Here is a 340,751-nt window from a genome sequence, read left to right on the forward strand (position 1 = left end):
TCCGAGGCGTTGATGTCCAGACAGCCCGCGAACTGCATCGGCTGATTGGCGACGATCCCGACCGGGAAGCCCTCGACCCGCCCGAACCCGGTGACGATGTTCGGCGCGAACAACGACTGGGTCTCCAGGAACTCGCCCTCGTCCAGCACGTGCTCGATGACCGTGTGCACGTCGTAGGGCTGGTTCGCGCTGTCCGGGACGAGCGTGTCCAGCTCGCGGTCCGCGGCCGAGAGCGCGAGATCGGCCTCCTCGGGGAAGGCGGGCGGCTCGGACAGATTGTTCGACGGGAGGTAGGAGAGCAGCGACTTCACATAGTCGATGGCGTCCTTCTCGTCCCCCGCCATGTGATGGGCCACGCCCGACGTGCTGTTGTGCGTACGGGCGCCGCCGAGCGCCTCGAAACCCACGTCCTCACCGGTCACCGTCTTGATGACGTCCGGGCCCGTGATGAACATGTGCGAGGTCTGGTCCACCATCACCGTGAAGTCGGTGATCGCGGGGGAGTAGACGGCACCGCCCGCGCACGGCCCGACGACCAGCGAGATCTGCGGGATCACCCCGGAGGCGTGGGTGTTGCGGCGGAAGATCTCGCCGTACATGCCGAGCGCGCTCACCCCTTCCTGGATGCGCGCGCCGCCGGAGTCGTTGATGCCGACGACCGGACAGCCCGTCTTCAACGCGAAGTCCATCACCTTGATGATCTTCTGGCCGTAGACCTCGCCGAGCGCGCCGCCGAAGACGGTGAAGTCCTGGGAGAAGACCGCGACCGGGCGGCCGTCGACCGTGCCGTACCCCGTGACCACGCCGTCCCCGTACGGGCGGGTCCGCTCCAGACCGAAACTGGTGGAGCGGTGCCGGGCGAATTCGTCCAATTCGACGAACGAACCCTCGTCCAGCAGCAGATCGACTCGTTCGCGGGCCGTCAGCTTGCCCTTGGCGTGCTGCTTCTCCACCGCGCGTGCGGAGCCGGCGTGGGTGGCCTCCTCGACCCGGCGCCGGAGATCGGCGATCTTCCCCGCGGTGGTGTGGATGTCGGTCTGTTCCGGCTCGGGCATCGGGCTGCGGCTCCCCTGGCTGGTCAGCCGCCGACGGCGGCTGTCGGGTGGATCTCGCTGACGGGCGGGCGCGGAAGGCGGGGGGCGTCCCGACCGGGGACACCCGCTGAGCTGCTGCGCCTTCGAGCTACTGATTCGTAGCGTATCGGCGGCGATACGGTTCGGCAGTGCGGCGTTTACCACACCTAACCTGGCTTGCATGACGTCACGGAATGCGCCTGGGAATGTGCCCGGGAACCCACTCGGCAATCCATCCGACAGCGCGCGCGGTAACCCTCCGGCACCCCCGGCGGGGGGCTCGGCGGGCGATGCGCCCGGCCGTCCTCCGGGCAATCGCTGGTCCGATCTGGACCGGCCGCCGCTGAACCCCACGGGGCTGCGCCGGGCCCTGCTGCGGCCCGGCGGACTGTGGAGCTCCTTCGACCTGGTGCCCACGACCGGGTCCACCAACTCCGATCTGGCCGCCCGCGCCACCTCCCTCCCCGAGGGCGCGGTGCTCGTCGCCGAGGAGCAGACGGCCGGGCGCGGCCGGCTGGACCGGGTCTGGACCGCCCCGCCGCGCTCCGGGATCTTCCTCTCCGTCCTCCTGCGGCCGGGCCCCGACGTCCCGGTGGAGCGCTGGGGCTGGCTGCCGCTGCTCGCCGGCGTCGCCGCGGCGACCGGGCTGAGCCGGGCCGCGGGGGTGGACCTGTCCCTCAAATGGCCCAATGACCTGCTGGTGAACGTGGCGGGCGAGGAACGCAAGACCGGGGGCATCCTCGCCGAGCGGGTGGGCGACGCGGGGATCGTGGTCGGCATCGGCATCAATGTGACGCTGCGCGCCGACGAGCTGCCCGTCCCCACGGCGGGCTCGCTCGTCCTCGCCGACGCGATCTCCACGGACCGTGACCCCCTGCTACGGGCCGTGCTGCGCTCACTGGAGCGGTGGTACGGGGAGTGGCGGGCGGCCGGCGGCGATCCGGGGCTCTCGGGGATCCAGGCGGCGTACGCGGCGGGCTGCGCGACGCTGGGCCGGACCGTGCGGGCGGACCTGCCGGGCGGCCGTTCGGTCACCGGCGATGCGGTGGCGCTGGACGGCGACGGGCGGCTGGTGCTGACGACCGGGGGCGGTGCGCGGCAGGCGATCGGTGCAGGGGACATCATTCATCTGAGGCCGGCCGACTGAGCCACGGCGATCCCGGGGGAACCCGAACAGCCACTCGGACGTGAGCCAGGGCACACCTGCCGTATCGTTGAGGCGATCGAGCGACAGATCGGCAGGGCAGTGCGCACGGAACGGGCAGGAGGCGGCTGGTGACCGTCGACGACACCACTTCCGGCGCGGGTGCGTCCGGTGGGTCCGCCCCGTCGCCGGGTTCGTCCGGTTCGCCGTCCGGCGGGCCGGTGAACCAGGCCGGCGATTCCGCTGGCGGGGCGGCTCAGACGGCTGCCGGGGGCGGGTCCGGGATGGCTTCCGGTTCCGGTTCCGGTTCCGGTTCCGGGTCTGGTTCCAGACCGGGGTCGGACTCTGCTTCCGGTGCGGGGTCTGGTTCTGCGGGGTCCGCTGGATCTTCAGGAGCTGCTGGGTCTGCCGGCTCCTCGGCGTCGGTGCATCCGACGCCGCACCACGCCGTGGACCATACGGCCGAGCCGACCGACGACCCCCTCGCCATCCGGCTGGAACAGCTCATCCTCGGCGCCGAGCGCCGCTACACCCCCTTCCAGGCGGCCCGTACCGCCGGCGTCTCGATGGAGCTGGCCTCGCGCTTCTGGCGGGCGATGGGCTTCGCCGACATCGGCCAGGCCAAGGCGCTCACCGAGGCGGACGTGCTGGCGCTGCGGCGGCTCGCGGGTCTGGTCGAGGCGGGTCTGCTGAGCGAGCCGATGGCGATCCAGGTGGCGCGGTCGACCGGCCAGACGACCGCCCGGCTGGCGGAGTGGCAGATCGACTCCTTCCTGGAGGGGCTGACGGAGCCGCCCGAGCCCGGAATGACGCGTACGGAAGTCACCTATCCGCTGGTGGAGCTCCTCCTCCCGGAGCTGGAGGAGTTCCTCGTCTATGTCTGGCGGCGGCAGCTCGCCGCGGCCACCGGGCGGGTCGTGCAGGCCGCCGACGACGAGGAGATGGTGGACCGCCGCCTCGCGGTGGGCTTCGCCGACCTGGTCGGCTTCACCCGGTTGACGCGCCGGCTGGAGGAGGAGGAGCTGGGCGAGCTGGTGGAGTCCTTCGAGACCACATCGGCCGACCTGGTCGCGGCGCACGGCGGCCGGTTGATCAAGACGCTCGGCGACGAGGTGCTGTACGCGGCGGACGACGCCCGCACGGCGGCGGAGATCGCACTCCGGCTGATCGACGCGATGGCCCACGACGAGACGATGCCCGCGCTGCGGGTGGGCATCGCGTTCGGGACGGTCACGACGCGCATGGGCGACGTCTTCGGTACGACGGTGAATCTGGCGAGCCGCCTCACGTCGATAGCGCCGAAGGACGCGGTGCTGGTGGACGGGGCTTTCGCGGAGGAGTTGGTACGGACGGGAGACGCGCCGAAGTCGGAGACCGAGGCGGCGGAGGCGGCGGCCACCGCCGAGAAGGAGGGCGAACCCCTGCCCTCGTACCGCTTCGCCCTCCAGCCGATGTGGCAACGGCCGGTGCGCGGACTGGGTGTCGTGGAGCCCTGGCTGCTGTCGCGCCGCCCCTGAGCGACGCGGTCACGGGGTCCTGAGCGACGCGGTCACGGTGTGGTTGAGCGACCTGGTCACGGGCTGGCGGGCGCGGCCTATGATCCCGTGAACCGTCGTTAACCGGGAGGGTGTCCATGTCCGCGTCCGAGCAGCGCTACGGCGAATTCGTCCTCGTCCGCCGTCATCAGCACGTCGCCGAACTCGTCCTCGACCGCCCCGCCGCCATGAACGCGGTCTCCACCGCCATGGCCCGCGCCATCGCCGACGCCACCACGGCTCTCGCGGCCGACCCCGGTGTCCGGGTCACCGTGCTGACCTCGTCCCACGACCGCGCCTTCTGTGTCGGCGCGGACCTCAAGGAGCGCAATTCGCTCACGGACGCCGAGTTGGTACGGCAGCGGCCCACCGCCCGCGCCGCCTACACCGGTGTCCTGGAGCTGCCCATGCCCACCATTGCCGCCGTGCGCGGATTCGCCCTCGGCGGGGGCTTCGAGCTGGCCCTGGCCTGCGATGTCATCGTCGCCGACGCCACGGCCGTGGTCGGGTTGCCGGAGGTCTCCGTCGGTGTCATCCCGGGCGGCGGCGGCACTCAACTGTTGCCGCGCCGGGTGGGCGCCGCCCGCGCCGCCGAGCTGGTCTTCACCGCGCGTCGGGTGGAGGCGGCGGAGGCGCACGAGTTGGGGCTGGTCGACCAGCTCGCCGACGACGTCCGTACGGAGGCGCTCGCGCTGGCCGGCCGGATCGCCGCGAACTCGCCCGTCGGGCTGCGGGCCGCTAAGCGTGCGATGCGGCTGGGACAGGGGCTCGACCTACGGGCCGGTCTGGAGGTCGAGGACGCGGCCTGGCGGTCGGTCGCCTTCTCCGGGGACCGGGCCGAGGGAGTGGCCGCTTTCAACGAGAAGCGCAAGCCGGAGTGGCCGGGGGAGTGAGCCCGGGGGCGGCTCGTGCCCTACCTCCGGCCCATGCCAACTGATCGAATCGGGTCAAACCTCCCTAAGCTGGGACGATGGCTGAGGATCGGCGGTTGCGGGCCGTGGTGGCGCTGGCGCAGGCGATGGCCGCCGCGCAGACCCCGCGTGAGTTCTGGCGGGCCGCGGCGCTGGGCGCCTGCTCCGCGCTGGCCGGCACTTTCGCGGCGCTGTCCGTGTGGGAGCGGGAGCTGGGACGGCTGAAGGTGCTGGTCAACGCGGGTGAACGCGCTCCCGGTGAGGAGGAGTTCCCCGAGTCGGAGACCTACCCGGTCAACCGCTTCCCGGAGATCACCGAGTTTCTGCACGAGCGGTGGGCGGGCGGTGGCGAGCCGGACGCCTGGGTGGAGTCGGCGACGGGGCCCCTGCCGGCGTTCGGCGGCCGTCGTACGGGTCATGCCGGTCGTACGGGGCGTACGGGGCGTACGGATGCGGTCAGGGGTGCCGGGGGTGTCCCGGGTGCCTCGTACGTCTCGGGCGCACCGAGCACCTCGGCCGCGCCGGAAGCCGCAGACACATCGGAAGTCACGGACACGCCGGGTGCCTCAGGCGTGCCGGGTGCCTCAGACTCTCGGGGTGCCCCAGGGGTTCCCGGCTTCGACCCCGACCTCGGAGGCGGTTCGGGCGGGGCCGGGCGGTTCGGGCGGGCGCCGGACTCGCCCCAGCAGCACCCCGAGGCGGAGGCGCCCGCGCCCGGCACCCCACCCTTTGACGCCGAGGCGCCCGCCCCCGCGCCCGGTTCCGCGCCGCCCGGGGGTGCTCCGGGTCGCGGTCCCGGTCCTGCCGCCCGGCCGGAGCACGAGATCCGACCTGGGCGTGAGGTCCTGTCCGGGGGTGAGGTCCGGCCCGGGCATGAGGTCCCGCCCGAAGGTGCGGTCCCGTCCAGGCGTGAGGTCCCGCCCGCCCATGGGTATCGGCATCCCTCCGCCCCCGCCGACGGGCGCGTCGCCGCGCTGCGGCGGCGCGGGCGGGGCTGCTGTGTCGTCGCCCCGATCGTGCTCCACGGGCGGGCCTGGGGTGAGTTGTACGTCGCCCGCCCGCCGGGTGCCCCCGTCTTCGATCGGGACGACGCCGACTTCGCCACGGTGCTCGCCTCGGTCATCGCCTCCGGTATCGCCCAGACCGAGCGGCTCGAAGAGGTGCGCCGGCTGGCCTTCACTGACCCGCTCACCGGTCTCGCCAACCGGCGCGCCGTCGACACCCGGCTTGACGAGGCCCTGGAGCGGCACCGCGCCGACGGCTCCGTCGTCAGTCTGGTCGTCTGCGACCTCAACGGCCTCAAGCAGGTGAACGACACCCATGGCCACGCCGTCGGAGACCGGTTGTTGGAGCGGTTCGGCTCGGTGCTCTCGCTCTGCGGCGCGATGCTCCCCGGCGCCCTCGCCGCACGGCTCGGCGGCGATGAGTTCTGTCTGGTCTCGGTCGGCCCCGCCGCCGATGACGTGGTGCGGGTCGCGGACGAACTCTGCGTACGGGCCGCGGAGTTGGAGCTCGGTGAGGGTGTGGCCTGCGGGGTCGCGTCGACCGGGGACCCGATCGGCCAGGTCCGTACGGCTCGTCGGCTCTTCCGGCTCGCGGACGCCGCCCAGTACCGCGCGAAGGCGGCCCGGTCCCCGAAGCCGGTGGTCGCCGGCCGGGACGGCAGCGTGCTCCGGCTCGCGGACGCCCCGCCCCACGCGGGGTCGCGGGAACGCCGAGCCTTCCGCGGAGTGGCACCGGAGGACGAGCCCTGGAGCGAGCCGTAGCCGGCAGGTCGGCGCACTCCGAGCTGTAGCCGGCAGGTCGGCGCACTCCGAGCCGTAGCCGGTCGAGTGGCCCACCCCGAGTCGCAACCGGTCGGCGGGGGTGCCCCTGGTGGTGCATCAGGCGCAGCGGGTGCACGGGAGTGCGCCAGGCGTGCCGTGCGTAAGGGGTCAACCCGGCCGCCGCTAGTGACATGAGTCAATTCAATCCGTACGCTGCTGAATATGAATATGCGTACAGTCGTGGTGGGGACGTCCGGTACCACCACCGATGACGTCATCGCCGTGGCCCGCGAGAGCGCCCGTGTGGAGATCTCCGCCGCCGCCCTCGACGCCCTCGCCGCCGCCCGTACCGTGGTGGACGCCCTCGCCGCCAAGCCCGAACCCGTCTACGGCGTCTCCACCGGTTTCGGCGCGCTCGCCACCCGGCACATCGGCCCCGAGCTGCGCGCCAGGCTCCAGCGCAACATCGTCCGTTCGCACGCCGCCGGCATGGGCCCGCACGTCGAACGCGAGGTCGTCCGCGCGCTGATGTTCCTCCGGCTGAAGACGGTCTGCTCCGGGCACACCGGCGTACGCCCCGAAGTGGCGCAGACCATGGTCGACGTACTGAACGCCGGTATCACCCCCGTCGTCCACGAGTACGGCTCGCTCGGCTGCTCCGGCGATCTCGCACCGCTCTCCCACTGCGCCCTGACCCTCCTGGGCGAGGGAGACGCCGAGGGCCCCGACGGCCGGGTCCGCCCCGCCGCCGAACTGCTGGCCGAGCACGGCATCGCCCCCGTCGAACTGCGGGAGAAGGAGGGCCTCGCCCTCCTCAACGGCACCGACGGCATGCTCGGTATGTTGATCATGGCCATCGCCGATCTCCAGCGCCTCTACACCTCCGCCGACATCACCGCCGCGCTCACCCTCGAAGCCCTCCTCGGCACCGGCAAGGTCCTCGCGCCCGAGCTGCACGCCATCCGCCCGCACCCGGGCCAGGGTGTCGCCGCCGCCAATATGAGCGCCGTCCTCAAGGGCTCCGGACTCACCGGCCACTTCCAGGAGGACGAGGCGCCCCGCGTCCAGGACGCGTACTCCGTGCGCTGCGCCCCGCAGGTCGCCGGGGCGGGCCGGGACACCCTCGCCCACGCCCGGCTGGTCGCGGACCGCGAACTCGCCGCCGCTGTCGACAATCCGGTGGTGCTGTCCGACGGCCGGGTCGAGTCCAACGGCAACTTCCACGGCGCCCCCGTCGCCTATGTCCTCGACTTCCTCGCCATCGCCGCCGCCGACCTCGGCTCCATCGCCGAACGCCGCACCGACCGGCTCCTGGACAAGAACCGCAGTCACGGCCTGCCGGCCTTCCTCGCCGACGACGCGGGCGTGGACTCGGGCCTGATGATCGCCCAGTACACCCAGGCCGCGCTGGTCAGCGAGTTGAAGCGGCTGGCGGTGCCCGCGTCCGTCGACTCGATCCCGTCCTCCGCTATGCAGGAGGACCATGTCTCGATGGGCTGGTCCGCGGCCCGCAAGCTGCGCACCGCCGTCGCCGCGCTCGGTCGGATCATCGCCGTCGAGCTGTACACGGCGACCCGGGCGATCGAGCTCCGCCGCGAACTGCACGGCCTCGACCCCGCGCCCGCCTCCACCGCCGCCGTCGACGCGCTGCGCGCGGCCGGTGTGGGGGGACCGGGTCCGGACCGGTTCCTGGCGCCCGAGCTGGCCGCCGCCGATGTGTTCGTACGGGACGGGGAACTGATCGCGGCCGTCGAACCGGTGACGGGACCGCTGGCCTGATCCCGGCGTCGGCCGAACCCGGCCGGAGTCCGTTCACGTCAGCGGGAGTCCGTCCGAGTCGGCCGGGAGTCCGTTCACGCCCGTCCGGTTGATTCCGCCCGGGTTCATACAGCGGGTCATCCCGGGTTCATACAGAGACCCCGGTCATCGCGCGCGTCGGCCCGCGATGACCGGGGTCCACAGCTGTACACGGTCCACAGCTGTACCTGTGCTCGGCCTACAGCTGTACGGGGCCCCGCTGGCGTACCGCGTACCCCACCAGCCCCACCCCCACGGCGAGGACTCCGGCACCCGCGACCAGATACGGGATGGTGTCCCGGTCTCCGGTTTCGGTGAGCCGTAGTTGCTGTGCCGCCCCGGTGCGGTCGCTGTTCAGGCCGGGTTGCTCGGCGGTACCGTGCGCTGACGGCACGAACCACAGCACACAGAGCAGTGCACCTGCGACGATGGCGGTCAGAAGCGGTCGGCGCGCGACGGACACGGGCACGATCTCCCTTGGAACGGCGTCGAGTTGGTTGGACGCGCTGATGCTAGTGAAACCGGCCGGTCGGGGGAAATTCAGTCCCATGGTTGACTCGTCCGCGAAGCCCGGGAGTGGTATTCCCCACATCCCCCGGGTAAAAGGAACCGGGTGGCCCGATATGGGTGTTCAACTGGGTAGTTCGGTAGGGGAAATCGGCGACGATGGAGAAGCGTGTGATGACGGACAGCAAACGGCGCAGGAGCCTCGCGGTCGCGTCCGCGGTGCTCGGCGGGGTGCTCGTACTCTCTGCCTGCGGTGACGGCGGGGACAAGGGCGGCGCCGACAGCTCGAAGAACTCGCAGGCCAAGGTGGATGCCGCAGCGGCCAAGGAAGTCTCCGAGGCGCGAATAGCGATCCTGCCGAAGAACGGTTCGGCCAATGCGAGCATCAACAACGCCGCCAAGGTCACCGTCACGGAGGGCACCCTCACCGAGGTCACGATGACCACCGCGACGGGCACCCCCGTCAAGGGCTCGCTCGCCGCCGACGCCAAGAGCTGGAAGCCGGACGCCGCCCTGGAGCGTTCGACCTCGTACAAGATCGCGGCGACGGCGAAGGACGCCAAGGGCCTCACCGCCCACGAGAACTCCTCCTTCACCACCGTCTCGCCCGCCAAGAGCTTCATCGGTAACTTCACGCCCGAGGACGGTTCCACCGTCGGCGTCGGGATGCCGGTGTCGATCAACTTCAACAAGCCGATCACCAAGCGCAAGGCCGTGCAGTCCGCGATCACCGTCAGCTCCACCGGCGGCCAGGAGATCGTCGGCCACTGGTTCAACTCCCAGCGGCTGGACTTCCGCCCCGACCAGTACTGGCGCGAGAACTCCACCGTCACGCTGAAGCTCGCCCTGGACGGGGTCGAGGGCGCGGACGGGATCTTCGGGGTCCAGCAGAAGACGGTCACCTTCAAGATCGGCCGTAACCAGGTCTCCACCGTCGACGCCAGCTCCAAGACCATGACGGTCAAGCGCGACGGCAAGACGATCAAGACCATCCCGATCTCGGCGGGTGCCGCCGCCACGCCCACGTACAACGGTCAGATGGTGATCTCCGAGAAGTTCAAGGAGACCCGGATGAACGGTGCGACCGTCGGCTTCACGGACGACGACGGCAAGGGCGAGTACGACATCAAGGACGTCCCGCACGCCATGCGGCTCTCCACCTCGGGCACCTTCATCCACGGTAACTACTGGGGCCGTGGCATCTTCGGCAACGCCAACACCAGCCACGGCTGTGTCGGTCTGGCCGACGCCCAGGGTGCGAACGACCCGAACAAGCCGGGCGCCTGGTTCTACGACAACTCCATGATCGGCGATGTCGTGATCGTGAAGAACTCCAAGGACAAGACCATCCAGCCGGACAACGGTCTCAACGGCTGGAACATGGACTGGGCCGCCTGGAAGGCCGGTTCCGAGGTCTGATCCCGTCGCCTCCGCCCCTCAGTCGGGGGAGGCCGATACCGATACCGAAGCGAAGGCGGCGCCACCCCCGTGGGTGGCGCCGCCTTCCGTTGCCCCCGTACCCCCTGGCCGCGAGGTCACCCGGCCGGTCCGGATGTCCGAGCGAGTCGGCCCGCCGCAGGCTCACCGGCCCGAGCGGCGCGGCCCCGGCGTCAGGCCCCGGCGTCAGAGCCCGGCGCAGGGCCCGTCCTCAGGCTCGGAGGGGCGGACGGGGTCAGCAGTCCCCCGAGCGGGCCGGCCGGTAGCGCGAGTCCAGGCGGTACTCCCCGGCCCGTGGCACCGTCAGCCGGGTCCACTCGCCCTCCTCCCGCAGACACGCGCCCTCCGCCCGCAGCCACGGCGAGTACGCCACCCGAACCGTCGCCGAACCGGCCGCCGGCATCCGGACCACCAGCTCGGCCGCGTCGGAGCGCACCACCGTCGCCGGGGGCGACACCAGCGGCACCGCGTCCCGCACCCGGTAGATCGTCCAGTTCTCGTCCCGCCACACCCGCTCCAGCCACGCGGGCTCGGCCCGGACGAGCGCGGCCTCCTCCTCGGCGGGGCCGTCCGGCTGTCCGTGCGGGAGCACCACGAAGCCCACCGCCATGTGATCCAGCCACTGCCGATAGGTCGCCACCGTCAGCGACCCGTCGTAGAACAGTCGCCCGCGCTCCTTGTCGAGCTGACGGTTCCAGCCGCGGGCCATATTGATGTGCGGGGCCAGCCGGTCCGCCTCGCGGTGGTTGCGGGCCGGCACGACCTCGACCCGGGTGCGGTCGGCGCCCAGCCGGGCCAGCTCCCGTACGACACCGTCGGTCTCCGTGGCCCAGGACGGGACATCGGTGGAGACGACGAGATCGTCCTCCGTCTTGTCGACCAGCCAGGACACGTTCACGGCGAGGACGACCGCGAGCACACAGCGCAGGAACCCCGCCAGCACCGTGGCCCCGGTGCCCGTCAGCACCGCCGCGAGCAGGACCGGCGGCCCCGCGAGCCCCGCGAGCCGCTCCACGTTCGTACCGATCGGCGACGGGATGAAGTAGGTGAGGACGACACCGATGGCGTACACCCCCGCCCCGTACCGCACCAGACGCCACTCCCGCGGCACGGCGGCGACCACCGCGCCGCAGACCAGCAGGGGCAGCCACAGCTTCCCGGACGGCATGGGCATCTCCCCGGTGAACGGGAAGAGGAGCGTCACCACCGCCGTGATCACGACCGGTGGCACCACCAGCGCCAGGGCTTCGCGCCAGCGCCGGTCCAGCAGATTGGCCGCCGCCGCCACCACCAGGAAGAGCCCGGCGACCGGGCTCGCCAGGGTGGCGAACGCGGCGCAGCCGACGGCCACCGCCGTCCGGCGGACGTACACCAGCGCGAAGAGGCCGATCGCCACGCCCAGCGCGAAGGTCGTCCGCCCGGAGGCGACATTGGCCCAGAGCGCCGCCGCCCCCAGCAGCGCCGGCCACAGCGGCAGCCGCACTCCGCTCCGTACGACGAGCATGGCCAGCGCCCAGGTCGCGACGAGGCCGGCCAGGACCGAGACCGCGCGGACCCCGAAGGCCGCCATCAGCGGGGGAGCGAGCACGCTGTAGTTGGCGGTGTGCATCCCGCCGTACCAGGAGAGGTTGTACGCGGACGACGGGTGCGACTCCACGAAACCCGTCCACGCGAACTGGGCCGCGAGATCGCCGCCACCGGTCGCGAGCCAGCCAGCCCAGAGGACGTACAGCGGGACGACGGCGGCCGTCGCGATCAGCGGAACGCGCCACCAGGGTGGTGGCGCGTCCCGCTGACCGGTCGCGGTATCGGCCTCGCCGCCGCGCTCGGTCCGGTCGGTCGTCTCTGTCCGCTGTTCACTGATCCCCACACGCAAACCCTACTGTCGGGTCTTCGCCCGCCGACCGGTGCGTACGGGGGCGCACGGCCGGTACCCCACGCCCACCGGCCCCGCGCCGGGCGTGCGGCACGGTCCCGCGCGCACGTCACGGCCCCGGCCGACCGGCACCGAGGGGTCTGACGCGCCCACCCGGCGCCGGGCCGGAAATCACACCGCCGGGCACCGGGGCCGACAGCGCCGCGCGGGCGAACCGGTCAGGCCGCCGCCCGGCCCGCGCGCAACTCCAGCCGCTCACCGGCGAACCCGCTCCGGAACCGCCGGTCGTGCGACACCACGACCACTGCCCCCGGATAGCTCGCGAGCGCCTCCTCCAACTCCTCCACCAGGCTCAGCGCCACATGGTTCGTCGGCTCGTCCAGGACCAGGAGGTCGGCGGGCGACCTCAGCAGCCGGGCCAGCTCAAGCCGGCGCTGCTGACCGATGGAGAGCGCCGCGACCGGGACCCCCAGATCGTCCTCGTGGAACAGTCCGAGACCGAGCAGTTCGCCCGCGTACTCCTCCGGTGCCCCGCCCCGGCCCGCCGCGTACGCGCTCAACAGCGCGTCGGGGGACGGCGTGGCGGGCAGTTCCTGCGGCAGATAGCCGACTCGGACCCGCTCCTGACGGCGCACCGTGCCCGCGTCGGGGCGCAGCTCACCGGCGAGCACCCGCAGCAGCGTCGTCTTGCCCGCACCGTTCGGGCCGGTCACCAGCAACCGCTGGCCCGACTCCACCCGGAGCCCGGCCAGCCGCAGCCGGTCCCCGACGGCTATGTCCGTCAGTTCGGCCAACAGCCCCGAACGGCCCGTGGTGACGGGCCGGGCCGTGAACCGCAGCGGCTCGGGCGGCGCGGCCACCGGCTCCCGACGGAGCTGTTCGAGCCGCTGCCGGGCCGCCCGGACGTGCGCCGAGAGCTTGGCCTCGTGCGAACGGCGGTGCTTGCCGAAGCCCTCGCCCGGGTCCTTCCCGCTCGACGCCAGCCGCTGACCGGCCGCCGCGACCAGATCGGTGGTACGGGCCAGCTCGGCCAGCCACTCCTCGTGGTCCTGCGCCCAGCGGCGGCGGGCGGCGGCCTTCGCGGTCCGGTAGCCGGTCCAGCCGTCGCCGTAGCGGGTCACCGCGCGGGTGTCCCGGTCGACTTCGAGGATGGTGGTGGCGATCCGCTCCAGGAACGCCCGGTCATGGGTGACGGCGACGATCGTGCCGCGATGTGCCCGGAGCCGGTCCTCCAGCCACGCGGTGGCGGACCGGTCGAGATGGTTGGTCGGCTCGTCCAGCAGCAGCAACTCGGGCCCGGCCGCCAGCACACAGGCCAGCGCCAGCCGGCACTGCTCGCCGCCGGAGAGGGTGCCGATCTCCCGGTCCCGGCCGATCCGGCCGAGTCCGAGGCCGTGCAGGGCGGCGTCCACCCGGGCGTCCGCCTCATAGCCGCCGCGCTCCTCGAAGGCGGTGAGGAGGTCCCCGTACGCGGTGAACTCCCGCTCGTCCGCCTCCGAAAGCCGCTCCTCGGCCAGCCGCAGTCGCCGTTCCAGCTCGCGCAGTTCGGCGAGTGCGGCGTCGATGGCGTCCTGCACGGTGTGGTGGGGGCCGAGCCCGAAGGTCTGGGCGAGGGTCTGGGCGAGATGCCCGGTGCCACCGGGGGCGCTGACGGTGATCTCGCCGGTGTCGGGCGCCTCGGCCCCGGCGATCAGCCGCAGCAGGGTGGACTTGCCGGAGCCGTTCTCACCGATGACACCGGCGCGTTCACCGGGGCGGACGGTGAGGGTCACCTGGTCGAGCACGGAGCGGGTGCCGTACGACTTGGAGACGTCTTTCAAGGTCAATTGGGCGCGTTCGCGCATGGTGCTTTCCCTGGGGTGCGCGCCGGTGCGTCAGGGCACGGCGGGGCTGGGTTCTGGCCTGGGGCTGAGGGAAAGGGGGGACGACGCCGGTCGGGAGCGCGAGGCGGTGTCTTCGGACGGGCTTTGAAGACACGCCTACGAAGACACGCCTACGGCTCGGCGGTCACGACGTGATACGCCGCGACGGGAACGCCGGTGTGGTCCCGCGCCCGGGAATCAGATGAAGAAGTAGTGCTGGAATGAACCCATGGGGAAAGTGTAGCGAGGAGTGTTCGACGGGCCCATCGAAATAGCGGGAGCCGGCGCCCCTGCCGTACCCCTACCGCGGCTGCCGTACCGGGACCCTCGCCCCTTGCTGTTCCCGAACTCTCGCCGTGCTCGACGCATGGCAGCCGTACCCGATGCGTGGTCGTGCCCGGCCGTTTCGCCGGGAGCGCAACGCTCAACCCCTCCCGCCCGGGCCCGGCCCTCCTAGGCTGAGGCGGTGACCAGCCATGCGTCGAACCACGCCCGCGCCGTCCCCCCGCGTCCCGCCCAGACGGGCGCCGCCAGAGAGCCCCTGTGGCGCCATATCGTCGGCCAGGTGCTGCGGCGTGAGCGGCTCGCGCAGGAACGGACGCTGAAGGACGTCGCGGACGCGGCCCGGATCTCGATGCCCTATCTCTCCGAGATCGAGCGCGGGCGCAAGGAGGCGTCGTCCGAGGTGCTCGCGGCGGCGGCCCGGGCGTTGGGGCTCGGGCTGGCCGATCTGCTCGCCCTGGTCCACGGCGAGCTGGCGCCGAGCCGGAGCGCCCGGCCCGACGCACGCGCCGCCGCCGTCCCCGTCACCCCGATCCCTTCGCTCGCCTCGGTCACCTCGCGGGCGGCGCTGTCCCACACCGGGTGGGGTACGGCCGGCCACCAGGGTGGGGTACGGCTGGCCGCCTGAGCCGTCCGGGGGGCCGATCCTTCGCGCCCCCCGGGGCGTTCTACCAGGTCAGCGCCCGACGGCCGAGCACCTCATCGGCCAGCCCGTACGCCACCGCCTCCTCCGCCGCCAAGACCTTGTCCCGGTCCATGTCCGCCCGCAGGGCCGCCGTGTCCCGTCCCGTGTGCCGCGACAGCACCTCCTCCACCTGCGAGCGGATCCGCAGCATTTCCTTCGCCTCCAGGGTCAGATCCGAGACCACACCCTGCCGGCCGCTGCTCGCGGGCTGCCCCAGCAGCACCCGGGAGTGCTCCAGGACGAACCGGCGCCCCGGATCGCCTCCGGCCAGCAGCACGGCCGCCGTGGAGGCCGCCTGCCCGACGCAGAAGGTGGAGATCGGCGCGCGGACGAACGACATGGTGTCGTAGATCGCCATGAGCGAGGTGAAGGAGCCACCGGGCGAATTGAGATAGATCGCGATCTCGCGCTCGGGGCTGGACGATTCGAGATGGAGAAGTTGCGCGATGACGACGTTCGCGACGCCGTCGTCGATCTGGGTACCGATGAAGATGATCCGCTCGGAGAGCAGCCGGCTGTAGATGTCGTACGCCCGCTCGCCCTGCGGCGTGCGCTCGATCACGGTCGGAATCGTGTACTGGCTCATCTCACAGCCCCACCCGTCGCCGCGGACCGGCCGGGCGGATGTCGTCGAGCGATGAGACCACCCGGTCGACCATCCCGTACGCCCTGGCCTGTTCCGCCGTGAACCACCGGTCGCGGTCGCCGTCCCGGGAGATCGTCTCCTCGGTCTGCCCGGTGTGCTCCGCCGTGATCCGTTCCACGGCCTTCTTGGTGAACTGCAGATTCTCCGCCTGGATCGCGATGTCGGCGGCGGTGCCCCCGATCCCCGCGGACGGCTGATGCATCATGATCCGCGCGTTGGGCAGCGCGAAACGCTTGCCCGCCGTCCCGACCGTGACGAGGAACTGCCCCATGCTCGCGGCGAATCCCATGGCGAGGGTCGAGACGTCGTTGGGGATCAGCCGCATGGTGTCGTAGATGGCCAGCCCGGCCGTCACCGAACCGCCCGGGCTGTTGATGTAGAGACCGATATCGGTACGCGGGTCCTCGGCGGACAGCAGCAGGAGCTGCGCGCAGACCCGGTTGGCGGAGACCTCGTCCACCTGTGTGCCGAGGAAGACGATCCGCTGTTCGAGCAGCCGCCCGGCCAACTGGTCGTCGAACGCGGTCGCGGGGGTGTCGCCGTCGGTGGCGCGCGGGGTCAGTGCCGGGTCCCATCCGGTGCGGGTCGATGGCATCGGGCCTCCTGTGTCGTGGTGGTGGTCACCACTGTGTGCCCGCCGCCACCGTCGGACCGGCGTTCTCGGCCCGCGGCAGATTAGCTACCGGCAGAGCCTTGGTCCGGGGGGCGCTCGACTGCGGGGGACACCGCCCCCGACCAGCCGTGATCCACGGCCGGGTGGGTGCCTTGCCCGCTGCCTCGCCAGCCGTGATCCATGGGCGGTCAGACGGCCTCGACCAGCCGGGCCTCGCCCCGGAACACCTGGGTGGTGTGCCACCGCACATACTCGGGCGCGATCCGGTCACTGCCGCCCTGCGGGCCGAGGAGAGCCCGGCCGGTGAGGCCGAGCACCTGACTCCTGGCGACATCGCCCCGGCCGACGAACTCCCGCGAGACCGTGATCCGGCGGTCCGCGTCCAGACCCATCGCACCCCGGTCGAAGAGCTTGTGGTGCAGGGAACACAGACAGAGGCAGTTGGCGAGCGTGTCCGGCCCCTCGAAGGCCCACCAGCGGACGTGCGCCGCTTCCAGCCCGACCGGCACCCGGCCTATCGACCCGTCGAAGCCGCAGAACGCGCAGCGGTACTCATAGGCGACCAGCACCCGCCCGCGCAGCTCGGCCGCACGGCGCCGTTCGGGGACGGTACGGGTCACGAGGGCCGTACCGCCGGCCAGCTCCAGTTCGAGGCCCACGGCGGCGGCGATGTCCGCGTGGATCGACGGTGGGAAGTGGATGTCCAGCAGCAGTTGGGACAGCCGCCCGAGCAGCCAGGGATCCACCCCGAGCGCCTCCCGCAGCCCCACCGCGAGCCGCCCCTCGGCACCACTGTCCCGCAACACCCGCACCCCCGTCCCCGGGCTCCCCGCACCGTCCGCGGTGCGCACCTCCCAGACGTCGTCGCTGGTGAGGTGGTGAAAGGGGTACGCGGGTGAAGTGCGGCGCGGCGGACCGTAGTCCTGTAGCAGCTCCGCCAGATCGGATTCGATGTCCGAGTACCGCAACGCTTCCTCGGGCCCCCGCCGAAACCGCCCCAGCGCGTACAGCATCAACAACGGCTTGTGCGGCGCCCGCGCCCCGTTCTGGCTCCACTGGCGCAGGTTTCCCACCCGTTCGATCCAGTCCATGCGACGGGACTCTAGAGCGGGTCACCCGGGGTCGAACAGCCGGGGCGTCCGCGGTGATCGGCGCGGATATCCGCGTGGTCGGGCAGATGATCACCTTGCGGGCGGGAGGCGGCTGGCGGGCGGGCGGGCGGGCGGGCGGGAGGCGGCTGGCGGAGGGGTCAGCCATCCGCCTTGGCCACGCCGATCGGGCAGCTCACGCCCGTGCCGCCGATGCCGCAGTACCCACCGGGGTTCTTGTCCAGGTACTGCTGGTGGTATCCCTCGGCCGGATAGAAGGGCCGCTCATCAGCGGGCAGCAGCTCCGTCGTGATCGCGCCGTGGCCCGAGGCCGTCAGGACCTTCTGGTACGCCTCGCGGGATGCCTCGGCGGCCTCGGCCTGGGCGGGGGAGTGGGTGTAGATCGCGGAGCGGTACTGGGTGCCCACGTCATTGCCCTGGCGGAAGCCCTGGGTCGGGTTGTGGGACTCCCAGAACACCTTCAGCAGCTGTTCGTAGGAGACCAGCGAGGGGTCGAAGACCACGCGGACCGCTTCCGTGTGGCCCGTCATGCCCGAGCACGCCTCGTCGTAGGTGGGGTTCGGGGTCGAGCCGCCCTGGTAGCCGACGAGGGTCGTCCAGACGCCCGGCGTCTGCCAGAAGATGCGCTCGGCACCCCAGAAACAGCCCAGACCGAAGTCCGCGGTCTCCAGGCCCTCCGGATAGGGGCCGAGTAGCGGTGTGTCGAGGACCGTGTGGCGCTCGGGGACCGGGAAGGCCGGGTCAGGGCGGCCCTTCAGTGCCTGGTCAGGGGTGGGTAGCTGGGGGACGCGATGAGACAGGAACATGCGAGGGCTCCTTGGTATGGCCGACTTCTGTCGAAACGTACGGACGGTGACTCGCATTCCCCGAGGCGCGCGCGGCAAGGGTGGGGACGGCGAAACGACGGACGGCGGCGGAAGGGCGGCTCGGGCGCCCAGGGCCCGGACGGCTGCCGGAGATCCGTCCGGCCCCCGGGAGCGGGAGGGGGCGGAGTGCCGTGTGTCGCGTGGCCCGTGTGCCACCGCCACCGCCTCACTGCCTCACCGCCACCGCCACCGCCACCGCCTCACCGCGACAGCGTCGCCGGGCTGCCGCCGCTCGACTCGTAACCCGCGACCGCCAGATTCCGGAAGATCGTGTACTCGGCGGCCGGGTCCGCGCTGAGCGTCCACGGCAGCGCGCCCACATGGCCGTCCACCCGCACTAGCTGGTGCATGGCGTCCGTCCACCGCTGCGCGCCCACGAGGAACAGCACCAGTAGATGCCGCACATGTGCCGTCATCGGATCGTCCGCGCGCGCCGAGTGCACCGCGTGGAGCGCGCCCTGGACCGCCTTGCTCACCACCGCGCTCTCGTGGAAACTCCGCACCATCACCAGGTCGGAGATGTGCTCGTACACCGCGAACAGGGGCAGTGCGGCCAGCAGCGACCCCTGGGGGGCCCGGGCCGCGGCCGTCGTCGCGAAGTGGTCCGCCTCCTCGCGGCTGCCGTGCCACTTCTCGCACCAGTAGTGCAGGGCCGCTATGTGCGCACCCATGTGCCGCGGCGCCCGGTCGATCACCTTCGCCCACACCTGGTCGAACTGCTCGTGCGGGTAGCCCAGGCCGCGGGCGACGGCCAGCTCCACGATGTACGGAACGGGGTCGCCGGGGGCGAGCAGGGCCGCGTCGCCGCAGACCGTACGCGCCTCCTCCAGGATGATCCGGAAGTCGTCCTCGCCCACGGAGGACGACCGCCACGCCTGCTGGACCAGGAACTCCGCGTGCACCTGGGCGGCGCCCGCGTCCTTCGGGGATTCGGAGCGCCAGTCGCGCAGCCAGGCCCCACCCACGCCGGGCCGCTGCGCCAGCTCCAGCGATGCCGCTCCGGCGAACGCCTGCACCCGCTGCCAGCGGAGCTCGCCCTCCTGCGGCGTCCCGGCGAGGAGCTGGGCCGCCGCGCGCCACTCCTGGGTCCGCTGGACCACATCAAGGACGTCGAGAAGCTCCTGGTCGGGGCCGGGGAGACGGATGTCCTGCTCCTCCTGCCGGAGGAATCCATAGGTCTCCGGGTCCACGGCGTCGGGGGAGCCGGGCGCGACCTGGTGGATACCGCGACCACCGCGGCGGCGCAGCACATACGGGCCGATGACCGCGGCCAGCAGACCCATCGCGAACAGGAACAAGAGAATCTCCATGCGTCCCATTGTCCTGGACGCGCCGCGCACCGGACCACACCCTGTGGACAACCCGGCTCCTGTGGACAACCCGGTGGCCCGCACCCGGTGGCCCCCCACCCGGAAGCCCCCGCGTCCCCCGGCTCCGCCCCGTACCCGTACCCGTACATCCGTCCTGTCCGTACGTTCGTCATGCTCCCGCAACGCGCCCGCCACCTCGGGCAATGTGCCCGCAACACCCGCGCCACGGCCGGACCGCGTCCCCGCGGACCGGGCCCACGAGCACCCTCCCACCGCCGCTACCCTCGTGAGTCATGAGCCACCAGCACAGCTTCGACAGCCTGGAGACCCTCGCCATTCACGCGGGCAACACAGCCGACCCGCTGACCGGTGCGGTCGTCCCGCCCATTTATCAGGTGTCCACCTACAAGCAGGACGGTGTGGGGGGACTGCGCGGCGGTTACGAGTACAGCCGCAGCGCCAACCCGACGCGTACCGCGCTTGAGGAGAACCTCGCGGCGCTGGAGGGTGGCCGGCGCGGGCTCGCCTTCGCGTCCGGTCTCGCGGCGGAGGACTGCCTGCTGCGGACGCTCCTCGAACCCGGCGACCACGTCGTCATCCCCAACGACGCGTACGGCGGCACCTTCCGCCTCTTCGCGAAGGTCGTCGCCCGCTGGGGCGTCGAGTGGTCGGTGGCTGACACCTCCGACCCGGCCGCCGTGCGCGCGGCCCTCACCTCGAAGACCAAGCTGATCTGGGTCGAGACCCCGTCCAATCCGCTGCTCAACATCACCGACATCGCCGCGCTGGCGGAGATCGCGCGCGGCGCCGGTGTCCGGTTGGTCGTCGACAACACCTTCGCGAGCCCCTATCTGCAGCAGCCGATCGCGCTCGGCGCCGATCTCGTCGTGCACTCGCTCACGAAGTACATGGGCGGGCACTCGGACGTCGTCGGCGGTGCGCTGATCGCCGCGGACGAGGCGGTCGGCGAGGAGCTGGCGTACCACCAGAACGCGATGGGCGCGGTTGCCGGTCCGTTCGACTCCTGGCTGGTGCTGCGGGGCATCAAGACCCTGCCGGTCCGGATGGACCGGCACAGCGAGAACGCCGTACGGGTCGCGGAGATGCTCACCCGCCACCCGAAGGTCACCCGGGTCCTCTACCCGGGGCTGTCGGACCATCCCGGCCACGAGATCGCCGCGAAGCAGATGAAGTCCTTCGGCGGCATGGTCTCCTTCCGGGTCGAGGGCGGCGAGGAGGCGGCGGTGGAGATCTGCAACCGTGCCCAGCTCTTCACGCTCGGTGAATCGCTCGGTGGGGTCGAGTCCCTGATCGAGCACCCGGGTCGGATGACGCACGCCTCGGTGGCGGGTTCGGCGCTGGAGGTTCCGGGCGATCTGGTGCGTCTGTCGGTGGGCATCGAGTCGGCCGACGACCTGCTGGCCGATCTTCAGCAGGCCCTGGGCCGCTGACGCGCGGTGACCGCGCTCCCCTCCCGCACCGGGGCCCCCGGTGCGGGAGCCCGCCGAGCCGGTAAGGAGAGAGCCGGCGCCCTCGTCCGGGGGCGCCGGCTCGATCATTCGCATGCTGGAGGGAAACCCTCCTTGGCGAGTGAGGCGAGTGAGGCGAAGGGGCCGTGCGGGTGCCGAAAGGGAGGGCCCGGCGTGACCCGGGCGGTCCCGAGGGACGAGGGATCGAGCACGATCACCTTCAGGACACGCTCAAAGCCCCCCGGAGGCGAACCGAGCCCTCGAAGAGGGAACCCGTACCGCGGGTGCGCTCAGGCGGGGACCTTCTCGGTCTCCAACCCGGCGCGGATCTGTTCGCGCAGCTCGTCGGAGTCCGTGTGACTGTGCACGGACACCGCGTGCTCGGACGCCGCCCGGACGACTTCCTCCTCCTCGCCCGCGATGGTGAGGGTGCAGTTCATCTCACTCGGGAACTTACGACAGTCGGCTACTTTCCTGGTCATAACGGCCTCCTAGGTGCCGTTCTTGCACCATTTGTTCCAGGGTAGACCTGTTACCAGCCTTCCAGCGTCGGCGTGGTCTCCATCGCTCCCCTGGGCTCCGCGTGCACTGCCCAGACGGTGAAGACGACGGCTGTGACCAGCAACAACACCCAGCCGGTCCAGCGCGCCGCCCGTTTGCGGCGCAGTACCCGCGCGCCCAGCAGGATGGCCCGCGCGGCCAGATCCGGTGGGATCGGCGCGGGACGGGTCGCCAGCATCCGACGGACCCGGTCCTCCCGGCGGTTCGGCCGGCTCATGACGCCGTCTCCGCCGGTGCGGGTGCCGGAGTGGAAGTCGGGGTGGGCGTGGGTGCGGGTGCCGGGGTGGAAGCCGGTGCGGGCGTCGGTGCGGCGGCGGTCAGGGGTGCCGGTGTCGCGTCGCAGACCGTCCCCACCGCCCGGCGGCAGATCGCGCGGACCCGCCCCACCGGCAGCCCGGTCACCGCCGCCGTCTGTTCCTCGGCAATTCCCTCGTACAGTCGCAGTACCACGATCAGACGCTCTCGGGGGGTGAGTACGCCCAGTGGCCCGCCCCGCGCCCGCTGGTGACGCCGGGCGTGGCGGGCGAAACGGACGGTGAGGTCCGTACGGGTCCGGTCGTACGGGTCCTCGCCCCGCAGCCGGTCCCACTCCGCGTAGGTGTGCGCCAGCGCCGTGGTCAGCAGCCGACGCGCGTGCGGATTGTGCTCCGGGGTCTCGGCGGTCAGCAGGGTGGCGGCGTGCAACAGCCGCCCGGCCGCACCCGCGACGAACGCTTCGAACTCGCGGGCGCGGCGACGCCGCGCTTCCGTACGCCGCTCGCTCACCTCCTCATATAGAGGCAGTCGCGCGGCGCTGGTCAAGAGGTCGGCGCGGCCCTGTTGTCGGCATACCCAGGTTGTCGGCGTACCAGGGTCGTGCTGCCGGTGGGACAGGTCCCCTGCCGTCCTCGTGCAAGGTGAGAAGGGAAGAGAGGGGAAGAGAGGCGAGTCGGAGGAGGGTCAGGAGGGGCTCGACGGCACCTCCGTACTCATATGGGGCAGCGCGGCGTGATCCATCGGCGCCAGTCCTGACTGACGCGCCGAGAGCGCGGTGTTGAAACGGGTGAGCAGGGCGCAGAAGGAGTCCCGCTCGATCTCCGTCCAGCCCTCCGTGACCCGTGCCATCAGCTCGCGCCGGGAGGAACGGACCTCTTCGAGCCGGGCCTGTCCGCGCGGGGACAGTTGGAGTACGACGGCCCGGCCGTCCTCGGGGTGCGAGGTGCGTTTGACGAGGCCGGTGTCGACGAGCGGCGCGACCTGCCGGGTGACGGTGGATGAGTCGATGCCCATCCCAGCGGCGAGGGCTTTCACTCCCATCGGCCCCTCCAGGTCGAGCCGGTTGAGCAGTAGATATGCGGCCCGGTCCATGGAGTTGCGGACCTGGCCGACCCCGCCGAGTCGGGTCTGCTCCGCGCGACGCGCGAAGAGGGCGACCTGGTGCTGGAGAGCATCGAGGAGGCCGGGGTCGAGATGAGTCGTCATGTCCTGAGAAGTGGGCATGGCCAGGGGGCTCTCTCGTGCGGTGGGCGATTGGTGGGGGACAGAGTACGCGGCTGTGAGGTGGTCCGTAGAGGGTTGGGAAAACCGGTGGGAAAGCGGCACACAAGCGGTGACGGGCCGATGGCGGACCGGTGCGAAGACCCCATGTTCGTACGGGTGATGGGCTCTTCGGCGCGGGTGTCCACCGTGTGGACACCGACCCCCGCGTGATGATCGCGGGCCCCGCGCGGGAGGGGGGTCCGTACGGCAGGGGAAGCCGCTGTCGGACCCGGCTGCGAGACTTGCCGTATGAGCTTCCGTTCGACCCACACCTTCCGGCCGGTCATCCTCGACGACGTCCGGGGGGCCCAGAAGATGCTCGCCGGCGTGGCGCGGATGACCGCGATGGAGGGCAGCAGGCATCTGTCCCGGCTGGTGGGCGCCCCGGTCCGGTTCAAGTGCGAGAACCTCCAGCGGACCGGCTCCTTCAAACTGCGCGGCGCGTACGTACGAATCTCGGGGCTCCGGCCGGAAGAGCGCGCGGCGGGCGTCGTCGCCGCATCGGCCGGGAACCACGCACAGGGTGTGGCCCTCGCCTCCTCGCTGCTGGGGGTGCGTTCCACCGTGTTCATGCCGGTGGGGGCGCCGCTGCCCAAGGTCGCGGCGACGCGGGAGTACGGCGCGGACGTCCGGCTGCACGGCCAGGTGATCGAGGAGACCCTCGAAGCCGCCGAGGAGTACGCCCGGGAGACGGGCGCGGTCTTCATCCACCCCTTCGACCACCCCGACATCATCGCCGGGCAGGGCACGGTCGGGCTGGAGATCCTGGAGCAGTGCCCGGAGGTGCGCACCATCGTCGTCGGTATCGGCGGCGGCGGTCTGGCGGCCGGTATCGCGGTGGCGGTGAAGGCCCTGCGTCCGGATGTGCGCGTGGTCGGGGTGCAGGCGGAGGGCGCGGCGGCCTATCCGCCCTCGCTGGCGGCCGGGCACCCGGTGTCGGTCGACGCGCCGGTGACGATGGCGGACGGGATCAAGGTGGGCCGCCCCGGCGATGTCCCGTTCAAAATCATTGGCGATCTGGTGGACGAAGTCCGTACGGTCTCCGAGGACGCGCTCTCCAGCGCGCTGCTGCTCTGTCTGGAGCGGGCGAAGCTCGTCGTGGAGCCCGCGGGGGCGGCTCCGGTGGCGGCGCTGCTGAGTGATCCGGAGTCCTTCCGGGGCCCGGTGGTCGCCGTGCTGTCAGGAGGCAACGTCGACCCTCTGCTGTTGCAGCGGCTGCTGCGGCACGGGATGGCGGCGGCCGGAAGGTATCTGTCACTGCGGCTGCGGCTGACGGACCGCCCGGGGGCGCTGGCCGCGCTCCTGGGGTCGTTGTCAGTGCTCGATGCCAATGTTCTCGATGTGAGTCATGTACGGACCGACCCTCGGCTCGGGCTCACGGAGGCGGAGGTGGAGCTCCAATTGGAGACGAAGGGGCCGGAGCACTGCGAGGAGGTCGCGACGGCCCTGCGGGGGGCGGGGTACACGGTCGCGGTCACGGGCTGAGCGGGTTTCCGGGCTGAGCGGTTCCCGGGCCAGGAGTGTCCCGGTCAGAGGTGTCCGGGGCCAGGAGTGTCCCGGGTCGGACGGCCCGTCGCCGTGTGGGCAGGCGCGCGGCTCGCTCTGGCGACCCCGCCGCGACGGGGCGCGGGCCTGGCCTCGCCGTCGGTTCCACCCCCCGGAAGAGCGTGCGCGATACATGAGCGCGATGTATCGCGAGCCTCTTGAGAGTCGCGATACATCGCGTTACGGTAAGGGCTTGCCGAGCCCCCGTCAGGCCCTGGCGTGCCCTCGCCAAGTGCTCCTGACCTCGCGCCGGCCATGGCGAAAGCCGTGAACTACTGCAAATCTGGGCATTTAGTACGGAGTGCCCGCAGCCCATCCACGCAACCGACCTCCATCTGTCACATGGGAGACCTCTATGCCAGGCGCCATTTACGCCGAAGGTCTGGTCAAGACCTTCGGCGCCGTAAAGGCACTGGACGGCGTCGATCTCGACGTCCCCGAAGGCACCGTTCTGGGACTGCTCGGGCCGAACGGCGCCGGCAAGACCACCACCGTGCGCGTGCTGACCACGCTGCTCCAACCCGACAGCGGCAGGGCCGTCGTCGCCGGGGTCGACGTGCTCAAGCACCCCAATGAAGTCCGCCGCTCCATCGGCCTCTCCGGCCAGTTCGCGGCGGTGGACGAGTATCTGACCGGCCGCGAGAACCTCCATATGGTGGGCCAGCTCTACCAGATGAGCTCACGGGACGCGAAGGCCCGCGCGGCCCAGTTGCTGGAGCGGTTCAACCTCTCGGACGCCGCCGACCGGCCCGCCAAGACCTACTCCGGCGGTATGCGCCGCCGTCTCGACCTGGCGGCCGCGCTGGTCGTCTCCCCGCCCGTGATGTTCATGGACGAGCCGACGACGGGTCTTGACCCACGGAACAGGCAACAGCTCTGGGGGGTCATCCAGGAACTGGTGCGCAGCGGTACGACCCTGCTGCTGACCACGCAGTATCTGGAAGAGGCCGATCACCTGGCGGACACGATCTGCGTGGTCGACCACGGCAAGGTCATCGCCCGGGGCACCGCCGACCAGCTCAAGGCCCGCACGGGCGGCGAGCGCGTCGAGGTCGTGGTGCACGAGAAGGGGCAGATCGCCCCCGCCCGTGATGTGCTCGCCGGCTTCGGCAAGGGCGAGGTCACCGTCACCGAGCACACCCGCAAGCTGATCGTCCCCGTTCTCGGTGGCGCCAAGCTCCTCGCCGAGGTCATCCGCGAGCTGGACGTCCGGGGCGTGGAGATCGACGACATCGGTCTGCGCCGCCCCACCCTGGACGACGTCTTCATCTCCCTCACCGGCCATGCGGCCGAGGTGGAGCAGGAGGACCCCCAGGGCGTCGATGACCCCGCGGAGTCGGCGACGGCCGCCGACCAGACGGACGCCCACGGCGGCCGGAGCGGCAAGAACCCTAAGGAGAGCGGCAAGTGACCACCACAACCGAAGCCGTCAAGGTGCTGGCCCCCAGGCCGCGCGGCGGTGTCGTGCAGTCGGTCAAGGACTCGCTCGTCGTCGCCCGACGGAATCTCATCCGCATGACGCGGATTCCCGAGATGGTGCTGTTCGGGCTCATCCAGCCGGTGATGTTCGTCGTGCTGTTCAGCTATGTGTTCGGCGGTTCGATCAGCGTCCCGGGCGCGGGCCTCAGCGCTGCCGGCTACCGCGAGTTCCTGATGGCGGGCATCTTCGCCCAGACGGTCACCTTCGCCACGGCGGGTGCCGGCGCGGGCATCGCCGACGATATGCACAAGGGTCTGATCGACCGCTTCCGCTCACTGCCCATGGCGCGTGGCGCGGTCCTCACCGGCCGTACGCTCGCCGACCTCGTCCAGACCGCGCTCACGCTGTTCGTGCTCGCCGGCGTCGCCCTGCTGGTCGGCTGGCGGGTCCACGAGAACATGGCCAAGGTGCTGCTGGGCTTCCTGCTGCTGCTCCTGCTCGGCTACGCCTTCTCCTGGATCGGCGCCCTGATCGGCCTCACGGTCCGCACCCCGGAGGCGGCCACGTCGGGCGGTCTGATCTGGCTCTTCCCGCTGACGTTCATCTCGAACGCCTTCGTGCCCGCGGAGAACATGCCGTCGTTCCTCCAGACCATCGCCAACTGGAATCCGTTCAGTGCGACCGTCCAGGCGTGCCGCGAGCTCTTCGGCAATCTTCCGCCCAACTACCCGGTGGCGGACGCCTGGCCGATGCAGAACCCCGTCTGGGCCTCGCTGCTCTGGTCCGTGCTGATCATCGTGGTGTTCCGCACGCTGGCGGTGCGCAAGTACCGCTCCGCCGCGATCTGACCCGGTGTCTCCGGTCGCGATCCGACCCAGCGCCGCTGGTTCGGGCCCTGCCGGGCTCGCGGCGGCCCCTGGCACGGCACCCCCGCCACCCGGCCCGCTCCGCGCCCGCCCAGCCGCTCACCGCGGCGGGGCGGGCACGCTGGTTTCCAGGCCCCACCGGGGCGCGCCGGGCCGCGGTACGAGTACGGGCCCCGGGATTCGTCTCCCGGGGCCCGTCACGCGCCGTGCGCGTCGTGCGTCTCGTGCGGGGCTCAGCCCGTGTACGGCTTCGCCGCGAGGATCTTCACCGAGGCGGTCCGGCCGTTCGGCAGTTCGTAGTCCGCGTTGTCGCCGACCTTCTTGCCGTTGACGCCAGTGCCCAGGGGCGACTGGGGGGAGTAGGTCTCGATGTCCGAGCTCGCGTACTCGCGCGATGCCATCAGGAAGGTGAGCGTGTCGTCCTCGTCACCGTCGAAGGCGATCGTGACGACCATGCCGGGCTCCACGATGCCGTCGTCGGCCGGGGCCTCGCCGACCTTCGCGGTGTCCAGGAGTTGGGTCAACTGGCGGACCCGCAGCTCCTGCTTGCCCTGCTCCTCCTTGGCCGCGTGGTACCCGCCGTTCTCCCGCAGGTCCCCCTCCTCACGCGCCGCCTCGATCTTCTTGGCGATCTCGGTGCGCGCGGGACCAGACAGGTACTCCAGCTCGGCCCTGAGCTGGTTGTACGCCTCCTGGGTGAGCCAGGTGACGTTTTCGCTGGTCTGGGTCACAGGTGCTCCTCGTAGGTACTGGGAATACAAAGCATCGCCCTACCCAGAAGGATGTTCCTTCCTGGGTGGGCGAAACCACGAGCCTAACAATTTCGTGGCGGAAGGGGGAGAACAAAAGCCATCAGAATTACGTCATCCCAGGTCGAGCCCGAAACCTCGGCCCGGGTCCGATGATTCCCGGGGGCGGCGGGGCCGGCAGGGCCCAGCGGCTGGGCGCGCGGGCCCCGGCAGGGCCGGGCGGAGACGCCCTAGCGGGCCCCGGCAGGGCCGGGCGGAGACGCCCTAGCGGGCCCCGCACTGGACCAGCTCGGCGCTGGTCGCCCGTACGGTTGTCCGGATCTTGACCACCTGGTCGATCCTGGACACGCCCTTCTCGGCCACCGGGACGTCCAGCCGGCCGACCTCGGCGCCGTCCGCCGCGCGGGAGCGGACCGTACAGCTACCGGTGATCTCCGCGCCCTTGCGGATCTCCAGATGCACCTGCACCTCGGTGTCGGAGGCCACCGAGAACTTGATCACCTCGGCGCTGATCTTCTCGCCGCTGATGTAGTCGTAGCCGAACCAGCCGACCATCCCGAGGAAGCCCACGCCCAGCACCGCGCCCAGGATCTTCAGTCGACGGTCGCTGCCACGCTCCGCCGAGCGGCCGTAACGGCTCGCGGGAAGCTCCTCGCGCACGGCGGTCATGGTCATTCCTCCAGGACTGGGAGACGCCGGAATTTTCCGCCCCCCGATTCGGTCACTATAGAAGCCGCCCTCTGACCCCCGGGCGGCCACCCCGACCCCCCGGGGACCCCCGCCCCCGCGGGACGGCACTGACATTTCGCGACGAATCACTGAGGATCGAGTCTTGACTGAGCAGCTGCGACTGATGGCCGTTCACGCCCACCCCGACGACGAGTCGAGCAAGGGCGCGGCAACGATGGCCAAGTATGTGTCCGAGGGGGTGGACGTGCTGGTGGTGACCTGCACGGGCGGCGAGCGCGGTTCCATCCTCAATCCCAAGCTCCAGGGCGACGCCTACATCGAGGAGAACATCCACGAGGTCCGCCGCAAGGAGATGGAGGAGGCGCGCGAGATCCTCGGCGTCGAGCAGGAGTGGCTGGGTTTCGTCGACTCCGGGCTCCCCGAGGGCGACCCGCTGCCGCCGCTGCCCGAGGGCTGCTTCGCCCTGGAGGACGTGGAGAGCGCCGCCGGCCGGCTGGTGAGGTCGATCCGTTCGTTCCGTCCCCAGGTGATCACCACGTACGACGAGAACGGCGGCTACCCGCACCCCGACCACATCATGACCCACAAGATCTCGATGGTGGCCTTCGAGGGCGCGGCCGACGCCGAGCGCTTCCCCGAGGACGAGTTCGGTCCGGTCTGGCAGCCCCGGAAGCTCTACTACAACCAGGGCTTCAACCGTCCGCGCACGGTCGCGCTGCACGAGGCGCTGCTCGCGCGTGGCCTGGAGTCGCCGTACGGGGAGTGGCTGGAGCGCTGGAAGGAGTTCGAGCGCGCCGAACGCACGCTGACCACGTACGTTCCGTGCGGTGACTTCTTCGAGATCCGTGACAAGGCCCTGATCGCGCACGCCACGCAGATCGATCCTGACGGCGGCTGGTTCCATGTGCCGCTGGACCTCCAGCGGGAGATCTGGCCGACCGAGGAGTACGAGCTGGCGAAGTCTCTGGTCGATACCTCCCTCCCCGAGGACGACCTCTTCGCGGGCATCCGCGAGAATGCCTGATATGAGCGCAAGCGTAAACCTCGCAATGATGCACGCGGCCACCCTTGCCAAGGAGCTGGACAAGAACAAGGTCACCCCTGGTGTCCTGGGCTTTCTCGTGTTCGCGGCGCTGGCCCTGGGCGTCTGGTTCCTGATGAAGTCGATGAACCGGCACATGAACCGGGTCAGCTTCGAGGAAGCCCCGGAGACGGCGGCGGACGGGCCCCGGGGCCGGTCGGCCTCGAAGCCGACCGGCGCCGGCGCCTGACGGGTGCCCGACCCGCGGCCGATGAGCGTCAGCGGGAGTGGTCCGCCAGGGACAGCAGCAGATGGGCTGTCTCAGGGCGCAGATGGTCGGAGTGGGCGCCCTGGGGCCCCCGCCCGGCCACGAAGACCGCTCCCGCGTCGACGCTGACGAACCAGTGGTCGAGCGCTTCCTTCAGGTATGCCTCGGCGGGCGCCAGCATCCGGATCGCGGACACCGGCTCCGGGGTCCGGCGGATGCCCCGGTTGCCGACCCCGGCGCGCCCTCTCTCCGCGATTCGGTGCCAGATACCGGTCGCCCAGTCCCGGCGCGTGTGGGTGGCGACCACCGGGCCGCGCAGCGGCGCGTCCGCGAGCGCGGTGAAGGTGGTGTCGAAGGTGTCCCGGGGTGCGGCCATCTGTAGCAGCAGCATCGAGTCGACCGTGAAGGGCCGGTCGGCCGGGCCCGGTCTGCTCCAGCTCAGGGTGGCCCCCGGGCTGTCGCCCGCCGCCCACTGCACGGCCTCGCAGAGCACCCGGCAGCCGAAGGAGTGCCCCACCAGGTGGAGGTACTGCCCGTCCCGGTTGGCGAGGACGGGGGCGGCGGCGGGGTCGGCCCGGTGGGTGTCCAGATAGCCGAGGAGTTGGCCGATGACCCGGGCCGCGTGCCCCTCGCCCCGGGAGAGGGCGTGGGCGCGGTCCCGGATGCGGCGGTAGCCGTTGAGTAGATATCCGCTGCGGGACGGCCAGCGGACCAGGACCACCCAGGGCGCGAACCGGCCGGCGAGCGCCGGGTAGAGCGATCCGCGTGCCGCGCGCCCCTCCTCGGCCAGCGCGAGCAGCCGCGTCGCCGCGGCGGCCGCGTCGTCGGGTTTGGTCTGCCAGCCGTGCACATAGACGATGATGTCGCTGGCCCAGGCGGGCGGGGTGAGCACGGTGGCGAAGTGCTCGTCCAGCCGATCGGCCTGGACGAGGGCGCCGCCGTGGCCGTCGAGCAGCCGCCCGGTCTCGTCGAGGTCGACGGTACGGAGGGTGGGGAGGGTCATGAGGTCCTCTCTCGGGTCCGCCCGGCAGCCGGTGCCGATGCTCGTGCGCGGGCCCCCCGGCCGGGGGGTACCGGTGCCGGTGCCGTGAGCCTCCGTACAGCCATCGCCGCGACCACGGCACCCGCCGCCGACTGACCCGGTCCCGGCACTCCAGCCCCCGGCCCCGGTCCCGTACCCGCCGCTGCCGTCGACGGACCTGGTCTCGGCACTCCAGCCCCCGGCATTCCAGCCCCCGGCACTCCAGCCCCCGGTATTCCAGCCCCCGGCATTCCGGGCCCAGCCCCCGGTCCCGTAGGTCCCGTACTCATGACGCCCGCTCCAGCCGCTCGTCCATCCCGCCGTGCAGCCCGTAGGCGAATCCCAGCGGATTGCGGAAACTGTCCGCGAAGTGCCGGGCCAGTGCGTGGGCTATCTCGCCCGCCGTCTCCCGCCCGTCGAGATAGCGCGTCACGAACCCCAGCGCGTACTCGGCCGCGAAGATCTGGGGCATCTCGATCTGCGGTCCGATGATCCCCCGCGCACCCCGGTCCATCAGCGCCTGCCCCAGATAGGCGAGGTCCGCGCCGCTCGGCTGGGCCGCGAAGCAGGCGTTCAGCATCACCAGCGGCTGGAAGGGGTCGGCGGTGCCGGGGGTCGGACGGCGCCCCCGCAGGGTGTACGCGTCGATCTCCCGGCCGTCCGAGAGCCGCACCACCAGACAGGGCGACTGGCCGTCGTCCGTACGGAAGTTCCCGTGGCACCAGAAGTACATGAGCTGCTCGTCCAGCCGCCCCCGCTCCAGCGCGTCCAGCAACTCGGCGCGGGTCGTCCGCTCGGTGAGGACGGTGCCCTTGGCGAGCGCGTCGGCGACGTCATGGGCGCGGGTCCGGCCCTGCCGGTCGATGCCCGTGTCGTGGTTGAGCGAGACGACGGGCAGCTCGGGGGGCCGTCGCGGTGCGGGGCCCGGGAGCACCCCGTGATAGCCGCAGGTCTGCTCGATCTGGTGGCGGTAGCCGAGGAAGCGGGGGAAGAGACCATCGAGCCCCGAGGGCCCGGGCACCGCGCCGGCCGGCAGCGCGAGCATCGCCCACGGCACGTACAGCAGATCGGAGTCGAAGCGGATCCTCAGGGGCCGCTCACCCGCCAGCGCGTCCATCAGGAACGCCCGGAACAGCCCCACCGGGGTCTCCGGTTCCCCGGCCAGCAGCAGTTCGAAGAGTAAGTGGGAGCCCTGGGTGGCGAGTTCTTCGAGGGAGTCGTACAGCTCTCGCTCCGGTTCGTCCCGGAGGTCGATCAGACTCGCGTACGGGCGGATGCGGCCCGGCGGCTCGTACCCCTCCTCCAATGGCTGGAACTCGACGAACTCGCGCTTCCAGAGCCGTCGCAGCCGGGACGAGACGCCCTGGATCTCGGTGGGTCTGCGATCGAGGAGGACCCGGTGCTCGGAGCCGATCGCGGGCAGGGCGGTCCCGTACATCCGCGCCTGGACGCGGTCGTCCCCGTACCGGTCGAAGACCACCACGAGATCGGGGGCGACGGCACCGCGGCGCGGCAGGCGGGTGAAGCCGAGGCTCGGATCCTGGAGGATACGGGCGGGTAGTTCTCGGGGCACGTACTCACGCCTCCCGGGGCGCCGGCGGGAGCAGGGCGGCGGGCCGGACGTCCAGCTCCGTCTCCACCTGCTGGAGCACCGATCCGCTGTCCCGGTGCTCGATGGTGAACCGCACCCGCATCGGGCCCGTCCGGTGCGGGGTGAGCCGGAACTCACAGCCGTCGGACGCGGGCCGGACCGGCACCGAGTGGGCGGGTTCCACATCGGCGTTGGTCAGCGGTACGGCGTGCACCCGGAGCAGGGGGAGGTCGCCGGTGCCCGCCCAGGGGTGCCCGGGGCCCGGCTCGACGCGCAGCGCGATCCGGGCGGTGACGTCACAGAACACATCGTCGTCCAGGAGGGTGAGCCGGACGTGCGACTCGACGTCCGGGCGGGGCGGCGCCGGAGGGGTCGGGGCGGGGGGCTCCGGGAGCGGCTCGGGCACGGTGTAGCGGGCGGCGCGCGGCGGCAGGGCGACCCGGTGGCGGGCCGGCCGGCGACCGGAGTCCGCCGACAGGTCCGGCGCGAGCCCGGCGTCAGGCAGGCCGCGCGCCATGTATCCGAACAGCGGCGGGAGCTGTCCACCGTCCCCGGGCGGCGGCGGGTGTCCGATGCCCTCCAGGAGGCCCGGCGGGTGGAAACGGCACAGCTCCTTGAGCGCCCGCGCGCGGCCGGGCCCGTCACCGGCGAGGGTGGCGGCGACGAGATCGGTCCAGTACGTGCCGGCCTCGTCTCCCGCGAGGTCGAAGAAGCCCCGCGCGCTGCGGAGCCGGCCCTCGTCCGCCTCGCGCGCGCCCAGCTCCAGCAGGGTCCAGGCGAGCCCGTTCAGAGAGCCGTTGCGCCAGAAGACCTCCAGCGCCTCCCGCAGCGTCCCGCCGGCCACCGGCCGCAGCAGCGCGCGGTGGTGCAGCGCCCAGGCGAGGCCGAGGTCGTCCCGTACGGTGCGGAATAGGGTGACCGTCCGGTCCAGCTCCGCCGATGCCAGGTCGGGGGAGCCCTCGTCCGCCAGCGCCAGCGCCAGGTAGTAACCGGTCCACGCGCGGCCCCGGGGATCGTCCGTCGCCCGGTGCCCGTCCACCGCCCGCCGCAGCGCCGGTACGGTACGGGACCGGTCGCCCCGCAGCAGCAGCACCCGGGCCAGCGCGGTGTCGGCCCACGCAACCCCGCGCCGCTCGTCCAGCCGGTGGAAGAGCCCCCGGGCGAAGCGGAGCCGCTCGGCGGCGCCGTCGGCGTCGCCGATGAGCAGCCGCAGCCGTCCGTAGTGATAGGCGGCCCATGCTTCGCCGTGCTCGCTCCCGGCGACCTGATGCGTCTCCACGGCCCGGCGCAACAGGGCGGCGGCCCCGGCCGGCGCGCCCCGGTCGCAGTCGAGTGCGGCCCGGAGATGGAGCTGCCAGCCGGGCGCCACGTCCTTCGGGGCGCCGTCGAGCCGCGCGGTCGCCTGGTCCAGCAGGCCCGAGTGGCGCAGATTCTCGACCAGCTCCAGGCGGGCGTCCTCGTGGTCGCCGTGGCTCCGGAGCAGTCGGGTGGCGAGGGTGATGTCACCGGTCTGCCGGGCGACGGCGGCCAGCGGCAGATCGAACGACGGGTGCCGGAGGGTGCTGCTCCGCAGCATCAGTAGCGTGCTGAGGTCATTGCGCCGACCCAGGTCGCGGGCGAGCCGGGGGGCGCAGTCGCGGGCCAGCGGGTCGGCGGAGTGCAGGGTGCGCGCGGCGAGCAGGACGAGGGACTCGATGTCGGACCAGGCGGGCGTACGGGTCCGGGCCAGCGCGCCCGCGATGGCGCCCTCCACCAACTCCCTGCTGCGCAGGCGCTCTCCCGGGGTGCGCCGGGGGGTCACCAGCTCCCGCAGGGCGAGCGGCAGCCGCCAGTGGCCGGGGCGGGGGCGTTGCAGCAGTCCCCGGTACGACAGCTCACGGAACGGCCCGGTGCCGCCGAGGACGTCCGTCATGGCGTCGGGCAGGTCCTCCATCTCCAACTGGGCGAGGAGCGTGAGCAGGGCGTCCGCCCGGGGGGTCAGGGCGCGCCGGGAGAGCGCGAACAGATCGTCGGGCGTCCTCGGCACCGGACGCCCGCCTCCCGCGCCGTACAGCGCCACGTCCAGTGCCTGGGCGACCGCCGAGTCGGCCACTCCCGCCCGTACCTCCCGCAGCAGGCTCTCGGCGAGCCGCAGGAAGAGGGGGAAGCCGTGTGAGGCACGAACGAGGGGATGGCGCTCCGTGGTGGGAAGGCCGAGGAACTCCGCGCCCTGTTCCTCGGTGAGCGGTGGCACGGCGTGCGAGGGCAGCGAGCGTACGGAGTCGGCGTGGCTCTCGCCGGAGGTGGCGACGATCAGGCCGGCCGTCCCCCGGACGGCGTCGGTGAGGCTGGTCAGCAGACCCGCGCCGGGCCGTCCGGCCGGGACGCCGTCCGCGACGACGACGGCCGGTCGTCGGCGCAGCTCGCGGCGGATCACCTCGACCAGCTCGCCCGGGGTGGCGTCCGGGAAGTCGGGCAGTGAGGCGCGCAGCTCGCTGGGGGGCACACCGAGGCGGCCGAGCAGCTTCAGCAGCGGCACCTCGGGCCGGTGCGCGCTCTCGGACACGGGCAGCCAGTGCACGGGGGTGTCCGTGTGGGCGGGGTGTGCGGGGCGCTCGGGGTCGTCAGGGCGGTCGGAATGCTCAGGGCGGTCGGAATCCTCAGGGCGGTCGGGGCGGTCGGGAATGCCCATGTCGCCTGAGCTGCTCGTGCCGCTGGAGCCGCTGGAGCCGCTGGAGCCGCCTGCGTCGCCCGAGCCCCCTGTGGCGCCGGAGTCGCCGACGAGCAGGGTGAGCCGGCGCGCGATCTCGGACTTGCCGATGCCGGCGGGGCCGTGCAGCTCCAGGACGCGCGCGGTCGTCAGCTCACGGAGAAGGCGGCCGATCAGCTCCTGGCGCCCGACGAAGGGACGTCCGTCGTGGGGCGGGGTCTCCTGGGGTGGCTGGGACTCCGGGGGCGTGTACGAGCCGGAGCGTGCCTTCCGGAGCCGCCGAGCGGCAACCCTGCGCCGGTCCTCCACGCGCCACCTCCCCCGATCGGCCGCGAACCACCAGTATCCAGCGGTCAGTTCGCCACCACCACAGGAACGCCCATCACTTCCCGGGCATGTCGATTGGGCACCATACCCAGATTCCACGCCTGCCAGCCGTCCTCCAGCCGCACACCGCGCTCCAGCATCACCGCCAGCGCCGCCACGCACTCCTCCAGTTTGCCGTCCCGGGTGTCGTGCCCCGCGCTCCGCAACTCGGCCAGTTCCTGCTGGGCGACGACCGTCCCGACCTCCGTACCGCCGGGGGAGGCGTACGGGAGCAGGGTGCAGCGCAGGAAACGGGCCCAGTCGCCGCCACGGTCGTCGTGGTACGAGGCGAACAGCTCCACCGCCTCGTCACAGAGTGCCAGAGCCTGCCCGGCCCGGCTGTTGCCCGCGTCGATCAGGGCGAGTTCCAGACAGGTCCACGCCTCGCCGTGCGCGACCCCGATACGGCGGAAGTCGGCGCGGGCGTCCACCAGGAGTTGGCGGGCGAAGCCGGAGTTGCGGAGATTGCCGGTCTGCGCGGCGCGCTGGTCCCGGGTGACCCGGCCGGAGTGGTGGCGGGCGCCGGCCAGCCCGTACACGTCCCGCATCCGGGAGAACATCGTCCGGGCCCGCTCCAGCTCCCGTACCGCCTGATCGCGGTCGCCGCGCTCCTCCAGCGCCTGCCCCAGGTAGTACAGGGTCCATGCCTCGCCGCGCGCGTCCTCGTTGTCGCGGTGCCGGGCGAGCGCCTGCGTGAGCTGGTCCGTCGCCGGGACCGGATCGCCGTCGACCAGCCGGGCCCGCCCCAGTTGGGTCAGCGCCCATGCCTCGCCCCGGCCGTCCCGGGTCCGTCCGTACAGCTCCAGCGCCGCGCGCAATGCGGACTCGGCCCGTGGCACGTCGCCCATCCGCAGACACACCTGGCCGAGCTGGAAATGGGTCCACGCCTCGCCGTGCAGCGACTCGCCCTCGCGGTGCAGGGCCAGCGCGGTCGTCAGGAGGGCGACGGCCTCGCCGAGATGGGCCTGATCACGGCGGACGGCGGCCAGCGCGTGCAGCGACCACGCCCGGTCCTCGGCCTGCTCGTCGGAGGACTGGAGCGCGACGGCCTCCCGGAGCTTCGCGGCCGCCTCGGTGAGATTGCCCTGATGGTGCAGGGTGATCCCGAGCGAGCAGAGGGCGAGTGCGGCGCCCGCGTCGTTCTGTGCCTCGCGGTAGAGGCCGACGACGGACGACAGGGTGGTACGGGCCTTGTCCAGCTCGCCGAGCTGACGGGCCGCGATACCGGTCCGCCACCGGACGGAACGCTCCAACAGCCCCTGGTCGACGGCCTGCGACAACTCGCTGATCTCCCCCAGGCGGTAGAGGTCACCGCGGAGGAGGCAGTAGTCGGCGAGGGCGCCGAGGAGATTGAGTACGGTCTGCTGGTTGACGCCCTCCGCGTGCCGTAGCGCGGAGGTGATGAAACTCGACTCGTCGTCCAGCCAGCGCAGCGCGGAATCGAGCGAGGAGAACCCGTGCGCACCGAACTGGCCGGCGCGGGTCGACATCTTGCCGTCGACCATCCGGATCACCGCGCCGGCGAGATCCGCGTGGTTCTGGATCAGCCGCTCCTGCGCGGCGGCGCGCTCGGTGTCCTCCTCCTCGTCCAGCAGCCGGGCCCGCGCGAACGTCCGGACCGCGTCGTGCAGCCGGTAGCGGCTGCCGCGCACCCGGTCGATCAGACCGGCGTCGGAGAGCGCGGTCAACAGCCGCTGTGACTCCTCCTCGTCGGTGGCGAGCAGCGCGGCGGCGGCCGCCGCGCCCAGCGAGGCCCGCCCGGCGAGCGCGAGCCGCCGCAGCAGCCTGCGGGCCTGCTCGGGCTGGTCGGTGTAGCGCAGCAGGAGGGCGCGCTCGATCGGGTCGGCGGAGCCGTACGCCGCCAGATCGGTGGCCAGTTGCTGTGCGGTACGCGGCCCGAGGGCGGAACCCGCGATCCGGAGCGCCAGCGGCAGCCCCGCGCACAGCTCCCGTACCCGGTCCGCGGCCTGTGCGTCGTACGGGCCGGCCGACGGTTCGGCGGCGGACTCCCGCAGCAGTTCGTCGGACGCGGCCTCGTCCAGGGCCTCGACCGGGAGGTGGTGCACCCAGGCCGGCACGTCGTCCGGCAGCTCCAACCGGGTCTGGGCGGTGACCAGCACCAGACTGTCGGAGCGCTCCGGTATCAGGGTGCGCACCTGCGCGGCGTCGGCCGCGTCGTCGAGCACCACGGTCACCGGCAGCCCCGTCACATGCTGGTGGTACAGCTCGCCGAGCCGCCGTACCTGCTGTTCGGCGGAGGACCGCTCCCGGAACAACAACTGTTCGCGGGGCGCGCCCAGTCGGTTCAGGAGATGGAGCAGGGCGTCCCGGGTGGAGAGGGGGTGGCCGCTGTCGCCGCGCAGATCGACGACACACGCACCCCGGAACTGGTCCTTCAGGTGGTGCGACGCGCGCACCGCCAGTGTGCTGCGGCCCGAACCCCGTGCCCCGTACAGCACGACGACCGTCGGTTTGGTCTCGGTGGACGCGCGGGCGGCGTGCACCCACTGCGCGATCCGCGTCATCGCGTCCCGCCGTCCGGCGAACGGCCCGCGCGGCTCCGGAAGATGACCGAAGGACTGCTCCAGCACGGAGCGCCGCCGGGCGAGGGCGCTACGGTCGCCGCCGCGCAGCCGGGGAGCGGTCTGCTGGGCGGTACGGGTGGCGGAGGCCAGCATCCGCTGCTGATCCAGGAACGGGCGGATGCCCCGTACCTCCAGCGCGGTCAGCCACTGCAACCGCAACTGCTCGGAGCCGCCCGGCTGACCGAGCGCCCCGGCGCGGCGGTGTGCGGCGGGCCAGTGGGATGCGGTCGCCCTGACGACGGTGGTGGCCGCTCCTGCGACGGCGACGACGGCCCCGGCTCCGAGCGCAGTCCCGGTGCTCGTGCCGAGCGCGAGATCGGCGCCGACGGCCGCGGCCGACGCGACGGCGGTGACGAGGGCGGGCGCCGCCAGATTCGCCCGGCTGAGGCGGGTGGACAGCGACTGCCGGCTGGCCTCGGACTCGGTCAGCGCCTGGTCGTACGCGCGGTACTCGTCGGCGGCACTCGCCACCAGCGAGTCCAACGCGGCCCGGCCGCGCGCCAGCAGTACGTGCGCGTCCCCTTGCCCGCGCCGCCCCTCCTCCTCCATGGCGCGCACCAACAGCCGCTCGGCTTCGGTCCGGTGGCTGTCGCGCATCTGGGTCCCCCTCAACGTCCGGTTCCGCACTCCGGGTGCAAGTGTCGTCGGTGGGGGGCGTAGATGCGAGGTGCGAGGGACCCCGGGGTTCCTGTCGGGCCCTGCCAGGCGGCTGCTGCCGGCCCGATCTGCCGGAGAGGCGCCGCGCCGTCACCTCAGTGCCCCGCCTCACCGTCGGGTCGCAGCGCGTCGAGGATGAGGGTGAGGCCGAAGGTGAACTCGTCGGCGTAGTCATAGCCGGGCTTGAGGGCGTGCTCGGTGGCCAGTTCGGCGAGGTGCGGGTAGGCGTCGGCGGGCATCTCCCGCAGAATGGCGCCCGCGACCTCGTCCAACTCGGCCGGGCCGCTGAACGGCAGGCTCACTTCCTGGATCACGAAGCCGTACAGATAGCTGTCGATCAGCGAGAAGGCGTGCGCGGTCATCGCGACGGAGAACCCTCCGGCGCGCAGGGCCCCGATGACGGCGTCGTGGTGGCGCAGGGTCGCGGGGCCGGGCCGGGTACGGGAGTCCATCAGGCCGACGGCCCAGGCATGGCGCCGGAGCACGGCGCGGGCGGAGAGCGTCCGGTGGCGCAGGGCGCCCTTCCAGTCCATGTCGCGCGGTGGCAGGTCGATCTCGCCGAACACCGCGTCCACCATGCCGTCGAGGACGTCCTCCCGGCCCGCGACGTGGTGGTAGAGCGACATCGCCTCGACGCCCAGCGGTTCGGCGATGGCCCGCATGGTGAGCGCGGCCGAGCCCTTCTCGTCCGCGACGGCCATCGCCGCGCGGATCACCCGCTCACGACTGAGCGGCTGCCGCGCCGCGGCCCCGCGCCGGCCCTTGCCTCCCTCGGGCATCCGCCGCTCCCCTCCACCCTCATTGACGCCTTCATTGACTGCCTTACGGCATAAGGTTACCTTGCCTTACAGCATAAGGTCGGCATTCCGGCGAAGGGACTGTGCCATGGGCGGGGATCGCGTGAAGAAGGTCTGCATCGTCGGAGCCTCGGGGAAGCTCGGGCAGTACATGGTCCGGCAGGCGCTGGAACGGGGCTACGACGTGGTCGGCGTCTGTCGGGAGCGCAGTGTGCCGAAACTGGCCGCGTTCGACGGCCTGATGACGATCGTCCCGGGGGACACCAACGACCCGGAGGTGATCCGGCGGGCGGTGGACGGGTGCGACGGGGTGCTCACGGTGCTGGTGCCCTGGGGCGTACGGCAGTACGCCTCGGGCACGGCGCAGGCGGTCCTCGACCACGCCGGGCCGGACGCGCGCCTGATCTTCTCCTGCGGCTGGCACATCACCCGCGACGGCAAGGACCGCTACTCACGGATGTTCACCCTGGGCCTCCGGATCGCCACGCTGCTGGCCCGACTCGTCCGCGCCGCCGAGATCGACGACCAGGTGGAGGCGTGCCGCCGGGTGTTCGCCAGCGATACCCGGTGGACCGTGGTGCGCGGCAGCACCCTGAAGGAGGGCCCCGGCCAGGGCCTGCCCGTCTGGAGTCCGCACGTGGGCGATCCGGTACTGGCCAGCGACCTGACGCACCGGGTGGACTTCGCCCTCTTCATGGTGGCGGCCCTCGCCGACGACACCCTCATCCAGGAGGCCCCGGCGATCGTGGGCCGCGGCACCCGGAGCGCGCTCGCGCACGTGGGTGGCGCTTAGGGCCGCACGGCGGAGGCGATCAGCGTCCCGATATGCCCGATGTCCAGACCGACACCAGGGGCACCGAGAAGTTCGACCCCCGGCCCGTGGTCCTCGTACTGGGTCCAGCGGAACACGGGCTCGGCGTCCGTCACGTCGTTGCGGGGGCTCCGGGCGCAGGCGTCCCAGAGATCCCGCTCGGCCGCGATGCCGTGAGGTACGGGCAATGCACACCCTTCGTCGTGCTGGGCCGGTACTTCCACGGCTGCTACGCGGTCGGCGACGACATGTTGTGGGGCGTCAACCGCCGCAGGACCAGAGGAGAACGACTCAGGAGGCGGACGGCTCGATCTCCCCCGCGAAGACGATGACCTGGTCGATGAGGCTCCGCCGCAGATGGACGACGTCCGTTCCCGCCAGGCGGGGGCCTCCATCCGGCGTCGTGAAGACCCACTGGTACCGGGCCCACTCGTCCGGCATGTCCACCGCGGAACAGCGCACCATCGTGCCGGTCCCCGCGGGGTGGCGCCGGATGTCCAGCACGAACCGCTCGACCGCATCGATCCCCTCACTGCGGCCCAACGGTCCCCAGAAGACCACGTCCGAGGTGAGGGCCTGGGAGAGCAGCGCAGTCACATAGCTGTCGTCCGAGGCGTTGAACGCGGAGATGAACGTGTCGATCGCAGATCGCGCGGTCTCTTCCTGCATGCACCAGTAATACCAGTCGCCTCGCGGACCGCGCTCGTCCCGTGAGCCGTCTCCCGACCACGGTGAACCATCCCGGTCACAGCACTAGATGCTGTGGGTAGGGTCCCGACACGTATTCGGTCAAGCGCGCCAATGCCCGTCTCCGCATCCGTGAACTGACCGTCGATGACGTGGACGGAGTCCTCGCCGTCCACGGCAGCCCGGAGGCGACCGAGCATCTGAGTTTCACTCCCCGCGCGCGTGAACAGGTCGGTGGCATCGTCCAGCGGTCCATGACCTCGGCCACCGTGGACCCCCGATAGGAATACGCGCTCGCCGTCGTTGAGTGCGACGGCGGCGAGCTGCTCGGATTCGCACGGTTGGCCCTCGATCCGCATCAGCAGCGCGCGGCGACGATGGGTTTCGCGCTGCGCCCCAGCGCCTGGGGTGTGGGGTACGGCCGGGAGACCGTGCAGTTGGTTCTGGCTCTCGTCTTCGAGGCGATCACGGATTCCCGGAAGGGACAGGCCGGAGCGCTCGCCCCTGAGCGCCCCTGCTAGCGGCCCCACTCGCCGGTACTCCCGCCGGCGATCTCGTCGAGGCTCATGCGGCCAGCCAGGACAGCACGGCGTCGCCGTTGTCGAGGTGAGCCTCGGCGGCGTACTGGATCATGAGGTTGCGCCAGTTGGGCTCGCGGCCATGGGCGTGCGTGAATGTCGTACGTGGCTGGAAGGCCGCGATCCGTACGTCGCTGGCCATGGCCGCACCGACGAGCAGGGCGGTTCCCGGCGGTGTCTCCGGGCCGGAGACATCGGCGATCAGGCGGGCGGCCGAGCACACTGCGGTCAGGTCGGCCAGGGCCCCTGCCACTGGATCCGACGCCGTGAAGCGCTGGGGCACCCGCACGGTGTGGCCGGCTTCGACGCAGGCTTCGGCCAGGTGGTCCCGGCCCCATGCCGTGTAGGGCGAAGCCTCGACATAGACGGGTGCGCCGACATCCGGAGCCGTCCCCACCAGGCGTGGACCGTGATCCGGGAGGTCGAGTAATGCGTCGACGGCCGCGTCGAGTGCCGTGTTCGTCTGGGCCACGTTGCGCGCCTGGAAGTCCGTGAAGCGGGAAGGGTGCGAAGTCGGTGGTCCGAGGTTGGTGACGCGCACGATGCGCGTGGCTACGGCCTGGAGCAGGGGATCCGGGAATGCGAGATGAGGGCCGGCCTCGGTCAGCGAGTAGGTCTGGAAGTCGGTGGTGAGCACGGTGACCGGTATGCCGGCAGCGGCGGCGTATCCGATCTCCAAGCAGACCCCGTCGTCGAGGCTCGGGCCGTGCAGGACGGCGACCATGGCATCCATGTAGCCGAGACGTTCGCGGTCCATCTCGAACAGTCGACGCCCCTTGACCTCGGCGACCAGGTTCTCCTCGTCGCTGTCGCAGAACGGCAGGAACACGCGATCGGCACCGACTCGCGCGGCGACTCGTTCGGCGAGATCGGCGGCGAGAGCACGGTCGTGCGAGGCGAAGAGCCGGTGGGCTACGTAGACGAACACTGGGAGAGGCCCCCAAATCGGTGGGTCAGGAAAGCCGGGGTGTGGGGATCGGAAGGGATGGGCCGCGATGTACCCGGCAGAGCCGGCCTGTTGTCGACGCCGGTGAACGACAGGCCAGGAAGGGCCCGGCCAGAGTGTCTCCATGTTCGTGTGCCACGGCCCCTGACGGAAGGGCGAGGCCCACGAACACGGAGGCGCTCGGGCTCCCGACGACCATCCCGTCCACGATCTCCATGCCGGCACACTGTTCCTCGGACCAGGAGTCGTACTGCTCCGCGCTGATCTGGGTGTGCATCCACGCGGGCGCCACCATCTCGGCGAGCCCGCCCCGGAGCGCCCGGCCCGTGCCGCGGAAGCGCCCCATCGCCCCCGTACGCGAGGATGGACCCATGTCGAACCGCCTCGCACATGAAACCTCCCCGTACCTCCTCCAGCACGCCGACAACCCCGTCGACTGGTGGCCCTGGTCCCCCGAGGCGTTCGAGGCCGCGCGGGAGCGGGGGGTGCCGGTGTTGCTCAGCGTCGGGTACTCCTCCTGTCACTGGTGTCATGTCATGGCACACGAGTCCTTCGAGGACGACGACACCGCCGCCTATCTCAATGAACACTTCGTCGCGGTCAAGGTCGACCGCGAGGAGCGGCCGGATGTCGATGCCGTGTACATGGAGGCGGTGCAGGCCGCGACCGGGCACGGGGGGTGGCCCATGACCGTGTTCCTGACCGCCGATGCCGAGCCGTTCTACTTCGGGACGTACTTCCCGCCGGAGCCGCGGCACGGGATCGCCTCCTTCCGGCAGGTGCTCGAAGGGGTGGCCGCCGCCTGGAGTGATCGGCGGGAGGAGGTCGCCGAGGTGGCCGGGAAGATCACTCGGGATCTCGGGGCGCGGTCGCTCGCGGTCGCCGGGGACGGGCCGCCCGGTGGGGAGGAGCTGGCGCAGGCGCTGCTCGCGCTCGCCAGGGAGTACGACGAGGGGCACGGCGGGTTCGGGGGCGCGCCGAAGTTTCCGCCGTCGATGGTGCTGGAGTTCCTGCTGCGGCACCATGCGCGGACCGGGAGCGAGGGTGCGCTCCAGATGGTGACCGACACCTGTGAGGCGATGGCCCGGGGCGGTCTCTACGACCAGCTCGGCGGCGGGTTCGCGCGGTACTCCGTCGACCGGGAGTGGGTGGTTCCCCACTTCGAGAAGATGCTTTACGACAACGCGCTGCTGTGCCGGGTGTACGCGCATCTGTGGCGGGTCACGGGATCCGGTCTCGCCCGGCGGGTCGCCCTGGAGACCGCCGACTTCATGGTGCGGGAGCTGCGCACCGCCGAGGGCGGGTTCGCGTCCGCCCTCGACGCCGACAGTGTGGACGCCTCGGGACGGACCACGGAGGGGGCGTTCTACGTGTGGACGCCGGAGCAGCTCCGCGAGGTCCTCGGGGACGCGGACGGTCGGCGGGCCGCCGAGGTGTACGGGGTGACGGAGAGCGGCACCTTCGAGGAGGGGTCCTCCGTGCTGCGGCTGCCGGGCGACGAGGCGGACGGGGAGCTGCGGCGGCGGCTGTTCGAGGCCCGGGAGGGACGGGTGCGGCCGGAGCGGGACGACAAAATCGTCGCGGCCTGGAACGGGCTCGCGGTCGCCGCGCTCGCCGAGGTCGGGGCCTACTTCGACCGGCCCGATCTGATCGAGCGCGCCACCGAGGCCGCCGATCTGCTGGTGCGGCTCCACCTGGACGACTCGGCCCGGCTCGCCCGTACCTCCAGGGATGGCACGGTCGGGCCCAACGCCGGTGTGCTGGAGGACTACGCGGATGTCGCTGAGGGCTTCCTCGCGCTCGCGGGCGTCACCGGGGAGGGCGTCTGGCTGGAGTTCGCCGGGTTCCTGCTCGATCTCGTCATCGACCGGTTCACCGGTGAGAACGGGACGCTGTACGACACCGCCCACGACGCCGAACGGCTGATCCGCCGCCCCCAGGACCCCACGGACAACGCGACCCCCTCCGGTTGGACCGCCGCCGCCGGCGCACTGCTCTCGTACGCGGCGCACACCGGTTCGGAGGCGCATCGCACCGCCGCCGAGGGCGCGCTCGGTGTGGTGAAGGCGCTCGGGCCGAAGGCGCCGAGGTTCATCGGGTGGGGGCTCGCCGTCGCCGAGGCGCTGGCCGACGGGCCCCGGGAGGTCGCCGTAGTGGGGGCCGAGGGGGACGCGGGGGCCCGCGCCCTGCACCGTACGGCCCTGCTCGCCCCGGCCCCGGGTGCGGTCGTCGCGTTCGGCGCGCCGGGTGGTGACGAGTTCCCGCTGCTGCGGGACCGGGGGTTGGTGGACGGCGGCGCGGCGGCCTATGTCTGCCGGGGGTTCGTCTGCCGGCTGCCGGTCACCGCTCCGGACCGGCTCCGGGCGGAGCTGGATCCGGCCGGCGAGTAGCGCTCCGGGTCGGCTCCGGAAGGGGCTGGATCAAGCCGGGGAGCAGCGGCGATCGAGGGGAGCGTGTGGCGCGGATCACGTCTGTGCCACCGATGAATCCGGGCCGGTCCGGGCGTCCTCATCCCTGACACGGACCGGCCGGGCGCGGATCGCCCGCCCCGGGATTCACTCCGTACCGACGAAGGGACACCGCCGAGATGGCCGACACCGTGAAGGGCCCCGCCAGCTACTTCCCCTCCATCGAGAAGAAGCACGGCCGCCCGATAGCGGAGTGGAAGGAACTCATCCGTTCCTCGCCGCTGGTCAAGCACATGGAGCTGGTCTCCTGGCTCAAGACCGAGCACGGGCTGGGGCACGGTCACGCCAACGCCCTGGTTGCGCACACCCTCGCCGAGGGCCGGGGCTGAGTCGGACGGGGGAGGGGCCTCAGAGGCGTATGCCGTCGCGGAGCATCCGGAGCGCCCTGTCCACCAGTTCGATCAGATCGTCCTGGTGGTCCCGGCCGGCCCAGTACAGCGTCACCTCGCGCAGCGCCCCCAGCACCGCCGCCGTGAACACCTGGACCTCCAGATCGTGCCGGGGGCGCCCGGCGCGGTCCGCGAGGGCGTTGGTCAGCAGGCGCGAGGTCGTCGTCATGGTCTCGGTCATCCGCGCCCGGATCGCGGGGACCTCCACCATCAGCCTCGTGCGCTGGACGACCGCGGCCCGGTCGGCGCGGAGGGCGGCCGTGAGGCCCTGGGTGATGACCTGGCGGACCGAGTCCAGCGGGTCCTCGTCGGCCGGTCGTGCCCGCAGGGCCGCCTCCAGTGCCGGGTCCAGCTCATCGCTGATGACGATGTCCTCTTTGGCCGGGAAGTAGCGGAAGACCGTCGACGGCGAGACCTCGGCCGCCTCCGCGATCTGCTCGACCGTCGTCGCCTCGTACCCCTGCTCGCCGATCAGCTGGTAGGTGGCCCGGCGGATCGCCATCCGCGTCCTCAGCTTCTTCCGCTCGCGCAGCCCCAGCGGTGGCCGCGTGAGGTGCGCAGGGTGCACGGAACCGGAGCCGCCCGTCGGGGCATCTGAGGGGGTAGGTGCGGTGGGGGCCATGGGGATCATTGTCCCGTATCGACCTGTGACGGAGCCATATTCGTGCAGGGGTTCGACAGTTGGTGCGGTTGAAGATGGCCGAAAGGGCCGTGGCGAACTCGCCACGGCCCTTCCTCTGGCAGCGGTCAGCTCTGGTAGGCCACCAGGGAGATGCCGACGTAGTGGACGACGAACGCCGCCAGCGTCAGCGAGTGGAACACCTCGTGGAAGCCGAACCAGCGGGGTGACGGGTTCGGCCGCTTGATCCCGTACACCACACCGCCCACGCTGTAGAGCAGTCCACCGACGATCACGCAGACGAGCACCGCGATGCCCCCGGTGCGCAGGAAGTCCGGCAGGAAGAAGACCGCGGCCCACCCCATGGCGATGTAGCACGGGGTGTAGAGCCAGCGCGGGGCGCCGACCCAGAGCACCCGGAACGCTATGCCCGCCGCCGCTGCCGCCCAGATCGCCCACATGAGCGGCCGGGCGGTGGAATCGGGGAGAAGGAGCATGGCCAGCGGGGTGTAGGTGCCCGCGATGATCAGGAAGATATTGGCGTGGTCGAGGCGGCGCAGGATGGCTTCGCCGCGCGGGCCCCAGTTGCCCCGGTGGTAGAGCGCGCTGACACCGAAGAGCAGACATGCCGTCATGACGTAGACCGCGCAGGCGGCCCTGGCCCGGGGGGAGTCGGCGAGAGCCGTGAGGACCAGCCCCGCGACCACGACGGCCGGGAACATCCCGGCGTGCAGCCAGCCGCGGAGTTTCGGCTTCACCGGAGGCGGCTCTATCTCGATCACTTCGGGCGCTGCTGTCATAGGTGGATGGTACCTACGCATCCGTAGGTAGTGGGTGAGTGCACGGAACCGGACGAGTGTTTCGGGGTGAGGCACCGACTCGTTCCGGCCACTCCCGGGAGGAGGTGCCGGGGGGTGCGATCGCCCGCCGATGGTCATCGGATGAGGGCCGAACGAGTGGTGATGCTCACGTGAGCTGCCCCCTGGACATATGCGCACCGGCCACGGATGATCAGATGAGTGCGGTCGGCACCGGATGAGCGGCTACGAAGCATCCGGGTCGCAGCCCCCACGGGGCGCACCACAGGCCATAAAGGGCCATCTCAGGGCAGAGAACTACACACCCCTCATTTAGGAGCGATCGTGGCGCGCGACATCGCGGCTCCCAGCACCGTCCCCACCAACCACCGGGAGCTGATCTCCTGGGTCGACGAGATCGCGGCAATCACCCAGCCGGACCGGGTCGTCTGGTGCGACGGGTCCGAGGCGGAGTACGAGCGCCTCTGCGACGAACTGGTGGCCAAGGGAACCTTCACCAAGCTGGACCCGGTCAAGCGCCCGAACTCGTACTACGCCGCGTCCGACCCCACCGACGTCGCCCGCGTCGAGGACCGCACCTTCATCTGCTCCGAGAAGGAGGAGGACGCGGGCCCGACCAACCACTGGAAGTCCCCGGCGGAGATGAAGGCGATCTTCACCGACGAGAACGGCATCTTCCGCGGCTCCATGCGCGGCCGGACGATGTACGTCGTCCCCTTCTGCATGGGCCCGCTGGGCTCCCCGCTCTCCGCGATCGGCGTCGAGATCACCGACTCCGCCTACGTCGCGGTCTCCATGCGCACCATGACCCGGATGGGCCGGCCCGTCCTGGACGAGCTGGGCTCCGACGGGTTCTTCGTCAAGGCCGTCCACACCCTTGGCGCACCCCTCGCCGAGGGCGAACAGGACGTCCCCTGGCCCTGCAACTCCACCAAGTACATCTCGCACTTCCCCGAGACCCGCGAGATCTGGTCGTACGGTTCCGGCTACGGCGGCAACGCCCTCCTCGGCAAGAAGTGCTACGCCCTGCGCATCGCCTCCGTCATGGCGCGCGACGAGGGCTGGCTCGCCGAGCACATGCTGATCCTCAAGCTCACCCCGCCCACCGGTGAGTCGAAGTACATCGCCGCCGCGTTCCCCTCCGCCTGCGGCAAGACCAACCTCGCCATGCTGGAGCCCACCATCCCCGGCTGGACCGTGGAGACCATCGGCGACGACATCGCCTGGATGCGCTTCGGCGACGACGGTCAGCTCTACGCGATCAACCCCGAGGCCGGCTTCTTCGGTGTCGCCCCCGGCACCGGCGAGCACACCAACGCCAACGCCATGAAGACCCTCTGGGGCAACGCCGTCTTCACCAATGTCGCGCTCACCAACGACAACGACATCTGGTGGGAGGGCATGACCGAGGAGACCCCGGCCCACCTCACGGACTGGAAGGGCAACGACTGGACGCCCGAGTCCGGCACCCCGGCCGCCCACCCCAACGCCCGCTTCACCGTGCCCGCGGCGCAGTGCCCGACCGTCGCGCCGGAGTGGGAGGACCCCCAGGGCGTGCCGATCTCGGCGATCCTCTTCGGCGGTCGCCGCGCCTCCGCCGTGCCGCTGGTGACGGAGTCGCTGAGCTGGCAGCACGGTGTCTTCCTGGGCGCGAACGTGGCGAGCGAGAAGACCGCGGCCGCCGAGGGCAAGGTCGGCGAGCTGCGCCGCGACCCGTTCGCGATGCTGCCCTTCTGTGGCTACAACATGGGCGACTACATGGCCCACTGGATCAAGGTCGGACGCGACGCCGACCAGGCGAAACTGCCGAAGATCTACTACGTGAACTGGTTCCGCAAGAATGACGCGGGCAAGTTCGTCTGGCCCGGCTTCGGCGAGAACAGCCGGGTGCTGAAGTGGATCGTGGAGCGGCTGGAGGGCACGGCGGCGGGCGTCGAGACCCCGATCGGCGTGCTGCCGACCGCGGAGTCCCTCGACACCGCGGGGCTGGAACTGCCCGCCGATGACCTCGACTTCCTGCTGAAGGTCGACGCCGAGGTCTGGCGCGAAGAGGCGGCGCTCATCCCCGAGCACCTCAACACCTTCGGTGACCACACGCCGAAGGAACTGTGGGACGAGTACCGCTCACTGGTCGCCCGCCTCGGCTGAGACCGGTCACCGCGGCCGGTCGTCCAAGGCCGGCCGCGTACGGGCAAGGCGTCGCGGCGGCCCTGAGTCGAGGGCCCGGTGACGCGTGCGGCCCCCGGAGCCCTTATCGGCTCCGGGGGCCGCACGCGTCTGGTGCGGAGCCCTCGGGCGGGAGCGCGGGGGATGGGCCCCCACCCGAGGGTGCGCAGGGCACCCGGTCCACGGACCTCCCCGGCTCGTGGACCGGGGCCGTCAGTGGGCGCCGACCAGACGGAGTTCGTCCAGGGCGGCGGCGTGGGCGTCCATCCGACCGGCCGCGAGCACGGCGACCGTGGTGTCCGCGCGGGAGGCGGCGACGACGAGCGCCCGGCCCGCCAGGGAGTGGGCGCGACGGTGTAGGGCGTCGGTACCGGCGCCGCTGAGGCCGGCGTGCCGGACCGGCGGGGTGCCGCGCAGCCTGGCTATCTGGGCCGCGATGCGCTCGGCCGGCTCTTCGAGACCCAGCTCGTCGGTGACGGCCAGGAGTGCGGAGAGATGGCCGGCGAGCTGGATGTCCAGCTCTTCGTCGCGGGTGCGGTGGGGGAACCCGGCGCCGTCGGCCATCGTGTGGACGGACTTGGTGCGGATCGGCTCGTACATGGGGATGGCCTCCTGTTCACACTCAAGAAGCCATCGTACATTGGATTGAGTCTAAAGTTGAGTGAAGTCGGGATTTGGTGCATGATCGCCCGACCGCCCCTGGTGGGAGTGGTGGCCGGGCCGATCGGCGGCGGTACGTCAGGGCTGGCCGTATCCGTCGAGGAACGAGCCGATCCGGGTCACCGCGTCCGCCAGCTCCTTGACCGCCGGCAGTGTCACGATCCGGAAGTGGTCGGGCTCCGGCCAGTTGAAGCCCGTACCGTGCACGACCATGATCTTCTCGGCCCGCAGCAGGTCCAGCACCATCTGCCGGTCGTCCTTGATCTTGTAGACCTTCGGATCGAGCCGCGGGAAGAGGTAGAGCGCGCCCTTCGGCTTCACACAGGTGACACCCGGGATCTGGGTCAGCAGGTCGTAGGCCGCGTCCCGCTGCTCCAGGATGCGCCCCCCGGGCAGCACCAGGTCCTCGATCGACTGCCGTCCGCCCAGCGCCGTGGCCACCGCGTGCTGCGACGGCATATTCGCGCACAGCCGCATATTGGCGAGGATGGTCAGACCCTCGATGTAGGAGGACGCGTGGGCCTTGGGCCCGCAGACCGCCAGCCAGCCGGAGCGGTAGCCGGCCACCCGGTAGTTCTTGGAGAGCCCGTTGAAGGTGAGGACCATCAGGTCCGGGGCGATGGCGGCCGTCGGGGTGTGGGTGGCGCCGTCGTAGAGGATCCGGTCGTAGATTTCGTCGGAGCAGACGATCAGGTTGTGGCGGCGGGCGATCTCGGTGAGCGCGCGGAGCGTTTCGTCGTCGTACACCGCCCCCGTGGGGTTGTTCGGATTGATGATCACCATCGCCTTGGTGCGATCGGTGATCTTCCGCTCCAGATCGGCGAGGTCCGGCATCCAGTCGGACTGTTCGTCGCACCGGTAATGGACGGCGGTGCCCCCGGCGAGGGAGACCGACGCGGTCCACAGCGGATAGTCCGGGGCGGGTACGAGCACCTCGTCCCCGTCGTCGAGCAGCGCCTGCATCGACATCTGGATCAGCTCGGACACGCCGTTGCCGAGATAGACGTCCTCGACATCCAGCGCGATTCCCTTGGTCTGATAGTGCTGCATCACCGCACGCCGTGCGGAGAGTAGTCCTTTCGCGTCACCGTATCCGTGCGCGCTGCCGAGATTGCGGAGGATGTCCTCCAGAATCTCGGGTGGGCACTCGAAACCGAAAGCCGCCGGATTGCCGGTGTTGAGCTTGAGGATGCGGTGCCCTGCCGCCTCCAGCCGCATCGCCTCCTCAAGGACCGGGCCCCGGATCTCGTAACAGACATTTGCGAGCTTCGTAGACTGGATCACCTGCATGTCGGTGAGCTTACGGGCGCCTTCCGCCGAGTGCCGAGCGTTTTCTCCCGCCGCCGTCTTCACGGCGGTGCCGGGAAATGCGGGCCGGATTGTTTCGGGATGGTGAGGGCGGGGCGCGTCCTTGGAATGGGCCATCCGGACGGCCTCACCGCCTACGGTTCACGCGGTGGTCACGGGGTAATGGCGGACCGGTGTTGCCCTCGTCACTGAGCAGGCCCGGGGGTGACCACCCAGCCGGGGGTCCGGGGGCGCCCCCGGCGCGCGAGCCCGGAGCCGTTGCGCCCCCGTGTCGTTCATGAAGCGCCGCTCACGATGTGCCGCCTTTGAGTGCGGCCGATGACGTGGTTCGTGCGTGTGATCCGTACGCGTGGTCCGCGCACGCAAAACGCCCCGGGGTGCGCTGGTGCGCGCGCCCCGGGACGGCAGAATACCGACCGGATGTCAGCCGTTCACACAGGCATTGCCGAAAGCCGGGTTCAGCAGCGCGATGATGTTGATCGAGTTTCCGCAGACGTTGATGGGAACGTGGACGGGAACCTGGATCACGTTGCCGGACAGTACGCCGGGTGAACCGACAGCGGCACCGTGGGCATCCGCGTCGGCCATGGCGGGGGCGGCAGCGCCCACCGTCATGAGGATTCCAGCAATAACGGCGGCGGCCTTCGTGGACTTCATCTTTTTGATCCTTTCAGCGGCGGTGCGCTACACAGTCGCGACCTTCGCGCTGCGCCGACAGAGTCCTGCTCATGAGGGAGCACCCCCGCAGATCTAGTAACGACTGGATTCCCGCGAGGAAACGTTCATATGGCTGTAAGTTCGAAAAGTCACTCGTATGCAGCAGGGCAATTCGTCGAACCGCTGTCGGATATTTTGATATAGCGCGCCGGGCAGTCGCCGGTGTTCTCCGGAAGGCGCTGGGTAAATAAGTGTGTCCCCGGGCGTGCGACGCCCGGGGACACACCCACGACCTCAGTGTGACGCTCAGTTGTTGCCGGCGCCGTTGCCCGACAGAACCGGGATGTTGCTGAGGATGTGGGACAGCGGCTCGTCGCCCTTGGCCTGCGTCGAGTTCTCGGTGCACTGCTGGTTCTGCGGCGCCGAGAGGATCGGGATGTCCTGGACGGCGATCGGGATGAGACCGATGAGGGAGCCGATGTTGGCCTTGGCCGGCAGGCCGATGCAGGGCTTGTTGAGCGAACCCTGGATGAGGGCCAGCTGCGGGCTCATGTCGCCGTGGGTGGCGGAGTTGCCGTACGACTGCGAGGAGCCGTTGCCGCTGAAGGAGGTGGTGCCGTTGTCATTGCCGATGGCCATGGCCGAGGGGGCCATCGTGGCGCCGGCGCCCACCATCGAAGCGGTGACCGCCGCGGTAGCCAGAATCTTCTTGATCACGTGTTGTCCCTTTTCGCTATGAACGATCGATCGTGGAGCAGACTGATCAACTGCTCTCGACCTGTTTGGTTCCGTGCGTTCACTCGAATGCTGGACGGCATCGGAAGTGATGACGCGTACGGAATATCGACGGAGGGTCATACAATATGGACCCCCCGTCGATAGATTGCGGATCGCCACGCATCCGGGCGCGCCATGCCAACAGGAAGCACGACTGCCCCACGACGCAATGCGCCGCCGGCTGGAGGCTCGCTCCCGGAAAGACAGCAGACGAGATCCGCCCCGCCATTCAAGCACCGAAAAGGGGTCGAACGGTCCTGCCGTCACCCGTCTGCGGAATGAATTCCGGGGATCCGTATGGACAATCCGTGAGACGGGGTATCGGCGCCCATTCCAGGCGTACGGGGGAGCGGACAGCACAACGACCCCGGCACCGAACGTGCGCCGGGGTCGTCGTACGGTCACCGCGGTGCCGCTGTCCGCCGGATGGGGCGTCAGCGGTTCGCGACGCCGTTGCCCGACAGGATCGGGATGTTGCTGAGGATGTGCGACAGCGGCTCGTCGCCCTTGGCCTGCGTCGAGTTCTCGGTGCACTGCTGGTTCTGCGGCGCGGACAGGATCGAGACGTCCTGGACGGCGATCGGGATGAGACCGATGAGGGAGCCGGCGTTGGCCTTGAGCGGCAGGCCGATGCAGGGCTTGTTGAGCGAGCCCTGGACCAGACCGAGCTGCGGGCTCAGGTCGCCGTGGGTGGCGGAGTTGCCGTACGCCTGGGTGGAGCCGTTGCCGCTCACCGACGTGGTGCCCTGGTGGTCGCCGATGGCCATAGCCTGCGGTGCCATGGCCGCGCCCGCGCCCACCACGGAGAGGGTGACCGCCGTGGTCGCCATAACCTTCTTGAACATGTTCCGTCCTTCGGTTTCGTGGATGCCCACTACTGGAGCCCCCTGAGCAACTGCGGGCCGGTTGTTTGGTTCTTCCGGTTCACTCCAATGGACGCGCACGGGGAACTCATAGGGCTATTGGGCCGAACGGGGGCACCGGCGAGCTGGGCCGTGTCATCTCTCCCGATCCTCCGTTTCGATGGGTGTGCGCCGCGACGCAGGCGCAGAACATCGAACAGAAGGTGCTGACTTCCATGAAGACTGCCAAGAGGGTCGCCGTGGTGCTGGCCACCGCCGGTGTCGCCGTTGGTGCGGCCGCCGGTTCCGCTCTGGCTGACAGCCAGGCGCACGGTGCCGCCGTCGGTTCGCCCGGCGTGCTGTCCGGCAACCTCATCCAGGTCCCGGTCCATGTCCCGGTCAATGTGGTGGGTAACACCATCAACGTGATCGGCCTGCTGAACCCGGCCTTCGGTAACACCGGTGTGAACGGCTGACGTTCACGCTCCGCCACGCCAGAGGGTGGCGTTCCCGGTATCCCCGGGGGCGCCACCCTCTGCGTGTACCCACACCGTCTGGCGTGCCGTCCCGCTCCCTCCCGTACGGCTGGGCAGACGGGAGCGAAGGTGCCGGGCATACGGAAAGGGGGTGCGGCCACCGACTGCCGCACCCCCCCCTGCCGGAATCGGCCCCCGGGCGGGGGCGCCCCTCCGGTCGGCTCAGCCGCCCAGCATGACCCCGCCGAGCATCGGCGTGAGCGCGCCGGCCGCCCGGAGCGCGTCCTGCGGGGCCTGGCCCTTGACGGAGTTGAGTTCGGTCGCGGTGTCGGCGACGTCCTTCACCACGTTTCCGCTGCCGCCGTTGAGGAGGGGCATCTGGCTGGTGGCGTGGGCGAGACCGCCGTTGAGGCTCGTAGGGAGCGCGGCCTGCGTGGTGTCCATCGCCATCGCGGGAGACGCGGCCCCGAGCGCGGCCACCGAACCTGCGACGATCGCGGCAACCCTCGTGTACTTCATGTCTTCGCACCCTTTCTCCGGCGACGATCGTCGCCGCCGTCCGCAGGGGTAACGAGGTTCCCTCGTGCGAGGAAACCCCCGCGGGGATTCTCGTATCAACCGCTGATGCGCTCACCCGTTCGTGTGGCGAACCTCCGATGGGCTCGTCGGCTCGTCGGTCGAACAGATTTCGCGGTCGCGGTCGGTCGGCGGGGCCGAGTGGGCGCACCATGGCGCCGGAATCGCCGGAACAAAAGGGCGAGTCGCTCACTCGAAGGAGCAATTCGAGTATGCGGAATAGCCGCCGGACGGCGGCGTGAGCGAGTCTGGCGTGATTTCCAACTAGCTTTCTGACAATGTGCACTCTTGTTTTTGTCATGCTGATCGAGCAGGGAGGGCCAGCCATGTCGAGGCCGCTGAGCTGCACCGCACGAGCCATCCTGGGGACCGTTTTCCTGCTGGCCTCGTCCGCCGCCTCCCCGTCCCTCGCGGACGAATCCGCGGTGGACGAATCGCCTCGCATTCCCTTCGCTCAGCGCTATCAGGCCGTCCAGCACGGCGGCGTCGTCCGGGCCGCGAACTCCGCGATCACCTGTCGTACGCCGAAGTCCGACAAGGCGGCCACCTGTTCCTCGGTCCAGGCGGGTGGCGCGGGGGTCAACGGCGATTTCGAGATGTTCTACATCGACGAGGACGACGACCCCAACACCTACAACTCCAGCCGCGCCGGCCTGGTGATCCCCCAGCACGGCCGGGTGACGTACGCCCGGCTGTACTGGGGCGGGAACCTGCGGGTCGGGGAGCAGAAGCCGCCCGCGGACAACGGGCGGATCCTGATCGCCGAACCGGGCGGCCGGTACAAGGAAGTCCTCGCCGACACCACCGTCGCGCACCGGGACGCGGACGGCGCCGACGCGTTCCAGGCGTCGGCCGACGTCACCCCGCTGGTGCGGCAGAGCGGCTCCGGTCTTTACACCGTCGCCCAGATCAACGTGGCAATGGGACATTCCGATGTCGGTTCCTGGGGCGGCTGGACCCTGGTCGTCGCCTATGAGAACAGCACCGAACCGTTGCGGCAGATCTCCCTCTGGGACGGATTCGAGTCGCTGAACGCTGATCAGAAGAGCCAGCAGATCGAGATTCCCGGGCTGCGCATTCCCGCACAGGCCGGTGGTCGGGCCGGATTCGTCGCCTACGACGGGGACCGCGGAGAGGTCGGCGACTCCGCGAATGTGCGCGTGGATTCCGGGGAGACGTTCGAGCTCACCGACACCGTGAATCCGGCCGCCGATGTCATGAATTCCACGATCACCGGACCGACCGGTGGGATCACCAGGGAACCCGCTCATACGAACACTCTGGGATACGACTCCGACGTGTTCGACATCGGGCCCGCACTGATGTCCGAAGGCACCAGTTTGAACTTCCGCTTCACCGCCGAAAACCTCGGCCATGCCCTCGGCGTTCTCTTCGTACAGGCCGATACGCGCCGCTGACCACCAGCGCGGCGCCGCTCGCCCGAGCCGAACCGGAACCACCCCTCCCCACTCGACGTATCGAGAGAGCCGCACGTGCCGCAATCAGCCCGGACCGAGTCGAGCCGACTGACGATTCTCCATCTGGTCCAGCCCGTGGAGGGCGGTGTCGCGCGCGTCGTCACCGATCTGGTGACCGCGCAGGTCGCCGAGGGCATCCGGGCCGTCGTCGCCTGCCCGCGCGGGGAGTTGGCCACCGCCGCTGAGGCGGCCGGCGCACAGGTGCACACCTGGAACGCCGTACGGGCCCCCGGCCCCCGGCTCCCCGTCGAAGTCCTCACCGCCGCCCGGATCGTCCGCCGCGCCGGCCCCCATCTCGTCCACGCCCACAGCGCCAAGGCCGGACTCGTCGCCCGGCTCGCCGTCCGCGGCCGGCTGCCCACCGTCTTCCAGCCGCACGCCTGGTCGTTCGAGGCCGTGACCGGCCGGGCCGCCCGCTGGGCACTGACCTGGGAGCGGTACGGGACCCGCTGGAGCACTCGCACCCTCTGCGTCAGCGAGACGGAGCGGACGGCGGGCGAACGCGCCGGGATCGCCGCCCGCTGGGCCGTCATCCGCAACGGCGTCGACCTCGGCCACTACACCCCCGACGATGAGCGGCCCCCTGCCGACGACGACGCCGCTGCCGACGTCCGCGCCGAGCCGGGCCGCCCGTACGGCATCCCGCCGGGCGCGCCCCTCGTGGTCTGCGTCGGTCGGCTCTGCCGGCAGAAGGGACAGGACGTCCTGCTCGCCGCCTGGCCCCGGGTGGTCGCCGCCGTACCGGACGCCCGGCTGCTGCTCGTCGGGGACGGACCCGACCGCGCCGCGCTGACCGGACAGGCACCCCCCGGCGTCCGGTTCGTGGGCGCCGTCCCCGACGCCCGCCCCTGGCTGCGCGCCGCCGACCTCGTCGTCCTCCCGTCCCGCTGGGAGGGCATGGCCCTCGCCCCCCTGGAGGCCATGGCCTGCGGCCGGCCCGTGGTGGTGACCGACGTCAACGGGGCCCGGGAGAGCCTGCCACCGGGACACGACAGCCACGCCCTCGTACCCCCGGAGGACCCCGGGGCCCTCGCAGCGGCGCTCACCGCGCTGCTGACCGACGCCGAACTCCGCGCCGAATTGGGCCGCGAGGCACGGACCCATATGCGGGCGACCTGTGACGTACGACGGACCGCCGCCGCCGTCTCCGGCCTCTACCAGGACCTTCTCGGCTCGCCCGAGCACCCGACGAGCTCGCCCCATCCCCTGACGAGGAAGAGCCCCACACGATGACGACGGAGAGTGTTCCAGCGCCCCACACCACCCGCGCCACGGCCGCCACGGTCGCCCCGGCCGTACCGGCGACGACAGCCCTCCATCCGCCGCGCGGGACCAGGACCGGGCGCGCCGCGGCGCCGCCGCGCATCCGGCACGCCGGACGGCGCGGCCCGCTTGCCGGTCTTGTCGCCGTCGATGTGCTCGCCCTCGTCCTCACCACGGCCCTGCTGCCGCCACTCCCCTGGCCGGTGGCCGCGTTCGCGCTGCTCGCCCTGGCCCAGCCCCTCGTGTACGCGTGCCGCGGCCTCTACCGGCCCACCCTGTCCCCGTCCGCGCTGTACGACGCGCCCGCCCTCTGCGGGCTCGCGCTGGTGCAGTGGTTCGCCGTTGCCGAGATCCTCACCGCCCACGACCCGCGCCACGCCGTCGGCTGGCGGGAGCCCGCGCTCGCCGTACTCGTCCAGACCGCGCTCTGCTGCGGCGGCCGCGCCCTGCTCCACCGGGCCCGGCGCCGGTCGGCCGTGCGGCGTCCCGATTCGGTGCTCGTCGTCGGGCGCGGCCCGGTCGCCCAACAGATCACCGCCGCGCTCTACGCCCGCCCGGAGTACGGGATGCGACCGGTCGGACAGGTCGACACCACCGCGCCCGCGCCCGACACCGGCCTCCCCGTGCTCGCCACCCGGCAGGACGTCGGCCGCGCCGTCATCCAGAACAGCGTTCGGCACGCCGTCTTCGCGCAGCCCCCCGGTCCCGACCCGGAGATGACTGCCGTCCTCTCCCTCCTCGCCCGACACGGTTGCCGGCTCTGGCTGGTGGACGGCGGCGCGACCACCGGGAACGGCTGGCGGCGGACGGTCGGCCACGACCATCTGTGGGGGTTCTCCGTCCAACCGCTGCGCGGCGGACCGCACCGACCCGTCGCCCGCGCCGTGAAGCGCGCCATCGACACCCTCGTGTCCGCGCTCGCGCTCGCCGCCGCCGCGCCGGTGCTGGCCGTCTGCGCCCTGGCCGTACGGATCGCGGACGGGCCCGGCGTCATCTTCCGGCAGGAGCGCGTCGGCCTGGACGGCAGACCGTTCACCCTGCTGAAGTTCCGCACCCTCGCGCCGGCCAACGAGCACGAGTCCGCCACCCGCTGGAACGTCGCCTTCGACCGGCGGATCTCCGCCACCGGCAGTCTGCTGCGCCGGACCTCCCTCGATGAACTGCCCCAACTGTGGAACGTGCTGCGCGGCGATATGAGCCTCGTCGGGCCCCGGCCCGAACGGCCCTACTTCGTCGACCGGTTCAGCCGGGTGCACCCCGGTTACCAGGCGCGCCACCGGATGCCCGTCGGCATCACCGGCCTCGCCCAGATCCACGGACTGCGCGGCGACACCTCGATCGAGGAGCGCGCCCGGTTCGACAACCACTACATCGAGACCTGGTCGCCCTGGCGGGACGTCTGCATCCTGGCGCGCACCGCGGCCTCGCTCTTCCGGCTGGGAGGCAGTTGAACGTGACGCTGTCGTACGCCGCCGCCCAGGAACCGGTCCCGTGTGAGCCGGACCCCCGTGAGCCGCTCCCGGCCGGGCGGGAACGGGCCCGCCAGTGGGTTCAGCTGTGCGCCCGGCAATGGCCGTTGCTGCCCCTCATCGGCACCGTACTGCTGCTCGCCGCGCCGCTCCCGGCCGGTGGTGCGGCGGGCGGCGGCGGGCCGACCCCGGCGGACCTCGCGTCGGGCGCGCTGGTGGTCCTCTGCCTGGCGCGCGTCCTGTGGACCCGGGCGACGCCACTGTCCCCGCGCGCGGTGGTCGTCCTCGCCCTCCCGGCGGTGGGGATCGCCGTCGCCGCGGTGACCGCCGCCGACCCGGTCGCCGCGCTGCCCGGATTCGTGCGCTATCTCCAGGTCTTCGTGCTGGTGCCGACCGCCGTCGTGCTGCTCGTCCGGGACGCCCGGGACTTCCGGACCGTCGTCGGCGCGCTCGCCGTACTCGCGCTGGCGCAGGGTGCGGTCGGCGTCCACCAGTACGCCACCGGAACCGGCGCCTCCTACATGGGCGAGGACGTCAGGGCCGTCGGCACCTTCGGCCCCACCGACGTCATGGGCATGGCCACCGTCGTCTCCTACGGTCTGCTCGCCGCCGTGGCCCTCGCACTCCGCCCGCCGCCGGGGGCGCCCCGCTGGCTCCGCCCGGCCGCGCTGGCCCTCGGCGCGGCGCTGCTCGTCCCGCTGGCGCTCTCCTTCAGCCGGGGCGCGTGGATCGCTACCGGGGTGGCCGCCGCCGTACTGCTGCCGCTCGCCGGACTCCGCGTCGCGGTACGGGCGCTGGCGGTGGGGACTGCGGTCTCGGTCGTCCTCGTCGGCGGCTTCGGCATCGGCTCGGAGATGATCTCGCAGCGGCTCGACAGCATCACCCGGGTGTCGGCCGCCCCCGACCGCTCGGTCAGCGACCGGTACGCCATGTGGGCGGCGGCGGCGAGCATGTGGCGCGCGGAGCCCGTCACCGGAGTCGGCCTCAAGGGCTTCCCCGCGCACCGGGACGCGCACTCCTCGGTCGGCCTCTCGTCGGGCAGCGACACGGCGGGCGCTGGCCAGACCTTCCACCGACAGGCACTGCTGTCGCCGCACAACATGTATCTGCTGATCCTCGGCGAGCAGGGGCTGATCGGGGCCGTCGCGTTCGTGGGGAGCTGGGCGGCGCTCCTGGTCGGCGGGGTGCGGCGGTTGGTGCGGAGCGGGCGGAGGCGCCGGTCGGGGCGGCCCGCCGCACGGGACTGCGGGCTGGTCGCGGTCGCGCTGCTGACCTGGCAGACCGTCGACTTCCTCTACGCCGACATCGGGGGCCCGTCGACAGTACTGACGGGGGTGGTCCTCGGGCTCGCGGCCTGGTGGGCCCTGGCGCCCGACGAGGTGCGCGGCCCCGACGAGACGCCCGACCGCGACGGGACGCCCGACCGCGACGGGACGAGCACGGCGTGAGCGGGACGGCGACGGGCGACGGCGGGGCGCCGGAGAAGCCGGGCGGCGCCGGTGCGGAGCCGTACGGGATGGAGGCCGGGACGGCTCCGCACGGGGCGGGGACGGGCACCGGTGTGGAACCGTACGGGTCGGGCGCCGACCTCCGCAGGACCGGAACCGGAACCGGGAAGGGGCCCGGGAAGGGGCCCGGGACCGGCGCGAGCACGGAGCGGTCCGAGGTCGACGCGTACGCCGACGCGAGCACCGGTGACGCCGACACCGACGCGAGCGCCGGGCTCCCCGCGTCGGCCCCCACCGGCGCGGCCCGACTCGGGAACGTCCTCGCGCGGGCCGCCGCCGTCACCGCCTGCCTGACCGTCGCCGGCGCCCTCCTCGGCCTCGTACGCGACCAGACCATCGCCCGCCTCTACGGCGCGAGCACCGACAGCGACGCCTTCCTGATCGCCTGGACCGTGCCCGAGATGGCGGCCACCCTCCTCATCGAGGACGCCATGGCACTCCTTCTCGTCCCCGCCTTCAGCCATGCCGTCGCCCGCCGCGCCACCGCCGGGGAGGCCGTGCGCGAACTGGTCGCCGCCACCTTCCCCCGGCTCTTCACCGTCCTCGCCTGTGCGACCGGGCTGCTCATCGTCTTCGCACCGTGGTTCGTCGGGCTCATCGCTCCCGGCTTCGCCGACCCCGGACTCGCCGTCGACTGCACCCGTCTCACCGCGCTCGCCGTCCTCACCTACGGCATCGCCGGATACTTCAGCGCCGCGCTCCGCGCTCACGGCCACTTCCTGTCACCGGCCGGGGTGTACGTGGCGTCCAACGTCGGCATCATCGCCACCACCCTCGTCCTGCACTCCCTCTGGGGCGTGCGCGCGGCGGCGGCCGGGGTCGCCGTCGGCGGGCTGCTGATGGTCCTCTCCCAACTGCCCACCTTCGTACGCCAAGTGCTGCGGGCCCGACCCACCGTGCGGCGGCTGCCCCGGCAGCGGAACCGCACCGATCTGCTCGGCTTCGCCGTCCTCGCGCCCATCGTGCTCTTCGCGGTCAGCCGCCAGTCACAGGTCCTCGTCGAGCGGTTCCTCGCCTCCGCGCTCCCCGGGGGCGCGATCTCGCACCTCAACTACGCCCAGAAGGTCGCGCAGATGCCGATGGTGCTCTCGCTGATGTTCTGCACCGTCACCTTCCCCGTGGTCGCCAAGGCGATGGCCGACGGCGACCGGGAACGCGCCCGCCGCCGGGTCGAGAACGATCTCGCCCTCGCGGGCATGGTCGTCCTCGTCGGCACCGCGCTCATCGTCGGACACGCGCCGCAGCTCATCGAGGTCCTCTTCGAACGCGGGGCCTTCGACGCCCAGGACACCGAGACCACCGCCACGGTCATGCGCGTCTACGCCGTCGGACTCCTCGGCCACACCCTGGTCGGCGCGCTCGGCCGGCCGTTCTTCTCGGCCGGGCGGCCCACCTGGTACCCGGCCGCCGCGATGGCGGTCGGGCTGGTCGTCACCATCGTCGTGGGCGCCGTCGCCGTCCGGCCCTGGGGCGTGTACGGGATCGCCGGGGCCAACGCGATCGGCATCAGCGCCACCGCGGTACTCCTGCTCGGCGGTCTCGGCCCGCGGGTGGTCCCCATCGAGGTGCCCGCCATCAGCCGCGCCATCGGACGGCTCGCCGTCGCCGCCATGGCCGCCGCCGCGGCGGGCCGGGTCACCGCCCCCCTGATCGCCGACCCGATGCTCAGCCTCGCCGTCGGCTGTCTGCTCGTCCCCGCCGTCTTCATCACCACCGGGCTCGCCGTCCGGGCACCAGAAGTCCTCCATCTGCTGTCCCTCACCCGACAGAGGATCCGCCATGTCCGCTGACACGGCGACGGTGAACCGCACCGCCGCACCCGACATCCCTGCCGTCGACCTGCCCTGGATCTGGATGTACCACTCGGTGGCCGATCCGACCGGTGACCCGTACGGCATCGCCGTCGCCCCCGACCGGCTCGACCGCCAACTGGGCTGGCTGCGCCGCACCGGCCGCACCGGCGTCGCCGTCTCCACCCTGCTGCGCGCCCGCGCGGCGGGACGGGCCCACGGCCTCGTCGGGCTGACCTTCGATGACGGCTACGCCGACTTCACCGGGGCCGCGCTGCCGGTCCTGCGCCACCACGGCTGCACGGCGACGCTGTTCGTGCTGCCGGGGCGGCTCGGCGGCGACAACATCTGGGACCCCGAGGGCCCCCGCCGCCCCCTGCTGACCGAGGACGGCATCCGGAAGGCCGCCGCGGCGGGCACCGAGATCGGCTCGCACGGGCTCTACCACGTCGATCTGACCGCCGTGGACGACGAGACGCTGCGCCAGGAGACCCTGCGCAGCCGCGCGTGGCTGCGGGAGCTGACCGGGCGCGCGCCGGACGGCTTCTGCTATCCGTACGGGACGGTCGACGCACGGGTGGCCGGCGCGGTGCGGGAGGCCGGGTACGCGTACGGCTGCGCGATCCGGCCGCCCGCCGCGCTGCCGGGACCGTACGCCCTGCCCCGTACCCATCTCAGCCAGGCTGACGGGGCCGTACGGCTCCAGGTGAAGCGGCTGCGGCACCGGCTGGGGCGGTGATCGCGTTGCGCGTCCTCCAGGTGATCACCGGGCTCGGCGTCGGCGGCGCGGAGCAGCAGCTGAGACTGTTGCTGCGGCGGCTGCCGGTCTCCTGCGACGTGGTGACGCTGACCAATCCGGGCGTCGTGGCGGCCGGGCTGCGGGCGGACGGGGTCGAGGTGCTGCACCTCGGCATGAGGGGGAACCGCGATCTCACCGCGCTGCCCCGGCTGACCCGGCTGATCCGGCGCGGCCGGTACGACGTCGTCCACACCCATCTGTACCGGGCCTGTGTGTACGGGCGGATCGCGGCCCGGCTCGCGGGCGTCCGCGCCATCGTTGCGACCGAGCACTCCCTGGGGCGGCGGGAGATCGAGGGCCGGCCGTTGACCCGGGGGACCCGGGCGCTCTATCTGGGCACGGAGCGGTTGGGCTCGGCGACGGTCGCGGTCTCCGACACGGTGGCGGCGCGGCTGCGGGAGTGGGGCGTACCGGCGCGGCGCATCCATATCGTGCCCAACGGTGTCGACACGGCCGGCTTCGGCTTCGACGCGGGCGCGCGCCGGGCGGTCCGGGAGCGGCTCGGCCTCCGGCCCGATGACTTCGTCGTCTGCGGGGTCGGCCGGCTGGTGCCGGGGAAACGCTTCGACGCCGTGGTACGGGCGGTCGCGGCGCTCCCGGGCGCGCGGCTCCTCATCGCGGGCGGCGGACCGGAACGGGACGCGCTGCGCGCGCTCGCCCACCGGCTCGGCGCGGCGGACCGGATCCAACTGCTGGGGGAGTGCGGCGGGGAGCCGGGCCCGGACGGGGGCGGCCCATGGCCGGACAAGGGAGCCGTCACCGTGCCCGCGCTGCTCTCCGCCGCCGATGTGTTCGTCTCCGCATCCCGCGAGGAGGCGTTCGGGCTCGCCGTCGTCGAAGCCCTCGCGGCCGGGCTGCCCGTACTGCATCTGACCTGCCCCGCCGTGGACGACCTGCCTGCCGGGGAGGCCCCCGGCGCCCACCGGTTCGGCGGTACGGCTCAGGAGTTGACCGCCCTGCTGCGCCAGCGGATGGCGGCGGGGGCGGAGCGGCTCGAACCGCCGCCGGTGGTCCGGCACTACGACATCGCGCGCAGTGGCGCCCGGCTCATGGACGTCTACGCGCACGCCGTCGCGGCCTCGGCCGGACCCGGCCGCCCTGTCCCACGGATCCCCCGCCCCGCCGATGCCCTGGCCGTCGACGCACCGAACGCCGACTCCCTGACGTCTACCCCCCTGGCTTCCGACGCACCGAACGTCGACTCCCCGCCTCCTCCCGACCCACCGAAACCGCGTACCGCCGCCGACGACACCGACCAGACCGAGAGAGCGCACTCATGACCGACACGTCCGAGCAGGAGCCCGCCACCCGTGGACGGATCCGTGGGTTCATCGCCAGGATCACCTCACCGCCCCGCTGGTGGCCGCTGCCCGTAGGAGTGCTCATCGGCTTCCTCTGCGGGAGCGCGTACGGCGTCCTCGCGCCCGCCGAGTACGCCGCCACCAGCTATGTCGTCGCCGTGCCCGCCAAGGAGTCCGAGACCCAGCCCGGCGCGGCCCTCGGCCTCGCGCAGGCGTACGGTCGCATCGCGACCAGCGACGCGACCCTCGCGTACGCCCGGTCCGCGGCGGGCGTCTCCTCGCGGGTGCTGCGCGACCGGGTGCGGGCCGAGACCTCGCCCGACTCCCCGATGATCGCGATCACCGGCACCGCGCGCCGCCCCGGCCGGGCCGCCGATATCGCCAACGCCGTCGCCGACGCCGTCTTCGTGAGCGGCAATCAGGTCGCCAAGAACACCGGCGTACGGCTGCTGAGCTTCTCGCCCGCCATTCCGCCGAAGCGGCCGGCCTCGCCGTCCACCCGGATCAGCGCGGCGGTCGGTGCCAGCACGGGCGGTCTCCTCGGCGGGCTCGTCCTGCTCGCCCGGCCCAGGCGCGGGCAGCGGGCCACCGGAGCGGCGGTGCCCGCCCCGGCGGGTGCCCCGGAGTCAGCGAAGCGGGGACGCGTCTGATGGGGCGTCCACGAGTCGGCCCGGGGGTGGCGGGCGAGGCCCGTGCGGGTGGGAGCGTGGGGGTCGCCGGGCCCTCTGTGACGCCTGTGAACCGCGTGGCGATCGGCGGGGCCCCCGTGACGCCTGTGAACCGCGAGGCGATCGGCGGGGCCCCCGTGACGCCCGTGAACCGCGAGGCGATCGGCGGCCGGGCCGGCGCCCTGACCGTCGGTCTCTGCCGTGACCCGCGCGCGTTTACCCGGCTGCGGGAGGAGTGGGACGACCTCCAGCGCCGCTGCTCCACCGCCACCCCCTTCCAGCACCACTCGTGGCTGGACTCCTGGTGGCTCTCGTACGGCGGAAACGGGCGGCTGCGGATCGTGCTCGTGCGCCGGGGCGGCCGGCTGGTCGCCGCCGCTCCGCTGATGCTGGTCCACCGACCACTGCCCCAGCTCGTCTGGCTCGGCGGCTCCATCTCCGACTACGGGGACATCCTGGTGGATGACACCGCCGACACCGCCGACACCGGAGCCGCGAGCGACACCGGCGACGGAAGGAACGGAGGAGGCGGCGGGGACTCCGCCCGTGCGATCACCGCCCTGGCGCGCGGTCTGGCCCGTGCCGCCGGCCCCGCCGTGCTCGATCTGCGCGAGGTGCGGCCCGGTGCGGCGGCCGAGCGGCTGTACGAGTGCTGGCCCGGGCCGAAGCGGCGGCTGCCCGACTCCGTCTGTCTGGAACTGCCGGCGACGACGATGGACGAGCTGGTCAAGCGGCTGCCGGCGAGCCGCGCGCAGCGCGTCCGGGCCAAACTGCGCAAGATCGACGCGGCGCGGATCGAGGGCCGCCCGGTCACCGAACACGAGGTGCCGACGGCCATCGGCCAACTGCTGCGACTCCACGAACTCCAGTGGCGGGGGCGCGGGGTCACCGCCGAGCACCTGCGGCCCCGGTTCGCCGAGCATCTGATGCGGGCGACCCGCCGGATGATCCGCGACGGTGATGCCGCGCTCACCGAGTACCGGATGGACGGCGAGGTGGTGGCCGTCGGTGTCGCCCTGTTCTCGGGGCGACTGACCGGGGGCTATCTCTACGGGGCCCATCCGGGGCTGCGGGAGCGGAAGATCGACGTCGCCACCATGCTGCTGCGCCATGACACCGAACTCGCCGCGCGGACGGGCCGTCGGGTGGTGAGCCTGCTGCGCGGTTCGGAGCCGTACAAGAACCAGTGGCGGCCCGAGCCGGTCATCAATCAGCGGCTGCTGCTGGCCCCGCCGGGGCTCGCCCCGCTACTGCGGCTGCACGCCGCGCGGGCGAGTTGGCGCGAACGGGTCGCCGGGGCCGTGACGGAGCGGTTCCCGGCGGTACGGGAGTGGCGGGCCCGGCTGAAGGACTGGCGCGCGGCGGCCCGCTCGCGCTAGGTCCGGCCCGGCCGGGCCGCCGTCAGGGCGCCCCGGTCGGTGCCGGTGCCGGGGTCGCCGCCGAAGCCGCCTCCGGGGCCTTCTCGTCCGGCTTCCGGACCGGTGTCTCCTCCGCCTTCGGGGTCGGCTTGGGCGTGGGTTTCGGCACCGGCACCGGCACCGGCACCGGCACGACTGAGGGCACAGGCGGCACAGGCGGTACGGATGGCGCGGGTGGCACAGGAGGTACGGACGGCACCGGCGGCGGGTTCGGCACCGGATCCGGCTTCGCGAACAGCATCGAACGGAAGATCTTCGAGGATTCGGGGTTGTCATCACACTGCCAGACACCGTGCGGACAGTAATCCGTGATGGTCTGATAGAGCGGCCTGTGCCGGGCGATCCAGTCGAGCATCCCCCGCATGTATTCGGGATTGTCGCCGTTGCGGAAGAGGCCCCACTCCGGGTAGGAGATCGGTTTGTTGTGCGCCGCCGCGAATTCGACCTGGTGTTGAAGTCCGTACGGTGCGGTCGCCTGTTCCTCGAAGGACTTTCCGGGTGCCTGGTCGTACGAGTCCATTCCGATGATGTCCACCACGTCGTCACCGGGGTAGCACTCGGTCCAGGGAATGGCGTCCTTGCCCCGGTTCGGCGCGAAGTCGAAACGGAACCGCTGGCCGGGCACCGCGCGCATCGCCGTGACGACCCGCGCCCAGTACGCCTTCCAGGACCGGGGGTCGGGGCCGCACCGGTGCGTGTAGGTCGTGCCGTTCATCTCCCAGCCGAGCACGATCACCGTGTCCGGCACGCCCAGTTCCACCAGCCGGCCCGCCAGGGTCCGGAAGTGCTGGTCGAACCGGCCCGCCGCGCCCTTCCGCAGCAGCCGCCGCACCTCCCAGTCGGGGACCCGGGCCTCGTTCCGCTCCAGCATCGGGACGTTCAGTACGAAGAGCCGGTCGGGCGCGGCGCGGCGCCAGTTCGCCCACTCGTCCAGGAAGCCGGGCAGGCCCTCGATATTGCTCCACCGGTCGCCCGGCAGATAGGTGTGACCGACCCTCAGCTCCGTACCGCCGAGCCAGTCCGACAGCTGTGTCATGCGCCGTACGCCGGCCGGCCCGTAGTCGAGATAGGCCCCCATCGGGACCGTTGACGCCTCGGGCGGGACCGGGCTGGTCCCACTGGCCCGGGCGACCCCCGCCGACCCCTCCCCGAGTGCTCCCACGGAGACGAGGAGGGCGACGGCGGCCGCCCCGGTACGGAAGCCGGAGAGCCGGCGCCGACGAGTCATGGCTCCTCCTTCGAACGAGCTGTCCGTACTGTCGGAATGAGTCTTCCGTCGAATTCCCGGCATGGACGACCGTAGGCAGATTTTCTTACCAGTGAACTCCCTGAAAGCTCGTCAGTAGGCCATTCGCGACACGAGCCGCGTTATTCAGGACCATCCAGGTGAAAGTTGTGACGTTGATGCCATCGTTCGACGCCGGGGTGCCCGCTCTTGTGCTGCGCCTCGACCGAAATCCCTTTCACCACGGCACTCTTGGTGCGGTCAGATCACTGGGCCGGGCGGGTGTCGAAGTCCATGCCGTGGTCGAGGCGGCCGACAGCCCCGTCGCCCGCTCCCGCTATCTGCACCGGGCCCATCCGCCTCCTCGGGGACCCGTCGGCCCGGACGCCTTCGTGGATCTGCTGCTCCGGGTCTCCGACCGGATCGGCCGCCGCGCGGTGCTGATCGCCATGGACGACATCAGCGCCATCCACGCGGCGGCGCAGGCGCCCCGGCTCGCCGGGCGCTACCTCCTCCCCGAGCAGCCGCCGGAGCTGCCCCGACTCCTCGCCGACAAGGCCGAACTCGCCGGACTCTGCGCACGGGCCGGCATCGAGCACCCCCCGACCGTCGTGCCCGAGAGCGGTGACGCCGCCGCCGACGCGGTACGGCGCCTGGGGCTCCCGCTGGTGGCCAAGTGGAGCCGGCCGTGGCTGCTCGACGCCGCCACCGGGCTGCGCAGCACGACCCTGGTGACGTCGCCGGAGACCGCTCGGAGGCTCTACGAGAGCGCCGGCGCGGCCGGGAGCAGGCTGCTGCTCCAGCGCTATCTGCCGGACGCGCCGGACACCGACTGGTTCTTCCACGGCTACTTCTCCGGCCGGGGCGGTTCCTGCTTGCTGGGCGGCAGCGGACACAAGGAACTGTCCTGGCCGATCCGCACCGGGCTCACCGCCAAGGGCCGCTGGCAGCCGAACCCCCAGGTGGAGGCCGCCGCCCGACGGCTGGTCAGGTACGTCGGCTACCGGGGCATCCTCGATCTCGACTTCCGGCGCGAACAGTCCACCGGCGCGTACCAGCTCCTCGACGTCAATCCGCGCCCCGGCGCACAGTTCCGGCTCTTCACCGACCCCGGGGGGCTCGACGTCGTCCGCGCCCTCTATCTGGATCTCACCGGGCAGCGGGTGCCCGCGCAGGTCGGCAGGCCGGGACGGGTCTTCGTGGCCGAGAACTACGCACTGCTCTCGGTGGTCGTCTCGGCTGCCTCCGCCGCAGCCTCCGCCGCCGTTCCCCGTGCCACCGCCGTACCCGTACGGGAGCCGGCCGTTCCCCGGTGCCGGTCCGGCGCGGCGCGCGGCGGGGTGGAGACCGCCTGGTTCGCGGGCGACGACCCACTGCCCTTCCTCGCGATGGTCCGCGCCTGGTTCGGCCGGGGGCTGGCGAAGGGCGTGCGCCGGCTCCGGGCCGCGGCGAGCCCCGACCGTCCACCGGCCCCGCGCACGCCGGACCGGGCCTCCCTGATCTGACCCCCGTCCCCCGTCCCCGTTCCCCGTCCACCCATCCACCGCTCCCCGACCCCTTCCTAAGGAACGCACATGTACGACGTGGCAGTGATCGGCGCCGGACCCTACGGACTGTCCATCGCGGCCCATGCCGCGGCCGCCGGGCTGAGTCCGTACGTCTTCGGCCGGACCATGGCCTCCTGGCGCGACCACATGCCGGACGGCATGTTCCTCAAGTCCGAGCCCGGCGCGTCGAACCTCTCCGACCCGGAGGCGCGCCACACCCTCGCCCGGTTCGGCGCGGAGCGCGGTCTCACCACCGAGCACGGTCGCCCGCTCCCGATCGGCGCCTTCACCGACTACGGCAGATGGTTCGCCGAGCGCGCGGTCCCGGCCGTGGACGAACGGACCGTCACCCGGGTCACCCCCGACGGGAACCCCACCGGGCACGGCTTCCGGCTCACCACCGAGGACGGGGAGAGCGTCCGCGCCCGTACCGTCGTCCTCGCCGTCGGGGTGATGCCGTTCGTGCACATCCCCGGGCAACTGGCCGGACTCCCGGCGCCGTATGTGTCCCACAGCAGCGGTCACCGCGACCTCAGCCGGTTCCACGGCCGGGACGTCGCCGTCGTCGGCGCGGGACAGGCCGCGCTGGAGACCGCGACCCTGCTGGCCGAGGCGGGCGCCAGGCCCCGACTGGTCGCCCGTACGGACCGGCTGAACTGGAACACCACGCCCGAACCCCTCCGCCGCGGCCTCCTGCGCGCCCTGCGCACCCCGCACAGCGGTCTCGGCACCGGCTGGTCGAGCTGGGTCTGGTCCGAGCTGCCCTGGGCCGTACGGACCCTGCCGGCGAGCACCCGTGAGCACATCGCCCGCACCGCGCTCGGGCCGGCCGGAGCCTGGTGGCTCAGGGAGCGGTACGAGCGGGAGGTGCCCGCCCTCCTCGGACACGGTCTGCGGGGGGCCGAAGTCCGCGCCGGACGGGTGCGGCTGACGCTGGACGGGCCCGACGGCAGCACCCCGGCCCTGGACATCGACCATGTCGTCGCCGCTACCGGCTTCAGCACGGATCTCGACCGGCTGGGGCTGCTCGACCCCGCGCTGCGGCGGGCCATCGACACGGTGGGCACGGGCCGCGCGCCGGAGCTGAGCGCCGGGTTCGAGTCGTCCTGCCCGGGGCTGTTCTTCGCCGGGCTGCTCACCGCGCCGTCGTTCGGGCCTTCCATGCGGTTCGTGCACGGCGCGACCTTCACCGCGCGCCGGCTCGTCGCCGGGGTGCGCCGACGGCTGCGGGGTGCTCCGGTGGCCCGGGTGCCGCGGCCCACCGCGCCCGCCGCGGAGCCCGCACGGGCGGTACGGGAGCGCTGAGCCGCCACGGGCAGGGGTGGTGCGGGGCCGCGGCCGGTCGGGCCGGCCCCGCACCACGGTGCTCCCGGTCAGGAGTGCAGCCAGCCCCGGCTCGGTGGCGCGGGACCGGTGAGCAGATCGGCCGCGCTCCGCTGGGGCAGCGGGAACTGGGTCAGCCGGGTCCACTCCAGGTCCGGTACGCCCGGCAGGGTGCGGCCCGTGCCCAGCCACTCCTGGGTGAGCTGGTCATAGATCGGACAGTCGCCGGGGAGGGGGATGGCCGGGCGGTGCTGGGGGTGGGGGGCCGGATTCGGATGCTGGTTCGGGTCGGGGAGTGCCTGGACGCGCTGCCATCGAGCAGCCGCGGATGTCCTTGCCATGGTTCGGCCAACGTCCGCCCGGGGGCGAGGTCACTGCCGGCGGCGGGCGGTGACGGGGCACCGAAACGGTTCCGCAGTGTCCGGGCCCACGCCTGTGCCGCTGGTCGGGTTTCCCGCCCGGAGCGCGACTTGGAGTGCGCCCCCGGAGTGCGCCCCCGGGACGCGCGCCCGCGTTGTGCGCCCTTCAGCGACCGATGGGTCCCTCCGGGCGACATGCCCCCGCGACACGTGGGCCGGTACGGGTGTTCTCCGGCCAAAGGCCGTGATGATACGGAAAACAGCCTGCGTCATAAGGGGTTCGATGCGACACGTGGCTTCCGCGCTGCTTCTGGTGGCGCTCGCGATGGGCGGCGGCACCGCCTGCCAGGCCACCGCCGACCCCCCGGGCGGCGGGCGCGGCGGCGACGATGAGAAGGGGCGGCGAGCGGCGCCTGCCTGGGTTGGTGACACCGTCGACCTGCGGGGACGCGCGTTCGGTGAACGGCTCCGGGTCTCCGTGGGGGGCTGGGTGGACCCCGCGGTCAGTACCCGCGCCGCGTACCAGCCGGACACCGGGAACCGTTGGCTCGGCGTCCAGCTCTCCCTGGTCAATCTCGGCGGAAGGGCCTTCGACGCCTCCCGGGCGACCGCCTGGGCCGTGGACGGCGGGGGCAAGCGTTATCCCGTGGTCCGGACCGGCGCCATCACCACCGGATTCCCCTTGAAATGGAACACGATCGCGTCGGGCGAACAATTGGACGGCTGGCTGGTATTCGAAGTGCCCGAGGCGACCCGGATCGTACGCCTTCACGCCACCGTGGGAAAGAAGGCGCTCACATGGCAACTCCAGCATCCGCCATCCAGGTGAACGAAGGCGGTGGCGGGGGTGGGCAGGGCACTAGGGTGCCGAGCCATGAGCACTGCGAATCCGACCAGAAATCCCGTCCAGCGCACGCATTTGGGCACCCTTTCCGTACTCGCCTGGACCGGTGACCCCGAAGCCGGGCACGATATGCCCTATCTGCTCGTCTACTCGCTCGGTGATGGAGAGGCCGGCCCCGAGGCGGGCGAGACGGCCATGGTGGCCATGATCGAGGACATCGGGCTGAAGGTCGGCGCCGATATGACCGACGCGACCGCGGCGTCCTCCGCCTCCCCGATCAAACTCCTGGTCGAAGGCGGCCAGGCGGTGCTCTCCCTGCCCTATCTGAGCGCCCAGTGCCCCGCCCCCGACGAATGGCTGACCGCCGCCGAACAGCGTGGCCACGCCCATCTCATCGTCGCCGGCCGCCCCTGGCCCGATGCGACCCCCGGGGAGCCGGTCTCCGAGGAGATCCTCCAGGCGTTCCTGGGCGATCAGGAGAACCTCATGGCCTGTGGTCACGCCCTGCTGCCGGTGAGCCGGCTCCGCCAGTAGTGCCGTTGGTGGTCAGCCGCCCGCGCCCTCGAAGGCGAACGGCAGCGCCCGGACCCGGTTGTCGAAACTGGAGTCCACCAGATCCGCCGCCCCCACCGCCCGTACGGGGTGCGGGCCGGTGAGCAATTCACGGAAGAGCGCCTTCATCTCCTGGCGTGCCAGATGCGCACCCAGACAGTAGTGCGGTCCGCCGCCGCCGTATCCCAGATGCGGATTGGGGTCCCGGGTGATGTCGAAGAGATCGGGATTCTCGAAGACCGCCTCGTCGCGGTTGGCCGAGGCGTAGAAGAGCACCACTTTCTCGCCCGGACGGAAGAGCCGCCCGCCCAGCTCGCATTCGGTCACGACCGTACGGCGGAATTGAATGATCGGCGTCGAATGGCGCACGATCTCGTCCACCGCACCGTCCGCGTACCGCTCGAAGTCGGCGGCCAGCAGGGCCTGCTGATCGGGGTGTGCGGTCAGCAGCGCCAGACCGTGGGCGATGGCGTTGCGGGTGGTCTCCACCCCGGCCACGAGCAGGAGTGAGAAGAAGGAGCCCAGTTGGCGGGCGGAGAGCGCCCGGCCGTCGATATCGGCACGGACCAGCGCCGAGATCAGATCGTCGGCCGGGCGGCGGCGGCGCTCCCGGGCGAGCTTCGCCATCACCAGATGGAGCCGGGCCAGGGCGCGCACCCCGCGCCCCGGCACCCGCAGCCGGGAGCGCCGCACCCCGACGTTCTCGGACGCCTCGTCGACGCTCCGCGCGATGTCGTCCCGGTACCGGCGCGGGATGCCCATCAGATCGCAGATGATCTCGAAGGGCATCCGGGAGGCGACCGAGGCCACGAACTCCCCCGGCCGGTCGCGGACCAGCTCGGCCACGATCCTCCGGGCCACTTCGCGGACGTTGTCCTCGGCCGCCGCCAGCAGCCGGGGGGTGAAGGCGCGCTGGACGATCCCGCGCAGGGCGGTGTGCTCGGCGCCGTCCATATTGACCATCGAGTCGCCGAAGACGGCCTTCGCCCAAGCCGCGGGTGCGGGGACGGTCACCCCGGGCGCGCTGGCGAAGTGCCGGGGTTCGCGGCTGGCCCGCTGCACGTCGGCATGGCGCACCAGCGCGTGGAAGCCGGGGCCCGGGCCGAAGCGCGCGGGGGCGTCGAGGGTGCGCAGCAGGGCGAAGGCTTCGAGTCGCCGGGCGCGCGGCAGCCGCCAGAACGACGGATCGGCCGGATCGACGTCCTCGACGCGCAACGGAGTGCTCACGGTCACCACTTTCCGGGGTACGGGCGGCCACACGGGGCCTGGGACACGGGCGGGTTGAACGGGGCCTAGGACACGGGCGGCCATACGGGGCCTGGGACACGGGCGGTCCCACGGCGCCCACCGTGCCTCGGGAACGGGCCGAACGCGGCCCGAAAACCGAGAAGACATCACGATTCACCCCGTTCGTGCGATTCATGCGATCTTCGGGCCCTCCGGTGGGTGCCCCCCGCCCGGGCCGCGGCCACCGGATCGCGGCTACCGGATCCCCCTGGCCGGTCCGCCGTTCGCGCTACGGCCATGCGCTCTACGGCCGTACGGGCGAGGAACCCTTTTTCCGCCGTCTCGTTGACAGGGCCGAGACATGGCCACGCCGAAGGAGCGGACCCTTGCGATTCCTCACGCGTCACCTCTCCCGCCCGCTCACCCGACGCCTGGTGCTGCGCGCGCTCTTCACCGTCGGTGTGGCCGCGGGCACGGCGGGGGCGCTCGCGCCGATCATCGCCCACCGGGCCCCGGTGCGGCGGGGGGCACCGGGGCCCGGTCCGGGACCCCGGCTGGAGCGGTTCGCGGAGATGTACCGGGGCCGCCACATCCAGGGCACGGCGACGGTCATGGTCCCGGCGGGTGGGGACGGCGGACCTCCGCCGCTGCCCAGTGTGGAGGTCCGCATCGACGACCGGCCGCTGCATGTGATGCGGCGGTCGGACGGCAGCTATCTCAGTCTCGTCAACCACTACGAGTCGTTCCCGACCCTGCGCGAGGTGGCCCGCGCGGCGGTGGACGAACTGGGCGCCACCCAACTGGCGCTCTCGCCGCCGCCCGGCCACTGAGCGCGCTCCCGGCCACGCGGGCGTCACGGGGCCCCCGGGCCGCGCTGCCAAGCCCCGTACGGCTCCGTACCGCCCCGTACAGCCCTGGTGGCGGCCGGGCAGGGCCGGGGGCACCCCACTCGACGCATGAGCCATTCGACGCACGAGCCACTCGACACACAGCGACGGAACCCGGAGGACGGCACCGGTGTACACCCGTAAGAACCAGCGCGATCTCACCCGCACGGAGAAGCGCCGGCTGGTCGAGGCGATCCTGGAGCTGAAACGCTCGGGGCGCTATGACGAATTCGTCGCCACCCATCTGCGCCACTACGTCCCGGACGGTGGCGGCGGCCCCCGGGCGGCCCATATGACGCCCTCGTTCTTCCCCTGGCACCGGCGGTATCTGCTGGAGTTCGAACGGGCGCTCCAGCGGATCGATCCGGGCGTCTCGGTCCCGTACTGGGACTGGACGACGGACAACACGCCCGCCGCCTCGCTCTGGGCCGATGACTTCCTCGGCGGCAACGGCCGGATCGGCGACCGGCAGGTGATGACCGGCCCGTTCGCGTACGCCAACGGGAACTGGCGCATCAACTCACGGATCACCGACGGCAAGTATCTGACCCGGAACCTCGGCCGCCCCTCCGATCCGGTCGGGCTGCCCACGAAGGAAGAGGTGGACCGGGCACTGGGGGAGCCGCTCTATGACGCCGCCCCCTGGGACTCCGGCTCCCGGACCGGCTTCCGCAACCACATCGAGGGGTGGGGCGCCGGGGGTCCGGACCGCTGGCGGAACCACAATCGGGTGCACCGCTGGGTCGGTGGGCTGATGGTGGGCGCGGCCTCGCCGAACGATCCGGTGTTCTGGCTCCATCACGCGTTCATGGATCTGCTCTGGATCCGCTGGCAGCGGGCGCATCCCGGCGCCGGGTACCTGCCGAGCCGGGCCGTGCCCGAGTCCGATCCGCAGCACGGCCGGATCTTCGCGCTGGACCAGCCGATGCCGCCGTGGGGCGTGACACCGGCCGAGCTGCTGGACCACTCACGCCTCTACCGCTACGCCTGACGGGCCGAGCCCGGTCGGTCCGGAGCGGCCCCGGTCCGAAAGAGGCCCCGGTCAGGAAAGGGCCCGGTCAGGAGAGGGCCCCGGTCAGGGAAGGGCCCCGGACCGGAAAAGACCGTGGCCTCCCCCTTCGTCCCGAAGGGGGAGGCCACGGTGCTCGGGGTGAGGATCAGTGCCCGTAGGCCCCGCCCTCCGAGACGTTCGCGCAGGTGTTGCCGAACGCCGGGTTCAGCAGCGCGATGATGTTCACGGTGTTGCCACAGACGTTGACGGGGACGTTGACGGGCACCTGGATGGCGTTGCCCGAGATGACACCGGGGGAGCCGACCGCAGCGCCGTGCGCTCCGGCGTCGGCAATGGCCATGCCAGCGCCGCCGGCCAGGATGGCACCCGAGCCGGCGACAACGGCAACGGCCTTCGCGATACGCGACATCAGTTCTCCTTGCAGAATCAGGACACGGCCGCAGGAACTTGCGGCCTTCACGCTCCTTCAACGCCGTAAACCTTGGGCGGTAACGGATCGGGACCAAAGTGACCGCACATGACGTATCGCCTGATGTACCGACTGGCCCGCACGGACCGTGACCCACCGGCCCGCACGGGCGTTGCACAGCGCATGAATCGTTTCCTGAACGCCGCCGCCGTCGCGGCCGTCGCCTGTGCCATGACCGTCTCCGCCGCGGGCGCCGCGCAGGCCGCCGCGGGTCAGCAGAGCACGAGGACCGGGTCCGGCGAGGTCGACCGGAATCTCCTCAAGCCCCCGCCGGGCGGGGCGCTCGCACCGGTCACCGACCTCACCAAGAAACTCCTCCCGCTCGGCTGAGCCGGGGTCCCGGGAGCCGGTCAGGCCCCCGGACCCGGGGTGCGGCGGACGGAACGCCCCGCCAGGACATCCGTCCGCACCCCGTCCTCGATCACGAACTTCCCGTCGATGAGCACATGGGGGATGCCGACCGGGAGCGTGCGCGGCGCCTCGAAGGTGGAGCCCGCCGCGACCGTGTCCGGATCGAAGAGCACCAGATCCGCCCGGTAGCCCTCGCGGACCAGCCCCCGGTCCGGCAGCCGCAGCCGGGCGGCCGGGCGCGAGGTGAGATGGGCGACCGTCTCCTCCAGCGACAGGATGCCGAGTTCCCGCGCGTACCGCCCGAGGTAGTGCGGGAAGGTGCCGTACGCGCGGGGGTGCGGCTTCGCACCCTGGAGGATGCCGTCGCTGCCCCCGGTGTGGACGCGGTGGCGCATGATCGCCCGGACGTTGTCCTCGTGGCCGACGTGCTGGAGGATGGTCGAACCGAGCCGGTCCTCGATCAGCAGTCCCCGGGCGGTGACCCAGGGGGCCTCGCCCCGCTCCCGCGCCGACTCCTCGATGGTCCGGCCGACGTACCCGCCGAGCGCCGGATCGACGACGCCGGAGATCTCTATCGTCTCCCACTCCATGGGCACGCCGTGGCAGCCGTCCGAGCCGATCTCCTCCAGATGGTGCCGGATGCGTTCGGCGGTCGCGTCGTCCCGCAGCCGTCCGAGCAGCGCCTCAGGGCCGCCCTCGCCCGCCCAGCTCGGCAGTACGGCGGCGAGCGTGGTGGAGCCGGGGGTGTACGGGTAGGTGTCGAGGGAGATGTCGGCGCCGTCGGCCAGCGCCGTGTCGAGCAGGGCGAGCAGATCGGCCGCCCGGCCCTTGTTCACCCCGAAGTTCATGGTGGCGTGGGCGAGGTGGAGCGCGCAGCCCGCCTCCTGGGTGAGCCGCACCATCTCGTCGTACGCCTGGAGGGCCCCGGCGCCGTACGACCGGTGGTGCGGGCAGTAGTAGCCGTCGTAGGCGGCCACCACCCGGCACAGTTCGGTCAGCTCGGCGTCCTTCGCGTACATCCCGGGGGTGTAGGTCAGACCGGACGACATGCCGACCGCGCCCTGTTCCAGGCCCTCGGCGACGAGCTGCTTCATCCGGGTCAGCTCGGCGTCGGTCGCGGGCCGGTCGTCCCAGCCGACCGCGTACATCCGTACGGTCCCCTGCGGGATCAGATAGGCGGCGTTGACGGCGATGCCCCGGTCGAGCCGGTCCAGATACTCGCCGACCGTGCGCCAGTCGAAGTCGACCGAGGTGTCGTCGGGGCCGCCGCCGTTCCAGCCGGTGATCGCCCGGCGCACCCCGTCCAGGGTGCGGTCGTCGACCGGGGCGTACGACAGTCCGTCCTGGCCGAGGACCTCCAGGGTGACGCCCTGCGCGGCCTTCGCCTCGTGGGCGGGGTCCCGGAGCAGCGCGAGATCGCTGTGGGCGTGCATATCGATGAAGCCGGGCGCGAGGGCGAGCCCGGCCGCGTCGAGCACGCGGGTGCCGGAGAGGGCGGGTTCGCCCTCGCGGCGGACGGCGGCGATCCGGCCGGACCGGATGCCGACGTCGGCACGGTGGGACGGGTCGCCGCTGCCGTCGATGAGCCGGGCGTCCCGGATGACGAGGTCCATATGTCCGCTTCCCCTGTCGTCTCTGGTCTGATCGTCTCTGGTTTAGAAGAACGTACGGATGTAGTCGACGACCGTGCCGTCCGCGGTCACCAGCGGGATGAGCTGCCATTTGTCGAAGGCGGTGCAGGGGTGCGAGAGGCCCATGCCGACCCAGTCGCCGACCTCCAGATCGGCCTCCGGTGCCGTCCGCACCCAGCCGTGCTGGTCGGAGAGGCCGCTGACGGTGATTCCGTCGGCCGGCCGGATCTCGCCGGTGCGGCCGTCGCGGACGACCTGGGCCTCCGGGAGGTCGAGGTCGTACGCGGCGTCCCGCTTGCCCGCGTTGAGGAACGCCTGCTCCGGGGAGGGGCGGGAGACGACCTGGGCCCAGAGGCGGAAGGCGGGCTGGAGCGCGCCCTCGTCGGGGACCCGGTTGAACGGGGTGAGATGGCGGTAGTGGCCGTCGTCGTGGGAGACGTACGCGCCCGAGCGCAGCAGTTTGAGGACGGGCCGGGAGAGGTCGGGGATCTCCGCGAAGACATCGGCGACCGCGTCGAACCAGGCGCTGCCGCCCGCGCTGATCACGATCTCGTCGGTGGCGGTGAACCGTCCGGCCCGGTCGAAGTCGGCGGCGAGCGCGACCAGCCGGCGCAGCCAGCCGCGGACCTTCGCGCCGTCGGCGTCGGGGACCTCGCCCTCGTAACCCGCGACACCGACGAGCCGCAGGGCGGGGGTGGCGGCCACGGCGTCCGCGACGGCGGCGCACTCGGCCTCCGTACGGGCACCGGTGCGGGCACCGGCCCCGGCGCCCAGCTCCACCACGACATCGAGCGGGCGGGTGGCGCCCGCGCCGGTGAGCGCCTCACTCATCAGCTCGACGCCGCGCACGGAGTCGACGTAGCAGATGAACGTGAACTCGGGGTCGGCCAGTTCTCCGGCGAGCCAGCGCAGCGCGGCGGCGTCCACGACCTCGTTGGCGAGGAAGATCCGCCGGATGCCGTGGGCGCGGTAGACCCGTGCCTGATGGGGTACGGCAGCGGTGATGCCCCAGGCGCCGTGTTCGAGCTGGCGGGCGAAGAGCTGCGGCGACATGGAGGTCTTGCCGTGCGGGGCGAAGACCAGGCCGTGGCGCTCGGAGTAGGTCTGGAGCAGCGCGAGGTTGTGCTCGACGGACTCGGCGGAGAGCGCGAGTACGGGGGTGGTGAAGCCACCCGTGAAGAGATCGCGGCGCTCGGCCGCCAGCTCGGCGACGGTCAGCCCGTCGGCGTCGGGCGGCAGCGCCTTGAACCGGTGGTCGACGCGCTCCTGTCGGAGTCGGTCGGGCTGGTCGACGGGCATGGGGCCTCCCTCTGTCGTTGCACAGAATGCAACAGTCATTGCGCATATCGCTCGATGCTGTCTAACATCCGGCGCAGCGCCGGGTCAATGGGATCCGCAGCGGACCCAGACCCCCCAGACCCGCGAGGAGCCCCAGGGTGAGCAGCCTGACCGGTACGGCAGCCGTGGATCTCACCGAGGTCATCTGCCTCGGCGAGTCCATGGTCACCTTCCTCCCCTCCCGGCCCGGCCGCCTCGCCGACGTCCCCTCCTTCGCCCGCGCCATCGGCGGTGCCGAGTCCAATGTGGCCTGTGCGCTGGCAGCGGCCGGACACCGGGTGCGCTGGGTCAGCCGGGTCGGCGCCGACGGCTTCGGCGACCATCTGACCCGGGCCATCGCCGGCTACGGCGTCGACACCTCCGCCGTCGGCCGCGACCCGGACCGGCCCACCGGCGTTTACTTCCGCACCGCGACCGACCGTTCCACCGACGCCCACGAGGTCATCTACTACCGGCGCGGCTCGGCCGCATCGGCGATGTCGCCGAGGACCGTCCCGTACGCCGATGTCACCGGCGCGCGGGTGCTCCACCTCTCCGGGATCACCGCCGCGCTCTCCGACGACTGCCTCGCCCTGATGCGCCAGCTCACCGCCCCCCGCGCGGACCGCCCGCTGGTCTCCTTCGACGTCAACCACCGCCCCGGGCTCTGGCGTGACACCCCGGGCGCGCCGGTGCTGCTGGAACTGGCCCGGGGCGCCGATCTCGTCTTCGTCGGTGAGGACGAGGCGGAGGAGGCGTGGGGGCTGCACGGCGCGGCGGCGGTCCGGGCGGCACTGCCGGAACCGGAACTGCTGGTGGTGAAGCAGGGCGCCAAGGGCGCGGTGCTCTTCGACCGGCGCGCGGCCGGAGGCCGGGGTATCGCTGCGGGGGCGGCCGGAGGCCGGAGCACGGCTTCCGACGGAGAACACGGGCAGGCGGGTCAGCCAGGTCAGACGGATCAGACCGGTCAGACCGGTCAGGCGCACGCGGCCGGTAACGCCTTCGCCGCGGACACCGTCACCTTCGCCCCCGCCCCCCGTGTCGAGGTCTCCGCCCCCGTCGGCGCCGGCGACGCCTTCGCCGCCGGCTTCCTCTCCGGGCTGCTCCGCGCCCTCCCCGCCAGGGACCTGCTGCGCCACGGCCATCTGATGGCCGCCGCCACCCTCACCGTGCCCGAGGACCTCGGCACCCCACCCGCCACCGCCCACGCGGACCGCCTCGTCGCCCTCGACGACACGGCCTGGGGCACACTTCGTCTCGGCCCCGGCTGGACCTCGGCGGGGGATGAGGAGGGACGTACGCCATGAGTCAGACCGTCGATCGCGCGCTGAGCATCCTGCCGTTGCTCGCGCAGGGACCCGCCGACCTCGGACAGGTCGCCGAACGCCTCGGCGTGCACAAATCCACCGCGCTGCGGCTGCTGCGTACGCTCCACGACCACGGACTCGTCTACCGCCAGCAGGACCAGCGGTACCGACTCGGCGCCCGGCTCTTCGCCCTCGCGCAGGAGGCCGTCGAGAACCTCGACGTACGGGAGATCGCGCACCAGCACCTGATCACCCTCAACGAGCAGATCGGGCACACCGTCCACCTCGCGGTGTACGAGGAGAGCGAAGTCCTCTATATCGACAAGGTCGAGAGCCGCTACCCGGTCCGGATGTACTCCCGGATCGGCAAGCCCGTCGCGATCACCGTCGCCGCCGTCGCCAAACTGCTCCTCGCCGACCTCCCGGAGCACGAGCGCCGGGCCATCGCCGAGAAGCTCGACTACCCCATGTACACATCCCGTTCGACACCGAACGCCGCCGCGTTCCTGAAGGAACTCGGCGCCGTGCGCGAACAGGGATGGGCCACCGACCTCGGTGGCCACGAGGAGTCCATCAACTGCATCGCCGCACCCATCCGCGGCGCGGCCGGCCGCGCCGTCGCCGCGATGTCGGTGTCCGCACCGAACGTCGTGGTCACCGCGGAGGAACTCCTCACCCTGCTTCCGCTGGTGCGCCGCACCGCGGACACCATCAGCCGGGAGTACTCCGGCTCCGTCACCCCGCACTGAACGTCCCGAAGGAAGTCCCATGACCGAGAAGATCGCGATCACCCCCGCCACCCACACCGCCCCGCCCGCCAAGTTCTCGCACGGCGTCCGCAAGGGCAACATCCTCCAGGTCGCCGGGCAGGTCGGCTTCCTCCCCGCCGTCGAGGGCCAGGCCCCCACCCCGGCGGGTCCGACCCTGCGCGAGCAGACCCTCCAGACGTTCGCCAATGTCAAGGCGATCCTCGAAGAGGGCGGCGCGAGCTGGGACGACGTCATGATGACGCGCGTCTACCTCACCGATGTGAGCCACTTCGCCGAGATGAACGAGATCTACAACGCGTACTTCGAGGAGCAGGGCCTCACCGCGCCCGCCTCGGCCCGTACGACCGTGTACGTCGGCCTGCCGGCCGGCCTGCTCATCGAGATCGACGCGCTGGCGGTCCTGGGCTGATTCCCGCCCCGGCACACCGTCCGTCCGGCTGACCGGACCGCCGTCCCGCACCACCCAGCACCACCCCGCCGCACGGCACGGCGCTCCCACGGAGCGCCGTGCCGCGGTTCGCCGTACCCAAAACCCTCCAACGAAGCAAGGGTTGAACCATGTTCCTCGCTGCCGACGCCGCATCGGAAGCACCGCCCCACACCGGAGGACTGCTTCATCTGATCGACGGCACGGCGGGTCTGCTGACCGTCGCCGCCCTCGGTATCGCCCTCCTGCTCGTCCTGATCATCAAGGTGCGGCTCCAGCCGTTCGTCGCGCTGCTCGCCGTCTCCATAGCCGTCGGCCTCGCGGCCGGCCTCTCCGTCACCGAACTCTTCGGCACCGTCCAGAAGTCCGCCGCCGAATCCGTCATCGAGAACGGCATGGGCGGCATCCTCGGCCATGTCGCCATCATCATCGGCCTCGGCACCATGCTGGGCGCGATCCTGGAGGTCTCCGGCGGCGCCGAGGTGCTGAGCACCAGGCTGCTGAACCTCTTCGGCGAGAAACGCGCCCCGCTCGCCATGGGCCTGACCGGTCTGATCTTCGGTATCCCGGTCTTCTTCGACGTCGGCATCTTCGTCCTGGCGCCGATCGTGTACGCGGCGGCCAAGCGCTCCGGCAAATCCATCATCCTCTACGCGATGCCGCTGCTGGCGGGTCTCTCCATGACCCATGCCTTCCTGCCACCGCACCCGGGACCGGTGGCCGCGGCCGGACTGTTCGAGGTCTCGCTGGGCTGGGTCATCCTGATGGGCGCCGTCGTCGGACTGCCCGCGGTCATCGCCGCCTGGGTGTTCTCCGACTGGATCGGCAAGCGGGTCTTCGTCGCGGTCCCGCAGGACATGCTGGACGCCGCCGACGAGGCCAAGGCGGCCGTCGCCGCCGAACGGCGGGGCAAGGACGGGGAACCGGTCCAGGAGGCGCCGGTCGCGCTCTCCACGGTGCTGTTCATCATCGGTACGCCGCTGGCGCTGATCCTCGCGGCGACCTTCTCCTCCATCGCGCTCGACCCGTCCACGCTCCGCTCGGTGGTCGAGTTCTTCGGCAACCCGTTCGTCGCGCTGACCATCGCGCTGGTCCTCGCGTACTACCTGCTGGGCATCCGGCGCGGCTGGTCGCGCGCATCGCTGGAGCAGGTGTCGACCTCGTCGCTGAAGCCGGTGGGCAACATCCTGCTCGTCGTCGGCGCGGGTGGGGTCTTCGGCGCGGTCCTCAAGGCGAGCGGGGTCGCGCAGGCGCTCTCCGACACCTTCGAGGACGTGGGCCTGCCGATCATCGTGCTGGCCTATCTGATCTCGCTGGTGCTGCGGGTGGCGCAGGGTTCGGCGACGGTCGCCATCGTCACCACGGCGGGCATCGTGCTGCCGCTGGTGGAGAACGGCGGGCATTCGCAGCCGTTCCTGGCGCTGGTGATCATGGCGATCTCGGCGGGCTCGATCTTCGCGTCGCACGTCAACGACGGCGGGTTCTGGATCGTCGCCAAGTACTTCGGCATCTCCGAGCGGGACACGCTGAAGACCTGGACGGTGCTGGAGTCGGTGCTGTCGGTCGCGGGCTTCGTGGTCGCGGCGGCGCTGAGCCTGGTCGTCTGACCCGTCTGACCCGTCTGCGCCGTCTGCGTGGGCTGCGTGGGCTGAGCGTCGCCGGGCCGGCGGTACGGGGGTCGGCCGGTGGTACGGGCACGGCCCAGGCGGTACGGGGACGGCCCAGGCGTACGGGGGCGGGATATCCCGCCCCCGTACGCCTGCCGGCCGTCAGGCGCAGTACTGCGCTTCCTTGCCGATCGAGCGGTACATGCAGTCCGAGTTCTCCAGCAGTTGGAGCACCGCGTCACGGTTGCGGCTGGTCTCCCGTTCGATCACCTCGTCGGGCGGGTAGAAGCCGCCGCCGAGCGCGTTCCGCGGATACATCTCGAAGGTGTATCCGAAGATCTTCTGATTGCCCCACAGCCAGTCGTCGATCGAACCGTCCGTGATGTAGAGATCGCTCGCCTGCTCGGGGGTGTAGCCGTTGCTGGCGGCCATCTTCCCGCCGACCGCCGCGAACGCGTTCCGGTCGTCCTGGGTCATGCCGGGACCGGTGTCGGCGGTCGTGTAGCCGTACGGCCAGAGCACCAGCTCGCTGTAGGTGTGGAAGTCGATACCGGTCTTGATCTGCTGCTGACCGCCGACGATCCGGCTGCGGACGAAGTCGGCGACGACCTTGACCTCGGGCGCGGACTCCGGTGCCCGGCCGCGGAAGGTGTCGGAGCCCGGGCTGGCGGATGAGCCGTTGCAGCAGCCCCACCGGTAGTCCCAGTTGCGGTTCATATCGGTGCCGACGGCCGTCGAGCCGGTGTTGGGCTGACGGTTCTTGCGCCAACTCCGGTAGGTGCCGGTGGCGATGTCGTACTCGCCGCCGTCCGGGTTGACGTCGGGGATGATCCAGATCTCCCGGCCGTTGACGGCGTTGGTGATCCGGGGGTCGGTGCCGTAGTCCTCGCCCAGCTCACGGATGAGGTAGAGCGCCATCTCGACGGTCAGGTGCTCACGCGCGTGCTGGTGGTGGGTGAAGAGGACCTCGGGCTCGTTCTCGTCCGTCGCGACATTGTCACTGATCTTGACAGCGATGATGTCCCGGCCCTGGTGGCTGCGGCCGATGACCCGCTTGCTCATGATGGCCGGGTACGCGGCGATCCGCTGATTGATCACCGTGTTCATCTCGGCGTAGTTGTGGTACCTGGCGTCGGCCGGCGGGAAGTCGAGCGGCTGGGCCGCCCTGCCGTCCCGTCTGTCCGGGGGTGCCGGGAGGGCTCTGAGCGTATGGCCGAGCGCCCGCAGCCGTTTCACCTGGGCGGCGTTGGCGCTGACCACCGTGGAGTGGTCGTCGTGGGCCTCGTCGATGGAGACGCCCGTGGCGGCGATGGCGGTACGGGAGGCGACGGTGGCCGCGCCCTTGATCTCGTACTGACGGGTCTGCTCCTCGGCGCCGGCGACCGGGGTGGTCGTCGGGGCGCGCTGATCCGGTGGCGCCGCGTTGGCGGAGAAGGGCGCCGCCACCGCCAGCGCCAGCAGCGCGCTGAGGGTGGCGGCCTTCCGGCCACCGCGTAGACGAAGTCCCATGCTGTCTCCCGGGTGTGGAGTGGGGGGTCGCTCAAGGTGCGGCGCGTGAGGTGCCCGCGCGTGGGCACATGGTGCGGCCCTGGCATGGACAGGTCAAGACCATGGGCGGGTCGAGAGCACCCTTCGGCCACCGGTCGGGGGTCCACCGACGGGTGGATACGGTGCTCCCCTCGGCGGGCGGGCGTACGGACGCGACCGCCAACCCTCGGGCCTGCTCCGGCGGGCGGGCGCGGGTACGGACACAGCACAGCAGCGCCACCGGGGACCGATGGCGCTGCTGTCGTCGTCGTACGACCGGGGCGTGGGGGTCGGTCGGTACGACTGGCCGATGGGTCCGCCGCTCAGGGCGGACCGGGTGGGCCATCCCTCGGGGCGGTCCGGGTGGACCGCCCGTCAGGACGGACCGGGTGGGCTGTCCGCTACGGCAGGCCGTGGACGTGCGGTCCGACCGCGTTCGACCAGGCGTTGCCCGCCGTCGCGTCCCAGTTGGTGGACCAGGTCATCGCGCCGCGCAGGGTCGGGTAGGTCTTCGCGGGCTTGAAGGTGCCGCAGTTGACGCCCTTGGTGAGGCAGTCCAGCGCGTTGTTCACGATGGTCGGGCTGACATAGCCGCTGCCCGCGCCCCGGGTGGAGGCCGGGACTCCGAGGCCGACCTGGGACGGGTCCAGACCGTTCTCGAGCTGGATGCAGGCGAGCGCGGTGAGGAAGTCCACCGAGCCGGTCGAGTACACCTTGCCGTCACAGCCGAGCATCGCGCCGCTGTTGTAGTTCTGCATGTTGACGACGGTCAGGATGTCCTTCACGTTCAGCGCGAGCTTGAAGTACTCGGTCGACGTGGACTGCATGTCGATGGTCTGGGGGGCCATCGTCAGCACCATGTTCGGGCCGGCCTTCGCGGAGAGCTGGCGCAGCGCCTTCGTCAGGTACGTGGAGTTGATGCCGTGCTCCAGGTCGACGTCGACCCCGTTGAAGCCGTACTCCTGCATCAGTGCGTAGGCGCTGTTGGCGAAGGCGGTGGCGGAGGCGTCGCTGTTGATCGTCACATTGCCGATCTCGCCGCCGATCGAGATGATGACCGACTTGCCGGCCTGCTTCTTCGCGGCGACGTCCGCCTTGAACTCGTCGACGTTGGCGTAGCCGAGCGCCGGGCTCAGGTTGAAGACGATCTGACCGGGCGTGGTGGTCGCGTCGGCGAAGGCCACCGCGATGATGTCGTACTGCGCCTGCACGTCGCGCAGCTTCTGCACGGTCGCGCCGTTGTTGAAGTTCTGCCAGTAGCCCGTGACCGCGTGCTTCGGCACCACCGGGTTCGGGATGACCGGGCCGGTCGAGGTCCGGCCACTGACCGTGGCGGACTTCGCGGACTCGCCCTTGCTGTTCGTCGCCGTCACCTGGAACTGGTACGCGGTGTTCGCGGTGAGCCCCGTCACGGTCGCGGAGGTACCGGTCGAGGTCTGGACCTTGACGCCGTCGCGGTAGACGTTGTAACCGGTCGCGCCGTTGGCCGCGCCCCAGTTCAGGGCGATGGTGGAGTTGGTCACGCCGCCGACCGTGAGTCCGGTGGGCGCCGGGGGGATCACGGGCTCCGGGTCGGGGCCGCCGCCGCCGTCCGGGCCGATGACGGTGACATCGTCGACGTGGTAGGCGGGCGTGCCGTACCAGCCGTGGGTGTACACGGTGACGGACGTGGTGGTCGCGCCGGTGCGGAAGCTGGTGGAGAGCTGCGTCCAGCCGGTGCCGCCGCCGGGGGTCCAGGTGGAGACGTCCGTGGTGCCGGTGCCGCTCGCGCCGAGGTAGGCGTGGCCACCCTGGGTCCAGGCGCCCAGCGTGTAGGTGGAGTTGGGCTTCACCGCCAGGATCTGGCTGCACCGGGCGTTGTCATGGCCGTTGGGGGTGGCCTTCAGGGCGCCGGTGCCGGTGCGCACGGGGGTGGAGACGCTCGCGCCACTGCCCCCGGAACACGTCCAGTTGGACAGTCCTGACTCGAATCCGGCGTTCTTGGCGACGTTGACGTCGACAGCCTGCGCGCTTCCGGCGAGGCCCACGACGGAGAGTCCGGCTCCGACGGTCAGCGCCAGGGCGCCGCCGAGCCATCTCCGCGAGCGTGTGCTGCGGTCCACTTGCTGCCTCCAGTGGGGGAGTTGGGGGGAGGAGGGGTCGGGAACGGTGGCCACCGCTGGGCGTAAAGCTGGTCCAGACCAATCCGGTTGTCAAGACCTTTGACGGTGATAGCCCGGAGAGTCGACCAATGATTCTCGGCCAAATCGGGGCGTAGGTCCTCCGGTGAACCGCTGTCATGGGTGCTATGAAACGTCACTCTTTGATCCGCTTTGATCTGTGCGGAGCGTGTACGGAGCGAGGCACTGGGTTCTGAAAGGTGTTCTCTGCCCCCAAAGTCGTGGATAAAGTGCTCGTGCAGGAGCGAGCGAGAGTTGCGTATCTGCGGTCACGGGCCCCCCGGCGACCGGAGCCGAACGGGGATCCAGCGTGCCGACCGCAATAGCTGTCACCAGCGCAGACCTGGTGCTACCGCCGATGGACCAACACACGCCCACGGCAGCCCTGCTGCCGGCACCCGGCGATCAGTCGCTGGAAGTGGCGCTGGCCGAGATGGCCGTCCTTCTCGAACAGCACGGATATGTGATCGTCCTCTGTCCGTCCTCGATCCCGGCCGCCCACGAACGCCGACTGCACACGATCCGGTCCGTCCTGGAGACCAACCGGATCGCCCTGCTCAAACCCGACCTGCCGCCGCTCGGACTCGCGGTCCTCGTACGTCAGTTGCGGCAGTTGTCCATCTGCGACTTCGGCGCCGGCGTCACCGCGTCGGCGGCCCGGCTGCTCTCCCACTACATCTACGCGGGCGCGGTGCTCAACTCCGTCGCCCGGCTGGACCGGGTGCCGGTCAGCCTGAAATCCCACGCCAAGTCCTGGGTGCCAGGCTCCCAGTTCGGCGTACTCGCCAATCCGTCGGCCGAGCTGATCAAGATCGGTACGGGGCGGTTGAGCGGCCCCGACTTCACCACCCGGCTCGTGGTGGCCAAGGGCCAGGCGCAGTCGGAATGGATCGATCAGACACTGGTCCAGGAGTGGCAGCCGAGCAGCATGGAGGAGGCCGCGCTCCCCGCCGACTCACCCGGCTGGTGGGGGACGACCAAGCTGATCGAGTTCGCCGCCTTCCTGCCGGACATCTCCGTTCTCTATCAGCTCGTCGCTTCCGTCCGGAGAGAGGTGTGCGCCTGGTGCGGGATCGAACTCATCGGTGACCGTTGCGGATTCTGTTCCGCACCGCTCGCCGTGGCCGAGAGTCAGGGCGGGGATTCCGGCATCCCGAACCGTGGTACACCCGTACACCACGGACCATGAACCGCCCGCCGCGCACCCGTGCGTCCCGGGTCGCGCACCGTCCACCGCGCATCCGTGGGCCACGGGTCGCGGGCCACCCACCGTGCGTCCGCGCACCACGGGTCGTGAACCGGCGCCCCGCACCGCTCGTCCGGTCCACTCGCTCCGTCCGCTCCGTCAGTCCCTGTCTGCGCAGTCTGCGAACGAGGTTCTCCCGCTGATGAATTCACGCCAACGCCGCGGCGTCCTGCTCCTGCTCCTCTCCGTGCTCTGCGCCACCGGCGCGTTCTTCGGCGTGATATCCGTGATCAACGACGTGAATTCCAAGGTCGGGCCCGAGGTTTCCGCGTATCGGCTGAAAACCGATGTCCCGCCCTACACGGCGCTCCGCGCGACACAGTTCGAGAAGATCTCCATGCCCAAGCGCTGGCTCTCGGAGAGCGCGGTCACCGATCTGTCGGTGGTCTCCGGGAAGATCGCGGTCACCCAGCTCCGCAAGGGCTCGCTGCTCCAGGACGACATGATCGTCAAGCGCCCCGAACTGGTCGCCGGTGAGCAGGAGATCGCCATCATGATCGACGCGGCCACCGGGGTCGCGGGCAAGATCACCCCTGGTGACCTGGTCAATATCTTCGCCACCTTCGCCGGCAAGACCGACCGCGCCCCGGACCAGTCCCGGATCATCGTCCCCAACGCCAAGGTCATCGACGTCGGCCGGCTCACTCCCCTGGAGGCCAAGAGCGGCGACCGTCGGATCGGCCGCCGCGAGGCCGTCCCGATCACCTTCGCCCTCAACACCACGGACGCCCAGCGCGTCGCCTACGCGGAGTCCTTCGCCGAGAACGTACGGCTCGCCCTTCTCGCCAAGGGCAGCCCCGCCACATTGCGCCCCGGCGACAGCGCGTACACCCTCAACGAAGACAAGAACAGGTGAGGGCCGTATGACCACACGCATCCTCCCGGCCGTCGGTGACCCCGATGCGGCCCGGTCCATCACCACCCTGCTCAGCCAACTCCCCGACGCGGAACCGGCCACTCCGGTGGCCGACTCCACCACCCTCCTCGATCTGCTGGCCCGGCTGGCCGCCGAGTCGCTGGACGAGCTCCCCGAGGTCGTCCTGGTCCATGAGCGCATCGGGCCGGTCCCGGCCCTCGAACTGATACGCGAGGTGGGCCTCCGCTTCCCCGCCGTCGGTGTCATCCTGGTGACGGCCGACACCGGCCCCGGCCTCTACTCGGCCGCCATGGACTCCGGCGCGCGCGGTGTGGTCGGACTGCCGCTGTCGTACGAGGAACTCGCCCAGCGGGTGCAGGCGGCGGCCGGCTGGTCCGTCGGCGTCCGCCGCCACCTCGGCCACAGCGGTGACGTCTTCACCGGCCCAGGCGGCACGGTCGTCACCGTCAGCGGCGCCAAGGGCGGTGTGGGCACCACCGTCGCCGCCGTCCAGCTCGCCCTGGCCGCCCAGGCGTCGGGCCGCTCGGTCGCCCTCACCGACCTCGATCTCCAGGCCGGGGACATCGCCTCCTACCTGGACGTGCGGTACCGCCGCTCCATCGTCGATCTGGCCGGCATCCAGGACATCTCGCCCCGGGTGCTCCAGGACGCGCTCTTCACTCATCCGACCGGCCTCGGGCTCCTCCTCGCGCCGGGCGAGGGGGAGCGCGGCGAGGAGATCAACGACCGCGCCGTACGCCAGATCGTCAGCGCCCTGCGCAACCGCTACGAGGTCGTCGTCATCGACTGCGGCACCCAGATGAACGGCGCCAACGCCGCCGCCATCGAGATGGCCGACATCACCCTCCTGGTCACCACCCCGGACGTGGTCGCCGTGCGCGCCGCCAAACGCATGGTCCGGATGTGGGACCGGCTCCAGATCCGCAAGGCGGAGGAGACGGTCACCGTGGTCAACCGGCACACCCGTACCACCGAGATCCAGCCGCCCCTGATCGAGAAGATCACCGGCACCCGGGTGGCGAAGACCGCGGTCCCGGCCGGCTTCAAGGAGCTCCAGCCGGTGGTGGACGCCGGCCGTATGCAGGACCTGGAGGCCAAGTCCGTGGTCAAGCAGGCCCTGTGGGGCCTCGCGGGTGAACTCGGTCTCGTACGGGTACGGGAGGCCGAGCCGAAGCAGAGCAGGTTCCGGGGAGACCGGGGTTCGATCGGCGTACGGCGGGCACGGACGAAATGACCGGGGTGAGGGTGAGGGGGCGTGTGGAGCCATGAGAACGCACACAGGTACCTGGCGCGCCCGGCTGCGGGAGGACCGGGGCCAGGCCGCCATCGAGTTCACCGGTACGGTCCCGGTCATCCTGGCGACGCTCGTGCTGCTCTGGCAGGCGGCGCTGATCGGCTACACCTTCGCCCTGGCGGGTAACGCGGCGGACGAGGCGGCCAGGGCCGGCGCGGTGGCGTCCGACGGCTCCGTACAGGCCGCATGCGAGGCGGCGGCCCGGGAGGACCTGCCGGGGGCGTGGCAGTCGGCGAGCATCGAGTGCGGTGTCTCAGGCGGCATGGTGACGGCCAGTCTCAGCCTTCCCGTACCCGTGCTCTTCCCCGGCAGCGTCACCATCGACCTCGATGTGCCCGGCGAGGCCGCGGCGCCCCAGGAGGACCCGTGAGCGCCCGACGCGCAGGGACGGAACACGGCGCGCCATCCCATGGTGGGACGGCGCACGGCACGCCACCGCGCCGCTCGGGGACGCGCCGGGGGAGGCGGCACGGCCCGGAGGGACGGGGTCTACGTCTACGGGATTCGGGGGGACGGGGTTTGCGGGGACGGGGCCAGGAGGGGCAGGCGGCCGTCGAGTACGCCGGGGTGATCACCCTGCTGCTCTTCGTCGCCCTCGCCGCGCTCCAACTCGGCCTGGTCGCCTACACCGCGCAGCAGACGGGCACGGCGGCGCGGGCCGCCGCCCGGATGGCCGCGATGAAGGACGGGGAGGGCCGGGCGGTGGCGGCGGGCTCGGCGGCGATGAGCGGCTGGCTGGCCTCCAACGCCTCCATCGTCCCCAGCGGCGGCTGCGGCGACCAGGTCTCGGTGACCGTCACCGTGCCGGTGCCCGCGGTCCTGCCCGTCTTCGACTTCGGCTCCGCCACCAGAACCGTCACGATGCCCTGCGACCAGTCCGAGAGCTGACGGCCCACCGCCCCCACCGACCACACCGTCCCCACGGCCCACCGACCACACCGACCAGACGGACCACGGGCTGTGAGCCAACCGACCGGCCACGGCCCGCACCCGAGAGACCCGCCACACCAGCAGACCGGTAGTACCCGCAGCACCCGCAGCACCCGCCACACCGGTAGTACACGCCGTACCAGCAGCACCAGCAGCACCAGCAGCACCCGCCACACCGGTAGTACACGCCAGACCCGCAGTACCGAGCCAGCACCGCGAGCGACCGGCGACACCCGAGCGACCCGAAAGATCTGGGAGAAGACCACATGAGCCTGCGGGCGCGCATCAGCAGCCCCGAGCCGGTCAACGGACACGGCGAGGAAAACCGTCTCGTCGGCGTCTACCGCGCCAAGCTCCTGGAGGAGATCGACCTCGCCGAGATGTCCGCGCTCGCCACCACCGACCGGCGCGCCCGGCTGGAGCGGGTGCTCGGCCACATCATCAGCCGTGAGGGCCCGGTCCTCTCCACCATGGAGCGCGCCCAGCTCATCCGCCGGGTCGTGGACGAGGCCCTCGGCCTCGGCATCCTGGAGCCCCTCCTCGAAGACGCCTCCATCAGCGAAATCATGGTCAACGGGCCCGAACAGGTCTATGTCGAGCGCGGCGGCCGGCTGGAAATGCTCCCCCTCCGCTTCTCGTCCACGGAACAGCTGATGCAGACCATCGAGCGCATCGTCTCCACCGTCAACCGTCGGGTGGACGAGGCCAACCCCATGGTCGACGCCCGGCTGCCGTCCGGCGAGCGGGTCAACGTCATCATCCCGCCGCTCTCCCTCAGCGGACCGGTCCTCACCATCCGGCGCTTCCCGCGCGCGTTCACGCTCCAGGAAATGATCGCCATCGGCTCGCTCGACGAGCAGATGACCCTGTTGCTGGCGGGCCTGGTCCGGGCCAAGTTCAATGTGATCGTCTCCGGGGCCACCGGCACCGGGAAGACCACCCTGCTCAACTCCCTCTCCGGGCTGATCCCCGACGGCGAGCGCATCGTCACCATCGAGGACTCCGCCGAGCTACGGCTCCAGCAGTCACATGTGATCACCCTGGAGAGCCGGCCGCCGAACGTCGAGGGCAAGGGCCGCGTCACCATCCGCGATCTCGTCCGCAACTCCCTGCGCATGCGCCCGGACCGCATCATCGTCGGCGAGGTCCGAGGCGGCGAGACCCTCGACATGCTCCAGGCCATGTCCACCGGCCACGACGGCTCCCTGGCCACCGTCCACGCCAACAGCGCCGAGGACGCCCTGATGCGGCTCCAGACGCTGGCGTCGATGTCCGAGGTCGAGATCCCCTTCCTCGCCATCAAGGACCAGATCAACAGCGCCGTCGACGTCGTCGTCCAGCTCACCCGGCACGCCGACGGGTCCCGCCGGGTCACGGAGATCGCGGTGGTCGACTCACACGGCCGGGAGGAGTACCGCATCGTCTCCGTCTGCCGCTTCAACGCCCAGCCCATGACCGCCGACGGGCGGGTGCACGGGACCTTCGACTACTACCCCGTGCCGCGCCGGGTCGCCGAGCGCCTCTACATGAAGAACGAGGTCCTGCCCCTGGTCTTCGGCGTCGCCGACGCCGACGAGCAGCTCGTGGTCCGGAGATCGATCGCCTGATCCCACCCGACCGGTCCCGCCTCCGGAAGAGTCACCTCGTCCCCCCGCCCGCGTTCGCCCCCACCCAGAAGGTCGCCCGCCCGACATGGACAACCTCCCGCTCCTGACCGTCGGAGTCACACTGCTCGCCTGTGTGCTCGGCGTCGTCGGTGTGCACGCCTACTCCTCGGGCACGGCACAGCGACAGGCACTGGTCGCCCGCATGTCCCAGGCCGGGCAGCTCACCGCCCTCCCCGGCCGGCGCAGGCGCTTCACCGGCATCGACCGACGGCTGCGCACCACCCGACTCGGCCGGCGCATCGAACGCGAGATCGCCGCCACCGGCCTCGATCTCACCCCCGGCGAATACGTCGTCTACGTGGTCGTCGCCCTGCTCGGGGTGTACCTCACGGTCGGCGCGGTCTTCGCACCGTTCTTCGGCGTGCTCGGCGCCGTCGTCTGCGTCTGGGGCGCCAACGCCTTCCTCAACTGGCAGCGCGCCAAACGCACCGAGGCGTTCATCAACCAGCTCCCCGAGTTCACCCGCGTGCTCGCCAACGCCACCCAGGCGGGCCTGGCGCTGCGCACCGCGCTCGCCATGGCGGCCGAGGAGCTCGACGACCCGGCCGGCCATGAACTGGCCGTCGTCGCCGACCAGCTCGCCGTCGGCCAGACCCTGGACGACGCGCTCGGCGAACTCGCCGACCGGCTGCCGTCCCGCGAACTCATCGTCCTCGTCACCACCCTGATCCTCGCCAACCGGGCGGGCGGCCAGGTCGTCACCTCGCTGCGGAACCTCACCCAGACCCTGGAGGAGCGCAAGGAGACCCGCCGGGAGGTCACCACCATGCTCTCCCAGATCAAGGTCACCGCCCTGGCCGTCCCCCTGCTCGGCCTCGGCTTCCTCCTGATGATCAACACCATGAGCCCCGGCGCGCTGGACAAGATGACCGGCTCGGTGACCGGGCAGTTCGCCACCCTCATCGCCTTCGGGCTCTACGCCCTCGGCGCCTTCCTGATCCGCCGTATGTCCAAGATCCAGGTCTGAGGGAGGGAGACACCATGACCAACACCACCCTGGGGCTGCTGCTCGCCGCGCTCCTCGCGGTCTCCGTCTACGGGATGTTCCACGGCGTCCGGATGTACCGCGCGGACGCCAAACTCCCCGGCGACCTCGTCCTCGCCCTGGAGATCGGCGCCACCCGGACGACCGCCGTCGGCTCCGGAATCGACCGGCTCGGGATGCGGTACGCGCCCGCGGTGCTGCGCGCCATGGGACCCAAGCGGGTCGACGCACTGCGCCGCCGTCTCGACATGGCCGGCAACCCCGGGGGCATCACGGTCGACCGCTACGCCGCCCGCCGCGCCGTCTACGGCTTCCTCGGCCTGCTCGCCGCCTTCTCCATGCTGCTGCGCGGACAGATCGTGATCGCGGTCTTCGCGCTCGTCTTCGGCCTCTGCTGGACCGACGTGATCATCAAGGCGGCGGTCCGTCGGCGCCGCGCCGACATCGAACGCACCCTGCCCGACTTCCTCGACGTCCTCGCCGTCGTCGTCTCCGCGGGCCTCGGCTTCCGACAGGCACTCGAACGCGTCGCCGAGAAGTACCAGGGGCCCTGGGCCGACGAACTCCGCATCACCCTGCGCCAGCTGGACATGGGCGTCAGCCGCCGCGACGCCTTCGACCAACTGCGCCGGCGCAACGACTCCGATCAGGTCTCGATGTTCGTCACCGCCCTCCAGCAGGGCGAGGAACTCGGCGCCCCGATCGTCGACACGCTGATACAGATCGCCACCGACATGCGCCGCACCGACGCCCAGAACGCCCGTCGCGACGCCGCCCGAGCGGTCCCGAAGTCCACCCTCGTCGTCACCCTGATCATGCTCCCGGCGACCATGATCCTGATCGTCATGAGCTTCTACTACGGCTCCGGGGTCGACCTCGGCGACGTGCTGGGCGGGTGACCGGGGGCCATGCCGGTACATACGAACGCGACCCCGGTGGGGAGGTGAACCCCATGGCCGCCGACCGGCGCGGGACCGCCTCCGTCGACGAATCGACCGCACCCCTGCACCCGGGCTCCGCCGCACCCCTGCACCCGGGCTCCGCCGCACCCTCGCCCCCCGACTCCGCCGTACCCCCGCTCCATGACTCGGCCGACCCCTCGCCGGACGATTCCGCCACCCTCGGGCGGCCGTCACTCCCCATCCAGGTCAACGCCCTCCAGGCGCTCTGCCGGCTGGTCTTCGGCTTCCGGCTGGCGATGATCGCGCTGGCCGCGCCCTTCGCCCTCGCCGCCGCCCGCCCCGGACCCGCGAGCTGGCTGGTCGGCTCCGCGGTCCTGATCACCTTCATGACCTCGTACGTCCTGCTCCGCGACTGGGAGCGGTTCGGCCCGGTCCTGCTGCGACACCCCTGGCTGCTCGGCGCCGATATGGCCTTCGGCGCCCTCCTGCTGGTCACCGCATCGCCAGACTCCACCCTCGCGTACGTCACCATCTGCACCCCGCTCCTCGCCGGACTGATCTACGGCTGGCGCGGCGCCGCCGTCTTCGCGGTCCTCCAGTCGCTGATCGTCGCGGGCGCCCATGGGGTCAACGACCAGACCGACGCCCGCTTCACCGCCCTGCTGCTCCCCGGACTCTGCGTCCTCACCGGGGCGATGGGCAGCACCCTGCGCAAGCTGATGCTCGGCTTCGGCGCCGCGAGCCAGGCGCTGACCGAGGCCCGCGCCCGGCTCGCGGTCAGCGGAGCCGTCGAGGAGGAACGGGCCCGACTCGCCCGCGAGATGCACGATTCGGTGGCCAAGACCCTGCACGGACTGGCGCTCGCCGCCGACGGACTCGCCGCGACCGCCGACCGGATGGACCCGAGCAGGGTCAGACACCAGGCCGAGGTGGTGGCACGAGCGGCCCGCAGAGCCGCGGCCGAATCCCGGGAACTCCTCTCCGACCTGCGCCGCGACACCGGACTCGACGGCGACGGCATCGACCTCGCCGTGGAGCTGGGCGCCCGTACGGACGACTTCGCGCTCCGCACCGGCGTACGGGCCGACTTCCGCGCCACCGGCGGCACCCTCACCGTGCCGGCGGCCGTCGCCCGGCAGACGCTGACCATAGCCGCGGAGGCGATGGAGAACGCCCACCGGCACGGCCGCCCCGGCTCGGTACAGGTCTCGGCCGGGGTCATCGGAGACGTCCTCAGGATCAGCGTCTACGACGACGGCGCGGGACTGCCCCCGGGGACCTCGCTCGAAAAACTGCGGCGGGCCGGTCACTTCGGCTTGGTGGGCATGGTGGAACGAGCCGCCGCCATCGGCGCCCGCATCCGGATCGGCCGGGGAGAGGCGTCGAAGGGCACCGAAGTACGCCTGGAACTCCCGCTCGCCGCGCTGCGCCCCGACCCCACCCCGTACGGACGACTGCCCCTGCTCACCTGATCCGACCCCGCCCCGCCCCGACCCCCGTCCACCGCCTTCGGAGAGGAGGCCGCCGCCATGCCGGACGACCTTTCGCACCGTCCGGGACCGAACCGGCTCCATCAGCCGCGTGTCCCACAGCACCCGTCCCAGCCCGGCTCCGACCACGACGCGCACCCCTTACGCTCCCCGTCCCCGTCCGATCCGCTGCGGGTGGTGGTCGCCGACGACAACCCCGTGGTACGGGCCGGTCTGACCGCCCTCCTCCAGGGCCGGGCGGATCTCGACGTCGTCGCGGCGGTCGCCGACGGGCGCGCGGCGTACGAGGCGACCGTGCGCCACCGACCGGACGTCGTCCTCCTCGACGTACGGATGCCCGGCGTCGACGGCATCTCGGCCCTGCCCCATCTGGTCCGGCTGGCACCGGTGCTGATGATGACCTACAGCAGCGAGAGCCGGATCGTGCACGAGGCGCTCCGACTGGGCGCCGGGGGCTATCTGGTGCACGGCGAGTTCACCGCGGACCAACTCCTCACCGCCGTGCGGGACATCCGTGCGGGCCGTGCGGCCTTCTCCCACTCCGCCTCCGGCGCGCTGCTGGCCGGGGTGCGCGGGGATCCCTCGGCGGGCCGGGACGGGGGACCGCTGCCGGAGGGGGTCGGTACGGCGCCCCTCGGGTGGGGGCCGCATTCAGATTCGCAGATGGAATCATCTGTCAGAGGGTATGACGACCTTGGGCAGAGGGGTGTCGGTGCGCCCAAATCCCGCACGATCGTTGCACTGTTGCCCGGTTTGGCGCGACAGAAATCCGCTCGACGGTCTTCGCTTTCGCAAGCGAATATGGGACATTCGATGGTGGGGTCCGAAGTGCTCGAAGGGCCCCGGGCAGTGATCACCGGACTGAGTCAGCGGGAGGTGGAGGTGATGGACCTGATCGCCTCCGGGATGACCAACCAGCAGATCGCCGCCTCCTGCTTCATCAGCCCGAAGACCGTCAAGAACCACATCAACCGCATCTTCGCCAAGCTGAACGCCGGAAGCCGGGGCGAGGCCATCGCCGTCTGGCACGGCCTGGCGCAGAGGGGGACCGGACGATGACCCGCGAAGACGCTTCCCCCTCCGGTCGCCGGCCCTCTTTCGCTGCTTGGGCCCTGAGTTGGGCCCGGAGGCCCATTCCCGGGGGCGGCGAGCCGACGTACATTGCTCACGCTGCCATTCGTACCGGTCGGATCGTGTCCGGTACGGCGGGCGGCGTCATCGACTCGTACGAGCCGGCCGGTGATCGGGCCGTCGGCGCCGGAGGGGAAGACCATGTCGAACGTGACGCTGAAGGCCGTGGCCAGTGCTCGGGCGCATCTCATGACCCGTCTGGCGGCGACCGCGCGAACCATGCGGGACCGCCGCGACGAGGGCCAGGGCGCGGTCGAGTACGTGGGCGTGATCGTGCTGGTGGCGCTGATCATCGCGGCCCTGGTGGGTTCCGGAGTGGCCGACGATATCGCCAACGGTCTACGGGACCAGGTGAGCGCGATTCTGGGTGGTGGCGGCGAGTAATCCGTCCGGCCGTCCGCGATAGGCGCGAATCAGGGCAGGCAGCCCCCCTCTATGTGGCGATGGTGGCGAGCCTGCTCTTTCTCGCGCTCGCGTTCTTCGCGGTCGGCCAGGCCGGTGCCACCCGGAACGGCACGCAGTCAGGCGCGGACGCGGCGGCGCTCGCCGCGGCCCAGGAGTCCCGCGATGGATTCCGGGACATCTTCCTGGACCGTCTCCGTGACCCCGACTTCCTCCGTGATCTCTTCGACGGCGATCTGTCCGGTCTCGCCGGCGACGGCTGTGCGGCGGCGGCCGACTTCGCCCAGGAGAACGGCACGAACACTCAGGATTGTCTTCCGCTGACCGATGGCCGCTGGGGATTCCAAGTCACCGTGAAATCGCAGGATCCGGTCGGCGACACCGTTCTACCCGGTACCGAGAACGAGTACGCGGAGTCGACGGCGACGGCCATCGTGGAGTCCCTCTGCTCCTTCGAGCCCGCCGATGACTCCCCGCCGCCGGAGGAGGGCGAGGGTCAGGAGGAGGGCGAGGAGGGTGAGCCGGGCGAGGAGGCGTCACCTCCACCGGAGGAGCCGATCTCCTCGGGCACCCTCCGCTGCGACGGTGACGACGTCGACGAAATCGAGATCGACCCGCAGTATCCGGACCGGCTTCCGGACATGTCCGACCTCTTCACCGTCCGGTTGGACGTGGACTGACCGCGACCGAACGCAAAGGAACAGCACTGATGAGAATTGGGCACGGAGCGAAGACCCGCGGGACAGTGACGGCCGTCCTTGTGGCGGCTGCGCTGTCGCTCACCCTGACGGCGTGCGGTGACGGCGGTGGTGGCGACGGGGACAAGAAGAACGCCGACACGGCTTCGACGTCCACCGGTTCGCCGGAACAGCCGGCGCAGCCGAAGGACGGGGAGTCCACGCCGGCCTCCGGTGAGCCGCTTGCCACCATCGAGGGCAGCAACGGATTCCAGATCACCATCTCCGGTGCCACCCGTGACAGTGGGGGATTCCTGACCGTCTCCGGCGTCCTCAAGAACACCACCGGCAAACGTCTGCTCCCCCCGATCCAGTGGAACGGGCAGGAGACCCAGGTCAAGCGCACCGGTCCGTCACTCGGCGGGATGACGCTCGTGGACAAGGCGGGCAAGAAGCGCTACTACGTGCTCCGGGACACCGATGGATTTCCGTTGACCACCACCGGCCTCAGTGCCTTCGATTCCGGTGAGAGCGTCGACTTCTTCGCGCAGTTCCCCGCGCCGCCCGAAGGGACGTCCTCGGTCGAGCTGCAGATCCCGCTGATGCCCACCACCGCGATCGAGATCTCCTGATGGGGGAGGAGAAGGCGGTTCCGCGCCTGTCACCCCGTCGCCCCGCGGCGGTCTCCGTCGCCGTCCTGCTGCTGCTCACCGGTATCCCCCTCACCGCGGCCACGGCCGCGGCGGACACCGGGAGGGCGGCCGCCGCCACCGGCACGGTCACCGTGTCCGGTTCCCTCGTGACCGCCGCCGATGACGATCCGAGCGTGCCCCCGGGCAGTCAGCAGGAGTACACACCGCAGACGATCGACGCCACCAATCCGGGTCTGAAGATGCGGGACGGCGCCACCCTCGCCTCGGCGCGCGTGCTGGACATCGTCTCCATCGTGGAGACCGAGGGCGGCGAGGAGCGCCGCGAGGAGACGCCGACCTCACTGAAGTTCGCGCTCCAGGCCGAGGTGCTGTTCGGTAAGGACAGTGCCCAGCTCACGCCCCAGGCGAACGGCCGGATCGCGGCGATCGTCGCGGAGATCAAGAAGAACAGCGCCCAGAAGATCCGGGTCTTCGGCTTCACCGACAACCTCGGTACGTATCAGCACGGCCGGGTGCTCTCGAAGAAGCGCGCCGATGCCGTCCACGGCGTGCTCAGCGGGCAGTTGAACGATGCGGGGGTCAGTTACGAGGTCCGGGGCTACAGCGAGGACTACCCGATCGCCGACAATTCCACCGAGGAGGGCCGCAGGAAGAACCGTCGGGTCGAGGTCTCCTTCCCGACGGGTGGCGGCGGCTGACCACCCACCGGCGCCCGAGCCCCACCACCCACCGGGCCACCATCCACCGGCCCATCACCCACCGCCCCACCACCCACCGGCCCCGCCTCCCCAGCTCCTGAGGCTCGTACCGGCTCCCGCTCCCTACCGCGCACCTCCCGCCCTCCCGACCGACCGGATACCGCATTTCCGTTCCCCCAGCGGTACATGACACGCCCGGCCCCGCAGTACGCTGCGGGCCGACTGTCGACCGAGTGGGCTGAGGAGCGCGGCGGATGAGGCGGGGCAGGGCGACGGCGGTGGTGGGGCGGCCGGTGGCCGGGGCGCCGCGGGTGCAGGTGCCGGTGGCGCGGTGGGCGGCGGTCGCCGGGCTGGCCGTCGCCCTCGCCGTCGGTCAGTTGTCCGGACCACCGGGGGCGGCGGCCGCCCCGAGCTGGGACGACAGCGTCTATGAGACGGCCCCGGACGCGCGGCCGGTCCAGGGTGCCGCTGGCGGCACCGGCGGCCCCCGGCTGACTCCGGGGACGTACACCGACACCATTTCCACGGGCCGGCGAAAGTCCTATCTGGTCGCCCTCGACGATTCCTCCAACGCCTACGTCTCCGCCGTGCTCGCCCCGCCGCCCGGCAGCGCGGTCGGCTCCGGGGACGGGATCCGGGTGACCCTGGAATCGCCCGACGGCGCCCGGTGCAGCGTCAGCAACGACATCACCTTCGGCAGCACCACGGGCGGCCCCGTCGCCGACTACTCGACCCGGCGCATCGGTGCGGGGCGGGAGTGCCAGCGCGCGGGGGACTACCTCTACACCGTCGAATGGATCGGCTCCTCCTCCGGTGGCCCGGATGCCCGGAGCTGGCCGGTGGAGCTGAGGTACATGGCCGAACCCGGGCTGCGGGACGGGGCCACCGCGCCCGCCCCGCCGTCCGCGTGGCCGTCGCACGCGGCGGAACACGTGACGGGTCCGGCGCGGCCCGTCGGCGGTGGCACGGGGTTCAATGACGCGCCGGCGGTCGGGCACGGGGCGTGGCGGGACGAGCTGGATCCGGGGGAGACCCGCTTCTACAAGGTGCCGCTGGAGTGGGGGCAGCAGCTCTTCCTCGACGCGGAGTTCGCGGCCCGTGCCGACGGCCGCCCGTCGGCCAAGGTCGCCGGCGCGCGGTCGCTGGTCAGCGACGGACTACGGCTCTCCGTTTTCAACACCGCCCGCGGCTTCGCCGAGAGCGCCGAGTCCGCGTACACGGGCGGGCCCGCGACGGTGTCGGTGGGCACCGCGCCCGCCGCCTTCGCCAACCGCACGTCGAGCCAGGACGGTACGAGCGCGATGCGCTTCTCCGGCTGGTACTACGTCCGGGTCTCGCTGGACCGGCGGATCGGGCGCGCCCTGCCGATGACGCTGCGGGTGGACATCGAGGGGCAGCGTCAGTCGGGGCCGGAGTACGACGGTGACCCGGTCGCGGCGGGCTTCGGGGTCACCGACGAGGGGCGGGCCGCCGCGGCGGACGGCCGGGTCACCGATGACGGAGGCAACGGCGAACGGGACCTGGCGCTGACGGTCGTCGGCTTCTCGGGGATCGGTCTGGGGACGGTGCTGCTCCTCGGCCTGCTGGTCTGGACGGTGCTGGGCCGTCGGAGGCAGGGGCGGCACGCCTCCGCGCCGACGCCCTGGGAGCCGCGCGCGCACTGATCCGCCGATGGGTCCCCCCCGGCCGGGAGCCGCGCACCCTGCATCACCGTCCGTCAGTCCGTCGGCTCGATAGTCAGCCGCACCCCCGGCCGTACGCCCCACTCCGCCATCGCCCCGCCCGCCGACTCCAGTACATGGCGGGCCCGCAGTCGGGGCCGGCCGAGCCGCCCCGGTTTGAGCGTATGGACGTCCAGAACGCGCAACGCGCGGTCCAGATAGGCCACATCGATGGTGAACCGCATCCGGAAGCTGTGCACGCTGTTGCAGGGCGTCAGCAGCATCGCCCCCGCGACCCCGTCCCGGCCCAGCAGCCCGCGCCGCCGGGTCCCGTACCCCGCCGCGATCTCGACGGGCACCGGCGCGTCCCGGCCCGGAACCCACAACTCACCGCTGCCGTCCCGCCATCGCCGTCCTCGTCCCATGGCCGTAGACCGTAACGCCTGGGCGCCGTCGGCGGGGTGGCGCGGTGGGCCCCCGGGCCCATGACCGCACGGAGGGCGCCGCCTAATCTCTCTGCCGTGTACGTCACGCTGATCGCCGCCGCCGCCCTCTGGGGCACCGCCATGGGGCTGCTCGTCCCCCGGGCCGGGTACCGGCTCTCCGTCGGGACGGACGAGCCCTGGCGCGGCACCTGCTCCGCCGGACACCCCTTCACGGGTCCCGCACGCGGCTGGCTCGGCGGCCCGCGCTGCCCCTCCTGCGCGGCCACACCCCCGGCCGGTACGGCAGAAACACCGCCCCCTACGGACGCCGCGCCCCCCGCCCGTACCGAGGAAGCGCCATCTCCCGCCCGTACGGAGGAACCACCCCGGCCCGCCCCCGCCCCGGTGACGGCCCCGGTCACCGTCGGCATCACCGGACTGGCCTGTGCCGTGCTCGCCGCCGCCACCGGGCCGCGTCCCGAACTGGCCGTCTGGCTGATACTCGCGCCGTTCGCCGTCCTGCTCGCGCTCGTCGACCGCACCGTGCACCGGCTGCCGGACCGGCTCACCCTGCCGCTCGCCGCCGCCGCGGCCGTGCTGCTCGGTGCCGTGGCCCCGCTGCCCGACGCCGCGGGCTCCTGGCCCACCGCACTCCTCGGCGGTCTCGCCCTCGGCGCCGGCTACTTCGTCCTCTTCCTGATCCATCCGAACGGCCTCGGCTTCGGCGACGTCAAACTCGCGCTCTCCCTCGGTGTGGTCCTCGGCTGGTACGGGTGGGGGGTGCTGCTGGTCGGCGCCTTCGCCGGGTTCCTGTTCGGTTCGGTGTACGGGGTGGGGCTGATGCTCCTCGGCAGGGCGGACCGGAAGACCGCGATCCCGTTCGGCCCGTTCATGATCGGCGGCGCGCTGGCCGGACTACTGCTCGGCGCGCTCGCGGCCGGCGCCTGAACGGTGGGACCGTCTTCGCCGCGGAGAGTGGCACCGGGCGCGCCGAGCGCCGCCACGGGACACGCCCCCGCCTGAGGTATTGACCCGACCACCCCCGTCTAGCATCCGGATGTATGCGGACATTTTCAGGCAATTCGCTGGCGCGGAGTGGTGAGCCGGGCACCATCGACCCCGCGCCCGCGCCCGCACCGGAAGCCGGTTCACGCCCCGCCCGGCGCCTCCCCGCCGCCCTGCTCCCCTGGAGCTGGGCGGCGCTCCTGTTCGCGCTCTACACCACCGTCGCCGTACGCCGCCACAGCCTGCTCCGTACGACGGGTTACGACCTCGGCATCTTCGAACAGGCCGTACGGGCCTACGCCGAACTCCGCGCCCCCGTCGTCCCCTTGCGCGGTGAGGACTTCAACCTCCTGGGCGACCACTTCCACCCCGCGCTCGCCGTCCTCGCCCCCCTCTACCGCCTCTGGCCCTCACCGCTCTGCCTGCTCACCGCCCAGTCCGCGCTGCTCGCCCTCGCGGTCGTCCCCCTCGCCGGCTGGGCCCGCACGGCCCTCGGCCGCCGGGCCGCCCACGCCGTCGCCGCCGGCTACGGACTGAGCTGGGGCATCGCATCGGCCGCCGCCTTCGACTTCCACGAGGTCGCCCTCGCCGTACCACTGCTCTCCTGCGCGGCGGTGGCCCTCGGACGGCGGCGTCGGGGGGCGGCGGTCGCCTGGGCCGCGCCGCTCGTGCTGATCAAGGAGGATCTCGGCCTCACACTGGCCGTCGTCGGCTGTCTCGTCGCCTGGCAGGGCGGGCGCCGGCTCGGCCCGATCACCGCGGCGGCCGGACTGCTCGCGTCGGCGATCGAGATCAAGCTGCTGCTCCCCGCGTTCAACCCGGCCGGAGGGTACGCGCACGGCGGCAACCTGGCCGAGGACGCCCACACCTCCCTCCTCACCACCATCGCCTTCGCCCCCCTCGACGCGCTGCGGCCGGACATCAAGGCCATGACCCTGATCCTGGTCTTCGCCCCCTCTGCGCTGCTCGCCCTGCGCTCACCGCTGGCGCTGCTCGTGGTGCCCACCCTCGTCTGGCGGATGCTCTCGCAGAACGCCTTCCACTGGGGCACGTCCTTCCACTACAGCGCCGTCCTGATGCCCGTCGTGTTCGCCGGGCTGATCGACTCGATCCGGCGGTGGCGGGCCGACGACCATCCCCTCGGCGCGCGCCAGGTCCGTGCCTCGCTCTCCACCGTGCTGGCGGTCACCGCCGTCCTCCTGCCGTCGTTCCCGCTCGCCCAACTGGCCCAGCGGGCCACCTGGCGGTCCACCCCCCACGCCGAGGCGGCCCGCGCGCTGCTGGCGAGGATCCCCGACGGCGCGAGCGTCGCCGCGTCCAACCGGCTCGTGCCCCAGCTCACTTCCCGCTGTGAGGTCGTCCTCTTCCCGACCTTCCCGGTCGACTCCCGGCTCTACGACTACGACCGCAAGCAGTTGCCCCGCCCCACCGCCGACTGGATCGTCCATGACGGGCGGGCGCCCGAGGCGTGGCCGTACCGCACGGGGCACTGGCCCTATCCACCGGAGCGGCAGGCCGCCGAACTCGACGCCGCGCGCCGGTCCTACGGCTACCGGCTGGTCGCCGCCCGCGACGGCATCACCCTGCTCCGCCGCATCCGCTGAGCGGCCCTCCCGAGTCCGCGCCGGGGGAGCCGTGGGCGGCTGCGCACCCCGCGACGGCGGGGCGTTGGACTCGGTCCGTGCCACCTGGCGCGTCGTCATGAGATCGACTCCAGCAATCAATGCGGACAGTTTCTGTCCTCTTCGGCCGACCGGCTCCGGGCCAAATGGTGTACTGGCGAAAAGGCAAGTATGGAGAGACCAGGAGGAGTTGCCGTGCCCAAGGCCAAGCCGACCTACCACTGCGGACTCGACGCGGCGGTCGACGTCGTCGGCGGAAAATGGAAGCCGCTCATCCTGTGGGCACTGCACGACGCGGGGACCCTGCGGTTCGGGCAGCTTCGACGGGAGGTCATCGGCGTCAGCGAGAAGATGCTGATCCAGCAACTGCGGGAGCTGGAGTCGGACGGGATCGTCCACCGCGAGGTGTACCGGGAGGTCCCGCCGCGCGTCGAGTACTCGCTCACGGAGCTGGGCGAGGCGCTCAACACCGCACTGATCCCGCTCGGCCTCTGGGGCGACACCTTCAAGCAGGTGATCATCGCCAACAAGGTGAAAGAGGCGGAGGAGGTGGAGGGGGCGGCCTGAGACCGCACCGGCGCCACGGCGGCGACCGGCTCCGAGCGCGAACCGCACCGGCGCCGCGGCGGCACCCCGGCCCGGCCCCCGGATGCCGCGCCCCCGGCAGACGCTGCCCGCACTGGCTCCGCGCCGTCGCCACGGCACCACGGCGGGTACCGTCGCCCGACCCGCTCCGACCCGACCCGCTCCGACCCGCTCCGACCCGACCCGACCCGACCTGACCCGCTCCGTCCCGCTCCGACCCGCTCCGGCTCCGGCTCCGAGGTGCCCGTATGATCCGCACCGCCGCCGACTGCGGCGCCGGGTGCGCGCGCCGGTAACGCCGGACCCGACTCGACCCGACCCGCGTCGTCAGCGTCAATCCCACGCCTTTTCCCGGGGTCCCCCGTCAGGGGTCCGGACCCGCGACACGCCCGGGTCCGGACCCGCTATCGGGTATCCGCCCCGGGTCGGCCCGGGGCCCCGCCCCTCGCGACACGCCCGGCCCGACACCCGCCGCCCCGGGGCGCCGGCGCGGTGCCCGCCCCGCCGCCGAGGGGGCGCCGGGGCGGGACTCGGCCATTCACCGAGGTCGCCGGGGAGAACCCGCCGTCGCGTGGCGCACACCATCAGCCATGAAGCGTTATGGTGGAAGCCCCCCCTCGGGCCGGTCCGTATCCCCCCCCACGGACCGGCCCGGTTTTCTTTTCCGCCCCGTACCCCGGCCGCCGCCCGGCCCCGGGCCGCGCCGCACCCGAGTGGCCGCGCCCCCGTTCCCGGCGCCCCCGTCCCGGCGCCCGCGAACCGCAGCCGGCGAGCCCGCCCCGGACCCGTACGCGCTCAGGCCCCGTACCGGCAGTCCCTCCAGCGTCGGCGGGAAACCCCCCTCGCCGGGCCGCGGCTCAGCCGCGTCCCGCCCAGATGTTCGTGCCCTCCGTGTCCACGGCGAAGGTGTCGATCTCCACCAGCTCATCGGCGGTCAGCGCGGGACCGGCCAGCGCTGCGACGTTCTCCTCCAACTGCTTCACGCTCGACGCCCCGATCAGCGCCGACGTCATCCGCGGATCCCGCAGCACCCAGGCGATGGCCAACTGAGCCAGGGACTGCCCGCGCCGGGCCGCGATGTCGTTGAGACCGTTCAGCCGCCGTACCACCTCGTCCGAGAGCAGATCCGGGTCCAGCGACTTGCCCTGGGTGGCCCGCGAGCCTTCCGGGATGCCCTTGAGGTACTTGCCGGTGAGCAGCCCCTGCGCCAGCGGTACGAAGGAGATGCAGCCCATGCCCGCCGTCTCCAGCGCGTCGAGCAGCCCGTCGTCCTCGGTCCAGCGGTTGATCATCGAGTACGAGGGCTGGTGGATCAGTGCCGGTACCCCCAGCTCCGCCAGCAGCCGCGCCGCCCGCTCGGTCTGCTCGGCGTTGTAGGAGGAGACCCCCACGTACAGCGCCTTGCCCTGCTGCACGGCGGAGGCCAGCGCTCCCATCGTCTCTTCCAGCGGGGTGTGCGGGTCGAAGCGGTGTGAGTAGAAGATGTCGACGTACTCCAGTCCCATCCGCTTCAGAGAGGCGTCGAGGGACGAGAGGAGGTACTTCCGGGACCCCCACTCGCCGTACGGACCCGGGTGCATCAGGTAGCCGGCCTTGGTGGAGATCACCAGCTCGTCCCGGTACGGGGCGAAGTCCTGGGCGAAGAGCTTGCCGAAATTCAGCTCCGCCGAACCGGGCGGCGGGCCGTAGTTGTTTGCCAGATCGAAGTGGGTCACCCCCAGATCGAAGGCGCGGCGCAGGATCGCGCGCTGGTTGTCGAGGGCCCGGTCGTCGCCGAAGTTGTGCCAGAGGCCGAGGGACAGGGCGGGGAGCTTCAGCCCGGAGCGGCCACTGCGTCGGTACTCCATGGACGCGTAACGGTCCGGGGATGCGAGATAAGAGGAGGAATCAGTCACATATCTCTCCCTATCACGGACTTGTGGCGGACCGGGTTGGGCCGGTGCCCGCCGTGCGCAGTAATGTGGCGACTTCAGGGGATGCCGCACGGCATGGGGGTTTGCCGCACGGCGCGGGCCGTCGAAGGCGCCGCGCCGCCCGGAAGCGGAACCCCGGCACATAGATCCCCCGGGCTCCCGCAGCGGCCCCCAGCCGGCATTCCCAATGCGCAGGGGCGGGCGAGCCCGGCAGAACCGAGAGGTGGACTCCGTGAACCTGCGTGACCTGGTGTACAGGCTCTACGCACGCCGGGTGGAAGGCCGACTGGACCACACCCAGGTGCCCAAGCACATCGGAGTCATCCTCGACGGCAACCGTCGCTGGGCCAAGGCGTCCGGCAGCTCCCCCGAGGCGGGGCACAAGGCGGGCGCGAGCAAGATCCAGGAGATGCTCGGCTGGTGCGCCGAGACCGATGTCGAGGTCGTCACGCTCTGGATGCTCTCCACCGACAATCTGGACCGCCCCGACGAGGAGCTGGTCCCCCTCCTCGGCATCATTGAGGACGCGGTCCGCGCGCTCGCCGCCGACGGCCGCTACCAGGTGCACCACGTCGGCACGCTCGATCTGCTGCCCTCCCGTACCCAGTCCGTACTGAAGGAGGCCGAACAGGCCACCCTCGATCGTGACGGGATACTCGTCAACGTGGCGGTCGGCTACGGCGGTCGCCAGGAGATCGCGGACGCGGTCCGCTCCCTCCTGCTGGAACACGCGGCCAGAGGCACCAGCTTCGAGGAGCTGGCCGAAATCGTCGATGTCGAGCACATCTCCGAACACCTCTACACCCGGGGGCAGCCCGACCCCGATCTGGTCATCCGCACCAGCGGCGAACAGCGGCTGTCCGGGTTCATGCTCTGGCAGAGTGCCCACTCCGAGTACTACTTCTGCGAGGTCTTCTGGCCCGCGTTCCGCAAGGTCGACTTCCTGCGCGCCCTGCGTGACTACGCCGCCCGCCACCGCCGTTACGGCAGCTAGACCCCGCCTGCCCCGACCCCCGACACCCCCATCACCACCACCGAACATCCGCTGTTCATCCACGTGTCGTCGTCCGTCCTGGCATGGCAGCGCGTGTTCGAGGGAATATCCCTTCCAGGTCGACGTCCGATCCACGAACGTCGGATCTCAGTGGGTGGCCCCAGGTCACTCACCCGGGAGGCCCTTTGCACACGAAGGAACGCACCCCCTGTGCGGACCACGCGGAGGGCCGGTGCTCGGCCCGCGCATCGTGGCCTGAAGCCCGGCTCTTCCCCCCGCCCCACGGCGGGGGAGGTCCCCTGCCGTCTCCGGCAGCCGGACCCTGGCCCGCGACGGCGTCGCACCGCCGACCTCATCCGAGGGGGTACGTCCTTCCGTGGTGAACAGCACCAAGCGCCGGATGCCCGACAGGCGCACTTATGTTCTCGACACCAGCGTCCTGCTGGCCGATCCGAACGCCCTGACCCGTTTCGAGGAGCACGAAGTGGTGCTCCCGATCGTGGTCATCACGGAGCTGGAGGCCAAGAGGCACCATCCGGAACTGGGTTACTTCGCCCGGCAGGCGCTACGCCTGCTGGACGACTTCCGCATCCGGTACGGACGACTCGACGCCCCCATCCCTCTGGGCGATCTCGGCGGCACCCTCCGCGTCGAGCTCAACCACTCGGACCCGGGCGTACTGCCGGCCGGTTTCCGGCTGGGTGACAACGACTCACGGATCCTGGCGGTGGCGAGGAACCTCCAGGCCGAGGGGTATGACGTCACGGTCGTCTCCAAGGACCTGCCGCTGCGCATCAAGGCGTCGTCGGTCGGACTGCTCGCCGAGGAGTACCGGGCGGAGTTGGCCATCACCGACTCCGGCTGGACCGGGATGTCGGAGTTGTCCCTCTCGGGCGAACAGGTCGATCTGCTCTACACCGAGGAGACGCTGTACGTCCCCGAGGCGGCGGAGCTCCCCGTCCACACCGGGCTCGTCCTCCAGTCGGAGCGTGGCAAGGCGCTGGGCCGGGTCACCGCCGAGGGCAGCGTCCGGCTGGTGCGCGGCGACCGGGAGGCATTCGGCATCCACGGCCGCAGCGCCGAACAGCGCATCGGACTGGATCTGCTGCTCGACCACGAGATCGGCATCGTCTCGCTCGGCGGCCGGGCCGGCACCGGGAAGTCGGCGCTCGCGCTCTGCGCGGGCCTGGAGGCGGTGCTGGAGCGGAGGCAGCACCAGAAGGTGATGGTCTTCCGTCCGCTCTATGCGGTGGGCGGGCAAGAGCTGGGCTATCTGCCGGGCACCGAGGCCGAGAAGATGAGCCCCTGGGCGCAGGCCGTCTTCGACACGCTGTCGGCGGTCGCCGGCCGGGAGGTCATCGAGGAGGTGTTGGGGCGCGGAATGCTGGAAGTCCTTCCGCTCACCCATATCCGCGGCCGTTCGCTGCACGACGCCTTCGTCATCGTCGACGAGGCCCAGTCACTGGAACGGAACGTCCTGCTGACGGTGTTGTCCCGGATCGGGGCCAATTCCCGCGTCGTCCTCACCCATGACGTGGCACAGCGGGACAATCTCCGGGTGGGGCGCTATGACGGTGTCGTTGCCGTGGTCGAGAAGTTGAAGGGCCATCCGCTCTTCGCGCATGTCACGCTCACCCGCTCCGAGCGTTCCCAGATCGCCGCGCTGGTGACCGAAATGCTGGAGGACGGTCAGATCTAGGAGATTTGTTAGCTGTTGGCGCCGCCCTGGAGAAGCGCATGAGCGTAGCGGGGCGGCGCCGCGCTGTGTGGCCGAATGACGAAAAGACCTGGCGTGAACGCGGTGTGAGCTTTCACACTCAGTGAAGAATTGCCTTGCGGTGGCCCGGTCCGGCAAAGTCTTGCTTCCGTCAGGCCCCGCACACGACACTTCAGCACCATCCGTGGTGCGCTGCGCTCCATACAACTCAAGAACCGCCGTCGTGTGCCGCCCGAAAGCCGTATCGGCCACTTCCGTACGGGAGTTGACCACGGGCCAGCGTCTTCTGTGACCCACATGCAGTGGAGGCCAGTGCCAGGGGCGCGATTCATCCGCGGGGTCACCTGCGCGGGCGATGCTGGAAGGAAACCGTGTGAGCCGGATCTCGGTCCGGGGATTCGCCGTGGCATCCGCCACCGCGGTCACCACCGTCGGAGCCGTCGTCGGCGTCGCCTCGGGCGACCCCCAGTCCTCAAGCGAGAACCTGGAGACGACCGCCTCCGGAGCCACCCTCCTCGCTGACATACCCATGGGCCAGCAGGCCCAGATCCAGGTTTCGTCACTGACGGAACAGGCCGACGCGCAGGCTGCCGCCGCCGACGCGACGGCCAAGAAGGCCGCGGAGGAATCCGCCCGTCTCCAGGCCGCGAAGACCGCGCAGGAGAAGAAGGACGCCGCCGACGCGAAGGCCAAGTCGGAGCGCGAGGCCAAGGAGAAGGCCGAGAAGGAGAAGAAGGAGCAGGAGAAGGAGCGCGCCAGCCGCGACTCCGCCCGCGACGCTTCGAGCTTCTCCGTCCAGGGTTCCTACAGCGTCGCCGAGGTCAAGGCCATGGCCCGGCAGATGATCCCGGGCGACCAGTTCCAGTGCTTCAGCAACATCGTGCAGCGCGAGTCCACCTGGAACTACAAGGCGACGAACCCGTCGTCCGGCGCGTACGGCCTGGTCCAGGCGTGGCCCGCGACCAAGATGAGCGACGCGGGCGCCGACTGGCGGACCAACCCGGCGACCCAGATCAAATGGGGCCTGAACTACATGAACGAGCGCTACGACAGCCCCTGTGGCGCATGGGAGTTCTGGAAGGCCAACCGCTGGTACTAGCAGCTACCGGCAGGCCACCGCTCAACTTCCCGGAGCCCCTCCCCGTCCTTACGGGGAGGGGCTCCGGTGCGTGTACCGTCGGCGGTTCCGGGGGCTCCCGGAGAGGGATTCATGGGGGAAGCAGAGTCATGTCACGAGTGCCAGGGTGGCTCGCCGGGCTGGGCGCCGGGGTCACACGGATGTCGAAGGGCTTCGGCGAGCGCCGTGAGCGGGACGACCCGTACGACGACGACCCGTACGGCGACGACATCCGGCGGAAGTCCGACGGAAAGACGCGCGACGCCGCCGCGGGGACCGGCGCCGAGGGCGCGGCGGTGACGCCGGGACCGCCCGAGAGCGTCCCGCCGCCGCCCGCGTACGCCCCCGCGGTCCAGCCCCGCCCCGACCCGGTGGCCGCGATCCCCTGGGGGATCCGGGTCGCCGCCGAGGCGGGCTGGCGGCTGCTGGTCCTGGCGGGCACGCTCTGGGTGCTGATGCGGATCATCAGCGCCGTCCAACTGGTGGTGCTCGCCTTCGTCGCCGCGCTGCTGATCACCGCACTGCTCCATCCGACCGTGTCCCGGCTGCGCCGGCTCGGCCTGCCGCGCGGACTCGCGACGGCGGTCACGGCCATCGCGGGGTTCGTCGTCATGGGCCTGGTCGGCTGGTTCGTGGTCTGGCAGGTGATGGATAACCTCGACAATCTCTCCGACCGGGTCAGGGACGGCATCGAGGAGCTGAAGCGCTGGCTGCTGGACAGCCCGTTCCATGTCACCGAGAGCCAGATCAACGACCTCGCCAAGAACCTCAGCGACACCATCGGCACCAACACCGAGGAGATCACCTCGGCCGGGCTGCAGGGTGTGACGGTGATGGTGGAGGTCCTCACCGGTCTGCTGCTGGCGATGTTCTCCACGCTCTTCCTGCTCTACGACGGGAAGCGCATCTGGCAGTGGACGCTGAAGCTGGTCCCGGCGCAGGCCCGGGAGGGCGTCGCCGGAGCGGGCCCGCGCGCCTGGCGCACCCTGACCGCCTATGTGCGGGGCACGGTGCTGGTGGCGCTGATCGATGCGATCTTCATCGGCCTCGGGATCTGGGTCCTCGATGTGCCGATGGCGGTACCGCTCGCCGTCTTCATCTTCCTCTTCGCCTTCATCCCGCTGGTCGGTGCGGTCATGTCGGGCGCGCTGGCGGTGGTCGTCGCCCTCGTCACCCACGGCGTCTTCACGGCGCTGATGGTGCTGATCGTGGTGCTCGCCGTCCAGCAGATCGAGGGCCATGTGCTCCAGCCGTTCATCCTGGGCCGCGCGGTGCGGGTGCACCCCCTGGCCGTCGTGCTGGCGGTCGCGGCCGGTGGGCTGACGGCCGGGATCGGCGGCGCGGTCGTGGCGGTGCCGCTGGTGGCGGTCACGAACACGGTGGTCGGCTATCTCCGCGCGTATGCGAAGGAACAGGCGCTGCGGCAGGTGCCGCCGCAGCGTGAGCCCGCGCCGGCCGCGGAGGCCGCGCCGGCCCCGGCCCCCGCGTCGGCGGAGGAACGGACGTCGGCGGAGGAGCGCGCATGATCTCCGAGCCGGAGTTGGTGGGGAGCGACGATCCGGGGGTCCGTGCGGAGGTCCCGGAGGCCGTCACCGACGACGCGGCGCCGGAACCGCGCGGCGCCCGGCCCTGGCTGTGGGCGGCCGGGGGAGCGGCGGCCGCGTCGGTGGTCTGGGCGGCCGGACTGTATGTCCATGAGGCGTCCGACCCCGATACCGGGGACTACCGGGTCAGCCGCGATCTCTGCCGGGACGCGGAGCTGACGGCGGTGGGCCGGGTGCTGGGCGCCCGACAGACCCCGGATTCGACCTTCCGTGACCACCCCGCCCGGTCCCTGGCGACCTGCTCGCTCGGTTTCGCGAAGGCCGTCGAGGGGGGCGCGGAGCGACCGTCGGGCGTTCTTGTCCGCTACACCCTGCACCGCAAGACCGACCCGGCCCCCGAGTTCGAGGCGAGCGTCGAGACGGAGATGACGATGGGGCTGACGCCGCAGGATTCGCTGGAGCGGGTCGACGGCCTCGGCGAGCGGGCGTACGCGGGCAAGGACGGCCGGGACGAATTCCCGTCACTCCATGTCCTGGACGGTCAGGCGGTGCTCGTGCTGACGCTCTACCCCGGTGTGAGCGGCCCCGAGGGCTCGCAGCGGGCGGTCAGCCTGGCGGGCATCGAACCGCACATGATCAAGGACATGCGACGGCTGATGAGCAAGCTACAGGACTGAGCCGTACGGGAAGTCAGGATCGAGGTGTACGGGAAAGGGGCCCCCGCCGACCTGTGTCGGCGAGGGCCCCTTCCGCGTCACTCATGGACGACTACTGAGCCAGCACGGCTTCCGCTTCGAGCGTCGTGCCGACGGCCTGGACAACGGCCGCGATCTTGAACGCTTCCTGGATCGTCTCGCGGTCCAGCTCGGCCTTGCGCAGCACCTGCTCGTGCGAGTCGAGGCACTGGCCGCAGCCGTTGACCGCGGAGACGGCGAGCGACCACAGCTCGAAGTCGACCTTCTCCACACCCGGGTTGCCGATGACGTTCATCCGCAGACCGGCGCGGAGCGTCCCGTACTCGGGGTCCGAGAGCAGGTGCCGGGTCCGGTAGAAGACGTTGTTCATCGCCATGACCGCGGCGGCGGCCTTGGCGGCCTGGTACGCCTCGGCGGAGAGGTTGGCCTTGGCCTCGGGCTCCAGCTCACGCAGCGCGATGGGGCTGCGCGAGGCGATGGCGGTAGCGAGGACGGTGCCCCAGAGCTGCTGCTGCGAGAGCTTGTCGTTGTTGCCTATGACCGAGCCGAGGTTCAGCTTCAGGTCCTTGGCGTAGTCCGGCAGAGCGGACTTCAGCGCGTCGAGCGACATGGGTCACTCACCGGCCAGCAGCGCGACCGGGTCAAGGGTGGTCTCGCCCTTGGTCCAGTTGCACGGGCACAGCTCGTCGGTCTGCAGGGCGTCCAGCACCCGCAGGACCTCCTTGGGGTTACGGCCGACGGAACCAGCGGTCACCATGGTGAACTGGATCTCGTCGTTGGGGTCCACGATGAAGACGGCGCGCTGCGCGAATCCGTCGGCACCCTCGATGCCGAGGTCGCGCATCAGCTCGTGCTTCGAGTCGGCCAGCATCGGGAAGGGCAGGTCACGCAGGTCGGCGTGGTCCTTGCGCCAGGCGTGGTGGACGAACTCGGAGTCACCCGAGAAGCCGAGGACCTGGGCGTCGCGGTCGGCGAACTCGTCGTTCAGCTTGCCGAAGGCGGCGATCTCGGTGGGGCAGACGAAGGTGAAGTCCTTGGGCCACGCGAAGACGACCTTCCACTTGCCCTCGTAGGACTTGTGGTTGATGACCTCGAACTCCTTGCCGGTCTCCAGGGAGACGCAGGCGGTGAGCTCGAAGGTGGGGAACTGGTCGCCGACAGTCAGCACAGTGTTACTCCAGGGTGCGTGAGGGGGTTGGACATTTGCACCCTGTCACATCGGTGATCCCTGGTGAAATCGATCAATCTGGTCAGTGTGATCAGGGTGACCGATCAATCATGACCGGTTTCGGCCCCTCGGTGGGGGCGGCCCAGGTGTCCCCGGCGTGGCGTCCCCCGGCCGGCCGTCGGCGGGCGGGCGGGGGTGCGCGGTGACATTCTCCCCCGAGGAGTTGCTGAAATCGAGAGAGCGTACGACATTCGGTGAGCGGTACGGGATCGAGTGCGGGGTTACGGGACCGAGCGAGCGGTACGGGATCGAGCGCGGGGTTACGGGATCGGGCCCGGGCGCACGTGATCGAGGCGCCGGCCCGTGAGCGTGTCCCGCATCCGCGATCGTGTCCTGCGCCGGGGGCGCTCTACCATCCGTGACCGCGGCCCCGGGCCACTCCACGGATGCCCCGGCAGGTCCCCTGGGGATTGCCGCTGGCCCCTCCCCGAGCGGGGCCCGGCGCCCGCAGAATGCGCCCATGGACACGGGAGCGGGCGGGAACGGCGTGCGAGTGCTGACCTGGAACGTGTGGTGGCGGTTCGGGCCCTGGGAGCAGCGCCAGAAGGCGATCCTCACCGTGCTGCGCGAACTGCGGCCGGATGTCGTCGGACTCCAGGAGGTCTGGGCACAGGGTGGGGAGAACCTCGCGGAGTGGCTCGCGGAGGAACTCGGTATGCACTGGACCTGGGCCGCGTCGACCGCGCCCGAACGGTGGCAGAACCACCTCGGTGACTCGACCGTCGACTTCGGCAACGCCGTACTGAGCCGGTGGCCCATCCTGGACCGCGCGGTGGCACGGCTGCCCGCCGCCGATGGCGACGATGACGGCAGGCTGGCGCTGTACGCGCTGTTGGACGCGCCGGCCGGCCGGGTGCCGTTCTTCACCACCCATCTGAGCTCGGACATCGACGGCTCGGCCGTCCGCTGCGCACAGGTCGTGGAACTCGCCGGGTTCATTGCGGGCCACCGTGGCGGGACGGAGTTTCCCCCGGTGGTCACCGGGGACCTCAACGCCTGGCCGGACTCGGACGAGATCCGGTTGCTCGGCGGCTACAAGACCGCCCCGGCCGTCCCCGGTCAAGTCCTCCTGGACGCCTGGGAGTACGCCGACCCGGCGGCGCCGTCGAACACCTGGGATCTGGCGAACCCGTATGTCGCGCAGTACTCCGAACCGAGCGTCCGCATCGACTACATCCATGTCGGTCAGCCCGGTCTCCGGGGGATCGGCCGCGTCGGCGCCGTCCGGCGCGCGGGGGACGGCCCGGTCGGCGGGGTCTGGCCCTCCGACCACGCCGCGGTCGTCGCCGACCTGGTGGCCACCGCCCTGCCGCGCCTTCCCTAGGTCGTGTCCCCCCCCCCGGGCGGTCAGAGGGTCTCGCCGGTGCAGGACCCATGGGCGCCGCAGGCGTAGCAGGTGTACCGCATGCATCCGGTGCAGAGCCCGATGTTCTCCATCCGGTACCGGTCCCCGCAGCCGTCGCAGAAGACGCGTTCGCGCAGCATGGCCTTCCAACCGTCGCTGCCGCCGAGGGAGTCGTACGAGGCGGCGACGTACTCCGCCCAGGCGATGTCGTAGTCGGTCCAGTGCCTGAAATGCCAGGAGTACACGGCGAAGAACGCCTTGCCGGTCACCAGATGGTCGCTCCCGCGACCGTCCCGTATCCACGCCTCCGCGAGCCGTCTGATCCGCTCCTCGATGGGCAGTGCGCAGTCGAGGGCCACCTGATTGCTCTCCATCGCCGCATTATGCGGTCGGACGGATCTCCTGGACAGGTGTGGACGCCGGACGGGGAGACACCGGGGCCGGACCGGACCGGTCAGGCCGTGTCTCCCGGGTCACCCAGTCCAGATACCCCGCCGAACCCGCCACCACCGGCACCGCGATGACCTCGGGCGTCTCATAGTCGTGGTGCTCCGTGAGGAACGCGGACAGTCGCTCCACCAGATCGCCGCGCGTCTTGAAGTCGACGCGCCACTCGCGGTCCTGGGCGATGGCTCCCTCCCAGCGGTAGACGGAGGAGATCGGGTAGATCTGGGCGCACGCGGCCAGTCGTTCCTCGACGGCACGGGCCGCCAGGGTCCGGGCGGCGGCCTCGGTCGCCGTGGTCGTGGTCACCACGGCGTGGTCCGGTGTGGTGGTCATGCCGGTGAGCCTAAGGGCTCGGGTCGGGCCGGGGGTTCGGGCGGGACGCGGCCGACGTGGGGCGCTCGTGCGGGTCTTGACCTCAAGTGGAGTCGAGGTCTTAGCGTCGGTCCCGTACCGGACGGACCCCGATCGCAGAGGTGACGCCATGACCCGGACCACCATCCCCTCGCCCGCCGACCCCGCCGTGACGGATGACGCGCTCGCCGCACAGCCCATCGGCTACTGGAGCGGTGCGGCGCACCAGGCCGTCATCAACCACATCCGCGACGCCATGGCCCGCCTGGACGTCACCCAGCCGCAGTGGTGGACGCTCAACCGGGTGGACAGCGGCGGCGAACCGCCGACGCGGGAGGAGGTGGTGAGCCATCTCGCGGAGGTCGCGGACGGCCCGCACGACGTGTCCCGCGTGGTCGATCAACTGCTGCACCGTGGGTGGCTCGACGCGGACGCCGATGGCCGGCTGGGCCTCACGGACGACGGGCGCGCGGCCAAGGCGCGGATCAAGACGCTGGTCACCGAGGTGCGGACGGAGGTCCATGACGGGATAGCCGACGACGAGTACGTCATCGCGCTCAAGGTGCTCCGCAGGATGATCGACAACGTGCGGCGGGCGGGTGCGACCAGCGGCGGCTGAGATGCTGAGGGGGTGGCAGAACTCAATGGGCTCCCCGTCGCGGCCGAGCAGCTTCAGGCCCTCGCCCTCACCAACTACGGGCACTTCACCACCCTCCGGGTGGACGACGGCCGGGTCCGGGGGTTCTCCCTCCATCTGGAGCGGCTGGAGCGGGACTGCCGGACCCTGTTCGGTGTCGATCTCGACCCGGCGCGGGTACGGGCACTGGTGCGGCGGATGGTGCCGGACCGGGGGGCGGCCGTGATCCGGGTCACCGTCTTCGATCCGGCGATCGACATCGGCCGGCCCGAACGCGCCGTGGACCCGCAGGTCCTGGTGGTGCGGCGGGCGGCGGGGACGCTCTCGCCGCCGCCGCTGAGCGTGTCGTCCACCCGCTATGTCCGGGACGTCCCGCAGGTGAAGGGCGTCGGCCTCTTCGGCGCGCTCCACCAGCGGCGGGCCGCCCGACTCGGCGGTTTCGACGACGCCCTCTTCGTCACCCCCGACGGGCTCGTCTCCGAGGGCGGCACCTGGAACATCGGGTTCCATGACGGCGAGCGGGTGGTCTGGCCCGAGGCCGACTGCTTGCCGGGCATCACGATGCGGCTCCTTCAGGGGGCCCGGGACCACCGTGTCGCCCCGGTCCCCCTGGCGGACGTGCCGTCGATGCGGGCCGCCTTCGCCACCAACGCTGCCGTCGGGGTGCGGGCGATCTCCCGGATCGACGGGACGGAGCTGCCCGGCGACCACCCCGTACTCGACAGCCTGCGGCAGGCGTACGCGGAGGTGGCCGCCGAGCCCGTCTGACGACGGAGGTTCAGCGGGGGAGGCGGGTCATCACCGACTCGTAGCCGCCGCCCCCGGGGTAGACCCACGCGCCGGTCACGGTGGAGCCGTCCGCGCTGAACTCGCCCCGGTAGTAGGCGGGCGAGCCCTTCTCGCCGCCCCAGATCGTCAGTGTCTCGCCGGCCAGTTCGTAGACGTAGTCGAAGGTATTGCCCTGACTGTCGTAGAAGCGGGACCTGATGTCGTCGCCCGGCTCGTCCGCGCCGAAGGGCTTCTCCCGGCCGATCACCTCGAAGCCGGTGATCCGCTGGCCGTACTGCTCCAGCTCGATGTCCTGGATGAGGAAGAAGCCGCCCTCCTGCCAGCGGTAGGTGACCGTACCCTCCGCGCCCCCGCTCACCTTCCAGGAGCCGATCATGCGGTCGAAGCGGCGGAGTTCGGCGTCGGGGCGGGGGGTCTCGGTGTTCTGTGACATGGTGTCCGGCCTTCGTGCGAGGGGCGCATCGCTGCGTTGTCGAACGTATGACCGAGCAGGTGGGCGAAAGGAATCGGTCGCACGGGTGTGGTTCGCGTCACATCCGGGTCGCGCTCCTCCCTGTCTGGCGCTCGGCCCGCTCGGTGAAGGAGGCCGGAAGAGGCGATTAGAATCGGGGAACTGATTGGAAGGAATTATCAATGACTGTGGTGAGCCGGGGCAAACAGCCCAGCCTCGCGCAACTGCGCGCCTTCGCCGCCGTGGCCGAACACCTCCACTTCCGTGATGCCGCCGCCGCGATAGGCATGAGCCAGCCCGCGCTCTCCGGCGCCGTGTCCGCCCTGGAGGACGTCCTCGGCGTCCAACTCCTGGAGCGCACGACCCGGAAGGTGCTGCTCTCCGCGGCCGGTGAGCGGCTCGCCGTCCGCGCCAAGGCGGTGCTGACCGCCGTCGGCGCGCTGATGGAGGAGGCGGAGGCGGTACGGGCCCCCTTCACCGGCGTACTCCGGCTCGGGGTGATCCCCACCGTCGCGCCCTATCTGCTGCCGCACGTCCTCCGGCTCGTCCACAGCACTTACCCCGAGCTGGACCTCCAGGTCCACGAGGAACAGACCACCTCGCTGCTCGACGGGCTCACCGCCGGACGGCTCGATCTGCTGCTGCTCGCCGTGCCGCTGGGGGTGCCGGGCATCACGGAGCTACCGCTCTTCGAGGAGGACTTCGTCCTGGTCGTCCCGGACGATCACCGGCTCGGCGGTCGGCGCGACGTGCCCCGCGAGGCGCTGCGGGAACTCCCCCTCCTGCTGCTCGACGAGGGGCACTGCCTCCGTGACCAGGCCCTCGACATCTGCCGGGAGGCGGGGCGCGGCACCGATACCCCGGTGACCACGACCGCGGCCGGTCTCGCCACCCTGGTGCAGCTCGTGGCGGGCGGGCTCGGGGTGACCCTGCTGCCGCGCATCGCCGTCGAGGTGGAGACCGGCCGGGGCGGCCTCCGGACGGGGTACTTCGCCGATCCGGCACCGGCCCGGCGGATCGCGCTGGCGATGCGGGCGGGGGCGGCCCGCCAGGGTGAGTTCGAGGAGTTCGCGGAGGCGCTGCGCGGGGTCCTGCGCCCGCTGCCCGTACGCCCCCTCCCGTAGCGGTGCCGGTGCCGGTGGCCGTGCCGTGAGCACGGCCGGTGCCTCACTCCGTCCGCAGGCCGTCCGGGCGGGTCAGCCGCCAGAGCGACGGCAGGCTCAGCAGTGTCACCAGCAGGATCACCCCCGCGCCCGTCCCCGCCACCGGCAGGAACAGCCACCACTCCGTCACCTCCTTGGCCATCAGCTTCAGCATCGCCGTGCCCAGCAGCAGTCCGCCCGCGACCGCCACCGCCGTGCCCAGGACCACCGGCACCGCCGTCTGCCACAGCACCGACCAGGCGAGCGTCGAGCGCCGGGTACCGAAGGCCAGCAGCACCGACAGCAGCCGTCTGCGCTCCCGCAACTGCTCGATCTGCGAGACCAGCATCGACGCCGCGATCAGGATCATCGTCGCCGTCGCGCCCGCCCGCAGCCCCGTCTGGATGCTCGCGTACTTCTGGTCCCGCTCGATCGCGCGGAGCGTCCAGATGGACATCGTCGGATCGAGTCGGGCCGCGGTGTCCCGGATCGCGTCATGGGCGGCGGGCGAGTCCTCCTCGATCTCGATCATCGCCGTGGTGGAGCCGTGGGGGAGGCGGTCGGCGTCGATCGCGCCGGGGGTCGCGTAGATGCCGTCGTACTCCCAGAAATCGTTCTGGGCGCGGGGCGCCACCGTCGGGGAGTCCAGCGGCAGCGTCCACCGAGGAGCGTTCGCGCCTTCGCCGATGATCAATTCCTCGCCCTTGCGGGCGGTCCGGTCGAGCCACTCGCGCGCCCACTTGTTCTTCGAGTCGCGTGCCACGAAGGTGTCGCCGTCCGCACAGGAGGTGATCCGGGCCAGCTTCACCAGTTCCCGGCAGTCGCCGACGATCAGCGCGACGCTGAGCCAGGGATCGTCCGGGTTCTTCGGGCGGTTACGGGGGTGGTGCGCCGACGCGTTGATCACCGAGGTCACCGCGTGGACGCCCTCGGTGGCGCCGAACTCCTTGATCATCCGTTCGGTCAGGTCGGTGCTCGGGTATCCCGCGGTGACGTTCATCCGGTTCCAGGCCGGGCTGCTGCCGGTGACCTCGTGGAAATCGTCGAGCATCGCCGCGAACACCATCTGGAGGGCGATGGCCCCGGCCACCGCGACCATGATGCCGCTCACCGCCCGGGCCGCCGCGTCGCTCCGCAGCTGTAGGCCCCTGATCGCGAGCTGCCAGGAGACCGGGCCGCCGCGCACCCTGCCCACCCCCGCCTCGATCGCCCACGGCAGCAGCGCCGTGACCCCGAGGAGCACCAGCACCGCCCCGGTCGCCACCGGTATCGGGTAGATCAGCTCCGGATGGTGGTCCTCGGCGACGGCCTCCGCGGCCAGCAGCAGGGCCACCCCGGCGAGCGGTGTCAGCAGCCGCCACCAGAGCCTGCGCCGGCGCCGCGTCGAACTCCGGACGACCCCGAGCGGTTCGATCACCACCGAGCGCAGCGCGAAGAGGGTGACCACGACCGACGCCACGGGCACGGCGAGGACGATGAGCGCGGTCAGCCGGGGCAGCGGGACCATGTCCGAAGGGAAGGCGCTCAGGCCCCAGATCCGTACCGAACCGGCGAACAGCCGGGCGACGGTGAAGACCGCGCCCCCCACGAGCAGCCCGAGCACGGAGCCGAACAGGGCCTCGCCCGCGGCGATCCGGCGGGTCATCCGGGCGTCCGCGCCGATCAGCCGCAGCGCCGCCAGCCGGCGGTCGCGGCGGTCGCCGCCGAAGCGGACCGCGGTGGCGATGAACACCGCCACCGGCATCAGCAGGACGACCACGATCAGCGTGGCCAGTACGGAGAGGATCGGGTCGATCCCGCCGTGGGCGAAGTCCCGGCCGCCGTAACCGTTGGTGCGCTCGCCGCCGTTGGTCGGGGACAGCGTCGCGCTGCCCGCGTAGAAGAGGAGTTCGCCGGGGTCGAGCAGGCCCGCCTTCGCGACGGTGCCGACCACGCGGTAGTCCAGCCGCCGGTCCAACTGCCGGCCCTCGGGCGACGCGAGCAGTTCGGCCAGGGCGGGGGAGACCAGCATCTCGCCGGGCCCCGGGAGTTCGAGGACGCCCGGGGGCAGCGCGGGATGGTCGCCGTCGGCGCGCAGCAGCGTGCCCCTGACGGTGTCGGCACGGTACTCGGTGGAGATGTCCGCCCAGACGGTCGTGGTGGCGGTGGGCTTCGCCGGCCCCGTCCGCAGATAGCTCGTCGGGGTGCGCTGGTCGCCGCGTTCCTCGCGGGCCTCGACGACCTGCGGGATCGAGGAGGTGATCAGCAGCAGGGCCACGCCGAGCCCGACGCCGACGGCGGTCAGGGTGTTGCGGATCCAACCCTCCCGGCCGCCGAGCGCGCCGAACCGGACGCCGAGCGCCAGATCGCGCGCCCGGCCGAGGGCCGGTCCGGGGCGGTGGCGCACGGCGGGCGCGGTGGTGCCGCGCTCGTCGAGGAGGGTCATACCGCGTGGTCCGGGTCCCTGGTCCGGCCGTCACGCACGACGATCTCGCGATCGGAGTAGGCGGCGACCCGGGCCTCGTGGGTGACCAGGACGACGGCGGCCTGGGTGAGCCGGGCCGCGTCCGTCAGCAACTGCATCACGCGTTCGCCGCTGTACGAGTCGAGCGCCCCGGTCGGCTCGTCGGCGAAGACCACCCGGGGCGAGGTGACCAGCGCGCGGGCGACCGCGACCCGCTGGGCCTGGCCGCCGGAGACCTCGCCGGGTCGCTGCCCGCCGATGTCGTCGACCTCCAGCCGCTCCAGCCACTCGCGCGCGGACTGCTCCGCCGCCTTGCGCCGGGCGCCGGCGAGCCGGAGCGGCAGGGCCACGTTCTCCGTACAGCTCAATTCCGGTACGAGCTGTCCGAACTGGAACACGAAGCCGAAGTCCGTACGGCGCAGGGCGCTGCGGCCCGCGTCCGACAGAGTGGTCAGCTCGCGCCCGCCGTACCGGATGCGCCCGGTGTCCGGCCGGATGATCCCGGCGAGACAGTGCAGCAGGGTCGACTTGCCGGAGCCGGACGGCCCCAGGACGGCGACGACCTCGCCGGGGTGGATGGAGAAGGAGGCGCCGTCGAGCGCGGAGGTCTGACCGTACGTCTTGCGCAGGTCCTCGGCGACGAGGAGGGATCCCGCCGGAATCATGTACTGATCTCCTCCGCCAGCTTCGCCAGCCGGGTCGCGGTCAGCTCAAGCCAGCGCAGATCCGCTTCCAGGTGGAAGAGGGCGTGGTCGCAGATCAACTGGTCGGCGAGGTCGCCCTGGCGCTTGCGGTCGGTGAGGATGCGCATCATCCGCAGGTGCTCACCGCGCTGGGTGTCCAGCAGATCGGCGGCGTGGCGCCCGGTCAGCAGGGCGAGCACGACCTTGGTGTAGAGGATCGATTGGAGGTACGGCTCCGGCTTCTCGGGCTGGGCGAGCCAGCGCGAGACATCCGTGATCCCGGCCTCGGTGATGGCGTACCGCTTGCGCTCGGGGCCGCCACCGGCCTCGACGCCGTCGACCTCGACCAGGCCGTTCTTCAGCAGCCGGGACATGGTCGAGTAGACCTGCCCGTAGTGCAGGGGCCGGTCGTGACCGAACTTCTCGTCGAAGGCGCGCTTCAGGTCGTAGCCGTGGCGCGGCCCGGACTCCAGCAGACCGAGGAGCGTGTGACCGATGGACATGTCGGCACTATACGCGGCGTGTATACCTCAGGGGGACCACCGTCGGAATCACCGGGGTGCCGTACGGCCCGTTCTGGTCCGGTACGGGGAGCCCCGGCGCCCCCGCACACCGGTGGGGCACCCCCGTCCGAGGGTGCCCCACCGTGATTCTTCTCGTCGCCCGGTTCGCCGCGATCCGCCAGGAATGCCTTATCCCTCGGGGGAGGTCTTCGGAGGGGTTTCGGGAGGGGATTCCGGCCGGGTCGTCGGCCGCCCCCGCTTGGGGATCGGCGCCACTCCGCCCGGCAGTCGCCCCGCCTCGGCCAGCGCCCGCCGCAGCAGGAACTCGATCTGGGCGTTCGCGCTGCGCAGTTCGTCCGACGCCCACCGCGCCAGCGCCTCGTACACCACCGGGTCCAGCCGCAGCAGGACCTGTTTGCGCTCGGGCGGCGGGGTCACTGGTAGAGCGTGCCCGTGTTGAGGACCGGCTGCGCCGAGCGGTCACCGCACAACACCACCATCAGGTTGGACACCATCGCCGCCTTCCGCTCCGCGTCGAGGTCGACGATATCCCGCTCGGTGATCCGGGCGATGGCTTCCTCGACCATGCCCACCGCGCCCTCCACGATCAGGCGCCGTGCCGCGACCACCGCACCGGCCTGCTGGCGCTGGAGCATCGCGGAGGCGATCTCGGGGGCGTACGCGAGGTGGGTGAAGCGGGACTCGATGATGTGCACGCCCGCCGCCTCGACCCGCGCGCGCAGCTCGACCGCGAGCTTCTCGGTGATTTCCTCGGCGTTGCCCCGCAGCGAGAGGCCGTCCTCGTCGTGCGAGTCGTACGGGTACTCGATCGCGATGTGGCGGACGGCGGCCTCGGTCTGGGTGGAGACGAACTCCAGGAAGTCATCCACCTCGAAGAGCGCCTGCGCGGTGTCCTCGACCTTCCACACCACGACCGCGGCCAGCTCGATGGGGTTGCCGTAGGCGTCGTTCACCTTGAGGACCGCGGTCTCGTGGTTCCGGACCCGGGTGGAGATCTTCTCCCGCGAGGTGAGCGGGTTGACCCAGCGGAGGCCGTCGGTGCGGATCGTGCCTCGGTAGCGGCCGAAGAGCTGGACGACGCGGGCCTCGCCGGGCGCGACCATGTTCAGTCCGCCCATGGCGATGAAGGCGCCGACGACGACGAGGCAGCCGGCGATGATCAGGGCGACCTTCAGTCCGGTGCCGCCGACAACGGCACCGGCCACGATGAGCACGGCGCCCAGGGCGACCCCGAGCAGTCCGAGCAGCAGGGCGAGGCCGCCGCCGATGCTGTGGGCCTGGAACTCGCGGACCCGTGGCGTCGGCATCTCTGGCGCGTCGTTGGGTGTCGCCGTGGTGGCGGTCATGGGATCCCCCGTGTGTCGTGTGGGAACGGAATATTCGTCCCGTTATGGGCTCGCTAGCGATTGGCTAGCAATGTGATTACACATTAGCGCGGATCGCAACCTTGCGCACCTCTCGGGAGTCGGTTCCTGGAGACGGGGTGCTGATTGTCACGTCCGGAAAGGGCTGATCAGTGAACCTTTGTCACAGCAAGCGGTGCTAGTTTTCTGAGCTGTTTCCTTGCGCCGTCGTCGCGCGGGGTACCCGGTGGTACGGCACTTTCCTGAACGGAAGACCGAAGAGCGGAGCGGACAAGCGATGGGCCGAGCGGAAGCGCGACAGGCGCGAGAGCGCGAGGCGCGTCAGACCAGACGGGTCGGACGCACGGGTATACGGCGCTTCTTCACCTGGAAGAAGCTGTTGGGCACGTTCCTCGGTATCTGTCTGCTCGTCATGGGCGCGTTCTTCGTGATCTACCTCTTGGTGCCCGTACCCAAGGCCAACGCCGAGGCCGAACTGCAGAGCAACGTCTACAAGTACAGCGACGGCACGATCCTCACCCGCACCGGCACGGTCAACCGGGAGATCGTCGGCCTGGACAAGATCCCCAAGGACGTCCAGTACACGTTCGTCGCGGCCGAGAACAAGTCGTTCTTCCAGGACTCGGGCATCGACCTCAAGGGCACCGCGCGCGGTCTGGTCAACACCGTCACCGGCAAGGGCAAGCAGGGTGGCTCGACCATCACCCAGCAGTACGTCAAGAACTTCTACCTGAACCAGGACCAGACGGTCAGCCGCAAGCTGAAGGAACTGGTCATCTCGCTCAAGGTCGACCAGAAGAAGAACAAGAGCGAGATACTCGCCGGCTACATCAACACCAGTTACTACGGCCGGGGCGCGTACGGCATCCAGGCCGCGGCCCAGGCGTACTACGGCGTCGACGCCGAGAAGCTGAACGTCGCCCAGGGCGCCTATCTCGCGGCCCTGCTCCAGGCCCCGAACCAGTACGACTGGGCGGTCGCATCGGACACCGGCAAGAAGCTGGTCACCGAGCGCTGGCACTACGTCCTGGACAACATGGTCGAGGAGGGCTGGCTCGACGCCCCCGTCCGGGACGGTCTCACCTTCCCCGTGCCCAAGGCCCCCAAGGCCGCCCCCGGCATGGAGGGCCAGACCGGCTACCTGGTGGAGGCCGCCAACGCCGAGCTGGTGAAGCGGAACATCAGCGAAGAGGACATCGAGGCCGGCGGCTGGACGATCACCCTCAACATCGACAAGAAGCGCCAGCAGGCGCTGGAGCGGGCCGTCGACAAGCAGCTTGAGGCCAAGCTCGACCGCAAGGGCGACAAGAAGGACGCCACCGTCCAGGCCGGCGCGACCTCCGTCGACCCCGAGACCGGTGAGGTCGTCGCCCTCTACGGCGGTGTCGGCGCCACCGAGCACTGGCTCTCCAACGCCACCCGGCGCGACTACCAGCCCGCCTCCACCTTCAAGCCGATCGTGCTCGCCTCCGCCCTGGAGAACGATTCGGTGACCCAGGGTGGCGACCCGATCGGTCTCAACACGGTCTACGACGGCACCAGCAAGCGCCCGGTCGAGGGCAGCGAGGTCGCCTTCGCGCCGGAGAACGAGGACGACCGGGACCACGGCAAGGAGATATCCGTCCAGCGGGCGACCGAGAAGTCGGTCAACTCCGTCTACGCGCAGATGATCGTGGACGTCGGCCCGGACAAGACGAAGAAGACCGCCCTCGACCTCGGTATGAGCGACGGCAAGGGCTGGCCCGAGCAGCCCGCCATGTCGCTGGGCACGATGGGCGCCTCCACCTGGGACATGGCCGCGGTCTACGCGACCCTCGACAACCACGGCAAGAAGGTCACACCGACGATCGTCAAGTCGGCCGAGCACGAGGTCCGCCAGGCCGGCCCCGCGGCGAAGTCCGGGGAGCAGGTGGTGAGCCGGGGCACGGCGGACACCGTCACCTCGGCCCTCCAGGGTGTCGTGCGGAACGGCTCCGGCAGCCGGGCGGGCGGCGACTACCAGGCGGCCGGCAAGACCGGCACCTCGGAGAACAACCGGTCGGCCTGGTTCGTGGGCTACACGCCCAAGCTGGTCACCGCCGTCGCACTGTTCGGCGAGAAGGCCGACGGCACCGGTCAGGTGACCCTGACCGACACCATCGACGAGGGCCGCCGCGCCAGCGGTGGCCGGGTCCCGGCGCAGATCTGGCAGCAGTACACCTCCGGGGCGCTCGGCGCGGACGCCACCGCCCGGTTCGACCTGGAGGTCAAGGAGCCCGCCCGGATCGAGCGCTCGCCCGAACCGTCCGAGTCGGTCAGCGAGAGCCCCTCGGAGCGGGAGTCGCCGGAGCCCGAGGAGAGCGAGTCGAAGCCGACGCCGTCGGAGTCGTCGTCCGAGCCGGAGCGCGAGGAGCCGTCGAACTCGCCCAGCGAGAGCGAGTCCCGCAGGCCGAGCCAGTCCGAGTCGCCCGACCCGGGCGAGTCCGAGGAGCCGGGCAACTCCAACGGGGGCGGGAACAGCAACGGCGGCGGCAACGGCAGCGGCGGAAACGGCGGCCAGGGCGGCCGGGACTAAAACTCCCGGCGCCCCGGCATCACCGAGCCGCGTACGAACGGTCCCCCCGGCAGATCGCTGCCGGGGGGACCGTTCGTACGGGGGCGGTTCGGCCGCCGTACGGCACGGTGGCCGCCGTTCGCGTGCCACCCCGCTGAACGCCGGCCGACCGCTGGCCGACCGCGGGATCAGCCGCCGTTCACCGCCTTGGCGATCCGGTCGCCGACGCCCTTGTCGATATTGCGCCAGTACTGGAACGCCCGGTCCAGGATCGGACGGGACACGCCCTGCGCCAGATGCCCGGAGACGTTCGCCACCAGCCGGTCCCGGGCCGCGTCGTCCAGCACCTCACGGACCTGGGTGCCCGCCTGGCCCCAGTCGTCGTCGTCCCGGCGCAGGGTGTACGCCTCGCGCACCATCTCGCCCGCGCTGGCCCAGCCGGCCGGTTCGCCGAACTGCGCCACATCGGCGGCCGGCCCGCCGAAGGAGTTCGGCGCGTACGGCATCGCCGCGTTCGACGGCACGTACCGCATCGCACCGTCCTTGGCGTACGAGTTCACCGCCGAGTGCGGCCGGTTCGGCGGTAGCTGTGCGTAGTTCGTGCCGATCCGGTAGCGATGGGCGTCCGGGTACGAGAACAGCCGGCCGAGCAGCATCTTGTCCGGCGACACGCCGATCCCGGGCACCAGGTTCGACGGCTCGAACGACGCCTGCTCGATGTGGACGAAGTAGTCCTCGGGGTTCCGGTTGAGCGTCATCCGTCCGACGTCGATCAGCGGGTAGTCGCCGTGCGGCCACACCTTGGTCAGGTCGAACGGATTGAAGCGGTAGTCCGGCGCGTCGTCGAACGGCATGATCTGGACCTTGAGGCTCCAGCTCGGCGCGTTCCCGGACTCGATCGACTCGTGCAGGTCCCGCCGGTGCCGGTCCGCGTCGGAACCCGCCAGCTCATCGGCCTCCGACTGGGTGAGGAAGTCGACGCCCTGGTCGGTCTTGAAGTGGTACTTCACCCAGAACCGCTCACCGCCCGCGTTCACCCACATATAGGTGTGCGAGCTGTAGCCGTTCATGAAGCGGTACGACTTCGGGATGCCCCGGTCGCCCATCAGCCAGGTGACCTGGTGGGCCGTCTCCGGGGAGAGGGTCCAGAAGTCCCACTGCATCTCGTTGTTCCGCAGCCCGGTGGCCGGATGGCGCTTCTGCGAGCGGATGAAGTCCTGGAACTTCTGCGGGTCGCGGACGAAGAAGATCGGCGTGTTGTTGCCGACCATGTCGTAGTTGCCGTGCTCGGTGTAGAACTTCAGCGCGAAGCCGCGGGGGTCGCGCCAGGTGTCGGGGGAGCCCTGCTCGCCGGCGACCGTCGAGAAGCGGGCCAGCATCTCGGTGCGCCGGCCCGGCTGGAACAGATCGGCCTTGGTGAACTGGCTGATGTCCTGGGTGACCTCGAAGACGCCGTACGCGCCCGCTCCCTTGGCGTGCACCACCCGCTCGGGGACCCGTTCACGGTTGAACTGGGCCATCTTCTCGATCACGTAGTGGTCTTGGAGCAGGATCGGGCCGTCGGGACTGATGGTCAGCGAGTGCTCGTCGCTCTCCACCGGGATCCCGGCGTTGTTGGTCGTGTACGGAGCCTTCGGGGATGACTCGGTCACGAGCGTTCTCCCGTTCGTGGGGGATGGGTGGGGTCGCTTCGGCCGTGCTCCCCAGTCAACTCCGCCGACACATTGTCGGCAACATCTGGACGGGGTCCGGGGCTGGACGGGTGAGGGGCCGGGCGGCGGCCCCTGCCGTGGCCCCCGCCCGCCCGGCAGGGCTCCTCGGCCCGTGGCCCCCGCCCGCCCGGCAGGGCTCCCCGGCCCTGGTCCCCGCCCGCCTTGTTTCCCCCGCCCGGGAGTGGCTTCCCCCGGACGACGGAGGGCCCCGGACGATTTCCCCCGGACGACGGAGGGGGGCGGGTGCGCCCCGGAGTCGTGACCCCCGGCGCGCACCCGCCCCCCTCCCCCTCTCAGGACCTGGATCCCGGCCGGGGCTGCCCCCGGCCCGTACCCCCTACAGCCGGGTCGGCAGCTCGAACCAGACGACCTTGCCGCTGGAGAGCCGGGTCGCGCCCCAACGCCGGGCCAGCCGGTTCACCAGGAACAGCCCGCGCCCGCCCTCGTCCGTGTCCCGCGCCCGCCGCTGCCGGGGCAACTGCGGGGAGTCGTCCCCGACCTCACAGCGCAGCACGTCCGTCCGCAGCAGCCGCAGGGTCACCGGCCGCTCCGCATACCGCACGGCATTGGTGACCACCTCGCTGACCAGCAGTTCCACCGCGTCGCTCAGCTCCTCCAGACCCCAGCGGGAGAGTGCCCTGCGGGCCAGCCGCCGGGCCCGGCCCGGTGCCGCGTCCTCCGGCTCCAGGAACCAATAGGCGACATCGCTCGGCGCGATCCCGTCGAAGCGGGCGGCGAGCAGCGCGATGTCATCGTCCCGGTCGCCGGGGCCGAGCATGTCCAGCACGTCGTCGCAGAGCGCCTCCAGCGGCGGTGAATGGTCGGGACCGGTGAGCTGTGCGGTGGCGGCGAGCCGTTCCCGCAACTGTTCGATCCCGGTCCAGACGTCCCGCAGCCGGGACTCCACCAGGCCGTCCGTGTAGAGCAGCAGAGTGGCGCCGGCCGGGGCGTCCAGCTCCACGGCCTCGAAGTCCACCCCACCGACCCCGATCGGCGCGCCCGGGGGCACCCGCAGCACCTCGGCCCGGCCGCCCAGGTGCAGCAGCACGGGCGGCGGGTGTCCGGCGTTGGCGATGGTGATCCGGTGCGAGACCGGGTCGTACACCGCGTACATGCAGGTCGCCATGCGGTCGCTGCCGAGCCGCTGGGCCTGTTCGTCCAGATGGTGGAGAACCTCCTGCGGCGGCAGATCCAGCCCGGCGAGGGTCTGCGCCGTCGTCCGGAGCTGGCCCATGATCGCGGCCGAGGTCATCGAGTGGCCCATCACATCGCCGACGACCAGCGCGACCCGGCTGCCGGGCAGCGGGATGGCGTCGTACCAGTCGCCGCCGACCCGGGCGGTCTCGGCCGCGGGCAGATAGCGCGAGGCGAGCCGCACCCCGGTCGGCTGGGGCAGCGAGTCCGGCAGCATGGTGCGCTGGAGCTCGTCCGCGATGTACGCCTCCCGGCCGTACAGGACCGCCTTGTCGATACCGAGCGCCGTATGGGTCGCGAGCTGGGCGGCGACCAGCAGGTCGTTGGGCTCGAAGGCGGGCCGGTCGGGCCGACGCAGGAAGACGGCGGCACCGATCACCCGCCGGCGGCCGCGCAGCGGGGCGAGTATGGCGCGGTGGCCGCTGGGCACGGTCCGTTCGGCGCCGAGCAGCTCGGGCAGGGCTGCGCGCGCCGCGGCGGAGTCGCCGAAGACGGGTCGTACCCCGCGCAGCACCTCGGACAGGGCGCCGCCCGCCCGCACCTCGCACAGCTCGGCGGCGGGGGTCAGGTCGTTGTGCGGATCGATGACGGGGATGGGAGAGGCCCCGCCGAAGTCCGCGGTCTCATCGGCTAAACGCAGCCGGTCGGTCCGGCGCAGTCGTAGCACGAAGGGTGAGACCGGCCGCTCGTCGCCCACCGGCAGCGGATCGCGGAGATAGACCAGGATCGCGTCGGAGAAGGTGGGCACGGTGGCCCGGCAGAGCCCGAGCACGATCTCGTCGAGGTCTATGCCGCGGGCGATCCGACGGGTCGCCGCCCCCACGAAGCGCAGCCGGTCACCCTCGCGCCTGGCCGTCCCCGCGAGGTCCTGCAGGTCCTGCGGCGGCCCGTGGGGCGTGGGCACGGCCGGGGAACCGGCCGACTCCGCCCGGGGCCGGGTGCGTTCCTGCGGCCGGGCAGCCAAGGGCTGTCGGCCTTCGTGGGAGGTGGGCTGCTCCGTCACGCGTGGGCTTCCGTCCGTCTGGGCCGGGTGTGCGATGCGAACGCCTCATGAGGCGGTATACCCGCTCTGCGGGTGGCGTCGACAGGGTGGCGGGCATCCGGCACAGCTCCACCCCCATAGAAGTGACTCGTGGTGACCTGAGGTCAGGTCGTGTGCTGAGCTCAATGGTTACCGAACAGGGGCCGAACGGCGCAGCCCTGCGGACGACGATCCTACGTTTGCCCCCTGGGGGCGTATCAAGAGTCTCACGGCCCCGTCTGCGCCGGAGCGCGTTCCCGGGCGGGAGTCAGACATCTTGCGCGGGTACCGTGCACCGTGCCCGCCCTGCTCAGAGGGGGGTCGTGGGGTCCGGGCCGACCACCGGGCGGCGGGCGTGGTCAAGAGTCGCGGGGCGGCCGTGGCCGTATCCGGTCGGGTGGCGGTTGCCCTCGGGCGGGCCACGGTCACCGTACGGGGGCGCGGCGCGCTCATGACGCCATCCGCACGGGCGTACGGTCCCAGTCGGCCGGCAGCTCGGGCACCGGCCACTCCGGGTCCGGCCGCCAGTGCTCCCAGCCGTCCGAGAACGGGGCTCCCCAGGCCCGTACGGCCGCCACGGCGCCCGCTCCCCCCGCCCGCACCCGGCGGGCCGTCCGGGCGTCCATCAGGCCCGCCCGCTGTGCCTCGGCGAACTCGTCCTCGTCGCGCCAGACCCAACTGCGGTCGGGAAAGACCGAGATGTCCAGGAAGTGGTCCTCGGAGTCGACGCCACCGGCCCAGCGGACCCGGGGCTCCTCCAAATTGACGTACCAGCTCTTGAAGTCCCAGTCGGGGTCCCAGAAGAGCCAGACCGACCACGGCTCACCGGGGCGGGCGAGCTTGAGCACCCCCGTACCGAACCAGCGGTCGCGGACGACCGTGCGCGGCGCCGTGTAGCGGGTGGCGAGCGGCTGTTCGTGGACGGGGGTGCCGTCGGCGAGTATCGGTTTCACGCACTCCGTGCCCGCGGCCAGCCACACGGCGAGCAGCTCGGGGGTGTCCCGGACGACCGTCACCGGACGGCAGATGTGCACACGGGCCCCACCGGGACTCCGGGCATGGTCGCGATAGCGCCAGAGGATCTGGTCCCCGGGCGCCCAGCGTTCGACGCGTTCCGTGCCTGTCATGAGCAGATTTTAGGAGTACGCGCCCCACGACGCCGTCACCCGGTTCACGGGCGCGTCATCCGGAGCACGTCGAGGGCCTCGTCGAGCTGCTCCAGGGTGAGTGCGCCGCGCTCCACATAGCCCGATTCGAGGACGACTTCACGGATCGTGCGCCGTTCGGCGAGGGACTTCTTGGCGACCTTCGCGGCCTCCTCGTACCCGATGTACTTGTTGAGCGGGGTGACCACGGACGGCGACGACTCCGCGTACTCCCGGGCCCGTTCGGCGTTGGCGGTGATCCCGTCGACGGTGCGGTCCGCGAGCAGTCGGCTCGCGCTGGTCAGCAGCCGGATCGACTCCAGCAGATTCCGGGCGATCACCGGGAGCATCACATTGAGTTCGAAGTTCCCGGAGGCGCCGGCGACCGCGACGGCGGTGTCGTTGCCGGTGACCTGGGCGGCGACCATGAGCACGGCCTCCGGGATCACCGGGTTGACCTTGCCGGGCATGATCGAGGAACCGGGCTGGAGGTCGGGGAGGTTGATCTCGGCGAGGCCGGTGCGGGGGCCGCTGGCCATCCAGCGCAGATCGTTGCAGATCTTGGTGAGGGAGACGGCGACGGTACGGAGCTGTCCTGAGGTCTCCACCAGCGCGTCCCGGGCGCCCTGCGCCTCGAAGTGGTCGCGGGCCTCGGTCAGGGGGAGTCTGGTGGCGCGGGCGACCTCGGCGATGACGGCGGCGGAGAAGCCGGGCGGGGTGTTGATGCCGGTGCCCACCGCCGTACCGCCGAGGGGGAGTTCGGCGAGTCGGGGCAGGGCGGATTCGAGCCGCTCGATCCCGTACCGGATCTGCGCGGCGTAGCCGCCGAACTCCTGGCCCAGGGTGACGGGGGTGGCGTCCATCAGATGCGTACGGCCCGATTTGACGACCTCCGCGAAGGCGGCGGACTTGCGCTCCAGGGCGGTGGCCAGGTGGTCGAGGGCCGGGATCAGCTCACCCGTCACGGCTGCGGTGGCCGCGATGTGGATCGAGGAGGGGAAGACGTCGTTGGACGACTGGGAGGCGTTCACCTGGTCGTTGGGGTGGACCGGGCGGCCCAGTCGTTCGGTCGCGAGGGTGGCGAGCACCTCATTGACATTCATGTTCGAGGAGGTACCGGAGCCCGTCTGGAAGACGTCCACCGGGAAGTGTTCGTCCCAGCGGCCGGCCGCGACCTCGTCGGCGGCGACGGCGATCGCGTCCGCCACGTCCCGGTCGATCACACCCAGCTCGGCGTTGACGCGGGCGGCGGCGGCCTTGATCCGGGCCAGGGCCGCGATGTGCGCCGGTTCGAGCCGCTGACCCGAGACCGGGAAGTTCTCCACCGCCCGCTGCGTCTGGGCCCGCCATTTGGCGTGCGCGGGGACGCGCACCTCGCCCATGGAGTCGTGCTCGATGCGGTGGTCGTCGGCGTCGGCGGCGGCATTGGACATCGGGTTCGTGCCTCCTGGCTGGGTCCGCGCGGGGCCCACGCCCCACGAGAAGTTGAGCATTTGTCTTGTCACAGCTATTCCCAAGTGCGCTACCGGCCAGTAAATACCCCTGATAACCACGATTCCGGGAGGCACAGTGAGACGCACGAGGTTCAGGTTCCACCGCACGGTCGCGGTCGGAGCCGCGCTGGCGGCAGGTCTCTTAGGGCTGGCGGCACCGGGCGCCGCCGCCGACCAGGCCCGTACGGCCGCCGTCGCGCCTACCGCCGCACCGCTCCCGCCGGCGCTGGAGACCATCCGGGCCGCCGAGGCCGTCAAGCTCTACGGCAGCCCCGCGGAACGCCCGCTGGCCCAGCGCAAGACCGGACTGATCTCGCTGGGCGACAGCGAGATATCCGGTGAGGGCGTCGGCACGTACGAACCCGGTACGGACGGTCCCGACAACTGGTGTCATCGCTCACCGGACGCGGCCATCCACCGCACGGGAATCGCGGCCGACGTCACCTACAACGTCTCCTGCTCCGGCGCGTACACCGGCAACATCCGCATCGGCGGCAGCAAGCAGTACGCCGACGAACTGGTGCAGAGCGACAACCTCGCCATCAAGGCGCGCAACACCCGCCTCAAGATGGTGCTGCTGGTGGCCGGCGCCAACGACGACCTCCAGTTCGGTCCGGTGATGACCGACTGCGTCGTCCGCTACGTCACCCTCCAGGGTCCGTGCGAGACGAAGTACGCGGCCGGCTGGCAGGCGCGGGTCGACCGGCTCGTCCCCAAGGTCGAGGGGACCATCCGCGATCTGCGCACGGTGATGCGGGACGCGGGGTACGCCGACGCCGACTACAAGCTCGTCGTCATGGGTTACCCGAGCCCGATCGGACCCGACTTCCGGGACAACCCGAACTTCCCCGGGAAGCTGATTTGCGGCGGCCTCGGCTACGACTCCGACACCGTCTGGGGCCGGAACACGGCCGTCCCGGTCTTCCAGCAGGGCATCCGGCAGGCCGCCCGGACCACCGGCGCCACCTACCTCGACAACTCGCGGCTCTTCCACGGCCACGAGGTCTGTAGCGAGAACACCTGGGCCCGGGGCCTCTTCATCGACCTCGGTCACTTCCCGCCGGACGCCAACTCGGTCCGCCAGTCCTTCCACCCCAACGCACGGGGACACGAGGCATTCGCGACCTGTCTGACCGGGATGTACGCCTCCGGGGCGCGTGAGGCGAGCTGCGCGGACGTGGCGTCGTCCGGCCGCCCGGCACTCGTCACGGGTGCGTGGGACGACCTCTACCGCCCGCTGCGGAACGAGGCGACGGGCCAGTGCCCGGACGTCACCGGCGCGGTCACCAAGAACGGGACCGCGGTGACCGGCTGGGACTGCCACGGCGGCCGTAACCAGGACTGGTGGTACGACGCCGGAAAGGGCTCCCTGCACACCGAACTGACCCAGGACCGCTGCCTGGACGTACCGGGCTCGGAGTACCGGGCGGGCGCCGCCCTGGTCATCTGGGACTGCTCGGGCGCGCGGAACCAGAATTTCGTGAAGACGGCGGGCACGCTGCGGCCGGTGGACGCGCAGAGCCTGTGCGTCACCCAGGGCGCGGCCCGTGAGGCGCTGAAGCTCCAGCCGTGCTCGGGGGCGGCGAACCAGCGGTTCGCGTAGCCACGGGTCGCCTCCGGCGCGGTCGGTGGCTTCTCGGCTCCCCGGGGTGATTCGGCGCGGTGCCGGGCGCGCCGCCGTCGGTCCCGCACACCCTGCGGGCGTGTCCTCAATCGCCGGACGGGCTGAATTCCAGCCCGTCCGGCGTCCGGGGGAGCAAAAATCAGCCCGTCCGGCGATTGAGGACCGGGGGTCCGGGGGCGGAGCCCCCGGTTACGGGAAGGGGCGGGGTGGGGAGAAGGCCCCCCGCCGAGGGGCTACGCGAGCCCCGGCCCCCGCACCGGGATCGACGTGAAGGTGGGCGCCGGCGCGGGCTCCGTGAAGAAGTCGTTCCCCTTGTCGTCCACGACGACGAACGCCGGGAAGTCCTCCACCTCGATCCGCCACACCGCCTCCATCCCCAGCTCCTCGTACTCCACGACCTCGACCTTCTTGATGCAGTCCTGCGCCAGCCGGGCCGCCGGGCCACCGATCGACCCCAGGTAGAACCCGCCGTGCGCCCCGCACGCGTCGGTGACCTGCTTGCTCCGGTTCCCCTTCGCCAGCATCACCTTGGAGCCGCCCGCCGCCTGGAACTGCTCCACGTACGAGTCCATCCGACCGGCCGTGGTCGGGCCGAAGGAGCCCGACGCATAACCCTCGGGGGTCTTCGCGGGACCGGCGTAGTACACCGGGTGGTCCTTGAGGTACTGGGGCATCTCTTCGCCCGCGTCCAGCCGTTCCTTGATCTTCGCGTGGGCGATGTCGCGCGCCACGACCAGCGGACCGGTGAGCGAGAGCCGCGTCTTGACGGGGTACTTCGTCAGCTCGGCGAGCACGTCGTCCATCGGGCGGTTCAGATCGACGCGGACCACGGCGTCGTCGGAGAGGTGCTCGTCCGTGGTGTCGGGCAGGAACCGCGCCGGGTCCTTCTCCAACTGCTCCAGGAAGACGCCCTCAGCGGTGATCTTCGCCCTGGCCTGGCGGTCGGCCGAGCAGGAGACCGCGATGGCCACCGGCAGCGACGCCCCGTGGCGGGGGAGCCGCACCACGCGGACGTCGTGGCAGAAGTACTTGCCGCCGAACTGGGCGCCGATCCCGATCTTCTGGGTCAGCTCGAAGACCTTCGCCTCCAGCTCCGTGTCCCGGAAGCCGTGACCGGTGGGGGAACCCTCGGTCGGCAGCTCGTCCAGGTAGTGCGCGGAGGCGTACTTCGCGGTCTTCAGCGCGAACTCGGCGGATGTGCCGCCGACGACGATCGCCAGGTGGTACGGCGGGCACGCGGCCGTGCCGAGCGAACGGATCTTCTCCTCCAGGAACCGCATCATGGAGGCTTCGTTCAGGACGGCCTTGGTCTCCTGGTAGAGGAAGGACTTGTTGGCGGAGCCGCCGCCCTTGGCCATGAAGAGGAACTTGTAGGCGCCGCCGTCGGTCGCGTACAGCTCGATCTGCGCGGGGAGGTTGGAGCCGGTGTTCTTCTCGTCCCACATGGTGAGCGGGGCCATCTGCGAGTAGCGCAGATTGAGCTTGGTGTACGCGTCGAAGACGCCGTGCGAGAGCGCCTCCTCGTCACCGCCCGCCGTAAGGACGTTCTGGCCGCGCTTGCCCATCACGATCGCCGTGCCGGTGTCCTGGCACATCGGCAGCACGCCGGCCGCCGCGATGTTCGCGTTCCTGAGCAGGTCGAGCGCGACGAACTTGTCGTTGGACGACGCCTCCGGGTCGTCCACGATCCGCCGTAGCTGCGCCAGATGCGCGGGCCGCAGGTAGTGCGAGATGTCGTGCATGGCCTCGGCGGCGAGCGTACGCAGCGCCTCCGGCTCGACCTTGAGGAACGTACGCCCGTCGGCCTCGACGGTGGAGACACCGTCGGCGGTCACCAGCCGGTAGGGCGTGGTGTCCTCTCCGAGCGGCAGCAGATCGGAGTACGTGAACGCAGGGGACATTACGGCGATTCCTCACTCGGCGGTCGTGCGCGGACAGCGGCGCGCCCTCCAGCGTAGAACGCCCCCGTTCGGCCGGGGTGGTGAGGTAAGACTCAGTAGAAGGGGGCGCCCGGGGGGCGATAGACCGTGTTGCCCCTAGTCGCGATCTATCGCGTTTCGCTACCCTGACTCCGTGGACCTCGAAAAAAACCCCCAGAAGCCCGTCGTCCCAGCGGAGCCCGGCGCCCCTGTTCGTGCTTCCGATGCCATCCGTGCGTCCGATGCCGACCGTGATCGGATCGCCGACATCCTCCGGGACGCCCTGGCGGAGGGTCGGTTGGACGCCGAGGAGCACTCCGACCGGATCGACGCCGTCTACCGGGCCAAGACCGTCGGCGAACTCCAGCCGATCGTGCGGGACCTGCCACCGTCCCGGAAGGGCCGAGAGTCCGGCGATCCCTCGTACGGGGCCGAGCCGGGTACGGAGGACGCGGAGAAGCTGGTCGCCGTGTTCTCCTCGTCCATCCGCCGCGGGCGCTGGCGGGTGGGGCGCCGCACCAGCGCCTTCGCGCTCTTCGGCAATATCGAGATCGATCTGACCGAGGCGCTGTTCGAGCAACGGCTGACGGTGATCGACGCGACCTCGATCTTCGGCAATGTCGAGGTGCGGGTCCCGGAAAACATCACCCTGCGCGGCAGCGGAAACGGCGTCTTCGGCAACTTCGAGGTGCGCACCCTGCAGTCACCCGACCCCGACGCTCCCGTGGTCGTCGTCAACGGCTACTCGGTTTTCGGCAATGTCGAGGCCAAACCGCGACGCGGCCGCCGCGTCTCCGACCTCCATCGTCGCCTGCGCAAATATCTGGGCTGACGGCTCCGCCCCGGAGCGCTTTCCGGACGGGTGCGCCCGGGGTGCCGTCCCGTATTCCGGACCCGGGCGCCACTCAGTGCATAGGAGTGCGCACAGCGGGTAGGGACAGACGCATCGTCTCTCGCTCGCGAAGCCGTCGTCAGGAGTAGACCGTGCTGCAACCGCCTCACCAGTCCTTGCAGGTGGCCGCCGTTCCGACCCAGCGTGTTCCCGTTCGGGAGGACCAGGACGGACCCTGGCACGCGGAGGCGGTGTGCCGTCGGGATGAGGCCGGGCTCTTCTTCGCCCCCTCCAAGGAGCCGACGGCCGCGAGACTGTCGCGTGAGGAGGCCGCGAAGCGGGTCTGCGCCCGCTGCCCGGTGATGGTCGAGTGCCGGGAGCACGCCCTGCTCCAGCCCGAGCCGTACGGGGTGTGGGGCGGGCTCACAGCGGCGGAGCGGCGGGTGGTGCTGGCGCGGCGGCGGCGCCGGGACGTCGACGTCAAGAAGTCCCAGTCGGCGGCCTGACGCGGCGCCGAGCGGTCTGGCGCGCACCGTGCGGCGGACGGATGAAGGGGTCGCCCCCCGCACAGGGGCGACCCCTTCCGTATGCCTGCGGCTCGCGCCGTGGCATGGCTTCCGTGCCCGGTCGGACGGGGGGCCGCGATCCGGCCCCCCGCCACGAAGTCGGCGATTTCCCGATTCCCCGATTCCTCGATCCGGGTCCGTCGGTCCGTCGACGACCGGGCTCTCGCGCCTACTGCGCGCGGTCGAAGTCCACCTGACTGTACGCGCGCAGCTTCGACAGCTTGTGCGTCGAGTCGATCTGCCGGATCGTCCCCGACTTGGAGCGCATCACCAGGGACTGCGTGGTCGCCGTCTCCGCGCGGTAGCGCACCCCGCGCAGCAGCTCGCCGTCGGTGATGCCGGTCGCGACGAAGAAGACGTTATCGCCCCTGACCAGGTCGTCCGTGGACAGTACCCGGTCCAGGTCGTGGCCCGCGTCGAGGGCCCGCTGGCGCTCCGCCTCGTCCTTGGGCCACAGCTTGCCCTGGATCGTGCCGCCGAGGCACTTGATCGCGCAGGCGGTGATGATGCCCTCCGGCGTACCGCCGACGCCCATGAGCATGTCGACGCCCGTGCCTTCGCGTACGGCCATGATCGCGCCGGCGACATCACCGTCCGAGATGAACTTGATCCGTGCGCCGGTCTCCCGGATCTCCTTGATCGTCGACTCATGGCGCGGCCGGTCCAGGATGACGACCGTCACGTCCTCGGGGGAGGAGTTCTTGGCCCGGGCGACGCGGCGGATGTTGACCGCGACGGGTGCGTTGATGTCGACGAAGTCGGCGGCCTCGGGGCCGGTGACCAGCTTGTCCATGTAGAAGACGGCCGAGGGGTCGAACATCGCGCCCCGGTCGGCCACCGCCAGGACCGCGATGGCGTTCGGCATCCCCTTCGCGGTCAGCGTCGTGCCGTCGATCGGGTCGACCGCGATATCGCACTCGGCGCCGGTGCCGTCACCGATGCGCTCGCCGTTGAAGAGCATCGGCGCTTCGTCCTTCTCACCCTCACCGATGACGACGACGCCGTTCATCGAGACGGTGTGGACGAGGGTGCGCATGGCCTTGACGGCCGCGCCGTCGGCGCCGTTCTTGTCACCGCGCCCCACCCAGCGGCCGGCCGCCATGGCGGCGGCCTCGGTGACCCTGACCAACTCCAGGGCGAGGTTGCGGTCGGGGGCCTCGGGCGAGACCTCCAATTGGGACGGCAGGCTGTGCTCGGTCATCGGAGCGCACCTTTCTGTACGACGACGGCCAGGGCGCGGCCGGGAACGAGGGTCTGTTCCGGGGGTCCCGAGGAGGTGACCCCCGGAATGACAACAGTATCGGTAGACCGCCAGAATGAGCAGCGGGGCCCACGTTTGAGCGCACGACCCGGATGCGAGGATATGGGGCGTGGCAGGTATGCGAGGCAGACAGACAGTGCGGGACATGATGCTGTCGATGGCGGCCATCGGGGCCGTCGTCGCGGTGATCTATGTATCCCTTCCGCGTGACGACAAGGCGGACCCCATCCCGCCGGTGGACTACCGGCTGGAGCTGGTGACCGCGCAGCGGGCCGCCCCCTATCCGGTGGCCGCGCCCCAGGGGCTGGAGAAGGGGTGGAAGCCCACCTCGGTCTCGTACCGCGGCATCGAGGGCAGCGCCTGGCACCTCGGCTTCCTCGATCCGGACCGGGAGTACGTCGCGGTCGAGCAGTCGACCCAGCCCCAGCGCAAGTACGTCCCGAAGGTCACCCACCAGGCGGTGGACACCGGCCGGACGCAGCAGGTGAACGGCCAGGTCTGGCAGCGCTGGGAGGGCGAGAAGTACGACGCCCTGGTCCGCGTGGACAAGGGCTCGACGACCGTGGTGACCGGGACGGCGTCGATGGAGCGGCTGACGCAGATGGCGGCGGCGCTCAAGAGCGATCTGGCGCTGAAGCGCACCTGAGGTCCCCCCAGCCGACGAACGAAACGAGGGGCCGCCGCACCTTTCCTGGTGCGGCGGCCCCTCGTCCATGGTGCGGCGCGGTCAGACGGTGGTCACCACGTCGTCGTACGCGAGGCGCGGCAGGCGCGGGAACTCGGCGTCCGCGCTGGGCCGGCCGATGTTCACGATCATCAGCGGGGTGTGGTCGGCGTCCAGGAACTCCTTCTGGACGGCGGCGTAGTCGAAGCCGCTCATCGGGCCGGCCGCGAGGCCGGCGGCGCGGACGCCCACGATGAAGTAGGCGGCCTGGAGCGAGGCGTTGAGGCTCGCGGAGTTCTCGCGGACCGGGCGCTCGGCGAAGAACGCGTCCTTGGCCTGCGGGAAGTGCGGGAGGAGCTGCGGCAGCTCCTCGTGGAACTCGTTGTCCGCCGCGAGGATGGCGACGAGCGGGGCGGTGGCCGTCTTGGCCTGGTTGCCCTCCATCATGTGCGGCACCAGCCGCGCGCGGGCCTCGGCGGAGCGCACGAGGATGACGCGCAGGGGGTTCTGGTTGAAGGCGGTCGGCCCGAACTTGACCAGGTCGTAGATCGCCTGGACCTGCTCGTCGGTCACCGGCTCGTCGGTGAACGCGCTGATGGTACGGGCCTCACGGAAGAGGAGGTCCTGGGCGTGGGGGTCAAGGACGAGGGACATGCGGGCGCACCTTTCGGGGCGGGGGGACGGTACGACGAGACGTAACGCTAGCGGATTAGATTAAATTTCAACTAATCGGCTGGGGTGAGCCGACTCACAGCCGACTCACACCGGATCCGCCCCGCCGCATTCGCCCCGCCGCATCCGCTCCGTAACCTCCGCCGCACTCCCGGCCGGGGGCACTCGCCGCGCCCGCCGTGACGAGGCCCTGGGGGAGCCACGAGGGCCCCGGGGCCCCGGGGGAGCCACGACCGTCTCCGCGCCGCCAAGCCCCCGTGGCCGTCTTCGCGTCACCAAGGCACCTGGTGACCGTCACCGTGTCACCGTCTTCCCCCGCGACGTCTCCGTGCCGCGGGCCCCGCCCCGGCCACGCCACGCACGGTCCGCCGCCCGCGACCGGCCCCTCACCGGCTCAGCCCCCTCGGTCAGCCCCCGGATCGGTCAGCTTCCGGACTTGTCCGCGGCCCGTCCCGGGTCCGCGCCGGTGTCGTCATCGGGGGCCGCGAGCGCCGCGTCCAGCCGGGCGCGGGCGCCCTCCAGCCAGCGGCGGCAGACCTTGGCCAACTCCTCGCCGCGCTCCCAGAGCGCGAGCGACTCCTCCAGCGTCGTGCCGCCCGCCTCCAGGCGGCGTACGACCTCGATCAACTCGTCCCGCGCCTGCTCATAGCCGAGCGCCGTCTCGTCCGTCGTGCCGCCCATGTCATCCATTCCTTCCGTACTCACTTCGCTCCGTGCCCACCGGGCTCCCTCGACCGACCACCCGCTCACTCCTCCGCGACGGCCTCCGCGGCGGTCTCGGCGGGCTCGGTCACCCGGACGGCGAATTCGCCGCCCGCCACCCGCGCCCGCAGCTCGTCACCCGGCGTCACCTCGTCCGGCGAGCGGACGACACCGCCGTCGGCCGTCCGCAGCACCGCGTAACCCCGCTCCAGGGTCGCTGCGGGCGACAGCGAGACCACCCGGGCCCGGGTGTGCGCCAGCTCCGAATCGGCGCGGTCCAGTAGATGCCCCAGCACCCGCCGACTCCGCGCCACCAGCGCGTCGACCTCCGCCGCACGCTCCTCCACCATCCGGTGCGGGCGCTCCATGGCGGACCGCGCCAGCGCCTGGGCGAGCCCCCGCTCCTCCCGGTCGAGGGTGGCCCGGACCGTACGCAGCGCGCGGTCCCGGAGGCCGCGCACCCGCTCCAGCTCCTCGCCCACGTCCGGTACGACCTTCTTCGCGGCGTCCGTCGGTGTCGAGGCCCGCAGATCGGCGACCAGATCGAGCAGCGGGGAGTCCGGTTCGTGCCCGATCGCCGAGACCACCGGCGTACGGCACGCGGAGACCGCGCGCACCAACTGCTCGTCCGAGAACGGCAGCAGATCCTCCACGCTGCCGCCACCGCGCGCCACGATGATCACATCCACGTCCGGCAGACCGTCCAGCTCCTGGACCGCCGCCACGACCTGGGGCACCGCGTGCACGCCCTGCACCGCGACATTGCGCACCTCGAACCGGACGGCGGGCCAGCGGCGGCGCGCGTTCTCCAGCACATCGCGCTCGGCCGCCGAAGCCCGGCCGCAGACCAGCCCCACCCGGTGCGGCAGGAACGGCAGCAGCTTTTTCCGATCGGCGGCGAACAGGCCCTCGGCCCCCAGGCTCCGCTTCAGCGCCTCCAGCCGCGCGAGCAGCTCGCCGACGCCCACCGGCCGTATCTCCACGGCCCGCAGGGAGAGCTGGCCCCGGGGCGCGTACCACTCGGGCTTGGCGTGCGCGACGACCCGCGCGCCCTCCGTCACGACATCGGCCACCGCGTCGAAGACCTGCCGGTAGCAGGTGACGCTCACGGAGATGTCGTACGACGGGTCCCGCAGGGTCAGGAAGACGACGCCCTGGCCCGGTCTGCGCGAGAGCTGGGTGATCTGCCCCTCCACCCAGATCGCCCCGAGCCGATCGATCCAGCCGCCGATCAGCCGGGAGACCTCGCCGATGGGGAGCGGGGCTTCGGGGGACGTGTGGAGAGCCATACGAGCGAGCGTATCGGCCGGGTACGACAACGGGGCCCCGCGCGCCGCCCGGCTCCCGCCCGGCCTCAAGCCTGTCGCGATGGTCCCCCAGCCGGGCCCGCGACGCCCCAGGACATCTCCCGCCGTCCCGCCGTCCCAGCTCGCGCGCCCCGGGGCCCGTACTTCTCCCGCCGTCCCGCCCGGCCTTCTCCCGCCGTCCCGCCCGGCTCCGGCCCGGGCCGGGCGGGAGGGGTCCCCGTCCCGGCTCCGGCCCGCTAGGACTTCTCCCGCCGCCCTGCCCCCGAGTGCATCGCCAGCACCACCAGCCCCACGCCGAACCACAGCGCCCCCACCACCTGCGCCGTCGCCGACGCCTCCACCATCACCGCGATCAGCACCGCCGCGCCCAGCACCGGCACCACCAGATGGAGCGTCCAGTTCGGCGCGCCCCCCGCGCGCCGCACCACGAACCAGCCGATCACGCTCGCGTGCAGCAGGACGAAGGCCGTCAGCGCCCCGATGTCGACCACCGACACCAGATGGTCCAGACCGTCGTCCCGGCGTGCCGCCCACACCGCCGCCACCAGGTTCACCACGGCCGCCAGCAGCAGCGCGACCCGCGGCACCCCCGAGTCCGTACGGGCCAGTGCGTGCGGCAGCCGGCGTTCCCGGGCCATCGCGAAGAGCAGCCGGCCGGCCGCCGCCTGCCCCGCCAGCGCCGCGAAGGCCGCCCCGATCGCCTTGCTCGCCGCGATCAGATCGTGCAGCCAGTCACCGACCGAGGCGTCCACCGCGTCGTAGAAGGCCGAGCCCTGCTTGGCGGGGTCGGCCGCCAGCTCCGCCGACGACAGCGGCTCCAGCAGGGCCACGAGATAGGTCTGGACGATGAAGAGCACCCCCGCCAGGGCCAGGCAGAAGAGCACCGCCCGCGCGACCTTCCGGGAGCCCCCGGTCACCTCCTCCGCGAAGGAGGCGATGGCGTCGAACCCGAGATAGGAGAGCACGGCGATCGACACCGCGCCGAAGACCGCGGTCATGGAGAAGCCGACATCGCCGGTGAGCGGGGAGAGCCAGTCGCGGCGCGGCCCGTCCTGTGCGAGGACGACCACCGCCGACACCACGAACACCAGCAGCACCACGATCTCCATCGCCAGCACCGCGAAGCCGACCCGGGCCGCCGCCCGTACGCCCCACAGATTGAGCAGGGTGGTCACCACGACGGCGATACCCGTCCAGATCCACCGGTCCACCCCCGGGACCAGGGCCTCCATCGCGATGCCGGAGAAGAGGTAGGCGACGGCCGGGATGAGGAGGTAGTCCAGCATCGCCATCCATCCGGCGATGAAGCCGGGGCCCTCGCCGAGCCCCTTGCGTGCATAGGTGAAGACCGAGCCGGCCTGGGGCGCGACCCGGACCATCTGGGCGTAGCTGAGCGCGGTGAACGCCATCGCGATGGTGGCCACGAGGTAGACGAGCGCGACTGCGCCGTGCGCCTTCGCGTCCAGGGTCCCGTAGACACCGACGGGCGCCATGGGGGCGATGAAGAGCAGCCCGTAGACGACCAGATCCCGGAAGCCGAGCGTCCGCCGCAGCTCGCCGTCGGGCACACCACCGCCGTGGCCGCCGCTCCCGCCGCCGCCGTTCCCGCCCGTGCCACCGCCGTTGCCGGGGCCGCCTCCCGGGTCGCCCTCCGGCCCAGCCACACCCGCCGTACTCATCCCGGCCCTCCGTCCGTCGCGCCCGGCCGCCGCGCACCGTCCCCGGCCCAGGCCGGTCCGTCTCAGTCCGGTCCGTCTCAGTCCGGCGCACGGCTCGACCTGGTCCGGCCCGGTCCGGCCTCCCAGTCTTCCCACAGGCGCCGATCTCCCGCCTGTTCTGGGCGGCCTTACGATGGGGTGCATGACTGCTACGTCTCCTGCCCGCCGCGTCCTGCTCGCCGCTCCCCGTGGCTACTGCGCGGGCGTGGACCGCGCCGTGATCGCTGTTGAGAAGGCTCTTGAGCAGTACGGCTCGCCCATCTACGTCCGTCACGAGATCGTCCACAACAAGTACGTCGTACAGACCCTGGAACGAAAGGGCGCCATCTTCGTGGAGGCGACGGCGGAGGTCCCCGAGGGGGCCATCGTCATGTTCTCCGCCCACGGCGTCTCCCCGGTCGTCCACGAGGAGGCGGCCGGCCGCAATCTGGCGACCATCGACGCCACCTGCCCGCTGGTGACCAAGGTCCACAAGGAGGCCGTCCGGTTCGCCAGTGAGGACTACGACATCCTCCTCATCGGCCACGACGGCCATGAGGAGGTCATCGGCACCTCTGGCGAGGCACCGGATCACATCACCCTGGTCGACGGACCGGACGACGTGGCCAAGGTCGAGGTCCGCGACGAGTCCAAGGTGGTCTGGCTCTCCCAGACCACGCTCTCCGTCGACGAGACGATGGAGACCGTCGACAAGCTGAAGGAGAAGTTCCCGCAACTGATCTCCCCGCCGAGTGACGACATCTGCTACGCCACCCAGAACCGTCAGATCGCCGTCAAGCAGATGGGCGAGGCCGCGGATCTGGTCATCGTCGTCGGCTCGAAGAACTCCTCGAACTCGGTACGGCTCGTGGAGGTCGCGCTCGGCGCCGGCGCCCGCGCCGCCCACCTGGTGGACTTCGCCGAGGAGATCGACGAGGCATGGCTGGAGGGCGTCTCCACCGTGGGCCTCACCTCGGGCGCCTCCGTGCCGGACATCCTGGTCGAGGGCGTGCTGGAGTGGCTGTCGCAGCGCGGCTACGAGGACGTCGAGCTGGTGAAGGCGGCCGAGGAGTCGATCACCTTCTCGTTGCCGAAGGAACTGCGCCGCGATCTGCGGGCCGAGGCGGCCGAGCTGGTGACCAGGGCGGCGGCCGTGTCGTCCGGAGCCGTGTCGTCCGGGGCGGCGGCCGGGAAGTAACCCTTCCGCCGGGTGTCCGGGGGGAGCTGCCCTTACCGTGGGTCCATGAACGTGTTCGGAGTGGACATCGGTGGATCCGGTATCAAGGGCGCTCCCGTGGATCTTGAGCGCGGTGAGCTGGCCCAGGAGCGTCACAAGGTTCTGACCCCGCACCCGGCGACGCCGGACGCGGTGGCCGACGGCGTCGCCGAGGTGGTGCGGAACTTCGACTGGTCGGGACCGGTCGGGATCACCTTCCCCGGCGTGGTGACGGACGGGGTGACCCGGACCGCCGCCAATGTCGACAAGGGTTGGATCGACCTCGCCGCCGCCCAACTGCTCAGCGACCGTCTCGGTGGTGCCCCCGTCACCCTGTTGAACGACGCGGACGCGGCGGGGGTCGCGGAGATGTCGTTCGGCGCGGGCCGTGGCCGCAAGGGCACCGTGATGCTGCTGACGCTGGGTACGGGCATCGGCAGCGCGGTCTTCATCGACGGCCGGCTGGTCCCCAACACCGAGCTGGGCCATCTGGAGCTGCACGGCCACGACGCGGAGAAGCGCGCCTCCACGAAGGCCAAGGAGGACGAGGAGCTGACCTGGCAGCACTGGGCCCGCCGGGTGCAGAAGTACCTCGCCCATGTGGAGATGCTGTTCTCACCGGAGCTGTTCATCATCGGCGGCGGTGTGAGCCGCAAGGCGGACAAGTTCCTGCCGCTGATCGAGGGCATCAGGGCGGAGATCGTCCCGGCCGAGCTACAGAACAACGCGGGCATCGTGGGCGCCGCGATGGCGTCGGCGGGCCGCTGACCCCCGTACACCGCCCCTCGAACGCTCAGTCCCGGCCCCGCACGCATGTACGGGGCCGGGACTTTTCACTGTCGCGGGGCCGGGACTTCTCACCGTTGTACGGGGAGTTCGCGGCCCGCGGGGTCCGGGGCCTCACTGGCGTACGGGAGGCGGGCCGGGCCGGACCCGGGGTTTGCGCCGCGCCATCGTCCGTACCTTCCGTACGCAGGTGATCAGCCCGGCGACGAGGGTCCCGCCGTACAGCCAGCCGGCGTGCACGGCGAGCGAGGTGACCACCGCCATGACCTGGCCGCCGACACCGCCCTCCCCGCCCGAGATCGGCACGATGCCGACGGCGAAGGCGATGGGCACGCTGATCGGGGCGGTGACCAGGTCCGCCTCCCGCACCCAGAGCGCCGTCAGCGCGCAGACGGGCAGGAAGAACACCCCGTACACCACGGCGGAGCCGTCGAACAGCAGCCAGTCCAGCGTCCCGATCACCAGCATGGTGACGACGGCGAAGAGCCCGCCGCCGAGGCCGGTCAGCCGCGGCGAGGGCAGCCGCCGCAGGGCGAGCACCACGGGCGGCACCCGCCGCCCGGGGCGGGCGGGGGGCCGCACCCCGTACACGGCGGGCGCGTCGGCGAGGGCGTTCGGCGAGGCGACGGGCTGCGACGAGAGAGGTGACTGAGGCCGTTGCCGGCTCCTGGGGTGACTGGTCCTGGGCTGCTCCACCCGACCAACGTAGGCGCCGGGAGGGGAGTACGCGGGTACGGGACACGCCCTTTGGGTGACCTTGGCGAAGAGTTCGAGCGCGGTACGGGACCCGCAAGCGCGTCCGGGCCGCCTCCGGTCCGGGCCCGCGTCCGGGCCGGGCCCCGGTCCGACGTCGTGGTCCAGCCTGACCGGCCCGTAAACTGGGGGATCGGCCCATGCCCGGGCCGGTCGCCGGTCCCCATCTCAGGAAGTCGCCAACGTGTCGCTCACGATCGGAATCGTCGGTCTGCCGAATGTCGGCAAGTCGACCCTGTTCAACGCCCTGACCAAGAACGACGTGCTGGCGGCCAACTACCCGTTCGCCACGATCGAGCCGAACGTGGGCGTCGTCGGCGTCCCCGACCCGCGCCTCGCCACGCTGGCGAAGATCTTCGGCTCCCAGCGGATCCTGCCCGCGACGGTGGACTTCGTGGACATCGCGGGCATCGTCCGGGGCGCGAGCGAGGGTGAGGGCCTGGGGAACAAGTTCCTGGCGAACATCCGTGAGTCCGACGCGATCTGCCAGGTCATCCGGGCCTTCAAGGACGAGAACGTCGTCCACGTCGACGGCAAGGTCTCGCCGAAGGACGATATCGAGACGATCAACACCGAGCTGATCCTCGCGGACCTCCAGTCGGTGGAGAAGGCGGTCCCCCGCCTGACGAAGGAGTCCCGCCTCCAGAAGGAAAAGATCGCGGTCCTGGCGGCGGTCGAGGCGGCCCAGAAGATCCTCGAAGCCGGTGAGACCCTGTTCTCCGCCGGCATCACCAAGGGCACCGAGCAGGGCGACCTGCTCCACGAACTGCACCTGCTGACGACCAAGCCCTTCCTGTACGTCTTCAACGTCGACGAGGACGAACTGGTCGACGAGGACTTCAAGAACGAGCAGCGCGCGCTGGTCGCCCCGGCCGAGGCGATCTTCCTCAACGCCAAGATCGAGTCCGAGCTGATCGAGCTCGACGACGACGAGGCCCTGGAACTCCTCCAGTCCATGGGCCAGGAGGAGCCGGGCCTCGCCACCCTGGGCCGGGTGGGCTTCGACACCCTCGGCCTCCAGACCTACCTGACGGCGGGCCCCAAGGAGACCAGGGCCTGGACCATCCCCAAGGGCGCGACGGCCCCCGAGGCGGCCGGCGTGATCCACACCGACTTCCAGAAGGGCTTCATCAAGGCGGAGGTCATCTCCTTCGCCGACCTGGTGGAGACGGGCTCGGTGGCGGAGGCCCGCGCGAAGGGCAAGGCGCGCATGGAGGGCAAGGAGTACGTGATGCAGGACGGGGACGTGGTGGAGTTCCGCTTCAACGTGTAGTGCCTGATTCCCTGATCGGCCGAAGTGGCTGGCCAGGGTAAGAAATCCCAGGTGAGGGGCCAGATCTTCGGGTCTGGCCCCTTCCTGTTTTCTCCTGCGGATTCAGGCCGTTTCCGGGTCGTGTGCTGACTTGGTGCTGACCCTGGCCGCGGCTTACGGAGGCTCTGACCTGGGGCTTCGGAGGGGGTGGGAAGGCAGCCGAAGGGATTGCCCCGGACGGAGCGATGGCGGACCGGTTTCCCGTTCTGGAAACCCGAACCTCTTGTTGCGCAGGCCGCCGACTGGGAACGATGAACGGGACACCGGACCACGGGAACGAGGGGGCACCGTATGCGGCTGACGAAGCTGGCCACGACTTGTGAGAACGGGGACTGTCCCACCCTGTACGCGACCGAAAAGGGAACCCTGATCGTGCAAGGAGGCGTGCCGAGTGGACACGGCCTCGACGTGCCGGAGGGCGAAGCTCTGGTGGAAATCCCGATGGACCTCATCCGGAAGGCAATCCGTGATCAGCGCATCTAACGACCTGGCCGCCCGCTTCTCCACCTTCCAAGAGGAGGCGTTTCGGCTGGAGACCCTCGACGACTACAGCAATTCGGGAAACCCCGCCGCCTTCCGCGCCTTCCTCGCGGGGGAGCCTAAGCCCGCGGACTACAACGCGGGCTGGTTGGAGACCGTGCGCAAGGCGACGGAGGGTGGAAAGCGCATGGTGCGCGTCCACGTCCTGTCCCGCCCGCTCACGCCGTACCTCCGCTACGAGCTGGGCTGGGGCTACCAGACGAACATGACGGCGGGCGAGGAGTTCCACATCCTCGACACGACCGACCGCCCGAATCCGCTGGAGGGTGTGCCCGACTTCTGGCTCTTCGACGGCCGCGAGCCCGTCGTGCTCAACTATGACGAGAACGGGGCGTTCACTGGGCCGACCTTTGTCCCGGCACAGGGTGCGTTGCCCACGGGCGAGGAGTTCGAGTACGCGACGTATCGAAGCGTCGCTTTGGCCATCTCGGTGCCCTTCACCGAGTGGTGGGAGAAGCACGGAGCAGCGTGAATCAGGCAGAACTGGGCGCCGCGCTACGGGCGCTGCGGCAGGCGTCCGGCAAGGAGGCCAAGGCCGTCGCCCGCAGCGCCGTTATGTCGACTGCCAAGCTGTCGAAGATCGAGAACGGCCGTGTCGCCCCGGTGACGGCGGACGTGGAACGCATCCTCACGGCTTTGGACGTGCCCCCGGAAATTAAGGCCGAGTACCTCGCCGTAGCCCGTGCGCAGGCCACCGAGGCGACCGCATGGCGACTCTTCCGGCGCATGGGCTACCACAAGAAGCAGGAGCAGATCAGGGCGCTGGAGTCCTCGATGACGCTCCTGCGCCTCTTCCAGCCGTCCCTCGTTCCCGGCCTGCTCCAAACGCCGGAGTACATCCGGGCCGTGCTGGAACCGAAGGGCCTCACGGACGAACAGCTCTCCCGTACGGTCTCCGCCCGGATCGAGCGGCAACGCGTCCTGTACGACACCAGCAAGACGCTGCGCTTCGTAGTGACGGAACCCGTACTGCGCTGGCGGCTCCTCCCGGCAGCGATGATGGCGGGCCAGCTGGACCGCATCGTCTCGGTGTCCCGTCTGTCGAACGTGGACGTGCGAGTAGTCGCCCTCGACGCGCCTCAGCATGACGTTCCCGGCCACTCCTTCGTCATTCGGGACGACCGCGTGGTGACGGTCGAGACGACGCACGCCGAGGTGGTTGTGACTGACCCACGGGACGTCTCCCTGTACGTCGAGAAGTTCGGCCGCTTCACTTCCGTGTCTCTTGCCGGGGACGCAATGCGCGACCTGGTTGAGGGCATCCGAGACGCGTTCTTGCGCGAACGGGAAACGCCCTAGCCGCGGTCTGTCGGGCCAGCTGACGATGACACCCTCGACGAGATGCGAGGAGGCGCACGAGATGCGCGAGACGTACGAAATGCAGACGACGATATCCGAGACGGTGGCCCTGTCCCTGCCGCCGGCACGACCGGAACCCGTCCCTGGCTGCCGTGACTGCCTCGGCCTCGCGGTGCAGCGGGTTAATGCCGCCTCGGTCGGGGACTACTCCAAGGTCTCCGACATGAACGTGACCTTGCGGGCGCACCTGCACGACGGACACGGGGGCGCGTAATGACCCGTGCTGTGCTGCGGTACGTGATGCACAGGATCACCCAGCACCCGGACACCGACGTGACGTTCGAGGCCGAGTGCCTCCACTGTGCGTGGACGGCAAATCCGTCCGAGGACGGGGCGGCCGTGGACATCGAGTGCATGAGACACACCGGACGCAGCGGACATAAGGGCTTCCGCCGCGTGTGTACCTCGTTCGCCATGGTGACGAGGGACGGCAACGAAGCAGGGCCCGCCCTGTCGAGTAGCGGGGAACCCGCCAGAGTGCAGCTACGGAGGCCGCCAGCCGTACGAGCCGATCGCCGCATGGAGCCACTGGGAGAAGCAACCTGGGAGAGACGTTCATGACGAAGGAAGAGTGGATTGAGCGAGAGTTGGCCAAGGCGCCTGAGCGAGACGACGAGTGGGTTCGAGCCATGCTTCGCCGGTTCGGGATCTACTCGAAGGACGAAGCCCATGAGACGCCTGCTCCTACCGTGATCGCGGCGGCGCGAGACGGCAGGCTCCACACGGATACGTCACAGGGCCCCGAAGCAGTGTGACCAGGGGCTGCTTCACTGCGAACCACTGCTGAGAGCCTTCATGCGTGACAGGCGCCCGTTCATGCCCCTGCTGGCGGTCAGTTCGCAGGAGAAGCACAAGCCAGGAACGGCCCGGCTGCCTTGCTCCAGGACTCTCCCCGTGCGAGAGCCGCCGTCCCTTCGGTGCGCAGGGACTCGACCACGGGCGCGAGGAAGTCCGTCCGCCAGTGCTGGATGGTCTCCGGCTTCATGCCGCTCGTGTCGACCACGGCGCCCACCCTTGCTTCGAGGACAGCCGCGCCCTGCGCCGTGTCGTCCCCGATCCATTCGTCCACGTGCTGGGCTATCAGTGCCCACGAGAGCTTGATCATGCGTCGGATCGTAGAGGCGACGGCGGAGAACCGGGAGAGGACGAAGGGGGTGGGGGTATGACCCCCTTGGCCCTGCACCTCAGTCCGCTGCGTCTTAGCAGCTCGGATCCTGCCACGGTTCCTAGGTCGCCGAAGAACTCCCCACGCCACGTCAGACCGGGCCGTAACTGCAGGCCAGTGGTGGTATGAGTGTTCTGTAGGACTCCGTCGGCAATGCACAGGAATGACCGCTGCGGTGCCTGCCGAGGTGCTCAGGCTGCGGCTTCGCCGGGGTCTTCGTCCTCGTCTTCGTCCTCCACGCGGTGTACGTAGGTGGTACCGGGAGGGAGGTCTTCCCCCGTCTCCGCCTTATGCTGCGTCTTCTTCTCTTCGCTGGGGTTCCAGCCAGAGGGGAGCTTCCGCACGTGAGGGCTGGAGGCCCCCCGAGGCTCGCTTTTGGCTTCATCGCCGGGTGTCTGTTCGGAATCCGCGATGTCATCAGCGTCGTGCTTCTCGTTGTCCTCCCTTTCGGCGGGGCTCGCGGGGGCGATGGTCAGAGCTATGGCTCCAAGAGCGCCGACGGCGCCAGCAAAGGCGTGGATCTGCGGCTTGCGCTTTGTGTACCAGCGCTTTGTCTTCTCGACGTAGGACGGGGGTTCGCCATCCTCGGGAGCGGACCCGCTGGGCGTGGAGTCATTCACCCGCACAGATCTACCGGACGCATCCCTCAACCGTCAGGCAATCAACCGACATCGTTACTGTTCGTCAGGCTGAAGCGCTTCTGTACGTCGTCGCGAAAGTGTGGCCAGCGATCGCCGCAGCCGCTTGCCGTCTTCACGCTGGCCGCCCTCCGCGCTGTACCGCTCCTTCGGCGCGGCGGACCGCAGCCATTGCACCCTCGCCCTGCGCCCACCGATGCGCGTGAGGGTATGAGCGGGCACTGGCATGGGCGGGCCGATTCGGCGCCTTAACACGGGACTCACCAGTAGTGTTATGGCGATTCTGGTGTGAGCCACGTAGCGCCCGGATGGGCGCGCTACTGACTGTGATGGGGTGCGGATCGCGTTGAGCGGGACCACGACTGCGACGACGGTGCACGACGTTCTCAAGGCGATCCGTGACGGCTCCACCGTGAACCGTGACCGGGGGACCCGCTTCGAGGAACTCATGGTCCAGTACCTGAGCACCGACCCCCAGTGGACCGAGCAGTTCACCCGGGTATGGATGTGGACCGACTGGCCGGGGACTGAGCACGACAAGCGGGACACCGGCATCGACCTGGTCGCGCAGGACCGGGAGACCGGCGGCTACTGCGCCATCCAGTGCAAGTTCTACGAGCCGCAGCACATGATCCACAAGGAGGACATCGACTCCTTCTTCACCGCCTCCGGTAAGGGCGCCTTCACTCGCCGAATGATCATCTCCACCACCGACAAGTGGAGCGTTCACGCCGAGGAAGCACTGACCGATCAGCAAGTCCCCGTGACCCGCGTCGGGCTTTCCGACATCGCCAACAGCCCGGTTGAGTGGCATCTGCCCACTCCGGGGCTGCACGTCGAGTTCGAGATGACGCTGCGGGAGAAGAAGAAGCCGCGTCCGCACCAGAAGGCGGCCATCGGCGACGTCTTCGCCGGCTTCGCCGAACACGACCGGGGCAAGCTGATCATGGCTTGCGGTACCGGCAAGACGTTCACCGGTCTCAAGCTCGTGGAGCGCTTGCGACGCGAGCGCGCCGAGGCCGGTATGGGTGAGCACACCGCAGTCCTGTTCCTGGTGCCCTCCATCGCGCTGCTTTCGCAGACGCTGCGCGAGTGGTCGTACGAGGCTGAGGTCCCGCTGAATGCCTTCGCCGTATGTTCGGACGCCCAGGTCGGTAAGCAGAAGGCCCAGGGCGACGACAAGGACATGTCCACCCATGACCTGGCCCTGCCCGCTACCACCAACGCGGACCGGCTGGTCGAGCAGATGGCGAGCGTCGAGGCGGCCCCTGGCCTGACGGTGGTGTTCTCCACCTACCAGTCGATCGCGACCATCTCGGCGGCCCAGAAGAAGGGCCTGCCCCGGTTCGACTTGATCCTCTGCGATGAAGCGCACCGCACCACTGGTGTCACCCTCTCCGGGCACGACGAGTCAGCGTTCGTCCGAGTTCACGACGACAGCTTCATCGGCGCCGACCGGCGCCTGTACATGACCGCGACGCCTCGCGTGTACAACGACGACACCAAGCAGGACGCCAAGAGTGCACAGGCAGCCGTCGCGTCGATGGATGACGAGACGAAGTACGGTCCTGAGTTCCACCGTCTCGGCTTCGGTAAGGCGGTCGAACAGGGTCTGCTCACCGACTACAAGGTCCTTATCCTCACCATTGACGAGGGCGTGGTCGCCAAGACTCTCCAGGAGGGCTTCGCCGGCGGGGGCTCTGAGTTGAACCTCGATGACGCCGCGAAGATCATCGGCTGCTGGAATGCCATGGCCAAGCGCACGGGCACCTTCGCCGACGGCTCAGGCTTCGGCAAGGACGAGGCCCCGATGAAGCGGGCCGTCGCCTTCGCACGCTCCATCGCCGACTCCAAGAGTGTCGCCGACAACTTCAACGCGATCGTCGACGCCTACGAGGACGCGGATGACGAGGTGCTGCACTGCGAGGTCGACCACGTCGACGGCACCTTCAACACCCTCCAGCGCAACCGGCTCCTTGACTGGCTCAAGCAGGATCCGGGCCAGGCCAACGCCCGCATCCTGTCCAACGCCCGCTGTTTGTCCGAAGGCGTCGATGTGCCCAGCCTCGACGCGGTGCTGTTCCTCCATCCACGCAATTCTGTGGTTGACGTCGTACAGTCCGTCGGCCGCGTGATGCGTACTGCGCCCGGCAAGAACTACGGCTACATCATCCTGCCCGTGGCCGTCCCGGCCGGTATGACGCCCGAGCAGGCGCTCTCAGACAACAGGCGCTTCAAGACCGTATGGCAGGTCCTCCAAGCCCTGCGCGCCCACGACGACCGCTTCAACGCCACCGTCAATCAGATCGAGCTGAACAAGAAGAAGCCCGAGACGATCGGCATCGGCCACATCGGTGCTGGTGACGAGAGCGTTGGAGACAAGGACGGCTCCAGCACCGAGGACAGCGCGAAGGCCGCCAAGGAGCGGGAAGCCCAGAGCGCCCAGCACATCCAGGACGCCTTGTTCTCCGTGGCCGACTGGCGCGAGGCCATCTACGCCCGCATTGTCGACAAGGTCGGCGAGCGCCACTACTGGGAGGACTGGGCCAAGGACATCGCCCAGATTGCCGACCGCCACGTCACACGTATCAAGGCCGCCCTGAACATCCCCGAGAAGCAGGCCGCCTTCCAGGAGTTCGTCACCGAGCTGCGGGCGACCATAAATCCCGGCGTCACCGAGTCTGCAGCCGTCGACATGCTCGCCCAGCACATCGTCACCAAGCCCGTCTTCGACGCCCTGTTCAGCAGCTACGGCTTCGCCGAGCACAATCCGGTCTCCAAGGCCATGCAGGGCATGCTCGACGTCCTCGACGACACCGGAATCGATACTGAGGCCCAGACCCTGGAGAGCTTCTACGAGTCGGTGCGCGTGCGTGCCGAGGGCATCGACAACCATGAAGGCCGCCAGCGTGTCATCGTCGAGTTGTACGACAAGTTCTTCAAGACCGCCTTGCCGAAGACCGCCGACGCGCTCGGCATCGTCTACACCCCCATCGAGGTCGTCGACTTCATTATCCGCTCAACCGAACAGGCACTCACCAAGCACTTTGGCAAGTCCCTGTCTGATCCTGGCGTCCAGATCATCGACCCTTTCGTCGGCACCGGCACCTTCCCTGTACGCCTCCTCCAGTCCGGGCTCATTAATCCCGAAGATCTCCTGCGCAAGTACACGAGCGAACTGCACGCCAACGAGATCGTGCTCCTCGCGTACTACATCGCGGCGGTCAATATCGAGGCTGCTTTCCATGACCTAGCGGGCGGGGAATATCACCCCTTCGAGGGCATTGTCCTGACGGACACCTTCCAGCTTGCGGAGGGGACGGCGAAGCTCGACGGAATGGAGGTCTTTGAGGGCAACAGTGAGCGGGCGAATAAACAGAAAGCCCAGCCGATCACTGTCGTCATCGGTAACCCGCCGTACTCGGCGAAACAGGACAGCCAGAACGACGATAACCAGAACCTCAAGTACGAGACCCTGGACGCGCGCATTGCGGAGACCTATGTCGCCCAGTCGACGGCGACGAACAAGAACTCCCTGTACGACTCCTACATCCGTGCCATCCGCTGGGCCTCCGACCGCATTAAAGACGAAGGTGTGGTCGCCTTCGTCTCCAACGGCGGTTACATCGACGGCAACACGGCCGACGGTCTGCGCAAGTCGATGGTCGAGGAGTTCGACGCGATCTACTGCTATAACCTGCGCGGCAACCAGCGAACCGCAGGTGAGCAGTCCCGGAAGGAAGGCGGCAAGGTCTTCGACTCGGGCAGCCGGAACACCGTCGCCGTCCTCATCCTGGTCAAGGGCGGGCAAGGCGTGGGCGCGGCCGCGGGCTGCGAGCTGCACTACCGAGACATTGGCGACTACCTTGCACGCGAGGAAAAGCTCCGCATCATCGGTAGCCAGAGCCTCGACAGCGTGGAGTGGGAGCAGCTTCAGCCGAACGCCGACGGAGACTGGATCAACCAACGCGACGAGCGGTACGCGGAGTTCCAGACGATCGGGGACAAGGATAAGAGCGCAGCAGCGAAGGCGATTTTCGGGTTGCACTCCAGCGGTCTGAAGACGGGGCGAGACTCCTGGGTCTACAGCTTCTCCAAGGATCGGCTCACTGAGAACGTCGAATCCACGGTTGGCTTCTACAACGAGCAAGCGACCGCCTATGCGAATCACCTAAGGCATGGTGGTTCTTCTGCCACTGGGGTCGGCATGTTCATCGATCGAGACGCAACCAAGATCAGCTGGAACGAAGAAGACCTGAAAAGGATCGCTAAGGGGACAATGTATGAGTTTGGCGCGGACCTGGTTCGAACATCTGCTTACCGGCCCTTTGCTAAGCAGTGGGTCTACTTCGGCCCGCAACTAGTTCAGAGATCCTATCAGCTCCCGCAGATGTTCCCGACGTCGGAGTGCGAGAACTTCGGCTTCTGTATCACAGGGGTTGGAGCTGCCATGGGCTTCACCAGTCTTGCTGTGTCTGGTCTCCCGGATCTATCTGAGTTCGGCGGGCAGACAAATAGTCAGTTCTTCCCCCGCTACACCTACCGCGAACTAGCCGTCGAAGGCGGCTTCGACTTCGGCGACAGTGAAAACGGCTATGAGCGCATCGATAACATCACCGACGCCACGCTGGCGGACTATCGCAAGGTGTATGCCAAACCGTCGCTCACCAAGGATGACGTCTTCTACTACATTTACGGCCTGCTCCACTCCCCTCAGTACCGCGAGCGCTTCGCTGCCGACCTTAGGAAATCCCTCCCGCGTATCCCCAAGGTCCGCGACTTCCGAGGATTCGCCGACGCCGGCCGCAAGCTTGCCGACCTGCACATCAAATACGAGCAGGCTCAGCCGTACAAGGGCATCGTCGAGACGCCGACCGGTGACATCTCGGCAGCCCCGCCGAGCGAGTTGTACCGCGTCACCAAGATGAAGATTCCGAAGATCAAGGGCCAGGCCGACCGGTCGACGATCATCTACAACAACCGGATCAAGATGACCAACATCCCGGAGGAGGCGTACCGCTACCAGCTCGGTGCCCGCTCCGCGATCGAGTGGATCATCGAGCGCTACCAGGTCAAAGTCGACAAGGCGTCGGAGATCGTCAACGACCCCAACGACTGGTCCGACGATCCGCGATACATCATCGACCTGCTCAAGCGGATCGTCACGGTCAGTCTGGAGACGATGAAGATCGTGGATGCTCTCCCGGCGCTCGACATCCTGGAGTAGCACGACGTGCGCAACGGCGGTGCAGACCATCGAAGTGAAGCCTGGACAGAACCTGTCGAGTAGTCGCCATGGTGGCCCCGATGTAGGTAACGGTGGAAGTCTCAGGGGCTTCACGTTCTGGCTGCGTAGCGGCCCAACGCAAGAGCTTGGTCCACTCTGCGTCGCCTGTGTGGCCCCTGTCGGGGCCGCGCTGTCGCGTTGATTTCATCGCTAGGCGGGGCGCGTCAGCGCCCCATCGCTGGCTTGCTGGGCTTCGTGATGCGGCCCCGGAAGGGGCCGCAGGAAGCCGCTACCCGTTTCCTTCTGCGGCGGCCTGTCGGCCGCCCCTGCACGCTTCCCAGTAGCTACTTCGCCGTCGAGTCGTACCTGCTCTTTCGGCCCCTGCCGGGGCCGGATCGCTGCGTCCCGCCTGCCGCTGGGGCCGCGAAGCGGCCTCTCCGTCCTTCCCGGTTCAACGCAGACGTGTAGATGCGTCTGCGCGGAGGAGGGTGGATCCGCTGCTGCACATATAGATATAGAGGGCAGGATCATTTTCCCATGGAATGAGGCCGTAGAGGTAGGCGCGACGCGTCTACCGAGTAGGCGCTCGTCGCCTACCTCGGGTCAGGCAGCGCGGCGAATGCCGTGTTCTCGGCAGAACAGGGACCCTTGCCCTATGTCGTACATGTGTGAGGGGAGGACGAGGCACCGGGCGGTGGATGACGCGTGCAGCAGTCGGCGGACTTTGGCTTCGCGGACAGCGCGACTCACCCCTTGCTTCGTCTGTTCCGAGCCGTCCTTGCGGCGGAGGATGTTCGCGAGTTCACCTGGGCCTAGCTCGGCGTGGCCGATCTGGTTTGCCCTGCCCAGGGCGGCGAAGAAGGCTCGAAGAGGGAGTGGCCAATCGGGCACCGTGGCCATACGGCGGAATTCCGGACGGGAGATGGCGGCCCATTCCTTGAGCTGAATCCGTGGCTTGTGCTCGCTCATCAAGAGCGTGACTCCGTCTCTGTGTGGCGCACGCGGGTGCGCCAGTGATCCCCGCCAGGCGGCGGGACATGTGCCTCCTTTCGGTTGGCTTTCGGTGATGGGGATGCGCTGGTCAGGCCGAGACCGGGCACTCCCGATCGATCCAGCGGTCGACCTCTGACAGCCGGAAGCGCAGGCTGCCGCCGACCTTCCGTGACGGGATGCCGAGCATCCGGTGGTTGTTGTAGATCCAGGCGGGCTTCTTGCCCAGGTACTCGGCCAGCTCGTCAACGGTCATGAGGCGGTGGTGGTGCAAAGGCGGGCTCCTGACAGTCGGTAGGTGCGTCCTTCACATCCTGAGGCATCCACCCGATCGTGACAAGTCCAGCCGTGTCACATCCGGACTTGACTGGTGTGGCGGTGGTCCCTAGTGTTCGAGCCATGACGCAGACATCGCAGCCCCCGCAGGGCGGGGAGCACTTCGTGGAGACGGTGCAGTGCATCGGCGCTTGGAGGGTGGTCATGCTGTGGCCGCTCGGATCAGCCCAAGGCGGACCTCGGTCGATCACCATCGAGCCGGACGCGGAAGGTGGTCATCAGGAGATCGCTCGCGGTATCACCACGACGGTCCTCCGGAAGGTCGACATCGCGGCTGGAGCAGTGGAGGCGGCGAGCCTTGCGCCCTTTGCGCAGCTTGGCCGGCAGGCAGTGGAGGATCTTCAGCGCCAGAAGATCGAGCAGTTCCGTCAAGGGTTGACGACACTGCCGGAGGGGCTGTCCGACGAATACCTCGCGGTGATCTCGAACCTGTACGTCCACTTCGTCGACGCAGGGCAGCGCGCGCCGATCGCCGAACTGGAGGTGTGGACGGGAGGCAAGCAGGCCACGCTCAAGGGGCACCTGCGCGCCGCTCGTCAGCGGGGCTTTCTGACGAAGGTCGAAGGCAAGGCGGGCGGACAGCTGACTGAGAAGGCGACGGCAGTGCTGAGGAGGATCGAGCATGGCGCAGGTGCTGAAGAAGTGTGAATGCCGGAACAAGACTCGGTGTGCGCATCGGTGGACCGTCCGCTACCGGGAGCCGGGAGGGAGAAGCGCGCGGCAGCGCGAGCGCTCGTTCCCGACGAAGAAAGAAGCCGAGAGCTTCGGCGTCAAGGCGGAGAACGACAAGCGTCAGGGTGTCTACATCGACCCCCAGCTCGGTCAGATCTCGCTGCGGAAGTGGGCTGAGGAGTGGCTGGCACAGCACCAAGTGAACGAGTCCACGCGGCGCAACTATCAGGGCTTCCTCTCCAATCACCTGATCCCCGAGCTGGGCTCCCGTACCCTCGCTGGCCTCACCGTCGCCGACGTGAAGAAGCTTCGAGTCACCATGGTGGGCCGTGGGCTGACAGCCGCAACGGTCAACGACCGCATGAACATCCTGCGCAGCATGATGACGGCGGCCGTGAAGGAGCGCCGGATACCGGACAGCCCGTGTGAAGAAGTGCCGCCACTCAAGACGGCGGGGGCCGCGGTCGACCCGGACGAGATCCCGACGCTTGCCGAGGTGTACGCCATCGCGGCGGCCATGTCCGATCAGTACCGGCTCACCGTGTGGCTCCAGGCGGGTGCGGGGCTGCGCATCAGTGAGACCCTCGGCTTCTCAGCCGACTGTCAGCGTGACGGCTTCCTCCGGCTGCGGCGACAGATCAGCGCCAAGGCGAACCAGGGTGACTGCGTCACGCGCTTCGTCCCGCTGAAGCACCGTACGGCGGAGGCGTTCAGAGACGTGCCCACCCCGCTCTTCCTCGACCAAGAGATCGGGATGCACCTGAAGAAGTGGGGGACGGTCGAGCTCGACGGCCTGGAGGCGCTGTTCGCGCCGCGTGAGCGGGGCAAGGGCAAGATGCCCACGGCCTCGACGTACGGCTATCACTGGCGCAAGGCGTTGACGGCAGCCGGTGTGGTGAAGCCGGATGGGAAGCCGAAGTACACCCCGCACTCGCTGCGCCACTTCTTCGCCTCGACGGCCCTTGCGAACGGCGTGCCGATCCACGAGGTGAGTCGATGGCTCGGTCACCGCAACATCAAGACGACCGTCGACACGTACGGGCACCTTGTATCGGAGGCGTGGGACCGCTGCCGCGACGTGATGCAGGAGGCGCTGCGTCCCTCGGTTCCTCGTCAGACTTCGGACGCAGCGCTTGTGGCGTGACGTGCTGACCTACCGACATGGTGCTGACTTGGTGCTGACCCAGCACCCCTTCGGAGGGCTGAAGCCCTTGGGAATACTGGGGAGTGAGAGACTTCTTGAACGTTCTGCTTCAACGTCTGAGTGAAGCGTCACCGCGCGTCAGTGGTTTCACCGGCGCGTGGTGCAGAAGGGGCCGGCTCCTTGGGGAGTCGGCCCCTTCGTCGTCAACGCGCGCGATCCCTTCTCGGGGATCGGCAAGCTTGAGCCGCTGAAGTATCACCTGCCCGGGGCATGGTCGCGGCGGATCGACGACGAGCACCGGCTCGTCTACCTGGTCACGGACCAGGAGATCGTCATCCTCGCCGCCCGCTATCACTACTGATCGCGCGGTCCTCGTCGGGATTGCCTTCCCACGCTGATGCGGAATCGTGGTGTCAGCGCGCGACCCGAGCCCTCCGGCCGCGCCGGGTCGTCCGCCCGGAAGGTGGGCTTCCGGGCGGCCGGTCGGCGGACGGGGTGTCGTGCCCGCCGCCGTGGGGCGGTCCGGAAGCGCTACGAGTGGGTCGTAAAATCCCCAACTCCCCTTCGGTGATGGGCTTTCCGATGCGATGATGCCCTTTTGGCGGGGGCTGAGGAGACGCGGACCGGTGCCGTGTCTCCTGTCTTCCCCGTCTTCCCTATGGAGAAGAACGGGGCAGCGTGATGCCGTACACGGCCGAGATCAGTCGCACCAACCCGGGATGTTTCATCTTCCTCGTCGACCAATCGGCGTCGATGAGCGATCCCATGGGCAGCGGTGAGGCGCCGCCGCAGCGGGCCGAGGTCGTGTCCGACGCGATCAACCGCCTGCTGACCGAACTGTCCGTGAAGTGCGCCAAGGAAGAGGGAGTCCGCGACTACTTCCATGTCGCGGTGATCGGTTACGGGCACAACCATGTCGGGTCCGCCTTCCAGGGGGCGCTGGCAGGACGCGATCTCGTCCCGCTGAGCGAGGTCGCCAACAATCCGGCCAGGATCGAGACCCGCGCCAAGAAGGTCCCGGACGGTGCTGGCGGGCTGGTGGAGACGTCGGTGCAGTTCCCCGTGTGGATGGACTCGGTCACCAACGGCGGGACGCCCATGACACGGGCCCTCGGCTATGCGGATTCCCTGGTCGCCGCCTGGGTCGAGGCGCACCCCGGCGGCTTCCCGCCCATCGTCCTCAATCTCACCGACGGGGAGTCGACCGACGGTGACCCGACCAGTGCGGCCATCGCGCTGGCCTCGTACGCGACCGCGGACGGCGCCGTACTCCTCTTCAACCTCCATGTCTCCGGCAGCGACGGCTCCGCGGTGACCTTCCCGGACGGCGAGGACGGGCTGCCGGACACGTACTCCCGGCTGCTCTTCCAGATGTCCAGTGCGCTGCCGGATCACATGCGGTCCTACGCGGCCTCCCAGGGCCATGAGGTCAGCGAGTCGACCCGCGGTTTCGTCTACAACGCGGACATCACCTCGATCGTGGAGTTCCTGGACATCGGTACGCGCGCGACGGAACTGCGCTGACCATGGGGGACCTGCCACCGCTGCCGGAATCGTGGATGTTCCTCGTCCCCAAGGCCGGGAGCCGCGCGGATGAGTGCGAGGACGCCGGGGGCGTGTGGCTGGGGGAGCCGCGGACCGGGTCGGACGGGGTGGTGGTCACCTCGTTGTACGCGTCCGTGTCGGACGGTGCGTCGGAGAGCCTGCTCGCCCGGGCGTGGGCCCAGCGGCTGGTCACCGACGCCATCGAGTCCATGAGTCTGAGCGAGCTGTGGTGGCAGCACTCCCCGGAGTTCGTCAGGGACCTCATGGTGCGGGCCGCGGGCCACTGGGACCGCTATCTGGAGTGGTACCAGGCGGACCGGACCGCCCGGGGGCGTCCCATCGCCTGGTACGAGCGGCCGGGCCTGGAGAAGGGCGCGTTCGCCACCGTCCTGGGCGTGGAGATCCAGTCCGTCATGAGCGATGACGGAGCGGCCTGGCGGTGGCACGCCTTCGCCCTGGGGGACAGCTGTCTGTTCCAACTGAGGGACGGTGCCGTGTGCGGGGCGTTCCCGGTGGGCGATCTGGCGGAGTTCGGCATCACCCCGCAACTCCTCGGCAGCCGAAACCGGGACGTGGAGCTGGTGTCCGACCGGGTCTCCCTCACCGAGGGGGAACTCCTCCCGGGCGATGAACTGCTGCTGGTGAGCGATGCGCTGGCCGCGTGGCTGTTCGCCGCGTCCGATGACTCCGGAGCCCTCGCCGGCGAGGAGCTCGCGGCGGTCTCCGACGGCGGGTTGGAGTGCTTCACCGAGTGGGTCGACGGTCAGCGGGAGTGCGGCCGGATGCGCAATGACGATGTGACGCTCATCCGGATCCAGGTGCGAGCGGAGGTGTGATGGCGTTCTCCCACGGCGGACAGCACACGACGGGACAGGGACAGGGACAGGGACAGGGACCGGTCCCCGGACAGGGCACGGGCCAGGGCAAGGGACCGACACCGGGCTGGGCCCAGGGGCCCGGCACCGGTACGGGCTTCGGTACGGGTCCGGGTCCGGGCCCCGGCTCGGGCACCGGGGCGATCCGTAAATTCCCGACCGGCGCGAACTACGCGGAGGCGCTTCAGCACCCCGAGGTCTGCTTCCAGGACACCGCGCTCAAGCTGGGCACGGTCCAGCAGAGCCCGGTCCTGGGCCCCAAGGCGATCTCCGGCAACTTCGCCAGTGTCTTCTCCGTCACCGCGACCGACGGCCGGCGCTACGCCGTGAAGTGCTTCACCCGGGACACCTCCGCGCTCACCTCCCGCTACACGGCGATCAGCGCCACGCTGGGGGCGCTCGACCCGGACCGGCTCTCCCAGCGCTGGTCGGTGGGTTTCGACTTCCTCGACGAGGGAGTGCTGGTCGCCGGCGTCTGGTATCCCGTGCTCAAGATGGCCTGGGTGCAGGGCACGGATCTCATCAACTGGATCGTGCGGCACCGGCAGGACAGCGCCGCGGTGCTGGCGCTCGCCGAACGCTTCCATGAGCTCGTCACCGATCTGGACCGGTACGGGATCGCCCACGGCGACCTCCAGCACGGCAATATCCTGGTGGCCGACGACGGCACGCTGCGGCTGGTGGACTACGACGGCATGTACGTGGCGGCCCTCCACGGCGAGACGGCCACCGAGAACGGTCACCGGAACTACCAGTCCCCGTTCCGTACGGCCGCCGACTTCGGTCCGGCCATGGACCGGTTCTCGGCGTGGATCATCTATCTCTCGCTGCTGGCGGTGGCCACGGACTCGGCGCTCTGGGATCAGTTGCACGAGGACCACGGTGAGTACCTCATCGTCTCCGAGGCCGATTTCAAGGACCCGTCGTCGTCGCTCGCCTGGCCTCTTCTGCTCACCCACCACGACACGAGGCTGCGTACGGTGGCGGCCCGGGTGCACAGTCTCCTCGCCGAGCCGTGTGCGTCGATCCCGGAGCTGACCACCGACACCGATCCCGCGGCCGGCCGGGGCCAGAGCAAGGGCAGAGGCAAGGGGCAGGGGCCGGTTCCCCCCTCCGCCGCGCCGGGTGCGCCGGGGGCCGGGGTGCCGCCCTGGATGGCCGGCCGGATCCCGCCGGCCCACCCGGCCGCCGCGTCACCGGGAGGCGCGTTCTCCGGGCGGCGGCCGACCGATCTCGCATCGGCCGTGCTGGCGCTGCTGGGCACCGTGCTGCCGGGCACGCTGACGCTGGTCTCCGCGTTGCCGGCGGCGTACGCGCCCACGCAGGCCATCGCGCTGGCGGCGGGGGCGACGGCCGTGACGGCGGGCCGCCGGCTCCGGCCCGAGCACCGGGCCGCCCGGCAGCGGGTGCGGGAGCTCTCCCACCAAGCTGATCTGCTCAAGGACTCGCGGAAGGCGCTCCTCCATATCGAGCTTGAGCTCCGCCGGCTCGATGACACCAGCGCGCGGGACGACACGGCGACGGCCAACGCGCTCCAGGCGTTGCAGACCGAACTGCGGGACGAGCAGTCCCGCGTCACCCTGGACACGAACCGGCGCACCGCCAGACTGCGACAGGAGTTACGGGAACTGCCGGCGACCGAGAGGCAGGAGCTGGCCCAGGCGCTGGAACCCGCGGTCACCGCGTACGTACAGGAGAAGTTGCGCGGTACGCCGATCCGCACCGTGCGGTCGCTCCCCACTATGGGGACGAAGACCGTACTGGCCCTGCTGAACGCGGGAATCCGTACCGCCGCCGACTTCACCGGCGTCACCTACGAGAACAGTAGTAACTCCTATGGTTCCCGGGCGGCGTACCTCTCCCTCCCCAGCGGACGCCGCGTACGGGTCCACGGAGTCGGCGAAGCGCGGGCGGCCACGCTGCACGACTGGCGCGCCTCGTTGGAACAGCAGGCCCGGTCCACCGCGCCGACCGAGCTACCCGCCGATGTCGAGCGGCAGATCCGGGCTTCCGTCATCGCTCGCGGCACCCGGCTCCAGGCCGATGTGCGACGGACCGAGAGCGAGGCGAAGCGGAGCAAGGACCAGCTCCAGCAGCGGATCACGGCCGCACGGCAGCGGATGACCAGCGAGCAGCAACAGCGGCGGGTGGAGACACAGCGCCAGCGCTCCGTACTGCTCCAGAGCCAGAAGCAGTTGGAGGGCATCAATACTCAGCGCGAGCAACTGCACGACCAGCTCTCGACGACCCGCACCGAAATGCGGGAGAGCCTCGGCAACCGCAGCTATATGCGGTTCCTCCTGACCGGGAGGTGACCGCACCGCCATCGCCAGGGTCTCCCGCCGAGCGGCCGCGGAGGTCCGTGCCCGAGCGGCCGCGGAGGTCCGTGCCCGAGCGGCCACGGGGTGCCGTGCCCGAGCCGCGACGGGGGTCTCCGGCCCGCGGTCGCGGCTCGGGTGCCGGGTGGGGGCTACCCGGGCGCCAGGCCCGTCTTCAGGCCCGCGCCGCAGAGCGGGACCACGGCCGTGCCCTCCCGGCGGTCGCCGACCGCCGCCCAGCACGCCACTCCGGTGGACTCCACGAACAGGCCCCGGGCGGCGAGATCGAGCTGCGCCGCCCGGATCTGGTCCTCCGTCACCGTCAGGAAGGTGCCGCCCGACTCCCGTACGGCGCGCAGGATCTGGCGGGCCCGGGGCGGCCGGGGGATGGCGATGCCCTCGGCGAGGGTCGGTCCGCTCGGGGGCCCGGGGTCGAGGAGGTCGTCCGCGCCCGCGTGGAAGGCCGCGGCCAGCGGGGAGGCCGCCTCGGCCTGGACCGCGACCAGGGCGGGGCGGCGGTCGATCAGCCCGTGCCCGTACAACTCCCGTACGGCCAGGTCCGCGCCGAGGAGCAGGGTTCCATTGCCGACGGGGACGACGATCGTGTCGGGCAGGGTGCCGCCGAGGTCCTCCCACAGTTCGTAGACGTAGGTCTTCGTGCCGTGCAGGAAGTACGGGTTGTAGACATGGCTGGCGTAGAAGGTGCCCGGGGCGTCGGCCGCGGTGCGCGCGGCCCGCGCGGTGGCCTCGCGGTCGCCGGGGACGCGTTCGAGGTGCGCGCCGTGTGCCCGGATCTGTTCCGCCTTCTTGGGGGACGTGCCCTCGGGGACGTACACCGTGCACGTAAGCCCCGCGCGGGCGCAGTACGCGGCGACCGCGGTGCCCGCGTTGCCGCTGCTGTCGGCGATCACACGCCGGGGATTCAGCCCGCGCGCCAGCTCCGCCAGCAGCACCGCGCCGCGGTCCTTGAAGGAGAGCGTCGGCATCAGGAAGTCGAGCTTGGCGGAGATGTGCGGAGTGAGGGGTACGAGGGGGGTGCGGCCCTCGCCCAGTGATGCGACGGGGTCGGTGAGCGGCAGCGCCTCCGCATAGCGCCAGAGCGAGTTGACCCGGGTGGGCAGCCCGGCGAGCGGGACCGGGCCGGCCGTGAAGTCCAGGTCCCAGGGGCCGTGGCAGCGGGGGCAGCGCCAACCGGCCTCGGCGGCTTCGTCGGCTTCGGCGACGGGGGTGCTGATTCGGCAGGAGGGGCAGGAGTACGAGGTCATGAGTCGTCAGCATGTCAGCCGTGTGGCATCCGTGGCACCTGTGTTACGGCCCTGCCGCGGGCCTTGTGGCGCACGGGCGGATCCAGCAGTCTTCCCCCTGGGAGCCGGACATGAACATGGCAGGTTCGGTGGCCCTGGATTGTCATGCACCTGGTAGATCGCGACGGGTGCGTGGCCCAACGAGGAGGACCCCTCAGATGTCAGTGATGCGTATCCCGCGTCGAAGACTCACCACCATCGGCGCGACGGCCGCGGCCGCGCTCGCCCTCGGTACGGTCTCCGGCACCGCGACCGCCACCGCCGCCGATCGGGCGCCGGAAGGCGTCGTCCAGAACCTCGGCGCGCCCGGCACCATCAAGGACAGCTACATCGTCACCCTGCGCGAGACCGCGGCCGACGCCGGCTCCGCGGCCGGCAAGGCGCTGGCGGCCGAGTACGGAGCGAAGATCGACAGGACGTACGAGGCGGCGCTCAACGGCTACTCCGTCCGGCTCTCCGAGGCGGGGGCCAAGCGGTTCGCCGCGGATCCGGCCGTCGCTTCCGTTGTGCAGAATCGTGTCTTCACCGCGAGCGCCACCCAGCTGAACCCGCCCTCCTGGGGGCTGGACCGGATCGACCAGCGGTCCCTCCCGCTCGACGGCAAGTACACCTACCCGGACAGCGCGGGCGCCGGGGTGACCGCGTATGTCATCGACACCGGCGTACGGATCACCCACGGCGACTTCGGCGGCCGGGCCTCGGACGGCTACGACGCCATCGACAACGACAACACCGCGCAGGACGGCCACGGCCACGGCACCCATGTCGCCGGGACCGTCGCCGGCACCCTGCACGGCGTGGCCAAGAAGGCCAAGATCGTCGGGGTCCGGGTGCTGAACAACGCGGGCTCGGGCACCACCGCCCAGGTCGTCGCGGGCATCGACTGGGTGACGCGGAACGCCGTCAAGCCCGCCGTCGCCAACCTGAGTCTCGGCGGCGGACCCGACGCCGCCCTCGACACCGCCGTACGGAACTCGATCGCCTCCGGCATCACCTACGCCATCGCGGCCGGCAACTCCAACGCCGACGCGGCCAACTACTCGCCCGCGCGGGTGGGCGAGGCCATCACCGTCGGCTCGACCACCATCACCGACGCGCGCTCGACCTTCTCCAACTACGGGCCCGTGGTCGACATCTTCGCCCCCGGCTCGTCCATCACCTCGGCCTGGAACACGAACGACACGGCGACCAGCACGATCTCCGGCACCTCCATGGCGGCGCCGCACGTCGCGGGCGCGGCGGCACTCCATCTCGGGGACAATCCGGCCGCGACCCCGGCGCAGGTCGCCACCGCGCTGACGACGGCCGCCACCCCCGGGGTGGTGGGCTCCCCGGGGCCCGGCTCGCCGAACCGGCTGCTCTACGTGGGCACCGGCACCACCCCGCCCCCGGGCCCGCGGTTCGACAACCTCACCGACTACGCGATCGGTGACAACACCACCGTCGAGTCGCCGATCACGGTGACCGGCGTCCCCGGGAACGCGCCCGCCACGCTGGCCGTGCCGGTCGACATCAAGCACACGTACATCGGTGATCTGCGCATCGACCTCGTCGCGCCGGACGGGACCGTCTACAACCTCAAGGCGTACGGATCGGGCGGCAGCGCGGACAACGTGAACACCACCTACTGGGTGAACGCTTCGTCCGAGCTCGCGAACGGTGTCTGGAAGCTCAGGGTGAGCGACAACGCCGCGCAGGACATCGGCACGGTCGACTCCTGGGCGCTTCAGTTCTGAGCGCTCGGCCGGCCGGGCTGAGCGCCCGGTGAGCTGATGAGTCCTGGTGCCGAAGAACCCGGTCAACGGGCTCGGTCAGCGGGCTCGGTCAGCGGGCTCGGTCAACGGGCTCAGCAGGAAGGCCCGGTCAACGGGTCTGGTCAGCCGGGTCTGGTGGGGCGGGTCTGGTGGGGCGGGTCTGGTGGGGCGGTCGCCGCTGCGACCGCCCCACTCTGCTGGCCCGGCATATCGGAGTGGACAGTCTGTTTATACGATTTCCGCCTGTCCCACTCCGAGCACCGACGAGGAGCCCTGCACCCGTGGACCCAACACAGCCGGGCGGGCCGCGGCCCGATCCACCGGGTGACCCCGATCCCGGGGCGCAACCCTCCGCCACGGGTGGACCGTCTGCCCCGCCCGAGGGGCCCCGGGAGCCTTATCCCCTGGGCGCCGCGCCACAGCCCCCGTACCCGCAGGCACATCCGTACTCACCGCACGCGCAGCCACAGCCGCATGCGCCACATGCACATGCGCCACATGCGCAGCCGCAGCCGCATCCGGCGTACCAGCCGTATCAGCAGTACCCCGGGTATCCCATGCCACCCGCCACCCCGCCCTTCAATGGGTTCTCCGTGGCCTCCTTGGTGACCGGCATCGTCTGCTGTCTGCCCCCGCTCGGCCTGGTCTTCGGTCTGGTCGCGCTCGCGCAGATCAAGCGGAAGGGGCAGCGCGGCCGTGGTATGGCGCTCGCGGGCACGATCCTCTCCTCGATCAGTACCGTGCTGGCGATCCTCCTGCTCGCCACCGGCATGGTGAGTGCGGCGTGGGACGGCTTCCAGGAGGGCATGGACGAGACGGCGCGGTCCCGCAGCACCATGGATCTCGCCAAGGGCGACTGCCTCAACCTCCCCGGTGACGGCGCTCCGGATGACGAGAAGACCGCCTCGGTCGAGGTGGTGGACTGTGCGTCCGGTCATGAGGCGGAGATCTCCGGCGGATTCCCGATCACCGGGTTCACCACCTATCCGGGCGCCAAGCCCATCGGGAGGCTCGCCGAGGAACGCTGCCGACGGGTCAACGACGCTTACGCGATGGATGCCTGGAAAATCCCCTGGGATATGGGCGTTTACTTCTACATGCCCACAGAGGAGAGCTGGCGGCTCGGCGACCGGGACATCACCTGCGGGTTCGCCACCATCGGGGGCGACAAGGTCAAAGGCTCCCTCCGCAGCGACGCCACCAATCTGAACCCACCCCAGCTCGCCTATCTCAAGGCCGAAACCGCGATCGCCGCGGTCATGGACTCGGGGCCGGAGGCGGAGTTCACCGAGGACCCGGTGGGGAACCGGGACTGGGCCCGGCGGGCCTCCGCCGCCCTCGCGGCCCAGGCGGACGCGCTGCGCGCGGGGGACTGGCCGAAGGGCGCGGCGGGGCCGGTGGCCGAGCGCGCCGCGGAGTTCGACCGGGCGCGCGCCCACTGGCTGAGGGCGGCCAAGGCGTGGCAGGAGGACGTCTTCCAGGGGCACACCGCCAAGGGCGAGAAGACGCTCGAACGGGAGACGGAGACCTCGGTCCGCCGTCAGCTCGGTCTGGACCTCACGGCGCAGCCGGAGGATACGAGCGCGGTCTGAGCCGCCTCCCATGACCGTCCGCCCGCCGCCCACGACCCGCCGCCCGCCGTCCGGCTGCTCCCTCCCGTAGGAGACCGCTCTCTCCCGTACGGGGCCGGACCGGGCCCCGTCCGTACGGACCAGCCCCTACGGACCTCCCGCACGCAACGGAAGAGGCCGGTGCCTCGGGGCCACCGACAGCCCACGAAGCACCGGCCTCGTCCCGATTCGCGGTCCGGCCCCCCGGCCGGGCCGCGCCCGTTCATGCGCCCCGGGGCGCGTCCTCGGACCCCCGTCCACCCACCGGGCGGACGGGGCCTCCTCCGAAGACGCTTCCTAGCGGCGGGTCAGCCCACGGTCGACGGCCGACATCAGCTCACCGTCCGCGGTGTCCGCGTCGAGCGACCAGAACATGGCGCCGCCGAGACCCTTGTCACGGATGTACGAGGTCTTGGCGCGCAGCACCTTCGGGTCGTCGTACGTCCACAGGGTGTTGCCGTCGAACAGCCATGCCTGGCCGTGCTTGCGGTGCACCTTGTAGGTGCCCGAAGCGGCGAGCTTCTTGAGGGCCTTGTAGTCCTCGTAGCCGGCCGCGTAGGTCGCCGGAGCGGGCCTGTCCGCGGGCTGGCCCATGCCGTCGCCGCCACCGGTCACGCCCGTCCAGCCCTGACCGTAGAACGGCATTCCCATGACCAGCTTGTGGGCCGGGGCGCCACGCTTCAGCCAGTCGTTCACGGTCTGGTCGACGCTGAAGTCGTTCTTCGCGTAGAGCGCCGACTGCTGGGCGGTGGTCTTCTCACCCGAGACGTGGAAGTCGTAGCCCTGGAGGTTGACGAAGTCGAAGTCCTTCATGATCTTGCGGACCTCGAAGCCCGCGTCGATCTTGGCCGGGGCCGTCGGGACATACGCGCTCAGGTCGTAGTGCTTCCGCTTGCCCTGCGTCTTCGCGTACGCGTCGAGCTGGGTCCGGAACTCCCGGATCAGCGCGGTGAAGTTCTTCTTGTCCTCCGGCCGGAAGACGGTGTCGTCCTCGCCCGCCGAGCCCGGCCACTCCCAGTCGACGTCGATGCCGTCGAACAGGCCGGCCGCCGCGCCCTGACCGCCGCGGGCGCCGTCCACGGGCAGATTGCCCTTGATGTAGAGGTCCACACAGGAGGTGACGAGGGCCTTGCGCTTCGCCGGGGTGAGAACCGCGTCGGAGAAGTGGGTGGACCAGCTCCAGCCGCCCAGGGAGATCATCACCTTGAGGCCGGGGTGCTTCGCCTTCAGCTCACGCAGCTCGTTGAAGCTGCCCGCGAGCTTCTGGTCGGGGCTGTCCGCCACGCCGTCGACCGAGTCGGCCGCGCTCACCGGGCGTACGTAGTCGGCCCAGGCGTCGCTCTCGCCGGCCGGCCCGTCGATGAAGCACTTGCCCGCGGGGTTGACGTTGCCGAAGGCGTAGTTGATGTGGCTCAGCTTGGCGGCCTGGCCGCTGGTGTCCATGTCCTTGACCTGGAAGTCACGGCCATAGATGCCCCACTGGGTGAAGTAACCGATGCGCTTGTACGAACGCTGGTGGTCGCGATCGTCATCGTCATCGTCATGGGCCGAGACGGCCGCCTTCGGTGCGACCCGGGCGGCTGAATCTGCTGTTGCGGCGGGGGCCAGAGTGGCGAGAAGGGCGAGCGAGCCGGCCGCAACTGTCGTACGGACAAGGGTTCTTCGACGCATCGGACTCATTCCTGTGCGTGCTCGGGCATGTGCGGATGCCGGAGCATTTCCATGAAGGGGGCGTCGTGCAGTCAGGAACGTATTGGTCTGGACCATTAACGTCAATGGTTTGGGGCGGAATGAATTCGCGGGGATCCGGGTGAGCGGTGTCGGTGGGTCGGAGGTGCTCCCGGTAAGCGCCGCTTGACCCCAACTCATCACTTCGGGTGAAACCATGGCCCATGGTTGCGGTCAACAACCCAGGGTTGTCACTCTGTTGCTGTCTGTCAATGTGATGGGAGTGGTCAGTGGCATTTGGTGAGCAGCCGGCTTATCTGCGCGTGGCGAGCGATCTCCGCCAGAAAATCGTCAATGGCTCGCTGCCACCGCACACCCGCCTTCCCTCGCAGGCCCGTATTCGCGAGGAGTACGGGGTCTCCGACACGGTCGCGCTGGAAGCGCGCAAGGTCCTGATGGCGGAGGGGCTGGTTGAGGGCCGCTCCGGGTCCGGCACCTATGTCCGTGAGCACCCGGTTCCGCGCCGCATCTCCCGCTCGGGCTACCGCCCCTCGTCCGGGGCGAACCCCTTCCGTCAGGAGCAGGCCGCCGACGGTGCCCGGGGTGCCTGGGAGTCCCGGAGCGAGCGGGAGCAGGCGGGCCCGGAGATCGCGTCGCGGCTCGAGGTCGAGATCGGCTCGGCGGTGATGCGCACGCGCTACGTCTTCCGGGACGGCGGCGAGGTGATGATGCTCTCCACCTCCTGGGAGCCCCTCGCCGTCACCGGGCGCACCCCCGTGATGCTGCCGGAGGAGGGGCCGCTGGGTGGCTGTGGTGTCGTCGAGCGGATGGCGGCCATCGACGTGGTCGTGGACAACGTCTCGGAGGAGGTCGGCGCCCGCCCGGGGCTCGCGGAGGAGCTGCTGGCGCTCGGAGGCGTGCCGGGGCATGTGGTGATGGTCGTGGCGCGCACTTACTACGCCTCAGGGCTGCCGGTCGAGACGGCGGACCTCGTCATCCCGGCGGACCGGTACCGGATCGCCTATCACCTGCCCGTGAAGTGAACCCCGGGGCGCGCGCTCCGGGGCGTCCCCTGTTTGCTGCCTCTTTGTGTAAACCCGCATCCGCTGAGTGAAGGTCAGGCGTAGGCTCCGGCATATGCGCAATGCGGTTTCCTTGAGATCGTGGGACAACTACGGACCGACTGTGGGAGGGGCGCGATGAACGACAGCAGTCCTGTACTCCCCTGGCTTGTCATACGCGACGACGACAACGGCAATCGCTACCGTGTCGGTCGATACGCCACCGAGGACGAGGCACGACAGATAATCGACACCCTCGATGTCGCGGGCCATAAGCGCGTCTACTGCCTGGAACGCGTCGGGCAGACGACCCCCTGACACTTCTCCGGTGGGCTGACCCCGCCCCCTTCTGGAGGTCGGAGGCGCGTGGCCGCCCCCAGCCCCCGGATGGGGCGGGGCCGTCCCGCCGACCCGGCGCAGTACGCTCCGGCGCATGAAGGATCGCGTAGTGGTGGCCGGGGCCGTGTACGACCGGGGGCGGCTGCTCGCCGCTCGCCGCAGCGCCCCCGTAGAACTGGCCGGACGGTGGGAACTGCCCGGCGGCAAGCTGGAACCGGGGGAGAGCCCCGAGCACGCCCTCGTCCGCGAGCTGCGTGAAGAGCTGGGCGTCGAGGCGGAGCCGATGGCGCGCATTCCCGGCGAATGGCCGCTGAAGCCCGGCTATGTCCTCCAGGTCTGGACGGCTCGACTGCTCTCCGGAGAGCCCCGCCCACTGGAGGACCACGACGAGCTGCGTTGGCTGGCCCCCGACGAGACCGACACCGTGGACTGGCTCGACCAGGATCGACCGGCCGTGGCCGAGGCCGCTCGCCTTCTGCGCGAAGGCCACTGAGCCGGGAAGGCCCCGGGGTCGGCGAGGGCCGCGGCTCGGTGGTTGGCGAGGGAGGCCGGCGGGGGCGGCCCCTCCGGTGGCGAGGCGCGGCGGGCGGTGGCCCCAGCCGCCGCGGTGGCGGATGGCGGAGAGGGGCGGCTCCCGGGCGGCGGCAGGCGGGGAAGGCGCCGTGTGCGGGCCGTCGCGTAGGCCGTTCGCGTCAACGGCACTCCGCTAACCGGGCCGACCGAGGTACCAGACGGTCAATATCGGGTATGTGCTGATTAACCCTCCGAAAAGGTGCGTGGGTCTGCTGCTGGTTCGGGAAGTGAGCGGCGTGATCGACATCGACGGCGCACGCGCCGAATGGACCTTCCCCGCCGAGCCCGGTGCCGTGCGCACCGCCCGGCATGCCGTCCGGGGCGCTCTGCGCGCCTGGGGGCTGGACCCGGCGATCGGCGATGTCACCGTGCTGCTGGTCAGCGAGCTGGTGACCAACTCCCTGCGGTATGCGTCCGGGCCCATCGGTGTCCGGCTGATCCGTCCGGAACCCGGTGAGGATCCCCCCTTTCTGCTGGTGGAAGTCTCCGATCCGCTGCCTGATCCGCCCACCGAACGGACCGCTGCTCCCGATGACGAGGGCGGTCGCGGCCTCCAACTGGTCGCCGACTCCGCCCGCCGCTGGGGAACCCGGCGTGGCAGGACGGGCAAGACCGTGTGGTTCGAGTTGGCTCTGACTGGTTAAAAGTGTGAAGGGACAACGATCACTGCCGTGTCGGCGCAAAATGAACGAGACCGTGCTGTGATCGTGAACGCCGTGTCCGTCCGGGCCGTAGTGCTGAATACTGCGGTCATGGCCGGTCCGGTGCGGTGAGCTGGAGGGGACGGTCGCGTGAGCGAGATACCTGAGACGACGAGCGATGCCGTATGGCAGAGCAGCCCGCCTGGCTCGATCTATGACTACATCAGGGTCGCGTCCTTCTCGATCGGCCCCGATGGCCTGGTCGATCAGTGGAGTCGGCGTGCCGTTGACCTCTTCGGCCTCACGGCCGCCCAGGTCAGGGGCAGGGACCCGATCGAGGTCCTGTTGCCCGTGGACCTGCGTCCGCGTGGCCGCCGGCATATGGCGGAGATACTCGACGGCAAGGAATGGACCGGGCTCGTGCCGTTCCGCTCGCCGGCCGGGGGTGGGGCCCACGGCGTCGCCGAGGTCTATGTGATGCCGAGCGAGACGGAGACCGGGGAGCGGGCCGCGCTCTGCTTCGTCGTCGACGTCCGCGCACTGCGGAGTATCGAGACAGATCTCGCCGCTTCGCAGGCGATTTTCGGCCAATCCCCCTTCGGTTTTCTGCTCTTCGGCACCGACCTCACGGTCCAGCGCGCCAACCAACGCTTCGCCGCCGTCTTCGGCGGGACCGCCGATGAGCACCGGGGGCGCACGGTCCACGACTACCTCTCCCGGTCCGAGGCCGACCGGATGGATGCCTCGCTGCGCCGGGTCCTGGCGACCGGTGAGTCCGCGATCGACCTCCAGGTCGTCGGAGCCGCGCCCGACAGCACGGACCGCAGGCACTGGTCGATCAACCTCTATCGGGTGCACAGCGGATCCGGCCGTCCCATCGGAGTGGCCGGCGTCGGCACCGATGTGACCCGCCGCCAGGTCGCCGCACGTGAGGCCGCCAGCGCCCGGCGCAATCTCGCTCTCCTCAACGAGGCGAGTGCCCGGATAGGCAACTCCCTCGATCTGGAGACCACGGCCCGCGAACTCCTCGACGTCGCCGTCCCCGGCTTCTGCGATCTCGCCTCGGTAGACCTCTACCAAGGGCTCCTCACGGGCGACGAGGCCCCACCCGGGCGATGGGATGCCCCCCGCGCCGAGGGGTACGGCGACGGCTCCGCCGCCCTGCGCCGCGTCGCCTTCGCCAGCGCCGTCTCCGACGCCCCCCTGATCACCACCCCGGGCTGTGGCTCCCGGGGCGACACCCCCACCGAGGTCGGCGAGGTCCACCGCTACTCCTTCAGCTCGCCGTGCGCCAACGCCCTGCGAGCCGCCCGGGTCCACTCCATACCCGGCGAGGACGGCAGCCTCGTCCAGTCGACGCTCGCCGTGCCGATGGTCGCGCACGACACCGTCGTCGGCCTGGTGCAGTTCTCCCGGGCGAAGGGCAGCGAACCCTTCGGAGAGCGCGACCGGGCGCTCGCCGTGGAACTCGCCGCCCGTGCCGCGGTCTGCATCGACAACGCCCGGCTCTACCGCAGGGAGCACGAGCGGGCACTCATCCTCCAGCGCAGTCTGCTTCCCCCGGGCGATCCCGAGGCCGCGGGCCTCGACATCGCCTGTCGCTACCTCCCCGGCAACACCGCCACCGAGGTAGGAGGCGACTGGTTCGACGTCATAGAGCTTCCGGGGCATCGCACCGCCCTGGTCGTCGGCGACGTGATGGGACGCGGACTGCGTGCCGCGGTCGCCATGGGTGAACTGCGCACCGCCGTGCGGACCCTGGCACTGCTCGATCTGGAGCCCGCGGAGGTGCTCTCCGCGCTCGACGAGGTCGCCCGCGGGCTCGGCAGCCCCATCGGCGCGCAGCAGGCATCGCGTGCCGCTCACAAATCGCGTGAGGCCGACCTCTCCGAGGTCTACCTCGCGACCTGTGTCTATGCCGTCTACGACCCGGTCACCCGCCGCTGCACCTTCGCCAACGCCGGGCATCTGCCGCCCGTCCTGGTCGAACCCGGCGAGGAAGCACTGTTGCTCGACGTGCCTCCCGGGATGCCGCTCGGAGTGGGCGGCGAGCCCTTCGAGGAGGTTGAGGTCGAACTCCCGGAAGGCGCGCTCCTCGCCCTCTACACCGACGGTCTGGTCGAATCCCGGCACCACCCGCTGGACGAAGGGCTGCGGGCCTTCCGCACGGCGTTGACCGATCCGGCCCGCCCGGCGCCCGGCCACCACTCGCCTCCGGCCGCGCGGCGCGCCGATCTCTCCCGGTCGCTGGAGGACGTCTGCGACCATGTGCTGAACACGCTCGACACCCGGCACGGCGAGGACGACATCGCACTGCTGATGGCCCGGGTGCAGGGACTTCCACTGGAGGCCGTCGGCGACTGGCTGCTGCCCCGCGAGCCCCGCTCGGTGGGCCGGGCCCGCGAACTGGCCCGTGCCCTGCTGGTCTCCTGGGACCTGGAAGCCCTGGTGGACACGGTCGAGTTGCTCGTCAGTGAACTGGTCACCAACGCGCTGCGCTACGGCGAGGGCGAGATCCGGCTGCGCCTGCTGCGCGACCGCACCCTGGTCTGCGAGGTGTGGGACTCGGGCCTGGTCCAGCCGCGACGGCGCCGGGCCCGCGACACCGACGAGGGCGGACGGGGGCTGCAACTGGTGGGCCTGCTGAGCGCCGGCTGGGGCTCGCGCAGGACTCCGCGCGGTAAGACGGTCTGGTTCGAACTCGCGCTGCCGAGCGGAAACCCGCCGGCGGAGCCGACGGTGGACCAGTTGCTCAGTATGTTCTGAACGATGTTCTGAACGCGCTGACCGGACGGTGCGGGGGCACGGGCCCGAATACGGTGCCCCCGCCGCTAGGACGCGGCCTTCAACGCCGCCAGGCGCGCTTCGACCTCCGCGGTGTCGCCCAGGCTGTCCAACCGCTCGAACTGCGCGTCCAGCGATGACGCCGCCAGCTCCTGCTTGCCCGTCGCCCTCGCCTCCTCCCGCCGCACCTTGTCCTCGAAACGGTGCAGCTCGCTCGTGGGATCGAGTACATCGACGCTCTTCACCGCGTCCATCATCTGATTCTGCGCCTCGGCGGAGCGGGCCCGGGCCACCAGCTCGTCCCGCTTGGCGCGCAACTCCGTCAGCTTGGTCTTCATCTGGTCGAGCCCACTCCTGAGCTTCGCCACGACCTCCGTCTGCGCGGCGATGGTCGGCTCGGCGGTCCGCGCCTCCTTCTCGGACTGGAGCTGTCGCTGCAAGGCCACCTTCGCGAGATTGTCGAAGGTGTCCGCCTCCACGCTCTGGGTCGTCGCCCGCAGCTCGTCCGCCTTCCGGCTGGCGGCCAGCGCCTTGACGCCCCACTCCTCCGCGGCGGCCACATCCTCCTGGTGGTCCTGCTCCATCAGCCGGAGATTGCCGATGGTGCCCGCGACCGCCTGCTCCGCCTCGCTGATGTTGTTGGTGTAATCCCTGATCAGTTGGTCCAGCATCTTCTCCGGATCCTCCGCCTGGTCGAGCAGGGCGTTGATATTGGCCTTCGCAAGCTGGGTCACCCGGCCGAGAATGGTCTGCTTGGTCATCGCGCTTCTCCTTCTGAGGACCGCCGTGGTTCGGAAGACCGCTGTAGTTCTGGGGACCGCTGTAGAGGGGGATGGCGTAGCGGGGAATGCCGCGCGCGAGCGCGTGTCGGAATACACCGCACGCATGGGAAATCGCGTCAGAACCGACCACCACCCATCCGGCCACGTGTGCCCCCGCCGCCGAAACTGCCCGGCCCACCACCGCCGAACCCACCGAGACCACCGCCGCCGAGACCACCACCGAAACCTCCACCATGGCTCCCACCCCTTCCTCCGCCGAACAATCCGCCGAGGATGATCCCGCCGAGCACCGCGCCCCCGAGTCCACCCCCCGCGCTTCCTGCCTGATGTACACCGCCCGGACCGGGCCGGTTCCCGAAGCCGCGCACATCGTCTTCGGCCAGCCTCTGCGCCTGCCGGGCCAGGGCATCGGCCTGCTGCGCCTCGGCGAGGGCGGCCTGTGGGTTCCCGACACCCCGGCCCGAACCTCGCCCGACACCCCGGCCCGAACTCCCTCCGACACCTCCGCCCGAGCTGCCCTCGGTACCCGAGCCGCCCCCGTCCCCTCGTATCGAACTCGCCTCCCGGCCCCCTCCCGCACCGCCGTCCCCTCCCGCACCTTCGCCCAACTCCGCTCCGCCGTGGGCTTCCGCACCGCCGTCCGAGCCCACGGCGAGCTCGCCCGACCGTCGCAGCCTGCGTTGAGCCTCGGCCAGCCTGGTCCGCGCCTCGCTGCCGACCGCGCCGCGGTGCGTGGTGATGTAGTCGGCCGCCGCCCCGACCGCGGACCGGGCGCCGAGCGTCGCCTGATCGAGCAGGGCCCGCGCCCGGTGTGCGCCCCGCTCGCTCTCCCGCGCTCCGGCCAGCGCCTCGTCCAGTGCCGCGTCCGCCTCCTCGACCCGCCGCAACGCGTCGATCGGGTCGTAGGGCCCGGCCGTCATCTCCCCGCGCACCTCGGACGCGATCGTCTCGGCGCGGGCCATCCGACCCTGGAGGTCGGCGGTTGACGTCCCCGCCGATGTGCCCCTCAACAGCCCGCCCGCCTCGGCCAGGTCGCTCTCGGTCTCGGTGAGGGCGCCCGGCAGTGCGCCCGTCGCCTCCGCGAGTTCCCTGGCCCTCCGGTCGACGGCCTCGATCAGCCGAGCCGCCTGCGCTAGCGCGCCCTCGGCGGCCCGTATCTGTACGGCGGCCGTTCCGTTGTCGGAAGCCTCCACCGCCGTGCCCGCCCGGTCGAGACTGGACTCGGCGAAGACGAGCCGGTCCTTGGCCTGCTCGGCGTTGTCCGCCACGGGCGCCCCGGCCGACGGCGCGTACCGCTCGCGCATCATCGCCAGGGCCGCCTCGGTCGATATCACCTGGCCGTCGAGATCACCGAAGGCCGTCCGTGCGGTGGCCAGTGCGTGCGGAGCGTTCTGCTCCAACGCCCGTAGCCGGTCGAAGTCGTCCGACTCCGCGTCCAGCCGGCGATTGGCCTCCGCGCAGCGGGCGATGATGTCGTCGAGCATCCGCCTCCTGGTGGCATCGTCCTCCGGATAGGCGTCGTCGAGCTGCTGGCGCACCCGGAAGGCCGCCGTCAGCTCGCTTGTTGCGTAGTCGACCGCTTCCTGGAAGGGGCGGGCGGCATCCTCGCCGAACTGGGCAGTGGCGAAGCCCAGTTCCTCCTGGCTGGTGCGGACGGCGTCATCGGTCTCGACCAGCGACTGTCTGGCTCGCGCATCGAGTTCGGAGAGCGGGGCCAGTGGCGGTCCCCCACTGCTCCAGCCCGCCTGGCCACCTTGGGGCGTCGTGCGGGTCGCGGTCCGTTTCCTGCGTCTGGTGTAGGTGTACGCGGCGACGGCGCCGGCCCCGCCGATCAGCATGATCGGCAGCACCAGATCACCGGCCCCAGTATCCGTGCCGGAGCCGCCGGGGTCGGGGGTGCCCGGGATGATGGCCGGTGTGGGTACGGGGCGTCCGCTCAGGACCGCCGTGTAGCCGTTCGCCGCGCCGATCGCGGCGCCCGCCCAGTCGTTCTGCCGCAGCGCGGGCTCGATGGCGGTGCCGGCGACCTCCGCAAGCTGGGCGTCGGTCAGTTCGGAGCCCTGGTCGACGTAATACGCGTACTGCCGATCCCGGGTGGCCACCGCGAGCAGTGCGTCGCTCAGACCGAGACCGTTCTCGCGTGCGGTGGCGTCGGCCCACTCCTGGGCGGAGCGGCCGGAGAAGTCCTTCACATAGACGACGAAGAGCTGGATCCGCTCGGCGTCGTAGAGCCGGTCGAGCGCCTGCTCCACGGCCCGTTCGCGATCGCCGAGCGCGTTCACGCGGTCCGTGATCTGTCCGTCGCGGGAGAGGGTGACCGGATCGTCGGCGAGAGCGCCGCCAGCGGCGGGCACGGTCAGCCACCATGCCGCCATCAGCACGGCCAGCAGACCCCGGATGGCTATTCGCGTCACATTTCGGAGGTTATGTCCGACGGGTGGGCTGCGCGACCCGAATGGCGTCTGGTAGACAGCGCGACCGTCACTGTCAGTGGTCGCGGCTACGGTGAAATCCGAACGTCACCGATGAACGGCGCTGATGACGGGGGAGAGCGGTGAATGGATTGATGAGCGGATTGATGAGTGGATTATCGAGCCATGTCCTGCGCGATGTCTGTGCGCGGCTCAAGTCGTCTCGGCCCAGGTGGTTCCGGCCACATCGCACTCGTCCGCGGCCCGGCGCCGCCCTGGTCGCAGCCGGGGACAGCGTCCAGCGCTGCTCCCGGCTCCGCGTCCGGTCCCGCCCCTGGCCCGGCGACTGGCCGCGTCCCTGGCCCCTCCGTCGCGCGCCCGTAGGGACGGAGGGACCAGATGTCATGGAGCGGCCGGGACCGGAGCCCCGCACGGACGCAGCGCGGGCGCGGAAGAACACCGAGCGGAAGGATACGGACCGGAAGGATACGGACCGGAAGGAAGCCGGCAGGGCGCGGTGGCCGGATACCTTCCACGGGGCGGGTTCCTGCCACGCGCCGGGTTCCTTCCGGACACCTGGGGCCTTACCAGTGCCGGGGTCCTTCCACGCGGCCGGGCGAGGCGCCCTTCCGGGGCACGCCGGCCCGGCGAGACCGCCCGGACGGGGTCTAGCTCCCGCCGCGCCTGCCGATCTTGTTGCCCAGCCACACCAGCGGGTCGTACTTACGGTCCACGGCCCGCTCCTTCAGCGGGATCAGGGCGTTGTCCGTGATCTTGATGCCCTCCGGGCACACCTCCGTGCAGCACTTGGTGATATTGCAGTAGCCGAGGCCGTGCTCCTCCTGGGCGGAGCGCTTGCGGTCCAGGCCCGATTCGGCCGCCGCGTCGAGAGGGTGCATATCCAGTTCGGCCACCCGCATGAGAAAGCGCGGTCCGGCGAAGGGCTCCTTGTTCTCCTCGTGGTCCCGCACGACGTGACAGGTGTCCTGGCAGAGGAAGCACTCGATGCATTTGCGGAATTCCTGGGAGCGCTCCACATCGATCTGCGCCATGCGGTAGTCGCCAGGGGCCACCCCCGGTGGTGGGACAAACGACGGCACCTCCCGCGCCTTCGTGTAGTTGAAGGACACGTCCGTCACCAGGTCGCGCACCACGGGAAAGGCGCGCAGCGGGGTCACCGTGATCGTCTCCTCGCGGGAGAAGACGGACATCCGGGTCATGCAGAGCAGTCGTGGCCGCCCGTTGATCTCCGCGCTGCACGAGCCGCACTTGCCGGCCTTGCAGTTCCAGCGGACCGCGAGATCGGATGCCTGAGTGGCCTGGAGGCGGTGGATGATGTCGAGGACGACCTCGCCTTCGTTGACCTCGACGGTGTAGTCCTCCAACCCCCCGCCCTCCTGGTCGCCCCGCCATACCCTGAAGCCGGCTTGGTACGAACTCACTCGAAAAGCTCCTCTTCGGCGAGGTACTTGACCAGCTCTTCCTTCTCGAAGAGAGCGAGCAGGTCCGGACGGATCGGATCGGTGGTCGCGCGGACGAGTTCGATCTGGCCGCGGCTGGGATCGGCCGCCGCCGATCCGACCGCGGGGTCGGCCGGCCGGCACAGCAGATTGACCCGCCGCCATGACCGTTCCATCGTGGGGCAGTCCTCGCGGGTGTGCCCGCCCCGGCTCTCGGTGCGTTCCAGCGCCGCGCGGGCGACGCATTCGCTGACAAGCAGCATGTTCCGCAGATCCAGCGCGAGATGCCAGCCGGGGTTGAACTGCCGGTGGCCTTCGACCCCGGCGCGGCGGGCCCGGCCGCGTAGTTCCGTGAGCTTCTCCAGGGCCTGCGCCATCTCGCCCTCGCGACGGATGATCCCGACCAAGTCGTTCATGGTCTGCTGGAGTTCCTGGTGCAGGGTGTACGGATTCTCCGGTGGCCCGCCCTCCGCCGAGGGTTCCCCGCTGAACGGACGCAGCGCCTCCGCGGCGGCCGTGTCGATCTGGGCTTCGTCCACGGGCGGCCGGGCGGTGAGCCCCGCCGCGTACTCGGCCGCGTGGAGTCCCGCGCGGCGGCCGAAGACCAGCAGGTCGGAGAGGGAGTTGCCGCCGAGGCGGTTGGAGCCGTGCATACCGCCCGCGACCTCGCCCGCCGCGAAGAGCCCGGGCACGCCCACCGTCGCTGCGCTGTCGGAGTCGACCGCGACGCCGCCCATCACGTAGTGGCAGGTCGGTCCGACCTCCATGGCCTCCGCCGTGATATCGACATCGGCCAGTTCCTTGAACTGGTGGTACATCGACGGCAGCCGGCGCCGGATGGCCTCGGCCGGCATCCGGGTGGAGACGTCCAGGAAGACTCCACCGGCCGGGGAGCCACGGCCCGCCTTCACCTCGGAGTTGATGGCGCGGGCCACCTCGTCCCGGGGCAGGAGTTCGGGTGGTCGCCGGTTGTTGTCAGGGTCTTCGTACCAGCGGTCGCCCTCATCCTCCGACTGCGCGTACTTCTCCTTGAAGACGTCGGGGATGTAGTCGAACATGAACCGTTTGCCTTCGGAGTTGCGCAGCACCCCGCCGTCGCCGCGCACCGATTCGGTGACGAGGATGCCCTTCACCGACGGAGGCCAGACCATCCCGGTCGGATGGAACTGCACGAACTCCATGTTCACCAACGGCGCGCCCGCGAGCAGTGCCAGTGCGTGACCGTCACCCGTGTACTCCCAGGAATTGGAGGTCACCTTGAAGGACTTGCCGATACCGCCGGTGGCGAGGACGACAGCCGGGGCCTCCAGGACGAAGAAGCGACCGGACTCCCGCTCGTAGCAGAAGGTGCCCGACACCCGGTCCCCGTCCTTCAGGACACGGGTGACCGTGCACTCCTGGAAGACTTTGAGCCGGGCCTCGTAGTCGCCGTACTCGGCCTTGTCCTCCTGTTGCAGCGAGACGATCTTCTGCTGGAGGGTGCGGATCAGTTCCAGGCCGGTCCGGTCGCCCACGTGCGCGAGCCGGGGGTACTCATGGCCACCGAAGTTCCGCTGCGAGATCTTTCCATCGGCGGTCCGGTCGAAGAGCGCACCCCAGGTCTCCAGTTCCCAGACCCGGTCCGGTGCCTCCCGGGCGTGCAGTTCGGCCATCCGCCACTGATTGAGGAACTTTCCGCCGCGCATGGTGTCGCGGAAGTGCACCTGCCAGTTGTCCCCGGAGTTCACATTGCCCATGGAGGCGGCGATGCCACCCTCCGCCATCACGGTGTGGGCCTTGCCGAAGAGCGACTTGCAGATCACCGCCGTACGGGCGCCCCTCTCGCGGGCCTCGATGGCGGCCCGCAGGCCCGCGCCGCCCGCCCCCACCACGACGACGTCCCACTGCTGCCGTTCGAGCTGCGTCATATCAGAACAACCTCGGATCGTCGAAGACACCGGACGCGACGAGATAGACGTAGAAGTCGGCGAGCGCGACGCTGATCAGGGACGCCCAGGCGAGCTGCATGTGGCGCGCGTTCAGTCGGCCGACCCAGCCCCACAGGCGATAGCGCACCGGGTGTTTGGAGAAGTGCTTCAGCCGGCCGCCGACGATGTGCCGGCAGGAGTGGCAGGAGAGGGTGTAGGCCCAGATCAGTCCGACGTTCACCAGGAAAAGGAGGGTCCCGAGGCCCATATGGCCCCACTCGTACTCCTCGTTGCGGAAGGTGAGCACGGTGTCGTAGGTGAGGATGCCGGCGACGGGGACGGCCGCGTAGAAGAAGTACCGGTGGAGGTTCTGCAGGATCAGCGGGAATCGGGTCTCGCCGGTGTACTTCTTGTGCGGTTCGGCGACCGCGCAGGCCGGGGGCGAGGCCCAGAAGCCCCGGTAGTACGCCTTGCGGTAGTAGTAACAGGTCAGCCGGAAGCCGAGCGGGAAGATCAGAATCAGCAGGGCGGGGGAGAGCCCCCACCAGCTTCCGAAGATCTCCCAGTTCGGGCCGCCCTTCATGGGCACGCAGTTCTCGGCGACGCAGGGCGAGTAGAACGGCGAGACATACGGCGCGGCGTAGTAGTCCGCGTTCGCGAACGCCCGCCAGGTCGAGTAGAGGATGAAGGCGAACAGCCCCCCGGCGGTCAGGGCCGGCGCGAGCCACCAGCGGTCCGTCCGGAGATGGCGGGGGCCGATGGCGGCGCGCGTGGCGCCGTGCACGCCCGTATCGACTTGTGATGGTTCGGTACCAGTGGCCAACGAGTTCTCCAGGGAGTCCTAGGGGGCGTGCCGGTCTCGGACGCCCAGGCCCTCGTCGTCCGAGTCCGTCCATAGCGTGGTGTCGTACGGAGCGTCAGGGATGATGATCAAGTCCGGGCGTTCGGCCGGGGGCGCGGCGGACCCGCCGCGCGACGGGGTGCCGGTACCGGTGCCACTCAGCCGGTCCACGGTCCGCTCCAGCTCTCCGACGCGCCGGACCAGCTCGTCGAGACGCTGCTGAATCGTGGCCAGATCTGCCTGCTGGGACATGACTTGCCCTCACTTCCGCAGGGTGCGGGTGGCGTCGTTCATGCGCCTGCGAGTGTTGCGCGTCACATCGCGCTTGTGAAGAGGACGTACGGGATTCCCTCGCCTCTCCCGACCCAGGGACCGCATCCGTCGGCCCCCGGCGACGGCGCACCCCTGGGGTTCGGTGGCTGGATCACATCGTTTTCGGCAGGTGTGCCCCTACGCATGCGGCTTCGCGTTGCGCCGCACGGGTGGCTTTGCGGTGCGACGGCGTCGTGTCTGCGCCGTCTGCCGCGCACCGTCCTCTTCAGTGAGTCGGAATCGGTGTGATCATCCCAAAGTCCGTGAAACAGGATGCAGAGGTGCAGCCCATGTCCCAGGTCACGGGGACCTCCCGCACGCTCCGTTCCGTAGCGCTGCTGACCAGCGGAGTGCTCGCGCTGCCCGCGCTCGCGGGCTGCTCGGCGGACGAGCGCACCGGCAGCGCGGCGGCCCAGGACGTCGAGGCGTCCCCACGGGACAAGGTCGCCGACGGTGGCACGCTGCGCTGGGCCGTCGACGCCATGCCGACCACCCTCAACACCTTCCAGGCCGACGCCGACGCGGGCACCGGCCGGATCGCCGAGGCCGTGCTCCCCTCGCTCTTCACCCTGGACGCGAGCGGCCGGCCCCGGCGCAACTCCGACTATCTGGAGTCCGCGAAGATCGTCGAGCGCGAACCCAAGCAGGTCGTGCTCTACAAGCTCAACCAGAAGGCCGTGTGGAGCGACGGCCGCGAGATCGGCGCCCCTGACTTCGCCGCCCAGTGGCGCGCGCTCAGCGGTAGGGACACCGCCTTCTGGACGGCGCGCAACGCCGGGTACGACCGGATCGAGGAGATCCAGAAGGGCGCCAACGACCTGGAGGTCAAGGTCACCTTCAAGAAGCCGTACGCCGACTGGCAGTCGCTCTTCACCCCGCTCTACCCGAAGGACGTCACCGGGACCCCGAACGCGTTCAACGACGGGGCACGCAACACGCTGAAGGCGATGGCGGGACCGTTCCACCTGGAAACCGTCGACCGCAAGACCGGCGCTGTGACCCTCGTCCGTAACCCCCGCTGGTGGGGTGAGCCGGCCAAACTGGACAGCCTGGTCTTCACCGCCGTGCCGCGCGCCAAGCGCGCCGCCGCCCTCGCGGCCGGCCGGGTGGACATCGCCGAGATCGACCGGTCCGTGGCGGACCGCATCGCCCTGTCCGTACGGCACAAGGGGGCCGGCCCGCAGCGACCCGCCCACGGCCCCGACGGCGGCCTGGCCCGCAAGCGGTTGGCCCACGGCCCCGTCACCGGCTTTCCCCCGTCGGCCGAGCTGAGGACATGGGCGCTGGCCAACGGTTCCGACGAGGAGGTGGCCGAGTCCGCGCGGGCCGCCCGGGCCCGCACCCTCACCGCGATCAAGAACTACACCACCGAGCAGAAGTGGCTGCGCCGCTACGAGATCCGCAAATCGCTGGAGCCGGCCTTCACCCAGCTCGCGCTGAACGGCGAGTCCGGCCCGCTCTCCGACGACCGGGTGCGCCGGGCCGTGGCCCGTGCGCTGGACCGCGAGGAACTGGCCCGGCTCGTGCTGGACCCCCTCGGCCTGCCCGCCACCCCGCCCGGCAGCCATCTCGCGCTGGCCGGCCAGCGCGCGTACAGCGACAACAGCGGGGCCCTCGGAGAGCAGAACACCCAGGAGGCGCGGGCGCTGCTGGCCGATGCCGGCTGGGTGCCCGGTGGCGCGGTCAAGAAGCCCCAGCCGGCGAAGGCGGGCGGCGAGGCGAGCGCATCGCCCGGAGCGGACGGGTCCGCCTCTCCCTCACCGGAAGCGTCCGACTCCAAGAACCGGGGCGCCGCGGCCCCCCGGACCGCCAACCGCGACGACGCCAAGAGCCCGGCCGCCAAGAGTCCAGCCTCCAAGCGGTCCGAAGCCGCCAAGAAGTCGGATGACGCCAAGAACGCACGGGGCGCGGCACGCGAGCGCACGGCGTCGGACGCCCCGTCCTCCGAGGGCCTGTACATCGTCGGAGACCAGCGGCCGCTGAGCGAGCGCGGCGGTACGCACATCCTCGCCCCCAACCCCGTCGTCTTCCAGGACATGGCCTTCCAGCCGCGGGCCGAGGCCGATGGGGGCTCCCGCGCCGGGACCGGCGCCCAGGAGCTGCGGAAACCGAAGACGGGTGTCGCGGGGGCCTATGCCCCGGCCGGCACCGCCGCACCGGTGGCGGCCGGGGGCCGGCTGGGCAAGGACGGCAAGCCGCTCTCGCTGCGCTTCGTCCTGCCCTCGGGCCCCGGCTCCGAGTCGCTGCGGGCCGTCGGCGACCGCATCGCCCGGATGCTGGACCGGATCGGTATCCGGACCGAGATCACCAAGGTCGCCGACGCCAGCTACTTCAAGGACCACATCGCCTCCGGCCACTACGACCTGGCGCTCTACTCCTGGCCCGCCACTGCCTACCCGGCGACCGACGCCCGCCCCATCTACGCCAAGCCCGAGCCCGCCAGCGACGGCTCCCTGCTGGTGGAGCAGAACTACACCCGCGTCGGTACGGACCACATCGACCAGCTCTTCGACCAGGCGGCGGCCGAGCTGGACGAGGACGAGGCCCGTGAGCTGGTACGCCGGGCGGACGCCCGGATCTGGGCGGCGGCCGGGTCCATCCCGCTCTACCAGCGCCCGGAGCTGGTCGCGGTCAGGCCCACCCTGCTGAACGCCGGCGCCTTCGGTTTCGCCACCCCCCGCTACGAAAACATCGGATTCAAGAAGACCGACCCGAAGGCGGGCCGGGACAAGGGGCCCGAGCCCAAGAACCCGGGCCCGGGAGCACCGGTGCCGGCCCGGACCGCGAGCAACGGTCCCACTCCGGACGCGACCGTGAGCCGCGACTCCGACGACAACTGACCCCCCGGCCCGTACGCGGCGCCGCGTACGCGTTACCCGTACCTCGTTCCCGTACCGCCCCACACCGCCCGTCCGCACCCCGCCCGTACCGCAGGACCGACCCGTACCGCCCCGTCCGCACCCCGCCCCTACCGCAGGACCCGTACCGCACACGGCCCCTCGCCGTAAGCCGCAGTCCGCTGTACGAGCCGGTGAGCGGTACCGGGGGAGACGGGAATGCGGGGATGCGGTACCGGGGGAGACGGGAATGCGGGGATAAGGAGGGGGTACGGGCCCGAATCACGGCGGAGTGCCCGATCCGCCGCGGGCCCGCCCCCGCCCCGTACCTGCGGTGCCCCCGCCCCGTACCTGCGGCAACCCCCGACCTGCGGCGACCCCCGCCGCACCCCCGTCCCGCAGCAGGCGCTCGGCGGCCGGCGCGCACCGCGGCCGGGGGGCGAGTCCGGTGAAAGCCGGTGAAACCGCCGCCGGGAGCCTCCCCACAACCTCAGAATCGGCTCAACTCCCCTTGCCCGCCGGCGCCCTCGGCGGGCAAGATCGTGGATACCCGTTGACTCTTATTCAGGCACTTCAGCGCGCCCCTCACCCCCACTCTCCTCCAGGGGGCGCCGCGTCTTCCCGTCGTCCCGGGAAGCCCTCCGCGCCACTGGCCCGTACCATGGGACAGAGCCGCGGCGTGTCCGCCCCGGCAGGGCGTACGACGAAAACGCCGCATCCCACGATCGAGAGAAGCGCCAGCCGCATGCCCACGCGCCACGACATCCGTAACGTCGCCATCGTCGCCCACGTCGACCACGGCAAGACCACCCTGGTCGACGCCATGCTGAAGCAGGCCGGAGCCTTCGCCGCCCACCAGCACGTCGATGACCGAGTGATGGACTCGAACGACCTGGAGCGTGAGAAGGGCATCACGATCCTCGCCAAGAACACCGCGGTGAAGTACCACCCGAAGGCCGGCGGGGCGCCCATCACGATCAACATCATCGACACCCCCGGCCACGCCGACTTCGGTGGCGAGGTCGAGCGCGGCCTGTCCATGGTCGACGCGGTCGTCCTCCTCGTGGACGCCTCCGAGGGCCCGCTCCCGCAGACACGTTTCGTCCTGCGCAAGGCCCTGCAGGCCCGGATGCCCGTCATCCTCTGCATCAACAAGACGGACCGTCCCGACTCCCGTATCGACGAGGTCGTCAACGAGACCTACGACCTCTTCCTCGACCTGGACGCGGACGAGGACCAGATCGAGTTCCCGATCGTCTACGCCTGCGCCCGTGACGGTGTCGCCTCGCTGACCAAGCCCGCCGACGGCACCGTCCCGGCCGACAGCGACAGCCTGGAGCCGTTCTTCTCCACCATCCTGGAGACCGTCCCGGCGCCCGAGTTCGACGAGTCCGCGCCGCTGCAGGCCCACGTCACCAACCTGGACGCGGACAACTTCCTCGGCCGTATCGCGCTGCTCCGCGTCGAGCAGGGCGAGCTGCGCAAGGGCCAGACCGTCGCCTGGATCAAGCGGGACGGCACCATCGCCAACGTCCGCATCTCCGAGCTGATGATGACCGAGGCGCTCACCCGCAAGCCGGCCGAGGTGGCGGGCCCCGGTGACATCTGCGCCGTGGCTGGTATCCCGGACATCATGATCGGCGAGACCCTCGCCGACCCCGAGAACCCGATCGCGCTGCCGCTGATCACGGTCGACGAGCCCGCGATCTCGATGACCGTCGGTACGAACACCTCGCCGCTGGTCGGCCGTGGTGGCACCGGCAAGGGCGCCGAGAACAAGGCCGCCGTCAAGGACCGCAAGGTCACCGCCCGCCAGGTCAAGGACCGGCTGGAGCGCGAGCTGGTCGGTAACGTCTCGCTCCGCGTGCTGGAGACCGAGCGCCCCGACGCCTGGGAGGTGCAGGGCCGCGGTGAGCTGGCGCTGGCCATCCTGGTCGAGCAGATGCGCCGTGAGGGCTTCGAGCTGACCATCGGCAAGCCGCAGGTGGTCACCAAGGAGGTCGAGGGCAAGGTCCACGAGCCCGTCGAGCGGATGACGATCGACGTCCCCGAGGAGCACATGGGCGCGGTCACGCAGCTCATGGGCGTCCGCAAGGGTCGGATGGACAACATGTCCAACCACGGCTCCGGCTGGGTCCGCATGGAGTTCGTCGTGCCTTCCCGCGGCCTGATCGGCTTCCGTACGGAGTTCCTGACGAACACCCGCGGCACCGGCATCGCCCACTCCATCCACGAGGGCCACGAGCCCTGGTTCGGCACGCTGAGCACCCGTAACAACGGTTCGCTGGTCGCCGACCGCTCGGGCGCGGTCACCGCCTTCGCGATGACCAACCTTCAGGAGCGCGGTGTGCTCTTCACCGAGCCGGGCACCGAGGTCTACGAGGGCATGATCGTTGGTGAGAACTCCCGCTCCGACGACATGGACGTCAACATCACCAAGGAGAAGAAGCTCACCAACATGCGCTCGGCGTCGGCCGACTCCTTCGAGGCGATCGTCCCGCCGCGCAAGCTGTCGCTGGAGCAGTCGCTGGAGTTCTGCCGCGACGACGAGTGCGTCGAGGTGACCCCGGAGGCGGTCCGCATCCGCAAGGTGAAGCTGGACGGCCGCGAGCGCGCCCGTGCCGCCTCCCGCGCGAAGCACGGCTGATGCCGAGCACCGGCTGATCCCCGAGCACCGCTGAACAACCTCTGACAGGCCCGTCCGCGCCCGGCGCTGACGGGCCTGTCGGCGTCGCACCGGCAGTACGGGCGGCCCGGACGCTCGCCCATGCCCCCCGTCGAGGGTCCCCCTATCGCGTCAGGAAGCGCCCGGCACGCCCGGCCCGTCCGCACGCCCGGGACGCCCGGCTCGTCCGCACGCCCGGGACGCCCGGCTCGTCCGTACACCCAGCCCGTCCGTACACCCAGCCCGTCCGTACGGCCAGGAGAGGTGCGGAGATACGCCGTACGGCCGGGGGTGCCGTCGTACGGTCAGGAGGTACGGCCTGTACGGACCGGGGCGCGCCCTCGTACGGGTCGGGGGGCGGGGGAGGGGCGCCGAGCCGTACGGGCGGTACGCGGCTACCGAGCGCCCGTACGGGCCGACCGCGCGCCACCGCTCGGAGACCCGTGCCGCCCGAAGTCACTCCGAGCACCCGGCAGGCCGCTCGCGGCCCTCCGGAGCCACCCCGACCACCCCCGCGTGACCATGGTGTGGGCTTGGCGCGTTCTCGACCAGAACGGTCCGCCTGGACGGCCCGCCAGAACGTCCGGGCGCCCCCTCCGCAAGTGGCCGCCCGGACCGCCGGCGTGGAACCCACGCGTGCGAAGCTGAGGGATTGGACCACGGCGCCCGGGACGACCGTCAACAGGTTTTCCTACGCCATCTGTCCGACTATCGTGCGTAGCTCACCGGAAACCTGTATTAACAGTCCGTTTCGGGGGTGTCTGTCTGTGATCCCTTTGTCCGAATTTTGGGCCTCGGGCGCCGACTGATGTTGCCAAAACGAGATGCTTTAAGTGTGGTTTACGGCCCGAACTTACCCAATAGTTGGCTTCACTGAGCTCGGGTCAACGGGTCATGCGCTGTGGGGAGCGCCGACTCACGAGCACACGGGGTACAGCTCTTCGCCGTCAGGGGTGTCGGCGGGTGTCATGTGCCCAGCCTTGCAGTGAACACGTGGACTCATGAGGAGGAACCCATGCGCGGTGCCACGAGCGCCAGTGGGGTCGGGTCGTCACAGATGGCTTGTACGGCCGGTTTCCAGCGCATTCCATCCGGCAGGCCCGCCGAAGTCGGCCGCCGACCCTGAGCCCCGGTCAACCGCTCGGCTCGCGCTCCTGAGGGTGGAATCAATCCCTATTGACGTAGTTTCCAACCGAATTGCCCGTGGGTGACTCCACAGGTATGAGGCGGTACGGCCGCACCCGCGCAGGGTGGGGCCGGCCAGGGGGATCGTCATAGCGGCAGTTCTGACGTACGAGTACACACATCACTCGTCCGTCACCGCTGCCGTGCGCAGGACCGCGGGTCACCCGACACCCGTGAATGGACACATCATGACCAGTCCAATTGAGACCGAGGCGGCGGAAGCCTCTGTCACCTTGGACAAAGAGACCGCGACCAAGAACGATGCCGCGGACGGCCAGAACCACACCGGTCGATCGCCCGGCCAGCTCATGTGGGCGCGCTTCAAGCGCGACCGTGTGGGCGTGGTCGCCGCCTGCATCGTGATTTTCTACTTTGTCGTCTCGGCTCTTGCCCCGGTGATATCCGCCCTGTACGGCAAAGACCCGTACACGCTCTACCCGACCAAGCCCGAGTACGCGAACCTGCTCGACGACTTCGCGATGCCCGTCGGCGCCTTCGGTGGTGTATCCGCCGACTTCTGGTTCGGTGTCGAGCCCAACCTCGGCCGCGACGTGTTCACCATGCTGCTCTACGGCATGCGCACCTCGCTCTACATGGCTCTCGTCCTGACGGTTCTCGGTGTGATCACCGGAGTTCTCATCGGCATGGTGGGCGGTTACTTCGGCGGCAGGGCCGACTACTGGCTGGGCCGGGTGACGGACTTCTTCCTCGCCTTCCCGAGTCAGCTCTTCTTCATCGCCTTCATGCCCGTCGTGACCGCGCTGTTCGTCTCCCCGACGGACGAGACCCCCACCTACCTGCGGGCCGTCGCGATCATCCTGGTGATGTGGTTCCTCGGCTGGATGGGCATGGCCCGTCTGGTGCGCAGCTCGGTGCTGTCCCTGCGTGAACGAGAGTTCGTCGAGGCCGCCAAGGTCTCGGGCGCCTCGCGGTGGCGGATCGTCCGCAAGGAGATCCTGCCGAACATCGTCACGCCGATCCTGGTGCAGGGCACCTACCTGCTGCCCAGCTCCATCCTGAGTATCGCCTTCCTCTCGTACGTCGGTGTCGGCTTCGTGGAGCCGACCCCCGACTGGGGCCGGATGTTCGCAATCGGCGCCGAGATCTACGAGCAGAACCCGGCGTTCATGCTCTTCCCGGGCGTCGCCCTGGTGATTTTCGTTCTGGCGTTCAATCTCCTCGGCGACTCGGTTCGGGACGCGTTCGACCCCAAGACCGGACGGTGACGTCCATGGGCGGGGGTGGCTGCCGCCCTCGCGCCGGGCAACCGGACGGTCAGGCAGCTCTTGCTGATAACAACGGACAGGTAGGTGCATCGAGCATCATGAAGCCCATTCGATCGCGCTCAGCGCGCGTCATAATCGTCGCCGCCGCAGCCGGCTCCCTGGCGCTCACCGGCTGCTCCAAGGACAACGGGAAGAACACGAAGGACGACTCGAAGTCCCAGCAGGACGCCAAGTCGCAGTCCACGCCCGTTGTCTACGGTGACGCCGCTGCCTCCAACGGCCCGGCTGCTGAGGTCCCGGGTGCCAAGCCCGGTGGCATCATCAATGTCTACATGCAGTCCGACCTGAGCCACATGGACCCGGGTCAGATCTATGTCAGTGACGCCGGCCAGTTCTCCAACCTGGTGCACCGAGGTCTGACCAACTTCCAGGAGGACGAGAAGGGCAACCTGACCGTCGTCGGTGACGTCGCGACCGACTCGGGCAAGTCCTCCGACGGTGGCAAGACCTGGACGTTCACGATCAAGGACGGCATCAAGGACCAGAACGGCAACGTGATCACGTCTGCCGACTTCCGCCACACCATCGAGCGCATGTACTCGAAGGTGATCTTCGACGGTCCCAGCTACATCCAGAGCTGGCTCTCCGGCTCCGACTACCGCAAGGCGCTGCCGGACGGTCCGTACAAGGGCAAGCACCTGCCGGACTCGGTCCTCGCCACCCCGGACGCGAAGACGGTCGTCTTCAAGTTCAAGGACCCGCAGCCCGACCTCCCGCAGGCGCTGGCCATGCCTGGCTACAGCATCGTGCCCGCGAAGGCGGACACGCAGGCGAAGTACGACAAGGCGCCGTCCGCCATCGGCCCGTACAAGATCTCTGAGTACAAGGCCGGCAAGTCCCTCAAGCTGGTGAAGAACACCAACTGGGACCCGAAGACGGACTCGGTGCGTCACCAGTACGTCGACGGCTACAACTTCACCACCACGATCGACCAGGCCAGCCAGACCAAGCGGCTGATCGCGGACCAGGGCGACGCCAAGAACGCGATCCAGTTCACGGACTCGGTCGACCCGGCCCAGATGCAGTCCGTGATCAACAACGCGGCCGTCAACAAGCGCACTGTCAAGGGCTACCAGCCCTACGTCTGGCAGATGACCTTCAACCTTGACCGGATGAAGGACAAGAAGATCCGCGACGCCATCACGTACGCGATCCCGAACCAGCGCATGATCCAGGCTGACGGTGGCCGCTACGGTGGCGAGCTGGCCGGTGGCCTCTTCGCGCCGACCCTGCCGGGCTTCGACCCGAAGTACGACCCCTTCGGCAAGCTGAAGACCCCGAACGGTAACCCCGAGAAGGCCAAGGAGCTGCTGAAGGAGGCGGGCTTCAAGAAGGGCCAGAAGCTCAGCTACGCCTACTCCAACACCCCGCGTGGCCAGAAGCAGATGGTCATCATCAAGGACGCGCTGAACGGCCTTGGCTTCGACGTCCAGGCCAAGGAAATCGATCGCGCCAGCTTCTACGAGCAGATCGGCAAGGTCAACAACTCGTTCGACCTGTACATGACCGGTTGGGGCCAGGACTGGCCGTCGCCGGGTACGGTCGTCACCCCGGTGTACGACGGTGAGCTCGTCTCCGACGGTGGTTCGAACTACTCGCACATCAAGGACCCCGAGGTCACGAACGGCATCAACGAGGCCGTGAAGCTTCAGCCGGCCGAGGCCGCGAAGAAGTGGACCGAGATCCACAAGCGCATCGTGGAAGGCGTCAACCCTGCCGCCCCGGTGTACTACTCGAAGCAGATCCAGCTTTCCGGTTCGAACATCGGTGGCGCTAGGTACAGCACTGAGTCGAGCTACATCGACATCGACAACCTGTACCTGATCAACCCGTAACACCCGAACACGGTTGATCCGTGGGGGTGCGCGCCAGGCGGAGCGCACCCCCACGGGCCCCCATTTCACGACCCCCGCCGCTTCCGAAGAGAGCAGCCTCACCCGATGCTTCAGTTCCTCCTCCGCAGGTTGACGGGCGCCGTCGTCATCATGTTCATGATCGGCGCGTTCACGTTCTTCCTGTTCTATACGATTCCTCAGGACTTCGCCGAACTCTCCTGCGGCAGGACCTGCACGCCGGAGAACATCGCGGTCATCCGCGAGAGCATGGGGCTCGACAAGCCCATCACCGCCCAGTTCTGGGAGTTCATGTCCGGCATCGTGACCGGCCGTGACTTCGCCCAGGGCTACTGCTCGGCGCCGTGCCTCGGAGTGTCCTTCGACTCGGGCGACTTCGTCTGGGACTCGATCATGGACCGCTTCCCGCTGACGCTGTCGCTGACCGTCGGTGGCCTGGTGATCTTCCTGGTGCTGGGCCTCGGCTCTGGTCTGCTCGCCGCCTGGAAGCGCGGTACCGTTGTCGACAAGGTGGTCAGCGGCGCCTCGATGGTGCTCAGCTCGTTCCAGATCTACTTCCTGGGTCCGATCGTTCTTGGTCTCTTCGTCTACAGCACTGGCTGGTTGGAGAACCCCAAGTACGTTCCGTTCCTGGAGGACCCGACCGGCTGGGTAGTCGGACTGCTGATCCCCTGGGCCGTGATGGCGACCATCTTCACCGCCCAGTACACCCGTATGGCCCGTTCCACCATGATCGAACAGCTCCAGGAAGAGCATGTCCGCACCGCGCGCGCCAAGGGCATGAAGCAGAGCTACGTATTCTTCCGCTACGCCTGGCGCGGCTCGCTGACTCCGATTGTGACCATCCTCGGTATGGACCTCAGTGGTCTGCTCGCGGGTGCGGTCGTCACCGAGTTCACCTTCGACCTCGCGGGCATCGGCCGTCTCGCGGTGGAGTCCTCGCTGACCAAGGACCTTCCGCTGACCATGGGCGTGATGCTGTTCGGAGCCTTCTTCATCCTGCTCCTGAACATCGTCGTGGACCTCGCCTACGCCTACATCGACCCGCGCGTGCGCCTCGCCTAGGAGAACGACCGTGACCACTCTGACCAAGACCGAAGACACACCGGCCCCGACCGGGCCGGGGGCCTTCCTCTCGGTCCGCGACCTGCGCGTGCGCTTCTCCACCGAGGACGGCATCGTCAACGCGGTCGACGGCCTCTCCTTCGACGTGGAGCGCGGCAAGACGCTGGGCATCGTGGGCGAGTCGGGCTCCGGCAAGTCCGTCACCAACCTGACCATTCTCGGTCTCCACAACTCCAAGACCGCGGCGGTCGACGGCGAGATCTACCTGGATGGCAAGGAGCTCGTCGGCTCATCGGAGAAGGACCTGGAGAAGATCCGTGGCAACAAGGCCGCGATGATCTTCCAGGACCCGCTGACGGCGCTCTCGCCGTACTACACCGTGGGCCGCCAGATCGCCGAGCCGTACCGGAAGCACACCGGCGCCTCCAAGAAGGAGGCGAAGGCGCGGGCCATCGAGATGCTGGACAAGGTCGGCATCCCGCAGCCCGCGACGCGCTTCAACGACTACCCGCACCAGTTCTCCGGCGGTATGCGCCAGCGCGCGATGATCGCCATGGCACTGATCTGCGACCCCGATCTTCTGATCGCCGACGAGCCCACCACGGCTCTCGACGTGACCGTGCAGGCCCAGATCCTCGATCTGCTCAAGGACCTCCAGCAGGAGTTCGGATCGGCGATCGTCTTCATCACCCACGACCTGGGCGTCATCGCCAACATGGCCGACGACCTGCTGGTGATGTACGCCGGCCGGGCGGTGGAGCGCGGCAGCGTCCGCGAGGTGCTCCACACGCCCAAGCACCCCTACACCTGGGGCCTGCTCAGCTCGATGCCCCGTCTCGGCGGCGACATCAACGAGGCGCTCACGCCGATCCCCGGCTCCCCGCCGAGTCTGCTGAACCCGCCCTCCGGCTGCGCCTTCCACCCGCGCTGTGCCTTCAAGGACCAGGTCAGCGACGGACGGTGCTCGGGCGACCGGCCCACGCTCCCCTCGGGACGGGCGGCCGCCTGCCACCTCACCGCGGAGCAGAAGCAGACCATCTTCATTGATCAGATCAAGCCCCGGCTGGGCTGAGGAGACGCAGAGACATGAGCGAGAACGTCACTCTGCCGAAGCAGCAGAAAACCACGAGCGGATCCGGAGCCGGCGAGCCACTGCTCACCGTCGAGGGACTGCAGAAGCACTTCCCCATCTACGGTGGCTTCCCCATCAAGCGGCAGGTCGGCGCCGTCAAGGCGGTCGATGGTGTCGACCTCACGGTGCACGCCGGTGAGAGCCTCGGCCTCGTCGGCGAGTCCGGCTGTGGCAAGTCCACCACCGGCCGTCTGATCACCCGGCTCCTGGAGCCGACCGGTGGCAAGATCACCTACCAGGGTGAGGACATCACGCACGCCGGGCGCAAGCAGCTGGCGCCGATCAGGTCCGAGATCCAGATGATCTTCCAGGACCCGTTCTCGTCGCTGAACCCCCGGCAAACCGTCGGCACCATCATCAAGAGCCCGATGGAGGTCAACGGCATCAACCCGTCCGGTGGACGGGAGAACCGGGTGCGCGAGCTCCTGGAGACCGTGGGCCTCAACCCGGAGCACTACAACCGCTTCCCGCACGAGTTCTCCGGCGGCCAGCGCCAGCGCATCGGCGTGGCCCGCGCACTCGCGCTGGAGCCGAAGCTGATCGTCGCGGACGAGCCGGTCTCCGCCCTGGACGTGTCCATCCAGGCGCAGGTCGTCAACCTCCTGCAGAAGGTCCAGGACGAGCTGGGGATCGCCTTCCTCTTCATCGCCCACGACCTGGCGATCGTGCGGCACTTCTCCGAGCGCGTGGCCGTGATGTACCTGGGCAAGGTGATGGAGGTCGCCGACCGCGACTCCCTCTACAACCGGCCCCGGCACCCGTACACGCACGCGCTGCTGTCGGCGGTGCCCGAGGCCGACGTGGACGCCGCGAAGAAGGACCGCATCCGCCTGGAAGGCGATGTCCCCTCGCCGATCATGCCGCCGTCCGGCTGTCCCTTCCGCACCCGTTGCTGGAAGGCGCAGGACAAGTGTGCGAGTGAGACTCCGCCGCTGGTGCAGATCTCCGGGAACCGTGAGGGCCACCTGACGGCCTGCCACTTCCCGGAGGACCCCACGACGGAGCGCACCGAGGACGTCGTGATGGACCCGGCGCTCGCCGCGCTGGAGGGCAAGAAGGTCGCCGGCGAAGGCAAGTAGTCCGCCGCCGACGAACAAGCCCACGAACAAGAGGACCGAGCGGTACGACAGGGCCCCGGGACGCCAGGACGGCGACCCGGGGCCCTGTCGCGTGCGCGGCGGCCGGCCTCGCGCGCCCGGGCCCGTCACCCGGTACGCGGTGGCCCGGCGCCGCCGGGTGCGGTGCCGCCCGGGCCGGTACGCGCCCCGTACCCCCGTACGGAAAACGCGTTGCGTGCGCACCCTCCGACCCCCGACAGTGATCCGATGGATGACCTCATCGTGCGGCCCGCCGTCCCCGGGGACGCGGCAGAGATCTGCCGACTGCTCAATGCCGTGGACCTGATCGAGATAGGCCAGGAAGAGACCGATTCGCGCTCCGTCGAGGCCGATCTGACCCACCCCGAGGCCGCCCTCCCGGACAACTCCTGGCTCGCCTTCCGGGACGGCACACTGGTCGGTTACGGGCTGATGTGGGACGACTCCGGTGCCGAGCGCATCGATATGGACCAGTACATCCTGCCCGAGCACCAGGACGCCGGGGCACGGCTGCTCGACCTCATGGAGGCGCAGGCGGTACGGCGCGCGGCGGGCAACGGCGCGGACCGGGCCGTCGTCCATATGCATCTGAACGTCCGCCCCACGCTGGACGTCTCACTGCTCACCGGGCGCGGCTGGTCCACCGTCCGCCGCTACAACGTCATGACCCGGCCGCTCGCGGCGGACGCCGACACCGTCCCCGTGCCGCCCGTCGGCCTCACCCTGCGCGACTGCGCCGACGAGAAGGACCGCCGGCTCGCCCATGCGCTGGTCGAGGAGACCTTCGCCGACCACTTCGACCACCAGACCCGCACCTACCGGCAGTGGCTCGACGATCTGGGCCCGGACTTCGACTGGTCGCTGGTGTGGATCGGCTCGCTCGCCGGCGCCGGCGATGTGGCCGTCCTGGTGACCCGGAACGACCGGGCGGCCCACGGCTGGGTCGGCAATCTCGGCGTCCGCAAGGAGGTGCGTGGCCGGGGCCTAGCGGGGCATCTGCTGCGGCACGCCTTCGGTGTCTACGCGGGTCTCGGCCGCGACTCCATCGGCCTGGGTGTCGACACCAGCAACGAGACCGGCGCGCTGCGGCTGTACGAGGCCCACGGCATGACCCGCCACTTCGCCGCGGACACCTGGGAGGTCACCCTGCCGGTCGGCGCCGCCTCCTGACGTGCTGGCCGTCGGATTCCTCCCGACGGCCTAGAAACCTCGCCCGGACAGTCGAAGCCGGTATGCGGTTTGGTCGCTTTTGAGGTGATATTCGATCCTAAGGGAGACCCAGGATCGAGGAGGCACTTCATGCGTGGAGCCACGCACGCCCCGTGGATCGCAGGTGCGGTGGCCGTCGCCCTCACGGCGACGGCCTGCGGAGGCGGTGGTGCCAGCGGGGGCAGTGGTGCCAGCGGGATCGTGAGCGCCTCCTGGGGCGACCCGGCGAACCCACTGGAGCCCGCGAACACCAATGAGGTCCAGGGTGGCAAGGTCCTCGACATGCTCTTCCGGGGACTCAAGCGGTACGACCCCAAGACCGGCGAGGCCAAGGACATGCTCGCCGAGAAGATCGACACCACCGACTCCACCAACTTCGCGATCACCGTCAAGGACGGCTGGACCTTCAGCAACGGCGAGAAGGTCACCGCCCAGTCCTTCGTGGACGCCTGGAACTACGGCGCCCAACTCAAGAACAACCAGCGCAACGCCTACTTCTTCGGCTACATCGAGGGCTACCCCCAGGTCCACCCGGACACCGGCGAGCCGTCCGCCCAGACCATGTCGGGACTCAAGGTCACCGGCGAGCGGACCTTCACCGTCAAGCTCTCCCAGAAGTTCTCCACCTGGCCCGACACCCTCGGCTACGCCGCCTTCGCGCCGCTGCCCCGGTCCTTCTACGACGACCACGACGGCTGGCTCTCCAAGCCCGTCGGCAACGGCCCGTACACCGTGGACTCGTACGCCAAGGGCTCCCAGATGTCCCTCCGCACCTGGGACGGCTACCCCGGCGACGACAAGGCCGTGAACGGCGGGGTCGATCTCCGGGTCTACACCGACAACAACACCGCCTACACCGATCTGACCGCCGGGAACCTCGACCTCGTGGACGACATCCCCGCCTCCCAGCTCAAGAACGTGGCGACGGACCTCGGCGACCGCTACATCAACACCCCGGCCGGCATCATCCAGACCCTCGCCTTCCCGTTCTACGACAAGGCATGGAACACCCCGAACGGGAACAAGCTCCGCACCGGCCTCTCCCGGGCGATCAACCGCGAGCAGATCACCGACACGATCTTCCGGAAGACACGGACACCCGCGAAGGACTGGACCTCACCCGTACTCGGCGTGGACGGCGGATTCAAGGACACCCTCTGCGGCGACGCCTGTGACTACAACCCCACCGAGGCGAAGAAGCTGATCGCCGAGGGCGGCGGCCTCCCCGGGGGCCAGATGAAACTCTCGTACAACGCGGACACCGGCTCCCACAAGGAATGGGTCGACGCCGTCTGCAACAGCATCAACAACGCCCTCGGCAACGACCGGGCCTGTGTCGGCAATCCCATCGGAACCTTCGCCGACTTCCGCAACCAGATCACCCAGTCCAAGATGCCGGGCCCCTTCCGGGCCGGCTGGCAGATGGACTATCCGCTGATCCAGAACTTCCTCCAGCCGCTGTATTACACCAACGCCTCGTCCAACGACGGCAAATGGAGCAACCCGGAATTCGACAAGCTCGTCAACGAAGCCAACGCCGAGACCGACACCCCCAAGGCCATCGAGACCTTCCAACGGGCCGAAGAGGTCCTACGGGACCAGATGGGGGCCATTCCGCTCTGGTACCAGAACGGCAGCGCCGGATATGCGCCACGGATCTCGAACGTCGCGCTGAACCCGTTCAGCGTCCCGGTCTACAACGAGATCACGGTCGGCTGACGACACCGGCCCAGCGAGATCCGGCCCAGCGAGATCCGATACAGCGAGATCCGATAAGGGAGGTCCGACACAGCGAGACCGTCAGGCCGGCCCCAACCCCCGGAGCGGTTCATGGGACGTTATGTGATCCGGCGTCTGCTGCAGATGATCCCCGTCTTCTTCGGCGCCACCCTGCTGATCTTCCTCATGGTCAATGTGATGGGCGACCCCATCCAGGGCCTGTGCGGACAGCGTCAGTGCGACCCCGCGACCGCCGCCCGGCTGCGCGAGGAATTCGGCCTCGACAAACCCCTGTGGCAGCAGTACCTGACCTATATGGGCCATGTCTTCACCGGAGACTTCGGCACCGCCTTCAACGGCCAGCAGGTCACCGAACTGATGGCCACCGCCTTTCCGGTCACCATCCGGCTCACCCTGGTCGCCATCACCTTCGAAATCGTCATCGGCATCACCCTCGGCGTGCTCACCGGATTGCGGCGCGGCCGGCCCATCGACACCACCGTGCTGCTCCTGACCCTGGTCGTCATCTCCGTACCGACCTTCGTCACCGGCCTCATTCTGCAACTGCTGCTCGGCGTCGAATGGGGCATCATCAAACCCGCCGTCTCACCCGCGGCGCCGGTCAACGAACTGCTGATCCCCGGCCTCGTCCTGGCCTCCGTCTCCCTCGCGTACGTCACCCGGCTGACCCGTACCTCCATCGCCGAGAACGCCCGCTCCGACTACGTCCGCACCGCCAAGGCCAAAGGACTGCCACGACACCGGGTGATCACCCGTCATCTGCTGCGCAATTCCCTCATCCCGGTGGTCACCTTCATCGGCACCGATATCGGGGCGCTGATGGGCGGCGCGATCGTCACCGAGCGCATCTTCAACATCCATGGCGTCGGCTACCAGCTCTACCAAGGCATCCTCCGCCAGAACACCCAGACCGTCGTCGGTTTCGTGACCGTGCTGGTGCTGGTGTTCCTGGTGGCCAATCTGCTGGTCGACCTGTTGTACGCCGTACTCGACCCGAGGATCCGCTATGCCTGAGCCGAAGTACGACGACGGGGGAGCCATCGCGTCCACCGGGGCGGGCGCGGGAGTCGATCTCGCCATGAGCGAGGGCGCGACCCTGGAGAAGACCCCCGGCGGACCGCTGGGCACCGGCCCGGCCGGCAAGCCCCGCAGCCTCTGGTCCGACGCCTGGCGCGATCTGCGCCGCAATCCGGTCTTCGTCGTGGCCGGCCTGATCATCCTCTTCCTGCTGGTGATCTCGGTCTGGCCGTCGCTGATCGCCTCCGGCAACCCGCTCCAGTGCGATCTGGCCAAGGCCCAGGAGGGCTCCCAGCCCGGCCACCCGTTCGGCTTCAACGGCCAGGGCTGCGACGTCTACACCCGTACCGTCTACGGGGCCAGGACCTCGGTCACCGTCGGCGTCTGCGCCTCCCTCGGCGTCGCCCTCCTCGGTTCCACCCTCGGTGGACTCGCCGGGTTCTACGGCGGGACCTGGGACGCGCTCCTCTCCCGGCTCACCGACGTCTTCTTCGGTATCCCCGTCATCCTCGGCGGTCTGGTCCTCCTCTCCGTCGTCCACTCCACCACCGTCTGGCCCGTCATCGGCTTCATGGTGCTGCTCGGCTGGCCGCAGATCTCCCGGATCGCACGCGGCTCGGTCATCACCGTCAAGCAGAACGACTACGTCCAGGCCGCCCGCGCGCTCGGCGCCTCCAACTCCCGGATGATGCTCCGGCACATCGCGCCGAACGCCGTCGCGCCCGTCATCGTCGTCGCCACCATCGCCCTCGGCACCTACATCTCGCTGGAGGCGACGCTCTCCTACCTCGGCGTCGGACTGAAACCGCCCACCGTCTCCTGGGGCATCGACATCTCCTCCGCCTCGCCCTACATCCGCAACGCCCCGCACATGCTGCTCTGGCCGGCCGGCGCGCTGGCGATCACGGTGCTGGCGTTCATCATGCTCGGCGACGCGGTGCGCGACGCCCTCGACCCCAAGCTGCGCTGAGGAGCCCGCGATGCTGCTCGAAGTCCGCGACCTCCAGGTCGAGTTCCGCACCAGGGACGGTGTCGCCAGGGCCGTCAACGGTGTCGACTACACGGTCGGCGAGGGCGAGACGCTCGCCGTGCTCGGCGAATCCGGCTCCGGGAAGTCCGTCACCGCCCAGGCGATCATGGGGATCCTCGACACACCCCCCGGACATATCACCGGGGGCGAGATCCTCTTCCGGGGGAAGGACCTGCTCACCTTCAGCGAGGCCGAGCGGCGGAAGGTCCGCGGCGCCGAGATGGCCATGGTCTTCCAGGACGCGCTGTCCTCCCTCAACCCCGTGCTCAGCGTCGGCGACCAGCTCGCCGAGATGTTCACCGTCCACCGGGGCATGTCCCGCAAGGACGCCCGCGCCAAGGCCGTCGAACTGATGGAACGGGTCGGCATCCCCGGCGCACGGGAGCGGGTACGGCAGTATCCGCACCAGTTCTCCGGAGGAATGCGCCAACGCATCATGATCGCCATGGCGCTGGCCCTGGAACCCGCCCTGATCATCGCCGACGAACCCACCACCGCACTCGACGTCACCGTGCAGGCCCAGGTGATGGAGCTGCTCGCCACCCTCCAGCGCGAGCTGAACATGGGGCTGATCCTGATCACCCACGACCTCGGCGTGGTCGCCGATGTCGCCGACCGGATCGCGGTCATGTACGCCGGACGGATCGTGGAGACCGCGCCCGTCCACGACATCTACAAGGCCCCCGCCCATCCGTACACCCGGGGCCTGCTGGAGTCGATCCCGCGCCTCGACCAGAAGGGCGGGGAGCTGTACGCGATCAAGGGCCTGCCGCCCAATCTGATGCACATCCCCCCGGGCTGCGCCTTCCACCCGCGCTGTCCGATCGCGCGCGACATCTGCCGGACGGACGAGCCGCCGTTGTACGAGGTGTCGCCGGAGCGGGGGAGCGCCTGCCACTTCTGGCAGCAGACCCTGGACCAGGCACCCCGGAGCCAGGGCCCGGAGGCGGCCCCTCCGCGCGACCCGGGTGACGCGCCCGACCCGGGCGACCCGGGCGACCCGGGCGACCCGGGCGATCCGGGCGGAGGCAGCCGTGCACAGGAGTCCGGTGCGCGGCAGCCCGGTGAACAGGAACCGCCGGAGACCCCCGGCGCCGGGCGGGGAGACGTCCGATGACGGAGGCGATCCTCGAAGTCCGCGGTCTGCACAAGCACTATCCCCTCACCCGCGGTGTCCTCTTCAAGAAGCAGATCGGGGCGGTCCGGGCGGTGGACGGCGTCGACCTCGATCTGCTGACCGGCGAGACGCTCGGCATCGTGGGCGAGTCGGGGTGCGGGAAATCCACCCTCGCCAAGATGCTGGTCCATCTGGAGCGGCCGACGGCCGGGACGATCCGCTACAAGGGCGAGGACATCACCCGGCTGTCGGGCCGCGCCCTCAAAACCGTCCGCCGGAACATCCAGATGGTGTTCCAGGACCCGTACACCTCGCTCAACCCGCGGATGACGGTCGGCGACATCATCGGTGAGCCGTACGACATCCACCCGGAGGTGGCGCCCAAGGGCGACCGGCGCCGCAGGGTGCAGGAGCTGCTCGATGTGGTCGGGCTCAACCCCGAGTACATCAACCGCTATCCGCACCAGTTCAGCGGCGGCCAGCGCCAACGCATCGGCATCGCGCGCGGGCTCGCGCTCCAGCCGGAGATCATCGTCGCGGACGAGCCGGTGTCGGCGCTCGACGTCTCGGTCCAGGCCCAGGTCATCAATCTGATGGCCGGACTACAGAGCGAGTTCGGGCTCAGCTATGTCTTTATCGCCCACGACCTCTCGATCGTCCGGCACATCTCCGACCGGGTCGGGGTGATGTATCTGGGGCGGGTGCTGGAGCTGGGCCGGGACGACGAGATCTACGACCACCCCACGCATCCCTACACACAGGCCCTGCTCTCGGCGGTGCCGGTGCCGGACCCGGAGGCGCGCGAGCACCGCGAGCGGATCATCCTCGGCGGCGACGTCCCCTCACCGGCGCACATCCCCTCCGGCTGTCGGTTCCGCACCCGCTGCTGGAAGGCGCGGGAACGGTGCGAACTGGAGGTACCGCTGCTGGAGGTGCCGGCCGAATTCCGGATCTGGCAGGGACCGGCGAAGCATCCGTCCGCCTGCCACTTCGCGGAGGAGAAGCAGGTGGTCCCGCCGCTGGAGTGACCGCAGGGGGCGCCTGGTCCCGGTTGTACGCGGCTCTGTTGTACGCGGGCTCCGGATGTACGTGACTCCGGTTGTACGCGGCCCGGTTGTACGTGACTCCGGTTGTACGCGGCATCGGTTGTACGCGGCCCCTGGCCGGCCCGCCCCGAGTTCACGCGGCCCGGGTTCACGCGGGGGCAATACGGCCGTCGCGATTCCGATACACGGGCGCGCCAGGCTGCGGAACGCACGGCCCGTGCGGGTGCCGTGGGCCGGTCGGGGGGCGTGCCGGATGCTCCCCGACCGTTCGCCCGCCAGACCCTTGATCGAGCTGACTTTCGACTGCCGGGGGGACCGCCCGCACCCACCGGCGCCCCTGTCCACCGGCCGTCGCGAGGGGGTGTGTCGAGGCCCTTGTTCACCCGTCCGTACCGTTGCAGGATCACAGCGTGACTCTTACGAGCGTGAGTCTGACGGCGGGTGCCAGGATCACGGGAGCGGCGCAGTGCGCCGCGCTCGCGGCGATCGTGGCCGGATGGATCGTCCACGATCTCGCCGCGCTGGACGATCCGCTCGAACTCTGGCGCTTCTGGACCAGTGACACCGGCGCGCCATCACTGACGACCACCCTCGCTGACCCCCTCCTCCTCGCCGTGTACGGGACCGCCTTCGCCGCCGCGCTCCGGCCGACGCTCACCGCGGGGGCGCTGGCGGCCGCCGGGGTGATCACCCTCGCGTTACGGGTCCCGGGGCTGTGGGTGCTCAGCTCCTCCTGGATGGGCCCGAGGACCACGGACGACCTGCGGACGAGCGCGTTGTACGCGACCTTCGCCTCGCTGGGTCTCGGGGTCGGTCTGCTGATCACCGCGGTGGCGGGCGGCCGGCGAACGCTCTCCGGCCGGCCGGACGCACGGGTCCCGCTCCTCGCCTCGATCGCGCTGGGCGCGTCGGCGGGGGTGCTGACCGGCTGGGAGATCCATACGGCGATGCTCGCCCCCGACACGTTCACCGAGCGTTTCACCGGGGGCGAGTCGGTCACCCTGCCCCTGCTCGGCGTCCCCCCGGGGTGGCTGGCCGTGATGATCGCCCTGCTCGCCGCGGTCTCGGCGCTGGGCGCGGTGCGACCGCTCGGGCTGGTGGCGGGGCTGTTCGTGCTGGGTGCCGGGATACGCGGGATGGACCTCTCGGTCCGCAATGAACTCGTCTGGCGATGGGGTGAGTTGGGTGCGGGGGACCGGCTCCTGGTGGCGTCATGGGGGCTGGAGTTGGTGGCGGGCGCCCTGGTGCTCCTGTTGCTGGGGGGCGGTACGAGCCGGGAGCCGATGACCAGGCCGGCGCCCCGGCCACGGGCGCTGGGCCCGCCGCCCCCTTCGTCCCGCCCGCCCGGCTGGTAGTGCCCGCCGTGCTCAGGCGGCGGGATCGACCGCTCCGTCGCCCCGCCGATGCGCACCCCCGGTCCGCTCGAACCCGCTTCCCCACCGAACGCCACCCCCTACCCAACCCGTTGAACCGATACACCTGGATCGAGCCGAATTTCGGGGCTCCACCGTCTCCCGTCGGACATCGCCGGGAGCGGGATGCCGTACGCATCGATGCGGAGTCGCGCGGGGAGGTGGGCAGCCGCCCCGACCAGTGCCCTCGCGGCCGAGCGTCCACGCCGATGTCCCGCGCGGGCGCCGCCGCCGTCCGCGATAGGCGCCGTCCGCCCGTCGAGTGCCGGGTCAATATGCCAGGGAAAAGTTCCAGCCAAACTGAGACCTCGTCCACCGGGGCCGTCCGCTGCGCCTCCGTCTCCAGGGCCACCGCGATACGGCGCCGTGTCCGCTGGTCACGCCCCTGTGCGAGGGGTGGCGTGGCCTCCGTGCCCGACCGGGTGGCCCCACGGAGGCACGAGCGTCCGGCACCGACGGGGGTACGGGGAACGGCGCCCGCTCACCTCCGCACGTGCACCGTTCGGGGTGGTGGGGGACGGGCGTTCGTCCTTCCCGCCGAGCGGAACGGCCGGATCGATTGCTCCCGGCTCCCGGGGGCGCGTGGCCACCGCGTCAAGTCCCGACATCCGCGGGCACCCTCATGGATCGGCCGCCGAGTATGACCGGATGAGGACCAACCGGGGGCCGCCGGGCGGGACGATGAGAAAGCGGGGTGCGCCCAGGCCGAAGCGCTGTGTCCGGGCGTACTGACGTGGGAAGGAGAGCTGCGGCCCCGTGGTGATACGGCCGAACCTGGCGGTCGTGCGCCCCCGTGTGCTGCTGTGCACCGATCAATGCGTTCGTACGGATAGTTATGATCCGTAGCGCAAGGTGGGTAGGAACCACCTGGCACATGCGACCTGCCTGTCCCGACCGAATATCTGTGGAGGTGAACCGCCGTGGCACTCTCCATTTCGGCGGTGCTGCTGCTGGCGATCGTCGTCTTCCTGCTGATCCGGAAGTCCGGGCTCAAGGGTGGACATGCGGCGGTCTGCGTGTTGCTCGGTTTCTATCTCGCAAGCTCGTCCATCGCTCCCACGATCACCGACCTGACCTCGAACGTGGCCGGGATGATCAGCGACTTCAAGTTCTGACGGCGCCCGATGGGTTCCGCATCCACCGATCGGGGACGCGGAAGACATCAAGCGCATAAGGGACATGGAGGGCTTTCGGTTACATCATAGGCATCAGTGATGATGGTGACCGGGATGGGCGACCTCATGTTGTAGCGCGGCGGTGCGGCCTCGGCTCGTAGGCTGTCCGCATGAAGGATCTCCCCGACCGTCGTCTGCTCCTGGTGCACGCGCACCCGGACGACGAGTCGATCAACAATGGCGCGACGATGGCCCGGTATGCCGCCGTCGGCGCTCAGGTCACCCTGGTGACCTGCACTCTCGGCGAAGAGGGCGAGGTCATTCCAGCGGACCTCGCCCATCTCGCACCGGACCGCGAGGACCGTCTCGGCCCCTACCGCGTCGGCGAACTGGCCGCTGCGATGAAGGAGCTGGGCGTCACCGACCATCGATTCCTCGGTGGCGTCGGTCGCTTTCGTGACTCCGGGATGATGGGCGTCGAACAGAACCAGCGCCCGAACGCCTTCTGGGGGACTCCCCTCGACGACGCCGCCGGATACCTCGTGGAGATCATCCGGTCCACCCGGCCCCAGGTGCTGGTGACCTACGACCCCGACGGCGGATACGGGCACCCCGACCACATCCAGGCCCACCGGGTCGCCACCCGCGCCGCCGAGCTGGCCGTGGAGCCCGATTTCCGCCCCGACCTCGGCGCGCCGCACCGCATCGCCAAGATCTACTGGAACCGGGTGCCGCGTTCGGTCGCGGAACGGGGCTTCGCCCGGCTCCGGGCCGAGGCGTCCGCCGACTTCCCGGGTGTCGCCGCGATCGACGACCTGCCGGGTGTGGTGGACGACTCACTGATCACCACCGAGATCGACGGCACGGCGTACGCGGAGCGGAAGACGGCCGCGCTGCGCGCCCACGCCACCCAAATCGCCGTCAAGGGCTCCTTCTTCGCCCTCTCCAACCATCTCGGTCAGCCGATCATCGCCACCGAGTACTACCAACTGGTGGCGGGCGAATCGGGCGCACCGGCCGGGGAGCGCGAGCGCGACCTCTTCGCCGGAATCGCCGGGCTCGCCGGAATCGCAGCGGCCGCCGATGCGGTCGGGGCCGCTGACACCACTGATACCACCGGGATCGCCGGGAACACAGGCACCAACAGCACCAACAGCACCGACAGCACTGAGGGAGCCACCGCGTGAGCGCATCGAACGCCCCGGGGGCCTGGCTGACCAGCCGGCCGAAGCTCGCGAAGCCCGGCAGGATCGCCGCGTACACCGGACTGGCGCTCTTCGGCGCGATCGTCGGCACCGCGGGCTCACTGGTCCAAGCCGCCTGGCCCCCCGGAGGGTTGCTGCTCGCCCTCGCCGGCTCGGCCGGACTCTTCTACGGCGCCGCCAGGGCGACCGGGACGCAGGCCGGAGCCTGGTTCGCCGCGGCCGGTTGGCTGGTCGCGATCGTGGTGCTGAGCCTGGGCCGACCCGAGGGCGATGGCACCTTCGCGGCCGGGATCGGTCCGCTCGTCTTCATGCTCGGAGGGATGGCCGTCGCTGTGATGTCCGCCACCTTGGTGCGGCCCGAGCAACCGGGCGGACGCTCCGACCGACTTGATGGGTAGGGATTCTGTCGCACCCTGGCGAGCGGCAGCGGCGGCGGACCTCTAATGTGGGTCGCCACGGAGGGTGCGAGACCCTCGAACTGACCATGCCCGTACGGTCAACGGAATGACGCTTTCCGCAGTCACGGGGTGAGTGACGGTGGCGGCCAGTATGGTGGTGCGCGCCGCCGAGCCGCCCACAGCAGTAGCTATCCAGTAAGAAACGGGCGGCGAAGCCAACCGGGAGAACCTGCTTTGAGTCGTGAAACTGACAGTTCGTCCTCCGGGCCCCAGGGGCGCGGTGGAGCCGCGTACCCCTCGGGGACCCCGCCGTACGGATCGCGCCAGAATCCGTCGCTGCATCCGACGCAGGACGCTCCCGACGGGGCGGCGGCCGGTGCCGGGCGTGAGCCGAAGCCGGCCAGACCCGAGCCCAAGACGGAGACGACGCTGACGACGCGTATCCGGATCAACATTCCGGGATCGCGGCCGATCCCGCCCGTCGTGATGCGTAAACCCATGAACGAAGTGGACCCGGCGCCCGCCGCGGACCCGGCCGGTGCCGGTGCCACGCCGGAGACGGATCCGGAGCGTACGGCCGCGATGCCCATCATCGACGGCCTCGGCGGGCCCGACCGGCCGGGGGCCGCACGGGCCGCCGCGCCCGCGCCCACCCACGCGCCCGTGATCGACCCGCGCACCGGACAGCCCGCGCGGCTCGGACAGCCGGGCGACAAGCCGCCGTCGAGCGACTGGTTCGCTCCGCGCAAGTCGGGCACGAACGGCGCCGGGATCGCCGTCCCGGGCGTCGGCGCGGCCGACGCCCCCGCCGCCGGGACCCCCTCGAACGATCCGGCCCAGGCCGGCCAGTCGGCGCCTGCCGGGGCGACCGGGTTCCCCCCGGGAACCCACGGCGGCCCGCCCGTGCCGGGGGCCCGCCCGCCGGGCGGCCAGGGTGGTCAGAACGGACCGGGTGGACCCGGTGGCCGGACGGCGGGGCCCGCCCAGGGCACCATGCCGATCCGTCAGCAGCCGGGTGCCCCGGTGCGGGACGACCTCGGTACCGGCCAGGGCCTTCCTGGTGCTCCGGGTACTCCGGGTGGTGGCCCGGCCGCGCCCGGCGCGCCCGGCCACGCCCGGGCTGCCGGGCAGGGGCAGACCCCCGGCCAGGGCCAGCGCCACGCCGGTCAGGACCAGCGTGGCCAGGGCCAGGGCAGTCAGGGCCAGGTGCCGGCCAAGGGCCATCCGCAGGCCCCCGCGCATCCGCAGGGCCCTGGTCAGGCACAGGCTCCTGGCCATCCGCAGGCCCCCGGGCAGGCGGCGACGCCCGGTCAGGGACGGCCCGGCGGCGGAGCGCCCCGGCTCTCCGACGACACCGCCATACTGACTCCGCAGCGGCCCATTCCCGACCCGGCCGCCGCGCCCGGCGCCGGAGGGCATGTCTCGGGCGAGACGCTCACCAGCGGCATCCCCGTGGTCCCGCCCGAGCAGCGGTCCCCCTTCCCGCCCCAGGGCGGACCCGGTGGCCCGCGCGCCGGTGCCGACTTCCCGGGTGGCCCCGGCAGCGGCGGGCCCGTGATCTCCGCTCCGGGCGAGAGCGCCGCCCCCGCCCCCGCCCCTGCCCCGGCCGGACGTCCCGCTCCGCCGCCCGCCAAGAAGAAGGGCCGCTCCAAGCTGGTCCTGCTGGGCGTCGGCGTGGTCGGTCTCGTCGGCGTGGCGTACGGCGCCGGGCTGTTGATGAACCACTCCGAGGTCCCCAAGAGCACCACCGTCCTCGGCGTCGACATCGGCGGCGGCACCAAGGAACAAGCGGTCATCAAGCTCCAGGACGCCTTCGGTAAGCGGGCGGCCGCGCCGCTGCGGCTCGCCGTCGGCGACAAGGAAGAACAGCTCGCGCCGGACAAGGCGGGTCTCTCGCTGGACAGCCAGGCCACCGTGCGCGGCGCGGCGGGCAGCGACTACAACCCCGTCTCGGTGATCGGTTCCCTCTTCGGCGGCGAGCGGGTCGCCGAACCGGTGATCGTCGTCGACGAGGAGAAGCTGAGCGTCGCACTGACGGACCTGGCAGGCACCTCCGGTTCGGCGGTCGACGGCACGATCAAGTTCGTGCCGGGCAAGGCCGTCGCGGTGCCGGGCAAATCGGGTCAGTCGCTCGATGTGGACCAGTCGATGACCGCGGTCAAGGACGCCTATCGCGCCCAGGTCGAGACCGGCAAGCCGAACGCGATCGAGCTGCCCGTCGCCACCCGCGAGCCCACCATCACCCAGGCCGAGCTGGACCGGGCGATGAAGGAGTTCGCCGAGCCGGCGATGTCCGACGGGATCCTGATCCAGGCGGGCGGCCGGGAGATCGAGTTCGGACCCGTCCGGTCCCTGCCGAGGATCCTTTCGATGAAGGCGATCGACGGCAGGCTCGTGGAGGTCTACAACAAGAAGGAGATCGAAGAGCTCCTCGAAGGCGTCTTCGACGGTGTGATGATCACCAAGGGGGACGGTAAGCAGCACCAGCTCAGCGCGGGCGACGTCGCCCAGGCGATGCGGGACGCGCTGCGGGGGACGACGAACGACGAGCGCACGGTGAAGATCGACCTCAACGTGCAGTAGGACGCCTCTCTTTTGGGGGCTCGGTTCGCCTCCGGGGCGCTTTAAGCGTGTCCCGACGGTCGATCGTGCTCGATCCCTCGTACCTCGGGACCGCCCGGGGTCGCGTCGGACCCTCCCTTTCGGCACCCGCGCGCCCCTTCGGCTCACTCGCCAAGGGGGCGCCGGGGCCCACGCTCAGCACGCAACGCCCCTCCGGCTCAGTCGCCGGAGGGGCGTTGCGTGTTCCCCTCTTGCCGCCCGTACGGGCCCTCGGCTCTCGCAGTCAGGTGGCTCCGGCCTTCGTTTCGGTACGGGCAAGGTCCTTCAGCTCACTCGCCGGAGCGGTGCCGAGCCCCCTGCGCAGCCCGCACGGGCCCTCCGCGCCCGGACGCCTCCTGCGTTGCCTGTGCCGCTGCCGGCTCGTAGGTACTCCGCCGGGGGGCCTGTGGCGTCTGTGGCGTTCTTGGAGGGGCGTCGCGTACGGCTCGTCCGGGGCACCTCCAGCGGTAGCAGGGGGTCCAGGCGTCGGACTTCGCGGGGGCGTTCCCCCGGAGCTTGGTCGCCCCGCGACGCCCTGCCCCGCGTCGGCCGCCCCGAGTCCACGCCCGCATCGCCCCGCGCGGCCGCCGCCCTCGCCCCCGCCCGCGTCAGTTCAGCATCGCCCGGGCCGCCCGCGCCCGGCCCCTGACCGCCTCCGCCGTCGACGGCTCCACCGTCGCCAGGACGTCGGCGTACGCGTCCAGCTCGGCCGCCCCCGCCAGGAAGTCGCCCCGCCGTACGAGTAGCTGCGCCCGTTCGTAGCGCAGCCGTGCCGGGTGCGAGGGCAGCAGCAGGGAGAGGTCGACCGACCAGAGGGCCACCGCCGACTGTTCCGGGCGGATCGCCGCCCAGGCGCGGATGTTGTTCAGTATCCGCACCACCACCTCCAGCGCGGGTGCCGGCGTCAGCATCGAGGGGTCGAGCGGTGCGCCCGTCGCTCCCGTCACCAGGAGTTCCGCCTCGGAGCCGGTCAGCAGCCGGCCGCCGGCGAACGGGTCCGCGAGCACCTGTTCGCCGGGGCGGTCCGGGTCGCCGAAGCCAATGACGAAGTGCCCCGGCAGCGCCACCCCGTACACCGGCGCGCCCGCCCGTCGGGCCACCTCGATCCAGACCACCGACAGCAGGATCGGCAGTCCGCGCTTGCGCCGTAGTACCTCGTGCAGCAGGGAGGACTCAAGGCGCTGGTAGTCCCCGGGGGTGCCCCGGAAGTCCTCCTGCTCACCGAGCAGGCCCGCCAGTGCCGTCGCCCAGTCGCGCGGGCTCTTGGTGCCGTACGGGAGGAGTCCGGCGAGCCGGTCCAGTTCGATCTGGGCGGCGTCCGTACCCGCCTGATCCAGTGCGGGGTCGGCGACCGCGCCGATGAGCAGGCAGAGCAGCGAGAGGTCGGGCTGCTCGGAGCGCGCCTCCTCCGCGAATCGCAGTCGCCGGTCAGTGGAATCGTCGTGCATGTGCCACTCGTACCCGTCTCTCCGTACTCCGGTCATCCGGAGTGCCACGGTCCGGTCGCGCGCGGTGTCCTTCCCGGCTACGGGGCCAGGAAGTGGTGGTACTGGTGATGGGTCCGGAACCCCATGTCGTCGTAGAGCGCCCGCGCTCCCTCATTGTCCGCCTCGACCTGGAGCCACGCCGCCGACGCGCCCTCCTCCAGCGCGCGTCGGGCGAGGGCCGTCATCACCGCCGTGCCGAGACCCTGGCGCCGTTGGGCGGGATCGACCTCCACGGCCATGAACCCGGCCCACCGTCCGTCGATCACGCACCGGCCGATGGCGGCGGGCGGGCCGGTGTCCCCCGCCACCGAGGCGAACCAGACCGAGGGGCCGCTCGCCAGCACCTTCCGTATGTGCGCGCCGGGCGTCCCGGACCGCTGGTAGCGCCGCAGCCAGGCGTCGTCGACGGTGCGGGCCAGGGCGACCCGCGCCACCTCCGGGTCCCGGTCGGCGATGGGGGCGAGCCCGCCGATCCGTACGTCCGCGGAGACCTCGCGCAGCCAGCCGCGCGACTCCAGTGCGGCGGCGAGCGCTTCCTGGGTTCCCGTCGCGCCCGTCGCCACCTGGGCGTACGCGGGCAGGTGGCGCGCCGCGTACCAGGCGCGCACCCGGTCGAGCGCCGCGTCGAGCGGGAGTCCGGGGTCGCCCAGCGGGAGTACGGAGTTCGCGCGCCGGGTGAAGCCCGTCCGCTGCTCGGTGGCGGCCGTCTCCGGGCGGGCGGCGCGCAGCTCCCACTGGCCGAGCCGTTCGCTCTCCACGGGTTGCCAGGCGCGCGCGGTCACCCGGGCGAGTTCCTCGAAGTCCGCCGCGGGGCCGCGGCGGCGGGCCGGCGCAGGGGGTACGACCTTGCCCGCGACCAGGGTGGATTCCGCGATCCGGACGGTCTCTCCGGTCCTGCGTGTGATCACCAGCACACCATTGTCCCAGGATGTGAGAACCCCGACCGTGTCGGTGAACATCTCCCCGGGGGCCGGGGTATCGGCGAGACGCCGGATTGATACCCGTTTGCCCACGTCTTTGGGTGTCATACGCACTTCGAGCCGTCCGGCACCAGTGATTTCCACAGCTCTGCGAGCCCCTCCTGTTCGGATCGTCCCCGGGAACGGAGATACTAGATGCGGGCATCGACGACGCCGCGCTCCCGCGCAATGCCAGCCCTACCGAGGAGGAACGACAGCGTGACCTACGTCATCGCGCAGCCTTGTGTCGACGTCAAGGACAAGGCATGCATCGAGGAGTGCCCCGTCGACTGCATCTACGAGGGCGCTCGATCCTTGTACATCCACCCGGACGAATGCGTCGACTGTGGGGCCTGTGAGCCCGTCTGCCCCGTTGAGGCGATCTTCTACGAGGATGACACGCCGGAGGAGTGGAAGGACTACTACAAGGCGAATGTCGAGTTCTTCGACGAGCTGGGTTCACCCGGCGGCGCCTCCAAGCTCGGTCTGATCGAGCGGGACCACCCCTTCGTCGCCTCGCTGCCGCCGCAGAACGGCTGATCAGCTTTCCCGGCACGGCGCCCCCGGCGGTCGCCGAGCCACCTATCTCCCGGTCCCGTACGGTCGTCGTCCGTGCGGGGCCGAGGCGTTCGCGCCCCGTGGGGCGGCTGAGGCCCATGGGGCTCGCGGAGCGCCGTGGACCTCTGGCCGTAGCCCCCCCCGTAGAACCCCGACGAAGAAAGAGAAAGCCCGTGTCCGCAGTCTCCTCGCGCCTTCCCGTCTTCCCCTGGGACAAGCTGGAGCCGTACAAGGCGACGGCCGCGGCCCACGCCGACGGCATCGTCGACCTGTCCGTCGGCACCCCGGTGGACCCCGTACCCGAGCTGATCCAGCAGGCCCTGGTGGCCGCCGCGGACTCGCCGGGCTATCCGACGGTGTGGGGGACGGTCGCCCTGCGCAACGCGCTCACGGGCTGGGTGGAGCGGCGGCTCGGCGCGGTCGACGTCGCGCACACCAATGTGCTGCCGGTCGTCGGCTCCAAGGAACTGGTGGCGTGGCTGCCGACGCAGTTGGGCCTCGGCGCGGGCGACACGGTCGCCTACCCCCGGCTCGCCTATCCGACGTACGAGGTCGGGGCGCGGCTCTGCGGCGCGACCGCCGTCGCCTATGACGACCCCACCGAGCTGGACCCCACCGGGCTGAAGCTGCTCTGGCTCAACTCGCCCTCCAACCCCACCGGGCGGGTGCTCGCCAAGGACGAACTGATCCGTGCCGTCGCCTGGGCGCGCGAGCACGGCGTGCTGGTCTTCAGCGACGAGTGCTATCTGGAGCTGGGCTGGGAGGCCGAGCCGGTCTCGGTGCTCCACCCGGACGTCTGCGGTGGTACGTACGAGGGTGTCGTGGCCGTCCACTCGCTCTCCAAGCGCTCCAACCTGGCGGGCTACCGTGCCGCCTTCATCGCCGGTGACGACGCGGTGCTGGGTGAGCTGCTCCAGATCCGCAAGCACGGCGGGATGATGGCCCCGGCCCCGGTGCAGGCCGCCACCGTCGCCGCGCTCGGCGACGACACGCACGTCACCGAGCAGCGGGCGCGGTACGCGTCCCGGCGGACGGCGCTGCGGGCCGCGCTGGAGGGACACGGCTTCCGGATCGAGCACAGCGAGGCGAGCCTCTACCTGTGGGCGACCCGCGACGAACCGTGCTGGCAGACCGTGGCGCACCTGGCCGAGCTGGGCATTCTGGTGGCGCCCGGCGATTTCTACGGGACGGCCGGCGACCGGTTCGTCCGGGTGGCGTTGACGGCGACCGACGAGCGGGTCGAAGCGGCCGTGAAGCGCCTCGGCGGCTGATCCGGACGCCGTTCGGCGAGACATGCGTGTGGGGCCCGGGAGCGAACTCCCGGGCCCCACACGTCGTACGACCGCGATCCAGTCGGTCCTCGGACTGTGAGGTTCCGGACCTGTCCGGGCGATCCGGTCGGGTCCGAAGACCGCCTAGACAGGGCCTGGCCGACCGGATCTAGCCGAGCGGCAGTCCGCTGGTGGGCAGGCCGCCGATGAGCTGGTCGGTCGGCAGGCCGGTGCCGCCGCCCACGGTCTTGGTGGCATCGCCGGTGGTCTTGCCGAGGATTCCGGTCGCGCTGCCGGTGGCGTCACCGGCAGCCTTCTTGGCGACCGGGGCCGCGGTCTTGCCCGCCTTGCCGACGGTCTTGCCCGCGGTGGGGACGGCCTTCTTGACGGTGTCGGTGCCGGTGCTGCCGGCGAGCTGGGAGGTGGTCTCGGTGGCGCTGCCGACGGTGCCGGTGAGGCCCTCGGTGTCGACGGCGGCCAGACTGCCGAGCGGGGATGCCTGCTCAAGGTCGACGGCGCTCGCGGAGCCGGCCGCACCGACCACGGGAACTGCGCCCGCCGCGACGAGCAGCGCGACACGGGCGATCCGACGGGTCAGGGGGAGGGACATGACGCTCCTTGGGACAAGAGGGACGGTGATCTGCTGTCTGCCGTCCGGCACCGGGGTTCCGGTCCTGCGGGCGGTACCGGTCCGGCGATCGGACGCAGTGACAACCGCTCGGAGGGTGGGGGAAGTTGCGGTGACCCAAGGTAAAGAGTTGGTAATGCATCGCATTATCGGTTCTGGGGGAAGTCGGCCGGGCGCACCGTCACCGCGTGTGTGGGCGCGAGGCTGCTGAAGCGTTACTTCCCTGCTGTCGTACGGGTGTGAGCGCAAGGGGACGGATGCCTTCCGGTGGCTCCGTGCGGCAGTCGGGTGACCGGGTCGGAGATCCTCCGAAGGGGGAACGCCCGGATCACTGTGCGAGCCGCAGCCGTACGTCACCGGTCCGGCCGGCGCGCGCGGAATCCGCCGTACGCCAGCCGTCGTCCGACCGGTCGGCCCGCCAGACCCGGCCCGCGTACGAGACCTCCTCGATCCGCAGCCCGTCCGCGCGGGCCACGGCCCAGTGCGCCAGCTCCCAGCCCCGCGGTGAGGCGACGCCGCCCCGCGCGCCCGTCGACCGGCCGTCGGACGGACCGTCCGCACCGCCGCTCGCCACGGTCGCCGCCGGCACCGGTACGGAGACCTCGTCCCGCGCCCCCGGCGCGCCCGCAGTGCCGAGCGCCTTCGGCAGCACCCCGGGCCCGAAGGCCCGTACCAACTCGGACCGCACCTTCGCCGGATCGCCCGCCCCGGCCCGCCCGCCGGGGGCACAGGTCAGCGCGGAGTCCGCCCGCCCGGTGAGCGCGGCGGCGAGCAGCGTCGCATTCGGCTCGTGCTTCGCGTACGCCTGCGGGAAACCGCTGCGCTGGACACGCTGCGCGGCGACGGTCAGCGGCAGCCGTGAATAGCCCGGCACCTCGGCGAGCCGGTCGTAGAACTTCCCCGCCGAATAGACCGGGTCCAGGATCTGCGCGGGAGTGCCCCAGCCCTTCGACGGGCGCTGCTGGAAGAGTCCGAGCGAGTCCCGGTCACCGTGCTTGATGTTGCGCAGCGCCGACTCCTGGAGAGCGGTCGCGAGCGCGATCGTGACCGCGCGCTCCGGCATCCCGCGGGTGGTGCCGACGGCGGAGACGGTCGCCGCGTTCGCGGCCTGCTCGGTGCTGAACTCATAGGTCGGGCCGCCGTCGCCGGAGGCCGCGCCGACGACACAGCGGGCGGCGGCGCCGCTGGAGACGTACCGCACCGCGACATAGCCGACCAGCGCCAGGAGCACGGCGAACGCCGCCGCGACACGGAGGCGGCGGCCACGCCGGAGGGGGGAGGCGGTCTCGGACACCCGCCCACCGTACTAGGACCGCTCCGCTGGACCCCGCTGGGCTCGCGTGCCCCCGGCACGGCACGCCCTCGCTGCCCCCGGACCGGCTCGCTCCCAAGCACCGGACCCCGGCTCCGCGGGGCCGCTACAGGGCCCGCGCTATCGTCGTGACCATGCCCCCCACCGTGCTTGACCTCAGCTGTGACGGCCCGGCGCTCACCGCGGCCCTGGTCGACTTTCCGTCCGTCAGCGGCTCCGAGGAGCCCCTCGCGGACGCCATCGAGCAGGCGCTGCGCGCCCTGCCGCACCTCACGGTCGACCGCTACGGCAACAACGTCGTCGCCCGCACCCGCCTCGGGCGGGCCGAGCGCGTCGTCCTCGCCGGACACATCGACACCGTCCCGATCGCGGACAATGTCCCCTCCCGGCTGGACGCGAACGGTGTGCTGTGGGGCTGCGGCACCAGCGATATGAAGTCGGGCGTCGCCCTCCAACTGAGGATCGCGGCGACCGTGCCCGAGCCCAACCGCGACCTCACCTTCGTCTTCTACGACAACGAGGAGGTCGCGGGCCACCTCAACGGCCTCGGCCGGGTCGCCGCCGCCCACCCCGAATGGTTGGAGGGCGACTTCGCCGTCCTCCTCGAACCCTCGGACGGCGAGGTCGAGGGCGGCTGTCAGGGCACCCTCCGCGTCCATCTGCGGACGAAGGGGGAGCGGGCGCACTCCGCGCGCGCCTGGATGGGTTCCAACGCGATCCACGCCGTCGCGCCGATCCTGAACCGCCTCGCCGCGTACGAGCCGCGCCGGCCGGTGATCGACGGGCTGGAGTACCGCGAGGGGCTGAACGCCGTACGGATCGACGGTGGCGTCGCCAACAACGTCATCCCCGACGAGTGCGTCGTCGTCGTCAACTACCGCTACGCGCCGGACCGGAGCGAGGCCGAGGCGGTGGCCCACGTGAGGGAGGTCTTCGCGGAGTGCGGGGTCGCGGAGTTCGTGGTGGACGACCACAGCCCGGGCGCGCTGCCGGGGCTCTCGCACCCCGCCGCCGAAGCCTTCATGAAGGCGGTGGGCGGCAGCGCGCGGCCCAAGTTCGGCTGGACGGACGTCTCACGCTTCAGCGCGCTCGGCGTACCCGCGGTGAACTACGGACCCGGTGACGCGCTCTACGCCCACAAGCGGGACGAACACGTGGCGGTGGCGAAGATCACGCACTGCGAGCAGCGGCTGCGGGAGTGGCTGACATCCTGACTTTCCCCGTTCGTCGACTCCTCGTCGCCCGGGTCGACCTACCCTTGGTCCAGCAACGATGTTCGGCGGAGGGAGCAGGCCATGGGCAACCCCGAGGGTTCGCGGGCGGTGGAGGAGCAGCGGCAGGGGCCGGTACTGCGCCGTAGGGAACAGGTACAGCCCGGGACCACGGACCAGCGGCTGCTGGACACCGAGGGCGACTCCGAGTGGGTGCACACAGACCCCTGGCGGGTGATGCGCATCCAGTCGGAGTTCGTGGAGGGCTTCGGCGCGCTCGCCGAACTGCCCAGCGCGATCAGTGTCTTCGGTTCCGCCAGGACACCCGCGGGCACCCCGGAGTACGAGGCGGGCGTCCAGCTCGGCAAGGCCCTGGTCGACGCGGGTTTCGCGGTGATCACGGGCGGTGGCCCCGGCGCCATGGAGGCGGCGAACCGGGGGGCGCGGGAGGCGAAGGGCGTCTCGGTGGGGCTCGGGATCGAGCTGCCCTTCGAGCAGGGCCTCAACCCGCACGTCGACATCGGCGTGAACTTCCGCTACTTCTTCGTGCGCAAGACGATGTTCGTGAAGTACGCGTCCGGGTTCGTGGTGCTGCCCGGCGGGCTCGGCACCCTCGATGAGCTGTTCGAGGCGCTGACGCTGGTCCAGACGGGCAAGGTCACGCGGTTCCCGATCGTGCTCTTCGGCACGGAGTACTGGGGCGGGCTGGTGGACTGGCTCCGGAACACGGTGGTGGCCCAGGGGAAGGCGTCCGAGAAGGATCTGCTGCTCTTCCACGTCACGGATGACGTGGCGGAGGCGGTGGCGCTGGTGTCCAAGGAGACCGGCCACTAGGGCCGCTCCTTCGGACCGGGGGCGGGTCCTGAGAGCAGGACCGTGGGTCTTCGAGCAGGGCCGCGGGCCGCTGCACAAGGGCCGCGGGTCGTGCGGGCAGGACCGTGAGCCTTTCGAACAGGGCCGTGGGTCTTCGAGCAGGGCCGTGGGACGGGCTCCGGGTGTCCGGAGCACCCTTCCCGCGGCCCTGCCGCCGCTGGTCGTGCTGGGTCAGGCCAGGCCCCTGCGGGCCACCGCCGGCTCACGGTGGCCCGCGATGGTGGCGACCATGTCCAGCACCTGACGCGTCTCCGCCACCTCGTGCACCCGGTACACCCGCGCGCCCAGCCACGCCGACACCGCCGTCGTGGCCAGCGTGCCGATCACCCGCTCCTTCACCGGACGGTCCAGCGTCTCCCCGACGAAGTCCTTGTTGGAGAGCGAGACGAGCACCGGCCACCCGGTCTCCACCAGTTCGCCGAGCCGGCGGGTCGCCTCCAGCGAATGGCGGGTGTTCTTCCCGAAGTCATGACCGGGATCGATCATGATCCCGTCCCGCCGTACGCCCAGTGCCACGGCCCGCTCGGCCAGTCCGAGCGTCACCCGAAGGATGTCCGACACCACGTCGTCGTACGTCACCCGGTGCGGCCGGGTCCGTGGCTCCGACTCGCCCGCGTGCGTGCAGACCAGACCCGCCCCGTACCGCGCGGCGACCTCCGCCAGCTTCGGGTCCACCCCGCCCCACGCGTCGTTCAGCAGGTCCGCGCCCGCCTCGCAGACCGCCTCACCCACCTCATGCCGCCAGGTGTCGACACTGATCACCACATCGGGGAATCTGCGGCGCACCTCGGCCACGAAGCCGACCGTCCGCCGGGCCTCCTCGTCGGCCGTGACCTCCTCCCCGGGGCCGGCTTTCACACCACCGATGTCGATGATGGCGGCACCCTCCGACACCGCCTGCTCGACGCGGGTGAGGGCCGGTTCGTCGAGGAACGTCGCGCCCTGGTCGTAGAAGGAGTCGGGCGTACGGTTCACGATCGCCATGATCACCGGCTCCCGCGCGTCGAATTCACGCTGTCCCAGCCGCAGCATCAGCGGTTTTCCTCCTCAGGTCGTCCGGCTGCGACCCTAACTGTCACACCGTCGTGGCACGATCAGCCGGGAACGGATTCCGCCCGGGGGAGTGCCCCGGATTCGGGGAGAGGGTCGCTCGTGTTCTTGTTCTTGCTGATCGCGATGGTCGTGGTCGTCGGAGCGGTCACGCTCGCCGTGGTCGGCGGCGGCGACAGCGCCGCACTGCCCGAGGTCGCGCCCGAGCGGCTGGTCGATCCGCTGCCGGAGACCCGGCCGGTGGGCCGTGCCGATATCGAGGAACTGCGGCTGCCCGTGGTCGTGCGCGGCTACCGGATGGTGGACGTGGACGACGTACTGGTCCGCCTCGGAGCCGAGCTGGCCGAGCGGGACGCCCGGATCGCCGAACTGGAGTCCGCGCTGGCCGGTGCGCAGGCGACCGCCGTGGGGCGGCCGGACCTGTTCGCCAAGCCCGATGAGGAGTCCGCGCAGTGACGGGCGGGACGGTGGTCGGAGCCGACGGCAAGGCGCGCTGCCCCTGGGGCCTGTCCACGGACGACTACATCGCCTACCACGACGACGAGTGGGGCCGCCCGGTCCACGGCGACGACGCGCTGTTCGAGCGGCTCTGTCTGGAGGCGTTCCAGTCCGGGCTCTCCTGGATCACGATCCTGCGGCGGCGCGAGGGGTTCCGGAGCGCCTTCTCGGGCTTCGCGATCGGGTCGGTGGCGGAGTTCACGGACGCGGACCGGGAACGCCTCCTCGCCGACGAGGGCATCATCCGCAACCGCGCCAAGATCGACGCCACGATGGCCAACGCCCGGGTGCTCGCCGGCTGGCCGCCCGGAGGGCTGGAGACGCTGATCTGGTCGTTCGCGCCGGACGCGGCGGGGCGAGCGGCACCTCGGACCGTCGCCGACGTGCCGGCGGTCACGGACGAGTCCACCGCCCTCGCGAAAGAGCTGAAGAAGAAGGGGCTGCGCTTCATCGGGCCGACGACGGCGTACGCGCTGATGCAGGCATGCGGTCTGGTCGACGACCATCTGGCCGACTGTTTCGCGCGCGGCGCGGGGGCCGACGGGGCCGACGGCGCGAAAGAGGCCCATGGGGTGTGAAGCGGCCGGGGTGCTACGGCGGAGACCAGTGCTGCTGCTGGGGTGAGTGGGGCCGGGCAGGCGGGGCCAGGAGTCCGGGGCCAGGAGTTCGGGGGCTGACGCGCGTTCGGCCCGGAGCCTCAGCGGCCCGGCTGTGACCTCCCGGGGGCGGGGGGACCAGGAGGGCCCTTCCCGCCCCAGTGATCCACTCACGGGCCCGTCAGCCCGCCCCGCGGCCCCCGCCCGGGTGCCGGGCGGGGGGGACGGACACGCGGTGCCGGCCCGGGGGCGCCCGGTCGCTGCGCGGCCGGGGCGCGGGGGCCTCACCGTCCGGGCCCGTCAGTGGCCCAGATAGGTGGGCTTCTCCTTCGCGATGAACGCCCGGACCGCGATCGTGTGGTCCTCGGAGGCTCCTGCCCGCGCCTGGAGTTCCCCCTCCTTGGCCAGGGTCTCGTCGAGCGAGTGGGCCGCGCCGTGGGCCAGGGATTCCTTGATCGCCGCGAAGGCGAGCGTCGGTCCTTCGGCCAGGGCGCGGGCCACCGCGGCGGCCTCGGCGGCCAGCTCGGCGGCGGGTACGAGCCGGTTGGCGATGCCCAGCTCATACGCCTCCTGTGCGGAGAACGAGCGCGGGAAGAGCAGCAGATCGGCGGCGCGGCCGTGGCCGATCAGCCGGGGCAGTGTCCAGGAGACCCCGGAGTCGGCGGTCAGCGCCACGCCCGCGAAGGCGGTCGTGAAGGTGGCGGTGTCCGCGACCAGCCGGTAGTCAGCGGCCAGGGCGAAGCCGAGGCCCGCGCCCGCCGCCACCCCGTTCACCCCCGCGACCACCGGCTTCGGCATCGCGGCCAGCGTCCGGACGATCGGGCTGTAGTGCTCGCGCACCGTGTCCATGGTGGCCCGGGTGCCGGCCTCCTTGTCCGCGGCGAGCAGGGTGGTGTGCTCCTTGAGGTCCTGGCCGACGCAGAAGGCCCGCCCGGTCGCGGTGAGCAGAACCGCCCGTACGGCGGGGTCGGCCGCCGCCGCCGTGACCGAGTCCCGCAGGGCGGTCTTCGCCTCGACATTCATCGCGTTCATGGCCTCGGGCCGGTTGATCGTGATCGTCGCGAGTCCGTCGCTCACCTCGTACAGCACGGAGTCGGCCATGTCAGGTCCCCTTAGCTCGCTCGGCGGTGATTTCCAGGGTCAGCATGGCGGAGTTCCCCGGGCGCGGGCATGTGACCTGCGTCAAACATGTTCGGGCGAACTTTGGGCCGCCAGGGGCGCGAGAACGGCGAAGTATCGCAGGCAGATCGCCGAATTGGGTGGTTTTGCGAGAGCGCGTTGCCTAAGCGATGCCGACTGATGTTGGTCATCGGGTCCCGGGATGCGGGATAATGACCTGGAAGCAATGTGTTCGATGCCGGGACGCGTGCCTACCCATGGGCCGTCGGCTGACGATGAGCTGGTTTCAGGAAGGGGAACGAGCATGGCGGCCATGAAGCCGCGGACGGGCGATGGCCCGCTCGAGGTGACCAAGGAGGGGCGGGGCATCGTCATGCGCGTACCGCTCGAAGGCGGCGGTCGGCTCGTCGTCGAGCTGACGCCGGATGAAGCAGAGGCCCTTGGCGACGCCCTCAAGAAGGTCGTCGGCTGACGCGGAGCCCCCACAGTTCCACTGCCCCGGTACCCACGCGGTGCCGGGGCAGTCTGTTGTCCGGGCCCAGGGCGGGTGGACATCGGGCGGGTGGACATCGGGCGGGTGGTGGACGGCCCGGGTGGTGGACGGCCCCGGGTGGTGGCGGGTCACGGACGCCGGGGTCGACGCCCTCGATGAGTTCCCCGGCCCGCTGGGGAGCTCGCGGGGAGCCGCTGAGGGGCGTCAGCCCCGGCGCACCGCGCAGAGCAGGCCGTCGCCCACCGGCAGCAGCGACGGGAGCAGCTCCTGGCTCTCCCGTACCGCGCGCAGCAGTTCCCGCAGTCGCAGCACCTCGGCGGGTTGCGCCGCCGAGTCGACCGTACGGCCGCGGGCGAATATTCCTTCGAAACAGACCAGACCACCTGGTCGCAGCAGGCGCAACGATTCAGCCAGACACTCCAGCGACTCCATCCGGTCGCCGTCGCAGAAGACCAGGTCGTAGCCGCCGTCCGCGAGGCGTGGCAGGACGTCGAGGGCGCGGCCGGGAATGAACCGTGCCCGGTTCCCCGCGAAGCCCGCCGCGCGGAACGCCTGTTTGGCGAACTGCTGTCGGTCCGGCTCCGGGTCGACCGTGGTCAGCACCCCGTCCGGCCGCATCCCCTGGAGGAGATAGATGCCGGAGACGCCCGTGCCCGTACCGATCTCCGCGACCGCTTTCGCGTCCGCGGTCGCTGCCAGCAGTCGCAGCGCGGCGCCGGTGCCTGGCGACACCGAGGACAGTCCCGACTCCCGGGCCCGGTCACGGGCCCAGCGCAGGGCGTCGTCCTCGGCGACAAAGGCGTCGGCGAACGCCCAGCTTGTCTGCCGGTTTGCGGTAATGGGCCTCTCCTGTCCCCGTAGTTGAACGCGACGTTGACTGTATCCGCTGCGCCCGGGAACCCGCAGATGGGACCAGGCGTTGAGTAGGGCAGGGAGAGCGTGTGGAACAGGGTCGGAAGCAGCACTCAAATTCGCGTAAAGATTCTTATCCGGAGCTAACGGGCGAGGTGGCTATGGTAGGGGCTCCGCTGGACACCACCAGAGCCGATAGGGGAGGTGCGGCTGCACCTGCGGATCGAAGGGGAGTGCTCAAGCGCTTTCTCAGGTCACCGGGTGAGCCGAAATCCGTGACCAACACCGCTGACCGTTCCCGTGCCCATGGCCCCAAGGGCATGGGAGGAGCTTCCACCGCCGACTCCGCACCCACCGCGACCTTCGCTTCGGAGGCGGAATCCCAGGCGTGGACACCTCCCAGTTGGGAGGAGATCGTCAGCACCCACAGCGGCCGGGTCTACCGTCTCGCCTACCGTCTCACGGGCAACCAGCACGACGCCGAGGATCTGACCCAGGAAGTCTTCGTCCGGGTCTTCCGTTCGCTCTCGACGTATACGCCCGGCACTTTCGAGGGCTGGCTGCACCGCATCACCACCAATCTCTTCCTGGACATGGTCCGCCGGAAGCAGCGCATCCGGTTCGACGCGCTCGGTGACGACGCGGCCGAGCGGCTGCCCAGTCGTGAGCCGTCCCCGCAGCAGGTGTTCAACGACACCCACTTCGACGCCGATGTGCAGCAGGCCCTGGACACCCTCGCGCCCGAGTTCCGCGCCGCCGTGGTGCTCTGTGACATCGAGGGCCTGTCCTACGAGGAGATCGCCGCGACCCTGGGCGTCAAGCTGGGTACGGTCCGCAGCCGTATCCACCGTGGCCGGTCGCATCTGCGCAAGGCCCTGAAGCACCGTTCTCCCGAGGCCCGCGCCGAGCAGCGCACCCTGGCGGGAGCGGTCGGACTGGCGGGGGAGGGCGGAGCGGCGTGAGTGGTTCGAGTCCCACCCCCGCGGAGCAGCATCTGGGGGACCGGCTCGCCGCGCTTGTCGACGGTGAGCTGAAACACGACGCCCGGGATCGGGTGCTGGCCCATCTGGCGACCTGTCCCCGGTGCAAGGCCGAAGCCGACGCCCAGCGCAGGCTCAAGGACGTCTTCGCCCAGACCGCTCCGCCCCCTCCCTCCGAAGGGCTGCTCGCGCGGCTCCAGGGGCTGCCGGCAGGGCCCGGTGGCGGCGGTGACGACATCGGTGGCGGCCCCTTTGGCGGCGGGCGCGATATCGACTCGATCTTCGGAGGGATGACCCCGTCCGCGGGAAGACCCGGCGCCCGGCGCCCGGGGTCGTTCGGATACGTCCCCGGGCGGCACTCCGCGCCCGTTCTGCCGACCAGTTCCGGGGGCTTCCGCATCCATGACGTGGGGCGTTCGGACGCCGAGCGCTCGCCCTGGCGGGGCCGGAGGTTCGCCTTCGCCGCGGCCAGCGCCGTCTCGTTCGCTGCCATCGCCCTCGGCGGCGCGCTGCCGCTGGAGGCGTCCTCGTCGTCGACCCGTGGCACCACTGCGGGGAACACCGTCACCCCGCTGCGGACGGCCACCGGGGGTACCTCCGGCGCCGCTGCCGCCGCTGCCACCGTGCGCGGTTCGGACTACGAGCGGCGGCGCGGCGGTGCCCAGAGCTCGACCCGGTCCGACGAGCGGTCGATCGGCCGGTCCGTGCCGGGGCTGCTGGCCCCGGCCAGCCCGCTCAATCAGCCGCTCACCGCCCCGTCCACGGTCAATTCGGTCTTTGCTCCGCCCCCGCTGATACGCCCGACGGGTTCGGCCTTCCAACTGGCGACCGCCCCGGGGCCCACCCCGCCGGCAACGCCCGTGCCCACGCACCTCGTTGCTCCGACGCACCATGCGCCACCGTTGACGTCCACCCGCTGACCGGCCCCCGACCGGCCCCCTGCGCGGAGATTCGCAAACCTGGTTGAATCCTGGGAGGGGTGCCCCGTGGGGGGTGCCGCGGCGGACGGCATTGACGGGGAGAGCATGGACGACGGGAAGCCCACCGGCCCTCAGGCGATGTGGTGGAGTCGGCCCCGGGCGGGAAGCACGGCGCACCCGCAGCCGGAGGACCGGCCACCGGCCTCCGAGCCGGCGCCCGACCCTCAGCCCGCGCCCGGCGCGGGGCCCGATGCCGGGCCCGTTCCGGACCATGGGCCGCCGACCGTGGCCGCACCCCAGCCGAACCACCCACCGGCGCCCGGGTTCCCGCCGGGAGATGCGTCCGAGCCCGCGCGACCGCCCGGCACGAGTGCCGGCGCCGGGACCGGTGCGGGTGTTGATTTCGATGCGCGGCGGGATGCCGGTGCCGAGGCCGACGCTGGCCCGCTGTTCGAGCGGTCACGCATCGAGCCCCTGCACGAGCCCGACGCCCACCGCACCCCGCCGTACGGCGAACCCGGCCCGTGGGCGCCCGCCCCGCCCGTGCAGCGGCCCGCCCCGCTCGTGCAGGGGCCCCAGCCGGGCATGGCCGGACCGCCGCCGCACCACCCGCCCGGCCCTCCTGACACTCCCGGCACCTCCGATGCGCCGGCATTCGCCGATACGACCGGTTTCCGCGACACGCAGGACTTCCGCGACACGCAGGACTTCCGGGAGGCTCCGGACTCCGCGGCGGCCGGCTCCGTGCCCGCCGCCGACCAGGACGGATTCCCCCTGGCGCCACCGCAGCCGGCCCAGCCGCATGAGGCCCAGCCGCATCAGGGCCCTCCGCCGGGACCCAATCCGCCCGCCGCCCCGCCGCCGTTGCAGTGGCTGTCGTACGACCCCTGGGCGGCCCCCGGATCGGCACCGCTGACCCGGCCCGCCGAGCCCGCCCGGCCCGTCCGGAGAAAGGGCAGGCGCGGTGCGCTGCTCGTCGGCGCGGCCCTGCTGGCCCTGGTCGCGGGTGGGATCGGCGGCGGTATCGGCGCCTATGTCGAGCGCAACGGCGGCATCACTCGGATCGAGTTGGACCAGGCACCCCGGGAGAGCGGCGACCGCGCGCCCGAGAGCGTCGCCGGTATCGCCGCCAGCGCCCTGCCCAGCGTGGTCACCCTCCATGTCAGCGGCGGGGCCGAGCAGGGCACCGGCACCGGCTTCGTCCTCGACCGGCGGGGGCACATCCTCACCAACAACCATGTCGTCGACCCGGCCGGCGCATCCGGCGACATCTCGGTCACCTTCAGCGGCGGCCAGACCGCCCGGGCGACCCTCGTCGGCAAGGACAGCGGCTACGACCTCGCCGTCGTCAGGGTCACCGGGGTCACCGGCCTCACCCCGCTCCCGCTCGGCAACTCCGACAACGTCCGGGTCGGCGATCCGGTCGTCGCCATCGGTGCTCCCTTCGACCTCCAGAACACCGTGACCTCGGGGATCATCAGCGCCAAGGAACGCCCGATCACGGCGGGCGGCGAGAAGGGCGACGGCAGCGACGTCAGCTATGTGGACGCCCTCCAGACCGACGCGCCGATAAACCCCGGCAACTCCGGCGGGCCCCTGGTGGACACCAAGGCCCGGGTCATCGGCATCAACAGCGCGATCCGCGCGGCGGACACCGGGGCCGGCACCGAGGCGGGTCAGAGCGGTTCCATCGGCCTCGGTTTCGCCATCCCCATCAATCAGGGCAAGCGGGTCGCCGAAGAGCTGATCAACTCCGGCAAGGCCACCCATGCGGTGATCGGCGTCAGCCTGGACATGAAGTACACCGGTGACGGGGCCCGCGTCGGGGAGAAGGGTCGGGACGGCACCCCGTCGGTCACGCCCGACGGCCCCAGCGCCAAGGCGGGCATCCGGCCGGGCGACACCATCACCGAGGTCGACGGCCAGCGGGTGCACAGCGGCGAGGAGCTGATCGTGAAGATCCGCGCCCACCGCCCCGGTGACCGGCTGGAGCTGACCGTGGTCCGCGCCGGCAAGGAGCGGACCCTGACCCTCACCCTCGGCTCGGCCGACGGCACCTGAGCGCCGGCCGCGATCGTGGACCCGTCTGCGGAGGTCCACGGTCGCGGACCCGATGTTCACGCCCCCGATGCGCGGGCCCCGTCCGTCGGGGGCGTGAACATCGGGTGGCCGTTGGGCCACCGGCCCCAGATCACGGCCCACCGGGACGTGACTGGGGCGAGTTGCGGCGGGTACCGTGGATCGCGTTCGGAATCCGTCCGGGCAGCGGGCCAGAGAACACGAGGAGCACAAGGTGTTCAATGACATAGGCGCACTGGAGGTCATCACCATCGTGGTGCTCGCCGTGCTCGTCTTCGGCCCCGACAAGCTGCCGAAGGTCATCCAGGACGTCAGTCGCTTCATCCGCAAGATCCGTGAGTTCTCGGACAACGCCAAGGACGACATCCGCAGCGAGCTGGGCCCGGACTTCAAGGACTTCGACTTCGAGGACCTGAACCCCAAGACGTTCATCCGCAAACAGCTCAACGAGAACGACGAGCTGCGGGAGCTGAAGGAACTCGGCGCGTCCTTCGACCTCCGCAAGGAGATGAACGACGTCGCGGACACCGTCAACGGCTCGGAGCCGGTCGAGCCCGTCGCCGCGACGGTCAACGGCTCCTCCGGCACCCCCGACCTCCTCAAGAAGCGCGACAAGGTCGACAAGGACGAGCGTCCGCCGTTCGACGCGGACGCCACCTGACCGTCCGGGCCGCCCGCCCCCGGGCCGATGCGTCCCGCTGACCCGGGCCGCCGCCGCCCCCTCCGTGGCGCTATCACGGCGGGGCCGCCCGCCCGGACCACCCCGCCCGCCCGGACCACCCACCCCGGGGCGCCTCGCCTTCACCCGCCCAGCCAGATGCGCCGCCCCCGCCCGTACGCCGCACGCCCCTGTGTGCTGGTCCGCGCGTACGCCCGAGCCGGGCGCACACGCCACCCGACGGCGGTCAATCCCTGCGAGCCGGGCCGGGATGGCTATTCTCTCCATCTGTCAGGACGCGAGGACGCCCGAGGGGGGCGGGTCCGCTCCGGACCTCGGACACAGAGGAGGCGGCCGGGTAGATGGAGACGACCAGCCGAGCAGAACCGCAGGGCACGGTCAGTGAATCCCCCGTTCCCGGCGCACCGGACCAACCCGTGGCGGCGCGGCCGGGCACCGGCCGGGTCGCCGTCGACGCGTACACCCGCGCCTCCTTCCCCTGGTACGGGCTGGACGAGGCGTTCACCGGCCCGCGCTGGCTGATGCGGGTCGGCTCGGCGGCGGACGGTGTCGTACAGCACGGTTCGATGGGCCACGGCGAGGAGCCGTCGATACGGTCGGACGCCGGGGCCGCCGACGCGGAGCGGTTCGCGGTGGTCGTCACCGTCGCGGCCAGCCCCGTACGGCGCAGCGGTGACGGTACGGGAGTCCTGGACGCCACCACGGTCGCGTCGGCGGCCTGGCTGGCCGGCTCGGGGCTGCTGGCCCACACCTGGCCCCCGCAGTTGGACCACTCGCTGCGCGACGACTGGCTGGACCAGCAGACGGAGACCGCGTTCGAGCTGGCGGACGATCTGAGCGGACCGGAGTGGTCGACGCTCTCGCTGCCCGTGGACGGGGAGGCCGCGACCTTCCACTACCGCGAGTCGGAGTACGGCTGGGTGCTGGCCGGATCGACGCCGAGCGGCGTGCACATCGGTGCGTACGGACGCGGGATGAGCGCGTACGGCCTCGGCTTCTCCGTGGTGCGGGACCTCGAACCGTACGTCTGAGCCCGCCGCTCGACGGCCCGCCCCGGCGCCTCCGTCCGGAGCGCGCCGGGCGGGCTCGATGATCAAGCCCGCCCGGCGGTCGGTACGGTGCCGGGCGGAGCGCCCTCAGCCGGGGCGGACAGGGCCTAGAACTTGTTCCTCGGGGTGATCCCCAGGCTCAGCCCCGCGAGACCCCGCTGGCGCCCGCCCAGCTTGCCGGCGATCGAGCGCAGCGCGGACCCGGCCGGGGACTCGGGGTCGGTGAGGACCACGGGCCTGCCCTCGTCGCCGCCCTCCCGGAGCCGTACGTCGATGGGGATGGTGCCCAGCACCGGTACGTTCGCGCCGGTCGTCCGGGTCAGCCCGTCGGCGACCCGCTGGCCGCCGCCGCTGCCGAAGACATCGACCATCTCGTCGCAGTGCGGGCACGGCAGGCCCGACATGTTCTCCACCACGCCGACGATCTTCTGATGCGTCTGTACGGCGATGGAGCCGGCCCGCTCGGCGACCTCGGCCGCCGCCTGCTGCGGGGTGGTGACGACCAGGATCTCCGCGTTCGGCACGAGCTGGGCAACCGAGATGGCGATATCGCCGGTGCCCGGCGGCAGGTCGAGGAGGAGAACGTCCAGATCGCCCCAGTACACATCCGCGAGGAACTGCTGGAGCGCGCGGTGCAGCATCGGCCCGCGCCACACCACCGGGGCATTGCCCGGCGTGAACATGCCGATCGAGATGACCTTCACGCCGTGCGCCGACGGCGGCATGATCATGTTCTCGACCTGGGTGGGGCGGCCGTGCGCGCCCAGCATCCGGGGCACCGAGTGGCCGTAGATGTCCGCGTCCACGACGCCGACCTTCAGCCCGTCGGCCGCCATCGCCGCCGCCAGGTTGACCGTGACGGACGATTTGCCGACGCCACCCTTGCCGGAGGCGACCGCGTACACCCTGGTCAGCGAACCGGGCTGGGCGAAGGGGACTTCTCGTTCGGCGGTGCCGCCGCGCAGTGACGAAGCCAGCTCGCGGCGCTGCTCGTCGCTCATCACATCGAGCGTGACATCGACGCGAGTGACACCGTCGACGCGCGCGAGCGCGTCCGTCACGTTCTTCGTGATGGTCTCGCGCATCGGGCAGCCGGAGACGGTGAGGAACACCGTGACGGCCACCGCGCCGTCCTCCCCGATCTGCACCGATTTGACCATGCCGAGTTCGGTGATCGGTCGGTTGATCTCGGGGTCGTTCACCGTCGCCAGTGCTTCGAGCAACGCGTCTTCCGTAGCCATAGCACGATGGTACGGCGCCGACTCCACCGTCCGGGCAGCCGGTCAGCCGTCTGTTCCGTCACGCTCCGGACCGGAGTCGTACGGGAACGGGACGCGGCGCTCCTCCATGTCTCTGAGCAGGTCTTCGAGTTCCGAGCGGATCCAGTCCCGGGTGGCGACCTCGCCGAGACCCATCCGCAGGGCGGCGATCTCCCGGGTCAGGTACTCGGTGTCCGCGATCGACCGCTCGTTCTGCTTGCGGTCCTGTTCATGGGTGACCCGGTCGCGGTCGTCCTGGCGGTTCTGGGCCAGCAGGATCAGGGGCGCGGCGTACGACGCCTGAAGGGAGAGCATCAGCGTCAGGAAGATGAAGGGGTAGGTGTCGAAGCGGAGGCCCTCCGGGGCGGAGACGTTCCAGACGACCCACAGGATGATGATGAGGGTCATCCAGACGATGAACCGGCCGGTGCCCAGGAAGCGGGCGGTCCGCTCGGAGAGCCGGCCGAACGCCTCGGGGTCGTACTCGGGGAGCAGGGTGCGCCGGGGCGCGCGCGGCAGGTCCAGCCGCGCCCGGGACGCGGCGGTCGCGCCGGACGGCGTCCGCTCCCGCTGCTCGGCGGGTCCCTGATTGCTGCCGCCACCGCCGCTACCCATGGACCGCCTCCCGCCCGCCGCCGCCGTACGGTGCCGTCCGCGCGGCCCGCTCCCGCCCGCCGCCGCTACCCATGGGCGGACTCCTCGAACTCCGTCTCGCGCCAGTCGTCCGGCAGTAGGTGGTCGAGCACGTCGTCCACGGTCACCGCGCCGAGCAGGGCGCCGCCCTCGTCCACCACCGGGGCCGCGACCATGTTGTACGTGGCGAGATAGCTGGTCACGGCGGGCAGCGGGGTGTTCGGTGCCAGCGGCGGCAGATCGGTGTCCACCACCGAGCCGACCAGGGTGAACGGTGGATCCCGCAGCAGCCGCTGGAAGTGCACCGTGCCCAGGTACTTGCCCGTCGGCGTCTCGTCCGGCGGCCGGCACACATACACCTGCGCGGCGAGCGCCGGGGGAAGGTCCTGCTGGCGTACGCGCGCCAGGGCGTCGGCGACCGTGGCGTCCGGCCGCAGCACGATCGGATCGGTGGTCATCAGCCCGCCCGCGGTGCGTTCCTCGTACGACAGCAGCCGGCGCACATCTGCGGCGTCGTCCGGGCGCATCAGGGTCAGCAGCCGCTCCTTGTCCTCCTCGGGCAGTTCGGAGAGGAGGTCGGCGGCGTCGTCCGGGTCCATCGCCTCCAGCACGTCTGCGGCGCGTTCCTCCTGGAGCTTGCCGAGGATCTCCACCTGGTCGTCCTCGGGCAGCTCCTCCAGCACGTCGGCGAGCCGGTCGTCGTCGAGCGCGGCGGCGACCTCGGCGCGACGCTTGGGCGAGAGGTGGTGCAGCGCGTTGGCGAGGTCGGCCGGGCGCAGCCGTTCGAAGGTGGCGACCAGGCTCTCCGCGCTCTGGCTGTCCTCCTCCAGGGAGAAGCCGGTCACCGCCGACCAGTCCACGGTCAGCGTCTCCCCCCGGCGGCGCAGTGCCCCGCCGCGCCCCCGGCGGACGAAGACCTTGTCGATCTCCCAGTCGCGCCGGGCCGGCAGCCGGCGGATCGACACATCGAGAACGGTGGCCTCCTCGTCGCCGTCGACCAGCCGCACCTGTCGGTCGAGCAGTTCGCCCAGGACCAGCCGCTCGGTGGGGCGCTGTTCGAACCTGCGGACGTTGAGCACGCTGGACGTGATGACCTGGCCGGACTCGACACCGGTGACCCGGGTCATCGGGAGGAAGATCCGGCGGCGGCTGAGCACCTCGACGACCAGACCGAGCAGCCGGGGCGGGCGGCGGCCGACGCGGAGCATGGCGACGAGGTCGCGGACGCGGCCGACCTGGTCACCGTTGGGGTCGAAGACCGGCACGCCGGAGAGATGGGAGACGAAGACGCGAGTGACGCTCGCGACCATGGTCCGCACCTCCTCGACGGCGGTCTCCGCGACCACTGCCTGATTTGCTCGGATATGAGAGCTTCAGGCTAGCTTGTACCCTGCGGCGCCGCCGCTGGCCGACGCCCGTCCGGTGCGGGTACGGGTGCCGGTGATGTGTCTGTCCAGTGCGGCTCCGGTGTCGCTCCAGTGTCGCTTCGGTGCGGCTCCGGTGTTGCTCTTGGGCTGTCCGGGCCGGTGCGTGCCGTCGCCACGGCCCTCGGTCGGACCCCCGACCGAGGTTCCTCGTCGCTGTCCGGACCGGTGCCCCGGTCCTTCCCCCCGACTCCCTGCGGAGCCGCCCGCCGACCACGGGTACGCTGCGGTCTGCCACCCCTGAAAAGCAGATGAGAGGCAGTGCGCCGGTGACTCCCCTCCCCCCGGTTTCCCGGGCCCGCAGGGCCGTTCTCTCCCTGGCGATGTGCGCGGGGCTGGCCCTGTCCACCACGGCCTGCGGCGCCGAGAAGAAAGAGGACCCGGACAAGGGGACCAACGGCGTGGGGAAGCTCTCCGCCACCGAGATCGAGGGCAAGGCGCGGGCGGCCGCCGCCGCGGCAGCCTCGGTGCGGCTCTCGGGGACCCTGGTCAGCAAGGGCGGCACCTACAAGCTGAACATGCGCCTCAAGGACGACGGCGGCACCGGCTCCGTCACCTCGAAGCACAACACCTTCGCGCTGCTGCGGATCGACGACGCGCTCTACCTCAAGGCGGACGCGAAGTTCTGGACCCAGAAGGACGCCGGGGGCGAGGGCGGCGCGTCCGGGCCCAGCGAGACGGACGCGGAGGCCGCGCTCAAGCTCGGCAACAAGTATGTGAAGGTGCCGCAGGGCGATCCGGCGTACAAGCAGTTCCGTGGTTTCACGGAGATGGATGTGCTGCTGAACGGGCTGCTGGGCATGGAGGGGGAGCTGAGCAAGGGGGACCGTACGCAGGTCGGAGGCGTACGGGTGATCAAGGTCCGGGCGGCGGACGGCGCCGGCGGTGTCCTCGACGTCTCCCTGGAGGGGGAGCCGTACCCGCTCCAGTTCGCCCGGGGCGGCGGTGCCGGCGTGCTGACGCTGGGGGAGTGGGGCCTGGACTTCGCCCTGACGCCACCGGCGGAGGAGGAGACGGTGGACTACGGCGGGCAGCTCCCGAAGACGAGCGGGGGCTGACGACGAGCGGGGACTGACCGCGAGCGGTGGCGCCGCTCGCGGGGCCCGGTCCTCACCGGCTCGCCATTTCCTGGCCCCCGGTCCTCCCCGGCCCCGCCGCTTCCCGCTCTTCCCGGACCCGGCTCTCGCGTCAGCCGCGCTTCTTCTTGCGGCCCAGCAGCAGCCTCGGCAGCGCGGCCGGCACCGGACGGCGCGTGATCGCGGCCGTCGGCAGCGGGGGCGTGGCGAGCGAACCGGCCGGCAGATCGGTCGTGGACGAGGTGGGCTCCAGGCGCAGCACCCGACATTCGGCGGCCCAGCGCTCCAGCACCCGCTCCGAGTCCACCGCGTTGAGCCGTTTGGCCTTCAGTTCGGCCGTCACCGCGTCCCAGGGCTCCGAGCCCGGCTCCAACTCGCTCACCGACGCCGTCCAGGCGATCAGCCGGCCGCCCTTGTCCTTGCTGCGGACGGTGACCTCCGCCGTACCGCCGTGGACCAATCCGGGCAGCGGCTGTTCGCCCGCGCCGTCACCGACGACATGTGCGGCGCCCTCGTGCCACAGGTGCCAGAGCGCGCGTTCGCCCTCCTCGCCCCGGACCCAGATGAGGCCGGACTTCTTGGTGGCCTCCTCGACCAGGGCCCGACCGAGCAGCGGGGAGTCCTGGGCGGGGCTGAGGGAGGGTTCTGTCATGCCCGCCAGCTTAAAGGCTGTCCCGTACTCCCTGGCGGGCGCACGACGGGACAGCCCTGACCTATAGCCAGCCGTTCCGCTTCAGGGTGCGGTGGATGGAGAAGCAGATCACCGCGATGGCGGTCAGCACCATCGGGTAGCCGTACTCCCAGCGGAGCTCGGGCATGTGGTCGAAGTTCATGCCGTACACCCCGCACACCGCCGTCGGTACGGCGATGATCGCGGCCCAGGAAGTGATCTTGCGCATGTCCTCGTTCTGGGCCACGGTCGCCTGCGCGAGGTTGGCCTGGAGGATGGAGTTCAGCAGTTCGTCGAAGCCGATGACCTCCTCCTGCACCCGGGCGAGATGGTCGGCGACATCGCGGAAGTACTTCTGGATGTCCGGTTCGATCAACCGCATCGGCCGTTCGCTCAGCAACTGCATCGGCCGGAGCAGTGGCGAGACGGCCCGCTTGAATTCCAACACCTCGCGCTTGAGCTGGTAGATCCGCCCGGCGTCGCTGCCGCGCTGCCGGCCCTTGGCGGGTGCGGAGAAGACATCGATCTCGACCTCGTCGATATCGTCCTGCACGGCCGCGGCGACCGCGATGTAGCCGTCCACCACATGGTCGGCGATGGCGTGCAGAACGGCCGACGGCCCCTTCGACAGCAGCTCCGTGTCCTTCTGGAGGCCGTGCCGCAGCGCCCGCAGGGAGCCCTTGCCGCCGTGCCGGACGGTGATGACGAAGTCCCGTCCGGTGAAGCACATGACCTCACCGGTCTCGACGACCTCGCTGGTCGCGGTGAGTTCGTCGTGATCGACGTAGTGGATCGTCTTGAAGACGGTGAAGAGCGTGTCGTCGTACCGTTCCAGCTTGGGCCGCTGGTGTGCGTGGACGGCGTCCTCGACGGCGAGGGGGTGGAGTCCGAACTCGGCCGCGATGCCGGCGAACTCCTCCTCGGTCGGCTCATGCAGCCCGATCCAGGCGAAGCCGCCGCCCTCACGGACCCTCAGCATGGCCTCGCGGGGGCTCTGGCAGCCCTCGCTCGCCAGCCGGTGCCCGTCGCGGTAGACGGCGCAGTCGACGACGGCGGTGGAGGTGGAGGGATCGCGGGTGGCGTCGTACGAGTGGTAGGGGGCGCTGGACTTGCGGTGCGACGGGCGGACCGCGGCGCGCAGGTCACGGATCATCGACATGGCTGGCTCCTTCACGGAGGGGCCGTCGGCGAAGGGTGTGGCACAGCCCGGAATGGGGACGTCGGATTACGTCCGCAAAGCGGGCGGCACCGCGAGATCGCGGTGACGGCGTTCGCTACAGACAGGCAAAAACGAAGTGCTCTTCCGTCGTGCGAAATGCCGTTGAACGGGATGCCGTTCGGTACGGGGCGTTGCTACGGGGTGCCATGGCGCGCGAAGCGTGTGGGCCCCGTGGCCCCGGGTGGGAATCCCTCAGATCAACGGGAAGTGACGCTGTTCGGAAGAGCGGTTGGTACTGCACGGTCGACTTCGATCCACCGCAGACCCCACCTCCTCCGGCCGGTCCCCCGTAAGGGACAGCGTGTCGCCGGGACTGGAGAGCGCGCTGTCGCGCCTCGTCTCCATGTGCTCTGGGCAAGCAATCCCGGCCAGCGGCCAAGGCTATCAGCCGACTGAGGGCCAATCCGTTGTCTTGCCCTTTTCCCCTGCGCTTTATGCTCGCCAGATGCCAGAAGTTCTCGCTCTCGTCGAAGCCAGGTTGCGTACGGCACTCGGCGAACCGGACGCCCGCGCTGCGGTGACCTTCCTCGGTACGGAGCGCATCCAGGTCCTGCGGTTCCGCGACTCCCAGGACTCCCGCGACGCTCACGACCTTTACGGCGACGCCCGCGCCGGCGAAGGCACCGCCGACATCGGCGACGGCGCCGCCGACCCGAAGGGCCCCGGCCGGGGGAGCGCCGGGCCCGGTGGGGGCATCGTGCGCTACGCCACGCTCGGCATGTCCGCCCAGCCCATGGCCGACCCCACGGCCACCCTCGCCGATCCGGTGAAGGGCCCCCGGGCCGAGCTGATCCTTTCCGTCCGGGCCGGACTCGCCGACACCGACCAGGTGCTGCGCCGGCTCGCCGTGCTGGCCGCCGCGCCCCAGGTGGAGGGTGTCGTGGTGGCTCCGGGGTCGTCGCTCGACGTCGGTGAGCCGCTCTGGCCCGGTGCGCCCTTCTCCTCCGTGCTGGTCGCCGAACCGGGCGGGCTGGTGCCCGATCTGGAGCTGGACCCGCCCCTGGAGGCGGTGCGTTTCCTGCCGCTGCTTCCCATGACGCCGAACGAGGCCGCCTGGAAGCGTGTGCACGGTGCACGGGAACTGCGGGAGCGCTGGCTCGCTCGGGGGACGGACCTGCGAGATCCCCTCCGTACCTCCGTGTCGCTGGGCTGAGTCCATGATCATTGGAGCGTGAGTGCACACGCCGGACGGGTGATCGTCCTTGACGCGGCGTCGGCCGGGTAGGACCGTGGGGCGCTATGAGGGGCGAACCCAGTTGCCCGAAGTGCGGTGGTCGGGTCAGGGCGCCCGGTCTCTTCGCCGATTCCTGGCAGTGCGATGTGGACGGCACGGTCCATCCGCTCCAGCCGGTGATCCCGCCGAGCGTGGAGGCCCTCGGCGTCGTCGTGCACCGGGCGCGGGTGCCGGTGTGGATGCCCTGGCCGCTGCCCGTCGGCTGGCTCTTCACCGGCGTCGCGTACGCGGGGGACGACCGCAGCGGCGGCCGGGCCACCGCCGTGGCCTGCTCCGGACCGGGACCGCTCGGCGGCATCGGTGAACTGCTGCTGGTGGCGGAGGAGTTGGGAGTCGGGCTCGGTGCGCGGTATGCGGGGATCGACGGCCCGGACCCCGGACCGCATATCGAGGTCGACAGACCGCCCCACGCCAAGGTCCTCGCGGCGGGCCGCCCCACCCCGCTCTGGCATGTGAGCTCGGCGCCCCCCGACCGCGCGGTCTTCGCGGGAGAGGCCCGGGGGCTGTGGCTGTGGGCGATCGTCTGGCCCGAGCAGTCGGGACTGTTGATGTACGACGAGCTGGTGCTCACCGATCTGCGCGACGCGGGCGCCGAGCTCGACCTGGTGCCGTGCGGCGCCCTCTCGCCGAGACTGCTGTCCTAAGGGCTGTCCCGTAATCCCTGACGAGGGCGTACGGGACGGGCCCACCAGGGCCGCCGCGGGGGAGCCGAGGGCGGACGGGTGCGCTCCGGACGCCCGATAGACTGAGCCGTCCCCTGTCCGCCCGCCCCCTGGAGTCCGCTGTGCGCATCGATCTGCACACCCACTCCACGGCGTCGGACGGTACGGACACCCCCGCCGAGCTGGTCCGCCACGCCGCCGCTGCCGGGCTCGATGTCGTCGCCCTCACCGACCACGACACCACCCGGGGTCATGCGGAGGCCGTTGCCGCGCTCCCCGAGGGGCTGACCCTGGTCACCGGCGCCGAGATCTCCTGCGCCCTCGACGGTGTGAGCATGCATCTGCTCGCGTACCTCTTCGATCCGGCCGAGCCCGAGCTGCTGCGCGAGCGTGAGCTGCTGCGGGACGACCGGGTGCCGCGGGCGCAGGCGATGGTGGGCAGGCTGCGGGAGCTGGGTGTGCCCATCGCATGGGACCAGGTTGCCCGCATCGCCGGGGACGGCTCGGTCGGCCGCCCGCACATCGCGACCGCGCTGGTGGAACTCGGCGTCGTGCCGACCGTGTCCGACGCGTTCACGCCCGAGTGGATCGCCGACGGCGGCCGGGCCCATATCGTCAAGCACGAACTCGACCCGTTCACCGCGGTCCGTCTGGTCAAGGCGGCCGGTGGGGTCGCCGTCTTCGCCCACCCCGCCGCCGCCAAGCGCGGTCGTACGGTGCCCGAGCAGGCGATCGGCGAACTGGCCGCCGCCGGGCTCGACGGCATCGAGGTCGACCACATGGACCACGACCGGCCGGCGCGGGAACGACTGCGTGGTCTCGCCCGCGACCTCGGGCTGCTGACCACCGGGTCCAGCGACTACCACGGCAGCCGCAAGGAGGTCGGGCTCGGGGAGTACACCACCGACCCGGAGATCTACGGCGAGATCACTCGGCGCGCGACCGGGGCGTTCCCGGTGCCCGGCGCCGGCGGAAGCCGCGCCTAGGACGTTTGCGCTGGATCCTGCCGGGGCCCCCGGCCTGATCCAGCGGAACCGCCCTGACCCTCTCCGCCCTCCTCGTTCCTCTTCCCGCTAGGCCCTCACTGTGTTCGACGCCGCCGTTTTCGGCTCCCTCTTCCTGACCCTTTTTGTCATCATGGATCCCCCCGGGGTCACTCCGATCTTCCTGGCGCTGACCTCCGGCCGGCCCGCCAAGACCCAGCGCCGGATGGCCTGGCAGGCGGTCGCCGTTGCCTTCGGTGTGATCACGCTCTTCGGGCTGATCGGCCGGCAGATCCTGGACTATCTGCATATCTCCGTCCCCGCGCTGATGATCGCGGGCGGGTTGTTGCTGCTGCTCATCGCGCTCGATCTGCTGACCGGCAAGACGGACGAGCCGCAGCAGACCAAGGACGTCAACGTCGCTCTCGTGCCCCTCGGGATGCCGCTGCTGGCCGGACCCGGTGCGATCGTCTCGGTGATCCTGGCGGTGCAGGACGCGGACGGGGCGTCGCAGCAGATCGCGGTCTGGGCCGCGATCGTGGCCATGCATGTGGTGCTCTGGCTGGCGATGCGATACTCACTCCTGATCATCAGGGTGATCAAGGACGGTGGAGTGGTGCTGGTGACCAGGCTGGCGGGGATGATGCTCTCGGCCATCGCCGTGCAGCAGATCATCAACGGCGTCACCCAGGTCGTGCGGGGCGCGTGAGCCCCCGCACCGGCGCTCCGCGTGCGACAGCGCCCCCGTACGGATCCATCCGTACGGGGGCGCGTCAGGTCAGATGTGGGCCGACGGCACTACAAGGCCGGGGAATCGACCGGGCGGATATAGATGCGCTGGCCGGTTGCGGCGGCCTGCTGCACGATCCGGTTGACGGAGGCAGCGTCCACGACGGTGCTGTCGACGGCGGTGCCGTTGACATCATCGAGGCGCATGATCTCGAAGCGCATGGCTTCTTCCCTTCGTCTGATCCTCCTGCTGGAGAACTGCTGGCTTGGTGTTCCGTTGTCATCAACAGAGATGCCCAGGGCAAATATTCCCTACACTAAGGAAAATCTTCGCTTGTCTAACTACTGGCGGGTACCCGCTGACGCTCGGAGAATGGGTCGCGTATGAACGACACAGAAGACGACTCGGCGGTCGGCCGGCTCGGCGCCCATGTGGAGCGCACCAACGAGCTGCTCCGCCGCATGCTCGCCGAGGTCGCCAAGACGCCCTCCACCCACGCCATCTTCGTCGACGCGGGTTATGTCTACGCGGCGGCGGGACTACTGGTGACGGGCACCGAGGACCGGCGCTCCTTCGACCTGGACGCCGAAGGTCTGATCGAGGCGTTCATCGACAAGGCGCGCACGATCTTCGCCGACAGCAGGCTGCTGCGCGTCTACTGGTACGACGGCGCCCGACGCCGCATCCACACCCCCGAGCAGCAGTCCATCGCCGAGCTGCCCGATGTCAAGGTCCGGCTGGGCAACCTCAACGCCAACAATCAGCAGAAGGGCGTCGACTCCCTCATCCGTACGGACCTGGAGTCACTCGCCCGGCACCGGGCCATCAGCGACGCGGCGCTCGTCGGCGGTGACGAGGACCTCGTCTCGGCGGTGGAGGCGGCGCAGGGCTACGGCGCGCGGGTCCACCTCTGGGGGATCGAGGCATCCGACGGCCGCAACCAGGCGGAGCCGCTTCTCTGGGAGGTCGACAGTCAGCGGACCTTCGACCTGGACTTCTGCCGGCCGTACATCACGCGCCGTCCCGTGACCACGTACGAGAACGAGGGCGCGCCGCCCCCGTCGCGCGACGAGGTGCGCTTCGTGGGGGCGCAGATCGCGGTGAACTGGCTGGCCGAGCGGGGGCGGGACGCGATGGCCGAGCTGCTGCCGGGATACCCGTATCTGCCGGGCGGGGTCGACCAGGATCTGCTGATCGAGGCGGAGCGGGTGCTCCAGCGGTCGCTGCGGGGCCACGCGGTGCTGCGGCGGGCGCTGCGGGACGGCTTCTGGCACCACCTCCAGTCACAGCTCTGAACGCTCGTGGGCCCCGCCTCCTCAGTGGCGGGGGCCCACGAGCGTCACCTCCACGCCCCCTCAGGACGTGGGCAGACAGAGGGCGTAGGCCGTCACCGACGCCGTGGAGGTACCGGTCGCGTTGAAGCTCGGGAGCAGCTCGACCGTCCAGGTCCTGGCCGCCGCGTCGGGGTACTCACTGGAGACTCCGAGCACGTCACTCGGCGTCGCCCGCCAGCCGCCGCCCGTCAAGGTGGTCCCGTCCGGGCAGGTGGCCGTCACAGGTGAGTCCTGCACAGTCCCTCCCCGTCCCCGGGCACGCGCTGTCGCGGCACGGCCGACGTCCCCACGAATGGAGCAGAACTTCACCGGCGAGCCTCCTTGCACTCCCCGTCCCCTTCGATCTCGGAGCCCAGATCCTGCGGGGAGAGTGCGGCGCCGGTGACGGTCCCTCAGTGGCGGTCCCAGAACGCGGCGACGGCCGCCGAGGTCGCCACCGGACGGTCGGTGTTGGGGGAGTGCTCGGCCCCGTCGATCACCGTCCGGACCGCGCCGAGACGCTCGGCCATCTCGTCCAGCAGCGGTACGGGCCAGGTGTCGTCCCGCTCGCCGCTGAGCACGTGGAGGGGGAGCGGCGGACGGACGGCGACCAGCTCCGCCACCCGGTCGGGCTCGACCGTGAGCTGTCGTCCGGTCGTCACCAGTTGGAGCGGGTGATGCCGCAGCCACCGCCGCCGCAGCTCCTCGCCGCCGGTGTCCGTCTCCTCCGGCGGCTCCAGCGCCTTCATCGCCTCCCAGACCTCGTCCAGGCTCATCACCGCGAGCGCGTCGCCCAGCAGCCGGATCCGCTCCTGCTGGGCGGGGGTGACGGCGGCGGGCCCCGACGACATCAGGGTCAGCGTGCGGAACGGGGTGGCGTCGATGAGGACGGCCGCGCGGGAGATCTGGCCGCCGAGCGAGTGCCCGAGGAGATGTACGGGGCCACTGTCGAGCGCCCGGGCCTGCGCGAGCACATCCCGCGCCAGCTCCTCCCGCGCGTACGCGTGTGCCTCGTCCGGACCGGGGGTCTCGTGCTGGCCGCGCCCGTCGACGGCGACGGCACGGTATCCGGCGTCGGTGAGCGGCTGGAGCATGGCGATGAAGTCCTCTTTGCTCCCGGTGTACCCGGGCACGAGCAGCGCCGTGCCCGTGACGGCGGCGCCGTCCGGGGGCGTGGCGTCGAGGACGGCGAACTCTCCCCGCGAGGTCTGTAGAACGCGGGAGCCGGCGCAGTCCGGCGGGAGGAAGGTGGGCGGACGACTCATGGGGTCGAGGCTAGCCGCGCCGGCGCGCACCCGGGGGTGTGGGTCGCCCGGACTCCGGGTCCGTCCGGTCGGTGATCGCCGGAAGCGCGGCGGACCGGTGGGCGGGCGACCCGCGCGGGCCGCCCCACGCGTACGGGCGCGTCCGGCGAGCGGGGACACGGCCCATGGCGACGACAGCGCCCTCCGTCAACCACAGAGGGCTGACGGAGGGCGCTGTCGGGTGATCAGGTGCGGCCGGATCAGGCTTCCGGTGTCGCGGCCTTCGCGCGGCTGCGGCGGCGGGGCTTGGTCTCGGTGGCGGCGGCCTCCGATGCGGCCTCCTCCGTCACCTTGACCGCGCGGGCGCGGCGGGGCTTCTCGGCCACCGCCACGGTCTCGGCGGGCGCCTCGGGTGCCTCGTTCACGGTCTTCACCGCACGGGTGCGGCGACGGCGCGGCTTGGTCTCGACGTCCGCTTCGGGAGCCGGGACGGTGGCGGCCGGCGCCGCGTCCGGCGTCACCAGCTCGACCGGGGCCGACGCGCCCACCCTCGTACGGCGGCGGCGCCTCGGGGCGCGGGGCTCCGAGACCTCCGAGGGCTCGGTGGCCTCCGTGGCCGGTGCCGACGCGGTGGTCGTGGCCTCGGCCTCGACGTCCGAGCCGCCCCGGGTGCGGCGGCGCTGGCGCGGGGTCCGGGTGCGGGCCGGGCGCTCCTCCGTCACGGCCGGGGCGGCGGCGGAGGACTTGCTGCGCCCACGGCCACCCGTCTCGCCCAGGTCCTCGACCTCTTCCGCCGCCAGGCCGGCGCGGGTGCGCTCGGACCGGGGGAGGACTCCCTTGGTGCCGGTCGGGATCCCCAGCTCCTCGAAGAAGTGCGGGGAGGTGGAGTACGTCTCGACCGGGTCGGCGAAGCCGAGGTCCAGCGCCTTGTTGATCAACTGCCAGCGGGGGATGTCGTCCCAGTCGACCAGCGTGACCGCGGTACCAGACGCGCCCGCGCGGCCGGTGCGGCCCACGCGGTGGAGGTAGGTCTTCTCGTCCTCAGGGGACTGGTAGTTGATGACGTGGGTCACACCCTCGACATCGATACCGCGCGCCGCCACGTCCGTGCAGACGAGGACGTCGACCTTGCCGTTGCGGAAGGCCCGCAGGGCCTGCTCGCGGGCGCCCTGGCCGAGGTCGCCGTGGACCGCGCCGGAGGCGAACCCCCGACGGGCGAGCTGCTCGGCGATGTCCGCCGCCGTCCGCTTGGTACGGCAGAAGACCATGACGAGGCCGCGGCCGTCCGCCTGGAGGATCCGCGAGACCATCTCGGGCTTGTCCATCGAGTGCGCGCGGTAGACCCGCTGCGTGATGTTCGCGACGGTCGCGCCCTGGTCGTCCGGCGCGGTGGCGCGGATGTGGGTGGGCTGCGACATGTAGCGACGGGCCAGGCCGATGACCGCGCCGGGCATCGTCGCGGAGAAGAGCATCGTCTGCCGACGGGGCGGCAGGAACTTGATGATCTTCTCGACGTCGGGGAGGAAGCCGAGGTCGAGCATCTCGTCGGCCTCGTCCAGGACGAGCGCGCGCACATGGGACAGGTCGAGCTTCTTCTGTCCGGCCAGGTCGAGCAGCCGGCCCGGCGTGCCGACGATCACGTCGACGCCCTTGCGGAGCGCCTCGACCTGGGGCTCGTACGCCCGGCCGCCGTAGATCGCGAGAACGCGGACGTTCCGCACCTTGCCGGCCGTGAGCAGGTCATTGGTGACCTGGGTGCACAGCTCGCGGGTGGGAACGACGACGAGCGCCTGGGGGGCGTCGGTGAGCTGCTCGGGCGTGGCCCGGCCCGCCTCGACGTCCGCGGGGACGGTGACGCGCTCCAGCAGGGGCAGACCGAAACCGAGCGTCTTGCCGGTGCCGGTCTTGGCCTGGCCGATCACGTCGGAGCCGGAGAGCGCCACGGGGAGCGTCATCTCCTGAATGGGGAAAGGGTGCACAATGCCGACGGCTTCGAGTGCTTCGGCCGTCTCGGCAAGGATCCCTAGATCCCGGAAAGTCGTCACTTGCGTAGTCAGGGTGTTGCCTCTTCTGTGAGACGCGGCGCGAGGCGAACGCTGGGGGGTCGTACCGCACGTACATGGGCCGGCCGTGGGTTGGCCGGATGGTGCGGGACCACTGCCGTCGCTCGAGCGCTCATGCCGCTGAGGGGGCCCCTCATCTGCGGTCGTACGTGAGTACGGCCCGCGCGGAGGGCGGTCGGTTCGGAGCCGATCGTGCTACCGACCGGGCATCCACAAGGGGGTTCAGAAGGAATGAATCCCTCAGTCAAACACTGTGATCGCCCGCCGAGAATCGAAAACGCTCAGCAGGCGCATTACCACTGTACCCCGGATTCGCGCATGTGTGTTGGGCGAATTCGTAGGAACCGAGGTACGGGAGTGCCCCCGGCCGGGCTGACCAGGGCCTTACGGCGATCGGCGAGCGGGCTATTGTGCGCTTCATGGAGACGCCTGACAACGCCACTGAACTCACCGGGATCGCCGCCCAGGACTGGGCCGCCGCCTCCGCCGACCCCCAGTATCGCGCGGCCGTCGTGGATCTGCTCGGGGCGCTCGCTTACGGAGAGCTGGCTGCCTTCGAGCGGCTCGCCGAGGACGCCAAGCTCGCGCCGACCCTCGGGGACAAGGCGGAACTGGCGAAAATGGCCTCCGCCGAATTCCATCACTTCGAGCGGTTGCGGGACCGGCTCGCCGCGATCGACGTCGAGCCCACCGGTGCCATGGAGCCTTTTGCCCAGGCCCTGGACGACTGGCACCGGCAGACCGCGCCGTCCGACTGGCTGGAGGGTCTGGTCAAGGCGTACGTCGGCGACTCGATCGCCAGTGACTTCTACCGTGAGGTCGCCGCCCGACTGGATTCCGACACCCGCGATCTGGTGATCGCCGTACTCAATGACACCGGTCACGGCAATTTCGCCGTGGAGAAGGTGCGCGCGGCCATTGAGGCCGATCCCCGGCTCGGCGGCCGGCTCGCCCTCTGGGCGCGGCGGCTGATGGGGGAGGCGCTCTCCCAGGCCCAGCGGGTCGTGGCCGAGCGGGACGCCCTCTCGACGATGCTGGTGGGCGGGGTGGCCGGCGGATTCGATCTGGCCGCCGTCGGCGAGATGTTCACCCGGATCACCAAGGCCCACACCAAGCGGATGGCGGCACTGGGCCTCGCCGCCTGACCGCGTACCGGTGGTGGTGTACGGGGGCGTCGGGGCCGGGGAGTACGTACGGATCGCGGGGCGTACGGGGCGGGGCCGGTGACTCGGGGCGTACGGGTCAGAAGGGGAAAGCCTTGCGCAGCCGGCGCCCCGACGGTCGCACCAGCAGCGACAGGAGCACCGCCCCGATCAACACCGCTCCCACCAGCGTGCCCAGGACCTGATCGGGGCCGAGCGCCGCACGGGTCACATAGGCGCCGAAGAGCGCGCCGAGCGGACCGGCGAGAAAGACCGCGCGCCGGGCCGGGAGGCGGTCGGAGAACTGGCGGTCGACGGCCCACGCGAGGGCCAGTCCGAGCAGAACCGAGCCGAACGCTTCCCACAGCATTGCTGATCACCTCGCGGACTCCGGTCAGGGGTAGGTCGGTCGTCCCGTAACTACCCGGCGACCACGGAGAACAACCCTCCGTACGAGCGCGGGCACGGAGCGGATGGTGCGGTGGGGAACCCCGTGCGACGGCCGCCGGGGGGGCCTTCCGCGAGAGCACCCCTGCACACGACAGCGGGCCCCGCCGGAGGGGATGAACTCCCCTCCGGCGGGGCCCGCTGCCCTGTCCCGCTGCTACAGCGCGCCGAAGCCCACCCGACGCGCCGCGGGCTCACCGATCTCCACGTACGCGATCCGGTCGGCCGGCACCAGAACCTTGCGTCCCTTGTCGTCCGAGAGGCTGAGCAGTCGCGCCTTGCCGGCCAGTGCCTCACCGACAGCGCGCTCGACGTCCTCGGCGGACTGCCCGCTCTCCAGAACGATCTCCCGGGGCGCGTGCTGCACGCCGATCTTGACCTCCACGGCTATGTCCCTCCGAACGGTCTGCGTTGCGCGGTCAGCCGCGCCGTACCCAGCACACATTAGCCGGGTGGCGGGACCGGTCCGCCGCCGCGAGGGAACGCCAAGAGCGAACAGCGCGGCCGTGGCGCCTCAGTGCGGTTCGGCGGGGGCGTCCGTGCCGTGCAGCGGGAAGCCCGCGATACCCCGCCAGGCGAGCGAGGTCAGCAGCTCCACTGCCTTGCTCCGGGGGATGTCGGACTCGCTGGAGAGCCAGTACCGGGCCACCACCTGGGAGACTCCGCCGAGCCCCACGGCCAGCAGCATCGATTCGTCTTTGGAGAGGCCGGTGTCCCCGGCGATCACATCGGAGATCGCCTCCGCGCACTGGAGCGAGACCCGCTCGACCCGCTCGCGCACGGCGGGCTCGTTGGTCAGGTCGGATTCGAAGACCAGTCGGAAGGCGCCGCCCTCGTCCTCCACGTACGCGAAGTAGGCGTCCATCGTGGCGGCGACCCGGAGCTTGTTGTCGGTGGTCGACGCCAGGGCCGTGCGGACCGCCTGGAGCAGTGCCTCGCAGTGCTGGTCGAGCAGGGCCAGGTAGAGCTCCAGCTTGCCGGGGAAGTGTTGGTAGAGCACGGGCTTGCTGACGCCGGCCCGCTCGGCGATGTCATCCATCGCGGCCGAGTGGTAACCCTGGGCTACGAATACTTCCTGGGCCGCGCCCAGAAGCTGATTCCTGCGGGCTCGGCGTGGCAGACGCGTGCCTCGCGGGCGCGCCGCCTCTGTCTGCTCGATGGCTGTCACGCCGCCTCCCAAATTCGTTCCGTGCGCGGTGTGCGCCGCGCCCGCCATCGTACTTTTGGGTAACCCGGGCGTGCGCGCCGCGGACGCAGAATTTCATGGACCGGACAGTCGTGATACCTCCGTATTAAGGGTCAAAGAGGGGCAGGTCATCGATAGTCGTCCTCGTCCACGTCGACCTCGCGGGCCTGCTCCACGACATCGGCCTCGTTGGCGCTGTCCGGGTCGATGCGGGGCGGCGGGTCGTCGCGCCGCGGGCCGGCATCCCGCCGCTGCTCGGCGGCGTCGGCCTCGGGGACCCCTTCCGGAAGCGCTTCCGGAAGGGCTGCGGGGTCATCAGTGATGTCGGGGTTATCGGGGTCGCTGGGGTCGTCCTCGAAGGTGTCCGGATCGATGGGATCGACAGCCATACCGCACCGCTTCCCTGAAGCTCGGGATCTCGTCCCTGGCGGGCCCGGAGAAAAAGGGGGCCTCCCCTACGAGCGTAGGAGTTGTTGATGCGCGGCGCTATGCGATGTGTGACGCCGAACACACGTTTCGCGGTGTGATCGTCTCGTAACATTGCCGCTATGTCTTCGACCGAGCTGCCGGGCATGAGCGCCGTCACCGCCGCCGCGACCCCCCGGGTCGCGGCCGTCAGGCTCGCGGCCGGTGAGGAACTGCGCTCCGTGACGCTGCCGGGGCTGACCCTCACCGTCCGCAGCCGCCCGCCGGTGCGCGCCGGGCTGCCGCCCGCGCTGTACGTCCACGGGCTCGGTGGTTCCTCGCAGAACTGGTCGGCGCTGATGCCGCTGCTCGCGGACGTGGTGGACGGCGAGGCCGTCGATCTGCCCGGTTTCGGGGACTCCCCGCCGCCGGACGACGGCGACTACTCGGTCACGGGCCACGCCCGTGCCGTCATCCGTCATCTGGACGCGTCCGGCCGTGGTCCGGTCCACCTCCTGGGGAACTCCCTGGGCGGCGCCGTCGCCACCCGGATCGCCGCGGTCCGGCCCGATCTGGTGCGCACGCTCACCCTGGTCTCCCCCGCCCTGCCCGAGCTGCGGGTGCAGCGCTCCGCCGTGCCCACCGGACTGCTCGCCCTCCCTGGCGTTGCCGGGCTGTTCACCCGGATGACGAAGGACTGGACGGCCGAACAGCGCACCCGCGGCATGATGGCGCTCTGTTACGGGGACCCGGCGCGCGTCTCCGAAGAAGCGGTGGGCCATGCGGTGCAGGAGATGGAGCGCCGGCTCCAACTCCCCTATTTCTGGGACGCGCTGACCCGTTCGGCGCGCGGTATCGTCAACGCCTACACGCTGGGTGGTCAGCACGGCCTCTGGCGGCAGGCCGAACGGGTCCTCGCGCCGACACTGCTGGTGTACGGGGGCCGGGACCGGTTGGTCGCGTACCGTATGGCCCGCAGGGCGGCGGTGGCCTTCCGGGGCTCCCGGCTGCTGACCCTGCCGGACGCCGGCCATGTGGCGATGATGGAGTATCCGGAGACGGTCGCGCGGGCCGTCCGGGAACTGCTCGCAGACGATACCGGTAGGAGCTGATCGGGGCCCGTGGGACGACACAGCCGCAAGGGCTCCGAGGCGAAGGGCGCCGGCCGCGACGCCCGGCCCGCCGACCCGTACGCCTCCGCCCCGCCCGCCGACCCGTACGCCTCCGCCCCGCCCGCCGACCCGTACGCCTCCGACGGATACGGTCCCGGTGGTCCCGGCGGTCCAGGTGGCTCGCAGCGATCCGGCGCCCATGACACCGGGGAGTTGGAGACGGCCGCCTCCGGGCGCGGCACCGGACGGCGTCGTCGGGCCGTCCCGGGTGCCGAGCACACCGTCTCCGGCCAGGGCCCGGCGCGTACCCGCGGTGGTCATCCCGAGCAGCACGAGGCGGGCGGCGGCTGGGGCGTACCGCCCAGCGGGCCGCGCGTCGGTTCCGCCCCCACCGCGCCGGCCTCCGGGTCCCGGATACCGGGCCCGCGCCGCGAGTTCGTGGACGCGTTCGACGGCCGACGGCCCCCGGAGGGCCCGGACGCCGGGTCCGGCCCGACTTCCGGGAGCGGCGGGGCAGCGGGTGACAAGGCCGCGCGGCGGCCCGCCAGCGGCGGCGTGGGCCGCACCGTCACCGGCATCGTGGCGGCGGCCGTGACCACCGTCCTCGCGGTCGTGGTGGCCGGTCAGGTCGCCTCCGACACCAAGGACAAGCCCAAGCCGCCCACTTCCGGGCAGGAGCGCAGCGACGACGGGTCCGGTGCGTCCCGCTCCGACAGTCGGCAGTCGCCCGCGCAGGCGGCGAAGCCCGCGCCACCGACGTACGAGACTCTGATGGCGACCCGGTTCCCGATCGACCCGAAGCTGACGGCGGACGGCACCTTCCGGGCCGTCGCCGGATTCGACAAGGCGCCGGGACCGGGCCGCAAGATCCGCTATCGGGTGGATATCGAGAGCGGTCTCGCCATGGACGGCGCGCTCTTCGCCACCGCCGTGCAGCGCACCCTCAATGACGACCGGAGCTGGGCACACGGCGGGGCCATGTCCTTCGAGCGGATTTCATCCGGCGAGCCGGAATTCGTCATTACGCTCGCCAGTCCCGGAACCACGGACATCTGGTGCGCGAAATCCGGTCTCAACACGTCCATCGGTAATGTCAGCTGTGATTCCGCCTCCACCGACCGGGTGATGATCAACGCTTTCCGGTGGGCCCAGGGCTCGGAGACCTACGGCCCCCGGGCTATGCACGCCTACCGCCAGATGCTGATCAATCACGAGGTCGGACACCGCCTCGGGCACGGCCATGTGAACTGCGACACCAAGGGGGCGCTCGCCCCGGTGATGCAGCAGCAGACGAAATCCCTCAACATCGGCGGAATTTCCTGCCGCCCCAATGCCTGGGTGCATCCCGGGAGTTGACCTCCGCCCGGCGGTCCTTGCCGGCCACTTCCCGGCGCCACCGCGTTGACATCGGCCGCGGGGGTCGTCCATATTTCTCGGCATGTCGCACCGTCACGTCGCATCCGATCGCGCCGCCCTTGAGCTGGCGCTCATCGGCGTGGCCGGGCACAGCGTGGCCGACATTCACTGTCGCTGACGCCTGCCCGAGCGCGCGCCCGGCCGTTTGACGAGCCGATTTCTCCTCCCCCTGCCGCGCCTGGGCGTTTCACGTCCGCAGGCGCGGCATTTTCGTTCCGTGTGTCATTCGTATGACGTCACTCGCTGTCGCCTGTGCGGACATTTCTGTCTTTACTTCGACACTTTCTCTCGATACTGCGAGGTCGTCTTCCGATGCGTCACCAGTCCCTCATATCGCGCCGCGTGGCAGCGGCGACCGTCAGCCTCGTCCTGGCAGCGGGCGCCGCCGCCTGCGCGGGGCCGCAGGACGGCGATGGTCCGAGCACCTCCGGCGGTGACGGTGAACCCCGCAAGGGCGGCACGCTCACCGTCCTCAACGGTGAGCCGCAGACCGACTTCGACCCGGCCCGCCTCTACACCTCCGGTGGCGGCAACGTCCCCTCGCTCGTCTTCCGCACGCTCACCACCCGCAACCGCGAGGACGGCGCCGCGGGCACCAAGGTCGTCCCCGACCTCGCCACCGACACCGGACGCCCCAACAAGGACGCCACCGAGTGGACCTTCACCCTCAAGGAGGGGCTGAAGTACGAGGACGGCACCCCGATCACCTCGGCCGACATCAAGTACGGCATCGAGAGATCATTCGCCGCCGAACTCTCCGGCGGCGCGCCGTTCCTGCGGGACTGGCTGGTCGGCGGCGGTAGCTACGAGGGCCCGTACAAGAACCCGAAGGGTCTCGCCTCGATCGTCACCCCCGACGCCAGGACCATCGTCTTCAAGCTGCGCAAGCCCGAGGGCGACTTCCCCTTCGTCGCCACCCAGACCCAGTTCGCGCCCGTCCCCAAGGCCAAGGACACCGGCACGAAGTATGAGGAGCGGCCCGTCTCCTCGGGCCCGTACAAGGTCGTCAAGAACGACGGCGACGGCGAGCGGCTCGTCCTCGAACGCAATCCGCACTGGTCCGGGAAGACGGACCAGGAGCGCAAGGCGTACCCCGACAAGATCGATGTGATCTCCGGGCTGGACTCGGCCGTGATCAACCAGCGGCTCTCCACCGGATCCGGTGCCGACGCCTCCGCCGTCACCACCGACACCAACCTGGGGCCCGCCGAACTCGCCCGGGTCGGCGGCGACAAGGAGCTCGCCGCCCGGGTCGGCACCGGTCGCTTCGGCTACACCAACTACCTCGCGTTCAACCCGAAGGTGAAGCCGTTCGACGACATCGCGGTGCGCCGGGCGATCTCGTACGCCATCAACCGCACCAGTGTGATCAACGCGGCCGGCGGTTCCGCGCTCGCCGAGCCCGCGACCACCTTCCTGCCGGAGAAGGAGGCGTTCGGGTTCACCCCGTACGACCACTTCCCGGCCGGGAAGACCGGCGATCCCGTCAAGGCCAGGGAAGTGCTGAAGGCGGCCGGCCACGAGAAGCTCACCATCACGCTGACGCACTCCACCGAGCAGAACCGGCAGACCAGCCCCGAGGTCGCCACCGCCGTGCAGGAGGCGCTGGGGAAGGCCGGGATCACGGTCAAGCTCCAGGGCCTGGAGGGCAATGCGTTTAACGAGAAGCGCTGGAGCGCCAAGGACGCACCCGGGTTCTTCCTCTCCCGCTGGGGTGCCGACTGGCCCTCCGGAGCGCCCTTCCTGGCGCCGATCTTCGACGGTCGGCAGATCGTCCGGGACGGGTCCAACTACAACCACGCGCAGCTCAACGACCCGGCGATCAACAACGAGATCGACGAGATCAACAAGCTGACCGACCTCTCCGCCGCCGCGAAGCGCTGGGGGGCGCTGGACCGCCGAATCGGTGAGCTGGCGCTGGACGTGCCGCTCTTCCACCCCGTCTACAAGCGGTTGTACGGCAAGAACGTCAAGAACGTCGTGATCAGCGACTGGACCGGCGTCCTCGACATCTCGCAGGTCTCGGTCAAGTGAGCACGGCGCACGACATCCCCGCGGCCGGTTCGCCGGCCGCGGGGGCCACCCCGGGCGCCGCGGTGTCGGCCCCGGCCGCGGTGTCGGCCGTGAGCGGGCTGCGGCGGCTGCGGAACCGCCCGGCGGCGCTGATCGCGGCCGGTGTCCTCGCCCTGCTGATCCTCCTCGCGCTCGCCGCGCCGCTGCTGGCCGCCCTGGCGGGGCAGCACCCGAACACGTACCACGACTCGCTCGTCGACTCGGCGCGCGGCGGTGTCCCGCTCGGCTCCTTCGGCGGGGTGAGCGCCGAACACTGGCTCGGCGTGGAGCCCGGCACCGGCCGTGACCTGTTCGTCCGGCTGCTGTACGGCGCGCGGATCTCGCTCCTCGTCGCCGTCGGCGCCACGCTGACACAGGTGGCGATCGGGGTCGTGGTCGGCCTCGCGGCGGGCCTCGGCAACCGATGGGTCGACGGATTCCTCAGCCGCGGCACCGATGTGATGGTGGCCCTTCCGATGCTGGTCATCGGTATCGCGCTGACCGCCGTCGTGCCCCCGGACTTCCCCCGGCCGGTGCTGCTGATCCTGATCATCGGAGCGCTGGGCTGGGGCGGTACCGCGCGAATCGTCCGCGCGCAGACCCTCAGCCTGAAACGGTTGGACTTCGTCGCAGCGGCCCGGCTGAGCGGCAACGGACCCTGGCGGGTGGCCCGGCGCGAACTGCTGCCCTCGCTGGCCGCGCCGGTCATCACCTACGCGGCGATCCTGCTGCCGTCCAACATCGTGGTCGAGGCGTCGCTGTCCTTCCTCGGCGTCGGGGTGAAGCCGCCGACGCCGTCCTGGGGACAGATGCTGTCGTCCGCGCAGATCTGGTTCCGGGCGGACCCGATGTACGTCCTGCTCCCGGCCGGTCTGCTGTTCGTGACCGTACTGGCGTTCACGGTGCTCGGAGACGCGGTGCGCACGGCGCTCGACCCGCGCGAGTCGAGCCGGCTGCGCGTCGGCACGCGGAAGGAGAGCGCCTCATGACGCGCTTCGTACTCAAACGGCTCGGCGGCGCGGTGATCGTGCTGCTGGTGCTGTCCGTGGCGATCTACGCGCTGTTCTACCTGGCGCCCGGCGACCCGGCCCGGCTCGCCTGCGGCGACCGCTGCACCCCGGCCCAGATCGCCCAGGTCCGGGAACGGCTCGGTCTCGACCGGTCGGTGCTCGCGCAGTACGGACAGTTCCTCCAGGGCATCGTCGCCGGTCGCGACTACAGCTCGGGTACGGGGGTGACGCACTGCCACGCGCCGTGCCTCGGGCTCTCGTACCAGAGCGACCAGCAGGTCACCGAGCTGATCCTGCGCCGACTGCCCGCCACCGCATCGCTCGCGCTGGGCGCGATGGTGATCTGGCTGGTCATCGGGGTCGGCACCGGACTGCTCTCTGCGCTGCGGCGCGGCGGGGTGACCGAGCGCGCCCTGACCCTGCTGACCCTGGCGGCGACCGGAATGCCCGTCTTCATCCTCGGGCTGCTGCTGCTCATGGTCGTCTGCGCGTATCTGCGCTGGCTGCCGTTCCCGACCTATGTGGCCCCGAGCGAGGACCTGGAGCAGTGGGCGTGGAACATGCTGCTGCCCTGGGTGACGCTCGGATTCTTCGAATCGGCGAAGTACGCGCGACTGACGCGCGGTTCGACCCTGGAGACGCTGGCCGAGGACCACATCCGAACCTTCCGGGCGTACGGGGTGGGGGAGCGGGCCATCGTCGGGCGCCACGCGCTGCGGGGGGCGGTGCCCCCGGTGATCGCGCTCAGCGCGCTCGACGTCGGCACGATGTTCGGCGGCGCGGTCCTCACGGAGTCGCTGTTCGGCATTCCCGGGCTCGGCAAGACGCTGATCGACGGGGTGCGGGTGATCGACCTGCCGGTGGTGGTGGGTGTGGTGCTGGTGATCGGCGCCGCGGTGGTGCTGGCGAACGTGGTCGCGGATCTGCTGTACGCCGCCGCCGACCGGAGGGTGGTGCTGTCATGACGTCGTCGCTGGTCGAGGTCGAGGACCTGGTGGTGGAGTTCCCCGGCGGGGTGCGGGCGGTGGACGGGGTGTCGTTCTCGCTGGCACCCGGTGGGGCGCTGGCCCTGGTCGGCGAGTCGGGCAGCGGGAAGAGCACGGTCGCAGGCGCGCTGCTGGGGCTGCACCGGGGGACCGGGGCGCGGCTCGCGGGCCGGGTCCTGGTCGGCGGTACGGACGTGGGGGCCGCGACCGCGCAGGAGGTACGGGCGCTGCGGGGCGGGGTGGCGGCGATGGTCTTCCAGGACCCGCTCTCGGCGCTCGACCCGTACTACGCCATCGGCGACCAGATCGCGGAGGTGTACCGGGTGCACACCCCGGCCTCGCGGCGGGCGGCCCGCGCGCGGGCGGTCGAGGTGCTGCACCGGGTCGGCATCCCGGACGCGGCGCGGCGGTCGAGGGCGCGACCGCACGAGTTCAGTGGGGGGATGCGGCAGCGGGCGTTGATCGCGATGGCGCTCGTGTGCGAGCCCCGGTTGCTGATCGCGGACGAGCCGACGACGGCGCTGGATGTGACGGTCCAGGCGCAGATCCTGGATCTGCTGCACGGGTTGCGGGCGGAGACCGGGATGGGGCTGCTGCTGGTCACCCATGACGTGGGGGTGGCGGCGGAGAGCGTGTCCGAGGTGTTGGTGATGCGGGAGGGGCGGGAGGTTGAACGGGGGTCGGTGGAGCGGGTGTTGACGGCGCCGGGGGAGGCTTATACGAAGGAACTACTGGCGGCGGTGCCGAGGCTGGACGGTCCGCTTGCGGCGGTGCCGGTGCCGGTGCCGGTGGTGGCGGGGGCCGGGGGCTCGCCGGGGCCTGGTGCGGGGGCCGGGATCGGCGCCTTGTCGGGGGCCGTGTCCGGGGCGGGGGTCTCGTCGGGGGCCGTGCTTGAGGGGGGCGCCTCGTCAGGTGCGGGTGGTGCGGGTGGTGCGGGTGCGGGTCCGGGGGCGGGGCCCGTTGCCTCGTCCGGTGCGGGGCCGGGGCCGGTGCGCTCCGACGCCCTGCTGGAAGTCTTCGGGCTGCGGCGCGAGTTCGGTCGTGGCCGGAACCGTGTTGTCGCCGTCGACGGCGTCGATCTGACCGTACGCCCCGGCGAAACCCTCGGTGTGGTCGGCGAGAGCGGCAGCGGCAAGACCACCCTCGGCCGACTCCTCGTCCGGCTGCTCGATCCCACCGCGGGCCGCATCCGCTACGCCGGCACCGACATCGGAGCCCTCTCCGAACGGGCCCTGCGGCCCCAGCGGCGCGAGTTGCAGATGGTGTTCCAGGATCCGGTCGCCTCCCTCAACCCCCGCCGCTCCGTCGGCGAGTCCATCGCCGACCCGCTGCGCGCGGCCGGGCTGCGCGACGAGCGGGCCGTCCGGCGTCGGGTGGCCGAGGCCCTGGAACGCGTCGGGCTCGACCCCGACCGGTACGACGGCTATCCGCACGAGTTCAGCGGTGGGCAGCGGCAGCGGGTCGGCATCGCCCGGGCGCTGGCCGCCGAACCCCGGCTCATCGTCTGTGACGAACCGGTCTCCGCCCTCGATGTGACCACACAGGCCCAGGTCACCCGGCTGCTCCGGCAGCTCCAGCGCGACCTGGGCCTGGCCCTGGTCTTCATCGCGCACGACCTCGCCGTCGTGCGGGGGATCAGCGACCGGGTGGCCGTCATGCGGCACGGGCGCGTCGTGGAGCAGGGCGACGTCGCCGAGGTGTACGGCTCGCCCCAGGACCCGTACACCCGCCAGCTTCTCGCCGCCGTACCGACGCTGGACCCCGGGGTCGCGCGGGAACGCCGGGTCGCTCGCGGGGGTATGGCCGCAGCCTGACGCTCTGTTACCGACGGCTCCCTTAGCGCGACGGAACGCTACAGGGGTGGGAAAGTTACGTGCATTCACCCCTTCCGGTGGCGCGATGGACAACCGTCCGTCGCGCCACCGTCGTACCGGCTTACCGTCGTTCCGCTGTGAGTCGCCGACGCCAACGGCGGCCATGCGTAAGGGAGACGGGGTGCGCTCGGTGTGGATCGAACTGCTTACGGAGAGTGACCGTCTCGGTCGTGTCGCATCCGTGGGAACGATGTCTCCGCACGGCCTGTTGGCCAAACGCTTCTTCGGGGATCCGTCGCTGGTCACGGCGGACGGCCGCGCCCCACACCCGTATCCGCGCACCTCGCCGGTCCTGACGATGTCACCTGCCGCACTGGTCGCGCCGGCCGCACTGGTCGCACTGGTCGCGCCCGCCCCGGGGCGGTCCGAGTGCTCCGGGGCGCGCCCGCGCGCCCTGTGCGCTCCGCGCCTGCTGTGCGCTCCGCGCCTCTTGTACCTTCCGCGCTTCCTGTGCCTTCCGCGACCTCTGCGGCTCCCGTGTTCTCCGCGACGCCCGCGACTTCTACGGCTCCTGCGGCTCCCGCGCTTTGCGCGTCCCCCATCGATCGAACGAGACATCCCCGAAGGAGAAAGCGACATGACCCCCCAACCCCCAGCCCCGCCCCGCCGGCGCAGAGGGGGCGCGCGATGAGGGTGCTGCTGCTCGGAGCCAATGGATTCCTCGGCCGATTCGTCGCCGACCGGCTGCTCGCCGACCCGGCCGTCCATCTCACCGCACTCGGCCGCGGCGACGACGCCGACGTACGGTTCGACCTCGCCGGCGGCAGCCCCGGGGCGCTCACCCGATTCCTGAGCGCCGTACACCCCGGCGTCGTCATCAACTGCGCGGGCGCCACCCGCGGCGGCGCCCGCGATCTGACCCGGCACAACACCGTCGCCGTCGCCACCGTCTGCGAGGCCCTACGCCGCAGCGGCTGCGGCGCCCGGCTCGTACAACTCGGCTGTGCCTCCGAGTACGGGCCGTCCCAGCAGGGCTCCTCCACCGCGGAGGACGCCATTCCGCGCCCCGGGGGGCCCTATGGCGTCAGCAAGCTCGCCGCCACCGAACTCGTGCTCGGCTCCGGTCTGGACGCCGTCGTGCTGCGCGTCTTCTCCCCCGTGGGCCCCGGCACCCCGGCCGGTTCCCCGCTCGGCCGTCTCGCCGAGGCGATGCGCCGCGCCATGCAGTCCGGCGACGGCGAGCTGAAGCTCAGTGGCCTCGGCGTCCAGCGTGACTTCGTGGACGTCCGCGATGTGGCGCGGGCGGTGCACGCGGCCTCGCTCTCCGCTGCGCAGGGCGTCGTCAACATCGGCACCGGCCGAGCCGTGCGGTTGCGCGACGCCGCCGCCGTCCTGTCCAGGGTCGCGGGGTACGCGGGCGCCCTCCATGAGCTGGACACCCCGCCCGGCAGGCCCGGCCTGGGCATCGGGGCGCCGCGCTCCGAATCCGTACTGGAACATCTCGCGGCCACCCCCGTGCCCTACCCCGACGGCTGCGGGAGCTGGCAGCAGGCCGATGTCCGCACCGCGCGGGACCGGCTCGGCTGGCGCCCCCGGATCCATCTGGAGGAATCGCTCGCCGATATCTGGATGGAGGCGGCATGCCGGATTTGACCGCCACGGGGACCCGGTTACCCGCGATCGCCCCCGCCGCCCTCCCCGGGAAGGAGGAGTGGGGGCGGCTCGGTCTCGGCGTCCCGGGCTGTGCCCATCCGTTGCTCGCACCCACCGATTGGAGCGAACTGGCCCGGCCGGGGCTCCCGCTGCACTGGGTCGTGCTCAATGTCGCCAACGGTCCTGGTGACCGGCCCGACCCGCACTGTCTGACGGCGGCGGGACGGTTGAAGAACGCGGGCGTACGGGTCCTCGGCCATCTCGATCTGGCCCATGGCTCCCGCTCCTTCGGTGAGCTGATCGCCGACGCGCACCACTATCTGGAGTGGTACCAGGTCGGGGGTTTCCTGCTGGACCGCTGCCCGACCGATCGCACCGATCTGACGGCGGTGCGGCGGACGGTGGCCACCCTGGAGGCGATCGGGGACGACGCCCACCTGGTGCTGGGGCACGGCTCGCATCCCTACCCCGGCTATGTCGAGGTCGCCGACCAACTGGTGACCTTCGCCGGTTCCTGGGCTGAGTACCGCTGGTCGCAGGTGGCGGAGTGGACGGCCGACTACGCGCCGGAGCGATTCGCGCACTTCGTCCACGGTGTGCCGGGCACTCATCTGGAGGAGGCGACCCGCGTCGCCCGCTGGCACGGCGCGGGGACGATCTTCTTCACCGACCGCACCACGCGGGTGTCGCGGCGCGATGACCGACCGGGCGGGGAGCGCGAGGGCGGCGGACAGGGGAGCGGGCAGGGGGGTCGGCGGAAGGGGCGCCAGGAAGTGGTGCGGACGGGGCGGCCCCTCGGCCGACCGGGGGGTCGAAAGGGGCAGATCGGCCCTTATGAAACCCTGCCCGGCTACTGGGACGATATCGTCTCGCGGATCGGACCGGGTGTCTCGGAATGAGGGGGCGCGTGGCAGTGTTACCAGGGAACAACCGTACTGACTTATCGACGCAACGGAGTCCCCGTGTCGCTGCCACCCCTGGTCGAGCCAGCTGCTGAGCTCACCGTCGACGAGGTTCGCAGGTACTCCCGCCACCTGATCATCCCGGACGTCGGGATGGACGGGCAGAAGCGGCTCAAGAACGCCAGGGTGCTGGCCGTCGGCGCCGGTGGCCTCGGGTCCCCGGCGCTGATGTACCTCGCCGCCGCTGGTGTCGGCACCCTCGGCATCGTGGAGTTCGACGAGGTCGACGAGTCGAACCTCCAGCGCCAGATCATCCACAGCCAGTCCGACATCGGGCGCTCCAAGGCCGCGTCCGCGAAGGACTCCGTCCTGGGCATCAACCCGTACGTCAACGTCGTCCTCCACGAAGAGCGGCTCGAAGCCGAGAACGTGATGGACATCTTCAGCCAGTACGACCTCATCGTGGACGGCACGGACAACTTCGCCACCCGCTATCTGGTCAACGACGCGTGTGTACTGCTGAACAAGCCGTACGTCTGGGGCTCCATCTACCGCTTCGACGGTCAGGCATCCGTCTTCTGGTCCGAGCACGGTCCCTGCTACCGCTGCCTCTACCCCGAGCCCCCGCCGCCGGGCATGGTCCCGAGCTGCGCCGAGGGCGGGGTGCTGGGCGTGCTCTGCGCGTCCATCGGGTCGATCCAGGTCACCGAGGCGATCAAGGTCCTCACCGGAGTGGGCGACTCCCTGGTCGGGCGACTGATGATCTACGACGCCCTGGAGATGCAGTACCGCCAGGTCAAGGTCCGCAAGGACCCGAACTGCGCCGTCTGCGGCGAGAACCCGACCGTCACGGAGCTGATCGACTACGAGGCGTTCTGCGGCGTCGTGTCGGAGGAGGCCCAGGAGGCGGCGGCCGGTTCGACGATCACTCCCAAGCAGCTCAAGGAGTGGGTCGACGACGGCGAGAACATCGAGATCATCGATGTCCGTGAGGTCAACGAGTACGAGATCGTCTCGATCCCCGGCGCCAAGCTGATCCCCAAGAACGAGTTCCTGATGGGCACCGCTCTGGGGAGCCTGCCGCAGGACAAGCGGATCGTCCTGCACTGCAAGACGGGTGTCCGCAGCGCGGAAGTCCTCGCGGTGCTCAAGGCGGCCGGTTTCGCCGACGCGGTGCACCTCGGCGGTGGCGTCATCGGCTGGGTCAACCAGATCGAGCCGAGCAAGCCCATCTACTGACGGGCGCTTGTACCCAGGGCCCCGGACCGCGTTGGCGGTCCGGGGCCTTCGCCGTCCCCGGACCGGGAACACGGTCCGCTGGATTCGTCCCACGCGGACGGTGCCGTTACCAGGAGGCGCGCCGGGGCCCGCGCACGGTGCCACTCTGAGCAGATGGTGCCGCTATAAACGGATCGTGCGGCCACGAGCAGACCGTGCGGCCGGGAGCGGACGTGCCGTTACGAGCAGACCGTGCTGTTACGAGCAGACCGTGCCGTTCTTCGGGACCTCGCCGTCGAGCAGATACGCGTCCACCGTCTTCGTCACACAGTCCGTGGTGCCGTACGCGCCATGGCCCTCTCCCTTGTTGGTGAGCAGCACGCCGACGCCCGCGCCCAGTGCGTCCGCCATCCGCTTCGCGCCCTCGTACGGGGTGGCCGAATCGCCCGTGGTGCCGACGACCAGGATCGGAGCCGCGCCCTCCGCCGAGACCTGCGGGGTCTCCCACTCACCGGGCACCGGCCAGTCGGCGCACCAGCCCGCCAGATCCCAGGCCAGATAGGGGCCGAAGACCGGCGACACCTTGGTGAAGTCCGCCAGATGGCGGGACTTGACCTGGGCGGCCGTCACCCGGCCCTTGGTGTCCGCGCAGGATATGGCGCGCTGTGAGTGGTCCCGTGTGGTGTAGCGCCCCTGTTCGTCCCGGCCGTTGTACGAGTCGGCCAGCATCAGCAACTGGGTGCCGTTGCCGCTCTCGGCCTGCTTCAGTGCCTCCGTGAGATAGGGCCACTGCTCCTTGGAGTACAGCGGGACGACGATTCCGGTGAGCGCGAGGCTCTGGGTGAGAGGGCGGTCCGTGTCGGTCCTCAGTGGCTTCCGGTCCAGCCCGGCGAGCAGCTTGGCCACCCGCGCGGTGCCGGCGCCGGCGGCGACGCCCCGGCTCTTGAAGTAGTTCTCCAGGGCCCGCTGGAAGCCGACGACCTGGTGGCGCGCGTGCCCCGTGTAGTCGGCGGTCGGGTCCACGACGGCGTCCAGGACGAGCCGTCCGACCTTGGACGGGAAGAGGTGGGCGTAGACCGCGCCCAGCTCCGTACCGTAGGAGAAGCCCAGATAGCGAAGCTTGTCGTCACCGAGGACCTGGCGTATCAGATCGAGGTCACGGGCGGTGTTGGTGGTGCCGACGTGCGGCAGGACCGTGCCCGAACGCTGGAGGCAGCCCGCGCCGAAGGCGACGGCGTCGTCAAGGTACGCCTTCTCCTCGGCGGGCGTGTCCGGGGTGTTGTCCAGCAGGAGGCCCGCCTCCTTCCGCGCGCTGTCGCGGCAGACCACGGCCGAGCTCTCCGCGACCCCGCGCGGATCGAAGCTCACCAGGTCGTAGCGGCTGTGCAGGGTCTCGTACCCCCTGGCGCTGATCGGCAGCGAGGCGACGCCGGAGCCCCCGGGACCGCCGAAGTTGAACAGCAGGGAGCCGATGCGCCGGCCGGAGTCCTTCGCCTTGGCGCGGATCAGGGCGATGCCGAGTGTGCTGCCCGACGGTTTGTCGTAGTCGAGCGGTGCCGTGAGGGTGGCGCACTGCCACTGCTTTCCGGGCCGCTCGGCGAAACTGCCCCGCGCGCTGGTCGGCGCCTCGCAGCCCTTCCAGTCCAGCCGCTGGCCGGTGAGCGCGGCGGGCAGCGTGGACGACTCGCCCGCCCCGCCGCCGGAGGTGCCGTCCGGCCGGGAGGTGGTGGGCGCGGCGCCGCCTCCGGCCCTGTCTCCGCCGCCCTTGTCGTCGCTACAGCTCACGGTCGCCCCCGCCAGCAGCAGCACAACCGCGGCCAGAGCCCCCGCCCGTACCCGCATGGTCATCCGTGCCCCCCGTGGCTTCCGCGATATTCCGACAATCGTAGGCGGGGGCACTGACAGCGCGACTGGCGCCCGCCGTACGGGCCCGGCGACCTGCGGTGCAGGCTCTGTCGGCCGGTCGGGCAGGCGGTTCGAGTCGGCGGGCGGATCGGCACCGAGCGGGGGCCGGGCCGGACTACTTGCAGACGGTCCCGGCGGCCGGGACCTTGCCGTCCAGCAGATACGCGTTCACGGCCCGCTGTACGCACTTGGAGCCGCCGTTGTACGCGCCGTGCCCCTCGCCGTCGTACGTCAACTCGACACCCACGCCCGCGCCGAGCGCGCCGACCATCGCCCGCGCCCCCTCGTACGGCGTCGCCGGGTCACCGGTGGTGCCGATGACGAGGATGGGGGGCGCTCCGGGCGCCGACACCGTTGGTGTGGTCCAGGTGCCGGGCACCGGCCACTCGGTGCAGCCCATCATTCCCCAGCCGAGATAGTCGCCGAAGACGGGCGACACCGCGCGGAACTCGGGCAGCTTCGCCCGGGTCTGCGCCAGGGAGTAGCGCTCCTTGGAATCAACACAGTTGATGGCCGCGTTGGCCGCCCCCGAATTGCTGTACCGACCGTTGTCGCCGCGGCCGTTCATCGCGTCGGAGAGCGCCAGCAGCAGCGCCCCGTCACCGCCGTCCGCCTCGTCGAGCCCCTGTTCCAGCAACTGCCAGTACTCCCGGGAGTAGAGGGCCTGCGCGATGCCGTTGGTGGCCTGGGTCTGGGTCAGCATCCGGTCGCCGCTGCCGGGGATCGGCTTCTTGTCGAGCCGCTGGAGCAGGGCGATGATCCCGTCCTGGATCTCCTGGGCGCTGGTGCCCGGGAGGGGACACTCCTCGCCCCGGTCCACGCAGTTCTCGGCGAAATTGGTGAGCGCGAGCTGAAAGCCCTTCGCCTGGCCCAGCGAACTCTGCTCGGAGGTCTTGGTCGGGTCGACCACGGCGTCGAAGACCGCCCGTCCGACGCGCTTCGGATACAGATGGGCGTAGACGGCGCCCAGTTCGGTGCCGTAGGAGATGCCGAAGTAGGAGAGCTTGGGGTCGCCGAGCACCTGGCGCATCAACTCCATGTCCCGGGCGGCGTTGACGGTGCCGACGTGGGGCAGTTCGGTGCCGGACTTCTCCTCGCAGGCCCCGGCGTACGACTTCAACCCGGAGACGAACGTCTTCTCCTCGGCGGCGTTGTCGGGGGTCGCGTCCTCCGCGTAGTACGCGTCGAGCTGTTTGTCGTCCTCGCACTCCACGGGCACGCTCCGCCCGACCCCGCGCGGATCGAAGCTCACCAGGTCGTAGCGGGTGCGCAGGGTGGCGTAGTCGGTGGCGGCCGCCGGCAGGGTCGCGACTCCGGAACCGCCCGGCCCACCGAAGTTGAAGATCAGGGAGCCGATCCTGGTCTTCGGGTCGGTGGCACGGGCGCGGATCAGCGCCAGTTCGATCGTCTCCCCGGCGGGATCGGCGTAGTCGAGCGGCACATCCATGAAGGAGCACTCCCAGATGGTGCCTCCGGGCAGCGGCGAGGGTTCGGGCCCGCCGCCCTCCGCCTCGGAGGGGGCCGGGCACTTCCGCCAGTTCGGCTTCTGGGCGGCGAGTTCGGCCAGCCGGGCCGGGCCCGAGGTCTTGCTCCCGTTCCGCTCTCCGCTGTCGGAGCAGCCCGCGGCCAGCAGAACGGCGAGGGAGGCGGCGAAGGCCACGGCACGCACGGCGGAGACGGTGGTCGACATGTCGCCATCGTCCGTCGGGGGGAGGCGCGCCGCCCGTGCGGCGGTCCATGCGGGTGGTTCCCGGCGCCCCCGGTGTCGTTTCCCGCCCGGTGGGGGTGGGTCACGCACGCTCCCCCGGTCACGGGCGGACCGGCCCCCCGGTCAGCGGTGGCGCGGCCCCGGTCAGCGGCGGCCGGCCCCGGGTGCGCCGGCCCCGGGTGCGCCGGTGCTCACTCCCGACGCGGTCTCACAGGGCGCCCTTGCGCGTCAGATGGTTGAAGGCGAACCACCCCGGCAGCACCGGCAGCCACAGCGTCAGCATCCGGTACAGCAGTACTGCGGGCGCCGCGACCTCCTTCGGCACTCCCGCCGCGATCAGTCCGACGGTCAGCGCGCCCTCGACCGCGCCGACGCCACCCGGCGTCGGCGCCGCGGACCCCAGGGCGTTGCCCGCGAGGAAGACCACCGCGATGCTCGCGTAGCTCAGTGGTTGACTGCCGTCGCCGAACGCCCGGATCGAGGCGTCCAGACACATCACGAACACGCCGGTCAGCAGCAGCATCCCGCCGATGCCGGTGAGCAGCTTCACCGGCCGCTGGAGCACGTCCAGCAGCCGGGGCACCACCCCGGCGAACAGCGACCGCAGCCGGGTGGAGACGAACTTCCGCAGGAACGGGATGGCCGTCACCACCAGCACCAGCACCGCGACCGTCAGCAGGCCCGCGATCACCGTCCTGGACGGCGTGAGCGATGCCGTCTTCTCCGTACCGGTGAGATAGCCGAAGGAGAGCAGCAGCACGATATGCGCCCCGAGCCCGAAGAGCTGGGACGCGCCCACGCTCGCCACCGCGAGCCCCGGGCGCAGCCCCGCGCGCTGGAGGAAGCGGGTGTTCAGGGCGACACCGCCGACGGCGGCCGGGGCGACGATCTTCACGAAGGACCCGGCGACCTGCGCGAGCACGGTCCGGGGGAACGGCACGCGTTCGGGGACGAAGCCCAGCAGGCTCATCGCCGCCGCCACGTAGCTCAGTGCGGAGAACGCGACCGCCACCCCGACCCAGCCCCAGTGCGCCTGGTCGAAGACGGTGCCGAAGTCGATGCCCGCGAGCAGCGAGAGCAGGAAGTAGGCGGCGACGGCGCCGGCGATCAGACTGAGGAAGGTACGGGGGCGGATGCGTTCCAGCCGGACCGGTTCCACCGGCGCCTGGGGCCTGATCAGTAGTACCTGGCGGCGGATCAGGGTGAGCAGGTCCTCTTCCCTGACCTCGTCCATGGCCTCGTCCATGGCGCGCTTGTCGGCCTGCTTCTCGGCCCGCTCGGACTTCCGCACGGCCTTGCGGTCGTCGGCGTTGGCCGCTTCCGTACGGGACCGTTTGGCGGCGGCCGACGCCTCCAGGACCGCGTCCCGCTCGCGCTGGGAGCGCTCGCGGGCGAGCCTGCGCAGCGTGGCGCGGGTCGAGCGGGTCAGGGCGATCGGCTGGAGCAGCGGCAGGCAGTCGGCCACGGCGTCGGGGCCGAGGACCTCGACGGCGGTGGTCACCGCGCGCTCGGGGCCGACCCGGAGCCCGATGGTGGTGAGGAGCTGGGCGATGTCCATGCGGAGCACCACATCGCCCGCGGCGATCTCGCCACCGCGCAGATCGGTCAGGATTACCTTGCCGGTGCGGTCCACCAGGATCGCGTCGCTGTTCAGCCTGCGGTGCGCGATCCGGCGCGACTGGAGCGCCTTCACCTGCCGCCAGGCACCCCGTACGACGCCGTCGGTGATCTCGTCGTCGGCCATGGCGTCCAGCGAGCGACCGCCCAGGTGCTCGTAGACCAGCATGACGGCGTCGGGGCCCAGCTCGGAGGTGGCGATGAGTTTGGGGGCGTTGGCCCCGGCCGCGATGGCCGCGTACGCCAGCAGTGCTTCCTGTTCCAGGGCCTGGCGCAGGGACTGGAGGGAGCGGCGGGTGGTGATGGAGCGCAGGGTGAGTCGGCGCCAGACCCGGTAGAAGAACCCCTGCGCCTGCTGTTCGCGGTCGACCACGGTGACGTCGAGCGGCGGGCCGTCCTCCAGGGTGACCAGATAGCGGCGGCCCCGGTCGGTCTGTTCGGCCGGGGCGCGATCCGTCGGATCGTCGGGGGTGCCGCCGTCCGCGCCGTCATCCGTACGACTGCCGGCGCGGAGCGCGTAGGTGTGGGCGACGTCCTCGGCGCGCATCGCCTTGACCGGACGGAAACCGACATGGCGCAGACCCGCCATCAGGGTCTGTCCGGTGGGGCGCACATTGGGCGAGCCGACGGCGTACAGGGTGCCGTACGCGACGGTCCAGCCGAGGAGCACGGTCAGGATGATCGAGAACGGGGTGGTGTACCCGGCGACCAGCATCGCGAAGGCGTCGAGCAGCAGGACCACCCAGAGGATCACCCGCCAGCGGGGCCTGCGGGCCATGCCGACGGCGGTCATATAGGCGATCACGGGGGCCAGGTAGCCGTGGACGGGATCGGTCAGTCCGCCGTTGCTCTGTGTCTGTGTCAGCGCGTCCTGGAGGGTGCCCGGCGCGGCCTTGGCGACCCAGAGGTCGGTGGCGAGGGTCACGCCGTGCGCGAGTACGGCGGCGAGGACGCCGTCGGCGATGCGCAGTCCGTCGCGTTTGATCAGCCGTTCGATGGCGAAGGCGACCGGGACGAGGAGGACGGCGATGGAGGAGACCAGTCCGGCGATCTTCACCAGGAGGTCGGGGGCCTGGCCGGTGCCCTTGCTGATGTCGTGTTCGAGCCCGGTGGTGGTGCCCTGGGCGAACGCGGCGACGGCGAGTACGACGGCGATGGCGAGGATGCCGGTGAGCAGCCGCAGCAGATCGGACGGGCGGTGGACCCGGGCGGCGAGCAGTGGCTCGTCGCCCGGGACGCGATCGATGCTGGTCACATCGGGAACGGCGGAGAAGTCGTCCACGTCGGCCGGGCGGCCCGGGGGCTGCTTCGCCAGGGACGTCTTCGGTGTTCTCGGGGGCGTCGGTGTTGTCGGGGCCTTCGCGCCGGTGGCCGACGGGTCGCCGGGCGCCTTCTCCGTCGCGCCGGCCGGGGGTACGTCGCCGGTCGGGGGTACGTCGTGGCCCGGTCCGCCGCCGTCCAGTCGGGCACCGGCAGGTGCGTGATCGTCAGGCGTCGCGTGGTCGCCGGTCGGTGGTCTGTCGGGGGTCGACGGGTGGTCGGCGGTCGGCGAACCGTCCGCGCCGAGCGGGCCGCCCTCGGAGGGTGCTCCCGGCGGGCGGTCTCCGGCTGGCGGCTGGTCGCCCGTCGTCGGCTGGTCACCGGTGGTCGGCTGGTCACCGGCGTTCGGCGGAACGGGTGCGTCCGGGTACGACTCGGCATCGGGGGTGCTCGCCGCCCTGCCAGGCTGCACGCCCTGCTCCTTCGCCGTCTCGGTCTCTTCTTGGTCTCGTATCACCAGTCACCGCCCGGATGATGGTGGCACGACCGGACGACAGAGGGGGGTATCAGGGGGTATTGCGCGGGTGCGGCCGGTGGGGGAGAAATGCCTTCGTCCAGTCCGTACCATTCTGCACCCCTGCCAGGCCCTCTCGCTCCCGAGGCCGGGTGACCGGAGCCCGTTGTCCACAGGGTCCCGGGGCACTGTCGGTGGGGTGGGGCAGGATGGGTCGGATGGAAGAGCTTCCGGAGTACGCGGAGCGAGTGCTCGAAGTCGTCGAGCTGATCCCGCCCGGCCGCGTGATGACCTACGGCGATATCGCCGAATGGCTCGGCGACGGCGGCCCGCGCCAGGTCGGCCGGGTCCTGGCGCTGTACGGGGGCGCCGTCCCCTGGTGGCGGGTCGTGCGCGCGGACGGGACCCTGCTCCCCGGCCATGAGCAGCGCGCCCTCCCCCGGTACCGCACGGAGGGCACACCCCTCCGCGAGGCCCCGCGCGCTGCCGAAGGGCATATGCCGCGGCTCGATATGAAGCGGGCGCGGTGGGACGGCGAGGGCGCTCACATATGACAGCTTCCGTCCATCGACGGCGGCGCGGGTGATCTGAGGACCGTACGGAGTACGCACGGTCCGCGTCGGAGCCGGCGCACCCCCGCTCCGCACTGGCGTAGCGTCGTGGGCACGCGGCACCGACCGCTCCTTCACCACCAGCACACCCACCAGGACCGGCGATCCACTGTGAGTTCCTCCTCCACCACCGGGCGAACCCCGCACCAACGACAGGTGCGGCGGCGGACCCCGGGCGCGTACCGGCTGGTGCGTACGCAGCCGGGCACCGTGGATCCCCCCCTGTTGGACGCGACACAACGGACCGTGGTTGACCACGACCGCGGCCCCCTACTCGTGCTCGCCGGCCCGGGCACGGGCAAGACCACCACCCTCGTGGAGGCCGTCGCGGCACGCGTGGCGAAAGGGGCCGACCCGGAGCGCATCCTGGTGCTCACCTTCAGCCGCAAGGCGGCGGTGGAACTGCGGGACCGGATGGCGCTCCGGCTCGGCGGCGCCCGCGGGCCGCGGGCCACGACCTTCCACTCCTTCTGCTACGCCCTCGTCCGCGCCCACCAGGACGCCGACCTGTTCGCCGAACCGCTCCGGCTGCTGTCGGGGCCCGAGCAGGACGTCGCCGTACGGGAGCTGCTCACCGGCCAGATCGACCTGGAGGCGGAAGGACTCGCGCGCAACCACTGGCCCGACGAGCTGCGGGCCTGTCTGACCACGCGCGGTTTCGCCGACGAGGTGCGGGCGGTGCTGGCCCGCAGCCGGGAGCTGGGGCTCGGGCCCGCCTCGCTGGCCCGCTTCGCCGCCCGCACGGGCCGGCCCGACTGGCGGGCCGCCGCATCCTTCCTCGCCGAGTATCTGGACGTCCTCGACATGCAGGGCGTCCTGGACTACGCGGAGCTGGTGCACCGGGCGGTGCTGCTGGCCGAGCGGTCCGCGTCGCCGCTGGACTTCCCGTACGACGCCGTCTTCGTGGACGAGTACCAGGACACCGATCCGTCCCAGGTTCGGCTGCTCCAGGCGTTGGCGGGCGGGGGGCGGACCCTCGTCGCGTTCGGCGATCCGGACCAGTCGATCTACACCTTCCGCGGCGCCGATGTGAACGGCATCCTCGGATTCCCGCACGCCTTCCGGCATCCGGACGGCGCCCCGGCGGCCGTGGCGGTGCTGACGACGTCGCGCCGCAGCGGGGCGGGGCTGCTGGCGGCGACGCGCCTGCTGACGCGCCGGATGCCGTTGAACCGGCTGCCGGCGGAGAAGGTACGGGCGCACCGGGAGCTGTCGGCGGTGCGCGAGGGCGGCGCGGTCGAGGCGTACACCTTCCCGACGCCGTCCACGGAGCTGGACAACATCGCGGACATCGTGCGCCGTGCGCATCTTGAGGACGGCGTCCCCTGGCACGAGATGGCGGTTCTGGTCCGCGCGGGCGCCCGCACCATTCCCTCGATCCGGCGCGCCCTGACCTCGGCCGGGGTTCCGCTGGAGGTGGACGGGGCGGATGTGCCGCTGCGCCACGAGCCCGCGGTGGCTCCGCTGCTGACGGCTCTGCGGGCGGTGGCGCGGGCGGCGACCAGGCCGCCCGCGGCGGAGTCGGTGAAGCCGCTGGAGCCGCTGGATTCGGATGGGGCGGCTGTCGTGGCGGGTGCCGCGTCGGCGGAGTCGGCGCCATCGGCCGGGGGCCTGGAGGCCCGGGAGGCGGCGCCGGACACCGGGCCGGCGCGCGCCGGGGGCCCGGAGGCCCGGGAGACGGCGTCGGCGGATTCCCTCGGCCCGGACCATCCGGCCGGGTCCGTCGCCGGACCCGCGACCGACAGCGCCACCGCGACCACACCCACCACACCCGCGCGCGACACCCCCTGGCTGGACACCGAGACCGCCCTCACCCTGCTCGCCTCGCCTCTCGGCGGCATGGACTCCGCCGACCTCCGCCGACTCGGCCGCGCCCTCCGCGACGAGGAGCGCACCGCGGGCAACCGGGTCCCGCCCCCCTCCGACCTGCTGCTCGCCCGCGCCCTCGCCGAGCCCGAGCGGCTCGTCGCACACGACCCCGCGTACTCCTCCGGCGCCCAGCGGCTCGGCAGACTGCTCCGCGCCGCCCGGGAGCGCCTCGAACACGGCGGCACCGCCGAGGAAGCCCTCTGGGAGCTGTGGAACGGCACCTCCTGGCCGTCCCGGCTGGAGCGCGCCGCCCTCCGGGGCGGTGCGGGCGGCCGCAACGCCGACCGCGACCTGGACGCCGTCTGCGCCCTCTTCGACACCGCCGCCCGCGCCGAGGAGCGCACCGGCGGCCGCGGCGCGCTCAACTTCATCGAGGAGATCGAGGCCCAGGACATCGCCGCCGACACCCTCTCCGGCCGGGAGAGCGGTCCGGACGCGGTCCGGCTGATGACCGCGCACCGCGCCAAGGGCCTCGAATGGAGCCTCGTCGTCGTCGCCGGGGTCCAGGAGGGCCTGTGGCCCGACCTCCGGCGCCGGGGCTCCCTCCTGGAGGCCGACCGCATCGGCCGGGACGGCCTCGCCGAGCCCCTCACCCCCGGCGCCCTCCTCGCCGAGGAGCGCCGACTGTTCTACGTCGCCGCCACCCGCGCCCGGGACCGCCTCGTGGTCACCGCCGTGAAGGCGCCCGCCGACGACGGCGACCAGCCTTCCCGCTTCCTCACCGAACTGGGCGTCGAGCCCAAGGACATCACCGGCCGGCCCCGCCGTCCGCTCGCCGTCTCCGCGCTCGTCGCCGAACTGCGCGCGACGACCGTCGACCCGGAGGCGTCCCCCGCGCTGCGCGACGCGGCCGCCCGGCGCCTCGCCCGGCTCGCCGGCCTCAGCGACGACGAGGGACTGCCCCTGGTGCCCGTCGCCCACCCGGACCGCTGGTGGGGCCTGTACGAGCCCACGCACAGCGGCGTTCCCCTGCGGGACCGGAACCAGCCGGTCACCCTCTCCGGCAGCGCCCTCGACCAGCTCGCCAACACCTGCGCGCTCCAGTGGTTCCTCGGCCGTGAGGTGAAGGCCGACGCCCCCGCCACCGCCGCGCAGGGCTTCGGCAACGTCATCCATGTGCTCGCCGACGAGGTCGCCTCCGGTGAGACACCCGCCGATCTCGCCGTCCTGATGGAACGCCTCGACTCGGTCTGGGACGCGCTCGTCTTCGACGCCCCCTGGAAGTCGGAGCAGGAGAAGAAGCACGCGCGCGTCGCACTCGAACGCTTCCTCCGCTGGCATGTGATGGACCGTGGCGGGCGCACCCCCGCGGCCACCGAGCACGGTTTCGACGTCACCCTGGAGGCGGGGGAGTACGAGGTTCGGATCAAGGGGTCCATGGACCGCGTCGAGCGGGACGCCGACGGCCGCGCGTACGTCGTCGACTTCAAGACCGGCAAGCAGGCCCCCACCGGTCCCGAGGTCGCCCACCACCCCCAGCTCGCCGTCTATCAGCTGGCCGTCCGCGAGGGCGCGCTCGACGAGGCGTTCGACGGCCGGCGCCCCGAGCCGGGCGGGGCCGAACTCGTCCAGTTGCGTCTGCCCGCCCCGCAGAAGGAGGGCGGCGAGGAGCTTCCCAAGGTCCAGCCGCAGGAACCACTGGCGGGGGAGTGGGTCGGGGAACTGCTCGCCTCGGCGGCGGGCCGTGTGCTGGACGAACGGTTCACGCCGTCCACCGGTCAGCACTGCACCACCTGCGCGTTCCGCGCCTCGTGCAGCGCGCGGCCGGAGGGCCGCCACATCGTGGAGTGAGGTGTCCCACACCGGTGCCGTGAATTCTTGGGTGCGGAGCCGTCGTGGCCCCCGGGCGCCACGAGGACGGCCGCCCCCGAGCCGTGGGCGTCGCCCCCACGAGCCCCCCGTAAGTCTCAGCAGTCCGGGGGCCGTACCGCGCACCGCGCCGGACCGGGCGGGACCGCGCGCCGAGACCGTCCTCGGGTGAGTCTCCCCCTCGGCCCACCCGCGACGCCGTTGTCCGGAAGGGGTTGTCCACCAGGGTTGTCCACAGGGCACAGCGGCTGTCGGTGGCGCCCATTAGCCTCTCCAGGGTGACCTCACGCATCACCGATCCCGAGCAGCTCAAGGAGCTCCTCGGCATCCCCTTCACCCCGGAGCAGACGGCCTGCATCACAGCACCGCCAGCCCCGCAGGTCATCGTGGCCGGAGCCGGGTCGGGGAAGACGACGGTCATGGCGGCCCGGGTCGTATGGCTCGTCGGCACCGGGCAGGTCGCCCCCGAGCAGGTCCTCGGCCTCACCTTCACCAATAAGGCGGCCGGCGAGCTGACCGAGCGGGTCCGCAAGGCGCTCGTGCGCGCCGGGGTGACGGACCCCGATGTCATCGACCCGGACAACCCCCCCGGTGAGCCCCGCGTCTCCACGTATCACGCCTTCGCCGGCCAACTCCTCACCGACCACGGACTACGGATCGGTCTGGAGCCCACCGCCCGCCTCCTCGCCGACGCCACCCGCTATCAGCTCGCCGCCCGGGTGCTGCGCGAGGCCCCGGGGCCGTATCCGTCGCTCACCCGTTCTTTTCCCACCCTCGTCAGCGATCTGCTGGCACTCGACGCCGAGCTGTCGGAACACCTCGTCCGGCCCGAGCGGCTCGGCGCGTACGACGCCGAGGTGATGGCCGCCCTCGACGGCGTCCGGCTCTCCAACGCCGAGCTGCGCAAGATCCCCGAGGCGACGGCGGCCCGCCGTGAGCTGCTCGACCTGACCGTCCGCTACCGCGCGGCCAAGCGAGCCCGGGAGCTGCTCGACTTCGGCGACCAGATCGCACTCTCCGCCGAGCTGGCGCTCACCCGGCCCGCCGTGGGGGCGATCCTGCGGGACGAGTTCCGGGTCGTCCTGCTCGATGAGTACCAGGACACCTCGGTCGCCCAGCGGCTGCTGCTGTCGGGTCTGTTCGGCCAGGGCACCGGCCATGCCGTGACCGCCGTCGGCGACCCCTGCCAGGCCATCTACGGCTGGCGCGGCGCGTCCGTCGCCAATCTGGACGACTTCCCGGCGCACTTCCCGTACGCCGACGGCAGGCCGGCCGACCGCTTCGCGCTCAGTGAGAACCGCCGCAGCGGCGGGCGGCTGCTCCAGCTCGCCAATGACCTCGCCACCCCACTGCGCGCGATGCACCGCGGTGTCGAGGCGCTGCGCCCCGCCCCGGGAGCCGAGCGGGACGGATCGGTCCGTATCGCTCTCCTCCCTTCCCATGCGGAGGAGATCGACTGGCTCGCCGACTCGATCGCCCATCTGGTGCGGACGGGCGTCCCGGCCGGTGAGATCGCGGTGCTGTGCCGTACCGCCGGTGACTTCCCCGAGATCCAGGGCGCGCTGGTCGCCCGGGATGTCCCGGTCGAGGTCGTCGGCCTCTCCGGACTGCTCCACCTGCCCGAGGTCGCCGACCTCGTCGCGGTCTGCGAGGTCCTCCAGGATCCGGGGGCCAATGCCTCCCTGGTCCGCCTGCTCACCGGTCCGCGCTGGCGGATCGGCCCGCGGGATCTGGCGCTGCTGGGCCGCCGCGCCCGGCTGCTGGTCCACCGCGCCGGCGCCGGGGGCGACGATCCGGACGAGCGCCTCGCCGCCGCCGTCGAGGGCACCGACCCCGCCGAGGTCATCTCGCTCGCCGACGCGCTGGACACCTTCCTCGAATCGGCCGATGGAGACGACGAGCTGCCGTTCTCGGCCGATGCCCGCGTCCGCTTCGCCCGTCTCGCGGCCGAGCTGCGCGAGCTGCGCCGATCGCTGGCCGATCCGCTGATGGACGTGCTGCACCGCGTTCTCGGCACGACCGGTCTGGAGGTCGAGCTGTCCGCCTCGCCGCACGCCCTGGCCGCCAGGCGGCGCGAGACGCTCGGCAATTTCCTGGACACCGCGGCCGGATTCGCCGCCCTGGACGGGGAGGCGTCGCTCCTCGCCTTCCTGGCGTTCCTCCGGACGGCCGCGCAGTACGAGAAGGGCCTGGACAACGCTCTCCCCGGGGGCGAGAACACGGTCAAGGTGCTGACCGCGCACAAGTCCAAGGGGCTGGAGTGGGACGTGGTCGCGGTCCCGGGCCTGATCACCAAGCAGTTCCCGAGCGACCGGTCGCGCGAGTCCTGGACCACCCACCCCCAGGTGCTCCCGCACGCCCTGCGGGGTGACGCGGTGACGCTCCCGGACGTCGAGAGCTGGGACGCGAAGGGGCTCAAGTCCTTCAAGGACGCCATGAAGGCCCACCAGCACACGGAGGAACTCCGGCTCGGCTATGTCACCTTCACCCGCCCGCGCTCCCTGCTGCTCGGCTCGGGGCACTGGTGGGGGCCGAACCAGAAGCGGCGCCGGGGACCTTCGGACTTCCTGAAGGCGCTGTACGAGCACTGCGCGGACGGCTTCGGCGAGATCGAGGCATGGGCGGACGAGCCGCCGGAGGACGCCGAGAATCCGGCCCTGCTGGCCTCGGGCCCGGACCGGGCCTGGCCGCTGCCGCTGGACCCGGTCTCGCTCCGCCGCCGTCGCGAGGCGGCGGAGACGGTCCGGGCCCATCTGCGCGGTGAGTACGGCGAGTACGGCGAGCCGGTCCGCGACCGGCGCGCACGGGCGGAAGGACCGGAGGAAGCGGGAGGACCGGGGGAAGACCTGTTCGCCGGAGACCCCTTCCCGGCCGACCCGTTCGAGGACGATCTCTCCGAGGACACCCCCTTCCCGGCCGACCCCTGCCAGGACAGCCCCTTCGAGGACGACCCCTCCTTCGAGGACGCCCCGTACCCGCCCGACCCGTACGCCGCCGACCCGTACGCCGCCGACCCGTACGCCGCCGACCCGTACCCGCCCGCCCCGGGCCCGGACGGCCCCTTCCCGCCCCGCCCGCACCAGACGACTCCCCATCAGCCCGTCCCGCACCAGCCCGTCCCGCACCAGCCCGTCCCGCACCAGCCCGTCCCGCACCAGGCGGGCCCACCGCCCCGGGAGACCTCCGCCCCCTTCCCCGCGCCCTCCACCCGCTCCGCGCTCTCCGCCGAGGACGCCCGGGCCATCGAGTCCTGGGACCGCGATCTGCACGCCCTCACCGGAGAGCTGCGCCGGGCCCGCTCCACCACGCGCGAGGTGCCGCTCCCACCCTCGCTCACCGCGTCCCAGCTCATACGTCTCGCCGCCGACCCCGAGGGTTTCACCCAGGAGCTGGCCCGCCCCATGCCCCGGCCCCCGCAGCCCGCGGCGCGTCGGGGCACCCGGTTCCACGCCTGGGTGGAGTCCCGGTTCGAGGAGTTGCCACTGCCCCTGCTCGGCCCGGACGAGCTGCCCGGGAGCGAGACCGGTGCCGAGGCGGCCGAGATCGCCGACGAGCGGGACCTCGCCGCGCTCAAGGAGGCGTTCGAGCGCACCCCGTACGCCCGTCGCACTCCGTACCGCGTGGAGGCACCGTTCCAGATCACCCTGGCCGGCCGGGTGATCCGGGGCCGGATCGACGCGGTCTACCGCACCCCCGCGCTCAGCGGGCGGGGTGACACCTCTCACAGCTACGAGATCGTCGACTGGAAGACCAGCCGGGCCGTCGCCGCCGATCCCCTTCAGCTCGCCATCTACCGCCTCGCCTGGGCCGAACAACACGCTCTCCCCCCGGAGGCCGTGGACGCGGCGTTCGTCTTCGTCCGCGGTGGTGAGGTCGTCCGCCCCCAGAATCTGCCGGGCCGGGCCGAGCTGGAACGCATCCTGCTGGGCGAGACGGCGGAGGAGGCGGGTGCTGAGGCCCGTTAGGCTCAGACGCATGAGCGAGACCCCGGACAGCGCCGTCCGTACGTACATCCAGCGGCACCGTGCCGCCTTCCTCGACGACCTCGTGGACTGGCTGCGGATTCCCTCCGTGTCGGCACAGCCCGAGCACGCGGGGGACGTACGGCGCAGCGCGGAGTGGCTCGTCGCCGCGTTCGGCGAGACCGGGTTCCCGGTCGCCGAGGTGTGGCCGACGGCGGGCGCCCCCGCGGTGTACGCGGAGTGGCCGTCCGACGACCCGGACGCCCCGACGGTCCTGGTCTATGGCCACCACGACGTCCAGCCCGCGGCCCGCGAGGACGGCTGGCGCACGGACCCCTTCGAGCCGGTGCTCGCGGACGGCAGGCTGTACGCCCGGGGCGCCGCTGACGACAAGGGCCAGGTCTTCTTCCACACCCTGGGCGTACGGGCGCATCTCGCCGCCACCGGGCGCTCCGCACCGGCCGTCCATCTGAAGCTGCTGATCGAGGGCGAGGAGGAGTCCGGCTCCACGAACTTCCGCGCCCTCGTCGAGGACAACGCCGAACGTCTCGCCGCCGATGTCGTGGTCGTTTCGGACACGGGTATGTGGTCCGAGACCACTCCCACCGTCTGTACCGGTATGCGCGGCCTCGCGGACTGTGAGATCGAGCTGTACGGCCCCGACCAGGACATCCACTCCGGTTCCTTCGGTGGTGCCGTCCCCAATCCGGCCACGATCGCCGCCCGGCTCGTCGCCGCGCTGCACGACGCGGACGAGCGGGTCACCATCCCCGGGTTCTACGACGGTGTCGCCCCGCTCACCGATGCCGAGCGGGAGCTCTTCGCCGAGCTGCCCTTCGACGAGGATGCCTGGCTGGCCGCCGCCAAGTCCCACGGCACCCTCGGCGAGAGCGGTTACTCGACGCTGGAGCGCGTCTGGGCCCGTCCGACCGCCGAGCTGAACGGCATCGGTGGCGGTTACCAGGGCCCCGGCGGCAAGACGATCATTCCGTCGTCGGCCACCCTGAAGCTCACGTTCCGCCTGGTCGCGGGGCAGGACCCGGGCACGATCGAGGTCGCGGTGAGCCGGTGGGTGGCGAACCACGTCCCCCAGGGCATCCGGTACGACCTGACGTTCGCCGCCTCGACCCGCCCCTGTCTGACCCCGCTGGACCACCCCGCTCTGCGGTCGGTCGTCCGGGCCATGAGCCTGGCCTTCGACGGGCAGAAGATCCGCTTCACCCGCGAGGGAGGCTCCGGGCCCGCCGCCGACCTCCAGGACGTGCTCGGCGCGCCCGTGCTCTTCCTCGGCATCTCCGTACCGTCCGACGGCTGGCACGCGCCCAACGAGAAGGTCGAGGTGGACCTGCTGCTCAAGGGTGTGGAGACGGCAGCCCATCTGTGGGAGGACCTCGCCACCGCCCTCGGCTGACCCCTTACACCGCTTGACCCCTTACACCGCTTGATCCGTTGCACCGCTGAACTGAAGCCTGACCCATCCGGGGGAGTTGGAAGTACGTGAGCACCAACGGCCATGCCACCGCAGATCGCGCCATCGGCGCCGGCGCGCCGCCCATCAGTCTCACCGCGCCGAGCGGGATCGACCGGGAGGCCCACCACCGGCTCGACGAGGCGTGGCTGGCGGCGGCGTGGAGCCACCCGACGACCCGTGTCTTCGTGGTCTCCGGCGGCCGCGCGCTCATCGACGACGCTCCCGACGGCCGGACCGAGCTGGTCATGACGCCGGCCTTCGAGGCCCCCGTCACCGAGACCCACCGCTACTTCCTGGGCACCGACGGCGACGGCGTGCGCTACTTCGCGCTCCAGAAGGACACCCTGCCGGGCCGGATGGACCAGTCGGCCCGCCCGGCCGGACTGCGGGAGGCGGGGCTGCTGCTCTCGCCGCGTGACGCCGCGCTGCTGGTGCACGCGGTGGCGCTGGAGAATTGGCAGCGGCTGCACCGCTTCTGTTCGCGCTGCGGCGAGCGCACGGTGATCGCCGCGGCGGGCCATATCCGCCGCTGCCAGGCGTGCGGCGCGGAGCACTACCCCCGTACGGACCCGGCCGTGATCATGCTGGTCACGGATGACGACGACCGGGCGCTGCTGGGCCGCCAGCTGCACTGGCCGGAGGGGCGTTTCTCGACCCTCGCGGGCTTCGTCGAGCCGGGCGAGTCGATCGAGCAGTCGGTGCGGCGCGAGGTCTGGGAGGAGGTGGGGGTGACGGTCGGCGAGGTCGAGTACGTGGCCAGCCAGCCCTGGCCCTTCCCGTCCAGCCTGATGCTCGGCTTCACGGCGCGTGCCACCTCCGCCGAGATCACGGTGGACGGCGAGGAGCTGCACGAGGCGCGCTGGTTCTCCCGGGACGACCTGCGGGCCGCGTTCGAGTCGGGGGAGGTGCTGCCTCCCTTCGGCATCTCGATCGCGGCCCGGCTGATCGAGCTCTGGTACGGCAAGCCGCTCCCCAGGCCCGGACGCTCCGGCTAGGTCCCGGTTCCTGTCCGCCCGGACGGGAACCGAGCCCGCTTCTCCCCGTCGGATCGGGGGAGAAGGGGCGGTACGGCGGAGTCGGTTCTAGCTCGCGAGAGCCTGCTTCACCTGGGCCAGGCTCGGGTTCGTCATGACGACGTCGGCGCCCCCGGACGGGGGGACGACCAGGACCGTCGGGACGGTCTGGTTGCCGCCGTTGGCCTTCTCGACGAAGGCCGCGGACTCCGGGTCGTGCTCGATGTTGATCTCGGTGTACGCGATGCCCTCGCGGTCCATCTGGCTCTTCAGCCGACGGCAGTATCCGCACCACGTGGTGCTGTACATCGTCACAGTGCCCGACATCGTCTCTTCGGCTCCTCTTGGCTCGCCCAATGCTTCGTGGTGCGCTCGCTGCCTCTGCGCAACCCGTAGAACGTACGTGGTCCAGCCACCATTCCCGCCCCCGCCCCTCCCTCCGCCCTCCACTGGCGACCTGCTGCGACCTGCTGCGGCCTGCTGCGAGAACGGGCGCCGGAACCGGGAGCCGGGGCCAGGAGCAGGCGGTCCGGGGGCCGTGCGAGCCCGGACGGAAACCTGCGGGGTCGACCCCGCAGGTTTCCGTGGCCGCGGGAGGCGGGAAGCGGCCACCGTGCCCCTGAGCGGTATGACCGTGCCCCTGGGCCGTAGGGGGGCGCGGTTCGGGAGGGATTCCGAGCGGTACCAGTGAGCGGTATTAGTACGACTGCCGCTGCCCTGCTGTGGACAACCGCCGCATCCGCCTCCGTGGACCTGGCAGCATGGCAGGGTGACAGCAGCAACGCACTCCTCCCTTTTCCCGCAGGTTCCCGAGTCGGCGGACGCGGTGCTCGCCGGGCTCGACCCCGAGCAGCGCGAAGTGGCGACCGCCCTGCACGGCCCGGTCTGCGTGCTGGCCGGCGCCGGCACGGGCAAGACGCGAGCGATCACCCACCGCATCGCGTACGGGGTCCGGGCGGGGATACTCCAACCCGCCAGTGTGCTGGCCGTCACCTTCACCAACCGCGCCGCGGGAGAGATGCGGGGGCGGCTGCGGCAGCTCGGCGCGGGCGGGGTCCAGGCGCGCACCTTCCACTCGGCCGCTCTCCGCCAGCTCCAGTACTTCTGGCCGAAAGCCGTCGGTGGGGATCTGCCCCGGCTGCTGGAGCGCAAGATCCAGCTCGTCGCCGAGTCCGCCGCCCGCTCCGGTATCCGGCTCGACCGCAATGAACTCCGTGATGTCACAAGCGAGATCGAGTGGGCGAAGGTCACCCAGACCGTGCCCGCCGACTATCCGGCCGAGGTCGCCAAATCCCTCCGGGACGCCCCGCGGGACCCGGCCGAAATCAGCCAGATCTACGGGACGTACGAACAGCTCAAACGCAATCGCGCGGTGATTGACTTCGAGGACGTTCTCCTGCTCGCGGTCGGCATCCTCCAGGACCGTCATGACATCGCCGACCAGATCCGCCGCCAGTACCAGCACTTCGTGGTCGACGAGTACCAGGACGTCAGCCCGCTCCAGCAGCGACTGCTCGATCTCTGGCTCGGCGACCGGGACAGCCTCTGTGTCGTCGGCGACGCCAGCCAGACGATCTACTCCTTCACCGGTGCCACCCCCGACCACCTGCTGAATTTCCGCACCCGGCACCCCTCCGCGACCGTCGTCAAGCTGGTCCGGGACTACCGCTCCACGCCCCAGGTCGTCCATCTGGCCAACGGCCTGCTCAGTCAGGCCCGGGGTCGGGCCGCCGAGCACCGGCTCGAACTGATCTCCCAGCGCGACCCTGGCCCCGAGCCGTCCTATGTGGAGTACCCGGACGAGCCCGCCGAGGCCGAGGGCACCGCCCGCCGTATCCGTGAGCTGATCGCCGAGGGCGTTCCGGCCGGTGAGATCGCCGTGCTCTACCGTGTCAACTCCCAGTCGGAGGTCTACGAGCAGGCCCTCGCCGACGCCGGAGTCCCCTATCAGCTGCGGGGGGCCGAGCGCTTCTTCGAGCGTCCGGAGGTGCGGGAGGCGATCGTCGCCCTGCGCGGCGCGGCCCGCGCCGGAGCCAACGACTCCCTCCTCGACGACGCCGGGGACCTCCCCTCCCAGGCGCGCGCGGTGCTCTCCACCAAGGGCTGGACCACCGAACCGCCGGCAGGCTCCGGTGCGGTCCGGGACCGCTGGGAATCCCTGGCCGCCCTGGTACGGCTCGCCGAGGATTACGTCCGGGTCAGGCCCGAGGCGACCCTCGGTGATCTGGTGGCCGAGCTGGACGAGCGGGCCGCCGCCCAGCACGCCCCGACCGTCCAGGGCGTCACCCTCGCCTCGCTGCACTCGGCGAAGGGTCTGGAGTGGGACGCCGTCTTCGTGGTGGGCCTCACCGAGGGGATGATGCCGATCACCTACGCCAAGACCGATGAGCAGGTCGAGGAGGAGCGGCGACTGCTCTATGTCGGCGTCACCCGCGCCCGGCTCCATCTCTCGCTGTCCTGGGCGCTCTCCCGCTCGCCGGGGGGCAGGGCCTCCCGGCGCCCCACCCGCTTCCTGAACGGACTGCGCCCCGGCTCCGCCGCTGCCGGGGCCCGTGGCGCCGGCGGGGCGGGTGGCGTCGAGCGAGGCTCCGGCCGCCGCAAGCGGCGCGGACCCGTGCTCTGCCGGGTCTGTGGCGCCACGCTCACCGACGCGGGCGAGATGAAACTGATGCGGTGCGAGGGCTGCCCCTCCGACATGGATGAGGCACTGTACGAGCGGCTGCGCGAGTGGCGCTCGGATCAGGCGAAGGAGCTGGGCCAGCCCGCCTATTGTGTGTTCACCGACAAGACGCTGATGGCCATCGCCGAGGCCGTGCCGGGCGACGCGGGCGAGCTCGCGGGCATCTCTGGTGTCGGCGGTCGCAAGCTGGAGCGATTCGGTACCGATGTGCTTGCCATCTGCGCAGGTCAGGAGCCGGGCGAGGGGCTTGAGGAGGGTGAAGATGACGACTGATGCGAACTCGTCGCAAAAATAGTTTGCGCCCGCCCCGACCGTCGCCATAGGTTCTTAACCACGGAAACCAGCGGCTTCTCTGAAGCCCTGTCTTCGTGTTGTACTTATCTGAAGTTGTACCCAACCACATACATGTGACCGGCCCCGGCCGGTCCCGAGACGCCGAGAGGAGGCGAATTCCAGTGATCAGCAGCTACACCAGCTTCGTCAGTGCCGTGAAAATGACCGATCACTCGGTCGTCGCCTCCGCCTGCCCGCTCGGCCTCGCCGCGTCGTTCAACATCTTTGGCAATGGCACCGGTATGTCCGGTTCCGGTGTCGAACTGCCCCTGATCGCTCTGGGTGGACTCCCTGTCCTGGAGCGCAATGAGCGACCGACCAAGGCACTGGCAGCAGGAGTGGCAAAGGCAGAGGTCAAGACCTACGCCTTCGCGGCAGCCAGTGCCGACACCCGGCAGCAGACGCAGCATCACAAGAAGTGGGCCTTCCGTGGGCTCGAACCCTGGAGCGATCCAGCCTGATCTGAATCAGGCCGGCGCCTTCAGGGCCGCGGAACCCCACACGGGATCCGCGGCCCTTCTGTTTTCCCCGAACCCGGGAAGCCAGAGCGAAGGGGCCTCGGGACAGCAGCACCCGGTACCAGCCCCCCGGCTCCGTCGGGGGACCACACACCGGCCGACCGGCCGGACCGACAAGACGAGGAACGACACCACCGTGCAACTCGAAGCGCACGCCCCGTCAGTACCGCCTTCCGAGCTCAGCCCCCCGCCCGCCCTCACGGAGGACTCCACCTTGACCCCGCTCACGGCGCTCACCGCGCTCGACGACGCCATCGAGAACCTCGGCGTACCCGTTCCCTGCCGTTCGTACGACCCCGAGGTCTTCTTCGCCGAGTCGCCCGCCGACGTTGAGTACGCCAAGTCCCTCTGCCGCACCTGCCCGCTGATGGAGGCATGCCTCGCGGGCGCCAAGGAGCGGCGTGAGCCGTGGGGTGTCTGGGGCGGCGAGCTGTTCATCCAGGGAGTGGTCGTAGCCCGCAAGCGTCCGCGTGGCCGTCCCCGCAAGAACCCGGTCTCGGCATGAACGTCATCGGGACCATCGACCGCCCCCTCACGCACGATCCCAAAAAGCAGGCACCCATGCCCACTCCCACGAGCGAGCCCTCCGGCTCCGCCACCCCAGACGTCACCACCATCGGCGCGCACGCCGCGCGTCAGAACAGGACCCGTGAGATGCAACTCATCCCAGAAGCGCTCGCTCGCGCGCATATGCGCGACCGTATGCGTGAAGCCGACGCGGAACGCCGGGCCGTGCGCCTGGTCGCCGCTCGGCGTATGCAGCGCCGCGCCGAGCGTGTCTCGATGCGCGCCCGCCGCGCGCTCGCCATGGCCGTCATGAACTGACGGCAGCTCTCCCCGCGGGGGCAGGTCCGAACGGACCTGCCCCCGCGGGGCGTTGCCCCCGGGGTGGCCCGTATGGGGTTACTGTCGCCAGGTGGATCAGCAGCAGACCCCCCGCCCGACGGCTCCGGATGCCGAGGGGACCGTGTGTTCCCGCTGCGGCAAGGTCGCCGAGGAGGCATCGCCCCCATGGACCTGCTCCATGGAGAACGGCACCCGCCACTACTTCTGCGACGATTGCGCCCGCGCTCACCTCAGGGCGATCGAGGGCCGACTCGATTCGGCCTGGTGGTGAGCCACCTCCCGAGCGTGCTGACCTGCGGACCGGCGCCGGCCCGGGTGGTCAGCCCCGCACCTCGACGGCGACTCCATCAGGGGCATCGGGGCCGTCACCGGCATCAGAGTCGTCGGTGATGTCAGTGACGCCATCGGCATCGGTGGCATCGGTCAGATAGTCGGCATCGCCGGCATCGGTGGCAGCGGGCAGGAATCCCGGCAACCACGCCTCCAGTTCCGCGCGGAGGCGCACCGTGGCGTTGAGCTGACAGAGCACACCGATCGTGCTCAGTGTCACCCGGTGTATCAGCAGGTAGGCGGGCGGCAGATTGAGCTGCTTGCCCAGTTGGTGCGCGGGGGAGCGGATATCGGCGATCCGGGCCGCCTGGGTGCGCATCCAGCTCCTGCTGAAGGTGAACTCCTCGATCTCGGCCGGTTCGATGATCGGCTGTAGATAGTCCAGCACCGCGTCCGGGTCGAGCTCGATCTCCTCCTTGACGAACCCCTCGTCGCACAGCAGCCCGTACACCGCGTCGGCCTCGCCCGCCAGCGTCATCCGCAGGGACTCCCCGATGGTCGCGGGCAGCCCCCCGGGCAGCCGGTCCACGGTGCCGAAGTCCAGCACTCCCAGCCGCCAGCCCGCACCGTCGGCGTCGGGCAGCAGCCGGAAATTCCCCGGGTGGGGGTCGGCGTGCAGCAGCCCCGTACGTGCGGGGCCGGAGAAGAGGAAGCGCGCCAGGAGCTGGCCGGCCCGGTCGCGCTGCTCCTCCGTACCGTCGGCGATCACATCGGAGAGGGGGATCCCGTCGATCCACTCGGTCACCAGCACCTGATCGGACTGGTGCACCACATCCGGCACCAGCACATCGGGGTCGTCGGCGAACTCGACCGCGTGCGCGCGCTGGGCCTCGGCCTCCAGCTCGTAGTCCAGCTCCTCCGAGACCCGATCACGCAGCTCGGCGATGAGCGGCTTGATGTCCATGCCCGGTATCAGCGGCCCCAGCAGCTTGGCGAACCGGCTGAGCTGGGTCAGATCGGAGAGCAGTGCCTCACCCGCCCCCGGGTACTGCACCTTCACCGCGACCTCGCGGCCGTCGTGCCACACCGCGCGGTGCACCTGACCGATGGAGGCGGCGGCCGATGGTTTGTCCTCGAAGGTGAGGAACAGCTCCCGCCACTCCTCGCCCAGCCGCGCCACCAGGACCGAGTGCACCGTGCGGGTCGGCATCGGGGGCGCGGCGTCCTGGAGCTTGGTGAGCGCGGCGCGGTAGGGTCCCGCGACATCCTCGGGGAGCGCGGACTCGAAGACGGACATGGCCTGTCCGAACTTCATCGCGCCGCCCTTCAGCTCACCGAGGACCTTGAAGAGCTGCTCGGCCGTGCGCTGCTGCAGCTCACGGGCGACGATCTCCGCGGACTTGCCGCCGATTCGCTTTCCCAGCCCCCAGGTCGCCCGACCGGCGAACCCCAGTGGAAGCGCGGCCAACTTGGCGGTACGGGTGACCGCCTTCCGGGGAAGATCAGACATAAGCCCCTCCAAATCCCAGACAGCTGTGCCGCTGATGCCCCACGGACATCGCTCCGTCGACGGCGGTTACCCGGCCATTGTCTCGTGTGACGGGCGGAAGCCCGAGGTGTCCTGCCCCTCACTTTTCCCTGACGCGCCGCAGGGACAGCCGGGATGAGGGGCGATCGTCTCCGATCGCCAGTCGAGCAGCGGTGGTGAGATCTCGACGCGCGCTCCTGTGCTGACTGGTAGTTCGCCGTCGAGGAAGGACAGGGCGTGGGCCGCCGCCGTCCCCGCGACCGTCGTGGCGAGGGTGACGTCGCAGGCGGGGACCGCGCCCCGGCGACCGCCCGACCGCCACTGCGCGAGCAGCCGGGGCCACCCCGGGTCACGCTCCTCCCGGCCCAGCTCCAGACATCCGGCACAGGCGGTGCCCCCGGGCAGCACCAGGGGACCCACCACGCCGGTCGCCTCGATGACCCCCGCGTAGAGATGGGGAGTGCCGGTGGTGATCCAGCCGGTGGCCGTCGCCGGATCGGGGGCATGGGCCGTGAGCCCGTCGCGTGGGCAGATGACGACCAGCGAGAGACCGGGCTCCCCGCTGCCCGGCGCCGGGGGCTCGGCGGTCCCGGCCCGGGGCGGCCGGATCGGGGCCGCCCCGCGCACCAGATGACGCGCGGCCGTGTCCCGCCGCTCGCCGATGGATTCGATGGGGAGCCCGGCGGGTGACACGTCCCAGGGCTCCACGCATCCGCCGTCCAGCACCTCGACCCTGCCCACCCCCGCCGCGGCCAGCAGCCCCGCCACCACCGCGCCGACCCTCCCCGCGCCACGCACCTGGACGCGGACCGCCTGCCGGGCCACCAGTCGTCGTATCGCGCCGCCCGGCTCCGGATGGACCAGGGACAGGGACGCCAGATCGGGGCGCAGCCGGTCGAGGGAGTCCGCCCGCTTCCGCAGCGCCTCGGCGGCGGGACCGCCGGCCGGCGGATCGTCGAGGAGACCTGCTGCGGACAGACGCGTCACGAGGGTGTCCAGATGTCCGTCGGGCAGCCCCATCGCCCGCGCCTCCTCGCGCAGCAGTGGGAGCCCCCGCGTCCCGTCGAGTAGCTCCAGCAGCGCGCCGGTCGCCGTGTCCACCGGTCCGACCGTGACCGCGTGTGCGGGGGTCACCCCGAACTGCACGGTCTGCCGCTCCCGCCAGGCCCGCCTCAGCGCGGGCTTCACCATCGGATGCATATACGCCTCCCCCGTGGAATGCGCGGTGATCGAATTCTTTCGAAGATCGAAAACATCGAACATCGAAAACATGGACCAAGATCGAACGTGATCGGTGGAGCGAGGCCGGTGGAGCGAGGCCGGACGCCGAACTCGCCCGGATCGTCCGACGGGGCACCCGGCCCGGCGCTCCGCCTCGATCCGTTGTCAGAATGCACGGTCCGGCCGACGGGCGTGAAAAGTTGTCCACAGGTCCGGGGTATTAGTCGTTCAAATGGTGGAGCCATGGCCCGGATCCCGCTGAACTGCTCCCTAGTCGGGACTTCCCCCGCGGTCAGCGGGTAACGTCGGAGCGTGTCCGTCGACCCTTCTCCTCGCGTCGCTGGGGAGCCGCCGCCCCGTCCGCCCCGCGGCTCCGGGACGAGCGCGGTCGAGGTCCGCAGAAGCGCTCGCCGCAGCAGAACGGTCTCCGCCTACCGGGAGGGTGACCGGACCATCGTGCTGATCCCCGCCCGGATGTCGGAGGCGGAGGAGCAGCGCTGGGTGAGCGTGATGCTCGACAAGCTCGCCGCCCAGGAGAGCAAGCGGATGCTCGGCGACAGTGAGCTGACCGAGCGCGCGGAGCGGTTGTCGGCGCAGTATTTCGAGGGGCGGGCCCGGCCGTCGTCCGTGCGGTGGGTGACGAACCAGAACACCCGCTGGGGCTCCTGCACTCCGGCCGAGGGCAGCATCCGCCTCTCGCACCGCCTCCAGGGAATGCCGGAGTACGTCGTCGACTACGTCCTCGTCCACGAACTGGCCCATCTGCTGGTGCCCGGCCACGGACCACGCTTCTGGCGGCTGCTGGAGGCGTATCCCCGTACGGAGCGGGCCCGGGGCTATCTGGAGGGTGTCGTCGCCGCCGACCGCCTCCCCCATCTGCCGGCCCCGGGCGGCGAGCGGACCCCGGGCGAGTACCCCCAGGGCGGCGACTGACCCGGCTCCGGGATGTTCGTGATGCCCGTGCCCGGCCCCGGATGTTCGTGCCCGGCCCCGGATGTTCGTGATACCGGTGATATTCAGGGCACCCAGTAGCGTGTGACGCCCGCGAATCCAAGCGATCCGAGCCACCCGGTACCCCCACGAATCCACCCCCGGGCCACTCGCCACCCCCCCCCAGGACACCCATGAATCCGGGAAATGCCGAGAACACGGCGACGGAACGAGCGGTTTCCGTGAGCGACTGGCAGCAGATGGTGACCGATGGCCGGAAGTGGTTGCCGGAAGTAGTGGCCCGCGTCGAACCGCCACGCTGGAGAGGCCGCTGACCGGCGTGTATCGAATGTGTCCCGGCTGGTGCTGGTCCTTGGCTCAAAGTCGTACTCAGCCGTTAGCCTGACGCGACGCATTCATATTCTGGGATGGGGGACGGTCGTTACGTATGGCCAGGGAATTCCAACGCGGCCACAAGGCCAAGATCAGCGATCTCACGCCGGGAACGGATCTGTACGTAGGTGTCCAGATCGCGGCTCCGGGCCTGACCTTCGACATCAGTTGCTTCGGGCTCGACGCCAACGAGCAGCTCTCCGACGACCGGTACTTCATCTTCTTCAACCAACCCAAGTCGCCCGAGGAGTCCATTCAGCTGCTCGGCGCGCAGGCCGGTGACACCGAGTCCTTCCGCGTCACGCTCGACAACGTTCCGGCCACCATCCACAAGCTCTCCTTCACCGCCACGATCGACGGCGCCGGGCAGATGTCGCACATAGGTCCGGGCTACATCCGGATCGTCGCCGGTGGCGAGGAGGTCGTCCGGTATCCGTTCACCGGTTCGGAGTTCAGTACCGAGCGCGCGGTGATGCTGGGCGACTTCTATCTGAAGGACGTCTGGCGGTTCGCCGCCATCGGGCAGGGCTTCGACGGCGGACTCGACGCCCTGCTGCGGAACTTCGGCGGCGAGGTCGCCGAGGAGGAGCCGGCCGCACCGCAGCCCCAGGCCGCCGTGCCCGGCTTCGCGCCGCCCGCCCAGGCCACGGCGCCTCCGGCATTCGGCGCCCCGGCCGCGCCCCAGCCGCCGCAGCCCGTGCCGTCGTTCGGCGCCCCGCCCCAGCCCCAGCCCCCGGCTCCGGTACCGCAGCCGTACGCCGCGCCCCAACAGGCGGTACCGGCCCCGTCCGCCCCCGTACCCCCGTCCGCCCCCGTACCCCCGGCTCCGGCGCCCTACGGGCAGCCACCGCAGCAGCCACAGTTCGGGCAAATACCCCAGCAGCCGTCGTTCGGCCAGCTCCCCGGACAACCCCCGGGCCAGCTCCCCGGACAGGTCACGCCCCCCGGCGCCCCCTTGGGCCACGGGCAGCCGGCCCCGGCCCCGGCCCCGTCCCCGTACGGACAGCCTCCGGGCGCGCCATCAGGAGCCCCGCAGGGCTTCCCCGCGGCGGGTCCCGGACTCCAGGCCGCCCTTCAGCCCTACCGCGAGACGCCCACGGGCCAGCGCTGGACCCCGCAGAACGAGCGGCTCATGCGCGTCGAGCTGGCCATGGGCGGCTCCGCGGTCCTCGCCCGCCAGGGCAGCATGGTGATGTACCAGGGCAAGGTCGATTTCAGCCATAAGAGCGCGGGATTCGTCGGGCGTCGACTGGGCAACGCCACCGGCCAGGAGATGCAGCTCATGCGCTGTACGGGCCGGGGACAGGTCTTCCTCGCCGAGGACGCGTCCCATCTGCATCCGATCGAGCTCCAGGGCGACGGGATCTGTGTCTCGGCGGAGAACGTCCTCGCCTTCGACGAGGACCTCCAGTACGAGATCCGCCAGATCGAGGGCCACGGCATCCCCGGTGGTTCGCTCTACACCATGCAGTTCTCCGGCACCGGCACCGTCGTCATCAAGACGCACGGAATCCCCGTCGTGCTGCCGGTCACACCGAGCACCTACGCCGACTGCAACGCCGTCGTCGCCTGGTCGTCCGCGTCCCAGGTGATTCTTTCCAGCCAAGTCCGGCTGCGCCGCCACTCGTACCCGGGACACAGCGGCGAAACGGTCAACCTCCAGTTCCGGGGCGCCCCCGGCAACTTCATCGTCGTGCAGCCCTACGAGGTCTGAAGGAGCCCGAAGGCATGAACCAGCAACTCGCGGGCTTCGCCCCGACCCCGACCGTCGCCCGGATGGAGAACCACGGCGCGACCATGCTCAAGGTCGCCATGGCCACCGGCCAGGATCTCTACGCACGCGCCGGATCGATCGTGTCGTACGAGGGATTCATCCAGTACGAACCGGATCCGCCCGCCGCCCGGCAGGCCGCCGCCCAGTGGATCACCGGCGAGGGCTCACCCGTCATGAAGTGTTCCGGCGACGGCCTGCTCTACCTCGCCGACTACGGCGCCGATGTCGTCGTCCTCAACCTCGACAACGACTCCATCTCGGTCAACGGCACCAACGTCCTCGCCTTCGACGCCCACCTCCAGTGGGGCGTCGAGAAGGTCAAGGGCCTGGCCAAGCTCGCCGGACAGGGCCTGTGGAACGTCGAGATCGCCGGTACCGGCTGGGTCGCCCTGACCTCGCGCGGCACCCCGATCGTCGTCGACTGCGGCCGTGGCGAGGACGAGACCTATGTCGACCCGGACGCCCTGGTCGCCTGGTCACCGAATCTCAAGGTGAAGGGCAAGCGCAGCTTCAAGGCATCCTCCCTCATCGGGCGGGGCAGCGGCGAGGCGTACCAGATGGCCTTCTCGGGCCAGGGCATCGTCGTCGTACAGCCGAGTGAAGACAGCACCGACCGGCTGCGGCTCCGGGGCTGAGGGGAGCGGGAACAACCATGCAGAGCCCACTTTTTCACCATGGGGAGCAGCAGTCCCAGGAGCGCTATGCCATCCAGAACCCGCAGCTACTGCGGGTGGCGCTCGCCGGCAATGACGACGTACTCGCCCGCAAGGGAGCGATGGTCGCCTTCCAGGGGATGGTCGACTTCGACGGTGAGTACCAGACGGGCCGTCAGCGACGGGCCGAAGGCAATACCGGCGAGGGCCTCAGTCTGATGCGCTGCTCCGGGCAGGGCACGGTCTACCTCGCCAATCTGGCGCAGTACGTCCACCTCGTCGACGTCGACCACGAGGGCATCACCGTCGACAGCTCCTACGTCCTGGCGCTCGACTCCGCGCTGCACACCGAGGTCATCGCGGTGGACAGTCAGTACGGGATCTCCGGATCCGGGAAGTACCAGCTCAACATCACGGGCCAGGGCAAGGTCGCGCTGATGACCTCGGGCCGGCCGTTGATGATGCGGGTCACCCCGGAGTCGTACGTCAATGTCGACGCCGACGCCATCGTCGCCTGGTCCACCCCGCTGCGGGTGCAGATGCAGGCGCAGACGCATTCGTCCAGCGCGCTGCGGCGACGCGGCAACACCGGCGAGGGCTGGGAGCTGAGCTTCCTCGGGCAGGGATTCGCCCTGGTCCAGCCCAGCGAGGTCATGCCGCCGCAGAACGCGCAGCTCGGCGAGGGCCTGCGCGGCCAGTTCGGCAACAACGGTCAGAACCAGAACAACGCCTGGTCCTGACGGGTCACGCGTACGTGCCGGCCGGTGTGCTCGACCGCCGAGGAGTACGTACGGGTCGGGGGCGGTCCTCTCCGGGACCGCCCCCCGCCCTGTGCCTCAGCCCGGCGCCGCGTGAGTCCGGGCTGACCCCGACTCGCGCCTCCAGGCAGGTGCCCGGCCCCGCCTCGGACCGGCGCCCGCCTCGGACCGGTGCCGCGCGCTTCCGCGCTCCCCGCCTCAGACCAGCGCCGCGCGCGTCCGCTCCAGCAGCCGGACGACCGAATCATCGGCCACCTCCGGCACCTCGGCGTACGCGAACCAGCGCAGGTCCAGCGACTCGTCACTGATCGCCGCGACGGCCCCGGCAGGCGCGAGCGCCGCGTACTGCACATCCAGGTGCCAGTGGCAGGGCGCGGGAATCGGATGCCGGTCCAGCCGCACCGGCGCCCCGGAGCCCAGCAGGGTCAGACCCTCGATCCCGGACTCCTCCCGGGCCTCGCGCAGCGCGGCCCGGGAGAGCGTCGGATCCCCCGGCTCGCAGTGGCCGCCCATCTGGAGCCACATCCCGAGCTTCTTGTGCAGCGTCAGCAGCACCCGACCGCGCTCCGGATCGATGATCAGGGCGCTCGCCGTGACATGCCCGGAGGCACAGGACTTCCACATTCCGTCCGGATGGGCGGTGAGATGATCCAGATAGAGCTGTCGCAGCTCGGCCTGGCCGTCGTGGGAGCCCTCGTAGCCCTTCAGTACGTGGATGGCGTCGGTGTGGAGGCTCACCGGGCGGGGCCGTTCCCGTCGCCCTTGTCGTCGCGGCCGTCCTTGCTGTCGCCCTTGCTGTCCCCGGCACTCTCCCCGGCGCCGGAGGCGTCGGAGCCCGAGTCCGTGGCGGAGTCGTCGCCCGGGGCGGGCGCGGAACCCTTGCCCTTGGACGCCGCCTCGCCGAGCATCTTGTCCAGCTCCGAGAAGTCGAGCTGCTCCCGGTGGACGAAACCGTCCGGGTCATCCAGATCGGTGGCGGTCGGCAGCATGTCCGGGTGCTCCCAGAGGCTGTCGCGGCCGTCCATGCCCCGGGCGTCGGTGAGCGAGGCCCAGAGCCGGGAGGCGTCCCGCAGCCTGCGGGGGCGGAGCTGGAGACCGATCAGCGTCGCGAAGGTCTGCTCGGCGGGACCACCGGACGCCCGGCGCCTGCGCAGGGTCTCGCGCAGCGCCCCGGCCGAGGTCAGCCGGGACGACGCGGCCTCGTGCACCACCGCGTCCACCCAACCCTCGACCAGCGCGAGCGCCGTCTCCAGCCGGGCCAGCGCCGCCTTCTGCTGCGGGGTGTCCTCCGGCTGGAACATGCCCTGCTGAAGGGCTTCCTGAAGCTGCTCGGGGTGCGAGGGGTCGAACTGGCCGACCACGTCCTCCAGCTTGCTCGTATCGACCTTGATGCCCCGGGCGTACCCCTCGACCGCGCCGAACAGGTGCGAGCGCAGCCACGGCACATGGGCGAAGAGCCGCTGGTGGGCGGCCTCGCGCAGCGCCAGATAGAGCCGCACCTCGTCCTTGGACACGCCGAGGTCCTTGCCGAGCGCCTCGACGTTCAGCGGGAGGAGCGCGGCCTTGCCGGCCGGACCGAGCGGCAGCCCGATATCGGTCGAACCGACCACCTCGCCCGCCAGCACACCGACGGCCTGCCCGATCTGCTGGCCGAACATCGCGCCGCCCATCGAGCGCATCATGCCCAGCAGCGGGCCCGCCATGGCCTGCATCTCCTCGGGCAGCACACCGCCCATGGCCAGGCCGACCCGCTCGGCGACCGGATCCACGAGCTGCTGCCACGCGGGCAGGGTCGCCTCGACCCACTCCGCCCGGCTCCACGCGACGGCGGTGCTCGCGCCGGAGGGCAGGGAGGTCGAGCCGTCCAGCCAGATGTCGGCCAGCCGCAGCGCCTCCTCGACGGCGGTGCGGTCGGCGGGGCCGACGCTCTCGTCCTTGGTGCCGTCCGCCGTGCCCTGGGAGACCGTCTGGCGGGCGATCTGCTTGGCCATGTCCCAGTTCACCGGGCCGCCCTCGTAGCTCAGCATCTGGCCGAGCTGCTGGAAGGCCGCACCGAGATCATTGGGGTTCAGCGAACCGAACATGGCGGCGAAGGGATTGTCCGCGCCGCCCTGCCCACCGCCGAATCCGAAGGGATTCGCCGGGTTGGAACCGCCGGCGCCGTGGCCACCGCCGGTGGGATCCTTCTTCTTGCCTTCGTCGCCGTCCTCCGGCTCCTCCGGCGGAAGGCCGAATCCGAATGGGGTGTCACTCACGGGTTTCCTCGGCTCGTAGGGCCGTCGGCTCCGGGCCGACGGCGAATGCCCGACATCACACCCAGCGTAGACATCCGGGCCGGGGTATGGGCTCGGTGCTCCGCCGACTCGTGGCCTGGGGCAGGATGGACGCCACCTGGTACGTACGCGTCATTCGCTTACGTACTGAAGACAACCGCTGGAGACGCCTGGTGAGTTCCCCAGATCCGCAGGTTCGCGGAGCGCGAAACCGCTCAACCCCGACTTCTGGCGACGGGACCGCAGGTCGCGGCCCCGTCGTCGCGGTCACCGGCGCCGCCACGGGCATCGGTGAACTGCTCGCGCGGCAGCTCGCCGCGTCGGACGAGGTCAAGCAGGTCGTCGCGATCGACGAGCGCCGGGGCGAGGTCGACGGGGCGCAGTGGCACATCCTCGACGTCCGGGACCCGGCCATCGCGGAGAAACTACGCGGTGCCGACGTGGTCGTGCACCTCGCGCTCGATCTCGACTTGGAGACCGACTCCGTCGCCCGTACCGCGTATAACGTACGCGGTACCCAGACCGTACTGACCGCGGCGGCCGCGGCAGGTGTGCACCGGGTCGTCCTGTGCACATCCGCCATGGTCTACGGGGCACTGCCCGACAACGACATCCCGCTCTCCGAGGACGCCGAGCTGCGTGCCACCGCCGAGGCCACCGGCGTCGGCGACCTCCTGGAGATCGAACGCCTCGCCCGCAGAGCGCCACGCGCCCACCCCGGGCTCAACGTCACGGTGGTCCGGCCCACCGTCCTGGTGGGCGGCACGGACACCGCCCTCACCCGTTACTTCGAGTCACCACGGCTCCTCGTGGTCGCCGGATCGCGTCCGACCTGGCAGTTCTGCCATGTCGACGATCTGGTGAGCGCCCTGGAGTACGCGGCTCTGGAGAAGGTCGAGGGCGAGCTGGCCGTCGGCTGCGACGGCTGGCTCGAACAGGAGGAGGTCGAAGAGCTCAGTGGCATCCGGCGGATGGAGCTGCCATCGGCGGTCGCCCTCGGCGCGGCGGCCCGACTCCACCGGATCGGACTCACTCCGTCGCCGGCCGGGGACCTGGCCTACACCATGCACCCCTGGGTGGTGAGCGTGAGCCGGCTCCACGACGCGGGGTGGCGTCCCCGGTGGACCAATGAGGAGGTGCTCGCCGCGCTACTGGACGAGGCGGAGGGCCGGCACACCGTCGCGGGCCGTCGCCTCGGCCGCAAGGACGCCACGGCGGCGGGCGCGGCCGGTGCGACGGTCGCCCTGCTCGGTACGGCGGCGCTGGTACGGCGGGCTCGCAAGGCGCGCCGTCGGCTGTAGCCCCTGGCGGGCGGGACGGGCGGGAGACGTGCCCGCTGGCGGTGGACCGCGGGCCGTTTCCCGCTGTCGGTGCCGTACGGCACGATGGAGTCCATGACCCAGAGCTACGACCATCCCGGAGAGCGGGCGGCGGAGGATCCGATCCGGCTGCTCGCGATCCGCGACACCCCGCTCTCCGTGGACGAGGTCTTCACCGCCGTCGGCGACGACGCCGCGGGCGGCACCGTCCTCTTCGTCGGTACGGTGCGTGACCACGACGGCGGCGCGGGCGTGTCCGCGCTCGGATACTCCAGCCATCCGACTGCCGAGGCGGAGCTGCGCCGGACGGCGGAGGACGTCGTCGCGAAGTTCCCGGTGCGGGCGCTGGCGGCGGTCCACCGGGTGGGTGATCTGCGGGTGGGCGATCTGGCCGTCGTGGTGGCGGTGTCGTGCGCCCACCGGGGTGACGCCTTCGAAGCGTCCCGCAAGCTGATCGACGACCTCAAACGCGATGTCCCCATCTGGAAGCACCAGACCTTCTCGGACGGCACCGAAGAGTGGGTGGGCGCGTAGCGCCTCGTTGAGGGGTGGTGGTCGGGCGGCGGGTGGGCGGGTGGGCGCGTAGCGCCTCGTTGAGGGGCGGTGGTCGGGCGGCGAGCGGGCGCCTCGGAGCCCGGCGCCTCCGTGATGGCCGGTGGTCCCTGGTCCCGGGCGCCGTCGTTCGGGGGAAGCGGGGCGGCTGAAACCCGTAGGCCGCCCATGCGCCCCGATTTGCGTAACCGCCCCCCTGCCGTGAGCGTTGAACTGGCAGATGGCTAATCTGCTGATCACTCAGTTGAGTTCACGCATGGGGTAGGGAGGTCGCGATGGCAGCACTCGCCTGGTTGTTGATTCCGCTGTTCGCCGTTGTCGGTGCGGCGATATGGGGAGGCTGGGCCTCACGGAACCGAACCACCGGGGATGTGGCCGAGCTCGCGGGATACGCGCGTTTCCGCGATGCGATGGAGAAGGCCGGCTCCGGCAGCAGCACCCCTCGATAGCCCCGTAGGCCGCCGAGGTCGCTGCCCCTAGCGGGCCGCCCGGCACGGTGGCCGAGCCCCCCCGTACGGCCCGGCCCGGACGGTGCGCGGACAGCTCTTTCCCGTACTGTCGTTCCATGCCACGCCGCACCGCGACGATGCTCGCCTCCACCCTGATGTTCATCGCGCTTCTCTGCGCCGGGGTGCTGATTCCTGTGCCGTACTCGGAGATGTCGCCCGGCCCGACGGTGAACACACTCGGCGACGCTGGTGGCGAACCGGTTCTGCGGATCTCCGGGCGCAAGACGTACCCGACGACCGGTCATCTCAACATGACGACGGTCCGGGTCACCGGCGCGGACTACCGGATGAACCTGGTGGAGACGGTCTACGGCTGGCTGGCCCATGACAACGTGGTCGTTCCGCACGACACGCTCTATCCCGACGGGAAGACGGAAGAGCAGTCGACGCAGGAGAACGCCGAGGAATTCACCCAGTCGCAGGAGAGCGCGAAGGTGGCCGCGCTCAAGGAGCTGAAGATCCCGGTGTCGTCGCGGATCGTGGTCTCCGCGGTCGTCAAGGACACCCCCGCCCAGGACCGGTTGCACGCGGGGGACGTGATCCGGGCCGTCGACGGTACGGCGGTCAAGGCGCCGGAGGACGTCGCCAAGCTGGTCACCAAGCACAAGCCCGGCGAGGACGTCGTCTTCACCGTCGTTCCGGCCAAGGAGGCGGCCGCGGCGGAGAAGGCGCACCGGGCGCCGACCACCACCGAGAACATCACGATCACCACCGCCAAGTCGGACACCGGTGACCGGGCCATCGTCGGCATCCAGGCGGGGACCGACCACACCTTCCCGTTCACCATCGACATCAATCTGGCGGATGTCGGCGGTCCGAGCGCCGGCCTTATGTTCGCCCTCGGCATTGTCGACAAATTGACTCCGGGCGATCTGACGGGCGGCGCGTTCGTGGCGGGCACCGGCACCATCGAGGACGACGGGAAGGTCGGCCCGATCGGCGGCATCGAGATGAAGCTGGTCGGCGCGCGCCAGGCCGGGGCGGAGTACTTCCTGACCCCGAAGGACAACTGCGCGGCGGCGGTGTCGGACATCCCCGAGGGTCTGACGCTCGTGAAGGTGGACACCATGGCGGATGCGACGCGGTCGATGGAGAAGATCAAGTCCGGGAAGACGGCGGATCTCCCGACCTGCTCGTCGAAGTGAGCCCATCGGCCGGGTCGGCGTGACCCGGGCGATGGGGCGAACGGCTCGCGGGCCCCGGTTCCGCAGGGGTGTCGTACGGGGTCGGGGCCGTGTCGCGGCAGGGGGCTCCGGTGCCCGGCCCCTATCGATGAGCCGGGCCCCCGGCGCCGTACGGGAGGAGTGCGGGAGGCGTTACGCCTCGAACGTCGCCGAGAGTGCCTCGGCCAGCCCCGGCACCAGGTCGGAGCCGGTCAGGACCTCCTTCGGGGAGTCCTTCTCGCGCAGCCGCAGCGCCGACTCGCGGGCGCCGTCACGCAGCACCGCCACCGTCATCCTGACCTCCTGGCGCTTCGGGTGGGAGGCCACCCACTTCGTCAGCGAGGCGTCGTCGAGGCCGTCCGGCACCGCCGCCTCCGCCGACGCCGGGAGCATCAGGCGCTCCACCGCCAGGGCACAGCCGACCACGGCGTCCGGCCAGGCGATGGTGGCGAGGAACTCGTCCAGCGCCTGGCCGGCCGGGATCTCGTCCTGTTCGATCGGGGTGAGCGGCGCCCCGGCGTCGTCGCCGTCGAGGCCGAGCTGGGACGCGAGCCCGGGCTCCTGGGTGCGCAGCCGCGCGGTGTCGACCAGCGCGAAGAGCCTGGCCGGCTGGTCCCAGCCGAGACCGGACGTGTACTCGTCGATCTCCAGTACGGCGCGGGTCAACGGGCTGGCGGCGATCGGACCCGAGCCCTTGGGCTGGGGATCTGAGGGGGTGGAAGGCGAATCGTTGGACATAGTCAATATCCTGCCTCCTTCCGACCCCGAGACGGGAACTAGGTAAAGCCTCGGTAAGTTGCATGAGTGGGCTCTACGATCGCGGGGCCCGCTATGACTGACCGCGAACATTTAAAAAACAACCGCGAACTTCGAGGTGCGCACGTTGGCTTTCCAGATGCCGGACCGCGGCGGAGGCCCCCCGACCGGGCCACGGATCAGAGTGGGACGGCCGTCCCGGCGTGTCCGCACCCTGTTGATGACACTCGGTGTGCTGGCGGTCCTGGCCATGGCGTTCGTCATGTTCGCCGGGTTCTGGACCGACTGGCTCTGGTACCGCTCCGTCAATTACTCGTCGGTGTTCACCACCACCCTCTGGACCAAGATCGGACTGTTCGCCTTCTTCGGTCTGCTGATGGCGACCGCCGTCGGGGTGAACATCTGGCTCGCGCACCGGCTGCGTCCGCCGCTGAGCGCGATGTCGCTGGAGCAGCAGAGTCTTGACCGCTACCGCATGGGCATCGCCCCGTACAAGAAGTGGGTGCTCCTCGCGATCACCGCTCTCGTCGGGCTGATCGCCGGAGCCTCCGCCACCGGCCAGTGGCGGACCTGGCTGATGTGGATCAACGGCGTGTCCTTCGGCCAGAAGGACCCCCAGTTCAAGATGGACGTGGCGTTCTACGCGTTCGATCTGCCCTGGTACCGCTTCCTGCTCGGCTTCGGTTTCGCCGCCGCCGTGCTGTCGCTGATCGCCGCCGCGCTGACCCACTACCTGTACGGCGGGCTGCGCATCACCAGCCCGGGAGCGCGCGCGACCGGCGCGGCCACCGGACACCTGTCGGTGCTGCTCGGCCTCTTCGTCTCGCTGAAGGCCGTCGCGTACTGGCTCGACCGGTACGGCCTCGCGGTCAAGTCCAGTGACTTCAAGGCCACCGGCAACTGGACGGGCCTGAGGTATGTCGACGCCAACGCCTATCTGCCGGCGAAGACGATCCTCTTCTGCATCGCCGTCATCTGCGCCGTGCTCTTCTTCGCGACGCTCTGGCGCCGCACCTGGCAGCTTCCGGTGATCGGCTTCGGTCTGATGGTCCTGTCGGCGATCCTGATCGGCGGCCTCTACCCGGCCATCGTGCAGAAGTTCCAGGTCCAGCCGAACGAGCAGGCCAAGGAGAGCCCGTACATCCAGAAGAACATCGATGCCACCCGGAAGGCGTACGGCATCGACAGCGCCAAGCCGGAGGACTACGCCGGTAAGGGTGATCCCACCAAGAAGCCGCAGCAGCGCGCCGCGGCGAATTCGGCGGCCAGCTACCGCGTGGTCGACTCGAACGTGGTCTCGCCCGCCTTCCAGCAGCTCCAGCAGGAGCGGAAGTACTACCAGTTCCCCGCGACCCTGGACGTCGACCGGTACCCCGGTACCGACGGCAAGCCCCAGGACACGGTGATCGGTCTGCGCGAGCTGGACATCACGGGTATCCCGAAGCGCAACTGGATCAACGACCACTTCACCTACACCCACGGTTACGGCGCCATCGCCGCCAAGGGCACGAGTGTGGTCGCCGACCCCAACAAGGGCACGGTCGGATCGCCGGACTTCACCGAGTCGGGCATGCCGACGAAGGGCAAGCTCGGCACGTACGAGCAGCGCATCTACTACGGCGAGAAGACCGAGCAGTACTCGATCGTCGGCGGGCCCCAGAAGGAGCTCGACTACGAGGCGAGCACCGGCCCGACCAAGTACACGAGCTATCAGGGCAAGAGCGGCGTCAGCCTCTCCAGCGCACTGAACCGGGCCGCGTACGCGATCTCCTTCAGTGAGCCGCAGATCCTGTACTCGGGAGCGGTCGGCGAGGGGTCGCGGATCCTGTACAACCGCACCCCGAAGGAGCGCGTCGAGGCGGTCGCGCCCTGGCTGACCATCGACGGCGACGCCTATCCGGCGGTGGTCGAGGGCCGTATCCAGTGGATCGTGGACGCCTACACCACGACCAACGGCTACCCCTACGCCTCGCGCACGACGCTCGGCGACACCACGGCCGACTCGCTGACCACCAACCAGCGCGCGGTCGTCGCCCAGCAGAACCAGGTCAACTACATCCGGAATTCGGTGAAGGCCACCGTCGACGCGTACGACGGCTCGGTCAAGCTGTACCAGTGGGACACCAAGGACCCGGTGCTCAAGACCTGGATGAAGGCGTTCCCCGGCACGGTCAAGGCCAAGGGCGACATCTCCCCGGAGCTCAAGTCCCACCTGCGCTACCCGCAGGACATGTTCAAGGTGCAGCGCGAGCTGCTCACCCGGTACCACGTCACCGAGCCGGAGCAGTTCTACAGCGGCAGTGACGCCTGGCAGGTGCCGGACGACCCGACGAACAAGGACACCAGTGCGGTCCCGCCGTACTACCTGAGCCTGAAGATGCCCAAGGAGACGGAGCAGAAGTTCTCCTTGACGACGACGTTCACCCCGGCCGGACGCCCCAACCTGGGCGCGTTCATGGCGGTGGACGCCGACGCCAACAGCAAGGACTACGGCACCATAAGGCTGCTGAGAGTCACCGAGACGGTGCAGGGCCCGTCCCAGGTGCAGTCGGAGTTGAACGGCGTGCCCGAAGTCGCCACCTTCGTGCGGGACCTGAGAGGTACGGACTCGGACATCGAGTACGGAAACCTGCTCACGATCCCCCTGGAGGGCGGGTTCCTCTACGTGGAACCGGTCTACGCGCGCGGTGGCAGCGCCAACTACCCGCTGCTGAAGAAGGTGGCCGTCGCCTACGGCGGTGGCAAGCCGGTCTTCAAGGACAGCTTGACGGAGGCGCTGGACGCGGTCTTCGGACAGACGGGATCGACCCCGCCGCCGCCCACTCCCCCGCCACCGGGCGACGGGACCACCAACCCGCCGCCACCGGCGACGGGTGAGGCGGCGCTGAAGGCGGCCATCGCCGACGCCCTGAAGGCGCATCAGGACGCCGACGCGGCACTGGCGAAGAACCCGAAGGACTGGGAGGCGTACGGCAGGGCCCAGGAGGCGCTGGACGCGGCGCTGGAGCGGCTCTCGGCCGCCCAGGGCGGCAGGCCGGCTCCGGGTCAGTCAGCGGCGCCACCACCGTCGGAGTCACCGTCGGGCTCCTCGTAGGAGTGATCTCGGGACAGCACCGCTGAGCAGGCAACATCCCGCGTCGTGATAGTGTGTGAACACAACGACGCGGGGTGGAGCAGCTCGGTAGCTCGCTGGGCTCATAACCCAGAGGTCGCAGGTTCAAATCCTGTCCCCGCTACTGAATCGAAGAGGGCCCGGATCCTTTGAGGAACCGGGCCTTCTTCGTGCGTCTGCTCCCCGACGGACCGTCACGGTCTCCGACGGGAACTGTCACGGCGTGGCGCGAGTTCACGGAGAAAGCGTTTGACTTATCTCTCTGTGGGCATGTCGACAAAACGCTGAAGTGACCTCACTGGCTGCGGTATACCAGGTGTACGCGGGTTGCGGGTGGTGCGACGATGGAAATTATGGGGGACAGGGCAACTCTGTTGGAGACAGGGCGGTTTGCGCGGAGACATCCCGGGACAGTGGCGGAAGAGATGAATCCCGCCTCGCACGGCGTCGCCGATGCCACCGTCGACATGACCGTGGGCCGGTCCGATGAGGCGGGCGCGGGCGCCGGTGCGAGCGCGGACGCCATGGAGACCGCGGGCGCCGAGGAGCGGTACCGCCGCGCGGCCGACGGTGGCGACACCGCGTCGATGAGCATGCTCGGCGCGCTGCTGCTGCGCCGGGGCGATCTGGACGGCGCCGAGGCGCATCTGCGGAAGGCGACCGCCGACGGCGACCGGGCCGCCGCCAACAACCTGGGCGTGCTGCTGCATCAGCGCGGCTGCCCGGACGAGGCGGCCGGCTGGTGGCGCATCGCGGCCGTCGCCGGATCGGCCGCCGCCGCACACGCACTCGGACGTCACTTCCGTGAGCGCGGCGACGAGCCCGCCGCGGAGTACTGGCTGCGCCAGTCGGCCGAGCAGGGCCACGCGCTCGGCGCGTACGCCCTCGCCGATCTCCTGGAGCACCGCAGCGATGTCGGTGCCGAGCGCTGGCTGCGCGCCGCGGCCGAGCAGGGGCACCGGGAGGCCGCGTACCGGCTCGCCCGCATGCTTGAACTCCGGGCGCTGGACGAGGACCGCGTGGGCGGGGGCCTGGGCCTCGCGATGGACCGCGGGGCGGCCGACACGGGCATCGGTATCGCGCGCGCCGCGACACACCCGACCGGACCCGCGTCCGGTGGCACCGGCCGCCCCGCAGCCCCGGCCTCCCGCGCCGATGCGGCTGCGGGACGCACCGGTTCGGGATGGGTCTGGGACACCGAGATAGGCCGTGTCGGCGACCGGGCGGGCAAGGGGCGTACGGACGCCAATGCCGGGCGCCCGGAGGCAGGTGCGCGCCCCTTGGGGCGTGTCCGTGCCGACTCGGGCGGCACCGGCAACGGCACCGGCGGGCGGACGGGCACCGGCAACGGCACCGGGCGAACCGGCAACGCCCCCGGGTCCGGCCGCGCGGGCGCCGGGCTGGTCGACAGCGTGACCAACCTCCGGCTCAGCACCCTGGACGAGGCCGCCCAGTGGTACCGGCAGGCCGCCGCCCGGGGGCACCGCCGCGCCGCGCTGCACCTCGGCGCGATCCTGGAGAAGCGCGGCGAGCTGAAGGAGGCCGGACGCTGGTACCTCACCTCCGCCAAGGACGGCGAGTCACGCGCGGCCTGCGCGCTCGGCTTCCTGCTGCGCGACGCGGGTGACGAGGAGAGCGCCGCCGTCTGGTGGCTGCGCGCCGCCCAGGAGGGCGACGGCAATGCGGCCAACGCCCTCGGGGCGCTGCACGCCGCCCGTGGCGAGTCGCAGACCGCCGAGCGCTGGTACCGCGCCGCCATGACCGCGGGCGATGTCAACGGCGCGTACAACCTCGGCCTGCTCTGTGCCGCCCAGGACCGGACGCCGCAGGCCGAGCAGTGGTACCGCCGTGCCGCCTACGCCGGGCACCGGGAGGCCGCCAACGCGCTCGCCGTGCTGCTCCTCCAGGCCGGTGACCCGATCGGCGCGGAGCCGTGGTTCTCCAAGGCCGCCGAGGCCGGCAGTGTGGACGCCGCCTTCAACCTGGGCATCCTGCACGTCGGCAGGGACGACGACCGCACGGCCCTGACCTGGTACGAGCGGGCCGCGGCTGGTGGTCATACCGAGGCCGCGCTCCAGGTCGGCATCGCGCTGCTGCGTGACGGCGACGAGCGGAGCGCCGAGCGTCATCTGCGCTGCGCCGCGGGTGGCGGCAGCGCCGAGGCCGCGTTCCGACTGGCGACACTGCTGGACGCGCGGCAGCCGCCTCCGGGGGCGCCGGCGCTCGGTGAGCCGATGGCCGAGAAGACCGAGTGCGAGGAGTGGTACGAGCGGGCCGCCGAGCAGGGCCACCGCCGTGCGCAGGTCCGGGTGGGAATGCTCGCCGCGGCCCGGGGCGACACCGTCGACGCGGCCCGCTGGTACCGGGAGGCCGCGGAGGCGGGCAGCCGCAACGGCGCTTTCAACCTCGGGTTGTTGCTGGCGCGCGAGGGCAATGAGCGGGAAGCGGCCCTGTGGTGGACCCGTGCCGCCCGCGCGGGACACGGGCGGGCCGCGCTGCGGCTGGCGCTGCTGGCCGCGCGCAGGGGCGAACTGACCGAAGGGCAGCGCTGGTGCGCCCGAGCGGTGGAGCTGGGGCCGGCCGAGGTCGCGGAGCGGGCCGCACGGCTGCGCGAGGCGCTGCACCAGGAGCTCACGGCCTGACGGCGGCGCCTCCCGCCCCGCGCTCGGCGTACGGGCGGGAGGCCGGCCTGGCCCCACCCGTACAGCCGTCCCGTCTCCGGTCCGTACTCCCTGCCCGCACTCCCGGTCCGCGCCTCAGCACCCCTCCCCGGCCCGTACCCCCGGCCTCTCTTCGGTCCGTCCCCAGCGCGCACCCCGGCACCTCGCCAGCGCGGTACCTCCGCTGCTTCGCGGATCGGTCAGGGGGCTCGCTCCCTGCCCGGCGCAGTTGGCTGCGCCGGCGGTGTGCTGCCGGGGGCGGATCCGGAGGAAATGCCCTGGTCAGGGGGGTCGAGGGAAGGGATTTGCACTGACCGGTCAGGTCCCGTAAGGTTGCGTTTAACGACGCGGGGTGGAGCAGCTCGGTAGCTCGCTGGGCTCATAACCCAGAGGTCGCAGGTTCAAATCCTGTCCCCGCTACTCAGAAGACGAAGGCCCGGATCCTATGGATCCGGGCCTTCGTCGTATGCGTGCGCAGTGCCGGCGGGGGGCAGTGGGTGGGTGGGGGCTCGCCTCGTTCCGCGCGTACCGGGGTACGGGGGTACGGGGGTACGGGGCGGAACGAGGTCGGACGCGTCAGGCGGAGGCGCAGTTCGGGCAGAGGCCCCGGTAGGTCACTTCGACGTTCGAGATCGTGAAGCCGAAGCGCTCCGACGCGGGAAGGTCCGCCAGTGGATTACCCGCCGGATGTACGTCGCGGATCGCGCCGCACTGGCCGCAGACCAGGTGTTGATGGGGCTGATGGGCGTTGGGGTCGTACCGCTTGGCGCGGCGATCGGTGGCGACTTCCAGCACCTCGCCGAGGCTCACCAGCTCGCCGAGCGTGTTGTAGACGGTCGCGCGGGAGATCTCGGGGAGTCGCTCGACGGCTCGCGAGTGCACCTCGTCGGCCGTCAGATGCACATGCTCGCCATCGAGGACCTCGGCCACGACACGCCGCTGGGCCGTCATGCGCCAGCCACGTCCGCGGAGTCGTTCCAACAGGTCACTCATGGGAACCAGCCTAACAGCGGGGGACCGTGATCCCGAATCAATGTGACTTTGGATGCTCGCTTGACTTAGACAATGTCCATTGTAGGATCGGTTTGGCACAAAGGGCCAGGACGAGGACACGCAGGAGGCGTACGTGACGCAGGGACCGCTCACCACGGCGACCGGGGCTCCGGTTGCCGACAACCAGAACAGCGAGACCGCGGGCGTCGGCGGTCCGGTTCTGATCCAGGACCAGTCGCTCCTGGAGAAGCTCGCGCACTTCAACCGCGAGCGCATCCCGGAGCGCGTCGTCCACGCACGGGGCGCCGGCGCCTACGGCACCTTCACGCTCACCGCCGATGTCAGCCAGTACACGCGCGCCGCGTTCCTCTCCGAGGTGGGCAAGCAGACCGAGACGTTCCTGCGCTTCTCCACCGTCGCGGGCAACCTCGGTTCGGCCGACGCGGTGCGGGACCCCCGGGGCTTCGCGCTGAAGTTCTACACCGAAGAGGGCAATTACGACCTCGTCGGCAACAACACCCCGGTGTTCTTCGTGAAGGACGCCATCAAGTTCCCGGACTTCATCCACACCCAGAAGCGCGACCCGTACACGGGCTCCCAGGAGGCCGACAACGTATGGGACTTCTGGGGCCTGTCGCCCGAGTCCACGCACCAGGTGACCTGGCTCTTCGGCGACCGGGGCATACCCGCCACGCTCCGGCACATGAACGGCTACGGCTCCCACACGTACCAGTGGAACAACGCCGCCGGTGAGGTCTTCTGGGTCAAGTACCACTTCAAGACGGACCAGGGGATCAAGAACCTCACCCAGGACGAGGCCAACCTCCTCGCCGGTGCGGACCCGGACAGCCACCAGCGCGATCTGCGGGAGTCCATCGAGCGCGGGGACTTCCCGTCCTGGACCGTGCAGGTGCAGATCATGCCCGCGGCCGATGCGGCGAACTACCGCTTCAACCCGTTCGACCTCACCAAGGTGTGGCCGCACGCGGACTACCCGCCGATCGAGATCGGCAAGCTGGAGCTGAACCGCAACCCGCAGAACGTCTTCGCGGAGGTCGAGCAGTCCATCTTCTCGCCCGCCCACTTCGTGCCGGGCATCGGCCCGTCGCCGGACAAGATGCTCCAGGGCCGTCTCTTCGCGTACGGCGACGCCCACCGCTACCGCGTCGGCATCAACGCCGACCACCTGCCGGTGAACCGTCCGCACGCCACCGAGGCGCGCACGAACGGCCGTGACGGAGTCATGTACGACGGTCGTCACAACGGCGCGAAGAACTACGAGCCGAACAGCTTCGGCGGACCGTTCCAGACGGACAAGCCGCTGTGGTCGTCGCACCCGGTCTCCGGTGTCACCGGCGACCATGAGGCCCCGAGCCACGCCGAGGACAATGACTTCGTGCAGGCGGGTGACCTCTACCGGCTCATGTCCGACGACGAGAAGACCCGTCTGATCGAGAACCTCTCCGGGTTCATCGCGAAGGTGTCGCGCGACGACATCGCCGAGCGCGCGATCAACAACTTCCGTCAGGCGGACGGCGACTTCGGCAAGCGGCTTGAGGCCGCGGTCCAGGCCCTGCGTGGCTGACGGACGCTTGCCGTAGAGCGGAGGGCCGGATCCCAGTCCAGGGGGGTCCGGCCCTCTCTTATGCGCTCCGATTCAGGTCTTCCGGGGAGTTCCACGGCGCTGCCGGCCTGCTGACGGCTGCGCGCGCGGAGGGGCGGGGGAGTGGGGGAGTAGTGGGGACGGGGGCTGGGGGATCAGGAGCTGACGAGGGTGCCCCGGTGGCGTCGGGCCGGGACCCAGCAACTGATGATGTCGCGTACGGAGACGATGCCGACGGGGCCTTCGTCGTCCAGCACGATCAGATGCCGGAAGCCACCGTGGCACATGGCCTCCGCCGCTTCCTGGAGGGTCCACGCCGGGGCGGCGAAGACGACATCGGTGGTGGTGTGGGTGGCGGCGATCTCCAGGTCGGGGTTCTCCCCGGAGCCCACCGACGTCAGGATGTCGCGCTCGGTCAGAATGCCCACGCCGCCCGCGTCGCCGTCGAGGACGACGGCCGCGCCGACGCGGCGGGCGGCCATCAGGCGGGCGGCTTGGCGGAGGGTGTGCGCGGGTCCGATGGTGAGGACCACCGTGCTCATGGCGTCACGGACGAGCATGGATGGGGCCACCTCCTTGGGGGATCGGCCCTTTCGAGAACCGATTCACAAGTTCACAAGTGGGGGGACTTTCAGAGTCCCAGCCCCGGGGGAGCAGAGCAAGGGGGAAGAGACCCCGGGTTCCGGGGCGTGTGCGCACCCACCGGGGCGTACGGATGGACACCGGGGCGCGCGGGCACTCCCCGGTGGCGTGACGGGCGGTGGGTGCGACGGGCCGTGCGTGTGATGTCTCGTGTGCTGGCCCGTGTGATGTCTCAAGGGGGCGACGTCTCAGCGGGGTGCCGCGTCCCGGCGCCGGACGCCGAGGTCGGAGCCGGGGCCGGGGTCGGTGGGGCGGGTGTCAGTACCGCTGGTTGAGGTAGCCCAGCAGTTCTTCGTGGAGCAGACCGTTCGACGCGGCGGCGTTTCCGCTGTGCGGGCCCGGGGTCCCGTCCAGACCGGTGAAGGAACCGCCCGCCTCCTGCACGATGATCGCGGTCGCCGCCATGTCCCACAGCGACAGCTCGGGCTCGGCGCAGATGTCGACCGAACCCTCGGCGACCATCATGTACGGCCAGAAGTCGCCATATCCCCGGCTGCGCCAGCAGGCACGGGTCAGATCGAGGAAACCGTCCAGCCGGCCCTGCTCCTCCCAGCCGCTCAGGGAGGAGTACGCGAACGACGAATCCTGGATCCGGCCCACCCGGGACACCTGGAGCCGCGTCGCCGAGGTGAGGGAACGGCCCGTGTACGCGCCACCGCCCTGCGCGGCCCACCAGCGCCGGCCCAGTGCGGGAGCCGAGACCACGCCCACGACCGGCTGGTATCCCCCCTCGCCCTGCACCATCAGCGAGATGAGCGTCGCCCAGACCGGCACGCCACGCACGTAGTTCTTGGTGCCGTCGATGGGGTCGATCACCCAGCGCCGGGGGCCCGTGCCCTCGATGCCGTACTCCTCGCCGAGGATCGCGTCACGCGGGCGGGCCCGCTGTAGCTGGCCGCGGATGAGTTCCTCCGCCGATTTATCGGCCTCGGTCACCGGTGTCATGTCCGGCTTGGTCTCGACCTTGAGGTCCAGGGCCTTGAACCGGTCCATCGTGGCGGCGTCGGCGGCGTCCGCGAGGACATGGGCCAGACGCAGATCATCGTGGTAGTCGGGCATGGTCATCACTCTATCGGGGCCGCGGGAAGGGGGATCCGAGCCGCTTGCGGAGACCGCGGCCCCCCGGCGGTACGGGGCGCGGCGGAAGTGCCCCCGGGTGTACGGGAGTAACCCGGTCGGCCGGTGGTCGTCGGGACCGTCGGGAGGTGTCCGCGCCGGGGAGTTCGCCGGATCCGGCCAGGCGGCGCGAGCGGCTGCCCGCATGACTCTTGACACCGTAATGCCGCGCGTCAACTCTGTGCGAAGTGCCGTACGGCGGGGTGGGCATCCGGTCCGGGGAGCCGTGCGGCCCATGGGAGGCAACGATGCCTACGGCCCGTGAGTCCCTGCTGGACGCCGCCCTGGCGGCGCTCTCCGAACGGCCCTGGTCCGCGGTGCGGATGGTCGATGTCGCGTCGACCGCAGGGCTGTCCCGACAGACCCTCTACAACGAGTTCGGCGGCAAGGAGGGCCTCGCCCGCGCCCTGGTGCGCCGGGAGGCCGACACCTATCTGCACGGGGTGGACCGGCTGCTGGGCGATCGGACCGGGCGGGTGGACCCGCTGGTCGCCATCGCCGAGTGGACGGTGGGCGAGGCGCGGGCCAAGCCGCTGCTGCGGGCGCTGCTCACCGGCTGCTGGGGCGAGCGGCTGCCCACTCCGCGCCCCGTACGCCGTGGTGCGCCGTCGTCGGGCGCTCCCGCCCAGCGCCGGGCGGACGCCGGACTGCCGGCTCCGTCCGATGTGGTCGCGCTGGTCCGGGACCGTTCACTGGCCGCGCTGGTGCGGGGGCGGCGCCCGGTGTGTACGAGGGAGGAGTCGGCTGCTCTCGCCCACCGCTGCGAGCTGGCGGTGCGGCTCGCGCTCTCCTATGTGGTCGCGCCGATCGGCGAGGGCGTTGGACCGCTGGTCCGTACGGCGGTCGAACCGGAGTCGGTCCGCGCGCCGACCGAGCCGGGATGAGCGGCCGGGGGCGATTGCGGCTGGTGGGAAGCGGCGGCGGGGCGCGATCAGTGGCTGGCTGAGCCCGAGAGCTGCAGGCCGATGACCCCGATGATCACCAGACTGATTGAGACGATCTTGAGCGTGGAGACCAGATCGTCCAGAAAGATCATGCCGTAGATCGCGGTGCCCGCGGCCCCGATGCCCGTCCACACCGCGTAGGCGGGACCGACATCCAGCTTCTTCAACGCCAGGGTCAGCAGACCGAAGCTCCCCAGGGCGAAGGCGGCGAAGGCGATCGTCGGCCAGAGCCGGGTGAATCCGTGCGAGAGCTTGAGACAGACAGCGAAACCCGTCTCCAGGATTCCGGCGACCACCACCAGCAGCCACGCCATCGTCAGTGCCTCCCCGATCAGTCGGTGACTGCTTCGTCGGACGTGCTGCGATTATGCCTTTACCGTCACCAGAAGACCGTAAACGCGCGCCCCTCTTTTTTGGGGCTCGGTTCGCCTCCGGGGCGCTTTAGGCGTGCGTCGACGGTCGATCGTGCTCGGTCCCTCGTTCCTCGGGACCTGCGCGCGTTCTCCCTTTCGACACCCGCGCGCCCCTTCGGCTCACTCGCCAGGGGTGCCCGCGCGGGCCTGCCGGCGGCTCACTCGCCGGGGCGGTGCCAGGCCCACCCTTTCGGCCCTCGCGCGGGAAATTCGGCTGCCAAGGTGTGCCAGGCCCTCCGCGCGGTGCGGGTACGGCGCGGGGTCAGTCGCCCTCGCGGCGTTCGCGGGTGGCGAGGAGGCGGCGCAGCGAGTAGAGGCGGGCCGGATCGGCGTGGCCCTCGGCGACCCAGGCGTCCAGCGCGCAGTCCGGTTCGTCGTGGCTGCATGCGCGCGGGCAGTTCTCGGTGCCCGGTTCGAGGTCGGGGAATGCCTTGATCACCCGGGAGGGGTCGACATGGTGCAGCCCGAAGGACCGCAGCCCCGGGGTGTCGATCACCCAGCCGCCCGCCGCGCCGGCGAGCGGCAGGGCGAGTGCGGAGGTGGTGGTGTGCCGACCCCGGCCGGTGACCGCGTTGACATGCCCCGTCGTACGGCGGCGTTCCTTCGGCACCAGCGCGTTGACCAGCGTCGTCTTGCCGACACCGGAGTGTCCGACGAACGCCGTGGTCCGCCCCGTCAGATGCTCGCGCACCCGGTCCGCCGCGTGGCCGTCCACGAATTCGTCCCGGGTAGTGACGACATGGGGGACGCCGAGCGCCCCGTACATCTCCAGCAGTTCGTCCGCGGGTGCCAGATCCGACTTGGTCAGCACGAGGATCGGGGTCAGCCCGCCGTCGTACGCGGCGACCAGACAGCGGTCGATCAGCCGGGGCCGGGGCTCCGGGTCGGCGAGGGCCGTGACGATGGCGAGCTGGTCGGCGTTGGCGACGACGACGCGCTCGTACGGGTCGTCGTCGTCGGCCGTACGGCGCAGTACGGACGTCCGCTTCTCGATGCGCACGATCCGCGCCAGGGTGTCCTTGGTGCCGGAGAGATCCCCGACGAGGAAGACCCGGTCACCGACGACGGCGGCCTTGCGGCCCAGTTCGCGCGCCTTCATCGCGTGCACGATCCGGTCCTCGACGAGGCAGGTGAGCCGTCCCCGGTCGACGGTGAGGACCATGCCCCCCGAGGCGTCCTCGTGCTTGGGCCGGATATTGGTCCGTGGCCGGTTGCCCTTGGGATTGGGGCGGACGCGGATGTCGTCCTCGTCGGGGTTCTTGCCGTAACGCCGCATGATCAGTTCCTGTTCAGCTTTCCGCTCCCAGCATCGATGTCCACATCCGGGGGAAGTCGGGGAGGGTCTTCGCCGTCGTCGCCACATTCTCGATCTCGACGCCCTTGACGGCGAGTCCGATGATCGAACCGGCGGTGGCCATCCGGTGGTCGTCGTAGGTGTGGAAAACCCCGCCGTGCAACGGGCGCGGGCGGATGTGCAGACCGTCCTCGGTCTCGATCACATCGCCGCCCAGCTCGTTGATCTCCTTGGTGAGAGCGGCCAGCCGGTCCGTCTCGTGCAGGCGCAGATGGGCGACGCCGCGCAGGGTCGAGGGGGAGTCCGCGAGGGCCGCGACCGCCGCGATGCCGGGGGTCAGCTCGCCGACCTCGCCGAGGTCGACGTCGATGCCGTGGACCCGGCCGGTGCCGGTGAAGGTCAGCCCCGCCTCGGTCAGCGTGCAGGAGCCGCCCATCTCGGTGAAGATCCGCCGCAGCGCGTCACCGGGCTGGGTGGTGCGCTCGGGCCAGTCGGGGATGGTGACCCGGCCGCCGGTGATCAGCGCGGCGGCCAGGAACGGCTGCGCGTTCGACAGGTCGGGCTCGACGGTGATGTCCCGGCCGAGCACGGCGGACGGGGAGACCCGCCAGACGTCGGGCTCGCCCCCGGTCTCCGGCTCGTCCACCTGGGCGCCGACCGCGCGCAGCATGTCCACCGTCATCCGGATGTGTGGCATGGAGGGGAGCCGGCCACCGACGTGCCGGACCTCCACGCCCTGGTTGAAGCGGGGGGCCGAGAGCAGCAGCGCGGAGACGAACTGGGAGGACGAGGAGGCGTCGATCTCGACGGGGCCGCCGTCCAGCGCGCCGCCGCCGTGCACGGTCATCGGCAGCGAGCCGCGACCGTCGTCGTCGATACGGGCGCCGAGGGCGCGCAGCGCGTCGATCACGCCGTGAAGGGGGCGTTCGTACGAACGGGGGTCGCCGTCGAAGCGGATCGGCCCGTCGGCGAGTGCGGCGACCGGCGGGAGGAAGCGCATTACCGTCCCGGCGTTGCCGACGTCGACGGTGGCGGGGCCGTGCAGCCCGGCGGGGATGACGCGCCAGACCTCGCCCTCACCGTCGGCGCCCACGCCCTCCTCGATGCCGACACCGAGGGCGCGCAGCGCCTCCGCCATCAGCAGGGTGTCGCGGGAGCGCAGCGGGCGGCGCAGCCAGCCGGGGTCGGCGGCGAGCGCGGCCAGGACCAGCGCGCGGTTGGTGACCGACTTGGAGCCGGGCACGGTCACCGTCGCTTCGACGGCTCCGGTCGCGTACGGAGCTGGCCAGAGGGCAGGGTGCACGGAGGCTTCGGTCATGGCCTTTACTTTAGTGGCTCTTCGATGAGCCAGATCTTGATCAAATATGCCGAAACCCGGGCGTAACCGATCAGTGGTAGAGGATTCTTCGCCATTGGTTCATACATGTCCAGGATGTTTCGCGGCGGCCCGCGTCAGAGGTCCAGCAGCCAGCGACCGCCGCCGATCAGTGAGCAGATCGCCACCGCGTGGAAGAGCAGCAGCCAGAGCGTCGGCGGTACGTGGGTGAGCCGGGAGAGCTGGTCGGCGTCCGAGTCGGGGGCGCCGCCGTGCCGGCGTTTGCCCTGGAGTTCGAAGACCGGCCGTACGCCGCCGAGCAGCAGGAACCAGACCGCCGCATAGGCGAAGCCCGCCTGGACCTCGGTGTCCGCGAGCCAGGAGACCAGCAGGAAGGCGGCGCCGGTGAGGACCACGGTGAGCACGCCGTACGCGTTGCGGATCATCACCAGCAGTGCGAGGAGCAGTGCGGTGGCCACCCAGAGCAGCAGGGTGACCCGGTCGGCGGCGAGCAGCCAGGCGCCGCCGAGACCGAGCAGGGACGGTGCGGTGTAGCCGGCCGCGGCGGTGAGGATCATGCCCGGGCCGGTGGGTTTGCCGCGACTGACGGTCAGACCGCTGGTGTCCGAGTGCAGCCGGATGCCCTCCAGACTGCGGCCGGTGAGCAGGGCGATCAGCCCGTGGCCGCCCTCGTGGGCGATGGTGACGGCGTTCCGGGAGAGCCGCCAGACGGGGTGTGGGACGACGACGGCGATGGCCAGCACCGCGGTGGCTATGACCAGCCACTGTTCGGGAGCGGGCTGGGTGCCGGCGACCCGGTCCCAGAGGTCGCCGATGGCCGCGCTGGCGAGGGCGGAAGCGGAATGGGTACTTTCCATTTCTGGGGCGGCTCCTTGCGCGGGGTGCGGAAGTGGCAGGCTGAGACTCATGTGCGGACGGTACGCGGCAAGTCGTCGACCCGAGGATCTCGTGGACGTCTTCGGGGTCGAGAGGTGGGACCCCGAGGAGGCGCTGGCTCCCGACTGGAACGTGGCCCCCACTAAAGAGGTCTACGCGATTCTCGAACGCCCCCTCAAAGACGCCGATGACCCCCGTCCGGTTCGCCAGCTACGGACCCTGAGGTGGGGACTGGTGCCCGCCTGGGCGAAGTCGCCGGAGGGCGCGGCCCGGCTGATCAACGCCCGGTCGGAGACGGTGCACGAGAAGCCGTCGTTCCGCAGGCCCTTCGCCGCCCGCCGCTGCCTGCTCCCCGCCGACGGCTATTACGAGTGGGTGACCGGCGAGAGCGAGCGGCAACTGGAGGAGCAGGGGAAGCGTAAGCGCCCCCGTAAGCAGCCGTACTTCGTCACCCCGGCCGACGGGACGGTCTTCGCGATGGCGGGACTGTACGAGTTCTGGCGGGACCGGACCCTCCCGGAGGACCATCCACGGTCCTGGTGGGTGACGTGCACGGTGATCACGACCGAGGCGGAGACGGGCCCGCTCGGGGTGGCGCCCGCGGAGGGGCCGGGATCGCTGGCGGAGATCCACCCCCGGATGCCGCTGATGCTGACGCCGGACCGCTGGGACGACTGGCTCGACCCGGCGCGGACGAATCCGGTGGAGCTGCGGTCCTTGTTGACCCCGCCCCCGGAGGGGCTGATGCGGGCGTACCCGGTGCCGACGTCGGTCAGCAATGTGCGCAACAACGGACCGGAGCTGCTGGAGGAGCTGGCGGCGCCCGAGGAGGGCACGCTGTTCTGAGGCGGGTGGCGCGCCGAGGACGCGACCCCTCGCGCGCCGAGGAGACGGCCCTCGCCCCGCCCGCCGTCCGCGGGACCGACCCGCCCCCACGCGGCAGGATGGACACCGTGAGTGACATCGAAACCTCCCGGCCGGCCCGGACCCCCGCGAGGACCCGGCCGACCGTGAGCGCGGGGATCACGGAGGCCGGAGAAGTGACGGAGAGCACGGGAAACACGGGAAACACGGAGAGCACAGAGATCGTCGAGACCGCGGCCGGGTCCGCGCGGGTGAGCTGGTATCCGGCCCCCGGCCCCCGGTTCGTCCTCGCCCTCGGCCACGGCGCCGGAGGCGGGATCGAGGCGCGCGATCTCCGCGCGATCGCCGCCGCACTGCCCGCCGACGGTGTCACCGTCGCCCTGGTGGAGCAGCCCTGGCGGGTGGCCGGGAAGCGGCTCGCCCCCGCGCCGAAGACCCTGGATGCCGCCTGGCGCGATATCTGGCCCGTACTGACGGGGAGCGGGCTGCCGGTCGTCGCCGGTGGCCGCAGCGCCGGGGCGCGGGTCGCCTGCCGCACCGCGCCGGAGCTGTCGCCCGCCGGTGTCCTCGCGCTCGCCTTCCCGCTCCATCCGCCCGGCCGGCCCGAGCGGTCCCGCGCCACCGAACTCCTCGGCACCGGGGTGCCCACCCTCGTCGTGCAGGGCGCCAACGACCCGTTCGGCCGACCCGCGGAGTTTCCCGAAGGGGCGTACGAGACGGTGGGGATCCCACACGCCGATCATGGCTTCGCGGTGCCGAAGAAGGCGGGTATCACCGAGCTGGCGACTGTGAGGACGATCACGGACGCGGTACGGGAGTGGGCGCGCCGGCTCCGGGAATGACGGGCCGTCCGGCTCTGTTGTGGCGGATGTACACGACGTCAGCAGCTGAGCATGGAGTAGGGAGTCCGTCGCATGGGTTCGACCATCTGCCCCCGCCGCCCGCACGCCACTGACCTGGAGTGGTCCGTGCTGACGGCGGCCAGGACCGCCCCCGCTCGGGCGCTGGGCGGAGTCGATCGACAGGGGGCGTCCGCCGAAGGTCGACTATTCTCCGATTCGAGCGGGTCCGCTTTCGGCCCCGCCACAGCGTTGGAGGAGGTGGGTCCGGTCACTGGGACCGACGCAGGGACCGACGACGGCCAGGCGGCAGCGGGCCGGGGCGGTTCGGAGTCCGCGGAGACGGCGGCGCCGGCGGAGACCACCGCCGAGCGGAACGCCCGATTCGAGCGGGACGCTCTGGGCTTCCTCGACCAGATGTACTCCGCCGCGCTGCGCATGACGCGCAACCCGGCCGATGCAGAGGATCTCGTGCAGGAGACCTACGCGAAGGCGTACGGATCGTTCCACCAGTTCCGCGAGGGCACCAACCTCAAGGCGTGGCTGTACCGGATTCTCACGAACACCTTCATCAATTCGTACCGGAAGAAGCAGCGCGAGCCCCAGCGCAGCGCCGCCGAGGAGATCGAGGACTGGCAGCTCGCGCGCGCCGAGTCGCACATGTCGACCGGTCTGCGCTCCGCCGAGTCGCAGGCCCTCGACCACCTCCCGGACTCCGATGTGAAGTCGGCGCTCCAGGCCATCCCCGAAGAGTTCCGTATCGCGGTCTATCTCGCCGACGTAGAGGGCTTTGCGTACAAGGAGATCGCGGACATCATGGGTACACCCATCGGGACGGTGATGTCCCGTCTGCACCGTGGCCGCCGTCAACTGCGCGGCATGTTGGAGGACTACGCGCGTGAGCGCGGACTCGTCCCGGCAGGTGCGGGGGAGTCGAACGAAGCGAAAGGCTCGGGCTCATGAGCTGCGGAGAGCCGCACGAGACGGACTGCTCGGAGGTACTGGACCACCTCTACGAGTTCCTCGACCGTGAGATGCCCGACAGTGACTGCACCAAGTTCGAGGTGCACTTCGAGGAGTGCTCCCCGTGCCTGGAGAAGTACGGCCTTGAGGAGGCCGTGAAGAAGCTGGTCAAGCGCTGCTGCGGCCACGATGACGTGCCCGTCGACCTGCGGGCCAAGGTCATGGGACGGATCGATCTGATCCGGTCCGGGCAGCCGGTGTCCGATCAGGACGTGTCCGTCGTCGAGGCGGACGCCCCGGTCGCCGGGCACCAGGAGTAGCGCCTCGGGCGCGGTCCGCCGGGACCCGTACGCCCGAGTGTTCGTCCGAGGAGGGTGCGTCACGCACGTCGTGACGCACCCTCCTCGTACGTGCCCACCGTCACTCGTCTGTGCGAACCCCCCGCCTTCTCAGCCGACCCTCCCGCATCAACTCGCTAGCGTGACGCGCTAGATGAGAAGGGGGGCGGGTGCAGTGAGGTCCGTACCGGCGACGGCACGCGCGTACATACTCTGCGCCGCGGTCTGCACCGTGCTCTGCGCGCTGCCCGCCCTGCGCGGGGATGTGCCGATCCCCTGGCGGGCGCTGACCCTGCTCGCGGCGCTCTACGCCCTGTGCGAGCTGCCCGCGCGCTGTCGGCATTTCGGTGCCCTGGTGCCGGTCGGCGCCGGGTCCTTCTTCCCCGTCCTGCTGGCCGCCTCCTTTCTGCTGCCGCCGGCCGTCGCCACCCTGGTGGCGGTGCCCGGTGCGCTGCTGGGCCGGGTCGAGCGCCGCCCGTCGGGCGTACGGCGGGTCTGGCGGGCCGCCCAGGTGGCCCTGGCGACCTGGGCCACGGCGCAGACCTATGTGCTGCTCGGCGGGGGTCGTGCCCTGGAGACGCCGGGCGGGGGCGACTTCCCGTACGCCCTGGTGCCCGCCGCGGCCGGGGCGCTCGCCTTCTGCCTGGTGCTGACCGTGCTGGAGGCCGGCATCCTCGCCACCGCGGAGCGGCTGCCGCTGCGGATCGCCTGGCGCGGTCTGCTGCTCCGCTCCCTCGTGCCCCATCTGGTGCACGGGCTGGCCGGGCTGATGATGGCGGTGCTGTGGCGGAGCCCGTACGGCCCGGTCTCCGCGCTCTTCGTCCTCCTGCCGATGTACATCTCCTGCTGGCTCTTCGCCCAGTACCACCGGGAGCGCTCCGCCCACCAGGCCACGATCCGCGCCCTGGTGCAGGCCGTCGACCTCAAGGACCGCTACACCCGGGGGCACAGCGAGCGGGTGGGACGGGCCTCGGTGCTGATCGCACGGCAGCTCCGGATGGCCGACGACCGGCTGGAGGTGATCCGGTTCGCCGGGATCCTGCACGACGTCGGCAAGCTGGGGGTGCCCACCCGGCTGCTGCGCAAGGACGGCCCGCTGACGCCGGACGAACGGCGGGTGATCGAACTCCACCCGGAGTACGGCCACGAGATCGTGCGCGGGATCGGATTCCTCGGGGAGGCCCGGTCGGCGATCCTCCACCACCACGAGCGGATGGACGGCAGCGGCTACCCGTACGGGCTGGTGGGGCAGGAGATCCCGGAGTTCGCGCGGGTGGTCGCGGTGGCGGACGCGTTCGACGCGATGACCTCGACCCGGTCGTACTCGCGGGGACGGCCGGTGGAGGTGGCGCTGGCGGAGCTGCGGCGGTGCGCGGGGACCCAGTTCGACCCCCGGATGGTGGAGGCGCTCGTACGGGCGCTGGAACGGCACGGCTGGGAGACGGAGGTCACGTCCGACGAGACGGTCCTGCCGGTGCCGGTGCCGGTGCCGGGGGCGCAGGAAGGGGTACGGGGCATTCCGCCGCAGCCGGGACGGCCGCCCGAGCGGGTGGCCGCGCACGGCCGCGGCGACGGCGCGGCAGGAGGGTCCGCATGACTCCCGGCCGGGACCAGGACCCCGGCTCGGACCCCTGCCGGCACTCGGATTCCGGCCCGGGCCCGGCCCCCGGCCCCGGCTCGGACCCCTGCCGGGACTCCGGCTGGGACCAGGATCCCCGCCCCGATCCCCGCCCCGATCCCCGTCGGGATGCCCGTCCCGATGCCCTTCGGGGCCAGGATCCCCGGGACCCCTGCCGGCACTCGGACCCCTGCCGGCACTCGGATTCCGGCCCGGGACCGGCCCCCGGCCGCGGCTCGGCCCCCGGGGCTGATCCGGAGCCCGGCCCGGGCCCCCGCTCGGATCCAGCCGCCTGCCCAAGCCCCCGCCCGGATCCCGGCGGGCGCCCCGACCCGGCCCCCCGGGCCGCCGTGCGCGGCAGGTACCCCGCCCGGCCCGGTGCGCTCGTCGTCGGCCTCGTCCACACCGCCGCCGCCGCACTCGCCTGCGTCGCCCTCCTCGGCACCCTCTGGGCAGGCGTCCACGAGCCCGCGAACGCCCTCGCTTTCGGCGTCCTGATCCTCATCGGCGAGATCGCCCGCTGGGGCGCCGGGCCCGGCGAGCGCGAGCCCGCCCCCGTCGGGGCCGCCGGAGCCCTCGCGTACGCCCTGCTCGGCGAGTGCGGCGGCGGCCCCACCTCGCACGGCGTCCTCCAGGTCGTCGCGGTCGTCGTGGTGGCCGCGCTGGCCGGGGCGGTGCCCCATATGGCCCGTGGCGAGGGCTCCGCGCTCGACCACGTCGTACGGCGGGCCCTCACGGTCTGTTTCGCCGCCGTGTGCTTCCAACCGCTCTACAACTCCGGCGAAGTGGGCCAGGGCGCCGCCCACGCGCTCTTCCTCCTGCTGTTGCTGGTGCTCACCGCCCTCTGTGATGCCGTGCTCGGCGCGGTGATACTCCGCGCCCGCACCGGCTTCCCCTACGGCCCCCTGCTCCGGGACGAGCTCCGCTCGATGCTCGGCATCGGCTCCGCGGTCTGCGCCACCGGAGCGGTGATCGCACTCGCGGTCGCCGTCGCCGGGCTCTGGGCGCTGCCCGTCTTCTCCGTACCGCTGCTGCTCACCCAGCTCTCCTTCCGCCGCTACGAGGCCGTGCGGACCACCTACCGGCAGACCATCGCCTCCCTCGCCCGGTCCACCGAGATCGCCGGGTACACCAGGGCCGGACATGCCCACCGGGTCGCCGAGCTCAGTACCGCCGTCGGCCGGGAGATGGGTCTGAACGGGAACGAGCTGACCGTGCTGGAGTACGCGGCGCTGATGCACGACATCGGCCAGCTCTCGCTGGTCGACCCGGTGCCCGAGGGGGCCACCGCCCGGCTCCCGATCGCCGAGCAGCGCCGGATCGCCCTCCTCGGCGGGGCGGTCGTCCGCCAGACCGGGGTGCCCGCCGCCGTCGCCGTCGTAGTGGAGCGACAGGCCGACCCGTACCGGGAACAGTCACTGCCCGCCCGTATTGTCCGCGCCGTCAACGCATACGACGACCTCGGCGGGGGAAGCGGAGGGAGTGCGGGCGGGGCGCTCGGGGCACTCGAACGGCTGCGGCTCGGTGCCGGGCGGGACTATCAGCCGGAGGTTGTCGAATCCCTCGCCCGGGTACTGGCGCGGGGAGGCGCCCTTCCGGCCTCCCCGGGCTGATCGAGGGGGACCGGAGACCGGGGTCTGGTCCGGGTCGACCGTGGGTAACCCATGGGTAATGAGCCAGCCCCCGACCCGGCATGGTTGGATGCGAAAGAGGACAGACAAGCAGCGTCAAGCAGACACACCACACCGTGTCGAGCAGACGGACAGGGACAGCGTCCGGGGGACATGCCCGAGCGACCGGCAGGCGGGAATCGTGAGGATCTTCGGGAAGGTACGGCATCGGCCCTCCGCCTCGTGGCGGCAGGCCACGGACCGCGCGTTCACGCTGATCGGCGACGGGCGGTACGAGGACGCGGGGGCCCTGCTGACAAGGGCGGCGGACCTGGAGCCCTGGCTCTCTGAGTCCTGGTTCAATCTGGCCCTGCTGCACAAGTTCCGGCACGACTGGGAGCAGGCGCGGGCCGCCGGGCTGCGGGCCGTGGCCCTGCTCGACAAGGAGGCCGGCGCTCCCGACTGGTGGAACGTCGGCATCGCGGCCACCGCGCTCCAGGACTGGCCGCTGGCCCGCCGCGCCTGGCAGGCGTACGGGCTCAAGGTGCCCGGCGTGCCCACCCGCACCGGTGGTGTGGGCGCGGGTGCGAGCGGTGAGACCGTCGGCATGGACCTCGGCAGCGCGGCCGTACGGCTGTCGCCCGAGGGCGAGGCCGAGGTGGTGTGGGGGCGCAGGCTGGATCCGGCCCGGATAGAGGTGCTGTCGATCCCGCTGCCGTCCTCGGGCCGCCGCTGGGGCGAGGTCGTGCTCCACGACGGAGTGCCCAACGGCGAGCGGACCACATCGGCCGGCCCCTCGTACCCCGTCTTCGACGAGATCGAGCTGTGGGCGCCCTCTCCCGTGCCCACCTGGGTGGTGCTGCTGGAGGCCGCCACGGAACCCGACCGGGACGCCCTGGAGCGGCTCGCGTCCGACGCGGGCTTCGCCGCCGAGGACTGGTCGTCGTCGGTGCGGCTGCTCTGCCGGTCCTGCTCCGAGAGCCGGATGCCGAGCGCGGAGGGCGAGGGCGAGCACCTCGACCCGCACGACCACAGCGAACCCGGCCATCCGGGACCGCTGGGTCATCGCACCGCCGGAGAGCTGTGGTCCCCGGAGCGCGAGTGCGGTATCGCGGCCCCCGCGGGCCTGGTGCGCGGCCTGCTGGACGGCTGGGTCGCCGACAGCCCGGACAGCCGCGAGTGGCGGGATCTGGAAGAAGTCTGCTGACCCCGCCCATGGACCGCCCGTAGACTGTACGGGCGCTGGGCGCACACAGCGTGACCACTCGTCGCGCGACCACTCATTCGCGACCACTCATTGAGTACCGAGGAAGGCGTACGGCTGACATGGCCTCGCAGCAGGAGACGGACCAGCAGGCCGACCGCTTGGTCGGTGTGGACGGTGTGGATGACGAAGGATTCGTCGTCGACACGGAGGACTGCGAGGCCCGTGAGCTCGCTCACCGGGAGCGCGGCACCTCGCGTCCGATCACGGTCGTCGGCAATCCGGTGCTCCACAAGGAGTGCCAGGACGTCACGGAGTTCGGCGACGAGCTGGCCCAGCTGATCGACGACATGTTCGCCAGCCAGAAGACGGCGGAGGGCGTGGGCCTGGCCGCCAACCAGATCGGGGTCGACCAGAAGGTCTTCGTCTACGACTGCCCGGACGACGACGGCGTGCGGCACACGGGCTATGTGGTCAACCCGGTGCTGGACGAGCTGCCCCCGGACCAGCGGGTGCTCGACGACTCCAACGAGGGCTGCCTCTCCGTCCCGACCGCCTACGCCGAGCTGGCCCGCCCCGATTACGCGGTGGTGCGCGGCCAGGACCTGCGGGGCAACCCGATCACCGTCCGTGGCCGTGGCTACTTCGCCCGCTGCCTCCAGCACGAGACGGACCATCTCTACGGCTATCTGTACATCGACCGGCTCTCCAAGCGGGACCGCAAGGACGCCCTGCGCCAGATGGCGGAGGGCACCCCGCGCTACCCGGTCGTCGCCAACGACTGAACCACCCGCCCGGCCCGCCCCCGTCAGCCTGTTGTGACCGGCTGGGGGGCCGGCCGCGGGGCCGTCTGTACGGGGCCCCGGAAGGTCCGGCGGTAGGTGTTGGGCGTCGTCCCGAGGGTCCGGATGAAATGGTGGCGCAGCGCCGCCGCGGTGCCGAAACCGGAACGGCTCGCTATCGCGTCGACCGTCTCGTCCGTCGACTCCAGCAACTCCTGTGCCAGTAGTACCCGCTGTCGCAGCAGCCATCGGTAGGGCGTGGTCCCCGTCTCCTGCTGGAAGCGGCGGGCGAACGTACGCGGTGACATATGAGCCTTCGCCGCGAGCTGGTCGACGGTCATCTCCCGGTCCAGATGGCGTTCCATCCAGCCGAGGACCTCGCCGACGGTGTCGCACCGGGTGCGCGGCAGCGGGCGTTCGATGTACTGCGCCTGGCCGCCGTCGCGGTGCGGTGGCACCACCATCCGGCGGGCGATGTGGTTGGCGACCTCCGGCCCGTGCTCCTGTCGCAGCACATGGATGCAGGCGTCGATGGCGGCCGCGGTGCCGGCCGATGTGATGACCGATCCCTCGTCCACGTACAGCACATCGGGGTCGACGATGGCGCGCGGATGGCGTTGGGCCAGTTCCTGGGTGTGCCGCCAGTGGGTGGTGCAGCGGCGGCCGTCGAGCAGTCCGGCCGCCCCCAGGAGGAACGCGCCGGTGCAGACGCTGAGCACCCGGGCGCCCCGGTCCACGGCCCCGCGCAGCGCGACCAGCAGCTCATCGGGGTAGGCGCGGGTGGGATAGGCGCTCCCGGTCGGGACGGCGATGAGGTCCGCCGCCGCCAGCCGGTCGAGGCCCTGGAGGCCGCCGATGGTGAATCCGGCGTGGGTGGTGAGGGTGGGCCCGGCCGCGGAGACCGCCGCGAAGTCGTAGACGGGCATACCGTCCGCGCTGCGGTCGAGGCCGAACACCTCACTGATGACGCCGAGTTCAAAGGGATGTATGCCGTCGAGGAGGACGGCGGCCACGTTGGTCAGCATCCCCCGAGTGTGGCAGTAATTCGATGTTCCATGACAGTCCTGCCACTGATGTTTATCGGACCGGGAGACGAGAGTGGAGGACATGAGCGCACTCCTCGACTACCTCTTCGTCTCTGTTCTCCTCGTCCTCCTCGCCCTTCCCTCCCTCATCGGCCATGCGCGGGAACGGGCCATCGACCGCCAGTTGCGGGACGCCGAACGCGGTGGGGCCCCGGACCGCGCGAGATCACGCACGGTCCGGGGCCCCGCCCACCAGCGGTCGGCTCAGAAGTCCTCGCCGAGGTCCACCGAGCCCTCGACCGCCACCTGATAGGCGGACGGGCGACGCTCGAAGAAGTTCGTCAGCTCCTGGACGCCCTGTAGCTCCATGAAGGAGAACGGGTTCTCGGAGCCGTACACCGGTGCGAAGCCCAGCCGGGTCAGCCGCTGGTCGGCGACGCACTGGAGGTACTCGCGCATCGACTCGGTGTTCATGCCCGGCAGTCCGTCACCGCAGAGATCGCGGCCGAACTGCAGCTCCGCCTCGACGGCCTCCTTCAGCATGTCGGTGACCTGCTGCTGGAGGGCGTCGTCGAACAGCTCCGGCTCCTCCTTGCGGACCGTGTCCACGACCTCGAAGGCGAAGTTCATGTGCATGGTCTCGTCGCGGAACACCCAGTTGGTGCCGGTGGCCAGACCGTGCAGCAGACCGCGCGACCGGAACCAGTACACGTACGCGAAGGCGCCGTAGAAGAACAGCCCCTCGATGCAGGCGGCGAAGCAGATCAGATTGAGCAGGAAACGGCGGCGGTCGGCCTGGGTCTCCAGCCGGTCGATCTTCTCGACCGAGTCCATCCACTTGAAGCAGAACTGCGCCTTCTCCCGGATGGAGGGGATCTCCTCGACCGCGTCGAAGGCAGCGGACCGGTCCTCCGGGTCGGGGAGGTAGGTGTCGAGCAGCGTCAGATAGAACTGGACGTGCACGGCCTCCTCGAAGAGCTGACGGCTCAGGTAGAGCCGGGCCTCGGGGGAGTTGATGTGCTTGTAGAGCGTCAGCACCAGGTTGTTGGAGACGATCGAGTCGCCCGTGGCGAAGAACGCCACCAGCCGGCCGATCATGTGCTGCTCACCGGGGGTGAGCTTGGCGAGATCGGTCACGTCGGAGTGGAGGTCGACCTCCTCCACCGTCCAGGTGTTCTTGATCGCGTCCCGGTAGCGCTCGTAGAAGTCCGGGTAGCGCATCGGGCGCAGGGTCAGCTCGAAGCCGGGGTCGAGCAGGTTCTTGACGCCGTTGTTCGCGGGCGCGCCGTTGACGGCGGTGCCGTTCTGGGCGGTGCCGTTCTGGGTGGGGGTCGACATTACTGGCACGCCTCGCAGGACTCGGGGTTTTCCAGGGAGCAGGCGACCGCGTCTTCGGGCGCCGGCTGTACGGGGATGGGGGCGGCGGCGACCGGTGTGGCGGCGGCCGCACGGGCGATCCGGGTCGCCGGGCGCGAGCGCAGGTAGTACGTGGTCTTCAGCCCCTGCTTCCAGGCGTACGCGTACATCGAGCTGAGCTTCCCGATGGTCGGCGTCTCCAGGAACAGGTTCAGCGACTGCGACTGGTCCAGGAACGGCGTCCGGGCGGCGGCCATGTCGATCAGACCGCGCTGCGGGATCTCCCACGCCGTCCGGTACAGCTCACGGACCTCGGCGGGGACCCAGGTGAAGTCCTGGACCGAGCCGCTGGACTCGCGCAGCGCCTCCCGGGTCTGCGCGTCCCAGACGCCCAGCCGCTTCAACTCGGCCACCAGGTACGAGTTGACCTGGAGGAACTCGCCGGAGAGCGTCTCCCGCTTGAAGAGGTTGGAGACCTGCGGCTCGATGCACTCGTACACACCGGCGATGGAGGCGATCGTCGCGGTCGGTGCGATGGCGAGGAGGAGCGAGTTGCGCATACCGGTGGTGGCGACCCGCTCGCGCAGCGCGGCCCAGCGCTCCGGCCAGGCCGACTCGACGCCGTAGTGGTCGGGGTGGAACACGCCACGCGCCGTACGGGTCTTCTCCCAGGCCGGCAGCGGGCCGTGGCGCTCGGCGAGTTCGGCGGACGCCTCGTACGCGGCGAGCATGATCCGCTCGGCGATCCGGGTGGAGAGCGCGCGGGCGGCCGGGGAGTCGAACGGCAGCTTGAGCTGGAAGAAGACGTCCTGGAGGCCCATCGCGCCCAGGCCCACCGGGCGCCAGCGGCTGTTGGAGCGGCCGGCCTGCTCGGTCGGGTAGAAGTTGATGTCCACGACGCGGTCGAGGAAGGTGACGGCGGTACGGACGGTGCTGTCCAGCCGCTCCCAGTCGATGTCGTCGCCCACGACGAAGGCGCCGAGGTTGACCGAGCCGAGGTTGCAGACGGCCGTCTCGCCGTCGTCGGTGACCTCCAGGATCTCGGTGCAGAGATTCGAGGAGTGCACGGTGTGGCCGGGCTCGGCGGTCTGGTTGGCCGTCCGGTTGGAGGCGTCCTTGAAGGTCATCCAGCCGTTGCCGGTCTGCGCGAGGGTCCGCATCATCCGGCCGTACAGCTCACGGGCCGGCATGGTCTTCCGGGCCAGGCCCCTGGTCTCGGCGGACCGGTAGGCGGCGTCGAACTCGTCGCCCCACAGGTCGACCAGCTCGGGCACGTCGGCGGGGGAGAACAGCGACCAGTCGGTGTCGGCCTGGACGCGGCGCATGAACTCGTCCGGCACCCAGTGCGCGAGGTTCAGGTTGTGCGTACGCCGGGCGTCCTCACCGGTGTTGTCGCGCAGCTCCAGGAACTCCTCGATGTCCGCGTGCCAGGTCTCCAGGTAGACGGCGGCGGCGCCCTTGCGCCTGCCGCCCTGGTTCACGGCCGCCACCGAGGCGTCGAGGGTCTTCAGGAACGGGACGATGCCGTTGGAGTGGCCGTTGGTGCCCCGGATCAGCGAACCGCGGGCGCGGATGCGGGAGTACGAGAGCCCGATGCCGCCCGCGTGCTTGGAGAGCCGGGCGACCTGGTGGTACCGGTCGTAGATCGAGTCCAGCTCGTCCAGCGGGGAGTCCAGCAGGTAGCAGGAGGACATCTGCGGGTGCCGGGTGCCGGAGTTGAAGAGCGTGGGGGAGGAGGGGAGGTAGTCCAGCCGGCTCATCAGTCGGTAGAGCGCGGCGACCTCGTCCAGGGCGCGGACCGAGTCGTCCTCGGCCAGCCCGCAGGCCACGCGCAGCATGAAGTACTGCGGGGTCTCGACCACCTGGCGGGTGATGGGGTGGCGCAGCAGGTAGCGGCTGTAGAGGGTGCGCAGACCGAAGTAGCCGAAGCGGTCGTCGGCCTCGCGGTCGATGATCTCGTCCAGCCGGGCGGAGTGCAGCTCCACGAACGCGGCCGTGCGGTCGGCGATCAGCCCCTCGGCGTGACCGACGGCGACCGAAGCGGAGAACGAGACGGAGCCCTGGCCCGCCGCCTCCTCGGCGATGGTGCGGGTCAGCAGCCGGGCGGCGAGCCGGGAGTAGGCGGGGTCGTCGGAGATCAGACCCGCGGCGGCGTCGGTGGCGAGTCCGCGCAGTTCGGCCGTGTCCGACCCGGCGTGCCGACCGCGCAGCGCGGCGGCGGCGACGCGTCCGGGGTCGGTGTCCGGCAGATCGGCGGTGAGGTCGGTCAGGATCCGCAGCAGTGCGGTCCCGGGTCCGTCCGCAAGCTGCTCGGACATCTGCTCGGAGATGCCTGAAGCCGGATCGGCTGGCGCGATGGTCACGTGGTGCTCTCCCTCGCTCGGCTCGCGGGCCGACGGGCGGAGGAGGCGGTGCCGGGGCACATGCGTACCCCGGAAGAGGGCAGCACTGCGTACGGCGTCCACCGGCCCAGCCGCGAGGCCCGGACGTCTCGGCACCCGGGTCGGTCGAGCCGGGTGCGCTGTCGGCAGACGCTCGGACTTGCGGGTACGACAAAGCGCACCACAGCACACCGTTGCGGGACAGTTCCGGATTCACACCGGATTCCTCTGCGGACGACAGCGAGGACGAGCATACATGTGGGGGCGATTGGATGAGGCACCCCCCAGATGTTGTGTCGTGCCGGTGCGGGAGCGATCCAAAGACGGCCCTGCGGGCCCTTGGCGGGGCGGGCGTACGGGGGTGGGCGGGGTGCCTCGACGGAGGGCGGGCGGGGGCCCGCAGGGGCCGGGGAAGGGCCGGGGAGGGCCAGCGAGGGGTGTGTCGCGGGAGCCCCCGCCGGGGGGTTGGGGGGGGCTTCCCGGGCGGGGCGAGGGGGGGCTCGTGCGGCGGGAGACGCTTGGCTCCGGCGGCGGCGCGTGAGGGTGCGCGAGAGCTTGGGGCGTGCGCCCGGAGCGGTGCGTGGGGTGTGATGTGCGTCCGGGGTGGTTCACGGGGCGCGGGGTGGTTCGTCGGGGTGACCGAGGCCCGAGCGCTATCGGCCTCAGGGCCGTCGGTCGGGGGAAGGTGCCGGCGGTGGGGGGCACCGGCACCTACCCGGTGCGGTCAGCCCGAGGCGACCAGCCCCGACTGGAGCGCCGCCGCGACCGCGGCCGTGCGGTTGGTGACCCCCAACTTGATCAGGACACTGCTCACCAGCCGCTTGACGCCGTGTTCGGAGATGCCCAACTGGCGCGCGATCTGCCGGTTGCTGAGCCCGGCCACCAGATGGAGCAGGGCCTCCTCCTCGCGCGGGGTGAGCCGAATCGATCGCGTGGGCACCGGCCCCGCGCCCTCGCGCGCCCGGTCGAACAGCTTCCTGCCCAGGGGGAGCGGTAGCGGCATCCGCCCGGACGCCATATCGGAGAAGGCGCGGTGCAGCGAATCGGCCGTCAGATCCTCCCGGGCCAGATATCCGTCGGCCGGGAAGTCCCTGAGGACGTCTCCCGACTCGATCCAGGCGTCATCGACGATCACCAGCACTCGGGGTGCCGGGATGCTTCGCTCCGGTGGCGTCTCGGGTAGACGTTTCCTGTTGGACGTGGACAGGACAACAACATCCGTGGGAAGGCGAACGCGATCGGTTTCATCGTGCAGGAACTGGACGTTCGGTGCCGGAAAGGCCCTCGCGAGCATGCTCTGCAAGCCCAGCCGAAGCAGTTCGTTCTCTGCGTAGACAGCTATCCGGAGCTCTTTCAGCGGCTGACTCGGACAACTCTCTGTCGCTGCGTGTGCTGTGGTCACCGTTACCCGTTCTCCTCATGAGATCCCACCGAGGCGGGCTGTGTCTCTCGGGCTGCTCCATTCCCCGTGTCTGGATCTGGGCTCAGTCGGCGGTGGCTGCTCCGGACAGGGTGACTCATATTTAAGTGATCACGGAGGAATTTCTCTATATATATAAGAAAGTTTTAAAATCATGCTTGCTCTGACCTGGCATGATGCAAACCGGTCGCCGTGACATCGGCTCGGAGCGATAAGAGGCTTCAGTCAAGATTCGCGGTGCGAACCAGATCCTGGAACCTGACTTTGGTCAACATTCGGCCGATTCCCCACGCCGCGTCGCCGAACTGCGCGAGGTACGTTCCGATCAACTCGACCTGCTTCGGCGACAGAGTGAAGGTGCGCTTCCCCGGAGCGGTGAGTGCGAAACGCTCCACCGGGCCCGGATCGGCCGCGAAGGCGTCCAGATCGAAGCGGGCGTCCTGCCGGAGAGGTGTATCGGCCCGGCTGCTCAGCACATCCGCCAGCAGGAACCAGTGGTACTCACCGGCCTCGGCGATGAATTCATCGATGACCGGGGTGAGTGCGCCTTGTTCCTCCATGGTCGCGCGGGCGGCGTCCGTCGCGGCGCGGGAGAGGTCCCGGAAGGCGAGCGTCAGCATCCGCGCCCGATAGGTGTAGAGGAGATTGCTGCCGAACCGGCCGGTGATGTAGTCATCGATGTTCTCCTCGGCGTGGGCCGCCGCCTCCTCCCGCGAGGCCCAGAGCTGACCGCCGGTCTCCTCCCTGAACCGCGCCAGCACCGCGCGGAGGTCCGCCCCGGGCCGGCGCTCGTACATCAGCTCCAACCACCGGAACACATCGCAGCCGTAGGCGCGCAGCAGCTTCACCAGCAGCCCGAAGGTGGCGTCGTTGTAGGCGGCCGAGACGAAGAGGTTCATCTCCCGGCAGTCCTGGTAGTCGGGGAACGGCAGGGTGGAGAGCCCCACGCAGACCTCGTCGACCTCCGCCGCCGCGAGGTTCTCGCCCAGCACCTCGTACTGCCCGAAGCTGCGCGGCACGATCCGGAACCGGGTCTCCATGGAGTGCTGTTCCCGCTGGTCCCCGGTCCATAGATCGCTGCCGGGCAGCAGGGTGAGCTGGAACATGTTGAGCCGGTCGAACCCGGCCGCGATGAGCTGGCTGAGGGTGTCGAAGTGCGCCGCCTTGCTGTCCTTCGGCAGGCCGAGGATGACCTCGCTGTAGGTGCCGGTGTTCTGCTCGGACGCGGCGAGCGCGACCTCCATGAGCTGTTTGGTGTCGATGTTCTTGCGGCGGACCTCGGCGAGCACCTCGAGGGAGAGGGACTGCACCGAGCCGGAGAGCGTCATGGTGCCCCGGGTGCGGGTGATCGCTTCGAGTACCCGGTCCCGCTTGTTCTTGCCGGTGGTCAGATCGACGTAGCGGGGCCAGCCGAAGGTGTCCTGGCACTCCACGATCGCGTCGCAGATCGCCAGGTCCTCCGGGAACATCCCGAAGTTGGAGTCGGTGATCAGCAGCTCGTTGCGGCTGTCGCCCCGCTCGATCAGGGGCACCATCCGCTCGCCGATGTAGAGGAGTTCGTCCCGTACCCGGTCGGAGTTCTTCTTGGCCACCTTCGAGTAGTACTTCGTCCCCTCCACACAGAAGGAGCAGGAGAACGGGCAGCCCCGGTTGGTCTGGATGGTGGGTATCAGCGCGCCGTCGAAGAACTCGTCCATCAGCCCCGTCACATAGGGGGAGGGGACCTCCAGCAGACTCGCCAGCCGCGGCCCCGGCGGGAGCAGATGCGCCTGCCCTGACGCGTCGAGCGAGTGCACCCCCGGCACGGTGCCGTGCACGGGCTCCGTCTCCCCGCCGGACGCGGTCAGCCCGATCAGCAGCTCCGCGAAGGCCCGCTCCCCCTCGCGGTCGACGTAGAAGTCCACCCACGGCGCCAGCCGGGAGCGGAGGAAGGGCTCCTGCTCGCCCGGTACCAGCGGATAGTTGGGTCCGCCGAAGACCACGGTCACCCAGGGGTACTTCTCCTTGATCCGCTTCGCGAAGGCCAGGGAGAGCCGGCTGTTCCAGACGTAGCTGCTGAAACCGATGATGTCCGGGGGCGTCTCGCAGCGCAGCGCCTCGGCCAGTCTCTCCGGGTACTTGAAGATCCGGACCGGGTTGGCCAGGTTCAGCCGGGTCGAGGCGTAGGTGGCCAGCATGCCGATCGCCTGCGGCATGATCTCGGACGAGATGCTCTGCTGGGTGTAGGTCAGATCGGCGAGCCACACCGTGAGGTCGGAGTCCGGGACCGGCGGAGAGATCTCGACGATCTCCAAGGGCTTGACGATCTCCAGCGGGGCGATCTCAAGGGGAGCGGGCATGGGTCACCTTCTGTTGATCCGTGGGCTGTTGATCCCTGGGCGATCTGGCGCGTGGGCCGGGTCAGGGCCTGTCTGATGGATCGGGCCGGAGGCGCGACCGGGGGGCGCCCATGACCGTGAAGGTCTCCGGCAGGTAGGGGAAGAGCACTCCGCGGGCGAGATCGCGGTAGCCGAGCGACTGGTAGAAGCCGTGTGCCGAGTACTCGGCCTCGATCACCGTGAGGATCGACCGGCGCCCGCCGTTCGCCTCGGTGAGAGCAGTGATCAACTCACGTCCGACGCCGCGGCGCTGGAACTCGGGGAGGACGTGGAGTTCGGCGACGGCGAAGGCGTCGTCCAGCCAGGTTCCGTGCCCGCTCTCCGCCAGACGGGGGCGTATCACGTCCGCCCACCAATCGTCAGGGGCGACGGGCATTCCATAGGTGAACCCGATGAGCCGGCCGTCGGTGTGTGTGGCGCAGAGCGCCCGGAATCCGGGGCTTTCGCAGTCTCGGAGTACATGGGTGCGATCGTTCTCTATCGCTTCTTCCGTGAGGCCGAAGATGGCCTTCTTAATGGAATACATGTCATCGATCCGTGATATCAGGTCGAATTCTCCGAACTGTACATCTCCCATGCCTTGCGACCCTAGCATCGCTGTCTCTCGAATTCGAGAAGTAACGCCGCCCCAACCGGGCATGGTCATCCTTCCGCGCGAATGTGTAGTCGACTCGACTTGTTGCCGGTGATAGGAATGGATAGGCCCTGCCCGTTCCTTTAATTGGCGCAGGATGAGGAAGGATGGCGAATATGCCGGAATCCGCGATGCTCGTGGCCGAGTTGGAGCTTGAAGTTCAGGATGTCTCGGACGAGAACTGGGACGCGGTCGTCTCGGTGCTGTCCGCGGACGACCTCGACACGATGGCGCTGGCCAGGACAACCAGCACGACGGGAACCACGACCACCGGCGGCGGTTGCATCAACACCAGCGGCTGCTGAACAGCCCGCCCGCTCGGTCCAGGTCCAGGATTCTCCGGGCTCGACCGGGTGCTCTTCGGTATCGGCGCAAGTGGGTCGATCGGCGAGGAGTGAATATGTCGGAATCAGCGGTACTCGCGACTGAACTGGAGCTTGATGAGGTTCAGGATGATTCGGACAGAACCGGGGCGAACTCGTCCCAGTGCTGTCCGTACGGGAGCGAGTAGGTATTGCCGTCCCCGCACTGAGGCGCGCCTTTTATCGGCCGCTGAGTGACGGCTGCTGAATTCCTTCGATTGCCCGGGTGGGCCAGGTGCCACCGGCCCACCCGGGCGCGCTGCAACGAGAACCCTTCTCCGAATGAGGCTCATGACCACCCACGTCACGGCCGCGCCCTTGACGACTCTCGTCTCGCCCCTCGGCCTTGTCTCCCGCGTCCAGCCCTTGCAGAAGCTCCGTGGCCTCGATCGGCTGGAGATCTACTCCACCGAAGGTGGTAGCGGCCGGCCGGGTGAGTCCGCGCCGGACGCCGAAGGCAGCGGGAGTGGGCGGGTCCTCGGCGACGCCGATCTCAGCCGTACGATCGCCATCGCCGAAGGCGCCGAGCGGTATGCCGGTACCAATCTTCACCACGAGCCGGTCTGGGCGAAGGCCACGGAACTGGACGGCCCCGTACTGGACACCTCCCGGCTGCCCCGCTGCTCGGAACGTGAACTCGCGGACTCACGCTGCCGCGTACGGCCCTTCTCGGACGAAGCCCGTATCCGCTGGGTACGCGGGGTGGACCTGATCGGTGGCAACGAGGTCTGGGTGCCCGCCGCACTCGCCTGCTACGGGCTCCGCGGCACACCGGACGAGCGTTTCGGTCCGGGCATCTCGACCGGGTTCTCCATCCACACCGATATGACCCGCTCGGTCCTCGGCGGGGTCCACGAGATCCTGGAGCGGGACTCCATCGCGCTCACCTGGCTCCAGCGGCTTCCGCTGCCGCCGTTGGCCGACGAGGTCGTGACGGACGACGCCCGCCAGCTGATCGACTGGAGCCGGCGGCGCTTCATCGACACGTACCTCTACGACGCCACCAGCGACATCGGTGTGCCCACGGTCTTCGTCCTCCAGTCCGCCCCTCATGACGACCAGGTGCGGATGATCATCGGCGCGGGTAACGGCCGGAGCTACGGCGAGGCCGTCGACCGCGCGATGCTGGAGACGCTGACCACCCGGGGGCTGTTCTACGGCGACGATCAACCGCGCGACGACTACGCGGAGTTCCACTCCGTCGTCGACGGCGCCCGGTTCATGTCACGGCCCGAGCGGGCGGGCGCCTTCGCCTTCCTGCTGGACGGTCTCGCCGAACGGACACCATCCGCGTGGGCGCCGGAGCTGCCGGAGGACCCCGAGCGTCAGCTCGCCGCCATCCTTTCCCGCCTCGCGGACGCCGGGATGCAGGCCGTGGCCGTGGACCTGACCTCCAGCGAGATGCGGGGGGTGGGGCTGAGCGCCGTCGCCGTCGTGATCCCCGACCTTCAGCCGATGTCCCTCAATCCGCTGGCCAACTTCCGGGCGCACCCCCGCCTCTCCACCGCGCTCGCCCGCATGGGCCATGCCTGCCCGACCGAGGAGGAACAGAACCCGTGGCCAGTGCCGTTCGCCTGACCGATGTCGGTGTCGTGGGGGTCGGCGACTTCGGCGTCGCCGTCCAGCAGCAGCTCACCGGACGGGGAGCGCAGGCCCTCCGTCCCGGCGACATCACGTCCGCCGCTCCGGACGGCATCCGGGCCGTCGTCCTCGCGCTCTGGCGGCCCATGACCGAACTGTGCGACCAGGTCGACGCCGCCGCCCACGCGTCCGGGTTCTCCTGGCTGCCCGTGGTCGCCGAGCACCCCCACATCACAGTCGGACCGAGGGTGGCACCGACGTCCGGCCCCTGCTACCGCTGCTATCAGGCCCGGTGGACGCAGCACGCCACCCAGCCCGAGAGCCATGCCCTCCTCACCGCGGCCTATGACGCGGACGACGCGGTCGGTGTCCGTGGACATCTCCCCCACCATGTCCGCACCGCGGCGGGTCTGGCCGTCCTCGCCCTCCACACGGCCACGCCCGGACGGGTACAACACGCCTCGATGGACAGCGGCCAGATCGTCGGCCACCGGGTGGTGCCCGTTCACGGCTGTTCGCGGTGCGGAGCGGACGACGAGTCCCCGGGTGCCGACGGCGTACTCCTGAAGCTGGCCGCCGCACTGTCCACCCACTCCCAGGGAACACACAGGTGAGTGATATGAACCCGGCAAGACTGGCGCCCGCGCTCGTCCAGGGCGTCGCCGTCGTCGACGGCCCGGACCGACTGCTGATCGAAGGAGGCCCGTCCCGGCGACTGTTCACCGGACGGGCCGCGACCGAGGTGCTGCCCCGCGTACTGCCCCTCCTCGACGGTCGGCACGATCAGACCGCGCTCGCGGAACGTCTGGGCCTGACGCCCGCGCAGCTGACGCAGGTGATCACGGCGCTCGACCGGAGCGGTCTCCTGGAGTACGGAGCCGATCCGGAGCCGCCGGGGGACGCGCACCGCACCTATCTGTCCAGGAGCCTCGGTCTGACCCGCCGCTACCGCAATGCGCGGGAGGTGTCCGAGGCGCTGGCGGCCTGTGCCGTCGCCGTGGTGGGCCGGGGCGCCGATGAGCTGGCCGAGGATCTCCGTACGACAGGAGTGGGGAGCGTCCACCAGGGCGCGGACGCCGTCGGGGCCCTCCCCCCGGCCGCCCACCGGCTGGTCGTCGCGGTCGGCGAGGACGACTTCGACGCCCTCGCCGAGCGGTGCCGCACCACTTCGGCCCCGCTGCTGCGGATCGCCGGTGACCGCGACCATCTGGAGGTCGGACCCTACTTCTCCGGTACCGACACGGCCTGTGCGTCCTGCTTCCGGGCCGGCCGGCGGGCGAAGGGCTGGCCCTCCGGCCGGCTCGCCCCCGAAGCGCTCACCCTCGCCTGTGGTCTGGCCGCGACGGAGGCCGTCGCCCTGCTCACCGGCCTCACCCGGCCCCGGACCGGACGGCGGATGATCCGGTTCGACCTCACGGATCTCCAGTCCGACGAGTTCGATGTGACCCCCGAGCCGGGGTGCCGGACCTGTGGCGTACGGGCGGTGAACGGCGGCGACGAACCCGGCGTGGCCGCGCTGCTCTCCGAATGGCTGGCCTCCCGGCCGTCAGCCGAGCAGTCGGCCGGATCGAAGAGGCGCGAGCGGCCGACGCTGCCGAACGACCTCCGCCCCTCCCCGCGCGTCCCGCTCACCGAGGCCGGGCACCTGCTTCCGGCCGGACTGGCCGATGTGCTCGCCGCGGCGGACGCCCGGCCGGCGGCGGACACCTATGTCCTGGGCGCGGCGGGCCTGCCCCACCCCGTTCACCGGCTCGAACCGGGCTCGTCGGCCCTCTTCGCCACCCGGTCCGACCTCATGGCGCAGGACATCGTCCTCGCCGGGCTGCCGCCGTCGCCCCTGGCGGTCCTCGTGTTCGTGGCGACACCCGCCTGGCTGTCCTGGCGCTGGGGGGCCGAAGCCTATCGACAGGCGCATATCGAGGCGGGGTTCGCCCTGACCCGGGTGCGTCAGGCGGCCGGTGACCGCTTCCGCTGTGTGCCGGCGTCCGGAGCCGACCCCCGGCTGCCGGAGCTACTGGAGCTGTATCCCCGGCAGGAGTCGGTGGCCGGTGTGGTGGGGATCTACGGAAGGGGTACGGGTGCCACTGCTGATCAAGCACGCTAACTACACGGAGCTGAGCACTCGCGCCGCCGCCGTGCCGAGGGGCTGTGGAGTGGCACTGCCTCCCTTGAGCCGGACGGGCGGGGAGCGTTCCGGTGAACGGGCGGCGGGCCACGCGGAGCTGCTGGAGGCGGCCCGGATCGGCCGCACCTCCGCGCCGGATCTGCGTGTCCTGCTGCTTCTCCGCGGCCTCGACGGCTGGGCGCCCGGCATCTACGAACCGGTGAGCGGGGTGCGCCTCTCCGACGCCGAAGGGCCCTGGAACGGATCCGCGATCCTGCTCTTCGGCGAGGTCGCGGAAGCCGGGGCGGGGTACGGAGCCCTGCTGACATCCGCCGGTGGCGCCCTCGCGGCGATGCGCGCCGCCCTGGCCGGGCACGGCGTGCCCGCCGTCATCGACACCCGGCCCCGCCCGGGAGCGGGCATCACTCCGGACGGGTCCGGAGACCATCTGTGCACACTGATCGTCGGGAGTACGGCATGAGCGAGTGGCTGAGGATCTCTCCGACTCCGGAGGTCACCCTGACCTCCGGACCGGATCTCGCCGGGACCGTCACGATCCATAGCCCGGCGAGCGACCCGGTGGTGATCAGCGACCTCGACCATGGTGTGGCCGCGGCACTGACGGAGCTGTCCCGCACGCCCCTGACCATCCGGGACATGACGGAACTGGCGGCCAAGGAGGGACCGGCGAGCGATCCGTCCGTACTCGCCGTCACGATCACCCGGCTGCTCCGGGCCGGACTTGTCCGGCTCCAGAGCGTCGTCGGTCAGCGGGAGATCGCCGAAGGCGTACTGATCTCCGCCCGGGGCGAGTGCGCCCCCGTCACCCTGGGTGGGGAGCAGACGGTGCGGCTCTCGCGATTCGCCCATCTCATGCGCAAAGGAGAGGAGATGGTCGTCGAATCCCCCACCGCCTTCGCGCGGGTCACCCTCGCCGATCCGGCGCTCGCCGCGGTGATCGGATTCCTCGGTCGGGCCAGGACCGTCGCGGACCTGTGTGCCATGTCCTCGTGTACGGCGGCGGACACCGAGGCGTTCCTCCATCTGCTGGTCGCCCTCGGTCTGGCCGGGGCCACCGATGACTCCGGTCTGCTGGCGGAGGAACGGGACCCGGACCTCGTTCCGCGTGAGTTCCACGATGTGCTGCTGCACCAGCTCAGCAGGGACGGCCTCGCCGACCGGGCGACCGGTGGGGTCTTCCCGTTCCTGGGAGCGCAAGCACCGCTGCCGGCGCTGAAGACGATGCCCGGAGAGCTGATACCGCTGCCGAGGCCCGATCTGGACGCGTTGGTGGCCACGGATCCGTCCCTGGCCCGGACCATGGAGACACGACGGTCGATCCGCACCATGGGGGAGAAGCCGTTGACCCGGGAGCAGTTGGGAGAACTCCTCTTCCGGGTCGCCCGGGTGAAAGAGATCATTCCGCCTGGCACCGATGCGGAGGGGCGCCCTCCCTACGAGAGTTCGCGGCGCCCGTACCCGTCCGGCGGCGCCTCCTACGACCTGGAGTTCTACCTCACGGTGCGCAAGTGCGTGGGGATCGCACCGGGCCTCTACCACTACGACCCGGTGTACCACGGGCTGCGACTCGTCACCGCGAACGCACGCCGCTACATCGCCCTCATCGACGACGCCCATGGATCCACGGCCCGCCACACGGTGCCCCACGTAGTCCTCACCCTCGCGTCCCGGTTCAACCGCCTGGCCTGGAAGTACCGAGGCATCAGCTACGCGACGACCCTGAAGAACGTCGGTGTCGTCTACCAGTCCGTCTATCTGGCGGCGACCGCGATGGGCATCGCCGTCTGCGGTGCGGGCGGTGGCAACTCCGCCCGGTTCGCCGCCGCGACGGGGATCGACCCGATGGTCGAATCCTCGGTCGGCGAGATGATCATCGGTTCCCTGCCCGAGGACAGTTCATGACGGGGCCGGCCACGGCACCCGACGGCAGGGCCGGGACCGGGCACGCGCCACCGCTCGCCCTCCGCCGACTGCTGATCGTCGTCACCGGTTCCCTCACCGCCGCCTACGTCCCGGTCCCGCTCACCCTGCTGCGCCATATCTCCCCGGAGACGGAGGTACGTCTGGTGCTCACCCGCAGCGCCACCCGATTCGTCACCGGCGAGGCGCTCGGCGCGATCATCGGGCGGGAAGCCGTGCTCGACGCCTGGCCCGACGAGCACGCGGCCGGGGCGCTCCATGTCGAACTGGCCGAATGGGCGGAGGCGGTCGCCGTCTATCCGGCGACCCTGCACTATCTGGGCCGGCTGGCGCAGGGGCTCGCGGACACCCCCAGCCTGCTCGCCCTGCACTGCACCCGGGCGCCGATCACCGTCGCACCGGCGCTGCCGCCCGGCGGCTGGCAGAGCCCGGTGGTGCGGGAGCATGTGGCCGCGCTGACGCGCAGACCGGGGGTGGAGGTGGTGCCACCGGTGCCGACGCGGAGTGCGACCACGGGGCGTAACGACGGCTGGGGGCCCGCGCCGATGCTCCAGGTGCTGCGGGACCTGGACGCCCGCGTCCATCCCGCGGTCGACGCCCCACCCGGGGGGTCGGACGCGCACCCCTCGGCGGCGGAACGTCCCGTACCCGAGGCCGGCCCCTCGGTGAAAGGCCACCCCGAGCCCGGGCACCACCCGGCGACGGAGGCCGCACCCGCCACGGAGTCCGCCCCCGCTCCCGTGACCGAGTCCGACCCCGCTCCCGTGCTCCCGACCGGCGCCTGAGCGCGAGCCCAGCAATCCACCGCCCTTTCCCCCTCGCCGGAGGTACCGTGCCGGACATCCTGTTCCTCAGTCGCGGCCATGGTTTCGGTCACGCCGCCCGCGATCTCCGCATCATCCGCTCCATGCGCCGGCAGCGGCCGGATGTGCGGGTCACCCTCCTCGCCGCCGGCAGCGCCGTCGACTACTACCGCATGCGGGACATCCCCTGCTGGGACCTCGGCATCACCGACGCGGAGGACATGACCCGGGGAGCCGCCGAGAAGGTCTGGCGGACGCTGGCCGGGATCGCCCGGCCCGATCTGGTGGTCTCCGACGAGGTGCTCTGGGCGATGCCCTTCTGCCGGAAGATCTGGAAGCTGGACTGTCTGCTGCTCACCGACTGGTTCTACGCGGAGCGCGGCCTGCCCGAGCACGACGCCTATCTCGACCACGCCACCGGGATCACCGTCCTGGACTTCTCCGCCGCCCATCCGGGGCCGTTCCGCACGACGGCCCCGGTCACGTTCAAGGGGCCGGTCGTCGAGGAATTCCCGGGGGACCGTGCGTCGGCCCGGCGCGGGCTCGGGATCGACGGCGGTACGGAGATGACGGTGCTCACGCTCGGGGGCATGGCGGCTCGTGCCGAGAGCCGTCGGATGACCCGGGCGGCCCTGGACGCCTGGTCCGCCCACGCCTCCCCGGGGAGCGCGCTGTTCGTCCTGGCCGACCACCCGGGGGACGGGTTCGGTCCCGCCCCGGACCGCGTGGTCTGGACCGGGCTGGTCCCCGATCCGGAGCGCTACTACCGGGCCGCCGACCTGGTCGTGGCGGATGCCATGGGGACCTCCGTCTGCGATCTGATCCACAACGGGGTTCCCGTGCTCGGCATGACCGACCCCGAGGCGTGCTTCCCCACCTCGTTCGACCTCCGCGTGGACCGGTTGAACGCCGCCGGGCTCCTGGTCGCGGCCGGCTCCGGCACCGCTCCGGACGACCTCTGGGACCTCGCGGAACGGGCCCGCAAGACCACGGGGAAGGCGGCCGACCCCGACCGGAGGGACTCCTTCGAGTGGACGACGGGCGACGAGATGGCCGCCGACCTCCTGTCCCGGCTCCCCTGACCGCGAGGACCGCGATGACCGCGAGGACCACGATGCGCGGGGCGGCTTCGCCATCCACACCGGGCCGGCGCCGTACCCCGGAACACCCCCGTACCGCCGCGACAGACCACGGCAGGGCGCAACAGGGCGAGAGTCCGCTACCGAGAGTCCGATGAACATGAATGAGAGCCCGATGGACGACATCGTCGTCCGACCCGTCCCGACCGCCCCCGCCCCCGGCGCGGTCCGGCTCAGCCCGGTGATCATGACGCACCCCAGGCGGCTGGTCATGGCCAAGACCCTCGGCGCCGAACTGGGCGTCCCCGACATCGTGCTCGACCCCGAACCCCACGCCGCGCCGAATCCGCTCCGTACCGCACGGGTCGCGTGGAGCGCGGTCGCCGACGGCGCCACCCATCACGTCGTGCTCCAGGACGACATCAGCGCGAGCCCCGAGGTGCTGGGCCAGATCTCCGCGGCCGTCGCCCAGTTCCCCGGCGCCGCGATCGCCTGCTACGCCAACTGGGACACCCGCAACGGCGAGCTGATGCGGCTCGCCGCCCTCGCCGGCGTCGACTGGGTGCGGGCGAGGCACGAGGAGTACGTTCCGGTCCTGGCGCTCAGCCTGCCCGAACAGGTGGCGCGGGCCCATCCCGACGGCACGGCGAGGTTCGACGCGAAGTACGACGACTCGGCCATGTCCTACCACCTGGGCGAGCAGGGGTGCCCGGTCTACATCCCCGTACCGGCACCCGTGGAGCACATCGGAGACGACAGCATCTCCGACATGAACCACCACGGCATCCGGCGCTCGGCCGTCTTCGCCTCGGATTCGGAACTGCTCGCCCCGGGGAAGGGGCGGACCGTGCTGGAGCGGATCGACTTCATTCCGTTCCTGCGGTTCGGGGAGTCGATGGTGGTCCTCGACCATCTGGTGGGGGACGGCGGGACACCGCTCTGCGTCCAGTGGTCGGAGGCGATGCCGCACATCGGAGTGGGGTGGGACGCACTCTTCGAGGACGGTGCGGAGGTGTCGGAGGCCGGGGCCGCTCCGCTCTGGCGCGAGATCGGCGATGCGCTCGGGACCGACTACACCCATGCCTTCTGGGTGCACTGCTTCCTGGTGGGCTGGCAGGTGGAGCGGATCTCCCGGAAGGTCCCGCGAGCGGCCCGCGCCCATGGGCCCGAGCGGCGGTCCCGGGTGGCGGAGATCGCGTTGTCCACCATCGGCATCGGTGGACTGCCACGGCTGGAGCGCGCCCGGGTGTCGGAGGAACTGCGCCGTACCCTCACCGAAGCGGCCCGGCGGCGCGTCGCGGCCGGGCGTCGGGCGGCGACGCGCCCCACCGGCTGACCGCGGGTACGGGCGAGGGATCCGGGGCGACCGCCCCGGATCCCGGCCGTCGGGTCAGTTGGGGCGCTTGAGCCGGGCCACGAACTTGTACCGGTCCCCCCGGTAGACCGAACGCACCCACTCCACCGGCTCATTGTTGCCGTCCACCGAGTGCCGGGAGAGCATCAGCATCGGCAGCCCGACGTCCGTGCCGAGCAGGCCGGCCTCGCGCGGTGTCGCCAGTGAGGTCTCGATCGTCTCCTCGGCCTCCGCGAGGTGGACGTCGTACACCTCGGCGAGGGCGGTGTAGAGCGACGAGTACTTGACGAGCGAGCGGCGCAGCGCCGGGAAGCGCTTCGCCGACAGATGGGTGGTCTCGATCGCCATCGGCTCACCGCTCGCGAGCCGCAGCCGCTCGATGCGGAGCACCCGCCCGCCGGTGTTGATGTCGAGGAGTTCGGCGAGGGTGTCGTCGGCCGTGACATAGCCGAGGTCGAGGAGTTGCGAGGTGGGCTCAAGGCCCTGGGCGCGCATGTCCTCGGTGTACGAGGTGAGTTGCAGCGCCTGGGCGACCTTGGGCTTGGCGACGAAGGTGCCCTTGCCCTGGATCCGCTCCAGCCGCCCTTCGACGACCAGCTCCTGCAGCGCCTGCCGGACGGTCGTGCGCGAGGTGTCGAATTCGGCGGCGAGGGTGCGCTCCGGCGGTACGGGCGTCCCCGGGGGAAGGGTTTCGGTCATGTCGAGCAAGTGGCGCTTGAGCCGGTAGTACTTGGGAACGCGCGAGGTGCGCACGAGCGCAGCGCCGGGGGTCTCGGTGCCGTCCGCCTCTTTGGCCATGCCCTGTCCGCCGGGCTGGTGTGCTGCTGCCGTCACCGATTCCTCCATGTCTAGATGCACATCGTGGCACGGGCCGGCCCGCGGGCGTCACTCGCTCGGGCGCCCCCCGGTGGGGGCGACGGGCACGAGTGCCCCCTCTTATACACCGTGGGCACCGTGTCTGGTCTAGTCCATCGCGCAATGTTGCCGCCAGACCCTACCGGGGGGCCTTCCGCTGGTCAGGGTCGCCCCCGGCAGGGTCTCTTGGGGGCTCTTGGACCCGATGGCGGGGAACCTCCGTGTCTCGTGCACGGGACTCCCGAAATGCTGGCGCGGGGGGCGGGTGAGACGCGAGGATGGCCCTCCCCGAAGATGGTTCGTACCAAGGGGTGCGCATTGCCCGCTGTGACCGACGATGCGGGTGCGGTCCGGGGGAGTTGTGGGGACGGTTGAGAAAGAATGCCCACCCCTCTGAGAGCGCAAGCAGGCGATCAGATGTCGGTCTGGTAACGGACGGGTTGGGGCTTCTGACCGAGTCTTGACAGCCCGAAAGGTCTAGGCCAAGCTCCCGGGTACTGGTCTAAACCACTAAAGGACCGGTTCCCAGCCCCACGAGCAGTACTAGCAGCAGCTTTGGTGTACGAGCAGTACTAGGCATCAGCTTCGCGGTGGGCAGGGTTCGCAGACATCCCTGAGGAGGGTGGCGTGAAGCGCAAGCTCATTGCGGCGATCGGCGTCGCGGGCATGATGGTCGGCATTGTCGCATGCGGTAGCGACGACAAGAAAGACAGCGGCAAGTCCGGAGCCGATGGCTTCAAGGGCCAGACGCTGACGTTCTGGGCCATGGACGGTTCGACTCCCGACCAGTGGCTGAAGGACCTCACCGCTGACTTCGAGAAGCAGACCGGTGCCAAGCTCAAGTTCGAAGAGCAGGCGTGGAATGGCATTCAGCAGAAGCTGACGACGTCCCTCTCCGAGGAGAACCCTCCGGACGTCTTCGAAATCGGTAACACCCAGACCGCTGCTTACGCCAAGACGGGCGGCCTCGCCGAACTCGACGACCTGAAGAAGGGAATCGGCGCCGACTGGTCCGAGACCCTGAACAAGGCATCCGTCATCGACGGCAAGCAGTTCGCCGCTCCGTGGTACTTCGCCAACCGCGTCGTCCTTTACAACAAGACTGTCTTCAAGGAGGCCGGTATCACCGCGCCCCCGAAGACGCGCGCCGAGTTCTACGCCGCGCTCGACAAGATCAAGGCGAAGGGCAAGGAGCCGATCTACCTGCCCGGCCAGAACTGGTACCACTTCGTCGGTCTCACCATCGGCCAGGGTGCCGAACTGGTGAAGAAGGACGGGGACAAGTGGGTCTCCAACCTCGCCGACCCGAAGATCGCCGCGGCGGCCGAGGAGTACAAGAAGCTCCAGGCATATTCCAAGGCGCCCAAGGACAAGGACGAGGCCACCCCGCAGCAGGCCGACATCTTCGCCAAGGGCAAGACCGGCGCCTTCATCGGCATGGGCTGGGAGGCCGCCACGGCCATCAAGGCCAACCCGGCCATCGAGAAGGAGATCGGCTACTTCACCATCCCGGGTGAGACCGCCGACAAGCCCGAGGGTGTCTTCCTCGGTGGCTCCAACCTCGCCGTCGCCCAGGGCAGCAAGAAGCAGGAGCTCGCCAAGAAGTTCCTGGAGATCGCGCTCAGCGACAAGCACGAGGGCGCGCTGGCCAAGGTCAGCGGAGTCATCCCGAACAAGGAGTCGCTCAACACCAACCTCGTGGGCAACCCGGTCGCCGAGGCGGCCGCCCCGTCCGCGAAGTTCGGTGGCACCACCCCGCTGATCGCCGAGTGGGCCGCTGTGGAGAACGCTCCCAACCCGATCAAGACCTACCTGACCGCGGTCCTGAACGGTAAGAGCCCCGCCGACGCTGCCAAGCAGGTCGAGGGCGAGCTGAACAAGCGCCTCCAGCAGAAGCAGTAAGGCACAGGTGGTCGGGGGGGGGGGGGCCCCGGGGCCCCGCCCCCCCCCCCAAACAGGGCCCGACCCCCGGTATGAGTGCCCCAAGAGCCAAGGGAGTGATTGGCACCGCCAGACCCAGCACACCCAAACGCCC

The 340,751-nt window shown here is 70.8% G+C and carries 295 protein-coding genes, 2 tRNA genes, 4 pseudogenes and 1 riboswitch (1 of these 302 running past the window's edge); of the genes and pseudogenes, 183 read left to right on the forward strand and 118 right to left on the reverse strand.

The window, feature by feature from the left end:
- Positions 1 to 1,055: the 5' portion of an acyl-CoA carboxylase subunit beta gene (locus ACH4S7_RS08935; RefSeq protein WP_398520415.1), read on the reverse strand. 529 nt of this gene lie to the left of the window's left edge; the window shows 1,055 of its 1,584 coding nt (coding positions 1–1,055); it begins with the start codon at positions 1,053 to 1,055; its stop codon lies beyond the left edge, outside the window.
- A 199-nt stretch (positions 1,056 to 1,254) separates the two neighbouring features.
- Between ACH4S7_RS08935 and ACH4S7_RS08940 the strand changes: the two genes are divergently transcribed.
- From ACH4S7_RS08940 to hutH, 5 genes and pseudogenes are all read left to right on the forward strand, one after another.
- Positions 1,255 to 2,220 (forward strand): biotin--[acetyl-CoA-carboxylase] ligase, encoded by a 966-nt coding sequence (locus ACH4S7_RS08940; protein WP_398520416.1) that lies wholly within the window; start codon positions 1,255 to 1,257, stop codon positions 2,218 to 2,220.
- Between the two features lie 281 nt (positions 2,221 to 2,501).
- A complete protein-coding gene (locus tag ACH4S7_RS08945; protein WP_398520717.1) occupies positions 2,502 to 3,734 on the forward strand; it encodes an adenylate/guanylate cyclase domain-containing protein in 1,233 nt (410 codons plus the stop codon).
- A gap of 116 nt (positions 3,735 to 3,850) precedes the next feature.
- Positions 3,851 to 4,645, forward strand: coding sequence for an enoyl-CoA hydratase/isomerase family protein (locus tag ACH4S7_RS08950; protein ID WP_398520417.1), 795 nt, complete (start codon positions 3,851 to 3,853; stop codon positions 4,643 to 4,645).
- Between the two features lie 812 nt (positions 4,646 to 5,457).
- Positions 5,458 to 6,429, forward strand: a pseudogene (locus tag ACH4S7_RS08955) (diguanylate cyclase domain-containing protein); the annotation flags it as partial.
- 228 nt (positions 6,430 to 6,657) lie between these two features.
- A complete protein-coding gene (hutH, locus tag ACH4S7_RS08960; protein WP_398520718.1) occupies positions 6,658 to 8,208 on the forward strand; it encodes a histidine ammonia-lyase in 1,551 nt (516 codons plus the stop codon).
- Positions 8,209 to 8,425: 217 nt separating this feature from the next.
- Here the strand turns inward: hutH and ACH4S7_RS08965 are convergent, their stop codons facing one another.
- Complete coding sequence (locus ACH4S7_RS08965; RefSeq protein WP_398520418.1) at positions 8,426 to 8,695, reverse strand: hypothetical protein; 270 nt, start codon at positions 8,693 to 8,695, stop codon at positions 8,426 to 8,428.
- A gap of 197 nt (positions 8,696 to 8,892) precedes the next feature.
- On the opposite strand from ACH4S7_RS08965, the gene ACH4S7_RS08970 reads away from it, so the two are divergent.
- Complete coding sequence (locus ACH4S7_RS08970) at positions 8,893 to 10,152, forward strand: Ig-like domain-containing protein (protein ID WP_398520419.1); 1,260 nt, start codon at positions 8,893 to 8,895, stop codon at positions 10,150 to 10,152.
- A 253-nt stretch (positions 10,153 to 10,405) separates the two neighbouring features.
- On the opposite strand, the gene ACH4S7_RS08975 is transcribed toward ACH4S7_RS08970, so the two are convergent.
- The gene (locus ACH4S7_RS08975) at positions 10,406 to 11,929 is read right to left on the reverse strand and encodes a hypothetical protein (RefSeq protein ID WP_398520719.1); all 1,524 of its coding nucleotides are present in this window, start codon (positions 11,927 to 11,929) and stop codon (positions 10,406 to 10,408) included.
- A 335-nt stretch (positions 11,930 to 12,264) separates the two neighbouring features.
- Positions 12,265 to 13,890 (reverse strand): ribosomal protection-like ABC-F family protein, encoded by a 1,626-nt coding sequence (gene abc-f, locus ACH4S7_RS08980; RefSeq protein ID WP_398520420.1) that lies wholly within the window; start codon positions 13,888 to 13,890, stop codon positions 12,265 to 12,267.
- Between the two features lie 484 nt (positions 13,891 to 14,374).
- On the opposite strand from abc-f, the gene ACH4S7_RS08985 reads away from it, so the two are divergent.
- Complete coding sequence (locus ACH4S7_RS08985; protein WP_398520421.1) at positions 14,375 to 14,818, forward strand: helix-turn-helix domain-containing protein; 444 nt, start codon at positions 14,375 to 14,377, stop codon at positions 14,816 to 14,818.
- A 40-nt stretch (positions 14,819 to 14,858) separates the two neighbouring features.
- On the opposite strand, the gene ACH4S7_RS08990 is transcribed toward ACH4S7_RS08985, so the two are convergent.
- From ACH4S7_RS08990 to ACH4S7_RS09010, 5 genes are all read right to left on the reverse strand, one after another.
- Positions 14,859 to 15,461 carry a ClpP family protease gene (locus ACH4S7_RS08990; RefSeq protein WP_398520422.1) on the reverse strand — a complete coding sequence of 201 codons (603 nt, stop codon included), beginning with the start codon at positions 15,459 to 15,461 and terminating at the stop codon, positions 14,859 to 14,861.
- Position 15,462: 1 nt separating this feature from the next.
- Positions 15,463 to 16,116: an ATP-dependent Clp protease proteolytic subunit gene (locus tag ACH4S7_RS08995; protein ID WP_398520423.1), complete on the reverse strand. Its 654-nt coding sequence runs from the start codon at positions 16,114 to 16,116 to the stop codon at positions 15,463 to 15,465.
- Positions 16,117 to 16,322: 206 nt separating this feature from the next.
- Positions 16,323 to 17,225, reverse strand: coding sequence for a phosphorothioated DNA-binding restriction endonuclease (locus tag ACH4S7_RS09000; protein ID WP_398520424.1), 903 nt, complete (start codon positions 17,223 to 17,225; stop codon positions 16,323 to 16,325).
- A gap of 158 nt (positions 17,226 to 17,383) precedes the next feature.
- A complete protein-coding gene (gene msrA / locus ACH4S7_RS09005) occupies positions 17,384 to 18,049 on the reverse strand; it encodes a peptide-methionine (S)-S-oxide reductase MsrA (protein ID WP_398520425.1) in 666 nt (221 codons plus the stop codon).
- A 260-nt stretch (positions 18,050 to 18,309) separates the two neighbouring features.
- The gene (locus tag ACH4S7_RS09010; RefSeq protein WP_398520426.1) at positions 18,310 to 19,419 is read right to left on the reverse strand and encodes a hypothetical protein; all 1,110 of its coding nucleotides are present in this window, start codon (positions 19,417 to 19,419) and stop codon (positions 18,310 to 18,312) included.
- 293 nt (positions 19,420 to 19,712) lie between these two features.
- On the opposite strand from ACH4S7_RS09010, the gene ACH4S7_RS09015 reads away from it, so the two are divergent.
- Positions 19,713 to 20,870, forward strand: coding sequence for a cystathionine gamma-synthase (locus tag ACH4S7_RS09015; protein WP_398520427.1), 1,158 nt, complete (start codon positions 19,713 to 19,715; stop codon positions 20,868 to 20,870).
- Positions 20,871 to 21,178: 308 nt separating this feature from the next.
- Here the strand turns inward: ACH4S7_RS09015 and ACH4S7_RS09020 are convergent, their stop codons facing one another.
- The 4 genes from ACH4S7_RS09020 to ACH4S7_RS09035 all read right to left on the reverse strand — a co-directional run bounded on the left by ACH4S7_RS09020 (position 21,179) and on the right by ACH4S7_RS09035 (position 22,928).
- Complete coding sequence (locus ACH4S7_RS09020) at positions 21,179 to 21,370, reverse strand: DUF1059 domain-containing protein (RefSeq protein ID WP_398520428.1); 192 nt, start codon at positions 21,368 to 21,370, stop codon at positions 21,179 to 21,181.
- 50 nt (positions 21,371 to 21,420) lie between these two features.
- Positions 21,421 to 21,666, reverse strand: a complete 246-nt coding sequence (locus ACH4S7_RS09025) for a hypothetical protein (RefSeq protein ID WP_398520429.1) — start codon at positions 21,664 to 21,666, stop codon at positions 21,421 to 21,423.
- Positions 21,663 to 22,214, reverse strand: a complete 552-nt coding sequence (locus ACH4S7_RS09030) for a sigma factor-like helix-turn-helix DNA-binding protein (RefSeq protein ID WP_398520430.1) — start codon at positions 22,212 to 22,214, stop codon at positions 21,663 to 21,665. Before ACH4S7_RS09030 ends, ACH4S7_RS09025 begins: the two co-directional genes overlap by 4 nt.
- A gap of 174 nt (positions 22,215 to 22,388) precedes the next feature.
- Positions 22,389 to 22,928: a MarR family winged helix-turn-helix transcriptional regulator gene (locus ACH4S7_RS09035; RefSeq protein WP_398520431.1), complete on the reverse strand. Its 540-nt coding sequence runs from the start codon at positions 22,926 to 22,928 to the stop codon at positions 22,389 to 22,391.
- 288 nt (positions 22,929 to 23,216) lie between these two features.
- Between ACH4S7_RS09035 and ilvA the strand changes: the two genes are divergently transcribed.
- The 3 genes from ilvA to ACH4S7_RS09050 all read left to right on the forward strand — a co-directional run bounded on the left by ilvA (position 23,217) and on the right by ACH4S7_RS09050 (position 26,780).
- Entirely contained in the window at positions 23,217 to 24,452 is a 1,236-nt protein-coding gene (gene ilvA / locus ACH4S7_RS09040; RefSeq protein WP_398520432.1) for a threonine ammonia-lyase, read from the forward strand.
- Between the two features lie 415 nt (positions 24,453 to 24,867).
- On the forward strand, positions 24,868 to 25,923 hold the full coding sequence (locus ACH4S7_RS09045) for an ATP-binding cassette domain-containing protein (RefSeq protein WP_398520433.1): 1,056 nt from the start codon (positions 24,868 to 24,870) through the stop codon (positions 25,921 to 25,923).
- Positions 25,920 to 26,780 (forward strand): ABC transporter permease, encoded by an 861-nt coding sequence (locus tag ACH4S7_RS09050; protein WP_398520434.1) that lies wholly within the window; start codon positions 25,920 to 25,922, stop codon positions 26,778 to 26,780. Before ACH4S7_RS09045 ends, ACH4S7_RS09050 begins: the two co-directional genes overlap by 4 nt.
- 251 nt (positions 26,781 to 27,031) lie before the next feature.
- Here ACH4S7_RS09050 and greA read toward each other — a convergent pair whose 3' ends face one another.
- Together greA and ACH4S7_RS09060 are read right to left on the reverse strand one after the other, a co-directional pair.
- The gene (gene greA, locus ACH4S7_RS09055; protein ID WP_398520435.1) at positions 27,032 to 27,529 is read right to left on the reverse strand and encodes a transcription elongation factor GreA; all 498 of its coding nucleotides are present in this window, start codon (positions 27,527 to 27,529) and stop codon (positions 27,032 to 27,034) included.
- 282 nt (positions 27,530 to 27,811) lie between these two features.
- Positions 27,812 to 28,216, reverse strand: coding sequence for a DUF4307 domain-containing protein (locus ACH4S7_RS09060; protein ID WP_398520436.1), 405 nt, complete (start codon positions 28,214 to 28,216; stop codon positions 27,812 to 27,814).
- A gap of 163 nt (positions 28,217 to 28,379) precedes the next feature.
- On the opposite strand from ACH4S7_RS09060, the gene mca reads away from it, so the two are divergent.
- Positions 28,380 to 29,261, forward strand: a complete 882-nt coding sequence (gene mca / locus ACH4S7_RS09065) for a mycothiol conjugate amidase Mca (protein ID WP_398520437.1) — start codon at positions 28,380 to 28,382, stop codon at positions 29,259 to 29,261.
- Complete coding sequence (locus ACH4S7_RS09070) at positions 29,254 to 29,508, forward strand: hypothetical protein (protein WP_398520438.1); 255 nt, start codon at positions 29,254 to 29,256, stop codon at positions 29,506 to 29,508. Before mca ends, ACH4S7_RS09070 begins: the two co-directional genes overlap by 8 nt.
- A gap of 28 nt (positions 29,509 to 29,536) precedes the next feature.
- Here the strand turns inward: ACH4S7_RS09070 and ACH4S7_RS09075 are convergent, their stop codons facing one another.
- The 5 genes from ACH4S7_RS09075 to ACH4S7_RS09095 form a co-directional block, all read right to left on the reverse strand.
- Positions 29,537 to 30,529 (reverse strand): hypothetical protein, encoded by a 993-nt coding sequence (locus ACH4S7_RS09075; protein WP_398520439.1) that lies wholly within the window; start codon positions 30,527 to 30,529, stop codon positions 29,537 to 29,539.
- Positions 30,530 to 30,833: 304 nt separating this feature from the next.
- Positions 30,834 to 32,120, reverse strand: coding sequence for a CHAT domain-containing protein (locus tag ACH4S7_RS09080; protein ID WP_398520440.1), 1,287 nt, complete (start codon positions 32,118 to 32,120; stop codon positions 30,834 to 30,836).
- 4 nt (positions 32,121 to 32,124) lie between these two features.
- Complete coding sequence (locus ACH4S7_RS09085) at positions 32,125 to 35,136, reverse strand: hypothetical protein (protein ID WP_398520441.1); 3,012 nt, start codon at positions 35,134 to 35,136, stop codon at positions 32,125 to 32,127.
- A 44-nt stretch (positions 35,137 to 35,180) separates the two neighbouring features.
- On the reverse strand, positions 35,181 to 38,375 hold the full coding sequence (locus ACH4S7_RS09090; RefSeq protein ID WP_398520442.1) for a tetratricopeptide repeat protein: 3,195 nt from the start codon (positions 38,373 to 38,375) through the stop codon (positions 35,181 to 35,183).
- Between the two features lie 155 nt (positions 38,376 to 38,530).
- The gene (locus ACH4S7_RS09095; protein ID WP_398520443.1) at positions 38,531 to 39,214 is read right to left on the reverse strand and encodes a TetR/AcrR family transcriptional regulator; all 684 of its coding nucleotides are present in this window, start codon (positions 39,212 to 39,214) and stop codon (positions 38,531 to 38,533) included.
- A gap of 106 nt (positions 39,215 to 39,320) precedes the next feature.
- Here ACH4S7_RS09095 and ACH4S7_RS09100 point away from each other — a divergent pair, with 106 nt between their 5' ends.
- Positions 39,321 to 40,025 carry an NAD(P)-dependent oxidoreductase gene (locus ACH4S7_RS09100; protein ID WP_398520444.1) on the forward strand — a complete coding sequence of 235 codons (705 nt, stop codon included), beginning with the start codon at positions 39,321 to 39,323 and terminating at the stop codon, positions 40,023 to 40,025.
- Here the strand turns inward: ACH4S7_RS09100 and ACH4S7_RS09105 are convergent.
- Positions 40,022 to 40,231, reverse strand: a complete 210-nt coding sequence (locus tag ACH4S7_RS09105) for a hypothetical protein (protein WP_398520445.1) — start codon at positions 40,229 to 40,231, stop codon at positions 40,022 to 40,024. The genes ACH4S7_RS09100 and ACH4S7_RS09105 overlap by 4 nt on opposite strands.
- A 103-nt stretch (positions 40,232 to 40,334) precedes the next feature.
- Entirely contained in the window at positions 40,335 to 40,712 is a 378-nt protein-coding gene (locus ACH4S7_RS09110; RefSeq protein ID WP_397728557.1) for a nuclear transport factor 2 family protein, read from the reverse strand.
- A 170-nt stretch (positions 40,713 to 40,882) separates the two neighbouring features.
- Here ACH4S7_RS09110 and ACH4S7_RS09115 point away from each other — a divergent pair, with 170 nt between their 5' ends.
- The gene (locus tag ACH4S7_RS09115; protein WP_398520446.1) at positions 40,883 to 41,014 is read left to right on the forward strand and encodes a hypothetical protein; all 132 of its coding nucleotides are present in this window, start codon (positions 40,883 to 40,885) and stop codon (positions 41,012 to 41,014) included.
- A gap of 15 nt (positions 41,015 to 41,029) precedes the next feature.
- A pseudogene (locus ACH4S7_RS09120) lies at positions 41,030 to 41,251 on the forward strand (GNAT family N-acetyltransferase); the annotation flags it as partial.
- Positions 41,252 to 41,294: 43 nt separating this feature from the next.
- Here ACH4S7_RS09120 and ACH4S7_RS09125 read toward each other — a convergent pair.
- Positions 41,295 to 42,236: a nucleoside 2-deoxyribosyltransferase gene (locus ACH4S7_RS09125; RefSeq protein ID WP_398520447.1), complete on the reverse strand. Its 942-nt coding sequence runs from the start codon at positions 42,234 to 42,236 to the stop codon at positions 41,295 to 41,297.
- A 190-nt stretch (positions 42,237 to 42,426) separates the two neighbouring features.
- A pseudogene (locus ACH4S7_RS09130) lies at positions 42,427 to 42,549 on the reverse strand (Uma2 family endonuclease); the annotation flags it as partial.
- A 76-nt stretch (positions 42,550 to 42,625) separates the two neighbouring features.
- On the opposite strand from ACH4S7_RS09130, the gene ACH4S7_RS09135 reads away from it, so the two are divergent.
- On the forward strand, positions 42,626 to 44,644 hold the full coding sequence (locus ACH4S7_RS09135; protein WP_398520448.1) for a thioredoxin domain-containing protein: 2,019 nt from the start codon (positions 42,626 to 42,628) through the stop codon (positions 44,642 to 44,644).
- Positions 44,645 to 44,841: 197 nt separating this feature from the next.
- Positions 44,842 to 45,051, forward strand: a complete 210-nt coding sequence (locus ACH4S7_RS09140) for a DUF4287 domain-containing protein (RefSeq protein ID WP_398520449.1) — start codon at positions 44,842 to 44,844, stop codon at positions 45,049 to 45,051.
- A 19-nt stretch (positions 45,052 to 45,070) separates the two neighbouring features.
- Here the strand turns inward: ACH4S7_RS09140 and ACH4S7_RS09145 are convergent, their stop codons facing one another.
- Both ACH4S7_RS09145 and ACH4S7_RS09150 read right to left on the reverse strand, forming a co-directional pair.
- Positions 45,071 to 45,733: a TetR/AcrR family transcriptional regulator gene (locus ACH4S7_RS09145; RefSeq protein WP_398520450.1), complete on the reverse strand. Its 663-nt coding sequence runs from the start codon at positions 45,731 to 45,733 to the stop codon at positions 45,071 to 45,073.
- A 125-nt stretch (positions 45,734 to 45,858) separates the two neighbouring features.
- Positions 45,859 to 46,530 (reverse strand): hemolysin III family protein, encoded by a 672-nt coding sequence (locus ACH4S7_RS09150; protein ID WP_398520451.1) that lies wholly within the window; start codon positions 46,528 to 46,530, stop codon positions 45,859 to 45,861.
- Positions 46,531 to 46,872: 342 nt separating this feature from the next.
- Here ACH4S7_RS09150 and ACH4S7_RS09155 point away from each other — a divergent pair, with 342 nt between their 5' ends.
- A complete protein-coding gene (locus ACH4S7_RS09155) occupies positions 46,873 to 48,696 on the forward strand; it encodes a phosphoenolpyruvate carboxykinase (GTP) (RefSeq protein ID WP_398520452.1) in 1,824 nt (607 codons plus the stop codon).
- Between the two features lie 231 nt (positions 48,697 to 48,927).
- On the opposite strand, the gene ACH4S7_RS09160 is transcribed toward ACH4S7_RS09155, so the two are convergent.
- The 5 genes from ACH4S7_RS09160 to ACH4S7_RS09180 form a co-directional block, all read right to left on the reverse strand.
- The gene (locus tag ACH4S7_RS09160; protein WP_398520453.1) at positions 48,928 to 49,314 is read right to left on the reverse strand and encodes a hypothetical protein; all 387 of its coding nucleotides are present in this window, start codon (positions 49,312 to 49,314) and stop codon (positions 48,928 to 48,930) included.
- A 138-nt stretch (positions 49,315 to 49,452) separates the two neighbouring features.
- Positions 49,453 to 50,664, reverse strand: a complete 1,212-nt coding sequence (locus ACH4S7_RS09165; RefSeq protein WP_398520454.1) for a pyridoxal phosphate-dependent aminotransferase — start codon at positions 50,662 to 50,664, stop codon at positions 49,453 to 49,455.
- A 441-nt stretch (positions 50,665 to 51,105) separates the two neighbouring features.
- Positions 51,106 to 51,339: a chaplin gene (locus ACH4S7_RS09170; protein ID WP_398520455.1), complete on the reverse strand. Its 234-nt coding sequence runs from the start codon at positions 51,337 to 51,339 to the stop codon at positions 51,106 to 51,108.
- 306 nt (positions 51,340 to 51,645) lie between these two features.
- Complete coding sequence (locus ACH4S7_RS09175; protein ID WP_398520456.1) at positions 51,646 to 52,056, reverse strand: rodlin; 411 nt, start codon at positions 52,054 to 52,056, stop codon at positions 51,646 to 51,648.
- A gap of 494 nt (positions 52,057 to 52,550) precedes the next feature.
- Entirely contained in the window at positions 52,551 to 52,961 is a 411-nt protein-coding gene (locus ACH4S7_RS09180; RefSeq protein ID WP_398520457.1) for a rodlin, read from the reverse strand.
- A 233-nt stretch (positions 52,962 to 53,194) separates the two neighbouring features.
- Here ACH4S7_RS09180 and ACH4S7_RS09185 point away from each other — a divergent pair, with 233 nt between their 5' ends.
- Complete coding sequence (locus ACH4S7_RS09185; RefSeq protein WP_398520720.1) at positions 53,195 to 53,434, forward strand: chaplin; 240 nt, start codon at positions 53,195 to 53,197, stop codon at positions 53,432 to 53,434.
- 222 nt (positions 53,435 to 53,656) lie between these two features.
- On the opposite strand, the gene ACH4S7_RS09190 is transcribed toward ACH4S7_RS09185, so the two are convergent.
- Entirely contained in the window at positions 53,657 to 53,953 is a 297-nt protein-coding gene (locus ACH4S7_RS09190; protein ID WP_398520458.1) for a hypothetical protein, read from the reverse strand.
- A 383-nt stretch (positions 53,954 to 54,336) separates the two neighbouring features.
- On the opposite strand from ACH4S7_RS09190, the gene ACH4S7_RS09195 reads away from it, so the two are divergent.
- The 9 genes from ACH4S7_RS09195 to ACH4S7_RS09235 all read left to right on the forward strand — a co-directional run bounded on the left by ACH4S7_RS09195 (position 54,337) and on the right by ACH4S7_RS09235 (position 65,665).
- Positions 54,337 to 55,428, forward strand: coding sequence for a DUF3344 domain-containing protein (locus ACH4S7_RS09195; RefSeq protein ID WP_398520459.1), 1,092 nt, complete (start codon positions 54,337 to 54,339; stop codon positions 55,426 to 55,428).
- Positions 55,429 to 55,503: 75 nt separating this feature from the next.
- Positions 55,504 to 56,721 (forward strand): glycosyltransferase family 4 protein, encoded by a 1,218-nt coding sequence (locus tag ACH4S7_RS09200; RefSeq protein WP_398520460.1) that lies wholly within the window; start codon positions 55,504 to 55,506, stop codon positions 56,719 to 56,721.
- Entirely contained in the window at positions 56,718 to 58,202 is a 1,485-nt protein-coding gene (locus tag ACH4S7_RS09205) for an exopolysaccharide biosynthesis polyprenyl glycosylphosphotransferase (protein WP_398520461.1), read from the forward strand. The genes ACH4S7_RS09200 and ACH4S7_RS09205 overlap by 4 nt, the downstream gene beginning before the upstream one ends.
- Positions 58,199 to 59,668: an O-antigen ligase family protein gene (locus ACH4S7_RS09210; protein WP_398520462.1), complete on the forward strand. Its 1,470-nt coding sequence runs from the start codon at positions 58,199 to 58,201 to the stop codon at positions 59,666 to 59,668. The genes ACH4S7_RS09205 and ACH4S7_RS09210 overlap by 4 nt, the downstream gene beginning before the upstream one ends.
- On the forward strand, positions 59,665 to 61,518 hold the full coding sequence (gene murJ / locus ACH4S7_RS09215; RefSeq protein WP_398520463.1) for a murein biosynthesis integral membrane protein MurJ: 1,854 nt from the start codon (positions 59,665 to 59,667) through the stop codon (positions 61,516 to 61,518). The genes ACH4S7_RS09210 and murJ overlap by 4 nt, the downstream gene beginning before the upstream one ends.
- A complete protein-coding gene (locus ACH4S7_RS09220) occupies positions 61,508 to 62,257 on the forward strand; it encodes a polysaccharide deacetylase family protein (protein ID WP_398520464.1) in 750 nt (249 codons plus the stop codon). Before murJ ends, ACH4S7_RS09220 begins: the two co-directional genes overlap by 11 nt.
- 5 nt (positions 62,258 to 62,262) lie before the next feature.
- Entirely contained in the window at positions 62,263 to 63,597 is a 1,335-nt protein-coding gene (locus ACH4S7_RS09225; protein WP_398520721.1) for a glycosyltransferase, read from the forward strand.
- Complete coding sequence (locus ACH4S7_RS09230) at positions 63,594 to 64,268, forward strand: lipopolysaccharide biosynthesis protein (protein WP_398520465.1); 675 nt, start codon at positions 63,594 to 63,596, stop codon at positions 64,266 to 64,268. The genes ACH4S7_RS09225 and ACH4S7_RS09230 overlap by 4 nt, the downstream gene beginning before the upstream one ends.
- Positions 64,269 to 64,447: 179 nt before the next feature.
- Complete coding sequence (locus ACH4S7_RS09235) at positions 64,448 to 65,665, forward strand: GNAT family N-acetyltransferase (protein ID WP_398520722.1); 1,218 nt, start codon at positions 64,448 to 64,450, stop codon at positions 65,663 to 65,665.
- A gap of 22 nt (positions 65,666 to 65,687) precedes the next feature.
- On the opposite strand, the gene ACH4S7_RS09240 is transcribed toward ACH4S7_RS09235, so the two are convergent.
- On the reverse strand, positions 65,688 to 66,932 hold the full coding sequence (locus tag ACH4S7_RS09240; protein WP_398520466.1) for a glycoside hydrolase family 26 protein: 1,245 nt from the start codon (positions 66,930 to 66,932) through the stop codon (positions 65,688 to 65,690).
- 176 nt (positions 66,933 to 67,108) lie between these two features.
- On the opposite strand from ACH4S7_RS09240, the gene ACH4S7_RS09245 reads away from it, so the two are divergent.
- Both ACH4S7_RS09245 and ACH4S7_RS09250 read left to right on the forward strand, forming a co-directional pair.
- Positions 67,109 to 68,434 (forward strand): ATP-grasp domain-containing protein, encoded by a 1,326-nt coding sequence (locus ACH4S7_RS09245; RefSeq protein ID WP_398520723.1) that lies wholly within the window; start codon positions 67,109 to 67,111, stop codon positions 68,432 to 68,434.
- 69 nt (positions 68,435 to 68,503) lie between these two features.
- Positions 68,504 to 69,781, forward strand: a complete 1,278-nt coding sequence (locus ACH4S7_RS09250) for an FAD-dependent oxidoreductase (protein WP_398520467.1) — start codon at positions 68,504 to 68,506, stop codon at positions 69,779 to 69,781.
- A 68-nt stretch (positions 69,782 to 69,849) separates the two neighbouring features.
- Here ACH4S7_RS09250 and ACH4S7_RS09255 read toward each other — a convergent pair whose 3' ends face one another.
- The gene (locus tag ACH4S7_RS09255; protein WP_398520468.1) at positions 69,850 to 70,140 is read right to left on the reverse strand and encodes a hypothetical protein; all 291 of its coding nucleotides are present in this window, start codon (positions 70,138 to 70,140) and stop codon (positions 69,850 to 69,852) included.
- Between the two features lie 301 nt (positions 70,141 to 70,441).
- Between ACH4S7_RS09255 and ACH4S7_RS09260 the strand changes: the two genes are divergently transcribed.
- Both ACH4S7_RS09260 and ACH4S7_RS09265 read left to right on the forward strand, forming a co-directional pair.
- Entirely contained in the window at positions 70,442 to 70,987 is a 546-nt protein-coding gene (locus ACH4S7_RS09260) for a DUF4352 domain-containing protein (protein ID WP_398520469.1), read from the forward strand.
- Positions 70,988 to 71,032: 45 nt separating this feature from the next.
- Complete coding sequence (locus ACH4S7_RS09265) at positions 71,033 to 71,536, forward strand: DUF5949 family protein (protein WP_398520470.1); 504 nt, start codon at positions 71,033 to 71,035, stop codon at positions 71,534 to 71,536.
- A 12-nt stretch (positions 71,537 to 71,548) separates the two neighbouring features.
- On the opposite strand, the gene ACH4S7_RS09270 is transcribed toward ACH4S7_RS09265, so the two are convergent.
- Positions 71,549 to 72,781 (reverse strand): cytochrome P450, encoded by a 1,233-nt coding sequence (locus ACH4S7_RS09270; protein WP_398520471.1) that lies wholly within the window; start codon positions 72,779 to 72,781, stop codon positions 71,549 to 71,551.
- A 386-nt stretch (positions 72,782 to 73,167) separates the two neighbouring features.
- On the opposite strand from ACH4S7_RS09270, the gene ACH4S7_RS09275 reads away from it, so the two are divergent.
- On the forward strand, positions 73,168 to 73,611 hold the full coding sequence (locus tag ACH4S7_RS09275; RefSeq protein WP_398520472.1) for a tyrosinase family oxidase copper chaperone: 444 nt from the start codon (positions 73,168 to 73,170) through the stop codon (positions 73,609 to 73,611).
- 187 nt (positions 73,612 to 73,798) lie between these two features.
- Positions 73,799 to 74,659 carry a tyrosinase family protein gene (locus ACH4S7_RS09280; RefSeq protein WP_398520473.1) on the forward strand — a complete coding sequence of 287 codons (861 nt, stop codon included), beginning with the start codon at positions 73,799 to 73,801 and terminating at the stop codon, positions 74,657 to 74,659.
- A 166-nt stretch (positions 74,660 to 74,825) separates the two neighbouring features.
- Here the strand turns inward: ACH4S7_RS09280 and ACH4S7_RS09285 are convergent, their stop codons facing one another.
- On the reverse strand, positions 74,826 to 75,089 hold the full coding sequence (locus ACH4S7_RS09285; RefSeq protein WP_398520474.1) for a chaplin: 264 nt from the start codon (positions 75,087 to 75,089) through the stop codon (positions 74,826 to 74,828).
- A 108-nt stretch (positions 75,090 to 75,197) separates the two neighbouring features.
- Between ACH4S7_RS09285 and ACH4S7_RS09290 the strand changes: the two genes are divergently transcribed.
- On the forward strand, positions 75,198 to 75,479 hold the full coding sequence (locus ACH4S7_RS09290) for a hypothetical protein (protein ID WP_398520475.1): 282 nt from the start codon (positions 75,198 to 75,200) through the stop codon (positions 75,477 to 75,479).
- Between the two features lie 20 nt (positions 75,480 to 75,499).
- Here the strand turns inward: ACH4S7_RS09290 and ACH4S7_RS09295 are convergent, their stop codons facing one another.
- Together ACH4S7_RS09295 and ACH4S7_RS09300 are read right to left on the reverse strand one after the other, a co-directional pair.
- Positions 75,500 to 77,113, reverse strand: a complete 1,614-nt coding sequence (locus ACH4S7_RS09295) for an amidohydrolase family protein (protein ID WP_398520476.1) — start codon at positions 77,111 to 77,113, stop codon at positions 75,500 to 75,502.
- A 42-nt stretch (positions 77,114 to 77,155) separates the two neighbouring features.
- Positions 77,156 to 78,430, reverse strand: a complete 1,275-nt coding sequence (locus ACH4S7_RS09300) for an alanine racemase (RefSeq protein WP_398520477.1) — start codon at positions 78,428 to 78,430, stop codon at positions 77,156 to 77,158.
- A 137-nt stretch (positions 78,431 to 78,567) separates the two neighbouring features.
- Here ACH4S7_RS09300 and ACH4S7_RS09305 point away from each other — a divergent pair, with 137 nt between their 5' ends.
- The 4 genes from ACH4S7_RS09305 to ACH4S7_RS09320 all read left to right on the forward strand — a co-directional run bounded on the left by ACH4S7_RS09305 (position 78,568) and on the right by ACH4S7_RS09320 (position 82,559).
- Positions 78,568 to 79,755, forward strand: coding sequence for a sugar kinase (locus tag ACH4S7_RS09305; protein WP_398520478.1), 1,188 nt, complete (start codon positions 78,568 to 78,570; stop codon positions 79,753 to 79,755).
- Entirely contained in the window at positions 79,752 to 80,504 is a 753-nt protein-coding gene (locus ACH4S7_RS09310) for an IclR family transcriptional regulator (RefSeq protein ID WP_398520479.1), read from the forward strand. Before ACH4S7_RS09305 ends, ACH4S7_RS09310 begins: the two co-directional genes overlap by 4 nt.
- A 19-nt stretch (positions 80,505 to 80,523) precedes the next feature.
- Complete coding sequence (locus ACH4S7_RS09315; RefSeq protein ID WP_398520480.1) at positions 80,524 to 80,934, forward strand: RidA family protein; 411 nt, start codon at positions 80,524 to 80,526, stop codon at positions 80,932 to 80,934.
- A gap of 149 nt (positions 80,935 to 81,083) precedes the next feature.
- A complete protein-coding gene (locus tag ACH4S7_RS09320) occupies positions 81,084 to 82,559 on the forward strand; it encodes a GntP family permease (RefSeq protein WP_398520481.1) in 1,476 nt (491 codons plus the stop codon).
- A 162-nt stretch (positions 82,560 to 82,721) separates the two neighbouring features.
- Here ACH4S7_RS09320 and ACH4S7_RS09325 read toward each other — a convergent pair whose 3' ends face one another.
- Together ACH4S7_RS09325 and ACH4S7_RS09330 are read right to left on the reverse strand one after the other, a co-directional pair.
- Positions 82,722 to 84,068, reverse strand: coding sequence for a M14 family metallopeptidase (locus tag ACH4S7_RS09325; protein WP_398520482.1), 1,347 nt, complete (start codon positions 84,066 to 84,068; stop codon positions 82,722 to 82,724).
- Between the two features lie 419 nt (positions 84,069 to 84,487).
- Positions 84,488 to 86,188: a chitinase gene (locus ACH4S7_RS09330; RefSeq protein ID WP_398520483.1), complete on the reverse strand. Its 1,701-nt coding sequence runs from the start codon at positions 86,186 to 86,188 to the stop codon at positions 84,488 to 84,490.
- 367 nt (positions 86,189 to 86,555) lie between these two features.
- On the opposite strand from ACH4S7_RS09330, the gene ACH4S7_RS09335 reads away from it, so the two are divergent.
- From ACH4S7_RS09335 to ACH4S7_RS09405, 15 genes are all read left to right on the forward strand, one after another.
- The gene (locus ACH4S7_RS09335; RefSeq protein ID WP_398520484.1) at positions 86,556 to 87,434 is read left to right on the forward strand and encodes a hypothetical protein; all 879 of its coding nucleotides are present in this window, start codon (positions 86,556 to 86,558) and stop codon (positions 87,432 to 87,434) included.
- A 199-nt stretch (positions 87,435 to 87,633) separates the two neighbouring features.
- Complete coding sequence (gene cpaB / locus ACH4S7_RS09340) at positions 87,634 to 88,347, forward strand: Flp pilus assembly protein CpaB (RefSeq protein WP_398520485.1); 714 nt, start codon at positions 87,634 to 87,636, stop codon at positions 88,345 to 88,347.
- Positions 88,348 to 88,354: 7 nt separating this feature from the next.
- Positions 88,355 to 89,602 (forward strand): CpaE family protein, encoded by a 1,248-nt coding sequence (locus ACH4S7_RS09345; protein ID WP_398520486.1) that lies wholly within the window; start codon positions 88,355 to 88,357, stop codon positions 89,600 to 89,602.
- 31 nt (positions 89,603 to 89,633) lie between these two features.
- Entirely contained in the window at positions 89,634 to 90,032 is a 399-nt protein-coding gene (locus ACH4S7_RS09350) for a TadE/TadG family type IV pilus assembly protein (RefSeq protein WP_398520487.1), read from the forward strand.
- 149 nt (positions 90,033 to 90,181) lie between these two features.
- Positions 90,182 to 90,550 (forward strand): TadE/TadG family type IV pilus assembly protein, encoded by a 369-nt coding sequence (locus tag ACH4S7_RS09355; protein ID WP_398520488.1) that lies wholly within the window; start codon positions 90,182 to 90,184, stop codon positions 90,548 to 90,550.
- 308 nt (positions 90,551 to 90,858) lie between these two features.
- On the forward strand, positions 90,859 to 92,199 hold the full coding sequence (locus tag ACH4S7_RS09360; RefSeq protein ID WP_398520489.1) for a CpaF family protein: 1,341 nt from the start codon (positions 90,859 to 90,861) through the stop codon (positions 92,197 to 92,199).
- Positions 92,200 to 92,284: 85 nt separating this feature from the next.
- Positions 92,285 to 93,226, forward strand: a complete 942-nt coding sequence (locus tag ACH4S7_RS09365; RefSeq protein ID WP_398520490.1) for a type II secretion system F family protein — start codon at positions 92,285 to 92,287, stop codon at positions 93,224 to 93,226.
- A gap of 29 nt (positions 93,227 to 93,255) precedes the next feature.
- The gene (locus ACH4S7_RS09370; protein ID WP_398520724.1) at positions 93,256 to 94,143 is read left to right on the forward strand and encodes a DUF5936 domain-containing protein; all 888 of its coding nucleotides are present in this window, start codon (positions 93,256 to 93,258) and stop codon (positions 94,141 to 94,143) included.
- Between the two features lie 53 nt (positions 94,144 to 94,196).
- A complete protein-coding gene (locus tag ACH4S7_RS09375) occupies positions 94,197 to 95,618 on the forward strand; it encodes a sensor histidine kinase (RefSeq protein WP_398520491.1) in 1,422 nt (473 codons plus the stop codon).
- 57 nt (positions 95,619 to 95,675) lie between these two features.
- On the forward strand, positions 95,676 to 96,695 hold the full coding sequence (locus tag ACH4S7_RS09380; RefSeq protein ID WP_398520492.1) for a response regulator: 1,020 nt from the start codon (positions 95,676 to 95,678) through the stop codon (positions 96,693 to 96,695).
- Positions 96,696 to 96,908: 213 nt separating this feature from the next.
- Positions 96,909 to 97,151: a hypothetical protein gene (locus tag ACH4S7_RS09385; RefSeq protein WP_398520493.1), complete on the forward strand. Its 243-nt coding sequence runs from the start codon at positions 96,909 to 96,911 to the stop codon at positions 97,149 to 97,151.
- Positions 97,151 to 97,849: a pilus assembly protein TadG-related protein gene (locus ACH4S7_RS09390; RefSeq protein ID WP_398520725.1), complete on the forward strand. Its 699-nt coding sequence runs from the start codon at positions 97,151 to 97,153 to the stop codon at positions 97,847 to 97,849. The genes ACH4S7_RS09385 and ACH4S7_RS09390 overlap by 1 nt, the downstream gene beginning before the upstream one ends.
- A gap of 29 nt (positions 97,850 to 97,878) precedes the next feature.
- Positions 97,879 to 98,478, forward strand: coding sequence for a hypothetical protein (locus ACH4S7_RS09395; protein WP_398520494.1), 600 nt, complete (start codon positions 97,879 to 97,881; stop codon positions 98,476 to 98,478).
- A complete protein-coding gene (locus tag ACH4S7_RS09400) occupies positions 98,478 to 99,197 on the forward strand; it encodes an OmpA family protein (RefSeq protein WP_398520495.1) in 720 nt (239 codons plus the stop codon). Before ACH4S7_RS09395 ends, ACH4S7_RS09400 begins: the two co-directional genes overlap by 1 nt.
- A 254-nt stretch (positions 99,198 to 99,451) precedes the next feature.
- Positions 99,452 to 100,861 (forward strand): hypothetical protein, encoded by a 1,410-nt coding sequence (locus tag ACH4S7_RS09405; protein ID WP_398520496.1) that lies wholly within the window; start codon positions 99,452 to 99,454, stop codon positions 100,859 to 100,861.
- A 53-nt stretch (positions 100,862 to 100,914) separates the two neighbouring features.
- Here the strand turns inward: ACH4S7_RS09405 and ACH4S7_RS09410 are convergent, their stop codons facing one another.
- Positions 100,915 to 101,283, reverse strand: a complete 369-nt coding sequence (locus ACH4S7_RS09410) for a DUF192 domain-containing protein (RefSeq protein ID WP_398520497.1) — start codon at positions 101,281 to 101,283, stop codon at positions 100,915 to 100,917.
- Between the two features lie 60 nt (positions 101,284 to 101,343).
- On the opposite strand from ACH4S7_RS09410, the gene ACH4S7_RS09415 reads away from it, so the two are divergent.
- The 3 genes from ACH4S7_RS09415 (at position 101,344) to ACH4S7_RS09425 (ending at position 104,477) form a co-directional block, all read left to right on the forward strand.
- Positions 101,344 to 102,231 (forward strand): prepilin peptidase, encoded by an 888-nt coding sequence (locus ACH4S7_RS09415; RefSeq protein ID WP_398520498.1) that lies wholly within the window; start codon positions 101,344 to 101,346, stop codon positions 102,229 to 102,231.
- Between the two features lie 113 nt (positions 102,232 to 102,344).
- The gene (locus ACH4S7_RS09420; protein ID WP_398520499.1) at positions 102,345 to 103,892 is read left to right on the forward strand and encodes a DUF2079 domain-containing protein; all 1,548 of its coding nucleotides are present in this window, start codon (positions 102,345 to 102,347) and stop codon (positions 103,890 to 103,892) included.
- A gap of 189 nt (positions 103,893 to 104,081) precedes the next feature.
- Positions 104,082 to 104,477: a winged helix-turn-helix transcriptional regulator gene (locus tag ACH4S7_RS09425; RefSeq protein ID WP_398520500.1), complete on the forward strand. Its 396-nt coding sequence runs from the start codon at positions 104,082 to 104,084 to the stop codon at positions 104,475 to 104,477.
- A gap of 875 nt (positions 104,478 to 105,352) precedes the next feature.
- Here ACH4S7_RS09425 and mgrA read toward each other — a convergent pair.
- Positions 105,353 to 106,390, reverse strand: coding sequence for an L-glyceraldehyde 3-phosphate reductase (gene mgrA, locus ACH4S7_RS09430; protein ID WP_398520501.1), 1,038 nt, complete (start codon positions 106,388 to 106,390; stop codon positions 105,353 to 105,355).
- Positions 106,391 to 106,640: 250 nt separating this feature from the next.
- On the opposite strand from mgrA, the gene ACH4S7_RS09435 reads away from it, so the two are divergent.
- The 5 genes from ACH4S7_RS09435 to ACH4S7_RS09455 all read left to right on the forward strand — a co-directional run bounded on the left by ACH4S7_RS09435 (position 106,641) and on the right by ACH4S7_RS09455 (position 112,457).
- Positions 106,641 to 107,402 (forward strand): isoprenyl transferase, encoded by a 762-nt coding sequence (locus tag ACH4S7_RS09435; RefSeq protein WP_398520502.1) that lies wholly within the window; start codon positions 106,641 to 106,643, stop codon positions 107,400 to 107,402.
- Positions 107,403 to 107,778: 376 nt separating this feature from the next.
- On the forward strand, positions 107,779 to 109,101 hold the full coding sequence (locus ACH4S7_RS09440) for a PhoH family protein (protein ID WP_398520503.1): 1,323 nt from the start codon (positions 107,779 to 107,781) through the stop codon (positions 109,099 to 109,101).
- 373 nt (positions 109,102 to 109,474) lie between these two features.
- On the forward strand, positions 109,475 to 110,218 hold the full coding sequence (locus ACH4S7_RS09445; RefSeq protein ID WP_398520504.1) for a transglycosylase SLT domain-containing protein: 744 nt from the start codon (positions 109,475 to 109,477) through the stop codon (positions 110,216 to 110,218).
- A 128-nt stretch (positions 110,219 to 110,346) separates the two neighbouring features.
- Complete coding sequence (locus tag ACH4S7_RS09450) at positions 110,347 to 111,762, forward strand: AI-2E family transporter (RefSeq protein WP_398520505.1); 1,416 nt, start codon at positions 110,347 to 110,349, stop codon at positions 111,760 to 111,762.
- Positions 111,759 to 112,457 (forward strand): hypothetical protein, encoded by a 699-nt coding sequence (locus ACH4S7_RS09455; protein WP_398520506.1) that lies wholly within the window; start codon positions 111,759 to 111,761, stop codon positions 112,455 to 112,457. Before ACH4S7_RS09450 ends, ACH4S7_RS09455 begins: the two co-directional genes overlap by 4 nt.
- Before the next feature lie 91 nt (positions 112,458 to 112,548).
- On the opposite strand, the gene ACH4S7_RS09460 is transcribed toward ACH4S7_RS09455, so the two are convergent.
- Positions 112,549 to 113,085 (reverse strand): alkyl hydroperoxide reductase, encoded by a 537-nt coding sequence (locus tag ACH4S7_RS09460; protein WP_398520507.1) that lies wholly within the window; start codon positions 113,083 to 113,085, stop codon positions 112,549 to 112,551.
- Positions 113,086 to 113,088: 3 nt separating this feature from the next.
- The gene (locus ACH4S7_RS09465; protein WP_398520508.1) at positions 113,089 to 113,643 is read right to left on the reverse strand and encodes a peroxiredoxin; all 555 of its coding nucleotides are present in this window, start codon (positions 113,641 to 113,643) and stop codon (positions 113,089 to 113,091) included.
- A gap of 520 nt (positions 113,644 to 114,163) precedes the next feature.
- Between ACH4S7_RS09465 and ACH4S7_RS09470 the strand changes: the two genes are divergently transcribed.
- A complete protein-coding gene (locus tag ACH4S7_RS09470) occupies positions 114,164 to 115,027 on the forward strand; it encodes an endonuclease/exonuclease/phosphatase family protein (protein WP_398520509.1) in 864 nt (287 codons plus the stop codon).
- 23 nt (positions 115,028 to 115,050) lie between these two features.
- Here ACH4S7_RS09470 and ACH4S7_RS09475 read toward each other — a convergent pair whose 3' ends face one another.
- Together ACH4S7_RS09475 and cutA are read right to left on the reverse strand one after the other, a co-directional pair.
- On the reverse strand, positions 115,051 to 115,422 hold the full coding sequence (locus ACH4S7_RS09475) for a hypothetical protein (protein ID WP_398520510.1): 372 nt from the start codon (positions 115,420 to 115,422) through the stop codon (positions 115,051 to 115,053).
- A gap of 7 nt (positions 115,423 to 115,429) precedes the next feature.
- A complete protein-coding gene (cutA, locus tag ACH4S7_RS09480; RefSeq protein ID WP_398520511.1) occupies positions 115,430 to 115,828 on the reverse strand; it encodes a divalent-cation tolerance protein CutA in 399 nt (132 codons plus the stop codon).
- A gap of 148 nt (positions 115,829 to 115,976) precedes the next feature.
- On the opposite strand from cutA, the gene ACH4S7_RS09485 reads away from it, so the two are divergent.
- Together ACH4S7_RS09485 and ACH4S7_RS09490 are read left to right on the forward strand one after the other, a co-directional pair.
- Entirely contained in the window at positions 115,977 to 116,465 is a 489-nt protein-coding gene (locus tag ACH4S7_RS09485) for a MarR family winged helix-turn-helix transcriptional regulator (RefSeq protein ID WP_398520512.1), read from the forward strand.
- Between the two features lie 12 nt (positions 116,466 to 116,477).
- The gene (locus ACH4S7_RS09490) at positions 116,478 to 117,251 is read left to right on the forward strand and encodes an aminotransferase class IV family protein (protein ID WP_398520513.1); all 774 of its coding nucleotides are present in this window, start codon (positions 116,478 to 116,480) and stop codon (positions 117,249 to 117,251) included.
- A gap of 10 nt (positions 117,252 to 117,261) precedes the next feature.
- Here the strand turns inward: ACH4S7_RS09490 and ACH4S7_RS09495 are convergent, their stop codons facing one another.
- Positions 117,262 to 117,705 (reverse strand): hypothetical protein, encoded by a 444-nt coding sequence (locus ACH4S7_RS09495; RefSeq protein ID WP_398520514.1) that lies wholly within the window; start codon positions 117,703 to 117,705, stop codon positions 117,262 to 117,264.
- 200 nt (positions 117,706 to 117,905) lie between these two features.
- Here ACH4S7_RS09495 and ACH4S7_RS09500 point away from each other — a divergent pair, with 200 nt between their 5' ends.
- Complete coding sequence (locus ACH4S7_RS09500) at positions 117,906 to 118,847, forward strand: LysR substrate-binding domain-containing protein (protein ID WP_398520515.1); 942 nt, start codon at positions 117,906 to 117,908, stop codon at positions 118,845 to 118,847.
- 43 nt (positions 118,848 to 118,890) lie between these two features.
- Here the strand turns inward: ACH4S7_RS09500 and ACH4S7_RS09505 are convergent, their stop codons facing one another.
- The 5 genes from ACH4S7_RS09505 to ACH4S7_RS09525 all read right to left on the reverse strand — a co-directional run bounded on the left by ACH4S7_RS09505 (position 118,891) and on the right by ACH4S7_RS09525 (position 123,861).
- Complete coding sequence (locus tag ACH4S7_RS09505; RefSeq protein ID WP_398520516.1) at positions 118,891 to 121,290, reverse strand: FtsX-like permease family protein; 2,400 nt, start codon at positions 121,288 to 121,290, stop codon at positions 118,891 to 118,893.
- A complete protein-coding gene (locus ACH4S7_RS09510; RefSeq protein ID WP_398520517.1) occupies positions 121,287 to 121,973 on the reverse strand; it encodes an ABC transporter ATP-binding protein in 687 nt (228 codons plus the stop codon). Before ACH4S7_RS09510 ends, ACH4S7_RS09505 begins: the two co-directional genes overlap by 4 nt.
- Positions 121,970 to 122,494 carry a PadR family transcriptional regulator gene (locus ACH4S7_RS09515; RefSeq protein WP_398520518.1) on the reverse strand — a complete coding sequence of 175 codons (525 nt, stop codon included), beginning with the start codon at positions 122,492 to 122,494 and terminating at the stop codon, positions 121,970 to 121,972. Before ACH4S7_RS09515 ends, ACH4S7_RS09510 begins: the two co-directional genes overlap by 4 nt.
- 189 nt (positions 122,495 to 122,683) lie before the next feature.
- Entirely contained in the window at positions 122,684 to 122,932 is a 249-nt protein-coding gene (locus tag ACH4S7_RS09520) for a hypothetical protein (protein ID WP_398520519.1), read from the reverse strand.
- Positions 122,929 to 123,861, reverse strand: a complete 933-nt coding sequence (locus tag ACH4S7_RS09525; protein WP_398520520.1) for an SPFH domain-containing protein — start codon at positions 123,859 to 123,861, stop codon at positions 122,929 to 122,931. Before ACH4S7_RS09525 ends, ACH4S7_RS09520 begins: the two co-directional genes overlap by 4 nt.
- Positions 123,862 to 124,156: 295 nt before the next feature.
- Between ACH4S7_RS09525 and ACH4S7_RS09530 the strand changes: the two genes are divergently transcribed.
- Positions 124,157 to 126,433 carry a transglycosylase domain-containing protein gene (locus ACH4S7_RS09530; protein ID WP_398520521.1) on the forward strand — a complete coding sequence of 759 codons (2,277 nt, stop codon included), beginning with the start codon at positions 124,157 to 124,159 and terminating at the stop codon, positions 126,431 to 126,433.
- Positions 126,434 to 126,600: 167 nt separating this feature from the next.
- Here ACH4S7_RS09530 and ACH4S7_RS09535 read toward each other — a convergent pair whose 3' ends face one another.
- From ACH4S7_RS09535 to ACH4S7_RS09550, 4 genes are all read right to left on the reverse strand, one after another.
- Positions 126,601 to 128,064 (reverse strand): catalase, encoded by a 1,464-nt coding sequence (locus ACH4S7_RS09535; protein WP_398520522.1) that lies wholly within the window; start codon positions 128,062 to 128,064, stop codon positions 126,601 to 126,603.
- 397 nt (positions 128,065 to 128,461) lie between these two features.
- Entirely contained in the window at positions 128,462 to 130,321 is a 1,860-nt protein-coding gene (locus tag ACH4S7_RS09540; protein WP_398520523.1) for a SpoIIE family protein phosphatase, read from the reverse strand.
- Positions 130,322 to 130,788: 467 nt separating this feature from the next.
- Complete coding sequence (locus tag ACH4S7_RS09545; protein ID WP_398520524.1) at positions 130,789 to 131,466, reverse strand: DUF402 domain-containing protein; 678 nt, start codon at positions 131,464 to 131,466, stop codon at positions 130,789 to 130,791.
- A gap of 44 nt (positions 131,467 to 131,510) precedes the next feature.
- Positions 131,511 to 132,917 carry a class II fumarate hydratase gene (locus ACH4S7_RS09550; RefSeq protein WP_398520525.1) on the reverse strand — a complete coding sequence of 469 codons (1,407 nt, stop codon included), beginning with the start codon at positions 132,915 to 132,917 and terminating at the stop codon, positions 131,511 to 131,513.
- A 136-nt stretch (positions 132,918 to 133,053) separates the two neighbouring features.
- Between ACH4S7_RS09550 and ACH4S7_RS09555 the strand changes: the two genes are divergently transcribed.
- Complete coding sequence (locus ACH4S7_RS09555) at positions 133,054 to 134,580, forward strand: ricin-type beta-trefoil lectin domain protein (RefSeq protein WP_398520526.1); 1,527 nt, start codon at positions 133,054 to 133,056, stop codon at positions 134,578 to 134,580.
- Positions 134,581 to 134,834: 254 nt separating this feature from the next.
- On the opposite strand, the gene ACH4S7_RS09560 is transcribed toward ACH4S7_RS09555, so the two are convergent.
- Entirely contained in the window at positions 134,835 to 136,502 is a 1,668-nt protein-coding gene (locus ACH4S7_RS09560; protein WP_398520527.1) for a fumarate hydratase, read from the reverse strand.
- A 172-nt stretch (positions 136,503 to 136,674) separates the two neighbouring features.
- Here ACH4S7_RS09560 and ACH4S7_RS09565 point away from each other — a divergent pair, with 172 nt between their 5' ends.
- Positions 136,675 to 137,352: a DUF1707 domain-containing protein gene (locus tag ACH4S7_RS09565; RefSeq protein WP_398520528.1), complete on the forward strand. Its 678-nt coding sequence runs from the start codon at positions 136,675 to 136,677 to the stop codon at positions 137,350 to 137,352.
- A gap of 152 nt (positions 137,353 to 137,504) precedes the next feature.
- Positions 137,505 to 137,858: a WhiB family transcriptional regulator gene (locus tag ACH4S7_RS09570; RefSeq protein WP_398520529.1), complete on the forward strand. Its 354-nt coding sequence runs from the start codon at positions 137,505 to 137,507 to the stop codon at positions 137,856 to 137,858.
- 229 nt (positions 137,859 to 138,087) lie between these two features.
- Here ACH4S7_RS09570 and glpX read toward each other — a convergent pair whose 3' ends face one another.
- Entirely contained in the window at positions 138,088 to 139,119 is a 1,032-nt protein-coding gene (gene glpX, locus ACH4S7_RS09575; RefSeq protein ID WP_398520530.1) for a class II fructose-bisphosphatase, read from the reverse strand.
- A gap of 178 nt (positions 139,120 to 139,297) precedes the next feature.
- Between glpX and ACH4S7_RS09580 the strand changes: the two genes are divergently transcribed.
- Entirely contained in the window at positions 139,298 to 139,825 is a 528-nt protein-coding gene (locus ACH4S7_RS09580; RefSeq protein WP_398520726.1) for a DUF4245 domain-containing protein, read from the forward strand.
- Positions 139,826 to 139,906: 81 nt separating this feature from the next.
- Here the strand turns inward: ACH4S7_RS09580 and ACH4S7_RS09585 are convergent, their stop codons facing one another.
- From ACH4S7_RS09585 to ACH4S7_RS09600, 4 genes are all read right to left on the reverse strand, one after another.
- Positions 139,907 to 140,497, reverse strand: coding sequence for a malonic semialdehyde reductase (locus ACH4S7_RS09585; RefSeq protein ID WP_398520531.1), 591 nt, complete (start codon positions 140,495 to 140,497; stop codon positions 139,907 to 139,909).
- Positions 140,498 to 140,938: 441 nt separating this feature from the next.
- A complete protein-coding gene (locus tag ACH4S7_RS09590; protein ID WP_398520532.1) occupies positions 140,939 to 141,196 on the reverse strand; it encodes an exodeoxyribonuclease VII small subunit in 258 nt (85 codons plus the stop codon).
- Between the two features lie 65 nt (positions 141,197 to 141,261).
- Positions 141,262 to 142,506, reverse strand: a complete 1,245-nt coding sequence (gene xseA, locus ACH4S7_RS09595; RefSeq protein ID WP_398520533.1) for an exodeoxyribonuclease VII large subunit — start codon at positions 142,504 to 142,506, stop codon at positions 141,262 to 141,264.
- A 254-nt stretch (positions 142,507 to 142,760) separates the two neighbouring features.
- Positions 142,761 to 144,203, reverse strand: a complete 1,443-nt coding sequence (locus ACH4S7_RS09600) for an APC family permease (protein ID WP_398520534.1) — start codon at positions 144,201 to 144,203, stop codon at positions 142,761 to 142,763.
- 181 nt (positions 144,204 to 144,384) lie between these two features.
- Between ACH4S7_RS09600 and ACH4S7_RS09605 the strand changes: the two genes are divergently transcribed.
- Both ACH4S7_RS09605 and ppgK read left to right on the forward strand, forming a co-directional pair.
- On the forward strand, positions 144,385 to 145,419 hold the full coding sequence (locus ACH4S7_RS09605) for a 4-hydroxy-3-methylbut-2-enyl diphosphate reductase (protein ID WP_398520535.1): 1,035 nt from the start codon (positions 144,385 to 144,387) through the stop codon (positions 145,417 to 145,419).
- A gap of 45 nt (positions 145,420 to 145,464) precedes the next feature.
- Positions 145,465 to 146,205, forward strand: a complete 741-nt coding sequence (gene ppgK, locus ACH4S7_RS09610; RefSeq protein WP_398520536.1) for a polyphosphate--glucose phosphotransferase — start codon at positions 145,465 to 145,467, stop codon at positions 146,203 to 146,205.
- A 132-nt stretch (positions 146,206 to 146,337) separates the two neighbouring features.
- Here the strand turns inward: ppgK and ACH4S7_RS09615 are convergent, their stop codons facing one another.
- Positions 146,338 to 146,919, reverse strand: coding sequence for a DUF6542 domain-containing protein (locus tag ACH4S7_RS09615; RefSeq protein ID WP_398520537.1), 582 nt, complete (start codon positions 146,917 to 146,919; stop codon positions 146,338 to 146,340).
- Positions 146,920 to 147,160: 241 nt separating this feature from the next.
- Between ACH4S7_RS09615 and ychF the strand changes: the two genes are divergently transcribed.
- The 5 genes from ychF to ACH4S7_RS09640 all read left to right on the forward strand — a co-directional run bounded on the left by ychF (position 147,161) and on the right by ACH4S7_RS09640 (position 150,401).
- Positions 147,161 to 148,249: a redox-regulated ATPase YchF gene (gene ychF, locus ACH4S7_RS09620; protein ID WP_398520538.1), complete on the forward strand. Its 1,089-nt coding sequence runs from the start codon at positions 147,161 to 147,163 to the stop codon at positions 148,247 to 148,249.
- Positions 148,250 to 148,579: 330 nt separating this feature from the next.
- Entirely contained in the window at positions 148,580 to 148,771 is a 192-nt protein-coding gene (locus ACH4S7_RS09625) for a hypothetical protein (RefSeq protein ID WP_398520539.1), read from the forward strand.
- Positions 148,755 to 149,300 (forward strand): DUF6879 family protein, encoded by a 546-nt coding sequence (locus ACH4S7_RS09630; RefSeq protein ID WP_398520540.1) that lies wholly within the window; start codon positions 148,755 to 148,757, stop codon positions 149,298 to 149,300. The genes ACH4S7_RS09625 and ACH4S7_RS09630 overlap by 17 nt, the downstream gene beginning before the upstream one ends.
- Positions 149,297 to 150,127 (forward strand): helix-turn-helix domain-containing protein, encoded by an 831-nt coding sequence (locus ACH4S7_RS09635; protein WP_398520541.1) that lies wholly within the window; start codon positions 149,297 to 149,299, stop codon positions 150,125 to 150,127. Before ACH4S7_RS09630 ends, ACH4S7_RS09635 begins: the two co-directional genes overlap by 4 nt.
- 61 nt (positions 150,128 to 150,188) lie before the next feature.
- On the forward strand, positions 150,189 to 150,401 hold the full coding sequence (locus ACH4S7_RS09640; protein ID WP_398520542.1) for a hypothetical protein: 213 nt from the start codon (positions 150,189 to 150,191) through the stop codon (positions 150,399 to 150,401).
- Positions 150,402 to 151,019: 618 nt separating this feature from the next.
- On the opposite strand, the gene ACH4S7_RS09645 is transcribed toward ACH4S7_RS09640, so the two are convergent.
- Positions 151,020 to 151,292 (reverse strand): hypothetical protein, encoded by a 273-nt coding sequence (locus ACH4S7_RS09645; RefSeq protein ID WP_398520543.1) that lies wholly within the window; start codon positions 151,290 to 151,292, stop codon positions 151,020 to 151,022.
- A gap of 251 nt (positions 151,293 to 151,543) precedes the next feature.
- Positions 151,544 to 151,972 carry a hypothetical protein gene (locus ACH4S7_RS09650; RefSeq protein WP_398520544.1) on the reverse strand — a complete coding sequence of 143 codons (429 nt, stop codon included), beginning with the start codon at positions 151,970 to 151,972 and terminating at the stop codon, positions 151,544 to 151,546.
- 352 nt (positions 151,973 to 152,324) lie between these two features.
- On the opposite strand from ACH4S7_RS09650, the gene ACH4S7_RS09655 reads away from it, so the two are divergent.
- Complete coding sequence (locus ACH4S7_RS09655; RefSeq protein ID WP_398520545.1) at positions 152,325 to 157,217, forward strand: DEAD/DEAH box helicase; 4,893 nt, start codon at positions 152,325 to 152,327, stop codon at positions 157,215 to 157,217.
- Positions 157,218 to 157,820: 603 nt separating this feature from the next.
- Here ACH4S7_RS09655 and ACH4S7_RS09660 read toward each other — a convergent pair.
- Together ACH4S7_RS09660 and ACH4S7_RS09665 are read right to left on the reverse strand one after the other, a co-directional pair.
- Complete coding sequence (locus tag ACH4S7_RS09660) at positions 157,821 to 158,186, reverse strand: hypothetical protein (RefSeq protein ID WP_398520546.1); 366 nt, start codon at positions 158,184 to 158,186, stop codon at positions 157,821 to 157,823.
- Positions 158,187 to 158,298: 112 nt separating this feature from the next.
- Positions 158,299 to 158,463, reverse strand: coding sequence for a helix-turn-helix domain-containing protein (locus ACH4S7_RS09665; RefSeq protein ID WP_079146323.1), 165 nt, complete (start codon positions 158,461 to 158,463; stop codon positions 158,299 to 158,301).
- 143 nt (positions 158,464 to 158,606) lie between these two features.
- Between ACH4S7_RS09665 and ACH4S7_RS09670 the strand changes: the two genes are divergently transcribed.
- From ACH4S7_RS09670 to ACH4S7_RS09695, 6 genes and pseudogenes are all read left to right on the forward strand, one after another.
- On the forward strand, positions 158,607 to 159,191 hold the full coding sequence (locus ACH4S7_RS09670) for a hypothetical protein (protein ID WP_398520547.1): 585 nt from the start codon (positions 158,607 to 158,609) through the stop codon (positions 159,189 to 159,191).
- Positions 159,166 to 160,359 carry a tyrosine-type recombinase/integrase gene (locus tag ACH4S7_RS09675; protein ID WP_398520548.1) on the forward strand — a complete coding sequence of 398 codons (1,194 nt, stop codon included), beginning with the start codon at positions 159,166 to 159,168 and terminating at the stop codon, positions 160,357 to 160,359. Before ACH4S7_RS09670 ends, ACH4S7_RS09675 begins: the two co-directional genes overlap by 26 nt.
- Positions 160,360 to 160,570: 211 nt before the next feature.
- Positions 160,571 to 160,720: pseudogene (locus tag ACH4S7_RS09680) on the forward strand (Txe/YoeB family addiction module toxin); the annotation flags it as partial.
- A gap of 320 nt (positions 160,721 to 161,040) precedes the next feature.
- Positions 161,041 to 161,883: a vWA domain-containing protein gene (locus ACH4S7_RS09685; protein ID WP_398520549.1), complete on the forward strand. Its 843-nt coding sequence runs from the start codon at positions 161,041 to 161,043 to the stop codon at positions 161,881 to 161,883.
- 2 nt (positions 161,884 to 161,885) lie between these two features.
- Positions 161,886 to 162,740 (forward strand): hypothetical protein, encoded by an 855-nt coding sequence (locus tag ACH4S7_RS09690; protein WP_398520550.1) that lies wholly within the window; start codon positions 161,886 to 161,888, stop codon positions 162,738 to 162,740.
- On the forward strand, positions 162,740 to 165,094 hold the full coding sequence (locus ACH4S7_RS09695; RefSeq protein WP_398520551.1) for a hypothetical protein: 2,355 nt from the start codon (positions 162,740 to 162,742) through the stop codon (positions 165,092 to 165,094). The genes ACH4S7_RS09690 and ACH4S7_RS09695 overlap by 1 nt, the downstream gene beginning before the upstream one ends.
- Positions 165,095 to 165,249: 155 nt before the next feature.
- Here ACH4S7_RS09695 and ACH4S7_RS09700 read toward each other — a convergent pair whose 3' ends face one another.
- Positions 165,250 to 166,362 carry a threonine synthase gene (locus ACH4S7_RS09700; RefSeq protein ID WP_398520552.1) on the reverse strand — a complete coding sequence of 371 codons (1,113 nt, stop codon included), beginning with the start codon at positions 166,360 to 166,362 and terminating at the stop codon, positions 165,250 to 165,252.
- A gap of 197 nt (positions 166,363 to 166,559) precedes the next feature.
- On the opposite strand from ACH4S7_RS09700, the gene ACH4S7_RS09705 reads away from it, so the two are divergent.
- Together ACH4S7_RS09705 and ACH4S7_RS09710 are read left to right on the forward strand one after the other, a co-directional pair.
- Positions 166,560 to 168,137, forward strand: a complete 1,578-nt coding sequence (locus ACH4S7_RS09705; RefSeq protein WP_398520553.1) for a S8 family peptidase — start codon at positions 166,560 to 166,562, stop codon at positions 168,135 to 168,137.
- 575 nt (positions 168,138 to 168,712) lie between these two features.
- The gene (locus tag ACH4S7_RS09710) at positions 168,713 to 169,747 is read left to right on the forward strand and encodes a DUF4190 domain-containing protein (protein ID WP_398520554.1); all 1,035 of its coding nucleotides are present in this window, start codon (positions 168,713 to 168,715) and stop codon (positions 169,745 to 169,747) included.
- 315 nt (positions 169,748 to 170,062) lie between these two features.
- Here the strand turns inward: ACH4S7_RS09710 and ACH4S7_RS09715 are convergent, their stop codons facing one another.
- Positions 170,063 to 171,436, reverse strand: coding sequence for a glycoside hydrolase family 18 protein (locus tag ACH4S7_RS09715; RefSeq protein ID WP_398520555.1), 1,374 nt, complete (start codon positions 171,434 to 171,436; stop codon positions 170,063 to 170,065).
- Between the two features lie 287 nt (positions 171,437 to 171,723).
- Between ACH4S7_RS09715 and ACH4S7_RS09720 the strand changes: the two genes are divergently transcribed.
- The 5 genes from ACH4S7_RS09720 (at position 171,724) to ACH4S7_RS09740 (ending at position 176,813) form a co-directional block, all read left to right on the forward strand.
- On the forward strand, positions 171,724 to 172,476 hold the full coding sequence (locus ACH4S7_RS09720; RefSeq protein WP_398520556.1) for a GntR family transcriptional regulator: 753 nt from the start codon (positions 171,724 to 171,726) through the stop codon (positions 172,474 to 172,476).
- Between the two features lie 156 nt (positions 172,477 to 172,632).
- Positions 172,633 to 172,812 (forward strand): SPOR domain-containing protein, encoded by a 180-nt coding sequence (locus ACH4S7_RS09725; protein WP_398520557.1) that lies wholly within the window; start codon positions 172,633 to 172,635, stop codon positions 172,810 to 172,812.
- 115 nt (positions 172,813 to 172,927) lie between these two features.
- Positions 172,928 to 173,326, forward strand: coding sequence for a (deoxy)nucleoside triphosphate pyrophosphohydrolase (locus ACH4S7_RS09730; RefSeq protein ID WP_398520558.1), 399 nt, complete (start codon positions 172,928 to 172,930; stop codon positions 173,324 to 173,326).
- A 307-nt stretch (positions 173,327 to 173,633) separates the two neighbouring features.
- On the forward strand, positions 173,634 to 174,050 hold the full coding sequence (locus ACH4S7_RS09735) for an ATP-binding protein (RefSeq protein ID WP_398520727.1): 417 nt from the start codon (positions 173,634 to 173,636) through the stop codon (positions 174,048 to 174,050).
- 147 nt (positions 174,051 to 174,197) lie between these two features.
- Positions 174,198 to 176,813, forward strand: a complete 2,616-nt coding sequence (locus ACH4S7_RS09740) for a SpoIIE family protein phosphatase (RefSeq protein WP_398520559.1) — start codon at positions 174,198 to 174,200, stop codon at positions 176,811 to 176,813.
- 65 nt (positions 176,814 to 176,878) lie between these two features.
- Here ACH4S7_RS09740 and ACH4S7_RS09745 read toward each other — a convergent pair whose 3' ends face one another.
- The 6 genes from ACH4S7_RS09745 to ACH4S7_RS09770 form a co-directional block, all read right to left on the reverse strand.
- On the reverse strand, positions 176,879 to 177,592 hold the full coding sequence (locus ACH4S7_RS09745; protein ID WP_398520560.1) for a PspA/IM30 family protein: 714 nt from the start codon (positions 177,590 to 177,592) through the stop codon (positions 176,879 to 176,881).
- A 137-nt stretch (positions 177,593 to 177,729) separates the two neighbouring features.
- Entirely contained in the window at positions 177,730 to 179,988 is a 2,259-nt protein-coding gene (locus tag ACH4S7_RS09750) for a TPM domain-containing protein (RefSeq protein WP_398520728.1), read from the reverse strand.
- Between the two features lie 704 nt (positions 179,989 to 180,692).
- Positions 180,693 to 181,466, reverse strand: coding sequence for a succinate dehydrogenase/fumarate reductase iron-sulfur subunit (locus ACH4S7_RS09755; RefSeq protein WP_398520561.1), 774 nt, complete (start codon positions 181,464 to 181,466; stop codon positions 180,693 to 180,695).
- The gene (locus ACH4S7_RS09760) at positions 181,463 to 183,391 is read right to left on the reverse strand and encodes a fumarate reductase/succinate dehydrogenase flavoprotein subunit (protein ID WP_398520562.1); all 1,929 of its coding nucleotides are present in this window, start codon (positions 183,389 to 183,391) and stop codon (positions 181,463 to 181,465) included. The genes ACH4S7_RS09755 and ACH4S7_RS09760 overlap by 4 nt, the downstream gene beginning before the upstream one ends.
- A 1-nt stretch (position 183,392) precedes the next feature.
- A complete protein-coding gene (locus ACH4S7_RS09765; RefSeq protein WP_398520563.1) occupies positions 183,393 to 184,214 on the reverse strand; it encodes a hypothetical protein in 822 nt (273 codons plus the stop codon).
- 18 nt (positions 184,215 to 184,232) lie between these two features.
- A complete protein-coding gene (locus ACH4S7_RS09770; RefSeq protein WP_398520564.1) occupies positions 184,233 to 184,484 on the reverse strand; it encodes a hypothetical protein in 252 nt (83 codons plus the stop codon).
- Positions 184,485 to 184,834: 350 nt separating this feature from the next.
- On the opposite strand from ACH4S7_RS09770, the gene ACH4S7_RS09775 reads away from it, so the two are divergent.
- The 18 genes from ACH4S7_RS09775 (at position 184,835) to ACH4S7_RS09860 (ending at position 211,536) form a co-directional block, all read left to right on the forward strand.
- A complete protein-coding gene (locus ACH4S7_RS09775) occupies positions 184,835 to 187,384 on the forward strand; it encodes an ABC transporter substrate-binding protein (RefSeq protein WP_398520565.1) in 2,550 nt (849 codons plus the stop codon).
- A gap of 742 nt (positions 187,385 to 188,126) precedes the next feature.
- On the forward strand, positions 188,127 to 190,028 hold the full coding sequence (gene typA / locus ACH4S7_RS09780) for a translational GTPase TypA (RefSeq protein ID WP_398520566.1): 1,902 nt from the start codon (positions 188,127 to 188,129) through the stop codon (positions 190,026 to 190,028).
- A 1,391-nt stretch (positions 190,029 to 191,419) separates the two neighbouring features.
- Positions 191,420 to 192,457, forward strand: coding sequence for an ABC transporter permease (locus tag ACH4S7_RS09785; RefSeq protein WP_398520567.1), 1,038 nt, complete (start codon positions 191,420 to 191,422; stop codon positions 192,455 to 192,457).
- A 98-nt stretch (positions 192,458 to 192,555) separates the two neighbouring features.
- A complete protein-coding gene (locus ACH4S7_RS09790; RefSeq protein ID WP_398520568.1) occupies positions 192,556 to 194,352 on the forward strand; it encodes an ABC transporter substrate-binding protein in 1,797 nt (598 codons plus the stop codon).
- A gap of 105 nt (positions 194,353 to 194,457) precedes the next feature.
- Positions 194,458 to 195,435 carry an ABC transporter permease gene (locus ACH4S7_RS09795; protein WP_398520569.1) on the forward strand — a complete coding sequence of 326 codons (978 nt, stop codon included), beginning with the start codon at positions 194,458 to 194,460 and terminating at the stop codon, positions 195,433 to 195,435.
- Between the two features lie 10 nt (positions 195,436 to 195,445).
- Positions 195,446 to 196,507 carry an ABC transporter ATP-binding protein gene (locus tag ACH4S7_RS09800; RefSeq protein ID WP_398520570.1) on the forward strand — a complete coding sequence of 354 codons (1,062 nt, stop codon included), beginning with the start codon at positions 195,446 to 195,448 and terminating at the stop codon, positions 196,505 to 196,507.
- A gap of 14 nt (positions 196,508 to 196,521) precedes the next feature.
- Positions 196,522 to 197,646: an ABC transporter ATP-binding protein gene (locus ACH4S7_RS09805; RefSeq protein WP_398520571.1), complete on the forward strand. Its 1,125-nt coding sequence runs from the start codon at positions 196,522 to 196,524 to the stop codon at positions 197,644 to 197,646.
- Between the two features lie 246 nt (positions 197,647 to 197,892).
- A complete protein-coding gene (locus tag ACH4S7_RS09810) occupies positions 197,893 to 198,834 on the forward strand; it encodes a GNAT family N-acetyltransferase (RefSeq protein ID WP_398520572.1) in 942 nt (313 codons plus the stop codon).
- 129 nt (positions 198,835 to 198,963) lie between these two features.
- Positions 198,964 to 200,592, forward strand: coding sequence for an ABC transporter substrate-binding protein (locus ACH4S7_RS09815; RefSeq protein ID WP_398520573.1), 1,629 nt, complete (start codon positions 198,964 to 198,966; stop codon positions 200,590 to 200,592).
- A 111-nt stretch (positions 200,593 to 200,703) separates the two neighbouring features.
- The gene (locus ACH4S7_RS09820) at positions 200,704 to 201,627 is read left to right on the forward strand and encodes an ABC transporter permease (RefSeq protein WP_398520574.1); all 924 of its coding nucleotides are present in this window, start codon (positions 200,704 to 200,706) and stop codon (positions 201,625 to 201,627) included.
- Positions 201,620 to 202,600: an ABC transporter permease gene (locus tag ACH4S7_RS09825; protein WP_398520575.1), complete on the forward strand. Its 981-nt coding sequence runs from the start codon at positions 201,620 to 201,622 to the stop codon at positions 202,598 to 202,600. Before ACH4S7_RS09820 ends, ACH4S7_RS09825 begins: the two co-directional genes overlap by 8 nt.
- 10 nt (positions 202,601 to 202,610) lie before the next feature.
- Entirely contained in the window at positions 202,611 to 203,777 is a 1,167-nt protein-coding gene (locus ACH4S7_RS09830; protein WP_398520576.1) for an ABC transporter ATP-binding protein, read from the forward strand.
- The gene (locus ACH4S7_RS09835; protein ID WP_398520577.1) at positions 203,774 to 204,805 is read left to right on the forward strand and encodes an ABC transporter ATP-binding protein; all 1,032 of its coding nucleotides are present in this window, start codon (positions 203,774 to 203,776) and stop codon (positions 204,803 to 204,805) included. Before ACH4S7_RS09830 ends, ACH4S7_RS09835 begins: the two co-directional genes overlap by 4 nt.
- Positions 204,806 to 205,233: 428 nt before the next feature.
- Positions 205,234 to 206,178 (forward strand): hypothetical protein, encoded by a 945-nt coding sequence (locus ACH4S7_RS09840; RefSeq protein ID WP_398520578.1) that lies wholly within the window; start codon positions 205,234 to 205,236, stop codon positions 206,176 to 206,178.
- 977 nt (positions 206,179 to 207,155) lie between these two features.
- Positions 207,156 to 207,350 carry a hypothetical protein gene (locus tag ACH4S7_RS09845; protein ID WP_398520579.1) on the forward strand — a complete coding sequence of 65 codons (195 nt, stop codon included), beginning with the start codon at positions 207,156 to 207,158 and terminating at the stop codon, positions 207,348 to 207,350.
- Between the two features lie 170 nt (positions 207,351 to 207,520).
- A complete protein-coding gene (mshB, locus tag ACH4S7_RS09850) occupies positions 207,521 to 208,537 on the forward strand; it encodes an N-acetyl-1-D-myo-inositol-2-amino-2-deoxy-alpha-D-glucopyranoside deacetylase (RefSeq protein WP_398520580.1) in 1,017 nt (338 codons plus the stop codon).
- Complete coding sequence (locus ACH4S7_RS09855) at positions 208,534 to 208,953, forward strand: DUF6113 family protein (RefSeq protein ID WP_398520581.1); 420 nt, start codon at positions 208,534 to 208,536, stop codon at positions 208,951 to 208,953. The genes mshB and ACH4S7_RS09855 overlap by 4 nt, the downstream gene beginning before the upstream one ends.
- A gap of 498 nt (positions 208,954 to 209,451) precedes the next feature.
- The gene (locus ACH4S7_RS09860) at positions 209,452 to 211,536 is read left to right on the forward strand and encodes a hypothetical protein (protein WP_398520582.1); all 2,085 of its coding nucleotides are present in this window, start codon (positions 209,452 to 209,454) and stop codon (positions 211,534 to 211,536) included.
- Between the two features lie 626 nt (positions 211,537 to 212,162).
- Here ACH4S7_RS09860 and ACH4S7_RS09865 read toward each other — a convergent pair.
- Positions 212,163 to 213,002 (reverse strand): tetratricopeptide repeat protein, encoded by an 840-nt coding sequence (locus ACH4S7_RS09865; RefSeq protein ID WP_398520583.1) that lies wholly within the window; start codon positions 213,000 to 213,002, stop codon positions 212,163 to 212,165.
- Between the two features lie 77 nt (positions 213,003 to 213,079).
- Complete coding sequence (locus tag ACH4S7_RS09870) at positions 213,080 to 214,105, reverse strand: GNAT family N-acetyltransferase (RefSeq protein ID WP_398520584.1); 1,026 nt, start codon at positions 214,103 to 214,105, stop codon at positions 213,080 to 213,082.
- A gap of 114 nt (positions 214,106 to 214,219) precedes the next feature.
- Here ACH4S7_RS09870 and fdxA point away from each other — a divergent pair, with 114 nt between their 5' ends.
- Positions 214,220 to 214,540: a ferredoxin gene (gene fdxA / locus ACH4S7_RS09875; RefSeq protein ID WP_398520585.1), complete on the forward strand. Its 321-nt coding sequence runs from the start codon at positions 214,220 to 214,222 to the stop codon at positions 214,538 to 214,540.
- A 191-nt stretch (positions 214,541 to 214,731) separates the two neighbouring features.
- Complete coding sequence (gene dapC / locus ACH4S7_RS09880) at positions 214,732 to 215,829, forward strand: succinyldiaminopimelate transaminase (protein ID WP_398520586.1); 1,098 nt, start codon at positions 214,732 to 214,734, stop codon at positions 215,827 to 215,829.
- 169 nt (positions 215,830 to 215,998) lie between these two features.
- On the opposite strand, the gene ACH4S7_RS09885 is transcribed toward dapC, so the two are convergent.
- The gene (locus tag ACH4S7_RS09885; RefSeq protein WP_398520587.1) at positions 215,999 to 216,439 is read right to left on the reverse strand and encodes an ATP-binding protein; all 441 of its coding nucleotides are present in this window, start codon (positions 216,437 to 216,439) and stop codon (positions 215,999 to 216,001) included.
- A gap of 346 nt (positions 216,440 to 216,785) precedes the next feature.
- Positions 216,786 to 217,751: a hypothetical protein gene (locus tag ACH4S7_RS09890; RefSeq protein WP_398520588.1), complete on the reverse strand. Its 966-nt coding sequence runs from the start codon at positions 217,749 to 217,751 to the stop codon at positions 216,786 to 216,788.
- Between the two features lie 152 nt (positions 217,752 to 217,903).
- Between ACH4S7_RS09890 and dapE the strand changes: the two genes are divergently transcribed.
- The gene (gene dapE, locus ACH4S7_RS09895; protein WP_398520589.1) at positions 217,904 to 218,983 is read left to right on the forward strand and encodes a succinyl-diaminopimelate desuccinylase; all 1,080 of its coding nucleotides are present in this window, start codon (positions 217,904 to 217,906) and stop codon (positions 218,981 to 218,983) included.
- A gap of 81 nt (positions 218,984 to 219,064) precedes the next feature.
- Positions 219,065 to 219,814, forward strand: coding sequence for a TIGR00730 family Rossman fold protein (locus ACH4S7_RS09900; protein WP_398520590.1), 750 nt, complete (start codon positions 219,065 to 219,067; stop codon positions 219,812 to 219,814).
- Between the two features lie 210 nt (positions 219,815 to 220,024).
- On the opposite strand, the gene folP is transcribed toward ACH4S7_RS09900, so the two are convergent.
- On the reverse strand, positions 220,025 to 220,885 hold the full coding sequence (gene folP, locus ACH4S7_RS09905) for a dihydropteroate synthase (RefSeq protein ID WP_398520591.1): 861 nt from the start codon (positions 220,883 to 220,885) through the stop codon (positions 220,025 to 220,027).
- A 120-nt stretch (positions 220,886 to 221,005) separates the two neighbouring features.
- Here folP and ACH4S7_RS09910 point away from each other — a divergent pair, with 120 nt between their 5' ends.
- Together ACH4S7_RS09910 and ACH4S7_RS09915 are read left to right on the forward strand one after the other, a co-directional pair.
- Positions 221,006 to 221,359 (forward strand): hypothetical protein, encoded by a 354-nt coding sequence (locus tag ACH4S7_RS09910; RefSeq protein WP_398520592.1) that lies wholly within the window; start codon positions 221,006 to 221,008, stop codon positions 221,357 to 221,359.
- Positions 221,356 to 221,979 (forward strand): DNA-3-methyladenine glycosylase I, encoded by a 624-nt coding sequence (locus ACH4S7_RS09915; RefSeq protein WP_398520593.1) that lies wholly within the window; start codon positions 221,356 to 221,358, stop codon positions 221,977 to 221,979. Before ACH4S7_RS09910 ends, ACH4S7_RS09915 begins: the two co-directional genes overlap by 4 nt.
- Before the next feature lie 318 nt (positions 221,980 to 222,297).
- On the opposite strand, the gene ACH4S7_RS09920 is transcribed toward ACH4S7_RS09915, so the two are convergent.
- Entirely contained in the window at positions 222,298 to 223,098 is an 801-nt protein-coding gene (locus tag ACH4S7_RS09920; protein WP_398520594.1) for an enoyl-CoA hydratase/isomerase family protein, read from the reverse strand.
- Positions 223,099 to 223,420: 322 nt separating this feature from the next.
- On the opposite strand from ACH4S7_RS09920, the gene ACH4S7_RS09925 reads away from it, so the two are divergent.
- Positions 223,421 to 223,588: a DUF3117 domain-containing protein gene (locus tag ACH4S7_RS09925; RefSeq protein ID WP_009997451.1), complete on the forward strand. Its 168-nt coding sequence runs from the start codon at positions 223,421 to 223,423 to the stop codon at positions 223,586 to 223,588.
- A gap of 225 nt (positions 223,589 to 223,813) precedes the next feature.
- On the opposite strand, the gene ACH4S7_RS09930 is transcribed toward ACH4S7_RS09925, so the two are convergent.
- Complete coding sequence (locus ACH4S7_RS09930) at positions 223,814 to 224,515, reverse strand: O-methyltransferase (protein ID WP_398520729.1); 702 nt, start codon at positions 224,513 to 224,515, stop codon at positions 223,814 to 223,816.
- Between the two features lie 107 nt (positions 224,516 to 224,622).
- Between ACH4S7_RS09930 and sigE the strand changes: the two genes are divergently transcribed.
- From sigE to ACH4S7_RS09955, 5 genes are all read left to right on the forward strand, one after another.
- Positions 224,623 to 225,423: an RNA polymerase sigma factor SigE gene (gene sigE / locus ACH4S7_RS09935; RefSeq protein ID WP_398520595.1), complete on the forward strand. Its 801-nt coding sequence runs from the start codon at positions 224,623 to 224,625 to the stop codon at positions 225,421 to 225,423.
- Positions 225,420 to 226,361, forward strand: a complete 942-nt coding sequence (locus ACH4S7_RS09940; RefSeq protein WP_398520596.1) for an anti-sigma factor family protein — start codon at positions 225,420 to 225,422, stop codon at positions 226,359 to 226,361. Before sigE ends, ACH4S7_RS09940 begins: the two co-directional genes overlap by 4 nt.
- A 105-nt stretch (positions 226,362 to 226,466) precedes the next feature.
- Positions 226,467 to 228,422, forward strand: a complete 1,956-nt coding sequence (locus ACH4S7_RS09945) for a trypsin-like peptidase domain-containing protein (protein ID WP_398520597.1) — start codon at positions 226,467 to 226,469, stop codon at positions 228,420 to 228,422.
- Positions 228,423 to 228,654: 232 nt separating this feature from the next.
- Positions 228,655 to 229,101 (forward strand): sec-independent translocase, encoded by a 447-nt coding sequence (locus ACH4S7_RS09950; protein WP_398520598.1) that lies wholly within the window; start codon positions 228,655 to 228,657, stop codon positions 229,099 to 229,101.
- A gap of 359 nt (positions 229,102 to 229,460) precedes the next feature.
- A complete protein-coding gene (locus tag ACH4S7_RS09955) occupies positions 229,461 to 230,150 on the forward strand; it encodes a hypothetical protein (protein WP_398520599.1) in 690 nt (229 codons plus the stop codon).
- 125 nt (positions 230,151 to 230,275) lie between these two features.
- Here ACH4S7_RS09955 and ACH4S7_RS09960 read toward each other — a convergent pair whose 3' ends face one another.
- From ACH4S7_RS09960 to ACH4S7_RS09970, 3 genes are all read right to left on the reverse strand, one after another.
- Entirely contained in the window at positions 230,276 to 231,409 is a 1,134-nt protein-coding gene (locus ACH4S7_RS09960; RefSeq protein ID WP_398520600.1) for an Mrp/NBP35 family ATP-binding protein, read from the reverse strand.
- 42 nt (positions 231,410 to 231,451) lie between these two features.
- Positions 231,452 to 232,042, reverse strand: a complete 591-nt coding sequence (locus tag ACH4S7_RS09965; protein ID WP_398520601.1) for a DUF1003 domain-containing protein — start codon at positions 232,040 to 232,042, stop codon at positions 231,452 to 231,454.
- A 65-nt stretch (positions 232,043 to 232,107) separates the two neighbouring features.
- The gene (locus tag ACH4S7_RS09970; protein ID WP_398520730.1) at positions 232,108 to 233,370 is read right to left on the reverse strand and encodes a magnesium transporter MgtE N-terminal domain-containing protein; all 1,263 of its coding nucleotides are present in this window, start codon (positions 233,368 to 233,370) and stop codon (positions 232,108 to 232,110) included.
- 383 nt (positions 233,371 to 233,753) lie between these two features.
- On the opposite strand from ACH4S7_RS09970, the gene ACH4S7_RS09975 reads away from it, so the two are divergent.
- Complete coding sequence (locus ACH4S7_RS09975; protein ID WP_398520602.1) at positions 233,754 to 234,542, forward strand: hypothetical protein; 789 nt, start codon at positions 233,754 to 233,756, stop codon at positions 234,540 to 234,542.
- A 130-nt stretch (positions 234,543 to 234,672) separates the two neighbouring features.
- Here ACH4S7_RS09975 and ACH4S7_RS09980 read toward each other — a convergent pair whose 3' ends face one another.
- Complete coding sequence (locus tag ACH4S7_RS09980; protein ID WP_398520603.1) at positions 234,673 to 235,212, reverse strand: hypothetical protein; 540 nt, start codon at positions 235,210 to 235,212, stop codon at positions 234,673 to 234,675.
- A 61-nt stretch (positions 235,213 to 235,273) separates the two neighbouring features.
- Positions 235,274 to 236,389 carry a magnesium and cobalt transport protein CorA gene (locus tag ACH4S7_RS09985; protein ID WP_398520604.1) on the reverse strand — a complete coding sequence of 372 codons (1,116 nt, stop codon included), beginning with the start codon at positions 236,387 to 236,389 and terminating at the stop codon, positions 235,274 to 235,276.
- A gap of 505 nt (positions 236,390 to 236,894) precedes the next feature.
- Between ACH4S7_RS09985 and ACH4S7_RS09990 the strand changes: the two genes are divergently transcribed.
- The 4 genes from ACH4S7_RS09990 (at position 236,895) to ACH4S7_RS10005 (ending at position 240,037) form a co-directional block, all read left to right on the forward strand.
- Positions 236,895 to 237,602 carry a suppressor of fused domain protein gene (locus tag ACH4S7_RS09990; RefSeq protein WP_398520605.1) on the forward strand — a complete coding sequence of 236 codons (708 nt, stop codon included), beginning with the start codon at positions 236,895 to 236,897 and terminating at the stop codon, positions 237,600 to 237,602.
- Between the two features lie 86 nt (positions 237,603 to 237,688).
- Complete coding sequence (locus ACH4S7_RS09995; protein WP_398520606.1) at positions 237,689 to 238,327, forward strand: DUF6758 family protein; 639 nt, start codon at positions 237,689 to 237,691, stop codon at positions 238,325 to 238,327.
- Positions 238,328 to 238,467: 140 nt separating this feature from the next.
- Positions 238,468 to 239,331 carry a PHP domain-containing protein gene (locus ACH4S7_RS10000; RefSeq protein ID WP_398520607.1) on the forward strand — a complete coding sequence of 288 codons (864 nt, stop codon included), beginning with the start codon at positions 238,468 to 238,470 and terminating at the stop codon, positions 239,329 to 239,331.
- A 100-nt stretch (positions 239,332 to 239,431) separates the two neighbouring features.
- Complete coding sequence (locus tag ACH4S7_RS10005) at positions 239,432 to 240,037, forward strand: MarC family protein (RefSeq protein WP_398520608.1); 606 nt, start codon at positions 239,432 to 239,434, stop codon at positions 240,035 to 240,037.
- Between the two features lie 89 nt (positions 240,038 to 240,126).
- Here ACH4S7_RS10005 and ACH4S7_RS10010 read toward each other — a convergent pair whose 3' ends face one another.
- Positions 240,127 to 240,279: a hypothetical protein gene (locus ACH4S7_RS10010; RefSeq protein WP_398520609.1), complete on the reverse strand. Its 153-nt coding sequence runs from the start codon at positions 240,277 to 240,279 to the stop codon at positions 240,127 to 240,129.
- A 162-nt stretch (positions 240,280 to 240,441) separates the two neighbouring features.
- On the opposite strand from ACH4S7_RS10010, the gene ACH4S7_RS10015 reads away from it, so the two are divergent.
- Positions 240,442 to 241,353 carry an NYN domain-containing protein gene (locus ACH4S7_RS10015; protein WP_398520610.1) on the forward strand — a complete coding sequence of 304 codons (912 nt, stop codon included), beginning with the start codon at positions 240,442 to 240,444 and terminating at the stop codon, positions 241,351 to 241,353.
- 60 nt (positions 241,354 to 241,413) lie between these two features.
- Here the strand turns inward: ACH4S7_RS10015 and ACH4S7_RS10020 are convergent, their stop codons facing one another.
- From ACH4S7_RS10020 to ACH4S7_RS10030, 3 genes are all read right to left on the reverse strand, one after another.
- Positions 241,414 to 241,629: a hypothetical protein gene (locus ACH4S7_RS10020; RefSeq protein ID WP_398520611.1), complete on the reverse strand. Its 216-nt coding sequence runs from the start codon at positions 241,627 to 241,629 to the stop codon at positions 241,414 to 241,416.
- A 155-nt stretch (positions 241,630 to 241,784) separates the two neighbouring features.
- On the reverse strand, positions 241,785 to 242,636 hold the full coding sequence (locus tag ACH4S7_RS10025; protein ID WP_398520612.1) for an alpha/beta fold hydrolase: 852 nt from the start codon (positions 242,634 to 242,636) through the stop codon (positions 241,785 to 241,787).
- 239 nt (positions 242,637 to 242,875) lie between these two features.
- Positions 242,876 to 244,570 carry a DEAD/DEAH box helicase gene (locus ACH4S7_RS10030; protein ID WP_398520613.1) on the reverse strand — a complete coding sequence of 565 codons (1,695 nt, stop codon included), beginning with the start codon at positions 244,568 to 244,570 and terminating at the stop codon, positions 242,876 to 242,878.
- Between the two features lie 527 nt (positions 244,571 to 245,097).
- Between ACH4S7_RS10030 and ACH4S7_RS10035 the strand changes: the two genes are divergently transcribed.
- A complete protein-coding gene (locus tag ACH4S7_RS10035; RefSeq protein ID WP_398520614.1) occupies positions 245,098 to 245,823 on the forward strand; it encodes a ferritin-like fold-containing protein in 726 nt (241 codons plus the stop codon).
- A gap of 97 nt (positions 245,824 to 245,920) precedes the next feature.
- Here the strand turns inward: ACH4S7_RS10035 and ACH4S7_RS10040 are convergent, their stop codons facing one another.
- The 4 genes from ACH4S7_RS10040 to ACH4S7_RS10055 form a co-directional block, all read right to left on the reverse strand.
- Positions 245,921 to 246,190 (reverse strand): hypothetical protein, encoded by a 270-nt coding sequence (locus ACH4S7_RS10040; RefSeq protein ID WP_398520615.1) that lies wholly within the window; start codon positions 246,188 to 246,190, stop codon positions 245,921 to 245,923.
- 234 nt (positions 246,191 to 246,424) lie between these two features.
- Entirely contained in the window at positions 246,425 to 246,652 is a 228-nt protein-coding gene (locus ACH4S7_RS10045) for a DUF3107 domain-containing protein (RefSeq protein ID WP_398520616.1), read from the reverse strand.
- Positions 246,653 to 246,781: 129 nt separating this feature from the next.
- On the reverse strand, positions 246,782 to 247,435 hold the full coding sequence (locus ACH4S7_RS10050; RefSeq protein WP_398520617.1) for a TetR/AcrR family transcriptional regulator: 654 nt from the start codon (positions 247,433 to 247,435) through the stop codon (positions 246,782 to 246,784).
- Positions 247,436 to 247,581: 146 nt separating this feature from the next.
- Positions 247,582 to 247,842 (reverse strand): hypothetical protein, encoded by a 261-nt coding sequence (locus ACH4S7_RS10055; RefSeq protein ID WP_398520618.1) that lies wholly within the window; start codon positions 247,840 to 247,842, stop codon positions 247,582 to 247,584.
- Positions 247,843 to 248,001: 159 nt separating this feature from the next.
- Between ACH4S7_RS10055 and ACH4S7_RS10060 the strand changes: the two genes are divergently transcribed.
- The 10 genes from ACH4S7_RS10060 to moeZ all read left to right on the forward strand — a co-directional run bounded on the left by ACH4S7_RS10060 (position 248,002) and on the right by moeZ (position 260,042).
- On the forward strand, positions 248,002 to 248,970 hold the full coding sequence (locus tag ACH4S7_RS10060; protein WP_398520619.1) for an alpha/beta fold hydrolase: 969 nt from the start codon (positions 248,002 to 248,004) through the stop codon (positions 248,968 to 248,970).
- Between the two features lie 9 nt (positions 248,971 to 248,979).
- Complete coding sequence (locus tag ACH4S7_RS10065; RefSeq protein WP_398520620.1) at positions 248,980 to 250,326, forward strand: DUF3152 domain-containing protein; 1,347 nt, start codon at positions 248,980 to 248,982, stop codon at positions 250,324 to 250,326.
- 82 nt (positions 250,327 to 250,408) lie between these two features.
- Entirely contained in the window at positions 250,409 to 250,504 is a 96-nt protein-coding gene (locus ACH4S7_RS10070) for an Ms4533A family Cys-rich leader peptide (protein WP_398520621.1), read from the forward strand.
- Between the two features lie 194 nt (positions 250,505 to 250,698).
- On the forward strand, positions 250,699 to 252,420 hold the full coding sequence (locus tag ACH4S7_RS10075) for an ABC transporter substrate-binding protein (protein ID WP_398520622.1): 1,722 nt from the start codon (positions 250,699 to 250,701) through the stop codon (positions 252,418 to 252,420).
- A 62-nt stretch (positions 252,421 to 252,482) separates the two neighbouring features.
- Entirely contained in the window at positions 252,483 to 253,427 is a 945-nt protein-coding gene (locus ACH4S7_RS10080; RefSeq protein ID WP_398520731.1) for an ABC transporter permease, read from the forward strand.
- Positions 253,424 to 254,413 (forward strand): ABC transporter permease, encoded by a 990-nt coding sequence (locus ACH4S7_RS10085; protein WP_398520623.1) that lies wholly within the window; start codon positions 253,424 to 253,426, stop codon positions 254,411 to 254,413. Before ACH4S7_RS10080 ends, ACH4S7_RS10085 begins: the two co-directional genes overlap by 4 nt.
- Positions 254,410 to 256,248, forward strand: coding sequence for a dipeptide ABC transporter ATP-binding protein (locus ACH4S7_RS10090; protein WP_398520624.1), 1,839 nt, complete (start codon positions 254,410 to 254,412; stop codon positions 256,246 to 256,248). Before ACH4S7_RS10085 ends, ACH4S7_RS10090 begins: the two co-directional genes overlap by 4 nt.
- 687 nt (positions 256,249 to 256,935) lie before the next feature.
- Entirely contained in the window at positions 256,936 to 257,901 is a 966-nt protein-coding gene (locus tag ACH4S7_RS10095) for an NAD-dependent epimerase/dehydratase family protein (protein WP_398520625.1), read from the forward strand.
- On the forward strand, positions 257,889 to 258,800 hold the full coding sequence (locus ACH4S7_RS10100; RefSeq protein ID WP_398520626.1) for a spherulation-specific family 4 protein: 912 nt from the start codon (positions 257,889 to 257,891) through the stop codon (positions 258,798 to 258,800). The genes ACH4S7_RS10095 and ACH4S7_RS10100 overlap by 13 nt, the downstream gene beginning before the upstream one ends.
- Before the next feature lie 63 nt (positions 258,801 to 258,863).
- Positions 258,864 to 260,042 (forward strand): adenylyltransferase/sulfurtransferase MoeZ, encoded by a 1,179-nt coding sequence (moeZ, locus tag ACH4S7_RS10105; protein WP_398520627.1) that lies wholly within the window; start codon positions 258,864 to 258,866, stop codon positions 260,040 to 260,042.
- A 237-nt stretch (positions 260,043 to 260,279) separates the two neighbouring features.
- Here moeZ and ACH4S7_RS10110 read toward each other — a convergent pair whose 3' ends face one another.
- The 3 genes from ACH4S7_RS10110 to ACH4S7_RS10120 all read right to left on the reverse strand — a co-directional run bounded on the left by ACH4S7_RS10110 (position 260,280) and on the right by ACH4S7_RS10120 (position 266,533).
- Entirely contained in the window at positions 260,280 to 261,869 is a 1,590-nt protein-coding gene (locus ACH4S7_RS10110; RefSeq protein WP_398520628.1) for an alpha/beta hydrolase, read from the reverse strand.
- Between the two features lie 172 nt (positions 261,870 to 262,041).
- Positions 262,042 to 263,616 carry an alpha/beta hydrolase gene (locus ACH4S7_RS10115; RefSeq protein WP_398520629.1) on the reverse strand — a complete coding sequence of 525 codons (1,575 nt, stop codon included), beginning with the start codon at positions 263,614 to 263,616 and terminating at the stop codon, positions 262,042 to 262,044.
- A gap of 226 nt (positions 263,617 to 263,842) precedes the next feature.
- A complete protein-coding gene (locus ACH4S7_RS10120) occupies positions 263,843 to 266,533 on the reverse strand; it encodes a lysylphosphatidylglycerol synthase domain-containing protein (RefSeq protein WP_398520732.1) in 2,691 nt (896 codons plus the stop codon).
- A 701-nt stretch (positions 266,534 to 267,234) separates the two neighbouring features.
- Between ACH4S7_RS10120 and ACH4S7_RS10125 the strand changes: the two genes are divergently transcribed.
- The 5 genes from ACH4S7_RS10125 to nudC all read left to right on the forward strand — a co-directional run bounded on the left by ACH4S7_RS10125 (position 267,235) and on the right by nudC (position 277,742).
- Positions 267,235 to 267,579, forward strand: coding sequence for an MGMT family protein (locus tag ACH4S7_RS10125; RefSeq protein WP_398520630.1), 345 nt, complete (start codon positions 267,235 to 267,237; stop codon positions 267,577 to 267,579).
- A 168-nt stretch (positions 267,580 to 267,747) separates the two neighbouring features.
- Entirely contained in the window at positions 267,748 to 271,296 is a 3,549-nt protein-coding gene (locus ACH4S7_RS10130) for an ATP-dependent helicase (protein WP_398520631.1), read from the forward strand.
- 296 nt (positions 271,297 to 271,592) lie between these two features.
- Positions 271,593 to 275,279, forward strand: a complete 3,687-nt coding sequence (locus ACH4S7_RS10135) for a UvrD-helicase domain-containing protein (RefSeq protein ID WP_398520632.1) — start codon at positions 271,593 to 271,595, stop codon at positions 275,277 to 275,279.
- A 10-nt stretch (positions 275,280 to 275,289) separates the two neighbouring features.
- Positions 275,290 to 276,687 (forward strand): dipeptidase, encoded by a 1,398-nt coding sequence (locus tag ACH4S7_RS10140; RefSeq protein WP_398520633.1) that lies wholly within the window; start codon positions 275,290 to 275,292, stop codon positions 276,685 to 276,687.
- Between the two features lie 86 nt (positions 276,688 to 276,773).
- Positions 276,774 to 277,742: an NAD(+) diphosphatase gene (nudC, locus tag ACH4S7_RS10145; protein WP_398520634.1), complete on the forward strand. Its 969-nt coding sequence runs from the start codon at positions 276,774 to 276,776 to the stop codon at positions 277,740 to 277,742.
- Between the two features lie 87 nt (positions 277,743 to 277,829).
- Here nudC and ACH4S7_RS10150 read toward each other — a convergent pair whose 3' ends face one another.
- Entirely contained in the window at positions 277,830 to 278,087 is a 258-nt protein-coding gene (locus tag ACH4S7_RS10150; RefSeq protein ID WP_398520635.1) for a mycoredoxin, read from the reverse strand.
- A gap of 442 nt (positions 278,088 to 278,529) precedes the next feature.
- Here ACH4S7_RS10150 and ACH4S7_RS10155 point away from each other — a divergent pair, with 442 nt between their 5' ends.
- The 5 genes from ACH4S7_RS10155 (at position 278,530) to ACH4S7_RS10175 (ending at position 282,408) form a co-directional block, all read left to right on the forward strand.
- Positions 278,530 to 280,713: an ATP-dependent DNA helicase UvrD2 gene (locus tag ACH4S7_RS10155; RefSeq protein WP_398520636.1), complete on the forward strand. Its 2,184-nt coding sequence runs from the start codon at positions 278,530 to 278,532 to the stop codon at positions 280,711 to 280,713.
- Positions 280,714 to 280,895: 182 nt separating this feature from the next.
- Complete coding sequence (locus tag ACH4S7_RS10160; protein ID WP_398520637.1) at positions 280,896 to 281,234, forward strand: hypothetical protein; 339 nt, start codon at positions 280,896 to 280,898, stop codon at positions 281,232 to 281,234.
- A gap of 193 nt (positions 281,235 to 281,427) precedes the next feature.
- Positions 281,428 to 281,796 (forward strand): WhiB family transcriptional regulator, encoded by a 369-nt coding sequence (locus ACH4S7_RS10165; protein WP_398520638.1) that lies wholly within the window; start codon positions 281,428 to 281,430, stop codon positions 281,794 to 281,796.
- Positions 281,793 to 282,116 carry a hypothetical protein gene (locus ACH4S7_RS10170; protein WP_398520639.1) on the forward strand — a complete coding sequence of 108 codons (324 nt, stop codon included), beginning with the start codon at positions 281,793 to 281,795 and terminating at the stop codon, positions 282,114 to 282,116. The genes ACH4S7_RS10165 and ACH4S7_RS10170 overlap by 4 nt, the downstream gene beginning before the upstream one ends.
- 91 nt (positions 282,117 to 282,207) lie before the next feature.
- Positions 282,208 to 282,408: a hypothetical protein gene (locus ACH4S7_RS10175; protein ID WP_398520640.1), complete on the forward strand. Its 201-nt coding sequence runs from the start codon at positions 282,208 to 282,210 to the stop codon at positions 282,406 to 282,408.
- A gap of 48 nt (positions 282,409 to 282,456) precedes the next feature.
- On the opposite strand, the gene ACH4S7_RS10180 is transcribed toward ACH4S7_RS10175, so the two are convergent.
- Both ACH4S7_RS10180 and ACH4S7_RS10185 read right to left on the reverse strand, forming a co-directional pair.
- Positions 282,457 to 283,917, reverse strand: coding sequence for an ABC1 kinase family protein (locus ACH4S7_RS10180; protein WP_398520641.1), 1,461 nt, complete (start codon positions 283,915 to 283,917; stop codon positions 282,457 to 282,459).
- 66 nt (positions 283,918 to 283,983) lie between these two features.
- Entirely contained in the window at positions 283,984 to 285,135 is a 1,152-nt protein-coding gene (locus tag ACH4S7_RS10185) for a ThiF family adenylyltransferase (protein WP_398520642.1), read from the reverse strand.
- A gap of 333 nt (positions 285,136 to 285,468) precedes the next feature.
- On the opposite strand from ACH4S7_RS10185, the gene ACH4S7_RS10190 reads away from it, so the two are divergent.
- From ACH4S7_RS10190 to ACH4S7_RS10205, 4 genes are all read left to right on the forward strand, one after another.
- On the forward strand, positions 285,469 to 286,089 hold the full coding sequence (locus ACH4S7_RS10190; protein ID WP_398520643.1) for a M48 family metallopeptidase: 621 nt from the start codon (positions 285,469 to 285,471) through the stop codon (positions 286,087 to 286,089).
- A 445-nt stretch (positions 286,090 to 286,534) separates the two neighbouring features.
- Positions 286,535 to 288,193: a TerD family protein gene (locus ACH4S7_RS10195; protein ID WP_398520644.1), complete on the forward strand. Its 1,659-nt coding sequence runs from the start codon at positions 286,535 to 286,537 to the stop codon at positions 288,191 to 288,193.
- A 14-nt stretch (positions 288,194 to 288,207) separates the two neighbouring features.
- Positions 288,208 to 288,888 (forward strand): AIM24 family protein, encoded by a 681-nt coding sequence (locus ACH4S7_RS10200; protein ID WP_398520645.1) that lies wholly within the window; start codon positions 288,208 to 288,210, stop codon positions 288,886 to 288,888.
- A gap of 17 nt (positions 288,889 to 288,905) precedes the next feature.
- On the forward strand, positions 288,906 to 289,646 hold the full coding sequence (locus tag ACH4S7_RS10205; RefSeq protein ID WP_398520646.1) for an AIM24 family protein: 741 nt from the start codon (positions 288,906 to 288,908) through the stop codon (positions 289,644 to 289,646).
- Positions 289,647 to 289,862: 216 nt separating this feature from the next.
- Here the strand turns inward: ACH4S7_RS10205 and ACH4S7_RS10210 are convergent, their stop codons facing one another.
- Positions 289,863 to 290,402, reverse strand: a complete 540-nt coding sequence (locus ACH4S7_RS10210; protein WP_398520647.1) for an NUDIX hydrolase — start codon at positions 290,400 to 290,402, stop codon at positions 289,863 to 289,865.
- A complete protein-coding gene (locus ACH4S7_RS10215; RefSeq protein ID WP_398520648.1) occupies positions 290,399 to 291,919 on the reverse strand; it encodes a zinc-dependent metalloprotease in 1,521 nt (506 codons plus the stop codon). Before ACH4S7_RS10215 ends, ACH4S7_RS10210 begins: the two co-directional genes overlap by 4 nt.
- Before the next feature lie 191 nt (positions 291,920 to 292,110).
- Between ACH4S7_RS10215 and ACH4S7_RS10220 the strand changes: the two genes are divergently transcribed.
- From ACH4S7_RS10220 to ACH4S7_RS10235, 4 genes are all read left to right on the forward strand, one after another.
- Positions 292,111 to 293,238, forward strand: a complete 1,128-nt coding sequence (locus ACH4S7_RS10220; protein WP_398520649.1) for an SDR family oxidoreductase — start codon at positions 292,111 to 292,113, stop codon at positions 293,236 to 293,238.
- A 93-nt stretch (positions 293,239 to 293,331) separates the two neighbouring features.
- The gene (locus tag ACH4S7_RS10225; RefSeq protein WP_398520650.1) at positions 293,332 to 293,790 is read left to right on the forward strand and encodes a molybdenum cofactor biosynthesis protein MoaE; all 459 of its coding nucleotides are present in this window, start codon (positions 293,332 to 293,334) and stop codon (positions 293,788 to 293,790) included.
- A gap of 293 nt (positions 293,791 to 294,083) precedes the next feature.
- Positions 294,084 to 294,257, forward strand: a complete 174-nt coding sequence (locus tag ACH4S7_RS10230; protein ID WP_398520651.1) for a hypothetical protein — start codon at positions 294,084 to 294,086, stop codon at positions 294,255 to 294,257.
- A gap of 116 nt (positions 294,258 to 294,373) precedes the next feature.
- Positions 294,374 to 295,462: a PDZ domain-containing protein gene (locus tag ACH4S7_RS10235; protein ID WP_398520652.1), complete on the forward strand. Its 1,089-nt coding sequence runs from the start codon at positions 294,374 to 294,376 to the stop codon at positions 295,460 to 295,462.
- 171 nt (positions 295,463 to 295,633) lie between these two features.
- Here ACH4S7_RS10235 and ACH4S7_RS10240 read toward each other — a convergent pair whose 3' ends face one another.
- Positions 295,634 to 296,218 (reverse strand): PPA1309 family protein, encoded by a 585-nt coding sequence (locus tag ACH4S7_RS10240; RefSeq protein WP_398520653.1) that lies wholly within the window; start codon positions 296,216 to 296,218, stop codon positions 295,634 to 295,636.
- 157 nt (positions 296,219 to 296,375) lie between these two features.
- Here ACH4S7_RS10240 and ACH4S7_RS10245 point away from each other — a divergent pair, with 157 nt between their 5' ends.
- From ACH4S7_RS10245 to ACH4S7_RS10260, 4 genes are all read left to right on the forward strand, one after another.
- Positions 296,376 to 299,330, forward strand: coding sequence for a UPF0182 family protein (locus tag ACH4S7_RS10245; RefSeq protein WP_398520733.1), 2,955 nt, complete (start codon positions 296,376 to 296,378; stop codon positions 299,328 to 299,330).
- 68 nt (positions 299,331 to 299,398) lie between these two features.
- Positions 299,399 to 299,472: transfer RNA gene (locus ACH4S7_RS10250), tRNA-Met, on the forward strand.
- A gap of 220 nt (positions 299,473 to 299,692) precedes the next feature.
- A complete protein-coding gene (locus tag ACH4S7_RS10255; RefSeq protein ID WP_398520654.1) occupies positions 299,693 to 301,990 on the forward strand; it encodes a sel1 repeat family protein in 2,298 nt (765 codons plus the stop codon).
- A 364-nt stretch (positions 301,991 to 302,354) separates the two neighbouring features.
- Positions 302,355 to 302,428, forward strand: a tRNA-Met gene (locus ACH4S7_RS10260).
- 156 nt (positions 302,429 to 302,584) lie between these two features.
- On the opposite strand, the gene ACH4S7_RS10265 is transcribed toward ACH4S7_RS10260, so the two are convergent.
- The gene (locus ACH4S7_RS10265; RefSeq protein ID WP_398520655.1) at positions 302,585 to 303,001 is read right to left on the reverse strand and encodes a Fur family transcriptional regulator; all 417 of its coding nucleotides are present in this window, start codon (positions 302,999 to 303,001) and stop codon (positions 302,585 to 302,587) included.
- A gap of 133 nt (positions 303,002 to 303,134) precedes the next feature.
- On the opposite strand from ACH4S7_RS10265, the gene ACH4S7_RS10270 reads away from it, so the two are divergent.
- A complete protein-coding gene (locus tag ACH4S7_RS10270) occupies positions 303,135 to 304,586 on the forward strand; it encodes a catalase (RefSeq protein ID WP_398520656.1) in 1,452 nt (483 codons plus the stop codon).
- 173 nt (positions 304,587 to 304,759) lie between these two features.
- On the opposite strand, the gene ACH4S7_RS10275 is transcribed toward ACH4S7_RS10270, so the two are convergent.
- Both ACH4S7_RS10275 and hisN read right to left on the reverse strand, forming a co-directional pair.
- Positions 304,760 to 305,164 (reverse strand): cyclic nucleotide-binding/CBS domain-containing protein, encoded by a 405-nt coding sequence (locus ACH4S7_RS10275; RefSeq protein ID WP_398520657.1) that lies wholly within the window; start codon positions 305,162 to 305,164, stop codon positions 304,760 to 304,762.
- Between the two features lie 340 nt (positions 305,165 to 305,504).
- Positions 305,505 to 306,305 (reverse strand): histidinol-phosphatase, encoded by an 801-nt coding sequence (hisN, locus tag ACH4S7_RS10280; protein WP_398520658.1) that lies wholly within the window; start codon positions 306,303 to 306,305, stop codon positions 305,505 to 305,507.
- A gap of 305 nt (positions 306,306 to 306,610) precedes the next feature.
- Here hisN and ACH4S7_RS10285 point away from each other — a divergent pair, with 305 nt between their 5' ends.
- Entirely contained in the window at positions 306,611 to 307,246 is a 636-nt protein-coding gene (locus ACH4S7_RS10285; protein WP_398520659.1) for a TetR/AcrR family transcriptional regulator, read from the forward strand.
- Between the two features lie 47 nt (positions 307,247 to 307,293).
- On the opposite strand, the gene ACH4S7_RS10290 is transcribed toward ACH4S7_RS10285, so the two are convergent.
- The 4 genes from ACH4S7_RS10290 to ACH4S7_RS10305 all read right to left on the reverse strand — a co-directional run bounded on the left by ACH4S7_RS10290 (position 307,294) and on the right by ACH4S7_RS10305 (position 311,206).
- Complete coding sequence (locus tag ACH4S7_RS10290) at positions 307,294 to 307,620, reverse strand: DMT family transporter (protein ID WP_398520660.1); 327 nt, start codon at positions 307,618 to 307,620, stop codon at positions 307,294 to 307,296.
- A 361-nt stretch (positions 307,621 to 307,981) separates the two neighbouring features.
- The gene (gene rsgA / locus ACH4S7_RS10295) at positions 307,982 to 308,995 is read right to left on the reverse strand and encodes a ribosome small subunit-dependent GTPase A (RefSeq protein WP_398520661.1); all 1,014 of its coding nucleotides are present in this window, start codon (positions 308,993 to 308,995) and stop codon (positions 307,982 to 307,984) included.
- Positions 308,996 to 309,008: 13 nt separating this feature from the next.
- Positions 309,009 to 310,331, reverse strand: coding sequence for a 3-phosphoshikimate 1-carboxyvinyltransferase (aroA, locus tag ACH4S7_RS10300; protein ID WP_398520662.1), 1,323 nt, complete (start codon positions 310,329 to 310,331; stop codon positions 309,009 to 309,011).
- 134 nt (positions 310,332 to 310,465) lie between these two features.
- Positions 310,466 to 311,206 (reverse strand): M50 family metallopeptidase, encoded by a 741-nt coding sequence (locus ACH4S7_RS10305; protein ID WP_398520663.1) that lies wholly within the window; start codon positions 311,204 to 311,206, stop codon positions 310,466 to 310,468.
- Between the two features lie 49 nt (positions 311,207 to 311,255).
- On the opposite strand from ACH4S7_RS10305, the gene ACH4S7_RS10310 reads away from it, so the two are divergent.
- From ACH4S7_RS10310 to def, 8 genes are all read left to right on the forward strand, one after another.
- A complete protein-coding gene (locus tag ACH4S7_RS10310; RefSeq protein ID WP_398520664.1) occupies positions 311,256 to 312,071 on the forward strand; it encodes an SOS response-associated peptidase in 816 nt (271 codons plus the stop codon).
- A gap of 98 nt (positions 312,072 to 312,169) precedes the next feature.
- Positions 312,170 to 312,931 (forward strand): alpha/beta family hydrolase, encoded by a 762-nt coding sequence (locus ACH4S7_RS10315; RefSeq protein ID WP_398520734.1) that lies wholly within the window; start codon positions 312,170 to 312,172, stop codon positions 312,929 to 312,931.
- 258 nt (positions 312,932 to 313,189) lie between these two features.
- The gene (locus tag ACH4S7_RS10320; RefSeq protein WP_398520735.1) at positions 313,190 to 313,891 is read left to right on the forward strand and encodes a sigma-70 family RNA polymerase sigma factor; all 702 of its coding nucleotides are present in this window, start codon (positions 313,190 to 313,192) and stop codon (positions 313,889 to 313,891) included.
- Complete coding sequence (gene rsrA / locus ACH4S7_RS10325) at positions 313,888 to 314,211, forward strand: mycothiol system anti-sigma-R factor (protein ID WP_398520665.1); 324 nt, start codon at positions 313,888 to 313,890, stop codon at positions 314,209 to 314,211. Before ACH4S7_RS10320 ends, rsrA begins: the two co-directional genes overlap by 4 nt.
- Before the next feature lie 193 nt (positions 314,212 to 314,404).
- Positions 314,405 to 315,826 carry an HD-GYP domain-containing protein gene (locus ACH4S7_RS10330; protein ID WP_398520666.1) on the forward strand — a complete coding sequence of 474 codons (1,422 nt, stop codon included), beginning with the start codon at positions 314,405 to 314,407 and terminating at the stop codon, positions 315,824 to 315,826.
- 371 nt (positions 315,827 to 316,197) lie between these two features.
- Positions 316,198 to 317,460, forward strand: coding sequence for an HD-GYP domain-containing protein (locus ACH4S7_RS10335; protein WP_398520667.1), 1,263 nt, complete (start codon positions 316,198 to 316,200; stop codon positions 317,458 to 317,460).
- Between the two features lie 199 nt (positions 317,461 to 317,659).
- On the forward strand, positions 317,660 to 318,664 hold the full coding sequence (locus tag ACH4S7_RS10340; protein ID WP_398520668.1) for a tetratricopeptide repeat protein: 1,005 nt from the start codon (positions 317,660 to 317,662) through the stop codon (positions 318,662 to 318,664).
- Positions 318,665 to 318,783: 119 nt separating this feature from the next.
- Positions 318,784 to 319,446, forward strand: coding sequence for a peptide deformylase (gene def, locus ACH4S7_RS10345; protein WP_398520669.1), 663 nt, complete (start codon positions 318,784 to 318,786; stop codon positions 319,444 to 319,446).
- A 23-nt stretch (positions 319,447 to 319,469) separates the two neighbouring features.
- On the opposite strand, the gene ACH4S7_RS10350 is transcribed toward def, so the two are convergent.
- Entirely contained in the window at positions 319,470 to 320,468 is a 999-nt protein-coding gene (locus ACH4S7_RS10350) for a GlxA family transcriptional regulator (protein WP_398520670.1), read from the reverse strand.
- 82 nt (positions 320,469 to 320,550) lie between these two features.
- On the opposite strand from ACH4S7_RS10350, the gene ACH4S7_RS10355 reads away from it, so the two are divergent.
- Positions 320,551 to 320,778, forward strand: coding sequence for a hypothetical protein (locus ACH4S7_RS10355; protein WP_398520671.1), 228 nt, complete (start codon positions 320,551 to 320,553; stop codon positions 320,776 to 320,778).
- On the opposite strand, the gene ACH4S7_RS10360 is transcribed toward ACH4S7_RS10355, so the two are convergent.
- The 5 genes from ACH4S7_RS10360 to ACH4S7_RS10380 form a co-directional block, all read right to left on the reverse strand.
- Positions 320,733 to 321,806: a ribonucleotide-diphosphate reductase subunit beta gene (locus tag ACH4S7_RS10360; protein WP_398520672.1), complete on the reverse strand. Its 1,074-nt coding sequence runs from the start codon at positions 321,804 to 321,806 to the stop codon at positions 320,733 to 320,735. The two genes, ACH4S7_RS10355 and ACH4S7_RS10360, sit on opposite strands and share 46 nt — an antisense overlap.
- On the reverse strand, positions 321,806 to 324,187 hold the full coding sequence (locus tag ACH4S7_RS10365; protein ID WP_398520673.1) for a ribonucleoside-diphosphate reductase subunit alpha: 2,382 nt from the start codon (positions 324,185 to 324,187) through the stop codon (positions 321,806 to 321,808). The genes ACH4S7_RS10360 and ACH4S7_RS10365 overlap by 1 nt, the downstream gene beginning before the upstream one ends.
- A 145-nt stretch (positions 324,188 to 324,332) precedes the next feature.
- Positions 324,333 to 324,476, reverse strand: a riboswitch (cobalamin riboswitch).
- A gap of 453 nt (positions 324,477 to 324,929) precedes the next feature.
- A complete protein-coding gene (locus ACH4S7_RS10370) occupies positions 324,930 to 325,340 on the reverse strand; it encodes a LuxR C-terminal-related transcriptional regulator (protein ID WP_398520674.1) in 411 nt (136 codons plus the stop codon).
- 506 nt (positions 325,341 to 325,846) lie between these two features.
- A complete protein-coding gene (locus ACH4S7_RS10375; protein ID WP_398520675.1) occupies positions 325,847 to 327,964 on the reverse strand; it encodes a B12-binding domain-containing radical SAM protein in 2,118 nt (705 codons plus the stop codon).
- Between the two features lie 61 nt (positions 327,965 to 328,025).
- Positions 328,026 to 328,529 (reverse strand): GNAT family N-acetyltransferase, encoded by a 504-nt coding sequence (locus ACH4S7_RS10380; RefSeq protein WP_398520676.1) that lies wholly within the window; start codon positions 328,527 to 328,529, stop codon positions 328,026 to 328,028.
- Between the two features lie 224 nt (positions 328,530 to 328,753).
- On the opposite strand from ACH4S7_RS10380, the gene ACH4S7_RS10385 reads away from it, so the two are divergent.
- From ACH4S7_RS10385 to ACH4S7_RS10425, 9 genes are all read left to right on the forward strand, one after another.
- On the forward strand, positions 328,754 to 328,942 hold the full coding sequence (locus tag ACH4S7_RS10385) for a hypothetical protein (RefSeq protein ID WP_398520677.1): 189 nt from the start codon (positions 328,754 to 328,756) through the stop codon (positions 328,940 to 328,942).
- Between the two features lie 348 nt (positions 328,943 to 329,290).
- The gene (locus ACH4S7_RS10390; protein WP_398520678.1) at positions 329,291 to 330,577 is read left to right on the forward strand and encodes a YcaO-like family protein; all 1,287 of its coding nucleotides are present in this window, start codon (positions 329,291 to 329,293) and stop codon (positions 330,575 to 330,577) included.
- The gene (locus ACH4S7_RS10395) at positions 330,556 to 331,194 is read left to right on the forward strand and encodes a TOMM precursor leader peptide-binding protein (protein ID WP_398520679.1); all 639 of its coding nucleotides are present in this window, start codon (positions 330,556 to 330,558) and stop codon (positions 331,192 to 331,194) included. The genes ACH4S7_RS10390 and ACH4S7_RS10395 overlap by 22 nt, the downstream gene beginning before the upstream one ends.
- Before the next feature lie 5 nt (positions 331,195 to 331,199).
- Positions 331,200 to 332,684 (forward strand): TOMM precursor leader peptide-binding protein, encoded by a 1,485-nt coding sequence (locus tag ACH4S7_RS10400; protein WP_398520680.1) that lies wholly within the window; start codon positions 331,200 to 331,202, stop codon positions 332,682 to 332,684.
- Positions 332,659 to 333,165, forward strand: coding sequence for a hypothetical protein (locus tag ACH4S7_RS10405; protein WP_398520681.1), 507 nt, complete (start codon positions 332,659 to 332,661; stop codon positions 333,163 to 333,165). The genes ACH4S7_RS10400 and ACH4S7_RS10405 overlap by 26 nt, the downstream gene beginning before the upstream one ends.
- Positions 333,162 to 334,607 (forward strand): SagB family peptide dehydrogenase, encoded by a 1,446-nt coding sequence (locus tag ACH4S7_RS10410; RefSeq protein ID WP_398520682.1) that lies wholly within the window; start codon positions 333,162 to 333,164, stop codon positions 334,605 to 334,607. Before ACH4S7_RS10405 ends, ACH4S7_RS10410 begins: the two co-directional genes overlap by 4 nt.
- Positions 334,604 to 335,410: a flavoprotein gene (locus ACH4S7_RS10415; RefSeq protein WP_398520683.1), complete on the forward strand. Its 807-nt coding sequence runs from the start codon at positions 334,604 to 334,606 to the stop codon at positions 335,408 to 335,410. Before ACH4S7_RS10410 ends, ACH4S7_RS10415 begins: the two co-directional genes overlap by 4 nt.
- 47 nt (positions 335,411 to 335,457) lie before the next feature.
- A complete protein-coding gene (locus ACH4S7_RS10420) occupies positions 335,458 to 336,510 on the forward strand; it encodes a glycosyl transferase (protein ID WP_398520684.1) in 1,053 nt (350 codons plus the stop codon).
- Between the two features lie 151 nt (positions 336,511 to 336,661).
- Positions 336,662 to 337,843 carry a hypothetical protein gene (locus tag ACH4S7_RS10425; RefSeq protein WP_398520685.1) on the forward strand — a complete coding sequence of 394 codons (1,182 nt, stop codon included), beginning with the start codon at positions 336,662 to 336,664 and terminating at the stop codon, positions 337,841 to 337,843.
- Between the two features lie 54 nt (positions 337,844 to 337,897).
- Here ACH4S7_RS10425 and ACH4S7_RS10430 read toward each other — a convergent pair whose 3' ends face one another.
- Entirely contained in the window at positions 337,898 to 338,659 is a 762-nt protein-coding gene (locus ACH4S7_RS10430; protein WP_398520736.1) for a GntR family transcriptional regulator, read from the reverse strand.
- Positions 338,660 to 339,343: 684 nt separating this feature from the next.
- Between ACH4S7_RS10430 and ACH4S7_RS10435 the strand changes: the two genes are divergently transcribed.
- Positions 339,344 to 340,618 carry an extracellular solute-binding protein gene (locus tag ACH4S7_RS10435; protein ID WP_398520686.1) on the forward strand — a complete coding sequence of 425 codons (1,275 nt, stop codon included), beginning with the start codon at positions 339,344 to 339,346 and terminating at the stop codon, positions 340,616 to 340,618.
- The last annotated feature ends 133 nt before the right edge of the window (positions 340,619 to 340,751 follow it).

This window comes from Streptomyces sp. NPDC020965, from assembly GCF_044333555.1.
Lineage (GTDB): Bacteria > Actinomycetota > Actinomycetes > Streptomycetales > Streptomycetaceae > Streptomyces.

Bases quoted from the DNA above. Each gene is read 5' to 3' on its own strand.
- ACH4S7_RS09685 (WP_398520549.1), top strand. From the start codon at position 161,041: ATGCCGTACACGGCCGAGATCAGTCGCACCAACCCGGGATGTTTCATC.
- ACH4S7_RS09425 (WP_398520500.1), top strand. From the start codon at position 104,082: ATGGAGAGACCAGGAGGAGTTGCCGTGCCCAAGGCCAAGCCGACCTAC.
- ACH4S7_RS09410 (WP_398520497.1), bottom strand. From the start codon at position 101,283: ATGGGACGAGGACGGCGATGGCGGGACGGCAGCGGTGAGTTGTGGGTT.
- ACH4S7_RS09385 (WP_398520493.1), top strand. From the start codon at position 96,909: ATGTCGAACGTGACGCTGAAGGCCGTGGCCAGTGCTCGGGCGCATCTC.
- ACH4S7_RS09625 (WP_398520539.1), top strand. From the start codon at position 148,580: ATGCGGCTGACGAAGCTGGCCACGACTTGTGAGAACGGGGACTGTCCC.
- ACH4S7_RS10170 (WP_398520639.1), top strand. From the start codon at position 281,793: ATGAACGTCATCGGGACCATCGACCGCCCCCTCACGCACGATCCCAAA.
- ACH4S7_RS09715 (WP_398520555.1), bottom strand. From the start codon at position 171,436: ATGCGTCGAAGAACCCTTGTCCGTACGACAGTTGCGGCCGGCTCGCTC.
- ACH4S7_RS09160 (WP_398520453.1), bottom strand. From the start codon at position 49,314: ATGTACGAGCCGATCCGCACCAAGTCCGTCCACACGATGGCCGACGGC.
- rsrA (WP_398520665.1), top strand. From the start codon at position 313,888: ATGAGCTGCGGAGAGCCGCACGAGACGGACTGCTCGGAGGTACTGGAC.
- ACH4S7_RS09830 (WP_398520576.1), top strand. From the start codon at position 202,611: ATGCTGCTCGAAGTCCGCGACCTCCAGGTCGAGTTCCGCACCAGGGAC.
- ACH4S7_RS09250 (WP_398520467.1), top strand. From the start codon at position 68,504: ATGTACGACGTGGCAGTGATCGGCGCCGGACCCTACGGACTGTCCATC.
- ACH4S7_RS09090 (WP_398520442.1), bottom strand. From the start codon at position 38,375: ATGCGCGACAGCCACCGGACCGAAGCCGAGCGGCTGTTGGTGCGCGCC.
- ACH4S7_RS09730 (WP_398520558.1), top strand. From the start codon at position 172,928: ATGAAGGATCGCGTAGTGGTGGCCGGGGCCGTGTACGACCGGGGGCGG.
- ACH4S7_RS09525 (WP_398520520.1), bottom strand. From the start codon at position 123,861: ATGACCGCCACCACGGCGACACCCAACGACGCGCCAGAGATGCCGACG.
- ACH4S7_RS09025 (WP_398520429.1), bottom strand. From the start codon at position 21,666: ATGAGCCGGCCGAACCGCCGGGAGGACCGGGTCCGTCGGATGCTGGCG.
- ACH4S7_RS10385 (WP_398520677.1), top strand. From the start codon at position 328,754: ATGCCGGAATCCGCGATGCTCGTGGCCGAGTTGGAGCTTGAAGTTCAG.
- ACH4S7_RS09605 (WP_398520535.1), top strand. From the start codon at position 144,385: ATGACTGCTACGTCTCCTGCCCGCCGCGTCCTGCTCGCCGCTCCCCGT.
- ACH4S7_RS09645 (WP_398520543.1), bottom strand. From the start codon at position 151,292: ATGATCAAGCTCTCGTGGGCACTGATAGCCCAGCACGTGGACGAATGG.
- ACH4S7_RS09600 (WP_398520534.1), bottom strand. From the start codon at position 144,203: ATGAGTACGGCGGGTGTGGCTGGGCCGGAGGGCGACCCGGGAGGCGGC.
- ACH4S7_RS10380 (WP_398520676.1), bottom strand. From the start codon at position 328,529: ATGTATTCCATTAAGAAGGCCATCTTCGGCCTCACGGAAGAAGCGATA.
- ACH4S7_RS10150 (WP_398520635.1), bottom strand. From the start codon at position 278,087: ATGTCGGGCACTGTGACGATGTACAGCACCACGTGGTGCGGATACTGC.
- ACH4S7_RS09045 (WP_398520433.1), top strand. From the start codon at position 24,868: ATGCCAGGCGCCATTTACGCCGAAGGTCTGGTCAAGACCTTCGGCGCC.
- ACH4S7_RS10360 (WP_398520672.1), bottom strand. From the start codon at position 321,806: ATGTCGACCCCCACCCAGAACGGCACCGCCCAGAACGGCACCGCCGTC.
- ACH4S7_RS09485 (WP_398520512.1), top strand. From the start codon at position 115,977: ATGACCCGGACCACCATCCCCTCGCCCGCCGACCCCGCCGTGACGGAT.
- ACH4S7_RS10355 (WP_398520671.1), top strand. From the start codon at position 320,551: ATGAGCGCACTCCTCGACTACCTCTTCGTCTCTGTTCTCCTCGTCCTC.
- ACH4S7_RS09820 (WP_398520574.1), top strand. From the start codon at position 200,704: ATGGGACGTTATGTGATCCGGCGTCTGCTGCAGATGATCCCCGTCTTC.
- ACH4S7_RS10390 (WP_398520678.1), top strand. From the start codon at position 329,291: ATGACCACCCACGTCACGGCCGCGCCCTTGACGACTCTCGTCTCGCCC.
- ACH4S7_RS09195 (WP_398520459.1), top strand. From the start codon at position 54,337: ATGTCGAGGCCGCTGAGCTGCACCGCACGAGCCATCCTGGGGACCGTT.
- ACH4S7_RS09220 (WP_398520464.1), top strand. From the start codon at position 61,508: ATGTCCGCTGACACGGCGACGGTGAACCGCACCGCCGCACCCGACATC.
- ACH4S7_RS09285 (WP_398520474.1), bottom strand. From the start codon at position 75,089: ATGTCGCGTATCGCGAAGGCCGTTGCCGTTGTCGCCGGCTCGGGTGCC.
- ACH4S7_RS09000 (WP_398520424.1), bottom strand. From the start codon at position 17,225: ATGGACTGGATCGAACGGGTGGGAAACCTGCGCCAGTGGAGCCAGAAC.
- ACH4S7_RS09230 (WP_398520465.1), top strand. From the start codon at position 63,594: ATGACCGACACGTCCGAGCAGGAGCCCGCCACCCGTGGACGGATCCGT.
- ACH4S7_RS09795 (WP_398520569.1), top strand. From the start codon at position 194,458: ATGCTTCAGTTCCTCCTCCGCAGGTTGACGGGCGCCGTCGTCATCATG.
- ppgK (WP_398520536.1), top strand. From the start codon at position 145,465: ATGAACGTGTTCGGAGTGGACATCGGTGGATCCGGTATCAAGGGCGCT.
- cpaB (WP_398520485.1), top strand. From the start codon at position 87,634: ATGAATTCACGCCAACGCCGCGGCGTCCTGCTCCTGCTCCTCTCCGTG.
- ACH4S7_RS09245 (WP_398520723.1), top strand. From the start codon at position 67,109: ATGCCATCGTTCGACGCCGGGGTGCCCGCTCTTGTGCTGCGCCTCGAC.
- ACH4S7_RS09365 (WP_398520490.1), top strand. From the start codon at position 92,285: ATGGACAACCTCCCGCTCCTGACCGTCGGAGTCACACTGCTCGCCTGT.
- ACH4S7_RS09825 (WP_398520575.1), top strand. From the start codon at position 201,620: ATGCCTGAGCCGAAGTACGACGACGGGGGAGCCATCGCGTCCACCGGG.
- ACH4S7_RS09350 (WP_398520487.1), top strand. From the start codon at position 89,634: ATGAGAACGCACACAGGTACCTGGCGCGCCCGGCTGCGGGAGGACCGG.
- ACH4S7_RS10285 (WP_398520659.1), top strand. From the start codon at position 306,611: ATGCCTACGGCCCGTGAGTCCCTGCTGGACGCCGCCCTGGCGGCGCTC.
- ACH4S7_RS10195 (WP_398520644.1), top strand. From the start codon at position 286,535: ATGGCCAGGGAATTCCAACGCGGCCACAAGGCCAAGATCAGCGATCTC.
- ACH4S7_RS10075 (WP_398520622.1), top strand. From the start codon at position 250,699: ATGCGTCACCAGTCCCTCATATCGCGCCGCGTGGCAGCGGCGACCGTC.
- ACH4S7_RS08945 (WP_398520717.1), top strand. From the start codon at position 2,502: ATGGCTTCCGGTTCCGGTTCCGGTTCCGGTTCCGGGTCTGGTTCCAGA.
- ACH4S7_RS09450 (WP_398520505.1), top strand. From the start codon at position 110,347: ATGTCACGAGTGCCAGGGTGGCTCGCCGGGCTGGGCGCCGGGGTCACA.
- ACH4S7_RS09455 (WP_398520506.1), top strand. From the start codon at position 111,759: ATGATCTCCGAGCCGGAGTTGGTGGGGAGCGACGATCCGGGGGTCCGT.
- ACH4S7_RS10315 (WP_398520734.1), top strand. From the start codon at position 312,170: ATGGACACCGTGAGTGACATCGAAACCTCCCGGCCGGCCCGGACCCCC.
- ACH4S7_RS09695 (WP_398520551.1), top strand. From the start codon at position 162,740: ATGGCGTTCTCCCACGGCGGACAGCACACGACGGGACAGGGACAGGGA.
- ACH4S7_RS09585 (WP_398520531.1), bottom strand. From the start codon at position 140,497: ATGTCCCTCGTCCTTGACCCCCACGCCCAGGACCTCCTCTTCCGTGAG.
- rsgA (WP_398520661.1), bottom strand. From the start codon at position 308,995: ATGCGGCGTTACGGCAAGAACCCCGACGAGGACGACATCCGCGTCCGC.
- ACH4S7_RS09295 (WP_398520476.1), bottom strand. From the start codon at position 77,113: ATGGACCTCGTCATCCGGGACGCCCGGCTCATCGACGGCAGCGGCGAC.
- hisN (WP_398520658.1), bottom strand. From the start codon at position 306,305: ATGCCCGACTACCACGATGATCTGCGTCTGGCCCATGTCCTCGCGGAC.
- mshB (WP_398520580.1), top strand. From the start codon at position 207,521: ATGAAGGATCTCCCCGACCGTCGTCTGCTCCTGGTGCACGCGCACCCG.
- ACH4S7_RS09700 (WP_398520552.1), bottom strand. From the start codon at position 166,362: ATGACCTCGTACTCCTGCCCCTCCTGCCGAATCAGCACCCCCGTCGCC.
- ACH4S7_RS10060 (WP_398520619.1), top strand. From the start codon at position 248,002: ATGTCTTCGACCGAGCTGCCGGGCATGAGCGCCGTCACCGCCGCCGCG.
- ACH4S7_RS10305 (WP_398520663.1), bottom strand. From the start codon at position 311,206: ATGGAAAGTACCCATTCCGCTTCCGCCCTCGCCAGCGCGGCCATCGGC.
- typA (WP_398520566.1), top strand. From the start codon at position 188,127: ATGCCCACGCGCCACGACATCCGTAACGTCGCCATCGTCGCCCACGTC.
- ACH4S7_RS09900 (WP_398520590.1), top strand. From the start codon at position 219,065: ATGGGCAACCCCGAGGGTTCGCGGGCGGTGGAGGAGCAGCGGCAGGGG.
- ACH4S7_RS09325 (WP_398520482.1), bottom strand. From the start codon at position 84,068: ATGGGACTTCGTCTACGCGGTGGCCGGAAGGCCGCCACCCTCAGCGCG.
- ACH4S7_RS10410 (WP_398520682.1), top strand. From the start codon at position 333,162: ATGAGCGAGTGGCTGAGGATCTCTCCGACTCCGGAGGTCACCCTGACC.
- ACH4S7_RS10180 (WP_398520641.1), bottom strand. From the start codon at position 283,917: ATGTCTGATCTTCCCCGGAAGGCGGTCACCCGTACCGCCAAGTTGGCC.
- ACH4S7_RS09015 (WP_398520427.1), top strand. From the start codon at position 19,713: ATGAGCCACCAGCACAGCTTCGACAGCCTGGAGACCCTCGCCATTCAC.
- ACH4S7_RS08950 (WP_398520417.1), top strand. From the start codon at position 3,851: ATGTCCGCGTCCGAGCAGCGCTACGGCGAATTCGTCCTCGTCCGCCGT.
- ACH4S7_RS09810 (WP_398520572.1), top strand. From the start codon at position 197,893: ATGGATGACCTCATCGTGCGGCCCGCCGTCCCCGGGGACGCGGCAGAG.
- ACH4S7_RS09725 (WP_398520557.1), top strand. From the start codon at position 172,633: ATGAACGACAGCAGTCCTGTACTCCCCTGGCTTGTCATACGCGACGAC.
- ACH4S7_RS09145 (WP_398520450.1), bottom strand. From the start codon at position 45,733: ATGGCCCCCACCGCACCTACCCCCTCAGATGCCCCGACGGGCGGCTCC.
- ACH4S7_RS09510 (WP_398520517.1), bottom strand. From the start codon at position 121,973: ATGATTCCGGCGGGATCCCTCCTCGTCGCCGAGGACCTGCGCAAGACG.
- ACH4S7_RS09955 (WP_398520599.1), top strand. From the start codon at position 229,461: ATGGAGACGACCAGCCGAGCAGAACCGCAGGGCACGGTCAGTGAATCC.
- ACH4S7_RS10290 (WP_398520660.1), bottom strand. From the start codon at position 307,620: ATGGCGTGGCTGCTGGTGGTGGTCGCCGGAATCCTGGAGACGGGTTTC.
- ACH4S7_RS09925 (WP_009997451.1), top strand. From the start codon at position 223,421: ATGGCGGCCATGAAGCCGCGGACGGGCGATGGCCCGCTCGAGGTGACC.
- msrA (WP_398520425.1), bottom strand. From the start codon at position 18,049: ATGTTCCTGTCTCATCGCGTCCCCCAGCTACCCACCCCTGACCAGGCA.
- ACH4S7_RS09660 (WP_398520546.1), bottom strand. From the start codon at position 158,186: ATGAGCGAGCACAAGCCACGGATTCAGCTCAAGGAATGGGCCGCCATC.
- ACH4S7_RS09265 (WP_398520470.1), top strand. From the start codon at position 71,033: ATGAGCACTGCGAATCCGACCAGAAATCCCGTCCAGCGCACGCATTTG.
- ACH4S7_RS09530 (WP_398520521.1), top strand. From the start codon at position 124,157: ATGGGCCGAGCGGAAGCGCGACAGGCGCGAGAGCGCGAGGCGCGTCAG.
- ACH4S7_RS09035 (WP_398520431.1), bottom strand. From the start codon at position 22,928: ATGCCCACTTCTCAGGACATGACGACTCATCTCGACCCCGGCCTCCTC.
- ACH4S7_RS09675 (WP_398520548.1), top strand. From the start codon at position 159,166: ATGGCGCAGGTGCTGAAGAAGTGTGAATGCCGGAACAAGACTCGGTGT.
- ACH4S7_RS10275 (WP_398520657.1), bottom strand. From the start codon at position 305,164: ATGCTCGTCCGTGACGCCATGAGCACGGTGGTCCTCACCATCGGACCC.
- ACH4S7_RS09205 (WP_398520461.1), top strand. From the start codon at position 56,718: ATGACGACGGAGAGTGTTCCAGCGCCCCACACCACCCGCGCCACGGCC.
- ACH4S7_RS10070 (WP_398520621.1), top strand. From the start codon at position 250,409: ATGTCGCACCGTCACGTCGCATCCGATCGCGCCGCCCTTGAGCTGGCG.
- ACH4S7_RS09710 (WP_398520554.1), top strand. From the start codon at position 168,713: ATGCCACCCGCCACCCCGCCCTTCAATGGGTTCTCCGTGGCCTCCTTG.
- ACH4S7_RS09515 (WP_398520518.1), bottom strand. From the start codon at position 122,494: ATGTCCATCGGTCACACGCTCCTCGGTCTGCTGGAGTCCGGGCCGCGC.
- ACH4S7_RS09170 (WP_398520455.1), bottom strand. From the start codon at position 51,339: ATGAAGTCCACGAAGGCCGCCGCCGTTATTGCTGGAATCCTCATGACG.
- dapE (WP_398520589.1), top strand. From the start codon at position 217,904: ATGCCCCCCACCGTGCTTGACCTCAGCTGTGACGGCCCGGCGCTCACC.
- ACH4S7_RS09690 (WP_398520550.1), top strand. From the start codon at position 161,886: ATGGGGGACCTGCCACCGCTGCCGGAATCGTGGATGTTCCTCGTCCCC.
- ACH4S7_RS09420 (WP_398520499.1), top strand. From the start codon at position 102,345: ATGCGGACATTTTCAGGCAATTCGCTGGCGCGGAGTGGTGAGCCGGGC.
- ACH4S7_RS09590 (WP_398520532.1), bottom strand. From the start codon at position 141,196: ATGGGCGGCACGACGGACGAGACGGCGCTCGGCTATGAGCAGGCGCGG.
- ACH4S7_RS09960 (WP_398520600.1), bottom strand. From the start codon at position 231,409: ATGGCTACGGAAGACGCGTTGCTCGAAGCACTGGCGACGGTGAACGAC.
- ACH4S7_RS10415 (WP_398520683.1), top strand. From the start codon at position 334,604: ATGACGGGGCCGGCCACGGCACCCGACGGCAGGGCCGGGACCGGGCAC.
- ACH4S7_RS10035 (WP_398520614.1), top strand. From the start codon at position 245,098: ATGGAGACGCCTGACAACGCCACTGAACTCACCGGGATCGCCGCCCAG.
- hutH (WP_398520718.1), top strand. From the start codon at position 6,658: ATGCGTACAGTCGTGGTGGGGACGTCCGGTACCACCACCGATGACGTC.
- ACH4S7_RS10310 (WP_398520664.1), top strand. From the start codon at position 311,256: ATGTGCGGACGGTACGCGGCAAGTCGTCGACCCGAGGATCTCGTGGAC.
- ACH4S7_RS09405 (WP_398520496.1), top strand. From the start codon at position 99,452: ATGAGGCGGGGCAGGGCGACGGCGGTGGTGGGGCGGCCGGTGGCCGGG.
- ACH4S7_RS09550 (WP_398520525.1), bottom strand. From the start codon at position 132,917: ATGTCCAATGCCGCCGCCGACGCCGACGACCACCGCATCGAGCACGAC.
- abc-f (WP_398520420.1), bottom strand. From the start codon at position 13,890: ATGCGCGAACGCGCCCAATTGACCTTGAAAGACGTCTCCAAGTCGTAC.
- ACH4S7_RS10240 (WP_398520653.1), bottom strand. From the start codon at position 296,218: ATGTCCAACGATTCGCCTTCCACCCCCTCAGATCCCCAGCCCAAGGGC.
- ACH4S7_RS09345 (WP_398520486.1), top strand. From the start codon at position 88,355: ATGACCACACGCATCCTCCCGGCCGTCGGTGACCCCGATGCGGCCCGG.
- ACH4S7_RS10350 (WP_398520670.1), bottom strand. From the start codon at position 320,468: ATGCTGACCAACGTGGCCGCCGTCCTCCTCGACGGCATACATCCCTTT.
- ACH4S7_RS09560 (WP_398520527.1), bottom strand. From the start codon at position 136,502: ATGTCCCCTGCGTTCACGTACTCCGATCTGCTGCCGCTCGGAGAGGAC.
- ACH4S7_RS09445 (WP_398520504.1), top strand. From the start codon at position 109,475: ATGCTGGAAGGAAACCGTGTGAGCCGGATCTCGGTCCGGGGATTCGCC.
- ACH4S7_RS09885 (WP_398520587.1), bottom strand. From the start codon at position 216,439: ATGTCCCTCCCCCTGACCCGTCGGATCGCCCGTGTCGCGCTGCTCGTC.
- ACH4S7_RS08990 (WP_398520422.1), bottom strand. From the start codon at position 15,461: ATGAGCCAGTACACGATTCCGACCGTGATCGAGCGCACGCCGCAGGGC.
- ACH4S7_RS10200 (WP_398520645.1), top strand. From the start codon at position 288,208: ATGAACCAGCAACTCGCGGGCTTCGCCCCGACCCCGACCGTCGCCCGG.
- ACH4S7_RS09865 (WP_398520583.1), bottom strand. From the start codon at position 213,002: ATGCACGACGATTCCACTGACCGGCGACTGCGATTCGCGGAGGAGGCG.
- ACH4S7_RS09745 (WP_398520560.1), bottom strand. From the start codon at position 177,592: ATGACCAAGCAGACCATTCTCGGCCGGGTGACCCAGCTTGCGAAGGCC.
- ACH4S7_RS09775 (WP_398520565.1), top strand. From the start codon at position 184,835: ATGTCCCAGGTCACGGGGACCTCCCGCACGCTCCGTTCCGTAGCGCTG.
- ACH4S7_RS09460 (WP_398520507.1), bottom strand. From the start codon at position 113,085: ATGTCGCTCGACGCGCTGAAGTCCGCTCTGCCGGACTACGCCAAGGAC.
- ACH4S7_RS09165 (WP_398520454.1), bottom strand. From the start codon at position 50,664: ATGCAGGTGATCCAGTCTACGAAGCTCGCAAATGTCTGTTACGAGATC.
- ACH4S7_RS09360 (WP_398520489.1), top strand. From the start codon at position 90,859: ATGAGCCTGCGGGCGCGCATCAGCAGCCCCGAGCCGGTCAACGGACAC.
- ACH4S7_RS09945 (WP_398520597.1), top strand. From the start codon at position 226,467: ATGGACGACGGGAAGCCCACCGGCCCTCAGGCGATGTGGTGGAGTCGG.
- ACH4S7_RS09495 (WP_398520514.1), bottom strand. From the start codon at position 117,705: ATGTCACAGAACACCGAGACCCCCCGCCCCGACGCCGAACTCCGCCGC.
- ACH4S7_RS09010 (WP_398520426.1), bottom strand. From the start codon at position 19,419: ATGGAGATTCTCTTGTTCCTGTTCGCGATGGGTCTGCTGGCCGCGGTC.
- ACH4S7_RS10110 (WP_398520628.1), bottom strand. From the start codon at position 261,869: ATGACCATGCGGGTACGGGCGGGGGCTCTGGCCGCGGTTGTGCTGCTG.
- ACH4S7_RS09750 (WP_398520728.1), bottom strand. From the start codon at position 179,988: ATGGCGGCATGGTGGCTGACCGTGCCCGCCGCTGGCGGCGCTCTCGCC.
- ACH4S7_RS09785 (WP_398520567.1), top strand. From the start codon at position 191,420: ATGACCAGTCCAATTGAGACCGAGGCGGCGGAAGCCTCTGTCACCTTG.
- ACH4S7_RS09805 (WP_398520571.1), top strand. From the start codon at position 196,522: ATGAGCGAGAACGTCACTCTGCCGAAGCAGCAGAAAACCACGAGCGGA.
- folP (WP_398520591.1), bottom strand. From the start codon at position 220,885: ATGCTGCGGCTGGGACAGCGTGAATTCGACGCGCGGGAGCCGGTGATC.
- ACH4S7_RS08995 (WP_398520423.1), bottom strand. From the start codon at position 16,116: ATGCCATCGACCCGCACCGGATGGGACCCGGCACTGACCCCGCGCGCC.
- ilvA (WP_398520432.1), top strand. From the start codon at position 23,217: ATGAGCTTCCGTTCGACCCACACCTTCCGGCCGGTCATCCTCGACGAC.
- ACH4S7_RS09060 (WP_398520436.1), bottom strand. From the start codon at position 28,216: ATGACCGCCGTGCGCGAGGAGCTTCCCGCGAGCCGTTACGGCCGCTCG.
- ACH4S7_RS10425 (WP_398520685.1), top strand. From the start codon at position 336,662: ATGAACATGAATGAGAGCCCGATGGACGACATCGTCGTCCGACCCGTC.
- ACH4S7_RS09150 (WP_398520451.1), bottom strand. From the start codon at position 46,530: ATGACAGCAGCGCCCGAAGTGATCGAGATAGAGCCGCCTCCGGTGAAG.
- ACH4S7_RS09075 (WP_398520439.1), bottom strand. From the start codon at position 30,529: ATGACCCTCCCCACCCTCCGTACCGTCGACCTCGACGAGACCGGGCGG.
- ACH4S7_RS09705 (WP_398520553.1), top strand. From the start codon at position 166,560: ATGTCAGTGATGCGTATCCCGCGTCGAAGACTCACCACCATCGGCGCG.
- ACH4S7_RS09190 (WP_398520458.1), bottom strand. From the start codon at position 53,953: ATGAAGTACACGAGGGTTGCCGCGATCGTCGCAGGTTCGGTGGCCGCG.
- ACH4S7_RS09965 (WP_398520601.1), bottom strand. From the start codon at position 232,042: ATGGGTAGCGGCGGTGGCGGCAGCAATCAGGGACCCGCCGAGCAGCGG.
- def (WP_398520669.1), top strand. From the start codon at position 318,784: ATGGCCTCGCAGCAGGAGACGGACCAGCAGGCCGACCGCTTGGTCGGT.
- sigE (WP_398520595.1), top strand. From the start codon at position 224,623: ATGGTAGGGGCTCCGCTGGACACCACCAGAGCCGATAGGGGAGGTGCG.
- ACH4S7_RS09375 (WP_398520491.1), top strand. From the start codon at position 94,197: ATGGCCGCCGACCGGCGCGGGACCGCCTCCGTCGACGAATCGACCGCA.
- ACH4S7_RS09545 (WP_398520524.1), bottom strand. From the start codon at position 131,466: ATGACAGGCACGGAACGCGTCGAACGCTGGGCGCCCGGGGACCAGATC.
- ACH4S7_RS10025 (WP_398520612.1), bottom strand. From the start codon at position 242,636: ATGAGTCGTCCGCCCACCTTCCTCCCGCCGGACTGCGCCGGCTCCCGC.
- ACH4S7_RS09315 (WP_398520480.1), top strand. From the start codon at position 80,524: ATGACCGAGAAGATCGCGATCACCCCCGCCACCCACACCGCCCCGCCC.
- ACH4S7_RS10010 (WP_398520609.1), bottom strand. From the start codon at position 240,279: ATGCGCTTCGAGATCATGCGCCTCGATGATGTCAACGGCACCGCCGTC.
- ACH4S7_RS10255 (WP_398520654.1), top strand. From the start codon at position 299,693: ATGGAAATTATGGGGGACAGGGCAACTCTGTTGGAGACAGGGCGGTTT.
- ACH4S7_RS09070 (WP_398520438.1), top strand. From the start codon at position 29,254: ATGCCTGATATGAGCGCAAGCGTAAACCTCGCAATGATGCACGCGGCC.
- ACH4S7_RS09400 (WP_398520495.1), top strand. From the start codon at position 98,478: ATGGGGGAGGAGAAGGCGGTTCCGCGCCTGTCACCCCGTCGCCCCGCG.
- ACH4S7_RS09240 (WP_398520466.1), bottom strand. From the start codon at position 66,932: ATGACTCGTCGGCGCCGGCTCTCCGGCTTCCGTACCGGGGCGGCCGCC.
- ACH4S7_RS10030 (WP_398520613.1), bottom strand. From the start codon at position 244,570: ATGACGCTCCCCGTGGCGCTCTCCGGCTCCGACGTGATCGGCCAGGCC.
- ACH4S7_RS10115 (WP_398520629.1), bottom strand. From the start codon at position 263,616: ATGTCGACCACCGTCTCCGCCGTGCGTGCCGTGGCCTTCGCCGCCTCC.
- ACH4S7_RS09580 (WP_398520726.1), top strand. From the start codon at position 139,298: ATGCGAGGCAGACAGACAGTGCGGGACATGATGCTGTCGATGGCGGCC.
- ACH4S7_RS09415 (WP_398520498.1), top strand. From the start codon at position 101,344: ATGACCGCACGGAGGGCGCCGCCTAATCTCTCTGCCGTGTACGTCACG.
- ACH4S7_RS09970 (WP_398520730.1), bottom strand. From the start codon at position 233,370: ATGGTCGCGAGCGTCACTCGCGTCTTCGTCTCCCATCTCTCCGGCGTG.
- ACH4S7_RS09110 (WP_397728557.1), bottom strand. From the start codon at position 40,712: ATGCAGGAAGAGACCGCGCGATCTGCGATCGACACGTTCATCTCCGCG.
- ACH4S7_RS09920 (WP_398520594.1), bottom strand. From the start codon at position 223,098: ATGGCCGACTCCGTGCTGTACGAGGTGAGCGACGGACTCGCGACGATC.
- ACH4S7_RS10205 (WP_398520646.1), top strand. From the start codon at position 288,906: ATGCAGAGCCCACTTTTTCACCATGGGGAGCAGCAGTCCCAGGAGCGC.
- ACH4S7_RS09260 (WP_398520469.1), top strand. From the start codon at position 70,442: ATGCGACACGTGGCTTCCGCGCTGCTTCTGGTGGCGCTCGCGATGGGC.
- ACH4S7_RS09395 (WP_398520494.1), top strand. From the start codon at position 97,879: ATGAGAATTGGGCACGGAGCGAAGACCCGCGGGACAGTGACGGCCGTC.
- ACH4S7_RS09500 (WP_398520515.1), top strand. From the start codon at position 117,906: ATGACTGTGGTGAGCCGGGGCAAACAGCCCAGCCTCGCGCAACTGCGC.
- ACH4S7_RS09770 (WP_398520564.1), bottom strand. From the start codon at position 184,484: ATGTCCCAGCAGGCAGATCTGGCCACGATTCAGCAGCGTCTCGACGAG.
- ACH4S7_RS10125 (WP_398520630.1), top strand. From the start codon at position 267,235: ATGGGTCGGATGGAAGAGCTTCCGGAGTACGCGGAGCGAGTGCTCGAA.
- ACH4S7_RS09100 (WP_398520444.1), top strand. From the start codon at position 39,321: ATGGGCGGGGATCGCGTGAAGAAGGTCTGCATCGTCGGAGCCTCGGGG.
- ACH4S7_RS10040 (WP_398520615.1), bottom strand. From the start codon at position 246,190: ATGCTGTGGGAAGCGTTCGGCTCGGTTCTGCTCGGACTGGCCCTCGCG.
- ACH4S7_RS08940 (WP_398520416.1), top strand. From the start codon at position 1,255: ATGACGTCACGGAATGCGCCTGGGAATGTGCCCGGGAACCCACTCGGC.
- ACH4S7_RS10090 (WP_398520624.1), top strand. From the start codon at position 254,410: ATGACGTCGTCGCTGGTCGAGGTCGAGGACCTGGTGGTGGAGTTCCCC.
- ACH4S7_RS10085 (WP_398520623.1), top strand. From the start codon at position 253,424: ATGACGCGCTTCGTACTCAAACGGCTCGGCGGCGCGGTGATCGTGCTG.
- ACH4S7_RS10225 (WP_398520650.1), top strand. From the start codon at position 293,332: ATGACCCAGAGCTACGACCATCCCGGAGAGCGGGCGGCGGAGGATCCG.
- ACH4S7_RS09640 (WP_398520542.1), top strand. From the start codon at position 150,189: ATGCGCGAGACGTACGAAATGCAGACGACGATATCCGAGACGGTGGCC.
- ACH4S7_RS09665 (WP_079146323.1), bottom strand. From the start codon at position 158,463: ATGACCGTTGACGAGCTGGCCGAGTACCTGGGCAAGAAGCCCGCCTGG.
- ACH4S7_RS09670 (WP_398520547.1), top strand. From the start codon at position 158,607: ATGACGCAGACATCGCAGCCCCCGCAGGGCGGGGAGCACTTCGTGGAG.
- ACH4S7_RS08970 (WP_398520419.1), top strand. From the start codon at position 8,893: ATGGAGAAGCGTGTGATGACGGACAGCAAACGGCGCAGGAGCCTCGCG.
- glpX (WP_398520530.1), bottom strand. From the start codon at position 139,119: ATGACCGAGCACAGCCTGCCGTCCCAATTGGAGGTCTCGCCCGAGGCC.
- ACH4S7_RS10375 (WP_398520675.1), bottom strand. From the start codon at position 327,964: ATGCCCGCTCCCCTTGAGATCGCCCCGCTGGAGATCGTCAAGCCCTTG.
- ACH4S7_RS09380 (WP_398520492.1), top strand. From the start codon at position 95,676: ATGCCGGACGACCTTTCGCACCGTCCGGGACCGAACCGGCTCCATCAG.
- ACH4S7_RS09020 (WP_398520428.1), bottom strand. From the start codon at position 21,370: ATGACCAGGAAAGTAGCCGACTGTCGTAAGTTCCCGAGTGAGATGAAC.
- ACH4S7_RS09310 (WP_398520479.1), top strand. From the start codon at position 79,752: ATGAGTCAGACCGTCGATCGCGCGCTGAGCATCCTGCCGTTGCTCGCG.
- ACH4S7_RS10100 (WP_398520626.1), top strand. From the start codon at position 257,889: ATGCCGGATTTGACCGCCACGGGGACCCGGTTACCCGCGATCGCCCCC.
- ACH4S7_RS10430 (WP_398520736.1), bottom strand. From the start codon at position 338,659: ATGGCCAAAGAGGCGGACGGCACCGAGACCCCCGGCGCTGCGCTCGTG.
- ACH4S7_RS10245 (WP_398520733.1), top strand. From the start codon at position 296,376: ATGCCGGACCGCGGCGGAGGCCCCCCGACCGGGCCACGGATCAGAGTG.
- ACH4S7_RS09135 (WP_398520448.1), top strand. From the start codon at position 42,626: ATGTCGAACCGCCTCGCACATGAAACCTCCCCGTACCTCCTCCAGCAC.
- ACH4S7_RS09140 (WP_398520449.1), top strand. From the start codon at position 44,842: ATGGCCGACACCGTGAAGGGCCCCGCCAGCTACTTCCCCTCCATCGAG.
- ACH4S7_RS10185 (WP_398520642.1), bottom strand. From the start codon at position 285,135: ATGCATCCGATGGTGAAGCCCGCGCTGAGGCGGGCCTGGCGGGAGCGG.
- ACH4S7_RS09095 (WP_398520443.1), bottom strand. From the start codon at position 39,214: ATGCCCGAGGGAGGCAAGGGCCGGCGCGGGGCCGCGGCGCGGCAGCCG.
- ACH4S7_RS10055 (WP_398520618.1), bottom strand. From the start codon at position 247,842: ATGGCTGTCGATCCCATCGATCCGGACACCTTCGAGGACGACCCCAGC.
- ACH4S7_RS09760 (WP_398520562.1), bottom strand. From the start codon at position 183,391: ATGACGCAGCTCGAACGGCAGCAGTGGGACGTCGTCGTGGTGGGGGCG.
- ACH4S7_RS10265 (WP_398520655.1), bottom strand. From the start codon at position 303,001: ATGAGTGACCTGTTGGAACGACTCCGCGGACGTGGCTGGCGCATGACG.
- ACH4S7_RS09860 (WP_398520582.1), top strand. From the start codon at position 209,452: ATGAACGAAGTGGACCCGGCGCCCGCCGCGGACCCGGCCGGTGCCGGT.
- ACH4S7_RS09475 (WP_398520510.1), bottom strand. From the start codon at position 115,422: ATGGAGAGCAATCAGGTGGCCCTCGACTGCGCACTGCCCATCGAGGAG.
- ACH4S7_RS09980 (WP_398520603.1), bottom strand. From the start codon at position 235,212: ATGACAGAACCCTCCCTCAGCCCCGCCCAGGACTCCCCGCTGCTCGGT.
- ACH4S7_RS10015 (WP_398520610.1), top strand. From the start codon at position 240,442: ATGAACGACACAGAAGACGACTCGGCGGTCGGCCGGCTCGGCGCCCAT.
- ACH4S7_RS10235 (WP_398520652.1), top strand. From the start codon at position 294,374: ATGCCACGCCGCACCGCGACGATGCTCGCCTCCACCCTGATGTTCATC.
- ACH4S7_RS09300 (WP_398520477.1), bottom strand. From the start codon at position 78,430: ATGCCCGTCGACCAGCCCGACCGACTCCGACAGGAGCGCGTCGACCAC.
- ACH4S7_RS09290 (WP_398520475.1), top strand. From the start codon at position 75,198: ATGACGTATCGCCTGATGTACCGACTGGCCCGCACGGACCGTGACCCA.
- ACH4S7_RS09790 (WP_398520568.1), top strand. From the start codon at position 192,556: ATGAAGCCCATTCGATCGCGCTCAGCGCGCGTCATAATCGTCGCCGCC.
- cutA (WP_398520511.1), bottom strand. From the start codon at position 115,828: ATGACCACCACACCGGACCACGCCGTGGTGACCACGACCACGGCGACC.
- xseA (WP_398520533.1), bottom strand. From the start codon at position 142,506: ATGGCTCTCCACACGTCCCCCGAAGCCCCGCTCCCCATCGGCGAGGTC.
- ACH4S7_RS10140 (WP_398520633.1), top strand. From the start codon at position 275,290: ATGAGCGAGACCCCGGACAGCGCCGTCCGTACGTACATCCAGCGGCAC.
- ACH4S7_RS09470 (WP_398520509.1), top strand. From the start codon at position 114,164: ATGGACACGGGAGCGGGCGGGAACGGCGTGCGAGTGCTGACCTGGAAC.
- ACH4S7_RS09990 (WP_398520605.1), top strand. From the start codon at position 236,895: ATGCCAGAAGTTCTCGCTCTCGTCGAAGCCAGGTTGCGTACGGCACTC.
- ACH4S7_RS09180 (WP_398520457.1), bottom strand. From the start codon at position 52,961: ATGTTCAAGAAGGTTATGGCGACCACGGCGGTCACCCTCTCCGTGGTG.
- aroA (WP_398520662.1), bottom strand. From the start codon at position 310,331: ATGACCGAAGCCTCCGTGCACCCTGCCCTCTGGCCAGCTCCGTACGCG.
- ACH4S7_RS09185 (WP_398520720.1), top strand. From the start codon at position 53,195: ATGAAGACTGCCAAGAGGGTCGCCGTGGTGCTGGCCACCGCCGGTGTC.
- ACH4S7_RS09985 (WP_398520604.1), bottom strand. From the start codon at position 236,389: ATGTCGATGATCCGTGACCTGCGCGCCGCGGTCCGCCCGTCGCACCGC.
- ACH4S7_RS09505 (WP_398520516.1), bottom strand. From the start codon at position 121,290: ATGACCCTCCTCGACGAGCGCGGCACCACCGCGCCCGCCGTGCGCCAC.
- ACH4S7_RS09835 (WP_398520577.1), top strand. From the start codon at position 203,774: ATGACGGAGGCGATCCTCGAAGTCCGCGGTCTGCACAAGCACTATCCC.
- ACH4S7_RS09995 (WP_398520606.1), top strand. From the start codon at position 237,689: ATGAGGGGCGAACCCAGTTGCCCGAAGTGCGGTGGTCGGGTCAGGGCG.
- ACH4S7_RS09815 (WP_398520573.1), top strand. From the start codon at position 198,964: ATGCGTGGAGCCACGCACGCCCCGTGGATCGCAGGTGCGGTGGCCGTC.
- ACH4S7_RS10400 (WP_398520680.1), top strand. From the start codon at position 331,200: ATGAACCCGGCAAGACTGGCGCCCGCGCTCGTCCAGGGCGTCGCCGTC.
- ACH4S7_RS10095 (WP_398520625.1), top strand. From the start codon at position 256,936: ATGAGGGTGCTGCTGCTCGGAGCCAATGGATTCCTCGGCCGATTCGTC.
- ACH4S7_RS10230 (WP_398520651.1), top strand. From the start codon at position 294,084: ATGGCAGCACTCGCCTGGTTGTTGATTCCGCTGTTCGCCGTTGTCGGT.
- ACH4S7_RS09255 (WP_398520468.1), bottom strand. From the start codon at position 70,140: ATGGCAAGGACATCCGCGGCTGCTCGATGGCAGCGCGTCCAGGCACTC.
- ACH4S7_RS09320 (WP_398520481.1), top strand. From the start codon at position 81,084: ATGTTCCTCGCTGCCGACGCCGCATCGGAAGCACCGCCCCACACCGGA.